This is a genomic window from Chryseomicrobium aureum, assembly GCF_043182735.1.
GTDB classification, from domain to species: Bacteria; Bacillota; Bacilli; order Bacillales_A; family Planococcaceae; genus Chryseomicrobium; species Chryseomicrobium aureum.
Genome location: NZ_CP171117.1, coordinates 1,661,678 through 2,123,050, shown reverse-complemented (window position 1 = coordinate 2,123,050; position 461,373 = coordinate 1,661,678). Strand labels below are relative to the sequence as shown.

Sequence of the window (461,373 nt, the reverse complement as noted above, 5' to 3'; positions counted from 1 at the left end):
AAAATCGACTTATTATTCTTTGCCCAAATAAATAACTAAGCGCATTTTAACCTAACCTACGGGAACGGCTCCCCACGTTCCTCTAAACCAAACCTCAATTACTTCAACCCATTCTAAAACCCCAAACCCAACCCCCATAAAACGACAAAAGACTGCGAATCACCTACTAGTTAACTCGTTTTTGAAAAGTTTCACAACTTCTTCAAAGGCTCTCACCAAATTCTCATAAACTATAGGTATAATGAGAAGTATGTGAAAGGAGAGAGAGCTTGTGTTAGCAACAGATCTAGCGATTGAATCAATAATTGCCATCAGTGTCCATCTCTTTTTCATAGCCATTGCTTTCTATGGACTGCAAAGTGTGCGATTAGATGTTGTGTTTAAAAAAGGCCATGTATTTCAAGTCCAAGTGATGATGATTTTGCTTAGCTTAGTTATCGGTACAACGGCTGGAAACTTCTTCTTACAACTCATGAACTGGTCGTCCCAGCTCCAATACTTATTCTAGGATGTGTCCATAGTTCGACGGGGTTCGAAAATTTTCTATTTCCCGGGAAATAATCTGTCGTATCATGTTTAAGTAGAACGTACCAGGGTATCTAAAAGTTAGCTGAACATTAGAGAGAAAACACATACTATAGTTGCAACTAGACTTGTGAAATTAGGGGATTAAGTTACTTGTCAGACTTCTCATTTCATTGTATGATGTAAATTGTGTTTTAATACCCTAATTTCAACAAATTCCGTATGTGAATGTATATATGAAGGCCATGTCAATTCTTTGGAGGTAACCAAATTGGATAAAATTATCGTAAAAGGCGGGCGCGCTTTAACAGGAAACGTAAGAGTAGAAGGAGCTAAAAATGCAGTGTTACCAGTACTTGCTGCAGCACTTCTCGCTTCAAAAGGAAAGAACATCATCAACGAAGTACCATCTCTTGCAGATGTAAATACAATTAACGAGGTTCTTCGCAGCCTCAACACAACAATCGACTACAAACCCGAAATGAATCAAGTAATCATTGATTCGACAGCACCACTCGAAAGCGAAGCGCAATTCGAGTATGTTCGCAAAATGCGTGCATCCATCCTTGTCATGGGGCCAATCTTAGCGCGTAATGGATTTGCTCGTGTAGCACTTCCAGGCGGCTGTGCAATCGGAAGTCGTCCAATCGATCAACACTTAAAAGGTTTCGAAGCAATGGGAGCGACTATCTCATTCGGTCAAGGTTTTGTAGAAGCCCGCACGAAAGGACGCCTTCAAGGGGCGAAAATCTATCTCGATTTCCCAAGCGTTGGTGCAACAGAAAACATCATGACAGCTGCAGCACTTGCTGAAGGTACAACTGTTATCGAGAACGCAGCAAAAGAGCCAGAAATCGTCGACTTAGCAAACTTTATCAACAACATGGGTGGTAAAGTTAAAGGTGCTGGTACAGACGTAATCAAAATTGAAGGTGTCGCTGAACTAACAGGTGCAGAACACACAATCATTCCTGACCGCATCGAAGCTGGAACGTTCATGGTAGCAGCGGCTATCACACGTGGCGATGTAACAATCGAAAACGCTGTTCCAGAACATATGACAGCACTTATCTCGAAGATGCAGGAAATGGGCGTTGAAATCACTGAGACTGAAGCAGGTCTTCGTATTAAAGCAGAAGGCGAACTGAAATCAGTAGATATCAAGACAATGCCACACCCAGGATTCCCAACAGACGTGCAATCACAAATGATGGCACTAATGATGACGGCTCATGGTACAGGCATTATCACGGAAACGGTATTTGAGAATCGCTTCATGCACGTTGAAGAATTCCGACGCATGAACGGAAACTTGAAGATCGAAGGACGTTCAGTAATCATGGAGAACCCATCAGACTTACAAGGTGCAGAAGTAGCCGCTACAGATTTACGTGCAGCTGCAGCACTTATCCTAGCGGGACTTGTAGCAAATGGTGTAACTCGTGTTACAGAATTGAAACACTTAGATCGTGGATATGTGAATTTTGACAAGAAACTAGCAGCATTAGGGGCAGACGTTGAACGAGTTGGTACAGAGACAGTAGAACGCGAAGTACAACCGGTCTAATTCCATATACTATCCTATATAATTTCAAACAGCTTCTCTGCATAGAGGGGCTGTTTTTTTATGCTTCTAAAAGACGCAATCCTCAAAAAAATTATACGTTTCGACAAATAGTGTGATAAAATTAAAAGTTGAGATACCTAAGAGAGATAGGCTGGGAAGGGAGACCCCGACGAGAATGTTTTCAAAAGATATAGGCATAGATTTGGGTACAGCCAACGTGCTGATCCATGTAAAAGGAAAAGGGATAGTTTTAAACGAACCATCCGTAGTTGCGCTGAACCGACAAACGCGCCAAGTAATCGCTGTAGGCGAAGAAGCGCGTAAAATGCTAGGACGTACTCCTGAAAATATTGTGGCAATTCGTCCTTTAAAAGACGGTGTCATTGCTGACTTTGATGTAACGGAAAAAATGCTGAAGCATTTCATCAATAAACTGAACGTAAAAGGTATGTTCACGAAGCCTCGTATCCTGATTTGCTGTCCAACCAATATTACAAGTGTTGAGCAAAAAGCAATCCGCGAAGCGGCGGAAAAATCTGGCGGGAAAAAAGTCTACCTCGAAGAAGAACCAAAAGTAGCTGCAATTGGTGCGGGAATGGACATCTACCAACCAAGTGGTAACATGGTTGTCGACATTGGTGGAGGCACGACAGACGTTGCTGTACTCTCAATGGGGGACATCGTGACTTCTGAGTCCATCAAAGTGGCAGGCGATGTATTTGACCATGACATTTCGCAGTATATCAAGCGTGAATACAAACTGTTGATCGGAGAACGAACAGCAGAGACTATAAAGATGGAAATCGGCACAGTCTATCCAGGAGGCCGAAACGAGACAATGGAGATTCGTGGACGCGATATGGTGACAGGCTTACCACGCACGATTACCATCGCTTCAGAAGAAATTGAAAAAGCGCTGCATGAGTCGGTCGCTGTCATCGTCCAAGCATGTAAAAATGTGTTGGAAAAGACACCACCTGAACTTTCAGCAGACATCATCGATCGCGGTGTAATCATCACAGGTGGAGGCGCACTTCTTCACGGGATGGATCACTTGCTAACAGATGAACTTAAAGTACCGGTCTTCTTAGCGGAACATCCAATGGATTGCGTAGCCATTGGAACGGGTATGATTCTAGACGGGATCAGCAAATCATCACGACGCTAAAGGCCATGTAAAGGAGCAAGTGGAATGGAAGAAGAAAAAAAAGTAGTGACACGTAAACAAGCGAAAGCTGCTCGTGAAACTACTAATGAGGAACAACAGAAGACCACAGAGCAGAAGCCGCAAAAGCCAACACGTTGGGTCCAAATTCGTATGTTCCCGATTTGGTTACGCGTCATCCTTGTCCTTCTCTTTATTGCAGGTGCAATCGTTGCTGGACTTACAGTGGGCTATGCCGTTATTGGTGGCGGCGACCCCACAGACGCTTTAAAATGGGAAACCTATCAACACATTCTTGATATTATGAATGGTACGACTGAATAAGGGGGGAATTTTGTATGTTGACGACAGAACAAATTCAAGCGATTTTGCCACACCGTTATCCATTTTTACTAGTCGATCGGATTTTAGAGATGGAAGAAGGAAAACGTGCAGTCGGCTTAAAAAATGTATCCATTAATGAAGACTACTTCAATGGCCACTTCCCAGGGTATCCTGTAATGCCAGGTGTCCTCATCGTGGAAGCTCTAGCACAAGTAGGCGCAACCGCTGTCCTACAAATGCCAGAGTACAAAGGTCGTCTCGCTTTCTTCACAGGCATCGACAACTGTCGCTTTAAGCGCCAAGTCAAACCAGGTGACCAACTTCGCTTAGAAGTAGAACTAACGCGTCTGCGCGGTTCTCTTGGAAAAGGTCATGCCATCGCTACAGTAGATGGAGAAATTGCATGCGAAGCAGATATCTTGTTTGCAATCGGACCAAAAGTTGAAGACTCTACAAACTAATATGTGCGGTGTAGTCGATTTCATACTACCCGTTAGGATTTGGTAATGTGTGCGACTCCCGAATAATGCCTTCTTTCTGTAACAGACTAACAGCAGTCACTTTGCTGTGATGAGTCTTTTGCGAAAGGAGGTTTTTTCATCCTTTTTTATAGGTACCTGTCCCAAACACTATTCTGACATTCATGACTATTCACTAAGTATGCAATGCCACCACGCATTCCTGTGTTAGAAAATGGATAATTATAAATTGTGTTGAAATTGTATGGGGTCCAGGTACCTTTTGGGAACTATTGGTAAATTGTGCTGGGCACTTAGTGGAAGGGAGGGGTTGACTCCAGTGGGATTCCAGTCTGCCGTGAGATCCCGCAGGAGCCTGCGACGAGGAAGCTCACGCAGCGCCCACGGAAAGCAGCCCCGTAGTGGAACTCAACATCTTAGAGCGCACAATTTCTGACCAGTCGGCTCCACATCTTAAGCGTCCTCATCCTCTTTCAAAACTGGCCGCTCTTTCATCGCCTTCTCAAACCGCTCAAGAAGCGCATCGCCTTCAAAACCATCTTCAATCAACTCAGCAAGCAATCCTTCTGCGTACTTTCGGCGCGCTTGCTTCAACGTGCCGCGGAACAATACAGAAATCGAATCGCCGACCTGTTTGACGGAGTAGGCCATCACCTCAAACGGAGCGGGTTCATTCTCAGGGTATGAGATCACAACGCGGGCTTCTACGATTTCTTGTGTAGCCACTAAATCATCAAAATACGGTTTCAAATCTTTCGTCGTAAACAACTCGATCGCCCAGGAACGAGAAGAGTTTTCCTGATTGATGATAATACCATCTTCGATTGGAACAAGTTTTGATTCGTGTTGACTCAAAATAGATGTCTCGATCACTTTAAATGTTTTCATAACTAAGTTTGGCCTCCAAATCACTGCATTTTCACAAGTATAGCATAGCGCAAAAAAAATTTACGAAACGATCAAATTAAAGTTTTCACACCGAAACTCCTCTGAAAATGAAATTTTCACAGCGAAAAATGACGAAAATGGCTAAAAACGGCTATGAAAACTCCATTTTGTCCATTTGCCAGCACTCAACACCTTGAAGTATGCTGTGCGAGAAGGGAGGTGAGAACTGTGAACAAGGTTGCACTAATCGGTCGGCTGACCAGAGACCCAGCCCTTCGAACACTTCAAGATGGAAGGGGGCTGACAAGCTTTGCGATTGCTGTACCAAACGGCTACAAAAAAGATGAAGCGGACTTCATCAACTGTACGATTTTCGGCAAACTGGCGGATCTGACCGTCAAGTATTGTGGAAAAGGTTCACTCGTTGGCGTGACAGGGCGGATACATAGCCGTTCCTACGACAAGGAAGGAACGCGCATCTATGTCACCGAAGTCATTGTAGAAGAAATACGATTCTTGGCAACAAAACGCAAGGAAGAACAACCTGCGGATCGTGTGGAAATGAACGAAGAACGTTTTGAAATTCCTGCTGATTTTAAACCAAATACGACTCCAGTCTAAAAACACTAACACATCGCCATGTGTAGGTTTCTCTCAAAAAAACCAGCCTCTTTGGTATGGGGATAACAAAGAGGCTGAATTCATCAGGAAAGTGTCAAAAGATCTGTCAGTTCATCATCACTAAGTTCCGTGATCCATTGGCTCGAATGAATCAGTTCGTCTGACAACGACTGCTTCTGTTCGAGTAAGGTATCGATCTTTTCTTCAATTGTTCCGATTGTCAAAAACTTATGCACATGCACGAACTGTTGCTGACCGATACGGTACGCACGGTCCGTTGCTTGATTCTCGACCGCCGGATTCCACCAGCGATCCGCATGAATGACGTGAGTCGCAGCTGTTAGATTTAGACCTGTTCCACCAGCCTTGAGCGATAATAAGAATATCGGAAACTCACCCGCCTGGAAAGAGGCAACTAAATCATCGCGCTGTCCTTTTGCCATGCTGCCTGTTAAAAATGGACTGTCGATGTCATAGAGTTCACTGAAGCAGTGCTGCAATAGATGGCCCATGCCGATATACTGTGTGAAAATCAGACACTGTTCTCCACGCGCAGCGATTTCACCTGCGAGCGATACGATTCCTGCAAGTTTCGCAGATCGCTGAAGCATTGTCTCCGCTTCATCAAACGGTTCTTTCAAATAGAGCGCAGGGTGGTTACACAACTGCTTCAGCTTGCTCAGCATTTTAAGAACTAGACCCTTCCTCTGGAAACCGCTGAGATTGCCGAGTTGGCTCACTGATTCTTGAATCAGAGATTCGTATAGTGCAGCTTGCTCGGTCGTCAATGCGCAGTATTCTTTCTGCTCAAGCTTCTCAGGCAAATTCAGTTGTAAGTCAGGATCCCGCTTTGTGCGGCGCAACAAGAACGGCTGGATTTTCGTCCGCAGACGATGTTTGGCTTGTTCATCTTCATCTCGTTCAATCGGTGCCATATACGTTTCCTGGAATGACTTAAATGAACCGAGATAGCCTTTATGAATAAAGTCAAAAATCGCCCATAGCTCAGATAATCGGTTCTCAATAGGAGTACCTGTCAATGTGATATGGTGCACACCACGCAGCTTACGGATTGCCCGTGACTGCTTTGTTTGCATATTTTTTATGTTTTGCGCTTCATCTAAAGTTACCGAACTCCAAGCGACACGCTGAAGCGGTTCGGCATCTTGTGTGGCAATCCCATACGTCGTTAACACTACATCTGCATCCGTCGTGATTTCACCACGATTGGAGCCGTAATGTGTCGCGACACGAAGAGAAGGTGCGAATTTTTGAAGCTCTTTTTGCCAGTTCCCAAGAACGGACGTCGGACAGATAATGAGAGACGGTGTGTCCGGCTGCTGTTCATGCACATGCAATAAGTAGGCAATCAACTGAACCGTCTTCCCAAGACCCATGTCATCGGCTAAAATCGCCCCGAACGACTCTTTGCGCATAAACCCGAGCCAGTTCAATCCAAGCTGCTGATACGGACGCAGCTCGGTTAACAAACGAGGAGATGGCTGAATTTCTGGGAAGGCCTTCTTCTCTTGAAGCTGTGTCAAGTAGCTCTCGAGCGACTGATGGAGCTGGAACTGGATGAGCGGGTCATCTGAATCGTCATCCTCTGCAGGCACTGTCAATTCGTCCGGAAGCTCTTGGAACAACAAGTCACGCACGGTCCATTCCTCTTCTTCTGAACGGTCGAGCAGCTTGCGAATCTCTTGGATCCACTGCGCATCGATTTGGAACCACTGATCACCTGAACGAATAAACGAACGATTTTCTTCTACCATCTGGCGGAACTGTTCTTCGCTAATATCTTGACCACCTAATGAGAAGTTCCAGTTAAATTGAATGATTTGTTCAAGGCCAGCAGCAGACTTGTAGCGACCTGCACTGGCAGAAGCACGGACCTGCATCTTCGACTCTTTGATTTCCTTTAACCAAGCTGGCAATACGACGTCATAGCCGAACGCTTGAAGTTTCGCTAAATCGTGGCGCAAAAAGTCTCTTACCTGTAAATCATCGAGGGCAACGTGGAAAAAGCTCTCGGACTCCTCATCAAGCACTGACACGAACGGGATGACACCACGTTGGAATGTTGTAATGACGTCTGATAAATGAACCCACTTCGGTGGTAGTGCTTCTTCAATCGGAAGGAAGCGCTTTTTCACAGCAGGCGTCCAGTAACTTGAACTGCGCACACCCCGAACGACTGTCTCCAAAATCCACTCATCCGTCATATCATCTGGCTCCATCAAACGCAGGGCTACGTGAATTTCCGGATGTTGCTGCACTTTATCGATCGGCCAACCGCCAGACTTGAAATACTCTTGTAAGCTGACTAAGTCATCGTAAGAAAACGCAGCTTGGCGTGCTTTTTGCAAAATCGCGGTTTCCACGATAGTTGTGACGGCCGTGTCTTCACTAGCTGTGACGAACAGGCTATTGACGTCAAAACGTACGTGATCCCAAAGGTTTTTATTTTGGTAAATCGAAGCCGCTTCTTGAATCGCGTCAAAGTGTTTCGTCGATTCCGGGTCATGGCCATAAAATTCATAGATATCCGATGGGTTTGGCAATAAGTCGATTGCATCTAAGCTCGACAATAAAAATTTGCCCTTTTTGTCTTCTATAGGAAGTCCAAAAAAACTATCACGGTGCTTTCCGAAAAGAATCGTCTTCAAGCGGTCCGTGCTACCTGGACTTGAAACCGCAAACCCACCATCTAGTTTCTCTACAGTAATTGGAACTGAAAATAGTTTCACAGTGACAGATTTCCTTTCTCCATTTCTTGCTGGAATGCCCGCAAGCGACGGAATTTTTCGCGGATCTCTTGAACGTAGTGATTCCAGTAGACGGTCTCGTTCGCAGCCTTTGCTAGCTGCTTCATCTTCTTCATATAACGCACAGCCTGTTTATAGCTGTCGCGCTTCTTCTCATTAATTTCCCGCATCACATTCATGTGATAGAGAGGAAGAAGGACAAACGGAGCCTCGTCTTTTACAATTTCTAACCCACATGTTTCTGCATACGTGATTCCGCTTTGGCAGTAAAGATGCAGATCGGCCCAATCATTATACCGTTCTTGGTCAATCAACCAGTTCGAAAACGGTTCGAGCGTAAATGGAATGAGCATGCGATAAAACTTAGCCTGACTTTCTTCGGACAAGTCGAGCTGTCGCTCGATGTAACGAAGTGTATACACGAGTCGGGAAGCGCGCGTATCGGTATCTAGATACTCCTCAATAGCCGGAAGCAGCCGTTCAAACATTTGTGTGGCCATCTCGATTTGGTGTTCCTCAAGAGAAAACTGAATAAGCGACAAATAGTTTGCGACTTCATCTGTAGGAATCTTTGTCATCGATTTCAGTAAACGATCCGTCTGACCAAGTTGGAAATAAAACAATTGACGGACTTGAAGCAGCGAGTTGCCATCTTTTGTTTCGAAATGCGCTTCTAAGAAAGCCAGTTCCTTCTCTCGTGCGTGCTTGGATGTCCCAAGTTCTGACCAATAATGTGAGTAGAGAGCACTGCGCTGTGAGAAATAGCCTTCCGCATCTGTTAATAAGTGGCGCACGTAGCGTTCGATGCGCTCATAAAACGGATCAGCTGCAAAGAAACGCGGTTGTTGCTGCAATTGCTTGAATTGGTGTTTCAATTCTTGAATCGTTTCGTCTAGATAATACCGTACGCGACCGCGTTCATTCTCACGACTAAAACTGTTAAATGTCGGCCACAACTTTACAAGGGTCATCAAGGTGACACTCGTATCAAATAGTACATGCCATTCCCGTTCAAGCGGACGAATGCGCTGCATTTGCCGTTTGTAATCGCCGAGCGCAAACTCCATTAGGAAAAAGCTCGATGCATGTTCTTGCATGACAAGTTGATTGAGTAATGTACTAGCATACTGTTCCCAAGCGAGTGGCGTGCGGTCTTTTTGAATGGCTGCAATCGACTGGTGGTCGGCATGGGAGCGCCATGTTTTCACCCATTCGCTTAACGAATTCATATGTTGATAAAAATAAAACAACACAGCAGCCTGATGGCGACACATTTTTCGTCCACTGCACGAACATGATGATTCTTCATAGAACGAGATATGGACGTACGCATCCTGAACATCGCGAACCACAAAATCGGCTTCGTGCTGGACCGGCTTATAATGAACAAGTTGAACGGCGCCATTCCGAACAAAAGATTGTGCACTGCGAACGAGCGACTCATCTTGTGCGACACCCGCCATCAAGTCCTTACCGACTTGCTTCATAAACTGTTCTATAGGTTCTTCATAAAACGTCAAAAGACGCTGAACTGTCATCCCTTTCACAGGGGTTCACCACTCATTTCTAAAAGACTATCCTTCCATTATAACGTCTTTTGGACAAAGAAAAAACATGGATTGCGAATTTCGCATCCATGTTGCAATCTTCTAGTATTTTGCTAAAGAATCTCTTAATAGTTTTTTTCTTTCATCGTCACTGAGTGTCCGTAAATGAAGAAGAAGTGCGCGAAATTCTTTCGATTTCATTAGTTCTTGTATGAGTGGTGAAAACTGATCATAGTATCGGACTTGTGATTCGTTCGCCTGTTCCACATATGCTTCTGCTGTTTTGCGAGTACTTTTATCATCAGTTAAGAGGTCTAAAAATTGTTCATCTGATAATCGATAAACGGAGCGAATCAAATTGATCATCTCTAGACTTGGTTGTCGCTCGGCAGATTCATAACGAGAGAGTGTAACGTTAGAAATTTTTAAAAGCTTTGCTGCTTCCTCTTGCGAGATATTGAGTTGCTCATCTCGATAGGCTTTCAATTTCTCATGAAATTTCACACGTCACGCCTCCTTACCAATAGGGTAAGAATAGCGGTAGTTCTAGTTTCAAAGTATAAATTTACCGAAATGGTAAAAAGAATAAAATGACAATTGAGATAGGTTATAACCAAAATGTAGTCTAAAATAACCAATGAAAGAGTGAGAACAATGCCACGGTATAAAACAACGTTTCATTTATGCAATCTGAATCTTCAACGAAAAAATGTCTATTTAGAAATCACCAAATGTGAACCTGAGGAGACAATTGATTTTTTAAAAAACGTAGAAGTGCAGGCAACATTTTGCGGTACGCAAATTCAGGTCTTAACAGAGAATGAATTATCTAACCAACAAGTTGAGGAGTTACCTTTAGAAAGAGTCATAATGATTCATGATAAAGGCATCGGATTTTTTACAGCGCGTCCAATGATGGGACCCTCTAAAGTGAGAAGTAAACAATAAAGCATAGTTCCAAAATAAAACCGTACTGTGAAATAGAAGTACTTGGAAAGAGTCTAGACAACGCTACTAGGCTCTTTATTACTTTTTTGTGAACAAAGATGTTTTCATGCACAATTTTTCGGGAATATGATACACTAATACAAACAGAATATTCTAACAATAAAAGGAGGGGGAGAACATGCTACATGTCGAGATGATGAAACCGTTCCACACAGAAATAAAGGACAAAAAGATTCGCTTGGTATTTGCGTATCAATACTTTTCACTACGTAAAGATGATGAAGTGTTTAGCTTCATTCCGGTCGAAGGCAAAGAGATTGTTCTAAATAAAGACACACTGCAAGTTGAAAACTTGTCCGAAGTGTTTGTATTCCAAAAAGGAAATCGCTTTATCCGGTTACCACTGTATCAACTGTTGCTTGTTTCAGACGTTCACGACCATCTCAAAGTTTTAGTTGAACCGGTCGCTGAGCAAGAAAGTAACGAAGAAGTGAACGAGCTTATTCAAGAGCTGGAGCTTCAAAACTTTGAACGCTTGATGGACAACGCTCTGACGCAACGCGATGTTGACTTGTTCTATCAATTATTAGCCACTCAGCATGATGGAGGTACGTATGTATAATTCAACTCAATAAAAAGCATCTATCACACGAACCGCCGTCTGATAGATGCTTTTACTGTTTTAGAAGAAAAATTGTAAAAATAGCACAGAGATAGTTGATCCAATCAGACCAAATACAACATCCCCCCAGCTAAACGACAAATCAAACAACTGCCGCATTGTAATCCGCCCCTTTCTGTTACTAAAGTAGTCGTCTTTCCTATATAAAAGTTACATACAAAATAATTTCTTTATTTGTTCGGGTTTCCGTTCATCCCTCTATCCAATATATGCTAGAATTATCTGTATGGATGAGGAGGTCTATCATGTTTTTAGAATTTCATTTTTGGCGCTATTTTTTCACCAGGGGCACATTATTCACGAACCTTGCTGAAACTGAAACGATTCGCGGCTTTAAAAAATGCGTATCCATCGTACTCGCGTGTACGATTCTTTTATACATATTGATGAATACGTGGGGTATGACAACCACTTCACTTACTTCACTGTACGTTATTGGCTTTACCGACACATACACCGTTGCTCGTTGGATCTCTCTAGTCGGTATAACGATTTTCGCCGTCCTATATTTTTGCTTCCATTTTTTTGGAGTAAGTCAACTTTTGCATATAGTGACCAAGGTTCCTTTACGAATTGCGGCTATCATGCAGTTGTATGTACTAGCTATATTATTAATTGAGAAGTTATTAGTTTTTGTTGTATTCAATTTAGTAGGATTTACAACACCCTTCTCCTTTTTATCATTTGGCCCACTAGCTGTTCAATTTTTAGAATTCGAATATTTTCATTATTTCTTCAATCAATTTTCAGTATTCACAGCTTTAATTATTTCTATACAATATCAGTTCTTACGCTCTTTTACGGACGTATCACGAAAGCTACTACTAATCATCCTTCTATTAATGACCGCTGCCTTTGCTTCCATCGTTGCACTAATTAGTATAGTGCCTTGGAATCAACTTTTAGCAGGGGGGGCTATTTAATGAAATCTTTATATGCAATCGGTCTCTCATTAGCCCTTTCTCTATTTATTGCTACAAATGCAATCCTGGTTTTTAAGGAAGACAGTACTATTTCGAGAAGTTACTATATAGATACGCACAAACGTGTAACGGAAGGAGAGTATAGCCGACATCTTGAAAAAGAAGCAGTAACAATACCAAGTGCAGGCATTGAACTTTCTATCGATAGAGGCGATGTGGAATCTGTGGTGGTAAAAACAGGTGACACTGTAACACTCGGAGATACATTGGTATTACTAGACACTAGCGAACGAGATGCTATTCGAGCAGAGTGGGATGCAAAGGTAGGCGCTTATCAGCTCGAACAACGAGATTTACAGAGCATTCTATCTAGCTTAAGAACCGCGAAAAGTCGATCGAATGCAACCTCCTCTAGTACAGGTAGTGCAAACACGTCTGGGTTTAGTAGAGACGAGGTCATTGATTTTACTGTTAATTTAGATGTAAATGTTGAAATTCCAGAAGACGCAACATATGATCAAGCAATTGCACAAGTAGAGACACAAATTGCCAAAATAGAACGCGAGCTTTCTATAGTCCAAGCACAATTAGCTTCAACAAGCGAAAACTTAGAGTTTGTTAGTCCGATTGATGGATTTGTTGAACAAATAGAAGAGTTTGAAACACAACTTGTGTTCCACATCGTGCCATCCGAGCAGACGTTGGTCACATTCGTTGAAGAAAAACACTGGCATGAAATCGAGGCCGCCCAACCGGTACAAGCCTATTCTACCCATCTCGCGAAATCTTATGCAGCACAAGTCGCTGGAAAAGGAACGATGCCAGTGACCGACAATCGCTGGAAAGAAATTCACGGGCAGTTTGAGCAACATCCTGATCTGCCGCTTTATGAAATCCAGGTGACGCCTGCAGAACCTTTAGAAGGCCTTCCATTTGGAGCGAACGTCAACACGATCATCACAATTGATCAAGCGACGGGGGCGATGCGTCTAAGAGATGATTGGACGATTACGCGAAACAAAGAATACGCAGAAATCTATTCCATCTCAGCAGAAGGTAAGATTGGACGAATCCCGGTCACTATCGCATTTGATATGCCCGAGACGCAATCTGTTATTGTGGACGATGGACTAGTGAACGGTCAAATCGTGCTAGATGATACGTTCCGACGTAACAATGCACGTACGTTCTTCCCGCAACCACTCGAACTTCCAAGCTGGGCAACTGTAAAAGCTCTAGGGTGGAAAGATTACATGGCTTTCCTTATTCAAAAGCCTTATGTACCTAACACTGAAGAAGATGTAGAGGAAGAAGTAGACACTGAGAACTCTGAAAACTAATGTCTTGAACATCCCTTGAATCTTGAGGGGTGTTTTTTGTTTCTTTATAGGGTGACAGGCACCAAATGGAAGTAGCTCCCATTTGGTGCCTGTCACCTTAAATTCTTCTCGAACACCTTCCACATCTTAAGTAAAAAGAGTATACTTTCACACATACATACAAAATTTAGAAAAGCGAAAGAAGGGTTGGCATGGACGCTCGTTTTAAAATCGCTCACCGGGAAGCGAAAATCGGTGTAGGCCTTGCAATTGCTCACTTTCTTTGGTGGTTTGGCTTCGCTTACGGACTTGGGAGTCGGCCGGTTGAAGAATACACGTATATTCTAGGATTTCCGGATTGGTTCTTTTACAGTAGCATTGTCGGGTTTGTTCTGATTGCCCTGACAATTGTTGTGATTGCGAGATTCTTCCTCACCGAAGTGTCGTTTGAAGAAGAGGAGGAGCGCGAATGAACTGGCAAGTAATTGTCCCGCTAGTCTTCTTCTTGATTGCGATCTTTGCGACAGGTTGGTTTGCGAGTAAACAAAAGGGAAGTTCCGGAAATTTCTTAAATGATTACTTTTTAGGCGGTCGCGAGCTCGGAGGATTTGTTCTTGCGATGACCATGGTGGCCACGTATGGGAGTGCTTCAAGTTTTTTAGGAGGACCCGGTACGGCTTACACTATGGGGTTTGGCTGGGTGTTGCTTGCGATGACCCAGGTCGTGACGGGGTATTTCGTACTTCTGATTCTCGGGAAAAAGTTTGCGATCATCGCTCGTCGCTATAAAGCCGTGACACTGATTGATTTCTTGAAAGCGCGCTATAACAGTCCGTTCGTTGCCATCTTGTCAGCATTTGCTATCGTCATCTTTTTATTTTCGGCAATGACGGCACAATGGGTCGGTGGTGCGCGTCTCATTGAAACGTTGACGGGACTGAGTTACACGTCTGCACTCTTTATTTTTGTGGTTGCTGTCCTGGTTTATGTGACGACTGGAGGATTTCGGGCGGTCGCCCTGACGGATGCCGTGCAGGGAACAATCATGATCATTGGTACAACCATATTACTCATTGCCGTTATCATCGCAGGGGGCGGGATTCCAACTATCATGCAAGACTTGTTGTCGGAAAACCCGAATCTCGTGACACCTTATGGAAATGACGGGAACTTGTCAGCGGCCTACGTCTCGTCATTTTGGATTTTAGTGGGTGTCGGAGTCGTAGGACTTCCACAAATTGCTGTTCGAGCGATGTCGTACAAAACATCTCGGGGCATGCACCGGGCACTTGTCATCGGAACCATTGTGACAGGGTTTATCATGTTGAACATGCATTTGATTGGTGTGTTCGCACGTGCTGTTATGCCGGGAATCGAAGTGCCGGATACAGTGATACCAATGATTGCACTGGATGTATTACCCCCATGGCTTGCAGGAATTGTATTAGCTGCGCCTTTAGCGGCCATCATGTCGACAGTCGATTCTTTGTTATTACTTGTCAGTTCGTCTGTCGTAAAAGATGTGTATCTCGGGTACGTTCAGCCAAATGCATCGATGAAGACGGTGAAGCGTCTTAGTTTTGGAGTGACAGCTGTTTTAGGCTCGATCGTCTTCGTTCTAGCAGTGAATCCACCAGAACTTTTGATCTTCTTGAATTTGTTCGCGTTCGGAGGATTAGAAGCCGCATTCATCTGGCCGATCGTGCTCGGACTCTACTGGAAATATGGCAATAAATATGGCGCGATTGCTTCTATGCTAACAGGAATCTTCGGCTACATCGCCTTGCATTTTTACAATGTGGAAAACGGAAATCTTTTCGGCATCCATACAGTGGTCGTTCCAGTCGTAGTGTCATTTGTTGCGTACATCGTGTTCAGTTTACTCATAAAACGACAAGTGTATCGTTTCTAAAGAGAGGAGGCGCGTCATGAGTCGCGTGAAAATCTACTGGATGCTTGTCGGCGTTATGTTTACTTGGGGCGCCAATGTTCCGATGCTGAAATTTATTGGAACCTACGTGCCTCCTGTTACCGTGACAGGAATCCGTATCTTGATGGCAAGTCTTACTGTCTTTCTAATTTTGAAAGTATTAAATATTTTGCGGAAACCGACAAAGCGGGAATGGAAGTATATTTTGGTTGGCGCTTTTTCAAATGTATTGCTCCATCATTTGTTTCTCAACCTTGGACTTGCAGAAACGTCTGCCACTTCTGGTGGTTTGATACTTGGAACGGGACCGATCTTAACAGCGATAGCCGCAGCGATTTTCTTAAAATACTTTCCATCGCGTCTACAATGGTTGGGCTTACTCCTGGGAATTTCCGGTGTCACCATTGCGGTTTTGGTCGGCTCCACAGGATTTGATACAAATATCGGAGACTTCTACATATTCATTTCAATCTTGTCGCAAGTTTTAAGCTACATGGTCGTTGTCAAAGCTGCTCGGACACTAGACCCACGTGTAATGACGGCCTATATGATGGGCGTGGGCTCGATTGGCTTGATTGTGACGAGCTTGATACTAGAGCCAGGGGGAATGGTTGAATTTCTCGACGCCCCACCAATTTTCTGGGTCGTTTTCTTGGCATCGGGCTTGATTTCGACAGCTCTCGGCCACATGATTTACAACTATGCAATCGGGCAAGCAGGAGCTACCCAATCTGCTATCTTCATGAATTTGAACCCATTATTTGCGATGATTCTTTCCAGTCTCTTCCTTGGAGAAATCCTCACGCTCCGGCATTTCGTCGGCTTCTTCCTCATCGTGGCGGGTGTCATGCTCGGTTCTGGTGCGGCGGAAGACCTCTACAAAAAACATAAAGCGAGATCAACCACTCCCAGTAGTTAGCGGGAGTGGTTTTTTTGAGGTGATCTTTTGGGGTGACAGGCACCAAATGGGAGCAGTTCCCAAATGGTGCCTGTCACTATTTGGAGATTACATCCATTTCCAGACAAGGTAGGTCTAATTACCTGAAAATTCAGCTATACCCCCAAAAATCGAATACTTCCTCACGAATAGGATGGCGTACACCACTTTGGTGGTGAAAAAATTTCCTATGAGGTGATGGACACATGAAGACACGCAAATGGAAACGTATGACAGCGGCAGCGATGATTGCCACAATGACAATAACAGGCGCAACATATGCTTGGGCAGATGAGTACAAATCTGTTTCTCTAAACGACATAGAGGAAACGACAGCTCCAGTTGTGGACTCGACAGAAGTTGAGAATGATAACTTATACGAAGAGATAGCGCCTTCAAACGAGGAATTAAAAGCAGTGTTTGAAGAACGCATTGCTAAACTAAATGAACTGATTGTACAAATTGACGACGAAGAAATCACAGCACTCTTAACACAAGCTGTGGAACGCTTCGAATCTAAGATTGCTGAACTTGAAGCGGGTGAAGGTGTGGAAGAGCCAGTCGACGGTGAAACGCCAATTGAAGGCGAAGAGCCTGTTGAGGGCGAAGAACCGACTGACGAAAACACAGAACTTGAAATGAAAAAAGAACAACTTGCGTTCAAGATTGCCATCATGACAAAAGTCTATGAGCAAGTTGGAAGCGATCAAGCACGTACTGCAATTCAAGCGAACATCGACAAATTCCAAGCTCAACTAGATGCTCTTAACGAGAAAGCTCCAGTTGAAGAGCCAGTCATCGAGGAACCCGTAGAGGAAGAACCAGTCGTCGAGGAACCAGTAGTTGAAGAGCCTACAATTGAAGAAGAAGTCGCAGAAGAGCCTTCAGAGAAACAAATTCCTGCAGCTGCAGTAGCAGGAAAAGTAAAAGCTGAAGAAAACAAAGCTAAAGCAGAAGAAAAGAAAGCTGCTGCTCAAGGCAAAGCCGAAAAGAAAGTAGAAAAAGCGCAGGCTAAAGCAGACGAAGCAAAATCAAAAGCAGACGAGAAAGTAGAAAAAGCGCAAGCTAAAGCAGACGAAGCGAAAGCAAAAGCAGAAGAAAAAGTAGAAAAAGCCCAAGCTAAAGCAGACGAAGCAAAATCAAAAGCAGACGAGAAAGTAGAAAAAGCGCAAGCTAAAGCAGACGAAGCGCAAGCTAAAGCAGAAGAAAAGAAAGCTGCTGCTAAAGAAAAAGGTAATGGCAAAAACTAACAATTTTTGAAAGGGACGCATCTTTGCGTTCCTTTTTTTAATCGGTACCTGTCACCAATTACCAGCGGTTCCCATTTGGTGCCTGTCACCACTCCCAACTGGCAATGTCCGCGGAACTCGATTCAGTGTCCGTGAAAGGACCATTCAGTGTCCGCAAACCCGATTTCAATGTCCGAATAAATCGGCAATGTCCGCGGAACTCGATTCAGTGTCCGCGAAAGGACCATTCCATGTCCGCAAACCCGATTTCAATGTCCGACTAAAGAGACTTTTCCCCCGAACTAGCCAGAACCTAAGTCTCAAAGACCTTTCTTGAACAGATCACTTTCGCTTAATTCTACTTTCGACTAAATAAAGACCCCCATAAATCAACTTTCCCATGCGAATAACACTACGTAGAACACCAACCAAATCAACGGTATCGTGCATTCTACTCAACTTTAAACCTGAAACAGAACAGTTCTTTTCCTCGCTTTTTTCTATGGTACTATTAAAGAAATGAGTATAGGAAAGAACGGAGGGGTAGTAGTGCGATTCTCTTTGTTTTCGAAAAACGACAATCACGAGCTGCACCTCGTGATGCGTGCAAAGGCGGGGGATGAGGAGGCGCTGCACGACCTTCTCATTGCCCACACCCCTTACATTAAAAAAACAGCTTCCTTTATATGCAAGCGAGCAATAGACGAACACGATGAAGAATACAGCATCGCGTATCAAGCCTTCCATGAAGCCGTCGAAAATTACAATCCGGAGTCATCTGCCAAACTTACAACATTTGCGCATTTGATTATCAAACGCCGGATTATCGACCATATCCGAAAAGAACAACGCCATACGCAGCACTTAACGGGAGAAGCGGCGGATGTTGAAATGGCCGATATAGCGGTTAGTACATTTGCAGACTATCAGTTGCGCATGCAACGAAAAGAAGAAATTAGTGCGTATCAACTCGCGCTGTTCCCATTTCATCTTACATTTGATGAACTGACAAAACTGGCGCCAAAACATGAAGATTCCCGCAAGACCATCATAGAAGTTGCTCACATTATTGCCGACACACCGCAATTCGTCGAGCATCTAGAAGCGAAGCACACATTGCCACTGAAACAAATCGAAGACCTTGTAGACGTCTCACGAAAAACACTTGAACGTCACCGAAAATACTTGATTGCCCTCGTCATTTTACTGACAGGAGATTATCCTGCTCTAAAAACAATGGTGAAAGGAGGAAGGCGAGAATGAAACACTACGGAATCGTGATGGAAATCAATAAAGACTACTGCATCTTTTTATCCGATGAAGGCGACTTCATGAAAGGCATTCCAGATCAAGAAGTCGATGTTGGTGAGTACACGTATTTCACAGAATACAAACTTTCCTACTTCCGAGCAAACTCGACCTTCCTTGCTCCAGTGTTAGCGGTAGCAGCCACAGTTTTCCTGATCTTTGGCGCGACCTTAACGGATATGCCCGAAGCATATGCCTTCGTAGACCTTGAAAATGGAGAGCGTATCGAAATCGGCATAGATGATGAAGGGACGGTTGTGTATGTGGAAGGCTATGATCAACCGGACGCCTTGAAAAATCGGAAATTGGAAGAAGTGCTTGTAGAACTTGCTGAGACATTAGAAGGTACAGAGTTTTCAGCGGATGCGACACGCGATCAACTGATTCGTGCAAAACTAGCCGATGCGATTGAACAAGCTGAATTTACAGTACAACAAGCCAATCAATCAGAACCCGTAGAGCAAGAGGTAGAAGCACCAATTGAAGAAGCAGTTGAAGTGGAAGAACCTGCATCTGAAGAAACCTCAGAAGCGCCGGGGCAAGCAGGAACGGCACCAGGTAAATCTGGACAGACTCCAGCAAACGGCCAGGAGCCACCAGGTAAGTCAGGAGAAGCCCCTGGTAAATCAGGTGACAATCCTGGGAAGTCTAACGAAGCCCCTGGGAAATCGAGTGATAATCCAGGCAAGTCTGAAGACGCGCCTGGAAAGTCCGAAAGTGCACCCGGTAAATCAGAAGATGCCCCTGGAAAGTCCGAAAAAGCTCCGGGACAGTCTAAAGGGAATTCGGGTGAAAACGGAAAATCCAACTCCAACGGAAATTCTGGGAATTACGGAAACTCAAACTCTAACGGAAACTCGAATTCCAATGGAAACGGTAAAGGCAATGACAATGGAAACAACTAAACTCTCAAGATCTGCACTCTAAAAGTGTGGGTCTTTTTTATATGGTGCCTGTCACCATTTACCAGCAGTTCCCATTTGGTGCCTGTCACCAATCGTTCGTCACCATTCAATGTTTTTGAGTGATACTGCTCTTAAATTCAATCGACAAGAGAAGGTAGTGAGTTCCTGGGGAATCAGAGTATGGCGGAGACCCCGCAGTGGAGGCGAGAAGTGCAAGCTTCTCGTATGCCAAGAGGAGGCTCCGCTATGCTCCCCCTGGAACTCACTGCCGTAGCGCCAGAGATTGACTACTAAAAGTAGTGGCGTTCTCCACACCTAAATGGAATCGAGTTCCGAACGCCAGAAACACGCTCCGGAATCAGCCGCACCCGCAAAGACTGAAGAGCGCCTTCACGGGTACGTCTGATTTCCTCGGAGTTTCTAGAGTGGCGTTCTCCACATCTAAAAATACATTTGACTTTATAATTATGCAGTCGTATACTAAAAAATAACTTGTTTTGGAATCGGAGTTGAAACCACTATGAAAATCGGCATAATTGGTGCTACAGGGTATGGGGGACTAGAACTCATCCGTATTCTGACAAACCACCCGAACGTCCACGAAATCCACGTGTTTTCCTCATCAGAAGAAAATATACACATTTCGCATAAATATACGCATTTAATGAATATAATCGAACAACCGTTGCAGGCTATCTCGATAGATACTCTCGCAAAGCTAGATGTTGTCTTTACAGGCACCCCAGCAGGCGTCGCATCGACCATTCTCCCAGATCTGCTCGGGAAGGGGCCAAAACTGATTGACCTCTCCGGTGATTTCCGGATCCAAGACCCCACAATTTACGAAACGTGGTACCAAAAACCGGCAGCTCCCCAACAGGCGGTTCAACAAGCGGTCTATGGTTTACCAGAATGGAACCGGCAACAGATCCAAACAGCCGAGCTCATCGCAAACCCGGGGTGTTATCCGACGGCAACACTACTTAGCTTGCTTCCGCTTATTAAAGAAGGCCTGATTGACCCGGCACATCTTTATACAGATGCAAAAAGTGGCGCTTCCGGGGCAGGAAACAAACCATCGCAACTCACCCATTATAGTGAGCTGAACGAGAATTTCTCAATCTACAAAATCAATAGCCACCAACATATCCCAGAAATCGAGCAGACCGTCACCACGCTGACGGGTAAAACACCGACGCTCTCATTCAATACACACCTCATCCCGATGACGCGTGGCATCATGGCAACGAGTTACGCACCGCTAACGGCAGGTACTACAAACGAACAAATTCAAGAAGCCTTGAAAACTGCCTACGACAAGGAACCGTTCGTCCGTGTGCTAGCTGACAAACCCGTATTCAGCACGAAACAAGTGTACGGTTCGAACTTCTGTGACATCCAAGTCACCATCGATCCTCGGACCAACCGGGCAACCATCGTCGGGGTAATCGATAACTTGATGAAAGGTGCGGCCGGACAAGCCGTTCAAAATATGAATCTCATGTGCGGACTCGATGAAAAGGCGGGGCTGACCCTCGTCCCTCTCATGATCTAGCGAAAAGGAGCGACTCTTATGGAATTGACTATCACACAAACACTCAAAAAAATCGAACGAAAATCACTCGTCTCACCGAAAGGTTTCACCGCGACCGGCATACACTGTGGCATCAAGCATAAGAAAAAGGACCTCGCCGTCGTCATCAGCGAAGTACCGGCTTCAGTAGCAGGCGTCTTCACAACAAACGCGATTCAAGCAGCTCCACTGAAAGTCACAAAAGACGTTGTATACAACACAAAAAAGATGCAAGCAATCTTCGTCAATTCCGGAAACGCCAATGCATGTACAGGAAAACAAGGGGATCTCGACGCGCTCGCCATGCAGCAACTCGCTTCTGACCAGTTTAACATCGCACCAGAACTGATTGGTGTGGCGTCAACTGGCGTAATCGGCGAGCCACTTCCGATGGCACCGATCATCCATGGTACGACAAAACTTCAACCAAACGATGAGTTGACGGGCGCACTCGATTTCGCACAAGCCATCATGACAACCGATACGGTAATGAAAAACACATCGTACGCAACGAAGATTGACGGAAAGGAAATCGTTATCGCAGGCGTCGCAAAAGGGTCTGGCATGATTGAGCCGAACATGGCGACCATGCTTGGCTTCATAACTACAGACGCGAACATCGACTCCGAGCACTTGCAAGCTGCTCTTTCGCAAGTGACAGAAAAAACGTTCAACTCGATTACGGTAGACGGGGACACATCAACAAACGACATGGTGCTCGTCCTTGCCAACGGACTTGCTGAAAACAATGCACTCACACCGGATCATCCGGAATGGGGCACATTCGTATCGGCGCTCGAAATGGTCTCTCAAGACCTTGCAAAACTGATTGCAAAAGACGGGGAAGGCGCGACGAAGTTAATTGAAGTGAATGTTACAGGTGCCGTTTCCGATGAACAAGCACGTAAAATCGCAAAAACAGTTGTCGGTTCGCCACTCGTGAAAACTGCAGTTTTCGGATGCGACGCGAACTGGGGGCGCATCATTGCAGCGGTCGGCTATAGCGGAATGGAAATAAATCCAGAAACGATTACCATCAAACTGGGGGATATTTTAGTCGTAGAAGACAGCGAACCAGTGAAATTTTCCGAAGACCAAGCAATGAACTATTTGAAGCAACACGAGATTTCAATTTCAGTGGACCTTCACCACGGACCAGGCGAAGGCCGCGCATGGGGGTGTGACTTGACGTATGACTATGTCCAAATCAACGCAAGCTATCGTTCCTAATTGCCACGTCATCAAAATCGGAGGCAGCACGCTCGCGAACCTTTCCGAAGCCTTTATTAAAAGTTTGAAACGTCGAGTAGCTGCAGGGCAGAACATCATTGTCGTTCACGGCGGGGGTCCCAACATCAATGAAGCACTTGCGCATCAAGACATTGTATCGGAAACAATCGACGGCATCCGCGTCACGACACCTGAGATGATTGCGACGATCCGCAATATTTTGATTGGGGAAGTAAACTCGGGGCTCGTCGGAAAGATCAATGCTTCGGGTATTTCAGCAGCTGGTCTTAGTGGGTTTGATGGTGTATTTACATGTGATTATTTAGAACAGGAAATATATGGGGAAGTAGGCGTTGTCACAGACGTCAACGCGTTAAAATTCAAACTCTTTCTAAAAGGCGGCATTATTCCAGTCGTCGCATGCATTGGAACTTCCGCAACAGGAGATCCGCTCAATATCAACGCGGATACACTAGCGGCGGGTATCGCATCTGGCGTCCAGGCAGAATCCCTGCTGTTGGTGACCGATACACCGGGCATCAAAAAAGACGGAGTCACCGTGACTTCTGCGAGTGAGCAGGATATTCGGAAGTGGGTCGCGAATGGTATTATTTACGGAGGGATGATCCCGAAAGTACAGGCCGCTCTCGACTGCCTCGAATCAGGTGTCAAGGCGGTCCAAATCACCGATGATACACTTGTCGGCACGACTGTCCAGGCGACCAACCCACTGATTACTCGACTCACCAAGGAGGTTCACACGAATGCCTGAATCACTGACAAAAAGCCGTTTGTTTCAAAACTATGCACGCCGCCCGATTGAACTCGTCAAAGGGCAGGGGACGAAAGTTTGGGATGCAGATGGCAAAGAATACCTCGATTTTATCGCTGGAATCGCAGTGCTCGCTCTGGGCCATGCCAATCCGCAGGTCAATGCGACACTGAAGGAGCAATCCGAAAAACTATGGCACGTCTCGAATTTATTTGAAAGCAGTGGACAGGAACGACTCGCTGCCTTGTTGACGTCTGGCACGCATTTTGACCACGCCTTTTTCTGCAACAGTGGAGCGGAAGCGAACGAAGCCGCAATCAAACTCGCACGCCGTCACACCGGAAAGCATCATATCGTGACATTCACAAATTCTTTCCACGGCCGCACATTCGGCGCGATGTCTGCAACGGGGCAAGACAAAGTGCAAAACGGCTTTGGTCCACTCGTCTCGAAGTTCACGCATGTTCCGTTCAATGATTCGGAAGCCTTGCGTGGTGCTGTAAATGAAGAAACTGCGGCAATCATGTTAGAAATTGTCCAAGGGGAAGGAGGCGTCAACCCGACAACTCCAGAATTTGCAGCGACGATCCAAGAGCTGTGCGACACAAATGGCATCCTACTGATCGTTGACGAGGTCCAAACAGGAATCGGCCGCACAGGCACACGCTATGCATACGAGCAGACAGTGTTAAAACCTGATATTATCTCGCTTGCAAAAGGTCTAGGCGGAGGCTTCCCGATTGGTGGAATCCTTGGGACAGAAGAAGTCGGCGTATCGTTGACACCAGGTTCGCACGGTACAACTTATGGTGGAAACGCGCTTGGTGTCGCGGTTTCCCACACAGTCGTCTCTACTGTATTCGAGCCTACTTTCTTACAGGAAGTCACGGCCAAAGCGGCTTACCTAAAAGACAAGCTATCTGCGAAATACGAAGTCCGCGGCATGGGACTCCTGATGGGAATCGTCGTCGAAGACAGCGCAGCATTCGCAGCCGACATGCAAGCAAAAGGCCTACTTGTCGTCCCAGCTGGCGCAACCGTCGTCCGTTTGCTGCCACCACTCAACGTCTCGTACGAAGAACTCGAGCAAGCAGCCGCTATCTTGCTCGGCTAATCAGCTCTCCTATGGATTAAGGCGCTCTGTGAATCGCTATCCACTATACTCTCTTGACTCTTCCCCCCTCGGAAGAGTTTTTTTGATACTTTTTTTGGTGTTTTTTTCTTGGTGCCTTTCTTGGTGCCTGTCACCATTTTCCAGTAGATTCCATTTGGTGCCTGTCACCTTTTGGAAGCCGTTTCCAAAAGGTGACAGGCACCAAATGGGCTTTATTTCCCAAAAATAATTCGCCACACGAAACTTTCGAGTCACATCACTTGAACTCTCTTCGCCACTTCAGTACGCTAGACAAAATAACATCACGAAGGAGAGACAAACATGACAGCACTTTGGCAACAACCTCTGACTTTACCGAATGGAGCAACACTTAAAAATCGTATTATGATGGCTCCGATGACCACGTATTCATCGGAAACGAACGGTGACGTTTCGGACCAAGAAATTGCTTACTACGCACGTCGCGCAGCTAGTGGAATCGGTGCTGTGATCACAGCTTGTGCTTATGTACAGCCACAAGGCGCTGGCTTTATCTACTCGATTGGTGCAGAATCAGACGATCGCCTGCCGAGCCTAAAACGTCTAGCAGCTGCTATAAAAGACAACGGCAGTACGGCTATTCTTCAAATTTTCCACGCAGGCCGTCAATCAAATGGTCGCGTGTTAAATGGAGGAACTCCAGTTTCAGCGAGTGCCGTCGCCTACCCGCGGGAAGGTGCAGAAACGCCGCGTGCACTGACTTCAGACGAAGTAGAAGAGACAATCCGTGCATTTGGGGAAGCGACACGTCGTGCAATCGAAGCCGGATTTGACGGAGTCGAGATCCACGGCGCCAATACATACTTGATTCACCAGTTCTTCTCGTCACACTCGAACCGCCGAGACGACAAGTGGGGGCAAGACCGTCGTGCATTCCCACTGGCTGTCACGCAGGAAGTGAAACGTGTAGTAAGTGAAATTGCACCAGAAAACTTCATTGTTGGGTACCGCTTCTCTCCGGAAGAGAATACAGACCCGGGCTTTACAATAGAAGAAAAGCTGAATTTGATTGATCAGCTTGCCGACCAAACCCTTGATTATCTACACATTTCTCTCGGTCAATTCTTTGACACTTCCTACACAGACGAAGAAGGCACCTCACGAATTGCGCGTTTTGCGGAAGTGATTAACGGGCGCACGCCTCTTGTAGGTGTTGGTTCACTGAATACGAAGCAACAAATTGACCAGGCCGCTGCTTCTGGCTATGCAGAACTTTTCGCAATTGGACGTCCGATTGTCACAGATCCCGAGTGGTACCCGAAACTTGTCGAACGAAAAGAAGAGTTGCTACTAACAGAAATCGACCCGACCAACCAAGATGCGCTCGACATTCCCGATCAACTTTGGGAAAAAATCTTGAACGTCACTGGTTGGTTCCCAGTGAAACAAACATCCTCTAAATAACAGCATTTTAGGAGCGAGCCCAGGGCTTGCTCCTTTTGTCAAATGGTGCCTGTCACCATTTGGAAGTAGTACCCATTTGGTGCCTGTCACCTCCGGAATCTTTATCCTACCTATGCCCAAAAACTCAATTTACCCTATAAAACTATTACAAAACATTAAATACTACCAAATACACTCTTATTCTGTAACATTAGTGTAATATTTGTTAAAGCTATGACCTATTCCTCATCAAACTATCGGTAAATTGAAAGTTTACTGCAACATGGTTGTTATTCTCCTGATACATCTAGGTGGTACGATTGTACTCGTTAGTGAAAAGGAGGAAATTCATACTATGAAAAAACAAATCGTTGCACTAACCGCTTTCGCCGGCTTACTATTTGGAGCTGCGACATCTGCATCAGCATCAGAAGACACATACACAATCAAAAGCGGAGACACACTGTGGTCTATTTCTCAAAAATACAATGTAACAGTACAGGACTTAAAGAGCTGGAACGGACTTTCGTCTGACCTCATCTTCCCGAATCAAAAACTTTCAGTGGAAGGTACAGCGTCAGTGCCATCTGCACCCGCTCAGCCAACAAAAACAGAATCTTCATCTTATACAGTGAAGTCAGGTGACACACTTTATCGCATCGCTGTAAACCATGGCGTTTCTGTAGCAGATTTGAAAGGGTGGAATGGTCTATCATCTGACCTGATCTTCCCGAATCAAAAACTTGCTGTTCAAGGTGGAAGCTACACAACACCTGCTAGTAACCCGACACCACCTGCACAGACTTCACCAGAAGCTGTGAAAACTTTCCAAGTGGAAGCAACGGCATACACAGCATATTGCACAGGATGCTCTGGAATTACTGCAACAGGAATCAACTTGCGTGCAAATCCGCATCTTAAAGTAATTGCAGTGGATCCGCGTGTCATCCCACTAGGCTCACGTGTTTGGGTAGAAGGATATGGAGAAGCGATTGCTGGGGATACTGGCGGCGCTATCAAAGGAAACAAGATTGATTTATTCATCCCGAACCAACAACAAGCTTTAAACTGGGGCCGTAAAACAGTCACTATCAAAATCTTAAAGTAATCAAATAAATCCCGTAGGCTCACCAGGAGCTTACGGGATTTTTTAGTGCGTTTAGTGTCTTTTTAAGTACCTGTCCCAAACACTATTCTGACATTCATGACTATTCACCAACTATGCATCTGGAAGCCGCATTACTGCGTTATATTTTTGATAAATATAAATTGTATTGGAATTGTTTGGGTACCAGGTACCTTTTGGGAACCACTTCCAGTCTCGGCCATCTCACTATTTTATTAGACAAATCTTTAGCGAATGTCCGCTAACCCAGATTCAATGTCCGCCAATAGGTAGTTCAATGTCCGCCAATCGGAGATTCAATGTCCGACCAAATCGGCGATGTCCACATCTAAATTGAAAATCGAGTTGCGCCTCCTAGAAATCCCGCAAGAAGCCATCGCGGCCTATGAAGCAAAAAACGCTTCACAGTCCACGATGGCTTCTCGCACAATTTCTGAACAGTCGGCTCCACATCTAAATGGAATCGAGTTCCGAACGCCAGAAACACGCTCCGGAATCCGTCGCACCCGCAAAGGCTGAAGAGCGCCTTCACGGGCACGCCGGATTTCCTCGGAGTTTCTAGAGTGGCGTTCTCCACATCTAAATCAACGCCAGTTCGCCGTCATCGCCCAAACCGCGATAGCTGGCTTCTCACCAGGGTTGAAAAACCGGTGCGGCAGCTCACTATCAAAGAAAATCGCATCGCCTTCCGTTAATGTATACCGATCCGGACCCACTTCCACAATCAACGTACCTTCTAGTATGTAGCCACATTCTTCGCCCTTATGTTGAATCACCTGATCCTCGACTTCTTCGCCGGGATCGACAACCAATTTAAAGAAACCGATATCTTTTCCGATGCTTGGGGACAATAGGTGATACTCGCTGTTCGGACGGATTCGCTTTACAACCAATTCGTCATCGCGGCGATACACATTGACACGTTCGCCATCCGTTTGATCGAAAAAGGCGAAAATCTGCACGTTCAAACTGTTCGCGAGATTCCACAAAGTTTCAAGGGAAGGGGATACGAGCCCTCGCTCAATTTGCGACACCATGCTCTGGCTAACACCAGCGCGTTTCGCAAGTTCTTCTGATGTAATTCCTACTTCTCTGCGCAACATACGAATGCGACGACCAATTTCGACCTTCGGAAATTCCAATTACTTCACCTCTCGAATTAAACGTTGTACACCTATTGTCTTATAAAGTCGAAAAATATACAATATTCAAATTTAATAAATAGTTACATATATAAGAGTATCTCTAATAATTTTTGCAATCTCATACATCTCACCAATTTTCATAGAACTAAACATAAATTCGTTCTTTGTAACGAAACTGTAATATAACTGTAACTATAAAAACGTACTGTATCTGCTAATATTGAGCTTGTAGTTTAAACGTATATAAAATTCAAACAAATCGTAATTAACACATGGGGGACTTAAAATTTTGAAAAAAACAATTGTAACAATTGCCGCCGCGTCATTTTTGATGTTCTCACCTCTTGTCACGGAAAACATTGCAGAAGCAAGTACAACTATTGTCTACACAAATCAAGTTTCACCATTACAAGGTACATATAAAGTTAGTGCTCAAGCGCCACTACGACGCAGTGCAACAACTGGTGCTGCAGTTATCGTAAATGCTCCAGTAGGCGCTACACTAACAGCAACAGATCAAATCACACTTAATAATGTTCATTGGACAAAAGTTCGTTTCAACGGGCATCATTCTTGGACACAAACTTCTAATTTATCAAAAGTAGAAGTTGCTCAAACATCTAATTCGTCAGCGCTTCAAAATCATGTGGCAAAATATAAATTCAATACAACTTCACCGATTCGTAGAGGAGCAACAACATCATATGCCTCAGTCGCAACGGTAGCCTCAGGAACTGTAGTTACTTCTGAATACAAAATCACTATCAACGGAGTTGAATGGAAGCGCGTTATTGCCAATGGTCGTAGCGGATGGGTAGAAGCAAGTAAGTTGTCCACATATACAGCACCCGCAGCTCAAACTAGCGTTTCAAATAAAATGACTGCCATGTCTGGTACATTCAAGACACTGCATAATACAAACCTTCGTCGTGGAGCTACAACTGCTTATGCGGTTATTACCACAGTACCTGCAGGAGCGACAGTAACTGCGACAGATCAAATTACTATTAACGGTGAAACATGGTACCGTGTAAAATATGGTTCTCATCACGCGTGGCTTCTAAGTTCATTGGTAAGCCAGGTTACAACACAACAAGCTTCAGCGCCTGCTGCAAACAGTTCAAAAATTGTTGATGTAGGATTATCTCTATTAGGTACTCCATATCGTTTTGGTGGAACAACAACTGCAGGCTTTGATTGCAGTGGATTCACACAATATGTGTACAAACAAGCTGGTAAATCGATTACACGATCTACAGGAACTCAGTATGCAGAATCTACACCAACTTCAAATCCACAACCAGGCGATTTAGTGTTCTTTGCAAACACATATAAAGCTGGTATCTCACACGTAGGTATTTATATCGGAAACAATAAAATGGTACACTCTGGCGGAAGTAAAGCGGAAATAATTGATTTGAAATCAAATCCTTATTGGAGTAAACATATCCACAGTTACCGCTCAATTAAATAATTTTAAAGGCTTCAGTTAGATAGTAATTCTAACTGGGCTTTTTTTATGTTGTGAATAAAGCCCGTATAAGAGTATTATTAATAGTAATATCGTTTATCAGATATAAGTCAGGAGGTACCAGTATGAGAAAAATTTTAATATTTTCATTAATTGTTATCATCTCTGGAGTTGCTCTATATATATTTTCTCCTGACTCGGAAGAAGTCCAACCGGTACAATTTGAGTTGAAAAGAAATCCGGAGATTAGTTATAGCAAACTACTTGTGTCTATAGAAGCAATCACTTGGTTAAACGAGGTTGCGACTGGCGATACTGAGGAAAGTCCTTCCGCAAATGAATCTCCTATAAATAATGAGGTTGGCCAAGTTGTAATTCTAGACAGTCAAGGTATGAATAACGACTCTTTTAGTGGATCTACTCAAAAGCAAAAGCCAAACTCCTCGGGCGAAAAAACTGAATCAGAACCTAAGCCAACTGCGCCAAATACTGTAATAGAAACAAAACCGAAACCAAATGTTGGCAAAGTGCCTCCAGTAAAAAATGCTGCTACATCAATTGATGCTTCATTAATTGAAAAGGCAAAGTGGAGTACATTTACACTATATACTGATAAACAGCAAGGTAGTGGAACATTAATAAATAATATAGGGTTTGTTATTACGAATGCTCACGTTGTGGCTGAAAGTCTCTATATCACTGTAAAAGACTCTCAAGGAGTGCAATATGATGGAGTATTAGTTGGAAAGTCCGTGTCTGAAGATTTAGCGCTTATTTTTGTTAAAGAACTAGTTGGGAGAGAGCCGTTAGGACTTTTGAATACAGAGGTTGAAAAAGGAGAAGAGGTATTCACAGTTGGTTCACCTAGTGGCAAGGAGAATACTATTACAATAGGAAGAGTTACGCAAACTGGAATTAATATTGTAACTAACTACACTTATAATCGTCTTTATGAAATAGATGCTGAGCTAGGCTTGGGCTCTAGCGGAGGTCCTTTGATTTCAGTTAAGAACAAAAAAATAATTGGTATAAATTCAATGGTTGCGATTGAGTCGAAGAAAATAGGTTTTAGTATTCCTTCTAGTACCTTACTGCCAATCGTGAACAACTGGATTTCTGAGTACGAGGCAACTCAAAATGAGAAGAGTAAAGAGGAATTAAGAGTAAATTTAATAACTACATTTGTTGAAGAACTATTGTGGGAATTAGAAAACTATTTAACTACAGAAGATTATAGTGGGATAGAGAGTTTAATTGGTAAGGATAACGAATTCTATAATCAGTTGATTTCAGAAATTAATACGCAAACAAGAATTGTGAGAAATGAAGCTCATGACCAAACGCTCACAAAAGTTGATGCATTTTCATATAAAACTCAACGTGAAATTTTGGGAACATTCGTTAATGAAAACAATGAAACTATAACAACTTCGTATAAGTTAGAGCTAAAATTTCAATTTAAAGAAGATAGTTTAGTAATTCCGGTAGAGGGTAATTTCTCAAAAATTATCAGATAGAATTTGTAATTTATGTTGTATCACTATAAAATAGTAAAGTTGAGCCTAATGTAGTTTGAATTCGTAACTAAAGTGTAACAGTCGATATTCTTCAACTGTAGTATACTTGCATAGACAAAAGATTGTAGTGGTGAAATTATGATAACAAATCTATGGCTGCTTTCTGCAGTGACCATAGCATCTGCATTACTACTTACACCAATAGTAATAAAGATAGCTTTTAAATTCGGGTTCATCGATCAGCCGGAAGCTAGAAAAGTCCATTCAAAACCGATGCCACGAATAGGTGGTCTAGCTGTATTTGTTGCAGTCGGAATTGGCTTCTTGTTGTCAGATATCGTAGATGCTAAAGTGACAGGGATTCTAGTTGGGGCAGTTATTATACTTATAACGGGTTTGATAGATGATCGCTATCAAATTAAGGCGTTATATAAACTTGGCGGTCAGATGCTGGCTGTTGTAGCCGTAATTGGTAGTGGTCTCAGTATTGAGATACTTAGTGTGCCGGGTGTAGGGAAATTTGAGCTTGGTATCTTTGGTGTTGCCTTCACATTTATATGGATGATTGGTATTATCAATGCCATTAATCTAATCGATGGCTTAGACGGTTTGGCAACAGGTGTCTCAATTATCATTTTTGCTACGTTTGCCTATATGGCATTCGCGGCAGGGACAGAGCTTATTTTAACGTTTTCTATTCTGTTGATGAGTGCAGGCTTAGGGTTTTTAGTTTACAACTTTAATCCAGCTAAGATATTTTTAGGAGACACAGGATCCATGTTTTTTGGTTATGGGATCGCTGTGTTGTCAGTCCTAGGACTATACAAAAGTGTTGCCCTCTTCAGTTTGATTGTTCCTATACTTATTTTGGGCGTTCCAGTATTTGATACATTGTTTGCAATCATTCGACGGAGAGTTAAAGGCACCCCTGTATATTTGCCAGACAAAGCACACTTGCATCACCGTCTTTTGCAGACGGGGCTTTCACATAAGCGGAGTGTTTTGAGTATTTATGGCATTAGTATTTTATTTGGATTACTGGCTATTAGTTTTGAAACAATTCAAATTCGATGGTCGATTATCGCCTTGATTGCCATGCTGTTATTCTTACAGATTCTTGCAGAGCGTTTAAAGCTTATCGAAACTGAATTTAGACCTTTTATATTAATTGGCCGATATGTTATCGGTTTTAATAGGAAAACTGGTGGGAAAGATAGTAGGAGGAATAGTGACGTGATTAATTATGCAATCGTTGGCATGGGATTTATTGCTGACAAACACATTCAAGCAATTGAAGAAACACCAAATGCAAAACTTATCGCAATCTGCGATACAAATGAAGACCGTTTACAAGAGGCGCCACTAGGGGTTGCAACATTTACAGATTTGCAGACAATGTTAGATGAAATGCCAGAAATTCATGCTGTAAATATCTGTGTTCCTTCAGGATTGCACGCAAAACTGGCTTTGCAAGTTATCAACAATAAACGCCATGTTGTGCTTGAAAAACCAATGGCTCTTACTTCAGAGGATGCAAAAGCGATCATGGACGCTACTTCACAAGCAGGCGTAAAATTGACTGTTGTCCATCCAAACCGCTACCGTCCAGCGATCAAAGAATTAAAAAAGGTACTAGAACATCCAGAGGCCGGACGTGTGAGCCATGCAAACGTAACAGTCCGTTGGAATCGTAATCAAGAGTACTATGATCAAGCCCCTTGGAGAGGCACAAAAGCATTTGATGGCGGCGTTTTAATGAATCAAGCTATTCATAGCCTTGATTTGTTGCTTTGGATGATGGGGCCAGTGAAAGCAGTACAAGGTATGGTGACAACTCGTTTCCGTAAAATTGAATCGGAAGACGTAGCGACTGCACTAGTTGAGTTTAAGTCTGGTGCTCTTGCGGTAATTGAAGCAGCCACAACAATTTATCCCAAAAATTTAGAAGAGTCCTTAGCAGTTTTCACTGAAAACGGTAGCTTCAAAGTTTCAGGGGCGAACGCACTTTATATTGATACGTGGGATGCATCATTTGTTACGGAAGCTGAACGAGAGGCTCTCAAGCAAAAAATTGAACAAGACCCATGGGGAGAGCGTGGACATGTGGCGATTATTAAATCCATGACTCACGCTATTCAAACAAACACAGAGCCTGAGGTCGTGGGAGTAGATGGGTATAATCCTGTCAAATTAATTGAAGCAATCATTGATTCATCTGAAAAAGGAACGAAAATCTATTTTTAAGTGGAGTGTAGAAAATGACGAACTATTATCAACAATTGCATGATAAATTAACAAACCATACAGCAGTAATTGGAGTGGTGGGACTCGGATATGTAGGATTACCCCTCTCTGTTGAAAAAGCAAAAGCTGGATACACGGTAATTGGATTTGACGTACAACAAAGTAAAGTCGAATTAGTAAATAAAGGCGTAAATTATATCGGAGATGTAGTAGATGAAGATTTAAAAGTAATCGTGGCTTCTGGAAAATTCAAAGCATCAGCTGATTTCTCAGAACTTGCGAATGTAGATGCAGTAGCAATCTGTGTTCCTACCCCTTTAGATATTTATCAACAACCTGATACTTCTTATGTAGAAAGTTCAGCACGAGAAATTGCAAACTATGCGAAAAAAGGGACGTTAGTTGTTCTTGAATCAACTACATATCCTGGTACGACTGAAGAAATCATTTGCAAAGAGTTAGAAAGCAAAGGGTTCGTAGTTGGAGAAGACATTTTTGTAGCTTATTCACCAGAACGTATCGATCCAGGTAACAAAAGCTTCAACACGAAGAACACACCGAAAGTAGTAGGTGGAATCACTGAAAAATGTACGGAAGTAGCAGCACTACTATATAGCTCTGTATTAGAGGGAGAAGTTCATAAAGTTTCAAGCCCTGCAGTAGCAGAGATGGAGAAGATTTTTGAAAACACATTCCGCCACATCAACATTGCATTAGCAAATGAAATGGCTATTTTGTGTGAAAAAATGGGAATCGATGTATGGGAAGTAATTGATGCAGCGAAAACTAAGCCTTATGGATTCATGGCATTCTACCCTGGCCCAGGTTTAGGTGGACACTGTATTCCGATTGACCCATTCTATTTAACATGGAAAGCACGCGAATACAACTACCATACACGTCTAATTGAGCTTGCTGGAGAAATCAATAATGCTATGCCTGACTATGTCATCACTCGAGCAATGCAAATTCTAAATGAAGATGGTATTGCCTTGCGTGGGGCCAATGTTGTTCTTTTAGGTATTGCATATAAGAAAGACATTGATGATATGCGAGAATCTCCATCCTTAAAATTAGTGGAACTTTTAAAACATCACGGCGCTTCTATTACATCAGTAGATCCACATGTTTCTGCATTCAAAGTGAACAAAGAACAGTTTGAGACGGAACCATTAACAGAAGAAATTCTTGATAATGCGGATTTAGTGATTTTAGCTACAGACCATAGCGATTTTGATTATGAATTGATTGCACAACGTGCGAAAGTTATCTTCGATACGCGCAATGCATTTAAAGGAATCGACAAGCCAAATCGTTACATCAAGTTGTAGGAGGTCAAAGTGCAATGAACTTCATTCATGATAGTGCAAAAATCGGTGAAAATACTACAGTAGGTCACTTCTCTGTAGTAGAAAAAAATGTAGTTATCGGCAACAACGTCACAATCGGTAATCGTGTTTCAATTTTAGCAGGTACGATTATACATGATGGCGTTACGATTGACGACGGAGCGGTTGTAGGGAAGCATCCAAAAGTAGCTAAAACAAGTACGATGAAACTGTCAGGATCCCTACCTGCACTAGAAATCGGTAATGAGACTGCTATTGGAGCAAACGTAGTGCTCTATCAAGGTGCTACGCTAGGTAAGCAGTGTTTAGTAGCAGATTTAGCGACGATTCGTGAGAATGTAGAGATTGGTGACTTAGTCATTATTGGACGCAATGTTACTGTAGAGAACCACGTTAAAATTGGGGAGCGCTCAAAAATTCAATCCAACTCTTACTTGACTGCTTATACAACACTTGAAGATCGAGTATTCATTGCACCATGTGTCACTACAACAAACGACAACTATATGGGACGCACAGAAGAGCGATTCGATAAAATAAAGGGAGCAACCATAAAACGTGGAGCACGCGTTGGTGGAGCCTCAATTATTCTTCCAGGTATCACAATAGCAGAAGAAACGTTTGTTGCTGCGGGAGCTTTGGTAACAAAAGATACTGAAGCATCAAAGCTGATCAAAGGAATTCCTGCCAAAGTTGTGAAAGATGTACCAGAGAACGAGTTGCTTTCTAATCAATAAAAGAGGAGATATCTGATGAAGATTATTACAGTGATTGGAGCAAGACCACAATTTATTAAAGCTGCACCCGTGTCACGTAAAATTCGTGAGACAGTGGAGGAAAAAATCATTCACACCGGTCAACACTACGACACGAACATGTCTGATATTTTCTTTGAAGAATTGAACATTCCAAAACCCGATTATCGATTAACAGTCTCTAGCCCGAACCACGGAGCGATGACTGGTGACATGTTAAAAGAAATCGAACAAATTCTATTGGATGAAAAACCGGACTATGTATTAGTTTATGGCGATACGAACTCCACACTGGCTGGTGCGTTAGCCGCGTCTAAATTGCATATTCCGCTTATTCACATTGAAGCTGGTTTGCGTAGTTTCAATAAGAAAATGCCAGAAGAAATCAACCGTGTTCTAACTGACCACGTTTCTGAACTTTTGATTTGTCCAACAGATACGGCGGTCAACAACCTAGAAAAAGAATCTGTAACCCGAAATGTATATAATCTTGGTGATGTCATGTATGATGCAGTGCTTTACAATCAAGAGATAGCAAATGAAAAATCTACAATTCTTGCAGATTTACAGTTAACGAAAAAAGACTACTACTTGATTACGATTCACCGTGCCGAAAATACGGATGATCTTTCTCGTATGGAGTCTATCTTAGAAGCTTTCAAACAAATTGAAGGAACAAAAGTGTGGCCGATTCACCCGCGTACGAAACAACGATTGATGAATTATGGAGTCGACTTCTCTTCAATTCCAGGACTTCGAGTTGTTGATCCAGTAGGCTATTTAGATATGCTTGCCTTAGAGACATCCGCGAAAAAAATCATTACAGATTCTGGTGGAGTACAAAAAGAAGCTTATTTTGCACACGTTCCATGTATCACAGTTCGTGATGAGACAGAATGGGTGGAAACTCTTGTGGAAGATGCAAATCAACTAACAGGTGTTGACACAGACAAAATTGTAGCTGCAGTGAAGAAAGATGTTGCGCCTTCGTATAAACCGCTGTTTGGTGACGGAGACATGGCTGGCAAGCTGAAAGATTTGATTGAATCTCACAGTCTAAAGAACTAATTTCATCTTACTTGACCTCACTCGACCTAGATTGTAGGTCGAGTGAAGTTGTTTTACGAATATTTTTAAATCGGAGGTCCCAATGAGCAGTTTTTTAGTTTATTATCCTTTCCAATTAGCGACAAACCCTCAAAGTGGTTCTCAATTACGACCACTTGAAATGTTACAAGCTTTTGATCGATACGCCCAGTCTGCAAATAAAAAAATGCTCATAATTTCTGGGACTTCTAGCGAGAGAATGGCCCAGTGGGAAAAATTAGTGAAAGAGGATGGCTTGGAGGACATTGAGTTTTGTTATTCAGAAAATCAGACTATTCCCCTTTGGTTGACAGACCCCTCTCATATTCCGACGAAACCTTTTATCGACAAAAGCGTCTTTAAAGAGTTGAAGCGTAGAAATATTCCAATTGGTGTTTTTTACAGAGATGTCTATTGGAAGTTTGATGATCTCTACCCGGTAAAGGGTCTTAAGAAAGTAGCTTTACAGACAATCTATCGTTTAGAAGAAAAGTTTTATCAGAAGTATGTTTCCACAGTTTTTCTTCCAAGCCAAGCAATGTCTCGCTATGTCAGTATTGCTACGAATCATGTTCCATTGCCTCCTGGTGGGAGACGAGTCGAATTGCCGGAAAGAAAAACGCAGATTTCCCACCCACAAGGCATCTATGTGGGAGGAATAAACAGTGAGGACTATGGTGTTGAAACTCTATTAGAAGCAGTCAAAGAACTAAAGCAAGAAGGTACGCAGTTCGAGTTGCACATCGCTTGTCGTGAAGACGAGTTTGAAAGAGCAAAAGCAAAAAGGCCAGATGTCTTTCACGAGAATTACGCGACATTTTATCATAAAAACGCATCTGAGCTAGAGCAAGTCTATGCTGAGATGGACATGGCATTTATCCCTAGAAAGAAAACAGTCTACAATGATTTTTCAGTACCTGTAAAACTTGTTGAGTATTTATCTAGTGGAATTCCAGTTGTAGCTAGTGACTGTGATGCACAAAGAGAAATTATTGAACAAGGTGGCTATGGTGTCATAGTACAAGATGACAAAGAAGGAATGAAGCAAGGAATTCGAGAGATGATCCAATCTTCTGCGGCCATTAAACTGAAAATCCAGAGTGACTTTTTACAAAACCACTCGTGGGATGCGCGCGTACACAAGGTAGTCACTACCTTAGTAGGAGGCAATTCATGAAAGTAGCATTATTTGGACCAAGTAAATCAATACACACACATAAATGGGCAGTCTATTTTAAGAACCAAGGACATGAAGTGAAGGTCATTACGTTTGCCAATCACTTTTCGAAAGAGAATGCACAGGAGGTTGACACGATAACCTTGCCAGAAACAAAAGGTGGAAAGCTAGGTTATTTATTGACTGTACCAGCCCTTAAAGGCATACTGCAGTCTTGGAAACCCGATATTTTCCATGCACACTTCATCTCTAGCTATGGGTTCGTAGGTGCCCTGACAGGGTACAAACCATTTTTTGTATCTGTTTGGGGGAAAGATATTTTCGATTTCCCCAAATCATCAGGTATCAACCGGAAAATTATTGAATTTACGTTAGCACGTGCGAATGTTGTGATGTCGACTAGTCACATCATGGCAAAAGAAACAAATCTTTATACGAACAAGAAAATATGGGTCACACCATTTGGAGTCGACACGACAAAATTTAGGCCCGCATTGATGCAACAAGAAAAATCTGAACAGTTACGAGTGGGCACAGTTAAAGCTCTTAGCGATAAGTACGGCATAGCAGACCTTGTAAAAGGATTTGCCAGTTTACACACTCGTTTTCCAGAGAGTGAATTGGTGATTGCTGGAGACGGACCACAGAGAAAAGAATATGAAGAATTAGCAAGCTCTTTAGGAATTGCAGATGCAGTTACATTCATGGGGAAAATACCACATGATCAAGTGCCACTGACAATTCAAAGTATGGACATCTTTGCAGTCCCGTCCACTGAAAATAGTGAAAGTTTTGGCGTGGCTGCTGTTGAAGCGATGGCTTGCGGTGTCCCGGTTGTAGTCTCTAATGTAGGGGGATTGCCAGAAGTAGTTGTAGCAGGTGAGACGGGAATTGTAATTGACAAAGAAAGTCCAGACCAACTTGCAGAGGCTTTAATACGTCTCGCCACTTCATCCGAATTACGAGGAACTATGAGTCGTCAAGGTGTGGAGCATGTTGCAAAGCACTACGATTGGATCAAAAATGCAAACTACATGGAAAGTCTCTATATAGAGTATATGAGAGGAGAGTTAAAATGATTAAGAAAGCAGTCATCCCTGCGGCAGGGTTTGGAACACGCTTTTTACCGGCTACTAAAGCTGTGCCGAAAGAGATGTTACCGATTGTAGATAAACCAAACCTCCAATACATTATAGAAGAAGCAATTAATTCAGGTATCGAAGACATTATTATTGTCACTGGCCGTAACAAAAAAGCTATGGAAGATCACTTTGACCGTTCAGTTGAATTAGAGCTTTTATTAGAAAAAACTAATAAACATGAACTATTAAATACTGTAGAACAAATCTCAAACCTTGTAGATATTCATTATGTGCGCCAAAAAGAACCACTTGGTTTGGGTCATGCAATATTATGTACGAAAAAATTCATTGGGAATGAACCATTTGCGGTATTATTGCCGGACGACATCATTGATAATGAAGAACCTGCACTAAAACAAATGGTAAATCATTATAATGATGTTCAATCATCAATTTTAGGTGTCAAAGAAGTTCCTCATAATGATGTAGACAAATATGGAATCGTAGAAATTGAAAAAAGTTCCACTTCTTTATATCCAATTAAGGGTGTTGTAGAAAAACCGGCAGTTGATGTAGCTCCTTCAAACTTAGCAATTGTTGGACGTTATATTTTAACACCTGAGATTTTTGACAAACTAGAGAATGTTAAGCCGGATGCTAAAGGTGAGATTCAATTGACAGATGCGATTGAATCCCTACGATTCGATCAATCAATCTATGCTTGTGCTTTGGAAGGCACCCGGTATGACGTTGGAGATAAATTTGGGTTCTTACAAGCTACGTTTGACTTTGCAATGAAACGTGAAGAATTGCACGAGCCACTGAAAAAATATTTGAAAGAAAAGTTGGAAGAATAGAATGTCAAAACCTCTAAAAATCATCTATCTGTGTCAGCACTTTCCTCCTGAAACAGGAGCTCCACAGATTCGGGTGTATGAAGTTAGTAAAGAGTTGTTGAATCAAGGGCATGAAATTCAAGTAGTGACGGCATTCCCGCATCACCCCCATGGGATTATTCCGGATGAATACAAAGGAATGAAGTATCACTTTGAAAAATTAGATGGAATTCCGGTTCATCGCACATGGATTTATCCATCACAAAAGGGTGTATTTTGGAAACGACTAATCTCGTATTTCTCATTTACATTTAGCTCGTTTTACGGACTACTAAAAGCGGGTAAAGTAGATTACATTATTGTGAATTCCCCGCCAATTTTCTTGGGGATCACGGGCTGGTTAGCAGCTAAGTTAACTGGTGCCAAGTTTATCTTCAATGTTGCAGATGTTTGGCCAGAGTCAGCCGTGAAATTGGGCTTAATCAAAAATAAGTTTGCAATCAAATTAACTGAAAAACTTGAGTCGTTTTTATATAACAGTTCATGGAAAGTTGCGGCAGCAACCGATGGAATTCAAGAGTATGTCATTCAGCATTCACAACCAGCCGAGAAAGTATTTGTATTACCAAATGGTGTGAACACAGATTTCTTTTCTTATCAATCAAAGAATAAGACAAAGCCATTTACCTTCGTGTATGCAGGTAACTTAGGATATGCACAAGGTATTGATGTGGTAATTCGGGCTTTTGCTCTAGTCAAGAAAATGCATCCTGAAGCACGATTTGTGATTGCGGGTGCTGGACCTGAAGAACAGAAGTTGAAAGAAGAAGTGAATCGACTTGACATACAAGATGTCACATTTTTAGGCCACTTGCCTCTCAGTGAAATGCCTGCTTTGTTCCACGAATCGCATGTAAGTATTGTCCCATTGCGAAATTTGGCACTTTTTGAAGGAGCGCGCCCCTCTAAGATTTTTCCTGCCTTAGCTACAGGAACTCCTGTATTATATTGTGGGAAAGGTGAAAGCGCAGAAATTTTGACGCGTAATCATTGTGGTCTAGTTGCAGAACCTGAAAATGAGCAGTCAATAGCAGAACAAATGACTCGTGTAATTGAAATGAACGAAGAAGAATTTGAGCAGCTTTCACGAAATGGAAGAAATTTAGTCGAAAAAGAATTCAGCTGGAAGACGATTGTTGACAGTTTACTTACTAATTTGGAAAACAAGTAAGGGAGGGGAGGATATCATGCAGCCTACTCGATTAAATAGAAAAAAGAAACGGCCTTGGAAACGAGTTTTATTATTAGTCGTAGTCATGTTATTTGCTGGTGCTACCAGCTATGCTTCTTACCTTGTTTATCAAACTAAAAATGTCACGTCGGAAATCTACGAACCGTTAGAGCGGGATACTGAAGAGACTCTAGATGATAAGTTAAATAAAATTCAAACCGATAACGAACCATTTTCAATTTTAATTGCTGGGATTGACGATGAAGATGGCGGAAAATATGGTCGGTCTGACGTGGTCTTAGTTGCAACTGTCAATCCTGAAAAAGAAACTATCACTATGGTTAGTATTCCACGAGATTCGTATGTATACATTCCAGAACTAGATTACTATGATAAAATTAACCACGCGTATGCCAATGGGGGAATACGTTATACTATTGAAACTGTGGAAGAACTATTGGAAATTCCTATAGATTATTATGTAACTACTAATTTCCAAGGCTTCCAAGATATAGTAGACAGTCTTGGGGGAATTGAGATAGACGTTCCTTTTACTTTTAAAACTCAATTAAGTGGAAGTTTAAAAGGCTTTACTTTTGAGGAAGGGGAAATGTCTGTCAATGGTAACGAGGCGCTCGCCTATGTACGGATGCGTAAATCGGATCCTCGCGGAGATTTAGGAAGAAACGAAAGACAACAAGAAGTTATTAAAGAAATTCTGAATGAGGCTACTAAAATTTCAAGTATTCCTAAGTTTGATAATATCCTGCAAGATATAAAAGGTGCTGTTCGGACAAACATTCCTTCTAACCAATATTTACAGTTCATGAAAGTGTATAGAGAATTAGGTACAGTCGAAATCAACCAAATTGCATTAGAGGGGTATGATAATACCCAAGCAGGAATCTATTATTATGGATTAACGGATGAATCCGTAAATCAAGTGCAGCAAACTTTGAAGAGAGAACTTAACATTTCTCCATATGCTTCGAACTCAAATGACATTAACACATCAAGTGAATAACTTGGAGATACCTAAGCAATTTAGGTGTCTTTTTTTAATTTTTTTCATAATATTTTAATCTTTATTACATTTGTCGGATTGTTTCGAAAGGAATTTGTCTATTAGAATAGAGGTATATAGAAGGAGGGCTTATGAGAAAAGTACTTATTTTATGTTTCACATTGTTATTTTTGGCCACGGTGATGGGGATTCCCCAGAATAGTTTACCGGTCCAGGCAAACACGATAGACTATTCACAGTACATAAATTCGAACCAAAAGACTATCAATTCTACAGTGAATTTGCGCCGTGGTGCTACTGTAAATTATGCAGTAGTAACTAAAATTCCTGCTAGTTCAACTGTAACTATAGTAAATGTGTTTGAAAATGCTTCAAAAGAAGTCTGGCTTTCAATAAAGTTCGGCTCATCCAGTGGATGGGTTCGATCTGATATGTTAGTTCTGTCACAGCTATTAGACTCGAAACGAGCGGAAGCAAGCGGAAATGTGCACTCAGGTGCAACGACAAATTATTCAGTAGTAGGTACGATTCAGAGTGGTAAATCTTACACTATACATAGCACCTTCATTAATTCCTCTAATGAAACATGGTTTAGAGTGGAATATTCTACAGGAAAATTCGGTTGGGTAGAGAACAAAGTATTCGAAAAACCATCCTTACTAAAAAAGGCAGAGCAAACGGGAACTATTCATTCAGGCGCGACAAGCAGTTACCGAGTAGTAGGAAACGTATCTGTTGGAACGACCTATTCAATCGTGCAGACATTTACAAACGCCGCGAGCCAAGTTTGGCACAGGATTGAGTATTCCCCTGGAAAATTCGGTTGGGTAGAGAACAAAGTATTCGAAAAACCATCCTTACTAAAAAAGGCAGAGCAAACGGGAACTATTCATTCAGGCGCGACAAGCAGTTACCGAGTAGTAGGAAACGTATCTGTTGGAACGACCTATTCGATCGTGCAGACATTTACAAACGCCGCGAGCCAAGTTTGGCACAGGATTGAGTATTCCCCTGGAAAATTCGGTTGGGTAGAGAACAAAGTATTCGAAAAACCATCCTTACTAAAAAAGGCAGAGCAAACGGGAACTATTCATTCAGGCGCGACAAGCAGTTACCGAGTAGTAGGAAACGTATCTGTTGGAACGACCTATTCAATCGTGCAGACATTTACAAACGCCGCGAGCCAAGTTTGGCACAGGATTGAGTATTCCCCTGGAAAATTCGGTTGGGTAGAGAACAAAGTATTCGAAAAACCATCCTTACTAAAAAAAGCCGAGCAAACGGGAACTATTCATTCAGGCGCGACAAGCAGTTACCGAGTAGTAGGAAACGTATCTGTTGGAACGACCTATTCGATCGTGCAGACATTTACAAACGCGGCGAGCCAAATTTGGCACAGGATTGAGTATGCCCCTGGCCAATTCGGTTGGGTAGAAGACAAAGTATTTGACCCATTAAATCGTAAAACCCTTATTTCCTCAGCTACAGTCCATTCGGGTGCACAGCAAAATTATCGAGTAGTGGGAACTGCTACTAAAGGCACATCCTATACAGTATTAGCGACTTTTACAAACGCATTCGGTGAAAAGTGGTATAGAATTCAATTTACTACTACTGTTGCGGGCTGGATAAGAGCAAATGCAATCGATCCAATTTATGTTAGCCAGCCAATAGTTGTTCCACAGGAAACCATAATTAGAGTAAATGTAGCCGTGGCAAATGTAAGGTCGATGCCATCTACTACAGCTTCTATTTCAACGAAATGGTCACAAGGAGCCTTAAAAACCGCACAAGGACTAGTAAATGCACAGGATGGAAAATGGTATCAAATTAGAGATGCAGAGCATGGTCTTGTGTATCTTCATGAATCCGTAATTTCTTCAGTAGAAATGCATCCTGATTTAAAAATAGGTTCAACGGTCTATTTGAATCGTTCAAAACCACTCTTATATTCAAACCCTTCCTATTCAGGTGGAGTCGTAGGAGCAGGTATTCAAGGTGCCAATTACACAATCGTCGATTTTGCAGTAAGCACTGATACCACTCGGTGGTATAAAGTTCAAAATCCTTCAATAGTAGCGTGGGTACCAGAGTTTGAATTAGTAGCGCAAGTTGAAACGCGTTATACAGCGAAGCCTACATTCCTCTATAGATCAGCGACGGTTACAGGTGGCACTTCAGAGTCGTTAACTCTTTCTCAGCCTGTACAGTTATTAAGACAATTAGGAACTTGGTGGAACGTGGAAACTTCAAGAGGTAATCGTGGATGGATGTTAGCATCAGATATCACAAACTTCCCGGTCTCAGGAGTGTTCGACGGAAAGTATGAAGTTCGAAATGGTCAAACCTATCTAACGTGGAAAACCTCGACAGACGTTTCTGTCAGGTACAGTATTTTGTCAAGCTCAACATTCAGAATCCACGGAAATATGACTACACTAGCACCAGTCAATGGAGCAAATCCTGCAGTCCGAACAATCACATATGGTACATCTGGAAATGGAACGCGTTATGCGGATATTACATTGTCACCAGGATATACATACACGTTTAGAAAAACTGCGACTGAAGTATTTATTAAACTCCATACTAAAGGGTTAGCCGGTAAAAAAATTATCATTGATGCTGGACACGGCGGTAAAGATTCGGGTGCAGTAGGAGTGACGGGATTAGTAGAGAAAGAAGTGAATCTTTCAACAGCAACTTATCTAAAACAGGAGCTTGAAGCAAGAGGTGCTACAGTTCTAATGATTAGATCTAATGACACTTTCTACGAGTTGGTTGAGAGAACGACACTATCAAATACAACAGATTTTGATGCGTTTGTTAGCATTCATGCAGATTCTTACTCTCGAGATTCTAGAGGTTCAACAACATTTTATAATTCAACAACGAGTTATAATGGCCCTAAAAGTGCTCAACTTGCACAAAGTATTCAAACAAACCTTATCGCGAATATTGGAACTTATAATCGAGGGTTTAGAGATGCAACCTACTTTGTGATTCGAAACAATGAACTTCCAGCAGTATTAGTAGAGTTGGCGTTCTTATCGAATCCGACTGAAGAAGCGATGTTAAAGACAACAGATTTTAGAAAAAGAGCAGCAGTAGGTATTACTAAAGGATTAGAAGAGTTTTTCCAAAAATAGTTAGGAGGCCTTTATCTTGAAAAAAGTAAGTATTGGAATCATCAGTTTACTACTTATTATGAGTCTATTTGTGCTGCCAGTTAAAAGTGGGGCATCAAGTAATTTAGTTTTAGCTTCAGTGGAATGGGTCGAAAAAGTGATTGCGGGTGTAAATGGTGAAGTGACAACTCTCAAAAATCAAGTAGCCACTCAGAAGAGTGAAATTGATGCATTGAAAAGTCGAATAGAGGCTTTAGAGAAAGGTGTTGGGTCACCAACTCCAACACCGACGCCACCGACAACAATTAAGTTCCCTGCTAGTTTTACGACTACTAAGAACAATGTCACGATTCACAGTGGAGCCACTACAAGTTATAGAGTAGTACAAACTGTGCAAAGCACGGGAACAACTTTAAAAATAATTGACCAGTTCACATCATCACAGGGACTATGGTATAGAGTTGAAATCAATTCTACTACGTTCGGTTGGGTGTTCAGTGGAAATGTTCTTTACAAAGGTGATGCAGCGTTCTCGAAAGTTGTTACAAAAACAGTAGCTAATGTTAGAAAAGGTGCAACTACTTCGTATGATACGATTGCTCGAGTTTCTGTGGGAACTGAAATGAAATACCTTGGGCAATTTAGAAATGGTTCTGGTGAAATCTGGTACAATGTTGAACTTGCAAATGGACAAAAGGGATGGATTTTAGCATCTTTGACGGAGTTGAAATAGTATGAAAAAAAGTTTGGTTCTCGCTGGATTTTTGGCGATCTTACTAATGACAACTTTAAACGTTAGTTCGGGGCACGCGTATTCTCCGAAAGTATATCCTACTGAAGCGAAAGTTAGACTTTCTAATCAATCATCCATAACCATTACACCGAACACTGTCTACCAATTAGTGAATCAGCAAACCGGCCAACTCTTTTATTCGGTGCCGAATCAGTCTATAAGTGTAAGAGGAAGTAATAGTGAGACCCAATTGCATATGGGAGGAACCATCCTTAGATCTACTAATGGTTGGCAAGTAAAAGAGTTACTAGGTGAGGCAAATGAAACGATTGTATTATTTTCAAGAGCAACAGAAGCGAGACGAGGAGCTTCTACTAATTATGCGATAAATAGAACCTACCAAGCGTTTCAAGGTGCTAAGTTAATCGGGTCTCATAATGCAGCCGGAGTACTCTGGTATAACATTGAAGACGAAGTGGGGGTCCGGCATTGGGTGAACGCATCGACGAGCTCTTTGCATACATTAGCAAGTCTACCGATTATGACGCATTCAAATGGCTTAAAGTATAGAGGTAGCTTCATAGCAACTACAGCGAATTCTGTAGTGACTTTCACAAATAGTTTAGATATTGAAGACTATTTAAAAGGTGTTGTACCTAGCGAGATGGTCTCGTCTTGGCACATGGAAGCTTTGAAAGCGCAAGCGGTGTCTGCACGCAGTTTTGCTATCCTAAAAGGAGTATTGGCGAACAATACGACTAGTCAGGTATACAAAGGCTACTCATCAGAAACCACCCGTACAAGTCAAGCTGTGGATGAAACAAAAGGATTAATTGTGAAGTCCGGGTCCAAAATAGTCGAAACATTTTTCTTCTCGACAAGTGGGGGGCGGACCGCAAACATTCAAGATGTTTGGAATACGGTTTCACAGCCTTACTATGTTTCTGTAGATGATACAATTGAGCAAAATGCAAAATCTCCCTACAGCAATTGGTCTGTACCTTACTCTGCAGCTAAAATAGTTCAAAATGCGGGGTTCAATCCATCGAAAGAATTATTACTAGATATTCAAGCAGTTCCGACAGGAGCAAATGGTGAAATTGGTAAAATTTTTGTCACTACAACTGCTGGATCCTATTCACTAGGCGAAAGAAGTAGAGCTAATGAGTTAACAATTCGCCAATTCTTTAAATTAGATAACGGTTGGAATCTCTATTCGAACTGGTTTACGCTGACACCTAAAAAAGTATCTGCCACTTACCAAGTTCAAACAGCGACCGGTGTTTCTACTCTAAATGGACTTTCAACTACAACTGTAAAAACTGCTGCTTCAGATGTGAAATTGAGCGGTTTACAAACTTCAGTTCAGACAGCAACAGAGAAACAGTTAATCCCTACTCAATCTTATATTTCTGAAGTTCAATTAACTGGTAAAGGGTTTGGACATAGAATAGGTATGAGTCAGTATGGAGCGAAAGCAAGAGCTGATGCTGGTTGGAAATATGATGCAATCATTAAACACTATTTCCCGGGTACAACAATTACAAAGTACTAAAAGTAGACCTGATGGCCTAAGTGCCATCAGGTTTTGTTTATTGACCCAGTATCATGATATAATTGGGTTTATGTTAAAAATGAATGGAAGAAAGAGGAGTAATTTATGCAAACTAAACGCCCCTATTTATTTTATGAAAATTTATCTTTTATCTGGAGTAAAAAACTAATACTACTAATTGTACCTATTCTATTTTCATTAATTCTTGGAATAGTAGGTCATTTCTTTTCAAACAATGCAAATTTTTCTGGTGAAACTGTAATTTATACAGGATCGGTGAAAAGTGAATCCTTAACAAACCCTGATTATCTTTTGGCTAACTATGGTTCTGAATTAAAGGATGATGCGGACATATTTGTTTCTGGACGTTCTTATATCAAATTACGTCTAGAGGGAAATGATCAAACATCTATCGAAACTCAACTAAATCAATTTGCAGAAGGGACTCTTGAAGGATTAAATGGTTTTGCAACGCGAGTTATTGATCAATCTCAAAATTATGTAAACATTCAAGAACAACGAATTGCACAATTAGAAGAATCGATTGCGCTTTACCAGCCTTTATTGGAACAAGCACAAACTACAGTTGAATTGGATAACTATCAACGACTACTTACATCAACGGAAATGGAACTGACTAACGCATTAGCAACTGTGCAACGTGTATCAAATGACATTGTTGTTTATGAGATGCCATCTCTTGTATCTACTGAAGTAAATCCTAAGAGTACACTTTTTGTAGAGGGTGCAGTTGCTGGATTCTTAGGTGGTCTTATTTTGACAATAGCGTTTCTTTTACTGTGGAAATATGTTCTAGACGCACGAAACTATAAAGTGCATAAGGAGTAGACCAAACGTGATAGCTCAATTAAAACGATTAGGTTCGGATTCTCTACTTTATGCTTTTATGAATGTCGGTACTAAATTGATTGCGTTCGCTCTGTTTCCTTTCTATACGTATTATTTAGCAGATGTAGCGGAGTTTGGACGTTTAGATATAATCGATCGAAGTTTATCAATGCTGACCTTTTTAGTGATATTTGGAACGGATTCAGCACTGGCTTATTATTATTATGATGTGAAAGATACGAATGAAAGATTAAAATATATTCGCTCTGTCATGATGATTCGCCTTACTATTCTACTTGTTATAGTAGGGGGCGTCTTTACTACAGGCCCTTACTTATCAAGCTGGATTTTAGATGGTTCAAATTATGTTTATTTATTTTATATTGCTTTAGGGACGTTAATGCTAGATACAATTCTTGCTGTGGTATTAACAGTGCTGCGGTATCAATTTAAAACGAAAAAAGTTGTTTTACTGACTTTATCTAAAATGCTTCTAATTGCTGTCCTCTCATTAGCGGTTCTTCATTTTATTTCACCGACTGTTGAAGGTATATTAATGGCTAGGTTGGCAGCGACATTAGCCATCACTTTACTCGTGGGAACCGTGGCTGTAAAGTTTATCAAACCAATTTGGGATAAAGCAGTTTTCAAGAAGATTCTTTGGTATGCAGCTCCATTGGTTCCGGCATCTTTAGCGTTTTGGGTCATATTGAACATGAACACATTCGTACTAAAAGAGTTTAGATCTTTAGAAGAAGTGGGCATTTATGGAACGGCCATTAAATTTGCAACGTTTATCACATTATTGACAAGTGGGATACAACTAGCATGGCGACCGTTTTCAATGGAAAAGAAAAACAATCCAGATACACCTATACTATTCTCAAAAATTTATGCACTTTTGTTAGTAGTAGGAGGCATAGGGACTCTTCTATTAACGGAAATGATGCCATGGATTATTAAGGTCTTGGAAGACTCTTATCAATCCGCATACATTTATGTAGGGCCAATAGCAATTGCTACGTTTTTAAACTTTTATTATTTGATAATAAGTTCTGGTATTTTCTTCACTAAAAAAACTAAAGTGATTTCTTATGTGTTTGGAGCTGTTTCAGTATTCTCAATTGTTGCAGCTTTATTAGTCATCCCTCCTTATGGAATATGGGGAGCAATAGTTGTATATGTATTCTCTTATGCTATTGCAACAGTCATTATCTATGGTAAGAGCCAACAGTATTATTACGTGCCACTTTCAATTGTTAAATTGATTAGCAGTATTGTACTCATTTGTGCATCAGTCGCCTTACTTACTTGGATTCAATTAATGGACTTTACCATCATCTGGCATGTGCTTCCATGGATTCTTTTCTTCGTGGGGATGTTCGCAATACGATTAGACAAGATTTTCAAGACTACATGAGTAGAGGAATGATAGAAAGATGACTTTTAAAATGGACTATGATTTTCGACATCCTGATTTAAGGTATACGGTTTTAACTGACGGCACGGTCTATATGCGAGGCTTTTTCTATTGGAAAGAAAATTTCGTCGAATCTAGCACACTATCTGACCACTTTACATGTGAGGATTTATCTAATCCGAATCTACTTGATGAAATAAATGGAGAGTTTTGTTTGGTAATTATCCCCAGCGAAGGAAGTCCCGTGCTTGTTGTAGATAAAGTTAGGACTATCCCGCTTTTTTATAAACAATTAACTGGTGGATGGCTAATAAAAGATTTTTTGTATGAGGAAGGGACACCCCTTGATGAATGTGCTACTCAACAATTTCTTCATACAGGTTACACGTTTCATAATAAAACCCTTTATCAAGAGTGGCAGCAAGTACCCACATCTCATGTAGTCATTTTGAAACAGGATGTTGCGATTCAACATCGCTATTTCTCTTATTCGAATGAACCTAGCTCGAAAAGAATTGAAGAGTTATCAGATGAATTTAGCAAAGTACTTCATGAAGTGTTTGATGACGCAGTAAAGAGGATTGGGAACAAGAAAGTGATTCTACCTTTAAGTGGAGGGAACGATTCGCGATTGCTCGCGTTATTGTTAAGAGAACGATTGCCAGCCTCTCAATTTCTATCATTCACGTACGGCGTAAAAGGGAACGAAGAAAGTTCAGTAAGTAAAAAGATAGCGGATTCTCTTCAAATAGAATGGAAATTTATTGAATACGATGAAACAATGTGGAAAACTATCTATTCATCAGAGCAATGGGAAGAATATGTCAAATATGCTTTGATGGGAGGGTCAATTCCACATATTCAAGACTTTCCAAGTGTAGTGAAGCTGTCTAGAGATTTTAAGTGGGATGCAAATGAAGTGGTTTTTATGCCTGGCCATACAGCCGATATGTTGGTAGGGGGTCATATTCCACCGGAACTAGCATTCTCGGAGCATCTTACACAACTTGATTTAGAGAAAGCAATTCAGAAAAAACATTATCGGTTATGGCAATCTAAACCCAACAAAACTGAAGGTTTATTGAAAGATTATTATCAGGAATGGTCAACTAGAACTACTTGGACTCCGACACTAGCATGTCTAGCATTTGATCAATGGAATATTGAAAATAGACAGTCGAAGTTTATTGTGAATTCGTTGAGAGTATATGAATACTTCCAACAATCATGGACTTTGCCTTTTTGGGACACTCGTTTAATCACGTTCTTTTCAAAAGTTCCTGTTGAATTTAAGTACAATAAGTATTTGTATCTGTATACTCTTCACAAGATGTATCCAGACTACTTTCCGAAACCTAAATCAACTACACAAACAATTTCATTGAATCAAAAATTCGGTGTTTTCTACCGGCCGTTGAAGTGGTTATTCCATAAAAGAAATCATCTTCAACGCTATTTTACGGACCCTATGAACTGGTACAAAATCTATCCATCATATTCCGACTATTTAAAACGATTGGCGTTTAAAAGAAAGGGTGTTCGTTACGCGAACCCTTATAATGTAAACTCCTTTATTGTTCAGGATGTTTTACGAAAAATCGAGGCAGGTACCAAAAGGTAGGTGAAGATGATGGATATCATTTTAATCTGGTTCACTGTATTTATTCTATCGACGCTTTTATTTAAGAGTGCAGCTGGAAGTTTATCGCTTACAAAGCCAAATATGATTTCTATTATTTATTATTATTCTTTTATAGTTTCAAGTTACATCGGATCATTGTTTATTGCTCTAGATGAAGACCATTTTTATATGTTGAATCGTTTAGACCATGAAGAAATGAGAATCTATGGGTTTCTGATCATTTGCTTTATTATGATTCTTTTCCCCCTAACTTTAGTTGTCATGACAAAATTGGTTGGGGTAAATACGTCAGTACTATTGACGAATTATCTAGAGATTGAGCCTGACGTTAAAAATCACCCATACACTTCTATGTTTCTAGTAGCATTCACAGGACTAAGTGCAATTGCGGTTTTAGCGACTGCGTATACCATTCTTTATACACCGGTTATACCAGTAGTCGAACTTATTAAAGGAAACTCAGCAGACCTTTCTTCTCAGCGAATTGAAGCAGGTAGAAATTTTTCTGGGAATGTTTTAATAAGAAACATCTTCGGTTTAATGCTTACGCCAATTCTTTCTCTAATAGCCTTCATCTATTTTTTGAAAAGAAAAACGATGTATTGGGGAAGTGCGTTTTTTGTCCTTCTAGCATGCTCAGTCTTTTTATATACCTATGATTTGGCGAAATCACCTATAGTTTTTTATCTTTTGATGCTAGTTTTAAGTGCATTTTTTGCGAATGCTTTCAAAATGAATGTGAAAAGAATTCTAGCATTAGGACTTGTATCTATTAGCTTATTACTTGCAATGTATATTGCAGTACAAGGGCCAGGAGCTATTGCTAGTTTTATGAATTATAATTCTGGTCCTCTTGGAAGACTGTTGTTTTCTCAAATCGCTCCCTTTTACCTACATCTGGATGCTTTCACTTATTCGCTTGACCGCTTAGGTAGTTCAGGATTACCATCATTCATAGCAGGTTTGCTAGAAACGGAACAGATTAGATCTGGGAGAGTAATGATGGAAAATGTATTTCCTGAAAGTATCGATGCGGGTACCGGAGGAGTATTGAATACCCTCTATGTAGGAGAGGCATATGCAGCGTTTGGATTAATTGGAGTAGTTGTTTTAACAATCTATATCGCGATAGTTGTTCAAGCTGTTTATTTACTTATGCTGAAACTTCCAAAAACGCCAGTGACGATTGCGGTAGCTGTATACTTTACTGTAAATTTTCCGCGTACAATTGTTGGAGGAATGGCAGATTTCTTGTTCAATCCGATTTGGACTATTGTGATTGCCATGTGTAGTGTACTATTAATCTTAGAGTACTACCCACATAGAATTAAGAACTTACTAAGTTTTTTGAAGATGAAATATTCAAAGTTTCAAATCAGATGAAACCTATTCATGAGTAGATACGTCTAATCAACAATAAAATGAGCTCATAAAGAGAGGAAGTTTATATGCGCAAAGAACGTAGACGTAAACGACTAAAACGAAAATATATACCTCTCTTACTACTTATACCTCTACTCATAATCACGGTAGTTCTAGCCTCAAATTGGTTTAAACCAGAAGTCGTCGACCAAGAGATTACGCGTCCTGTAGTAGAAGAGCCTGAGCCTATTGAAGAAGAACCTATCGAGGAAATAGAACCGCAGGAAGAGATAGTGACAGAAGAACCCAAAGAAGAAGTGGCCGAAGAACCGAAAGAGCCTGACTATGAGTCAGTGACAGAAGTTTCTGTGAGAATACCAACTACACCTGTAAAAGAAGAACCTAAAAAAGAACCAGGTCTCCTCTTAACAGAAGCAACAGGTACTGTTTTTACGGTCTATTCAGATACATCGCAGGGATCAGGTTTTCTTTATAATGCAAAAGGGGACATCATTACAAATGCGCATGTAGTCCGAGGGTCCTACGACATCACAGTAAAAAATAATACAGGACAAACTTTTCACGGGTATGTTGCTGGTGTTTCTCTTACCTCAGACCTTGCTTTAATTCGAGTTCCTGATTTAGCTGGTAAACAACCTATGCAGTTTGCTTCCACTATGGCACCAGTGAATACAGAGGTAACCGCTGTAGGAAGCCCAAATGACAAAGCAAATACAGCGACAAGTGGTAAGATTACGGCTACAAATGTACGAATTGAAGAAGAGTATGTGTATGAAAATCTTTATGAAATGACAGCTTCCATTGCTCCTGGTTCAAGTGGCGGACCGTTATTTAGAAATGATACAGGAGAAGTTATTGGAATCAATTCAATCGTTGGTGTCGGAACAGAGACGTATGGATATGCTATCCCGATTCACTTAGTGTCTGGAATCTTGACCCAGTTTAGTAAAGATGCAGACAGTATAGAGCAAGAAGGGTATGAACCTCCTCAAGATCGAGAAGATGCTTATCTCAGCGATGAGTTATTGACTGCATTTGCGTCTGACTTTAGTGAACTGTTTTATATGTATTTGTTAGACGAAACGAAGAATTATTACATTTATAGTTTGACGGAAAATTCTCCACTCATTCCAGTAGTGGAAGCAATGAGACAAGAGCTTCTAGCAGAGGCAAGTGAATTTTCTTATCAAGCAAATCGTATTGATGCAATTGAAATCGTGACAGAGCAACAAGCGTTTGTTTCTACAACGTTGGTTTACTCTGGAATGAAAGATGGCGAGCAAGTCGTGTTAGAGCGTCCAATCAATCTTAAAATTGAGATTGATGAGTTTGGAGACTATAAGATCACGGACATTCAATAAATAGTGGACATAAAAATACAGTACCTTTGTTTCTTTGGTGAAACAAAGGTACTGTATTTATTTTTTTGTGAAAACATGGTTCAGTTGTCTTCTAAGGATAGTGATACGTGGGATAGTTGCTGTCTTAGTTGGCATCATGACTTCATCCCGAGTGAGAGATGGATAATAAGGCGCCTCATATTTCACATTTCCTTGCCAATCTAAAATTGATAGTCTTTTAGCTAGACAGAAGTTAAAATAAGTAAGAGTAGATAAGCGGTATTCATCATAAAAACAGTCAGCTAGATGAGCGCGTGAATGACTCAAAACTTCTTGTGTCAGTTGAACAAGTCGTTGACGAGCATGAATGGCTTGTGTCATCTCCTCTTGCCAGCTGTCATTGTTCAAATCATAATGTGACAAGAAGAAAAGAGCACGGCCGCGATTGTAGCGAATAAAGCTTTCCCATAGTAAATCATTTTGAGCCACTTCAAAAGCAGCTGTAAAATGAGTAGTCGCTTGTTTTAGATAAAGTACAATCTTTTCATCAGTAGAAGAAGTTGTTTTTTGATCATTCGTTACAAAATACTGTAAACCTTCAACACTTTGAAGGTCCATTTCTTTTTGTGGTAACGAATTCTGAATCAGCTTCATTGCTGTCCGTAGATAGTAAAGTCCAATGTAATTTTGATAGACCGTTTGAGTCACTGGATTTTGAAACATATTGCCTCGAATATCTAAAATGGTACTCTCGATACTCTGTTGCTTACTCCGTGCTACCTGATACGTTACGATGTAATCGAGTAAATTTACGGTTTCCTCAATTAATAATAAGTTCCCACTCGATAGACTTCTAAATTCCAGTTCCTTTTTTCTGACCAACTGAATGAGTTTTTCCATCTGCCGGTGCGAGGCTTCATTGGCCTGGAATAGGTAAGGGAATACAACAATCACATCAATGAAGTATTGTAAATTTGTCGCAAACTCAATCGCTCGTGGCGATCGTTTTTTAAATCGTATAGTCAGTTCTTCAAACAATTGATTTTGCAGCCGAGTACTGTCAAAATGTCGATAAGTTCGGACTAGGCTTGTAAATGGGATGGAGTAATAGCGATTTTCTAAGACGTTTCCATCCATTCGTGTTAATGTGTTGACACTATCAATCGAGTAGTAAGTTCGAATGGCATAATAAAAGGTAAGCCCCGAGATACTAAAACTCAACCAAGTGACAATGAAAATAATTGGCTCTCCATTATTGATGTTTGGGTAGATGAGATACACGATAAAGGGCAAAAGTAAAAGAAAAATAAATGAGCTTAATAGGAAAATAGATATCTTTCGAAATGGCATAAGTTTCCTCCTTCAACTCCTTTTATCATACCTTAACAAAAAAATGGATTGCAATCAGAATTTTTCGACTCTATAATAAGAAGTATTATGATGGAAAGCAGGTGTTTTTTTGAGGAAATTGGCATATGGTGTTTTGACGGCTGCCTCCTTAACTGTTCTCATGAACGCTCAAGAAGCTGAAGCGAGTACATACCAAGTGAAATCAGGCGATTCCTTATGGAAAGTCGCACAAACACACTCCTTGAGTGTTGCAAAGTTAAAGGAACTAAACCAGTTACAATCAGATCTTATTTTTCCGAATCAAGTGTTACGAGTTGAGGGGACTCCTCAGACGGTGCCGGTGTCTAATCCTGTTGTTCAAGCTCCACCAACTCAGCCTGTATCGGGAAGCACTTATCGTGTCGTGAGTGGTGATTCATTGTCGAAGATTGCTGCACAGTTTAAAACAACCGTTTCAGCTCTCCAAAGTGCGAATGGATTGAGTGGAACTCTCATTTTTGTTAATCAAACATTAGCGATTCCTGGCGGTGCAAGCGCACCTATAGTGCCTACAACTCCAGTAGTAACCCAGCCGCCTGCATCTACTAATCAAGGGCAATCCAACTACACAGTTGTTTCGGGTGATTCATTATCTCGTATCGGGCTTCAATTTAAAGTGTCTGTTCAACAACTGAAAGACTGGAACGGCCTATCTAGTGATCGTATTTTTGTTGGACAAAAGTTGTCAATCAATACTAGTGCAAGTCCAGCACCGACAACACCACCAGCACCGACAACACCGGTGACACCACCAAGTGCGCCAACTACGAGCGAATATACAGTTGTCTCAGGAGATTCACTATCTAAAATTGCGGTTCAGTTCAAGACAACGATTGCAAATTTAAAAGCATTGAATAACTTGTCTTCTGACTTTTTGAGCGTCGGCCAAAAGTTAAAAGTACAAGGAACAGCAATTGTTACAACGCCAGTTGCAAACCCAACAGCTCCAAAACCACCAGTCGTGACTGGAACACAAGCGCAAAAGATTGTGCAAATCGCTCAATCGTTTATAGGAGTTCCTTATGTGTGGGGTGGATCGACACCGGCAGGATTTGACTGTTCTGGATTCATTCATTATGTGTATAAGCAAGCAGGCATTTCAGTGCCACGTACAAACTCAAAAGGAATGGATGCACGCTCGTATTATCTTGATCAACCACAAGTCGGAGATCTCGTCTTCTTTGCCAATACATACACGTCCGGCATCTCACACCTCGGGATTTACATTGGCAACAACCAGTTTATCCATGCAGGCAGTAAAGGGATTACCGTTACAAGCTTGAACGATAGCTATTGGAAAAAACATTTTGATTCCTACAAGCGCTTCTATAGCGCTGATTAGAAAAGGTGCATCTCTCGTCAGTCGAGTGGATGCACCTTTTCTTCGATTCTTTATCCTTCTAACTCCAAATGTGTTTTCAGCTCATTCTTCACAGCAGCAAGTTCTTCTTCATTCATAATGTAGTACCAAATGCCATTGATTGTATCACCAGTACCCTTTTCAAAGTACAACTGATCAATTTGTCCAGCAGCTGAACGATAATTCGATTGGACGTCTACCATTTCGTTGTACGCCATGTTAGTTCGAACATTGTCACCAACTGAATCTAAAATTGCATTCAGTTTCAATACGGAGTTAACAGACATTCCTTCACGGATGACACCTTGAATGACTTGTTTTTGACGGTCTTGACGACCGAAGTCCCCATTTGGATCTTGTTTACGCATACGCACGTAAGCTAAGGCTTCTTCACCAGTTAATGAAATTTTGCCTTCAGGATATGTAAACCCAGCTTCAGTGAAATTTAATGTATTATTCACAGTAATTCCACCAACCGCATCGACGATATCTTTAAAGCTTTCCATATTTACTTGTACGACGTAGTCAATCGGAATATCAAGCAGATTCTCTGTCGTATCCATCGCCATTTTCACGCCACCGAACGCATACGAGTGATTGATTTTGTCTTGAATTCCTCGTCCTACAATCTCTGTATACGTATCACGTGGGATGCTTACCATCTTTGAAGAGTTTGTATTCGGGTTGACCGTCATAACAATCATTGTATCCGAACGTCCGGCATCTCCTTCACGCTCGTCGACTCCCAATACTAAGACTGAGAAGGGTTGTCCCTTTTCAACTTCGACGTGTTTTCCTTCTTCACGTTTTTCAGAAACAGGCCGGTCTACAATCGGTTCATGAATTTCTTTTGCTGTATCGGTCACTTGTTTGAATATATAGAATGCGAATACGCCTCCGATGAGGAGACAGACTCCAATGATTCCAAGAACCCATTTTAAGACGTTTGACTTTTTCTTTTTACGCTTTTTTACGCGCACTCGTGCTGACATACTGAAACCTGCTTTCTAATTAGTGATTCCTGTGAAATAAGTGTTAACGGCTTGTGCCCATGCTGCAGCGCCTTGTGAGTTCGGACGGCTGTTTTCATCTAAAAATTCTTTAATTGCTTCATCTTTCGGATCTGGCCAGTTTTGCCAATGGTCAATGATTGGGTAGCCTTGTTCATTTAAAAAAGTTAAGAGTGCGTCAACTTGAACAGGGTAGTAAGAAGCATTGTAAATCGGATTCGATGGAGTGAATACGATAGCCACGTCTTCTACTTGGTTCTTGAACTCCTCAACAATGGTAGTAATGTGCGCATGTTCTGTGTCAATGTCTACTTCACCATTGTTCTTTAAAGTAAATGGTTCGAACAAGACTACGTCAAATCCACCAGAATAGTCGATTAAATCTTTCTCAGTAATTGTGATGGAGTTTTCATTAAACGTTTGCTTCGTAATTTCTACTGTATCTCCATATGTAGTAGTCATTTGATCTATGAATAAATCACTCATACTAGGGGAACCCATATCTACTAAGTCAGACGCAAGGACAAGTAATTGAATGGTATCACCTGCAGATTGTCTAGCTTCAAATACTGCTCGTACTGAATCGTCCATATTGACTAAAGCACTCGTAAATGATTCATCCAGTACAGTAGAGTTCTCAGAGCCCTCATTTGATTCCTCTACTTCTTCGGCTTGCTCGGTCTCTTCTGAGCTTGCCTCTACACGCTCGACAGGACGTGCGACAGAGTCGATCTGTTCTTTCCATGCGAGATAACTAAATACTACAAGTAATCCACAAACTAACGAAAAAATTAGTATAAATAGTCCTTTATTCCTCATAGTGACTCCTTTCCTATACAATTAAAATAGGGATAAATCTACATTGATTATGACATATTTTTTCAAAATTGCATATGAGTATCGAAATAAATATGCTATAATTGCCAACGTGTATATTCGTATTTAAAAAGGAGAACCGTATTCTATGGAAGAAACAATTAGTTTGCAAGACCTATTTGCAACACTCAAAAAACATATTTGGTTAATCATAGGTTGTATGGTAGCAGCCGTTACAGTAGCTGCAGTTATTAGCTTTTTAGTCCTCACACCTATGTACCAAGCGTCTACTCAAATTCTTGTCAATCAAGAAAAAACAGAAGCAACTGCTATCACAGCGCAGGACATACAAACAAACGTACAGATTATTAATACATATAATGTCATTATGAAAAGTGCTGCGATTTTAGGGCTTGTGAAAGAAGAACTGAATCTACCTGAATCGACTGGACAATTGAGTGGAAAACTCACGATATCGAGTGAACAAAATTCACAGGTCATCACGTTGACCGTCAAAGATGAAGATCCATTCCGTGCAGAAGACATTGCCAACACAACTGCACAAGTATTCCAAACACAAATCGTTGATCTGATGAACGTGGACAACGTCAATATCCTGGCTCCAGCAAACGTAGGAGACAATCCATCTCCAGTTGAACCAAGCCCGACACTCAATATGGCAATTGCCGCTGTTGTGGGATTGATGCTCGGAGTTGGTATAGCGTTCTTACTTGAGTATTTAGATACTACGGTGAAGTCAACACAAGACGTCGAAGATTTGACAGGCTACCCAGTAATCGGAATGATCGCTACGATTTCTGATAAAGACTTGCAATCATCCCGACTTCAATTAACCAATCGAAGAAGGAAGGTGTAACGCATGGCTAAGAAAAAACCAAAACAAGCACTTCAATCAGTGGCACGGAAGCTTGTTACAAATGCAAATCCTTCTTCCGTCATTTCTGAACAGTTCCGTACATTACGAACAAATATCTCATTTTCTAGTTCGGATACAGAGATTCGCTCTCTAGTCTTCACATCTGGTTCACCAGGAGAAGGGAAATCCACAGTAGCTGCCAATACGGCCGTTGTATTCGCGCAAGAAGGGAAGCGCGTGTTACTCGTAGACGCAGATATGCGTAAGCCTACTGTGCATTACACATTCCATATGACCAACACGACCGGATTAAGTAACTTATTGACTCGTCAAGCTGCCTTAGAAGACGTTGTGAAAGTGTCTGATCAAGATAATTTAAATATCATTACTTGCGGACCGATTCCACCAAACCCTTCAGAGTTATTAGGCTCTCGCACGATGGATGCTGTACTGATGGAAATGCTTCGAGCGTTCGACGTAGTTATTTTTGATGCCCCTCCAGTGCTAGCTGTTACCGATGCACAAATCATGGCAAACAAAGCAGATGGAACGATTCTCGTCTTGAATACAGCGAAGACTGAAAAAGACGCAGTTGAAAAATCAAAAGAATTACTTGAGAAATCAAATGCGAATGTTTTAGGCGTTGTCATGAACAACTATACCTATGAAAATGATGTCTACTATTACCAATACTACGGTAATGAGGAGTAAGGAGGAAAAGAACTATGGTTGATATACATAGCCATATACTTGCGGGTGTCGATGACGGCCCAGAATCTATCGATGAAGCAGTGAGAATGTTGCGAAAAGCAGTAGATGAAGGAATCACAGACTTGATTGCAACTTCGCATGCTTATAACCCTCATTATCACGTTGGGAAAGCAGCTGTAGAGAAAAAGATGCTAGAATTACAACAAGTAATTGACGAGCATTCTATACCCATCACGATTCATGGTGGACAGGAACTGCGTATTCAGGACAAAACAGTAGATGTACTCAATAATGAAGAAGCTTTGACTCTTGCTGGTTCGCGCTATGCATTAATTGAACTCCCGAGTTCATCAGTGCCAAGTTTTACTGTTCCCCTGATTCAACAACTCATGACACAAAATATCGTGCCGATCATTGCGCATCCTGAACGTAATAAAGCTATCGCAGAGAAACCATCACGACTAGAGCGATTGATCTCACATGGTGCTTTAGCACAAGTGACATCAGGCAGTGTGGCGGGTCACTTTGGAAAAGGTGCGCAAAAAGCTGCGATGACATTGATTCGAAGTAATTTGATTCACTTCTATGGATCGGATGTGCACAATCTAACGACTCGTCCATTCTTATTTAACGAAGGATTAGATTATATGGATAAAGCGCATCTAACGGATTATGTAGATTTATTTTTAGAAAACAATGCCCGAATTTTAGAAAAGAAAGACGCGATTATTTTAGAGCCACATCTTGTGGATGAAAAAAAATGGTGGAATGTTTTTGCGTAAAGTCTGACGAAACCTGTCAGGCTCTTTTTTTCGACAATTTTACCGTTTTGGTAAAATCATTGAATTTAAAATGAACCCTTTTTCATAATAAATGATTAAATATACCTTTAAGTTTAATAGATTTAAATCATGTGGAATTATTTATAGTAGTAATATCTGATTTATACGGATTTTCCTATGTCGAATCACGTCGTCAAATAAATAATCGTCTAACTTTTGGTCTATACTTGCCATAGACCTAAGACCAAATGCCTTTTATGTTACAAGATGATTACAAAAAATCACTCGAAAAATGGCGGAAAAATGGTATACTAAATACTGATATTGGAAGGAGCGTGCGAACTTGTCGTTACGTAAACGTATGTCGACATTAATCGTCGTCGATTCAGTTATAGTTCTATTTTCTATTTATATTGGTTATTTTTTCTTATACCCAATCGACAACCCATTTGCATCGAGTTATTTGTTTGTTAGTTCGCTCTCGATCTTTATGGCACACCATGCATTTGCCTTCTACTACGGATTGTATAAAAAGGTTTGGGAATATGCTTCGATTCGAGAACTTGTGTCGATTGCACTAGCTGTGTCGTTTTCGATTCTCGTGGTAGCAGCAGCTCAACTGGTCTTTACAGGAAATGTGATGATTCGTGCACTGTTGATCACCTGGATGTTACATATTTTGTTGATTGGTGGCTCACGGCTCTCATGGCGCGTCATTAGAGATACATTCATTCAGTCGAGCAAACGTTTGAACAAAAAGCGCACACTCATTGTGGGTGCAGGGTCAGCCGGGATGATGGTGGCAAGACAATTACTCAAGAATCACGATACCCCACTGTATCCAGTGGCGTTTGTCGATGATGATAAGAATAAAGCAGGTCTTGAGATTTTAGGTCTGAGTGTTTTGTATGACACAAAACAAATTAAAGAACATGTAGCAAATAATGAAATTGAGCAGATTATTATTGCAGTGCCTTCTGCAGATAAATCGACGCTGACGGTCTTGAAACAACTTTCGGTAGATACAGGTGTCAAAGTACAAGCAATGCCTTTGATTGAAGACCTATTGACTGGGAAAGTATCCGTAAGTGACATCAAAGACGTAAAGATCGAAGATTTACTTGGTCGGGAAGAAGTCCAACTCGATCTCAATGCGATTTCTGAGAAGCTGACAGACAAGACGATTCTTGTCACCGGCGCAGGTGGCTCGATCGGGTCTGAGATCTGTCGCCAAGTGATGCGTTTCAATCCGAAGCAGTTGTTGCTTTTAGGTCACGGTGAGAATTCGATTTACTTAATAGACATGGAATTACGCGAAAAAGTTCCCCAAGGGACTGAAATCATTCCGGTCATTGCAGATGTACAAGACCGGGAGCGTATCTTTGCGATTATGGAAGAGTACAAGCCCGATGTGATCTATCATGCTGCTGCACACAAACATGTACCACTCATGGAAGCGAATCCGTTAGAAGCGGTAAAGAACAACATTTACGGTACGAAGAACGTAGCAGAAGCTGCGGATACATTTGGTATCGGGTATTTTGTTCTTGTCTCGACAGATAAAGCGGTAAACCCGCCGAACGTGATGGGCGCAACCAAACGTTTTGCAGAGATGATTGTACAGAATTTGGCGAAGACGAGTAAGACGAAGTTCGCAGCTGTGCGATTTGGAAATGTACTAGGGTCACGGGGTTCCGTTGTACCCCTGTTTAAAAAGCAGATTGCTGCTGGTGGGCCAATCACTGTAACAGATCCCCAGATGACCCGTTACTTCATGACGATTCCGGAAGCATCACGACTAGTCATCCAAGCAGGAACTCTTGCAAAGGGCGGAGAAGTATTCGTCCTGGATATGGGGGAGCCGGTGAAGATTGTGGATCTTGCGAAAAATGTTATTCAGTTGTCGGGTTGTAGTGTCGAAGAAATCGGTATCAAGTTTGCGGGGATTCGTCCTGGGGAGAAGATGTACGAAGAGTTACTTGATCCAGCAGAAATCCAAGAAGGGTTTGTCTTCCCGAAAATTCATATTGGACGCGCGACGCCGATTGTGGCGAGTGAGTTGAATTATGTGTTGGAGAAGTTGCCGACGATGGATGAGGGGCAGGTTAAGGCTGTGCTGGTTGGGCTAGCTAACAGAAAAAATGTTGGGAGTTTGATGGAGAGGAAGAAGAAAGAGGTTCTTACTACTTAGTTTTCTTTTGACTCTTAGAAGTTGGGAAATACAGAATTTACGAAAACTATACGGTAGCGGCTGAGATAGTCGTGTACACTAGGTGTATATAATAGAAGATACTACTGCAAAATGCACCCGGTGGAATGCCGGTGTGCGTTTTGTTATGAAGGGCAGAGTAAGATTATCTTTTGAAACTATACTTTATTAAAGTGAGGAAGCTTACATGGAATCTCAACTGAAAAGAAATATTCCTTTTTCTCCACCAGATATTACGGATGAAGAAATTGTAGAAATTGTAGATACATTAAAATCAGGTTGGATTACTACAGGTCCTAAAACAAAAGAATTTGAAAGAAGAATTGCTCATTATGTGGGAGTAAATAAAGCAGTTTGTTTGAATTCTGCAACTGCAGCAATGGAAATGACATTGAGAATTCTCGGTGTTGGTCCAGGCGATGAAGTAATTACTTCTGCTTATACATATACAGCATCAGCTTCAGTTATTCATCATGTAGGAGCAAAAATTGTATTGGTTGATACACAGAAAGATTCCTTTGAAATGGATTATTCTCAACTAGCTTCTAAAATCACAGAAAATACTAAAGCAATAATTGCAGTAGATTTGGCAGGTAAGATTTGTAATTATGATGCAATTTATGAAGCAGTTGAATTAAAGAAGAATTTGTTTAAATCAGATAGTGAACTTCAAGAGACATATGGTCGAGTAGTAGTAATGTCGGATGCTGCTCATGCTTTCGGTGCCACTCAACATGACAAACAATGTGGTCAAATTGCAGATTTCACTTGTTATTCTTTCCATGCAGTTAAGAACCTCACAACTGCTGAAGGCGGAGCGGTGGTTTGGAAGAATGATAATCAACTCGATGATGAGTGGTTATATAAACAGTACATGCTTTATAGCTTACATGGACAGTCTAAAGATGCTCTTGCGAAAACACAAGTCGGTGCCTGGGAGTACGATATTTTATTACCTGCCTATAAATGCAATATGACAGATATCATGGCGAGTATTGGATTGGTTCAGTTAAAGAGATACGATCAAATCCTTGAAAGAAGAAAACAACTCATTGAAATGTATGATGAAGCATTTTTGAAAATTGGACTCGAACCTTTAAATCATTATGGCGAAGGGTTCAACTCCTCTGGTCACTTATATCTCTTGAGAATACCAGGTTATAGTGAGCAACAAAGAAACGAATTGATTATTAAAATGGCTGAAGCTGGTATCTCAACAAATGTTCATTATAAGCCACTGCCTATGATGACAGCTTATCAAAACCAAGGTTTTAAAATTGAAGATTATCCAAATGCGTATAGTATGTATGTGAATGAGATTACTTTACCCTTGCACACTCTGTTAAAGGATGAAGAAGTAGCTTATGTTGTGAGTGTATTATCAGAGCAAGTAGTAGAAAGAGTTGAAGAATCAAATGTATAAAAGGTATTTTAAAAGATTGCTCGATTTAGTATTAGCTTTACTTGTTCTACCATTTTGGTTATTGATGTTAGCTGTGATCGCACCAATTATTTATATTCAAGATAAGGGAACTCCATTTTATAACGCACCTCGTTTAGGAAAAGATGGGAAAGTATTTAAAATGTATAAATTTCGTTCTATGAAGCTAAATGCACCTGACTTAAGAAATGAAGATGGATCAACATACAACTCAGAGGATGATCCACGGCTAACTAGAATTGGGAAGTTTATTCGTAAAACTAGTTTGGATGAGACGCCTCAATTGTTGAACATTATTAAAGGTGATATGAGTATTTTAGGGCCGCGCCCAGATCTTCCGGAACATATGAATTTATATGAAGGTAATGAAGTGAGGAAGTTAGAGGTTAGACCAGGAGTAAGTGGTTATAATCAAGCGTACTTTCGGAACACTGTGCCATGGAAAGACAGAATTAAAAATGATATTTATTATATCGACAATTTAACATTTTTAATGGATATTAAAGTTTTTTTCAAGACAGCTATTTCTGTTCTTGTTCAGAAAGATGTATTTGTTGAAAAGACTAGCAACAGCAAAGAGAGTTGATTTATTAAATGAAATCAGAAAAATATACATACACACCATTGGAGTGGGATACAACCCACTTTGGCGTTATGTGTTCAAAATTAGTCTTGCATGCAGAAATTTCAGTGGAAAAATTAACTGATTTAATTGGCCAGAATATGAATGTACAGTTTATTACGATTGTAAATGAACAGTCTAATCCAATTAATTCAAGAGTTATAGGTGAGTTTACAAATGCATTCTTAGCAGATATCAACATTCAATTTCAGAAGAATATCTTAGAACAGCAGATTAGTGAAGGAATCAATATAACTAGTTCTTACCCTTACAATCAGAAGATTGTAGATTTAGCATCTTTTCAAGTGTCACGTTTCATTGAAGATCAGAAATTAAATGAACTAGGTGGGAAAGATGTATACAGAGAGTGGCTAAAGAATTCATTTAACAGAGATGATAAATTTTATGCCACTTCAGTTGATAGTAATGGTGAGATAAATGGATTCGTATTATTTTCTTTCGCTAGCGAGAAGTGCATCATAGAATTAATCGCAGTAGATGTTAACTCGGCTATTAAAGGTATTGGCTCTAAGTTGTTTAAAACTGTGGAAGCATATGCGAATGATAGAGATATTAAAGTTTTACAAGTAGGAACACAAATTAGAAATCTAACAGCTATTAATTTTTACCATAAGATGGGCTGTAAGCAGGTTGGGTGCCATCAGGTATATCATTTGTGGAATTAATGAAAGAAGGTTTGATTGAATGAAGATTTTATACATAGCAACATCATTCCCGGAACCTTCCAAAGGGGCGACTATCTACACTGATTTAGCAGAGGCCTTACATGAGGCAGGACATGAAATCACGGTGGCCGTGTCTGAACAGAGTAAAAACAAAATAAATACTGAGTTGGGAATGGAGAGAGGTTTTTCTGTATTAAGAATTGTGACAGGTAATTATTACGATGTAAATTTCTTAGAAAAAGGAATTACCTCTTTAAAAATTCCAATTCTTATGAAAAAATATATTCGTAAATATTTAAAGGATGAAAAATTTGATTTTATACTTTTTGAATCTCCACCGACAACAAATGTTGACTTAATTGATTGGGCAAAAAAGGAGTTTAAATGTCCAGCCTATTTAATGCTAAAGGATATTTTCCCTCAAAATGCTGTAGACTTAGGAATATTTACGAAGCGTAATCCCATTTACCATTACTTTTTATTTAAAGAAAAGAAGTTATATGATGTGGCTGATAAAATTGGTGTTATGTCTGAAGCTAATAAAAAATATTTGTTAGAAAATAATTCTATTAATGAAAATAAACTAGAACTCTTCCCTAATACAAAAAAACTTGTCGAAACAATTCCTAGTCATAACTATGAGATGAGAAATAAGTTGAATATACCTAATAATGCGACCCTCTTTCTCTTTGGTGGAAACATGGGTAAGCCTCAAAACATTAATTTGCTATCGCGAGCAATTGTACAATTTCAAAATGATCCAGAAGTTTATTTCTTATTTGTTGGAAGAGGAACAGAGAGAAAAAACTTAGAAGAAATTATAAACAAGTTTAATATTTCAAATGCGCTTGTATTGGATAATTTACCTAGAAGTGAATATGAAAAAATTACAGTTGAATCAGATGTAGGATTAATTATGCTAGACCCTAACTTTACAATTCCAAACTATCCTTCAAGAATATTATCCTATATGGAATATGCTAAACCAGTATTAGCAGCTACTGATGAAGTCACAGATATAGGTGATTTAATTGTAGATGGTGGGTTTGGAAAATGGGTAAATGGAAATAATGAAATAGCTTTCTATGAGGCAATTAATGAATTTAAATCGTTAAATTTGAGAAATGAGATGGCTATTCATTCAAGAAGAATAGTTGAAGAACAGTTCAACTTAAATAAGTCTGTAAAAATATTAGAAAATCATTTTAGTAAGGACTGAGACAATGTTTAAAGATAAAATTTTATTAATTACAGGTGGTACAGGTTCATTCGGTAACGCCGTAATGAAACGTTTCTTACATACTGATGTAAAAGAGATCCGCATATTCTCTCGTGACGAGAAAAAACAAGACGATATGCGTAAAAAATATAAAGATGATAAGTTAAAATTTTATCTTGGTGATGTTCGTAACATTGATAGTTTAAAAACAGCAATGTATGGAGTAGATTATGTATTCCATGCAGCAGCTTTAAAACAGGTACCTTCCTGTGAGTTCTTCCCAATGGAAGCTGTTAAAACTAACATAATCGGCACTGACAATGTTGTTACAGCTGCAGTAGAAGAAGGTGTAAAAAAAGTTATTTGTCTTTCTACTGATAAAGCAGCTTATCCAATTAACGCTATGGGTATCTCAAAAGCAATGATGGAGAAAGTCTTCGTAGCTAAGGCTAATAAAGTTGATCCAGAAAGAACGTTAATTTGTGGAACTCGTTATGGGAATGTAATGGCATCACGTGGTTCTGTTATTCCTTTATTTATTGAGCAGATTAAAGCTGGTGAAGATTTAACAGTTACAGATCCAGGAATGACTCGATTTTTAATGAGTTTAGAGGATGCAGTTGAGCTTGTGGTTTTTGCATTCCAGAATGCAGAGGCAGGAGATATCATGGTCCAAAAATCCCCGGCATCTACTATTGGTGATTTAGCGACTGCTTTGAAAGAATTATTTAATGTAGATAACAAATTACGTGTAATCGGAACTCGACATGGTGAAAAGATATTTGAAACATTATTAACACGAGAAGAGCATGTCGTTGCACAAGACATGGGCGACTTTTACCGGGTACCTGCTGATAAGCGTGACCTGAACTACGACAAATATTTTGTAGAAGGTGATCAAAAGCTTTCAACAGAACATGAATATAACTCACACAATACACATCGACTTACTATTCCTGAAATTAAAGAGAAATTATTAGCTTTAGACTACGTCCAAGAGGAGTTACGCAAATGGCAAGGAAAGAGTTAAGGATTGCTATTACAGGAGCTAACGGTTTCATTGGAAAGAATTTAACAAGCGAATTAAAAAATCAAGGTTACATAAATTTAGCTGTTATTACTCGCGATACTAATGAAGAAGAGATGAAGTCGATTTTAAAAGATGTTGAATTTGTTTTTCATTTGGCTGGTATTAATCGTCCGATTTCAGAGAGTGAATTTGAAAAAGGGAACAAAGATTTTACTCGAAAAATTCTAGATACTCTTGACGAGTTAAACAATACCGTTCCTCTTGTAGTTTCTTCATCTACTCAAGCAACTAATGACAATGCTTATGGGCTTAGCAAGAAAGCGGCAGAGCAAGCAGTTGAAAAATACTCAAAAGATAATGACGTTGAATGTGGCATCTACCGTCTACCAAACGTATTTGGTAAATGGAGTAAGCCAAACTACAATAGTGCGATTGCAACATTTTGTCATAACATTGCTCTCGACCTCCCTATTCAAGTCAATGATCCAAATGTTGAACTCACTTTAGTCTATATCGATGATGTAGTAAAGGAATTCATCAAATGCTTAGATGGTATGGACACTCTTTACAGAGAGGTGCCAGTCGTTCATAAAAAGAAGCTTGGTGAAATTGTTGAATTAATTTACTCCTTTAAAGCTTCACGTGAAAACAGAAGCGTTCCAAAATTAGATGATCCATTTGAGAAAAAGTTATATAGTACATATTTAAGCTTTTTACCAGAAGATCAATTTAATTATGAGTTGAAAATGAATGTGGATCAGAGAGGTTCATTTACAGAATTTATTAAAACTGTTGATCGAGGACAAGTATCAATTAATATCTCAAAGCCAGGTATTACAAAAGGAAACCACTGGCACCACACGAAAAATGAAAAGTTTTTAGTTGTAAGTGGGCATGGTGTTATACGATTCCGTAAGCCGGATGAAGAGAAGATAATCGAGTACTTTGTTAGTGGAGAGAAGTTAGAAGTTGTCGATATTCCTGTAGGTTATACGCACAATATCGAAAATTTAGGAGAAACAGATATGGTAACTGTTATGTGGGTGAATGAACCATTTGATCCCGAAAATCCAGACACTTATTTCTTGGAGGTTTAATGTGAAGAAATTAAAAGTAATGACCGTAGTGGGTACTCGACCAGAAATCATTCGTTTATCCGCAGTCATCAACAAATTAGAAGAATCAAATGCTATTGATCATATTTTAGTCCATACTGGTCAAAACTATGACTATGAATTAAATGAAGTCTTCTTTGAAGATTTCAATTTGAAAAAACCAGATTATTTCCTGAATGCAGCTACTGGAACAGCTGTTGAAACAGTTGGTAATATTCTTATCAAAATTGATCCGGTGCTTGAAGAGGTAAAGCCGGATGCTTTCTTAGTTTTGGGAGATACAAATAGTTGTCTATGTGCGATAGCTGCAAAGCGTCGTCAAATTCCGATTTTCCACATGGAAGCGGGAAATCGTTGTTTTGATCAGCGTGTACCAGAAGAGACAAATCGAAAGATTGTCGACCATGTAGCGGATATTAATTTAACATATTCGGATATTGCTAGAGAGTATCTACTGCGTGAAGGGTTATCGGCAGACCGCATCATTAAGACGGGAAGCCCTATGTTTGAAGTTCTAAATAGTCGTAAACAAGAGATTGAAGAATCTGATGTATTGTCTCGTTTAGGCTTAAAAGAGGGAGAATATTTCTTAGTATCTGCCCATAGAGAAGAAAACATTAGTTCAGAAAAGAATTTTTTAAACTTAGTGGATACTTTAAATACGATTGCTGAAAAGTATGGTTATCCTGTCATCATCAGTACGCACCCTAGAACAAAAAAAATGATTGAAGATAAAGGGATTAAGTTCCATAAAAATATCCAAACACTTAAACCTTTAGGATTCATTGATTACAACAAACTACAAATCAAATCAAAAGCGGTTTTAAGTGATAGTGGAACTATTAGTGAAGAATCTTCGATCCTTGGATTTAAAGCACTTAACATCCGTGAGGCTCATGAGCGTCCTGAGGCAATGGAAGAAGCAGCAGTTATGATGGTTGGTCTTGAGAAAGAACGGGTTCTGCAAGGGCTTGAAATTTTAGAGACTCAAGAGGTGGATACTCTTCGATTAGTTGCTGATTATTCTATACCTAATGTAGGAGAAAAAGTATTGAGAATTATCATTTCATACACAGATTACATAAATAGGAATGTTTGGGAATGATAAAATATATAATTTCTAAATTATTAATAAAAATTCAATTACCTTCTATAAAAAATTCAAATATTCATCGTACTTCAAAGGTTATGAGTAAATCTAACGTAGTAAGAGTTCTTATGGACAAATACTCATACATAGGGAATAACTGTACAATAGTCGATACGAAGATTGGTGCATTTTGTTCAATAGCTGATAACTGCATCATAGGTGGGGCTAGTCATCCAATAGATTGGATATCAACGTCTCCAGTTTTTCACAGTGGTAAGAATATATTGAAAACAAATTTTTCTAATCATAAATTTAATGTAAATAATAGAACAATTATCGGGAATGATGTGTGGATAGGAAATAATGTTTTAATAAAAAGTGGGATTAAAATTTCTGACGGTGCAATTATCGGCATGGGCTCAATTTTAACTAAAGATGTTGGACCTTATGAGATTTGGGCAGGGAATCCTGCAAAATTAATTAGAACTCGATTTGACGAAGGAAAAATACAGCATTTGTTAAATGTTAAATGGTGGGAATTCGATGACAAAAAACTTAAAAAGTATTCCTTTGCTTCAAATAAATTAGAAGAATTTATCAAGGAGGTAAAAGATGAAGATAGTGTATCTAACATCTAATCACCCAAAATACGATGGGAGAATATACCATAAAATTATTAAAGCTTTAGCGCCAAGAATTAATCAAATCACTTCAATTAATCCAAATATTGAAGAAACTTCCGAAGGCAATATCTCATTTAAATCTTTTAATAAAGAAAAAGGTTTGATTGGCCGACTAAAAGGATTAATAAATTTATATAGAATCGGTAAAGAAGAAAATGCAGATGTAATTATTGCGCCAGAACCGGACTCCTTATTTGTAGCATTTATTTTACGTAAAATCCATAAAAATACAGTAATTTTTGATTCACACGAATGGTATCATGTTCACTACACTCATGTAACACCTATAAAACCGAAAATTATGGGTAATATTGCAAATTTTATACTTTCAATTATTTTAAAATATCTGATTAAGAGAATAGATGGTGTAATTACTGTAAATGATTCAATGACTAATTATTATAAAAAAATTAATAGAAATTCTATAACTATACCGAGTGTTATGGATTTAAGCACATTAAATACAGGTGAATCGTCCAATTTAACAAATTTAAATATTATTTATTTTGGACAGTTTGGTAACAGTAGACAAGTTGAAATTCTTAAAGAGGCTGTTGAAATTTTAAATGAAAGAAAAAGTAATGCTAAAATTTTTGTGGTTGGTGGTTATAATAATAATCAATCTGAAGATATTTACAAATTAAAAGAATTTATTAACAGTAATGACTATAATACTAACTTTGAATATATAGGATGGGTAAATCGCAAAACAGCGTTTGAGTTATTAAGAAAATCCGATTTAGGTATGATGAGATTCGATAGTGATGTTTATGCTGGACTACCACCTTTACCAAATAAAATTTTTGAATATATGTCTTATGGTATTGGAATCATAGGATCCGAGCATAATGTAGAGGTGAAAAATATTATTAATGAGTTCAAATGCGGAATTACAATAAATAGTGAGGATGGGCTGCACTTGGCTAACTCTATTATAGAACTGGAAAATAATCCTCATAAAGTAATTGAATTAAAAGCTAATGCTATCGCTGCAGTAAAAGACAAATATAATTGGGGATTTTATGGTGAAAAATTAATAAAGTTTATCAAAGCTATTTAATACAATTATAATTGTTAAGGTTGTGAAATAATTTTATGAAGATGAAATTTATATTTCTTACCATTTTATTTAAATCACTTTTAGAAATAGTATATTATTTTTATGTATATAGTAATTACTCATACGCTGGTTTTAACTGGGATCCTAATTATTTTAAGGCTATTATATCATATACATATTTAATTTTATTTATACTTTTAATGCAAAAAGACTTTACTAAACCCTCATCTCAATTGTTCTTATTATTTATTTATATAACATTTATTCCTTTATCAAGTTACTATTGGACCAATGATGCCTCTTCAGTTTATTTTAATATGGTATCAGCATGTTTCATATTAATAATCCTATTATTAAACTTTTTAAAATTGCCACTATTAACTAAAATTAATTTTGTCAAGGTAAGGAGTCTAGATATAGTTAATTTTATATTCATCACTACGTTATTTCTTTTAATAATATTTACTATTATTTTAGGTGGCATTGATTTAAGATCTTTAGATTTTAATTCAGTTTATGAACTAAGATCAGAAAGTGAAATTAATGGATTATTAGGATATTTGTTTAATTGGATACCCAAAGTGTTTATTCCATTGTTATTAGTAACATATTTTTTTGAAAGAAAAAAGTTTAGGTTATCGTTAGCAATATTTATGCAGGTCTATTTTTACTTAATGACAGGTCACAAATCATTTTTATTCTCAGTCGTTTTGATATTAGGTCTAAGTTATATTTTAAAAAGTAAAAATTTCCAATACTATTTAGCGTATTTTTTTTCTGCAATACTAATAATAAGTGTTGTTCTATATGAGATTTCTAAAAATATTTTTTTTATAGCCTTAATGCCAGTCAGACAATTGAATATACCATCTCATTTATCTTTTGAACATTTCGAATTTTTCTCAGTAAATCCTAAATTATATTTTTCTGAAAGTATAATTGGAAATTTATTAAATATAGAGTCGCCATATAATATACATTCCACATTCATTATTGGTGGTGGTAATGTAAATGCTAATACTGGTTTTCTAGCAGATGCTTATGATAATGGCGGTTTAATATTAATGCTGATATATAGTCTAATATTTGCTGTTTTTTTAAAATTAATAGATGCCCTATCTTCAGGTAGTTTTAATTCTAATATATATACAGCTTATGTAGTTTACATGATTGTTATTTTAAATGACACAGGGCTATTAACTACTATGCTCACATCTGGGCTAATTATTTTATTGATATTTTTGTATTTCTTCTCTTCAACTGAGTCTAAGAAGTTTGAATTCAGAAGTAGTGATAGTTAAAAATAAAGTGTTATAAATAAATATTATTATTGCAGTATATTGGTACAGTATTGTTAGAATTCAATTATAACTAATTAGAGGAGATTTATTATGAAATTATTAACAATAGTTGGTGCGCGCCCGCAATTTATTAAGGCCGCCCCTTTCTCGGAAAAATTTAGAAAAGTAAACGAGGAGATTTTAATTCATACAGGTCAACATTATGATAAAAATATGTCTAATATCTTTTTTGAAGAACTCAATATCCCCAAGCCTGACTACCAATTGAGTATAGGTTCAGGCAGTCATGGAACACAAACAGGAGCAATGTTAACTGAAATTGAAAAGGTAATATTAAAAGAAAATCCAGATGGTATTCTAGTATACGGCGATACAAACTCTACACTTGCTGGCGCTCTTGCAGCAAGTAAGTTGCACATACCAGTCTTTCATGTAGAAGCTGGATTGAGAAGTTATAACAAATTAATGCCGGAAGAACAGAACAGAGTTTTAACTGATCATATTTCAACATTACTGTTATGTCCTACAAAAACTGCAGTTGAAAATCTTAAGTCTGAAGGTCTTGTTGAGAACGTCATCAATACAGGAGACATTATGTACGATGTTGTTCTCCGTAATATAGACTTTGCAGAAACAAAATATAATTCGGGAGCATTTATTTCTGAATTAATCAGTGAGAACCTAGTATTCGATTTAGAAGTTGGAGAAAAATTCTATTTATCGACTATACATCGTGCTGAAAATACAGACGCACCAAATAAAATAATTGAAATTCTACAAGCGCTTGAGAGCTTGGATTATAAGGTGATTTTACCGATACATCCAAGAACAAGAAAAATTATTAATGAATTATCAATGGAACTTAAAAATGTGTTACTTATTAACCCCGTTGGTTATTTAATGATGTTGTACTTGACTAAGAATGCAGAAATGGTAATCACTGATTCTGGTGGTCTTCAAAAAGAGGCCTATTTCTTAGAAACACCATGTACAACTTTACGTGATCAAACAGAATGGATTGAAACTTTAGAAAATGGTTGGAATGTTTTAAGTTCCATAAATCAAAATGAAATAATTAAACATGTTAAGAGAGATTTGAATTGTTATAAACATCCTCAACCAAAACATTTTGGGGATGGAAATGCAGCAGAAAATATAGCAAATGCTATTTTAGAATGGAGAGCTTAGATTGAGTGGTAAAGTTTTAACTGAAAACTTGAAATTGAAATTAGAAGCAAAAGATGCGATATTAGGTGTCATTGGTTTGGGGTATGTTGGTTTACCTTTAGCTGTTGAAAAAGCGAAAGCTGGTTACAAGACTATCGGTTTCGATGTTCAAAAAGAAAAAGTTGAGATGGTCAATAATGGAATTAATTATATCGGAGATGTAGTGAATGAAGACCTTACTGCAATTGTTGATTCAGGGTACTTAGTAGCTACTGAGGATTTATCTAGAGTAGCTGAAGCTGATGCAATTTGTATTTGTGTACCAACACCACTTGATGAATATCAACAACCAGATATCAGTTACGTAAAAGCATCTGCAGAAAGTATAGTAAAGTACTTACGACCTGGGATGTTGATTGTTTTAGAGTCAACAACTTACCCAGGAACAACTGAGGAATTGTTAAAGCCAATTTTAGAATCTACCGGATTAAAAGTTGGAGAAGATTTTTTCTTGGCCTTCTCCCCAGAACGAGTAGATCCAGGTAACTTAAAATTTAAAACTAAAAATACGCCTAAAGTTGTTGGCGGAATAACTCCACAATGTACAGAAGTTGCTGCGGCAATGTACGAAAACATTCTAGAAGCTCCAGTACACAAAGTGTCATCTCCTGCAGTAGCAGAGATGGAGAAAATATTAGAGAATACATATCGAAATGTTAATATTGGACTTGTAAACGAGCTTGCAATTCTTAGCCACAAGATGGGTATTAATTTCTGGGAAGTAATTGATGCAGCTAAATCAAAGCCTTATGGCTTCCAAGCGTTTTACCCTGGACCAGGTTTAGGTGGTCACTGTATTCCTCTTGATCCATATTATTTGTCATGGAAAGCGCGTGAATTTGGATTCCACACTTCGATGATTGAAGCGTCCATGATGGTAAATGATCGTATGCCTGAGTATACAGTAGAGCGTGCTAGCAAAATTCTTAACCGTAAGAAGAAAGCTCTAAATGGGGCAAAAGTAATGCTCCTAGGAGTTGCTTATAAACAAGATATCGATGATTTCCGCGAAAGTCCAGCAATTGATGTGATGAGGGAATTAGAAAAACACGGTGCTGAAGTTACTTTCTATGACTCGTATGTCCCAGAGTATAACTACCATGGTCAATATAAGAAGGGTGAAGTTGAGTTAACTCCAGAAGTGCTTTCATCTAAAGACCTGATACTTGTAACAACTTCTCATTCGAATGTGGATTATGACTTCGTTCAAAAACATGCTACTGATATTTTTGATACTAAAAATGCAATGAAAAATGTAGCGGATCGCTCAAATATTGAACTTTTATAAATAGGAGGTTAACAAATGACTTACTTTGTTCATGAAAGTTCATACGTCGACGATAATGTAGTAATTGGTGAGGGTACAAAAGTCTGGCATTTTACTCATGTTCATTCAGGAGCAGTAATTGGAGATAAATGTTCTCTTGGCCAAAACGTTAATGTGGGGAATAACGTTAAAATTGGTAATGGAGTTAAAATCCAAAACAATGTATCCGTATATGAAGGAGTAGAATTAGAAGATTACGTATTCTGTGGTCCTTCTATGGTCTTCACTAATGATTTGACTCCAAGAAGCAAATATCCAAAAGGTCCTTCAGGTTACAGAAAAACTTTAGTTCAATATGGTGCTTCAATTGGTGCCAATGCTACTGTCGTTTGCGGAAATACAATTGGGAAATGGGCAATGGTAGCTTCGGGAGCGGTAGTTACTAAAGATGTTAAAGACTATGCGTTAGTAGCTGGTATTCCTGCAAAGCAAATTGGTTGGGTATGTGAGTGTGGAAATCGATTGCAACAAGATTTTAATTGTGCAGAGTGTAAACGTACTTACTCTCTTGAAGGTGAGAATTTAGCTGAAACTATGAAATAATAAAGGCGGGTACAATATATGGAATTTAGAGACCTCAAAACACAATATCAAGAATTAAAAATCGAGATTGATCAGGCTGTCTCAAATGTTATGCAATCTGCTCACTTCATTGGTGGCCCCCAAGTGAAACAACTTGAGAAAGAATTAGCGGACTTTGTTGGAGTAAAACATTGTATTACATGTGCGAATGGTACTGAAGCACTCTCACTAGTCTTAATGGCATGGGATGTAAAAGAAGGAGATGCAGTTTTTGTTCCTGACTTCACTTTCTTCGCTAGTGGAGAGGTTGTTTCATTTAATGGAGCAACTCCAGTATTTGTTGATGTTGATACTGACACATTCAACATTGATACAATTAAATTAGAACAAGCTGTTGAAAAGGTACTTAAAGAAGGAAAGTTGACACCAAAAGTAGTTGTTCCTGTTGATCTTTTCGGATTACCAGCTGATTACACAGCTATTCAAAAAATTGCAGATAAGTATAATTTGTTAGTCCTAGAAGATAGTGCTCAAGGTTTTGGTGGTGCAATCAATGGACAACGTGCTGGTAGCTTCGGTGATGCTGCAACCACATCATTCTTCCCAGCAAAACCCCTTGGATGTTATGGAGATGGTGGAGCGATTTTCACAAACAATGATCAACTTGCTAGCTTGTTAGAGTCCTTAAAAGTTCACGGTAAAGGTGAAGATAAATACGACAACGTTCGTATTGGAGTGAATTCTCGACTTGATACAATTCAAGCAGCTATTCTGCTAGTAAAACTGAAAGCTTTTGCGAATTATGAGCTTGATGCAGTGAACAAAGTGTATGAGCAATATACTACTGCACTAAAAGGTTTAGTTCCTACGCCAGTAATTCCAGAAGGATTCTATTCAAGCTTCGCTCAATACACGATTAAGTTAGAGTCGAAACAACAACGTGATGACCTTCAAAGCTATTTAAAAGACCAGGGTATCCCGACAATGATTTATTATATTAAGCCGATGCATAAGCAAGGTGCATTTAATGATTTAATATTCAATGAGGAAGATTTTACTGTAACAAACAAATTAAGTGATACAGTCTTGTCCTTACCAATGCATCCCTATTTACGGACTGAAGAAATCAAAGAAGTCACGAATGCAATCAAGCAATTCATGAAAAAAGAGGTTACTGTCTAATGAACTTTGCAATTGTAGGCTGTGGATTCATTGCCAAAAAACATGCTTCTGCTATCGAGAACATAGAAGGTGCAAAACTAGTTGCTGTTTGCGATAAAGTTGATACGGCGATGGAGTTCTATGCAACTACGTATGAAGCAGCAACTTATAATGAACTATCAGAAATGCTATCCCATGAAGATATTGATATTGTATGTATTTGTACACCTAGTGGGTTCCATGCAAATTTAGCTGTTGAAGTAGCAGAAGCAGGTAAACACATTATTGTGGAAAAGCCAATTGCTATGACTCTTGAAGATTCTAAAAAAATGTTGGCTTCTGCTAAAGAATATAGAGTTAAATTAGCTGTAGTCCATCCAAATCGATACCGTCCAGTTGTTCAAGAGTTAAAAAAACTTTTAGACTCAGGTAAATTGGGGACTATTAGCCATGCTAACTGTATTGTTAACTGGAACCGTGGGCAAGAGTATTATGATCAAGCGCCTTGGAGAGGTACAAAACAGTTTGATGGTGGTGTTTTAATGAATCAAGCCATCCATAACTTAGACTTATTACTATGGTTCATGGGAACTCCTGCAGAAGTCTTTAGCATGGAAGCAACTCGCTTGCGCAAAATTGAAGCGGAAGATGTTTCAGTTGGAGTCGTACGATTTGAATCAGGTGCTCTTGCTTCTATTCAAGCTTCCACAACAGTTTATCCACAAAACTTTGAAGAATCCATAACACTATTTGGTGAACATGGTACTGTCAAAATTGGTGGAACTAATGCGCTTTATTTCGAACATCTAGAAGTAGCGGAGATGGAAGAGAAAGAGACTATTGAATTAAAAGAAAAAGTGAAAAATGATCCATGGGGAACTCCTGGTCATCAGTGGATATTAGAAGATATGGTTCATGCAATCCAAGAAAATCGTGAGCCTGCTGTTACTGGTGAAGATGGCGAAATGGCATTGAAGTTGGTTTTAAAGATGTACGAATCAGCAAATAATAATATTCAGTTGAAGTATTAATGCGGAAGTGAATAGATTGAAAAAGAAATTTATTTATGATATATTGGTTAATTTACTTTCATCCTCACTTCCACTTATTACTCTTCAACTAGTTGCAATGCCGTTAATTGCAAGACAAGAAACCCCACAAGATTATGGAATAATAATTGTTTTAATAAGTATTCTTACTTTAATTAGTTTTCCATTAGGTAACGTATTAAATAACATTAGACTAATAAAAAATGATTATTATAGTAAATATGATAAAGTTGAAGATTTTCAGTTTTTGGGAATAAGTTCTTCTTTCTTTGCGATTTTAGTCTTTGTTAATGTTTGGGTATTTGGGGGTTTTGAAATCGCCCCTGTGAATATAATACTTCAAACGTTAATACTTATTAGCCTTTTACTTAAGGATTATTGGATTGTAGAATTTAGAATTAAATTAAATTTTCTAGGTCTCTTGATAAACAATATTTTATTGAGCTTCGGATATCTATTAGGTATTGGATTGTATTATATTAGTGGGTATTGGGAAATAATATATCTTAGTGGTATATTATTGGCATGTTTACATATTTTTAATTCCACAAAAATTTGGAAAGAACCATTATCAAAATCGATATCTTTTAAATCAACTTTTCAAGATTTTATTAAACTGTATATTGCAGGGTTGTTAAAAAATCTAATAAATTATGCGGATAAAATTTTATTATTACCGCTATTAGGTCCAATAAGTGTTGCGATATACTTCACTGCAACAATAGTGGGAAAAATACTTTCAATGGTGTTTAGTCCAATTAGTAGTGTAATTTTAAGTTATTTAACAAGATCTAAAGGTATATCAAATGCTCTGTTTTTCAAAGGTTTCCTGATAGCTTTAGTTACAATGTTGTTAGGATATATTAGCACAGTATTTTTAAGTCCATTCATTTTAAATATCTTATACCCAGAATGGGCAGAAGAATCTTTAAAGATTATATATATAACTACTGCAGCAATTTACATATCTATACTCTCTTCTTTATTTCAACCCTTTAATTTAAGATATAATAAAATGAATTGGCAAGTTTATATGAGTATCAGCACATTGTTTATTTTTATTATCTCAGCATTATTATTGACACCTTATTATGGTCTCTATGGTTACTCAAATGCTTTATTAATCAGTAATAGCTTTTACTTTGTATTTCAATTTGTAGTTTTTTTAAGAAGAGAAAAATAAGAAAATTGAAAAATCGATACCTTTGCATAAAACAATTCAACTCAATTTGTATAAATGGTAAAATCGGTACCTGTGCACGAAACAATTCAACACAATTTGCATAAACGAAGGAGGGACCTTGCTATTGCTGGGTTCCTCCTTCATATTTATAGAATTGTAGTGAATAGACAGAGTAGTGTGGTGCAGGTTTGGTCAACATGTACCTCAGAGGGGAATTCTGGAAGTTTGTTAACAGATAACTCAGAACAGAATTCTGAAATAGTTCTTTACTGTAATCGTCAGTCCATACCAGGTTTCTCTGATTCTGACGCGATCCTCTCCGTCCGCCAGACAAATCATTCCTGACCGAAAAGCGTATCTGTCCGCTCGTCGTCCTCCTCGTGCGCATCCTCTTCCGCCAAGAAGCGGTTGCCGAGAACGAACGTACAGTAGCCGGCATGGTTCGGTGGATACGGATAGGGCATGAGTCGAGGGAGGAGGTCGATATCCAAGAATCGGGGCATGTCTGTCCGAGTACCCGCATAATAGGGGAATGAACTATAGGGGTAGTCGTGGAGGTCCGTGACCATCGGGATGGCTGTCTCTATCGGGTTGCGGTGAATGTAGACGCTCGTGTGCAATAGGTCGAGGACGGTCTGGGCACCCTTCGACCAATAGCGCCGTTGATAGATCCGGCCGACATGACCTCGGCTATGTCGATACACATCGCTATACCGCCGATTCACAAGACGCATGATTTTGCTGATGTCACCTGCCTCCGCCCGCAGAAGTTGTGTGGGTACCAGGTACCTTTTGGGGGCTGCTTCCAATTGTAGTGGAGTGGTGATTGTCAGTAAGAGAAGTGAGTTAGTAAAGAAGAGCTAGCAAGCAAGATCCGGGAGAAGATGGATGAAGATGTCCACCAAGTGCCGGATTTCTTGTCATGTGTCAGGAAAGAAATGAAGAAGATAAACAGAAGCATATTGAAGATTTCCTGTTGGCATTGTAGTCAAATACGGCGGCCTGTCATAAACATAATTTGGACAGAGATATAAATAGAGTGACAGGCCGGATATGGTGTAAATCTCCATTTTTGAACTTTCTGTTCTTAAAAGCCCTTGCTTCTTTCTCAAAAAGGTTCCTATCGCCACCACCAACACGGACACTCAATAAAAATCCAAACGGTTGTATAGAGTATTCTAAGCATTTATACTGAATATACTAACAAGACGTCTAGTAGGAATGGAGCGTGAGTACACTGGCTGCCTTTGGAGATAAAATGACAGAGATAGAATCCATACTAGTCGCGCTAGACGAGCTCGATGTGTTATGTGAGATACGCAATATCCGAGCAGAAATCTTATTGCTTGGAGGAGCTGCATTGTTGCTTCATATGCAGCAAGCAGATAGAAAATTTCGCCCTACCCGTGACATCGATATCAATATCCTATCGTCTACCGATGCGAAGGGGTTCATGGACATCTTAAGTGAACTTGCGATTGATATCGTGGGCGGTATTATGGAGGTCCCGCCTGCAGAAGATTTTAAAGAAAGAGACAGGTTTCGTTTAGAAGGCACACGCTTCACCCATATAGATGTATATGTGCCATCGATCGAGTTGCTCGCATGTAGCAAAATCTTTTCGAGACGGGAAAAAGATTTGAAAGATTTAGAGGAAACAGATCTCCTAGAGCTATGTGATCTAGATAGTTTATTTGAACTTGTAGAAGAATATAAAGACTTTCTGCTCAATCCTAATGATCCTAATTCAAATCATCATCAACTAAAGGAGATTCTCAAAAGAAAAGGCATAAATATAAACTAGTCAAGGAGGTGGCGCAGTGGAACTTATTTCGAAACTACAAGAACAACTAGTCGAAGAAAAGGAAATGCTGAAAACGGGTGCAACATCTTATCGTTATCGCACGGCCACACTAGCCCTTGATTTTTTGCCCTACGTGACATCTGCAGACATGTTGAAATCGCGAGAACTTCTACAAATACAGCTAGAAAAAACTTGGCCGACGCTTGATGAAGATAGAATTGCAGACATAGCAAAGTTTTTACATGTCTCTTATGTACAATTAGCCAATCAACTGAACCGGTCATCCGAGATGAAACAGTTACTGGACCAAAGAAGAGCGAATAGAGAAAAGTTTACATTGAAGTTGGTCAAAGGTTAAATAGGTACCTCAGACTGTAGTGTTAATGACGCCAAATAATGACCGTAAGTTGATGGATGATTTTGTCCAAGTCCTGACGGATTTTTTGTCATTAGACAAATGGGAGGCTGCCAGTGGCACCTCCCATTGATGATTTATAGATTCACCTGATATGTCTCATTTTGTTTCAGATAAAAACGGACCTCATGTTGCCCAGTGATGATGTACCAATCTCTTCCGAGCTCTAGACGACACGAGAGCACCTTCCCGTACCCAAGGTACAACTCGAACCATTCTCCGCATCGCATCCTGTAACCTGTCTCGTCATCCCAGACGACCACCCAACAGTCGAGACTTTCTTCATAACGCATCTTCTTCCAACGGCTCTTCTTCATGCCAGTTCACCTTCGATCACCTTCTTGACCATACGGTCGTCGATGATGCGGGAGCCATTCTGTGCTGCGAACAGGAGACAATGTGTCGCCAACTTGTTGATCAATCGGGATGCGCCACTCGAGTAACTGAAGATCTCATCGATTGCCAGGTCACTGAAGATATCTCGCTCGACACCTGCATAGCGCAGATGTTTGTTCATGTATTGTTCGGTCTCCGACCGATCAAGGTGGTCGAGCTTGAACTGGATGTCGATACGCTGACGGATTGCCGCAAAGGACTGTAACTGTAGGCGGTCCCATAGTTCCGTCTGACCGACCATGATCAATGCCATCGGACTTTGCGCATCCATACGAAAGTTCAATAGAAAGCGCACCTCTTCTAACATCTCACGGTCGAGTAGATGTGCTTCGTCCACGACGACGACGGGCGTCAACTTATGGATGCCTTTCATCAGTTCGATCTCGCGGTGTAATTGCCGTTTCGAGTCACCTCGATAGAACTTCGCTTCAAGTCCTAACTGTTCTAACATCCCCTTGTAAAAATGACGGGGTGTCAGTTTACTGTCGGAAAGATAGAGGAGTTTGAAACGCGACGGGTCCAACTGATCTGTGAACCGGCGGATCGCTGTCGTCTTTCCGAGTCCACATTCTCCGGTCATCACCGCAAACAGTTGACGTTCTGCGGCGTAGTTTAGTCGTCCGATGATCTCTTCTAGCTGAGTAGATTCATAGAGTTCAGTTGTCGGGATGCTACGCGAGAAAGGGGTATGGCGCATCTCAAAGAAGGATTCAAACATGTTCTGATCCTCCTTTTCCGATATTTCGGAAGCTGACTGCTGGAACAGTAGGGGTCATGGCAGCTGCCCGTCGCTCTTTGTTCTTTCTCTGTGCACCTTTTAGAAGTCTTGAAGAACCGGCAGGTTCCTTCGTCATCTTTTCTGGAAGGGATGGACGCCTTCCGGTCCGCTCGGTTATCACCAATCGTTTTGCCTTCCAGCTGTCATATCCTGGGTAATCTACGATCAATTCATCGGTGTCCTGTGGATCATAGGTGATCTCGACCTTACAGCCCACGAAGTTTATTCCGACCTCATATTTCTCATCCTGGAAACTGATGCAACCGGCTTTATCGACCTTTCGGCTCTCTGAATGCAGAAAGGCATGCGCAAGGTCTTCAGCCGATATGTGACGGATCGGTGTACCTTCTTTGCGATAGGCCTCGAGCGGCGTCGTGTTCTCACCTAACGCCTGATGTGGCTTATGGATATAGCGCTCTTCCAACCAGACCTCCAGCCACTTGTTCAGTTCATCGGTGGTCTGTGGACTTTCGAGCTTCACCTCTTGTAGGAACTCCTCAAATGTTCGATTGAAACGTTCTACCTTCCCAGTCGATTCAGGCGAGTAGGGACGGGCATAGAGGAGACGTATCCCTAATTTGGAACAGGTCCTTGCCATCCATTTCGTGCGATATTGTTTGCCGTTGTCAAAGTACACACTCTCTGGCACACCATGCTTTCGGACAGATTCGCGAAACGCATCTTCAACACACCGTGCGTCAAGCATCTCATAGAACGAGACGTGCAATGGGAACCGTGTCGCATCATCGAGGAAGGCCACCATATAGACCTGTCTCTTCGTGCCGTTTGGTCCGATCGGCAGGTACGGTCCGTATTTGATGTCAGAATGCCACAAGGCATTTCGACTGCGCTTTTGAAAACGACGGACAGCACCAGATGTCTCATGATACAACTTCATCTGGCGCGCACTATAACCACGCTTGGCTAGCCGTTCCTGCAATGTAGAGCGCCTCAATGTACCTTTTTCTACGATCCCGTCCCACTCTAAGATCTGGATGATCGAGGCGATGCTCCTGCTCGGCACCTCACGTCGCAATAAGATGGCCTGCTCGAGCACCAGGTCCTGTGACTCTACTGGGATTGATCGATATTGCTTCTGTTTCAGCCCCTCGAACCCTTCAGTCTTGAATTGTGAGAGATAGCGCCGGATGGTGCGTTCAGAAAGTCCATGATGTGACGCGACCTGCTTGAGGAGCCTTCCTCGTCCCTGTTGATCTAGTTCTTCATTCAATAGTGGCGCGATCATCTGAAACCGATTTGTTGCCTTCTCATCTGCTTTTGTTCTTCCCATTCTCCACACTCCTTCTAGTCGATAATTGAAGTGTAGTCGATGGGAGGATGGACAAAAACGCAGAACGGGTATGTATCCAAAAATGACGGTTCGCAACCGGATGGACAATCTTTCCCAGCCAACCAGGTGCTGAACCGAACCATTGTCCGACTCGCTTATGTACAGGCAATAGCCGACTGGACAGGTCGGCTATCGAGGCCTCATTCTTCTGAAATTGAATAAGTATGGATTGTAGGATGAACAGCCAGTAGTCGATCAACTCATCGAACCACTTTCTCCAGCGATACAGAGTCGATTCATCTACCGCCACCGTCAGGTGGGAGCTCTGGAAGATCGTCTCTTCAAGTACGGATGCAGCGTAACGTTTATAGGGGATCATCAGGTCAGGGAGCTCATGATGGATCTTCTCACACTGTTTACAACGCAACCTTCTGACCACAAATGTTCTTGCACTACCTGTCTCATCTTTCAACTTACGCTCTCTCGAACCAATGACCTTGTACTCCAGATGCTCGCAACAGGGACAAGGGACCTTTTCTGCACATTTAATAAAAAACGCTTTTCTCGGCGCATTTGACTATGCTATAATCAGAGACAACAATCATATTGTTTGAGGGACGTCTTCCGTCGCGCCACTGGTAATGGCCGACATCATGGGAGGCGTCTTTTCCTTTCTTCAGGTTTGTTAAGGACATTATATCCGTCAATTCCTGGACAAACAATACCGTCAACAAATTGACGTTTTTAATCAGCATTAACACTGTAGACAAACTCATGAAATATTGAGTTTGTCTGCGGTCTTTTTTCTTTTTATAATAGATTTAACAACTGTTTAGGGGGAACACGACCATGATGACGAAGAATATTGGTAACCAGAGAGACCAACTTGAAATGTTGACGATTGACCAACTGGTCCCTGAGGACCACTTAGTTCGTAAACTTGATGCGGCAATCGATTTCTCGTTCATCTATCCATTGGTCGAGGACCTCTACTCTTCAACAGGTCGCCCAAGTATCGATCCAGTCGTGCTCATCAAGATGACGTTCCTTCAATATACATTCGGTATCCGCTCGATGCGCCAGACGATCAAAGAGATCGAGACCAATATGGCCTATCGTTGGTTCCTAGGTTTTGGGTTCCATTCAGAGGTGCCGCATTTCTCGACGTTTGGGAAAAACTATGTACGACGCTTTGCTGATACCGATCTATTTGAACAGATCTTCTATCGTATATTGAAGGAGATCATGGATCAAGGGCTACTCAGCAGTGAACATGTCTTCGTCGACTCGACGCATGTGAAGGCATCTGCGAATAAGCGCAAGTTCACGAAGAAGACTGTCCGTAAAGAGGCGCGTGCCTATGAAGAGAAGCTCCAACTGGAGCTAAACCTGGACAGGCAGGAACACGGTAAGCGACCATTTTCTCCAGATTCTTTTGAGAAAGAAGAGTTCAAGGAGATCAAAGAGTCGACGACGGATCCAGAGAGCGGTTATTACGTGAAAGACGAGAGGACCAAACAGTTCGCCTACTCTTTCCATGCAGCCACGGATGAAAAAGGTTTTGTGCTCGCGAATCTCGTCACGCCAGGCAACGTCCATGACAGTATCCCTTTCCAGTCCATCATCGACACTGTGATTGAAAATGTAAAAAGACCATTAGTAGTGGCAGCGGATGCCGCTTATAAGACACCTGCGATTGCGAACTATCTTGTAGAGAACCAGATGTTGCCGGCCTTTCCCTATAAAAGACCGATGACACGCCCCGGCTATTTCAAAAAACAAGAATATGTATACGATGAGCACTTTGATTGCTACCTTTGTCCTGAAGGACAGGTGCTGAAATATCGTACGACCACCCGTGATGGATATCGTCAGTATTCGTCGGATCCTAAAGAATGTGCTGTTTGTCCGGTCTTGCAGAACTGTACGCAGGCAGCCAAGCCTCAGAAGCTGATCCAGCGGCATATTTGGGAGAACTACCTCGAGCTGTCAGAGGACCTGCGTCACCATCACGAGATCAAAGAAGTATATAACCGCCGTAAAGAGACCATCGAACGTGTCTTTGCGGATGCTAAAGAAAAGCATGGTATGCGTTGGACGACCCTTCGAGGGATAAAAAAATTGTCCATGCAGGCGATGTGCTTACTTTTGCTGCCATGAACCTGAAGAAGTTGGCTACATGGACCTGGAAAGGTCTACAGATGGCCTAACAATATAGGAAATACGAGCACTACAACCAGTTTGCTCACGATATTTCAGTGGAAAAATAGCAAAAAAAAGAAAAAGGATTCGAAATCGGGTAGATTTCGAATCCTTTTGTCTACAATCTGAAGAATCTGTGCATTAAGGCACAGGTTCTGTAGATATTATTTTAAGAAATCTTCTTTTTCGTAATTTGGATGAGGGTACGTGTAAAACCCTTCGCCTGTGGCAATTCCTAGTTTCCCTGTGTCGATGTACTCAGTTTTCAAATACTCTGATGCTTTTCTATGGGCTTCGCTATTAAAGGCTTTCGCCTTTCCAGAAGAAATGTTATACGCTGTGGTCAGTCCCACAATATCTAATATAGCAAACGGCCCTTTCGGCGCTCCCGTCCCAATCATCCACGTCTTATCGACGGTCTCTGGATCCGATACACCATTGACGACCAGTTGTTGTGCGGCCTCTAAGAAAGGAACAAGTAAAGAGTTTAAAATATATCCCGGTTGTTCTTTATGGATCGGTAGCGCGACCATCCCAATATTCGTTGCGAATTCTAACACTTCATTAAAGTAAGTTTCGTCTGTGCCTGGGTGCTTCATGACTTCACCCGTATTGTTCTTCCAGATTTCATTTGCAAAATGGAGCGCTAAAAACTTTTCTGGGCGGCCTGTTGCTTCGGCAAATTGACTTGGTAAAAGCGTCGATGAATTCGTCACAAATACTGTCTTCTCAGGAGCGACCTCTCCTAATTTTTGATAAAACTCGGTTTTGATTGCTACGACTTCTGGAACTGCCTCAATAACTAAATCAGCGTTCGAAACCGCTTCGGCAAGATTTGAAGAATAGGTGATTCGATCAAGTGCCTCTGTCATACTTTCTTGAGACGTGCCTAAATCTTCTGCGTAGCGAGGCTGCCATCCTTCTACTCGCTCTTTTCCTTTAGCAATCGCCTCGTCTGAAATGTCGTACACGGTCACTTGAAAACCATGTAACGCAGTTTGAAAAGCGATTTGACTACCGAGAACACCACTACCTGCTACTGTTACTTCTTTATACATCGAAACACTCCTTTGGGGTAAGATGACTTACATTATATAAGTATAATTTTACCGTCATCTGAATAGTTCGTCTACTTATCTGCTTCCCTTATTGAAGTGAGCTCAACCATTCTTTGGTGCCTTGCCAATAAATCGATCGAGCCTCAAGGTTTTTAACGCTTCAGGGTGTTGCGGATTTTCCTGCAGCAACTTGTAAATTGAAAGGTAATATTCGAATTGCTCATCTCTTTCTGAAGCCGCTTGTTTAGCAAAAGAGTCTTCTAACATGGTAATAGCGGTATCCAAATCACCTCTACCTGCGATAATTCTTGCTCTCTCTTGTTGGATTTCTTCAGGTGTAAACATAAAATCATATGTGATCCATTCGTTGATAATCTCATCCGATTCGTCCCACTTTAATTCGCCAAGAGAAATCATTCGTAAACTACGAAGAAAATCTTCATACATCGGAAAGTACATCTCTTTTTTGTACTCTTCCCATAAATCTTGTACTTCTGCAGTGGATATTTCATTTAACTGCTTAAAGTATTCAGGATCTTTTGAAAGGGTTGTTTGATAGAAAAAAGGTATCTGTCCCAAAAACAATTCGGACAATGAAGATTATTCACTGGGAACCCGCATTCCTATGTTAAAAACTGGATAAACATAAATTGTGTTGAAGTTGTGTGGGGTCCAGGTACCTTTTGGGAGCTGCTTCCATCTCTAGTTTTTTAAATTAGGTACCTGTCCCAAAAACAATTCGGACAATCAAGATTATTCACCGGATATACAAAATGAACCCGCATTCCTGTGTTAAAAACTGGATAAATATAAATTGTGTTGAAGTTGTGTGGGGTCCAGGTACATTTTGGTAGTCGTTTCCATCTCTAGTTTCTGCGGATACCAGATTCCTTTTCAAAAATATATAAGAGTTATTCCGTAAAACAGTTGGTTTTGTTTTGCTGTTCTATTATAATTTTTCACTTTTACAATAGAACTTGATTCGAATCAATTTTTATTTCATAGAAACATCCTATACTAGAGTCATCAACAAGGAATACAAATGAAAATGAAATTGGAGGGAATCAACATGCAAAGATATATATTAAGTAAAAAGAATTCCATTACACTGATCAGTGCAATTTTGATTGCACTTGCATTCTTCGGACGATTTTCCTTAGACAACATGGCCATTTTCAATTGGTCGCTCATCATTGCATCCATTCTTGGTGTGGCGCCGATTGCAATCCAAGCCTATCAGGCATTAAAAGTAAAAGTTGTCAGTATTGATGTTTTAGTTACCATTGCAGTTATTGGGGCAGTATTGATTCAAAATTATGAGGAATCAGCCATCGTTACTTTCTTATTCTTATTTGGTTCTTACTTGGAGCAGCGTACCTTGAACAAAACACGTTCTGCCATTAAAGAATTAACAGAGCTGGCACCAGAAAGTGCTTTAAAGCAAATGGAAAACGGAGAATTTGAAGAAGTAGATGTCGATGATGTAGACGAAGGTGATATTTTATTAGTTAAAACGGGTGCAAAAGTTCCGGTAGATGGAACAGTGTTAACTGGTGAAGGTCACATTAATGAAGCAAGTATTACTGGAGAATCTCTACCTGTAAGTAAAAAGGTTGATTCTGAAGTATTTGCAGGATCTATCTTAGAAAATGGAACGATCCAAATTCGAGCTGATCGTGTTGGAGAAGATACAACATTTGGTAGAATTATCGAATTAGTGGAAGAGGCGCAGGATTCCAAATCAGAAGCAGAACGTTTCATTGACCGATTCTCAAAATACTATACACCAGCTGTGTTAGTCCTTGGTTTTATTGTTTGGTTTTTCTCAAAAGATATTGAACTAGCTATCACGATTCTTGTTTTAGGATGTCCAGGTGCATTAGTTATCGGGGTTCCTGTATCCAACGTTGCCGGTATCGGAAACGGTGCACGTAATGGTGTCCTCTTAAAAGGTAGTGAAGTTATCAATGACTTTAGCAGAGTAGATACTATCGTTTTTGATAAAACAGGAACATTGACAGTAGGAAACCCTGAAGTTGCCGAAAAAGAATTTTACGGAAAAAATACTGAAGAGGTTCTAGGATATTTAGCAAGTGTGGAGCGTGAATCGGACCACCCACTAGCGAAAGCTGTCCTACAGGATATTGGCGAGACAACTTTCTCTACTGTTGAAGAAACCGAAGTCGTTAAAGGTGGCGGAATTGTAGCAAAAATAGGTGTTCATCGTATAGCCGTTGGTAACGTAGCTTTAATGGAAAAGGAAAATGTGAAATTAAGCGAAAAAGCTAAAAAAGACGTCGAACGCTTTGAGAAAAATGGGAATTCTCTTGTGTTAACTGCGGTCGACGGAGAATTAAACGTTCTGATGGGTATTCGGGATCAAATCCGTCCAGGTGTTAAAAAAAATCTTCAAAAACTGAAAAAACTAGGGGTCAAAAACCTTGTCGTTCTTTCTGGGGACAACCAAGGAACCGTAGATTTAGTTGCTCGAGAACTTGGGTTAACAGAAGCACATGGTCATATGCTACCGGAAGGAAAATCTGCTTATATCGAAAAAATGCAAGCAGAAGGCGGGATCATTGCCTTTGTCGGTGACGGAGTGAATGATAGTCCTTCACTAGCCTTAGCAGATATCGGAATTGCCATGGGAAGTGGAACAGATGTTGCAATTGAAACATCAGATGTTGTTTTAAAGAATTCTGACTTTAGTCGTTTACCACACGCATTAGGCTTAACAAAATCAACTTCAAGAAACATGAAACAGAACATTACCATAGCAGTTGGTGTGGTAGTAGTCTTACTTGCCAGCCTACTATTTAGTGAATGGATGAATATGTCAATCGGGATGTTGGTTCACGAAGCAAGTATCTTAGTAGTCATCTTGAATGGTATGAGATTGCTTCGATACCGTTTGAGAGAATAATTTTAATAGAAAGCAGTCTTGATGAATGATAAAGGGGAAATATTCAGGTAGAAAGAACAAAATACTCCCCTACTTTTTCTTAAAACTTGATTTGCATCAAATTCATTTCGTTGAACCTGAACTATACTTAAATTGTAAAGAAGAAGAGGGAAAACAAAAAAATCAAAGATAAGATGAAAGGAGAAATAATTCATACAAAAAGCAGTTATTCAATTAGAAACATTATCTTGTCCATCTTGTATGCAAAAGATTGAAAATGCGGTGAAAGGATTAAACGGGGTTAATCATGATAGCTTAAAAGTATTATTTAATGCCAGTAAAGTAAAAGTAGATTTTGATTCAGAAACGATCACCATTAACGATATCGAAAAAGCCATTGAAGACTTAGGATATCCAGTCGTCAAATCAAAAGTAAAATCGGCCTAAGACCAAAAAACCACAAGAAAGAGGGAACGAATAATGTCTGAACAAACATTTAACGAAGTAATAACAAACCATTTTGAAAAGCTGGATTTATACACCACTGCAATTACACGGGCCCATGGTAAGAATCACCCAGAAGCCTTTGAAGTACGTGAATTGTTTGAAACAATTAGTGGAAAAGTAAAAGACGCAGGTACGAACAAACCTGACTTAGATGCTGAATTTGCTCAATTACGAAAAATCACAGACAACTACACCATTCCTGGAGATGTATGTGAAACGTATGCAGGCACATTCGAGATGTTATCAGAAGTAGATAAAGCATATCAGGCTTAAAGTAACTCAAAAACAAAAGAATAGATTGGTTTACGGTCTTTAAAAAATGAAGGGGGAAATGATTTATGCAAAAAGCAACGATTCAATTAGAAACCTTATCTTGCCCATCTTGTCTCCAAAAGATTGAAAATGCGGTGAAAGGAATAAACGGTGTGAATCAAGATAGCTTGAAAGTAATGTTCAATGCAAGTAAAGTAAAAGTAGATTTTGATTCAGAAGCAGTCGCTATTAACGATATCGAAAAGGCAATTGAAGACTTAGGATATCCTGTTGTCAAATCAAAGGTAAAACCTGCTTAATCGAGTGAATAGAAAGGAAGCCTAGGATGCCCTCTTAGGCTTTTTATAAAAGGGAGAGGTTATTTTGGAACAAAACCAATGTTGTCATCACCAACATGGACATGCAGAATGTATTCGTATTGTTCCCATTTTCAACCATTTGGAAGACTCACAAATGGATTTGATTGCGGAATCTGCCAAGACACTTCATCTTAAAAAAGGGGAAATGTTATTCCGTGCAGATGAGGAAGATGATTCCTTATATATTATCAATTCAGGTAAGGCTCGGATTTACCGCTTATCGGATTCTGGAAAAGAACAACTTGTTCGCATTTTAAATCCTGGTGATTTTACAGGTGAAGTCGCCATTTTCCAACCTGGAAGTATTCATGAGAATTATGCAGAAGCACTACAAAATACATCTATTTGTTTAATTAAACGAGGTGATTTACAGAAGTATTTGGTGGAATATCCGCAGATCTCATTAAAAATACTGTCAGAAGTAACGATGCGTTTAAAGGATTCTGAAAAACAAACCACACAAGTAGCGATTGAAAATGTAGAAACCCGCATTATATCCTTTTTAGCTGAGAATATTGAAAAGGGAAGTGGCAATAGTCCAACGATTATCTTACCAATGTCCAAAAAGGATTTAGCCTCGTATCTTGGTACCACACCAGAAACAATCAGCCGTAAATTTACGACTCTAGAAGAACTTGGATTGATTAAACAGTTACCGAAAAAGAAAATTAAAATAATCGATTTAGATCAATTGTTACTTCATACTGAATAAATATAAGCAGAGTAGCGTGCCATCATAAACGTGTTAAGTTTAAAAATTAAATAGGTACCTGTCCCAAAAACAATTCGGACAATTAAAATAGGTACCTGTCCCAAAAACAATTCGGACAATGAAGATTATTCATTGAATATACAGAATTAACCCGCATTCCTGTGTTGAAAACTGGATAAACATAAATTGTGTTGAAGTTGTGTGGGGTCCAGGTACCTTTTGGGAGTCGTTTCCATCTCTAGTTTCTGCGGATACCAGATTCCTTTTCAAAACAGAGTCCATCCCTATTTTTAAAGCTTAAAATAGGTACCTGTCCCAAAAACAATTCGGACAATCAAGATTATTCATGAGATATGCAAAAAGAACCCGCATTCCTGTGTTAAAAACTGGATAAACATAAATTGTGTTGAAGTTGTGTGGGTACCAGGTACCTTTTAAAATAGGTACCTGTCCCAAAAACAATTCGGACAATCAAGATTATTCATGAGATATGCAAAAAGAACCCGCATTCCTATGTTAAAAACTGGATAAAAATAAATTGTGTTGAAGTTGTGTGGGGTCCAGGTACCTTTTGGGAAGTAAATAGTGTTGAAGTTGTGTGGGGTCCAGGTACCTTTTGGGAGTCGTTTCCATCTCTAGTTTCTGCGGATACCAGATTCCTTTTCAAAACAGAGTCCATCCCTATTTTTAAAGCTCAACCATTAAAAGTCATCATTCAGGACAGTCCACCACGGGCTGTCCTTTTTCATCTTCCGGCACCATCGTCCGCATGCCACGGATCCTCCTGTCGCGCAACACCAAAGCCTTGAAGGGAACAAGTGCCTGCGAATGCACCTCTTCCTTGTACCGCCCGTCCTCGATCGCAAAGAACGTCCGGTGCAAGACAAACGCCAAATACCCTTCTTTGTTCGGAGCAAAAGGATAGGGGAGCAAGTTCGGGAGGTAGGTCGTGTCAAGAAAACGCGGGGGAATGAGATCTGAGAAGGCATAATAGGGGAAGCTGCTGTAGGGATAGTCCTCAAGGGATTCGACCATCGGCACCTCAGTCTCAATCGGGTTTCGGTGGATATACGCACTGACTTCGAGCAGCCCTTGAACGGTCGGCACCTCATTCGCCCAATATCGCCCCTGATAGATGCGGCCAGTGAACCCGTACCGGTCATGATAGGAATCGCTATAGCGCTTATTAGTGATCCGCATGATGTTCGCAAGGTCATCTCCAGCAGAACGGATCAATACATGATAATGGTTCGACATAAAACAGAACGCGACGACCTGGAACGGATACCGGTCATAGGCAAGCTCGAACGCCCTCAGCAACTCATGCATATCCTCATCCGTCGGGTACACATTGTGCCGGTTGTTCCCCCGTAAAATGCAATGATAAAAACTATTTGGGTTGTAGTCTCTCTTCTTCCGTGGCATCCCACCACTCCTCTCGTCAGCATACTGCGACTGTAGCACACCTGAGAATTGCGCGCAGGACGTGAAAACTTAGATTTGAAGCAGGAAGACAGCAAAAACCGCTATGAAAATTTCATTTTGACGTCTAAAACACGCGCAAACTGAAATTGTGTGCGAGCGGTCACGAATAAAAATTTTTGTTTGCTGGAAGATAAGTGTAGCATTTGCACTCTACCAAAAACCGAACACGAAAACTCCGATTTATACCAAATCCCCAAAACTCACAATTCCTAAGAAGTTTTTGCTGTAAAAACTCGTACTATGACAACTATCTATTTGTATCCAGTCCATACAAAATTTAAAGACTATTGCCATGTCTAGTACGCGCTGTGAATTGTTTTCCATTCCAGGAAAACTTCATTTTCCCAAAACTGCGTTATAAGCAGCACTGCACTTCCCAGCAATAGGCAGCCATCACTCCATGTGCTACACTTTCCAAAACAGCCACCCTCAAGGAGGAACGCCCATGCGTGCCATCTACTCAGTCGGCCTCGAAGGATCCCAAGGCCACATCGTCACCATCGAAGCACGGATCCGCGAAGAAAAAGAGAACCTCGTCATCGTCGGCCTGCCAGACGCCATCTTGAAAGAATCCCGCGAACGCGTATCCAGCGCCCTGAATGCATTGAGTCTCAACCTGTCATCGACCAAGGTCACCATACAGCTGTTCCCGTCCGACCGCCAAAAACAAGGCACCGGATTCGACCTCGCCATGGCACTCGCTGTCATCGATCGGATGAAGAAACGCCCACTCCGTATCGGCAAAGAGACATGCGTGCTCGCATCCATCAACCTCTATGGCGACCTGATGCCCTTCCACGGACTACTCCCATGCATCAACCAAGCACGAAAGCTAGGCTTCACCCGCATACTCGTACCCGCTGGACCCAACTATGCGTTACTACCGAAAGATGACATCGAACTGGTCGAACTCGAGACGATCAGCCAGACCCTCCAGTACCTTGAGGGCCAACCGATCATGCGTCTGACCGAGACCGAACCGCTCCCGGAAATGACAGAGGACGAGACCCATTCCGTCGATTTTTCAGCGATCCGCGGCCACTCTGAAGCGAAAAAAGTACTCGAGATCGCAGCGGCCGGCGGTCATCACGTGCTGTTCACCGGTCCCCCTGGATGTGGCAAGACGATGCTCGCAGATGCGTTCCATACGATTCTGCCAGACCTCACCGATCAAGAAGTGCTCGATGTACACAACACCTATCTTCTCGCCAAACACCACAGACCGATCTCCAAGCGACCGCCCTACAGACACCCGCACCATTCCGCATCCGCCATGTCCTTGATCGGAGGCGGCACCTACCCAAAACCCGGCGAGATCTCACTCGCAGATAGAGGCGTACTGTTCCTTGATGAACTCGGTGAATTCTCCCGAAAGACACTCGATATGCTGCGGCAACCGATGGAGAGCGGGGAAGTCGAGATCTCCCGTGTCAAACAGGCCGTCCGCTATCCGGCAAGCTTCATCCTGATCTCTGCGACCAATCCGTGCCCGTGTGGCTACCATGGTTCCCGTCAGCGCTACTGCAGTTGCAGCGCCAACCAGGTCCGCAACTACCAACTGAAAGCATCCGGTCCACTGAACGACCGGCTCGATTTCATCATGGGCCTCAAGAGTACCGGCATCCAAGAAGAGGCGCCAGGCGAAGACTCGAAAACCATTCGTGACCGTACAACCGGAGCCCGCATCATCCAGCACGAACGCTACAACGGACGCTATCTGAACGGCAACGCCCCGTCCAAACTCGTCCTCGAGAACTGCCGCGCCACCGAGACCCAACTCGACACCATCAACCAGGCATGTTTTGACAACAAATGGTCCAACCGCACCCAGCTCAAACTCATCCGCATCGCCCGCACCATCTCTGACCTCGAAGGCCTCGCCCACCTGTCCGACCGAGCCATCGCATTCGCCATCCACTACCGCACACTCATGCCCGTCGCCACAGACTCCAATGTCGCGGAAGAGGGTGGGGAAGTGGAGGTGTGAAAAGATACCTTGAACACGTCCTAAGCCGCTCGTACAAAAACAAGTCCTGCATCTTACACTACCGGACAAACCGACAAGCCCGAACCAAAAATACTACCTAAACAAATCCCTCACCAAGCCGCGGTGAGGGATTTTTAGTTTTCTAGGTACCTGTCCCAAACACAATTCAGACATTCGTGACTATTCATCCGCTATGCATCACAAACCCGCATTCTGTCGTTCGAAAATGGATAATCATAAAGTGTGTTGAAATTGTGTGGGGTCCAGGTACCTTTTGGGAACTCCTTCCACCTCCAGCTTTTACGAATACCGGATACCTTTAGATTCACCACTCCCAATCTTCCGGATATTCGCGATTATAACGCAAGTCAGTAGGGTGACAGTTATGTCTTCTAGCCGACTCGAGAACCTGATGGTGCAAGTGATAATACTCGTCAGGGAAATCTGTTAGTCGTTTGACAAGGATGCTCAACTGATTGACGCGTTTCTCAGGTGTCATTTCTAAATGCCTGATATTCAAATCATCCACATACATGGTCGTGAATCGATTGTATCTTCCTGGTGCGTACGGCTTGAAATACCGTTTGGCGTTGTTGAACTTAGTTGCAGGAACTGTTTTTTCTAAACAGTTCGCAATAGCGCTTTGGAACGACCGAACTGTCATCACCGTCAAATCCCAAACATGGGGTTTCATCTTTCTTTCGTAGAGATCAATAAAATCGTCCAGAGTTAACATAATAAAGATCGCTTCCGGCCACAGCATTTCACATGTAAAGTACATATTCTTATCCGGACCAATCCTATTCAAAAATTTTCCGATGTCGCGACTATACCCATTCGGGAGCGCCACTGCCCCTCGATCGCCCATCATCGCATGGCGCAGGTCGTAACAAACCCCTAACACACGGAGCCTACTCGCCTCATAATCATCGTACTCAAATTCGGTTCCCACCACAGCATGCAGCGCTTCATAGAGTCGCTCTAGCTCGTCATAATCCCCAGCCAACCTTATCCCTACATGGTGTTCTGTACTTTCCATTCTAAGCATTCTGTAATCTCCCAACGTTTTTACTTAGTATAGCAAAGTTATTTGTAGGTGACAGGCACCATTTGGAAGTAGAATCCAAATGGTGCCTGTTACTTTTAAGTACCTGTCCCAAACACAATTCAGACATTCATGACTATTCACTGGGCATGCACTGGGAACCCGCATTTCTTCGTTCGAAAATGGATAATCATAAAGTGTGTTGAAATTGTGTGGGGTCCAGGTACCTTTTGGAAGTCGCTTCCATTTAATTTTCCTACATTTACAACTTACAACTTATAAATAAAGGATTTTATAACATGTACCTTGAATATATCTGCTAAAGAGATGGAATATTTATGGCTACAATTTTACGGTGAAAGAATTCGTATCCATGAAGCTAAAAACGGAGGTGCCCGAATGCAACCAGATGAACAAATCAATTTATTTGCTACTGATGAAGAACAAGCAGCACGGTATTTGCATGTCGTTCATAATGGTGTTGTAAAAGACTCAACACCAAAAGAATTATTTGATGCTACAAGGTTCTCTAGACTTCGTGTGGTTTCATTTGTCGCATCTCCCAAATTCGTTTTCACTATGACAAAAGAATTCGATGAAGTACACATGGTGTTCGGCATTGAAGATGGCCATGTGGCAGGGGCATTTACAGCTGGTCTGCAATCGATAGTAGCGATTGATGAACGCATTCAGCTCGTTCAAAGCCTTCCTGAAACCATACAAGAACGAATCAAAACAGAGAAGTACCAAATTCGCTATTCCAAAAGAAATGACCCTATACATTCGAAAATCTATTTGCTGGATGGCAAAGAAGATACGCGAGTGATGATTGGCTCCGCAAACTTCACGGAACAAGCGTTCACTGAACGAAAACAATATGAAGAACTGATAGTGATGGATAACAATCCACTTTTTGATATCTATCAGAGTCGGTTCAATGAGATCTATTCAGAAACCGTTGATTTCGTTCCAGAAGCGTTCAAGAGGACACTTCTTGGAGAGAAGATTAATATCGCAGATTCCGAACAGTTAACAGAAGTGTTGAAAGAAGAGATCTATTCTGGAAAGTTTGCTGCAGAGTTTACACAAGCACAAATGGAAGAGTTGAATGAGGCCGCTCAAAAAACTCACTCACAAAAAGAAACTGTCGAACAAGTGAAGCAAATCATTGAAATCGTGACAAGACTCGATAAAAAGACAGGAAATCGCATCTTATTGCCCAAAGCTCAACTAGAAAAGAAGACACAGTCAATCAAAAGTAAATTGTCGCGCCTGAATAAAAAGACAGAAGAAGTAGATACACGAGTGTTTGTTGAATATAACGAATCCAATCATATGCTTTATAAAAAATCGGATGAAGAGACTATGTTTCTGTTTTCAAATCGAGCAACCCCTGAAGAGATTAAAAATCAGCTCCTCCTGATTCACCAATTTATCGATGCGTATAACACCTTTACGATACAAAGCTCGAATAAGACACAAATGCGTATCTTTGAGGCCATCTTGTATACATTTATGTCTTCCCATATGTGGAAGGTGAGAGACCACTTTGTACAAGAGGAGGGGCGAGGGAGTGTGAGACGGAACATCCCACTCTTCTTAGTGCTCGCTGGTAGAACAAGTTCCGGTAAAACTTCCGCTCTGGAGTTTCTCAATCTCTTAATTGGAAACTCAAATTCTTACTTGTCCTATGAACAAATCAGTAAGAAAAATATGATTGTCGACTTGTTCTATACATCGAACGTCAGTCCAGTGGTAGTGGATGAGGTAGACTCAAAGTTTTTCACGAGTACAGCTGCAGATAAGGGAGAACGACTGATCAAAGATGTCACGAACAATCTTGAGGGCAAGCACCCTGTCTTTATCTGTACGACGAACACAACAAACTTTGAAGCGACGGCCCAAGTAGTTTCACGTATCTATTATCTTCAAATTGACAACACCTTTGATAAGCAAAAACAGGCTGCTTCCAGTAAATTGTTAGGTGACACAATGAGCAAGGTCAACTCCACCTTGTATCAAGATTTTACACTGCGTTTATCTGAGCGAATCCAATACGACGAAGAGTTCTATTCACCTGACGACTACTTAAAAGTCGCACGTGAAATCTTCCGGGACTATCATACAGAATGCAACCTTGAAATTCCAAAATGGTTTTCAGAACATCGTTTCGATGATTACAACGAGCGTGGTAAAAAAATCTGGAGAGAACTTTTTATCAGCAACCGAGATGCCTTTGATGTTCGAAACGACAATACCATCTATGTCCGCACGGAGGTATTAGGAAAGAAAACAAAGCGTGAGCGAGAAGAAATCAATAACTATTTACCAACAGAGAGCATTCTAGAAGACAACACAGTGCTGATTCTCGACAAAAAAATCTTTATGGACTTTATCGGAGAGAAACCGTTAAGTGGGTTTTGGCGGAGGTGGGTGGGGAGGTAAGAAAATATTAAAAGGTGACAGCCACCATTTTCGGCACCATTTTCCAACCGTTTCCAATTGAGGCCACACTCTCACCTTTTCGAGAAGGTCAAAAAGAAGACAGCCACGAGATTTTGAGCTCTATGTGCGGTACTTCCTCATATTATGCTGTACTTTTATAATTTACTGCTGCACTTTCAAGATTTCCTGCTCAATATGAACTCTTTTATGTACTGGCTTTTGCGAACTCATAAGGTATACTATTCACAACAAATCCTCAGACACGAGGTGACACAATGGACTATGAAAAAAAGTATCAAGCCCTTCTTAAAGAAAATAAACAATTGAAACTACAACTCGAACAGTACAGGCAGATCTTACAACAAAACAATTTGTTGTCTATCGATACTGTAACTAAAATCAACAGCCATGAGTCCACTACCACTCTGTCCAAACATGAGGTCATCACCCAACGTCTCGCTATCTATCAAAAACTATTTAGAGGACGTCAAGACGTATTCGCCCTGCGTTGGATTGGAGCTGGAAAAGCCGGCTATTCTCCGGCGAAGAGTTCAAAGGGACAGCTCTTACCCCTAACAAAAGATGTGCTTTATGACCATCTTTCAGGCAAACTGACAGTCGGCATTTATCCGATGCTTCCAGACAACAGTTGTTTCTTTCTGGCGTTTGATTTTGATAAGAAAGACTGGAAAGAGGATGTCATATCATTCATACAAGTAACGAGGAATTACCAATTACATACTTTAGTTGAAATCTCTCAATCAGGACAAGGTTGTCATATCTGGCTATTCTTTTCCGAACGAGTTCCAGCAACACTTGCTCGCAAGTTAGGGGGCAAGTTGCTTAAGGAAGCAGCTTTTCTAAGGCAGAAGACTTCCCTTTCATCGTTTGATAGAATGTTTCCAACTCAAGATGTGCTAACTGAAAATGGCCTTGGGAATCTCATTGCCCTTCCTTTACAAGGTGAAAAACGCAAAACGGGGAAAACTGTTTTTGTAGACAAGTACTTTCAAATCATTGAAAACCAGTGGCGGCAGCTAGAACAAATCACCTGCTATTCCCAACAACAAATCCAAAACATACTAAATCAACAACTTCCCACAAATCAACCGGAAATAATTCAAGAGAATACAGAACTAGTCCTCCGCGAAGGAGTACATATTCCGAAGCATTTCCTAACACCGACACTCACAGAGAAATTGACGACGCTATGCACTATCAGCAATCCTGAGTACTTTAAAGCGAAGTCCCAACGATTACCGACAGACCGAATTCCCTCAAGTATCAAAGCGTATATGGAAAGTCCAACTACATTCGTGTTTCCAAGAGGAAAGGCGGATGAAATTCTAAAAGAAATCGAGATGCAAGTGACCGTAAAAGACTTGAGAGAATACGGAAATCCCTTAGAAGTAGAATTTCTCGCAAACCTATTTCCGCAACAGCAAGAAGCACTTGACCACCTTAAAGAAGTGAACTGCGGCGTTTTATCAGCAACGACTGGATTTGGAAAGACGGTTGTAGCAGCAGCTCTTATCGCAGAACGCAAAGTGAGCACTCTGATTTTAGTGCATCGTAACCAGCTGATTGAACAATGGAAGACGGCACTCACAGCATTTCTTTCTATTGAGAGTAAAGAAATTGGCCAAATTGGCGGTGGGAAAAGTAAGCCGACGGGACAAATCGATATTGCCACCATTCAAAGCATTCGCACGAGAGGGCTTGAATATCCATATGGCCAGATTATTGTGGACGAGTGTCATCATATTTCCGCCTATTCATTCGAAGAAATCTTAAAGAGACAGCGAAGTGCATACGTTCACGGGTTGACCGCGACACCAACGCGAAAAGATAAATTGCACGCTTTAATGTACATGCAATGTGGGCAGATAGTATATAAAATCGATGCAAAACAACAAGCGACCATCCGTCAGTTCCATCATATTCTTCATCCGAAAATGACGAACTTTAAGGCTGTAGAAGGAAAGGATATTTTGGAACAGTTAGTACACGATGAAGGCCGCAACGACATGATTTTCAATGACATTCTGAAGGCGCTGGATCAAAAACGAAATCCTCTAGTTCTGACAGAACGAGTTGAACATCTTCAAATCCTAAAAGAAAAACTAAAGTCTTTTACGAAAAATGTCATTATTCTAACAGGTGCACTGAGTAAAAAAGAACTTAAGCAGCAATTTGAAAAGCTTGATTAACTACCGGATCACGAAGAACGTATCATTCTCGCTACGGGTAAATATGCTGGGGAAGGCTTTGACCATCCGCGCTTAGACACTATTTTCTTAACGATGCCAGTTTCTTGGAAAGGTACACTTGCGCAATACGTTGGCCGACTCCACCGAGCATACGAAGGCAAGGAATCTGTAGAAGTATACGATTATGTAGACCATAAAGATGAAGCGTTCTTGAAGATGTACGAAAAGCGCTTGAAAGGGTACAAATCACTTGGCTATTCAACAGTTGAGGAAGCGAAGAAGGAGAAGAGTCAGTTGCGGTTGTTTTAAAAGGTGACAGGCACCATTTGGAAGTAGAACCCATTTGGTGCCTGTCACCCTTTACCATCAACTTCCATTTGGTGCCTGTCACCTTCCAACAATATCGAAAGGTGGGACCCCCATGAAAGCTGTCCAAGTAACCGGCTACGGAGACATCGACAAACTTGAGCTCGTCGAAGTCGCTATCCCCGAACTGAAAGCCAATCAAGTGCTCGTTAAAGTGAAGGCCTGTGCAATCAACAATACCGAAATTTGGATGCGAGAAGGCGCCTACGGAACGGATTCGAAATCGGGATGGCGTCCAGAAGGCGTTCACTTCCCGCGAACACCCGGTTCTGACATCGCAGGACAAATCGTGAAAGTCGGAAAAGATGTCGACACTTCTATGACGAGTCTGGGTGACAGGCACCATTTGGGAACAGCTCCCATTTGGTGCCTGTCACCTTTTAAATTAAATAAAACAAATTTTAAAAAAACTCTTGCAAAATGAAAACCCTTTCATTTATACTAGCAATTAAGCAAGTAACTAAACCGGTTTAGTAAATCGTTTTAGTCTAATTGGAGGAAGGCGCATATGAAGAAAATCACAATGATGGATGTAGCAAAAGAAGCAGGCGTATCCAAAAGTACAGTTTCCCAATACATAAACAATCGCTTTGAGTACATGTCTCACGAAACAAGAGAGCGTATCGAACAAGCGATCAAAGACCTGGGCTACATTCCAAACTTCATTGCCAAAAGCCTGAAACAAAAAAAGACATCTACAATTGGCGTCATTGTTGCAAATATCTTACATGCGTTCTCTACAGAAATTATCCGTGCAATTGAAGATGTTGCTGGAGAACACAATGTGCATGTATTTGTATGTAACGCGGATGACAATCCCGAAAAAGAAAAAGACTATATCGAGATGCTTCTTGCAAAGCAAGTCGATGGTCTTATCATTTTACCGACAGGTGGCAATATCGATTTGTACTGCTCGCTAAAAAAAATGAATTTTCCAATTGTCTTTATGGATAGAAAGATTCACCCGACATTGTATCCGACACTACTGCTTGATAACCATGCAGCAGCAGACATGGCAGTGTCACAGTTGATCCAAGCTGGGAACAAAAAAATCGGCTTTATCAGTTCAACCATTCTTCCTCAAGTAACTCCTCGGATGGAGCGACTGGAAGGGTATCGCCACACTTTGATGTTGAATGGATTAGAAGTCAATGAACAATGGATTGTCCAAGGTAAGGGAGAAGACATCCGGCATCAACTCGTTGCACTTTTCGAAGCAGGAAACTTTCCAGATGCGTTTTTCACAGGAAATGATCTTTCACTTATCGAATTATTAAAGTTTACAAAACAAAATAACTTACAAATACCAGAAGATCTGCGTGTGGTGACAATCGATGATTCTCCGTATCTTGATGCATTCACACCTTCCATCACAGTAGTCAAACAGCCCACATTTGAAATGGGCAAAGAAGCAGCAACGTTCTTACTAAAATTAATCAAACACCCGATCTTCAAAGAAGAGTATGACGCGAAACGCTATTCGCCAACGCTGATTAAACGGGAATCCATTCAAATGGAGCGAATATAAATGCAAAAGACAATGAAAGTTCTCACGATTGGGGACGCAATGATTACAATGAATCCAAAGGAGACAGGGCCACTTCGCTACGTTTCGACATTTGAGCGAAAAGTTGGCGGAGCAGAGTTGAACTTTGCTATCGGCTGTGCACGCCTTGGGCTGGACACCACTTGGGTCAGCAGGCTTGGCGATGATGAGTTTGGCCGGGTCATCTACAACTTTGCACGAGGAGAAGGCGTACAGATGTCGCATGTGGAATTTGTTGAAGGTCATCCGACATCCGTGAACTTCAAAGAGATTCGTGAAGACGGCTCTGGGAAGACATTTTATTACCGCACGAACTCACCTGTGCTGACTTTCACAAAAGAGCAGTTTACAAAAGAGTTGTTTGCAGGAATCGACGTCTTCCATATTTCAGGCGTATTCATGGCGATCGACCCACAGAATGTACTACTGATCCAACACCTTGTAAAACTTGCGAAAGAGTGGGGAGTGACGGTGTCATTCGATCCAAATCTGCGTTTAAAGCTTTGGACGATTGAAGAAGCAAGAGAAGCTTTTACACTTTTATGGCCATACATAGATATTGTCTTGACGGGATTAGATGAAATCGAATTATTGCTCGGTTACAGTGACCAAGGAAGTTTAGCGACTTTCAGTGACCAACACCATATTCAAGATTTCGTGATCAAAGACGGGGCAAACGGTTCACTTCTTTATTCAGAAGGAAAATGGGTAACTGCAGAAGCATTTCCTGTAACACCAATCGATACAGTCGGCGCAGGGGACGGATTTGATGCAGCCTATATTTATGCCTCTATGCAAAATCTTCCCGCATCTGAAAGACTCCGAGTGGCAAATGGTGCCGGAGCGCTAGTTACAACTGTGTCAGGAGATAATGAGGGACTCCCTTATCTGGCTGAACTAAACCGGTTTATTAAAAATGAATCGGCAATTGAACGGTAGGTGTTTACATGAAGACAATCCAGACCATTGTTGATGAAATGAAAAAAGTCCTTTCTGAGGTTCACTCACAGCAGTATCACCAACTAGTCGAACTATTACAGCAAGACAGACGCTTCTTTTTTACAGGAGAAGGTCGTTCTGGATTTATTATGAAAGCGGTTGCGATGCGGATGATGCATGCTGAGAAACGAGTGTATGTCGTGGGTGAAACGATTACTCCTGCGATTCGGACTGGAGATGCACTTATTGTGTTATCAGGTTCCGGCACTACCTCATTAAGTGTCCATAGTGCCACTCAAGCCAGCAATTCTGGAGCCACCGTGTTTTTAGTAACGGCAGATGAAGATGTACTAGGAACAGCACCTTTTCTTCAAGGTCTCGTACTCCCGGCTGCAACCAAGTCTAAAAAACACGCACATCGTAAAACGATCCAACCATTAGGCAACCAGTTTGACCAAGCAGCACACTTACTTTTAGATGCTGCCATTATCGATGCAATTGAAGGAACATCTTACGATTCGCTAAAAGACAACCATGCGAATCTGGAATAGGAGAGACAACATATGACAACCGTAACTAAACCGCATCAAGAAGTGAAGGAGCTAGCGATTTCTAAATTCGTAGCAGCAGGTATTTCTGCCGAGCATGCTGAAAAAGTAGCGGACGTATTGATTCATGCCGACCTCCGAGGTGTCAACTCGCACGGTGTGTTGCGCACCGAGCACTATGTCAACCGAATCAAAGCAGGCGGCATAAATCCGTCGGCCAAACCACTCTTTACCGCTTCTGGCCCTGTTACAGGGACAGTCGACGGCAATGATGGATTCGGGCATGTCAACGCAGACATCGCCATGGACCACGCAATCAACATGGCGAAAACAGCTGGAGTGGGCATGGTGACGGTCAATAATAGCAGTCACTGCGGCGCACTTAGCTATTTTGTGGAAAAAGCCGCAAAGGAAAACTTGATTGGGATGGCTATGACCCATACCGATAAAATCATGGTGCCTTTTGGTGGCCGAGAAGCGTTCTTAGGGACAAACCCAATCGCTTACGGTATTCCGGCACGAGACAACAAACCATTCATTCTTGACATGGCAACGTCCACAGTGGCGCTCGGAAAAATTCTTCAACATCGAGAGCTTGGAAAAGAAATTCCCGTCGGTTGGGGTGTTGATGAACAAGGGAATGCAGTGACAGATCCTCATGCGGTGAAAGCATTGACACCATTTGGCGGTCCAAAAGGCTACGGATTATCGGTCATTGTCGATATCTTTTCTGGCTTACTTGCCGGCGCTGCATTCGGTCCGCACATCGCACCAATGTATGAAGGGTTGGACCAGCCACGTAAACTCGGCCATTATGTCTGTGTAATCAATCCATCCTTCTTCACATCACTTGATGGCTTCCTTGACTCTATGGATCAGATGATGGATGAGCTTCGTCAAGTGGAACCGGCAGCAGGCTTTTCACAAGTTCTTGTCCCAGGAGAAATTGAGCAACAAAATGAAGAGCGGAGTTTACAAGAAGGTATTACGATTGCATCTTCAGTTTACAAGTTTTTAGCAACGCCTTAACTAACGGTACTAAAGATTTTAGTATATAACTTACACTTTAAGGGGGATTTACACATGAAAAAATTACGTTGGGTATCCGTACTCGCAGCTTCTGCACTATTTTTAGGGGCTTGTGGATCAGACAGCAGTTCTTCAGGGGAAGAAGGAGTAGAATCTGTAACATGGAAACTTGGTCACTTAGCCGATGAGAATCATATTTGGCACAAGACAGCTGAAGAGTTTGCTTCTTTAGTAGAAGAGAAGACAGACGGATCAATCACAATCAATATCTACCCAAGTAACTCATTAGGTGGAGAAACTGATACAATCAATGCTATTTCTGCAGGAACAGCAGATATGGTCATCTCTGGTGAAACACTACAAAACTGGGCGCCTAAAGCAGCGTTAATGGCGACACCTTATGCATTCCGCGACTTAGAGCACGTACAAGCAGTAGTTGAAGGGGAAATCGGACAAGAAATTGCAGATGAAATCAATGAAAAAGCCGGCTTAACACCACTTTATTACCATACACGTGCACCACGTAACTTGACTTCAACTGAAAAAATTGAAACGCCTGCAGATTTGGCTGGATTCTCAATGCGTGTTCCAAACGTTCCATTGTTCTTGAATGCTTGGGAAGCAGCTGGAGCTAAGCCACAAGTAATGGACTTCAATGAAGTATTCACAGGCATTCAGCAAGGCGTCATCAATGGTCAAGAAAATCCAGTTGATTTGATTCAAAGTGGAGCACTTTATGAAGTACAAAACTTTGTAAACCGCACAGAGCACGTTTACTCTTGGATTTATGTACTTGTTGGGAATGCACAGTGGGAAGCAATTTCAGATGAGCAACGTGCAGCAGTCGAAGAAGCGGCTGCTGAAGCACAAGCTTTTGGGGAAGCACTCTACACAGAGGAAATCTCCAAAATTGAAGCAGCTTTAGAAGAAGAAGGCATGGAGTTTGTTGATGTGGACCAAGATGCGTTCCGCGAAGCAATGGTTCCAGCAGTAGAAAGCTTCTTAAGCGAAGAGCAGTTAGATCTATACAACCGTATTTTAGAAACTGAATAATAGGGAATCTAAAGGCACTTTGGACGATTGTCCTGTGCCTTTCCCTTTATATTTTAAGGAGGTACTCCCCTATGGGCGTATTAAAAATTATCAGTCGCATACTAGGACTTTTATCCATCCTCTGTCTGACAGGGTTAATCATTGTAGTATCCATGCAAATTTTATCACGGTATTTACCATTATCGTATGTTTGGACTGAAGAACTAACTCGCTACCTTTTCTTATATGCCATTGGATTTGCAGCACCTCTAGCACTTCTTCGAAATGAATACATCAACGTCGATCTGATTGTTAACCGTTTTCCAGAGACGTTCCGCCGGTACTATGACATCGGCGTTTATGTATTGATAGCTCTCATCAGCGCAATTTTAATTAAAGAAGGATGGACATTTATTGAAATCGGTCGGGCACAAATGTCAGCTACTATGCCGTTTTCAATGTCAGTGATCCATGCCTCACTCTTCATTATGGGTGTTTTTTTACTAATCATGTCATTAGTGCGCATCGGATTTCTCTTCAAAAATAAGAAGAATCCATTTGAGACGACGTATGGAGGGGAACTGTAATGGCACTATTGTTATTCGGAAGTTTTATCATTTTAATATTCTTAGGTGTTCCAATTGCTTTTAGTCTAGGTTTGTCTTCTGTTCTCTATTTAATTGTCGCTGACATTCCACTAACCATTCTTCCCCAACGAATGTTTGGTGGGTTGAACTCATTTGTTCTACTCTGTATCCCTGGCTTCATTTTAGCTGGAAATCTGATGAATGCAGGCGGGATCACAGACAGAATCATTGGGTTTGCCGATAATTTGCTAGGTCGTGTACGCGGAGGTCTTGGGCTTGCGAATGTTGGAGCTTCCATGGGGTTTGCAGGAATTTCAGGTACAGCACTTGCTGATACCGCGAGTATTGGTTCAATCCTAATTCCAGCCATGAAAAAGCAAGGATATGGTGCTGGATTCTCTGTAGCCGTTACTGCTTCTTCATCAACAATCGGAGCTATCATTCCACCTTCTCTTCCAATGATTATTGTCGGAACACTCGCTTCTTTATCGATCGGAGATTTATTCCTAGCTGGGACGATTCCTGGAATTTTACTTGGATTAGGTTTAATGATTCCAACGTACATAATCTCGGTGAAGCGCAATTATCCAAAGGGTGAGAAAAAGTCATTCAAAGAAGTATGGAAAAGCTTTACAGGTGCATTTTGGGCACTATTTATGACCTTCATTATTTTATGGGGGATCTTAGGTGGATACTTTACACCGACAGAAGCTGCAATTGTTGCTGTTATTTATGCGTTTATCATTGGAATTTTTGTATACAAAGAACTACCGATTAAAAAAATCCCAGAAATCATGCTATCAACGATGACTTCTACTGCTGCCATCATGCTATTAGTAGGATTTGCGAATCTTTTCGGATGGATTATGGTTGCAGAGCGCATTCCACAAATGGTGGCGGATACAATCCTGGGTATATCAACGAATGGTGTAGTTGTAATTCTATTAATCATTGTTTTGTTATTGTTTGTCGGAACGTTCATGGAAACCATTGCGGGTCTTGTGATTTTATTCCCAGTCTTACTGCCAGTTGCAATGGAAGTCGGAATGGATCCAATCCAATTTGGTGTCACAATGGTTCTCGCAATGATTATAGGTGTAGTCACACCACCAGTAGGGGTCTGTCTATTCGTTGCATCACAAATAGGAAATGTTTCGATGGGAACAGCTACTAGAGAACTACTGCCATTTTTAGCAGTGAGTTTGATTGTGTTGCTACTTGTTGCCTTTGTTCCTCAAGTCACATTGTTCTTACCGGGTTTATTTGAATAAGGAGGAAGTTCAAGTATGAAAGCTATTCAAGTAAAAGAAGCACATCATCTTTTTGTAGCAGAATTAGAAGTACCTGCTATTCAACATCCAAGCGAGGTACTTGTAAAAGTGAAGCGTGCCGGAATATGTGGGTCGGATATGCATATTTACCACGGTACAAACCCACTTGCTACATATCCTCGAATCTTAGGGCATGAAATTGCAGGAGAAGTTGTTCAAGTGGGGGAAGATGTAGAAGGCCTCCAAGCTGGAGATCACGTGGTTGTAGAACCAATTCGCTATTGTGGGACATGCTACGCGTGTCGAAAAGGACGCCCGAATGTATGCAAGGAGTTGTCTGTCTTTGGTGTTCACGAAGACGGTGGGATGCGCGAGCAGTTTGTCCTTCCAGCGCGTCAGCTTCACAAAGTAAATTCAGATTTACCTTGGGAAGAAGTAGTTCTCGCCGAACCCTATTCAATCGGAGCCCAGGCAGTTTGGAGAGGCAATGTTGAAAGTGGAGACTTCGTTTTCATACACGGATGTGGACCTATCGGAGTTTGTATTCTAAAAATGGCGAAGCTTGCAGGCGCTACCGTGATGATGTCCGATTTAAAGCAAGAGCGTCTAGCATTTGCTAAGGAGAATGGTGCGGATTATGTAGTCTCGCCACTAGAAGAAGATGTTTTGACGAAATTACTAGATGTGACAAACGGAGAAGGAGCAAACGTCGTCATTGATGCCGTGTGTTTGCCACAGACTGTTGAACAGTCCATTGATATGGCTTCAGTAGCTGGAACGATTGTTATTTTAGGATTCGATCAACGTCCTTCGCATATCCCGCAACTTCCGGTCACGAAAAAAGAATTGACGATCGTAGGGTCTCGTTTGCAGACAAACCAGTTTGCAAAAGTGGTTCAATTGCTAAATGAAGGTAAGTTGAAAGAACAAGGGTTGATCACGCATCGCTTCACAATCGAGCAAGCGCAAGAAGCGTTCACCTTTGTTGAAAACAATCCAGATACCGTTCGGAAAGCTTTGATTGAGTTTTCATAACTAAGAGGAGGCAGACCATGGTAGCGAAGTATGAAACATTAGCAAAACTAAAAGAATTGAAAGTAGTTGCCGTCATACGCGGGGCATCATCGCAAGAGGCGATTGACGTATCTCGTGCAGCAGCAGCAGGCGGTTTAAAAGCCATTGAAGTGACGTACACAACACCGAATGTTGCGGAGGCTTTTCGCGCACTTCAAGATGAGGACTGTCTAGTAGGCGCTGGTACGGTCTTAGATTCGGAGACTGCAAGACATGCGATCTTGCACGGTGCACAGTTTGTGGTAAGTCCACACTTTAATCCTGAAATTAGTACAGTCTGTAACCGGTATTCAATCCCTTATTTGCCTGGTTGCCTAACAATCAAAGAAATGGTGGAAGCAGCTGAGTGTGGACATGATGTCATCAAGCTGTTCCCAGCGAATAACTTTGAACCATCCTTTATTGGTGCTGTTAACGGTCCACTTCCACACTTGCAGATTATGCCGACAGGTGGCGTCAACTTAGCAACCGCGCGCTCATGGCTAGATGCAGGAGCCTTTGCTGTAGGGGTTGGGAGTGACTTAACAAAAGCGTACCGCTCGGGTGGTGCGCAAGCTGTTACAGACCTAGCCAAAGAGTACATGGCGTCAACTTTAAAGGAGGGAGAATAAGGCGATGAATATGACATGGCGCTGGTATGGTCGTGGTAACGATCAGATCACTTTAGAGCACATCAAACAAATTCCAAACGTAAAAGGCATTGTGTGGGCACTTCATGGTAAAGCGGCTGGAGAAGTATGGCCACTTGAAGAAATCAAAAGTGAAGTTGACTACATTCGTTCACACGGATTCCATGCTGATGTTGTGGAAAGTGTAAATATTCACGATGCGATCAAGATTGGTTCTCCGGACCGAGATACGTATATCGAAAACTACAAACAGACGATTCGTCATCTAGGACAGGTTGGCGTAAAAGTCATCTGCTACAACTTCATGCCAGTGTTTGACTGGACGCGTACGGATTTGTATCACCCCCTTCCGGACGGATCTACAGCGCTCTTTTATGAAAAGAGCAAAGTACATGATATCGAGCCAGCAGAGTTGATTGAGAAAATTGCAAGTTCGACTACGATGACTATGCCGGGGTGGGAACCGGAGCGACTTGCTAAAATTCAGGAACTATTTGATGCGTATGCAGACGTCACTGAAGACGATTTATGGGAAAATCTTGCGTATTTCCTAAGCGCAATTCTTCCAGTTTGTGAAGAACAAGACATTCAAATGGCGATTCACCCAGACGATCCACCGTGGTCGATTTTCGGATTGCCACGCATCATGACGAGCGGCGACAGCTTGAAGCGTTTACTCGAGATTTCCGATTCAAAAGCCAATGGGATCACGTTCTGTACAGGTTCTCTTGGTGCAAATCCATCCAATGACATGGTAGCACTTGCCCATCAATTTTTGGCGCGTTCACCATTCTCGCATCTCCGCAACGTCAAAATTTTTGAGAACGGAGATTTCATTGAGACGTCTCATTTTACGTCAGACGGCTCTGTCGATTTGACGAATGTCGTGCGTGAGATGGCGGATCAAGGATTTACGGGATACGTTCGTCCTGACCACGGGCGTCATCTTTGGAACGAGGAAGGCCGTCCAGGATACGGATTATATGACCGAGCTCTAGGCGTTATGTACTTAAATGGTCTCTGGGACGCATTTCAAGCGCGGAAGCAGGAGGTCTAAACACAATGTATACACATGAGAACTTAAGAGGCCGAGCTGCTGTCATTACAGGAGGAAGCGGCGTATTGTGTTCCGCTATGGCAAAGGAATTAGCAAAACAAGGCGTTCGTGTTGCGCTCGTCAACCGTACGATTGAAAAAGGGCAGGTCATTGCAGATGAAATTCGAGCGTCGGGTGGGAAAGCGGTTGCTTACTCTGCAGACGTTTTGGACCGGGCATCGCTTGAAGCTGTTCGCGACCAAGTGATCTCTGCGTTTGGACAAGTAGATATTTTGATTACAGGAGCAGGCGGGAATCAACCGGCCGCTACTACGACGAACGAGGTATTTGGAGAAGGCGATGCCACGCAGACTTTCTTCGATATGGACGCTCTCGCGTTCTCGAAAGTATTCGATTTGAATTTCACCGGGACATTTTTGACGTCTCAAGTGTTTGGAAAAGAGTTATTGAAATCTAAGAATCCTGTCATTTTGAATATTTCATCGATGAGTGCTTATTCGCCGATGACCAAAGTTCCTGCTTACAGTGCTGCAAAAGCATCTATTAACAATTTCACGATGTGGATGGCGGTTCATTTCGCGGAAGCTGGCCTGCGCGTCAACGCCCTTGCACCAGGATTCTTCTTGACCGAGCAAAACCGTAAGCTACTCACACATGAAGATGGAAGTCTGACAGATCGCTCACACAAAATCATGACGCACACACCGATGCGCCGGTTTGGTAACCCTGAAGATTTGATTGGAACGATGCTCTGGCTTGTCGATGAGTCTTATTCCGGCTTCGTCACAGGCGTCACTGTACCGGTCGATGGCGGCTTCATGGCCTATTCGGGTGTGTGACCATGAAACTTCAACTAGCGCTTGATCGCCTCACGCAAGAGAAGTGTTTTGCATTGATTCAAGAAACAGCGGAGGTCGTCGACATTGTGGAAATCGGCACCGGCGTCATCAAAGAATACGGTATGGCAATTGTGCGGGACATTCATAAGCAATTTCCGGATAAATCTCTTTTTGTTGACATGAAAACGTGTGATGCAGGTAGACACGAAGCCTATCAAGCTTTTGAAGCGGGTGCTAGCTACGTTACTGCAATGGCATTTGCCGCGGATCAAACGATTCAAGATATGTTACTAGTTGCGAAGGAGTTTGAGGGCGAGATCGTGATCGACCTTTTAAATTGTTCGGATCCCGCCAGAGTTCGAGCACTTTATGAGCTCGGTGCACGTCATTTCTGTCTTCATATCGGCAAAGACATGCAATCAAAAGGGGACACTTCCGTTCTTTCACACATCGATTTAGTGGATGGTTTAGATGGCGTAACTATCTACATCGCAGGGGGTATCAACTTAGAGCGTGCTCACTATTTGGACGCTACACGCATTGATGTAGCAATAGTTGGGAGCGGTATAACTGCTAACAATACCCCACGGATCGAGGCACAGGCAATCCGTAGTGTATTGATGAGCAAATCGTAAATGATTGGAGTACTTAATGGGTGCCTGTCACTAAATGGGAATCACTCCCATTTAGTGACAGGCACTATCTGGGATATTACATCCAATTTTAGAGTCAAGGAAGCACCTCCGCTGTGGCGGAGGTGCTTTTGGCATTTAGAAGGTTATCTACAAGAGGTGAGTTTTTAGAGTTTGAATAGTTGAATGAAACTTTTTGGGGGTGACAGGCACCATTTGGATTCACCTTCCAGTTGGTGCCTGTCACCAATTAGGTATACATTCCAAAAAAACTAGAGCAACCACAGTTGGCTACTCTAGTTTCATTTAATCGTGTATATATAACTCCAACGCACGTGAAAGCGAACTGTGCATTTTGATGTCTTTAAAATCCAACCCTAGGTGTACAGCGGTCTGCGCAATTTCAGGGCTCATTCCAGAAAGTGAGGTCTGCACGCCAATTAAGCGCAGTCCCTTGATCAGTTGGAAGATTTGATGGGCCACCATTGTATCGATAATAGGTACGCCTGATAAATCAATGAACAGTCGCTCAAATTTCTTTTCCGCACATTGCGTCAATGCTTTCTCGAAAATGACTTGCGCACGATATGTTGTGATTTCACCGATCAATGGGAGTAAGCCGATGTTGTCAGTCAATCGGATGACAGGCGCACTCATTTCCACAATCATTTCTTGTTGCGCATTCAAGCGCTTTTCTGCAGCTTCCATATGCTTATGTGTGAACTCTAAAATAATTCCGTTTACAGAGTCTGTTACACCTTTCGACCATTTCATGACCTCGATTGCAGAAAATTGGTCCGCGTTGGCTATGACATATTTCTCAATCAACTGCATGTATTGCGTCTCGATTCGGAAAAATTCCGCAATAATCTCTTCTAGCGGTGTCATTTGATGGGCTGTATCTTTGGAAATACTGTCTACCCACCGATGTACTTCTTCGTCATAATTTATCATTTCAGGATCAAACAACTTTGCAAACAATAGATGAAAAGACTTGTTTTGAGCTTTCAATAACTTGATTTCATCGGGGTTTTGAGTGCCATATACGCCATTACGGTCCTTATCGAGCGAATTGTACCAGTTTTCGGTCAGATCGTCCGCGCGATCACGAATAAACTCATATAGTTCTTGATTTTTAATCATACATTCCCTCCACTAATTAGGTAATCATTAAATTCAATACCTACTATGTTATCATTAAATGATAGTTTTGGTGCCTGTCACCATTTGGAAGTAGCTCCCATTTGGTGCCTGTCACCCCTTCTTACTACCATAAAGAACAAAAAAGTATCAAAAAAAGTTTTTTGGAGTAAAATCTGGGAACATAAAGAAATAAGAATTCGTTTATATGTTAAGCTAGAGATTATAGATTTACCAAAACAAGGAGAGATAAAGGATGCATTATTTCAGGACACAGTTGCCAGAGATGCTCACTAAACTCGAAGAAATCGTAAATATTGATAGTGGTTCCAGGTTTAAAGCTGGAGTCGATGAAGTGGGCGACCGTCTAGCCCGTGAATACAAAAAGATTGGTTTCACAGTAAAGATTCATGAAAATAAAACACTGGGTAACAACTTGGTGTTGAAACACAAATCTGTAAAACACCCCAAAATTTTAGTTATTGCCCATATGGACACGGTGTTCCCAGAAGGTACAGCAAAAGAACGCCCATTCCGAATTGAAAATGGATATGCTTATGGTCCTGGAGTTGCTGATATGAAAGCAAGCCAAATCAGCCTTTTATACGCCATGAAATATCTGCAGTCTTTGGACCCGGATGCTTTAAAAAATGTCGTCATCATCTTAAATGCAGATGAAGAGATCGGTTCTCGCACGTCACGTACATTAATCGAACACTACAGTCGACTAGTTGATTATGCGCTTGTTATGGAACCCGCTCGAAAAGATGGTTCAGTTGTGTCGTCACGCCGAGGTGGGGGGCGCTACATTATGCGCGTACGCGGAAAAGCGGCCCATTCTGGTGTTGCACCAAAAGAAGGCGTAAGTGCAATCCAAGAACTTGCCTACAAAATCACAAAACTGCATCAACTTTCTGACCATGACAATGGGGTTTCGATTAACGTCGGGAAGATTGAAGGTGGTCGCTCGACAAGTGTCATTCCAGACTCTGCGGTGGGTTACGTGGATGTGCGCGTTCAGAACAAAAAGCAGGGGCGCGATGTCACGGAGCAGATTGAGACCATTTGTGCGGAATCGGATGTGGAAGGTACGACCATCGATTTAGAAGGTGGTATCAATCGTCCGCCGATGGAATTCGATGAGAAAAACCAAGAGCTATTGGCCATTGTGAAAAGTGTTGGAGAAAAACACGGGATCACAGTAACGGATACACATACGGGTGGTGGCTCAGACGCTTCATTCCCGTCTTACCTTGGTGTAGCGACGATCGATGGGATGGGACCTATCGGAGACAAAATGCACAATGAAGGTGAGAACGTTTTAGTTGAATCCCTACCAGAACGAACGTTACTTCTAGCCGAAACAATCCGAGAATTGTCTCGTCAAAATGAGCGTAAAGTTGCAACTGCGAAAGAGAATTCAAAGCAGTTTGCCTAAATAAACGAGGAGTTGAAATCAATTTGATTTCAGCTTTTTTTTTGCGGGGCAATATCCAAATTGTGGATGGCCCTATTTTCCGCCTGCTTCCAAATAGTGCCTGTCCCTATTTGGAAGTGAAACCCAATCATCAATCACACTATTTTCAGTCATTTGTATCAAACGCTACAAACGACTATACTTAATGGACACTACTGGGAGCGAGAAAAAACCCCTTCCAGTTTCGAATGAGGAGAGATTACCATGACTGATAACACCAATGAACAAACTGTTTCTGAATGGATTGGCCAAGCACGCGACCGCTCGAGCTGGGAAACACGCCTGAACGCAGTGAAAGAATTAGAGAAATATGACACACCAAAAGCGCACGATACAATTATCAGCTTAGCGCTACATGACCGCGTTTATGCGGTGAAAGAAGAAGCAGTGAACATCGCAAACCGCTTAAACTTGAAAAAAGATGGCCAGAAGATCACACTTTCCAAAAAGAACACGAAATACAAAAACAGTGATTTCACAAAAGTGTTCCATCAGGTGAAGCGTGAAACGGAAATGGATGAGTTTGAACTCGATGCCTTCAAAGAAGCTTTCCAATCCGCAAACCCTGAAATGTATGACACGATGCACTACGAGCACGGAGAGAAGTTCGATACGTGGATTGAAAACAAATACATGAATTTGCCGAAGAAATAAAACGAATTTATTTTCACTACTTTAAAGGAATTATAATTTTTGTTTAGTGAATGTAAAATTTGAAATTGATTGAACATTTCATATATATATTCTGATAGAATTATGTTGGGAGTTGTTACTGAGCTTCTATGTTTTTACTATGACTTATTTTAATCTCAGGGGAGGACTAACATGAAAGAACAAAACAAGTTTTACCGTAAGTTTATCTCTGCAGTAGCTTCTGCTGCTCTTTTGACATCTATCACTATTCCTACAGTCTCTGCAAATATGAAAGGTGCTAATCCAGGCAAGGCAGAACCTTATGAACTGACAATTATGCATACAAATGATACACACGCACACTTAGATACAGTGGCAAAACGAATTACTGCCATCAAAACTGTTCGTGAAGAAAGTGCTAATTCACTTTTATTAGATGCTGGGGACGTTTTCACTGGAACATTATATTTTAACGAATATAAAGGTTTAGCAGACCTAGAATTTATGAACCTGATAGGCTATGATGCTATGACATTTGGAAATCATGAATTTGATTCAGGCACTGCGGCCCTTGCGAACTTTGTTAAGGATGCTAACTTCCCTTTCGTTAGCGCGAATGTTAATTTTGAGAACGATCAAAATATGAACGTTTATGCTAATAACATCATTACTTCTAAGCCAAATAATGGTGAAGCTTACAAAGGGATTGTTAAAGAAGTAAATGGAGAGAAAATCGGAATTTTCGGTTTAACTACTGCTGAGACTATAGATATCTCTAGCCCTGGACCAGATGTAGAATTCACTGATTATATTGCAGAAGCAAAACAGGCAGTAAAACAATTCAAGAAACTCGGGGTCAATAAAGTTATTGCCATCACCCACATTGGATTTAACGATGGTGGAGGCGACAATGATCTGACTTTGGCTAAAGAAGTAGACGGTATTGATGTGATTGTCGGAGGGCATACTCATGTTACTTTAACAGAACCAGTTGTCGTTCACACTCGAAGTGAACCTACTATCATTGTGCAAGCGAACGAGTATGGAAAGTTCCTTGGTACTCTGGATGTTTCATTTGATAAAAAAGGAAGAGTCATTCAGCATACAGGTAAGCTCTTGGACGTCAATAGCTATCCAGAAGATGCCGAAGCGGCACAAATTTTGAATGAAAAATATAAGCCAGCGGTGGATGAAGTGAAAAACACGGTTGTCGGAACTGCAGCTGTGGATTTGATTGGAGGAAACCCTGCGGCACGTACTGGGGAAACTAATTTAGGAAACTTTATGACTGATGGTATGCTCGAAAAAGCAAAAACCGTCAACCCTAACACAGTAATCGCGCTTCAAAATGGTGGAGGAATCCGTACATCCATCCCTGCCGGAGAGTTCACTTTGGCAAAAGTTTTCGAAGTTATGCCTTTTGGAAACTCTTTAGGAATTATGCAGCTTACAGGATCGGAAATTAAGGAAGCATTAGAGCATAGTGTCAAAGACGCTCCTACAGCATCGGGTGCTTTCATGCAGGTATCAGGCATGAAATTCACCTATAACAGCAACCTTCCTGCTGGACAGCGTGTAGAAACAATTGAAGTGAAAGAAGATGGTGTGAATTACGTCACCCTTGACCTAACTAAAACATATGCAGTGGCAACGAATAACTTTACTGCAAAAGGTGGCGACGGATATAGTGTTTTCGCTAAAGCCTACAATGAGGGTCGCGTCAGCGAACCTGGATTTGTTGATTGGGAAATATTCACTGAATACGTTTATGCTCAAGATCAGCAAACAATAACTTCTGCGGTAGAAGGTAGAATTATCGACGTAGCAAGATAATATCCTAAACCCAGTTAAAACTGCTGGGTTCATGAAGACAAAGGGATTCGAAATATAACTAATTTCGAATCCTTTCTCTTTTTTTTGTCTATTTTCAGTCAATATAGAATGAATAGACTGGCTATAATGCTTATATTTCCAGTTCATTTATCATCTGGAGCATCAAATTTTCTAACTAATTGATATACAGAGATCAATGTGTCAATTGTCAGCATCTCAAGTTGGTCTCTCTAGTTACCGATATTCTTCCTAATCATGGTCGAGTTCACTCTAAACAGTTGGTAGATCTATTATAAAATAAACTGCAAACAAATTTAATATTTCATGAGTTTGTCTGCAATCTGAAAGCCGTATCTAAAACCTTTAGTAGGTTCTGGATACGGCTTTTCATTTTGCTTTTAATTAGTCGGTGACTGTCACCACATACTCGACACTATACCTCAAAAGTAGTATCCACAATGCACCAATAAAGAAAAAATTTTTCCCTAAGGTAGTTCAATTTGTACTCGCAAGAGGGAGGTTACCTGACTATCACATGCCCATACTGAGGATAGAGCTGAAACGACTCAAGTAAAGGAGGGAGGAATGATGAAAAGAAAGCTAATTTTATCTTTTCTTGTAGTGGGGTGTCTGCTTTCGGGACCTGCAGCGGCAAAATTATCGACTGGGAATCACTTTCAAGAGTGGCACAACAAACAGCTTCAATTGAGTAAAACCATAACCCAACAAGAAGTTATTTCACAGACGGTCGTCCAGATGTTTGATTTCGCAAATTGGATAGAAGAAATGGCACAACTAATCGATGAGCAATTAGATGTTTCGGAGCTAGTCTCGAGTAGATCAATTGAGATGAATGAGTATGCGGATATGCAACAAGGTCGGGTACAAGCCACAAAAAGTACAGTGCACACAAATGAGTTAGAAGTATTTGCTGAAGAACAAAAGGAAGAACTTCCAACTGTTATGGAGGAAGAACTTGCAAAGTACTTCGAATCAGAATTTTTAAATCGGGAATAATGGAATCTTAAATTCTACTTAAATAAACCAAACCTTGAGGAGATGGATGAATGAAAAACACACTAAAAACAAAATTGATTGCAGGTACAACGGCGGTAGCATTATTCTCTGGAGCAGGCTTTGCATTTGCCAATACAAGCGCTGGAGATGTCTTTAAAAATTGGTACGATGCACAATTCAACTAAGCGAAAACATCTGTGAATACTGAAGTGACTAATTACGCATTGGGCAAAGAGAAAGATGCTCGAGGCTATTATAATGCAGAAGTGGCGAAAGTGAACAATCAAATTGCAACAGCAGCAACTGCCCAGACAAATGAAAAATCTGGAGCTATGAATGATAAAGCACAGGCACATGCAGACTCTTTGAATGCAGAAAAATCTAAAATCATGACAAATATGGATGGTCAATTCACAGCGTTAGAGTCTGAAATTAAAGGGATTATGGATTTTGCAGCAGACGAAATTGAAAAAACAGCAAACAGCCATTTTAATGAGAAAGCAACTACAGCTGGTGACAAAGCTTTCAAAACACTTCAAGATGACCTAAACAAAGCAAAAGGTGACGCAAATACGAAACTTGGAAATGCCATTACAAATGCTAAGACAGAAGTGTCGAATGCTTTGAATGACAAGAAAGGCGCAACTGCCAAAGAATTCAAAACTTATTTGGACGGTGTTTACGCACAGTTGAAAACTGACGTAACTGCAATTGTAGACGGGTACATCACTGCTCAAAAAATCGATTAGCGATTGAGGCTTCTCGTATTGAAGGAGAAAGCACGAAAGAATTAGATGCCATCGTTTCTGGAATTAACAACTAATTTCACAATTCAACAGAGTCTCTTTCGGGAGACTCTTGTTTTTTAGAAGGAACAAATATGAAGATGAAAAGTAAAGTCTCCAGTCATGTGGTCAAATTTCTAATTGGAACTGTTTTTTTAATCGGAATGGGGATATCAAGCATCCATGTGGCGTTTGCTGAGCAGGATATTTCAACTCTATTTCACCAGTGGTTTGATTAAAAGAAAATAGAGTCCGTTTCCACACTTCAAACAACTGTGGGATCTGAAAAAAACGCTCAAATGATTCGTTTGAAAGAACATTTGCAATCGGAAATGAAACGAGCTGAACGTGAATTGGCTGAACATGAGCAACAACAAATCGCTTCTTCAGTAGCAGAACTTCGAGCGCACACAGATCAACTTATTGCATCTGTTAAAATCGATAATACATCTGAAAACCAAAAGGTCATTAACGAGCTCAATGCTATTTACAATGAAGCCGTGACAAAAATGGGCAGTGTAGAACTTGTGGTCATTCCAGAAGAACCCGACACTGAAAATGGTAATGGTAATGGTAATGGTAATGGTAATGGTAATGGTAATGGTAATGGTAATGGTAATGGTAATGGTAATGGTAATAGTAATGGTAATGGTAATGGTAATGGTAATGGCAAAAGTGAAGTTTCTTCAAGTGAAGGGGAAACTACTAACGAAGCAGTAACTACTAGCGAAACAGAACAAGGAGAATAGATGTGACGACCTATCAGCTCAAATCAACAGATGTGCCACTTAACACAAAGACAAAGAACAAGGAACTTTTTGGATGGGTTCGATTCGTCTTGATTTTATTAGCTATTTTTTTACTTTTCCGATTCGGTGTTGCGATTTCCATCATCAGTGGAAGTTCTATGGAACCGACTTATCAGGATGGAAGCGTGGTTATTTCAAATACGATTCTATTCGAACCTGAACTTCAAGACATAGTCATCTACTCAGATAATAATGGATTTGATGTCATCAAGCGGGTCATAGGAACTCCGGGGGACACAGTTGAAATTTTACAGGGGACAGTGCTTGTGAACGGAGTGGCCTTAGAAGAGGGCTATACACTTGGAGCAGCTGATTCAATGCCTATGGTCAAACTTGCACCGGATGCTTACTTCTTAATTGGAGATCACCGGACACCTGGCGAAAGTTATGACAGCCGCTCAGAAGAAATAGGCGCATTTCCACTGGATGCTATTAAAGGCGAAGTGTTGTTTTCAATCAATTAAAAAACCAGAATCAATTCGTAAAAGTGAATTGATTCTGGTTTATTTTCATTTCAAATCCCTGTGAAATTTGTAATTATCTTTTCCGTTTGCTTTCACTTGATAAAGTGCCGTGTCTGCATTCCGAAGAAGTCGGTCTGCATCAATCCCGTCTTTAGGGTACATGCTTATACCAATCGAGCAGGTGATTGTAAAATGCTTACCCTCCACTTCGAAAGGTGTTTCAAAACTTGAACTAAGCCACTCGACAAACTGTTTGGTTTCCTGTTCATCTTTATCCGCTAGAAGAAATAGGAACTCATCGCCCCCGGTTCGAGCAAGCGTGTCATATAGACCGAGCTTTTTGTAAATACGCGTGCTGAGTTGAATAAGAAGTTCGTCACCAACAAGATGACCATGCTGATCGTTCACTTGTTTGAAGTTGTCTAAATCCAAATACAGAAGAGCAAATGAAGTGTTCCGCTTTTCCGAACGCGCTAATAAGGAGTGCAAGCGATTTGTGAACATACGGCGGTTAGGAAGCCCTGTCAGATCGTCCAAATAGATGAGGTCCTTTAATTGTGCTTCTTCAAGCTTGCGATCCGTGATATCTCTTAAGATGAAACTGATAAAACGACCTTCTCGAATGGTCCATGTTCCAATACTGACCTCAATGGGAAACTCCCGCCCTTTACTTGTGAGGCCAAGTGTTTCAATCATACGATCAAAATTTGATGAGTCTTCGAGCTTTAAAAATTCTGTGATGGCTTGTTTGTAGGAAGGTTGAATTTGTTTCGGGACGACAGTGAAAATGGGTGTGCCAATCATCGTGGACTTTGTGTAACCGAAAAGTCGTTCAGCACCTCTGTTCCATTGTACAACCGCCCCATCTATGTCGGTGACGATAATGGCGTCGTGGGCCGATTCAATCAGAGCTTGAAAGCGAACTTCCGAATCGTCGAGTTGATTATGTAGCTTTCGTTGATGTTTTAAACTAAAAATAAGGGAAACGAGCAGAAGTATACTTATACCGATCAAAATAATAAGGCCACTGTTCCAATTTTGCATGTCAGGGTTCATCATCAATCATCCTTTCCGTCAGACAAACAGTTCAAAAAATCAGTTTAAATGGAGGTATATGGAATCTTTCTAGTTGTTTATAGAACTATATATGTCTAAAGAATTATACAGTAAAAATGGGTTATAAGATACAGTTTTGGCGTTTAAGATATGGTGAAAGATATGGTGCCTGTCACCTAGTTACTTTTTCTCTAAACTAACAAAAGGAAGTAGTTGACGAGAATCATATTCTTCTAATTCCACTCCATTTTCGATTGCAAAAAAGCTTCGATGTAAAACAAAAACAACATAACTAGTAGTTGTCTTTTCAAAAGGATAATACAGTAAGTTGGGTAAGTAGGTAAGGTCTAAGAATGTAGGAGGTTTCTTTTCTGAAGAAACATAATGAGGAAAACTGCTGTGGGGATAGTCTTTCAAATTCTCAACCATTGGTACTTGGGTCTGAATCGGGTTTCGGTGAATGTAGGCACTAGTTTCCAAAACTTTGCGAGGAGTACGCACTGCAAACGCCCAAAATCTTTGCTGATAAATACGACCGATAAAGTCATAGCGTTTTCGGTAATGATCGCTATAGCGTTTATTGACAAGCGCCATTATTTTAGAGAGATTACCGTGTTCTTCACGAATCAGAATGTGGTAATGATTTGACATGAAACAGTATGCAACAATTTGAAAAGGATAACGTTCATGTGCAAGTTCAAAGGATCGAGTGAGCTCCAGCATATCCAGGTCTGTTGGATAAACGTTGTGGCGGTTGTTTCCGCGCATAATACAATGATAAAAATGATTGGGTTGAAATGCTCTTTTTTTTCGAGGCATATAGCCACTCCTTTCAAATAGAATACATTCACATTACCACAGTATGGAATCAATTGGGAATAACGCATTTTTGATCTCCGAGTCTATAGAGGTGACAGGCACCAAATGGGAACTGCTGGTAAATGGTGACAGGCACCATCTAGTTTCTTGAAAAGTAGAAAACCCATCCCTGAATCATTCAAGGGATGGGTTGCTTGCTAGGCTTTTGCTGGTTCTACTTGTGACTCCGCCGCTGCTTTTTGAACAATGGCTAAAATCGCTTCACCATAATCCTGAATTTTTCGGGGGCCGATGCCATAAATAGTTCCTAATTCTTCTAGTGTCGTGGGCTTGTGAATGGCAATGTCTATAAGTGTTTGATTGGTGAAAATAATGTATGCAGGCTGGCCATTTGCTTTTGATTCGCTATAACGAAACTCACGTAAAGCGCGCTTCACATTTTCACTCGTTTCGTCCAACACTGTCTCGAGGAGTGGTGATGAAAAAGAAGCTGTCCGTGGGATATGCGTCAGATCAATAAGAGGAAGTTGCCCGGTCATATGCCGATGAAGGACTTCCAACAAGTCTTCTCCAAATTCTTCGGCTTTGTTCAGAGTGATGCCAGGAACACGCAAAAGTTCGAGGAGTGTTTTCGGTTTGTGAATTGTAAGGTATTCCAGAGTGGCATTCGAATAAACGCGAGTTACTTTTCGAGCATCTTGTTGGGCGAAGTGGTAACGAAAGGCGCGCAAAATCATACGAAGTTCTTCGTCATTTGCAGTGGATGAAGCTAGTGAGGTCAACATGGGATTCCTTCTTTCTAAGTGGTTTAGGGGAAGGAGTTCGCCAGTGTAGGGGATAGTGGAACCAAATGATTCCAATTAAAGTGTAGCGTATTCAGATGATATATACAAACTATTCTGTGAAATAACAGGGTGACAGGCACCCATCCTTTTTTCATGCTACACTTAAAGTAGAGAGATGAACGTGCCCTTGCAACTGTAAGGGCTTTTTTCGATTCGGAAGGAGGACGCCGTGTGCAACGACTCAGACACTCCCTGACAGCACGATTACTAGTGACGATGAGCATAATTATATTCACCATCTGTGTATTGTTTCTCATCTTGATCAATCACTACCTCCAAGACTCGATTGTCGAAGAGATGGGCGAGAAGGCGCTCACCAGTGCCTATTTAATTGCAGATCGTCCCGACGTGCAAGCAGCTTTTTTTGAACCGAATCCTTCCGAGCGATTGCAACCGATTGCTGAAGAGATACGCAAAGATACACAAGCGACATTTGTCGTTATTGGAAATGCTCAAGGAATTCGCTACACACATCCGGACCCAGAAAAAATTGGGCAGTCCATGGTAGGTGGCGACAACGATTCCGCGCTTGTGAACGGGGAGGCAATTGTGTCCATCACGACCGGATCCCTTGGTGAATCGATACGCGGGAAAGTACCGGTGATGGTCGACGGGGAAGTGGTCGGCATCATTTCGGTCGGCTATTTGACAGAAGAAGTACAACAGTCGATCAATGCTGTATTCCAGAGCTGGCTTCAGCTGACACTCCTAGTTGCGGCTGTAGGTATCGGAGCGGCATTCCTAGTAGCCATATATGTAAAGCGCCAACTTCTTGGTATGCAACCAACCGAAATCGCAGGATTGTACTCGGCGTACCATACGATTTTAGAAGAAACGTCGGATGGGATTGTGCTCGCTTCCGAGACGCATAAAGTAGTCATTGCGAATGCGCGTGCACATGAGTTGATTCCCCAACTGAAAGAGGGCGTACTGCTTCAGCACGTTCTTCCAGAAAAACTGGTAAGAGAAGCGACCATTCGAGCTCTAGAAATCCCTCTCCAAAACCAAGACATCATCTTGTCGAAAGCCCCGTTGGAACGGGACAAGAAATTAGGATACTTGTACGTTTTACGAACAAAGCTCGAGTACGAAGCGCTGACGAACGAACTCAATCGCGTCAAACAACAGGCGCAGATGCAGCGCGCGAAGACCCATGAGTTTTCAAACAAACTGCACGTGTTGCTCGGTCTGTTGAAACATAAGCAAGTAGAACAAGCCATTTCATTTATTCGTGATGAGCAGCACGACTCAACGGCGGAACTGACGATGCTTGGCAAACAAGCGCCGGTTCTCATTCAAGCGCTTTTAGAAGGGAAGATTTCGGAAGCAAAAGAACGGGGAATCGTAGTCACAGTGGATGCTGAGAATGAGCTAGATCAGTATCCGGAACAACAAGTGGACGCCCTTGTGACAGCACTCGGGAATGTCATGCAAAATGCAATCGATGTATTGCAAAAAGTGGAGCAAACAGACAAAAAAATCCATGTTGTCATCCAGCAGTACAAGCACGAGTTGCTCATTGAAGTGCATGATAACGGACCGGGAATCGACGAGGAGACGGCCGCGCATATTTTTACACTCGGGTATACAACAAAGGATAGCTACGACCATGGATATGGTCTCGCGTTGAGTCTGCAAGCACTCCAAAAAGAGGGCGGCACCATTTTAGTAGAAGAGAGCCATCTGGGCGGTGCATGTTTCCTACTAACACTTAAAAGGACGTGAACAAATGAAGACTTGGATACTTGAAGATGATTTCCGGATTGCAGCTTTACATGCAGACTATATCCAGTCACTCAAACCGGAGGCAGACGTGCACCAATTTTTGAATGGGGCAAGCCTGCTAGATGCGCTTCGTATTGAACAGCCCCATATTTTATTCATGGACCTTTATATTCCTGACGTGGAAGGGTACACGCTCGTGCGCGATATTCGAACAAACTTTCCAGAGGTTCGAGTGGTCATGGTAACTGCTGCAAACTCCCATCGTGACGTCACGACTCTGTATTCATATGGCGTTTTCGATTACATCGTGAAACCGTTTGATGAGGAAAGACTCCAGCAGACATTCCAAAAATTCGAACGAATCGAGAAGGTGGTAGAAGGAGATTCAAGCATTACCCAAAGTGCGCTAGATACAATGTTTTTACCAACCCATCCTTCTTCTGGCGAAAAGGTATTTCCTAAAGGCATTGATGCGTTGACTTTGGAAAAAGTAATGGAGCTGTTCGATGGGGACGGGCATTCGACACTTACAGCAACAGCGGTTAGTACGCTGATTGGGACTAGTCGCTCGACAGCACGCAGATACTTGGAGCACCTTGTAGAGGCAGGAAGGTTGGAGACGAAGCTCTTGTACGGGACAGTGGGGCGCCCGGAACGCAGTTATATTCTGCGTGAAACTTATGAACAAAATTGATTTAATGTAGCTTACTGAACGAATGACCGTATTCTTCCTCCGTGTTGTGAATTGTCTTACTATTAGGACAAGCTTCAACAAGGGGGACGTCGGTATGTTAAGTATTATTGGAATTGTAACGATTCTTGTGATTGTCGGGTTATTGATCAGTGGACGTGTATCGCCACTAGTCGCAATGGTTCTTCCGCCAATCGTGGCGATGTTTATAGCAGGATTTTCATTTGATGACCTAGGCACGTTCTTCTCAGATGGTATCAGCTCAGTCATCAGTGTCGCTGTCATGTTTATTTTTGCGATTATTTTCTTTGGTATTATGCAGGACGTCGGACTATTTGAACCAGTCATCAATAAAATGGTAGCGCTATCAAGAGGGAATGTGGTGCTTGTAGCCCTTGTGACTGTAGCAGTTGCGGGAATCGCCCAACTCGACGGTTCCGGAGCTTCAACATTCTTGATTACGATTACAGCGCTGTTGCCTCTTTATGTGCGACTTGGAATGAATCCGTATTTACTACTATTACTCATTAGTGGAACCGCTGCCATTATGAATATGCTTCCGTGGGCAGGGCCACTTGGGCGTGTAGCGTCCGTATTAAGCACGGATGTCACAGAGTTATGGCATCCTTTGATCAAGATTCAGATTATCGGAATCGGATTGATGCTTTTACTTGCTGTGTTTATGGGCTTCCGGGAAAAGCGTTTAATTGCGAAACGGGAAGCAACTGGAACACCACTGAATTATGATTTGAGCAACAGCATATTGAACAATGAAGTCGATGATTCTTTAAAGCGCCCGAAATTACTTTGGGCGAATGGAATTTTAGCGGTTGGCGTCATTGGCGTATTAATGTCAGGTCTGCTTCCGGCGGGACTTGCGTTCTTGATTGGTGTAGCGATTGCTTTGCCTCTCAACTACCGCACACCAAAAGAGCAGATGGGACGTATCCAGGCACATGCCTCAAACGCATTGACGATGGCATCCATCATCATCGCAGCGGGCTTATTCCTTGGAATTTTAAATGGGACGGGGATGCTGACCGCGATTGCAGGGAATGCGGTTAATGTCTTGCCAGCGTTTATGGCGCAGTATTTACATATCATTATCGGAGTGCTCGGTGTACCGTTTGATTTGCTGTTAAGCACAGATGCTTACTACTTTGCGCTGTTCCCAGTCGTAGATCAAATTGCGTTGACGTATGGCATTGAGTCGATGTCGACAGCGTATGCGATGATTATCGGGAATATCGTGGGCACGTTTGTATCCCCACTAGCACCAGCAGTTTGGCTCGCTTTAGGTTTGTCAGGGCTTGAAATGGGCAAACATCTACGCTTCTCGTTCTTTTGGATGTGGGGACTGAGCATCACGTTGTTAGTGATTGCTGTATTGCTTGGAGTTATTCAGATATAAAAACAAAAGGTGACAGGCACCATTTGGGAGTAGCTCCCATTTGGTGCCTGTCACCTTTTTTTCTTTTTTTTTTTCTAATTCTCCCGCTTCGTCCGCGTCTTCTCAAGCATTGAGGAAATCGACGTGCTAGAAGTGCCAGCAGGAGCTGCTTCACGTCGTGCAAACACAGATTGCAAACGGCGGCGTGACGGCAAGCCGAAGCGGCGAATGGTAATGTCGAGGAAGAACAAAATCAAAGCTAGCCAGATCAGCGGGAACACAAAACTCTGTTGGTTCCAACTGCCAGACGCCAATCCGCGCATTGCGTCGCTGCCCGATTCAATGACTTGTCCGCCCGTCGTCTCTGACACGCTGGCCATCAATTCTTGATTACTTCCAAGTTTCGCATACTCTTGTGAGTACGGGATGGATACGCCTGCTTGGAATACACTTTGTTGATCATTTTGTACGGAAAAGAATACGATGCCTGGATCTGTGTCGAGTGTAACGCGGGCTTTTCCTGGTTCGATCGGTTCTGATTCTACAACCAATTCCTCGCCGCTATTTGTCGTAGCTTGCACATCAAAGAACTGCGAGTTGCCACTAGGGTCCGATAAAATATATACACCTTCTTCTTCACGTTCAACTGAAAAAGGTTCCGTTTCAATAGAAGGAAGGAGTCGATTGATTACCGTGTTCCAAAAGAGCGGCCACTTCTCATAAAGGGCAAAGTCACCGCTCCATGCTCCTCGAGAATCAGACGTATACGCAATCGTTCGACCTAAGCCGTACATCCACTCCGCAAGTACCGGATCTTCTTTTGTGCTCTCGGCCACCAGAGTCGCTTGCGGTTTCAATGTCGTTGCGATGTATGCGTTCAACTGAGGGACGCCTTTGTTAAAGACAGAATCCCAACCTGGAGCGGAGTATACTGTTGGAAAGAATGGTTCGTCTTCGATATACGTTTTCGTCGTCATCGCAGTCTCACGAGATAGAATCGACGGAATCGCAGTTTCATCGACTACATCATAGAAACGTCCGGTTCCGTATTCTGCAAGGGATTCAAGCAGCACCTTATCAGCATCTTGTCCGATAGACACTGTGGACAAGGTGATGTTGTCCTTCAAACCATCCTCAATCAGCGACTCGTAATTACTCGACGTTGACGACTGGCCATCTGTGAGGAGGATGATATGTTTGCGTTGTACACCGATTTTTTCAAGCTTGTTATACGCTGTGTTTAGGCTGGAATAGATTTCAGTTCCACCACCCGGCGTGATGCTCAGTACTTTATTAATCGTTTCATCACGGTCTTCGATGACACCGGGTTCGATGATTTCCCACGGTCGGTCGTCAAAGGCAATCAAACCAAACTGGTCTTCTGGCCGAAGCATCTCAATCGAACGGGCAGCTGCTTCTTTTGCAAGTTCCATCTTGCCACCCATCATACTTCCCGAGCGGTCTAAAACAATCATGAGCGCAAGAGAAGGTAATTGATGCTTGCCTTTCACATCCATTTCAACCGGAAGCAATTTTTCGATTGGTGTCTGGAAATAGCCTCCGAGTCCAAAACTCATCTCGCCTCCAACCATCATAAAGCCGGTCCCAAACTGTTTGACGGCTTGCTCGATGATCGCCATTTTTGCTTCACCGACGATATGGCCTGGAACGTTATCAAAAATGATGGCGTTGTAGCCGGCGTAAGAAGCCAGTTCACTTGGAAGGGAAGCCGCATCAATCGAATCGACGACAAGGCCTGCTTGATCGATGAATGTCGGCACAGGGCTATCGCCTTCAGGTGACACGATGAGTACGTGTGGTGTATCTTCGACCATCGTCAAACTGGTCAGTGCATTGTTTTGAATGACCGCGTCATTTGCACGCTGGATCGTAGCTTCGTAGACGAGTGGACCTTTTTCTTCCGTTGGGTTTGCGAACGAGAATACATTGTCACCTTCCGTGAGTGTCACGTCTTCTGAAAGAATTTGTGTGTCATTCAACTGAATGGAAAGGATTGCAGGTCCTTCTACAGCAGATTGTACGGTCACTTGGAGCGTATGCGACTCGCCTTCAAATGCAGTCGTAGGCGTTTGGAAGTCGACGATCGCTACATCTTTTTCATCCTGACCGGAAAGAAGGACCGTATCGAGTTCCACTCCACGGTCACGCAATTCTGTCTCGAACGATTTCAGCGAGCCGTTCGTCTCATTGCCATCTGTCAAAACAACTACGCGCGTCGCTACGTCCGAATCCGACAAACCAAGCGCAAGTTTTACCGCATTTTCAATGTCTGTCTGATCCCCACTTGCCATCTGTGTAATTTCAGGAACCGCATCCACCGTATTCGAAAGGACTTGATCGGTTTGGAAGCCATTCGAAAACGAATAGATTCCAACGGATTGATTTGCTTTTTTTGAGCCAATTGCTTCACGTAAAATAGTTTGTTGTGCGTCCCACTGATTTTGCATCGACGCCGACTGATCAACGAGAAATAAAATCTGCTCGTCTTGCACCGGCCACAAGAGGCGCGGGGAAGCAAGGGCGAGCAAGAGAGAGAAAACTGCAACAATACGCAGCACAAACGCCGTTTTTTCAGTGGCTGATTTTGGTGCTTTTGATTGGTTTCGTGCCCATAAAAAATAGCCGAGGGGCAACAAGCCGAGTAGAAGCCATAGGGGGTTCTCAAGTTGTAAATCCACGACGTCGTTGCACCTCCCATTCTGTAAGTAACACTAGTAGTAACAGCACAGCACCAATCGGCACGAGTGAACGATCTACTTCTGCAGTGCCTTCTGCTTCATACGTACCGATTTCATAGCTCTTCTCAAAACCGAGTTGTTTTTCTTGTTGTTCGAGCATGACTGTAAAGTGTTTGGATGCGTCCCCGTCTGTTAGCTGATAGAAGCCAGGGGCAGGCGGAGCCGTCATCGTACTGTCGGATGCCACGTCCGAAATGAATTCGCCATCTCGGTCATAGATGCTCCACTCTCCGTATTGACTTGCTAGGGTTACACGGTCGTTCGGAAAATAGCTACCTGTAGTCTCCGCATCTTCTGAGAACTGTTCCATCGCTGCCCATAAGAACAGTGGATAGGAAGGGTGGAGCGGCCAGTCCGTCTGATCGATACTGGCAAGAACGGCTAGATTGCCGTTTGCGAATTGCTGGATGAACGGTTGCTCGCCGATTGCTGCAATCGTCGTGGCTTCAGGAAACGGTTCATACACCGCTTGAACATACACGTCGGATAAATCGACGTAATTGGAAAACGGCTTTTTTTGTTCAATAACGCCTGCAGCTTCAAGTTGTTCGTTCTCACCACGCCCAACCAATAAAATAGGGTGTGCTGTATCATCAAGCAATTCTTCATTGCTTGTAATCAATAATTCTCCTTCTGGTCGAAGGGCTAGGTCATTCGTTGGAACAGTGACGACGTCCGCACCAATTGCCGTTAACGCTTTTTGGATTGTAGGGTGAATCTGATCATCGACTGCGACTTTCAACACCGGACGGTAGAGGGTTGCAGTCATCCGGTTGTCGGCTTCAAACGCATCCTCACTCGACAATACAGCTTCGTAGAACGAACCTGTTGCTGGAAGTTTAGCAGAAACGATTTGGCGTTCGTTTGCAGGCACTTCATACTCTGTTGTACCTAACGACTGTCCGTCCAAATCAAGAAATTCCAGTGTGCCAGTTGCCACTTCTTTTGTGTCGTTTTGAATCTCAACAATCGCATTTGTCTCGTCTTCTAGTTGTGAGACCCCGAACTGCTTGATGGCAATGTTGCCGAGCTCAGTTGGGCGGTTCTCAACGCGCCATGCAACATTCTCTTGATCAAACGTAATCAAGTCTCGAGGGGCAGCATCCGTCAAAACATACACGTGCGCACCAGATTTCGGAAGACCGGCTTTCACAAACTCCACCGTCTTCTTCAACTGCTCCGCTTCATACTGAAGAGGAATCGCTGTGATGGCAGCGTTCACTGCAGATGCGTTCGTACTATTCTGTACAACAAACGTGGGCGTATCCCCAGTCGTGACCACAGTGAATGTTGCGCCTTCATGTGAATCGACAAGAGCCCTCATACGCGTTTTTTGTGTTTCAAACCATGTAGTATCGCCTTCACGTGTTTCCATTGAAGCGGACGTATCTAATACAAGCCAAATGTCTTGTCCTGTAGCAGTCGTCGCCGGAGAGTAGGGCTTCATAACAAGCATTACAAATAAAAAGAGGGCGAGTAATTGCAAGAAAAGTAAAGCGTTCTTTTGGAGCTTCTCAAAATACGGAGAAGCTTTCGTTTCGTTCATGAACGATTCCCAAAACAGTGTGGAGGAAATCGTCATTGGTGTATAGCGTTTGCGGAAGAAATAATAAAGAAGGACAGCAAGAGGGAAGATAAGCGTCCAACTATTTGTCCATTGTAAAAAACTCATCTACTCACCTCATCGTATCCATTGAAAACGAACGAACTGGTGAAGAGCGGCACTTAAGAAATCCGGCTGGCTCGGCACGAAGACGAGGCTGTGGCCATAGCGGGATGCAAGGTTCTCCAGTTGTTCAAAATGGTGTTTCCGTGTTGTTTCATATCGTTTGATCATAGCGGGTGTAACGGTCACATTTAAACTTTCGGACGATTCCCGATCGACAAGCAAATAATCTCCGAAGTAATCGGGGTTCTCTTCTTGTTCGGACGAGACAATGATGAACCGAATGTCTCGTGGACGCCGTGCTAAAAGCTGACACGTTTTTTCAAATTCACTTAGTGCTTCAAGCCCGTCAGTTACAACGAACACGCTGTTTGCGTCTTTTGGAATCTGTGAAGCGATGGTGCTTAGAAATGGTTCATCGGCTTTCGTCGTCTCGAGTTCTTCAACTTTGGCTTGGAATACGTGCCGGTACATGGTCCCTTTTTTACGAAACGTATGGAGTCGCTCGGGTTGCTTGGCAGTAAACGACAATGAGTCGTCATGCGTCAGTACGAGGTAGCCGAAGAGAGCGGCTACTTGTTGCGCGTGAAGCCATTTGTCCCCGTCGTTCATAGACGGCGTCGTATCGAGCACAATATGTACACGCATCTCTTGTTCGTCTAAGAAGCGCTTGATAAATAGTTTATCCGTTCGAGCATACACGTTCCAGTCGATCTGTCGTACATCATCTCCTGGTTCGTACACACGAAAGTCAGAGAAATCAAGCGATGAGCCAAAACGTTGGGAAGCATGTGTGCCACGCCGACCGTTTGCTTGCCGCTTGCGACTGACGATGCGGTAGTTGGCAAGTTTATTCATAGTCGATGTCGTCAGTAACGGCATAGTGTTTCCTCCTTACGCTTTTGCAAGTTCTTCGATCATCAAGTCGAGTACATGGTCTGGTGTGTAGCCAAGCGCTTCCGCTTCGTAGTTTAGGCGAATGCGGTGACGGAGTACGGGTTTAACAGACTGTTTTAAATCTGCAATCGATACATGCAGGCGACCTGCTAAAAATGCCCGCGCTTTAGCGATTCGAATCAAACTCTGCAACCCACGTGGACCACTTCCGAACTGAACGAAGCGTGTAATCGGTTCGAGTGTTGAGCTCTCGGGGTGCGTGGACGTAATCAACGTGATTGCGTAGTCCATCAAATCGTCTGCCACTAACACGTGTTTCACCATCGCCTGCGCTTCACGAATTTCCTGTGCGGAAAGGACTTGTTGTAAGTCATGCGAAGTGGTACCTGTTGTACGCACCATGATTTCTTTCAGTTCCGATTTCGAAGGGTACGGTAACACGACTTTACATAAGAAACGGTCAACTTGTGCCTCTGGAAGAGGATACGTTCCTTCCATTTCAATCGGGTTTTGCGTTGCTAGAACGAAGAACGGTTCTTCCATTTTGCGTGTTTCACCGAGCACGGTTACCGTGTGTTCACCCATCGCTTCGAGTAACGCACTTTGCGTCTTCGGAGTCGCGCGGTTGATCTCATCGGCAAGCACAAGCTGATGGAAGATCGGTCCTTTTTTAAATACAAAATCGGTCTTTCCGTCTTCACTGCGCTCAATCATGCTCGTTCCTGTAATATCAGCAGGCATCAAGTCTGGTGTGAATTGAATACGAGAAAATGACAAATCACATACTTCTCCGATGGTGCGGATGAGCATCGTCTTCCCGAGACCCGGAAGTCCTTCGAGAAGTGTGTGCCCCCCCGCAACCATTGCTAGGAGGGTGTAATCGATAGCTTCATGCTGCCCGACGATAAACGTGCTGATCTCTTGTTTTGCTTGTGCAAATTTTGCACTCATCTGTTCGAAATGTTCTGGTGTATAGTTCATAATGCCTCCACTAATCTGTTGTTTGGATGGATGAAAAATAAGACTGTACATAGTTTTGCAGGTCAGAAGGGAGTTTCAGTCGGTCGACGCTGTCACGATAGAGCGGAGCATAGTCGCCAACAGCATCTTGATACGGTCGAACGGTTCCTTTAGTTACAGGCGTCTCGCCGGTCTGTTCTCCAATCGCTTGTCCCTCGCCAAGTTGACCACCATCTGTTGTGGAAGTACCCGGCGTGCCGATTCGTTTAGGTGTAGCGATAAGAGAGCGGTCACCTTGGCCTTTTCCACCTTGTGTGCCGCCTTGACCACCGCCTTGCCCCGAACCTTGGCCTTGACCTTGGCCTTGACCTTGGCCTTGTCCTTGACCTTGACCTTGACCTTGCCCTTGGCCTTGCCCTTGCCCTTGGCCTTGACCTTGGCCTTGCCCCTGTCCGTTTTGTCCTTGTTGATTTTGCTGTCCAGACTGGTTTTGCCCAGTAGCTGTTTGATTTTGACTCGTTGTTGCCAGTTGCGTCGGTGTGGAGAGCGGCTGACCGATTTTCGCCATCGCTGCCTGGGCGGACTTCATCTGTTCATTGAGTCCTTCAATCGATGCTGTCAGCTCTTCAAGTTTCTCTTTTTCTTCTGCTGTAAGCCCAGACTTGGTTGTATCATTTTCTGCAAGTTGTTGTTTCTTCACAAGTTGCGCTTTTTGTAGCTCAAGCTCTTTTTTCGTTTTCGTGACGTCTTCCCACGCTTTTTTCGCAGTATCCGCTTTCTTTAGCTCTTGCTCAAGTTCTGCCACTTTCTTTTTCACATCTGGCTTTTTCGCTTGCTGCTCTAATTTCTTAACTTCTTTCTCAAGCTCAGCAACCACTGCTTTTTCTACTTCTGCATCTTTTGCCGCAATCTGATCATCCGATGGAATCATCACGCTGACAAATCCTAATACAAGAAATACTAGTGCCAGGAGCAAGCTACGCATGGACCATTTCACACGAACGGCTTTTTTAAACCGCTCAGTCGCAGACGGAACAAGTGGTGTGACTTTGTTCTCTAAATGCTCAAGAAGTGGGGAAGGGGTCGTAGCTTGAGCTACTGTGATAAATTCATTTTCTGGGAATGCTGCATCGTATAGACGCAATGACTCAAGCTGTGTCGGCCGTTTGCGCATCAAGTACACGAAATACCCGATTCCCACCAAAAGCGCAGCCCCTACTGCAATCCACTGAAAATAAAGAAGAACAAAGAAACGCGATACCAGGAGAAGAGAGAACCATGTGATGGCAGCAGCGACCAGTGCTTGTTGCAATTGCTCGACAGCAAACACGCGAACGACGCGCTGGTGAGCCTGTCGTATCATCGGTTGCCATTTAGAGTGGGTCATACAAATCCTCCTTTAGCGCATTTTGCCCATGTTGACACGCAGTTTCTTGATTGCAATAAACAATGCAAATGCAGTCAATAAGATGTAAAAGCTAACGTATGTGATCCAGATGGGGAAGTCCACCTGTGTCATGTCTTTTAAAAATACCATGCCGTCCGGACTGACAAGTGAGAACACCATAATTCCTGGGTTAATACTTGCCCAGAAGTGAGCCATGAAAGATGGAGATGGGGCTCCCATCCCGAATCCGTAGCTTGCTTGAATTGCTAAAATCATGAAAAATGCTGTGACGCCTGCTAAGAACATCATTGAACCGTACGTCGCAATCATCGAAACAATCGTCTTTTTCGTAATCGTCGAGAACATGATTCCAAGACTACCGATTGCAAGAACCGTCAGTAGGAAAAACAAGAAAATCTGAACGAGTTGGATGGGTGAAACTCCGCCAAATAAGAAAACTAAACTATAAATTGGAAGACCAGAAATCAGCATCAACACTAAAAAAGCAAGAGAAGACGCCAGTTTCCCAAAGATGATCTGCCAAGACTTTTGAGAGGTCGTTAAAAGAATGGTCAACGTTTGTTTCTCCCGTTCCGTACTGATAGTCCCAGCTGTTAGACCAGGCGTGATGAATAAAATCAGTCCGAGCTGGATATACGTCAATACGATAAACATATAATAGCTTTCGTCTGGTCGGAAGAAGCCTGTCCCGGTAAAGTTTGTAGCAATGAAAATCATACCGAACACAAATACACTTAAGGCTAATAGATAAAACAACAAACCGACAGAGCTTTTCACACTACGAAAGCGTAATTTTAATTCTTTAATGAGTACCGGATTGTAGAGGAGTGTTTTCATACTGTCTCCACTCCTTTCGTGATTTCCATGAAGACATCTTCAAGATCTGTTTCCGTCTGTGAGAATGTGATGATCGGCAGGTCTTTTAAAATTGCTGCTTTCAACAATTCGCGTTGCTGATCATCGGTACCACGATATGAGAATGTCACAAGAGAGCGTTTCTCATCTGTTTCAATCGCTGATACAAACGGTTGTTCTTCGATAAATGCCACAAACTCTGGAAGGCTTCCGAGCAGGTGAACTGTCACAGGACGCTCGTTTTGCAATTTTTCTTGAATGTCTGCCACGCTACCGTGGGCGACTAATTGTCCTCCATCTAAGACACCGATCTCATCACACATCTCTGCAAGCTCTGGAAGAATATGCGACGAAATCAAAATCGTCTTGCCCATGCCTTTTAAATGTTTCAAAATATCGCGCATCTCGATTCGTGCACGTGGATCGAGTCCAGATGCAGGTTCGTCGAGAATTAATACGGCTGGATCATGAATCAGTGACCGTGCCAAGCAAAGGCGCTGCTTCATCCCGCGCGATAGCAAGTCCACGTACTCATAGCGTTTGTGTGATAAGTTCACGAGTTCCAAAAGTTCAGGAATTAGCTTTTCACGTTCTTCAGCAGGTATTCCGTAACTCGCACCGTAGAAGTCGAGGTACTCGTCTGCTTTTAATTGATCATACACTCCGAAAAAGTCCGGCATGTAGCCAATCTGTTTTCGTACTTCATGAGGCTGTCTACGTACAGACTTGCCATTGATGAATGCTTCCCCACTTGTCGGTTGAAGGAGAGTGGACAGGATGGAGAATGTCGTCGATTTCCCAGCTCCGTTTGCTCCCACGAAACCAAATACAACGCCTTCTCCGATCGTCAAATTCAAATCTTTTAATGCATAAAAATTACCGTATCGTTTTGTCAGTCCTTTGATTTCAATCATTGTGCTGCCTCCCCAGTCAATTCGACTTCAGGAACTTTTGTGTAATCGTTGCCTGTGCTGTCTTGTTTGTTGATGCGTAACTCAATCGTTTGTTCTTTCGAGATATAGTCCGCGATGTTTTCAGTGAAAGAAGCACGCGAATCTGTGACAGGCTCAAATTCACCAGTTTTTTGGTTTAAAATTTCGTAGGTCATGACATTTGCGACGGTATTTTTAATAGCGAGTTCTTTCCAAACAGGTGGCTCATCCGTAATATTTTGCGGAATCGTTGCGAGATAGATGAATTCACCGTTTTCCATATACCACTCATTCACCTGTCCTGGTGTGCGTTCGGAATACAATCCTTTATCGGAATACACTTCAAGTTCGAAAGAATCAAACGGGAGAGTGAATTCTCCTTTAAATAATGTAGAGGACTCAAACGGTTGAATGAGTAAGTTCGTTGCATCCAGTTCCGCACGCTCACCCTCTACCGTGATTGGCACGATTGGCTCTTTCGAAATCGCAATAACAACCGGTGTCTTTAGTGGTTGATTCATTAAATACATATCAAATGCCTGTTTGATGGCACGTTTGCGTTCTTCCGGAAGCTTTTCAGAAGTCATTCCCATAGGTGTACCACCGTAGTAACCACCTGAACCACCCATAGTCGATTTCGCAGGAAGCAAGATGCCTGCTTTATGCTGTTCATTGACTTGAAGGGTTTCACCTGCATCAAGATCACCAAGATCAATTTGTTTCGCACCTGTCCAGATCTGAACATTTGTTAGTGGGAATGGGAAAGTGTTTTCGATAGTTCCACTGATCAGTTCCGAATTGTTTTCAATGTTGACAAGGAGTTTTCCAGTCGCTTCCACAGTAGATTGTCCGATAATGCTAGATGTCGACCAATAGCCGACGTTACGCAATGTCATGGTCGGGTTTTCTGGCTCTCCTTCAATGATCGCTTTCATACGAGTATCCATTTGATTACCAGAGAAACTTTGGCCTTTCCAAGAAGACAACGTAGTCCCTTCACCAGCCACTAGTTTGTAATCGCCACTGCGGTTTGAGAGGAGTGTCTCGACAAAGTAACCGTTCATCATGCCATCTTCCTGCATTTCATAAAAACTCATTTGGTGGACTTGTGGTTTGGCCAAGCGGTCACGTGCTCCATATGCGAAAATCGCAACAGACGTTAAAATGGCAATCGAAGGTATGATCCACCACGAATATTCCCGTTTGTCTTTGCGCTTGAGCGCGAAGTAAAGAAGTGGTCCGACTAATAAAAAGTAAATAAAGATAATAAATCCAATACCGAGAACAGATACTTCAAAAGACGGGAACAATTCATTGATTGATACAGATTCGTAGCCAATAGAGTCTAAAGTCGATTGTCCACCGTAATAAATTTGAGAGCCCGTGTCGATTACTTTTGCATCTTTGATCAATACAGAAAGCAGTTCGTCATAACCCTTTTCTGCAGAGAGCGGTTGATCCCCAAGTGAAAACGCAGTTTGCATGATTGTTCCGCTTCCTACTTTTTTCATTGCGGTTACAGGCGTGTTGTTTAAGCTCCAAACACTTGTCGCACCTTCTGCTAATGTGCTTTGTTGTACGGTAATTGCGTTTGGAAGGTCTGAAGTTTTAGCATAGTCTTGTGCTTGCTCAGGTGTGATGGTCATCGTTTCATTCGTTGCTTTTAAAGGCAAATAGTCAGCAAGCATACCAAATTCTGCGTCACCTTTAGAAGTAGCCCCTGCAAGCACTGTTCCACCAGCGTGTAGCCAGTCGACTAATGCTTGTTGCTGAGCGTCTGGCCAGTCTGCGATAGAAGATTCATCGACCACCACAATACTTGCCATATCCCAGTCTTGCTTTGTAGCAGGTAAAACACCATTTTTTAAATGATTCAATGAAATGACTTCAGGACGAAGACCTTGATTGAATTTTATAGTACGAAGTGCCGTCAGACGATCCGTCGACTCCGTCAATGTGAAGATAAATAGCGAGTCTCCCATGAAGAAGCTAGGGCGAACGGCTTTGTCGCCTTTATAGGTGACTTCTTTTCCTTTTTCCCAGCCGCCTTCATATAAATAGAACATTTGCATGCTCGTACCTGAGTACATATAGTCCTCCGAAAGGGCCGATAAGCGGAGTGTAAGGGTTTTGGTCTCACCGGCAGCGAGTGTTAAAGGTAATGCGCGAGCAGAGCCGACTTCATAGGACTCCGGCGCATCAATCACGATATCACCAGAGAAGTCATCTCCATTATTTTGAAGTGTGAGCGTTATAGGCACGCCACTTCCATAGAGCACCTTATTGTCGTAACCCGCGGTCGCTTTAATTGTAATGTCTGATTTCGCAAAAGCCGCGGTCGGAATAAGGAGCACTGTAAACACAAGGACTGTGAATAGCCCAAGTGTACCTAGTACTTTTTTCATCAATTGTTCCCCCTAAATTTTCTAATTATTTCTATCTAATTAATGGTAACGTATTAGGAGATGTTTTGTTTCACTAATTTTCAAAATATTTTTCTGGTTAAAGTCGTAGGGTGGTCAAGTCGTGGCGCTGAGCAGTCGTTCATCGGACGAAGAGGCGTTTTCTTGAACACTAAACCCGATTTATTGAACCCAAATTCGAATTTCTTCTACAGTAATGGGATTTATTCTACCGAAGTCATATTATGGAAACTAATTGGATATAAATGATTCTCCTGACCACTCGAATTTATAAGAAACTGACTATTTTGTAGATGTCAGATTCATAGTATCCTCTATCTATACTAGTACTGGAGGTTGAATTGAATGACGAAACAATTTACTGGAACAGATCGAGTGAAACGAGGAATGGCGGAAATGCAAAAAGGTGGCGTCATTATGGACGTCGTCAATGCAGAGCAGGCGCGCATTGCGGAAGCAGCTGGAGCGGTTGCTGTTATGGCTTTAGAGCGAGTACCATCGGATATTCGTGCTGCGGGCGGCGTGGCGCGTATGGCTGACCCACGCATTACAGAAGAAGTGATGCAGGCCGTGACAATTCCGGTCATGGCAAAAGCGCGCATCGGTCATATTTCGGAAGCGCGGATGCTTGAGGCTATGGGTGTGGATTACATCGATGAATCTGAAGTATTAACACCAGCAGATGAAGAGTTTCATTTAATCAAAAGCGACTTCACCGTGCCGTTTGTTTGCGGAAATAAAGATTTAGGAGAAGCAGCTCGCCGAATTGGAGAAGGCGCATCCATGCTCCGCACAAAGGGAGAACCGGGGACAGGGAATATCGTAGAAGCGGTTCGTCACTTACGTAAATTAAATGCCCAAGTTCGAAAAATCATTCATATGAACGACGATGAATTGATGACGGAAGCGAAAAACTTAGGTGCACCTTATCATGTATTACTGGAAATCAAACATTTAGGGCGCTTACCTGTTGTGAATTTTGCTGCAGGAGGCATTGCGACACCTGCGGATGCAGCTCTTATGATGGAACTTGGCGCAGACGGAGTATTTGTCGGTTCTGGTATTTTCAAATCGGACAATCCAGAACGTTTCGCCCGCGCAATTGTGGAAGCCACGACACATTACCAAGATTACAAACTACTCGTTGAAATTTCAAAAGATCTAGGGGTTCCAATGAAAGGTATTGAGATTGGTCGCTTAGAAGCAAGTGACCGCATGCAGGACCGGGTGCTGTGAAATGTTGAGAATTGGTGTTCTCGCTCTACAAGGTGCCGTCCGTGAACATGTTCTTTCTATAGAAGAAAGTGGAGCAACTGCTGTTCAAGTGAAACGGCTTGAAGACCTCGAAGGACTCGATGCTCTCGTTTTGCCAGGTGGAGAAAGTACGACAATGCGCAAGTTACTCGATCGCTACGAATTACTTGAGCCGATTCGCAAACTTGCAGAAGAAGGGCTACCGATGTTCGGCACGTGTGCAGGTTTAATACTGTTGGCACGCAATGTCGTAGGACAAGAGAGTCATTTGGGTGTGATGGACGTGACGGTCGAGAGAAATTCATTCGGTCGACAAGTCGATAGTTTTGAAGTGGATTTAGATGTAAAAGGTTTAGAGGAACCATTTCCTGCTGTGTTTATTCGAGCACCTCATATTGTGGAAGTAGGAAAGTCTGTTGAAGTGTTAGCAAAACACGACGGCCGTATCGTGCTTGCACGTGACGGCAACTTCCTCGGGTGTTCGTTCCACCCTGAATTAACCGATGATCACCGTCTCATGCGCTATTTCGTGAAACTTGTTAGTGAGACAACCCCAGGGGTTATCTCAAAATAAAGTTAACTCTACAAATGAGACAACCCCAGGGGTTGTCTCATCTGTCTCAAATCTCCAGCACACTTGCAGTGAATAGTCGTTGCAACGCATCTAAAGATAATGGTGACTTTACAAGTACACAGGTTGAGGGCCCAGCGCTTCCGGGTGGAATAGGATTAGATGCACGAATTCCTAAACGAGACAGTTCTGCATCGACACCAGAAGAACCACACGGATGACAATACGAAATGGAATCCGAAAGTCGTGCCAAATAAAGCTCTTTTAGTGCAACAACTTCAGTTGGGGTGTTTAAAACCGCTTGGCCAACCAAGGGTTTTCCAATTAGAAACCAGTTGCCTGGTTGCTCGGCAGGTGTCAGTTTTTTCTTTGTCTGATACCAACATTTTTTCTGGCGGCTTCCTATAATTTGTACGGAAATTCCTGACTGTAATGTGGTCATGTTCGACTCTGTTGATCCGGCAATAGGAGGGCAGTCTAGCCCAATGTTTTGGAATAATCGTTCGATACCGAGTTTATAGAAATTCCAAGCAGCATTTCCCGTAAAATTGATTACGACAATTTGCTGCGCTTCTGCCTCAACACACCATAATTCTAATAAAGCTACTCTTGCTGCCATTTCCGCGACTAAACTCTCACTCGCACTTAGGACATCTCCAGGTTTTTCACCAATTCCCGCAGAATTATCAACACCCATCCACAACTCGTTGCCTAAAAATATTGCATCTCTCACCGAATCATCTCCTGTCGCCCTGCACGTTTTACTAAAGGTGCCGCAATAGAGGCAAGCAAGCAGTTGATTCCTGTAGCTACTAAAAGAAGAGGAGCCAAAGCGCTATAAAGAGCGGGACTGATCAGAAAGTAGAATGGAAGAGGCGCAAGAAGGCCTGTAGCCAACGTAACCCATATATACCCGAGTAATTGTCGGTTTCGTCGGACAAACCATCCGAATATCAGGACTATTCCTACCATTTCGAGTGCTACGATGAAATGAAACGGCCCAAGTGGAAGGCCGCCGCTGAGTGCTGACAAGATGTGACCGATGCCTGCAATCGCTCCTGCCCATAAAGGACCAAGAAATACCACACTTAAAAGTGCCGGGGTCAAATCAAGGGCAACGCTACTGAATGGACCAGGTAACTTAATAAGTGCACCGATTCCGCAAAGAGCCACAAAAAGTGCTGCTAGTGTAAGCTTTCTCGTCATTCCCATAGTGACACTCCTTTCTTCATTTCATGTAGTCCGTACCAGATTTGTGTCACAGAAGTGGCCTCTGCGACAAGGTATTGTGTGATTCGCCCTGATTCATCACGCAATACACGATCTTCTTTTTGCAAAGGGACAATTCCCCGGGAAATATCTTCAACAATCCAGATGATTGTTTGGTTCGAAGCAGCAGATTGTAACGTGTCTAGCCATTCGGATCTCTGTTCTTTTGTAAGAGGAAATAACGCCGCTTGGATACCATCAAAGACAAGTACATCTTTTGTATGATCGAATTCTGTTTCATCTGCATGAATCCATTGAACTGTTACATCGTTTCTTTCAAGATACGCGCGAACAAAGGCTCGCTTGCCGTGGTAGGCACCTCCGAATACGATATGCATGACCAGCTCTCCTTTTTTTCTAATGTGAAGTGAAAAACTGTGTTGTGCCCAGCAGCTGCTTGCTGGAAGGGAGTTAAAGTAAACCAAGACTTTATTAATCGAATCACACCACCGTGGACCACTAAAATAAATGGACTATCTGAAGTGTCTAGTAAATTAAACAAAGCTTGATGTACGCGTGTTTCAAACTCGCTAAACGATTCACCCTTTGGTGGTGTGGATTCAAGTGGTCGATCAATCCAGTTTCTATAAGCTGTATCGAACTGCAAATCTGCATACGTCTTTTCTTCCCAGTCACCGAAATGCAACTCCCGGAAGCTTGCATCAGTATGTACCGTGCTTCTTGGAAAATAAAGTGTTGAGGTTTGGATACATCGAATCAAGTCGCTAGAATAGACCTGAATCTCCTGATTAGTGAGTGGAGGAACGTCTGCATCCAAAATTTCTTGATTTGTCCACCCGATATACTGTTTCTGTTGATTTCCATAAGTTGGTAGATGTCGCATTATAATAAGATCAACAAGACGAGCCATACGACTAATTCGCCTCCTTCTATAAATGCTCCGCACATATCACCGGATGCCCCTCCAAAATGCTTTCTCGTCCAGATTTTGAAGTACCAAATCCCAATGAAAAGAACCGCAACAGGGCCACTGCTAACTGGAAGGAGTACAATCAAAGTAGCCAGAATAAAGAGTTGGATAAATGTCAGGGGAAGGAATGAGAAATACTGTCTGAAAAAATGTGCCATACCATGTTCTTTTGATGGATTTGTTCCAACTAAATACAACACCATTCCACACCGAATTAAAATCGGAATTGCTAGCCAGTGAAGTATGGAAAGCTCTAAGCTGATCAACTGCACATAAATTCCGAACCGCATCAGTAACGAGACGCCAACTGTCATCGCACCAAACGCTCCCACACGAGGGTCTTTTAATATTTGCTGACGTTTTGCCTGGTCTTTATAAGAAAAATAAGCGTCTGCAGTATCTGTCAGACCATCTAAATGGAGGCCACCTATAAAGGCAAGATGCGCTGCAACCAACAAAGCTGCAAGAAGTACGATATGAAGCTCATTCGATAAGAGTGTATAAAGTCCGAAAAGAAGTGTTCCTTCAAGCAATCCGATGAAAGGGAAGACGGCAAACATTGAAGTGATGGACCGTTTTGTCATCGGCAAGGTGGCTTTAACGGGAATGCTACTAAAAAACTGTAAGGCAAGTGGCAAGCCACTGAGTAGTTCTTTCATCTTGAGGCTCCTTCCAGACCTTTGGGATTCCAAACGTCACTTCTATGCTGCAATCGGACTCTGCTACAATCCATTGATGAAGTTCGCCGAGCCACTTTCTGTATTCTTCCGTTTCGGGGTATACGGATGTGGGCTCGTCAAATACCTCGTTCGACACTAAAATGACAGGTATCCCAGTCTTTTTCCACATCGAAATTTGTTGTGTCAATGAAGCAACTAGTGTTGTTTTGTCGACATTCTCAAACCAAAAATTGCCGAGCCATGTCGTCAAGCAATCCCACAAAATCGGCTGGTCAGTTGGAAACGGTCGCTCGAGTGGCGTGAGGGCATCGCGGACTTCGATGGTTTCCCATGCGACCCCACTTGACGTTCGGAGCCGCTGGTGATGTTGAATGCGTTCCATCATCTCGGAGTCGGTTGCTTGTCCAGAAGCGATATAAAGAGGGGGATAGGTGGTTATGAGGGAAGTGGCCAGTTTTTCTGCAAACTGACTTTTTCCACTGCGTGCGCCGCCTGAAACAAAAATAAGCATAGAGATTCCTCCTGTGGTTTTGTATACTACTCGTCAAAGAGGTGTTGAAATGATCAAGATTGCAGTGATTAGTGATGTGCATGGTGAAGAGCGACAGTTTAAGCGTCTTGCCCAAGAACTGGAAGAAAAACAACCGGACCTCATTATCGACAATGGAGACTTTTTCTATGGAAGTCCGGAAGCTTTTTATTACGAGATGATGAAGAAACGGCCACCAATTTTGGATCTAGCAAAAGAATTGATTTCTGTTGCTGTGCCTGGAAATCATGAATTCACAAATTCCTATCGAACATTCAAAACAGCACAAAATGATATGCCCTATGAGTGGATTTGTGCCAACGTATCTGGCTTTACACCCTATGTAGTCAAACATATCAAAGGGATAAAACTCGTGATTATTGGACTAACGACGCCACTTATTCGGGAGTGGGACGAGACTGGTGAGCTTAGTCACCTTGACATTCGTAACCCAGTGGATGCTTTGAAAAAATGGATACCTTCTATTTTAGCTAGTGAGTCACCTGATCTACTAATCGTTAGCTATCACGGTGGTTTTGAACGAGATCCAGATAGTGACTGGCCATTTCACGGTGCTGAGAGTGAAAATGAGGCGCTCAGAATCGCGCACGCTTTCCCTGATATTGATCTATTGATCACAGGTCATCAGCATCTGCGAATGAATACTGAGGTCAATGGTGTACACATTATTCAACCGGGCTCTCACGCAATTGGCTATACCGAAGTGATGATTGACACTGAAACTGCATCAAATCAGTTTGCCAGTGCGTTTCGTACAATTGAAAACAACTTGAATGAGCCGACGGAAGCAGATGAATGGCTTGATACAGTCATTGCCGAGTGGCCACAGGATACTCGGTTTTCCGGAATGCTTTCATCCAGACTGCATAGGCACCCATTTCATGACTTGATGCATGAAGCCTTTCAACTAGCGACAGGTGCTCAGTTGACCGTATTTGAAATGCCCTATCTAGAAAATGGCGGGTTCTTTGGTTCTATTACGCGCAGGGATGTCTTGCGTCACACACCACATGCAGCACCTCTCCAGATCATCGAATTGACGGCAAGTCAGGTTAAAACTTTACTTGAAGAAAGTGCCGCTGTATTTACTGTTCATCCAAAAACGGGTGTGCCCTGTTTTTTATCTGAAATCAGAGAACTAGCACCCGCTCCGTATGTACACGATGTGTGGGGTGGAATCGATTATACGGTAGATATCACACGTCCTGTTAGCAAACGTATCACACAGCTCCAAATTGGAGGGCGAGATGTTTTTGGTGATGAGCGCTTTGAAGTCGCCATCAGTCGCTATCGTCTAACTGGCTATGATTTTCCTCTATATACAACTGCTCAGGTAGTTCGATCAACGAACCGTACGATTCCGGAAATCTTACTTGATTTTATTGCGCAAACAACTCTGGATACACCGTTTGGGCAGCAAGCTCAACAGCCTCACCGATCCGAGTTGCAGGGCGACTCATAATATCGCTATCTACTTGATAGATGGCTTCGTTCTTTACAGCAGTGATAGATTCCCATGCTGGGCGACTCATCAATTCACCAATTGGGTCGTCCACATAGTTGACCGTCGTCAAAATAACTTCTGGATCTTTTTCAATAATACTTTCGCTCGAGACATTGAACCAGCCAGTTTGATCTGCAAAGATGTTTTCAATTCCAGCAGCTTTTAAAATCTCTTGTTGGAATGAACCTTCTCCAGTTGACCAGATATCTGGAGCAGGAGAAATTTCAAAGTACACGCGTTTTGGTGTGTCGAGGGTTGCTACTTTTTCTTTCACGCCTGCAATTTGTGCTTTGATTTCTTCTATTAATTCTTCTCCACGTTCTTCAGCGCCCACTACAGTTGCAATTTGTTCGATGTCTCCGTAAACATCTTCAAAAGTAGAAGCGGTTTCGATAACAACCACTGGAATGCCTGCTTCTTCGAGTGGAGCGATTTGCAAGTCATCGCCAATTGTATACGCAATGACAACGTCTGGATCCATTTCAATGATGCGCTCGGCATTAATCGTCATCGAGTCGGAGATGCGCTCGATGTCTGCTGCTTCTTCCGGGTATGTATCAAACTCCGTTACACCAATCACTTTTTCACCAACTCCTAGGTCAAAAAGGATTTCTGTATTACTTGGTTGAAGAGAGACGATGGTTTCAGGTACTTCTGGAAGTATAATATCTTCGCCACGGTCATCTGTCACGGTGTATTCAGTAGTTTCCTCTGTTTGTTCGTTTGGTGTTTCAGTTGCATCTGAAGCTTGTTGTTGGCAGCCAGCTAAAACAAGTGTGAGAAATGCTGCTGCAGAAAGCCATTTTTTCATGTGAGTATTCATCCTTTTCCATATGATTTTGAGTGAAAGACGATTTCTTCGATTCCTTGGTTCTGGTTTACGGCGACGGCTAGCACGAAGAAGACGTTCGCGAGTAATCCAAGAAAGGAAAATAACAATTCATCGACAGGACGTTCTTGTGACACCTTATGCAATGCACGATAGGACTTTTTTGCTTCACTTCTGCAAACATGAAGCAGCGCGGCACCCTGCGTACCTTGTGGGAGGTAGAAGTTCTTCCAGTCATCACGACGTGTGATATACCGATCATAGATGTCATCCAACCACGCAAGGTCTTGCTCGGTGATAGCCATGCGGCCTCGAACCGATCCGTTCAGGTGATAGGCAAGGGGTTGGAGGCGTTCTAAAATTGCGATTTCCTCGCATTGTTTTTCAATGCGAAGACTAGCAAGAGCCTCCCCGATGCGAGTTGTCAGAGAGTCTGTACGAATCTCGTAATCAACAAGACAGCTCTTTTCACGCATAAATGGATAGCACGAGTAGCGGGCTTTTGATGTAGTTTTGGTCATAAATCTCCTTTCCATTTTGGGTAGACGTTCCTTATATACAAAAAAAGCTGCCTCCGAAGAGACAGCTGAGAAATGGAAACGTTTCACAAAAAAGAAATGAAGAAAGTCTCCATTTCCCAATCCCCGAAGAAACGTCTGAATCGGTTTTGTTCGGCAGGTCTTCTGGCTTGCGTCATCCTCTGGCTCCCTTCCCATGCACGTGCACAGTGGTTATTGAGCTTTCGTCAGCATCACAGTTGCGGGGACAGCGTTAGATTTTCACTAACTTCCCTTTTAAACTACATGTTGTAGTACCTGAACAAAACATCCACAAAATATTGAATTAGTAACTCGAGGATAAGTATAGCACTAGGCTGAATTAACTGTCACTATGCTTTTTTATATGAATGAAAAAACCTTCCATCAAAGTTCGAGATGGAAGGCTCTACAACAATTATTTTTTGATAAAAAATCGCATTACTTTGTTCGCAAAGTCCTCATATGAAAACCCTTCAGAACGGTTGTTGTACCATTTTCGAACCGTCTCTACGATCCAAAACGGCACTGCACGCCCCTCAAAAAGATGATAATAGTCTTCATATCCACGCTTCAAATCTTCCCACCGATTGTCATTACCAGGTAGCACATACTCCGATACATCAATTATTTTTGCGCGGCCGTCTTGTAATAAAACATTTTTAAGATGGATATCTCGAGGGTTTAGACCTTTGCTCCGAACATACTCTCGTGCCTTCTCTACATCCTCAACTGCTTCTTTAGGAATCGAAATACCTTGCAGAATACAGTCAAAAAACGTGATGCCTGGTTCATAACTTACTATTAAGACAGAGGCAGTGGCGGCGTAGCACGTCGGAAAATACGGAGAATCGCCAAGTTGTTTATAGACCTCAGCTTCCACAGCGATTTTTTCCCTCTTTTCGTTCGCATACACTTTAAACGCATATTCCGGTGTCTCAGAAGAATGAAAGACAGCTGCGTCTGTTCCCACGCCAATGCATCGCATGCCCTCAGCGAATCCAAGAACTGTAACAGGCTCATTATTTGGGTTGGCTGTTATTTGAATTGTGGAAAGCGCGTCAAGAGTAGACTCCAAGTTTTCATTCATAACACAAGCACCTTCCTTTTTCGTGATGTGAAATTTAGACGACGAAATCCGTGAAATGTTGCAAGTGCCCTGACACAAACTATGCATCTGCATACACTACACTAATGATACATGAAAGGAATGACTTGATGCACCATTATAACTCATGTCCTGAGCCACTTGTGTTAAACATTGAAGAAGCCACTCTTGAGAATAAGACATTTCGAACCATGATATGGACGGGCCATTATTTACAGCTGACAGTGATGAGTATTCCGGTATGTGAGACAACCCCAGGGGTTATTTCATAAAGCAAATATGATAAACTTAAAGCACCAGATTCTGTAAAGGGGAGAAGGCAAATGGGCGCTATCTATGCACTCGTAGTATTTGGACTAGTCGGTTATATTTTGTACAAAGTTCTTATCAAAAAATCTGTTCCACCAAGCACGTTCTCACCTGTCGATGAGTTCACGATGGGCATCAAACCCGATGTGGATCAAAAATTTCCGCTTGAAGACACGCGACATTCAACGCCGTATGAAGAATCAATCGAAATAGCAGAGCCTTATCAGAGAAACCAAGATAAGCTGTAATAGAATTACGACCCTGGAGAGATTCGAACCCCTCGACCGATGGCATAGTGTGACGAAATAGAATGGAAAGGTGTGAGTTGGTGAAAGTAGCAGTCATCCAATTGAATTCGAGACAAGATAAACAACACAATTTAAAAAAAATTGAGAGATTCATTCGAGAAGCAGCAACCGCTGGAGCAGAACTCGTATCTCTTCCCGAAAATTGCAATTTCTTAGGGCAAGATGCTGAAAAGATTCATTCAGCAGAAGAGATACCTACTGGGCAAACAACCCAGTTGTTTCAACAGCTCGCAAAAGAGTTGAACCTTTTCATTCATGTCGGCAGTATAACCGAACCCTATTCTGATACGAAGTCCTATAATACAAGTTATGTTGTTTTTCCGGACGGAGAACTTTCGAGGCGCTACCGAAAGATTCATTTGTTCGATATTGATATTCCAGGTGTATCTACACACAAAGAGTCAGATTTTTTTGAGGCAGGATCAACTCTTGAAACTGTGGAACTTCCTTTTGGCAAAGCTGGCCTAAGTATCTGTTATGACCTTCGTTTTCCGGAACTCTACCGGCAGTATGTGAAACAGGGGGCAAAGATTTTATTTGTTCCCGCAGCTTTCACACGTTACACGGGCATGCTTCACTGGGAATCACTTCTTCGTGCCCGCGCTATTGAAAATCAATGCTATGTAATTGCAGCGGGTCAGCACGGGACGTATCATCCTGGGAAAGAGTGTTTTGGTAATAGTATGATTATCGATCCGTGGGGAGTAGTGGTGGCAAGGGCTTCCGAAGAAGAAGGTGTTACGATTGCCGACCTAAAATCGGAACTCGTTGAGTCTGCACGGTCAAACATCCCAGCACTGACGCATACTAGAAACGATGTTTATTAAAGACATAAAGCTAGTCTTTAGGGATACTGCACGATAGAATAGAAAGACATGATTAATTCAAGACAACTAGAGGAGTTTGAGACGTGCGCTTGTTTTTAGTAACAATTTTGGTAGTAGGTTTTTTAGTAGTGGGGTCATTCTTTCCAGCATTATTCACTTTAGAGATAGAAGGTGCATGGTATGTAAAGTTGCTACTATTCCTTGCATTTTTTGTATTGATTCAACTTTTTAAATTAGTAGCGAGTATTATTACAGTGATTGTAGTGCCGATGGAAAAAGGCCGAATCACATATAGCGTTCTATTCTTTACCCTAGTAGCAGGCGCTTTGACTGCGAGTGGTGCATTGTTTGAAGCATTTAATTTTTCACTTGGTGGCATTCTATTAATCAGTTTCTTTTTTGCGCTTTTAGAACTTATACGAGACGACAAACAGCAGGTGACTTCTTGATCGCCTGCTGTTTCTTTCTGAAAATTCCATGGGAAATGTTTATTGCATTAAGCTTTCAAAATGACACAGTATCGCCACATGTGCTACTATACAAAAAACCAACTAATTTGATAGGGAAAGGGTGAATGAAATGACGACGATTCGCGTGCAACCAGCAGACGAGGCACAAGATCCAGTCGAACGTGATTCGTTGCGACTTGATCCACCGCAAAAAATCTTAATTGCCGGGGGTCTTGTTGTATTCGCAGCACTATTTATCTATTTACTTGCAACACAAGACATTGTTCAACCTGTCTTACTTATCATCGGACTCTTATTAGGGTACACATTATTCCACGCACGATTTGGCTTCACGTCTGCTTTCAGACGCATGATGTCTGTCGGGAATGGGCAGGCAATGCGCGCGCATATGGTAATGCTAGCAGTCGCGGTTACATTGTTTGCACCAATTCTCGCATTCGGTCTCTCCTTCTTTGGAGGTCCGGTTTCCGGATATGTTTCACCAGTAGGCGTTAGTCTACTCGTTGGGGCGTTCATCTTTGGAATCGGCATGCAACTTGGTGGAGGGTGTGCTTCCGGTACGCTATATGCTATAGGGGGCGGACGAACAGTTATGTTTGTGACTCTCTTATTCTTCATCATTGGAACTACTATCGGTGCCTATCATCTTCCATTCTGGACCGAAGAAATGCCAGCGTTCGAGCCGATCTCTTTAGCTACATCAACTGGACTTGGTTATGGTGGCGCGTGGGCTGTATCTATAGCTCTATTTGGACTCATTGCTTGGGTCACGGTCATCATCGAGAAAAAGAAAAAAGCGCCGAAAATGGCTCCCTTACCAACGGAACACGGCTGGAAGCGAATTTTCCGTGGGTCTTGGCCTCTATTTGCAGCAGCCATCGTGTTAGCCGTTTTAAATGCTGTAACACTCATGATACGTGGAACACCATGGGGCATTACGTCTGCTTTCGCACTATGGGGCTCAAAAATCGCTGAAACGTTTGGAGTGGATGTTGCGAGTTGGGGCTACTGGCAAGGCGCAAATGCCGCTTCTTTACAAGCAACAATTTTCGCAGACTCTACTACAATATTGAATTTCGGTGTCATCATCGGTGCATTTTTAGCCTCTGCCGCGGGTGGACTTTTCAAGTTCTCGAAAGTGACACCAGGGAACTTTATGGCGTCTGTAATTGGAGGACTTTTAATGGGGTACGGCGCACGTCTAGCATTTGGCTGTAACATCGGTGCCTACTTTGGAGGAATCGCTTCGTTCAGTCTCCACGGTTATATTTGGGGAATCATGGCGATTGGCGGTACATTCCTTGCTCTCTACTTACGACCCTTGTTCGGACTCTCTGTTCCCAAATCATCCGATTCCGTCTGTTAATAAAGAAAGACTCAAAGTGTTTAGTCGCTTTGAGTCTTTTTCGTGTTTAAGAGTTTATATTTCTAAAAGATTCATGGTACGTTTAATACAAAAAGGAGGGGCACATATGAAAAAATGGCTGATCCGAATTTTAATTGGGATACTTGCCCTTTTGATTGTGGCTTTTGCTGGATTTGTTATTTGGGCACAACTTGACTATGATGTGACAGAAGAGGGGCTTTCCTATAAACCAGAAGGGCGCGAGGTGATGTGGGGAGACGGAACTGAAGAGATTGGATTTGTTTTTTATCAAGGTGCTAAAGTGCGACCAGATGCCTACAGTTATATCGGTGACCAACTAGCCGCAGACGGACATTTTGTTGCAATTCCTCAATTGCCATTCAATATTGCCTTACTAGATAGCAATCGCGCGTTCGAATACATGGAAGAGTATCCGGAAATCGATACGTGGTATTTGATGGGCCACTCGTTAGGTGGAGCAGCCGCTTCAACAATTGTTGAAGAGAATGAAAAAATAGCTGGAATCATTTTTCTCGCTTCCTATCCAGTAGATTCGATTGATGTCCCGTCATTAACAATCTACGGTGGGCAAGATGGGCTTTTATCTGCAGAAGATAGTGAAGCTAGTCGAGAAAATCTACGCTCAGATGCAGTGTTCCATGAAATTGAAGAAGGTAATCATGCAAACTTCGGTATGTACGGGGAACAAACAGGGGACAACCCAAGTCCACTCAGTCCAAAAGAACAATTGGACGAAACGGTAATGATTATAAAAGAATTTATTCAATAGGTATTGACCTTCTCGTTACGTAAACGCTTAAAGTGAAAATAAGGAGGTGCTGAAGATGTTAACAATCAAACAGCTTGCCGACATTTCAGGTGTGACGACACGCACTCTTCGTCACTATGATGCTATCGGATTGTTAAAGCCAGCGAAGGTTTCAGAAGTTGGCTATCGTCTGTATTCAAATTTCGAAGTGGATCGCCTTCAGCAAATTCTGTTTTTTCGAGAACTTGAATTTCCGCTACACGTGATTGCTGAGCTAGTAAATTCTCCAGAGTTTGATGACCTTTCAGCATTTGAAGGTCATAGGGAGTTGCTTTTGAAAAAACAGCAAAGAATCGCGGAAGTGCTTGAAACTCTTGATAAAACAATCGAAGCGAAACGAGGAGGAACGAGTATGACGAACGATGAAAAATTCACAGGGTTGAAACAGAGTTTAATTGAAGACAATGAACAGCACTATGGGGAAGAAATTCGAGAAAAGTATGGCGATGAACTAGTGGATGCGAGTAATGCGAAAGTGATGGGCTTATCAGAAGAATCGTTTGCAGAGATGCAAGCAGTGGAGCAAAAGGTTTTTGAGATATTAAAGCGAGCAGTTAGCAATCACAATGTCGAATCTGAGGATGCAAAGGAACTGGTTGCACTTCACAAATCCTGGCTCAGTTATACATGGCCACAGTATACAGCCGATGCTCACAAAGGCTTAGCTGAAATGTATGTGGCAGATGAACGGTTTGCTTCCTATTATAATCAACATGCACCAGGTGCTGCGGAGTTTTTACGTGCCAGCATTGTTCGTTGGGCAGAGTGAATTGATGAGACAACCCCAGTGGTTGTCTCATTTTGTAGCTAAATGTACTTTAGAGCTACTTCCTTGGCTTAGTTTATAAATGGCAGGGTTAGGCATGTTACGCCATCCTTCAAAACCAAAGTTCGGATCGAGTGAAGTGAGTAAGAGGGATGCTAGATTTCCGTGAGTAACAACTACTACGAAGCTATCATCTTCCACTTTGATTTCCTTCAAACATTGTTCAATACGATTTAAAGCTTCAGCACTAGACTCTCCGCCTTCAAATTTTAAGTTAAAATTATTGAATGTCTCTTCCAGTTTTTTCATCCAATTTGGTAAATTCAAAACGAAGGTATTCATACTGCTTCTATTAAACGTGTCGACAAGCCAACAGGCATTGCAAACATCTTAGTTTCTGATCAAGACAACCGCATCATCGTAGTACCTGGAGCGAATCACGAATGGGAACAAGAAATGGTCTTAGAGATGGAACGAATCATTCCTCAAAGCAAAGTGGTTGTCTTCCAATTAGAGATTCCAGTGGGAATGGTGGAAAAAGCTCTTGCTATCTGCAAAGAACATAACGTCCAAGCGATTTTAAACCCAGCACCAACTGACGTCTTTCATGAAGGTTTACTACAGTACGGAGCGCTACTTACACCAAATGAATCAGAAGCTGAAACTATTTGGGGAGCAGAGTGGAAAAAAGCAATCCAATCCTTCCAAAACCAAGTCATTGTAACACTTGGGAAAGACGGGGCAATGTATCCTGGGGAGTCGGATGCTGTATATGTAACCGGTTACCCAGTCGAAGTGGTTGATACGACCGGAGCAGGGGATACATTTAATGGAGCTCTTACATATGGACTGAGTCAAAACTGGGATCTCTCCAAATCCATCGAATTCGCAAACGCAGCAGCCTCACTTTCGGTTGAAGCGCTTGGTGCACAAACAGGAATGCCAAAACGAGCCGCTGTAGATGAAAGGATGACAGGATGAAGAAGCAAGGAATTTAAAACCGTGTGCTCGTCAGGTATGAAGGCAAACTCACAGCGCAGCTCGACAACAAAGACCTGACGCAAGAAACGATTATGAATTACGCAACAGGAGGTGGAACACGTGTCTAGTACAACCGCATCGAAACAAGGGTTGATTCAAAAATTGGTTCCGTTCCTTGGACTGTTTTTGATTATTACCATTATCACGATTTTAAATCCTGCTTAGCGATGAAATGGCACATGGAGCACTTGAAGCAATCGAAGCAGCTGGTAAAGACATCGTCGTTGTAGGCTTTGACGCTACAGATGATGCAGTAGCTTCAGTAGAAGATGGTCGTCTAGCAGGAACAATCGCACAACAGCCAGCGATGATTGGTGAAATTGGTGTCGAAACAGCAATGAAAGTGTTAGCTGGGGAAGAAGTAGAAGCAAATATCCCAGTGGAACTTGAATTGATTGGACAAGACTAAACTAAAATAAATGAGCGTGGTACAGAACCCGGGGCATCTTGCTTCGGGTTCTATTTATTTATTTATTTACACTAGTGTCGCATAAATTAGTTGAGAAAATTCAGTTTTCTTTTATTCGTTGAAAAAATTAAAAACGAACAGACATACCGAAAAAGGTAGTTAACATCCATTTTTTTACTATAAACTGTGGCATTTGCAGTTAGAAGCTATTCACCCTTACGGGATTGATCCCCCTTTGATCTTTCGTAGCCAGATGTAGGCGGATTTCCAAGGTGCCGCTCGTAGCCATCGACTGATCTGTAGGTAACTCCTTGGACTGTTCGTCTCAAGCTGTGCGAGAACATGGAGGCAATAGACGATCATGGCGATATACACCTGGTTATGCACAGCCTGTTCGCTCTGTCCGTAGAACTTTTTGATGTTCAGGTGCTGTTTCATCCACTTGAAGAACAGTTCGATGGCCCACCGTGACCTATAGAGTTCCGCTAGCTCGTCTGCGTCTATATCAAAGCGATTGGTGATTAGTTCCAATGGATTCCCCTTGGAATCCAAGACTTTGATGCGTCGAAACACATTCTCTGCTCGATTTTGCGCCGTACCGATCAAGATCATCTCATCAGACAAGACCTCGGAAGCCTCTAGACACTCTAACGGTTGTATCACACGTGTGACAGCGTTCTTCCGTAGACGTGATACGAAGAAGAACCCTTCATCTGTCATGCGGTCGAACCGTTCATAGTCCAGATAACCACGATCAAAGACGTACATGCATTCTCTATCATCGACGAGGACTTCTAACTGGCCACGGTCGTGCTCCTTTGCGTTAGTGAGCACTGCCTTGTCGGGATATGAACAACCTTTTTCTAAGAATACCAGCCGCAGATGGAGCTTGACGCCTGACTTGGTCTTTCTGAACTCTGCCCATCGATGACGATTCAGATTCAGTGGCAATGTGGTCGAATCAATGATCTTTAGAGGCGTCGTCGCCTTTTGGCGAATTTCAAAATGACTCATCTTATGGATTTTCGTGACCAAGTCGAGGAAGAGTACCTGAAACACATGCGTGGGAATCTCGCTCAATCGACGTCCTAGTTGCGAGAAGCTGATCGACTCTAGAGCCGTTGCTCGTTGAAGGTCGTCTGAGAACAGCGTGTCGCTTAGAGCCCGGAGGCTCTCTGTCTCATTGAGCTGTGCGAATACAAGCAGTTTGAGAAACGATTCGAAATGTAGCTTCTTTGTATAGTGATTTAACTGATGGGCCTCGACCAGTCCTTCAATTTTTCCAGAAGAAATTGGCGAGAGCCATTGTTCAAATGATGTTTTCCGTGTAAACTTATCCATGCGATTGTCCTTTATTTTGGATTTGGATGGTTTACTACCCGAATCCATTATAGAGGATTTTTTTACGTTTAAATAAATTTACAGACAATTCCGCTTATCGGACAAGACCTACTCATTTTAATGCGACACTAGTGATTTATTTACAATATTTTATTTTTAGAATTATTTAATGTTTGATAAAAACAAGTTAAGATTAAAAAAATACTAAACTATTTATAGAATTATCCGATAATACGTATACTAAGGTCTATTTTCTCGGAGGAGCCCATGAATAGTTTTATTTCGCGCACTGATCTCGAAGTTGAAAAAATTGCTGCTCCCCGGTATGGAGTAGTGTTGATTGATGCCATCTTATCGTTTGCAGAACGAAAAGAACTTTTAACTTTTCTAATGGTTTTGTTTACACCTATTGTTTTCTGGGTGGAGCATGTTCTTATTCCCAATCATATGGGCCCAGAATTATATTATGTCCTGATATTTGGCTATAGTTTGTTATTTAACCGAAGGATTTATATATTTTTAATGGCAGTTATTTTTATAGGACTGCGTTATTATACGTATTCAGAGGCATTCACCTCACATAATTGGTCAATGCTCGCAATAACCAGTGCACTTTATATTGGAATTGGAGTCTTTTCGTTGTCTGCACTAAAGATTTTACAAGAAGCACGAAGTACAGAGATGAAAAGTATATATTCCTTACTTCAGACGATTCAAATGCGTGATCATTATACAGCCCAGCATTCAAGAAATGTAGCTGAAAAATCGGTATGGATAGCGAAAGAATTGAACTTATATGCTGAATTTCAGCAAAATCTATACGTAGCTGGTCTGTTACACGATATTGGAAAGATTGCTATTCCCGATGCTATTTTAATCAAACCAGATTCTTTAACTGTGCAGGAGTACAGTGAAATTAAGAAGCACCCTCAACTTGGTATGGATTTATTACAACACGCACCAGTAATGAGAAATCAAACGATTCGAGATGCAATTTTATACCATCATGAGCGCTTTGACGGGAATGGCTATCCAACCGGACTGATTGGAGAAGAAATACCCTTGTCTGCACGAATAATGGCAATTGCTGATACGTATGACGCTATGACAACTAATAGGGTGTATCAGCGCAAGCGTTCACCAGAGGAAGCTTTACGTATCATTAAAGAAAATGCAGGGACGCAATTTGATCCTAAGCTTGTTACTGCTTTTACAACAATCATGCAAAAGAAATTACCTGAGATGCGGAACGTTGTCTCAATGTGAGGAGTGTAATAATGAACGAAACTTTTGAATTTCCAGAGGGTTTATTAGGCTTTGAAGATTTGAGAGAGCTTACTTTAACACCATTAGATCTCCCTTTTAATGCTACTTTTTACGAACTGCAATCACCACGTGGCGAAGTCGGATTTTTAGCTATTGATCCATTTAAATTGGTTCCGGAATACTCGGTTCATATTGAAGCGACGATTCAGGACAAGTTAAGTGTAGAATCGTCTGAAGATGTCATTCTGTTAACACTTGTAACGCTTAAACAAAGTCTTGAGACCTCAACCACAAATTTGAAGGCACCTTTACTCTTAAATTTAAAATCAAAAAAAGCACTTCAATACATACAACAAGATCCAACATTATCTGTTAAGCATCCCTTGAAAGGGGATGCTTAAATGTTAGTTCTAGGAAGAAAAGTTGGAGAAAGCATTCGAATTGGCAATGATATTGAAGTCATCATCACGGCAATTGAGGGAGAAACAATAAAAGTTGGAATAAATGCCCCTAAAACAGTTGCTGTTCATCGCCAAGAAATCTATGAAGAAATTAGAAAAGAAAATCAAGCAGCTCGTATTTCGATGGACCTATTAAAGCACCTAAAAAAATAATTCGAAAAATTACTAAACATTTTTTTTTATCCTCCGATAAAAGGTGTGTAGGGTGAAAAGACAAGGATGTCGCGCCCTAACATTACATCTACATGGAGGTAGAAATCATGATTATCAATAACAACTTAGCAGCACTAAACACGCACCGCCAAATGGGCCAAGTATCTGGTTCAGCACAAAACTCAATGGAGAAATTATCTTCTGGTCAACGCATCAACAAAGGTGCAGATGACGCAGCAGGTCTTTCGATCTCTGAGAAAATGCGTAACCAAATCCGTGGTCTTGAGCAAGCACAACGTAATGCACAAGATGGCGTATCAATGATTCAAACAATCGATGGAGCTCTTGGAGAAATCCACGATATTCTACAACGTGTTCGTGAATTGGCTGTTCAAGCTGGAAATGGAACAAACTCTGCTGACGAAGTTGCTACAATTCAAGCTGAAGTAACTGAATTGAATACTGGAATCACAGATATTGCAAACCGCACAAAATTTAACGGAACTGAATTATTAAACGCTAATGCTGTTACGAATGGCCCAATTACTCTTCAGGTAGGAGCAGATTCTGGACAAACAATGGCTGTAACTTTGGTTGATGTGACGGCTACTGGACTCGCATCTGGAGTTACTGTTTCTGACGCTGCAGCCTCTTTGACAGCTATTGATGCAGCCATCAAAACTGTATCAGATGCACGCTCTACTTTTGGTGCAGCACAAAATCGTTTGGAATTCACTTCAAATAACTTAGCTTCGACTGCAGAAAACTTAACATCTGCTGAATCACGGATCCGTGACGTTGACATGGCGAAAGAGATGATGGAGTTCACAAAGAACAACATCTTAACACAAGCTTCTCAAGCAATGCTTGCACAAGCTAACCAACAACCTCAAGCTGTACTTCAATTACTTCGTTAATTTCTGAAAAGTCTCCTTTAGGAGGCTTTTTTTATTGGGAAATTCGAAAATGTCTCGCTTCTTCTTTTGAAATTCCGTAAGATAAAAGAAAGATGCCAGGCAAGGAGATGGAATATGTCGTCACTCATTGATTCGAATTGGTTTTATTTAAAAACAATGCAAACTTTATCACAACCACGTCATATAGTTTCTTCACAGAAAAATGGACAAACCCAGACAGCTTTGTTCTCGACAATGCTCAACTCCGTCATGTCTTCAGATTCGACAGCAAACTGGGTATCTCTTGCTTCGAATCAAGTTCAAAAGAATTCTCCAATCTACTGGAGTTCTCTTGGACCTGAAGTTCCAACACTTTCACCACTTGAACAAGTCACTTCATCATCAAATGGAAGCACTCCATTATCTTTTCAAGCTATTAGTTTGCTAGATATGGAGAGTAAACTAAGCGGGAAATTGTCTGGCACTGCTAAAGACTTTATTGCAGCAGGAAAGAAGTATGATTTAAATCCAAAGTTTTTAGCTTCAATTGCTCAACATGAAACCGGCAATGGGACATCGCGAGCAATTCATGAAAAAAACAATGTTGCTGGAATGATGGGACCGAACGGGTTACGCACCTATTCGACACTTCAAGAAAGTATTGAAGCGATGGCAAGTAATTTACGCCGAAACTATTTAAATCAAGGGCTTACAACAATTTCTCAAATCGGTGCGAAGTATGCACCGGTTGGAGCAAGCAATGATCCAACTGGTTTAAACAACTATTGGGTAACTGGCGTTACAAAAAAAATGGCAAATTTTATTTAACAAGAGGGATGATTCATTCATCCTTCTTTTTTTATCTAAACTTTTTTCAAATTTAGCCGATAGAACTAGTAATGAGCTACAAAGGAGCGGATGGACTCATGGATATCCAAGCAGTTAGTTTTCCTGAAAAGACAGTAATTCAAAAAGAAGTGAAAGCAGAAAAGCAGATACAGTTTTCAAACATTGATAAGGCAGAGCTAACAAGAGATGAAGTGAGAGAAAAAGTAAATCAATTTGCTAAAGGGTTAGAGCCTCACACAACTCAAGTCCGCTTTCACTACCATGAAGACCTGAATGATTATTATGTACAAGTCGTAAATGCAGAGTCTGATGAAGTGATCCGCGAAATTCCAAGTAAAAAAATTCTCGATTATCAAGCCGCCATTCTTCAACGACTAGGGTTAATGGTCGACAAACGATTATGAGCAAGGAGGTAGTTACATGCGTATAACTGGTTTAGGGTCCGGCATGGATATTGATTATATGGTGAAAGAAATGATGACGGCTGAAAAATTGCCGCTCGATAAATTAAATCAAACAAAAATTTGGACCGAATGGAAAAAAGATGCCTATCGTGAAACGAACTTAGCACTAGCAAGTTTCAGGTCTACTTTTGAAGGACTTCGCTTTAGTAGTGCGTTTAATGCATTTAGTGCTACCACAACTGGGACTTCTGCAACCGCAAAAGCATCGAGTGGTGCAGTTGCAGGAAGCTATCAAGTCACTGTTCAATCCTTAGCTCAAGGAGCAAAACTACATAGTGCCACAGACTTAAAACAAGCCGATGGAACAAAGACGCTCTCTACTTCTCAAATTGGGACAGCAGGAACCATCGTTATTAAAGATGCAGCTGGTAATGCAGTAGGGGATCCAATTGAAGTAACCGAAACGATGACAATGGCAGATGTCGCTTCAAGACTTCAATCTACTACTTCAGGAAAGACTACAGAACTTCGTGCAGGATTTGATACGACTACTTCACGTTTCTTTATTTCAACGAAAGGAATGGGAGAGGCACAGAACTTTTCCCTAGAATTTAGTAGTACGGAATTAGGAGAACGGATTACAGGAGAATCAATTTCATCTATCAATACAGCAACAAGCTCATCCTCAAATGTTGGAAAGGCTACAAATGGTAGTTTCACGTATGATGGAATTCCAGTCACAAATCTCTCGACAAATACAGCTACTATAAATGGAGTGGCAATCGAACTAAAAGCTATAGGTAACTCAACGATTACTGTTTCTACTGATACAGAAGCTCCTTTCCAAGCAATTAAAAAAGCTATCACTGCTTACAATGAAATGATTGAGAAATTTGAGAAACAAGTGTCGGAAACGAAATACCGTGATTTCCCACCTTTAACGGATGAACAAAGAAGAGACCTTACAGAGACAGAAGCAAAGCTTTGGGATGAAAAAGCAAAAAGTGGCCTGTTACGAGCAGATCCTATTTTACGGGATACGCTTACCAAACTTCGACGCGCATTTGCAGATCCTGTAGCTGGGCTTCCGGCAGGTAGTCTAACTACTTTATCTTCTATCGGAATCACTACAGGTAATTTCCGAGAAGGTGGAAAACTCAATATAGATGAAACAAAGCTAAGAGCAGCACTAGCTGAAAAACCTGAAGAAGTGATGCAATTGTTCACTGCAAAAACAGGCGCTACAGGTGTAGCTGAGCGTGTGTATAAAGAAGTAAATGATTCAATTCGAAAATTGAGTTCTCGGGCAGGCTCTCCAACTTCAACTACAGATAACAGTATTCTCACTCAGCGTTTAAAAACGATGGACACTCAAATTCGTGTCTGGCAAGATCGTCTGGTAGGTATAGAAGAGCGCTATTGGAAGCAGTTCTCAGCAATGGAACGCGCAATGAATCAGATGAATCAACAAAGTAGTTGGATACAACAAAATATGATGGGTGGTTTCTAAGATGATGCATCAAATAGAGCGACTTGTCACCCTTACGTGGGAGCTTAACACGCTCTGTGATTCTATGCTTGATACGACGCCTTCAGATGTTGTTGACGAAAGTGGGATAGGAAGAATCGATGAATTATTGGAACAGCGTCAATTAATTTTAAACGAACTCTCTCAACTTCATCCCGAGGAAAGAGCAATTCTAAAACAACAGGAGTTAGTTGAACTTGATAAAGTAGTTCAAGGAAAAATGACGACTATTTTTGGAATGATGCAAACGAATGTCCAGATGATTCGTTCAAAAAAGCGAGTATCTCAAGCATATCGTCCTGCACCTGATCACCATGGGTCTTATATAGATAGTAGAAATTAAAAGGAGGAAGCCAGCGTGTATAATGCTTCTCAGATTTATCAAACCAACGCTGTTCAAACAGCCTCACCACAAGAATTAACGTTAATGCTTTATAACGGATGTTTAAAATTTATAAAATTAGCCTCACGTGCACTAGAAGAAAAGAATATTGAGCAAAAACATATTCATCTAGTAAAGGCACAGGCTATTATTACACAGTTTCGAATCACATTGGATATGGATATTCCAATCTCTAAAGATTTAGATGTATTGTATATGTTTATAAACGAAAAGTTGATAGAAGCGAATACGACGAATAATCAAGAGACTCTAGCGCTCGCAGAAGACTTAGTGCGCGAATTACGAGATACATGGAAAACAATGATGACTGGAACAGTTACCGTTTAAGAAAGAGGTGTCAGCAATGGATCGCACATCATGGTTTGGTTTTATATTTGCCTTTGTTGTCTTAGTCGGTGGATTGATATTGAAAGGTTCAAGTCCTGCAGTTTTATTGAATGGAGCAGCGCTTGTCATCATATTTGCTGGGACACTTGCTTGTATTTTAATTGCATTTCCCATGGATGAATTCAAAAAAATCCCGAAATTGTTCGGAATTATTTTTAAAGAATCCTCTACATACTCTGTAAGAGAATTAATTCCACTATTTTCTCAATGGACTGTTATAGCCCGTCGTGAAGGTCTTTTAGCCCTTGAGAATGCAAGTGAGGAGACTGACGATGAGTTCTTGAAGCGAGGCCTTCGTATGGTAGTCGATGGAGAGTCGCAAGATATGATACGAGATTTACTTGAAGAAGACATCGCGGCGATGGAAGAACGTCATGCAGTTGGGGCTAAAATCTTTACTCAGGCTGGTACATACGCGCCAACACTCGGTGTACTAGGAGCGGTTATCGGACTTGTTGCAGCGCTGAGTCACCTAGAAGATGTAGCGTTATTAGGAAAGTCTATTTCAGCAGCATTTATTGCAACCCTGTTCGGTATTTTCTCTGGTTATGTCATGTGGCATCCATTTGCAAATAAACTAAAGCAGAAGACAGCAAAAGAAGCTCAGATTAAACAAATCATGATAGAAGGTATACTTGCAGTTCAAGAGGGTTTGCCTGCACGCGTTGTAGAAGAAAAACTGAAAACTTACTTGCCATCTAAAGAGCGTGATTTAACCGTTGAACGGAAGGCAAAAGTAGGTGAAGAAGTTGAAGCGTAAGAAAAAGCATGACGAACATATAGATGAATCTTGGCTCATTCCTTACGCAGATATTTTAACTCTCCTACTTGCCCTATTTATTGTTCTCTTTGCTTCAAGTCAAATCGATGCGAAGAAGTTTGAAGCAGTTGCAGAGTCATTTGCTAGTGAACTTAGTGGAGGAACTGGGATTTTAGATTCGAATTCACCAACTGATTCAGAAGATGATGGAACGTCCTCTGAGATTCCTTCTATCGTTGATGAGGAAGCTATAGAAGATGATACAGAAACTGAGCCCGGTGCGGGTAGAACTTCTGATACGGAGCTAGAAGGAGAAGATTTGTTCTCGGCTATACAAGATCAGCAAGAACTAGAAGAGATGGAACAAGCGCTGCTTAATTTTGCGGATGAAGCAGACTTAAACCCACCTCTTACAACTGAAATCGATGATAGAGGATTGATTGTGAAGATTGGAGAAGGAATATTATTCGAATCGGGTAGTGCGGATTTAAGTTCCCCTGCTGCGACAATTGCTAGAGAGCTATCGCAAATGTTTGAGTCGGAAGTTCCTCGTACTGTGTACATTGAAGGACACACTGATAATATTCCAACAGACAAAAGGCAATATGCAACGAACTGGGAATTAAGTTCAGCTCGTGCCATTAATTTCATGAAAATTGTTTTGGAAAATAAAGACTTAGATCCTAGACTCTTTAGTGCTACAGGGTATGGAGAATACCGACCAATTGCTTCAAATGATACAGAAGCTGGACGAAATGAAAATCGCAGAGTAGAAATTGTAATTTCTCGATTTGTAGAGCAAACTGCAGGGGAGTAGAATAATGAAAAAAATAATACTAGTAGTTCTAATCGCATTAGCCCTGCCTATTGGTGGATACTTTGGATATGGCTTCTATCAAGAGAAGCAAGTTGAAGCAAAAGCAGCAAAAGAAATTGAAGAAATCGCGCTAAAGCGTTTTTTGACTGACACAATAACAACAAACCTTGCTTCTAATGAGTTTGCGGTAGTTCAGTTCGCGATTGAATTAGACAAAGTTGAAGGTAGGGAAGTATTGGATAACTATGCTCCTGAAGTGCGAGCCGCAGTTATCTCTACTATGACAAGTCTCGAGAGACAAGAAGTGCAGGGAGAGCAAGGGCTTGAAACACTTGAGAGCCGGATGAAAGAAGCCGTGCAAGAGATTATACCAAGTGAAAAAGTTGTTCGTGTCATGGTGACAGAATTTAAAGTACAATAAAAGCTAAACAAACTGGTGAATCAGCCGATACTTTAAGTAAGGTGGTGAAGGAAATGAATGTAGAGAAAACCGGGAATTTTCCCCAAGTTCAATCATATAATAAGGCGCAAAAAGTTCAGCAAGTAAAACCGACCTTGGCGACAACTGGTGAAGATCACGTTCAGATTTCTAGCCAAGCACAGGAGATGTTTCATAAAGTTTCGCAGGCAGCTGTTCGACAAGAAAAGGTTACTCTGATTAAACAACAAATTGAAGAGGGCACCTACAAAATCGACACAAAGAAGATTGCTACAGATATAAGTAATTTTTGGTTTGGAAAACAAGGAGAATCAAAATGAGTGATGTAGGAAATCAATTACTTGTTCTTATGAAACAATTAGTAGAATTAGCCGTTGAAAAAGAACAGGCGATAACCACAAGAGAATTAGAGAGGTTAGAAACCTTAAATAAACAAGAACTTACTATTCTTAAAGAACTTTCTACACTAGAAAAACAGCAAATTCTTCCTCAGCCAGATGAAGTAATAGTAGAAATGCAACGTTTTCAGAAACAGCTTCGAGAGCAGTTAAAAACTAATCAGCAATTATTAGAAGATGCACTGCAATTTACCCAGTATTTACTTGGACAAATTACAGAACAGAATGAATCCCAATCGTATCAACCAGGCAATCAAGCAACTCCAGGACGTTCAGTTGCATTTGATTTTAAAGCCTAGTAGGAGGACAAAAGATGTCTACGTTTCACGGACTTGAAGTTGGAAAGCGTGGCATTACGACTGCCCAAACACAATTAAATACAACGGGTCACAATATGACGAACGCTGCTAGTCCTGGCTATTCTAGACAAAGTGTAGGTGCTACTTCTTCGACGCCTACCCAAGTTTTCACTACTCAATCACCTAATGGCCAATTAGGCACTGGTGTATTAACGGATTCCATCACTAGATTACGTGATCAATTTCTTGATAGTAAGTTCTGGGGGCAATCTGCACAGGCGGGGGACTTATCAATGCAAGCATCCGCATTAGGTGAGCTTGAAAAGCTAATGCAAGGCTCAAGTGATGGAAACATGCAAAAAGCCATGCAAGATGTTTGGGATGCCTGGGAGACTGTCATTACAAATCCCAATGACTCAGGTTCTAAGGCAGTACTGAATGAGCGATTTAAAAGTTTTGTAGAAACTGCAACACATCTAGAAAATGAAATAAACACAATTGAATCAAGATTAAATGAACAGGAAGTTGTTACACGGGAGCAAGCAAATTCTTTACTCATCTCAATTTCTGGGTTAAATGATGTGATTTATCGTTCAGGAGGTAAAGATAACGATGCGATGGATCAACGAGATCGATTGATTGATCAATTATCTGGATTAGTTGGACTTCGAGTAACTCCTGATGAAAAAGGAATGATTTCACTCCAACTGCAAAATGGGACTGGATTGATTGCTGGCAAAGAGGTTCTCAGCACACTTACCCCTACTACCCAAATTGATTCTGGAGCACTAGCAGGAATTAATAAAGTAAAAGAAACTATCGCTGCATTTAAAAACAATTTACAAGAATTAAATGTTAGCTTTACAGCAGCATCAAATCCACTTTCTAGTCAAAGTTCAACTAGGATAGAAGAGCAAAAAGAGAAGCATCATCAACTATGGCAAGGAATTATCGGCGAACTTGGAACAAGAACAAATAGCTTAAATCGTGCACGAGATACTGCGATTCTTGCAAAAAATGGAACAGAACAAGATCGTCAATCGGTTATGGGTGTTTCTCTAGATGAAGAAATGTCTAACTTGATAAAGTATCAACATGCCTATAATGCAGCGGCTCGATTAGTCTCAACAACCGATCAGCTTCTTGATACGATTATTAATCGAATGGGCGTATAGTGAGGAGTATTTAGCATGAGAATAAGTCATCAAATGTTACATAACCAATCAACACAGCGTATTGAACAGAATATGGTGAGAATGACGGAAACCTTTGCACAAGCTTCAAGTGGGAAAAAGAGTCAGCGTCCCTCAGATGCACCTGGTGAAACTGTCCAATCGATGAAATTGAAGCATCAGCTTGCTGATTTAGAGCAGTATAAAAAAAATCAAGGCCAAGCGGAACTCTTTCTAGATGAAGTCGATAATAAACTTCAATCCATGTCGGGTATTATGCAACGTATCAACGAACTAGGTGTTCAAGCAAACAATGATGCTTTGTTTGAAGGTGAGCGAGATATTATAAACAATGAATTGACTGAGCTCACAACTGAACTACAGTCTATTGTAAACTTTGAAGTAAACGGCGAAGCTTTGTTTTCGAAAGATCAGCCAAAGGTCATTCAAGTGGCGAAGGGAACATCATTAGAGGTGACTTTACCAATAGATAATGCAATTGGAGATTTATTTACTACGCTTGCTGATATGAAAAGTAATTTATCTTCTAATCAGTATATTGATCTTGATGCATTGAAAGCTGCAACTGACCAAATCACAGACGTTTTAGCAGTGGCAGGCGCCAGGAAAAATCGTCTGGAATCTATTCAAAATCGTTTAGAAGATACGAAACTTGAACAAACGAAAAAACTTTCATCCATTGAAGGTGTCGATATGGCGGAAGTGCTAACACGTCTGAAGAGTGAAGAAGCTACTTACCAAGCAGGATTAGCAGCAACAAGTCGTTTGTACTCGGCATCACTAGTGGATTATTTAAAATAACATCAAATAAAAAGGCCGAATTGCTTACTTGCAATTCGGCTTATTTTATTTATTTATTTATTGTATTGATAAGACCCCGCATATCATCTGCAAATGAGATTGCGCGACTAGTAGATTGTATCAAGCGTTGCGTTGCAATCATTTCCGTTGTTTCCGAAGTCATGTCAACATTGGATTGTTCTAGAGCGCCTTGTGTGACTAATCCTGCACGAGCATTCCCATTTAGACGAGTAAAACTTCCATCAGCCGTCATCTGCTGTAAATTTCCTATAAATGAGTAACGATTCGGGCCATTCTCAACGATAGTAGAAGGACGGTCAATTTGCGTTAGTTCAAGAGTATAGGTAACAGCTGGCTTTGCTTGATTCTTAAACCTCGCTATTACTTGCCCTTGATCTGTGATTTGAAGGGAATCTAAATCTTCATCAAACCGCATAGGTTGCCCTGATATATCAAGTAAACGATCACCTGAGCCTGTTACTAAGTAGTTAAATCCGTCTTGTGGATTGAAAGCGACATCTAGATTTCCGCTTCGAGAATAATAAGAAGTATCTCCAGCGCCTACACTGAAAAATGTATTCTTCTGCATTAAAGCGATGTCATATTGACGATTCGTAGTCTTAATACTACCCTGTTCACTTAATGTAGTTGTTCCCATATGTACAACGCCATTACCTAAACGAAGACCATTTGGAGTAGCACGCCCAGTCTCATACCGACCTGCTTGCATAGTCATGGCACTTGTTAGCGCATCAGAGAAGAGTACATCTTGTCGTTTGTATGCTGTTGTATCTAGGTTCGACATATTATGTGCAATCGTATCCATTTTTTGAGTAAGTTGTTTTAACGATGACGTTGCAGTATGTAATTGAATCATTGTCTGCTAGCTCCCTTATACACGTCCGATTTCCGTCACTGCTTTTTGCATGCTTTGATCATATGCTTGTATTACTTTTTGATTCGATTCGAATCCTCGATATGTTTTCAGCATATCCGTCATAATTCGTGTCATGTCCACGTTGGATTGTTCAAGAAATCCTTGTGACACTAACGGACTTCCTGTGCCAGCGATTGCTGAAGTGCTAGCCAGTACTGGCGCATTTTCAGCGGCCCCTTCATAACGCAGTAGACCAGATCCTTCTTTGACAAAAGAAAGAGGGTCTGAAGCGTATCCAATCCAAAGAGAGTCAGAAATAACTCCATCGATTTCTAGCAAACCCTGATCGTCCACTTTAAAATCTAATGACGATAATTGAATCTGCTCTCCAGCTCGATTTAAAACTCGATCACCTGCTGCTGTTCTTAAAACCCCAGTTTGATCAACGACGAACTGACCATTTTGGGTATAGCGAATTTCATTATTTGCAGTTTGCACTTGAAATACAAGAGTTCCCCTTTGATTTGTCTGGGGATCCTGAGGAAGAAAAGAACTTTGTAATGCAAAATCTGTAGTATTTGCAGTTTGTTTTAAAATACCTTGCGTAAATTGTGGGATAGCCTCTTGGGCATAAGTGCCAACACTCAACGTTCCCGCATAATTCGTATTTGAATTTGGACCGCCCACTTTTTCTACCAATTGTTGCGGGAAAGTTCGAAAGGTCGTGATATCACTCTTGAATCCTGGGGTAACAGCATTCGACAAATTATTTGTCAATATTTGTTGTTGTCGATTATAAGCCATCATACCGGAAGTAGCGGCATACAAACCTCGAAACATACTCAATCCCCTCCATAATCCTATACATTTACAATTTTCGAACTCTATAGACCAAATAATAGCACAAATAATCTGCAAAAATAGGCTTTTTTTTCACATGAATCTAATTTTTGTGATAATAGTCCTAAACTAATTTTAAATTATTTATGTTACTATTCATCTTGCAATGTTACAAATAAATTAAAAATCGACAACATAGAATTACAAAAATAGGACTTTATCTAAAAAAGCGTAGAAAGGATCGATTTGAATGAACCTTTTTTCACCTATAGTCAGTCAATTGGAGCATGGAATACATACTGCTGCATTAAAACAAAAAACCCATGCCTCTAATATTGCCAATGTCGATACACCTAATTACAAAGCACAAAAAGTGTCATTTAAGACTAATCTAGATCAACACCTTCAATCAAATCAATTAACAGCAATTCGAACAAACTCTCACCACCTCTCTTTCTCAAATGAACTAGCGAATGGTTTGAAAGTAGAGATAAATCAAAGTACACAGCGACAACCTAACGGAAATAATGTCGATATCGATGTTGAAATGGCTGAAATTGCGAAAAATCAATTGTGGTATAACGCGCTGACAGAACGGATTAATGGGAAGTTTTCAAGTCTGCGATCTGTGATAAATGATGGGAAGTGAATTAGTTGAGCTTATTTAGTGGTATGAATGCAAGTGCATCGGGATTAACAGTAAATCGCTTGCGAATGGATGTTGTATCCTCGAATATTGCAAATGCGGAAACGACTAGAGGCAGTATTGTAGATGGAGAATGGGTACCGTATAGAAGAAAAATTGTTGAATTACAAAGTTTTCATCAGCAGTTTTCAACTGCCCTCAATGGGAGGTCGGTTACAACAGGTGTGACTGTCGATCGAATAAAAAATGATGAGAGTCCATTCCAACAAATCTTTGATCCAGAACATCCAGAGGCAAATGAAGCGGGATATGTACTTTTACCAAATGTTGATCCATTAAAAGAAATGGTAGATTTAATGTCTGCCACTCGCTCATATGAGGCAAACGTTACAGCGTTTAATGCTTCTAAAAGTATGTTTATGAAAGCCTTAGAAATTGGCAAATGAGGAGATACATAAATGAATCCACTAACAGGGACCACTGAAACCACATTTTTAAATCCAACTTTTTTTAAACCAGCAGAAGCGAAAATCGCTGGTGCTGGTTTTCAAGCTTTCTTGCAACAATCCATTCAACAGGTAGATCAGGCACAAAAAGTTTCGGATCAGATGACAGCAGGCCTAATTAGTGGCCGAGTTGAGAATGTTCATGAAGTAATGATAGCTGCTCAAAAAGCCAGTCTTTCATTGGACCTTACAATGCAAGTCCGAAACAAAATGGTAGAGGCCTATCAAGAAGTGATGAGAATGCAAGTCTAGACAAAGGTAGGTCGTGACATACATATGAAAGAACAATTTGCACAAATTCAACTAAAGGCACGAGAAAGTTGGAATGCGATTCCTCCGAGAACGAAAAAGTTAGGAATCATCACATTTTTAATCTCCTTATTACTTTTATCGGTCGTGTTATTTTTTCTAACAAGAACATCCATGACAGTACTTTATAATAATTTGACTCCTGCTGAGGCTGGAGAAGTGAAAGCTGCAATCGAACAAAGAGGGATTCAAGTAGAGGTAGCAGCTGATGGGACTTCATTAAGTGTTCCTCGCGAACAAGTGAATGAATTAAAATTAGCTCTTGCTGCTGAAGGGATTCCTAGAAATGGTAGTGTAAATTACAGTATCTTCAGTGAAAATATGGGCATGGGAATGACAGATCGCCATTTTGATGTAGTTGAGCGAGATGCCATGCAAACAGAAATCTCTACACTTATAAGACAAATTGATGGTGTACAAGATGCAAATGTAATGATTACGCTTCCAAAAGAGTCAATTTGGATTACTGAAGAGACGAAGACCGCTAGTGCATCTGTAGTATTACGTAGTAGCCCTGGTTTTTATTTAGAGCAGAGCCAAGTGAATGGTCTCTACCACTTAATTAGCAAAAGTGTTCCAAACCTTCCTGCTGAAGAAATTGTGATTATGGATCAAAATGGACAAGTCTATGAAGTTCAAAATGAGGGGCAAGCGAATACAACCTTATCTATTTATCAGCAGCAAAGGGAAGTACGAAAAGGTATTGAAACAGATATCCAACGTGAAATTCAACAAATGCTCAGTATGCTAATGGGACAAGACAAAGTGATTGTCTCTGTAACTGCAAGTGTAGATTTTACAACGGAGAGAAGAGAAGAAAATTTAGTACAAGCTCCTATTGAAGAAACAAATGAAGGTTTAGATATAAGTGTTGAACGCATTGTGGAGTCTTACACAGGCGAATCAGGACTCGATGAGGATGCAACAGGTACTGGGGAAGGGGAAATTCCTAATTTTCCAGGAGTTGACGGTGCGGAAATAAGTGATTCTGAAAGAACAGAAGAACGAATCAATCGTGAAATTAATCGCATTCAAAGACAAATTGAAAAAAATCCATATATCATCGACGATTTAACAATCAATGTGGGCATAGAACCACCGATTGCGAATGACCCTACAAGTCTTTCACCGGAACTTGTAGGTGAAGTTCGAGGGATTGTTTCTAATGTGGTAGCAGCCTCTCTAAGCCTAAACGAAATACCACCAGAAGAACTTAATGTAGACGAGCGTGTGACAGTTTTTGCAACTGAGTTCTTAGGAAAACAAGAGGTTGCAGTGGAGGAAAACCCACTCACTCTATCTAGACTTCTACAAAATCCTTATGTATTTATCGTAGGTGGCGTTTTATTATTTGCATTAGTTGTTGTGGCGTTCATTGTTATAGCTCGTATACGCAAACGTAAAGAGGAAGAGTTCTTTGATGAAATGGAACAAGAGGCTTTAGTACAGCTTGAAACAAAAGTTGCTGAAGAGTTGGCAGTGGAAACACGTGTGAATCCGAAGCGTGACATGATTGAAAAACTGGCAACTACACAACCAGAAGACTTTGCGAAATTATTAAGAGCATGGATGACAGATAAGTAGGGAGTGATTTTATGGCCACACCATCGCCAACGACCAAACAATTAAAAGGAATTCAGAAGGCTGCTATCTTAATGGTCGGATTAGGGCCAGACTCATCTGCTGAAATATTTAAACATCTTTCTGAAGCAGAGATTGATTTACTATCCATTGAAATTGCTAAAGTTCGACATTTGAGAAGTAGTCAAACACGACATGTGATTGATGAATTCTATGAAATTATGATAGCTCAAGACTATATGGACGAGGGCGGAATAGACTACGCTCACGAAGTTTTAGAGAAAGCACTTGGTAGTGAGAAGGCAAAAGAAGTTATTACACGAATTACGACTAAATCGCGACCAAAACCTTTCCAATTTGCGCGAACGGTTGATACACATAGTCTTTTCGTAGCACTACGGGACGAGCATCCTCAGACAATTGCAGTAGTGTTATCTCAACTAGAAACTCTAAAAGCGTCAGCGATTTTATCTTTACTAGATAATCCAAAGCGTTCTGAGGTTGCAAAGCGTGTTGCAACACTGACACCCCCAGCATATGAAATTATTGAAGAAATTGAACGTGTAATTGAAGCGAAATTATCCACAACTAGCCTAGACAAGATGAGAGATTATGATGGTGTGGATTCAATTGTGACAATGCTAAATCAAGTGGATCGCGCTACTGAGCGATCAATTCTTGAAAGCCTGGAGGTACAAGATCCACTCTTAGTCACAAAAATACGTCAGAAGATGTTCATATTTGAAAATATACCACTCTTAGATGCCAGGTCTCTTCAACGTGTTATGCAAAATGTTCAAGATGAAGATCTTATTAAAGCATTAAAAGTTACTGAAGAAGAGATTCGTGAAGTATTACTAAAATCTATTTCAACTCGACGGGCAGAAACTGTTCTTGAGGAATTAGAAATGACTGGGCCAATAAAGTTAAAAGAAGTAGAAGAAGCTCAAGGAGCCATTGTAGCGATTGTACGACAATTGGAGCAGAGTGGAGAAATCACGATTACAAGACCTGAAGGAGAGGAAGTCATTGGCTAACTTCATTCGACTACCTTCTACCCCAGAACTTTCTCGTCCAATCCCTGTTCCATGGCAGAACCAAAGCGCTACTTCTCCACTTGATCAAACAATTAGCGTGGATAAAGAAAGACAAGAGTTTCTTGAATCATTAGAGGAAGAAAAAAAACGGATACTCGCTGAAGCGTTGCGTGAAGCGGAAGAGCAATGTGAACAGATTAAAAAAAGTGCTTGGGAAGAAGGGTTTGCCTCTGGGATGAATCAAGCTAAGCAAAATGCAGACACACTTCTAAAAGAACAAGTGAATAACTTAGCTGAGCTTCAAAGAACGATTTTAAGTGAAAGAAAACGCTACATTGTTAGTGCTGAGCGGCAACTTATTGAACTTGCTCTATCGGTTTCAAATAAACTCGTTGCGAATTATCTGAGTGCATCTTCTTCGAATGTTGTACACGTAGTGAAACAACATCTACAAAGAGTTGAAGATACGCAAGAGATTACAATACATGTTTCATTGGAAGATTTTAATACTATCCAATTACAAAGAGAGGAAATAGAAAGTATTCTTCCACCGTTCACGCCACTAGTAATTCTACCAGTGAAGGAATTATCGAGTGGAGACGTCATTATTCATACGCAAGCGAGCCGTTATGATGCACGAATCGATAGCCAATTAGCGGAGATAAAAAATCATTTAGTGAAACTAAGTGAGGAGAATGCCTATGAGTACTTGGAATCCAACACGCTATCTTGATGCATTACAGTCCATTCAACCCACAACAAAGCAAGGCAAAGTCGTCCAGGTAATAGGTTTGACTGTGGAGTCATTTGGTCCACATGCCACTATAGGTGAGGTTTGTCTCATCTATCCGAGCGAATTTGCAAAACCTGTCGAAGCAGAAGTTGTAGGTTTTCGAGAAAATCGATTGATGCTCATGCCATACGGTGACTTATCTCAAATTGGTCCAGGTTCCCTTGTAGTGTCGACACATCGAACACTCGAAATACCTGTGGGACGAGGGCTTTTAGGGGCCGTTATTGATGGTTTTGGAAGGCCCCTAGAAAGCTCACATTCAATGGCAGGTTTGGTTTATACACAGACTGACAGAATGCCTCCTTCTCCACTCACACGACCTAGAATAGATAAACCTTTAGAGTTAGGTGTAAAGGCGATAGATGGATTATTAACAGTTGGTAAAGGTCAACGCATTGGTCTTTTTGCAGGAAGTGGAGTAGGCAAAAGCACACTGCTAGGTATGATAGCTCGGCAAACAGAAGCTGAAGTTATTATTATTGGCCTAATCGGTGAGCGAGGACGAGAAGTTCGTGAATTTATTGAACGTGATTTAAGTAAAGAGATGCGAGAAAAATCAGTTGTGGTTGCAGTAACGTCCGATCAATCTCCACTTCATAGGATAAAAGGAGCCCAAACTGCAACAGCCATTGCAGAATATTTTCGGGATCAAGGCCACCAAGTATTATTGTTAATGGATAGCGTTACGCGATTTGCTATGGCACAGAGGGAGCTTGGATTGGCAATTGGAGAGCCACCCACAACAAAAGGATATACACCAAGTGTTTTTACAAAACTGCCTCAATTACTTGAGAGGTCAGGAACGGCAGAGAACGGAACAATCACAGCAATTTATACAGTTTTGGTTGATGGGGATGATTTCAATGAACCGATCGCAGATGCTGTGCGTGGAATTTTAGATGGACATATCATCTTAAGTAGAAAAATTGCTCAAAAAGGATTATTTCCTGCAATAGATGTGACAGCGAGTGTGAGTCGTTTAATGGATGAAATTACCGACAAATCGCACCAATTGTCTGCTCAAAAATTAAAGAGGTTTTTATCTATTTATCAAGAGGCGGAAGATTTGCTAGCCATTGGTGCATATAAGCCTGGTGGACAGCCTGAATTAGATGATGCTATAGCTCTTTATCCATCAATTAAAGAATTTCTATTACAAGATCGGCATCAACCATCTGCTTTCAATGAAACGGTGGATAACTTAATTTTACAATTTGGAGGGAATTGATTGTGACTTTTTCCTATAAGTATCAAAGAATTGTAGATATAAGAGAAGTTCAACAAAAGGCAGTTGAACTTGAAGTACATGAAGCACGTATTCAACTTTCAGCAGTCGAATTAAGTAAACAAGAAATTATTGAAGACTTGCACACGCTTTACAACGAAAAAGAGCAAAAACAGTTAATAGGCATTCGTGTACAAGAGCTTCAAAATTATGAAGCTTATCAGCTTTACGTTTCTAATAAACTAAAAGTTACTCAAAATAGTTCTGACCAGCTAAAAAATCAATTAGTTTTAAAAGAAGAAAGGCTTCTCACCGTTTCTCAGGAAACAAAAAAGTGGGACCGTCTTAAAGAAAATGCATACGCCACGCATAGTGAACATCAAAAACAACTTGAACAGAAAGCTTTAGATGAACTTACAACAACTCGTTTTCAACTATCTGGAGGAATGAAATGAAAGTTCTGCAAACGGAATTCATGTTTTCTACATCTGAACCCAAAATAGTGAGTTTGAAAACTTCTTGCACACCATCTAGTCCATTTCATCAATTATTCGAAGCTCTTCAACAAAATGAGGGGGTTCTTGAGGAATTGAAGAATGAAATTTTAGATGATGAAATCAAATCTACTCTTTCAGTGAAAGTGAGTAGGGAAGTTCATACAGAAGTTGCCGAACTGTTAGAAGATTTACCCACTATAGAGGAGCGACCTTTACTCGAAACTCCCTTATATGAAAGTCGTCAACAAGCGATATCAATGCCCATTCAAACTATGCCTTGGCTACCCAAAGGGCTCATAACATTGCCGAAAAATCCAATTCCAAAAGCATTAGGTGCAGTTGAAGATGACTTTAAGTCAATTCCTATAATGTTACCAAAAAGTAGAGCGGATTCGTTGGTGGATAGTGAGGGTTTATTTAAAATCGAAGACCCAGGCAGTGAAATGCAGTCAACACTTGAACGAGTAAATGGTCAACCGCTTTCAGGCATTCTAAAAGAAGTAGCTGGCATTCCATTTCCTCCTAAGAAGACTGTAGCACCTGATGATTTTAAAATAAGCTCACAGCAAGAACTTGTGAGTAAGCATGCAATCAGTGAAAGCTCAGAAATTTTTGAAGAGCCAACTTCACTTGGTGATAGTAATCCGGAGCATTTGGTAGAAAGTAAGAAAGATATTTCACTAGTATTGTCTCCTGAATCTACAAAACTGGTTGAAAGACTTAGCGGAAAGTCGTCTGTTCAGTCGAAAGAGTTTGAACCGCTGCGAACAGAGCTAACAAGATTCCTAATGTCACCAATTCGAGATTCAATTACTTCGGTGAGTTCTCTTAGAATTCAAGTCTTCCCTGAACACCTTGGACATATTGATTTATTGGTGTCCGTTGAAGAGGGGGCAGTGCGCGTGCAGTTAGCTGCCTCATCACTACATGCAAAGGAAGCAATTGAACACCAGTTACCTCAACTAAGACAAGCACTTTTCGATCAAGGAGTTTTAGTCGAAAGTATTGATATTGATTGGCGTTCAGAAAAAGAATTTACCAAACAAAATTCTCACCAGAGGGAATCATCAACGGGTCAGGAACAATCACTAGTTCATCGTGAAGAAGTAGACAACACGAAAACATCACATCATGAAGAATCATCCGGAATTGATTATAGCGTGTAAGGGGGTGACGAGATGAATATTACGACGGTAAACGGGACAACGACTTACCAAGCAACAGACACAAAAACTAGTGGTGCTCAAGGGTTAGGGCAAGATGCTTTTATGAAAATTTTGATTGCCCAGTTACGTAATCAGAATCCTCTCGAGCCAATGAAAGACGCTGAATTTATTGCTCAGATGGCACAATTCACAAGCTTAGAGCAGCTAACTGCGTTAAATAAAACCATGACATCTTATACAGAAAAAATGTCTGGTGGGACTATGGCGGACTATGCAGAGATGATTGGCAAACAGATTTCATGGAAAAATGCCGACACTTCTCAAGTTGAAAGTGGCGTCGTTCAGTCTATTGTCAAAGATGAAGGAAAGTTCTATGCAACATTGGTAGAAAGCGATGCACGCATTGATTTGTCCACAGTTACACTACTTCAAGCCGCTCCTATCACGGACACTACTACATAAAAGGGGAAATGACGTATGATTCGTTCAATGTATTCAGGTGTTTCAGGAATGAAAGGTTTTCAAACTAAGCTAGATGTAATCGGGAACAATATCGCCAATGTCAATACAGTAGGATTTAAGAAAAGTTCTGTCGTGTTTCAAGATATGTTAAGTCAAACAGTATCAAGCGTTGGCGTAAACCCAGCACAGGTTGGACTAGGGTCATCAGCAGCTAGTATTCAACAAAACCATAACCCAGGGTCAGGAATGATGACAGGAGTTGGAACAGACCTTGCCATTATGGGAGAAGGATTCTTTATTGTTGGAGATCCGCTAACAGATGCATTTGACAATCCTACTGTTAATCAAAGTTATTATTTAACTCGCACAGGAAACTTTGTAGTGGATGAGTTCGGGTCGCTTAGAACTTCTCAAGGACATTATTTACTAAATAAAAACCAAGAGAAAATTCGAATTAATCCTGAAGAGTATAGCTCGTTTGCAATTAAAGACGATGGGCAAGTATATGGAATGAACAAAAACACAGGGAATGAAGAAGCCTTAGCTGGACAACAAATCGCAATTTTTGCTCCGGCGAATCCAGCAGGTCTTCGAAAAGTTGGTGGGTCACTTTATGAGATGACAACTGCTGCAGGTCCAAATGGAACTATCAATTTTGGAGTTGAAGAAGAAAACGTTTCTAAAATCCAATCGGGAATGCTTGAGATGTCAAACGTCGAGTTAACAGAAGAATTTACTGAAATGATTATTGCACAGCGCGGATTCCAAGCGAACTCGAAGATGATTACTACGTCAGATGAAATCCTGCAAGAACTCGTAAACTTAAAGCGATAGGGTGAAATTATGATTGAGGTCACAAAATTAAATCGTACACCGTTGACAATCAATGCGTTGTTAATTGAGCGGATTGAAGAGACTCCTGACACATACATCACATTTACTACGGGTAAAACTCTTCATGTACTGGAGTCAAAACAAGATGTTGTGAATCGCGTAACGGCATTTTATCAACAAATAGGATTATTTTCTGCACAACATAAGTCTTCAAATTAATGGAAAGGAGTTGTCGTGATGAAACAACGTCAAGAGCCTATCAGCTATGATTTCAGAAGGGCTAGTAAGCTCTCACCAGGACATGTCCGTTCCTTCCTGCGAGTTAGTGAGAAGGTATCACGACAGCTCGGAAATCAATTGAGCCTTCGACTAGATAAGTTTACTACAGGTTTTCCTGGTTCAATTCGCCAAGAAAGCTATGAGGATTTCACGCAAAATTTAAGCCCTTTGGCAATTGTTATAACGGCCACCTTTCCACCACTAAAGGGAGAATTTCAACTAATTGTCTCTAATCGATTAATCCATGCCTGTACAGAATTTTTGCTCGGTGGACATGAGGTGCCCATAGAAGAGAAACCATTGACAGAAATTGACCGAGTATTAATTGGACCATTAGCAGAAGAATGGTTGCAACTCTATGCAGAATCTTTTTTATTTTTAACCCCAATTTCAGCAAAGCTTGAACGTATTGAGTTGGCTCAAGACTTTAATTTTCCAATTCATTTGCGCGAGCGTGTCATGATTGTAGAGTCTTTAATTCAGATTGGTGCACTTGAGGAATCAGTGGAATTGGTTATCCCAGTGACGGCACTTGAAGAATTGGTACCTTATCTGTCTCTTTCTGAATCTCCTGTCTCTCAAAATGATGAATCAACACTTGCATCTCGAGAGCTACTACAAAGTGGCGTCTATGACACAGATTTAACCTTACAGGCTGTTTTAGGTGAATGTACGTTGGATGTAAAAGACCTTTTGTCATTGCAAACTGGTGATACCCTAAGATTATCTACAGCTATTGACGATTTCATCCCTGTATACATCGATCAAAAAGTTGTTTATAGAGGACAGGTTGGACTACATCGAGGAAAACGAGCTATTCAAATAGTGGAACAGGAGGATATCAGATGACAAATTTTGAAGAACTGACACCTGAAGAATTGAATCAACTGTTGGCTCTGGTTCCGGTAGATGAATCAATGGAGAAGTTTGAAAATACATTGAAAGTAAATATTCCTTTATGTGAAGAAGCCTTCCATAGTGAAGGATATGAGATAACCCTACAACTGATTGAACTAGGTATCATCGATAAGCCACATCTTGTAGTTCCAGCAAGGAATCAATTAATCCGCCTTGAAAATGAAAATGCTTCACCATTACTACTAGTGATTCCAATAGATGAAAAGTTCCCTCTCGAAACAAGTAGATTTTCTGAACTCTTCTCCAAACCTTTTGGGCAATTCACAGTGATTAGCCAAGATACTCTTCAGGATCATTCTACGGTTGAGTGGCATTTGATAGGAGATACTTCTAAATGGATTGAAGCAAAGTTTGAAGCTGAATATAACTCAAATTATGTAGTATTTAGAATAATGTGGCCGTACCTAGCTACTTCTTCACCAAATAATCAATCGAAAGGAGAATCGCATATGTCAGAGCAACCTCCTCAAAACAATGAACCCAGCATTCAACGAGCGCAATTCTCTTCCTTTGAGCAAGTTAAACCGACTGGTGAGAATAAAACGAATTTGGATATGCTTCTGGATATCCCACTGAATGTCACTGTTGAACTTGGAAGAACGCGTAAAACAGTAAAAGAAATATTGGAAATTTCGCAAGGGTCAATTATCGAACTAGATAAATTAGCTGGAGAACCAGTTGATATTTTGGTCAACCAAAAATTGATTGCTGTTGGAGAAGTGGTGGTCATCGATGAACAATTTGGAATTCGTGTGACGGACATCAGTAGCCAAGCAGATCGCCTTGCCAAGCTTCGCTAGGAATGGGGTACTGAAGTTGAACATACGCATCATGATTATGTTGACCTTAGTTTTCTTTGGGCTAACTGGTTATTCAGTAGAAGCAGCATCCGATCCTTCTGTATTTGAATCCATACAAAAAAATCCATCTTCCGAAGAACAGTCAACAGTGACTACTGAAATCGAAGAGCGAAGCTTATTTTCAGTACTTGGCTCATTGGTTCTTTACACACTATTGATTGTTGGATTGATTTATGGGTTGATTAAGTTTTTAGCTGCTCGACAAAATGCTCTACCTGCTAGTCAAGTGATTCGAGTCCTAGGGGCAAGTTCTGTCGGACAACAGAAATCAGTCCAAGTTGTTCAGGTGGGAGATCAAGTTTTAATCGTTGGTGTCGGGGAAAACGTTACGCTATTGACGGAAATCACGGATGAACAACAAAAGCAAAAATTAGTGCTTTCGAACAAAGAAAACATACATAGAACACCCTTTCAACAAGTGTTTCAAACAAGCTTAGAAAATCAGCGTAAACGACTTCTTGAGAAAAAAGAAGAATGGATGACACGAGGTGACAAGACGTGATATCACTTTTGTCTATCTCCATACCTGGAATCTCAGTGGGAACAGAAGCAACAGGAGACGTTTCAACGACTTTACAGCTGTTGTTGCTGCTCACCATCTTGTCTTTAGCACCTGCGATTTTAATTATGCTTACAAGCTTTACACGAATCATCATTGTATTGTCCTTTGTGCGAACGGGTCTAGGAACGCAGAGCATGCCACCAAATCAAGTGTTAGTTGGTCTCGCTTTGTTCTTAACATTCTTTGTAATGAGCCCTGTACTGACAGAAATCAATGACACGGCACTGCAGCCCTATCTTGAGGAAGAAATTACACAACAAGAAGCCTTAGATCGTGCAGCAAGCCCAATGAAGGAGTTCATGGCGAAACATACACGTGAGAAAGACCTTGCTTTATTTTATAGTTACCAAGGGCTTGATAAACCAAACTCGGTTGATGAGATTCCATTGACCTCGCTCATTCCTGCATTTGCAATTAGTGAGCTGAAGACAGCCTTTCAAATTGGATTTATTATTTTCATTCCATTTCTAATTATTGATATGGTCGTAGCAAGTACATTAATGGCGATGGGGATGATGATGCTTCCTCCAGTTATGATTTCATTGCCATTCAAAATCTTATTATTCATCTTGGTAGATGGCTGGAACTTAATTGTCGAGTCGCTACTCATGAGTTTCTAGAGAGGAGAGGTTTTATGACGCCAGATGCAGTAATCAAACTTGCCGAACAGTCGGTCTATACAGTCATCATGCTCTCTGCTCCTCTCTTGCTCGTGGCACTTGGAGTTGGTTTGCTAGTTAGTATTTTTCAAGCTATGACGCAAATCCAAGAGCAGACACTCTCATTTATTCCAAAAATTCTCGCAGTGTTTTTATCTCTTGTGTTGTTCGGACCGTGGATGTTGACGACGATTGTTGACTTTACACGCAATCTATTCCGAGAACTGCCGATGTTGATCGGATGACGTGGGACGAAGCAATTGCTAGTTTTCCCTATTTCCTACTCGTGTTGATTCGGATGAGTGCATTTTTTTTAATTGCACCGATTTTTTCGCAACGAAACATACCGACTCAACTTAAGATTGGTCTTGCGGTTTTCCTAGCGTTACTTACGACTACAGTTGTACCTACTACAGAGCCGTTTAAACTGGATGGCTATTACACGGTATTAATCTTCAAGGAATTGGTCATTGGGCTGAGTCTAGGTTTTTTAGCTGCCATGATTTTATATATGGTGCAAGTTGCAGGGGCATTTATTGATTTTCAGATGGGCTTTGCACTCGCAAATGTAATAGATCCTCAAACGGGATCTCAAGTCCCTATAATCGGCCAGTTTAAATACATATTAGCAATTTTATTTCTGCTAGCTATCAATGGCCATCATTTATTGATAAATGGAATGTTACACAGTGTAGCTCTTGTCCCTGTGGGCACACGAAATTGGTTGTTTTCTGCAGCAGATCTTTCAGAATTCTTTGTTACGGTTTTTGCCGCGATGTTTGTCATTGCATTCCAGCTTGCGTTACCGATTGTCGGATCCTTATTTTTGGTGGATGCTGCACTTGGATTGCTTGCTAAAACGGTGCCACAAATGAATATCTTTGCAGTTGGTTTTCCTTTGAAAATAGGTGTCGGTTTTATCTTATTACTTATTCTGATGCCTTCTTTTTTCTTTCTACTCCAAAGAATTGTTGAACGGATAGGCGTGTTGATGAATGATTTGATGCGTATTTTGGGAGGGTAACTCAATGACACATCTACGCTTAGACCTTCAATATTTTGCAGGTGAAAAGACAGAAAAAGCGACACCACAAAAGCGACTTGAATCCCGAAAGAAAGGGGAAGTTGCAAAGTCACAAGAAGTTCCTTCAGCCTTTATCTTGTTTGGGAGTGCCCTCGCACTTTACTTACTGGGTGGCTGGTACTTAGAGAGGATTTTAGCGTTATTTCAGTTTGTTTATCAAGACCTATTGCTCACGACAATAACTATTCAAAACTTACCTGAGCTTGTGAATCAACTGCTAATTGAAATGGTCATCTTAGCAACACCACTATTTGTTATTGCCATTATTTTTGGCATTGGCGGCACATTTGTTCAAATTGGATTTCTATTTGCTCCAGAGGCTGTGTTTGCAAAACTAAGTCGTATCAATCCAATTAGTGGTGCCAAACGTATTTTTTCATTACGTGCTCTGGTCGAGCTAGTGAAGTCGATTTTGAAGGTAGTCGTTATCGCCACAGCAGCAGGGATTATATTATGGACCAATCGGGATACATTGATGGGACTGTCTCATCTTCCGATTCGGCAATCGACAGCGGCAATTGGGCAAATGACTTTTCAGTTGTTCGTGACGGTGGCTATCATATTAGTCGTTCTTGCAGTTGCTGACTATATGTATCAGAAATATGAATTTGAAAAGCAGATTCGTATGTCAAAACAAGATTTAAAAGATGAGTTTAAAAAGACAGAAGGGGATCCGTTGATTAAATCAAAGGTTAAAGAAAAACAGCGACAAATGAGTTTGAACCGTATGATTCAAGACCTTCCACGAGCAGACGTCTTGATTACAAACCCGACTCATTTCGCTGTAGCGCTTGCTTATGATGATAAGACGATGGAAGCCCCAACTGTTATTGCTATGGGAATGGATTTTCAAGCGTTAAAACTTCGTGAGAAGGCTAAAGAGTTTCGTGTCACCATTGTTGAGAACAAACCGCTTGCGCGTGCACTGTATGATCAGACAGATATCGGTGACCCGGTTCCAGAAGAGTTATTTGGAGCGGTTGCAGAAATCTTAGCGTACGTATACCGCATCAACGGACGATTAAAAGGAGGGAATTGACCAAATGAAAATACGTGACTTTGCTATTTTAGTATCCGTTATCATGATTGTTGTCATGATGGTCATTCCACTCCCGCCACTACTTCTGGATTTGTTAATCATGGTTAACTTGAGTTTAGCCATTACTATTTTGCTTGTCGCGATGAATACGAAAGAGCCTTTGCAGTTCTCAATCTTTCCAACACTTCTCCTGCTCACCACACTTTTTCGTCTAGCACTCAATGTCTCGACGACACGTTCGATATTATCGGAACGGACTGGTGGTCAAGTCATTGAAACGTTCGGGAATTTTGTCGTGGGTGGAAGCGCTGTTATTGGTATTTTAGTGTTCTTGATTTTAGTCATCATTCAGTTTTTAGTCATCACAAAAGGGTCAGAGCGTGTTGCTGAAGTGGCTGCACGATTTACTTTAGATTCTATGCCTGGTAAGCAGATGAGTATCGATGCTGACTTAGGCGCCGGGATGATCAGCGAGCATGAAGCACGAACGCGCCGCGAAAAAATTAGTCGAGAAGCAGATTTTTACGGGGCGATGGATGGGGCGAGTAAGTTCGTCAAAGGGGATGCAATCGCCGGAATTGTCATTACATTGATCAATATTATTGGTGGATTCATTATCGGGATGCTCGTACACGGTATGAGTGTTTCAGATTCTGCCACTACATTTACCTTGTTGTCCATCGGAGATGGTTTAGTCTCGCAAATTCCAGCATTATTGATTTCTACTGCAATGGGTATTATTGTGACACGTGCTGCTTCAGATGGAAATTTAGGATCCGACATTACAAAGCAATTGTTTGCTTATCCTAAAATGATGTACGTGGTTGCTGGAACCCTATTTATGATTGGCGTATTTACACCAATCAGCAAGTGGCTCATCTTACCTGTGGCTTTTGGTCTAGCAGTACTTGGCTTCGTGTTACAACGCAACCTTGATAAAGAAGAGGCACAACTAGTTCCCGAATCACAAGAGCAACAAGAAGTTGAATCTATGAAAAGCCCCGAGAGTGTGCTGGATTTACTTCATGTCGATGCAATAGAGTTCGAGTTTGGGTACGGGCTTATTCCTCTTGCAGACAAAAAGCAAGGAGGAGACTTGCTTGATCGTGTCATTATGATTCGAAGACAATGTGCACTGGAGCTAGGAGTGGTAGTTCCTGTCATACGAATCCGTGATAATGTGCAGCTTGGACCGAATGATTATGCTATAAAAATCAAAGGTAACGAAGTAGCACGAGGTCAATTGATGCTAGATCATTACTTGGCTTTGAAGTCGGATGATGATGTATTAATCACAGGAATTGAAACAGTGGAACCTGCTTTTGGTATGCCGGCATTATGGATAGATGAATTAACAAGAGAAGAAGCTGAACTTTATGGGTATGTCATTATTGATCCACCATCCGTGGTCTCGACTCATTTGACTGAAGTGATCAAGCGCCATGCACATGAGTTAATTGGCCGTGAAGAAGTGAAAGCACTTGTTGATCATATGCGTGAATCTTCACCTGCAGTGGTAGAAGAATTAATCCCTCAACAACTAACTCTTGGAGAGGTGCAAAAAGTATTAGCAAAGCTTTTAAAAGAAAAAATTTCGATTCGGAATTTAGTGACAATTCTTGAGACTCTTTCTGATTTTGCTCCTTCGACGAAAGATCCCGAAATTCTAACGGAGTATGTGCGACAATCGTTGTCACGGCAGATCACACAACAATTCTCTCCTCAAGGGGAAGCTTTAAAGGTTTTGACTGTAGGTGCTTCTGTTGAAAAGAAGTTCGCCAATTCAATTCAACGATCAGAGCACGGAAGTTTTCTATCTTTAGACGCTGAGTCAACGCAACAAATTTATGAAGCACTTTTAGATCAAGTGCGTGTAGTTCAAGGACAAGGCATTCAACCGGTGCTTCTTACAACGCCTGGAATTCGCCCATATATGCGTCAATTCTTAGAACGATTTTCAGCAGACATACCTGTCATATCATACAACGAACTTGAACCTCAACTTGAAGTTCAAAGTATAGGGGTTGTTCAGTGGAATGGAGTGAATGTTTAAGTGAAACTAAAGACGTATACTGCGCCAACCTTAGATGAAGCACTAGAGCAAGTTAGAAATGAATTGGGATCTGAAGCAGTAATTGTTCAAACTCGAAAAGTTCGATCAACACAGTGGTTAAGCTGGTTTAAAAGGCCACAACACGAGGTAGTAGCAGCGCTAGAACCATCAGTACAGCAAGCAACCCAGGTAGCAGAGAACGAGCAATATCAAGTAACCGAAACTGTTGTAGAACAACCAGTCCGTGATTTGCGCTATGATAAAGTTTTGATGGAGATGCGTGAACTTAAACAAATGCTTTACGAGAATGCAAAGGCTCCTAAATTACCTAAGTTATTAGGAGAATTAGATTCGGATTTAAAACAACGAGGGGTACATGCAGAAGCAAGGCACAGCTTTTTATCCGAGGTACAACTCCAACATGGGGAGAAACGAGTTACAGCTAGTGCATTAATTGCTAGTGTATCAAAGGCAGTAGAAGCTCTTGACTTTACAACTCCACCTACTACTAAAATTTTATGTTTTGCAGGTCCGACTGGTGTTGGGAAAACAACAACGATTGCTAAGTGGGCTACTCAGGAAATTGTTCATAATAAGCGAAAAGTAGGACTGATAACAACCGATACATTTAGAATTGGTGCAATTGAACAATTACGTACCTATGCAACCATTCTAAAAGCTCCCTTTGAAATCGTGACAAATCCGAAAGAGATTCACATAGCACTTGAAAAATTAAAAGACTGTGACCGCATCTTGATTGATACTGCAGGACGAAATTATCAACAAGAAGCTTATATCGAAGAAATCAAGCAAGTGAGCGGGCAAAATCAGTGTGATATACAACTTGTGTTGTCGCTCACAGCGAGCTATGCAGATTGTCAGATGCTCCTTGCTAAATTTAAACCTATTGGAATTAGTGGTGTAGTCCTAACAAAATTAGACGAAACATCACAACCAGGTCATGTTCTAAACCTCTATTATGATGCGCCGTGTCCAATTTCTGCAGTCACTACAGGCCAACATGTTCCTCAAGATATGGTGTTTTTTGGTCCTGAAGTAATGAGACACATTCTTTTAGGGGAGGCATTAGTAGATGGATCAAGCCTCTCAACTTCGTAAACTTATGAAAGAACCGGATTCGTATTCTCCTAAACCTACTTTAATCGCTGTTGCAAGTGGTAAGGGAGGAGTAGGTAAATCTACACTAACACTCAACTTAGGAGTCGCGTTGGCTAAAGCTGGAAGCAGGGTGGCTATATTCGATTTAGATATAGGATTTGGCAATCTTGAAACATTACTTGGAGCAAATGCAAAGTATTCAATGAATGATGTAAAAGAAGGAGTCGTGTCATTAAAAGAAGCCTTTTTAGAAGGCCCTTATGGTATTCATATACTTGCAGGCGGAAGCGGGTTATCTACGATTACAGAGTGGCACAAGGAAGAAGTGAACAGATTTTTAACAGAAGTAGCACGCATGGATGTATCGTATGACGTCATCTTATTTGACACGGGTGCAGGTCTTACTGATATGCAACGGACAATTTTACTAGCGGTAGACCAGACATTTGTTGTCACAACACCTGAACCACCAGCTATGACTGATGCTTACTCATTAGTAAAATTAATGTCCGCAACATCCCCTGATTTCTCATTTCAATTGATAGTCAATCAATGCAGTTCATTAGTTGAAGGAACTCAGTCAGCTAAGCAATTTGAACAAGTTTGTGCGGAATTTCTAAATTGTGAGGTAGAAATTGCAGGGTTTATCATGAAGGATGCCGATATTTCAGTAGCTGTAAAAAAACAAATACCTTATTTTTTATACGCCCCAAAAGGTAGTGCAGCACGGTCAATAGAGCGATTAGCTTTTAAATTGAGAGGGTTTGAACCGAGAGACAAAAATGGGGTAGTGGGCTTTATTAGTCGATGGATGACTTTTCGTTAAGGAGGTGTGATGATGGCGATACAACAGGAAACTCAACTACTGATTGATTGGCAAACGACTCAAGATCCAGACGTAGGAAATGAACTTGTAGAACGCTATTTACCTTTAGTAGACTATGTAACACACCGCATGATTTTACAGCTACCAAAAACAGCAGATAAGGATGAAATAAAGAGTCTTGCATTCGAAGGCCTTCTAGATGCTTTTAGTAAATTTGAGACGACACATGCTACAAAATTTGAAACGTATGCAATTTGGCGAATTAAAGGGTCTATATTAGACGGATTAAGGAAACTAGATTGGTTGCCCAGGGGAATTCGTGAACAAGTAAAAAAGATTGATCAAGCAGTCCTTTTATTACAACAACAACTTCAAAGGGAAGCTACTGATGAAGAAGTTGCAGAGCATTTAGATATGCATGTAGCAGAAGTCAAGCGAATTGTACGCCATTCATCATTAGCAGTAGTGAGCAGCATTCATCAAGAATCCTTTCACGAGGCGACTATAGATAGTGAGGGTTTTTTACAATCACCTATAAATCCAGAATTTCAAGTAGAACGAGCAGTGTTACTCTCTCAAATTGAAGAAGCAATACATCTGTTACCTGAGAGAGAAAAGCTTGTAGTTTCACTCGCTTATCAAGATGAGTTAAAATTCACTGAAATAGCAGAGATTCTAGAGGTTAGCGTCTCACGCATCTCCCAACTACATTCTAAAGCAATGTCAAAAATACGCCGTGCACTTTTAGACAGTTTATAGAGGAGTACTGATAAATTGAACCTACTTATTTATGTTCTGCTTATTTGTTTAATTGTTTTCCAACTCTATGTCATGCAACAAGTCCGTGTTATAAAAAAAGACAAGCAATCTCTCGAAGTACAAATAGTAAAGTATATAGAGGAACTGGACATCAAAAATCAAGAGCTCCTTGATATTGTGGATGAGCGCATCTCTAGAACTAATGGTCAAAATAGTAGTGGGACAATCATTCCTAAGGAGAAGTCGGTAGATAATCAGCTAAAGCAAATTTCCGCGTTAGATCAACAGGGAATCTCTGAGAACGCCATTGCAGAAAAGTTAGCGAAACCAGTGCATGAAGTTCAATTACTTACATTTTTATCAAGAGAGGAAAGAAATGAATGAAGATTACTTCGCTCCCTTCTAATCCTACAACATTAATTGAAAAAAAAAATCAACCGTCCCCTTCTATTAGCACTTTTAGCCGTATTCTGACAACAAAACAAACGAAAACAAATGAAAACATCCTTGACAGTTTGTTTGCAGAGATGGACAATTGTGGTAGCCAACTAACTGAGCGGAAAACGATGGAGACATTTTATCGCTATAAGAAAGCTGTCCGTGAACTACTTGATGAATTATCTCGACAAACATATCAAGTGTCAGAAAAGACTAGTACACGAACAGGAGTGATGCAGCAAACAGTGCGCATTGTAGATCTAAAATTAGCTGAACTCTATCAAAAAATCCTGTCAGACGAGACCCATCAATTAGATGTGTTAAACATGATTGGTGAATTGAAAGGTATTCTTGTTGATAGGAGAGGATAATTGTGCAAAGAAAAGAAGAAAGACGTGAGCTGTTTAGAGTTGTATTTAAGGAAACTGTATGGGGTACAATGACTCTTCTTGGCGAAGGGGGAGTCACAGTGAAGATACTTGATATCAGTTCGCAAGGTGCATTGGTTGAGACAGATTTTGACATTTCATCGAAATCCAAGGTTTATCTTGACTTTAAAATTAATTCAAACCCCTTTTCGGTTCCCGGATCAGTTATCCGTAAGGTTGTATATCCTGATTATTTTCAATATGGAATCCTCTTTAGCGAGGACAAGCAACAATTTCAAAGGCTCTTTAGAGAGTTAAATACATATAAAATTCGAAAAGCAAAACCTTACTTGTTAGAAGACTAAAATCATTGAAGTACCTGGTGGTGCTTCTTTTTTTATTGGAAAATAACTAATTTTGTTTATTTATATAGTACAAATGTAATGTTTAAGGAGTCGCATGCACTGAAACTTATACCTTCAGAACATGCGACGATTTTTTTAAGCAGACACTTTTTTAGATGGTGAGAGAGTCAAAAAATCATCTAAATCTTCACCAGAACTATTGTATAACGATTCGTAGACACCAATTTTTATTTCATTTTGATCGATGCTCAACCTGCAAGTGACCATTTCAAGTGTATCTCCATATTGAAAGTTCAACGTGTAGGAGACTGTGCTGAGCAACGGCTCTAGTTCTGCAATTTCAATACAAGGATACTTCAATGCAAAATTGATAGGATCATCATTTTGATACGAGTACAAATAATTCCAAAATTGAGTAATCGTGCGGTTAACAATGTTGTGCGTGTCCATCCATTCCTTCAACTCATGTGAATTCATAAGCCGCTCCTTTCCCCTTTAGGAAAATCAATTTCCGATACGTGGGTAACAAGTGTGTTTGACGAGGGCAAATTCGGACAACCAACTATAAAAATAATATAGGGCTTTTGTCTAACTTTGTCACTCTAGTAGAGAAAAGTGTTAAAGTGTATATGTAAGATCAAATTTGTTTAAATTATGCGCAGTTTGGTCAAGTTTAGTTAACAAGTAACTTGATTCACGAAATCAGGAAGTTGTAAACTAAGGTTGTAAGTAGCAACTTTCCTCTAAGAAAATCGAAATTTGCAAATACTATTAGTTATGTAAGGGAGAATACAAAATGGAATTTAGAGATTTAAAGACTCAATATGCAACATTAAAAGAAGAAATTGATATAGCTGTATTAGAAGCGATGGAGTCTGCCTATTATATCGGAGGACCTCAAGTCAAAAAGCTAGAAGAGCAATTGTCTGAATTTGTTGGCGTTAAGCATTGTATTTCATGCGCTAATGGTACTGAAGCATTATCGCTAGTTTTGATGGCTTGGGATGTAAAAGAAGGCGATGCTGTATTCGTACCAGATTTTACTTTCTTCGCTAGTGGAGAAGTAGTGTCCTTTAATGGCGCAACACCAATTTTCGTGGATGTTGACCCATCTACGTTTAATATGGATCCAACAAAATTAAAAGTGGCAATAGAAAAAGTAGTGGCAGAAGGGTTATTAACACCTAAGGTTATCATGCCTGTGGATTTATTTGGTTTACCAGCAGACTACCCGCAGATCCAAGAGATTGCATCTGAATTCAACCTCCTAATTCTTGAAGATAGTGCGCAAGGCTTTGGAGGTGCAATTAATGGGAAGCGTGCGGGAAGTTTTGGTGATGCAGCAACAACATCTTTCTTCCCAGCTAAACCACTAGGGTGTTACGGTGATGGGGGAGCTATTTTTACGAATAACGATGAACTAGCTGCCTTACTTGAATCTTTAAAAGTTCATGGAAAAGGAACCGATAAATATGATAACGTTCGTATCGGAGTAAATTCGCGTTTAGACACGATTCAAGCAGCTATTTTACAAGTGAAATTGAAAGCATTTAAAAATTATGAGTTGGACGAAGTGAACCGTGTCTACACGTCTTACACAAATCATTTAAAAGACGTGGTACCTACTCCAGTTATTCCAGAAGGCTATTATTCTAGCTTTGCTCAATATACTATCAAAACAGATTCTCTTGAAGAAAGAAATAATCTACAAAGTCATTTAAAAGATTTAGGTATCCCGACTATGGTGTATTATATCAAACCAATGCATAAGCAAACTGCATTCTCTCATCTGAAGTTTGATGAATCAGACTTTGAAGTTACAAATAAATTGAGTGATACTGTTTTATCATTGCCTATGCATCCATATCTCACAGAAGAAGAAATCGCTAAAGTTTGTGAGGCTATCAAAGAGTTTTATAAATAAGTTTATTACAAGGAGTCTAATGGGCTCCTTTTTTATTGTCATATAATCGAAATGTCAGACCTCTCAAAATCAAGTATACTAAAGGGTGGAGAAACAGCGGAATCAGTAAAGAATAGGATGATTGAAATGACAAAGCATAATTTTCATGAGAAACACAAAGCATATTTAAAAGAAAAACAGTGGGCACCAATTTCATCTAAGGTATCATTTGCAGATGCACTGGCTCGCTTAACGAAAGTAGAATTAGACACCATTCGTCGCTTTATAAAATTAAAAGGTGTTAGTAAACTAGCAAAGCCTCAGTTAATTGAAGTATTGGTTGAAAATCATACTTTGATTTTCGAGAAGGCAATGGCCTATTTAGATAAAGAGCGTTTTGACTTTTTAAAACAAGCAGCACTACAAGGACCACAAGAGTTCATACCAACAGATGCGTTTAGTTTGAATTGGTTTAAAAAGACAGGACTATTGATTCCTGGATCCATCAATAAAAAGTTTGTGGTAGTGATGCCAGAAGAGTTTAAGCCGCTTCTACTTGATACTGAGCGTGACCAGCTGTTCAAACAGGTTGTGATTGAGAACGAAGATGTAATTTTTGCGACGCGTGGTTTAATTGAAACCTTTGGTGTGTTGCGTTGGACAGATCTATTTACAAAACTCGAAAGCTTGCGATTGACCACTAAGCGTTTAGAGTTTGATGAGATCGTGCTTCTTTTACAAGAATACAATGATTATGAATATTATTTCGAAATGACAAAAGAGTGGGTAGCGGACCTCTTACTCGATCATCCAGAAGATATGCTACAAGCGATTGAGCGTCGTACTGAAATCGAACCAGTTCCTGTTAAGCGCGAAGAAATGATCGAGCTTGGCAGATTGGGAGAGCTTCCAAAAAACCGTGAGTTTGAAAAATTTGAGAAGTATTTGAATAAGACATTCCGAGTGGATCGTGAGACGAGTGAAGAGTTAATTGCTCAAATGATTCCAGATATTCGTAATGAACTAAGTTTCCATGAAGTGATGCAAGGAATCGTGCAAAACTTTGAGTTCTCTTCCAAAGCGCAGGCTGCAGAATTTACGAGTTATGTAACAAAACTTGTGAATAGTATTCCTCGTTGGCTTTTGAAAGGGCATGCCCCAAATGATATATCAACTACACCAGTAGAAGTTTCAACGCCATCAGTGAAAGTGGTGGGTCGAAATGAACCGTGTCCATGTGGAAGCGGGAAGAAATATAAAAAGTGTTGTGGAAAGTAAAATCAGCCGAGAGATATAGAGTCTCTCGGTTTTTTCTATTGGAACTTTTTATAACTTCTTCCGTATAAAATAGAAAGTGAAGCAGGGAGATGAACCAATGGAACAAAAACTGGCGGCACGTCAATTAGAGTTACGTGCACAACTAGATGAAAAGTCACGTTTGGAACGAACACTACATGTTTTGGAGAAAAAACTCGCAGAGCATGAAAAGCGTCAAGCTGACCTGGAACAGACATTGTCAAAAGAACAGCTAGACTTGCACCGAAAGGATCGATTTTCTCTCGTGAATGTCGTGCGCAAGTGGCGAGGTACTCATGAGGAATTGCGAGAAAAAGAATTTGAAGAGGCTGCATTAGCAGAATTGAAATTGAACGAACATGAAGCGATGGTCCATGATTTGCGGAAAGATAGTGAAGAATTGCAATCTAAATTGAGGGAGCTGCGTGATGCAGAAACAAATTGGCAGGACTTCTTGCAACAGAAGGAAGCTTGGGTCAAGCAAGCAGATCGAGAAGCTTCTAAACAATTTGACGAAAAACTGCAACGTGTTTCCGAGTTCCAATCTCTTTTAAAAGAGATTGATGAAGCTTTGTACGCTGGTCGCGCAGCCGATCGTTCTCTCGAAAAAGCTCTAAAAAAACTCAAAGAAGCCCACGGTATGTCAACATGGGATACCTTCCTTGGTGGAGGTCTTATTGTAACTATGATGAAGCATGGTGATCTTGATAAATCAGAGAGTGCTCTGCACGAAGCGCAATTAAATTTAGAGCGATTTGAAGCAGAATTATCAGACGTACAGAACGGTGCAATCGATGAGTTGATTGTAGAGCGTGGTTCATTTGTGACGTTTGCAGATTATTTTTTCGACGATATTTTCTCGGAATGGTCGATACACAACCGTATCAATGATTCATTGAGCAAAGTTGAAAATACAAAATCAAAGCTTGCGCGGGTTCTTGGCAATCTGCAACTCCAACGAGGGAAAATTGAACAAGGTCTCGAGAAAGCAAAATCTGCCTATGAAGAGGCTGTAGAGGTTTACTAAGACTGAGATTTCTCAGTCTTTTTTTTAGGTGCCTTTTTAGGTGCCTGTCACTTTTTACCAATATCTCCCAGAAAGTCCCTCCCCCCAGAACGCCATTTCCTGGGTGGGTTTCCCTGAGCCTCCCCACGTAAGATGAAAGAAGAGCACTCTCATCTTCGTTGCCGGGTCTCGTGAAAACCCAGATGGCCCGGGAAATGACGCCCTGACCTCCGGGATTTCCTATGAGGTGCCTGTCACCTTTTCCATACTCTTTTTCCAAACAATGCCCATATATCAACCCCTCGGTTTCCAGTAGTTCCCATTTGGTGCCTGTCACCATCTCCTCATTGTTCCGGGTGTTTAGTTTCCATAATACGACTTCGGTAGAAGAAAATTGGATTAGTGCAGAATAAATCAGCATTTCGGTAGAAGAAAATTGGATTAGTGCAGAATAAATCAGCATTTCGGTAGAAGAACGACCGCTCAGTTTTAAGACTAGCGTTCTCCACCTCTAGAAGGTAAGCTTGAAAAAGAACTTGAACGTGAAAGGAAGAACAACTCATGGCATTATGGCAGACACCACACCACCTACAAGACCTCCTCGAAGAACTTGTCGGTTGGGATAGCCGCAGCACGACTGCTGGGGAACAAGAATTTTCTAAAAAGCTTGCGACACAACTAAAAAAACTATCTTACTTCCATACAAATTCCGAGAATCTTGTTTTAGGAGATGCTGGGGAAGGACGTCAATTTGTTGCTGCTCTTACAACACATCCGAAAGCGAAAAAAACGATTGTATTAATTAGTCACTTCGATACAGTGGGCATTGAAGAATATGGTGAACTTGCACCATATGCGTCCTCTCCAAGCGAACTTGCAGAAGCATTTCATGCGCATAAAGAATCTTTGTCAGAAGTAGCTAGAGAAGACCTAGAATCAGGCGACTATTTGTGGGGCCGCGGGACGATGGACATGAAAGCAGGCCTTGCGATTCATATGGCGACCGTTGAAAAAGCATTACTAGAGGAGTGGCCGATCAATTTAGTATTGCTCACCGTTCCTGACGAAGAAGTGAACTCTGCAGGTATGAGAGCAGCCGTAAAGCTATTGGCTGAGTGGAAAGAAGAGAAGAAGCTCGACTACGCTTTGTTTTTAAATGGGGAACCCGTATTTTCTATGAATCCGACCGACACGGAGTACAAAGTTTATTCAGGTTCCATAGGGAAAATCATGCCCTCTGCTTTATTTTACGGAAAAGAAACGCACGTGGGAGAACCGCTGAGCGGAATGACATCAAGTTTGTTGGCTTCCATGATGACGCGCAGAATGGAAATGAATCCGCTGTTTGAAGAAGTTGTCTACGGAGAAGTGACACCGCTTCCTGTAACGCTTCATCAAAAAGACTTACGGGAAAGTTATTCCACCCAGACTCCGTTCTTATCGTCCGCGCTTTATAACGTATTTACGATGAAGCAAAGCGCAGCAGATGTGTTCAATGAGTTTGAAGAAGTGGCAAAACTTGCTGCGAATGAAATTGATGAATGGTATACAAAAGTATGCGAAAGACAAGGTGGAAGCCCTCTAGGGAAAGTTCAAGTTCTGCGCTACGAAGCACTTGAAAACTATGCAGTAGAGCGTTTGGGAGAAGATGTAGTCAATGCAATCAAGAAAAAGTGTATGTCCTTAAATGGTCATGATGACCGAGAGATTGCACTCCAACTCACGAAAGAATTACTCACGCGTTTTCCAGAGCTTGCTCCAGCGATCGTGCTGCTGTTCACACCACCTTACTACCCAGCAGTGAATTCTTCAGAGGATGAGTTGGTTAAAGCGTGTATATCCAGGATTCAAACTTTAGCAAAAAATCAATTTGATTTAACTGTTCATCAAGTACATTATTTCAACGGAATATCTGACTTGAGTTATGTCAATTACGAAGGGGATTCAACGGGCTGGGAGATCTATGAAGCGAACACGCCGGTATGGGATGTCACCTACTCTATTCCATTTAAAGAAATGGAGCAGTTGCAGGCACCAGTATTGAATGTGGGACCATTTGGAAAAGACGCCCATAAACGTACGGAGCGACTTCATATTCAAAGTGCTTTTGTGGAAACGCCAGTGTTTGTGGAGCAAGTGATTCGCACTGTAATGGAAAGTGCAGAAGTTATCTGAAGATAGAGAAGGCCAAGAGAGCTAGTAATGCTCTCTTGGTTTTTATTTTTTCTAGGTCCTCTTACGGAATTTTCAAAAAACAATTGTCTGAAAACTTACTGTGCTGTAGCATTATATATAGATATTTGTGCAAACGCTTGCGCAAATTTCAAATGCACGAAAAGTTGAAAGCGATTACAAACAGAGGGGATGAATGCATTTGAAAGGGAAAAAACTATTGGCTTGGGTCACTTCGTTCGCGTTAGTTATGGGAATTGGAACACCAATTGTACCTGCTGCTACAGCACAAACTACTTCACCAAGCACTGAAGAATCTGAAGACCGAACTGTACGGATGACGTATAGTCGAGAAGATGGACAATTTGGAGACTGGAATATCTGGGCGTGGAATACGGGCGTTCAAGATGACCAGCTCGAGTTTGAGACAAAAGAAGGGACACAGGCAGTTGCAAACATTGCTGTTGGCAAAGATACAAAGCAATTTGGTTTTGTACTCCGTAGCACTTACGACTGGAATACAGCACAAAAAGAATTTGGGGATCGTTTTATTACAGTCAATAAAAATGACACACTAACAAAGGCATATGTCACAAGTGGTGTTGAACAAATTCGTATAGTGCCAGACGGCTCGGCACCCGTCATCAATCAAGGAGATGCGATATTTTATTACCGTGACAAAGACCTTTTTAAAACAGACGAAATGCATACGATTGACGAGGTAAAGCTCCAATTCGCAGGAGAAACATATGACATGACATATGAAGCAGACAATGAGCGCTTCGTCGTGGATGTCACAGATATTCCAAATGGTGTTACACCGTATACTTATGCCGTGACACGAAATGGCGAAACGAAAGAAGTGTCAGATCCATATAACACTGTGGACGGAGTGTCTTCTATAGATTTCCGCCAAGCAGATCTTGTGGTGAATGGCGACAGTTCTCCTCAGACGATTTCTGCAACAAATCAAGCAGTTTTAACACTATCCATTGATGGACTCACAGATGGACTTTCTATCGCATCTATCGTAGTCGATGATTCTGCACTTGGCGGGTCAGGGGCGCTCGAAGTAGATCCTGCTGTTTCTAAAATCACTTTGTCAGTAAAAGACAGTGTTGAAGCAGGTACGAAAGAGCTGCCGATTTCTGTGAAAGATTCGTACGGAAATGTGTATGAAAGCACTACACAAATAGAAGTGGTGAAATCCGAAGGGGAGGTAGTTGAGTGGGACGAGTCAGTAATTTATTTCATGCTGACAGACCGCTTCTTCGACGGGGACAGTTCCAACAATGACCCACACGGCATGAACTATGATACGTCAAAACGTGGGACATACCAAGGTGGCGACTTAAAAGGCATCACAGAAAAACTGGACTATTTAGATGAACTTGGTGTCAACACGGTTTGGATTAGTCCAATCGTTGACAATGTAAAATACGATGTTCGTTTAGGCGAAGATGGGGAACCGTATTACGGCTACCACGGATACTGGGCAAATGATTTCTCGAAACTGAATCCACACTTTGGGACGATGGACGAACTTCATGAATTGATTGATGAATTGCACGCACGGGACATGAAATTAATGGTGGATGTCGTATTGAACCATTCAGGTTATGGATTAAAAGACGTAGATGCGAACTTGCAAAATCCACCTGTGGGCTACCCATCTGAAGAAGACCGCGCTCCGTTCCGCGATTTACTGCGACAAGGCACAGCAGTCGGGTCAGATGAAGTTGTAGGAGAATTAGCAGGACTGCCAGACTTCAAGACAGAAGACCCCGCAGTGCGTAAACAAATCATCGACTGGCAAACGCAGTGGATCGATCTTGCGACGACACCAAACGGGAACACGATTGATTACTTCCGTGTGGACACAGTGAAACACGTGGAAGATGCAACGTGGACGGCATTTAAAGCTGCACTTACTGAAAAGAAACAAGACTTTAAATTGATTGGAGAAGCTTGGGGAGCGAGTAGCACAAATACGCTTGGGTACTTGAATACAGGTATGATGGATTCTCTTCTTGACTTTGAATTTAAGTCGATTGCCCGTAGCTTTGTTGACGGAAATATTCAATCTGCCAATGAGACGTTGCAAGCGCGCCATGGGAAGCTTTCCAACACAGCAACGCTTGGTCAATTTTTAGGAAGTCACGATGAAGATGGGTTCCTTCATAGTCTTGGTGGTGACATTGGCAAATATAAAGTGGCTGCATCCCTACAGGCAACAGCAAAAGGTCAACCGGTCATCTATTACGGGGAAGAACTAGGGCAAACTGGAGCAAACAACTACCCACAGTATGACAACCGCTATGACTTGGCTTGGGATCAAGTAGAAAACAATGATGTGTTAAATCACTACACGAAATTACTGAATTTCCGCGCAGATCACTCGAAAACATTCGCAAAAGGTGAACGCGAAACACTTGGCGGTTCGAACGCTGAGAAGTTTTTAATGACTAGCCATACGTTCACTAACGATAAAGTCTATGTCGGTCTAAATGTAGCAAGTGAAGAAACGGATATTACAGTGAAGACGGATACACCGAACGCGCAACTCGTGGATCATTATTCTGGTCAAACGTATGAAGCAGATGCAGCAGGCACAGTCGTTCTGACATTACCTGCGAATACAGACGGAGGTACAGTACTTTTAACACTTGAAGAAGGCACGATTCTATCTGCAACAAAAGGTACGACGCCAGCCGTTGAGCCAATTCCAGACAACCATATCCGCATTCATTACAACCGAACAGACGGCAACTATGAAAACTTCGGTGCCTGGTTATGGAACGACGTAGCACGTCCTTCTGCCAACTGGCCAGTCGGTGCGACACTGTTTACATCAAAAGACAGCTACGGTGCTTACATCGATGTGGAACTTCGGGAAGGTGCAAAAAACATTGGTTTCCTCGTGATGGATATCACAAAAGGGGAGGCTGGGAAAGACGGTGGGGATAAAGGATTTACACTTTCTTCTCCTGAGCAAAATGAAATCTGGATCAAACAAGGCGATAACACAGTTTACACATACGAGCCAGTCGACCTTCCTGAAAACACCGTGCGAATTCACTACACACGTGACGCAGGAGACTACGAAAACTTGGGTGTGTGGAACTGGGGAGATGTTGAAAATCCATCTGCGAACTGGCCAACGGATGCAGCTGATTTTTCTGGCCGCGACCAATACGGTGCCTATGTGGACCTCACACTTACAGAAGCTGCGAAACAAATTGGTTTCTTGATTGTGGATGAAACGACGCAGGAAAAAGATGGTGGCAACAAATCCTTTAACTTACTGGATAAATACAACCGTTTGTGGATCAAACAAGGAGATGACACTGTCTACATCAGTCCTTATGGGGATGTAGCAACTGGCTTATTGACTGGTGAAGTGGTGTCAGAAGATGCGATTCGTTTAGGGTTCTCGATGACAGACGGTCTAGAAGTAGATACACTGCGCGAAGGACTAACGATTACGGATGCATCCGGAAATGCAGTGGCTATTTCTGACGTGAAGATTGTCGATGGAAAAACAGTAGACGTGATAGCGGACTTCTCTTTAGAAGAGCTTCCATTATCTATTGAATTCGCGGGTCGTACAGTGCAAGCAGACGCTGGCTGGCGTTTGATTGACACATTGTATGCCTATGATGGTGATGATCTCGGAGCAACGTATTCAAAAGGGGCCGTTACACTGAAACTGTGGGCACCAAAAGCACAAGACGTCGTTGCACATTTCTATGATAAAAAAGATTCCGCAAAACATATCGGATCAGTTGCACTCACACTTGGAGAGTCCGGTGTTTGGACTGCAAACGTTCAACCAAAAGATATAGGTGTGAAAGACTTGAAAGGCTATTACTATCAATATGATGTCACGCACGACGGAATCACAAAACAAGTACTAGATCCATATGCAAAATCACTTGCTGCATTTACGGTCAATACAGAAGGTGAGGCAGGACCAGACGGAGACTTAGTCGGCAAAGCAGCGATTGTTGACCTAAAAGGAACAGACCCAAAAGGCTTCAAACATGCGAAAATTGATGGATACGAAAAGCGGGAAGATGCGATTATCTACGAAGTGCATGTACGTGACTTCACATCGGATCCATCAATTTCAAAAGACCTGAAAACGCGCTGGGGATCATACACGGCTCTTATCGACAAACTCGATTATATCCAGTCACTTGGCGTCACACACGTTCAATTGCTTCCAGTTATGGCTTGGTATTATGGAGATGAAACGAAGATGGATGAGCGTGAACTGGAGTATTCAGCAGGTGGCAATGAATACAACTGGGGATATGACCCGCACGGCTATTTTGCACCAGACGGAGCGTATTCAGAAGACCCGATGGACCCTGAACTAAGCATTAGAGAGTTGAAGCAACTGATTGACGCAATTCATGACCGCGAAATGGGTGTCGTTTTAGATGTCGTGTACACGCACATGGCAAAATCTTCTCACTTAAATGACATCGTTCCGGACTATTATTTCTACCAAGATGCAAACGGTAACTTCCTTGGTGGGTTCGGAAACAACTTGGCGACGAATCACACAATGGCTGAGAAGTTGATGGTTGATTCCGTGAAGTATTGGTTCGATGAGTACAAGATTGACGGCATGCGTTTTGATATGATGGGTGACGCGACGTACCCGGCCATTCAAAAAGCCTATGACGAAGCTGCAAAAATTAACCCAGACGCCTTATTCATTGGGGAAGGCTGGAGAACGTTTGCAGGGCATATCGCGGAGCCAGATCTTGCTGGGATGGGTGCCGATCAAGACTGGATGAATAAGACAGATGACGTCGGCGTATTCTCAGATGAGATTCGCAATGAATTAAAATCTGGCTTTGGTTCTGAAGGAGAGCCACGCTTCTTAACAGGCGGTGCGCGTTCTATTGATACAATCATCAACAACATCAAAGGACAACCATCGAACACGGCACACGATGACCCAGGTGATATGGTGCAGTATATTGAAGCGCATGACAACTTGACACTATATGATGTGATTGCACAATCCATCAAGAAAGACCCAGCAATTCCTGAAAACAACCTTGAAATCCATAAGCGCATGCGTTTAGGAAATACATTGATTTTAACTTCTCAAGGGACAGCATTCCTTCATGCGGGTCAAGAGTATGGCCGTACGAAGCAGTGGTTCGGCGAAGGTGTTCCGGAGCAGAAGTACCATGAATTAGAAGATGAGACAGGTAAACCATTTGGCTACTTCATTCATGATTCTTATGATTCTTCGGATGCCATCAACATGTTTGATTGGCAAAAAGCGACGGACAAAAAGCAATTTTCGATTAACACAACGACCCGTGCGTATACAGAAGGACTGATCAAACTTCGTCGTTCAACGGATGCTTTCCGACTCGGCGAGCTTGAGTTGGTGAATGAAAATGTTCGTCTGCTTGAGATTCCTGAAGTGCAAGCGACAGACTTAGTCATCGCGTACGAAAGCAAATCCACAGACGGTACCGGTACGTATTATGTGTTTGTCAACGCGGATACGAAGAGTCGCACACTTTCACTAGGCGATTTAAATTTAACAAAAGGAGAAGTCCTTGTAGACAATGACGAGGCAGGCGTCAAAAAAGTGAAGAAGCCTTCTGGATTCTCGCTAACGTCTTCTCAACTGAAGCTTGATCCATTAACAGCTGTTGTGGTGAAAGTAAAAGAGAAGAAAGGGAAAGGCAAGGCAAAAGGAAAAGACAAGAAGTAACTCAAAAGACCAGCAGCCGCTGGTCTTTTTTTGATGGTGCCTATTTGGGGAAGTTTTTGTGGTGACAGGCACCATTTGGAAGTGACTTCCATTTGGTGCCTGTCACCTATCCAATTTCTGAACAGTCGGCTCCACATCTAACTATATCTACTCAATATTCAGATAACTCATTGCAAATGTTAGTCAATCTATGCTACAGTACTAACAACAAAATGAAGTGTAAACTTCAAAAATACAAAAGAGAAGGGAGAGCTTCGTGTGGCAGAAGACACTTTAAAAACAAAAATTGAACACGTCTTTCCTTCCCTTTCAAAATCTCAACAGCGCGTCGCCAAACTGATTTTAGATTCTCCTACGCTTGTTCTTATGCATTCAGCTGCAGAACTGGGAAAACATGCGGAGACATCGGAGACAACTGTGATTCGTTTCTGCTACGCACTTGGTCTCTCTGGTTATACAGAGCTTCAATCAACTATTACATCAACGGTTGTTCAGACCAGTTCTCTTGGGACCTACATAGCATCTAAAGAATCCTATACAGACGAAGAACAGTACGCATCGGTGATCATGGGCGCAATAAGCCAACAAATTACCGACATCGCCTCTCGAATCGATGGTCAACTTTTTGATGAAGCAACCAAAAAATTACATACAACAAAACGCGTTGTGATTATTGGGGAAGGGGCATCCTATATTGCGGCACAGTGGCTCGGGTTTACGCTCTCCATCCTGCGACCGAATGTTCAAGTCGCAACGAAAGATACAACTTCATTATTCAAGCTGTATCGTGAAATAAATGAAGACTGCCTGATTGTACTGATCTCACTTCACCGATACTACAAAGAGGCGATTCAAGTGACGGAGCAACTAAAATCTCTTGGTGCAGAAGTTCTTGCCATTACCGATTCCTCCGTTGCCCCGGCCATTCGTCTAGCGGATTATCCGTTTGTGTTGCAATCACCGAATCATTCCACAATCGACTTGCTTCCAGCTCTAATGGCATTCCTCAATACGCTGGTGGCAGGTATGACGAAACAAGATTTGCCGTATTATGAAGAACAACAGAAGATTTATGAGAAATTGCACGTGAACTATTTACAAAATAGATGGAGCTGATGAAATGTCTAAATTAAAAACTACGCTTGCGCATCACTTTGACCACCTACATGCGCATCCTGAAGTCAGTTGGGAAGAACATGAAACTACGAATTATTTGGTGCAAGAACTTGAAGCATTGGGACTATCACCAAAACGCTTTAAGGACATGACAGGCTTATATGTAGATATCGGAAAAGGGACGCCACGTGTTGGTATTCGGACAGATATCGATGCTTTGTGGCAAGAAGTAGAGGGTGAGTTTAAAGCGAACCATTCATGTGGCCACGATGGACATATGACAATGGGGCTTGGGGCTGCAGCTCTCTTAAGCGAAGCAAATTTGACTGGAGCGGTTCGAATCTTGTTTCAGCCGGCAGAAGAAAAAGGGAATGGAGCGCTCGCACTTTTAGACCAGGGTGTTATTGATCCCCTGCAGTACTTATTTGGAGTTCACGTCCGCCCCCTCATTGAACTTCCAGAAGGGGTGCATAGTCCCGCACTTCATCACGGAGCGGCTCGTATGATTCGAGGAACGATTACTGGTATTGAAGCACACGGGGCAAGACCCGAGCAAGGAATCAATGCAATTGAAGCGGCGGCTGCTCTTATTGATGCACTGAAACGGATTTGGATTCAACCTGGGCGTTCAGGTTCGATTAAAATGACACATCTCCAGGCAGGTGGGACTGCGGCGAATATCATTCCTGGTAAAGCCACATTCTCTTTAGATTGCCGAGCGCAAGAAAACGATACGATGGACTTGCTAATCGAAGGGTTGGAGCGTGCGATTGCATCTGTCGAGACGTTTTATAAAGTCTCCATTGACTACCATGAAGGCGCCAAGATAGTAGCTGCGCAAGTGAATAAAGAAGCAGCAAGCTTACTACAAGACGCAATCATTGAAACCGTAGGAGAGTCACATTGTGGGCCAGAGATTATTTCACCCGGTGGAGAAGATTTTCATTACTTTTCCTTCCACAAACCTGAACTTAAAACAACGATGCTCGGGCTGGGTTGTGGCGTGACACCTGGACTTCATCATCCGGAAATGACATTCAATACAACTTATTTAGAGCAAGGTGCACGTATCTTAGCCTCGGCAGCGAAACTAGCAGTAGAGAGATGTGAGGAGGGGTCTCCATGATACAGTACCGCGAGTTACAATCTCGTGAAGATTTGGAAGGCATGCAAGCCCTCGAACGAATCATATGGGACATGGAACCTATTCCACTCCATCAGACGATGACAGCTATCAAACACGGAGGAGTCATCGTCGGTGCTTTTGATAGAGAAAACTTAATTGGGTTTAGTTACGGATTTGCAGGGTTCTCGGACGGAAAAGCCTATTTATGCTCGCATATGCTTGGTGTTCACCCTGACTACCAATCCAAAAAAGTTGGAGAAGCGCTGAAGTATCATCAACAAACATTTGCTGCTAAACGTGGCTTTACTCACATGGTATGGACCTATGATCCGCTTGAAGCCAGGAATGGGTATTTGAATTTGACCAAGCTTGGAGCGGTATCTTTTAAGTATTTAGAGAATTGTTATGGGGAGATGACAGACGGTCTAAACGCAGGTCTTCCTTCTGATCGTTTTGAAGTACACTGGCCAACTACAGCTTCTCGAAGTGAGATCGACTTCCCTGAACCTGAAAGTTTAGCGGATATCGTATGGCTGAATGAGATGCCTCTCTTGACGAATATACGAAAAATCGGTTCTGCACAAAGTTATACAATGCCGATTCCTAAAGATTTTCAAGCGCTAAAAAAACAGGATCCGAAACTGGCCATCCAGTGGAGGCTAGATTCTCGAAAACTGTTTCAAGAGTTAGTAGCAAACGATTACTGTGCAATAGAACTAAAGCAGGATAGGGACTGGCATTCCTACATATTTGTAAAAAAATCAGAAGTTTATTATGGAGGAACCGCATTATGAAAATTGTTGAAGTCACATTACGCCACTTACAAATGGAAATGAAAAGTCCATTTTCGACTAGTTTTGGCACCTTTCAAACGAAGGATTTCATTCTATTAGAAGCAATAGATGAAAAAGGAACAGTTGGTTACGGAGAATCCGTTGCGTTTTCGTCCCCTTGGTACAACGAAGAAACGTTTAAAACGAATTGGCATATGCTTGAAGACTTCCTCATTCCGCTTATTCTAGGAAAAGAATTGAATCATCCGGATGAAGTGACGGAAGTATTTTCAGCCATACGCAAAAACAATATGGCGAAGTCGACAATTGAAGGTGCGGTTTGGGACATCTATGCGCAGCAATCGAATCAATCACTTGCAGCTGCACTTGGTGGTACAAAAACTCAAATCGATGTTGGGATTAGCATTGGCATCCAAAATTCAGTGGAAGAGCTCGTAGAAGTAGTTCGTGGGTACGTTGAAGAAGGCTATAAACGCATCAAAGTGAAAATCAAGCCGGGCTGGGACGTTGACGTGATGCGTACGCTCCGCAACGAGTTTCCAGATGTTGCGATTATGGCAGACGCAAATTCAGCCTACCGTTTAGAAGATACTGCACTTCTTAAGCAATTAGATGAATTCAATTTGACGATGATTGAACAACCACTTGCATCAGATGATATTATCGACCATGCAACGTTACAAAAAGAACTGTCGACACCAATCTGCCTTGACGAAAGTATTCATTCTCTTGAAGACGCTCGTAAAGCAGTGGAATTAGGTGCAACAAAAATTATTAATATAAAAATCGGTCGTGTAGGCGGATTGACAGTCGCAAAACAAATTCATGATTACTGTATGAATCAAGGCGTTCCGGTGTGGTGTGGGGGTATGCTAGAAGCAGGAATTGGCCGTGCCCATAATGTCGCGCTCACGACTCTTCCAAATTTCATATTGCCTGGTGATACAGCAGGATCTTCTCGCTACTGGGTGAAAGATATCATCGAGCCTGAGGTGGTAGTAGATAAAGGCGTTATTCACGTACCAACATCGGCAGGTATTGGCTATAAACTAGACTATAAAGCAGTAGAAGACTACACTGTGATGAAAAAAACTTACAACTTAGACTGACGGAGGTAGTTTTATGAAACGAAGTTTACAGATGGCTGGCGCGTTCGTCGGATTAATTGTGGGAGCGGGATTTGCTTCTGGTCAAGAAATCCTACAGTATTTTACGAGTTTTGGTATATGGGGGATAGCAGGAGGAGTTGTAGCGACAGCACTGTTTGCATTTCTCGGGATGACACTTGCGCAGCTTGGATCTCAATTACAAACTACTTCACATAAAGGAGTTATTTATCACATAGGTGGCCGTTATTTAGGACTTGCACTGGATGTACTCATTACATTCTTCTTGTTCGGTGTAGCCGTGGTTATGTTTGCAGGGGCAGGTTCTACATTTGAACAAGTCTTCGGGTTAGATGCTCGCATTGGAAGCATCATCATGGTCGTTTTAACAATTCTAACTCTATTACTGAATCTTAAAAGCATTTTAAATGTCATTGCCTCTATCACGCCGTATTTATTGCTAGTGATTTTAGTCATTCTTGGGTATTCACTAGTAACGATGGATTTATCGATTGCTGAAGCAAATGCAATTGCTGTAGAACAATCTTCAGCAGCAGGGAACTGGTTCCTTGGGGCATTGCTTTACGTTTCGTATAATATCGCTTGCGGGGCTGCACTCTTGATTGTGATGGGTGGGGCGGAAAAAGATCGTCGTGTAGCAGGAATTGGTGGTGCATTAGGTGGGGCATTACTTGGACTGATGATCATCTTAGTGAATGTAACTTTGTTTGTGAAAGTGGACACAATCGCTGGTGTTGATTTGCCGACACTTGAACTTGCAACGCAGATTCATCCAGTAGTGGGGATTTTGATGGCAATCGCTTTACTTGCCATGATTTACAATACAGCAGTCGGGATGTTTTATTCGTTCACAGTTCGATTTATTCAGCCGGACCATAAATCATTCAAGTATGTGATTGTATTCGTGGGTATAGCAGGCTACGTAGCAAGTTTAGTTGGATTTACGACTCTTGTGAGTAAAGTCTATTCAACAGTTGGTTACCTAGGCTTTGCCCTCATGGCTACCATTATCGTCGCATGGGTTCGAGAACGAAAGAAATAATTTATCAAGTTCCTAGGGATGATTTCACTACGCAAGGAAATTCGCGTTTTGAAACCTTCCCTGGGAACTTTTCAATTACTCATAAAGGGGTACGCCGATATGATTTGTCCAAAAGCTTGCTTGAGACTCTGGCATAGGGTTTACAACAACACGGTCGGGAGTAAATGTCACCTCTGTTGGATAAAAAGAAGGCTCAATAGCTAGAATGTCGTCGCCATCTGTTTCAACAGACAGAACGGCAACGCCGCCATAATTGGTGTTTTCAATTGTCTGCCCACTAAAGAAGTTTCCAAGGGAATAGAAGATATGTGTTTTTTTATCGCCAGATTCCATTACTTCATAAGGTTGTAGAACATGCGGATGTCCTCCAAAAATGATATCTGCTCCAGCTTGATGGGCAATCGTCGCTAAGTAGTTTTGCTCCGCATTTTCCTCTAATTCGTATTCAGTTCCCCAGTGCATGAGTGCAATCACAAGATCTACTTCTGTATCCAAGTCACGAATATCACTCTGGATTTTTGCCACATCAATCAGATTGACAAGATAGGGTTGGTCGGCTGGCACGATGTGTCCATTTAGCCCATATGTATAGGAAACAACGCCGATTGTAAGCGCATCGACTTCAAAGATGCGTTTAGTCGCAGCGTCTTCTGCAGAAGTATAAGCTCCGACATAGGGTAAGTCCCGCTCTTGTAAATTCGCAAGCGATTGACGCAAACCGGCTGGTCGTTTATCAAGAGTGTGATTGTTCGAGACCATTATTAAGTCGGACCCGAGATCAACTAACCCATCAGCAATTGTGTCCGTACTATTAAAATTCGGATAGCCGGACAGCTCATATGCTTCCCCAGCTGCTAGAGACTCTAAATTGATTAAAAAGAAGTCCAATGAACGGGTCATGTCTCGGACACCACTGAAGGATGGACGGTAATCTTCATAATTGTTTAGATCTTTGTGCAGTAAGACATCTCCAGCCATTCCAATGGTTATTGTACGAGTAGGAAGTTCATACTCGAAAGAAGATCGTTCGACGGGATTGAAGGAAAATTCATAAGAAAAGGCAGGCAGTAAAAGCTCTTGAACTTTTTGATAGCTAACTGAATAGCCAATAACAGATAGAATAATAAGTAAACTTGCCCAAGCAGTCCAAGAGAACCACTTCATAGTAATCAACTCTCTTCCATTTCATTGCTTTAATCATAATAAACAATAGGTACCCTGTATAGGAAAAAATATCTAATAATTTTTAATATGAGTATGAGAGAGTTGAAAAAATACATTCTAAACTAATCGAAATTTTGATATACTGAGAAAGTAAATACACCTGCTTGTGCAGGAGAGGTTCATAGCGGACACCCTCTATAAAAAACTATGGATACATGTCACTTCGCCATGTCCATTCCGGGCATGGCTTTTTGTATGCATTCGTATTTTTTCCTCTCTTGAACAAGTACATTTCAAGGAGGATTTTTTTATGTCAGGACGAACACACGAACAAGGATTAGAGGAGCTTACATTGCTCGGAAATCAAGGTACTAAGTATCCACAAGATTACGCACCAGAAGTATTAGAGGCGGTCGACAGTCTGCACGCAAATCGGGACTACTTTGTGAAATTCAATGCACCGGAGTTTACTAGTCTCTGCCCAATTACAGGTCAACCAGACTTTGCCACAATGTATATTTCTTATATTCCAGATCAAAAGATCGTCGAGAGTAAGTCATTAAAATTGTATCTATTCAGCTTCCGTAATCATGGGGATTTCCATGAAGATTGTGTAAATATCATCATGAATGATTTAATCACTCTTCTTAACCCTCGATACATTGAAGTGTGGGGAAAATTTACACCACGCGGTGGAATTTCGATTGACCCATGGTGCAACTACGGACGCTCAGGTACAAAATATGAAGAGATGGCATTCCACCGTTTAATGAATCACGATCTCTATCCTGAAAAAGTGGATAACCGGTAGGAGGTCGCGGCATGTTACTTTATCTAAATGGATTATTTGTAGGTCTGCTGATTCTTGCAAACATTGTGGCAGTTAAATTGTTTTCAATCGGAGAATTTGCGATTTTGCCTGCAGCCGTCGTGATCTATATCTTTACCTACCCAATTATTGATGTCATTGTCGAGGTGTACGGGAAAGAACAAGCTAAGCAGACGGTTCGCGCTGGTCTCGTCACGCAACTTGCTGCAATTCTTTTTATCGGCATCACAATTGCCTTACCCTCCGCATCGTTTTGGGAAGGCCAGTTAGCGTTTGAGGAGATTTTAAGTGGCAGTATCCGTATTATCGTAGCTAGTTTGATTTCATATTTCATCAGTACAAATTTGGATGTCTATGTGTTTGATAAGCTGAAAAAGCGTCATGGTGCAAAGAAATTGTGGCTTCGAAACAATGCGTCTACAATGGCTAGTCAATTACTCGACACAACTATTTTTATTACGATTGCATTTGCAGGAACGGTTCCGGTAGGAGTTCTTGTCGGAATGATTGCAACACAATATGTGGTAAAGTTTTTTGCATCAATTGCTACTACGCCATTAGTTTATGGAGTGGTGTATGGGATACGAAAAGGTATAAAGCAACAAAAAGTCATTGCTGTGTCGTAAGTATTTAGCTCCCCAAAAAATGGGGAGTTTTTTTCATGCTATGATGGAGTCAAAACAAATGCACTGAGGTGAAGAAATGACCTACATACCCCATCATTACGCAAACTTACTACTCCATCAATTACCTACTTTAAAGACGCAGCCTCAAATTTTAGATGTCGGATGTGGAGAAGGATGGTTGACAAGACAACTTAGTAAAACCTATCCGGGCGCAACTATAACGGGCACTGACAAAGACTATAAAAAAATTCAAAAATGTCGCTATGAGGCATCAAATCAAAATCTGTCTATCCACTATCAGATTCTCAACCATGATCAGTCAAAGTTGGCTTTAGAAGAATTCTATGATTTAATTTGTTGTCATAATGTGCTGGCACATTCACAAAATCCACAACAGCTCATACAAAAGCTTGCCAATCAACTAAATCAGAGAGGAACACTCTCCATCATTTCAGAAAATCCAGCTGCAAAAGCGCTCGAAGAAAATTTTCGGGCATTGTCGCCAACTGCTGATATACAGTTAGAAGATATAGGAAAGGTCTATGATTTACATGTAGAACAAGTGAAAGAGAGAGTTCAAAAAAGCTCAGATTTGCGCATACTCTATCCTCTGGAAGATTTATTGCATTGGAGCAATCAACTAGGAAAGAGATATGAAATAGAAGTAAAAGGGCTTAGCTATGTAATGGACTATTTGGATGAGCCGTATCACTGGCTAGAAGAAGAAGTCACGCTACAAAACAATACTACTTTCTTTTCCTACTTCTATCACATTCTTTTGAAAAAACTATCGTAACAAATGCATCACTAGTGTAAGGTAAATAAGAAACTACTTCGTACAGAATAGGAAAGAAAAACATGAGAGAAAATATTTACAAGAGGACTTTATGGATAGTAGTCTTATCCCAAATATTTGGGGGAGCTGGACTTGCAGCGGGAATAACTGTTGGAGCTTTGATTGCGAGGGATTTATTTGGGCTCACGACACTGACGGGTGTTCCAGCAGCGCTCTTTACACTGGGTTCGGCCGCTACCGCTTTTACTATAGGACGACTGACACAAAAGATTGGACGCCGCATTGGACTTAGTATCGGTTTCTTCTTAGGAGCGTTAGGGGCGATAGGCGTTATCATTGGGACGACGTTGGAATGGATCCCTTTATTTTTTGTAGCATTATTTATATATGGTGCTGGGACAGCAACAAACCTTCAAGCACGTTATGCGGGAACAGACCTTGCACTTCCGACACAACGAGGAAAAGCTGTAAGTATTGCACTTGTTTCGACTACACTAGGTGCAGTCGCAGGACCAAATTTAGTGGGACCGATGGGACGAGTGGCAGAATCCCTCTCGCTTCCTACATTAACAGGTCCGTTTATTTTGGCGGCCAGTGCATATTTCATTGCAGGTTTGATTCTATTTATTGGTTTAAAACCAGACCCATTTCTCCTTGCAAAAGAACTTGCTAAAACACAACAACCAACGGCTACGAGCCTTCTAGAGGTCACTTCAAAAAAAGGCGTTATTCTAGCAGCACTAGTTCTCGTTATTACGCAGTTTGTAATGGTAGCTATTATGACGATGACACCTATTCATATGGAAGGACATGGAGCAGCGATAGGCGCGGTCGGACTTGTCATCAGTCTTCATGTCGCCGCCATGTATCTACCTTCACTCATTACCGGAGTGCTTGTAGACAAAATCGGCCGCTCTCCAATGATCATTGCAGCTAGTGTGACACTTGGGATAACAGGAATTCTTACACTTCAAGCTGCTGGAGACAGTTTAGTTGAGATGGTAATTCCTCTCGTTTTGTTAGGTCTTGGTTGGAACTTTGGCTTGATCGCTGGGACATCCCTTCTCATCGACTCGACGAGTATAGAGGTGCGGGCAAAGTATCAGGGGACGATTGATGTGCTTGTGGCAATTGCTGGAACGCTAGGGAGCCTAGTCTCTGGAATTATAGTAGGACTCACAAGCTATGCACATCTTGGTATTATAGGTATGAGTATGGCTTTACTGCTACTACCTATACTTATACTTTATTATAGAAAATAACTTGTATTGATAAATAGTTTGTAAAAGAAGCGCTCACAACTAGTGGGCGCTTCTTTCATGTAACCAAGTTTTCAATTGGTTGGTATCTAATGGGCGACTATATAGATAGCCTTGAATCGTTTCACATCCGAGCTGAGAAAGAAGATGCAGTTGATTTTCTGTTTCGACTCCTTCGACTACAACACGTAAGTCTAAAAGGTTCGCCAAGTCTAGGATGGATTTCACAATACCTAAGCTTCTTTTATTGCTCTCGATATCTAAAATAAATTGCCGATCAATTTTGATCTCATCGATAGTAAAATGTTGCAAGTAGATAAACGCAGAAATTCCTGTACCAAAGTCATCGATACTAATTTTAAATCCTAGGGCATGGAGTTCGGCTATCCGACTTTGCGCAGCTAAATAATCGCCCATCGCAACATTTTCTGTTATCTCAATAATGACGTCAGAAGATTTCACGTTATATTTGAGTAAACAAAGTTCTAAATGAGGAATCAGTTGTTCGTGTAAAAAATGTCGTGGTGAAACATTAATTGAAATGCTACATTGGTCAATTCCTTGGTCTCTCCATTGTTCTAGTTGGTAAAATGCGCGGTCAATGATCCATTCACCAATCGGTAAGATAAGGCCGGTCGATTCTGCATGCTGGATAAAGTCGATAGGAGGGATAATTCCTTTTTCGGGATGCTGCCAACGTATTAACGCTTCAAAGCCTTCAACTTCTCCAGTGCGTGCATTCACCTGCGGTTGGTATTACAAACTGAACTGTTGCATATCCAACCCTTTTCGAAGGTTAAATTCTGTATCGAACAGAATTTGGCTGGCCTCTTTCATAAATGGATTATATAAAGAGGAAATACTTTGAGTGCTTAACTTTTTTCCATAGCTAAGTACAATTTGCGCATTTTGCAAACACTCTTTTACGCTACTTCCATGAATTGGATAGGTCGCGCTTCCATAACTGTACGATACATATACCTCTTGACCTTTGATGATATAAGGCTTTTTTAATTGGATTAAGAGGTCGTCTATAGGCGTAGCAAGGAAACTCGGAACAAATAGAACAAAGTGGTCCATAGCTAATCTAGCTACATAGGACGGGTTTGGGAAGAGTGCAGTCAATCGATCGGCAATCTGTTGAAGCACCTGATCGCCACCATCAAATCCCAATACTTCTTGAATAGTCACAAACTGATCAATCACTAAATAAATAAACTTTCCATCTTCAGAATTTGTAAGGATAGAAGCAACCGTCTGTTCAAAGCCATTTTGATTCATGAGTCCCGTAGTTTGGTCTACGTAAGCTAGATGTTTCATTCGTTCTTCGGTCTCGATGCGGTAAATACGTTCATATAAAAAAGCAACCATATCAGCAAGTGTGCCCACTAAAGTTTGATCTAACTCTGACCAATGCCTTTTCGACAATGTCTCGCAGCATAACACCCCGCCTATACCCGTACTCATCATAATGGGGGCGTCTAACATGGACTGTATACCCCCATGGCCTTGAAGTATTGGGGGTACATCTCTCACGCTCAACTTGGATAAGTTCTGCTATCGTCTGACAGGCATGCTCAAAAGTCTCACGTAATGATTCTTTAGTGATGGTCCGTGATTGTGCGAGTTCGAACAACTTCATTTGTTGTTCACGCATTGTCGATTCAAGTTCAAGAAGAGACTTTAAGGATTTCTCTTGTAGAGACTTAAGAACCGCAAATAAATCCCCAGAGGGTGTTTTAGTAATTTCTACTTCATAGGCTATTTCTTGAATTGAAAAGGTGAACGATGAATTTTCATTTGTTTTATGCTTTTCCATGAACCGTTCTTTTTGTTCCTTGGTAAGTAATGAAATGATATTCGTAGTATCGATTAGTGGATGAAAATCGAGGGTGCTAGGGTCGATAAGAATAACTGTAATGGTTTGCCCCATGAATACCCCTCCTCCGTTTCAAGTGATTATCATAAAGATACCATGTTCGACGTTTTTTGACAGTATGAATAGTTTAGAAACTTTACTAAATGCTAAAAATCACAAATAATTCACAACTACATCAAGTTTATATGACAGTTGTCACTAATAATGAAACACGAAATCGCTTACACTAATAGGAAATGCGTAAAGGTGGCAACTTATTTTTATGAAATTAATGGCAGATTCGACGTGTGATTTATCACAAGACGTCATCACAGCTTATGAGATTGATATTATTCCTTTAACTGTAACGATAGAGGGTACGGATTATAAAGATCGATTAGACATTACAACAGATCAATATTTTGAAAAGCTTCAAGCGGGTAGCGAAGCAGCATCTACAGGTGCTCCGAGCCCATCGCTATATGTCGAATTCTTTGAGAAAGCGATACGAGACGGATATTCAGAAATTCTATGTATCTGTATGTCGAGTGGTACGAGTGCTTCGTATCAATCTGGTGAACTCGGCCGTACTCAGTTTTTTGAAGAGAATCCTGAATCGGAAGTAAAGATCCACGTGGTCGATTCAAAATCGATGAGTCATGGAAGTGGTTGGCTTGTCATGAAAAGTTCAGAGCTAGAAAAAGAAGGTCATTCTTTTGAGGACATCGTGACATTTGTAGAATCACATAAAACTAAAGTAAAGCATTTCTTATCAGTGGACGACTTGAGTCATTTGATTCGAAGTGGGCGCATTTCAGGCGCGAGTGCACTTATTGGAAAGTTGTTAAACATTAAGCCAATCATGTCAATGAAGCAAGGCAAAGGTGCAGTGGTTGCAAAAGAGCGTGGCCGAAATCGGGTACTGAAGCATTATGTGGATGAGTTTTCGAAACGAAATGATTCTACGAACACAACATTTTTGTTAATTGGCTATACGACGGATCGCCAAGTAGCGCTTGACTTACAGACAAAAATTCAAGCCGAAACGACGTTCTCTGGCGATATTTATATTATGCAAATGGGTGTTGCGGTCGCAACGCATGTAGGTCCTGGTGGGCTTTCGATGTTCTTTATGGAGAAGTAAATTATAAAAATGGACTGCAATGACTCTTTTTGAGTCGTTGCAGTCTTTTTTTGCGGTTAGTGAGGGGCTTGTTTCGGGTGACAGGCACCATATGGGAACTGCTGGTAAATGGTGACAGGCACCGAGAATAGGCACCGAGAATAAATAGTTTCCATAATATGACTTCGGTAGAAGAAAAGTCACTTTCGGTAGAATAAATTGTGGTTAGTGTAGAATAAATCAAGCATTTATCCGATGAACGACCGCTCAGGATGGGTGACAGGCACCATATGGGAACTGCTGGTAAATGGTGACAGGCACCGAGAATAAAGAGAATCCTGAATCGGAAGTAAAGATTCACGTGGTCGATTCAAAATCGATGAGTCATGGAAGTGGTTGGCTTGTCATGAAAAGTTCAGAGCTAGAAAAAGAAGGTCATTCTTTTGAAGACATCGTGACATTTGTAGAATCACATAAAACTAAAGTAAAGCATTTCTTATCAGTGGACGACTTGAGTCATTTGATTCGAAGTGGGCGCATTTCAGGCGCGAGTGCACTTATTGGAAAGTTGTTGTTTCGGGTGACAGGCACCATATGGGAACTGCTGGTAAATGGTGACAGGCACCGAGAATAAAAATGGAGCTGATACTTTGCGACCCCATTTTCTTGCCGTGACTGAGTGCAATTTGGGCGCTCTGCAAACAGTGTTGTGCAGTTTCACCATGCACTGGATAATCAGCACGACCAAAGCTGTAGCTGACGTAAACTTCTTGACCCTTGATAACAAGGGGCTTTTTGATTTCCATTAGTTTATCTTCGTATAGCGCGCGTTCTGGTAATTCCAGGTACAGAATAAAATGATCCATTGCTAGACGTGCCACGCAGTTTGGCTCAGTAAATAGTCTGTCGAGGCGTTTTGCAATCTCGCGTAACACCTCTTCACCTCCATCAAATCCGAGGACTTCTTGAATGGTGGCAAATTGATCGATGATAAGATAAATGAATGTTCCATGCTGGGTCCGGGAAAGGCGATTCGAAACAGTTTCGAGGAAAGCATTTTGATTGGGAAGCCCCGTAATCTGATCTACGAAAGCAAGCTCTTTAATACGGTCCTCTGCTTCTATTCGATAGATGCGTTCATACAAAAACGCCACCATATCTGCTAATGTCCCGACTAATGTCTGATCAAGCTCGGTCCACACTCGTTTTGTAAACGATTCACAGCAAAGAACGCCGCCAATTCCAGAACTCATCATGATGGGTGCATCTAGCATAGAACGTATGCCCCCCATCCCTTCAAAGTAAGATGGGTACATCTCGGCAACTCTAGGGTCCGTCGCTACATCATGAATAGCTAATGACCGCGCACTTTGAACCGCTTCAAAATAAGTAGGGTAGTGGATGTCATCGACTTTGTCTCCGACTAGATGTTCCGCATAACGCGCGTCGTAAATATTTTGTGCTTCAAGAATCGATTGAGAGGTATTGAATAACCAAATACCAACTCGCTCCACTTGAATTAATTGAGCGATGGTCTCACAAGCACTCTCTATTGTTTCTTTTAACGATTCTTTAGTGATTGTTCTTGATTTCGCGAGCTCAAATAATTTCATCTGTTGGTTTCGCATTGTAGATTCAATCTCAAATAAAGAACGAAGAGCTTTTTCTTCGTGTGCCGTAAACACAGCAAAATGGTTTCCGCTCGGTGTAGTACCCATCACAATTTCGTATAACCCATGGTGAAGAACAAGTTGAAACGGACTGAAATCTGATGTGTTACTTTTATCCCAAATGATAGATTCTTCATCTTCTGTTAGGTGTGAAAATAGTGAAGACCGATCTAGGAGAGGACTGAGTAGCTTTTTGGACCGATCAATATGCAATACGGCAATCGTTTGCCCCATTTTTGCCCCTCCTTCGATTATTATTCGTATCATAAAGATACCATATTCACGAATTACAAGCATGAGTTTTTTTCAAACAAATGTAAAAAAATCCAGTCACAAAATGTGACTGGATAAAAATTAAGCTTCTTCGCTAATAATTACGTTTTTTCCTCGCATACGTAGGATCAATGGAACTACTAGCCATAGCAATGTAACAATCAAGAAAGTTAAAGATAACGGATTTGTAATGAAGATACTAAAATCTCCATTTGAAATTGTCAAAGCACGACGCATATTGTTTTCAATCATTGGTCCTAGTACTAATGCAAGCACTAATGGAGCTAGCGGATAATCATGTTTCGCCAGTAAGTAACCAAAGACACCACAGCCAATAAGTAGCAGCAGGTCAAACGTAGTGTACTGTACGGCATAGACACCGAATACAGAAATCGCAATGATTAAAGGTAACAGATACTTTTTCGGTGTTTCAATGATTTTCGCGAAAATTCGCACCATCGGCATGTTCAAGATCAATAGCATCAAGTTCCCTAGGAACATACTTGCAATCAAGCCCCAAGCGACTTGAGGGTGTTCTTCAAATAACAATGGGCCTGGCTGAATGTTGTACATAATGAATGCACCCATCAAGATGGCTGTTGTACCTGAACCCGGAATCCCTAGTGTCAAGAGAGGAATCATGGCCCCGCCAGAAGCGGCATTGTTGGCTGATTCTGGACCGGCAACTCCAGCGATATTTCCTTTACCAAATGAGTCCGGATCCTTACTTAATTTCTTCTCGGAAATATAAGAGAAGAAGGAAGCGAGCGTCGCTCCTGCGCCAGGGAGAACACCAAGGAAAAATCCTAAAATTGAAGAACGTCCGATTGGTCCTGCACTTTGTTTCAAGTCTGATTTTGTTGGGAGAATTCGCGTGATCTTAGCTACAGGTTCATCGTGAGTCTCTTTTTCAAAGATCGTCTTAAATACTTCACCAAGTGCAAAGAGCCCTACAGCTATCGTTAAGAACTCAATTCCACTAAAAAGGATAGGGGAGTCGTATGTAAAACGAGCGATACCAGAGACTGCATCGATTCCAATCGTTCCAAGCATTAGACCGACCACCGTCATAATCAAAGCTTTCGTCACAGATTTCCCTGCGAGTCCACTTACAGCAGCCAAACCTAATAGCATCAGGGAAAAGTAATCAGCTGGACCAAAGTCAATTGCGATTTTTGAAAGGGGCTGTGCAAGAAGCACCAGTCCAATCAATGACACAATACCAGCAACGAATGAACCAATAGCTGAAATCGCAAGTGCTGCACCAGCACGCCCCTGGCGAGCCATCTGATACCCATCTAATGTTGTCACAACAGAAGACGATTCACCGGGTGTATTTAGTAAGATAGATGTAGTAGATCCTCCATACATGGCTCCGTAGTACACACCTGCAAGCAGAATGATCGAGCTTGTAGCTGCCATTTCGACTGGTAGACCAGATGTTAGAGTAGCTGTGATAGGGATGAGTAGTGCCACACCACTCATCGGTCCAATACCAGGGAGGACGCCAACAGCTGTTCCGATTATTACACCGAGAAGTGCAAAAAGAATATTGTGCCACTGAAAAGCAACTAAAAATCCGTTGAGTAAATAATCAATTGTTCCCATCTTGTATCACCGTCCTAAATCGGGAATCCTGGTAAAGATCCACCTAAAATGTTTACATAGCCGTAATAAATGATTCCTGAAAAAGCCGCTGCTATTAGTAAAGAGGGGAGCCATTTACCACGCTCCAGCGTTTGAAATGCAATAACTAAAAAGACAAATGTTGTGATTACATAGCCAAGCGGTTCTAATAAAAGGACGTAGCCAATGGCTGCCCCTAAAATGATCAAGAAACGTTTGTATTGAGGAGAGTCAGATTCGTCTCCAGCTGTTTTGACAGATTTTGCTTTAAAACTTTGAACTATAAGTAGTGTACTTAAAACTATGAGTGAAGCACCCAATCCCATAGGGAAGATTTTTGGTCCAACTGAAGACCCGTAAGCACTGTCCGAGATTTTAAGGGCTTCTGTAAAGAACAGAACACCGATGATAAAAAATACGATGCTTGCTATTCGGTCAAAACGTAGCGTCATAGCGTAATACCTCCATAAATGACGGGTGCGAGCATTTTCATGCCCGCACCGTGTCTTATTTCTGCATATCTAATGCTGTTAAAATTTCAGTGATGACTTGTTCTTGCTCTTCTAAGAAAGCAGTGAAGTCTTCTCCAGCACGGTATTCATCAGCCCAGCCGTTGCGCTCAAGCTCGGCTTTCCATTCTTCGCTTTTCACCATTTCATCCAGTTTTTCTTCCCAATAGGCTTTAGCGGTTTCCGACATGTTCTTCGGTCCGAACAACCCACGCCAGATTGTGAATTCTGCATCAATTCCTAAGTCATAAAGTGTTGGAACATCTTCAAGTCCTTCAAGATCCAATTTTTCAGGAGATGTGACAGCTAGGACACGAACGTCACCGCTCTTCACATACGAAGTGACAGTTGATACATCTGTCCCAATAGCATCTGCATTCGATCCAAGTAGGGCTGCCATCGCTTCGCCGCCACCATCATAAGAAACATACTTTGCAGATTTTGGATCAATGCCATATTCATAGGCAGGTAAGATGGTTAGTAAATGGTCCATAGAACCTGGAGCAGAACCACCTGCTAAAGTGATGGATGTTGGATCTTCTTTAATAGCATCGAGTAGGTCAGTCAATGTCTCGTAAGGTGAATCTTCCTTTACAACGATGGCTCCGAAATCTTTAGTTAACTGAGCTAGTGGTGTTGTATCTTTATAGCCATAAGGGCTGTTTCCTTCAGCTTTTAAGTTGTTGATTAAAATAGGTGGTGATTTCACCATTAACATGTGGTCGTTTTCCGCTTCTTTTGTAGCGTACGTTGCCATGAAGACGGCACCTCCGCCACCCGGTTGGTTTTCAACTGTGATGGCTTTATCGATCAGTTTCGTTTCGTTCATGACTTTACTGATGGCACGAGCTGTTAGATCCCATCCGCCACCTGCACCAGAAGGCGCAACAATTGTTAAATTATTCTTAGGATAGTCAGCTGGTTCTTTGCCAGAAGCTGCGTTCTCCCCATTTGAACAGGCTGCTAAGCTGACAAGTAGTGCGGCACTCGCCGCTAGTGTTGCAAGTTTTTTTCCAAGTTTCATTGTCATTTCCCCCTTTTTGTAAAGCGCTTTCATTTGCTTTAGGTAAGAGTAAATGATTTTTAGAAAATTGAATATATTTGAAACATACTCTCCATTTTTTTCGTTTTGTGCATTTTGTTCAATTTTGTTCATGAAAAAACCCCTCTCCTTCACATGAGGAAGGAAAGGGGAGAGGTCTATTTTAAGAAATAACGACGTTCTGGTCGGCCGACAGAGCCATAGACTTGTTCGACAAGAAGAGTGTTTTCAGTCACTAAGTGCTCTAAATAGCGCCTTGCAGTAGAGCGGCTCATGCCTAGTTCCGCACCTAATCGTTCTGCCGTAATGCCGTCAGGATGTTTTGAGATGACGCTAGACACTTTTTCACGAGTCAGGCGATCAATACCTTTAGGAGCGGCTTCCATATCGGGTTGTGAGGTCTTCTTAAACAACTGTCGGATTTGAGATTCCGTAAATTCCGTTGTCGAGGTTAGCAACTGCTTTTTTTCTTTATAGCTGGTTAAACTATCGGTGAACGACTGCATGGTGACGGGTTTCAGTAGATAATCTTCTATGCCAGCAGCGTAAGCTTTGCGAACTACATCTACTTCAGTTGCAGCTGTTATCAAAATTACATCAGTATAGGGGTACAACTGCTTCACATAATCTACAAACTGAGTTCCTAGGTCATCAGGTAAATAAACATCGACTAAAACGAGTTGCGGTTGCAACTCATCCATCCACATCTTCGCTTCTTCAACAGTGTGAGCGATTCCTACTGCAGTAAAGCCATCGACTGAAGCTACAAACTTTTCATGAATCCGTGCAATTCGTGGATCATCTTCCACAATCAGCACTTCAATGGGACGTGTCATCAGGTACATCCTCCTTTGGAATGGCAAGTACAAATAGTGCACCACCAAGATCTCCGTTTTCTAAAGAGAGGGTGGCGTTTAATAAAGCTACATTTTCCTGCACAATCGCTAAGCCGTAGCCACGTGTCTTCGCATCTTTTGTAGATTGTTTCCCTTTTAATAGTTCGGGAAGTCTAGCTACATCGATTCCTTCCCCTGAATCTTCTATCTCTACAACCAATTCTTTCTCTGTATCTTTCACATATATTCGTACTTTACGGTCTTTGAGAGGGAGTTTTTCAACCGCTTCAAACGCATTGGATACTAAGTTACTGATAACCGGAAGGAGGAGATGCTTTTCAATTGACGAAGGGAGCACGCCGCAGTCACTGTCTTCATCTAATTCTAAGTCAACCTTAAGTTCTCTCGCACGGTTATAAAATCCAATTACCATAGCACTGATGTAAGGTTCTTGGATGTGACGAGAAATGAATGTGATCAATGATGCATTTTCTGTCTGTTGTTGGTGGATAAGGTCAACTGCTTCCTCATATTCTTGAAGCTGGAGTAATCCTGAAATCATATACAAGAAGTTTTGATGTTCATGTGTCTGTGCGCGTAAAGACTCTGAATACTGCTTGGTTTGTGCAAGTTCTTCTGCAATCGTATCAATATCCTCTATTTTGCGGAAGCTAGCAATCGCTCCAGTTACTTCTCCGTTTCGTACTATAGGAATTCGGTTGACCAGTGTCTCATTGCCACCAACCACCATGACTTTATCGAGTTCCGTTTGTCCAGATTTCATAATATCGAGAAGTCTTGTATTAGGAATGACTTCTTGGATTTCTAGACCTTGAATCGAAGTCTTTCCAGGAAAGAAGGCATCGGCCGCTGGATTACTCAAGACAATTTGGCCAGATGTGTCCGTAACGATGATGGCCTCTCGAATCGATGCAAGAAGAGCATTCCTCTGAGTTAACAAGGACACAATTTCTTCTGGTTCATAATCAAGCAATTGATGTTTGATGCGACGAGTCAAAAATTGTGAAATTCCCATTGCTACAAGAGCTGCAATCGCAAATATTAAGACCAAATATTTGGCGTACTGAAGATTAGTCTGAAAGACCGTGTCTTGTAAAAACCCCACGGAAACTACTCCGATGATGGTCCCTTTGTCATCAATAACAGGTGCTTTTCCTCGTATAGCTCTACCGAGTGTTCCAGTGGCTTCAGAAATATAAGATTGCCCTTCTAGAAGTGCCTTGTCGTTATCTTCACCGACCATCTTCTGGCCGATTCGCTCTGTAATAGGATGCGCGTAGCGGATCTCATTTTCATCTCCAATGACGACATACTGGGCCTTGACCTCTTGTTGGATGTCGAGAGCAAGTTGTTGAATTTCAGGGGTGGATTCGGGTAGTTGCAAAGCTCGAATGACGTCTGGGTGTTGGGCTGTGGTTTCTGCAATATTTAACGCGCGTTCTCCAATTTCTTGTTTCACACTATGGGCCATGACGAAGTAGGATGCTGTAATAACAAGGATAACTACAGTGATGGTGAGAGCAAGCATATACTTCATGATTCGAAACTGTAAAGTAGTGTTCTTCATAATTTAATATAACTCCTTCATTATTCATGACAGATGTCACTAACAACTACTAACGAAATCGCTTACACTGATTAGAACTGCAAAAAAAGGTGGTACCTAACTATGATGAAATTACTAGCTGACTCTACATGTGATATTTCTCAAGATGTGCTGACATCTTATTCTATTGATCTTATCCCTTTAACAGTAACCATAGAAGGAACAGATTATCAAGACCGGATTGATATTACGACAGACAGTTATTTTCAAAAACTACAAGCGGGAAGCGAGCAGGCGTCTACGGGTGCACCAAGTCCAAGACTGTATGCTGACGTGTTTCAAAAAGCAGTAAATGACGGACACAAAGAAATTTTATGTATCTGTATGTCTAGTGGAACAAGCGCTTCGTATCAATCTGGAGAATTAGGGAAATCACAATTTTTAGAGGAGCATCCTGAATCGGATGTGAAAATCCATATTCTAGACTCTAAGTCTATGAGCCATGGAAGTGGTTGGTTGCTCATGAAGAGCGCTCAGATGAGAGACAATGGCTACTCATTTGAAGATATTGTCCACTTCGTAGAGACTCATAAAACAAAAGTGAAACATTATCTTTCTGTAGATGATCTGAGTCATTTGATTCGTAGTGGTCGGATCTCAGGAGCGAGCGCAGTTATAGGCAAACTGCTGAATATTAAGCCAATCATGTCCATGAAAGATGGAAAAGGTGCGGTCGTTGCCAAAGAACGGGGACGCAACCGTGTTTTCAAACATTATATCGAAGAGTTTTCAAAGCGAATTGACACGGAGCAAACAAACTTCGTGTTAATAGGGTATACGACGGACCGTCAAGTAGCCCTTGATTTGCAAGACAAATTGCGGTCGGAAACGACATTTACTGGCGATATTTATATTATGCAGATGGGCGTGGCCGTTGCAACACATGTTGGACCAGGCGGTTTGTCGTTGTTCTTTATGGAAAAGTAAAGTTGAGGTAGGTAGGGGGAGGACTGAGCGGTCGTTCTTCGACAAGTTTAGGGTTTTCTTCTGCATATTCCGGAGTTTCTTCTACAATACAAAAACTCGCGTTCCCAAAAAGGACGCGAGTTTTTTCAATTAGCCAAGATGATGCCACATTCGCTCCAGTGCTAGTTTGGCGTTATGTTGCGTGTCTTGATCCACTTTAATAGGATTCACTATACGCCCTTCCACCAATTCTTCTAATACCCACGTTAAGTGAGGCAAGTCAATTCGGTTCATCGTCAGACACGGACACATAAACGGATTCAGTGACACAATGTCGAGATGTGGATTGTCGGCAATCAAGCGGTTCACGAGATTCATCTCCGTACCGATTGCCCATTTAGAACCAGCTGGAGCTTTTTGGATTTGCTGGATGATATAGCTTGTCGAACCGTTGTCGTCAGAAGCCGTTACAACTTCATGCGTGCACTCCGGGTGTACTAAGATTCTTCTTGTAGGATCATTTTGACGGAGGTTCTCAATGTGCTTTGGTAAAAAGTTCATATGGACGGAGCAATGCCCTTTCCACAAGATGACGCGAACATCCTCTGTGGCACAGTTTAGTTCCAAGCGATTGCGGATCGGGTCCCAAATGGCCATCTGTTCAAGAGGAATGCCTAAATCAGAGGCAGTGTTACGTCCTAAGTGTTGATCAGGCAAGAACAATAGGCGTGGTTTCTGGGTGAAAGCCCACTCGACCATCTGATGCGCATTCGATGAAGTAACTGTTGCACCTCCGTGACTACCAACGAACGATTTAATTGCCGCTGTTGAATTGACATAAGTCAAAGGCAAAATCGTATCGCCAAATACATCTTGTAACTCTTCCCAAGCGCGTTCTGTTTGCGAGAATGTCGCCATGTCTGCCATGGAACAACCCGCTCGCATATCGGGCAAAATGACGTTCTGTTCCGGATTCGTTAAAATATCTGCCGTCTCCGCCATGAAGTGAACGCCACAGAAGATAATGGTCTCAGCCGTTTGCTCAGCAGCGATTTGCGATAACTGCAAAGAATCACCTGTAGCATCAGCAAATTGAATGACTTCATCTTTTTGATAATGGTGCCCGAGAATATAGACACGATCTTGAAGCTTTTCACGGGCAGCACGTGCGCGCTTATTTAATTCTTCAGTAGAGAGTGTTGTATACTGCGCAGGGAGTGAGCTGGTCTCTGTAAGAAGCGATAAAATACTCATTTCATTACCTCCTTATGTGATGAAGTGACATTTAGACTTAAATCCAGTTGTTTTACGCTATGCGTGAGTGCGCCCATTGAAATCAAGTCAACACCGGTTTCGCCATATGCACGTAGTGTCTCAATAGTAATTCCACCGGATGCTTCTGTTAAGATAGTTTCTGGAACGAGTTGTACCCACTGTTTGATTGTTTCAGGGGATTGATTGTCAATCATAATAACATCTGGTTCTGCTTCAATTGCCTCTATCAACTGTTCCTTAGTTTCTATCTCTACTTCTACTTTCACAAGAGGACCTACGAATTGACGTGCTTTTTGCACCGCAAGTGTAATCGATCCACAAGCCGCAATATGGTTATCTTTTAACATGACTGCATCGTATAAACCATTACGATGATTTTTCCCACCACCAACCCGGACGGCATACTTTTCAAATATACGCAGCCCTGCAGTCGTTTTCCGAGTATCAACAAGTTGCGCAGGTGTTCCGGCAAGTTGTTCTGCACAGTGACTTGTAAAGGTTGCCACTGAACACATGCGCTGCACCAAATTCAACAATACACGCTCCCCAGACAACAAGGAGTGAGTGGGTCCAGTTAGCTCTACTAAACTATCGCCACTATGGAAGGGTTCTCCCTCTTTTTTATGTAGAGTGACCTTCACGTTTTGATCCAGCAGACCAAATCCTATTTCAAAAATAAACAATCCACAGGCAATTCCCTCTTCTTTTGCACGGACAAAAGCAGTAGAGTGATGTGCACCGTCAAAAACACGGCTAGATAGATCATCTTCTCCTATATCTTCAATAAAAAATTGGCGTAGCCTTTCTTCAATGATGAATCGATTCATAGTAGACCCTCTCTTTCAACTGACTAGAATTTCTCGTTTCAATCCACTTCTGATTTCCTTCGTGAACAATAACCTTGTGGTTCCATTCGTCTTGTGTAGATGGGAAGTCTATTCGAAAATGGGCGCCCCGACTTTCTTTACGCAAGGATATAGACTGAGCAAGTAAAGAGCTCGTAGTATAGCGATGTAATAAATCAATGGTGTGAACGGGCACATTGGCTAAGTCCCATTGTTGAAGTGGGAGTGAGTTGGCATATGTCTCACTTGATTCGTCTCGCAAAATTCCACAGTAATGCACTAAAGACTCTTGAGAAAAATCTTTGTTTCGTATTTCTGTGGGTGGCTCTGGGAGTTTGCTCTCTCTTATTCCAGTCATGGGTGCGCTAGTTGATTGAATATCCTCAGCTACTCTATAGCCCATCACAATACACTCGAGCAGCGAATTGCTCGCTAAACGATTGCCCCCATGTAAACCTGTACAAGCCACTTCTCCCAAAGCGTACAGTCCAGGAATACTAGTACGTCCACCTAGATCCGTTTGAATACCTCCCATATGGAAGTGGACACCTGGACGAACAGCTATGCGCTGTTGGTCTTTAAAAACTTGCTTCGCAGTTGGGAAGCGCTCCGAAAATTTCTCCACCTGCGTTCGATCTAGAAAAACCGGAAGTTGGTTTCGCCAGTGATAATCAATCAAGCGCGCAGTCACATCACGAGGTCCAAGGGGATTGATAGCAAGAGGTGTGCCTTCTTGATCAGTAAAAATTGCGCCTGCTCCTCGTAATGCTTCTGTCACCAATCCTTTAGTTCCTTGCTTGTCTACTGCGATAGTAGGGTGAAATTGAATGAATTCTAAATCCGTCAGTCGAGCACCTGCATGATAGGCAAGTGATAACCCCGTACCTTTAGCTGCGGAAGAATTCGACGTAACTCCAAAAAGTTCACCGATTCCACCGGTAGCCAATACAACTGTAGTGGCGTATAGAGTTTTTACTTGATGCTGCTCCGTGACGATGCGAACACCCTTGCAAGTTCCATCTTCCATAACAAGTGAGTGGGCCGAAGCTATCATTCTTTTAACAGACTGTGTAGCGGTAGTAGCTTTCTTCATCCAAAACTTCCCGGTCCGATCTCCTCCTGCATGAAGCACTCGATGATGGGAATGCGCGGCTTCTTTACCTAGCGCCAGATCTCCATCTGAAGTGAGGTCAACTGGAAATCCATCATTAACTAGACTTCGGACTAAACGTTCACCGTCTTCAATAATTTCCTTTGCAGCCAAACCATCCACATGTTTTGAGCCGACAAGAAGCGTATCTTGAAGATGGAAAGAAGGTGCATCACTCTCGCCGAGCGGAGCGGCGATACCACCTTGCGCAAGCCAACTATTTCCTTTCGTAAACGAATCCGAGATAATCACAACATTTAGTGTAGATGAAAGGTTTTTTGCTAGCATAAGCCCCGCTAAACCGCCACCAACTATACAAACATCAACCATAAAATTTACACCTACTTTACAAGTGTCTTGACACCTATTATGAACCCAGGCAAAATGAAAGACAAGTTCGAATCGAAGGTTGTGAAAAAGTTGAACTATTTTGATTATGCTGCGACAGCCCCTATGCGAGAAGAAGCACTTACAAGTTATGTAGAAGCAGCGCGAAAATTTTATGGCAATACTCAAAGTCTTCATGACGTCGGAAGTGCAGCACAACGAGTGCTCCAGAAATGCAAGCATATATGGGCTAATCATTTACAGGTAAGCCCTGATAGTGTTTTCTTCACGGGATCAGCTACAGAAGGAAATCAGTTGGCTATTCGGTCACTCGTAAAAGGGAAGCAAGGAACGATTTTAGTAAGTCCGCTTGAACATGCGAGCATTTTAACGGTTGTTCATGAATTGAAGAGTGAGGGCTTTGCTATAGAATGGTTGCCTTTAACTGAACGCGGTGTCGTGGATTTGCAAAAAACGAATGATATGCTTAGTGACGAAGTGATTTTAGTAGTATGTCAGTGGGTGAATTCCGAAACAGGAATTCTACAACCTATAGAAGAGATACTGTCACTTGTTAAGAGAAAATCGATACCCCTTCATTGTGATGCTGTCCAAGGGTTCGGAAAATGTACATTGACTGGTTGGCAACAGGACGTTGCGAGTTTTGTTATTTCGGGCCATAAGTTCGGGGGACCCAAAGGATGCGGCGTTTGTTTGATCAATCCAGACTTTCATTGGAGCTCTGTATATCCCGGCACAACGCATCAATTTGGATTTCGAGCAGGCACTGTGGATATTCCTTCTATAGTAGCTACAACAGAAGCGGCATTTATCTCGCTAAAGGAACAACATGATCTCTATGCAAATGTGCAAAAGTTCCATATGAGAGTGGTTAATGCTTTGCCTGAGACTGTGGAATATGTTGGGCAAGGGACAACTAAATCACCTTTTATAGTGGGATTGTTAGGCTTTGGCGTGGACGGACAACATACCATGTTAGAAGCAAACAGACACGGAATTTCCATCTCAACCGGAAGTGCATGCAAAGTGGGGCACGGAGAGGCGATGTCTACGCTAAGCGCTCTAGGCTACGAAGAAGATGTTGCGCGGCAATTTGTGCGAATTTCATTCGGGTATTTAACTACTGAGAGAGAAGTGGAGAATTTAATAAAGTGGATTCGTTCCTATAAAGTAGAAAGAGACCTCAGATGAGGTCTCTTTCTACTTTAATTGATTCGATAATGTTTCTAAAGCATAGAAATAATTCTTCTTTTCAATTTCGCTTTTCCAGTGATAATTTTCGGCGACTTTAAAAGTCGAGAGCATCGTCAAAAACTCAGTCATCTGATGATTGCTTTTTGGGTGGTTCTTCCAAAATTCTTCAGTGAAATTGTAAGCAACTGTTTGTAGTAGCTCGCCATCTTCTAAAGTACCAGCCATAGGATCTTCATATAGACGGTGGAGAGATTCAAATAATGTAAATTCAGGTAAGATCTTAAGTGCCATCAACTCACTAAGATTTTGATTGGATAAATGGCATAACTGCTGATGCTCAATTGACTTAAACCAAAGTAAACGTGCATTGGTTGAAAACAGTGAAGAAGGGGCCGTACTTTTTTCATGTTGCAAATCATACAACGTATGCGTTCTATGCATCGTACATTCCTCCCTTTCTATTCAATTGATTCAGATTCATGCAATGGTATCTATTTTCCCGAAAAGAGTCAAGTGTAAACGCTAAAAAATCTTTAGTCATACATAGATTAAATTCATATAAATACTATTTTACTATGTTATTTAAATTGTTTTATAAAAAAACCAAAATTAAATTAAAAATAATGCAGATAGTACTATTAAAATTATGAAAAAGGTGCTATTGTATGAGTAATAATTGAATTGGAAGAAAGAGGGCGATGATGATGGGGAGAAAATTGTATTGGGTAGATGAAGCAGAGTCCATATTCTCACTCATCCAAGGTGCGTTGGAAAGGTCGAAAGCCCCTATTGCCGTTGTTTTTATAAAACCGCTGACAGAAGAAGCGAAAGTCGAAAATGAGGAAGTCTTAAAATTTATTCGTAACTCTGACTTAGTATTTCATGATCCGGAAAAAGAAGGTTGGTGGGCAGTTTTACCAAATAGTGGAAAGAAAGAAGTGAAAGCATTTTTAAAACGGCTGAAATCTCATTTTTCATTAGAAGATGTCCATGCCTATAAAGTTTTATACACAGAAGTTCGAGACTCCAAAATGAGTTTAATGGAAGTTGTCAAAATAATGAAAAGTTCAAATTTTGATGAAGCTCTAGTGAATTACATTGAAGGACCGTGGACAATTACAGAGGAGAGCACGATTAAAGTTAGTCTTATTGTAAACGACAAAATAGTTCAAGAAGTATTGCACCGATCAATTTCGACTATGAACTTTAAAAACTTCTTATTAGATGTCCGTTTATTTGAAGACGGTTTAGAATTCGAATCCTCAGAGTGGTACACAAGTGCAAATCATCATTTGGTCGTTTTAGACGATGTATTACCGAAGAAGAACGGTATTGAAGTCGTACATTTCCTAAGAAATCAAGCAAGTCATCAAAAATTTCATATCTTTATGTTGACGGACCGTGTCTCTGAAGAAAATCTAATTAATGCCTATCAAATGGGGATTGATGAAGTGATTCATAAGCCATTTAATCTTCGCTTGTTTGAAGCTCTCTTCAGAAGAACAATTGAGAGGCTGTGGTTCGAATGACAGTTTCAAGTATAACGCTATTATGGATTATTCTCGTCCTTTTAACACTATTGCTTCTATTCAGTGTGTATTTAACGGTTTTAAGACTTTTAGAGAAGCGGAAATTAGCAAACGAAAAGAACTATATCGACCGTACTAAACATATATGGATGAATTACTTGTTTTATGGGGGGGACTGGGATGAGCAATTAATCCCAGATGGACCGCATGAAACAAATGCTACAGAAAAGTTACTTATCAATTTTTAAAATAGTGTGTATGTAGAAGGGACCCGGCAAAAGATTTACTTATTTGCTAACTCTTATTTAGAGGGGTACTACAGAAAAATGTTACGGAGCCCCGAGTGGAGTCATCGGATGAACGGACTTTATCGAACCATTGATTTTCAGTTAGTCGCATTAGCCGAAAGTCATCTGAAGCGCTGGGAGTCAAAGAAAGTAGCCACTGTAGAAGAAGATTATTATCTATCATTATTAAAAATTATGACTGGTAAGACAACAGCTTTGCATATTATCAAAGACGATGAACATCAATTTTCGGAACATCAAAATCGAGCACTTCTTTTAAAACTTGAAAATCGTCAACTGCAAGACTTGGTTCAGAATTATAGTTTTCTCTCTCGACCGGCAAAGCTTTCTTTAATCGATGTTATTGGAGAGAAGAATTATGTGGAATATCAAGAATTTTTAATGAGCCAGCTTCAACTGGAAGAAGAGTCCGAAATTCGTATTCGAATTTTAAAGGCTAATGAAATGATTGGTTTTTATAAAGACTACTCTTCAATTGTGCCATTTCTCGAGTCGGACTATTGGGAAGAACGCATGCTTGCTGCTCGGCTGATTGGAACTTTCCCACTAGATGAGAGTAAAGGTTACTTATTGCCTTTACTTGAAGATTCGAGTTGGTGGGTTCGTTCTACAGCTGCACGCTCAGTAGCTAAGCAAAAAAATGGGACTGAACTATTGCTTGCATACAAAGATAGCACGCAGGATCGTTTTGCGGTTGAAATCATTGAAGAACAGCTTATGAGGGGAGTGTTTGCGTAATGGCCATTTGGGAAGCTATTTTAGTATTTTTTGGACGCTTTCTGATTTTTTACATGATCGGTGTCATTATCATATATACGCTTATGTTACTCCTCTCTTTATTAAAGCTGCGTAAAGAATACCAATTGGATAAAGAAGAGCTTGATGACGATTTTCTTTCTAGTTATTACTCAAAGCCTGTATCAATTTTAGTTCCAGCATTTAACGAAGAAAAAGGTGTGGTAGATAGTGTTCGGTCATTACTCAGCCTTCGCTACCCTCAATTTGAAGTCATAGTAATAAATGACGGGTCTACAGACCTCACAAAAGAAACGATGATTTCTTATTTTGCAATGGAAAAGCTGAACAAGGTCGTGCGCAAACAGTTGGAGAATGAAGAGATTGTTGCAATCTATCAATCTACGATTCACCCTAACTTACTTTTGGTCGACAAGCTGAACGGTGGAAAAGCAGATGCCCTCAACGCTGGTATCAACGTTTCGAGATTCCCGTATATCTGCTCCATTGATGGGGATTCAATATTAGAAGATCGTTCATTATTGCGTATTATGAAGCCGATTGTTGCATCGAATGGAAAAGTAATAGCTGCTGGTGGGAATGTGCGTATTGCAAACGGCCTTTATGTGGAGCACGGTGCTATCTCAAGCCCTGCTCTACCAAACAACTTACTTGTTGTCATGCAAGCAGTCGAATATTTACGCGCATTTTTAATGGGACGGATTGCTCTAAGTCGCTATAATTTAGTGCTCATTATTTCTGGCGCCTTCTCCGTGTTCTCAAAGTCCTGGGTTATTAAAGCAGGAGGTTATGCGAAGAACACGATAGGAGAAGATATGGAACTGGTTGTTCGTTTGCACCGAGTACTTGCTGAAAGTAAAGAAAAGAAACGAATTGAATTTGTTCCGGATCCGGTTTGCTGGACAGAAGTTCCTTCTAAACTTTCCGTACTTCGAAAGCAACGAAGAAGGTGGCATCAAGGATTAACTGAGAGTTTATGGCGCCATAAACGAATGACCTTCAATCCAAAGTACGGAGCTGTTGGCATGGTATCGATGCCCTATTTCTGGTTGATTGAATTTCTAGGCCCGATTATTGAGATTGGAGGATACATTTATTTAATATTTGCTTTATTTGCAGGTGATGTATACATCGAAATTGCAATCTTGCTAGCATTATTACTGATACTTTATGGAAGTGTATTCTCAATGGGATCTGTATTAATGGAAGCTTGGAGTGTAAATCGCTACCCACGTATCCGAGATATTTATCGCCTGTTAATCATGGCTTTAACTGAAATCTTCTGGTACCGCCCATTGACGCTTTTATGGAGATTGGAAGGGCTAATTCGGACAATCTTTAGAAAACGCGAGTGGGGCAAAATGGAACGTACTGGTTTCCAGAAAAAGGAGATGACCTCGTGAATCGATTTATCTTAGTTGTACTTGTAGTGGCAGGCGTATTTGGCCTGCCCTATTTGCTTTGGGTGGCAACACCGAATTCATCAGTCACAGCTTCTGACCGAGTAAAAGATGATTTAGAAAACAATCAAGGAATAGATTGGTATTTTAAGCATGAAAAATATGCGGATTCAGACGATGCCACTATCGAATTAGATATTGTATCAGGATCAGTCAACGAACAGCGGTGGAGAGAAGCGACTACCTCAGAACAACTAAATAAATTGCTTCTAATACAACCGATTGATTGGCTAGGTGTACAAGACGAGTTGCTTACACGAGAAATAGAAGACTTCACAGGGGTTCGGTTTACAGGTTGGATTATGCGCTACTTCGAGGATTTGTCAGCAAGTAATCCTGATATTCCAGACTCGACTAAAGAATTAGTGGAAGGTAATTGGGAGTATGAGGGGAGCGGGTATATATTTACAAATGAACAAATCGAACAAACAGTTGTTATAGAATCGGAAGAAGTCTATCAGCATGGTGATTCGAATGATTGGGTAGAAAGTGATTATCGCGGTTGGATTCAGATTGTGACTACTCCGATTGAAGAGGACGTTTCATTTTGGTTTGCGCTCCCAGAATCTATTCACCAACAATTGCCTGTTGAATTGACAGAAGGACTAGTGCCAGCAATCGTGCAACGCGAGCATCCAGAGATTCAGTCTGTCTACATGGCAGCGGATTATCAATCTCTAGAATCGCCACCAGCACTTTACCAAATTTTTGGCTTGTCTTCTGTGTACAACTTCTTCTATGCAAATCGTGGGGACGGATTTTACTGGTCGACATTTACTTCCCAATTGACAAACATGGTTGCATCCGCAAAAGATTTGTCTGGTGTATCAGTCCGAAAGAATGAAGAATTGGTGAATCACTCAAGAATTTCGGGTGACCAGTTTGAAGTACAAGTAGACGGGGACTGGCAAGAGATGTCCGTTAAAGGCGTAAATATTGGAATGGGCAAACCAGGATTCTTTCCAGGGGAAGCAGCGATTACAGAGGAAGAATATTATCGTTGGTTCCAACAAATCGGTGAAATGAATGCTAACACGATTCGAGTGTATACGGTCCATCCTCCAGGTTTTTATCGTGCATTGAAACGCTATAATGAAGAGCATGACGTCCCGCTTTATGTATTTCACGGCGCATGGACGGAAGAAGAGTTGTTAGAGGAAACACAAAATGCATTCAATGAGGAAACCAATAAACGATTTATTAAAGAATATCAAGACATTGTCGATGTGATACATGGGAATGCCCGAATTCTTCCCCAAGTAGGTCACGCTTCCGGTACTTACGAAGCAGATATATCGGAGTATGTAGTCGGCTGGATTATCGGGATTGAATGGTATCCGGAAATGGTTGTTGGAACGAATGAAGAAAATGATCATCTTAAAGATTACGATGGTCAATTTGTAAAAACAGAAAATGCGTCTCCTTTTGAACACTGGTTAGCGATGCATATGGATGGCATTTTAACCTATGAGGCAGACAATTATAATGAACTCCGCCCGATTAGCTTTACAAACTGGGTTACAACGGATTTACTGGATCACCCATCCGAACCAAATATCGACGAGGATCTAGTAAGTGTGAATCCGAATGTAATTCGCTTGAAAAATGAAATGGAACCAATCGGTCAGTTCGCATCGTACCACGTTTATCCGTACTATCCAGACTTCTTGAACGTTGATAAGGAGTACTTAGAATATGTCGATCAAGATGGAGAGAAAAATAGTTATGCAGGCTATTTAAATGATTTACGTGCGGCACACGACATGCCGGTTTTAATTGCGGAGTTTGGAATTCCAGCTTCTCGTGGCGGAACGCATATCAACCCGTATGGATGGAACCAAGGGAACGTGACAGAACAGCAGCAAGGAGACTATGTCTCAAAGCTGTTCCGAACAATAATAGCGGAAGATTATTTAGGTGGTTTAGTGTTCAGTTGGCAAGATGAATGGTTCAAACGAACATGGAATACCCAAGAATATGATAATCGCGAACGACGCCCATACTGGTCAAATCGCCAGACAAACGAACAAAACTTTGGATTGTTGAGCTTTGATTCTATGAGAGTACAAGTAGATGGGAGTTTCGAGGATTGGACAGAAGTAGACGACTTTATTGGAGATTCGTCTGCATCTCTAAAAGTCACGCATGATGAAGCCAATCTGTATTTAAAAATTGAAGGACTTCAGGATACGGAACGTGCACGTATTGTTCTAGATACAATTCCAGATCAAGGAAATACGGGAATAGAAGCGCTATCTTTTGAAGATGGAATTGATTTCATTGTGGATATGAATGGTGAAGAAAGCCGTTTAGTAGCTGATACGTACTACGATTATTATCATTATTTATATGGCAACGACCAAAAAATGATTGAGCCTGTTTCCAACGGAAGAAAGAATACAGGAAAATTCACACCAATCTATTATGTTCTAAACAAAAAGTTGTATTATCCAGAACTAGATGAAGTACGACCATTTGAATTTTATGAGACTGGAAAGTTGACACGGGGCAATGGTAATCCTAATTCAGCGGATTATAACTCACTTGCGGATTATGAGTTTGGAGACAATTCAGTAGAAATTAGAATTCCATGGCTGCTACTTCAATTTAGAGATCCAAGTCGCTTAGAAGTAATTGGGGATGTGTTCAAAGACGGTGAAGAGGCAAGTGAGTTTATCGAATCAATTGGAATTGGTCTCGTGATGGGAGAAGGGGAAGCATCTGTGCTCGTATCAGAAGATAGTGGTCTTCGCCGTTATTCATGGGAGAGTTGGAATGTACCAACTTCAAATGAGCGTTTAAAAGAATCATATTATATTCTTCAGCAAACATTTGCGGATTTAGAATGATGACGGAACAGTGTTCGTAGTGTAAACTAAGATAAATGACAAAATAAGTAGATAATTGATTCAAAATTACTATATTTCAATACTAATGAAAGGATGTGAAAAGTTTGAGAACGCATCTAACAAATGAAAAAGGGTATACACTTTTAATCACATTAGGTCTTGTAATGATGCTCATGCTTTTCATGTTCTCTTTCACGCGTATTGCTGTTTCACAAAAAGTGCAGGTTGAGAAAACAGATTCAAGCATTGTAACAACGGCGCTCGCAGAAATGGGAGCAGAGTTTTATAAAGAAGAAATCATCCGTGATGTGAATCAATTGATTGCTGACACAGCTACTAAGATGGATCAAGTGAAAAAAACTTCGACAAGTTACACAGATTTAACAACTAATATGACTGCACTTGCCACCACACAAAATGCGGAGTTAGCTGCTTATTATGCCAACACTGTCTATATGGAAACTGCTTCAACACCACCATCCATTGTGGCGGGCTATACGACAATTGTAGATCAACAGACCAGAGGGTACCGGCTTATTGAGCGTTCAAATTTGAATGTAGAGGATTCCACGCTATCTTTGAAAGTGGTCGGATTTACCGAGACGGATGTCAGTGAGCCGATAGAGTTATTTATAGAGTTACCGGAACAACTAATGTGGCAAGGAGACAAGACAGAATCCTTTATCACGTCTTATACATTTGCACAATATGCCTCTTTACCAAATAATGATACGATTGTAGTAACCAACCCAATCAATACGGCAAATGGTCAAACTTATAATTTTGAAGGAGAGCATTTTTACTACTTTCAACAAGGTGGGACATTCAACCATCAACAATTCGGATCAGAGGGAAGTTTGTTAAATGTAAATGTTCTCTCCGGAGCTTCTTTATCTTTTGAAAAGCATTTCCAAGTAAAAAACTCAAATTTAATTACAACAACACTAGATTTAGAATTCAATTCAAACTCTCAAACAGAGATTGATAGTTCTCATATCATTGCCAACCGAATTATTATTACAAAAGGTTCTACCGAGGAACAAATAGTCAATCCAAATAATGATAGTCAACGTGTCGATTTTATGAATGGCTCGACCGTATGTCTGTTACCAGACCCGTCGATTTCACAAGCAGCTTATGATTTAAATGTGTCCAACCTAAAGAACGTACTTCTCTACAAAGACACTTCAACTTTTGTCTACCGGAAATCAAATGGGGCTTATTATGCGTACACCCGAACTGGTGAAAGTGCTTTATCAACTGACTATGCATCAGACCCGATTTATCAGTCAGCGTGTAATATACGCATGGCAGTAGAAGAGGAAAAAACAGTATTTGAAGCGTACGATCCAAATAATATGCGACTAGCAGATGTCATTTATCAATAAAAAAACAGTAGTTCACTTATTATAGGCTAAGTGAGCTACTGTTTTTATTTGTAATTTTTATAGGTGCCTGTCACCATTTACCAGTGGTTTCCAGATGGTGCCTGTCACCCTATATTCTAAATTTAGGCGTTCTCAGGAGTTGCTGCAACTGCAACAGTTTCTTGTTGTTGTTTCTCTAAATGCATCTCAGTCAATTTCAGAGTACGCGCAGTCGAATTCAACAAATCAAAGAACAATTCACGGTTGTCTGAGAGAGAAACTCCATAAGAAGGAACCATTTCTTTCACACGTGGTTGCCATTCTTCAATAAACTCTGGGAAACAACGTTCCAATACTTCCAACATGACATGTACAGCAGTTGAAGCTCCCGGAGAAGCTCCGAGTAAAGCAGCTACTGAGCCATCCGTTGCGCTCACAACTTCTGTTCCAAACTGAAGTGTTCCTTTGCCGCCGACCTCTGTATCTTTAATGACCTGTACACGTTGACCTGCAACGACAGTTCCCCAGTCCTCTGCTTTTGCATCTGGGATGAACTCACGTAATTCTTCTACACGTTTGTCGTGAGACAGCATGACTTGTTCAATTAAATACTTTGTTAAAGACATTTCTTTTGCGCCAGCTGCAAGCATCGTAAACACGTTATTTGGCGTAACAGACTTGATTAAATCTAAGTTTGAACCTGTCTTCAAAAATTTCGGTGAGAAGCCTGCGAATGGACCAAACAATAAAGATTTCTTGCCATCGATATAGCGTGTATCCAAGTGAGGCACAGACATTGGAGGAGCGCCGACTTTTGCTTTTCCATACACTTTCGCATGATGCTTTTCTACAATTTCAGGGTTATTACAAACTAGGAACAACCCGCTGACAGGGAATCCTCCAATGTTTTTGGATTCGTGAATACCTGATTTTTGTAAAAGGTGAAGGCTTCCGCCACCCGCCCCGATAAATACGAAGTCTGCTTGGTGGTATTCCCATTCTTTCGTCTCGTGATTCGTCACCTTTAATTCCCAGCGACGATCTTCTAAACGCGTCAAGTTGTCGACACGATGTTTGTAGTTCACTTCCACATCTTGCTGTTGTAAATAGTCAAACAACATACGTGTCAATGCACCGAAGTTTACGTCTGTTCCAGTGTCGATTTTCGTTGCAGCAATCGGCTGACCATCTGTGCGATTGTTCATGATAACTGGAATCCACTCGGCAAGTTTTTTCGGGTCTTTTGAAAATTCCATTCCTTCAAATAAAGGATTCGTTTTTAAAGCTTCGAATCGTTTATGAAGAAAATCAACATCCGCTTCACCTTGCACCATACTCATGTGTGGAATCGGCATGATAAAATCTTCTGGCTTTTTGAGTAATCCTTTTTCCACTAAGAAAGACCAAAACTGACGAGATAATTGGAACTGTTCATTTACTTTAATTGCTTTTGTAATATCAATGGAGCCATCTTTTGCTTGCGGTGTGTAGTTCAATTCGCAAAGAGCTGCATGTCCTGTACCTGCGTTGTTCCATTCGTTCGAACTTTCTATACCCGCCGCATCTAATTTTTCAAATACTTTAATGTTCCAGTGAGGGACTAATTCTTTAAGTAAAGCACCGAGTGTGGCACTCATTACGCCGGCACCGATCAAAATAACATCCATTTGTTTATCCTGACTGTTCATGATTGCGTTCCACATCCTTGAGTTTAATTAAGCGCTTTCGCCTATTAAAAAAAGCAGGTTCTCCAACTGAACGGGGAACATACTTCATGATTTATATACGTACATTCATTATTATACGCCTGTTGACTGACAAATTTCTACTATTATTTACTAAGTAGAATGCATGTAAAAATTAGGATATGATAGAGAAAATAGGACGGAGGTTCAATATGCCATACATACTTATACGTGATGATATTACAACATTGAAGGTAGATGCAGTAGTAAACGCCGCAAACAAGGAACTTCTAGAAGGTGGCGGAGTGTGTGGTGCAATCTTTGATAAGGCGGGAAGAGCAAAGTTAAAAGAAGCTTGTACTCTGCTTGCTCCCATTCAGACAGGGCAAGCAGTCGTAACACCAGGATTTGGGTTACCCGCTGCATTTATTATTCATACTGCAGGACCTAAATGGAATGGGGGATTACAAAAAGAAGAAGAACTTTTACAGAGCTGTTATGAAAACGCTTTAGAGCTAGCTTGTGATCATCAATTAAAGAGCGTTGCATTTCCGTTGATTTCGGCAGGAGTCTATGGATTTCCCAAAGAAAAAGCGTTTTTAATCGCCAAAAAAACTATTCAAGCATTTGTTGAAAAAAAGGATATTACAGTATTTCTTGTTCTCTTTGATCAAAATTCTGTCCAAGTGAGTCAACAGTTAAAACAATCGATTGAAGAATTCATTGATGAACATTCTGTGCACCGACTAGAAAAGAAATATGGGCGGGAACGCAATAAAATGCAAGTGGACGAAGCGTTTTCATTTCAAGAGCTACCAACTTTTGAATCAACGAAAAGGTCGACACTTGACGACTTCTTAGCTACTACTGATGAGACATTTTCTGATAAACTAATCCGGTTGATTGATGAGAGAGGATTATCCGATCCGTATGTCTACCGAAAGGCAAATATCGATCGACGACTTTTTTCAAAGATTCGTTCCAAACGTGAGTATCAGCCTAAAAAGTCTACCGCGCTCTCTTTAGCTATTGCTTTAGAATTGTCCCTTGAAGAGACACAAGAGCTTTTAGCAGCCGCAGGGTACTCCTTATCAAAAAGTACAAAATTTGATTTGATTATTGAATACTTTATTCGCGAGCAAAACTATGATATTTATACAATCAACGAAGTTCTCTTTTCGTATCATCAGCCACTGTTGGGAGCGTCATGATGTCGCTTTTGAAGCGACCATGAGAATGTCTTCTGTTGGTAGACTCTAGATAGATTATATCTAGAGGAGGAACTAAAAATGAAAACAGAAGTACTCTTTATTCTTGATCGCAGCGGTTCAATGAGTGGGTTAGAGAAGGATACTGTTGGCGGTTACAACAGTCTAATCACAAAGCAAAGAGAAGTTGAAGGCGATGTTCGGATTAGCACCTTACTTTTTGATCATGACCTAGAATGGGTACACGACCGGACGAGTATTCATGAAGTGCGGGTTTTGACAGAGAAAGAATATTACGTACGAGGAACGACGGCATTGCTTGATGCTATCGGTTATGGAATTCAGAAGATGATGACCATTCAAAAAAATGAAGATGTAAAGGTGTTAGTTGTAATCACAACAGACGGTATGGAAAATGCTAGTAAAGAGTATACGACGAAGTCTGTTCAACAACTCATTTCAGCTCAAACGGCATTAGGATGGGAGTTCTTGTTTTTAGGAGCGAACATCGATGCAGTTGCCACTGCTCAACAGTTTGGAATTCATCGTGACTATGCTGTCAACTACCGTGCCGATGCGAAAGGTACTGAGGTGAACTTTGCTTCAATAAATGAAGCCGTGTCTTCTGTTCGATCGGGCAAAAAGATTACGAGGGAATGGAAGAAACAAGTCGAACAAGATTTCCACCAACGAAGCTAAAAAACCAGTAGTTTCTCTGACTAAATATCAGAGAAACTACTGGTTTTTGGTTTGTCTTAATGAGTATTTTATCAGTCGGTGCCTGTCACCATTTACCAATAGTTCCCAGATGGTGCCTGTCACCATATATCAGAGTTGCATCTTCAGAACTCGGAAGCTAGGACGCCATTTCCCGGGCTATCGGAGTTTTGCCGAGACCCCGCAACAAGACAAAGTCGATGTGAGGAGGCTCGGTGAAAGTCCCCCAGGAAATGGTGTTCAAGCTGTAGAGATTTCAACTTTAGAGTAGCGTTCTACACATCTAAGATTTTGCTCCAGAAAACTTATCCACAAGAACAGTCAAAGCCCCGTCCCCTGTAACATTCGTAGCCGTACCAAAACTATCTTGCGCTAAATACAATGCAATCATAAGAGAAACCATCGTTGGGTCAAACCCAAGCATCGTTTCAAGTAGACCCGCTGCAGCCATTACAGCGCCACCTGGGACACCCGGCGCAGCAATCATCATTACGCCAAGTAACAAGATGAATGGCCCCATTTCTGACAAACTAGGTGCTCCACCAGTTAACAGGATTACTCCCATAGAACAACTTACAAGAGTGATCATACTACCTGATAAATGGATTGTTGCAAATAACGGTACAGCAAATTCCGCAATTTTTTCGTTAACCCCTGTTTTCTTAGCTGACTGCAAAGTTACTGGTATTGTCGCAGCTGATGATTGTGTACCAAGAGCAGTGAAGTAGGCAGGTAACATCGTGCGAATCAAACGCAATGGATTCTTTCCGCTCGCGATTCCTGCAGTCGTATATTGAAGTAGAAGCATTGTGATATGAAGTGCAATGATCATAATAAATACTTTCGCAAATACAGAGAGAATCGATTGGACTTGACCACCATACGTCATGTTCATGAATATTCCTAAAATATGAATCGGTAATAGTGGAATGATCACGTACGTGATTAATTTTTCAATAATACGTTGGAATTCATCCATAATTGTACGCAAGTTTGTACTGTTTGTAGCTGAAATTCCGATACCTAAGACAAATGCAAAAATTAGTGCACTCATGACACCCATAATAGGAGGGATTTCAAGTTCAAAAAAACCGCCAAGCAGTGCTTCTCCTGGATTTACTACATTTCCTGCAGTTGTGTTTTCGACGAAGCCAGGTAACAATAAACTTCCTACAGTAAACGCCAATGTTCCAGCTATGATTGTTGAAACATATGCTGTAGTTGCCGTAACACCTAAAAGTTTCCCAGCCCCTTTGCCTAGATGAGCAATTCCAGGAACGATAAACCCAATAATGATAAGTGGGATTGCAAAGCCTAAGAACCCACCAAAGAGCCCGTTAAATGTAGCGAAAAACTTCACAACGTTTTCAGGAACAAATGAACCTAGTACTACTCCTAAAACTATTGCCAGTATAATTCGAGGTAACAAACCAAACTTGATTTTCATACGCTTACGTCCTCCCTAAAAACACATTTGTTTTTTCATGGGAGTATCATATCACGGAATAGTAAAAATACTTATTTTTTGAATAAATAGAATAATAAAATCAATGAACTTCATTAGAAAGATAACATTCATTAAAATCTCTGGTACACTTGTACTACTAAACTGAAAGGAGAAAACAGATGAAATCAAAGATAATTGATTGGCCAACATTTATAGGTGCATTTTTACTTTTGATGGCAGTCACATTGCCACTCGTGTTCTTTCCTGAATCAGGTAGAGTAATTGTTGGTCTAGCAAACGAATATATGACAACAAATTTTGGAATCTTGTATCTTGCGATGGGATTAGGTGCATTCTTCTTTTTAATTTTTGTTGCATTCAGTAAAAATGGACATATTAAATTAGGAGAAGAAGGGGAAGAACCAGAATTCAATACGTTTTCCTGGGCTGCGATGTTATTTGCTGCCGGTATTGGATCAAGTATTTTATATTGGTCTGTGATTGAGTGGGTCTATTACTATCAGGGACCTCCATTTGGTTTAGAGCCAGAATCTCCAGAAGCTATCCCTTGGGCAACGGCTTATGGAATGTTCCACTGGGGACCGATCGCCTGGGCGATTTACACACTTCCTGCACTTCCAATTGCTTACTTCTATTATGTACGAAAAAAGAGTGTTCTTAAAGTAAGTGAAGCAGTACGACCAGTGTTAGGAAAGTGGGTCGACGGTCCACTTGGTAAAATCATTGATATTTTATTTATATTCGGCTTACTAGGGGGCGCAGGTACTACACTAGCTCTTGGAACGCCGATGATTGCAGAAGGGGTCAATTATTTGACTGGCATTCCTGTAAACCTTCTTACTCAAGCACTTATTATGTTGTTATGTACAATTATATTTGCTATTAGCTCAGCCTCAGGTTTGAAAAAAGGGATAAAAGTGTTAAGTGATTTAAATATCTGGTTAGCACTATTCCTACTTGCGGTTGTATTATTCTTCGGTCCTACACGTTTTATAGTGGAGACTACTTTTAATGGAGTTGGGTTAATTTTAGATAACTTCTTTAGAATGGCAACATGGGCAGAGCCATTTAGGAATTTAGGTGGATTTACTGAAAGTGGATTCCCGGAAGCGTGGACAGTGTTTTACTGGGCTTGGTGGCTTGTGTATGCTCCGTTCGTTGGATTATTTATTGCTCGTATTTCTAGAGGAAGAACAATTCGTTCAATGATTTTTGGAACAATGATCTACGGAACTCTTGGGTGTGTCCTGTTCTTTGGAATCTTTGGGAACTACGGTCTGCATTTACAACTCACGGGTCAATTTGATGTCATTAGCTTTATGGAAACCAATGGTCCTGCTGCTACGATTATTGCAGTAGTGTCACAATTGCCTTTCTCTTACTTAATGGTGTTAGTATTTACAGTGCTCTCCATTATATTCTTAGCCACAACGTTTGACTCCTCGTCGTATATACTTGCTTCTGTCGTTCAAAAATCTGTTGATGGAGAGCCTTTACTGTGGAATCGACTATTCTGGGCATTCACATTGTGTATCTTACCACTTTCACTTCTCTTCCTAGGTGGACTTGATACATTACAAACGGCCAGTATAGTAGGAGGATTCCCTCTGATTTTTATTATGTTCTTACTCGGATGGTCGTTCATGCGAGCATCTAACAGGGATATTGAAGCATCGGATGAGTATGAGTCTCCTACAATTTATTTGAAATTGCGTGCGAGAAAGAAAAAGCGCACACCTTTGGAGGCATTGAAGGATAATAACCCTACTAAAAAAGAATAGCAAATAAATCCTGTAACTGATAAATTTAGTTGCAGGATTTTTTTGCCCCCTTAAAACTCTTTTGTCCTTCGAATAATAGAGGCGTATATCTTAATTGCTATTTCATTAAAATGAAACTTTAGGACTAATTAATTGTAAGAGACAAAATGTGAAATTGAAATTGCATTTAATTTAACCTATACGTCAGACCTATTTTTGTTAAATAATGAAAGCGTTTACAAAATAATGACGCTTTCTTTACAATTTTCAGATATACTAAAAAAGTAAGTAAACAAAAATTTGAAAGGATGAACATTTTGAAGATTTTCAATCATGCAATCAGTAAGTTGATTTTGGCGTTTGCTTTAGTAGTTTCATTAGTAATACCCTACATACCTAACGCTCAAGCTGAAAGTAAATTAGAAGGTTCGATATTAGCGGATGACTTATTTTTCTCAGAATACATTGAGGGTAGCAGTAATAATAAAGCTCTTGAAATTTATAATGGGACTGGAGCAAATGTTAATTTAGATGGTTACGTTGTGGAATTATACTCGAACGGTAATGCATCTGCACAAAGCGTAGAAAATCTATCAGGGACTTTAGGAAGTGGAGATGTTTATGTTTTATATCATACTAGCGCAGTTCAAGGATTAAAGGCTCTAGGAGATAAAGTGTCAGGAACTACTAATTTTAATGGAGATGATACAGTACTTCTTAAGAAAAATGGTGAAATAATTGATTCATTCGGTCAAATTGGATTCCAACCATCAACAAGTTGGTCAGTCAATGGTGTGTCAACTGTCAATCAAACATTGGTCCGCAAATCTTCAATCACGACTGGTGATAAAGATGCGTCAAATGCGTTTGATCCATCAGTAGAGTGGGATAGTCATCCGATTGATACATTTACGTTCTTAGGTGCGCATATAATGGAAGGTGGAGAAGGTACACCGCCACCAGCTGAAACAAAAGTGGCAAATGTAACGGCTACTCCAGGTGCTGGCGCTGTTGTTACAGGTACACAAGTCACGCTTGCAACAACTACAAAAGATGCTACGATTTATTACACAGTAGATGGGTCTGACCCTTCTGACTCAAATCAAGCAACGCAAGTCTACACAATGCCTATTGAAATCAATGGAGCAACTACAATTAAAACTATTGCAAAAAAAGATGGTTTGGAAAGTAGTGCTATTCAAACGTATAGCTATACTCTGATTCAAAGCCAGACTGTAGCAGAAGTACGAGCTGCGACTTTAAAATCCTCTGTAGTTACAGAAGCAATTGTAACAACGGATATTGCGAAGTTTGGTAACAATGGCTTCTATATTCAAGATGCTACTGCAGGTATCTATGTTTATACAACTACTGATACTGGTGTGAAGCAGGGTGACCGTATTCAAATCCAAGGAACTCTTGATGCTTTCCAAAATGAATTACAAATCACGAACCCAACGATTACTAAGCTAGATACAAACAATCCATTACCAGAAGTGCAGGTTGTACCAGCTTCAGGTGTAAATGCTTCTACGCAAGGGGAACGTTTACTTCTTGAAGAAGCTGTTGTCTCAAATTTACGTGATCCTGGATTTGGAACAATCGAATTCACAGCAACTACAGAAGATGGTTCATCTGTAGTAGTGCGCAATGACAACCGAAATGGCTACACATATGAAGACTTTATTCGTCAATATTCAAATGGAGACATTTTGGACATTTACGGGATTGCAGGTACGTTCAATACAACATTCCAATTGAAAACAACAGGTGCATCAAGCTTTGAACTTTCTACAAAGCCTGCTGTATTTACAAACATTTTCCCTGGAACAGTCAATGAGGGCCAATCTATTGAACTGCTAACAGAGTGGGAAAATGCAACGATCTACTACACTTTAGATGGCTCTACGCCAACGGCAGAGAGTACAGTTTATGAAGGTCCTATCGTTCTTGAAGAAACTACTACAATCAAGGCGATTGCAGTGACATCTTCTGAAACATCAGAAGTATTCTCATTTAAATTTACTGTTTTAAAGACTGAAAATGTAACAATTGAAGAGATTCAAGGTGAAGATCACTATTCTCCATACACTGGAGCTGGTGTATCAGGAGTTACTGGAGTGATTACACATTTCTACAACTCAGCAAACTTCTTTATGCAAACTGTAGATCCTGATGATAATCCGGCAACTGCTGAGGGAATTGCGGTCAACTTACCAAATGCAGCCGCCACTTACAAAGTTGGTGATCTAATCACAGTTGGTGGAACTGTTCAAGAGCATTTCTACGAAGGGTATTCGGATAACCGTCAAACGGACCTTCCAATTACGCGTATTGGAAATTCTACAGTTTCGAAAATTGGAACTGCAGATCTACCTGAACCGGTTCGTATCGGTGTAGATCGTATGCCACCAACAAAAATTATTGATAACGATAATTTAACTTCATTTGATTCAGATGAAGACGGTATTGATTTCTGGGAGTCATTAGAAGGAATGCGCGTATCTGTTCCAAACGCACACATCGTTGGACCACAGAAATACGGTGAAGTGATTGTGGTCAATACAGAAGCAACGAATAACGAGTTGAATCTACTTGGTGGAATCAACATTTCTGCAGATGATTACAATCCAGAACGTGTCATCTTTGATAGTGACAATGAATCGTATGTTGCAAAATCAGGAGATCGTTTTGCAACAGCTCCTGTTGGTGTTGTTGGCTATGGATTTGGGAACTATAAAGTATTTACATCTGTCGAGCAATTACCAGAATTAATTGAATGTACACATCCAGATGAAACAACTTCCATTGAAGTAGCGGATGAAAAACTGACAGTTGCTACTTATAATGTAGAAAACTTCTCAGCAAACGCTTCTCAAACATCGGACGAAAAAGTTGAACGCATTGCGAAATCGTTCGTGGACAAAATGAAATCTCCAGATATTATCGGACTTGTAGAAGTACAAGATAACGATGGTTCTGTAGATTCAGGAAACCCAGATGCATCTCAGTCCTATGAGCGTTTAATTGCAGCGATTAAAGCTGCTGGTGGCCCAGAGTATTCGTACACAGATATTGCACCTGTTCACAATCAAGATGGTGGGCAACCGGGCGGAAACATTCGTGTTGGATACTTATACAATGCAGATCGTGTAGAACTAGTTCCAGGTACGAAAGGAACTTCAACCCAGGCAACGCAGTGGACAGATTCTGGCTCTTTAACATTGAATCCAGGTCGTATTTTAGATCTTCCACAACCGAACACACGTAAACCCCTTGCTGCTGAATTTATGTTCAATGGTGAGAAAGTTGTAGTGATTACAGCTCACTTAAACTCTAAGGGCGGGGACCAAGGCTTGTTTGGTAAAAATCAACCACCGGTATTGGGCTCTGAACCTGAACGTATCGAACTTGCCAAAATGATTAATAGCTTCATCCAAAAAGGGCTCGACAAAAATCCTGACCTAAACGTAGTAGTGGCAGGGGATATGAATGACTTTGAATTCACTCCAGCACTTGCAGCACTTAAAGGTGATATTTTAGTCAACATGATTGAACAAGTACCGGTAGAAGACCGTTTCACGTACTACTACCAAGGAAACAATCAAGTTCTTGATCACATCCTAGTAACGAAAAACTTACTTGAAAAAACAGTCGTTGATATTTTGCATATCAATGCAAATAAAATGGAAGAGCATGGACGAGCTTCTGACCATGACCCAGTTCTTATTCAAGTAGACTTTACGAAGGAAGTAATCCCACCGGTTCCACCACTAGTTTATGATCGCTACCTTCGTTATGAAAATACGAAGACAGGTAAGCTTGTGGTCGCTACTCCGAACACACATGTGACTATCGGAGAAAATGTGCGTATTAATAACGGGATTGAAGTCAAATCGCAGGTTGCAGGTATTACAGGAAGTGGGCTAGAGGATCGTACAGTTCTATTGAATCCTAACAAATCAAATGCTCAATATGATTTAGAAGGAACCGTTATTAAAGAAATCGTGATTTCAGGTAAAGAAAAAATTGAGTTAAGAAATGCATTTAATGTTGGAAAGATTTCATATACTAAAGGTGCTTCGGAACAGAACATCACCTTTATTGATACGATGAATACGCCAGCTCAACCAGAAGAACCTGAACAACCAACAGATCCAGTTGACCCAGTCGATCCAGTCGATCCAGTCGATCCAGTGAGCTACGATTCGGTTGATGGGTATTACACGGGGCTTGAAAATCTAACAGGTGAAGCGCTGAAAGACGCGCTTCACGACATTATTGACGAGCAAATCGTATTATCGTATTCCCAAGTCTGGACAGCTTTAAAATATACAGACGAGGATCCAAACAACACAAACAACGTTTCTTTATTCTATTCTGGCGTTTCACGTTCAAAAGACCGTAATGGAGGAAATGTTGGTGACTGGAATCGTGAACACGTCTGGGCAAAGTCTCATGGTAACTTTGGGACTAGCAATGGTCCTGGAACAGATATCCATCACTTACGTGCAACTGATGTTCAAGTAAACAGTTCACGTGGAAATCTTGACTTTGATTGGGGCGGTACTGCTGTTACTAACTGTCCAGATTGTAAGCGAGATGGCGATTCATTCGAGCCACCTACACGAGTAAAAGGGGATGTGGCGCGTATGTTATTCTACATGGCGACTCGCTATGATGAAACAGATCGTGTGGACTTAGAACTTAATGAAAAAGTAAATAATGGTTCAGCTCCATACCATGGGAAGCTTTCTGTTTTACTTGAGTGGCACAAACTTGATCCAGTAGATGCTGTTGAGATCGAACGCAACAATCGTATATTTGAAGCACAAGAAAATCGCAATCCGTTCATCGATAACCCCCAGTGGGCAGAGATGGTATTTGGATTAAATTAATTTCTATTCTTGTGAAACTATTTTAATTCTAAAACGTACTACTTAGTGCCAACCATTGTCTGGCATAGAAAAGAGCGCTGTCCAACCAGCGCTCTTTTTGTATGCATTTAGTTAAGGCAGCTTTTAGTGCTTTAGAGCGGGCGTCTACCGTATTCCCGGTCCGCATAAAGCAAATGCTTTCCATTGTTAACATCATCATAATATTGTTTTCGTTCACTTTCCTCAAAACTCATGCGATTAAAATGTTCATTTGACTCATCGTCTCCGGTAACAAATTCTTTGAATTTCTCCCATAGACCTTCTTTTTCATGGCCTTCATGTTCATTGTGGCCTCTATAAATATTCATCCGGTCCTCACGTTTTGACATAACATACATGTCTTCATCCGTATATCCCTCTGCACGTAATCTGTCCATTTCAGTTTGAAGGTCTTGCTCATTGTCAAACGTTCTGTAATAACGATTTTCCATAAATGAATTGCCTCCTTATTTGTTTGAAATGTAAAACTGTGCTGCCACTCCTACAGTTCCACTGCTAGTCAAAAAGTAAACTTATAGTCCGAAAAAAGGGAGTATATTCCTAAGTTCTTGCATGAGGTAAAGATGTACTGGTAGACTAGACAAATCAAAACCGATTAAGGAAGTGGTTAAATGTTGGATGCTGTGATTATCTTTATCGCACAGCTGATCTATGTTCCAATACTTACATTACGAACTATCATGATGGTTAAAGGGATGAAAGCAAAGGCTGCTAGCTTCGGAATATTAGAAGGAATTATTTATGTTGTAGCTCTGGGAATCGTGTTTAGTGATCTCTCGAACTATATGAATATGGTGTCTTATGCCTTAGGATTCGGAATAGGAATTTATTTGGGCCAAATTCTTGAGCAACGACTTGCAATAGGATTTGTTTCCTTGGAAGTAAATGTGATGAACAAGAATGAAGAAATGATTGATCGACTTCGCAGTGAAGGGTTTAGTGTATCTACATCTGAAGTGGAGGGCATGAATGAGGCAAGGCGCTACCGCTTAGACTGCACAGCTCGACGTGACAGAGAACAAGAGTTTATTCGTATTGTCAGCGATTATGAACCCAATGCATTTATTGTCTCTTATGAGCCGCGTAATTTTAAAGGTGGCTATATCACAAAGTCAATGAAGCGGAATCGAAAGCTTGCCAAAGAGAAACAACAGGGAGGTACACAATGAAAAGCATTATTTTTGATTTAGACGGTACGCTGTGGGATTCTCGTCAGACGATCGCAGAAGCCTGGACGGAAGCCATCCAACACCATATCCCAGACCATTCTGGATTTACGAAAGAAGACATCGGGAATTTAATGGGCTTGCAAATACCTGTCATAGCGGAGAGACTCTTTCCAGATGAACCACTTGAGCGCCGCAAAGAATTAATGGATGCTTGTGCAGTTGTCGATCAGAAATTGATTCGACAAAAGGGTGGAAAACTATTTGAGGATTTAGAAGCAACTTTAAAACTACTAGCTGAACAATATGACCTCTATATTGTCTCGAACTGTGAAGACGGCTATATTGAAGCATTTTACGAAGCACATGGCTTAGAATCTTATTTTAAAGACTATGAAAATCCTGGTCGAACAGGCTTGTCTAAAGGGGAAAATATACTCCTCGTAATGGAACGGAATTCAATTGATCAAGCAGTTTATGTAGGAGATACACAAGGTGATCTCGACGCAGCTCGCCACGCAGGAATTCCATTTATCTTTGCAAGTTACGGGTTTGGAACACCTGAAGACTATGATGAAAAGATAACTACGTTTAAAGAACTAGTTAAATTGATGGACACTTAATGAAACCATTTCATTTATCAACCGTATAGTTAGTCATCATACTTAAAGGAGCGAACATTATGAGTAATTTACGCGTTGCAAAGATCATTGCATTGATTTATCAAGTAATTTTAGCGATTCCTATTCTTGGAGGAACGATAGTAGTTTCAACAGGGTATAGTGCTCTTGTACTTGGTTTTGTCATTCACGCTGTTGTATTAGTTTTAGCGCTTAAAAACAATGGAGCAAAACTTGGGGCGATATTTGGAATGGTCACGAGCGTAATCGCTTGGATTCCATTCGTTGGATGGGCATTCCATACAATCACTGCTGTGATTTATGCGCTTGAAGTTTTAACAAGAAAAGAATAATTAGAAAAAGCCGCCAGCGCTGGCGGCTTTTTTTATTGAGTTTATTTCTTACCTTTAGAAGATTTATCAATAGTGACCTTAAACTCAGTTTCGTTCCCAGCCAAATCAATTGCTTTAACGGTTGCAGTTGTAGATGCACCTGTTAATGGAACGGATAAAGTTGTAGTACGAGAGAAAGGAGTCATGCCATAAGGCTCTGATTGAGCATTGTAATAAATCTCACTATCATTGAGATATAAACGAATTTCATCAAAATTGTCTTTGACCGTTACTGGTAACTCGAAACTTGTTGCATTAGAAGCAGCTACAAACTTCTTCGTTTTTGTAGAAATTGTAGCAGGAGTCGTGTCAACGAAAATTTGTCGTTGAACAGAAGTTTCATTACCTTCATCATCTAAAGCTTCTACCCGTAGAACATGTACACCGTCTTTAAACGATAGAGGCGCTGAATAATTCAGACCATCAAAACTCGCAATTTGACCGTTTACCTTGACGGACACTACTTTAGAGTTGTCTGTTACTTGACCTGTTACCACAACATTTTTTTGACTGCTTACGGAGAAGAAACCAGGTGATTTAATTGATACAACCGGTGCATCATAACTAGATTTCCATGTCTCATCTTGCGTTGAATCTGGTTCTACCGGTGTGGATGGAGTTGTAGAATCACTGTTGTCTACTGATTCGCCAACAATTTGACTTGAACTTGAATTACCAGCAACATCCCAAACCACTAGTTGTACTGATGAACCTTCAAATTCATTCATATCAATTGTTTCAATAGTAGAATAGATTGTTTTTGCCACTTTACCATCAACCACTACTTCTAGTCGATCAAAGCCAGAACCTTCTTCTCGAATATCGAGATTTACTAATTGCGTATCACCGTCATAATCTGTGTATAATTCTGGAGATGTTGTATCCAAGTAAAGATTATATTCTTTAACTTGCCACTGAGCATCCTTAAAATCTACTTTTGCTTTCAACTGAATTTTGTATTGACCATCTTGTGCAATAGTTCCATTCAGTTTGCCATCCCACGAGTATCCCGAATTAAATACATAAGGATTTGACGCGATATAATTCTTTCTTAAATCATAATCGTTGCGTAGCGTTCTTACTACTTGACCCGTAGCGTCCACCACATTTACTTGGAATTCCTTTGCATTTCTCATTAACGACAAAATCGGCTGTACTGTATCTTGTTGCCCATCCCCATTTGGAGAGAAAGCAAATGAGTTAGGATCTACACTATCATCTGCTGATGACTTACCTAATAAAGGTGATAAACCATTCGCAGTTGGCGTATAAAGGCCTTGGAAGCCCCAGAACGTGTCTTCTTCTTCCCATAAGTCATTATCGAAGATAGGTGCATCATCCCATGACCCGTTAAATCCGAAGAATGGAACTACAAGAGGCTGTAGGACTTCATCTTCTTCAGTTGGGGTTGCATCTGTAAGTGTTACAAATCCATCAATAAAATAGCCATTTGTGAAGTAATCTTTTAACCATTGGGAGTAGGAAGCGTCAACAACAAATTTCAGTTCCTTCGACTCTTTTCCTTTTAGTGTAATTGAATTTTCGAAGTTTGCTTTATACTCGTAAGAATCTTCTTCAGAGGTTTCAGTTCCTTCTGTAAATACATAAGAGCCGTAATTAGAGTCATTTGAAATAGTTACAAATTTACCGCCGCCAACGTTTACTGGTGCATCAGATTGCAGCTGTAATCCCACGTTATATGTTTTTTCAGTTTTTCCAAAGTTTTCTACATTCAAAGTGAATTCAAATTTGCCATTTTCAATTTCTTTTAAAGCAACCTTTGCTTCACCTGTTTCTTTATTAGTTACTAGCACATCTGTTTCTAAAGCATTCGCTAGTTGCATAATCCCAGCACCTTGGCGACGAGGCGAAACATATTCACCTGGAGTCAATTCAATAGGCTTTGCTGTGTTCATCAACAAGTTTTTAGCAAGTAATGAACGTTTTGCACCTTTTGCTTTAAATTCGCGATCAACTCTCTCCAATACTAAGGCCGAACCACCTGCTACATGAGGAGCAGCCATAGAAGTACCTGACATTAAACCATACGTATCGTTATTTAATGTAGAATAAATATTTCCACCAGGAGCAGTGATTTCTGGTTTGAAGTCTAAGTTTGGTGTAGGCCCCCATGATGTAAATGAACTCATTTTACCTGCTTCTGGGTTAGCAGTGTTAACGATTCTACCATCAAAAGTTACAGATACTTTATTACCAGCAGTCAGTTCATTTTTCATCGCCAATCCATCTGTTTGTAGAGCAGACATATACGGAATTGTGATAGAAGGGTCTGACGCCATGTTAATTGTACCGGCAGCATTATTGTAAACAATTACACCTGCTGCTCCGGCGTTCAGTGCATTCAAACCTTTTTCAACAAATGAAATTTGACCACGTGATACAAGTGCATATTTGCCTGAGAGGTCTTTTCCATTGAAATCCTCAGGCAAACCGAAACCAGCATCAACTAATTCAAACTCAGTATCTGCTTTAGGTTCTACATCGTTTGCCAATAAATAAAGTGCCTCTCCAGCATCCGCACCATTCACCTGATAACTAAAACCTTTAGCAGCTAGAACTGAATTCTCAAACGAAGCTACTCCGAACGAATCTTTCGAAACGGAAGGAGATCCAGTTAGTCCATAATCTTGGTTCTCAGTAGAAGGATACCAAGTTCCTGAACCAAACATGTCCGAATTTCCAGCAGAAATCGATACAATCATTCCGTTCTTTTGAGCACGAGAAACTGCCTGTTGCTCTGGACTATCGCCATTTTGGTATCCAGCAGTAGATCCAAGTGACATATTTATTACATCTGCACCTAACTTTATTGCATCATCAATTGCTTTTACATAAATATCACCGAATGTTGAAGGAAATTCAGGATCGTTACCAAATACTTTTAAAGCGAGAATCTGGGATTCTGGTGCAACGCCTTTAATTCCTCCATTGGATTCATCACCATTTGCTCCGACTGTTCCAGAAACGTGTTGTCCATGCATACTTGCTCCAGGGCCTAGGTCGCGAACTTCTGTATTATCATCCATATAGTTATAGCCAAATGGAATTTTATCACTGAAGTATTTTCCAGCTTCAATTTTTCCCTGGCGAACTAACTTTGAAATCTCCTTAGATTCTAATTCTTCATTCGTATCTTCTGAGAGAACAAAGTCTCTATGTGAAGGGTCAATTCCTGAGTCAATAACACCAATGACCATACCTTCACCTTTAAAGTTGTACTGTTCCCATGCCAGCTGTGCTTGAACGAGCTCTTTAGAACTTGTCATTTCCGGCGTTTCAACAGGACGTGTATATTCAAGGGCTTCATAAACTGCTTTGACACCTTCAACATCTGCTAAGTTTTCTAATTCTTTAGCTGTAACTTCAGCAGAGAAGCCATTGAAAGCGGTTGTAAATTCTTGTTTAAACTGAATTCCTTTTACTTTCTTCTTAGCATTTTCTTTAACTTTATTTTGTTTACCTTTAATTTTAGTTTCTATGGCAGTTTGTTCAGTTTCCGACAGGTCTTTGTATCGTTTACCTAATTTAGTGGCCTCTTCAATTCCAGGAGCTTCCTCCATTTCTACAATTACTCGAACAACTTCATTTTCATCTTGTGGTACTTGAAGAAGCAAATTCGTAGGCAATTGAGGCTTTTGTTGAGAAAAGCTTGAAATGTGTTTAGATAGTTCAGTGGAAGCTTGTGAAGAAGGAGCTCCGAATGAAGCTGTGCTTAATGCTAATGCTGTAGCCATAGCGATAACGATAGTTTTTTTCTGATTCACTAAATTTCCCCCTGTTAGTAGTTTGAATTGCGTAACAATTAAAAATTTACCATGAACTAACTATAATTTATCATTACATAAGTGTTACAAATATTAAGAATAAATTAAATTTTTCAATCTTAATTCAGATAGCTTATTGACAAAAAAATCACCTGCGAAGAAAGTATAATGAAATTAAACAATTTTTTATTTATCTTGATTCGAAAGGTGGAGATGTAATTTATAAGAGAATTAAAAAACTTGGCATTTAGCCAAGTTTTATACGTTATTTATTCTTATTGTAGAGCCTGAAACCAATCCCTGGACCTTCTTTGATTTCATAAAGTGCATAATCGGCTTCTTTTAAAAGTTGATTTTTATTTTTAGCGGTCCCTGGAAAGTGGGAGCAGCCAATTCCTACACTTATTGAAATTTCTTTTCCTCGATAATAAAAGGGCTGTTCAAATTGAGAGAGAATACGAGATGCCAAATTATTGATTATATCTAACTCTTTTATATGAGGCACAATAATTGCAAATTCATCGCCTCCGAAGCGTGCAACCATATCTTGATCTCGAACAACTTGTTCCAGTCGATGTGCGGTTTCACGAATAATAGCATCTCCCGTGTCATGGCCAAATTCATCATTGATGCGCTTGAATTTGTATCCATCTAGTAAGAACACGGCAACATACTCTCCGGTTTGGCCAGCTTGTTCAAGTAAATAGTCAAGACGGTCATCAAAAGCGCGACGATTCGGGAGGCCGGAAAGATGATCGATAAACGCCATTCGTTGCAACTCATCTTGAATAGTTGTTTCAACTGTTGCGTCACGCACTAACACATACCAGCCTTGGCGAGTGGTTGCAATAAGAATAGGTATAAATTTCACTTTGATGTAGTGCCGCTCGATTTGATTCCGTAGTGTAATCCAGAGCTCATGTTGTGAATTTTTCATAGGTTTTGGAACAGTAGTGAACCATTCTGAAAAAAAGTTTGTTGTAAACCAGTCAGATAGGTAAGTGGATTGTATTTCATCTGATGTTCCCTTTAAAAAGCGTTTTGCTTCAGGATTACATTTCACGATTTTTCCATTATCATCTACTTGGAAGATCGCTTCATTATTGTATTCGATCAACGATTCCAATCGCAGTCTTTCTTCTTCTAGTTCTTTTTGGGCTAATTTTAAATTCTGCAATGCTTGCTCATGGCTTGTGATGTCACGTACAATTGCAAGAATAAAGTGAAGGTTGTGCTCTTTCATATAAACAGGGGTGAGCAAGCTCTCACCAATGATTTGTTGTCCCCTATGTTCGATAGGTGCAGTGAAAAGGACTTTCTCTTGAGTGATCCTTGCTTGTTCATAATAAGAAAACAGGCGTTTGTAAGCACTTTCAGAAACAACATCATGTAAGTAGACCGGGTTAGACAAATCAGGCAAATTCACTGTATCTTTAGCCGCTCTATTTGCATAAATGTATTCATAGTCTTTGCCAGTGAACCGCATCACAAACACTAAGTCATCTATTTGATCAAATGTTTGGGTCATGAGCGATAAAAAATCAGACTCAAGCTCATGGAAAATTCGATGGATTCGCACTGCCTCACCTCCGACTCTAGTTAAAGTCTATTATGCCATAGAAAGAAACTAGGAATGTAACTTTTTGATAAGTATAATAAGAGTGATTCAAAATACTAATCAGATAGGATAGATTTTGTGAAAATTTCTAAGCGTACCAAGATTTCTCTACTAGTAGTTCTTTTATTACTTGCAGCTATTTCCGTGACTATTCCTTTCTTATTTATTTTTTTCACAGTACCAATCTCGCTCGTGGCAGTAGGTTATTTTACAACGAAGAAAGTATTACCTAAATTACCAGGGGGCATGTTGTCTATTTTAATCAGTGTTCTTGCTGGTGGTGTCAGTGTTTTTCTAAGTGCGATTGTTTTGTATACGATTGTTGAGATGGGATACAATGGAAAGAGTAATGAAGAACTTGATCGACTAGATGTTTTAACGTCGGCAGGTGAAACAGCGCGAAATGTAACTGTATTTTTAGCCTTTTTATTTAGTTATCTAAATTTCATCAAATACCTTGATGCGAAGAGAGAAAAGAAGGTAAAGGAAAAGCAACAGAAGAAATGAGGAGTAATTTGCAGAAGACATACTGGTGGGCTGTTGTAATCATTTATATGAGTGGTATTTTTTATTTTTCCCACCAACCAGCTAATGTATCAAATGAGTTAAGTACAGGCATTACACAAATGATTATAGAAACAATTCAAAGTCTGACACATCAAGATTTGTATTCTATGGAAACAATTAATTATCTGCTAAGAAAGTCAACACACTTTGTAGCATACTTTGGACTCGCTCTTATTTTATGGCTAGCGCTTGATCGTTCTAAAAAAAGATATTTGTACGCATGGGGATTTGCTACTCTATATGCAGTGACGGATGAGTTTCATCAGCTATTTGTAGATGGACGAGGAGGACAAGCGAAGGACGTAGCAATCGATAGCTTAGGAGCCGCTACAGCTATGCTACTGCTGTATTCAGCAAATAAATTGGTCCGGAAATTCAAATCTCCGGACCGAATAAAGCATTAATTTGTTTGAATCGAAAGCAATCGAGCGCTTTCTAAACGTTTACGAACAGCAATACCTCCTATTGCTGCAAGTACTGCTTTTACTATACCTAGTGGAATAAATGGTGTAACTCCGCCTGCAATGGCTGCTGTCCAAGTTAAGTCTGCAGCAACCTTGAGCCATGCTGTTCCGAAGGCTAACGTGACAATCATCCCAATTAGGTTGGCAATGATTGCTTGTTTTACGGAAAAACTTGTTTTCTCAAGATACCAGCCAATTATAAATGCTGTTGGTAAAAATCCAACTAAATAGCCACCAGTTGGACCTACAAGAGAACCTAAGCCGCCAATCATCCCTGCGAATACTGGCGCGCCGACTGCTCCAAGCAATAAATAGATTCCTACGGATAAAGTTCCGTAGCGGCTTCCTAAGATTGTTGCTGCTAGTCCAATTGCTAACGTCTGGCCTGTAATTGGGACAGGTGAGAACGGAAGCGGAATTGAAATCTGTGCGAATACCGCAATGATTGCTGCAAATAATGCACTAACAATCATCATCTTTAACTGTTCATTTCTCATGTTGCTCATCCACCTTTATGTAAAATGAGTTAACCTATTATTTATTTAGGTTAACACATATTAAGAGTACTGAGATTTTACGCTGGAGTCAAGTAAGTTTTTAAAAGTTAGGGGGAAGAAGATGAGACCATTTGCAAGTAGTGTCTTGTATACAATACTAGTTCTCTTTTTGGCAGGGTGTGTCGTAATTCCTCTTGAATTTGATTTGTCCGAAACCGAAAAGGTGAAAATTGTTCTCCCATCAAGTGTGGAGCCTGTCGATCTTTCCACGTACGAACAATCGCTGCTTGATAAAGTAAACGCAGCACGAGCAGAAGTTGGTGTGGAGCCTCTACTCTATGATCCGAGTGTAGCAAAAGTGGCGCAGCTTAAAGCACAGGATTTGCTTACCTCGAATTATTTTGATCATGTATCGCCCACTTATGGAGGACCAAGCGATATGCTGACCCAATTCGGAATTAAGTGGCGTGCGTCTGGGGAAAACATTGCGGCGGGGCAACGTTCAGTAGAGGAAGTACATGAAGGATGGATGAACAGTCCAGGCCATTATGAAAACATCGTCAGTCCTTTATTCACTCATATCGGGTTTGGATTTACAGAAGGCGGCGGAGACTACGGAACCTATTGGGTGCAGATGTTTACCGCCTACTAACCGGGCGTTTATTTCCTTTAGAGAAGGGAATACTTTTACTAATTCGAGTAAAGGGAGTGTTGGATGATGGACGCAAAACAAACGGCATTACGAATTTTAGAGGAAAGTCGCTTAGGCACAATGGCAACGGTTAGTGAAGGAAAGCCACATAGTCGCTATATGACTTTTTTTAATGAAGAATTTACATTGTATACACCTACAAGTAAAGGTTCTGAAAAAGTAGATGAGCTTGAATCTAATCCTTATACACATATTTTAATCGGTTATGATGGGGAAGGTTTTGGAGATGCGTATTTGGAGATTTTAGGGCGCGTTTCGATATCTGAAGATGATAGTTTGAAAGAGAAAATTTGGAATGACCGGATGAAAGCTTGGTTTGACGGACCGAATGATCCAAATCTCGTGATTTTAAAGGTTACTCCTGAGTCTGCACGTTTAATGAATAAAAAAGGCGAAAAGCCGCAAGACCTTTCGCTTTAAAAATTTATTTGTTTTTCATAATCAATACCATGAGCTTAGCGCTTGTGGTATTTTTTGTCTATTACTTGTCACTTTTATGTGCGTTTTAAGCAGTTGAGTTCCGTTGCGGGACTGCTTTCCGAGGGCGCGTCGTGAGCCTCCTCGGCCCAAGATCACGCCTGTGGGGTCTCACGTTCCGCTTTTGATCCCTTCGGAGTCAGCCCCTCCACTCCACTCAACTTTAATCACATCAAGAATGTTGCCTAATGAACACATGCTCAGTTTGATTTTAAAGCTTTTATCGAAACTCGAATAGTTTTCATAGTACTCGCTGTCCTCAACTATGTTTGTTAAGATGCTGAATCGAGCCTTGCATTAGCACAGCTCGTTTGATACTAAGTTAGAAAGAGCAAGATAGTCTAGTTTTGTAAACAGCTAGAGGCGGAGCCGACTCAGCGAAATATGGAAGGAACAACTTCCTGCAAGAAAGCACTTCAATTAGACGGATTCAGCTGGAGAAGATTGTGTAAGGGGAAACTAAGAAGAATCGCGCTGGGGCCGCTCGAATTGAGCGGCCCCAGTCCTTTTCGTTCTTAATTTGTTCTTGAAAGCAATCATCGGAAGATGAATCAGGCTATTTAAAGTACATTCTGGTTTGCAATCAGTCAGTTTCACATCTAAAGCTACTCCTCCCGCGGTTCTAGATCCACCGGACGAATAGTTCCCCAAGGACTGACATAAATAGTGGCTTTCAAATCAACAGCCTCTTCTAGCACCAGACCTTGTCCCTGTTCTACATAAAACTGTTCCAAATTCTCTACGGACACCCTATTCCCCCAATAGGTGCCATCAAGCGCTCCGAAGAAATTCTCTGCCTCTATTCGATCTATCGTAGCATACCCATCTTCTCCTTCAGTCAATGAAAAGTGAACTCGATCTCCATCTTGAAAGCCTGCATCCCGAACTGCATCATTTATGTCCGGATATTGAAGAAGAACATATTCTCCATAGAATGGATCCCAAGGGTCATACGGTTCAGCACGTAATACAAACTCATCACCAAACCAAGTCGTTGCATAATAGCTGAGTAGAATAGCGCCTACTGCAAGTGTTTGAATAAGTGGTAAACTGAACTTTTTCATTGTGCAGCACCTTCTTTCCGGCGGTTCAACCACCAGCCGATTCCTGCAAGAACAAACAATAAAATCGCGCCCAGTAAGAAGAACAATGCCATATCAAGTCGTTGCCATGCATAAATGAAGTAAATCACAAATTGAATCAAAATAAAGAACAAGAATCCGCTTTTTAACGATCGGCCCTCGCGCTGTGCGAAGAATAAATAGCCAAAACCGAGTAGTTCGGCCAAAATCGTTAAGCCGATTGCCGTCTCATCAAAGAGAAGTAAACCAATCACGCCAAGTGCTGCTACCCATACAATTTGTCGGTCCTTCTGCCATGCAAAGAATCCAAATAGAAGGGCAACTACTGCTAGAGAACTGGATTCTAACCAACTCAAATCGACCAACGAAAAATCAGTTTCAGCTCTAGCAATGAGATACCCAATTCCAGTAATCGCTGCAATGACTTGAATCAATGGACGGATAACTAGTTTTTTGTCTGGTAGAACAAAAACTAGCGCAGCTAATACAAAAAGTGTCCAAAGCGGCCAAAGTGCACTCTCATACTCAACGAGTATCCAAAGAACTAGACCTGCCCCAAACAAATGAAGATAACTAAACGCAATAGCTTCTGGTCGATTCGTCACATAGAAATGCGTTGCAGTGATGGCAATGAATACGAGCCATTCAACCCAGCCTACATCAGGCATGAACGAGAATAAGAGTAGTGTCCCCGCTATAAAACTAGCGACAGAAAACAATGGATGTTTCACTAAATAGAGATGAGCTAAAGCTGCTAAATAGGCTAGCCAAGGTAGAATGGAATTTGAAGTAGATAAATGAAATGTTTGAAGAGTCACTAAAACGGCTGCAATAAAGAATGCGTACCCTGTTAAATAGAAAATCAAAGGCTGACCAATCTGCTTCTTTTCAGAAAAATAAGCCAGTACATACGCAATCCACATGAAGAGAAGAATTGTAACGGTTTTTAAAATGTCTGGAATCACACTCCAGTTTGCTGCTATAAAGCTAAAGACCGCAAGCGTTAGAAAGATGAGACCGATAGAAAGTAATAAAGGAATCTTGCGTTTGACCGGTTGTTTTTCTTCATACTGAAGAATTGCATTTACAGCCGTTTGATCCAGTATTCCTGCCTGCTGCCACTCCGACAATTTCTTTTGCCAATCGTGCATTTTCTCCACCTCCTACTTGAAGTATACTCCTACTTTTTCACTTTTGCTTATCAAAATTTACCTTATTTTGAGGTATACTGTAGAAGACATAAACGAGGGGGAAAACAGGTGAAAACACTACTATTAACTGGCTTCGAGCCATTTTTATCTTTCTCACTGAATCCGACGATGAAGATAGTAGAAGAGTTACAAGGAGAGGAGATAAATGGCTACAAAATTTGTGGGCGTATACTTCCTGTAGATTTCAATCGGTCCGAAGACATACTGATTGAACTATTAAATGAATTGAAACCAGATATACATATCTCTTTAGGACTTGCGGGAGGCCGAACGAAAATAACTCCAGAGCGCATTGCCATCAATAGTAAAGATGGAGATGCCGATAACGAAGGGCACGCGCCCCAAGACGAACCTATTGACCCGAACGGACAAGAAGCATTCTTCTCAACACTTCCCATTCGTCAAATGATTCAAGCCCTAACGGCAGCTGGATACCCAGCAGAGATTTCAAATACTGCAGGTACCTATTTGTGCAACAACATCATGTATGCAGGACGTCGTTTTGCAGAACAGCAAGCACCCGCAATGCAATCTGGATTTATCCACATTCCAGCTTCACACGAATTGGCAATTGAGCATGGAAGAGTACCAAGTTGGTCTCATGCAGACTTAGTAGCCTCTATCCGTATATGTCTACAAATTGCTACAGAAAACTAGGAGGACTACCAATGAACGAACTATATAATCGCTGGCTTGAGTCGGACGCATTAGATGAGGAGTTACGTGCAGAGCTACTCGAAATGTCCGATGAACAAAAAATAGATGCATTTTATCAAGAATTAGAATTTGGAACAGGAGGGATGCGGGGAGTGATTGGTGCAGGGACGAATCGGTTGAATATCTTAACCGTTCGCCGTGTTGCTCACGGAATCGCTGCTTATATTCAGGCGCTTGCTCAAGAAGAGAGCGAAAAAGGATTTGTGATTGCCTATGACAATCGAAGAAAATCTCCTGAATTTGCAGCAGAGGTTGCGGCTGTACTAAGTGACTTTAAGATTCAAGTCTATTTGTACGCTGAGCCGAGAACAACGCCTCAACTGTCTTTCTCTGTACGTGAATTAGGGTGCTCGATGGGAATGATGATTACAGCAAGTCACAACCCACCTGAATATAATGGTTTGAAGATCTACGGGCCAGACGGGGCACAGTTAAATCTTGAAGATGCAGAAAAAGTTGTAGCATCTATACAGCAAATTGGTGCACCAGAAAGTTTGGAAGCCCCTACTTATGCAAACAAGAGTGTAACGAAGATTGGAGAGGAGCTAGATACACGGTATTGTTCACAAGTCGAAACAGTGCTATTCGATAAAGAAAAGCTTCAGTCAACTTCATTGCGCACAGTATTTACACCACTTCACGGGGCTTCAGGATCTACTGTACGAAAAATTGTAGACAACCTGCAGATACCAAACTTTACCTACGTAGAGGAGCAGATGAAGCCGGACGGAGAATTTCCTACGTTAACATCCGCAAATCCAGAAGATGAAAGTGCATTTGAACTTGCGATTCACTACGGAAAGCACCACCAATCGGATCTTCTAATCGCTGTCGATCCAGATGGTGACCGAGTTGGACTTGCAGTTTGGCATCAAGGATCCTATAGATTATTGAATGGAAATGAGACCGGAGCACTGGCACTGCACTTCATTCTTTCCCAACACCAAAAAGCCGGGACTCTACCCGAACATGGTTATATCTACAAAACAATTGTAACTTCGGAAATGGGACGTGCGATCGGTGAGAGTTTCGGCATGACTGTAGAAGATGTTTTAACTGGGTTCAAATTTATTGGAGAGAAGATTCGGGAGAACGAAAATGACCCATCTTACGAATTTTTATTCGGATACGAAGAAAGCTATGGTTACCTTGCCAAAGATTTTGCGCGTGATAAAGATGCGATCCAATTAGTGTTTGTTTTAACGGAAATGGCGAACTATTATTTAGAACGAGGAATGACACTGCTAGACGGATTGGAAGAGTTATATGCAACATATGGCGTATTTAAAGAAAAATTGATTTCAGTGACAGTGAAAGGGGCAACAGGTGCTGAAAAAATTAGTAAAGCACTTGAAACCGTACGTCAGGAAGAACCTTTTGAGCTAGTAAATAGCGAAGTTCTCTATATAGAAGATTATCTTTCCCAAGTTCAAAAGTCCCGTATAGGTCTAAAACAATTAAGTCTACCAAAAGCTAATGTCCTAAAATTTGTTTTATCTGACGGAACTTGGGTTTGTTTACGCCCTAGTGGTACGGAACCAAAGATAAAGTACTACATTGGCGTACACAAATCGACAATAGAAGAAGCAACTACTAGACTGAATGAAGTAGCTTCTTGGGTCAATAGTTGGATGGAAATGAAATTAAATTCGTAAACTTTCCCAACCCCCAAGTCCTATCTATTTAAAAACTCGGTTGCTATACTTAGTTACAGAAGAATAGAGCTGAGGAGGAATCAACATGAACAGTACAAGTATTCTTGCAACACGACCGATGGATCAGTTATATGTATCTGGACTAAAGAAACGTTTTCTCGAAACTTTAAAGGAAGAATCTATGGTTTTTTCAAGCCATGCACCAAACCGAGTCCACGCAGTCGTTCAAGCCGTTTTTGAATTGATGAATCAAGAACGCGTGGTTGAAGCCTCAAAAAGTGAAATTGCAGAGCGTGCGGGATTGACTCTCTACTTCGCTTCTCAAATTTTGAAGCAGCTTGAAAAAGAAGGCTATGTTCTACTACGTCGTGGTATCATGGTCCTCCAATTTAAATAAGACCCCCAAATCACAGTCTCCTACAATAAAGGTGACTGTGATTTTTTATCGTCTCGATTAGAGTCTAAGAGTGATTGAAATACAATTCCCGTAATTGAGCCAAAGCCTTTTTCTTTCTCTTTTTTACGCCAGCAGTAGATAGACCGATTGCAGTTGCTATTTCTTCGGCTGTCAAACCGTGAAAATAACTTAAGTAGAGCACTTGTTGATAAGGGAGTGGTAAACTATTGATTACTAATTTTATCTGTTCCGAAACCGCTTCTGCCTCTATAGAAATAAAGTAAGAGTCTTCCATTGGAACATCCTTAAATGATTTTTTTAACTCATCAAGCACACTTCCATACATACAACGATAGGCGTATCCTGCAAAGGAACCTTTCGATTCTTCATAATTCATTGAAGCTTTCCAAAGTGCAATCATAGCAACTTGTCGAAAGGTTTCATGATCTTTATAGATGAACGTTTTACGTAAGATCGAACTAATCATCGGTTGATACGCTTCAGCAATTTCTTCAAAAGAGGGCATGTTTTTGTCCTTTAGTACTTGTACAAGTAAGGTTTTCCTAGGTGAGTCTTACTTTACAGAGTTCCTCTAGTACGTGCGAACAGAGCAAGGGAACGTTTAGGATAGCAAACGTAGTCGTTTACACTACAAAACTACAAATTTGCAAAACGAAACTTTCATAAAATGAGGAAAATTCAGATAAAAGTATTTACTGGCTAAAAATGGAACGCTATACTGAAATTAGTCGGACTTAAGAAGGAGAAGTAAATGAAGATAGGTGAACAGTGGAGATTATCTGGAGTGGATAGTCGATCGATCTATGCTGTGGCAGGATGGTATATACACCCTTTTAAATCAATAATTTTCACCAAAGACGGTGTGCACTATTCAGAACTAACAGCATTTCAAGTGTTAGAAGAATTATGTATTCGCAATGGAGCGTCTTACAAAGGAAGGGAAGAAGCGACGCGCGCTTTAAGTAATCGGCGTTATACGAAGAAAGTGCCGGTTTTAATAGCAACACCAGGTGTGGCGGCATTCCCAACGTGCTCTCCGAATCATCTGGATTGTGTATGGTTATTCAATCACTTCATGACCTTCACAAAACTAACGGAATCGAAAACTCAAGTGGAGTTTCTAAATGGAGAAAAAATCTGCGTTAAAGCTTCAGTAGCCATGTTAGAGAAACAGAGGAGTCGAAATTTCAGTGTTGTTGGCTTTTATACACTTCATACATACTAAAAACCCCGTCTGAGAACGGGGTTTTTACATGTAGATTATTATTGAACGCGAGCGTATCCGAAACCTGATGCATAGTCATCGCCGACTGCAGCACCACGGCCACCTAAGATATCATTTGCTCTTGCACGGTTTTGTAAGTTTGTACGTAATGTAGCTGCCGTCCAAGTTGGGTTTTGTGCCCAAACTTTTGCTGCTAGACCTGCCACGTGAGGAGACGCCATAGATGTACCACTGATAGTGTTGTAGCCACCATTGTTCCAAGTAGAGTAGATTGCTGCACCTGGAGCAGAGATTTCAACATCACCAACACCAATTACATAGTCCCCATCTGTTGCTGTGAACCCACGAGAAGAGAAGTCTGCTACGCGAAGAGTTCCATTTTCTAGACGGTTTTCAAGAGCTGCAACAGCGATTGCATTGCGAAGTGCGCCTGGGTAACCGATTGAACCTTGTGCCGGACCAGAGTTCCCAGCTGCTGCAACTACTAGAACACCTTTTCCATATGCATAGTCTACTGCACTCGAGATTAAGCTGTTGTTAGCAGAAGAACCTAAAGACATGTTGATAACAGTTTTTGTACGAGTAGCTGTTGCTTGATCCGCTGCGTGGCGAATCGCTGCTGCGATGTCATCTGAGTACCCTGAACCATTATCACCTAATACTTTGTATGCCCACAGGTCTGAATCTGGAGCAACTCCGTAAAGTCCAAGTTTGTCACTACCGCCGTCTGCTAATGCAGAACCTGCAACGTGCGTACCGTGTCCATTAGCATCGTTACATTGACCATTCGTTAAACCAGCAGCCGTCGTGAAATCTTTACATTGCTCCACAGTGTTCACAAGGTCGATGTGGTTAACATTTACACCTGTATCAAGAACTGCGATGTTAATACCACCGCCACCGCTTGTAGAGGCCAAGTTATTATTATTGTAGATGGACTTGATTCCCCAAGGGACTTGTTGTGTAGGTGTTTGCGCTGTTGCCTGAACAGTACCTGGCTTTTTTGCTGCGCGCAAGTCAGCTGCTACAGTCACTTGATCAACTTTCGTCACTTTAAGGTTCTTGTTCTTTTGCAATGCAGCAAATTGTTTTTCCGTCATCTCAGTAGAGAATGAGTTGCCATTAGCAAACTCCCAACGTTTCCCGTAAGTTGCTTTAGCGGAATTCAATTGTGCTTTCGATTGACTCATTGTTGATACGCCGCCACTAGAAGCTGATGCTTCAATAAGAACACGAATCTTTTCGCCACCGTTTGCATTCACGTTTACTTCAGCTGCTGCTACACTCGTCATCGAGCCAGCCATGGATAATGCCAGTAATCCACTCATCACGATTGCTTTTGCTTTGTTCATCTTCATACGTCTCTTCTCCTCCACCATTGTCTAATTTTTTCGTCCTCATTATGTAGGACTCTCTTTTTTGGTATCGCTTTGATTCTGCATGTTCGCTACTTTTAACGAGCGAGTGTCCAACCACTCACTCCCTTCATTAGTAGACTCAGTACCAAGGGATACGTTCAAAAGGTTTCGTGCGAGCGATTCAGTGGAATGATAGCGCTAAGCATTCTACTTCACGATTTCGCACAAGCTGTTCCCGATCTTCTTTGCAAAGAGCTGGGTGTGGTGCTGATATGACTATAGCATGGGCAAAATATTTTGTTTATTGGGAAAACTTTAGAACGAATATACGTTCTCTTTTCCCAACATTTTCTACTATTTCCCTGTCTATACATTCCATTATTTGTTTTGTTAATTCCGAAAATTTGTTCTAAAATAAAGGAGAGCCGAGGGGAGGTCGAGGAAAAATGAAGATAGGATCCTTAATTAAGTTCCATCGTACAAAGCAAGGTCTTACGCAACAAACCCTTGCAGATGGGATTTGTTCCGTTCCTCATTTGAGTAAGATTGAAAACAACAGCAAAGAAGCCAACGAAGAGACAATCCGCTTACTCTTAGAGCGCCTAAGTATAGACTTGCAGGATGTTGAGAAGTTAGAAGTGGAGATCAAAGAGCTGTTGAAGCAGTTTACAGATCAGATGTATTATCTTGAAAGAGAAGAAGTCAAAAAATCGTTTGAGAAACTTCAAAAAAAGAAAGATCTAATTCCCTTTACAGAGTACTTATATCTATATGAATTATATAAAACACGATATTACTTATTCATAAATGAACTAGATTTAGCTGAAAATCAATTGAAATGGTTAAACTCTCATCGACAGAACTTTTCCCAACAAGAACAGTATTTACATTTATATGTTAGTGCTATAGCTTTAATCTTAAGGGGGAAAATGGAAGATGCAGACAAACAATTGAGCTACCTAATTGAAAATGCGATTTTAACTCCAGACTATATAGGGGAACTTAATTATAATTTTTCATTAGTTAAATCTAGCTTAAATCAATACGGTCCTTCGATTTATTATGGTAAGAATGCTTTACAACAGTTTAAAGAAGATTTTAATTTTATTAGAATTGCGAACACTCAGATGTTACTGGCAGTAAATTACTCTAGAGCAAATATGTTCAATGAAGCAGAAGAGATATATAAACATCTAATTCGTAATACAAGAATTCTTCACATGACACATCTTTTACCAAATATTTATCATAATATGGGAGACCTCTATCATACAATGACCCAATACAGTCTTGCATCATTATACTTTAAAAAAGCAATGGATTTATTGGAACCACAATCAGATTTATATATGCTTTGTCTTTATAATAAGGCTGTTACTGAATTCGAAGGAAATAGGTTTGAGGAGAGTCAAGAAAGCTTTAGACAGCTCTATAGTGTGGCAAGTAAGTATCAACATACACATTATCAATTATTTTCTAATTTTCATTCATTATTTATGCAGGATCAAGTGGATGATGCAATGATTTATTTAGAAAATAAAATTCTACCTTATACTAAAAAAAGGTCGGAATTAAAAGAATCTCACCAACATTTCTCATATTTGTTAGCGGATTATTTTAAAGAAAAAGGCCAATATGATAAAGCAGTCCAACTACTAGATTAAATGGAGGTTATATTTATGAAAAAGCGTTTAGTATTTACAGCTATCTTAGCTTTTGCACTTTTCTTTTCCGTTGCAAACGATATTACGGTAATGGCTGCTCCAGACTTTTTTAGTCCAACAGCTGCAGGAAGAACACCAACTATTCCAATCTTGCCACCAGTTGATTGATTCTAAAGAGGCCTAGGCCTCTTTTTTTTATTGTTTTTCGTCTAATTGAATATCTAATTGGAAAATATTCCTTTGTGTAGATGACTATTTTCTACTATCATTAGACAAAAAGGTAAAGTAGGCATAGACATGAACTATAAATTATTTATAACTGATCAATTGGAAGAACAGTCTCTTTACTATGATCCAGCTTCCTCCTTATATTCAAAATTAACAAGTGATGAAGACTTATCAGATAAAGAGTTAGATACATTATTAAAACGAATTGGTTATTCTAAACAAATGATTAACCAAAAGTTAAATCACATAAAAAACCTTCTAAATCTATTGACTAAACACTTGATATACACAGATTATGATAAAGCCGAATTTGTATATTCGGAAATAACGGCTTACGCAGATTTTATTTCCTATACGCCACATCACGTAATGGCTTTATTACTTAAAAACCGTTTCCACATTGCAAAGTATGAATACGATAAGATTCCGCCAATTCATAAAGCATTAAAGAAAAAACGTAAAGAGTTTACACCACTAGAAGAACTTCTATATGAGTACTTGTTGGGTCTGCATGAGATGTTAAAAGGGGAACTAGCTTCGGCAAATGATAGACTAGACCTTGTAATTCAGAGTACACCAACATTGTTTGGTTTTGAGGGGGAGGTCTACTATCATTTAAGTATTGTGAAAACCTATTTAGAAGAGCCAAGTAGAGCTATTTATTATGGGAAAAAGGCTTTGGACTATTTAAGTCAGCAGTACAATTACAAAAGGATTCTTCATGCTCAGATGTCTTTAGCTATTAATTGTGCACATGCAAAGATTTATGAAGATGCAGCAGAGTATTATGAACATCTACTCCGTAATGCGCAATTGCTTAACCAGCAAGAGCTGATTCCACATATTTATCACAATATGGGGGATTTATATTATAAGATGGGCAATTATTCGATGGCATTAGCTTACTTTAATATGGCAGTGAATCATTATGGAAAAGAAGATCTTCAATTTGGAAATTGCCTGTTTAACTTAGGATTAACGGAGTTAGAGTTGAAGAAGAAGGATGATGCTAAAGCTACATTTACAAGACTTCTAGAAGTTTCAGAGAGATTTGGATTTGAAAACTTCAGAATCTATGCGAATTACTATCTATTAGAATTAGATGGGCAGATAGAGGAAAGCATGAAGTATTTAGAAAATGTCTTACTTCCTTATACATCTGCAACACCCACAGAGAAGACTGTGCATTTGTTATTCTCCGATATGCTCGTCCGCTATTACAAAAACAAAGGCCAATACAAAAAGGCATTCAGTTATATAACTGACGAAAAATATAATGAAAAATCCTGATTTGGTTGTGCACCAAATCAGGATTTTTCTATAGCCGCTAATGCAGAGGCAAGCTTTGCAAAAAACTGCACATCCGTTGTTTGAATTTCAAGCTCGTTTAAAGCTTTTACTTGTTTTGGATGAAGACCAGAGACAAGTATTTGAACGCCCATGATTTGAGCGGATTTTACGAACTCATCAACACCGCGCCAGTTGATCAAATCGAATTCTCCTGAAGCTGTAAAATCGATAATAGCAATTGACGTATTTTCTTGTATGAAATGGTTTAATAATCGATGAAATATGGAGACCATTTGATCAGAGTCCATGGCACCAAAGATAGGAACAAGCGAGATACCCTCTCTCAATACAATGGCAGGAGCCGACAAATTTTGCATGTCTGTTAATAAGCCAGCTACACGATCTTTTTCTTCGATTAATTCTTCATTTCGTATCGTAAGTTCAGCTTGTAATGCACTTAGCTTAGAGCTTACTAATGAATATTGGGAAGATTTTTGGACGATTGTGCATACGCACTCTTCACGATTCCAAGTTACAAAGAGATCCACGAAGTTTAAACGCCCATTTTTTGCGTGTAAACTGATTTCTAAAGGTTCGCCACGTTTTAGTGTCTTCAAAAATTTTGCGACCTTCGATTGACTTCCTGGATCCACAACAGTTAAAAAGGTGCGGTGCCAGCCATATTCCGCAATGAACTCTTCAGATGCATCTTGTACTTCTAATGCTTCGTTTACTACTACTGCTGGAAGGGAAAAATCACGAAATCTTTTTGCCACTCGGGCCACCTTCCTTAACCCAGTTTTCTAATGAAGGTAAAGAATCCATGATAGTTACGGAAGAAGGGAGAAGGGTATGCAAATCGATTTGTTGCGTAATTCTTCCTCCAATGACAACTTCAATATCAGGACAATCTTCTTTTAATTTGAGAACTAAGCTCTGAATGGCCATAATGCGATGAACAAGAGCCGCTGAAATCGCAATGACATCTGGCTGCCACCGTTCGATGGCTTTGATGGCATGGGATTCAGGCATATTTGGACCGAGATAGCGTACACGCCATCCGTATTGTTTGAAAATGCTACTTACCATTTTGAGTCCGATGTAATGTTCTTCATCTTGGACGCCCATAAGTAAGACGGTTTTTTCATTTCGCTCTACAGGAGCTAAATGAATATCTAATCGGGAGAGAATAAAGTCGCAGATAGCCGTCGCGAGATGTTCATCTGCTACTGTAATTTTATTGTTCTCCCACAAGTTTCCTATGTGTTGCATCGCAGGCGTTAGCAAATCATTCATCATTTCTTGTCGAGATGTTTGGTTCATTTCTTTCTCGACCAGCTGAATCGCGCGTTCTTCGTCTCCATCTAACAAGTAGGAGGCGAGCTGATCTATTTTGTTCAATTGATCGAACTCCTTTCTCTCGCTACTTGTGAGTCGTTCTCTAAGTGTCGTTGCAAGAATTCACGCTGTTTTTTCCAATCAGGTATCATAGAACCAACCCCATCCTTTTATGTATCCTACAGTTTACCACTGTATAAGGTGTGTGTCTAAGCGGGAGGGTTCGAATCACACCATTTGTTCGGTTTTCTGATACGATAATGAAAAGTGGAGGGTGAGCTTATGAGTGAACGAATTCTAATAGTAGAAGATGAATTAAAGATAGCGCGGTTGCTTCAACTGGAATTAGAGTATGAAGGGTACAGAACCAAACTTGCCCACACGGGAATGGACGGGTTACTCTCATTTCGTGATGAACAGTTTGATTTGGTATTGCTAGATGTCATGCTGCCCGAAATGACCGGGTTTGAAGTGCTAAAACGTATTCGAGCTACAGATGAATGGACACCGGTGCTGTTAGTCACTGCCAAAAGTTCAGTGAAAGACAAGGTGGAAGGGTTAGACTTAGGAGCGACGGATTACATTACTAAGCCATTTGAGATGGAAGAAGTGTTTGCACGTATCCGTTCGGCACTTAGAAGAGCGTCTTCTAGTAAAGAACAAGGCGTTCAAATTGGTGGACTAGTTGTAGATGAATCGAGACATGAAGTAAAAGTTGAAGGACAAGTTGTTCAGCTTACACCTCGTGAATTCGAACTGCTTGCATACTTTGTAAAAAATCCAAACATTGTGTTGACCCGCGAGCAAATTTTAGATGCGGTTTGGGGATATGATTATTACGGAGATACGAATGTCGTGGATGTCTATGTGCGCTACGTCCGAAAGAAAATTGAGATGGAGAACCATACGTATATTCAAACGGTCCGAGGAGTGGGCTATGTGTTGAAGGAGTCGACTCATGAAGCTAAAGGCTAAAATTCAGCTGTTCTCGACGGGGCTGGCCATTGTGACTTTACTTATTGTAAATAGTCTTGCCTATTTTTTATTTGAACAGTTTTCCTACGACAACGCTGCTACTCCTCTTCGAAATGATGTACAGCAAGTAGCGGCAGCATTTACGAGTGTGACAGATCCTGCACAGTTGCCAACTATTTTAAGAGCCTTCGTGCCTGAAAATGGGGCGCTCCGCGTTTTAGAAGGTGAACAACTTCTCTCTTCTATAGAAACGAGAGAGGGGCTCTACAACTATGAAGTCGCCATCTCCCAAACAGAACCTTACACACGATCGACAAACGATAATGGTTCAGTAGTCAGTGTGGCAACGACAGCCATACTAGGCTCAGGAGAGATTGTGACGATTGAATTGCATCAGCAAACAAGTGCTTTAGATGATACGTTAGCGCTATTATTTAGAACGTTTGTATTGGTAACTCTTTTAGGTGCACTTTTATTAGTAACTGCGAACTTTTTAGTTGGAAAACAAGTGACGGCTCCGATTGAGCGATTGATTGCTCATATGAGGACCAATCGGGAGCAAGGTTCTTATCAAGTCGTGGAAGTGGAAGAAAATCGCAAAGATGAGCCAGCTCAAATGAGTCGAGAATTCAATGCCATGATGGAAAAGTTGGAAGAAAATTATTTGAAACAAGAAAACTTTGTTTCTAGTGCGGCACATGAATTGAAAACTCCGCTCACGATCATTGAAAGTTATGCGAGCCTTTTGAAAAGACGAGGAACCGAGGACCCTGAAGTTACAGCGGAATCACTGGATGCTATTACATCTGAAACAGAGCGGATGAAGCTGATGATTGAACAGTTTTTAGAGCTAGCGAGAAGTCAGCAATCTGTAGATATTGAATTGAAAGAAGCGAATATCGTTCCACTAGTGCAATCACTAGCCAACCAACTTCAATCCGTTTACTCTCGTGCCATTCATGTGTCCGCCCCTAAAGAAGTCTACCTAGAGACTGATGAGGCACGTTTACGCCAATTGTTGACTGTTTTACTTGACAATGCACAAAAATATAGTGAAAATCCTGTGCGCATCGAACTAGATAGTCGTCAAATCCGAATTCATGATGAAGGGGAAGGGATTCCAGAAGAAGCGATTCCACATCTTTTTGACCGATTCTACCGTGTCGATCAAGCTCGGACACGTTCCAAAGGCGGTAGCGGAATTGGACTAGCTATTGCGAAAGAACTGGCACACCAGTTGAAACTAGACATAACAGTAGAAAGTAAACTAGATGTTGGCACGACCGTGTATCTCACTCATAAAAAGTAGTTCTCAGCAAATTTTAATCTTTAGGTTTTATACTGTAGTCACAAAGTTAAATGAAAGGAGTGACGAGTATGCAAAAAAAACCTTGGTTTATTCCTTTACTGCTCACCGGCATTATTTTAATCGGTTCCATCTTTTACTTCCAGGTCACGACAGCTGGCGAAGAGCCAATGACCCGAACCGAGATTCAAGAGCAACTGGAACGTATGTACAGTGGGACCATTACAAACTTGGAACTTTCGGGTGAAAGTTACCGAGCGCAACTAGAAACGGATGATGGGTTTTACACTATTGAAGCAAATGCACGCTACGGGACAGTCGTATCAATAGTGCAGACCGAACAAAAGCAAGCAGAGTCATCAGAAGAAGAGCAACAACCGGAACAAGTTGAACCAGAGCCTGAAGAAACTCCAACAGAAGAACAGGAGCCTGTAGAACAAGCCCCTACACGTCTAACAGAGGAACAGGTCTCGGAGATTGCTCTGCAACAAGTTTCAGGAACTGTAGCAGATGTTGATTTCGAGCAGTCTGAAAGTGGCGGATATTATCTGGTGGAGATTGAGCAACCGGATCAAGGTGACGAGGATGGTCCAGAAGCCACCGTTCAAATTCATGCCATCACAGGTGAGGTACTTTCTGTGGTTTGGGATGACTAATTTTAGATGTGTAGAACGCCACTCTAGAAACTCCGAGGAAATCAGACGTGCCCGTGAAGGCGCTCTTCAGCCTTTGCGGGTGCGGCTGATTCCGGAGTGTGTTTCTGGCGTTCGGAACTCGATTGCGAGTAGATGTGTAGAACGCTATTTCAACAAATGAGCTTCCTCCTCGGAAGATTACTTTAAAGAAGAATTATGAATGAAAAGGACTGGGGCCGCTCTATTTGAGCGGCCCCAGCGCCATTCTTCTTAGTTTGTCCTTCCATAATCATCTCCAGCTGAACCTAATTTGTTCAAGTGCTTCTTTGCAGGAAGTAGTTCCTTGCAACTTCTTTGAGTCGGCTCCGCCTCTATTTAGTAATCATGTCAATTTGTTTTGCACTAACACATATAATTACTGCCGGGCTGTGCTAACGCAAGGCCCGATTTGGTGGGATTCACATATAATCTAGGACGACGATTTTAGTAAAGTGGATTTGCAATCGTTCTCCAATAGGTGCTAGGCACCCAATAGAAGTTGAGTGGAATGGAGGGGTTGACTCCAGTGGGATTACAGTCTGCCGTGAGATCCCGCAGGAGTATGCGACGAGGAAGCTCACGCAGCGCCCACGGAAAGCAGCCCCGCAGTGGAACTCAACTTCTTGCAGCGCCCAATTTCTAAACAGTCGGCTCCACATTTTAAAGATTCTCATCAAACTCTAATGTTCTTCACATAAACCTCTCATCTTCACTGGATATGATAAGAGTAACCAAAAAAGAGGAGGCGTTACAAAATGAAATTTAACAAATGGTTACTTATCCCAGCCGCAACAGGAGCATTAGTCGTAGGAGGTGTCGCACTCGCCGATGATCGAGATGACTTAGCTGACTACATTCCAGTCAATCAACAACCAGCGAATGCCGAATACATCACGCAAGAAGAAGCACTGAAAATCGCAAACGAACGTGTAGAAGGAGAAGTTGTAGAAATCTCACTTGATTCAGATGACCGACGTGTTCACTTTGATGTTGAAATGAAAGATGGCACATACGAATATGAATTTGATATCGATGCGGTGAGTGGAGATGTCTTTGACTTTGAGCGTGACCGTGACGATGATGATTCCAATCGTTCACAAACACAATCCACTTCTGTGCAATCCGGTGGAACAGCTCAAGTGGCGAATACTGAAGATGCGCTAACTATGGAAGAAGCAATTGCTATCGCACTGAATGAAGTGACTGGAACAGTGACAGGCGCTGAACGCGATGATAACTATTACGAAATTGAAGTACGCGATGGAAATGTAGAATACGAATTTGATATCGATGCATTCACAGGAGAAATTCTGAAGTTCGAAAAGGATACAGAAGATGACGACGATTTAGACGACTAATCAAAAGAGGCCATGCGCCTCTTTTTTTATGTGTGAAAACCGTTTAGTCATTAGAGGAGGTCGGGTATAGTAAGAAAAATGAATTTTAAAACTGGAGGCCTTTGAATGAAAACACCAAAACCAGACTATCGAATGAATCGTGGCATCTTAACCGCGATTGGAGCGATTGGATTAGCACAAGGATTAAAGATTTTAACACATAAAAAAGTAACAGGTAATTGGGACGTGAAAAAGGCAATTTCGACAGGTGGGATGCCAAGCTCTCACTCAGCAGGAGTTTCTGCACTTGCCTCCTATGTAGCTGCGAATAAAGGGTTTCGCCACACTGAAACTGCATTATCCGTCACATTTGGGATCATTGTTATGTACGACGCACAAGGTATTCGGAGACATACAGGAGAGATTGCCCAACTTGTAAATGATTTGGAAGACCAATTTTCTAAAATCTCAGGAGAGTTTCCAAGTTATGAATATATTGAACGTGAAAAAGAACTAAAAGAGCTTTTAGGACATCAACCTGTTGAGGTTGCCGCTGGGGCCCTTCTTGGTACTGTTTGTGGAATTATTTCCGCAAAAATCGAAGGAAAATAAAGCTACGAAAAAAAGTAACTTCTCTGGATTGATTTAGAGAAGTTACTTTTTTGTGTTTTTTGTAATGTGACGATTTAGTTCACTTGAACAAACTTAGTGACTTTTTCCTGATCAAAAGGTTCTAAACAGTCTTCATTAAAATGACCAATCATGTAGTGGACCATTTCATTTCGAAGAGCTTCATCTTGAATCACTTGTAACGCTTCTAAACATGCCAGCAAAACATTTATATCTTCGCGCCCATAATGCGCAAGACCTGAAAACGTTTGAAACAATAAGTCACGGTTCGATTTGTGAGGAAGTACTACGCTTCCTTCTTCAGATGAAAAGTGGACATAAGAAGCAGCTTCTTCAAGTGCCTGCGGAAGCAACCCGCTTAAATGGTGAATGCAAAGGATCGCCGTGTTTGGATCGTTGATTCCGGGTGAAATCGCACGTAAAGCAATCTCCACTATCTTTTGGATAGCATAACTTACATCTTGATTCGCTGAAGGTTCCGGCCCAATCACAAAATACTCGGCTATAGAATCAATCACTTTTTCAGTACCTTCAACTTTTAAAAGGGGCTCATTTTTCGTCACGAACGAACCAATCGGCTTTAGAATTTCAAGTTTCACTTTGTTTGAACTAGCACATTTCATAAGCGCGTCTATCTCAATCATTCGAATGTAGCCGACAGCATCCGAAGAAATGAGATGCGTCTCTTCCACTTTATGAACCGGTTTTTCAGCTAATCTGACATACGAATAACGTGAATAAAGCTTTTCATTCTTTTCAAATACAGCATGCGTATCTGCTGCTAAATCTGCTACTAAGTTACTGACTTGGATCGATGTGGCTACACTATGAATGAAATAAGCAAAAAATGCTAAACAAATGACAGCGAACACTACGCCTACTGTAGCTGAAATAACATTATGATCAATAGAAGCTTCTCGCATAAAGAGTAGAGAAAGAATCGAGTATACAAAGCCTCCCATGAAAATTCCTAGAACGCGCATCGTCACTTTGTCTGTTATAAAATTCTTCAACACACGTGGGGAAAACTGACTGGAGTATGTAGTCAATACTACCATGATTGTAGAAAAGGTAATCGTCGTCATCGTTAACAATGCGCCTGCAATTGTACCTAAAATCGTTTGTGCCAAGTCAACGGAAGTCAGCATGAAGTAGGGCAGTTCTTCCACCAGTTCCCCGATATAGAGCGTATCGATCAATACGGTAGCGATAGCAAGCAATGCAGAGAAGAACGTAAATAGGGTCGGAGTAAACCAGATACTATCATTTAGTCGAAATAACCATTTTTTCATAGATTTCCTCCTTTAAAATTTAGTATAACAGGTTTCTCTTTTATACCATGCAGGGAATAGGTAAGCAAACAGGTGAGGAGGGCTTACATATGGAAGAAACTAAACCTTGGATTCGGCGCTTTAGCCGAGTCGGGTACATGACAAAAGGAATCGTCTTTATCATCATTGGTATACTCGCCCTTCTCGCGGCTTTTGGAACCGGTGGAGAAACAACAGGAACTACAGGAGCTGTCGAGTCAGTGGCAACTATGCCATTTGGAAGACTATTGCTATGGATAATTGGAATTGGGTTATTTGGGTATATTGCTTGGAATTTGATTAAAGCAATCAAAGACCCACAGGGAGAAGGGAAGGACGCCAAGGGGATTGTAAAGCGCATTGGCTATTTAGTGAGTGCAATCATTTATGGAAATCTAGCAATCGGAGCAATTTTACTTGCCATGCGACAAAAATCCTCTTCAGGTGGAGGAGAGTCGGAACAAGAGATTTCGGCTAGATTGATGGAGCAGCCATTTGGCGTTTGGCTTGTAGGTTTAGTCGGGGTCATTATTATGGTTTATGGACTTTACGAATTGCAAAGTGGTGCACGTCTCAAGTTTATGGAACAACTGAAAACGCAGGAAATGAATGCAAAAGAGAAATCCGCTGCTGAGAAGGCAGGAAGAGTCGGATTGATTGCACGAGGTTTAGTATTAGCAATGATCGGTTTCTTCTTTTTACGTACAGCATGGACACATAATCCGGATGAATCTAAAGGAGTGGGAGGGGCTTTTGATGAATTGGCGTCTCAACCTTATGGCATGTTCTTACTCGCAATTGTAGCAGCGGGCATTATACTTTATGGAATTTATCAATTTATTCGTGGACGTTATGAGCGTATGAACTACGGTCGTCAATAAAGTGTTTGGAAAAGTATGAGAAAGAAATTAGTTTTTTTATTAAGATTGAGGAAATGTAAATTTTAAAAGTGAGTAGGGGTGACTCCAGCGGGATTAAAAGCGGAAGCTGAGACCTTGTTTAAGATGTGGAGAACGCCGATCTAGAAATTCCGAGGAAATCAGACGTGCCCATGAAGGCGAAGTTCAGCCTTTGTGGGTTCGGCTGATTCCGGAGTGTATTTCTGGCGCTCGCAACTCGATTTTGGCTCAGCACGCGCCCGCGGAACGCTTCCCCTACTCATCCTCAACTATACTAAAGGAGTTTCTCTATTAATATGAGAAACTCCTTTTATTATTTCATGTAGTAGATTCCTCAATTATAAGAAATTTCGAAAAATAGCTTTTCTTTTCTGGAAATGAGCGTATAATAACATATAATATATTGCAGGATATTGCAAAAAGTCGAAGGGGAGTATGTTGAATGGTTGTTCAAGTTGAAAAGTCAATCTCACATGATAGAAAAGCAAAAGTGCCGGATCAGCAACTCATTTTCGGTCGCACATTTACAGACCATATGTTTGTTGCGGATTACAGCGCGGGGCATGGCTGGCATGATTTCCGCATACAGCCCTATCAACCGCTTGTTTTAGACCCTTCTGCCATTGTTCTTCATTACGGTCAGACAGTTTTCGAAGGATTAAAAGCGTACAAATCTTCTACGGGCAAAATCCGATTGTTCCGCCCGCGGTTAAACTTTGAACGGATGAATGAGTCTTGTGCACGTATGTCTATGCCGGCAGTTGACCCAGATGCAATGCTTGATGCGTTGATGGAACTCCTTCAACTTGAGAAAGAGTGGATTCCAACAGCCCCAGGAACGAGTTTGTATATTCGTCCATTTATGATCGCAACGGAAGCCTATTTAGGTGTGGCACCTTCACAAAAGTACCAATTCATGATCATCCTTTCCCCAGTGGGCTCTTATTATAAAGAAGGAATCGCTCCTGTTAAAATTCTTGTAGAGAATCAATATGTACGGGCCGTAGCTGGCGGTACAGGAACTGCGAAGACAGCCGGAAATTATGCGGCGAGCTTAAAAGCCCAAGAAACAGCCGCAGCAGAAGGCTATGCTCAAGTCATGTGGTTAGATGGAGTCGAACGAAAGTATATCGAAGAAGTAGGAAGCATGAACGTGTTTTTCAAAATCGATGGAAAAGTATACACGCCTGCTCTAAATGGAAGCATTTTAGATGGCATCACGCGCCGGTCCATCATCGATATCCTCCGCTACTGGGAAGTGCCTGTGATTGAAAAGCGTATTTCGATGGAAGAAGTTCGGGATGCACATCGTACAGGTAAATTAGAAGAAGCATGGGGGACGGGAACAGCAGCGGTGATTTCACCAATTGGCGAGTTCCGTTGGCAGAATGAATTGTTTTATGTGAATAATGGCCAAACAGGAGAAGTGTCTGCTCGGCTTTATGATACATTGACGGGAATTCAGACAGGGGAACAACCAGACCCGTTTGGGTGGACGATTGAGTTTTAATTAAAGAACAGGTGACAGGCACCATTTGGAAGTCGATTCCAAATGGTGCCTGTCACCTTTTTATTAGGAAGCCCTACAGCAAGACCGCCATTTCCTGGGAGAGTTTCACCGAGCCTCCCCACGGAAGCTGAAAGAAGAGCACTTTCAGCTTCGTTGCCGGGTCTCGGTAAAACTCTGATATCCCGGGAAATGACGGCCTTACTTCCAGGCTCTGCTAACTAAATAAATTTATCCAAACTTGCTGTCCTCACATTTAGCGTTTCTAACATAGCAGTCAAAAAAAGCCACACATGAGGAAATACTAACCTCGCGTGTGGCGTTTTCTACTTCTTATTGGAATCGAGTTGCGCCTCCTAGAAATCCCGCAAGAAGCCATCGCGGTCTATGAAGCAAAGAACGCTTCACAGCCCACGCTGTCTTCTCGCACAATTTCTGAACAGTCGGCTCCACATCTAAAATACTCTTACTTCTTTTTACGCTTCGATAGACGCCCAACTGCAAATGCAGCAGCTGCAAGCCCAATCATTTTGTTCGTGTCTTTCGTGAATACTTGCTTCACGACGAGATTCATATTTTGTGGACGCTCTGCAAGACGACGCATGAAGTAGCCGTACCAGTCTTGACCAAACGGCACATACACACAGAAGTTATAGCCTTCTTGTGCTAATTCTTTTTGCATGTCTGTACGGAAGCCGTAAAGCATCTGGAACTCAAATTTGTCAGTTGAGATATTGTTCTCTTTTACAAACTGTTTCACATGATTGATGACATTGTGATCATGTGTTGCGATGGATGTGAATTTCCCGTGTAATAAGTGATACTCGATCAATTCGATATAGTTCGCATCGATTTCTTCTTTCGTCTGATAGGCAACTTCAGCAGGCTCTTTATAAGCACCTTTTACAATGCGTAGACGAAAGTTTTTATACTTTTGAATATCTTCTTCAGCACGGAAGAAGTACGCCTGAATCACAGTACCCACATTTGTGAATTCTTTTGATAGCTCATCTAAAATGTCAAATGACGGTTGAAGATGCTTATTGGATTCCATGTCGATGTTGATAAACATATCGGTTTTGCTCGCACGCTCGACGATTTCATAAAGATTTTCTAATGCAAAATCATAATCAATATCTAGACCAAGTTGTGAAGGCTTTAAAGAAATATGTGCGTCTACTTGGTGTTCGTTGATTGCATCAATCACTTCTAAAATTTGCGCTTTTGCAGCAAGTGCTTCTTCACGTTCAAAAACAAATTCACCTAAATTGTCTACAGTTGCTGAAATACCCATTGCATTTAATTTCTTAATGCTTTCAATAGTTTCTTCTACTGTAGTACCTGCTACTACGTGTTGTGCGCCCATTTTTAAACCGTAGCGTTTTGCTGCAGCATTTAACGTTTGGTTTTCAGATAAAGCGATAAAAAAATCTCTTAACATGGCGATTCCCCTATCTATTCAAATTAAAGAAAGTATATCATATATCGCAATTGAAAACGATGATTCTGAAAATTAGGAAGATGGCTATCATTAAACTTAAAATGAATTACTAAGTATATAAAGTTTAGTGTAAGTATTCGGTCTTTTGACAATAAAAACCCTTTCCTATATACTTTCATGGAGTTTGCTAATTACATGTGAAACATCTAGTACATTCTATACGTCTATTTATTAACATTAATTCATAATTATCTTATTGATTAAAGAAAGAGGAGGAAAGGCATGCTAGCCTATGCATTGGTTTTGGCATTTGTCGCATCCGTTGTTTTTACACCGTTTGTTAAGCGTCTGGCTTATCGGATAGGTGCTGTGGATCGTCCTAATTACCGCAAAGTTCACGCACGCATTATGCCAAGGCTTGGTGGACTTGCCATTTATTTATCATTTATACTTACTTATTTAGTTTACCGCCCAGATGGCGAATTTGATAAAGCACTATTGATTGGTGCAACCATTATAATTATTACCGGTATGTTAGATGACATGCTTGAAATTACTGCGAAAGCAAAAATTTTAGGACAACTTTCAGCAGCAGCAGTTATTGTTGTTTTTGGTGACATCCAAGTTGAATTTATTAACTTGCCTTTCGGTGGAACACTTGAGTTTGGTTACTTTTCTATTCCACTTACGATTCTATGGATTGTTGCCATTACAAATGCTGTAAATTTGATTGATGGCTTAGATGGCTTAGCGGCGGGAGTTTCAACTATTGCACTCATCACTTTGTCTGCAATGGCAATTATTATTGGGAATCCTTTTGTTGCTAGTGCAACAGCGATCCTTGCAGCGAGCACTCTTGGATTCTTGGTATTCAATTTCTATCCTGCACGGATCTTTATGGGAGACACAGGAGCTTTATTCCTAGGCTACATGATTTCCGTATTTGCACTTCTTGGATTTAAGGGTGTCACGATGTTCGCTTTGATCATCCCGATCATTATGCTCGGTGTACCAGTATCCGACACATTCTTTGCAATCATTCGTAGGCTTCGCGAAAAACAACCGCTCTCAGCAGCGGATAAATCGCATTTGCATCACTGCCTACTTAACGTTGGATTCACACATCGTCAGACGGTTTTAATCATTTACTCAATTGCTGCACTTTTTGGTGTGACAGCTTTAATTTTCTCCCAAGCTACAATCTGGGGAGCACTTCTTCTGGTAGCGGTCATGTTGGTAATCATTGAACTGTTTGTCGAAATCATTGGTCTTGCTGGAAAGAATTATCGTCCAATCTTAAACCTTTTAAAATTTACAAAATAAAAATGAGCAGCTTCTGATGAAAAATTTCATCTAGAAGTTGCTTTTTTTATTTTCCGATGTAAAATAGATAAATAAGAACAAGTGTTCTATTTAAGGGGTGAGGAAGATGCCAGTAGGATCAGAAGAGCTGGTCAATCAATTGGAAAAACTGATTTACTTGCCTATGGTAATGACTGTATTTGCGAAAGATCGAGAAATAATTGCTAAGGCTGGTTTTAAATTACCTCGGCCCTACCTAGAACTTTTAGAACGTGCAGATAAACAAGTACAACAAGAGTTGAAAGAAGTTCATGAAATCATTCGAAAAGAAGGAGTAAAAGTAGTGCGAGGAAAAGGTGATGAATTGTTTACGGAGTTTATTTTCTATCACCAAGGTTACGAAGAGCATAGACGCTACTTAAATGTGCGACTCCGCAACCAAGTTGAAGAATATGTAAGAACTTACTTAGGCGTTGTCAGCTGAACAGGATGGGTGAAAAACTGTTCTCTGCTTTCTAATCTTTTTAAAAATCCACTGCGGATTGCATTTGCTAAAACCAGTTGGCGGTTCAATGTAGAAAAGGACGCATTCACCGTAATCACTTTTCCATTTGTGAAGTGGATGTCCGTAAAGCCAGCAGCAACTGTAGATTTTTTATGCATTTCAATTGCATGTAGAGAAATCCAAGTGTTCAAGGGAGAGCGTGGCGACATAAGTGGAATAAGAACAAAGGGTTCACCTTTAATATTTTCAATAACAATCGGAACTTTATGATATTGCCCCACCAATTCATGAGAATCTTTAATTGCCTTCCCAATCGAATTTCCACAAAACTCACACGTGTTTCGCACTAATGTAAAACAATCTGTTGCAAAAATGGTAGAAGTCCCACTCAACGTGACTACTTCCGCCTGAATACTAAACTCATTGAATACAGGTCGTACCATGGCTGTATCCAAAGTTAAGTAGGTGTCTTTAGCTACTCGTTTTGCTTTCAAATAGTATAGCCCCTTCGCATTAGAATACTTCCTATTATACCGTTAATTGGAAATTAGACAATAGCTATTGATTGATTATTTAAAATAAATAATGTAGTTTGTTTAATTTGAATTTTCTAAAAAGTTATTGCAAAAAAAGAAAGTCTTGCTATAATAGAAATCAAAAGAGGTGAATATTATGGACAAGTACTATTCATACACAGATTTTCTAAAAGCTATGTCAGACACGGGAACAGAGAATACATCGGCCGCGCTGCTACAAGAAATCTATCTGGATATGTTCTTAGACCATATTCACCGCGAGCAACTTCTAGAGAGACTCGAGTTGCTAATCGATGAAGCGCTCGACGCGGGGGATCAAGAGAAATTTATGCTGTATACGGGTCAGCTCAATGAGCTACATAAAGCCGAATGAAAAAACTGCCGACTTGGCAGTTTTTTTGTGTTTTCAAAAAGAGTAAATGATTGCGAAATCGCTATAGAAAGTCTACTATAAAAACATACGTTCGTTTTTAACTCTTTGTAAAAAGGGTATCATATGAGAAACGAAGATACGGAGAGATTTTATATAGAAGGAAGTGTAGTGAAATGGCGGAACAGACCCTTTTTGACTTGCAAGCTCCTTATGAACCAGCAGGAGATCAAATAACCGCAATCCGAGAACTGATCGCTGGCGTCAAAGAAGGAAAACGGCATCAGACATTACTCGGTGCAACAGGCACAGGGAAAACATTTACGGTCTCTAACGTAATCAAAGAAATTAATCGCCCCACTTTAGTGATGGCACATAATAAGACACTTGCTGGTCAATTGTATAGCGAGTTCAAGGAGTTCTTTCCAAACAATGCAGTTGAATACTTCGTCAGCTATTATGACTACTATCAACCGGAAGCCTATGTACCCCAAACCGATACGTATATTGAAAAAGATTCAAGCATAAACGATGAAATTGATAAACTTCGCCACTCTGCTACATCCTCTCTTTTTGAACGAAAAGATGTCATCATTATTGCATCGGTTTCGTGTATTTATGGTTTAGGGAATCCGGAAGAATACAAAGAAATGGTTGTATCTCTTCGAACGGGTATGGAGATTGAACGCAACCAACTGCTGCGTCGCCTTGTAGATGTCCAGTACGAGCGCAACGATGTGAATTTTATTCGAGGAACATTCCGTGTGCGAGGTGACGTGGTAGAAATTTTCCCCGCTTCTCGAGATGAGAAGTGTATTCGTGTTGAGTTTTTTGGAGACGAAATTGATCGCATTCGAGAAGTAGACGCATTGACCGGTGAAATTGTAGCAGAACGAGATCACGTGGCTATTTTCCCAGCATCCCACTTCGTTACGCGTGAAGAGAAAATGAAGATTGCTATTGAAAATATTGAGCGTGAATTAGAAGAACAATTGAAGAAATTACGTGCTGAAGATAAATTACTAGAAGCGCAACGCTTAGAACAACGCACGAACTATGATTTAGAGATGATGCGTGAAATGGGCTTTTGCTCAGGTATTGAAAACTATTCGCGTCATTTGACATTGCGTGAACCGGGTGCCACTCCGTATACATTGCTCGATTATTTTCCAGATGACTTCTTACTTATTGTCGATGAAAGTCACGTGTCCTTGCCACAAGTGCGCGGCATGTACAACGGTGACCAAGCGCGAAAATCTGTGTTAGTCGAACACGGTTTCCGATTACCTTCCGCACTCGACAACCGTCCGTTAAAATTTGAGGAGTATGAAGAACGCATTCATCAAGCAATTTATGTGTCGGCCACACCAGGCCCGTATGAACTTGACCATACACCAGAAATGGTTGAACAAATTATTCGTCCGACTGGTTTACTTGATCCTGTCATTCATATCCGTCCGATCACCGGACAGATTGATGATTTGATTCATGAAATCAATGTGCGAGCAGAACGAAACGAACGTGTGTTGATTACAACATTGACGAAGAAGATGTCAGAAGATCTTGCGGATTATTTAAAAGAGCTGCAAATTAAAGTGCAATACCTTCACTCTGAAATCAAGACGCTAGAGCGGATAGAAATCATTCGCGAGCTTCGACTGGGAACATATGACGTGTTGATTGGAATCAACTTGTTACGAGAAGGTCTAGATATTCCAGAAGTTTCGTTAGTAGCGATTCTTGATGCAGATAAAGAAGGATTCCTGCGTTCGGAACGTTCACTCATTCAGACGATCGGGCGTGCAGCTCGTAACTCGAATGGTGAAGTAATTATGTATGCAGACAAAATCACAGATTCCATGCAAAAAGCCATCGATGAGACCAAACGTCGTCGTGAAATTCAGATGGCGTACAACGAAAAGCATGGCATCACACCAACGACGATCGCGAAAAAAGTGCGTGAAGTAATCCGTGCGACACAGGAAACGGAAGAAGTGGAAAGCTACGCACAACAACTTGTTTCTGGTAAGAAGTTGACGAAAGAAGAACGCGAGACGCTCATCATGAGCATTGAAAAAGAAATGAAAGATGCTGCACGCGCACTTAACTTTGAGCGAGCAGCAGAGCTTCGGGATGCACTTCTCGAATTAAAGTTAGAGGGAGGAAGCTAAATGAAGCACCAAGAGATTCGAATAGAAGGGGCACGTGCCCATAACTTAAAAAATGTGAGTTTGACCATTCCTCGTGACAAACTGGTCGTGATGACCGGATTGTCGGGTTCCGGTAAATCTTCTCTCGCATTTGATACGATTTATGCAGAAGGACAGAGACGCTATGTAGAGTCCTTGTCTGCTTATGCGCGTCAATTTTTAGGCCAGATGGATAAGCCGGACGTCGATACGATTGAGGGTCTTTCTCCCGCGATTTCAATCGATCAAAAAACTACGAGTCGTAATCCTCGCTCTACAGTAGGGACGGTAACAGAAATCAATGATTATCTACGCCTATTGTATGCACGAGTAGGAAAACCGATCTGTCCAAATCACGGAATCGAAATTACCTCTCAAACAATCGAACAGATGGTGGACCGCATAATGGAATACCCAGAACGAACGAAGCTTCAAGTGCTCGCACCTGTTGTTTCCGGACGTAAAGGGACACATGTGAAATTGTTTGAAGACTTGCGAAAACAGGGGTATGTCCGAGTACGTATCAATGAAGACTTAGTAGATCTAGATGACAATATAGAGTTAGACAAAAATAAAAAGCACACAATTTCTGTCGTGATCGACCGTATCGTTATCAAAGAAGGTGTGGAACCTCGACTAAGTGATTCATTAGAAGCGGCACTACGTTTGGCAGAAGGGAATGTCATTATCGATGTCATCGGAGAAGAGGAGTTATTGTTTTCTGAGCATCACGCATGCCCGTACTGTGGATTCTCAATCGGTGAATTAGAGCCGCGTATGTTCTCGTTTAACAGTCCATTTGGAGCTTGTCCAGACTGTGATGGGTTGGGGATGAAATTAGAAGTGGATCAAGAACTAGTTGTTCCGGATATGTCCTTATCATTAGCGGACGGGGCAATTGTTGCCTGGCAGCCGACGAGTTCGAACTACTATCCAAAATTATTAGAAGCTGTGGCGAAACACTATAAAATTTCCATGAAAAAGCCGGTTAAAGATTTGCCTAAAGACCAGTGGGATAAAATCATGAACGGTACCGGGAAAGAGAAGATTCGCTTCCGCTACGTAAATGAATTCGGGCAAGTGCGCGATAACATGATTTACTTTGAAGGAGTACTTGCAAATGTTGAACGCCGCTACAAAGATACATCGTCCGACTATATTCGTGAGCAAATGGAAAAATATATGGCAGAACATGCATGTCCGACATGTAGTGGGTACCGCTTGAAGGAAGAGTCTCGAGCGGTAAAAGTAGAAAGCTTGCATATCGGGGAAGTCAGTGAGTATTCGATTGAAGAAGCACAAGCGTTTTTCAACGGTTTGAACCTTTCTGAAAAAGATATGCAGATCGCCCGCCTTATTTTACGTGAGATCGAAGAGCGTCTAGGTTTCTTAATCAATGTGGGACTGGATTATTTAACGCTTAACCGCGCTGCTGGAACCCTTTCTGGTGGAGAAGCGCAACGTATTCGTTTGGCGACACAGATCGGTTCGCGTTTAACCGGTGTTCTATACATTTTAGATGAGCCATCAATCGGCCTTCACCAACGCGATAATGACCGACTCATCGGGACGCTTCAAAGCATGCGAGATATCGGGAACACATTAATTGTCGTTGAACATGATGAAGATACAATGATGGCGGCGGATTATCTCATTGATATAGGTCCAGGAGCTGGTGTGCACGGCGGAGAGATTGTTGCTGCTGGAACTCCTAAACAAGTGATGAAGAGTAAAAAATCACTCACGGGCCACTATTTGAGTGGTAAGAAGTTCATCCCCGTGCCAGTGGAACGCCGAGAATCAGATGGTCGGAAATTAACGATTCATGAAGCAACGGAAAACAATTTGAAAGGTGTCTCTGTCGACATTCCACTTGGTTTATTCACAGCAGTCACAGGCGTTTCCGGGTCTGGAAAGAGTACATTGATCAATGAAATCCTTTATAAATCACTCGCACAAAAAATTAATCGTGCAAAAACAAAACCGGGTGCGAGTAAAGGAGTCACTGGAATCGAACAACTTGAAAAAATCATTGATATTGACCAGTCTCCGATTGGGAGAACGCCTCGTTCCAATCCGGCGACGTACACCGGCGTTTTTGATGATATTCGGGATGTGTTTGCTGCGACGAATGAAGCGAAAGTGCGCGGCTATAAAAAAGGTCGCTTCAGTTTCAACGTGAAAGGCGGTCGCTGTGAGGCCTGCCGTGGAGACGGGATTTTAAAAATCGAGATGCACTTTTTACCAGACGTCTATGTGCCGTGTGAAGTGTGTCATGGAAAACGCTACAACCGTGAGACTTTGGAAGTGAAATACAAAGGGAAAAACATCTCAGATATTTTAGAGATGACAATTGAAGATGCGGTTCTATTCTTTGAAAATCATCCGAAAATCCATCGTAAACTCCAAACGATTGTAGATGTCGGACTTGGCTATATGACATTAGGTCAGCCAGCAACAACACTTTCTGGTGGGGAAGCGCAACGTGTGAAACTTGCAAGTGAATTGCATAAACGCTCTACAGGAAAGAGCTTCTATATTTTAGATGAACCAACAACTGGACTACATGTAGATGATATCGCTCGTTTGCTAGTTGTTCTGCAACGCCTTGTGGACAATGGTGAGAGCGTATTAGTCATTGAACATAACCTAGATGTCATTAAAACAGCGGATTATATGATTGATCTCGGTCCTGAAGGTGGAGATAAAGGAGGGACTCTTGTCGCAACTGGAACTCCTGAGGAAGTATGTGAGGTCGCAGAATCGTATACAGGTCGATACTTGAAACCTGTTCTTGAACGGGATAAGGCACGAATGAAAGCATCCGTGAAAACGGCTGCGAAAGCAAAATAACGTCAAGGGATGAAACTTTTTTGTTTGCCAGACGTATGAGATACTGTAGGAAGAAAGAATACCAGTAGAAAGAGGAGGCCACACCATGCAAGATGAACGTAAACGTATATTGGATATGCTAGAAAACGGACAAATTACTGCACAAGAGGCAATGGGACTGCTGGATGCTTTATCGAAACAACAAGAACAGACACATACGAGCTTCAAACAAGACACAAAAGAAACGACGAATCGTAACCGTGATTTCATTGAAGATGCAAAGCGTGATTTTACTGTAGTAGGAGAACGTGTCATGCAGATGATGCAAGGGACGGTCGAAAAGCTGCGTCAATTTGATTTCGACAATCCATTTGGAGACGCTGTGACGATTAAAGATTCTTATACGCTTCATCCGGAATCACTTCGTTCGATTACAGTAGACATCGCAAATGGGAAAGTGGAAATTTATCCGACAGACGAAGCGCATGTTACAGGAGATGTGACAGTAAAGTCATACCGCTCTATGCCGGAAGAAGAGTTACGTCAAAAATTACACTCCGACTTTGTATTTAAAGAAGAAGATGGGCGCTTACGTGTATTTAGCGATATGAAGACGATTGCTGCTCACCTTACCTTGAAAGTCCCGAAACATCACTACGAGCAATTGACCGTTCGTTTATTCAACGGCGATTTAACGGCTGGATCGTTTGATGCGAAACATATTAAAGTGAAGACGACAAACGGCAAAGTTTCGCTCCACCACATGGAAATTGAGGAAGTGGACATTGAAACTGTCAATGGTGCTGTTCAATTGAAGGATGTAAACGGGGAAGCAGTAGAAGTAGAAGCAGTGAACGGCCGTATTTACGTAGAAGGAAAAATTCGTGACCTTGAAGCGACGAGCGTCAACGGAAATCTTGTATTGACGACTAAGCACCAGTCACCGCGTAAATTAGAAGGATCCGCGTTAGCCGGTAATGTGGAATTATACGTTCCACGTCATTTACCACTTAAAGGTGAAGCCTCTACACAACTAGGGCAGTTAGATGTCCAACTTGCAGATGTGACGCAGACGAATCATTCGGAACAATTTATGATGAAGAAAGTTTCGTTCACAAAAGCAACAGATGACGATCAAGCACCTCTCTACGTATCAGGGGAAGCGAAGACAGGTACTGTTGTTGTTCGCTATACAACAACAGAAGAATCACATGCACCCGCTCCTGCAGCGACGACTTCTACAGATGATACGTCGACAACGGAAGCGTTAAATGATGCATTCGATTCATCAAATACTCATGACCCAGAGAATCGCTAATTCATAGGTAAAGCCTTGCCATCGCGGCAAGGCTTTTTTTGTGGATGCTACATGGAGGTTGGGGTGACAGGCACCATTTACCATCAGTTCCCAAATGGTGCCTGTCACCCCTTTCTTCTAAAGTACACTTCGAATCCCCGCAGCAATCCCTTTCGCACACTTCCGCTGGTACTCCTCCGACAACAACAACTCACACTCCACTCGATTTGTCATAAAACCCACCTCTACCAAGATAGCTGGCATAGTAGTGCGTGTTAGTACATGGAAATTCCCTGTTTTCACACCTCGATCCAAGCGTCCCGTCTTCTTCACTAACTGAGCCTGCACAGCCTTAGCGACAAGATGAGATTTCTTGCTCGCTCGTGGGGCAATGTAGATTTCAATTCCAGAAACAGCGTTCCAGATCGACCCATACGCATTTGCGTGAATTGACACAAACAAACTGGCTTTTAACTGATTGGCAAACTGCGACCTTTCCCATAAAGGGACGTCCCTATCTCCGTTCGTGGTAAAGTGACATGTCACAATTCCCTCTAATTCTTGCTGAACAAATTTTGCAATCGCTGCATTGACATGATACTCCCGCAATCTACCATCCGGTGAACGCTTACCAGCAGTGAAAGGGCCATGACCTGGGTCCAAAACTATACACATTGACTTCTCCTCCTTTTCAGAATAAATAGAGAAAAGGAGGGCGGAAGGATACAATTCCCTCGAGAAGTCGTGCTACAATAAGAGATATGTTTTTGAAAAGGGGGAATCGTATGGCCCACGTCACCGCAAAAGATTTGCTCGAACAATTTCCGCTTACACTCGTTAGTGGGGAAGAAGGAATTGGACGACACGTTTCGATTATTGATATCTCACGGCCAGGACTTGAGATGGCGGGCTATTTTACACATTATCCGTCCTCCCGCGTCCAACTATTAGGAAAGACCGAGCTCTCATTTTTTGAACTACTCGAGCCAAATGAAAAACAGCAGCGTATGCTGAAGCTCTGTGCTGCAGATACACCTGCCATTATCGTGGCGCACAATCATGAAGTGCCAGAAGAACTTCTTGCAGCTTCGAATGAAAAATCAGTGCCAGTATTTAAAACGCATATTCCGACGACGCGCTTTTATAGTCAGCTGACAAACTTTTTAGAACGGGAACTTGCACCGATGACAGCCGTTCATGGCGTGTTGGTCGACATCCACGGTGTTGGTGTTCTCATTATCGGGAAATCCGGCGTCGGGAAAAGTGAGACGGCTCTAGAACTTGTCAAACGTGGTCACCGACTAGTGGCAGATGATTGTGTGGAGATTCGTCAAGAAGGCGAGGGCGTACTGATTGGATCAGCGCCTAAATTGATTGAACATTTGCTAGAAATTCGCGGACTCGGTATCATCGACATTATGACCTTGTTCGGGGCTTCGGCAGTCCGTAGTCAAAAGCGAGTCACTCTCGTTATTGAACTGGAACTATGGGATGGGGCAAAAAATTATGATCGTCTCGGGATAGAAGAAGAAAAAATGCCAATCATTGGTTCGGAAATTACGAAATTGACGGTTCCTGTCCGACCAGGTCGAAACTTAGCGGTTATTATTGAAGTGGCCGCCATGAACCACCGATTGAAAAAAATGGGGATGAACGCGGCAGAAGATTTTGCAAACCGCCTAGATTCCGTCATAAATTCTAAATAGAAAGCAGGAACTTTGCATGTGGGATAGTGTTTTACTTGCCATCGATCCAGTTGCGTTTCAACTCGGACCGTTGTCAATTCGTTGGTATGGCGTTATTATTGCGCTCGGAATCGTCGTTGCATTTTTAGTAGCGCAAAAAGAGATGGTCAAGCGTGGCTTTCATCAAGAATATTTAACCGATCTATTGCTGTGGGCAATTCCACTCGCAATCATCGGAGCACGTATTTACTACGTTATTTTCAAGTGGGAAAACTACGCAGACAATCCACTGGACGCTTTTAAAATTTGGGAAGGTGGAATCGCGATTCACGGTGCGTTGATTGCATCGTTCTTAACAGCGTACTTCTTCACAAGAAAGCGGAAAGATTCGTTCCTGAAAGTAACCGACATTGTCGCACCAAGTATTTTAATTGGGCAAACGGTTGGGCGCTGGGGCAACTTCATCAATCAAGAAGCGCATGGTGGTGAAGTGACGCGCAGTTTCTTAGAAAGTTTATACATTCCGAACTGGATCATCGAACAGATGAACATTCGTGGAACGTATTATCATCCGACATTTTTGTATGAATCTATCTGGAACTTGACGGGGGTCATCATTTTGATCCTCCTTCGCAAAGTGAATCTGTTGCGCGGTGAAATGTTCTTGTTCTACTTAACATGGTACTCTGTTGGTCGCTTCTTTATTGAAGGGCTTCGTACAGATAGTCTTTATTTAGTGGGAGATTTGAGAACGGCACAGGTCGTTTCCCTTGTAACGATTGTTGTCGCAATCATTGTATTTGTATATCGTCGTTTTGTGTTAAAAGTGAAAGTACGCTATCAAGATTAAGAAAGAAGGCCATGCTCGTGGGGATTTGGAAACGCGGTGCGCAAGCAGGACTGAAAACAGCTTGGACACTCGGGAAAATCATCTTTCCCATAACATTTATTTTAACCATCTTGCAGTTCACCCCGGTACTTCCTTGGGTGACAGAATTGATTGCGCCTTTCATGCGTCTGATTGGTTTACCTGGTGAAGCAGCCATCCCACTTGTTCTAGGGAATGCATTGAATTTGTATGCAGGAATCGCAGGGATCTTATCATTAGAGCTGACGGTTAAAGAAGTATTTATATTAGCCGTTATGCTATCTTTTTCCCATAACATCTTCATTGAGACGGGTGTGGCACTGCGAGTCGGTGTCAAACTTTGGGTCGTCTTAGTTGTCCGTTTCGGGCTTGCCATCATTTCCGCTGTATTGATTAATTGGCTATGGAAAGGTGGAAGTGAGACGGCTCAATATGGGGTCATTCAAGCAACAACTGCCGTTCCAGAAGGATGGGGAGAAATCGTGCTCCTTGCTTTACAAAAAGCGGCGATCGGTGTGTTCCAATTAGCACTCATCGTTATTCCACTCATGATTGTCATTCAGTTTTTACGCGAGAAAGGCTATATGCAAAAACTTAGTGACCGCATGGGACCGCTCACACGCGTGTTAGGTGTACAACCAAATGCATCCTCTACGCTCGTAGCGGGTCTAGTGATTGGGCTTGCTTATGGTGCAGGCGTTATGATTCAAGCCGTGCAAGAAGACGGGGTCAGCAAAAAAGACGCAACACTCGTATTTATCTTCCTAGTTGCGTGTCACGCCATTGTAGAAGATACACTCATCTTTATACCTTTAGGAATTCCTATTCTGCCACTCCTATTAATCCGTTTGATTACAGCATTTGTTTTAACAATCGCTGTCGCGTATGTCTGGAGGAGAGCAGAACGCACTCAACAGAAAGAGGTGACGCAGTAGCTATGTCACACTACAAAGCAGTTTTATTTGATTTAGACGGTACATTGATTGATACAAATGAATTGATCATTCAAACATTCCAAACTGTGTTGGATGATAAATTTCCTGGTAAATATTCAAGAGAATCCATCCTTCCTTTCTTAGGACCGCCTCTTTATGAGACATTTACTCAAGTAGACCCAACACAAGTGGACGACTTGATTGCCGCTTACCGGAAATGGAATGTAGAGAACCACGATTCGATGGTGCAGGCTTTTCCTGGAGTGGTAGATACAGTGAAAGAGCTGCACGACAGAGGCATCCAGTTAGCGATTGTTTCGACGAAAAGAAACGAAATGATCGAACGCGCTTTGAATCTAATGACTATCCGTGAGTATTTCTCTGCCGTTGTAGGCTTAGATGACGTAAAGCATGCAAAGCCAGATCCAGAACCTGTACAATTGGCACTGTCAAAGCTCAATGTAGCTCCTGAAAAAGCACTGATGGTAGGGGATAACTTCCATGATATTATGGCGGGGCGAGCAGCTGGTGTAGATTCAGTGGCTGTTGCTTGGTCTATCAAGGGATTGGATTATTTACTTGCGTTTGAGCCGAAATTTACACTACATAGTATGGATGAACTTCTTACGATTGTGGATGGCGAAGACAAATGAGAAACACTACGCGTTACCCTGTAACTGAAAGCAACTCGCTTTGGCAGATTTACAAAACGGTTCCTCTAACTAAAGTCATGAAAAACTTCATTGTCATTCAAATGACGCGCTATTCGCCTTCACTGAAGTTGAAGAATTGGCTCTACAGGACATTTTTAAAGATGGAAGTTGGGGAACAGTCAGCTTTTGCCTTGATGGTCATGGTCGACGTCATGTTCCCAGAGAAAATTAAAGTCGGACGGAACTCAATAATCGGCTACAACACAACCATTCTTGCCCATGAATATTTGATTGATGAATACCGTCTCGGAGATGTCATCATTGGTGACAATGTCTTAATTGGCGCAAATACGACCATCCTACCTGGTGTCACAATCGGGGACGGTGCCACAGTCTCAGCGGCAACTTTGGTCCACAAAGATGTTCCTGCTGGAGCGTTCGTCGGCGGAAACCCTATGCAAATCATACGCAACTAACTCAACCTGGTCCAAGAGTGGACCGGGTTTTCTTTTATCCTTTTTTGTGGGTGCCTGTCACCATTTGGAAACCACCCCCATTTGGTGCCTGTCACAATTTACCGAATTATACCTGGAAATCCTTCCACCCAGGATTTGTTGCCACTAAACAGTCAACCATTGTAATTTCAATGAAACATAAACAGGCAGTTGAGTACCCCTATTTTATTGGGTTTCTGTCAACGCGTATCTCACGATGTATCAGAATTTTCTAGAGCAGCGTTCTCCATATCTAAAACTAAAGTTGAGTGGAATGAAGGGGTTGACTCCAGTGGGATCAAAGTCTGTCGTGAGATCCCGCAGGAGCCTGCGACGAGGAAGCTCACGCAGCGCCCACGGAAAGCAACCCCGTAATGGAACTCAACGTCTAAAATTGCACAATTTCTGAACAGTCGGCTCCACATCTAATTGGAATCGAGTTGCGAACGCCAGAAACACGCTCCGGAATCAGCCGCACCCACAAAGGCTGAAAAACGCCTTCATGGGTACGTCTAATTTCCTCGGAGTTTCTAGAGTGGCGTTCTCCACATCTAATAGATAAAGGAAAAGCCCCAACAGTTGACGAATACTATAGCATACCGTACACTAAATAAATAATTCATTTCTCTACTACTCTAGCATACTAAAGTATTTAAAGTGAGGCGATCTAGATGTCAGTCATACAACCGTTCGAAAAACCGCTTGGCATGCGGGATACACTTCCAAAACTCTACACACACCACCAAACCCTTCGCACAAAAGCGATGTCCTATATAACCAAAAACGGCTATGAGTTTATTCAAACGCCGTCACTGGAATACTTCGAAACTATCGGGAAAATCAGTGCTCTCGATGAAGCAGCCCTTTTTAAACTCGTAGATAACCAAGGAGAGATGCTCGTTCTTCGACCAGACCTCACGACACCAATCGCACGAGTAGCAGCTGCGAAACTGTTGAAAGAAAAAAACCCATTGCGACTTGCTTACAATTCGACAGTGTTCCGTGCGCAACAACGAGAGGGCGGTCGTCCAGCCGAATTTGAACAATTAGGCCTTGAGCTTTTAGGGGATACATCGGCACTCGCGGACAGCGAGATCTTGCGGCTAGCCGCAGGGTTACTGCGTGAACTGGGTCTTGAAGACTTCACCATTACGATTGGCCATGCTGGGCTCATCAATCAAGCACTTGAGACATTGATTCCATCAGCTGAAGAGCAACAGCGTGTTCGAGAATTTTTAGTGGAAAAAAACTTTGTCAGCATCGACCGCTGGGCTGCAGATTATAAACAGTCAAATCCATTTTATGCGTTTTTTCAAGAGGCGATCGGGGGTACTTCTTTAAAAGACCTACTCCAAGCCTTCCCTGAACTTGCGACAAATGAGACGAAACAATTCGTATCGGTCATCGAAACGATTGAAACACTACCGGAATTACAAAATGTGTTTCAAGTGGATCCGTTAGTCGTCAGTCACATGCACTACTACACAGGAATGGTTTTCGAGGTGTACGGTGCAGGCAGTGGCTTCCCGTTAGGAAATGGTGGGCGCTATGATGATTTATTGAAGCAATTTGGAACAGAAGTGGGTGCGACTGGATTTAGTATTCGTATCGACCACCTTCTTGAAATCTTGCCAACGTCAACTGAACCCGTAACTCGTCGCTTACTGTATACGACTCAAAGCATGTACGCAAAAGCGCTCGACCTGGCTGCAGAGTATAAGCAACAAGGAGAATTTGTAACGATTCAATTAAAACAAGCCGTCCAAGACACAGAGAGTTTTGAGAAGAACTTTGATCAAGTGACGGATTTGACAGAAGGTGAACTGTAATGGACTTTTTAACAATTGCGATGCCAAAAGGCCGTATATTTGAAGAGGCACTGGAACTTCTTGCAGCAGCGGGCTATCAACTTCCTGAAGAGATGGAAGACTCCCGTAAACTGATTGTGGAAGTGCCGGAAGAAAAACTACGGTTTATTTTAGCGAAACCGATGGACGTTCCCGTCTATGTGGAACACGGTGTTGCGGATCTTGGGGTGGCAGGAAAAGATGTGCTCCTTGAGCAACAACGCAGTGTCATGGAGCTTGTAGACTTAAAAATCAGCTACTGTTACATGGCAACAGCAGGCCTTCCAGATACCAAGATGAATGATGTGGCACCACGTGTTGCAACGAAATATCCATCGATTGCGACTTCGTTTTACAAAGAAAAAGGAGAGCAAGTCGAAATCATTGAACTGAATGGATCGATTGAGCTTGCGCCGATGATTGGACTTGCAGATCGCATTGTCGATATCGTATCAACAGGGCGGACATTAAAAGAAAACGGACTTGTAGAATACGAAAAAATTGTCGATATCACATCTCGACTCATTGCAAATCCGGTCAGCTACCGCATCAAACAACAGCGTATTCGAGAAATGGCGAAACGACTTCGAGAAGCAGTGGAGGCGGAAGTGGAATGAAAAAAGTAAACTGGTCTCAAGAGGTTTCTATTCAGCGCTCAGTTGATCAAGGGTCAGAAGCAGACCGCCAAATTGTGCAAGACATCATTGAACAAGTCAAACTGTCTGGTGATAAAGCGCTTTTCGAGTTCACATTAAAATGGGACAAAGCAAAACTCAACACATTACACGTTACTCAAGAGGAAATTCAACAGGCACTTGCTGACATTGACCCAGAACTCAAGCAAGACCTTGAAGAAGCAGCAGACAATATCCGTCGATTCCATACGCTTCAATTGCGTGAAGATATCGTCCAGCCATTAGATGCGGAAAGTTATCTTGCCTACCGCTTTTTGCCAATGGACGCAGCGGGGCTATACGTACCAGGTGGAACAGCAGCTTATCCGTCTTCTGTTCTGATGAACGCAATTCCAGCGAAAGTCGCAGGTGTCAAAAAGCTTGTTATCACGACACCACCTTCTGCAGACGGAACAATTCCTACTGGAGTGCTTGTGGCAGCGGCTATTGCAGGTGTCGATGAAATTTACAAAGTTGGTGGCGCACAAGCCATTGCAGCTTTAGCATACGGAACGGAATCCATTCCGAAAGTCGACAAAATCACAGGGCCTGGGAACCGCTTCGTAGCGCTCGCAAAACGTGAAGTGTTCGGCACTGTGTCCATCGACAGTATCGCAGGTCCGAGTGAAGTGGCCGTGCTCGCAGATGAGACGGCGTTTGCAGCAGATGTCGCAGCGGACCTTCTCGCTCAAGCGGAACACGACCCGTTAGCATGCTCAATTCTCATCACAACAAGTGACAAACTAGCAGACGAAGTAGCAGTGGAAGTTGAACGCCAACTGCAAACACTTCCGCGTGAAGAAATCGCTAGGGCTTCGATTGAAGCGTATGGAACGAGCTATATTGTCGAGTCGATGGATCAAGCCATTGCTGCAGTGAATCAACTAGCACCGGAACATTTAGAAATCATGACACGTGACGCTGAAGAAGTGAGCAAGCAGATTCGACATGCCGGAGCCATTTTCATCGGTCGCTATTCATCTGAACCGATTGGGGATTATTTTGCAGGGACGAATCACGTGCTTCCGACTAACAGCACCGCTCGTTTTTCAAGTGGCCTAAGTGTAGAGGATTTCCAAAAAAAGACGAGTGTTATTTACTATACAAAAGAGCTATGGCAAGAAAACTACCCAAAAGTAGCCCGTTTAGCTCGCATGGAACAGTTAGAGGGACATGCGCGCGCTGTTGAAATACGAAGAGACCTGGAGGACAACTAACATGACGACACGTAAAGCACAAAAAGAGCGAAAGACGAGCGAGACGTATGTAAACGTAGAACTAGCAATCGATGGGACAGGACAATCGACAATTGATACGGGTGTTGGCTTTTTAGATCATATGCTCGACCTGTTCGTTCGCCATGGGTTGTTTGATGGGAAAATTACTGCGAAAGGTGATACACATATCGATGATCACCACACGACAGAAGATGTCGGAATCGTACTCGGGCAGGTCATTCTAGAAGCACTGGGTGATAAAAAAGGAATCAAGCGCTATGGCAGTGCATTTATCCCGATGGATGACGCTTTAGCGCAAGTGGTGGTTGATGTGTCGAACCGCCCTCACTTAGAGTTCCGAGCAGAGTTCCCAAAAGAAAAAGTCGGCACGTTCGACGTCGAGCTCGTGCATGAATTCTTATGGAAGTTTGCATTAGAATCACGAATGAACGTCCATGTCATCGTGCATTACGGACACAATACGCACCACATGATTGAAGCGATTTTCAAAGGATTGGCACGAGCGTTAGATGAAGCGACACAAATCGATCCACGTGTAACTGGAGTTCCTTCTACAAAGGGCTCTCTATCGTAAGGAGGAAGTCAACAATGGTTCAACTATATCCGGCTATCGACATGAAAGATGGCAAATGTGTGCGTCTTTACCAGGGCGATTATGATCAACAGACTATATACGGAGACTCTCCGTTTGAAATGGCGAAATCATTTGTAGAGCAAGGTGCTGATTGGATTCACTTAGTGGATCTTGACGGAGCAAAAGACGGCACAAAACCTCATGCAGATGAAGTTGTGAAAATCAAACAAGAGCTTGGGATTTCTGTTCAAATCGGTGGAGGGATTCGATCTCTTGAAGATGCAGCATTCTATTTAGACAAGGGCATTGACCGCGTTATCATCGGAAGCCTTGCAGTGAAAGAGCCTGAACTTGTCGAAGAGATGCTTTCGAAATTTGGTGGTGACCGTATCGTGCTTGGGCTCGATGCTAAAGATGGTTTCGTCGCAACTCACGGTTGGTTAGAGACATCTGAACTGACAGCTGTGGAAGTGGGGAACCGATTTGCAAAAGCGGGAGCAAAACATATCGTCTTCACTGATATTGCGATGGACGGTACACTCGCAGGACCTAACTTAGAAGCGACCAAAACACTCGCTAAAGAGACAGGATTGAACGTCATCGTGTCAGGTGGCATTAGTTCACTTGATGATATTCGTGCTGTGAAAGCAGCGGCAAAAGAGTCGACGATTGCAGGCGTCATTGTCGGAAAAGCAATTTACAGTGGACGATTTACAGTGGCACAAGCAAAGGAAGTGGTACAATGAACCTTCGATTTGACGAAAATGGACTGATTCCAGTTGTCCTCCAACATGCAAAAACAAAAGAAGTACTGACCCTTGCGTACATGAACGAGGAATCGTACAACAAAACCCTTGAGACAAAAGAGACATGGCTCTACAGCAGAAGCCGTCAAGAGCTGTGGCACAAAGGAGCTACCTCTGGAAACACACAGCGCGTCGTCTCTATCTCAGCGGATTGTGATCAAGATGCTCTTGTTGTAGCCGTACTTCCAAATGGTCCAGCGTGCCACACCGGTGCAGACAGCTGTTTCTTTGAACCAATACTAGAAGGCGACGGAGGTCCTTCTGTCCAAGCGATTGCTGCACTAGAAGAAGTCATCAAAGATCGCTATGCATCTCGACCAGAAGGCGCCTACACGACCTATCTGTTTGAAAAAGGCGTCGACAAGATTGGCAAGAAAATTGGGGAGGAAGCGACAGAAGTCGTCATCGCTGCAAAAAACAATGACGCAGAAGAACTTTCCATGGAAGCGGCTGACCTGATCTATCACTTGCTTGTTATGCTACAAAACCAGCATGTACCATTTGATGAAGTGTTGAAAATCCTTGAACAGCGTGCTGCGAAGTAGTGAAATCAAGAGTGCGAAAAACTTTCCACATTATGCTATACTGAAGAATAAACGTAACAGGAACGTGATTGCCGCGTTCCTGTTCTTTCATGATGAAAACCTTGGAGGACACTCTTGAAAAAATCACGTAAATCACAACCAGAAAATGTTGTCAGTTTTATCCCGACAGGTGAATATTACTATCAAAAAGCCCTTGGTGAATTGAAGAAGGAACAATTTGCAAAGGCTCAAAAATATTTGAAACGCGCAGTAGAGTTAAGTCCAGAAGACCCGATGATTTTGATGCAGTATGGCATCTTACTCATGGAGGCTGAAAGTTTCGATGAAGCACAGGACTATCTCTATACAGCGCATACCTTAGACCCGAACGATTCCGATATCGTGTTCTTTTTAGCTGAAATCCATGCGCATCTTGGCATGTTTGCAGAAGCGAACCGCTACGCAACCAACTATATTCAAATGGAAGACGACGGAGTCTACTTAGAAGAAGCACTTGAGATTTTGGATTTCACGGAAGTCGAAGGTGGGATGGATCTATCAGAAGATGGCCCTTCTTCCGACGTGGTCTTCCTGCAAGAAAAAGCGCGTAAGATGATGGAGCGTGGTCGGTTTGAAGAAGCCGTTGCGCTACTTGAAACAATTGTCGCAGAAAATGATACGTTCTGGCCGGCATTTAATAACTTAGCGCTCGCGTATTTCTATATCGGAGAAGAAGAACAAGCAACAGCACTACTTCACGAAGTATTGCGAGTCGATCAAGGAAACTTGCACGCACTTTGTAACTTGGCCGTTCTTGCCCACTACAAACAATCGTATAAAGAATTAAAAGAAGTGCTTGCTGTTCTCGAAAAGATTAAGCCGATTGCAATCGACCAGCGGTTCAAACTAGGGGCGACATTTGCGCTTCTTGGGAAACATGAAGAAGGCTATCGCATTTTACGCCAGTTGCAGAAGATTGGGTTTGGTGAAGACCCGAGCTTTTACTTTTGGCTCGCTCATTCTGCGTATTTTTCAGGGCGCAAAGACCGCGCGCATCAAGCGTGGTTAGAATTGATTCGACTTGATCCAACAAAAGAAGGTTTTGAGCCATGGAAGGTGCAGGAAGAAGAAGACCCTTCCGGCGTAGAAAATGAATATGACTTTTTAATCGAAAAATTACAAAGTGACTCTGCTCCTTCTCGAGCCGTCGCCCTTTATTTAATGGGGAAATCTGTGCATCTGCATACGATTGTGGCGCATCCAAAACTGATTGATGTAACGAAGCTCTCGGCATTCGAAAAATTAATCGTTGGCTATTCGCTGAATCATGAATTCTCGATGAAAGTTCCTGCTGAAAAATCCTTTGTCCAAGCGATGAAAGTCGCAGATTTGTTTTATCAGCACCACAGTCCATTGACCTACCAACATGCCTATATGTATGAAATGTGGTTTGTTATGATGGAACGCGGGTTGCAACAGGGCTATACATTTAAAAATACAAAAGCATTGGCGGCAGCTACAGCTTATATGTATGCATCTTCTCGCTCGAAAGACGCAACGAAAAAGCAATTTGCCGAGCATTATGAGGTGTCTGTACCGACGCTTACGAAATATGTGAACGAGCTAATGGCATTCTTTCCTTTTTACGACGCTTAATGGGCAGAAATGTTGAATGCTACTGTCAAATCAAGTAGATTGAGATAAGGATAGAATTATTTACATGTAGGAGGAACAATCATGTCAGAAATCACGAACAATTATGACGTTATTATTATCGGTGCTGGTCCTGCTGGGATGACAGCCGCTGTATATACATCACGTGCCAACCTATCGACGCTAATGTTAGAGCGCGGTATTCCAGGTGGGCAAATGGCTAACACTGAAGAAGTAGAAAACTACCCAGGTTTTGAGACGATCCTCGGCCCTGAACTTTCGACAAAAATGTTTGATCACGCTAAGAAATTTGGTGCGCAATACGCGTATGGGGATGTCGAAAGCATCATTGATGAAGGAGATACGAAACTTGTGAAAGCCGGTGGGAAAGAATACCGTGCAAAGGCAGTTATCATTTCTTCCGGTGCTGAATACAAAAAAATGGGCATTCCAGGAGAAAACGAACTAGGTGGCCGTGGAGTCAGCTATTGTGCAGTATGTGACGGGGCTTTCTTCAAAGGGAAAGAACTAGTGGTAGTCGGCGGCGGAGATTCTGCCGTAGAAGAAGGCGTATTCTTAACACGCTTTGCTGACAAAGTAACAATTGTTCACCGTCGTGATCAATTACGCGCACAAAAAATTCTTCAAGACCGCGCATTTGCAAATGACAAAGTAAACTTCATCTGGAACACAACAGTCAAAGAAATCAATGAGGAAAATGGAAAAGTAGGCTCTGTGACACTTGTGTCTACAGAAAGTGCAGAAGAAACCGAGTTCAAAGCAGATGGTATTTTCATCTACATCGGAATGCTGCCACTTACAAAACCATTTGAAAACTTAGGTATCTTGAATACCCAGGGCTACATCGTAACGGACGAAAAAATGCAAACGAAAATTCCAGGAATCTTTGCTGCTGGAGATGTTCGTGAAAAGATGCTACGTCAAATCGTTACAGCTACTGGTGACGGTTCGATTGCTGCACAATCTGCCCAACACTATATTGAGAAATTAGAAGATCAATTATCTTAATCATTTCTTAATACTGCTGTAATCAGAATGCAACAATGGTCGTGTATACTAAGAACTATAAATTGACCCCCTTTTTATATAGGTTTTCTTTGATAGGCTGTTTCCTCGCTTTATAAGTCGAGGGGGCAGCCTCTTTTTTTATGTAGAGATTCGAAATTATAGTATACTAATAAGATAGTATAGAAAAAGATGGAGAGAGCCGATGCAGCGTATTGTAAACCTACTTGTCATCAAAGATGGCAAAGTACTTCTATTAAAAAAACCTCGACGAAACTGGTATGTCGCTCCGGGCGGAAAAACGGATCATGGAGAGTCTGTTTTTGAAGCAGGCATTCGCGAATTTACCGAAGAAACCGGTACAACGCCAGTAAATCCTCATATTAAAGGCCTATACACCATGTTGATCAAAGATGGAGAGACCGTCATCTCGGAATGGCTTTTATCGACTCTTGTCGCATTTGATTTGGACGGAGTTCCGTATAAAGAAAACCATGAAGGTGTTTTAGAATGGCATCCCGTTGAAGCGCTTCAAACGCTACCAATGGCTGAAGGTGACCGGATGAATCTTGTGTTTGCTGCTACGCAACCAGGAATCCAATACGGGACATTCACCTATACAGAAGATTTTGAATTGCTGGATCATCGATTACAAACATCTCAGGAGGTGCATCCGTCATGATGGAAGAAACACCACAACCATCAACAGATATCGTCATCATCACAGGTATGTCAGGGGCAGGGAAATCTGTCGCGATTCAAAGCTTCGAAGATATGGGGTATTACTGTATCGATAATTTACCACCAGACCTTTTATCAACATTTGTAGATTTGCTTGTGGATTCAGATAAACAATTGACTAAAATCGCACTTGTAATGGATGTTCGTGGCGGTGAAGTGTTTGGTCCGATTTCGCAAACACTCAACCATTTGCAGGAAAGCCGCAATATCAGCCCGCGTATTTTATTTTTAGAGGCGGATAACCAAACCTTGGTAAGCCGTTACAAAGAATCAAGACGATCACATCCTCTTGCAAAACTGGGTCTTCCTCTTGAAGGGATTAATAAAGAACGGTTGATGCTTGAAGAATTAAAAGGTCGAGCTCAACACATCATTGATACATCAAATTTGAAACCAAAAGAATTGCGCGCTGAGATTGAGCGGACATTTTCAAATGAAGCCCACTCACCGTTCATCATCAACGTGATGTCTTTCGGATTCAAACACGGAATGCCGATTGATGCGGACTTAGTGTTCGATGTGCGTTTCTTACCGAATCCATTTTATATTGAAGAGCTGCGTCCGATGTCAGGGCGAGATCACGAAGTATCCAGCTACGTCATGAAGTGGTCGGAAACAAAAAAGCTCGTTGAGAAGTTGACCGATCTATTTGAATTTATGATTCCGCATTACAAGCGTGAAGGAAAAAGCCAGCTAGTCATTGCTTTTGGTTGTACAGGTGGCCAGCACCGTTCTGTCACGTTAGCCGAATACTTCGGAGACTATTTAAAAAAGGAAGCACCAACAGTAATCAAACACCGAGACGTTAAATAATTGAGAAGGAGGGCCATTCGTTGCCGAAGCCAACTGAACGTATTAAAGTCGTCGTCCTCGGCGGCGGAACAGGTCTATCCACCTTACTACGTGGATTAAAAAAATTGCCTGTCGACATCACAGCAATCGTTACAGTTGCCGATGACGGCGGAAGCTCGGGCAGACTTCGTGAAGATTATGACATTCCACCTCCAGGAGATGTGCGCAATGTCATTGCTGCTCTTTCGGATGTTGAGCCGCTCGTAGAGGCGATGTTCCAGTACCGGTTCAATCACTCCAAAGATTTAGAGGGCCATTCACTCGGTAATCTCATGCTTGCCGCTTTAACCGATATTACAGGAGACTTTGGAAATGCAGTGAGTGAGATGAGTCGCGTCCTAAATATTAACGGCAAAGTTTTACCAGCTGCGAATCAAGTTGTGACACTGCATGCCGTCTATGAAGATGGTTCCATTGTGACAGGGGAATCCAAAATACCGCTTGTTGATAAGCCCATTCGAAGTGTGATGATCACGCCAGAAGATGTAGAGCCCCTTCCCGAAGCCGTTCAAGCGATTCGTAAAGCGGACCTGATTGTCATTGGACCGGGTTCCTTATATACAAGTATTTTACCGAATTTGCTCGTGACTGAAATTCAACAAGAAATTCGAAATTCGAAAGCCTTACGCGTCTATATGTGTAATTTGATGACGCAAGCAGGTGAGACAGAAAAGTACAAAGCTTCTCATCACCTGCAAGCAATTATAAATCACACAGGTCCCGGACTGATTGATGTTGTGCTTGCTTCAGATATCGATGTACCTGACCGTGTTATAACTTCGTATTCAGAAGAACATGCGGCACCTGTTGTCGTAGATGTTGAAAAGATACGGTCGCTCGGTGTAAACGTGATCAAACGAGACATCGCAATCGTCCGTGACGGCAGTGTTCGCCATAATGCTGAAAAAGTAGCGCTTTGGCTAGTGTATGAAGCGCTTAACTATAGAAAGTGAGATGACAATTTCCGAAGAAAGGGGGAAATGATTTTGTCATTTGCATCCGAAACAAAGAAAGAAATGACCCAATCTGAAGTTGATGCCTGTTGTGCACGGTCCGAACTATCTGCGATTATTCGCATGAACGGGACACTCGGATTTAGCAATAAAAATTTGAGTTTGGATATTCAAACTGAAAATGCAGCGATTGCTCGTCGCATTTATACGTTGATCAAAAAAGTCTACAACTTAAAAGTAGAACTTCTTGTCCGTAAGAAGATGAAGCTCAAAAAGAACAATGTCTACATCACACGTATCCGAGAGGGCACGCGTGAGATACTCGGAGATCTGCACATTATGAATGATGGCTATGAGTTTTCAAACGAAATTCATGCAGACTTGATTAAAAACGAGTGTTGTAAGCGTTCCTATCTTCGCGGCGCTTTTCTAGCGGGTGGTTCTGTCAACAATCCAGAGACTTCGTCGTACCATTTAGAAATCTACACATTGTACAAAGAACACAGTGATGCACTTGTGCAATTGATGAATGGCTATGAGTTGAACGCAAAAACAATTGAACGTAAAAAAGGATTTGTGGCATACTTAAAGGAAGCAGAGAAAATTGCAGATTTTTTGAGTTTGGTAGGAGCACATCAAGCTCTGCTCAAATTTGAGGATGTCCGAATTATTCGCGATATGCGCAATAGTGTCAATCGCTTGGTCAATTGTGAGACCGCCAACTTAAATAAAACAATTGGCGCAGCGCTTCGCCAAGTTGAAAATATCCGATTTATTGAAAACGCTATCGGTTTAGACCAACTTCCGGATAAGTTGCGTGAGATCGCACGACTCCGTGTCGAGTATCAAGATGTCACGTTAAAAGAACTCGGGGAAATGGTGTCTACCGGGAATGTAAGTAAATCAGGTGTGAATCATCGATTGCGCAAATTAGATGACATCGCTGACGCTTTGCGTCGTGGCGAATCGATATAATAGAGAGGAATTGGTTGCGATGGAAAAGACGATGGATGTAGGATTATCAAATGGCTTACAAGCTCGCCAAGCAGCTCTTTTTGTTCAAGAGGCAAACCGCTTTGCAAGTGAGATCTTCCTTGAAAAAGACGGCAAGAAAGTCAATGCAAAAAGCATTATGGGTATCATGAGTCTTGCTGTGGGGCGCGGGGAAGAAGTCGTGCTATATGCAGAGGGTTCTGATGAAGAAGCTGCGATTGATACATTATCGAAATTTATAACTGAAGAGTAAGCTGCAAGCATCCGATCAACTGCGGATGCTTTTTTCTATGAAAGGAAATCCCTCCAGCCAGGCCGTCATTTCCTTGGTGAGTTTCTCCGAGCCTCCCCACGTAAGATGAAAGAAGAGCACTTTCATCTTCGTTGCCGGGTCTCGGAAAAACTCAGATAGCCCGGGAAATGACGACCTGGCCTCCGGGATTTCTAGCTGTCAGGGCAGGGTGACAGGCACCAAATGGAAACTGCTGGTAAATGGTGACAGGCACCGAGAATACCCTTGTCGATTGTAAGAGTTATAAGATCTTACTAGTAAGGATCTTAAGAAATTAGATTTGGGTTTTGAAATGGTTTCCATAATATGACTTCGGTAGAACAAATCTGATTTCGGTACAATAAATGTTCATTTCGGTAGAAGAAATTAAGATTTCGGTAGAACAAATCCCGAACTCATCCGTTGAACGACCGCTCAGGGTGGGTGACCAGGGGGGTGACCGGCACTAAATGGAAACTGCTGGTAAATGGTGACAGGCACGGAGAATAGGCACGGAGAATAAAGTTGAGTGAAGTGGAGGGGCTGACTCCGGAGGGATTAAAAGCGGAACGTGAGATCCCGCAGGCGTGTTTCTTTGCCGAGGAAGCTCACGACGCGCCCTCGGAAAGCAGCCCCGTAACGGAGCTCAACGTCTCCTATCGCACAATTTCTGAACAGTCGGCTCCACATCTAAAATGGAATCGAGTTGCGCCTCCTAGAAATCCCGCAAGAAGCCATCGCGGCCTATGAAGCAAAGAACGCTTCACAGTCCACGCTGTCTTCTCGCACAATTTCTGAACAGTCGGCTCCACATCTAGAAATAAAAAAACACCCGAAAGCATAAGCTATCAGGTGTCCATATACGCCCCCGGAGAGAATCGAACTCCCATCTCAAGAACCGGAATCTTACGTCATATCCATTAAACTACGGGGGCAAGCGACTTTATTATTATAGCTTTCTGTACTGCAAAAGACAACTGCAAAAAAAGCAGTGCATCAGATTTGACCTTTCTTGACCTTCATGTGTATCATAAACATACAGCTAGTTATTCATAAAAAATCGGAGGTATGACTGATGAACTTAATTCCAACAGTTATTGAACAAACAAACCGTGGGGAACGCGCCTACGATATTTACTCTCGTCTTTTAAAAGACCGCATCATCATGCTAGGTAGCGGAATCGACGACAACGTTGCGAACTCAATCGTCGCGCAACTATTATTCCTAGAAGCAGAAGATCCAGAAAAAGACATCTCAATTTACATCAATAGCCCAGGCGGAAGCATTACGGCTGGTATGGCAATTTACGACACAATGCAGTTCATCAAACCAGACGTACAGACAATCTGTATCGGTATGGCAGCTTCTATGGGAGCATTCCTACTTGCAGCTGGTACAAAAGGAAAACGCTACGCTCTTCCAAATGCAGAAGTAATGATTCACCAACCACTTGGTGGCGCACAAGGGCAAGCGACGGAAATCGAGATTGCTGCAAAACGCATCTTGTTCTTACGTGAAAAATTGAACCAGATTCTTGCAGATCGTACGGGTCAACCGATCGATGTCATCGCAAAAGATACAGACCGCGACAACTTCATGACTGCTGAACGTGCAAAAGAATACGGTCTTGTGGATCACATCATTGACCGCAGCGACAGCAAAAAAGACTAATTGTCATCAAACACCGCCACTTGCGCGGTGTTTTTTCTATTTACTGAAACGAACTCGCGAGTTGTTCGTATAAAAAGAGAAGGTTTGATTTCTCATGAAAACAGGGGAAACTACAAACAGATAACGAAAGGTGGATTCTTATGAAAAAAATGCTGATTCCAGTCATCATTATTATTGGATTTTTTGTAGTCCTAGCAGCACTCTTAATTCCAAGTTACAACGGGTTTGTTGACTCGAATGAAAACGTTAACCAATCCTATGCACAAGTGGAGACTCAGCTCCAACGTCGTGTAGACTTAATTCCGAACTTAGTAGAAACGGTCAAAGGTTTCGCTGATCAAGAGCGCGAAATCCTTACAGAAATTGCGGATGCTCGTGCACGTCTTGCAGGAGCAGACTCTCCAAATGAACAAGCAGAAGCAAATAGTGAATTATCAGGTGCGCTTTCACGATTACTCGTGATTGTTGAAAACTACCCAGATTTAAAATCAGATGCAAACTTCCGTCAACTGATGGATGAACTGGCAGGAACGGAGAATCGTCTTTCTGTAGCACGTCAAGATTATAATGAATCTGTATCTCAACACAATCGCAAAGTAAATCGTATGCCTGGTGCATTACTGGCAGGAGTCTTCGGATTTGATGAGCGTGAATATTTTGAAGCCGAAGATGGTGCGGAAGAAGCACCAGAAGTCGACTTTGGAAGTGATGGTGAGTGAGGAAGAAACTACTCGTAACTGTACTAGCATTTCTAGTTCTACTTCCTTCAATGGCTGTGCTAGCAGATGTTCCAGATCCAATTCCAGGGAAGTCCTATGTACATGATTTCTATGATGTGATTCCAGAAGACTTGGAGCGCCATATTGAACGACTTGGACTTGATCTCGATCAAGGTACGGGAGCACAAGTGGTTGTCGTCACAGTAGAATCATTAGAAGGACAGGATGAAAATAGCTATGCGGTCGAATTGATTCGCGAATGGGGAATTGGAAGTCCGGAAGAAAACAACGGGCTCGTCTTCTTACTTGAAATGGATCCTACGAAAGTTGGGGACCGCGCAGTTTACATCGGTGTCGGTCAAGGGCTTGAAGGACGTCTTCCTGACGGGAAGATTGGACGTATTTTAGATGAATACACACTACCTTTTCTAGAGGCTGGTGATATCGAAGGTGCTGTCCAATCCACCTATGAACTTTTATATGAAGAAGTGGCAGCTGAATACAATTACACGGGAGAATCTGTTGCCCCTCCGCGTCCTTCATCAAACGAAGGGGGCATCTCACCGTTCACTATTATTATGATTGTTGTGATCTTTTATATCATCGTGACCATTTTTAGTAACAATGGCAGTGGTGGCGGAAGAGGAGGTCCTCGAGGTCGCGGTGGCCGAGGAGGCCCGTTCATCTTTGGTCCTGGCATGGGAGGCGGTAAATCTTCCGGCGGTGGTTTCAGTGGAGGTTTTGGTGGCTTCGGCGGAGGTAGCTCTGGTGGAGGAGGTGCAGGTCGAAGTTGGTAAAAAAAATTACTTTCTACACACGGAATCAATGTCCGTTATGTGTCGAAGGTCGGGCCATGCTCGACATGGTGGCAGAAGATCTTCCGATACGAATAGAAGAAATTGATATCGAACAAGATGATGAAGCCCATGAAAAATACATGATTATGATTCCCGTAGTGGAATACAATGGGCAAGTCATTCAGTACGGGAATTTAGATTACGCAACACTTTATGAAGCATTGGACGATTCCGTCTGATGCTTTTTTTGATAGTAAAAGTGTTTGGGATTGATAATTTTCGGGTAATCTAGTACTATGAATGAGCAGGAATTATTTTTTTGCCCAGGTGGGAACGAAAAGTGAACATCGGGACAAAAATGTTCCCATAAAGATAGAGCAGGAGGTGTCGATTTGGATATTCTTAAGGCCCAGCTTGAGCTGATGCCCGAATGGAAAGACATGCTTCAACAGCGCTATCAAATTCTCTATACAATCGCTTTATCAAAAGGGATTGGCAGGCGCACGCTTGCTGAAACTCTTCAACTTTCGGAACGTGAAGTTCGAAAAGAATTTGATCTACTTCGAGCGCAAGGGTTAATCCTTGTATCGCGAGAAGGGGCGGAGGTCACTCCACCAGGTCAACAACTTCTAGTCGAACTAAAATCCCTTGTGGATGAATGGTCGGGAAGGCATGAAAAAGAGACCACCCTTAAACGATTGCTTGGGATTGAAGAAGTTCATATCGTTGCTGGAAACAGCGATGACTCTGAACAGGCTCAACTGCTTCTTGCAGATGAAGCCGCCAAATGGATTTTTGCAAACTTGAAACCGCGTATGATTACAGCGGTGACCGGTGGAACGACCATTGCAAAAATTGCCGACCATCTTCCACAATCATCAAAGATTGAGCAGTTGCAATTCGTTGCAGCGCGCGGAGGAATCGGAAAAGATGTACAGCTGCAAGCGAACACAATCGCTGCACTGTTTGCAGAGAAACTGAATGGTTCGTATAAAACTTTATACATTCCGGACAGACTGAGTGAATCTGCTTACGAAGCCATGACCCAAGAGCCTTTCGTTCAAGAAATGATGGCCTTGTATGAACAGATGTCAATCCTTGTTCATGGCATTGGTGACGCAACGGAAATGGCACGCCGCAGAAGTTCGAGCTCAGAAGAATTGAAGCTTTTGAAAGAACAGCAGGCTGTCAGTGAAGCATTTGGTTATTATTTCAATGCACGTGGTGAAGTCGTTCACCGCATTCGCACGATTGGGGTTCAGCTCGAGCAACTCGAACAGACACCGCATATCGTTGCTGTAGCAGGTGGCGCACAAAAAGCACATGCACTTGACTCATATTTTCAACAGGCACCCAAACAGACTGTATTGATTACAGACGAAGGGGCTGCCGATCAACTGATAAAAGTACATACATTACAGGAGGAATTTTAAATGACTATCAAATTAGCAATCAACGGTTTTGGACGTATTGGACGTAAAGTTTTCCGCGAGGCACTAACAAATGATCAAGTAGAAGTAGTAGCAGTGAACGATTTAACAAACGCTGCAATGCTTGCTCACCTTCTAAAGTTTGACACAGTGCACGGTACTTTGAATGCAGAAGTAACAGCTGAAGAAGATGGCTTCTTAGTAAATGGCCGCAAAATCAAAGTATACGCTGAGAAAGATCCTTCAGCACTTCCATGGGGCGAGATTGGTGTTGACATCGTTATCGAATCAACAGGTATCTTCCGTTCACCAGAAAAAGCACAAGCGCACATCGATGCTGGAGCGAAAAAAGTTATCGTATCTGCACCAGGTGAAGGCGGCATGCCAACATACGTAATGGGCGTTAACCATGAAGAGTACGATGCAGCAAACGAAAACATCGTATCAAACGCTTCATGTACAACAAACTGTCTATCTCCAGTAGCGAAAGTATTGAACGACAAGTTCGGTATCAAACGCGGAATGATGACAACAATTCACTCTTACACAAACGACCAACGCATTCTTGACTTGCCACATAGCGACTACCGTCGTGCACGTGCAGCAGCAGAGAACATGATCCCAACTTCAACAGGTGCAGCAGCAGCTGTAGGAAAAGTTCTTCCAATGCTAAAAGGCAAAATCGATGGAATGGCAGTTCGCGTACCAACGCCAAACGTATCACTAGTTGACTTCGTTGCTGAGTTAGACAAAAACGTAACAATCGAAGAACTGAATGCTGCGTTAAAAGAAGCGGCTGAAGGCGATTTGAAAGGTATCTTAGAGTACCAAGAACTTGAGTTAGTTTCTACTGACTACAACGGCAACACACATTCATCAATCGTAGATGCGGCTTCAACAATGGCAATCGGCGACAACATGGTGAAAGTATTGTCTTGGTATGACAACGAGTCTGGTTACTCAGCTCGCTGTATCGACCTTGCTGTATACATGGCTGCTAAAGGTCTTTAATATCCCGTGCAGGAATGCACTTGAACCTCTATAATAAGAGCAGAGGGTAACAGAGAGTAAGGGCTACCCTTACTCTTTTTATTTGCCCGTAACTTGAACACACCATAACCTGGGAGGTTTTCACATGCTAGCAAAGAAAACAATGAAAGACGTCGAACTAAAGGGACAACGCGTCTTCTGTCGCGTCGACTTCAACGTTCCAACGAAAGATGGCAAAATCACAGATGACACACGTATTCGTGCAGCGCTACCAACGATTCAACACCTAATTGAACAAGGTGCCAAAGTTATTTTAGCGAGCCATATGGGACGTCCGAAAGGTGAAGTGAACGAAGAGCTTCGTCTAACAGCTGTTGGAGAACGTCTGAGCGAGCTTTTAGACCGACCAGTAACAAAACTTGAGGAGTCTGTTGGAGAATCTGTTGAAGCTGAAATTGCAAAATTGAACGAAGGCGACGTAGTGTTGCTTGAAAACGTTCGTTTCCACGCAGGCGAAGAAAAGAACGATCCGGAACTTGCAGAACAGTTTGCGAAACTTGCAGATGTTTTCGTGAATGATGCGTTTGGCGCAGCACACCGTGCACACGCAACGACAGCAGGTATTGCGAAGCACCTTCCGGCAGTATCTGGACTACTCCTTGAAAAAGAACTTGATGTGTTAGGCAAAGCATTATCTGAACCAGAACGTCCATTCACAGCAATCATCGGTGGGGCGAAAGTAAAAGATAAAATCGGCGTCATTGAAAACTTGTTAGAAAAAGTCGACCACTTGATCATTGGTGGAGGACTATCCTATACATTCTTAAAAGCACAAGGTCACGAGATCGGGACTTCTTTACTTGAAGAAGACAAGCTCGACCTTGCCAACTCGTTTATTGAAAAAGCTAAACAAAAAGGTGTTCAGTTGCACCTTCCACAAGATGCAGTGATCGCACAAGAATTCTCAGCGGATACAGAAACGAAAGTAGTTTCGTCTGACGCGATCCCTTCAGACTGGATGGGTCTAGATATCGGTCCGAAAACGGCTGAACATTATGCAAGCATCATCAAAGACAGCAAATTGATCATCTGGAACGGACCAATGGGTGTGTTCGAGATGGAACCATTCTCAAAAGGAACACGTGCTGTGGCAGAGGCTATGGCGGAAACTGCAGGGTATACTGTCATCGGTGGCGGAGACTCAGCAGCAGCAGTTGAACTGTTCAATGTAGCAGACAAAATGGACCATATTTCTACAGGCGGTGGCGCTTCACTTGAGTTCATGGAAGGCAAAGAACTTCCGGGCGTTGCAGCACTTCACGATAAAGAATAGGAGGCAATACTATGCGTAAACCTGTCATTGCAGGAAACTGGAAAATGTTCAAAACGGTTGAAGAGGCTCATGACTTTTGGAATGCAGCATCTTCAGCAACAATCGATGCATCAAAAGTAGACGCGGTTATCTGTGCACCATTCTTACAATTGCCAGCTCTAGTTGAGGCTGCGAAAGGCTCTTCAATTCATATCGGTGCACAAAACATGCACCAAGAAAAAGAAGGTGCGTTCACAGGAGAAATCAGCGGGGACATGTTGAAAGACGTTGGCGTCACACACGTCGTCATCGGTCACTCAGAGCGTCGTCAATATTTCAACGAGACAGATGAAACGGTTAACTTGAAAACAAAAGCGGCACTTGATCTTGGACTAACGCCAATCGTTTGTGTCGGTGAAAGTTTAGAGCAACGTGAAGCAGGCGAAACAGAAACTGTCGTATCAAAACAGGTGGCAGAAGCATTTGAAGGCTTAACTGAATCTGAAGTAGAAAAAACAGTTGTTGCTTACGAGCCAATTTGGGCGATCGGAACAGGCAAAACTGCAACTGCAGATGATGCCAACCAAGTATGCCAAGCAATTCGCGAAACACTTCTTGACCTTCACGGAGAAGAAGCAGCAAACGCAACACGAATTCTGTACGGCGGAAGCGTGAAGCCTGCAAACATCGAGGAACTACTTGGAAAAGATGATATTGACGGAGCACTAGTGGGCGGCGCAAGTCTTGAAGCGGATTCATTCCTACAACTGGTGGAGGCGACTCAGAAATGAGAAAGCCAACTGCCTTAATTATTTTGGACGGATTTGCTTGCCGCAATGAAACAGCTGGAAACGCTGTTGCGCAGGCAAAGAAACCGAATTTCGACCGCTACTGGAATCACTTTCCGCACAGCGAACTAACGGCTTCTGGTGAAGCGGTTGGTCTTCCGGAAGGACAGATGGGCAACTCGGAGGTCGGGCACTTAAATATTGGAGCAGGCCGTATTGTATATCAAAGCTTAACACGCATCAATAAATCCATTCGTGATGGGGATTTCTTCACAAACGAAGCGTTACTAGAGTTGATTGCGCAAGTAAAAGCTGCAAACGGTCGCTTGCACGTTATGGGATTACTTTCAGATGGTGGTGTGCACAGTCACTACACGCACTTGCATGCACTCTTGAAACTTGCAAAAGACCAAGGTGTAGCCGAGACGTTTGTTCACGGATTCTTAGATGGGCGCGATGTGGGGCCTGCTACAGCGATTCCATATGTCGAAGAAACCGAGCGCATCATGATGGACTTGAACTACGGCTCATTCGCATCGATCAGTGGCCGCTACTATGCAATGGACCGTGACCGCCGCTGGGAACGTATACAACTTGCATACGACGCGATTGTAGATGGCAAAGGTCCTCGATTTGCAAATGCAATTGCTGGGATTGAAGCGTCATACAGTGGAAAAATTGTGGATGAGTTTGTGAAACCGTTTGTTATCGGAACGGAAGAAGCACCAAAAGCTGTGTTCCAACAAGGCGACGGTGTCATCTTCTTCAACTTCCGACCAGACCGTGCGATTCAATTAGGATTTGCGCTTACAAACCCGACATTTGATTCCTTCCCACGCGGAGAGCATCACCCGGAACACTTGCCGTTCGTTTCCTTCACGGAATACAACGACGAAGTGATCGGCGGGATTGCTTACGCAAAACAAGACTTGAAAAACACTGTGGGAGAAGTCCTTTCAGCTCACGGCAAATTGCAGGTCCGTATTGCCGAAACTGAAAAGTATCCACACGTCACATTCTTCATGAGTGGTGGGCGTCACGAAGAATTCCCTGGTGAGAGCCGGATTCTGATCAACTCACCAAAAGTTGCGACCTACGATCTGCAGCCTGAAATGAGTGCGTATGAAGTGACGGATGCTTTAGTGGCGGCGATTGAGAACGATCAGTTCGACGCGATTCTCTTAAACTTTGCGAACCCGGACATGGTCGGTCATAGTGGCATGCTCGAGCCGACAATCAAAGCAATCGAAGTGGTAGACGAGTGTCTAGGTCGTATAGTCGATGCCATCCTTGCAAAAGGTGGAGAAGCGATTATTACAGCGGACCATGGGAATGCCGATGAAGTCACTACACTTGAAGGAAATCCAATGACGGCGCATACGACAAACCCCGTGCCAGTCATTGTTACGCGAAGCGAAATAACGCTTCGTGACGGTGGAATTTTAGCCGATTTAGCCCCAACTATGCTAGACTTAATGGGGATTGAACAACCTGTTGAAATGACAGGAAAAACTTTACTTGAAATGGAGAGACGATAATGCCAATTATTACAGACGTATTTGCTCGTGAGGTCCTTGATTCACGCGGTAACCCAACAATTGAAGTAGAAGTATTTACGGAAAGCGGTGCATTTGGCCGCGCTATCGTTCCTTCAGGCGCATCTACTGGAGAATACGAAGCAGTAGAACTGCGTGATGGCGACAAGAGCCGTTATTTAGGTAAAGGTGTTCAAAAGGCCGTAGAACACGTAAACACAGTAATCGCTGAAGAATTAGAAGAAAACTATACAGTTCTTGATCAAGTGGCAATTGACCAAGCGTTAATCGAACTAGACGGAACAGAAAATAAAGGCAACCTGGGTGCAAACGCTATTCTTGGTGTTTCAATGGCTGTTGCACACGCTGCAGCGGACTACCTAGACATGCCACTTTATCAGTACCTTGGAGGCTTCAACGCGAAGCAACTTCCAGTACCGATGATGAACATCTTAAACGGTGGAGAGCACGCAGACAACAACGTCGATATCCAAGAATTCATGGTTATGCCTGTTGGCGCCGAGTCATTCCGCCAAGCACTACGCATGGGCGCTGAAATCTTCCACAGCCTAAAAGCGGTTCTAAAAGAGCGCGGCTTGAACACAGCTGTTGGTGACGAGGGCGGTTTTGCACCAAACTTGAAATCAAATGAAGAAGCACTTGTAACCATCATGGAAGCTATTGAAAAAGCAGGCTACAAGCCAGGTGAAGAAGTTCTTCTTGCAATGGACGTTGCAGCTTCTGAGTTGTTCAACAAAGAAGATGGCAAGTACCACTTATCGGGTGAAGGTGTCGTGAAAACATCTGCTGAGATGGTTGATTTCTACGAAGAGCTTTGCAACAAATACCCAATCGTTTCAATCGAAGATGGTCTTGACGAGAACGACTGGGACGGATTCAAACTTCTAACAGAGCGTATCGGTAAAAACGTTCAGCTTGTTGGAGACGATCTATTCGTAACAAACACGAAGAAATTAAAAGATGGAATTGAAAAAGGCATCGCGAACTCAATTCTAATCAAAGTAAACCAAATCGGTACGTTAACGGAAACGTTTGAAGCAATCGAAATGGCAAAACGTGCAGGTTACACAGCAGTCATCTCTCACCGTTCAGGTGAATCTGAAGATGTGACAATTGCAGACATCGCAGTTGCGACAAATGCAGGTCAAATTAAAACAGGTGCTCCTTCACGTTCAGACCGTGTAGCGAAGTACAATCAACTTCTTCGCATCGAAGATATGTTGGATTCTACAGCTGAATATTTAGGCCGTGAAACGTTCTATAATTTGAAAAAATAATACGGGTCAGCTTGTCACTACCTGAGAAGTCTGATAAAATTAATCTTGTTGTGTATGTTCTTATCAGGAGGTGGAGTGAATGCAAGCCTTTCTATTGACATTACTTGTCATCGTATCGCTAGCATTGATCGTAGTTGTGTTATTGCAATCAGGGAAAAGTGCCGGGTTATCTGGAGCCATCTCTGGTGGAGCAGAGCAACTGTTTGGAAAACAAAAAGCACGTGGGATGGAGTTAGTCCTACATCGTGCAACTATTGTACTTTCCGTACTATTCTTTGCTTTAACGATTGCTGTTATGAAACTATAAATGTTCTTTAATCGCCTGACCACAAGTAGTGTGGTTGGGCGTTTTTTGCAAGTTTGGGGAAATCCCTCCGGTCAGGTCATCATTGTCCTAGGGAGATTTTCACCGAGCCTCCCCACGCAAGCCGAAAGAAGAGCACTTTCGGCTTCGTTGCCGGGTCTCGATAAAACTCTTACACCCTGGGAAATGACAACCTGACCTCCGGGATTTCTAGAAAAAATTGAGTGGAGTGAAGGGGCTAACTCCAGTGGGAGTAAAGTCGGAAAGCAGCCCCGTAACGCAACTCAATTTTCAAATTTATATGTGGAGGGAACAAGATGCGTATTTCAACGCCAAAGCCGTTTTTCTTTGAAGCGGGAAAACGTGCCGTGTTATTGCTTCACGGATTCACAGGGAACTCGTCTGACGTACGAATGCTAGGACGTTTCCTTGAAAAGAATGGCTACACATCCATAGCGCCGCACTACAAAGGCCACGGAGTGCCGCCAGAAGAACTCATTGCGACGGGTCCAGCCGATTGGTGGCAAGACGTCATGGGTGCCTACAATGAATTGAAAGAGAAGGGCTATGAGGAGATTGCCGTTGCAGGGCTTTCTCTAGGCGGCGTCTTTTCACTGAAAGTCGCATCAGAAATGCCCGTCAAAGGTGTCGTCACGATGTGTGCGCCGATGACAATGAAAACAACAGAACTGATGTTTGAAGGAGTTCTTGGCTACGCTCGCGAATACAAAAAGTATGAAGGCAAAGAAGCGGAAGTCATCGAACAAGAAATCGAAGCGATTCGACAGACACCGATGCAGACTCTTCCCGAACTTCAGCAGTTGATTCAAGATGTTCGGGGTATCGTCGATCACGTCTATGCGCCACTATTTGTTGCGCAAGGCCGACTGGATGACGTCATTGATACGAACTCTGCAAACATCATTCACGATACGGCAGAATCTACAGACAAACAAATCAAATGGTATGAACAATCAGGTCACGTGATCACACTTGGCCCAGAAAAAGAACAACTGCACGAAGACATTCTTGCCTTTTTAAATAAATTGGATTGGCACGAGTAAGGCAGCGTCTTTTAGGAAATAGTAAGACAAAGGAGGGACAGAAATGGATACACAACAACTAGAACAAGCGCTCGTTGAATTGATGCGAGACGATAGTTACAAGCCACTCACAACGAAAGAATTAGAAGCGCATTTTCAATTGGATGATGCGGATGACTTCAAAGAATTTGTGAAGACGCTTGTGCGTTTAGAAGAGAACGGCAAAATTGTTCGTTCACGCTCGAACCGCTACGGTGTGCCGGAACGAATGAACTTGATTGCAGGGAAATTCATTGGACACGCACGTGGATTTGGATTCGTTGCGCCGGAAGAGGAAGGCATGGATGACATTTTCATTCCACCGACTGAAATCAACGGGGCGTTCAACGGAGATATGGTACTCGTACGCGTGTCATCGGCTTCATCAGGTGACCGTCGTGAAGGAGCCATCATTAAAATCACAAAACGTGGTCTTGACCGCATCGTCGGAACGTTCCAAGACAACAAAGGGTTTGGATTCGTCATTCCGGACGATAAAAAACTACCGATGGATATTTTCGTCGCAAAAGGCGATACACTCGGTGCAGCGGATGGTCACAAAGTCATTGTAGAAATTACAGACTGGCCTTCAGGCAGAAACTCAGCAGCCGGGAAAGTATCACAGATCCTTGGGCATAAAAATGATCCAGGAGTCGATATTTTATCGATCATCCATAAGCACGGCATTCCAACCGAGTTCCCAGAAGACGTGCTCGAGCAAGCAGAGTCAACGGGCGACACAGTAGACCCAGCAGATATCGAAGGACGACGCGATTTACGTGAAGAAATCATTGTCACGATTGACGGTGCAGACGCAAAAGACTTGGATGATGCAGTCGGAGTGAAGAAGCTTGAGAATGGCAACTATGAGCTGTCCGTTCACATTGCGGACGTCAGTCATTATGTCACAGAGCACTCGCCAATCGATTTAGAAGCGTTAGAGCGTGGGACTAGTGTCTACTTAGCAGACCGCGTGATTCCGATGTTACCACACCGCTTATCAAACGGAATTTGCTCGTTGAACCCACAAGTGGACCGTTTGACGCTTTCCTGTGTGATGGAAATCGATTCGAAAGGTCAAGTCGTCAATCACGAGATCTTTGAGAGTGTCATCAACACGGCTGAGCGTATGACGTACCGCGATGTGTACCTGATCTTGGAAGAGAACGACCAAGAGTTGCGTACACGCTACGAGTCACTCGTACCGATGTTTGAACTGATGGCAGAACTAGCTGCAGTGTTGCGCGGGAAACGTGAAGAACGCGGAGCAATTGATTTTGACTTCCCAGAAGCGAAAATCTTAGTAAACGAGGACGGCTGGCCAACTGAAATCGTCAACCGTGACCGCACCGTTGCGGAGAAATTGATTGAAGAGTTCATGCTAGCAGCGAACGAAACTGTTGCGCAACACTTCAAGTGGATGGATGTTCCGTTCATGTACCGTATTCACGAAGATCCAAAGCCTGAAAAACTACAACGCTTCTTCGAATTTTTAACATCATTCGGATTGGTTGTAAAAGGCTCAAGCAATGACATTCATCCGAAAGCATTGCAAGAGATCATCGAATCGATTGAAGGGCTTCCAGAAGAGCCAGTCATCTCGACGATGCTTCTGCGTTCTCTACAACAAGCGAAGTACGACCCGGAATGCCTAGGTCACTTTGGATTGTCTACAGAGTACTACACACACTTCACATCGCCGATTCGTCGTTACCCAGATTTAATTGTTCACCGCTTGATTCGTACGTATTTGATTAAGGGCGACCTTTCTCAGTCGACGATCATGCACTGGCAAGCAAACCTTGGCGACATCGCAGAACACGCTTCGAAAATGGAGCGCCGCGCGGTTGATGCAGAGCGAGATGTGGAAGCATTGAAGAAAGCGCAGTTTATGGTCGATAAGATTGGGGAAGAGTTTGAAGGGATTGTGAGTTCTGTTACGAACTTCGGAATCTTCGTTGAGCTTCCAAACACTATCGAAGGCCTGATCCACGTCACGAACTTATCCGACGATTATTACAACTTCGATGACCGTCAGATGATTATGCGTGGGGAACGAACGGGTCGCGAGTTCCGATTAGGGGACGAAGTGAAAGTAAAAGTCACGAACGTTACAGTGGAAGAGTCATCCATTGACTTTGAAGTCGTGGGAATGATTAAAGCAGCTGGGCGTGAGCGTCGTCAAACGCCGAAAGTCATTCATGCAAGCCGTTCTGGAAAACCAGCAGAGCGCAGCGGTGACAAACGCGGAAAAGACGCAAAGAGTGGCAAACCAAAAGCAAAAGGCAAACCATCTCAAAAGAAGCGATTCTTTGAAGATGTAGCCAAAAAGAAGAAAAAGAAACGAAAAAAATAAGGAGGCGTCTAGCCTCCTCTTTCAGTAGGTGAGTCAAATGGCAAAAAAACACGATGACAAGGTCCTAGCACAAAACAAGAAGGCTTCCCACGATTATTTCATTGAAGATACGATGGAAGCAGGACTTGTGTTGCAAGGTACGGAAATCAAATCGATTCGAAACGGCCGTGTGCAGTTAAAAGATGCCTTCATTCGCATTCGCAACAATGAAGCATGGATCTCGAACATGCACATCAGTCCGTATGAACAAGGGAACCGTTTCAACCATGACCCACTGCGTGTGCGTAAACTTCTTCTTCACAAAAAACAAATCAGTGAGCTGATTGGCAAGACGAAGCGGGACGGCTACACAATCGTTCCTCTCAAAATGTATGTCAAAAACGGCTATGCAAAAGTGCTGATCGGTTTAGGGAAAGGGAAGAAAGATTACGATAAGCGGAGTGATATGAAGAAGAAGGAAGCAAAACGTGAGATCGAACGTGCTTTCAAAGCGCGTAACCAGTAAATTGGTTGAAGTTTGACCTTCTTTGATATATACTAAGTGTAGAACAACCAAGTTCACTTTTTCCATATCGGGGACGTTATGGATTCGACAGGAATGGTTCAAGCTTGGGTGGCGCGTCAGAGGCTCGGCTCTGTAACAACGGAACTTATAATAACAGGCAAAACAAACAACAACTTAGCATTCGCTGCTTAATAGCGTGAATCTGCTCTATGTATCCATCGCCCATGTGGCTATGTAGAGCTCACTTTTAGTGGGATACGGTAACTGGTGCAGTCTGAGTCAGTTGCAAGAGATTTCCGGACTAGTCCATCTAACGCCTGCTTATCGGCAGAGGATTGGATGAACTTTAGTAGGTAAGCTACACGCGTAGAAGCTCAAGTGTTGGAGTTTCTGGACGCGGGTTCAAATCCCGCCGTCTCCATTCGAACCTTGCTTGTGTGGCAAGGTTCAATGGTTTATAACCGGAAGTATCATCTTCCAAAAAAGCCTCTTAATCTCAATGAGATTAAGAGGCTTTTTCTTTGTCTTGAAAACTCCTCCAGAAGAAAATACTCCCGAGTTAGGTGCCATTCTTTTAGTCTTTGGCATTTAAAACTCCTCCAAAAAGAAAGACGGAAGGTGAGGTGCCTGTTTTAGACTCAATTCTGGCAGATGATGAGACTCAGTTCGAGACGGATGTCGAAGAAGTGTGGCTCTTCAACTGCCGATCTAGAATTGTGGCTGTGACAGGCTCCGTATAAAAAGAAAAAAGCACACCGATAGAAATTTCTTCTACAACCCGAGGTTCGATTCTGTCAAAGAAATAAAAACCAACAGTGGCCGATTCGCTTTTTGAGCGAATCGGCCACTATTCTTCTTAGTTCTCCACATAATCAACCTCAGACAGCAGACCAAACACATATCGGTACTTCTTTTTACTGAGAAGTTGTAAACAATCAAAGTTTAGAGTCGGCTCTGCCTCTACCTTGTCTATGTAATACGCAAGCATTCTCTCTATAAGTATCTTGAGGCGGGCTGTGCTAACGCAAGGCCCGATACATCGAGCGAACAGTCACAGTCTAGGACAGCAAGTTTACACAAACAGACAAGTTACTTTTCAAATCTCTATACACTTAAGACTCTTCTGCATTAAAAACTCATCCAGAAAGAAAGACGAGGGGTGAGGTGCCTGTTTTAGACTCAATTCTGGCAGGTGATGAGACTCAGTTCGAGACGGAGTCGAAGAAGTGTGGCTCTTCAACTGCTGAGCTAGAATTATAGCTTTGACAGACAGGCTCAGTCTAAACATTTTGATATACAGCTGGAATGTAGTCTAATTTGGCTGTCAAATGAAATATAAAGACCCTTACTATGATTAATTAGCAGTGTTTATATACTACTTCAAACTGCATATTCAATAATTGGTTAAGAATTTTGAGATACTTTGAGGCAGGGTATTTTTTATAGCTGTGCGGTTTTTATAGTGTATCTTCTGTCAAATTAAAGAATAATAAGTGTATTATAGAACTATACATCCACAATAAATATTATAGTTTGTAAATCTTTTTTATAGAGAAATAAATAATAATGTTTAAAGTAATATCATTCTAATTAGATTTTTATGGTAAATTTTGTATTTAAAGTATAAGGAGTGAGTGCATGAAATTAGAAAAATTAATAATTAGAAATTTCCGATCATATCAGGATTTGATTGAAATTGATTTAAATGATTTGACTACAATTGTCGGTAAAAATGATATTGGTAAATCCACAATACTGGAAGCATTAGAAATATTTTTTAATAATAGTACTGTGAAAATAGATAATAAAGATTACTGTATAAAGTCAAAAACTAAGGAGGTTCTAATAGGATGTGTATTCTCAAATTTTGACAAATACATAATATTAGACGAAACAGCACCTACAACCTTTGCAGATGAATTTTTATTGAATGAGTCTGGGATGTTGGAAATTCATAAAATATATGATTGTTCTAAAACTACAATCAAGCCAAATGTGTTTTTAAAAGCTTTATATCCAAATCAAGCAGTAGTAAATGGTAAATATTTAATTCAATTAGCTCAAGCAGATTTACAACGTAAAGTTAAGTCACTTGAAATTGAAGGCGGACCTACAGATTTAAGAACTAATAATTTAATGAGGAAAGATATTTTCAATTCAATTGATAAAAGTGATTTAGATATTTATTTGATAGGATTAAGTAAAAATGATAGTAGTGCAGTATGGGAAAAAATAGAACAGAAGCTACCAATATTCACATTATTCCAGTCAGATAGACCTAGTGTAGATGGCGATTCAGAAGTTCAAGACCCAATGAAAGTTGCAGTTAAAGAAGCACTTGAAGAAGTGAATGAACAGCTTAAAGAAATCGAAAAAATAGTTAAACAAAAAGCAATGAGTGTTGCTCAGCTTACATTGGAAAAATTAAAAGAAATGGATCCATCTTTGGCAAATGAATTAACACCTAATATTCTTGAATCACCAAAATGGCAAAATATTTTCAAATTAACTTTGGATGGTGATGATGGTATTCCAATCAATAAAAGAGGTAGTGGTGTTAGAAGACTTATCCTCCTAAATTTTTTTAGAGCAGCAGCTGAAAAGAAGAATACTGCTAGTTCTCGTAATATTATATATGCAGTCGAAGAGCCAGAAACAGCACAACATCCATCTAATCAAGTTATGTTAGCAGCTGCTTTTTTAGAGTTGAGTAAAAATAAAAAAACTCAAGTAATATTAACTACACATGTTCCTGCCTTTGCTAGTTTATTACCCATAGATTCTTTGAGATTAATAACCCAAGAGAATGAAGTTAAAGAAGTTTTATCTTCTAAAGATGATGAAACTGTTTTAGAAAAAATCGCTATAACATTAGGTGTTTTTCCTACACCACTTATAAAATCGGTTAAAGTGGCAGTGTTTGTTGAAGGTCCAAATGATTATAGTATTTTAAGGATATTAAGTTCAATTATTGCTTCTAGAAACCCAAAAATTATTGATTTAGGTGAAACAGATGAAGTAATAATAATACCGTGTGGTGGAGATACATTGAGAGGATGGGTAGAAAATCAATATTTAAAGACACTAAACGTTCCAGAAGTTCATATTTATGATAGAGATGATTTAAAAGCTAATCAAGAACCAAAGTATGAAAAATGGTGTAAAAAAGTTAGAGACAGAAATGACGGTTCTACTGCATTCCTAACAAGCAAAAGAGAAATAGAAAATTATATTCATCCTGATGTTATTAAACAATTCTATTCATTAGAAGATGGATTTACATTTGGTCCAGATGATGATGTACCGAAGCTGATTGCAAGTTTAACAGTTTATTCTGAAAGTAACGTTAAGAAAAAACTTAATAATCATGTGGCAAAGAGATTAACTTATGAACAGATAAAAGAGATAGACACAGAAAACGAAATAGAAGGAAAGTGGCTTACATTTATTAGTCAATGTGTGAGTGGGAGTATAACCAAAACTCATTAAATTGTTTCATAATAATTATGTGTTTTAGAATATATAATACTCCAAAGTGAAAAATCATTAAATTAAAATTTAGTGAAACGGCTCAAATTACTTTAACGGTAGGTTTCAGGATGATGACTTAAGATTTTATAGATAAGTATCTCGTATAGAAGCTCAAGTGTTGGAGTTTCTTGACGCGGTGTATCCATTCGAATCTTGCTAGAGTGGCAAGGCTCAGTGGATTATAACGGTAAGCGTCAAATAGTGAACACGTTGTTTCTTATTAAAGAAAATGCCGGTCAAAATCAGAAGTTGAACTGCTCCCTGTCAAGTAGACAGTAAAAAATTAAAAAGGTTTGACCTAAGCTACGACCTGGTATCGATACTCTATCGGTGCCAGGTTGTTTAATTTCTGTTGATAGCGTTCCTCGTTATAAAATCGTATATAGCGATCAATATCCTCGACTAGGTCTTCATAACTCTTGTACTTTTTCAATTCATAGCTCTCGCATTTGAAATGACCAAAGAAGCTCTCCATTGGCGCATTGTCGATACACTTTCCGACACGGGACATACTGCGCGTGATCCCTGCCTGGGTCGTGATGTGTCGATATTCTTTCGATGTATACTGTGACCCTCGGTCACTATGGAGTAGTGGCGTGGCATCGGGGTTCGATTCCATGGCGGCTCTCAGTGTGTCCATCACCAAGGCATTGTTGTTGAAGTGACCAGTCTCGTAGGCCACGACAGACCCGTCGTACAGGTCTTTGATCACACTCAAATAAGCCTTGTTCCCAAGACCGTAATGTAGGTGCGTGATGTCCGTCACCCATTTCTGGTTGGGCAGGTCCGCTGTGAACTCACGATTCAAGATGTTATCCTCGATGTTGACATAGCTTGTCTTTGTAGAGTATCCGTTCGAACGACGAATGAATGACCTCAGGCCGAGCTTGATCATCAGACGTCGGATCCGCTTACGATTGTACTGTGTCTTGAACTGACGATTGATGAACATGGTTACCCGTCGGTAACCTAGGATCCCTTTATGTTTTCGGAACACCTTCTTGATCTGGGCAAGGAGCCATTCATTTTCTTTTTGGTCGTCCGTTGGTGTATGGTTCAGCCATTTGTAATAGCCGGAACGTGATACTTCAAGTATTTGACAGAGTAGTTGGATCGGCGCCTTTGTCTCCTTATGGTAGTCGTGGATCGCCTGGAACCTATGGAGATGGATTCCTACTCTCGCATTCTGGACCTCCTTTCGATTTCCTTCAACTTTTTTAGGAGACCGTTCTCCGTCTCCAGGTATTGGTTGCGATGACTCAGTTCTTTGATACGGAGCTCCAACTTCTCCACTTCTGTCAGATTCGGCTTGGATGCCAAGGGCTTCCCGCGGCGGTCGTGAAGGGCCGTCTCTCCATCCTCCTGATACTTCCGGACCCATCCATATACCTGTTGGTACGAGACCTGGTACTTCTCCGCAGCCCCGTGATAGTCAAGGTCGTGTGCGATCGCATATTGGACGATCTCCGTCCGTTCCTCTAATGTCGTCTTGCGTCCTCTGTTCATCTCTCTACTTCCTTTACTAGTGGATTTTATATTCTTTCCACTAGTGTAACGCTTTATCCACCTTCGTAAAGCAGAGGATGTCGAGATCTTGAATCTGGCGCATGTCTCATCGAGGCTCCCTTTACCCGTCAGATAATAATTGACTGCCTCCAGTTTCAGCTCTTGTGAGTAGCGTCTCCAGGTATTTGATTCTATCAATCCATCGATCCCATCTGACCGGTATTTACGGACCCAGTCTCGTAGAGTCGAGTGTCCAATACTGAATTCTTTAGCGACCGCTCTTATCGGCTTCTTCTCATCCAAGATGCATAGCACCACTTTCAATCGTTCGTCTAATGTATGGTCTGTGGTTCTTTTAGACACAAAAATGCCCCCTTCACAGTAGTAGAGAATTTTTATTATTTCTCTGTCTACTATGAAGGGAGCATATCAAGTTGATTTTGACCGGCATTTTTCTATTTCTTTGATTGGATATAACAGTTCGTTGGTAAATTTTTCGACCACGGCATCAAATCTTCGAAGGATTCGAGTTTCTCTAGATCACGCTGTGGAAGTTCTTCGAAAAGAAGTTGCAGGTAGAAGAAAGGATTGAGCCCATTTTCTTTGGCAGTCTCGATGAGACTGTAAGCGATGGCACTCGAGGTCGCGCCTCTTGTCGAGGCTGCGAACAGCCAGTTCTTCCTGCCGATCACAAATGGTTTGATAGAACGTTCTGCACGATTGTTATCTATTTCGATTCGGCCATCTTTCATGAAAGTCGTGAGTTTTGACCATTGTTTCAATGTATAAGAGATCGCAGTTCCGGTGGCAGTCTTTGGAGCGACAATCTCCTGTTGTTCTTCAAGCCATGCCAAAAAAGCATCCAGCACGGGCTGACTGTCGCTTTTCCTGATCTTGAGTCGTTCTTCAGGAGTCATGTCTTTGATTTTCCGTTCGATGGTAAAGAGTCGGTTGCAGAAATCGAGTCCCTTCTTGGCGACGGTTGTTCGACCGGCACCAACAGGTGCACCTCTCAGTGCCTTGAGTGCTTCGTCGAACTTACGACGCGCATGTGCCCAGCAACCTGCGAGTTCTACGTTATGGATAGATTCATATCCTGCATAACCATCCACATGTAGATAACCTTCGAAACCTTCCAAGAATTTCTGAGGATTCTCTTTGGCACGACTAGACTGATAGTCGAATAAAACGATCGGCGTATCAGAGTCTCTGCCGGTACGGTAGAGCCACATATAGGATTTTGATTCTGCCTTCTTTCCGGGCTCTTCGAGTACTTGAAGAGTGGTCTCGTCAGCGTGAAGCACCTCTTCTTGGCGAATTCTACGATAGAGTTCTGCATAGAAAGGCTTCAACCAGCTCGTCGTACTCGACAGCATCCAGTTCGAGATCGTCTGTCGACTCAGCGGCAGTCCCATCCGTTCCAACTGTTTCTCCTGTCGGTAGAGAGGTAGGCCGTCTGCGAACTTTTGAGTCATCACAAAAGCGACAGCAGATGGGGACGCAAGTCCTTTCGGGATGACCGGTCTTGGCATCTCTGCCTTCTTGATAGGAGTCTTGATCTCATGTGTCTCACAATGGCGGCAGCTATAGATGTGCTGGACATGTTCGACCACTGTCACCTGTGCAGGGATGATCTTCAGTTCCTTGCGGATCTGTGTGCTCATCTCATGCATCGAATGATCGCATTCTGAACAGACCTTCTCTGATTCAGAGAGGTCATAGTGGATCGTCTCGACGGGCAGGTCGTTCAATCTGTCCACACGTCCGATCTTCTTTTTGCGCGTGTAACTGATCGTCTCGAGTGTAGGTTCAGCAAGAAGTACAGCAGAAGACACTTCGGCCTCATTGAACAACTGTAGATCCAATTGGTCTTTGTCTGTCTTCTCACTCGATGTGCCAAAGCGTTTCGCCTGAAGTAGCGCAAACTGTTGCTTATAGTATTCCATCTTGGCCTCGAGCTCTTTGTTTCGCTGTTCGAGCTGTGCGTTCTTCTTCTCGAGCTCTTCAATTGTAAGTTGTGTTTTCTCGTCCTGTTTTCTCATAGGGATAAGAATAGCATAAAACTATCCGGTGAAACAGACGTCAAATCACTTTTTTAGCAGCAACGGAAGGATGTGCATCACGTTGGTCAAGTGGCAATCCATCCAGCAACCAGTTCAGTTGCCGGCTCGAGATAGATAGAGGCTGGACAGACCCGAGGTCTGGCCAATCGAACAGTCCTTTCTCCAGTCTACGATAGTAGAGCCAGAAGCCGTTGTGGTCCCAAAACAAGATTTTCAGTTTATCTTTTTTTCTGTTACAGAAGACGAACAAAGCCTTCGAAAATGGATCTAACTGAAAAAGTTCCTGGACGATGACAGCAAGTCCGTCAATCGATTTGCGAAGGTCTGTTGGACCCGCTGCTAGATAGACGCGCTCGACAGCGCGACCATTCATCATACCAAGCGCAGCGTCCGGATCACTTGTAATAGAAGTGTCTCATCGTAGCCACTCGTCACCTCGATATCAACTTGATTTATTCTCAAAGAAATTGAGTTTTCTTTTGGTTCTTCGACGACACAGGAGACCCAACTGGTCTCCTCAGTAGATTCTCGATTGATTGGGGACTGTTTTCGTAGCCAATATTTCATATTGTGAAGTGCAATACCACTTGTTTCACACCATTCGACCAGGGACAAACCACTAGCACGATATTCTTCGATCATCGCCAACCAATACGCTTCTTTCTCTTTTCTTTTCAAAGAAAAAACCTCCCAAATTTCATTTGTGGGAGGAGTATCTCATGAATTTTCTTCTATTAGAATGTGTGCACTATTTGACGCTTACCATCCGTAAGCATGGGTAGAGCAGAGATTAGCAACGTGAGTGAGCAGAGTGTGCGTTTATTATTCTCATTGGCTAGTGTCAAAGCAGGGATGAACGAGCAGGCTCTGAGGAAGGGTATGTATGAACGTTGGAATCGAGTAAGATCATTATTAATATATAAAGGCGTACAGATTGATGATAAGGCTTGGAGTTCATTTTGAACTACTGTTTACGTATGATTTACCTAGCAATAATGCTGAGGTAATTGGCAATCTTAGAGCGTTACGTGAGATGGGTGCTTTATCTATGGAAAGTTTGTTGGAGCAATCTCCGATGACTACAGATGTTGGTCAGGAGATTGTACGTATACAAAATGAAAAAGGTAATGAAATCGTAAGTGAAGTTAAACAAGACGATGAGGAGCACTATCGAGAAGCGTAATTAATTGTAAAAGCAGGTGGGAGTAAGGATAAGTGTGAGAGTGTAAATACTGAAAATCTTCAGCCTGTTATACTATGGGAGCGCCTAAAGGACAAAAAACCGATTTTCCAGCGGATAATTAGCATTTTACGGTATTAATTATGGATAATATTGTTAAATTAATTTAGAGCGCTGATTTATTGCTGAATCTGCTCCATATTCAATTAAATTTTGCTTTTAATCACTCTAATTCATGGTGGTATAAGATACATTATCATACGATAGCGTCAAATCAACGTTCTGATGCTCTTAGAACTCAAGTTCTAATCCTCTACTGTATTTATATTCCAAATAATTGCGATGCCCCTTAAACTGAAAAATGCGCCAACCTTCTATATTTTTTCACGCCCATAATTTTCTTTATTTAATCCTGATTAATGATAATATTATCAAAAAGGTTTATTTAGAAAGTTGGGGAAAATGTGGAAAAGAATGACTGGATAGAAGTACTTAATATTTTAAGTGAAAGAGATTATGTGGATTGGATAATAATCGTGGTTTCTATAGTTTCTCCATTATTATTACTTATTTCAGTACTTTATTCTGCAAGGGCTGCAAATGCTGCAAAAAAAGCAACAGAATTAAATCTGGAAATGTTTCGTACTCAACAAGATGAAAGGGAGAAGAGTTTTCTTCCCATATTTACAATATCGAGATTTCACAATGCAGGAAATTATATCTCTTTAGATTTAACTAATATAAATGAAAAGAAAATTTATATAACCAATAGAGGAACGGAGTTATCTGAAAAAGATTTTCTTTATTCTAAATTAGAGAAATTTGAAAGTTATACAGCGTATGATGATTACGGAAAGAAGGATTATTTTAAGTTGTGGCTTTACTATACAACTTTAAATCATAAAAGTTATTGCTCCTATTTAATTTTCCGTATAGTCGATAATGATCTTGTTATTCAAAGTCATGAGATTAGTAATCGTGATATTCAAGTTGTTGATAGAAAGGGGTACACTAATGTTCCTGAAAAGAATAAAAAGTCAAAAGGTTAGTGGCTATATTCATTACTTTCAAATTGATGATTTTTGGTTAAATAAAATTAATGAAGTTCAAAGAGATGAAGTTCGTCATAGATGGTCTTTGGGTATTAATGTTAATCCAGATAGTCTAGATAAATCTAACATTAAATCAACAAGTATGAGTAAAAGTAGTTTTTTAATTTTAATGGCTGAAGGTATTAAAGATATTAAAACGAAAGAGTACCTTCTTAATTGGGCTTTTGAAGAGCAAGAAGATGCTGTGCTAGATAAGCATTTTAATTTTATTCGAATTGCAGACGAGTATAAACAAATGATTAAAGAGGACAGAAAGTATTACGCGAATCAAATAAAAATTCTTCAATTAGATTGTGAAACCTTTGATTCTTTTTGTGTGGAATATAAAGAACAACCTTACTATAATTCAACAGAGGGTTTGCCGAATTATCCTGCGTTTAGGGAACTGGCAATAGCATATGAAAGAATTGGAGAGATAAAAAAAGCAATTGTAATATCACAAATTGCAATTGATAAATCTGTTAACGAAAAAACATCGTTTCATCGAAGGATTGAAAAATTACAAAAGAAGATAAAATGATCAGAATTCATGGGGGGAGTTAATAAATGGAATGGAATATATTATTATCTGCTACTGTAATTGCAGCAATAATTTCAGGAATTATAAGTTTTTCGACACAACTATTCTTTGAAAAGAAAAGAGTTAAGGAAAGTAATCAAAGAGAAATCAAAGAAGTCGACAAACTTATATTACATGAACTATACGCTCCAATATTAGATGTTTTATCGTTTAATATTTTCCCGGGTGATGGTTACGAAGGTATAAGTTCGGGTCAACTTACAGATATCAGAAAGATTTTAGATAATAAATCACTTCTAGTTGATACTGAACTTGCAGAAATTGTATATGGCTATGAGGAAGACTTAATTCATTTGTGGCGAAATAATTCCTTATCCGAATATGATGAGAAGTGTCTTGATGATGACAGAAAATTATTAGAGCATGTAAATAAAATATATAACTTAAAAAGGAAGAGTTTAAACTATCCTTATGACAAGGAAAATTTATAGCGCTTTTTAACATCTAACTGTAATTAGTTGGATGTTTTTTTATTGACAAGGAGGGTTTTAAAATAGAAAAAATACTATTCTTCATACTTACCTCATTTGCTACATTCCTCACGTTCTTAATTGGAGGATGGCACTTAATGCTAACAGTTTTAGTTGTTGTGATGGCATTAGACTATATCACAGGCATTATTAAAGCAATTGTTACGAGGTCGCTTAGAAGTCAAATTGGATTTAAAGGAATCTTACGGAAAGCCACAATCATGCTAGTTATTATACTAGCAAATATGCTCGATATATTATCGGGAACAGGATTACCAGTTGTAAATGCTGATTAAAAACGTCAATTTGTTGACGGTATTGTTTGTCCAGGAATTGACGGATATAATGTCCTTAACAAACCTGAAGAAAGGAAAAGACGCCTCCCATGATGTCGGCCATTACCAGTGGCGCGACGGAAGACGTCCCTCAAACAATATGATTGTTGTCTCTGATTATAGCATAGTCAAATGCGCCGAGAAAAGCGTTTTTTATTAAATGTGCAGAAAAGGTCCCTTGTCCCTGTTGCGAGCATCTGGAGTACAAGGTCATTGGTTCGAGAGAGCGTAAGTTGAAAGATGAGACAGGTAGTGCAAGAACATTTGTGGTCAGAAGGTTGCGTTGTAAACAGTGTGAGAAGATCCATCATGAGCTCCCTGACCTGATGATCCCCTATAAACGTTACGCTGCATCCGTACTTGAAGAGACGATCTTCCAGAGCTCCCACCTGACGGTGGCGGTAGATGAATCGACTCTGTATCGCTGGAGAAAGTGGTTCGATGAGTTGATCGACTACTGGCTGTTCATCCTACAATCCATACTTATTCAATTTCAGAAGAATGAGGCCTCGATAGCCGACCTGTCCAGTCGGCTATTGCCTGTACATAAGCGAGTCGGACAATGGTTCGGTTCAGCACCTGGTTGGCTGGGAAAGATTGTCCATCCGGTTGCGAACCGTCATTTTTGGATACATACCCGTTCTGCGTTTTTGTCCATCCTCCCATCGACTACACTTCAATTATCGACTAGAAGGAGTGTGGAGAATGGGAAGAACAAAAGCAGATGAGAAGGCGACAAATCGGTTTCAGATGATCGCGCCACTATTGAATGAAGAACTAGATCAACAGGAACGAGGAAGGCTCCTCAAGCAGGTCGCGTCACATCATGGACTTTCTGAACGCACCATCCGGCGCTATCTCTCACAATTCAAGACTGAAGGGTTCGAGGGGCTGAAACAGAAGCAATATCGATCAATCCCAGTAGAGTCACAGGACCTGGTGCTCGAGCAGGCCATCTTATTGCGACGTGAGGTGCCGAGCAGGAGCATCGCCTCCATCATCCAGATATTAGAATGGGATGGAGTCGTAGAAAAAGGTACATTGAGGCGCTCTACATTGCAGGAACGGCTAGCCAAGCGTGGTTATAGTGCGCGCCAGATGAAGTTGTATCATGAGACATCTGGTGCTGTCCGTCGTTTTCAAAAGCGCAGTCGAAATGCCTTGTGGCATTCTGACATCAAATACGGACCGTACCTGCCGATCGGACCAAACGGCACGAAGAGACAGGTCTATATGGTGGCCTTCCTCGATGATGCGACACGGTTCCCATTGCACGTCTCGTTCTATGAGATGCTTGACGCACGGTGTGTTGAAGATGCGTTTCGCGAATCTGTCCGAAAGCATGGTGTGCCAGAGAGTGTGTACTTTGACAACGGCAAACAATATCGCACGAAATGGATGGCAAGGACCTGTTCCAAATTAGGGATACGTCTCCTCTATGCCCGTCCCTACTCGCCTGAATCGACTGGGAAGGTAGAACGTTTCAATCGAACATTTGAGGAGTTCCTACAAGAGGTGAAGCTCGAAAGTCCACAGACCACCGATGAACTGAACAAGTGGCTGGAGGTCTGGTTGGAAGAGCGCTATATCCATAAGCCACATCAGGCGTTAGGTGAGAACACGACGCCGCTCGAGGCCTATCGCAAAGAAGGTACACCGATCCGTCACATATCGGCTGAAGACCTTGCGCATGCCTTTCTGCATTCAGAGAGCCGAAAGGTCGATAAAGCCGGTTGCATCAGTTTCCAGGATGAGAAATATGAGGTCGGAATAAACTTCGTGGGCTGTAAGGTCGAGATCACCTATGATCCACAGGACACCGATGAATTGATCGTAGATTACCCAGGATATGATAGCTGGAAGGCAAAACGATTGGTGATAACCGAGCGGACCGGAAGGCGTCCATCCCTTCCAGAAAAGATGACGAAGGAACCTGCCGGTTCTTCAAGACTTCTAAAAGGTGCACAGAGAAAGAACAAAGAGCGACGGGCAGCTGCCATGACCCCTACTGTTCCAGCAGTCAGCTTCCGAAATATCGGAAAAGGAGGATCAGAACATGTTTGAATCCTTCTTTGAGATGCGCCATACCCCTTTCTCGCGTAGCATCCCGACAACTGAACTCTATGAATCTACTCAGCTAGAAGAGATCATCGGACGACTAAACTACGCCGCAGAACGTCAACTGTTTGCGGTGATGACCGGAGAATGTGGACTCGGAAAGACGACAGCGATCCGCCGGTTCACAGATCAGTTGGACCCGTCGCGTTTCAAACTCCTCTATCTTTCCGACAGTAAACTGACACCCCGTCATTTTTACAAGGGGATGTTAGAACAGTTAGGACTTGAAGCGAAGTTCTATCGAGGTGACTCGAAACGGCAATTACACCGCGAGATCGAACTGATGAAAGGCATCCATAAGTTGACGCCCGTCGTCGTCGTGGACGAAGCACATCTACTCGACCGTGAGATGTTAGAAGAGGTGCGCTTTCTATTGAACTTTCGTATGGATGCGCAAAGTCCGATGGCATTGATCATGGTCGGTCAGACGGAACTATGGGACCGCCTACAGTTACAGTCCTTTGCGGCAATCCGTCAGCGTATCGACATCCAGTTCAAGCTCGACCACCTTGATCGGTCGGAGACCGAACAATACATGAACAAACATCTGCGCTATGCAGGTGTCGAGCGAGATATCTTCAGTGACCTGGCAATCGATGAGATCTTCAGTTACTCGAGTGGCGCATCCCGATTGATCAACAAGTTGGCGACACATTGTCTTCTGTTCGCAGCACAGAATGGCTCCCGCATCATCGACGACCGTATGGTCAAGAAGGTGATCGAAGGTGAACTGGCATGAAGAAGAGCCGTTGGAAGAAGATGCGTTATGAAGAAAGTCTCGACTGTTGGGTGGTCGTCTGGGATGACGAGACAGGTTACAGGATGCGATGCGGAGAATGGTTCGAGTTGTACCTTGGGTACGGGAAGGTGCTCTCGTGTCGTCTAGAGCTCGGAAGAGATTGGTACATCATCACTGGGCAACATGAGGTCCGTTTTTATCTGAAACAAAATGAGACATATCAGGTGAATCTATAAATCATCAATGGGAGGTGCCACTGGCAGCCTCCCATTTGTCTAATGACAAAAAATCCGTCAGGACTTGGACAAAATCATCCATCAACTTACGGTCATTATTTGGCGTCATTAACAACCAGTCTTTCGGACGATGGTGATCTTTTTTTATGTGGGAAATGAGTGTTTATCCATAATCGAGAATCTAGGAATTATAGGCGTACCGCTTCCTGATGGATTAGTAAAGTTTATTGAACAACTATCTAAAGAGGGAAGCAATAACAATGTGAAGGATGATACAAATGAATAATCTAGAGCGTTTACAAATGGAAACTAAGGGAATCGAACTTGAACAACCAGAAATGATGATTTACTTGGAGGAAAATGGACTATCAGCACACGATGAATATAATGCAAGTTCGGCAGATAATAAGAAGGCAATCTATCAAACAGCGCTTGGAGTATTAGAATCAATTGCAAACAATCCCAGTCTGATGAAAACAATTCGCTTAGATGATATGACAGTCTCACAGTTTCACGAAAATCTAATGGAACGAATTGACCAATTAACAAAGAAGATAAGACAGATGAAAACGGATTACTCGAATACTAGTGATGTTTTCATGCTGTTTATGTAGAGGTGAGAGCATGGACTTATTATCAAACGAACTGATGGACGATGTATTTGAGACTATCTCAAAGCCAATTATGATTAATGACAAGTTAGTTCCTTCTATTATAACTAACACACCATTAAGCAAAGGTGACGAACAGGAAACGAAACATCTCCACACCAAGCAGAAGGTGAATCAAGGGGATATTATACATTTAGGAGGTGCACAATACTTAATAATAACTGAATCTATCTCCAAGCGTCATAATCAGTATAAAAACGTCATAGAGCATTGTAACCAGATGCTAACGGTTAAAGGACAGAGTGTGACGATTCGAGTAGGTTTTGATGCATTAGGTAAACCAATTTATCAAACAACCCAAGATACTTACGAAACACCATGTGTGATTGGATTTAATCGAGTAGGTTCTACAAGTAATGTCGGTAATATGATGATACTTGAAAATTCTTTAATGGCGAAGATTAAAAAGAATAGCGACAATGAGCAATACGTTAAACTGAATGAAGAGTACAGCATCATGGGTAAAAACTATAAGGTTTCTCATATAGATAACGTGCAAACAGGATTGTTAATTGTTCAATTGGATGCTATCCTTTAAAGTTTGCAATAACCTCACATTCCTGTAAAATGATTATAAGAAGATTGATTCGAACCTAGTTCGTAAATTGTAAGGTTCGCATATCGCTCAGATTGTTGATTTGACTGAGTTCTATAATTTAGAACTTTTTTCTGGACGCGGGTTCAAATCCCGCCGTCTCCATTCGAGCCTTGCTTGTGTGGCAAGGTTCAATGGTTAATAACCGGAAGTATCAACTTCCAAGAAAGCCTCTTAATCTCATTGAGATTAGGAGGCTTTTTCTTTGTCTCTAAAAACTCCTCCAGAAGAGAATACTCCCGAGTTAGGTGCCATTCTATTAGTCTTTGGCATTTAAAACTCCTTCAGAAAGAAAGACAGAAGGTGAGGTGCCTGTTTTAGACTCAATTCTGGCAGGTGATGAGACTCAGTTCGAGACGAAGTCGAAGAAGTGTGGCTCGTTATCTGCCGATCTAGAATTGTGGCTGTGACAGGCTCCGTCTAAAAAGAAAAAAGCACACCGATAGAAATTTCTTCTATCACCCGAGGTTCGATTCTGTCAAAGAAATAAAAACCAATAGTGGCCGATTCGCTTTTTGAGCGAATCGGCCACTATTCTTCTTAGTTCTCCACATAATCAACCTCAGACAACAGACCAAACACATATCGGTACTTCTTTTTACTGAGAAGTTGTAAACAATCAAAGTTTAGAGTCGGCTTTGCCTCTACCTTTTCTATCTAGATACTCAAGCATTCTCTCTGCAAGTATCTTGAGGCGGGCTGTGCTAACGCAAGGCCCGATTCATCGAGCGTATAGTCACAGTCTAGGACAGCAAGTTTACACAAACTGACACGTTACTTTTCAAATCTCTATACACTTTAGACTCTTCTGCATTAAAAACTCCTCCAAAAAGAAAGACGGGGAAGTGAGGTGACTGTGACAGGCTCCGGCTTGATAAACTTAGCCCCATCAACACCAAAAAAAACGGCACCTCCTTTCGGAAATGCCGTTTCTATTTCTATTAAACCAAATCAATTTATATCATCATGGGCAGGCTTACTTATTGTGTTTAAGCCGGGTTTGTCGACCAGAGTCCTGCACTTTTTACGAAGACACGTGGGTGTAGCTTCAAGCTTGCGACAATTAAGTCAGCGAGATCTTCTGGATGCATGACACGTTCCACATCGCCAGTAATCAAGTTAGACTCTTGCGCAAGGTCAGTGGCCACGGTACTTGGCGTCATAGCTGTTACGCGGATATTGTGCTTGCGTACTTCAAGGGCAAGTGATTCCGTAAGACCTAAGACTGCGAATTTCGAAGCACTGTACGCGCTCGTCACTGGAGCTCCTTTTTGCCCAGCAGATGACGAGATATTGATGATATCGCCTGAGCTTTGTTCAATCATGCCTGGTAGTACAGCGCGCGTTGCGTTGTAAACGCCCATCAAGTTGACGTCGACAATATTCTTCCACTCTTCCGGAGACAAATCCATAAAGCCTCCAAATTTTGCGATGCCCGCATTGTTAATCAGAATATCAATAGCTCCAAGTTCACTTTTGAGCTGTTCGATTGCTTGCTCGATCGCAGCAAGATCTGTCACGTCTGCAGAAGCAGTGGCTACTACGACACCAGTATCTTTCAGTTCGTTCGCTACATTATCTAAATTCTCTTGATTCAAGCCGATTAAACCGACATTGACTCCTTCGTTAGCAAGCGCTATGGCAGTTGCACGGCCAATACCGCGTCCGCCACCTGTGATAATTGCTGTCTTTCCTTTGATTGTTTGCATCGTAACACTCCTCGTTTAGGGAATAAAAGATTCCACTTTACTACACTTTCTCATTATCGATGATTTCTAGAAGAAATGCATGTATCGCGACTTAACGAAATAGCTCTTGTTACCTGTCTTTTTTTCATATACGCTACTTACTAAAGAATGGTATAGAAAGGAAGATAAAATGCTACCACAAAAACGAATCAGAGACTATGGCGTAATAATTGGTCAACTGGAGACCGGCCCACTAAATAAAATAACTGATGTCGCTGGCGTTACAGTCGGACATGTGACACTTAGTGACAACAAGGTGCAAACTGGTGTGACGGCCATACTTCCTCATCCAGACACTATCTTCGAAAATAAATTGATTGCCTCGAGTCAAGTCATCAATGGTTTCGGGAAAACAATGGGCACCATTCAACTTAAAGAATTGGGCACGTTAGAGACGCCTATTTTGCTCACGAACACATTAAGTATTGGAGTAGCTGCAGATACACTCATAGACTACATGCTAGAGAGAAATCCGGAGATCGGAAAGACTACCGGTACTGTAAATCCTGTCATCGGTGAATGCAACGATATGTTTTTAAATGACATACGAGCCAAATCAGTGAAACCGGAACATGTTCGCCAAGCACTTGAAAATGCATCTTCTGAATTTGAAGAGGGGACGGTTGGTGCGGGAACTGGAATGCTCTGTTATTCGTTAAAGGGAGGGATAGGATCTGCTTCCCGTATAATGAACATGAGTCATGGAACGTACACGATGGGCGTCTTAGTCTTATCAAACTTTGGAATATTATCCGACTTACTGATCAAAGGCAAGGCTGTTGGGCAGGAACTGAAAGCAGCAAGAGAAGATTCTTATAAAGAAGAAGACAAAGGTTCCATTATGATTATCGTGGCCACTGACCTTCCTGTTTCCGAAAGACAACTAAATCGGATTATCAAAAGATCGGTGACCGGACTTTCACGAACAGGTTCAATCATCACGCATGGAAGCGGAGAAATCATTATAGGGTTTTCTACAGCAACAAAAATTCCACATTACAAACCCGAAAAACTAATGGCTGTCCCGCAAGTCCATGAAGAGGATCTAGACATCGCATTTAGAGCCATTGGGGAAGCCACAGAGGAAGCCGTGTTGAACTCGTTAGTAACTGCAGAAGCGGTAGTTGGGCGAGACGGAAATCATAGACCAGCGTTTAAAGATTTAATTCAGAAATACGGAATATCTCTTACTCCTTAAAATCAACTATCCAAGAAACGATGTGAACCCCATTGCCAGCAAAACCAATCTACGTCGAGATTGAAATCCAAGAAGATATAGAAAAAGTCTGGGAATATAGTCAAAATCCGAAGTTGCACGAGCAGTGGGATTTGCGCTTTACCTCCGCTTTATAATCAAGGAATCTAACGGACATTTGAATGCTACGCATGATATGACGTTGTTTGGAATTCACTTTTTGCATATTGATTATGAGATGATTGAAAAGACAAACAATGGGCCGAACCCTGTACTTTACTGACTAAAAATGGTTTACTAGAACGATACAGTAATTTCTTTTTAAGATAAAAGTAGGTGACCAAAATGGGAAAATATCAATTAGATGAGAAAAGCAAAGCACTGGCAGCGAAATATCAAGATGGTAAGAAGCCAGCTGTTTCGAATAAAAAAGAGAAACTTGATCAAATTCGCGAAGCTTATTTAAAGAAAAAACAAGAGAAACAAGAGAATAAATAATAAAATCCTTTAGCCAGCTCACTCATGAGTTGGCTTTTTCTTAGTTTAGATATAAGCAGATAATTATTTTTAAAGGGAAATTATGATATCTTTAATTCGAGGGAGTATTATAGCTTGATTTAGGGTATAAAACTCTTAGCAAGACAAACTATTTTAGAATAAGGGAGGCACTACAATGAAGAAAGTTTCGTGGTCAAAATTCATGTTCTTCGCAATGCTGCTCTTGTTACTAACCTTAGCAGCCTGTAGCAACAACGAGACATCAGATGAACAATCCATGGATGACTCTGACGCTACGACAGAAGAGACAAATGAAGAATCAACAGAAGCGGATGCAGATGGAGGTACTGAAGTTGTTACGGATGATTCAGCAGAAACTGAACCAAAAGTTACGGACTTTGAACCAGCATTTCCAGAACAAACAAGAGCACCTGCAGTAACGACTGAAACAGAACTTAATGTGGAAGTTATTGCGGAAGGACTTGACGTATCATGGGGTATGGAAGAGTTTGAACCAAACCGCATCCTGATGACACAAAGAGATACGTCAGAACTTCTAATTGTTAACCTTGAAGATGGGGCTGTTTCTGATCCAATTGAAGGTACGCCAGAAGTAAACAATGAAGGTCAAGGTGGATTACTGGATGTAACCGTAGCACCTGATTTTGCCGAATCACGACTAGTATTTTTAACATTCTCTCAAGATATTGAAGGCGGAACTGTCACTGCTGTCGGGAAAGGTGTTTTATCAGAAGATGAAACTGCACTCGAAGGTTTTGAGGTGATTTTCCAAGCGACACCAGCCTATGAAGGTGACTTACACTATGGTGGCCGCATTATCTTTGATGAAGCTGGCAACTTGTTCTTAACAACGGGTGAGCGTTCAGATGATCCAATTCGCGAGCGCGCACAAGATTTAGATGCGTATTTAGGGAAAGTTATTCATATTACACAAGATGGAGAACCAGTAGACACGAATCCATTTATTGAAGATGAAAATGCACTTCCTGGCATCTACAGCTATGGACACCGTAATATTCAAGGGATAGACTTCAATCCGCAAACAGGCGACTTATGGATTGTTGAATTCGGTCCTCAAGCTGGAGATGAACTAAACATTATTGAGCCAGCGAATAACTATGGATGGCCAACCGTTTCATACGGTATCGAGTATTCGGGTGAATTAGTCAATGATGGTATTTCAGAACACGAAGCGCAAGGCTTTGTAGAGCCCGTCTATTACTGGGATCCAACAAGTGCGCCAAGTGGAATGTCCTTCTATGATAATGACGCCATTCCTGAATGGGAGAACAACTTGTTCATCGGTGGCTTAGCATCGAGCTATATTGCACGTGTTGTAATTGAAAATGACATTGTTGTTGGAGAAGAACGTCTATTGTCTGAAGAAGTGCAACGATTCCGTGATATTCTTGTAACACAGGATGGCGCGCTGATTGCAATCACGGATGGTGGTCTGATTTACAAGGTCACTGCAGCGAATTAAATTGCAGCTATTCCAGAGTATAAATACAATTTTATGATAGTTTCAAAAGATCCTTGCTGATGCAAGGGTCTCAGACTGTAGACAAACTCAATATTTCATGAGTTTGTCTACAGTCTTTTTTCTTTTTATAATAGATTTAACAACTGTTTAGGGGGAACACGACCATGATGACAAAGAATATCGGTAATCAGAGAGACCAACTTGAGATGTTGACGATTGACCAACTGGTCCCTGAGGACCACTTAGTTCGCAAACTCGATGCGGCAATCGATTTCTCGTTCATCTATCCATTGGTCGAGGACCTCTATTCTTCGACAGGTCGCCCGAGTATCGATCCAGTCGTGCTCATCAAGATGACGTTCCTTCAATATACGTTCGGTATCCGTTCGATGCGCCAGACGATCAAAGAGATCGAGACCAATATGGCCTATCGTTGGTTCCTAGGTTTTGGGTTCCATTCAGAGGTGCCGCATTTCTCGACGTTCGGGAAAAACTATGTACGACGCTTTGCTGATACCGAGCTGTTCGAACAGATCTTCTATCGTATGTTGAAGGAGATCATGGACACGGGGCTACTCAGTAGTGAACATGTCTTCGTCGACTCTACACACGTGAAGGCATCCGCGAATAAACGTAAGTTCACGAAGAAGACTGTCCGTAAAGAGGCGCGTGCCTATGAAGAGAAGCTCCAACTGGAGCTAAACCTGGACAGGCAGGAACACGGTAAGCGACCATTTTCACCAGATTCATTTGAAAAGGAAGAATACAAGGAGATCAAAGAATCAACGACGGATCCCGATAGCGGTTATTACGTGAAAGACGAGAGGACCAAACAGTTCGCTACTCTTTCCATGCAGCCACGGATGAAAAAGGTTTTGTACTCGCGAATCTCGTCACACCAGGCAACGTCCATGACAGTATCCCTTTCCAGTCCATCATCGACACTGTGATTGAAAATGTATGTAAAAAGACCAATAGTAGTGGCAGCAGATGCCGCGTATAAGACACCTGCGATTGCGAACTATCTTGTAGAGAACCAGATGTTGCCGGCCTTTCCTTATAAAAGACCGATGACACGTCCTGGCTACTTCAAGAAACAAGAGTATGTCTACGATGAGCACTACAACCATTTTGCTCACGCCATTTTGGCTGAAAAATAGCCAAAAAAAGAGAAAGGATTCGAAATCGGGTAGATTTCGAATCCTTTTGTCTACAATCTGAAAAGAACTGCTTTGCAGTTCTTTAATTCTTATTTAGTTGTCCACTCTTAATGAAAGTAAGATTTGAGATACAACAGCTAATATAGGTAACTCAATTAGTGGTCCAATGACCAAGGCTAACGCAATCAGTGGTTGATCTGGAAATGCTGTTACAGCAATTGCCAAAGAAACAGGAGAATTACGAGCAATGATAGTAAGACTCAGACTCACTGTATCTTCGTAAGAAAATTTCATTGCTTTTCCTACGGTTTGTGCAACAACAAAATTAATAACAAAGTAAAGTAAAATTGGAATAATTAATATATAAATGACCTCAAGATTATTGAATAAATAGTTGCCTTGAGATGCGAACATAGCTGTAATTGCTAATGATAAAAATATAATCTGTGCAGATGAGAAAAAAGGGACGAGTTTCTTATTTAAGAATGTTACTTTATTCCTCAATAAATAACGAGTTAAATGAGCAAGTGTAAAAGGTATAACTAAAACCAGTACAATACTTTCTATAATAGTCGATATTGGAACGGATTGAATGGTTCCTGCAAAAATGAAAAGATATACAGGTAAAAGTAACACCTGAAGGATTAAATTAATTGGTAATACAGAAGTGGATAATGACACATTACCTTTGGCGATAGATGTGAACATTAAATACCAGTCTGTACAGGGTGTAACCATTAACATGATAAATCCGATCCATAATGCAGGGTGATCTGCAAGAAAGATTGCACCAAGACCCCAAGCTAATAAAGGAGTCCAGCCAAAATTTATGATGGTATTCGCACTTAAAAACTTTATGTTTTTAAATGCATCCTTTAAATGTTGCAAAGGAATCGTTAGAAATAATCCATATAGCATGAGTAACAAAAATGGAATGATGAATGACTCGGCATTCTGTTCAAAAAAGATGAATTGACCTATTAAAAGTCCGACACCTACTGCCAATAAAATAATTACGGTTTGAAACTTCTCTAAAATATTCATGATTATACTCCTTTTATAATTATAGAGATAGGTGCGCACGACTAACTCTTGTGTTATTAAGGATAACTTAGAATTAATTCAATTACTTTTACAATATTGATCTCTAATTCGAAAGGAGTATCAAAAACATTGAAGAACAGACAATGGAAGGCGATTTATAATAATGATCGTAGTTATGATGGAGAATTCTATTATGCACTTTCAACAACTAAAACGGTATGTAGACCTTCTTGTACATCTCGTACCCCTAATCCTAAAAATGTGTCTATCTTTAGTACTGTTGACGAAGCTATAGATCAAGGGTTTCGCCCTTGTAATCGGTGTAAACCTGACCAATTGGAATGGAATGGAATGGATATAAAAAAGAACTTGTAGAAAAAGCAAAGCATTACATTGATCTTCATTACGAGAAGAATATTACATTAAAAAGTTTAAATAAAGTATTGCAAAAGAATCCTTATTATATTCAACGATCATTTAAAGAAGTATTGGGGCTTACTCCCTTACGCTATTTGCATCAAGTTAGAATCAATAAATCCAAAGAGTTACTAAAGAAGCATACTTATTCAATTACAACAATTGGATTAGAAGTAGGATACAATGATAGTGCACATTTTTCTACAAAATTTAAAGAACAAGAGGGTATAACGCCAAAAGAATTTCGCAAACAAATATTGAAATAATAGGTAGTTTACTTGAATGATATCTTTAGGTCTTCCGGGATGTTTTTTCTAGAACAGCGAAAAAAGCCCTAATTTCATAATTAACTTTGAGAAATTGGACTTTTATATTGGATTATCCTTAACGTTGTAAATCCGCATTTTCCTGACTCTACCCCTATAGTACTTGTCTAACCTTTTTGTAGTATTTTACCTTCCACTTAAACCCCACTATGGTATTCTAAATTACAAATAGAGCAAAAAGGAAGAAAAGGGCTAAGTCATGTACTATATAGTCATCACACTTTTACTAGAATCTGAAACACTACTTCTCCCGTCACTCGAGAAAGGACAAGAGATTCTTTCCTATTAAAAAAAGAATTACAGCAATCTTATATTTGAAGAGCACAGCCCGGCAGTAACTAAATTAGCTGATAGATACTTGATAACTTCTAATAAATAATAGAGGCGGAGCCGACTCGAAGAAATTGAAAGGAACAACTTCCTGAAAAGAAGCACTACAACAAAACAGATTCAGCTGGAGATGATTGTGGAAGAGCAAACTAAGAAGAATCGCGCTGGGGCCGCTCAATTCGAGCGGCCCCAGTTCTTTTGGTTTTTAATTTAGTCTTCATAGCAAGCATCGGAAGATGAATCTGGCTTTTTCAAGTAGATCAAAGATATAGAGAAGTGGTATCCAGTTATTATTTCACACCATACTTCCGATCTAGCTGCACAATCTCCGCATCCCGATTCGGCACACCGTCCACTAAATCTACAAGCATGGAAGAACCGAGCATACTATAGACAGTCCCGTTACCGCCGTACCCTAGCAAATAATAGTGATTTGGTTTCGCCGGATGCTCACCGACAAACGGAAGATTATCGATGGACTCACCAAAACTTGCAGCGTAACACGCATTGATTTCAAACTGTTGCTTCGGAAAATGCTCATGAAGCGCATCTAGTAACCGTTGCCCACGTTCTGCAATCAACTCATCGGAAAGTGGCGCTTCCGGCTTATCTTCATCCAGACCGCCAACGACTACCGCATTTTCTTCCGTCAACCGCATGTATAAATAAGGACGTTTCGTCTCCCAAATCAACGCACGCTCGTGCCATTCGGAAATATCCTCGACCGGTTTTGTGGCAATCGCATACGATCTATTGATATCCGCACCGATTCGTTTGCCAACAGGAACTGTTTCATACCCTGTTGTGTAGACGATCTTTTTTGCATGAAACGTTCCGTTAGATGTCCGGACTTCCAAGTGGTCTGCTTGCTCGAATACGTCCTCTACTTCTGTATAGGGGAATAGATGGCCGCCACCTTTTTCGACTTCACCAAGAACGCCTTGTACAAACTTTAACGGATTCACTTCCGCGTCTTTGTACGTGACGAGTGCAGCGGGTTTTGAAAACGGCAAGTTGGCTTCGACAGTTGTTTGGTCCCAGTATTCACAAGGGAAGCCATGAGCTTTTAGTGTTTCATATTCCTTTTGAAGCTTAGCTACATCTTCTTCAACACTCGCGTAACAAATACTTGGACGACGAATGAAATCCGCACTTACAGGTAATAATGTAGCCACTTCATCTAGTTGATCCATCGCCTCTAAGCACATCTCGTAAAATCGTACAGCATCTGGTTCACCGATTTGTTCAATCAGCTCATGGAGCATGATGTCATTGGAATATTGAAGCAATCCCGTATTTGCACTCGTGCTTCCCGAGCCAAATTGACGTTTATCTAAAACTGCCACCGATTTCCCGGCTTTCATAAATTGAAAGGCAGTCAACGAGCCTGACATTCCGCCGCCGACAATCACGATGTCGTAGCTTTCCAAGCGTTCATGTACCTCTTGAGGTTCGAATGGTGGCGTTGTTTGTGGCCAGTAAAGCGATCCGTTATGTATGTTCATTAGTCGCGTCTCCTTTTATAGGTTGATAGACCCACTATACCCATGTCGTATCTTCCGTTAAACTAAGGGTATACATAAAGGAGGAATTCCATGCACCAGCCACATATTTTAGTAGTCGACGGAATGGCGTTATTGTTTCGTTCATTTTTTGCGACAGCTATGTCCAATCAATTTTTCTATAATGAACAAGGTCTTCCAACAAATGCCGTGCAAGGATTTGCGCGTCACGTACTGACAGCCCGCTCGATTTTTACTCCATCTCACGTCGTCATTACATGGGATAAAGGAATGCACACTTTCCGTAATGAGTTGTTTGAGGGCTATAAAATCAATCGTCCAGCACCGCCTCAAGAAATGATTCCGCAGTTTGATATGGCACAAGAATTATCTGCTCAGCTTGGGTGGGTCAACCTCGGCGTCGTGGGTATGGAAGCAGATGATACAATTGCATCCGTGACGAAAAAGTGGGAAGGAGAAGGGAAGTTTACTATCGTTTCTGGAGACAAAGACCTTCTTCAACTTCTAACTCCGGATGTTTCGATTGAATTCACGAAAAAAGGGTTCTCGATTTATGACTCGTATCATTTAGAACGATTTCGCGAAGAGTTTGGAATCGAGCCGCACCAATTTCCAGATGTGAAAGCCTTTATGGGGGATAGCAGTGATGGGTATCCTGGTGTGAAAGGTATTGGGCCGAAGACCGCACTTCATCTCATTCAAGCCTATGGAAGTGTGGACGGTGTGCTCGCAGCAAAAGAGGAGTTAAAACCGGGTCAACGAAAAAAGATTGAAGAAGCGGGAGAGCTTCTAGCAATCTCTAAGCAGTTGGCAGTTATTCGAAATGATGTACCAATTGAAGTGGAACTGAACGATTTATATTGGGAAGCAGTCCCTTACACAGCAAAAGAGTTTTGTGAGAGCAATGGCTACAAGCAAGTCTTGCGTCAGCTACTGTAAAGGCGCAATTTTTACAAACGTCACGATTTTATGATTCGGACCGTATGGTATGCGACGGAGTTTACTTTCACGTCCGCGGCCTCCATTATCATGAACAAGTAAAAACAGTTCGCCATCATTTACAACAAAACCGGTCATCGGTACCCAGTGATAGGAGAAAGATGTTTCTGAACGAAATTGAAATGAAAAATATTTATCAAACTTGACGGCTACTGGCCGTCCTTTTTTTAGTTCATTTAGCGCTTCTTGCAATGTGCATTTTTCTGCGCGCCAATCAGAAGGCAATAACTTGTTCAGAAATTTTACGAAGCGAAATGTAAATAATCCGATGCGGGTTCCACGAAGTGACTGATACAGTTCATTGACCGAGTAGGCAGGAAGGCCAGCATGTTTCAATAGTAAATGCGCTGTTACAGGACCACAAGCAGAAGAGCGAAGTTCGGGTGCCACAGAGTCATCGTATTGGGACATCCCCGAAAAAGGAAGTACTGTTTTCATCAAATCCCTCCATAAGAAAAGCGCACCACATGGGTACGCTGTAGTTACATTATAATTTTCCGCTTTCTTCGTTCAATAAACCTTGTAGGGCATTGCGGAACGATTGATACGTCTCAATCTCCACATGCACGCCGGCGCGGACGATTTCTTGGATCAACTTTGGATTGAAACCAACATAAATTGGGCGCATCCCCATAAGTTTTAATGAGCTATTTAAATTGGAAATTGCGAGGGCAAGTTCATTAAAATCAAAGCTAGAAACATCATCTGTAGATACACCTGTGTAATCAAAAACCACATTTTCGACTTCTCGATGCTCTGCTATATAGGTTAGAACTTCCGTTTCAATATTGTTGAAGCGCTCTCTGTAGATATAGCCTGCTACTGGAACCAAAATGGTTTTTGATACAATAGAAGGAATGATAGGAGACGACATGTTATAGACAATCGATTTATAGTACTCCAACTGTTCTTTCAGTTCAAGAATCTCTTGTTCAGTAGTCATAGTGATCTCCTATTCGTTTACAGACTCTAAAAAATCAGTTACTTGTTGTGGCGATTTCGCATTCGCACTATGAAGATGAGCAGTCTTTTCGCCGTCTTTAAAAATTAATAAGCTTGGAATTCCCATGACTTCATACTTCTCTGCAATTTCAGGCAGCTCGTCACGATTTACGTCATACCACGTATACTGATTGTATTCCTCTACGATTGGATCAATGAACATGTCCATACGACGGCAATCCGGGCACCAGCCAGCTTGGAATTTTACGAGTACCTCTTTCCCGGAATGAATCACTTCATTGAATTGTTCTACTGTTTTAATTGGTTCCATATTCGACACCCTTTCTTCTAGTACCTCTAGTTTACATGAAACCCCAGAAAAGAGAAATCGAAAGCAACCACAATAGTATTGCGAAAATTTAAAATATGTTCTACACTAGAAACAAGGACAACGGTTCTATTTTTTTTACCGCTAAAATGAATGAGTATTCATTCAAAATAGAAGGAGGCATCTTTGTGTCATATCAAATTAAAAAAGCAGCTGTCATCGGATCGGGAGTTATGGGTTCTGGTATTGCGGCGCATCTTGCAAATAGTGGCATTCCGACATACTTGCTTGACATCGTACCAAACGACGTATCTGAAGCAGATGCGAAAAAAGGATGGACGAAAGATACACCAGCATTCAGAAACTCCGTTGCAACGGGAGCTCTTGAAAAGTTACTTAAACAAAAACCGGCACCATTGACATCAAAACGCAACTTACAATTGATTACACCTGGAAATCTAGAGGACGATCTTGAAAAATTAAAAGACGTAGACTGGATCATCGAAGTAATCGTCGAAAACTTAGAAGTGAAACAAAACTTGTTCGCACGTATCGATGAAGTATTGACACCTGGCACGATAGTAACATCTAATACTTCCGGTATCAGCATTGAAGATATGACGGTAGGACGCAGTGAGCAGTTTGCAAGTCACTTCCTTGGTACGCACTTCTTCAACCCACCACGTTATTTGAAATTACTTGAAGTGATTCCTGCTTCCACTACTAAACCTGAAGTTGTGGAGTTTGTGAAAACGTTTGGAGAAGACGTGTTAGGCAAGGGCGTTGTTCTTGCAAAAGACACACCAAACTTTATTGCGAACCGCATTGGAACTTACGGTTTACTTGTCACGCTTCGCGAAATGTTGAACCGTGGCTACTCGGTAGGAGAAGTGGATTCTGTCACGGGACCTGCAATTGGACGTCCGAAATCAGCGACTTTCCGCACACTTGACGTGGTTGGACTGGATACATTCCTACACGTTGCGAAAAATGTCTACGACAAGTCGACAGGTGAAGAACAAGAAGTATTCAACCCACCAGCTTTCATGAAGCAAATGGTTGAAAACAAATGGTTGGGGGCGAAAACTGGCCAAGGTTTCTTCGTAAAGAAAGATAAAGAAATTTTTGAGTTGAATCCAGAAACGATGGATTATGAGCCAGTGAAAAAATTGAAAACGCCTTCACTAGAAATGGCGAAACAAGAAAAAGGCCTAGCGAACAAAGTAAAAACTCTAGTGTATGCAAAAGACCGCACAGGAGAACTTCTTTGGAGCATTTTCAATCCAGTACTTCGCTACTCGGCTGAGCTACACGGTGAGATTGCCGATGACATCGTCGCGATTGACCAAGCGATGAAATGGGGCTTCGGCTGGCAGCAAGGACCGTTTGAAACGTGGGATGCAATCGGCGTTGAAAAGTCTGTTGCGAAAATGAAAGAAGAAGGGCACGAGATTCCTGCATTTGTGCAAGCTTTACTCGATCAAGGCCACAGCTCCTTCTATAAAGAAGAAGAGGGCGAACTTCACTTCTTCACAGGAACAGGGTTTGAAAAAGTGCCAACAAATGAAAAGGCAATTGATTTAAAAGCGTATAAAAAGAAACATGGCGTCATCAAGAAAAATAGCGGTGCGAGCTTAATTGACCTTGGTGATGGCGTTGCACTTCTTGAATTCCACTCTCAGTCAAACTCGATTGGTCCTGACATTCTTCAAATGATCAATTTTGCTGTAGACGAAGTGGAAAAGAATTTCAAAGGCCTTGTAATTGGAAACCAAGGGAAAAACTTCTGTGTAGGGGCAAACCTTGGGATGATCTTAATGGAAGCGCAAGACGACAACATCTTTGAACTCGATTACATCGTCCGTATGTTCCAACAAGCCATGTTGAAAATTAAATACTCGTCGAAGCCAGTTGTCGCTGCACCATTTGGCATGACGCTAGGTGGAGGCGCGGAAGTTTGTCTTCCAACAGCACATATCCAAGCATCAACTGAAACATACATGGGTCTAGTAGAAGCTGGTGTTGGCCTAATCCCTGGTGGCGGCGGAAACAAAGAGCTTTACATGAAGCATTTGAGTTCACTTCCAAACAATGTGAAAGTCGATTATGTAGAAGTTGCCACAACAGTCTTTGAGACAATCGCAATGGCGAAAGTTTCAACTTCTGGTGAAGAAGCACGTGAGAACAACTTCTTAAATCAAGCAGATGGCGTAAGTGTCAACCCAGACCACTTGTTGTATGACGCGAAACAAGCAGCTCTTCACTTATACGAAGCAGGCTACAAAGCGCCGATCCGTGAAAAAGTGGCGGTTTCGGGTGCACCAGGCTACGCAACGATGCTCGTAGGGGCGGAAGGCATGCGCCTATCTGGTTTCATTAGCGAGCATGACATGAAGATCGCGAAGAAACTTGCGTATGTACTTGCAGGTGGAGAAGTACCGTACGGAACACTTGTTGACGAAGAATACTTATTGAACTTAGAGCGCGAAGCTTTCTTGAGCTTGGTCGCTGAACCTAAATCACAAATGCGTATGCAACATATGCTTGTGAAAGGAAAACCACTACGTAACTAACCGAAGTCTAAAGGAGGAAACAACCAATGCGTGAAGCAGTATTAGTAGCAGGAGCCCGCACCCCAATCGGGAAAGCAAAAAAAGGTTCCTTGGCAGCAGTGCGTCCTGACGATTTCGGAGCACTCGTAGTCAAAGAAACATTACAACGAGCAGGATACGAAGGCCCAATCGATGATTTGATCATGGGATGTGCGATGCCAGAAGCTGAGCAAGGAATGAACGTGGCGCGTAATATTGGAGCACTTGCAGGACTTCCAGATACAACACCAGCCATCACAATCAACCGATTCTGTTCATCAGGTCTTCAATCGATTGCCTATGCATCTGAACGTATCATGATCGGTCATGCTGAAGCGATTATCGCGGGTGGTGTCGAGTCGATGAGTATGATCCCGATGACAGGAAATACACTTCGATTGAACCCGACGCTTGCAGAAACAGCGCCTCAGTACTATATGGGAATGGGACATACTGCTGAGCAAGTAGCAGTGAAATATGGCATCAGCCGTGAAGACCAAGATGCATTTGCAGTAGAGTCACACAAACGTGCAGCAGCAGCAATTGCAGCAGGCAAATTTAAAGACGAGATCGTGCCAGTAGAAGTGACGCACCACTTTGTCGATGACAAAAACAAGCAACAGACGAAAACACGCCTATTCGAAATGGATGAAGGTGTCCGCGTGGGCACAACTGTTGAAACACTTGCAAAACTACGTCCAGCATTCAACGTGCGCGGTACAGTCACTGCAGGGAACGCTTCACAAACGTCTGACGGTGCAGGTGCACTTCTAGTAATGGACCGTGAAGTAGCAGAAGCACAAGGCTTGAAGCCACTTGCAAAGTTCCGTTCATTCGCAACTGCAGGTGTTGCTCCAGAAGTTATGGGAATCGGGCCAGTTGAAGCCATTCCAAAAGCGTTAAAGCTTGCAGGTCTTTCAATTTCAGATATCGATGTGTGGGAATTGAACGAAGCATTTGCTTCTCAGTCTCTACAAATCATTCGCGAATTAAACCTGGATGTGACGAAGGTCAACGTCAACGGTGGAGCAATTGCACTCGGTCACCCACTAGGTGCGACAGGTGCAGTCTTAACATTAAAAATGATTCATGAATTAAAACGTCAACAGAAGCAGTTCGGTGTTGTCACCATGTGTATCGGTGGCGGAATGGGTGCAGCAGGCGTATTCGAATTACTATAAAAGGAGGACATTATTATGTCACAAGCAGTAAAAGGTGGAGCGTTTTTAACAGAAGATTTAACAGCAGATCGCGTGTTTACACCAGAGGATTTTTCGGATGAGCAAAAGATGATTGCCAAAACTACAGAGGATTACGTGAGAAACTCTGTCCTTCCAGTTGTTGAAAACTTGGAGCACCATGAGTTTGAGCACTCTGTTCGTTTATTAAAAGAAGCAGGAGAATTAGGTCTTCTTGCAGCAGATATCCCTGAAGAGTACGATGGCCTTGGTCTAGATAAAGTCTCATCTGCTTTAATTGCTGAGAAGATGTCTGTCGCAGGTGGCTTCTCTATTACTCACGGAGCGCACGTAGGTATCGGTTCTCTTCCAATCGTATTGTTCGGAAACGAAGAGCAAAAGAAAAAGTATCTTCCATTCTCCGCAACAGCTGAAAAGATCTTTGCTTATGCGCTTACTGAGCCAGGTTCAGGTTCTGATGCTCTTGGTGCAAAAACTTCGGCTAAATTAAATGCAGCAGGTACGCACTACGTATTGAATGGTGAAAAGCAATGGATCACAAACGCAGGTTTTGCCGATGTTTTCATTGTTTACGCGAAAATTGATGGTGAGCAATTCACAGCGTTTATCGTTGAAAAAGACTTCCCAGGTGTATCTGTTGGAGCAGAAGAGAAGAAAATGGGAATCAAGTCGTCTTCTACACGTACATTGATTCTTGAAGATGCAGAAGTTCCAGTTGAGAACTTACTAGGTGAAGTTGGCCGTGGTCACATCATCGCTTTCAACATCTTAAACATCGGACGTTACAAATTAGGAGTAGGTACTGTCGGTGGAGCAAAGCGTGCACTTGAATTAGCTATCAGCTACTCAAACCAACGTCAACAGTTCAAGACACCACTTTCTTCCTTCAACTTAACAAAGCAAAAGCTTGCAACAATGGCATCAAAACTATACGCAACAGAAAGCTTGATCTACCGTACAGTAGGCTACTTCGAAGAGCGTATGAACGAGCTATCTGAAGAAGCACAAAAAGACGGAAAAGAAATCGCAGCAGCAATCGCTGAGTATGCGATCGAATGCTCAATCAACAAAGTCGTAGGTTCTGAAGTGCTTGATTACATCGCAGACGAAGCGGTTCAGTTACATGGCGGATATGGCTTCATGCAAGAGTATGAAGTAGAGCGCATCTACCGCGATTCTCGTATCAACCGTATCTTCGAAGGAACAAATGAAATCAACCGTATGATCGTTCCAGGTACATTCTTGAAGAAAGCAATGAAGGGTGAACTTCCACTTCTTCAACAAGCTATGAAACTTCAAGAAGAGCTTCTCATGATGATGCCAGAAGAAGTAGGCGACGAGCCACTAGCAAAAGAAAAAGTACTTGTGAAGAACGCGAAAAAGATTGGTTTATTAGCAGCAGGTCTTGCAGCACAACGCTACGGCGCAAAATTAGATGCTGAGCAAGAAGTGCTTGTAAATATCGCAAACATCGCGAACAACTTATTTGCTATGGAATCAGCAGTTCTTCGTACAGAAAAAGCATTGAACAAAGTAGGCGCTGAAAAAGCGGCTCAAAAACTTCTGTATACAGAGATCTATTGCCAAGAAGCATTCGAAGAAATCGAGAAGTATGCAAAAGATACATTACTTGCAGCAGTTGAAGGTGACAATCAGCGTATGATGTTGTCAGCACTTCGTAAATTAACGCGTAACACACCGTACAACTTAGTGACGAAAAAACGTGAAGCTTCTGTTAAGCTGATCGACGCTGAGAAGTATGTAGTTTAACACGAATATTCCCTGCATTTCCTGCAGGGATTTTTCTATTTGCCCAAAGGTCGGTATACTACTAGTAGATCGACTTTAGAGGAGGAACTTGTATGGCAATTGAAATGTATGGCTATCCAATTTGTACTACATGCAAAAAAGCAGAAAAATTCTTGAAAGATCACGACGTAGAATTTACGTACCATCATATTGTGGAAAACCCACCAAGCCGTGAATTATTAAAATCAATGGCAGAGGAAAACGGGATTGAACTGAAACGTTTATTTAATGCAACAGGACAAAAATATCGTGAAATGGGTCTGAAAAACCGACTACCAAGAATGACAGATGATGAAAAACTAGATCTTTTAGTTTCTGACGGTATGCTGATTAAACGTCCATTTACAACAGATGGCACGAAAGCTACAATTGGTTTCCGAGAAGAGGAATTTAAGAACGTTTGGACAAAATAACCGCTTGTCGAAATGCATGAATTGTGTCACTATTAAAGAGAAAATTGCAGATGTCGAGAGGAGATTAATGATGAGTATTCCTAAAGAACTTCGTTATTCTAAAGACCATGAGTGGGTAAAGCATGAAGAAGGCACAGCAACAATCGGTATTACAGATTTCGCACAATCCGAGCTAGGGGACATCGTATTCGTTGAGCTACCAGCGGTTGGAGATGAAATCAAAGCGGGTGACGCATTCGGAAGCGTTGAGTCTGTAAAGACGGTTTCTGAATTGTATGCACCGATTAGCGGGAAAGTCGTTGAAGTAAACGAGTCTTTGGAAGATAGCCCAGAGTTCGTAAACGAATCTCCTTACGAAAATGCATGGATGATCAAAGTAGAGCCTTCGGATTCTGCGGAGTCCGATGCATTGATGACTGCAGACCAGTACGAAGAATTAATCAGCTAATCTTAAGTCCGCCGAAATTGGCGGGCTTTTTTGTTTGACTAAGTTAGCGCAAGTCGAGCTCCATTGCGGGGCTGCTTTCCGAGGGCGCGTCGTGAGCCTCCTCGGCGGATGAACACGCCTGTGGGGTCTCACGTTCCGCTTTTGATCCCTCCGGAGTCAGCCCCTCCATTCCGCTCGACTTGCTATATGATGAAACTGGATAGTTCCTGACAACCTTATATCCGCAAACCTGTAATCAATGTCCGAGTAAACCGATTCAGTGTCCGCGAAACTCAATTCAGTGTCCGCGTAAACAATTTATGTCCGCGAAACTGGATTCAATGTCCGAGTAAACCGGTTCAGTGTCCGAGTAACTCAATTCAATGTCCGCATAACTCAATCCCCCCGATGGAACTAGTTGAATTCTCCAAAGCCACTAGAAAAAAAGGGCTGATCGCAATCAGCCTTAAGTCATCAAGCCCTTACTAGAAAAGATTTAACCAGATACCAGTTGAAACATAGGGCAACTGTAGAAACTTGCGTAAGGTCGAACTAAGAAGACTCGCGTTTGGCGCTGCGTTAGCGCGGGCCAAATCCTTGTCTTTTTATTTTGATCTTGAAAGCAAGCTTCGTAAGTGGCATTAAACTTATTCCTTGAAAACAAACGGCGGGTTTGATACTTTAAGCAAAGTAAAGGTGGAGACCCAAATGAACGAAATCACATACAGCGACTGGAAACAAACCGACCAGTCCATACTCTATATTTACACACCCATGTGCGGCACCTGCCAAGTAGCATCCAAAATGCTCACAGTCTGTGAACAACTGATTGACGAACCTGTTTCGCAACTTAATGCGAACTATTCCCCAGAACTCATGGAAGAATTTCAAGTGGAAAGTGTTCCATGTTTGTTGATTAAAAAAGGACCAAATGCTTTCGAAAAAGTCTATGCATTTCAATCTGTGCCTTATCTACTAGAGAAACTCAAAACTGCTCAATAAAAAATAATGAAAATTTGTGATGAAAAATAGTTGACTGTCAAAAATGGCTATGATACTATTCGATTACTGACAACAATACTAATTGAATATGCGTCGCTCTTATAAAGAGAGGTGGAGGGAAGTGCCCTATGAAGCCCGGCAACCGTCACGAAAGTGAAATGGTGCCAAGTCACGCAAAGCTAGCGCTTTGGAGGATGAGAGAATGGATATCTGTTGATAAAACGATGACCCTTTCTGTCTTTGCGCAGGAAGGGTTTTTTTGTATCCATCCAATAAATTTAGAAAGGAGGCGGCACGCATATGATTCAATTATCCAAAGTTTTAAAAGAATACACGACTAAGACTGGCAAAGTTGTTGCCGTCGACAATGTCTCATTATCTATCCAACAGGGCGAGATTTACGGGATTATCGGCTACAGCGGGGCAGGGAAAAGTTCACTCATTCGTTTACTGAACGGACTTGAACGTCCTACCGATGGACAAATTCAAGTAAACGGACGTGAAGTCTCCAAGCTCTCTTCAAAAGAGATGCGCGGGTTCCGCCAAAAAGTCAGCATGATCTTTCAACACTTCAATCTATTATGGTCTCGTACAGTAGAAGAGAACATTGCGTTCCCACTCGAAATCGCAGGTGTTCCTAAAGAACAACGCAGTGAGCGGGTAAAAGAGCTTGTCGCTTTAGTAGGGTTAGAAGGGCGAGAAAAAGCCTATCCTTCACAACTTTCTGGAGGTCAAAAACAACGTGTTGGGATTGCACGTGCTTTAGCCAATCGACCTGAAGTTCTTCTATGTGACGAAGCAACATCTGCACTTGATCCTGAAACAACCGATCAGATTTTAGATCTTCTCGTTACCATCAATAAGCAATTAGGTTTAACTATCGTGTTGATCACACACGAGATGCACGTCATTCAAAAGATTTGTCACCGCGTAGCTGTGATGGAGAATGGTCTTGTGGTTGAAGAGGGGCAAGTCATTGATGTCTTTAAGAATCCACAACAACCTATCACAAAACGCTTTGTTTCTCAGATTTCAGATGGTGCACATTTCTCAGATACTGTTGATCACTTCTTAGAAATGTATCCAAATGGAAAACTCGTCAAACTCACATTTGTCGGTGATCAAACGGACCAACCGTTGATTGCTCGATTGATTAAGCAGTACGGACTTGAAGTAACAATCGTCCAAGGAAACATTACACAAACGCAAAACGGTGCGTTAGGTACATTGTTGCTTCATATTGATGGGGATGCACTTGCTATCGATGAGGCACTAGGTTACTTGCATGCACAAAAAGTACAATCGGAGGTCATTCAACATGATTGAAACTCTTTTACCGAATGTCGACTGGCCGAAGATGTGGGAAGCTACGTATGAAACGCTTTATATGACAGCAATTTCAACCGCTTTAACATTTGTCTTCGGTTTGGCAATCGGCTTAGTTTTATTCCTGACAAGCCCTCACCAAGCATGGGCAAATAAATTTGCAAACTGGTTAACAGGAGCACTCGTGAATATCTTCCGGTCTATTCCATTTATCATCTTGATTATCTTATTGATTCCATTCACGAAGTTCCTTCTTGGAAGTATTCGTGGACCGAACGCGGCATTCCCAGCACTAATCATCGGAGCTGCACCGTTCTATGCGCGAATGGTATTGATTGCTTTAAAAGAAATTGATAAAGGTGTTTTAGAAGCTGCAAAATCGATGGGAGCTACGACTTGGACAATCATTCGAAAAGTGTTGCTTCCAGAATCCATGCCAGCAATTGTTTCCGGAATTACAGTAACATCGATTGCATTAGTAGGGTACACGGCGATGGCAGGTGTCATTGGCGCCGGCGGACTTGGAACACTTGCCTTCTTAGACGGGTTCCAACGAACGCAAAACGATGTCATGATCGTTGCTACAATCATCATCTTAATCATAGTATTTATCATCCAGTGGATCGGTGACTGGTTAACAAACCGATTAGACAAACGATAATAGAGGAGAGAACGTACATGAAAAAATTACTTACAGGTTTTGCACTAGGAGCAAGCATTTTAACTTTAGCAGCATGTGGATCTGAAGGAGGTTCTTCTTCAGAAGGAGAAAGCTCAACACTTACAGTAGGTGCTTCAAACGTGCCTCACGCAGTAATTTTAGAGCAAGTCAAGCCACTACTTGAAGAGCAAGGAATCGAACTTGTAGTTGAAACGTATCAAGATTACGTTCTTCCTAACCAAGATTTAGATAACGGTGATTTAGACGCAAACTACTTCCAACACATTCCGTACTTAGAGTCTCAAATTGCTGACAACGGATATGATTTTGTAAATGCTGGTGGCATTCACATCGAGCCAATCGGTCTTTACTCTAAGAAATTTGGTTCAATTGACGAGCTTCCAGATGGTGCAGTTATTCTAATGAGCAACTCGGTAGCTGACCACGGTCGTGTACTTTCTATGTTAGAGGCTGCTGGGCTGATCACTCTTGACCCAGAAGTTGAGAAAACGACTGCTACAATTGAAGATGTAATCGAAAATCCGAAAAACATCGAGTTTGATCCAAACTACGAAGCAGCACTTCTAGTTCAAATGTATGAGCAAGAAGAAGGTGACGCAGTTCTAATCAACTCAAACTATGCACTTGATGCTGGAATCAATCCTTTAGAAGATTCAATCGCTATTGAAGATTCAAACTCTCCATATGTAAACGTGATCGCAGTAAATGCTGGTGATGAAGAGAACGAAAACATCGTAGCGCTTGTTGAAGCGTTGAAATCTGATGAAATTCAAGAGTTTATTTTAGATGAGTGGGGCGGTTCTGTAGTTCCTGTGACAGAATAACCACACGCCATGACTATTGGGCTAAATTCCCTTTTTACGGTTTCATTCGTTACTTGGTGGGTATACACTAGGTAACGTAAGATACTAACTGAAGGGAATGATACTTATCAAACCAGAAGGACAGCCTTACACGGAAAAAATGAACTTAGCTTTTCGTGATGCACACGGTTTTGGATATGATGAAATGAGACAAAGCGAGGATTTACGCATGAGAGTGGAACAACGTCGTCAACTTGACCACGAGAAAAGTATGCGCATCGCAGCTCAAATTGGTGCACAAGCCCACAGAGGATAATATATATGTATAAAAAGCCTGTAGACCCTTGGTTCTACAGGCTTTTTTGTAGTTCGGGATGATATCTATTCTCATTTAGCGCACTTGTAATGAAAATGCACAAATGTAGGATTTTCAAGGATTGAAATGATTTGCAGTCGGCCTCTAATTACTGTAAGATTAGAATGATAATAATTAAGGATGGATGATTCCATTCGAAGTTAAAGATATGGAGGGTATACAATGTCGACACTAGTAATCAAAGACTTGCACGTTGAAATCGACGGCAAGGAAATTTTAAAAGGTGTGAACTTAACACTAAATACAGGTGAAATTCATGCGGTCATGGGACCAAACGGAACAGGAAAATCAACTCTTGCTTCTGCTGTCATGGGTCACCCTAAATATGAAGTTACTTCAGGTACAATCACTTTAGATGGGGAAGATGTATTAGAGATGGAAGTAGATGAGCGCGCAAAAGCTGGTCTATTCCTTGCAATGCAATACCCAAGTGAAATCACAGGCGTTACTAATGCTGATTTCTTACGTTCATCTATCAACGCACGTCGTGAAGAGGGCGATGAAATCTCACTAATGAAATTCATCCGTGAAATGGATAGCAAAATGGATTTCTTAGAGATGGATCAAGATATGGCACAGCGTTACTTAAACGAAGGTTTCTCAGGTGGAGAGAAAAAGCGTAATGAAATCCTTCAATTAATGATGATTAAACCGTCATTCGCAATTTTAGATGAGATTGACTCTGGTCTTGATATCGATGCATTGAAAGTTGTTTCTAAAGGAATCAACGAGATGCGTGGAGAAGGTTTCGGAAGCTTGATCATTACTCACTACCAACGCTTACTAAACTATATTACTCCAGACCACGTACACGTTATGATGCAAGGTCGCGTCGTAAAATCAGGCGGTCCAGAATTAGCTCACAAGTTAGAGGCTCAAGGATATGACTGGATCAAAGAAGAATTAGGAATTGAAGACGAAACTGTTGGGCAAGAAGCATAAGAAGGGAGACAGTCAACATGACGGTTGAAACAACTTTAGCAGTAACGGAACAAGATGTTCGCGCTTACTCTGAAAAAATGCAAGAACCGGGATGGATGACAGATTTCCGCTTAGCTGCTCTTGCACATGCAGCGGAACTGCCAATGCCAGAACCGGATAAAACAAATATTACGAGCTGGGATTTCTTGACGTTCCCAACACACACTGTTGAGAGTGCAACTTATGGCTCTTTATCAGAACTACCAGAAGAAGTGAAGTCGTTGATTGATTTAGACAATCAAAAAACACTTTATATACAGCGCAATAACACACCTGCCTACCTTTCTGTTTCAGAAGAGTTAAAGCAAAAGGGTGTTATCGTAACAGATCTTCACACAGCGATTCGTGAACATGCAGACTTAGTAAAGCAATACTTCATGAACGATGTAGTAAAAGTTGATGAGCACAAATTAACAGCTTACCATGCAGCGTTAGTGAACGGTGGCGCATTCATCTACATTCCGAAAAATGTGGAGATGGATGAAGTTGTCCAAGTGATTTATGTACAAGACGATGAGACTGCGTCTTTGTTTAACCACACACTAGTTGTTGCTGAAGAGAATACAAAATTAACCTATGTAGAAAACTACCTTTCTACATTTGAAACAGCTCAAGGCCAAGCAAACATCGTATCGGAAGTACTTGCAAAAGACAACGCAAAGATTACGTACGGTGCAGTTGATGTTCTTGCAAAAGGATACACAGCTTATGTCAATCGCCGTGGGGTAACACACCGTGATGCAGTGATTGAGTGGGCTTTAGGCTTAATGAACGACAGCAATTCAATCGTCGAAAATGTGACACACTTAGTTGGTGACAACTCAGAAGGTCATGTGAAAATTGTAGTTGTCGGTCGCGGAGATCAAAAACAAAACTTTACAACAAAAGTCATCCACTGGGGTAAAAATTCAGAAGGTCAAATTCTGAAACACGGTGTTATGAAAGATTCAGCTTCTTCTATCTTTAACGGTATTGGAAAAATCGAGCACGGTGCTTCGAAATCGAACGCTGAGCAAGAATCACGCGTATTGATGCTTTCTGAGAAAGCGCGTGGAGATGCTAACCCAATCCTATTGATTGACGAAGATGATGTAACGGCTGGACACGCAGCTTCTGTTGGCCGTGTTGATCCAATGCAAATGTATTATTTAATGAGCCGCGGAATCTCTAAGCAAGAAGCAGAGCGCTTGATCATTCATGGTTTCTTAGCGCCTGTAGTACGAGCACTTCCAGTTGAAGGTGTGAAGAAGCAGCTTACGGAGGTCATTGAAAGGAAAGTGCGCTAATGAATCAGTCGATCCTCAGCAATTTTCCCATTTTAAATCAAGAAGTAAACGGTCATCCGCTTGTGTATCTAGACAGTGGGGCTACTTCTCAAAAGCCGACTGCTGTTATTGAAGCAGTGAAGGCGTATTACGAACAAGACAACTCAAACGTTCACCGTGGAGTGCATACACTCGGCAACCGAGCAACTGAAGGGTATGAAGGCGCACGCGAGAAGGTTCGCGGCTTCATCAATGCTTCTTCGACAAAAGAAATTGTCTTTGTTCGTGGAACGACGACTGCTATTAATACAGTGGCAGCAAGCTATGGGGATGCAAATATTTCAGAAGGTGACGAAATCGTCATCACGTATATGGAGCACCACTCGAATATTATCCCCTGGCAACAGTTAGCAAAACGCAAAAAAGCAGTCCTCAAGTATATTGAACTTGAAGAAGACGGTACGATTTCATTAGAAAACGTACGCAAAGCGATAACAGAGAAAACGAAAATTGTCTCTGTTATGCATGTTTCCAATGTTTTAGGTGTTTTGAATCCAATTATAGAAATCACGAAGATTGCACATGAGCACGGTGCTGTAATGATGGTCGACGGGGCACAAGCAGCTCCTCACTTGAAGGTCGACGTGCAAGACCTAGATGCTGACTTTTATGCGTTCTCTGGTCACAAAATGTGTGGTCCAACTGGTATCGGTGTTCTTTACGGGAAGCAACGCCACTTAGAAACAATGGAGCCTGTAGAGTTTGGCGGCGAAATGATTGATTTCGTTGGTCTTCAAGAGTCTACGTGGAAAGAGCTGCCTTGGAAGTTTGAAGGCGGTACGCCAATCATCGCAGGAGCTATCGGTTTAGCGGCTGCAATCGACTATCTCGAGTCAATTGGACTTGATAAAATCGAGCAACATGAACATGAACTAGCCGCTTATGCAATGGAGAAGATGTCAGAAATTGAAGGTATGACCATTTACGGGCCAAAAGATCCATCAAAGCGCGCGGGGATTATCACATTTAATTTAGATGACGTCCATCCTCACGATGTGGCAACTGTCCTCGATATGCAAGGGATTGCGGTTCGCGCAGGTCACCATTGTGCACAGCCATTGATGAAGTGGCTCAACGTTTCTGCAACAGCGCGTGCAAGTTTTTACTTGTACAATACGAAAGAAGACGTTGACCGTCTTGTGGAAGGCTTGCAGAAAGCAAAGGAGTATTTCAACGATGTCTATTAATTCAAATTTAGATCAACTTTATCGTCAAGTGATTATGGATCATTACAAGAATCCTCGTAACAAAGGATCTCTTGGAGAAGAAGCCTTGACAGTCGATATGAACAACCCAACTTGTGGAGATCGCATTCATTTAACGCTTCAAGTAGAAGATGGCATCATTCGTGATGCAAAATTCGATGGGGAAGGCTGTTCGATTTCGATGTCATCGGCTTCCATGATGACACAAGCTGTCAAAGGGAAAACGGTTGAAGAAGCGATGAAGCTCTCGGAAATCTTTTCAGATATGATGACAGGCAAAGACTACGACGACTCAATTGATTTAGAAGATATTGAAGCTTTAAGTGGTGTATCCAAGTTTCCAGCACGTATCAAATGTGCAACGCTTTCATGGAAAGCAATGGAAAAGGGAGTACAGCACCAAAATCAAGGAACGGAGGAATAAACTATGGCTAAAAAAATGCCGGATATTGGCGATTATAAATATGGCTTCCATGACAAAGATGTCTCGATTTTCCGTTCTAAACGCGGGTTGACACGTGAAATCGTTGAAGAGATTTCTCGTATGAAAAATGAGCCACAATGGATGCTTGACTACCGTCTAAAAGCATTGGAGATTTTTTACGCAAAACCAATGCCACAATGGGGTGGAGAGCTTGGCGAATTAAACTTCGACGAGATCACATATTACGTAAAACCTTCACAACAAACGGAACGTTCTTGGGATGAAGTACCAGAAGAAATCAAGCGTACGTTTGATAAACTTGGTATTCCTGAAGCAGAACAAAAGTACTTAGCAGGTGTTTCTGCTCAGTATGAATCTGAGGTTGTTTACCACAACATGAAAGAAGAACTTGAAGATCTAGGAATCGTCTTTAAAGATACAGATTCTGCACTTCGTGAAAATGAAGAGATCTTTAAAGAGTACTGGGGTACAGTAATCCCGGCATCTGATAACAAGTTCTCTGCATTAAACTCGGCTGTATGGTCTGGTGGATCATTCATCTACGTTCCAAAAGGAATCAAAGTAGATACTCCACTTCAAGCCTACTTCCGTATCAACTCTGAAAACATGGGGCAGTTTGAGCGTACGTTGATCATCGTAGATGAAGGCGCATCTGTTCACTATGTAGAAGGATGTACAGCACCTGTTTACACGACAAACTCACTTCACTCAGCTGTAGTTGAAATTATCGTGAAAAAAGATGCGTACTGCCGTTACACAACGATTCAAAACTGGGCGAACAACGTATACAACTTAGTAACGAAGCGTACAGTAGTTGAAGCGAACGGAACAATGGAATGGATTGATGGAAACATCGGTTCTAAGCTAACAATGAAGTACCCAGCATGTATCTTAAAAGGTGAAGGCGCGCGTGGTATGACACTTTCTATCGCACTTGCTGGTAAAGGCCAACACCAAGATGCTGGAGCAAAAATGCTTCACTTGGCACCAAATACGTCTTCGACAATCGTTTCGAAATCGATTTCGAAGCAAGGTGGTAAAGTAACGTACCGCGGAATCGTTCGTTTCGGACGTAACGCACACGGAGCTCGTGCCAACATCGAGTGTGATACGTTGATTATGGATAACCAATCGACATCGGATACAATTCCTTACAACGAAATCATGAATGACAATATTTCTCTTGAGCACGAAGCGAAAGTTTCGAAAGTGTCTGAAGAGCAACTGTTCTACTTGATGAGTCGTGGTTTGAGTGAAGAAGAAGCGACAGAAATGATCGTTATGGGCTTCATCGAACCATTCACAAAAGAACTTCCAATGGAATACGCAGTAGAGATGAACCGTCTAATTAAGTTCGAGATGGAAGGCTCTATTGGATAATAAATAATAATAAAAAAACTCTGTTCCCGGATTACAACCCGGGAAACAGAGTTTTTTGTTTATTGTACGAAATGAGCCAGCTATCTATGTATTCTTTTTGGAAAGAATAGCGTTTACCAAAAGATACATAATGAGGTATCAAACGTTTTTCGATTAGAAATAGAATTTCAGCTTCAGAAAAGCGTTCTTCACTTTGCTGATTCAAGTACTCAAGCAGTGCATCGATTCCATAGAATCTATTCATCATGTCACCTCCCGCCAAACGCTCCTCCTAGAAAGAACACTTAGCACGAGTTACGAGATGAGCACTCCTTATACTACTATAATACCCCCTCTTAAAAACTATAAACCAAGAGAGAATCAAAGAAATTTCGAGAATGAAAATGGTACACTACTATAGAAGAGGTGAGGATATGATACAGCTTGGTCTTACAGGATGGGGAGATCATCCTGACTTGTATCAAGGGACTGCAAAACAAAGATTACAAGACTACAGCGCCCATTTTCCGATTGTGGAACTTGATGCCATGTTTTATGCAGTACAACCCCAAAAAAACAATGAAAAATGGATTGCCGAAACGCCAGATACCTTTCAATTCATTATTAAAACTTACCAACAACTTACGGGACACTTGCGAGAAGAAAGTCCTTTCGCTTCTCTAGACGAAGCATTTGAAGCCTATCGACTCGCTGTCCGCCCCTATAAAGAAGCTGGGAAGCTAGGCGCCATTTTAGCTCAATATCCACCTTGGTTTGATTGTACAAAAGAGAATGTGGAAGAGCTTCGAAGATTACGATCAGAACTAGAAGAGTTTGATGTGGCGATTGAATTCCGCCATCAATCCTGGTACGAGGAACGGTTCCGAGAGAAAACGTTCGAATTTTTAAAAGAAAACAACTTTATCCATAGTATTTGTGATGAACCGCAGTCTGGAGAGGGAAGTATTCCATTTGTTCCAGAAGTCACCGCGAGCAAAGCCTTACTTCGCTTTCACGGTCGAAATGTTGCGGCTTGGCAGGCACCTGTTACACGTCAGAACTGGCGAGAAATTCGCTATCTCTATGACTATTCAAAAAAAGAATTAGAACAACTTGCTGAAGAAATAAAAAAAATAAATCAACAAGCAGACACAACCTTTGTATTGTTCAATAACAACTCGGGTGGACATGCAGCAGCTAATGCAAAACATCTGCAACAGATGCTCGACATCACCTATGAGGGCCTTGCACCTAAGCAGCTTGATTTATTCGGAGGAGAATTGTAATGGAATGGCTGTTATTAGTAGTTATTGGTCTTTTTAGTGGAATTGTAGGGTCTGTCGTTGGACTTGGCGGCGGCGTCATCTTAGTCCCGGCTATTGTCTACTTAGGCTCTATCGGCTGGATCGACGGTATTACGCCACAAACCGTAGTGGGTTTATCCGTCATTATGATGATTTTCGTCGGGCTATCTTCAACAATTGCCTACATGAAAAAGAAGACGGTAGATTTTAAAAGTGGCTTCATCTTTTTTGCAGGGAGCGCACCTGGAACTGTTGTCGGTGCATTTGTAAACAGAGGGCTGGATCTTCCATCGTTTCAATTGTATTTTGGTATCATGATGGTTTTTCTCGCACTATTACTTCTTGTACGTAAGTACGTGAAACCAGTGGAATGGTTTGTGAAAAATGGTCGGAAGACAACATTTGAAGATGCAAGAGGTACCTATGTGTACGGATATCCGATTTGGTTCGCTGTTCTCTTAACCTTCGGAATAGGATTTAGTTCGGGATTATTCGGAATAGGTGGAGGCTCTATGCTCGTACCGGCTATGTTATTGCTCTTCTTATTCCCACCACATGTAGCAGTCGGAACGTCTATGTTCATGGTATTTTTATCAGCACTCGTCAATTCCATCACACATATATCACTCGGCAATGTACCCTGGCTATACACGATTCCGGTTATTCCTGCAGCCTACATCGGAGCAAAAGTAGGGGCATACTTAAATCATCGTCTAAACTCAGATAGTTTAGTCATCTTACTTCAAATTGTGTTATTGCTATTAGGCATACGTTCTATATACGACGGACTCATGTAGGAGGTGAAGAGATGGGGACACTTCATATTATTCATACAAACGATTTACATAGTCATTTTGAAAATTGGGAAGCGATAGTAGCGAAGATTACGGCTTATAAGAAAAGTTTGCCTGCTGGAGACGATCTACTAGTCATGGACCTCGGTGATCATTTAGACCGTTCCCATGTCTTTACTGAAGCGACAGCTGGAAAAGGGAATGTGGAACTTTTAAATGAAGCAGGCTATCATTTTGTAACAATCGGAAACAATGAAGGGATTACACTTTCTCATGAACAGTTAGAGACCCTGTATTCAGAAGCTCAGTTTGAGGTCGTACTCAGTAATTTTTTTGAACCAGACGGCACGAGACCAGAGTGGTTACATCCTTATGTGATTCACACCACATCGTTCGGAAAGAGAATCGGTCTATTTGGTGTCACTGCTGCTTACGACGAATACTACAAGCAACTTGGATGGCACGTTACATCTCCACTTGATTCCGTAAAAGAGATTATTCAAGTGCTGGCACCTCAAGTAGATTTGGTACTATGTCTTGCGCATGTGGGACGAACAATGGAAGAAGAAATCGCAGAACAATTTCCCGAAGTCGATTTACTATTTGGAGCACACACTCATCACACGTATTCAGATAATTACGTTTGGGGACGTACGCATTTATCGGCAGGAGGAAAATGGGGAATGCACATAGGTGTAGCTGTCATCCAGTTTACTGAAACTGCACCTACAATCACCACGACACTGCATCCAGTGCAGCCGAGCTCATCGGATACGACAAACAGCAAACTAATAGAACGTGGAGAAAAACTATTAGAGGTCTCGGTTTTTTCAAACGATGAACATCTTCCAACCGCATGGGAAGTGGAATCAAAATTAAGTGAACGATTAGGCGAAGCGCTCATCACCTATACAGAAGCGGATTGCGCGCTTTTTCCTGCGGGGTTGTTACTTACAGACCTCTATCCAGGAGAAATATCTGCGAAGATGATGCATGATTTGTTACCGCATCCCATCAATCCATGTATTGTCACTTGTACAGGTGCTGATTTGATTGAAGCCTATAGGATCGCTCAAAATGACAAGTGGCCAACGCTTGAAGTACGCGGTTTAGGATTTCGAGGAAAGCAACTTGGGAAGTTGATTTTCGCGAACTTTGTGAAAACTGGCGTAGGGTACCAGGTGAATGGGGAGCCATTAGAGACTAAGAAAAACTATAAGCTGGCTACAGTGGATATGTTCACGTTCGGGTACTTCTTCCCGAGATTTAAAGAATTACCAAAAGTATATTTTATGCCTGAAACAATTCGAGATGTATTTATTCACTATTCCGCTTCATCAAATGATTCTAAACGCATAAAGTAAACAAAGGAGGAGATTTAAGTAGTCTTCCGTACTTAAATGATATTGAGTATGACATGGAAACGATCCAGGAAGAGGGAGGCGTTGTATTTTTTGTTCCTCTCGCCTGAAAATAAGGGGTTGTCAGACGTCTTTATTCTTGTTAAGCTTAAAGGGAATTGAATATTATCTAGGTAGAGGCCGCAGAGCTTAAGAGTATAATACGGGAGTTTGACAACTAAGATCGTGTTAAAAAGGAAGCTTTGCCGAAGTGATTTGTGTCGTCACACATAAATCATTGGGGTTATTTTGAATAAAAATAACACTGTCATTTGCATTCGGCAAATGGAGAGCTACAGTCAGTTGAGACAGTTAAGGGAAATTCCCTTGTATGCCAGCCTAATGATTTATTTAGGCTGGTTTTTTGTTTCACTTTTATGATCTGTAACTCCGCCTAAAAGGAGGAGAAACGTCAATGGAAGCTACAATTTTTTCACTTTTGCCACCGGTGTTGGCAATCACAATGGTACTCATTACACGTCGAGTATTATTATCACTAGGTGTCGGGATAGTCTCGGCCGCATTTTTACTACATGAATTTGCACCAGTAGATTCTCTGCAATCATTATGGGCGGCATTCCAACTATCGTTTTGGGATGACGGATTCAATGCGTACAACGTCTTCATTTTATTATTTATTCTAAGCTTAGGCGTTATTACTGCACTTGTTACATTATCAGGAGGTAGCCGAGCGTTTGCTGCTTGGGCTATGAAGCGCGTCAAGACACGTCGCGGCGCAAAATTGCTTACTGCATTTATTGGAATCTTAATTTTTATCGATGACTATTTTAATGCATTAGCGGTTGGTCAAATTGCTCGACCTATCACAGATTCACACAAAATCTCCCGTGCAAAACTAGCTTATTTTATTGATTCTACATCTGCACCGATTTGTGTTGTCTCGCCAATCTCTAGTTGGGGCGCGTATTTGATCAGTTTGCTTGGTGGTATTTTTACAACGTACGCAATTGTTGCGTACACACCTCTAGAAGCATTTGTATTGATGGCACCAATGAATTACTACGTAGTAGCGGCGATTGCCGTTGTATTCTTCGTAGCTGCAACAGATTTTGATTTATTTGCAATGAAGGCACACGAGCGTCGTGCTCTTGAAACAGGTCAACTGTTTGACCCAGAAAAAGACGTGGCTGGAGAAATCAAAGAAGAATTTCCTGAGCACAATCATGGAAAAGTGACAGACTTAGTCCTACCAATTGTAACGCTCATTGCAGCTACAGTTGGTGCGATGCTCGTGACGGGTAATCAAGCAGGTGGTTCATGGAATCTGTTTACGATTTTCGAAAACACTGATGTACCGAAATCTCTATTGATTGGTGGACTTGCGGGTGTAACTGTTGCGTTGTTCTTGTATCTGCGTCAGTTTGATAAAAATCCAGAAGCGGATGCAGCGCATATCGGAACGGCATTTCTATCCGGAATTCGCTCGATGATGCCAGCAGTACTTATTCTGATTTTTGCTTGGGCGCTCACATACTTGATTTCTGAATTGCAAACAGGTGAGTACTTGGCACAAGTCGTAAGCAACAACAATATTCCAGAGTGGATTTTACCAGCATTGTTATTTGTGTTGACGGCAGTTATGGCATTCTCAACAGGAACGTCGTGGGGCTCATTTGGAATATTGATTCCGATTGGAGCAGATATCGCAATGGCTGTGAATCCAGAACTTCTTCTACCAGTACTATCAGCTGTACTTGCTGGAGCAGTATTTGGAGATCACTGTTCACCGATTTCAGATACGACGATCATGTCTGCAACAGGAGCAGGATCCAACCTGTATGATCACGTCACAACACAACTTCCGTATGCCATCATTAGTGCAGTCATTGCCACTGTGGGCTATTTAACACTTGGATTTACAGGTTCAGCTTGGATTGGACTTGGCGTAGTTATCGTGTTACTTATTGCATTGTTTATTTTCTGGACGGCAAAAGAAAAAGTACAAGAAAAGACGGCATAATAAATGAAACCACCAGCGAAATTTGCCGGTGGTTTTGTCATGACAGTCAATTGTAGGGAATTCTAAAGTATGATATATTGACAACAGGATAGACTAAGGATGGGGGCTACCGCAATGACATCTTGTAAACCAACTACAGAACGCGAACGTAAGCCGGAGTGGCTAAAAATTAAACTCAATACCAATGAAGAGTATACAGGCTTGAAAAAATTAATGCGTGAAAATAATCTAAATACTGTATGTGAAGAAGCGCGTTGTCCAAACATTCATGAGTGTTGGGGAACACGTCGTACTGCTACATTCATGATTTTGGGTGCAGTTTGTACGCGTGCGTGTCGTTTCTGTGCTGTGAAAACTGGACTTCCAAATGAGCTAGACCTCGCAGAACCAGAACGCGTAGCAGATAGCGTTGTCATCATGAACTTGAAACATGCTGTAGTCACAGCTGTAGCACGTGATGATTTAAAAGATGGCGGTTCAAAAGTATTTGCAGAAACGGTACGTGCGATTCGTCGCAAAAATCCATTCACAACAGTTGAAGTTTTACCTTCTGACATGGGTGGGGTGGAAGAAAACCTGCGCACATTAATGGATGCAAAACCAGACATTTTAAACCACAACATTGAAACCGTGCGTCGCTTAACACCAAGGGTTCGTGCACGTGCTACATACGATCGCTCACTTGAGTTTTTACGCCGTGCAAAAGAGATGCAACCGGACATCCCAACGAAGTCGTCACTGATGCTTGGACTTGGAGAGACATGGGAAGAAATTATCGAAGTTATGGACGACCTACGTGCAAACAATGTGGATATCATGACGATCGGTCAGTATTTGCAACCAACGAAAAAACATTTAAAAGTACAAAAATATTACACACCACACGAGTTCGGAAAGCTGCGTAAAATTGCGATGGAAAAAGGCTTCTCGCATTGTGAGGCGGGCCCACTCGTTCGAAGCAGTTACCATGCGGATGAACAAGTCAATGCTGCAGCAAAACAACGACAAGCAGCTGGCGAAGAAGAACTCGCTGTGCAGAATTAGGTGAAACTAGTGACACGTATTCATTTAGAAGGTTTTCAATATGAAGTAGTAGAAGAGTTTCGCGAAGGGTTTAATCAAGAGGTTTTAGAAGAACGCTACAGCGATGTCCTACAAAAATATGATTATATTTTTGGTGACTGGGGTTATGGTCAACTTCGACTTCGTGGATTCTACGAAGACTCAAACTCCAAAGCGACGTTTGATACAAAAATCGGGACAATCCACGATTACATTTTAGAGTATTGTAATTTTGGCTGTGCCTACTTTTTGCTGAAGAAGCTTGGGAAGATTCAAGTGGAGAAACAACCAGAAGTGGTAGCAATTGAAGAGGTAGTGAAAGAAGAGAAGGCGGACTAGTTCCGGCTTCTTTTTTTATAGATTTAAAAAGTAAGTTGAGTGAAGTGGAGGGGCTGACTCCGGAGGGATTTCTAGGAGGCGCAACTCGATTTCAATCGCCGAATATCGACGCGCCCTCGGAAAGCAGCCCCGCAACGGAACTCAACGTCTTGAAGTCGGCTCCACATCTACCTACAATCGATATTTTCGCATGAAATTCTGATCGATTCGATTCTTTAGCTTCCAAGCAAGTTTTCCTTTAAAACTTTTGTTACCATACAGAGCAAGAGCTCGACGGTTGCCGAGAGATAAAATTGAGAGTTGGTTAGATTTGGGTTCATACGCTCGTAACTTCTGATTCAAAATGATAGCCTGCAAGTTATACCAAAGGATGGGGCCTTGTTTTACCGCATGTACGCCATTCTTTGCAATTCCTTCACCAAAGTGTGCACAGTCTCCTGCAGCAAAAATTAGAGGTTGTTCTGCTGCCTGAAGAGTCGGTGTGACAACTAAAAAGCCCTCTTCCGTGACAAGCCCACTTTCAGCAAATAGGGAGAAACTAGAGGCTCCTGTCAGCCAAAACATTGAGGTACAAGGATACATGTTTCCAGACGCCGTCGTTATCACACTTTCATGAAAGGACGACGGTGAATCTTGTTCTTTCAAATGTACACCTGCTGCTCGAAGCTCATCGCGCACAGAGTGTTGAGCATTCGTCTCAGATAACAACGCGCTTTTGCTAATGAGCTGAACAGGATTGCTGTAGCCATTGTTCTTTCGCCATTCATGAATAGATAGCGCCATTTCTACTGCTGCTGCACCACCGCCAATTACAACGGGATGCTCGGTTGTTCGTATTGACTCGATCGCTTCAATCATCTTATCTGCAGGTTTTATTTGAGGTGAGATCTCCTCAAAATTGAGTGGGATGTCAATGCGAGATCCTATATCAAATGATACTAAGTCATACGGATAGCTTTTTCCGCTAGCACAATATAGCGTCTGAGTCGCAGCATCTATCTTCGTAACAGTTTCTTCATAAAACAATGCACCCGCAATTCGACAAAAAGGAACGAGCGGCACGCGTGTCTCTTTCTCATTATAGTGTCCTTCTGCATAACCAGAGAACATCCCCGAATAATACTGATACGAAGAGCTTGAAAGAACGACTAAACGCCAGTTCGGTATTGGTTCACGTGACCATGCTCGAATGATGTGAAGATGCGCATGTCCTGCACCAACTAATACAATCGTTCTCATGCTGCATCCTCCTTTAAGATTGATTTGGCTTCACGAAGACGCTGCAGGGCAGTGAAAATTTCTACAGCTAAGAACAGAAGCGTGAGTAAAGTTAAGTAGGTGGGGAATAGTATCATAAGTGAGAACAAAATGAATCCTTCCGTTCTCTCCGCTAACCCTGGTTGATAATAAAACGATTTCATCCCTTTTTTCTCAGTTAATGAACCGACCGTCAAAAAGATGGTCATCGCCCAAATAATTGAGCACGCGAGAAGCAGTAATGCCCACATTGAATCTGGATAGAGAAATGCGAGCCCTATAATGACGCTTATTTCAACCAATCGGTCATAGCTCACATCAAGTAAAGTTCCCCAAGCAGAAGAACGGGATTTTCTAGCCATCGCACCATCGACCGCATCTAAAAATCCTGAGATCCAAAGTGTGGCTAGCGCAAGCCAAGGATTCCCTAAGTAAATCCAAATGCCGGAGGTGACACCGATAGCAAACGCGATGTGTGTTACGTGCGTAGCTGTCAAACCGAAGTCGAGAAGTTTACCGGCAGTCTGGTTAATTACAGGGTCCACATATTTTCGTGCATGTGTATCGAGCATATTCATCACGCTTTCGATTTAAAGTATGGTATAGATTACATTATACACACAGTAGACAAGAGAGGTGGTACACAGATGTCAAAACAAACAGATATCCTAATACTCGGGGCTGGAGCAGCGGGATTAACGGCAGCCTTCACAGGTGCCGGATTTTCAAAAAAAGTCATTATGATCGATAAAAATAAACCAGGTGGAGAATGTACCTGGTCGGGTTGTATTCCTTCTAAAGCACTGATCAATCGTGCGAAAGAAATTCATCATGTGCGGAAATATGTACCTGACTTTGCTCCAGACACAGAAAAGATTTTAGAAGAAGTGCGTCAGGTCATGGAGGACGTTTATCAAAATGAGTCGCCAGAAGTCCTTGCAAAATCGGGAATTGAATTCATTCAGGGGAAAGCAACATTTTTAGATGCGCATCGTATTGAAGTGAATGGTGAAGTGATCGAAGCAAAAAAAGTCATCATTGCCACTGGATCGAAACCATTGATCCCTCCAATTGAAGGACTTAAGGATATCGACTACTTGACGAATGAAAACTTGTTTCAACAACAAACATTCCCAAAAAGTCTCCTTATTTTAGGGGGCGGCCCGATTGGTTCCGAGATGGCTCAAGCCATTGTTCGACTAGGAACAGAAGTCCATCTAGTGGAGAAAGGACCTCGTATCCTCGGAAACGACGAAGAGCAGCATGCGAAACTAGTGCAAGACCGCTTGGAATCAGAAGGTGTACACATTCACACGGGTACAGAAGCCAAATCGGTTAAACAACAGGGAGGAAAGATTCACCTGACTGTCGAAAAGGATGGAAAGCAATTTGATTTGACGGCAGACAAAATCCTCGTGGCACTCGGTCGTCAAGCAACATTAGAAGGATACGGCCTAGAAAAGACTGGTGTAGGGTACAGCAAGAAACGAATCAAAGTGGATCAGCATATGGAGACTACAGCAAAAGGCGTCTATGCAATCGGAGACGTTGTTGGACCGTATCAACTATCCCACATGGCGAATGCCCAAGGGATCACAGCTGCACAAGATGCGATTTTACCGATTCGTCGAAAAATGGACTATTCGCATGTTACGTGGTGTACGTATACAGACCCTGAAATCGGACACTCTGGACTGACAGAAAAACAAGCTCGTGGTAAGCACGGTGATTCGATTCGAGTGTATACGCATTCCTATGATGAGCTTGACCGGGCGAAAACAAAGCCGGATTATATGGGCGAATTAAAAGTCATACTCGACAAAAAAGGGATGATTCTAGGGGCGAGTGCTGTAGGTGACCGAGCAGGTGAGATTATTAGCCATATCCAAACATTAAAAATGCTAGAAATTAATATGGGCAAACTTTCTAGCGTGATTCATCCGTATCCGACGTATAGTGAAATACTCGTGAAGCTCGGGAAGAAAATTTATGTCGATAATCTCCTCAACAAACCAATTGTCAAGCAAGTGACAAAATGGCGTGACAAGGAGAGTGAGTAGTATGAAATGGAAAGTCGGCGTACTACTGACCGGAATTTTAGTTACAGGAGGAATGATGAAAATGTGGACACAACCGCGTGATTTAGGAGCAGAAAATGGGAAACTACGAGAGCTTCCGATGACGCCAAATGCCGTGTCTTCTCAAACGGATAAACAGTCTGCTTATGTGGAGCCATTGCCGTTTGTAGGATCCGAAGGTGAATCCATCAAGCACCTTCTAGAGGTACTCGATGAGATGGAATCAATTGAAGTCATGACCCATGAACCACGCTATATTCATGCAGTCGCAACTACAAAATTGATGAAATTCAAAGATGATCTTGAGTTTGCGATTCGTGAAGGAGAAGATGTTATTCACGTGCGTTCAGGCTCGCGAATTGGCTATTCTGACGGGGGTGTGAACCGAAAGCGCTATGAAAAAATTCATGCACGTTACTTGGAACAGACCAAATGACACGCAAGAAAAAACTTGCGATCGCCAGTATTCTGCTATTTGTTCTACTAGCGTATATTGTCAACTCTCTTCCAGCTCTGTCTGCTGAAGGGATCAAGACGTGGATTGAGTCACTTGGTCCATGGGCACCTGTAGTCTACATTGTGATCTATGCACTTCGTCCACTCGTTTTCTTTCCCGCGTCCGTTCTCACATTGACAGGCGGTGTTTTGTTTGGCGCTTGGTTTGGAACGCTTTATACTCTAATTGGAGCTACTTTAAGTGCAGTTGTAGGGTATGTAATGGCTGAGAGACTTAGTAAGTTATGGAGCTCTTCAGCACCTATTGATCGTTTGCAAAAAGCGAAACGGCAGATGGAAGAGAACGGTTTTGTTTATGTGCTTTGGTTTCGATTGGTCCCATTCTTAAACTTTGACGTTGTAAGTTATGTGGCAGGACTTGCTCGTGTTAAATGGTTTCCTTATATTCTTGCCACGGTCATCGGTATGTTCCCTGGGACAGTTGCTTATAATTTTTTAGGTGGAAGTTTGTTAGAAGGGGATTGGCGAGTCATCGCAGCGGCTTTAACCGTAGTCGTTTTATTTACAGTGATCAGTTTGATTGTACGGAAAAAACTTCAACAAAAAGAACGAATGGGGGACTAAGATGAAGAGGAGATGGATGCTTGCTTCTAGTGCGCTCATTTTTGCGCTTGGGGCATGTAGTCAAGAGCAGGTAGCAACAGAGGCGGACTTTTCGCAGGACTGGAATGAGTTAGCCACAGAAGCAGAAGGAACTACTGTAAATCTCTACATGTGGGGAGGCAGCGATTCCATCAATAGCTACTTTGATGAGTGGGTCACTCCGAGACTAGAAGAGCAGTACGACATTTCTCTTAACCGTGTACCAGTGAATGATACACAAGAAATATTGACGCAGCTACTAGATGAAAAAACAGCAGGTAAAGAATCGGGCAGCATAGATATTATGTGGATTAACGGAGAGAATTTTAGAAATGCAAAGGACAACGACTTGCTCAATCAACCGTTTGCGGATAAACTGCCAAACGTAGCAGAACTTGTGGATCAACAAGCGCCGCAAATTGCAGAGGATTTTGGCATTCCCGTCGACAACTTGCAAGCTCCATGGGGGACTGCACAATTTGTGATGACGTATAACTCAGAAGATGTTATCAATGTGCCTACTTCTTTTGATAAACTCGCTCAGTGGGTCCAAGACAATCCTGGTCAATTTACATACCCTGCTCTTCCAGATTTCACAGGAGGCGCTTTTGTTCGCCATGCACTAGAGGAAATTGTAGGGACGGAACAATTCACATCAGATGAGCCACTGGAGCGTGATGAGTTTGACACAATCATGGAGCCGGTATGGGAGTATTTAAATGCGATAGAGCCTTATTTATGGCGAGCAGGAGATACGTATCCTGAGAGTTTAGCCCGTCTTGATCAACTTTATACGAACGGAGAAGTCGCATATACAATGGCTTATGATCCAATCAAAGCAGCTGCCGAAGTACAAAACGGACGATTCCCAGACTCGACGCGCACATTTATTTTTGATGGAGGTACGTTGTCGAACACCCATTATTTAGCCATCCCGTTTAATGCAGAAAATCCACTCGGAGCAGCCGTAGTGATCAATGAATTGTTATCTGTTGAAGCGCAAGCTGCGAAACTAGACCCTGCAAACTGGGGCGACCTTCCTGTACTTGATTTTTCTAAGCTTTCGGATGAACAACAACAAGTCTTTACAGCGATTGATTTAGGGGAAGCCTCTTTATCCATTGAAGAGCTTGAATCAAAGCGTATAGCAGAAATCCCATCCATCTATGTCGAATGGATTGAGGAAGGCTGGTTGGAGAATGTGGCACAGAACTAAAGACTATTTACTTGTACTGCCAGCACTTGTGCTGACAGGAGTATTATTTTTTGGTGGATTGATCGATGGATTGTTTAAGAGCTTCGGTTATTTTCCAGCTGTAGGAACTACAACATTTTCACTCCAAGCGTATCAAGACGTCGTGATGAGTCCGCTTTTTAGAGACTCACTCGTTCTAACAATCCGAGTCGCGATTTTGTCGACAATCAGTGCAACAATTCTTGGAGTTGGAGCAGCGCTTGCACTTTATTTCATGGCTAGGCGGACCAGTGCACGGTGGCTGCTCCGTCTTTTTCAACTTCCATTGACAATCCCTCATCTCGCGGCGGGTTATTTCATGATTTTATTACTCTCTCAAAGTGGTTTGCTTGCACGCTTTGCCTATGCCTTTGGATGGATTGATGCTCCTTCAGAATTTCCTGTTGCTGTAAATGACCGATTCGGGCTGGGAATGATTTTGACCTATAGCTGGAAAGAAGCACCGTTCATCGCCTTACTTGTGTATCCGGTACTTGCTCGAATCCACGACAATTGGTTGGATGCAGCAAAAGTATACGGAGCTACAACTACTCACTATATTTGGCATGTTCTCTTACCTGCAATTCGGCCAGCGGTCATCACGGCTAGTTTGATTGTCTTTATTTATACACTCTCTTCATTTGAAGTACCGTATCTATTAGGAGTAACGTACCCATCCACACTTCCAGTCTATGCTTTCCAACTGTACACAAGTGGTAGTTTTGCAGACCGTTCTGAAGCACTCGTCATTATGTGGTTATTGACCACGGCTGCATTGGTTGTAGGGCTAGTTGCGTATCGCTTTTACCGGAAGAGCTATGAACGGGGGTGGGAGTGATGCGTCGTTCGACCGTCTATTTACTTTTAATCGGGTTGATCTTTGCCTTACCGTTCGTGCCAGCTCTCATCGCAAGTTTCGGGGGAGTGTGGCGATTTCCGACGATTATTCCGGACGGGATTAATTTACGTGCGTGGGAAAGTGTTTTCTCTCCATCTGCACGGACGCTTTCAGCCACCTTCCTGAGTTTGTGGATTGCATTTTGTGTGACAATCATCAACTTGATGGTGGGAATACCAGCGGCGTATGCATTAACACGAAAGAAATTGCGCTTTCAAAGTGTCATTGAAGCTGTACTCCTCGCACCCATTTTTGTACCAGCGCTTGCAGCGGTCATGGGCATCCATCTGACCTTTTTACGACTTGGATTGACGGAGACAGTGTTGGGTGTCATCCTCGTACATCTTGCGCCTTCTATGCCCTACGTGATTCGAGCAGCCATGATTAGTTTTCAAACGATGAACGAGGAAGCGGAAGATGCTGCAAAAATGCTTGGTGCAACAAAATCACAACGCTTTTATCACGTCATCTTGCCGCACTTAATTCCTGGGTTAACGGCAGGCATTATTTTAAGTATGCTGATTTCTCTGAGTCAGTATAGTGTGACATTGTTGATTGGTGCAGGTCAGGTCATCACGTTGCCAATCCTCTTCGTTCCATTTTTAAATGGTGGGGATCCAGCGATTGGAGCAGCGTACACTTTAGTGTTTTCTGCTGTAGCACTTGCTCTCGTCTTACTTTTAGACGGAGGGCTTCGTTCGTATTATGCAAGTAGAAAAGGAGGGCTGTCATGAGTGGATTTGAAATCAAAAATCTTTCCAAATCGTACGGGGAGGACTTTACGCTAGCTCCAGTTTCGTTAACGATTCAATCTGGAGAATTTGTGACGCTTTTAGGCCCCTCTGGATGCGGGAAAACAACTTTATTAAAACTTGTAGCGGGACTTATTGCACCAGATGGTGGTGAGGTCTATCAACAAGGGAAAGAACTAACATCGGTTCCTTCTGAGAATAGACAGTTTGCGATGATGTTCCAACAACCTCATTTGTTTCCACATATGACGATTGCAGAGAATGTAGCATTTGGCCTTCGGATGCGAAAAGTGGCGAAGAAAGAACGATTGAAGAAGGCTGAAGAAGTGCTTGCAGAAGTCGGATTAGGAGGGTATGGAAAGCGGTATCCATACGAGTTGTCAGGTGGCCAACAACAACGCGTCTCATTGGCTCGAGCTTTGGTCATTGAGCCGACTTTACTCTTACTGGATGAACCTTTTAGCGCATTAGATCCTTTACTGAAAGTCGAGATGCAACAATTGGTCAAAACTGTTCATCAGCAAACGGGTGTCACGACAATTTGTGTCACGCATGATCAAGAAGAAGCTTTTTATCTGTCGGACCGGATTGCGCTCATGCAAACAGGTGAAGTCGTGCAAGTGGCGGATCCTCAAACGCTGTATAGGTCTCCAGCTACTTTAGCAGTGGCAAAGTTTTTAGGCTATAAAAACTTTATTCCGGTCAAAGTCGAACAGGACAGCATCGTGACGCCATTTGGAACATATGCAGCTACTATATCGATTGAAAGTGGAAAGTACCAGTGGGCGATACCTTCAGAAGCGATTTCGTTGAAGGGATCTTTACAGGGCTTGGTAAAAGAGGTCGTGCATCACAAGGGATACATAGAAGCGGTGGTTGAGGTGGAAGGGCATGAACTCACAGTACGTAAACTAACCCCGGATGCACAAGCCTTGCGAGTAGGGGACTCGATTACAATTGGATTACCAGATGAGGACCTCGTATTGTTGCGGGAGTAATTCCTTGAAGATCCGGGTGTTTAGTTTCCATAACATCATTAGGGGCGTTAATCAGAGAGTTTCGGTCGCTAATGAACAAACTACGGTCGTTAAATGAGTGCTCTCGGTCGCTAATGGGCATCACTCGGGCGTTAAATGCAGAAGTCCCAAGCCCTTACTAGTAAGAACTTGAGAAATTAAGAAGAATCGCGATGGGGCCGCTCGAATTTGAGCGGCCCCATTCCTTTTCATTCGTATTTTGATCTTGAAAGCAATCCTTGTAAGATGAATCTAAATCAATTCATCCGAATGTAAGGTGGCATTCTCCACATCTAAAACTGAAGTTGAGTGGAAAGGAGGGGTTGACTCCAGTGGGATTCCAGTCTGCCGTGAGATCCCGCAGGAGGCTACGACGAGGAAGCTCACGCAGCGCCCACGGAAAGCAGCCCCGCAGTGGAACTCAACTTCTAAAATTGCACAATTTCTGAACAGTCGGCTCCACATCTAAAAACTTAATTCAGAAGTTCCCGCAAATACTCGCGAAGCTCCTCTGCTTCCTCTGGATTTCGGTTAAATGCGTGCTCCAGATAGCCTTCTTCTTCCACATCATCCGCGCCGATAATAGCCATCCGGTTGAATTGGATATCCATTACTAAAACTTTCCCGAAAAAGCGTGTGCTCTGCAGAATTGCTAAATCGTAACGCTGCGTTTCGCCTGTAAAACTCACAAAGCGAGTCTTTGTATCTTCGACATCGTCATATAAATAAAAACGTTCCATGCTGTTCACCTCAAGTTCTTGTCAATCCTATGGTACTATAGAGGTGAAACGTATTCAAACAGGAGGAACTGCTTATGTATTTTGTCGACCGGAAACGGATTGAAATCATTGCCACTCACCTTGAAGAGTTGGTTGCAGTCTATCAAAACAAACACCAATGGTCTAGTTACCCAGAAAGCCAATTGATTCTGGAGCGTATTGCAAGCTCTTCCATCGAATCAGTCCTCGATATTGGAAATGCAATGATTGACGGCTTCATCATGCGCGACCCTGGAAGCTACGATGACATCATCGACATTTTAGTAGATGAAAAAGTTGTACCTGCTGATATGGAAAAGGGATTGAAAGAAATCGTTGCCCTTCGTAAAAATGTGGTGCGCGACTATTTTGCAGTGAATGCAGAAGAAGTGACAGCTGTTTTAGACCGACAGCTCGGGACACTCGTCGAATTTCCTAACCACGTCCGGAAGTATTTAGTGAATGAACTTGGCCCTGTTTCGGCATTCTTACCGGAGGACTCGAATGTTCAATTATAAAATTGTCTGTCTTGATCTAGATGGAACGGTCTATAAAGGTGCTGAGCCGATTCCGGAAGCGATCACGTTCATTCGTGCGATGCAGCAAAAAGGGATTGAGCCGTTTTATATTACAAACAATGCGTCTATGACACGAACTGAGATTAAAGAAAAACTTAGAGGGTTCGGTGTCGAGACTACTGAGCAACAGATCTACACGTCGGGAATGGCTGCTGCACATTTCGTCAAACGTGATTTTCCAGAGGCGAGTGTGTACGTTATTGGTACGGACGCACTTCGCGATGAATTGACTGCTGCTGATCTGCAGCTGACGGAGCGGAATGCAGATGCTGTCGTGATGGGGATCGACCGAGGAATCACATACGATAAACTCGCTCAAGCTTGTCTTGAAGTCCGAGCCGGTGCTACGCTCATTGCGACGAATCCAGATCATGCCTTCCCGTCACACCAAGGATTTCTCCCTGGAAATGGTGCGTTTGTGCGATTGGTCGAATATTCGACAGAGACTAACGCTATCTTTTGTGGGAAACCGTCACCCATTATGCTGGAGTTGATTCAGCAGGCGACAGGTGCGGCTCGTGAAGAGATGGTGCTGATTGGCGATAACATGAAGACAGATTTATTAGCAGGTGTTGATTTCGGAATTGCAACGATTCACGTCAATTCCGGAGTGGACCGTCCGGAAACTATCCGTGAGCAAGGTATGAAGATAACACGATTTGTTGATAAAATGACCGATTTATTGGCATAAAAAAAATCAGTAGCCCTCGAGACAGTCGTCAAGAGATGCTACTGATTTGTTGTTTAAAATAATGGATTTTCTTCTAAATAGGTATAGATATTGTCTATCAGTTCCTGAGGTGTTTCGCCACGAACGATGTCCCCGTTAACTACTGCAAATAATGTGTCCGCACAGATTGTACAATTACTTGTACAGCCATATTCAAGAACATCTAAATTGGGGTCCTTTTCAAGCGTTTCAAACGCCTCTTGAGCACCGTTTACAATATTACTAATACAAAACTCCACCATGGGATTCATCGATATCACCTCGCTACAAGTTGATGCTACTGCATTTTTTCAAACGCGTCAATTCCTGCGTCTTATTGTGAAATGTCTCACAATCCATTATACTTAAACTGACAATGCATGCAGAGGAGTTTTCATATGCAAAAATTAGTACTGCTTGGAGGCGGATATGGAAATATGCGTATTTTATTGCGCTTGCTTCCGAATAATCTTCCGTCCGATGTAGAAATCACATTGATCGACCGCACATCTTTTCATAGCTTAAAAACAGAATTTTATGCACTAGCAGCAGGAACGGTATCAGATCACGCGGTGCGTGTATCGTTTCCAATTAGTGAGAAGCTGAACATCAAGCACGGGGAAGTTGTTGAGATCGACACGGAAAACAAAGAAGTGTTGCTTGAAGGCGGAGAAGCTGTAAAGTATGACGATTTAGTCGTCGGCCTAGGTTGTGAAGACAAATACCACGGCGTACCAGGAGCTGCTGAATACACGATGAGTATTCAAACAATCGGCAAGTCTCGCCAGACGTACAACGTTCTTGGTGACCTTCCTTCTAATTCAGTAGTTGGAATCGTCGGAGCAGGTTTAAGTGGAATTGAATTGGCTTCAGAGCTTCGTGAGTCTCGTCCGGATCTACGCATCAAATTGTTTGATCGCAGTCCGCGTATTCTTCGCGATTTCCCAGAACGTCTAAGTAATTACGTAAAGAAATGGTTCGACGAAAACGATGTAGAAGTCATCAGCAACTCGAACATCACGAAAGTGGAAGAGAAGATGCTGCACAACCACGATGAAACAATTCCAGTCGATGCCGTTGTTTGGACAGCCGGTATTCAACCAGTTGCGCCAGTACGTGCATTACCGGGTGAAAAAGATTCGTCGGGTCGCGTTATCTTATCTCCACATCATCATCTACCACTAGATGAGCACGTGTATATTGTAGGAGACTGTGCGTCACTACCATTCGCGCCGAGCGCTCAACTAGCAGAAGAACAAGCGGAACAAATCGTGAACGTTTTGAAAGCAAAATGGAACGGCGACACGCTTCCTGCAAAGCTCCCAGATATCAAGTTAAAAGGATTTATGGGATCCCTAGGGAAGAAACAAGGTTTCGCATATCTTGCAGACATGTCCGTAACAGGCCGCATCGCGCGTCTGATGAAATCCGGTCTGCTTTGGTACTACAAAAAGCATAATGGTTGATTAGGCCAAGGGACGTTGTGTATGCAGCGTTTCTTGGTTTTTTTATGAAGTCTTCCCTGGGAAGCTAAATTAGTTTCCATAAATCGACTTCGGTAGAATAAATTGCGATCTGGGTAGAACAAATCAGGGTTAGTGTAGAACAAATCCCCCATTCATCCGATGAACGACCGCTCAGCCGCCATAAAAACAAAAACTGAGCCCATAAAAACAAGCTCAGCCAAAACAAAATAGTAAATTCGAGACAACTTACTCAGCCGTCACGTACCCATGCTGCTCTAAAGCTGAATACACAGGCTTTAACTGGATGTAGCCTTCACCAATGACTTCATCTTCGATCGTCACAAGTGGGTAAAACAACTCATCGTTTTGAATCTGCTCAATGTACTCCGCATCCACGTCTCGCTCCGACGTTTTTTCAATATCTACATAGCGGAACTGAATCTTGTGCCCATCAAACTTACGAGCAATCGCAGCTTCCAACCATTCATACGTATCTTTTGACGAAGGTGCATTTACACAGCTCGCACAGATGACATCTGCGCCATACACCGTTAACGTAATTTCTTTCATTCTCCCCAACCCCAATTTCTTTATTGGATTTTTTTGTTCTATCCAATTATAATAGGGATAGTGAAAGGAGTCGAAAGAAATGACTGATACGATGAATGAACAAGTTCAAGAAGTACTCGATAAATTACGCCCATTCTTACTCCGAGACGGTGGAGATTGTGAATTAGTAGATGTTGAAGACGGTATCGTGAAATTGCGTCTCCTCGGTGCTTGTGGGACATGCCCAAGTTCAACAATCACATTAAAAGCTGGTATCGAGCGCGCCCTACTCGAAGAAGTACCAGGTGTAGTAGAAGTTGAACAAGTATTTTAAGTAACACACCGAGACAAGGCGCAGGCCTTGTCTTTTTCGTTTAATTCAAGGGAAGGTGGGAACGAATGATGACACATGTAGTCGATATTACAGTAGCAGCAGCATTCCGCATCAAAGAAATGATGGAACATAACGAAGAACAAGGTGCTTTTCTACGTGTATCCGTTAACGGTGGGGGATGCAGTGGCCTCTCTTACGGAATGAGCTTTACACAGGAAAAAGCAGCAGATGATCGCGAAGATAACCAACACGATATTCAGATCGTTGTAGCGGAAGAAGACGCGGGCATTTTACAAGGAACGAAGATTGATTATAAGCAATCGCTCATGGGTGGCGGCTTCACCATCGATAACCCGAATGCTATTGCAAACTGCGGATGTGGCTCTTCATTCCGCACAGCTACAAAACAAGGAACACCTGAAAACTGTTAATCTAAGTATTACTGGCTTGGTTAACATACAAGACATAAAAGTGATCAGGGGTGACTCCAGCGGGATAAAAAAGCGGAAGCTGAGACCTTGGCTCAGCCCGCGCCCGCGGAACGCTTCCCCTGATCACCCTACACTCTATTTAAGGAAGTTTCTCGATTAGGAGAAGCTTTCTTTTTGTTTTTAAGCATATGTAAATTTTCTATGAGTTTTTGCATAATTGAAAACGTTTCATTCGAAACAAGTATTCATTGAACTTCTATTCTAAAAGGGCTAATATAGAAAGTAAGTGTTTGCACCCGTCAAGGGGCAAATAAGTGAAAATATAACTAAAAGGTGGTAGCGGTACCATGAAAAGAGCGAAGATTCTCATTCTAGGCGCAGGCTATGGCGGACTTTCAACTGCCGTAAATTTACAAAAAAAATTAAATGCAAATGATGCAGATATCACATTGATTAACAAAAATGATTATCACTACGAGTCGACTTGGTTACACGAGGCGGCAGCTGGAACACTATCTCCTGAAGATGTACGTTATGACATCAAAAGCGTACTAAATGGCGACAGAGTACAATTCGTTCAAGCAGCAGTAACAGGCATCGACGTCAATGCACGCAAAGTAACAACAGATAAAGGCGAGCACACATATGACTACTTAGTCATTGGACTTGGCTTTGAAGGCGAGACATTCGGTATCGAAGGTCTTGATAAATATGCACTTTCTATTGCAAACGTTGGAGCAGCGCGTCAAATTCGTGAGCACATCGAATACCAATTCGCTATGTGGTCTCAAGACGAAGTAAAAGACGACAGCCGTTTGACAATCGTTGTAGGCGGAGCTGGTTTCACAGGAATCGAATTCTTAGGTGAGCTAGGAAACCGTGTTCCAGAGCTTTGCAAAGAATTTGATGTACCACAAGAAAAAGTACGCGTTCTTTGTGTAGAGGCTGCGCCAATGGTTCTTCCTGGATTTGATCCAGAATTAGTGGACTATGCAGTGCGTCACTTAGAGTCTAAAGGAATTGAATTCTCAATTGGAACTCCAGTTGTGCAAGCAACTCCTGAAGGTGTAAAAATCAAAACGGGTGAAGAGTCATTTGATTTCGTTAAAGCTGGTACAGTTGTATGGGCTGCAGGTGTTCGCGGAAACCGTTTAATCGAAACTTCTGGTATCGAAAACATGCGTGCTCGTGTCAAAGTTGAAAAAGACATGCGTGCACCTGGCTTCCCAGACGTATTCATCGTTGGAGATTGCGCACTTATGATCAACGAAGAAGTGAACCGTCCATACCCACCAACAGCACAAATTGCGATGCAACAGGCAGAAACAATTGCAGAGAACCTTATTGCACTTTTGAAGAACGAAGATACACATGCATTCGTTCCTCAGTTAAAAGGTTCTGTATGTTCACTGGGTGAGCACGATGCGATTGGAGATGTAATGGGCCGGAAGATTACAGGAACAAAAGCTTCCATCATGAAAAAAATCATCGACAACCGTGCTTTATACATGATTGGCGGAGCACCACTTGTTATGAAAAAAGGAAAATTTAACTTACTATAATCTAACCTCTCAAACAGTCGCAGAAATGCGGCTGTTTTTTTGTTTTCAGGTATACTAAAAAGCAAGGAGGGGAATAAGATGTCACGTAAAGAGAGAGGCAATGTCTGGTTAGGCGTTGCGGGAATAGTTGTAAACTCGAGAGGGGAATGGCTCGTCGTGCAAAAACGCTACGGGGGGTTAAATGGCAAATGGTCATTGCCTGCAGGGTTTGTTGAAGGAAATGAGACAGTCGATCGCGCTGTTTTACGAGAAATCAAAGAAGAGACCGGAATCGATGCGAGAGTCATTCAGTTGGTTGGATTCCGTAGTGGGGTCATCCGTGAAAAAATCAGCGACAATATGGCAATCTTCTTCTTAAAGCCAAAAGATGATCACCAATTACCAGATCCACAGCTTGAAGAGTTATACGAAGCACGATGGATGTCCCCTGCACAATTACTTGAAGATGAACGCACTACATCCATGATAAAACTTTTTTTGAAGGTCAACCAAGACGCAGGATTTGAGACGCGCGAGGGATTAGATCCAGGACCTATTTTCGGCTATAGCAGTTATAAGCTTTTTACGGCTTCCGATCACCACGAATGACACATTTTCGCTACATTTAAATTGAATAGTCAAAAAACTCTCTTGAATCTCTTTACACGTTTTTGCATATATGATATATTATCAGAAAATTAAAACTTAAAACAAGGGAGTTTTTCATATGACACAATTTAAAAAACCAGCAAATCCAACACACTGCCCATATTGCAAAGGGAATGGTTATTTCCAACTTCGACTTGGTGGATCAGAGACATGCACAGTATGCCAAGGGTCTGGAAAAAAGTAATCAAGTTTTGACAATCACGTGAATGAAAGCAAGGTTCATTGAAAAGCCCTGTCTCTTCGAGTACACTTAAACAAGATGACACGGAGGGACAAATTATGGACTTTTCATTGCCGCAGCTGATTATTTCAGCGATGCTTTTTATTGTTATGTTTTTCGGAATTGGCTTCTTACTAAATATGCTTTTGCGCATGACGTGGTTTATGGCAATCGTGTACCCGATTGTTGTAATTTTGATCATAGACGATGTAGGCTTCTTTGATTATATAACGGCACCAGGTACAGCATTTCCAGCACTTATCACTAAAATCTCAAATCTGCATGTAGCGGATTATGTGATTTTAGGTGGGGGATTGGTTGGGGCGATTATTGCAGGCTTAGTGAGTCGTTACTTGCGTAAAAATGGCTATCAGATGTTTTAAAAATAGTATTTACACAAAGAAAATCAGTATCTTCTCTTGGTAATCACAGGAGAAAATACTGATTTTTTTTATAATTTATTCCGTTACGGGGCCGCTTTCCGTGGGCGCGGCGCGAGCCTCCTCGTCCCTACGCTCCTGTGGGGTCTCGCGTTCCGACTTTAATCCCACTGGAGTCAACCCCTGCACTCTTAAAAAAGTGTAAATAGGTATCTAGATTTGAATAAGAATTTAGAAGATTCGTTTACAAAAGTGATGTATAAAGAATAACAGAGATAGCGACACCGGTTAGTGCCCCCATAAACACTTCAATAGGCTTATGCCCGAGAAGTGTCTTCAACTCCTCAATTTTTTCTTCATCTTTTTTCTTCTGCCAATCTTTCGTGTGTTCCAAGAAATTATGCAAATCAGCGCGTAGTTGATTAATGATGATGGCTTGTTGACCAGCATGGAAGCGAACGCCCGTTGCATCAAACATTACGATGACTGCAAAAATTGCTGAGATGCCGAACATCGTTGAATCCAAGCCTTCTTCAAAAGCAACAGCTGTTGTTAGTGCTGTTACAGCGGCGGAGTGAGAGCTCGGCATTCCTCCAGTCGAAGTAAATAAGGCAAAATCGACTTTTTTAGATACCAAAAAATGAATCGGAATTTTTACAAACTGAGCGAAAAAAATCGCAAAGAGGGCTGTCCATAATGGGATGTTTTGAAAAAGTTCCATGATTTATCGCTCCTTCGACCGTTTCTACTTGTAGTATAGCACAAGAAAATTGGCGACAGCCAAATAGAATCGGTATAATAGAAACGGAATACACAAAGGAGGAATGGTTTGTGATTATTTTAACAAATGAAGTAAATTTAGGTGAAATTCAATACGAAACGTTAATCGTAGGATTGAGCACGCATACGGAGCAAGTTGAAGGTTGGGATGCTTTCACTTCAACGTTTGGGGCTCAAATTACAGAATTAATCAAATCAAAAGATCTTTCTACAAAAGAAAAGGAATTGACGACGTTTCACGTGACGACAGATTCATCTGTGAAGCGCATTATCTTCGTTGGAATTGGCAATCGTAAAAAATTGACGGAAGAAAGTCTTCGTCAATCGTTTGGTCGTATCGGGAAAACATTAGTGAAAAAGGGATACTCAGAAGTTTCGGTTTTACTTCCATCTTTTGTTAACGAAGAAATCTCAGAATATGATGTTGCATTTCTAGCAGGAGAAGGGCTTGGTCTTGGGACATATCAAGTCGTCGACTACAAAACGACCGTGCATGATACAGATTTTGATTTAGCTGCAGTAGAGCTTTTAAGCCAAGCGGACGAACAAGAAATCGTATCCTATTTTGAAGTGGGTCTTGTCTACTCAGAAGCTGTGAATGAAGCCCGCACACTTGTGAATATGCCAGGTAACATCCTCACAGCAACTGAATTAGGAGAGTATGCACGTGAACTGGGAGAAGAGTTTGGATTTGAGACACACATTCTAGGGAAATCCGAAATTGAAGAATTAGGAATGGGTGCACTTCTCGCAGTCAATCAAGGGTCTCAAGAAGAACCACGTCTCATTGTCTTGAAACATCAAGTGACAGAGAACTGGGAAGACCCAATTGCATTAGTCGGAAAAGGAATCACATTCGATACGGGTGGTTATTCACTTAAACCGAAAGATGGTATTGTCGGTATGAAAGGCGATATGGGCGGAGCAGCAGCTGTTCTTGGAGCAATGCGGATCATCGGTGAAACAAAACCAAACAAGAACGTAATCGCAGTTATTGCATCTACAGACAACATGGTATCAGGCAATGCCTTCAAGCCAGATGACGTCATTACTTCTATGAGCGGCAAGACAATTGAAATCTTAAATACAGATGCAGAAGGGCGCCTTGTTTTAGCGGACGCTGTAACGTACGCGAAACAACAAGGAGCAACGGCAATTGTAGACGTAGCAACACTTACTGGCGGAGTTATTGTAGCGCTTGGAATGGATAAGACAGGAGCCCTTACGAACGATGAGGCCTTGTTCGAAGAGTTTATGGAAGCGTCTATCGAGACAGGTGAATTTGTGTGGCGACTACCGCTAACGGAGAACGATAAAAAACGTATTCGTAAATCAGATGTCGCGGATTTGAATAACTCACCAGGTCGTGATGGTCATATGATCTTCGGTGGAGGCTTTGTAGGGGAATTTGCAGAAGACACACCTTGGATTCATCTAGACATCGCAGGAACGTCTGGGTCACCTTCTGAGCATGATTTAGGGCCTAAAGGTGGAACAGGTGCAATGGTGCGCACATTAGCATCTTTTGTAGAACGCCTTGCTGAGCAAGACTAATTACTTGCATATAAAAAAGAGCAGCCCTAGAGCTGCTCTTTTTTCGTTGCTTCTTTTGGTACCAGTGCTTCCATATCGTCTCGAACAGTTTCCTTCGCTAATGGGACACCTGAGAAATAAGCGGCTTTTGCCATCATATGACCCCCAACTGGACCTGTGATGAATAAGAATACGATCCCCAAAATAATGCGTGGATTAAAGTTACCTTCTACAAGCCAAAAGTGTAGGAAGACTCCAATCAATATCGACATAACAGCTAGAGTAGCACTCTTAGAGGCTGCATGCGCACGACTATAAACATCTGGCAGACGAATTAAACCAATAGTGGTAACAACAATGAAAAATACCCCGATTGTGATAAAGAGAATGATTAGACTATTTATTAGCATCTCGATCATTTTCAATAATCACTCCCTTCTCCGTAAATTTAGAGAAGGCGATTGTTCCGATGTAAGCAATAATTGCTAACAATAAAATGACCTCTAAGAAAAATGGAGAGTCAAACAGAATTGAGAACAATCCTACTAGCGCAATCAATCCAACACCCATTGAATCAAGCGCAATTACTCGGTCAGGAGTCGAAGGACCTTTCATGAGTCGGTAAAGAAAACCAATTAGACTAACACTTATAGCCCCAACAGCAATCCATAGGAACATGTTCATTTATCGACTCACCTCCATAATTGCTTTTTCAAATGTATTACGAATTGAGTTGACAGCATTGTCCACATCTTCTAAGTCTAATGTGTGTACGTACAACTTTGTACGATCCTCTGAAATATTAATTACTACAGTCCCTGGTGTTAAAGTGATTAACATTGAAAGCAATGTAATTTCCCAGTCCTGTGTCAACTTTGTTTCAAGTTCAAAAATGGCAGGCTTTATATCCATCTTAGGTTTTAAAATCACACGAAGCACAGCGATGTTTGAAACAATTAATTCTTTTAAAAATAGTAACAACAACTTCGCGACAGCCACTACTCGTTCTATGTAAAAACGAGTAGAGAAGAAGCGTCGAAGCATAAACAACATGACGAGTCCCAAGATGTAACCAATGATGAATGTTGTTGCTGAAAATGAATTAGAGAGGAACATCCAAACGAATGCAATAAACATATTTAAAAGTATTTGAAAAGCCATCTAGTTGTTCCCTCCTAACACTGCATCCACATAGAATGAAGGATCCATTAATTGACGGCCCGCTTCTAAGAAGAAGGGTGTCAAGAACTCGATGAATACTCCGTAACCCATTACGAGAACAAATAATACAACTACTGGAGCCATGTATTGGCTATACGCTTTTTTAGGAGGAGCGTTGAAGGGTTTCTCACTACCCCAAAAAGCGTAGATGAAGATACGAATCGCAGATAACAATACGACCATTGTTGAAGCTGCAACTACAATCGACTGCCAAACAAATCCGCCTTCAAGACCCCCTTGGATAATCAATATCTTTCCTGCAAATCCACTGAGTGGTGGAATCCCTGCAAGAGCAAAAACAGCTACAAGATATGTCCAACCAAGCGCAGGGTAGTGACGAATTAATCCACCCATTTCACGCAAATTGGTCTTTCCAGTAATCAAAATTAAGACCCCAATCATCAAGAACAACAGAGCTTTCACCAACATGTCATGAACAAGGTACAGTGTAGCACCTGTCACTGCTGTCGAATTGAATGCTGCAAAGCCAAACAGAATTACGCCAACCGCAATGACGATATTGTAGATGATGATTTTCTTGATATCCATATAAGCAAGAGCGCCGATACTACCAAATACGATTGTAGCAATCGCGAGCATCATTAGTATGTCGTGTGTAAAAGCAACATCTGTTGTAAAGATGAGTGTATAGACGCGTGCAATGCTGTAAATCCCAACCTTCGTTAATAACGCACCAAATAATGCGAGTATTGGAAGGGGAGGGGCATAATATGCGCCTGGTAACCAGAAATAAAGTGGAAAGATCCCAGCTTTAATTCCGAACACTACCAAGAACATGATGGCAATTGTTGAAATGACACCCATGCTTCCGATTTCTCCAAGCTTTACTGATAAATCGGCCATATTTAATGTTCCAGCTACTGAATAGATGTATCCGATCGTGATAACAAATAGTGCCGCAGCTACAATGTTCACAATGATATACTTCATCGATTCACGAAGTTGAATTCTCTCGCCACCCAATGCAATCAGGACATAGGAAGCCATCAAGAAGACTTCGAAGAATACGAAGAGGTTGAATATATCTCCTGTTGTAAATGCCCCGTTGATCCCAGATAACATAAAGAGAACAGCAGGGTAGAAGAAGAAGCGTTCTCGCTCTTCACCTAATGCATAGACAGAATACCACAGCACGACGAATGTGATGAGAGACGAAGAGGTGACTAAAAGTACACTCAACATATCTGAGACGAGTGAGATACCAAATGGAGCATCCCAGCTACCTAATGTTACAACTTGTATGCCATCTGTATATACTTTTGTAAGCAATACAACGGAAATAACCAATGTCAGTAGTGCACCGACAATTCCTCCGATGCGTTGAACGGTTAGGTTATTTCTAAATAGTAATAAAACAGTACCAATCAAAAGCGGGACGATGATTGGAAGAACGACTAAATTAATCAATTTCACCCCTGCCTTTCATATGGTCCATATTATCCGTTCCAATTTCTTGGTACGTACGGTAAGCAAGAACAAGTGCAAAAGCTGTTACACCAAATGCGATTACAATTGCAGTTAGTATCAAAGCTTGTGGGAGTGGATCTGCATAATCTGCAACGGTTACTCCTTCACCAACAACGGGAGGTTTGTTTCCTCCTAATCCACCCATTGTTAAAAGAAGAAGGTGAGTTCCATGACTCAATAAGCCTGTTCCGATGATAATGCGCAATAAACTTTTTGAAAGAATCAAATAGGTTGCTGCACTGAATAAGAATCCGGCTATTATCGCCATCATGATTTCCATCAGTTGTCGCCTCCCATCATTTCAATAATTGTAAGTGTTATTCCAACAACGACTAGGTATACCCCAATATCAAAAAATAGGGCAGTATGAATCGATGTCTCACCAAGTAAAGGAATATCAAAATAGTCGTACCAATGTGTGAAGAAAGGGACATTAAATACAATAGCTCCAGCTGCAGTTAAAACTGCAACAATCATACCAATAGCTGTCATGGCGAGATAATTGAAAGGAAGTACTTCCTTTACAGTTTTAAAATCATACGCAAGTAGAAGGAGTACAATCGCCGATGCCATCAGAAGGCCACCGACAAATCCTCCACCTGGCGTGTAGTGTCCTGCAAAGAAGATATGAATCGAGAACAGGAAGATAATGAAGAATGTGACGCGTGTGGTCGTCTGTAAAATTAAATCATTCGACTTCATTTGTAACTGCTCCCTTCTTTTTCTTTTGCAGGCGAAGCTTGATCATGCTGATGATTCCAATTGAAGCAATCATCAATACGCCAATTTCAAAGAGTGTATCAAAACCACGGTAATCCACTAGAATTACGTTTACAATATTTCCGCCACCTGCTTCTGTGTAAACAGTCTCTTTGTAAAACTCAGAGATTGAAGTCAGTTGACGTTGAGAGTAAGCACTAATTCCGATTAATGTAACAGTTAATCCCACGGCAACAGAAATCAAAAAGTTTCCAAATCGGAAGCGGTTGTCTTCTTTGCCTTTGTAATACTTATCTAACTTTGGTAAGTGATAAAACGCTGTTAAGAACAGGGCTACCGAAATTGTTTCGATCACTAACTGTGTTAATGCTAAATCGGGTGCTTTAAAGATGACGTAAAACAGGGCAACTGTGTACCCAACGCCACCAAGTGCGATAACAGCTGTTAGACGTGACCAAGTAATCAAGATCGCCATCACACTACCGATTAATATAATTGTTAACACAACTTCGAATAGACGAATAGGTGCAAGGTTATCAGTCGAAATGGCAAACCCACCTTGTGTGAACAGGGTAGTGATACCGAGAATAGCCATCCCAGCAAACATATAAACTAAATAATCACGAATAGAACCTGTCATAAAGCGGTCAGATAGAGCGCGGTTCCAGTTGAGCGAACCATCCATTAACGTGTCATAGCCACGGTTCAATGTGAACTTCTCAGGCCATTTTGAGTAGATCGGCTGCCACTTCGGCAAGAGTTTATAAAGTAGGAATCCAACGAGAACAACACCTACAGTTAACCATAACGCAGGAGCATCCCAGCCGTGCCATGCTTTAATATAGAATTCAATATCAGCAGCTGAGGCATACGTTGTTGATTGAATGGCTGCCGTTGCTGGTTTCACAAGCCAGTCGCCAATTACATTTGGGACAAAGAATACAAGTACAACCAATGACGCTAAGAACACAGGGGAGATAAGCATGCCAATCGGTGCCTCATGTGGCACTTTAGGCAATTGCTCTTCTTTTCGTGTCCCCATAAATGTATACCAAACAAAATAGATACTATAGATAAACGTAAACACGCTCGCCACCCAAGCTACAATTGGGACTGAGTAAGCGATGGTCATCATAGTTATATCAGCGCTAATGAGACTAAGAACAGCCTCTAAAAACATTTCCTTACTTAAAAATCCGTTAAACGGTGGAAGACCTGCCATCGATAAACTCCCGATCATCGCTACGGTAAATGTGACCGGCATCAAGCTCATTAATCCTCCGAGCTTGCGGATATCGCGTGTGCCCGTCTCATGATCGACAATCCCTGCCACCATGAACAGACTTCCTTTGAATGTCGCGTGATTGAACAAGTGGAAAATAGCAGCGAAAGTCGCAAACGTAAAGGTCTCCACAGCACTTCCTGTAACCAGATATGCAAATCCACCTAGCCCTAACAGGGACATGATGAGTCCTAATTGACTAACTGTAGAAAATGCCAAGATCCCTTTTAAATCGGTTTGTTTTACAGCAAAGAAGGAGCCCCAGAACAGGGTCAATAGACCGATTCCGGTGACAAGCCATACCCAAACTTCAGAAAAAGCGAAAATTGGTGTGAAGCGAGCCACTAAATAAAGACCGGCTTTAACCATTGTTGCAGAGTGGAGGTAGGCACTGACTGGTGTTGGTGCTTCCATTGCATCTGGCAACCAGATATAGAATGGGAATTGAGCCGACTTTGTAAAGGCTCCTAACAGTACCAACACAATCGCTACTGTAAAGAGCGGTGAGTCGACCAATGTACTTGCTTGCGCGACTGTTTCACGAATAGAATACGTTCCTGTCATCACATATAAAAGCAGGAACCCAACGAGCATCATAAGACCGCCACTTACTGTGATCATCATCGATTTCAATGCTCCAAAACGAGAAGCATCTCGCTTGTACCAATAAGCGATAAGTAGGAATGATGATATCGAAGTCAACTCCCAAAAGAAGTAGAGAGCGATTGTGTGATCAAATTGAACGACACCAAGCATGGCGCTCATGAACATTAATAGATAAACATAGAAGTTTCCAAGTTTCTCTTTTGTTTTGTCCAAGTAGAAAATGGAATACAAGACGACGAGCGAGCCGATACCTGTAATTAACAGGGAGAACAAAAGGCTTAAGCCATCGATATGAATATCAAAATTAAAGTCGAGTGAAGGCACCCACGAAACGCTAGCGAGCTGCGCTTCTCCTTGTTGAATCGGAGATAAAAAACGCAGATAAAATAAAAACAGCAGGACCGGTGCAACGAGTACAAACCAGCCAGTATGTATAGACTTGATCGTTTTATATGCAAACGGTATAAATACGGCAAAAAGTATTGGAAGTATGATTGCCATAAAAAGTAGCATAAAGAGTCCCCTTTCTTAGTTGAAGTGAGTGCACACTAGAGTAAAGTATACCTTAAAAATAGGACAAATGCACTTGTGACAATCCTAGAGCTGATAGGCTTTGATGAGTAATATATATGAAGAAAACGAAAAAAATCCAATAAAAAAACCGGTTCTTCAACCGGTTTTACGTAGCTTTCATATGCAATTCTTCTTCAAGCAGCACTTCTTCAAAATCTTGCTGAGGTGATTTGCGTACATATGTTAAGACAATGAGCGCAACTACGAACAGTGCACCTGTTACAACAAATACTGTCGAGATACCGACCCAGCCAGCTACAAAGCCACCAAAAATCGGACCGATAATATTCCCGAGGAATCGTGCACTCGTGTTGTATCCCATTAATTCACCTTGCACTTCAACCGGTGCTTCGCGACGAATGATAGCTGTCGTGATCGGAACGAGACCACCAGCTGCAATACCGAATAAGAAGCGAAGAACAACTAGTTGCCAAAGTGATGTCACAAAAGCTTGCGGGAGAATGAAGACTACACTGAGGGCTAATAATAAAACGAGAATTTTCTCATACCCGTAGCTATCTCCAAATTTTCCCCATGCTCTAGTAAACATCAAGTTTCCAACACCTGCAGCACTGAAGGCGAGTCCTGCTAAGAAGGCCAGGTTTGCGGCGTTTGTTAATTCTCCTACATAAAGCGATAGGAGGGGTTGGACACTGAATAACCCAATCTGAATTAGAGCAGTAATGACAAGGACATTCCAGATTAACCGGTGATGAAGAATACCAGCGATCACAGTTTTACGAGAATACTGATGCGCATTTTTCTTTTTCACAACCTTGTCTTCTCGAATAAAGAATAAGACGATGACAGCAGATAATGAAACTGCAACTGCCGCAATGATAAAGGTATAAGAAAAGCCAAAAGCATCCGCAAGTAGGCCGCCGAGTATAGGACCAAACAAAGTACCTGCTACACTCCCCATTTGCAAAGTACCTAGAGTCTTCCCTGCAATTTCTTTAGGAGTAGAGGCACTGATGAAAGCCAAAGAAGTTGGAATGAATCCTGTTACTACACCCATAAACAGTCGTAACACAAAAAAAGCCTCAACCGATTGGACGAATCCCATCAACAGGACTGATAACGCAATACCAAATCCATTTAACACAAGGATTGGTTTATATCCATATTTATCTGCGATGCGTCCCCAAATAGGAGACATTAAAAATGCTGTGATAAATGTGGCACCAAAAACTAGTCCCGACCATTTTTGAACATATGCATCTGAAAAATCACCAAATGTATCGATATATAGGGCCAAAAAAGGCATAATCATAGTCATTGTGCTGGCAACTAAAAAATTTGTGCCCCACATGATTTGAAAGTTTTTCTTTGAGTGCATGGTATCCCTTCTTTCTTGCAATGCATCTCATAGTTCTAGTATAAAACATTTCGTGAGGCGAAGAAAGGGAAATGCTCAATTCTTTTGCCCTTTCCTTAACTTGTGTTAAAATGAGGACGATTAAACCGACAAAGAAAGAAGATGACGTAGTGTTTGAACTATTGTTTCTCTATCTCTATTTTCCTGAAGATAAGACTGAATATATACCAGTCGTGCTGCAACTAGTAGGTGTATTGATTTTAGCCGCATTAGTGATTCGTTGGTTGTTGAAACGATCTGCGATTGAAGCAGAGCAAGCACGGCAATTAGAAGAACGATTGAAAGCAGAAAAAGAGCAGGAGCAGTCGAATTAGACTGTCCTGCTCTTTTTTATGAATTGTTTATGAATCTGTTCAAGGTTGGTGAAGTTTTAGAATCCACGTAGACTTCCGATGGATCAGAGTGCTTCCGAAACCCCGCAGAGGGGAGCAAAGCGCTAGCTTTGGGTAACCAAGAGGAGGTTCGGGAGTGCTCCCATGGAACGCGGAGTGGATTCTAAAATTTCTTATCTATTTAACAGTATTTACGGCTGTAATAAACCGTTCCACGCCATCTTTCACGGTTTCAAATGGACACGCCACATTCATTCGTAGGAATCCATCCCCTTCAGGACCATACTTAGTACCTGGCTCAAGTGCAAGCTTTCCTTCATGCAATAGCGCATGCATCATATCTTTTTCAGTTATCCCGAGTTTTCGGTAATCAATCCATAGAAGATAGGTAGCTTCCGGCATTGGAACTAATACGCCAGGGACTTCTTCATGTAGGCGATCTGCAACATAGTTCATATTGTGCTGCAATTGTCCAAGCAATTCGTCCACCCACGCTTCCCCGTGTTCATAAGCAGCACGCATAGCAGTTGTACCAAGCACGGTCATCCCCATATGAGCAGCATTCATAGCGGACTCTTTCAACTTTGCTCGTTTAGTCGCATCTGTCACGATCATATAGGCTGCTTGCAACCCTGCTAAGTTAAACGTTTTTGTAGGAGCCATACACGTAATGATGTGATCTGTGGACTCGGCGACGGATAAAGCCGTGGTATGTTTGTGTGGTGCAAACACTAAATCCGCATGAATTTCATCTGAAATAAGAAGTACATTGTGTTTCGCGCACAGATCTGCAATTCTTTTCACGTCTTCGCGTGACCACACTTTTCCACCGGGATTGTGCGGATTACAGAAAATAAAAGCAGAGATTGAATCGGCCAAAGCTGCTTCAAACTTGTCGAAGTCAATTGAATACTCTCCACTAAACTCTGTTAGGCTAAACGTTACAACTTCACGTTTTAGATTTGCAGGCGTATTACGGAAAGGAGGATAAACGGGTCCGTGGACTAAAACACGGTCTCCTGGCTCTGTAAATGTTTCAATTGCGAGTGACATAGATGGGATTACACCAGACTCATAGAGGAGCCAATCTTTTTCAATCGTCGTCCCATGTCGTTTTGCAACCCAATCAATGACGGATTGTGATGCGGTATCTCCAGGAAAAGAATAGCCAAACACACCCCCTCGAATTCTTTCCACGAGTGCATCCTCGATAAAAGCAGGGAGAGCAAAATCCATATCAGCAACCCACATAGGTAAAATTTCTTCTCCGTGTTTTACAGAATAGACCTCATTTAACCAATCCCACTTGATGGAATCTGTGTTCCGACGTGTATGTACTGTTTGAAAATCATACATTAGACAATTCTCCTTCCAATTTAAATGTTCTATGCTATTATATAGCAGACTACTATAGAAAATAAGGTGAAACTATGCATCAAATTGAAATGAATAAGCAAGCTGTGCGCGTTCTTGAAGACTGGGATCCTTTCCAATTAGGATCGGGCAACTATGCAGCAGAAGCGGCAGATGTTGTTGCATTTCTTCAAGGAGCAGATCATCCATCCGATGTTGCGCACCATATTCAACTTGTGTACGAGCATTCATTTGAACAATGGATTCCTCTTGAGAAATGTATGGAAGTCTCCTACAAATTGATTGCTTTAAAACTCGCCGTCACATGCACACTTTAACAAAAATCCCTGTGGAAATTATCCACAGGGATTTCTTATAGAGAAGAAAGTCCGTCTTGCAAATTCGACGCAGGAACTTCCAAAGCGTTTGAAAGCTTTAAAAGTGTTTGCGTAGAAGGGACTTCCTCGCCAGTTTCGTATGCTTGCAGTTTGGCAGCGCCAATTCGTACTTTTAAGGATAGGTCTTCAAGTGACATATTGCGTTCTTCACGTAGTCGCTTTAGTTGACTGGCTAAATCTACAGACATGATCACTACACCCTTTCTTCTTATATATAAGTTATAGTACCATATTTCCATTTACGAATTAATCAGAAAACGTGACGAAACTCGTACAATTGTCACTCGAATGCCTCAATGATTTGTTGAATCAAAATCACAGCAATAAGAAGGGGTGCTAAATACCGCACAGTGGCATGCCAGATTGAATAGAGCACGGGACTCATGTTTAATTCTTCCTGGGTCGCTTGTTTACTCATCGCATATCCAACGAACAACGAGATGAACAGAGCCCCAAGCGGTAAACCAAAATTATTCACAATGTAGTCCGCGTTATCAAAGAACGTTCGACCTGCAAGCGTAAAGTCCGATAATACACCGAACGATAACGCACTCGGAATTCCAAATATAAAAATAAAAACACCCATCAAAATGGCAGCTCGACGGCGTCTGTCATACTTCTTTTTAATGGCAATGGACACCGTAATTTCTAACATGCTGATAGAAGACGTTAACGTCGCGAAGAGCAATAGAACAAAAAACAGCAACATGAACAGGGAACCGAATGCAATCTCACCAAACACAGCCGGTAAGATGATGAACACAAGACCAGGTCCTTCATCCGGTGAATAGCCTAATGCAAATACTGCTGGGAAAATCACAAGTCCAGCAAGAAGTGAAATAAAGATATTCATGCCGGCTACACTACTCGCAGACTGCGGCAAATTGGTCTCTTTCGACAAATAAGAAGCATACGTGATCATGCCAGAAACACCCACACTCAGTGAGAAGAATGCTTGGCCTAGTGCCATTAAAGCGGTCTCCCACGTTACGGCACTCCAATCTGGAACAAGTAAAAAGCGAACGCCTTCCATTGCTCCGTCAAGAGACAAGGAACGAATAGCTAATAAGATGAAGAAAATGAAAAGAGCCGGCATCATCCATTTGCTAGCGCGCTCAATTCCTCCTTTAATTCCACCTGAAACAATCAAAATCGTGAGTACCATAAAAATGGCCTGTGCAAAAATCGCTTGCCACGGGTTTGCAATCATCGATGTAAAAGTTGCTTCATAGTCAATGGTCGCTGTCGTCACTAGTTGTTTGATCGATATCCAGAGGTACGTCAAAATCCATCCACCAACAACGGAGTAGAACGACAAAATAATAAACGAGAATACAAAGCCAGCGCGACCAATCCAAGCCCATGCTTTCGTGTTACTCAATCGTTGAAAACTTGTGACAGCATCTGCTTGGCCGCGTCGTCCAATCACAAACTCTGCTAATAAAATAGGTAAGCCGATAATCAATGTTGCCAAAATGAATAACAGCACAAATGCGCCACCGCCATTTGTTCCGGCCATATACGGGAACTTCCATATGGCTCCTAAGCCAATTGCTGAACCGGCAGCTGCCAGAATAAATCCAATTTTTGAACCAAACGAATCGCGTTTCATAAAAAACCTACTTTCAAAACTAATTGCCTTATTGTATATGAAATCAGCTGAAAAACAAAGTGGAAAAAGTTTACCGGATTTTGTAACTTCTCTCGGTCAACTTCCGTACCATTACTAGCAAGGGGGGAACAAGGTGACTGTCAAACTTATTGAAGCAGCCCAACAAGGAGATCTTTCTGCATATGAGGAGCTCATCTATACATACAGAGGGACTGTCGAACGGTTCGCTTACCAGTGCGGAGCCGACTACGACGATGTTCCAGACATCTCGCAAGAAGTATTCATTCGACTCTATCGATTTCTTCATCAATTCCAACGAGATCGTTTCACGACGTGGCTGTATAAAGTCACACTGAATACGACGCGTGACCACTATCGTAAAGAGACGCAAGAGACGAGAAAAGAAAAGCGTCTACACGAAAAAGGTGTTTTACAAGGTCAGACTTCGGAAGATACTTTCTTGCAATCGGAAGCAGACCGAGAATTGCATCTTCAAATTCAGAACCTGGATGAAAAATATCGCGTACCACTTGTGCTTTATTATTTTCAGGAGTGTTCTTATTCAGAAATCGCGACAATTTTAAGTTTGACGTTAGGCACGGTTAAAATCCGCATTCATCGAGCCAAAGATTTATTGCGCACGGCTTTTGAAGAACAGGAGGCGAAGCTAAGTGGACAATCATAACTTTGAAGAACGCATGAACAAGCTCAAAAAAGGCTACGAGGAAATGGAAGAGCGCACCGACCCGAAGGCGGTACTAACTGCCTTGACAACTAAAGAGCCCGTGCGTCCGAAACGTCCGAAGAATAACTGGATTGTTCCACTCATCAGTGTAGCGGCCATTTTTACACTATTCCTTTTCGCCATGAGTTTGGTCAATCCACCGACGAATTCTGCTTCAGAAGAGGAAGAAAAAGAAGAGGTCTCAGAGAGTGGGCTTGATTTTGTCTATATCTCTCAAGAAATCGACCGTCAGTACGCAGAAATTCGTGAAGAAGCGCGAGTGAAGATGGGACTGGACGATGAAGAGTTTAGTCAGATTCAGGCGGTTGTTTATGCGGACCAAGGGAGAAACCATTTTATGTCTGTCGATTTTATAGACTATCACGACGCATATGGGGATACTGAGGAAAGTATTATAGAGACTGCAGTTGATGAATTATCCTGGATTTTGACGACTCCAGAAGAATTTCTAGCTCAGCAATATGAAAATAGTTTTCATACAAAGCGTTCGTTAGAAGAATCAGGTTATGTACTCTCCTCTTATATGCGAAAACTATTGGATTTTGAGGAAGTTGGGTCCGATGTAGTTGCTTCAGACGTTCAAATACCTGAAAGTCAACTTCCCACGTTATCTCAAATTCTACATCCGAAATTTGAAGGGTTGATCAAGTTTTATGCGCTAGGAAAATTAACCGAAGCAGGAGAAATGATTTATCCATATGAACTAACTGCTCGCTCTTTAATTGAAATTGAGGAGAGCATTAGTGATGAGGCGATTACAATAGAAGGTGAATCGCATCGCGTTGCGAATCTATTGTATCTGACTCTAAAAGGTACGATGAGTGAAAATCAGAAAGATCATCAAGCCATTCTTTTCGAGAACGGAGTACTAAAAAAGGAAGTTCAAGATCAGTGGAAACATTTAGCTGAGCAACCAGAAAACACTGTTGTCCATGCAGTTTTTGCTCCAATCGTGAAAGAAATGCTAGATACTGGATGGACATCATCTACTACCTGGGAAAATATCAGTTATGAAGACGCACAAATTTATATCAGGGAAATGGATAGTGCGAAATATAAAGTAGCCCAATCAAAAGGCGACGCTGTTCTTGTAGATGCTCAGTTTGAACAGCGCATCCATAATTACTTTAAGGAACTTGCGTTAGTTCCAGGATTAGATAAATATAAAGCATTGTCTCCTGAAGAAATTGTCGGGCTATATCATTACTATGGGCAACTTGGAGAACTTGAACTTCGCTACGAACTATATATACAAGATGAGCGTTATTTACAAATTCCAAAGGATGAATATTTAGCTTCAGGCTCCATTGAATACTTACCATTGCAAAAGTATGTAAAAGCATACACATTTATAAACCAAGGTTTAGATTTAAATGGGAATGAAACTGGTTTGGTAGAGGTGGAATTAACAGAAAGGGGAGCAAGTACTCATGATACACCTGTCATGCTATTCCAATTGATCAAAACCGAAGATGGCTGGAAAATGCCATTCATGCCTACACAATAATGTTCAGAATAATGAATAAGTCTTCATTTTATGCTATACTAAAGGTGGCCGTAGAGGCGATTTCTTTAAAACTAGAATGGAGCAATCCTTATGAAAAATTACAAAGTGGGAGATGTTGTAACGGGTATTGTCACAGGTATTCAACCATACGGAGCTTTTGTCAGTCTGTCAGACGACACGCAAGGGCTAATCCACATTTCAGAAATTACGTACGGCTATGTGCGTGATATCAATGACTTTTTACAAGTCGGGCAAGCCGTGAAAGTGAAAGTGCTTGAAATTGATAAGAGAGAGAGTAAGATCAGCTTATCGCTACGTGCGCTGCAAGACCGTCCGTTTTATCACAAGCGAGATGACAAGGGACGTATCCCGTTGCAGGAACGAATCGATGAACAAGATGCCGGCGGATTCGACACATTGAAAAGCAAGCTCGATGGCTGGATCCGTAAATCACTCAAGTAAAAAATAAGAAAAGGGAGTTTCTCGTAATTTGAGAAACTCCCTTTTGTGTTGAATGAAAAGGTTCCTGTCAATATTCACCTCTTCATATCAGTAAATCCCTCCACCCAGGTCACCATTTCCTGGGAGGGTTTCCCCGAGCCTCCCCACGTAAGATGAAAGAAGAGCACTTTCATCTTCGTTGCCGGGTCTCGGGAAAACCCTGATGGCCCGGGAAATGGCGACCTGGCCTCCGAGATTTGTTGCCACTAAAAAGTCATCCGGTGTAAATCCGATGAATACTTAGTAAACATCAACAGGTAATCAAGTGCCATTTCTATTCGGTGCCTGTCACCCTATAAGTCTTCACCTTAAAATCCCTTTGCACTCGCCCGCCGTCCTCGATTGTGATTGTTAGATTGCTAAGTCAGGCCTTGCGTTAGCACAGCCTGTCAGTACTGATGTTTTTTGAAGCACACCGGTCACCTTCGAGGAAGTTGTAGAGGCGAAGCCGTATCGAAGTCGATGTAAGGAACAACTTCCTGGTAAGAAGCACTTGAACTAGCCAGATTCAGCTGGAGATGATTGCGCAAGAGAAAACTAAGAAGACTCGCGCTGGGGCCGCTCGATTCGAGCGGCCCCAGTCCTTTTCGTTCTTAATTTGACCTTAAAAGCAAACATCGTAAGATGATTCTAGATTTTTAAAGTACATTCTGGTGTGCAGTCAGTCCACTCCACATCTAATTGTAATCGAGTTGCGCCTCCTAGAAATCCCGCAAGAAGCCATCGCGGCCTATGAAGCAAAGAGCGCTTCACAGGCCACGCTGTCTTCTCGCACAATTTCTGAACAGTCGGCTCCACATCTAATTGTAATCGAGTTGCGCCTCCTAGAAATCCCGCAAGAAGCCATCGCGGCCTATGAAGCAAAGAGCGCTTCACAGTCCACGCTGTCTTCTCGCACAATTTCTGAACAGTCGGCTCCACATCTAATTCCGTGCATTCCGCAACTTCCGCAACCTGTACTGCAGATTCTGCCTGCTCATCCCAAGCGCCTCCGCTGCTTTCGTAATATTCCCTTCAAACTTCTCTACCGCTTTCTGCAGATAATACGTCTCCGCTTCCCGTAAATACTGATCAAGTGGCATTAAGTCTTTTTCGGATGTCAGCAGAAAATCTGAAGCGGTCACTTGCGATTTATCTTGAACCGCTAACTTATAGCGAAACTGCACAGGTAGCAGGTCCTCTGTAAGGGTGGATTCCATCGTAAGCATAGTAGACGTTTCATCTAACAATAACTCAAGCTCTTTTAAATTCCCTGGCCAATCATAGCTCAGCAATAACTCCTGTACCTTACTATCAATCGTGACCTTGCTTTGCCCGTGGCGATCTTCTAAACGGCGTAGGTAATCTTCCACAAATGGTACAATATCTTCTTTTCGTTCTCGCAGTGGGGGAACGGTAATGGTCATACTTGCAAAATAGTAGTACAGGTCGCGACTCAGTGACCGACTGGCAACTAAATCAATTGGATCACTTCCTATACTTGCTATAAAGAGGTTATGTTTTCCGGTTGAAGTTTGTAAAATGTGAAGCAACTCTTTTTGCAACTCGAGTGAGAGTAAGTCGATTCGCTCACAAAAAATAGTAGAATTCGATACATTTTTCAACTCTTCCCGGAATTTATTGACGAGCAGAGGGTCAGAACTATGACAGAACAGACTGATGAACTGATCATTCGAAGGCGTCAACTGGTGATGAATGCCTTCTGCAATCAAATCTTTCCCTGTGCCTGCCTCTCCAATCAATAACAGAGGCATCCGCACTTGAGCAGCACTTTTTGCTTTCGAAATCACGAGGCGCATTGTTTCGGACACGGCGGTTAAAGAACTTAAGGTAATGGGCTCATTGTACCGGCGAAGTGGTTGATAGACGAGTCGCTCAAGAGCTGTAATATCGCGAGCAAACTCAATTGCACCAATGAGTTGTCCTTGTTCAAAAATGGGATACGTATCATTAATCGTCGTGATTTCTCGTCCCTTGTTATTCCAGTACGTCTGCTTTACACGATTAACCGGCTTTCCTGTTGATAATACATGTAATAACGTACTCTCTTCTTTTTCAAACTGGAATACTTCAAGTATCGACCGGTCTTCTACATCGGTAGAATGAAGTCCTTCAATTTTTCGCATTTGATCATTATAGAGAACCGTTTTGCCATTTTTATCTATTGCATGGACACCCACTCCAACTTGGTCTATGGCAAATCGGTAAAAAGGCCCTAAATATTGGGAATTTTCATTCATGATGGTCACTTCCTAAAAAAAATTTGAGGAAAATACAATATATCACTTGAAAAACGCAACAATCTTTTGCATTATTATATATGTAAATGAAAACGAAGTGCAAATAATTTTTGCACTATACTAAATAAGGGAGGATGTTTCTCACATGATTCCATACAAACACGAAGCATTCACAGATTTCTCATTAGAAGAAAACAAACGCAAAATCAAGGAAGGTATTCAAACTGTCGAAGGCTATATGGGTGAAGAGTATCCATTAATCGTTGGCGGAGAGCGTATCACAACTGAAGATAAAATTGTTTCTTACAACCCAGCGAATAAAACAGAAGTTGTAGGTAGCGTTTCAAAAGCAACACGTGACATCGCTGAAAAAGCTATGAATATTGCAGACGAAACATTTAAAACGTGGAGCAAAATAAAACCTGAAACACGTGCAGATGTTCTTTTCAAAGCAGCAGCGATCATGCGTCGCCGTAAATTCGAGTTCTCTGGCCTTCTTGCGAAAGAAGCAGGGAAGACTTGGGTAGAGGCAGACGTAGAAGCGGCAGAAGCGATTGACTTCCTAGAGTACTATGGTCGTCAAATGTTGAAGTTAAAAGAAGGGTACCCAGTAGAATCACGTCCAGGTGAGTACAACCAGTTCAACTACATTCCACTAGGTGTAGCAGTTGTTATCTCTCCATGGAACTTCCCATTTGCAATCATGGCAGGTACAGCAGTAGCAGCAATGGTAGCAGGGAACACAGTTCTATTGAAGCCAGCTTCAACAACTCCAATCGTTTCTTACAAATTCGTTGAAGTACTTGAGCAAGCTGGTATGCCAGCAGGCGTTGTCAACTTCATCCCAGGTTCTGGCGCTGAGATTGGTGACTACCTAGTAGAACACCCACGTACTCGTCTAATCAGCTTCACAGGTTCACGTGATGTTGGTCTTGGAATTGTTGAAAAATCAGCAAAACTTTCTCCAGGTCAAATCTGGATCAAACGCACAATCCTTGAAATGGGCGGAAAAGATACAATCGTAGTAGATAAAGAAGCAGATCTAGAATTAGCTGCAACATCTATCGTGAAATCTGCTTTTGGTTTCAGCGGTCAAAAATGTTCAGCATGTTCACGAGCAGTCATCGTAGAAGACGTATACGATCAAGTCGTAGCACGCGTGAAAGAATTAACAGACGAGTTAACTGTAGGTGTTCCAGATCACGATGAGCACTTCATGGGTCCTGTTATCGATGGTTCTGCATACAAGAAAATCATGGAATACATTGAAATCGGTAAAGGTGAAGGCGAATTGTTAACAGGTGGTACTGGTGATGATTCACAAGGGTTCTTCATCCAACCAACTGTATTCAAAGACGTAGATCCACAAGCGCGTATCATGCAAGAAGAAATCTTCGGACCAGTTCTTGCAATCACTTCTGCAAAAGATTTCGATCACGCATTAGAAATTGCGAACAATACAGAGTATGGATTAACTGGAGCGGTTATCTCAACAAACCGTATGAATATCGAAAAAGCACGCGAAGAGTTCCACGTTGGAAACCTTTACTTCAACCGTGGCTGTACAGGTGCAATCGTTGGATACCAACCATTCGGCGGATTTAACATGTCAGGTACAGATTCAAAAGCGGGTGGACCGGATTACATCCAGTTACACATGCAAGCAAAAACAACTTCAGAAATGCTGTAATCTCGTCAAGAGGGCAGGCCATCACCTTGGTGCGTCTGCCTTTTTGTACATAGATAAGGAGGAAAAATAGATGTCAAAAACAACTGCTGTAATCGAACAAACAGAAAAATTTGGTGCAAATAACTACCATCCACTACCAATCGTCATCTCAGAAGCGCAAGGCGTATGGGTTACAGATCCAGAAGGAAACAAATTCATGGATATGTTGTCGGCGTATTCTGCTGTAAACCAAGGACACCGTCACCCACGTATCATTCAAGCACTAAAAGATCAAGCGGAACGTGTAACACTCACATCACGTGCATTTCACAATGATCAACTCGGCCCGTGGTACGAGTTAATTACTAAATTATCACGTAAAGAAATGGCACTTCCAATGAACACAGGAGCAGAAGCTGTAGAAACAGCATTTAAAGCAGCACGTCGTTGGGCATATGATGTCAAAGGTGTTGCTGAAGATCAAGCTGAAATCATCGCGTGCGAAGGAAACTTCCATGGCCGTACGATGACAGCTGTATCGTTATCTTCTGACCCAGAGTACAAGCGTGGATTCGGCCCGATGTTACCGGGTATAAAACTGATTCCTTACGGCGATCTTGAGGCATTAAAAGCTGCGATTACACCAAACACTGCTGCTTTCATGATGGAGCCCATTCAAGGTGAAGCAGGTATCGTAATTCCACCAGCTGGATTTATGAAAGCTGCAAAAGAGCTTTGCGAAGAAAACAACGTGTTGTTCATTTCAGATGAAATTCAAGCAGGTCTTGCTCGAACTGGTCGTATGTTTGCTTCTGAGTGGGAAGGCGTTCATCCAGACATGTATATCTTAGGAAAAGCACTTGGCGGCGGGGTATTCCCAATCTCATGTGTTGTTGCAGACCGCGACGTACTTGGCGTATTTAACCCAGGTTCACACGGTTCTACATTCGGTGGGAACCCACTTGCTTGTGCCGTTTCGATTGCTTCATTAGAAGTACTTGTGGACGAAGATCTAGCGAAGCGTTCAGAAGATCTAGGAAACTACTTCAAAGAAGAACTTCAAAAATTGGATCACGCTTCTATTAAAGAAGTACGTGGCCGTGGATTATTTATCGGTCTTGAACTAAACGAAGCCGCACGTCCATACTGTGAGCAGTTAAAAGAGCTTGGTTTGTTGTGTAAAGAGACGCATGACACAGTTATTCGTTTTGCTCCACCTCTTGTCATCACAAAAGAAGAATTAGACTGGGCATTAGAGCGCATAAAAAAAGTTTTTGCATAACAAATTCCAATTGACTATGGTACAATGAATCTGAATTCTACTATTACTACTAAAGAGGCGAATTGATAAAATGGCTGAAAATTTAAACCTGTTTACATCGACACAGGCAGTTGTTCAAGAAGCATTACACAAACTAGGCTACGATGAAGCAATGTATGAATTGTTAAAAGAACCGTTACGTATGCTTGAAGTACGTATCCCAGTCCGTATGGATGACAACACTGTCAAAGTATTTACTGGATACCGCGCACAGCACAATGATGCGGTCGGACCAACAAAAGGTGGAGTGCGTTTCCACCCTGGCGTAACAGATGAAGAAGTGAAAGCCCTTTCCATGTGGATGACCCTAAAATGTGGCATCGTCGATCTACCTTATGGTGGAGGGAAAGGTGGAGTAACATGTGATCCGCGTGAAATGTCAATGGGCGAGTTAGAGCGTCTAAGCCGTGGATACGTTCGTGCTGTGAGTCAAATTGTTGGACCAACAAAGGACATCCCAGCTCCAGATGTGTTTACAAATGCACAAATCATGGCATGGATGATGGATGAGTACAGCCGAATCGATGAATTCAACTCACCAGGATTTATCACAGGTAAACCTTTGGTGTTAGGGGGATCTCAAGGACGTGACCGTGCAACTGCACAAGGGGTAACGATTTGTATTAATGAAGCAGCTAAAAAAGTTGGCATTGATATGACGGGAGCACGTGTTGTTATTCAAGGCTTTGGTAATGCTGGAAGCTTCTTAGCGAAGTTCTTGAGCGATCAAGGTGCTAAAGTAATCGGAATTTCAGATGCATATGGTGCCCTTCACGATCCGAACGGACTTGACATTGATTACTTGTTAGATCGTCGTGACTCTTTCGGAACAGTAACGACTTTGTTTGAAAATACAATTTCAAACCAAGACTTACTCGAGTTAGATTGTGACATTCTTGTACCGGCAGCAATCGAAAATCAAATCACATCGGATAATGCACATAACATCAAAGCTACAATCGTAGTGGAAGCAGCGAACGGACCGACGACTGCTGAAGCGACAAAAATCCTTCATGAGCGTGGCATCTTGCTAGTTCCAGACGTACTTGCATCTGCAGGTGGCGTAACGGTATCGTACTTCGAGTGGGTACAGAATAACCAAGGGTACTACTGGACTGAAGAAGAAGTGAGCGAAAAGCTTCACAAAAAGATGGTGGATGCATTTGAAAACATCTATAACGTTGCATCGACACGGAACATCAACATGCGTTTAGCGGCTTATATGGTCGGTGTACGCAGAACTGCAGAAGCGTCACGCTTCCGTGGTTGGGTTTAATCACACCAAGCTCCCCTGCATGGGGGGCTTTTTTGATGCCTTCTATTAGACGTGAAGGACAAGAAGAGGTAGGATAAGAATGATAAAAGAAAGGAGCGGTTTGATGAATGCTTTTAGTTTTTACAATCCAGTAAAATTAATTTTTGGAAAAGGGCAACTCGCTTCACTACAACAAGAGCTCGCACCTTTCGGTAAGAAAATTTTGGTCGTTTATGGCGGCGGTAGCATTAAAAAGAATGGTCTATACGATAAAGTGATGGCGGAATTATCTGCTGGAGGATTTGAAGTATTTGAATTATCCGGAGTCGAGCCGAATCCACGTCTTTCGACTGCGAAAAAAGGAATTGAAATCTGTAAGGAAAATGATATCGATGCAGTCCTTGCAGTTGGTGGTGGATCTGTGATCGATTGCGCGAAGTTGATTATTGCAGGAGCGAAATACGATGGAGATGCATGGGACTTTGTTACACGCAAAGCACAACCTAAAGAAGCTTTACCACTTGGAACGGTCTTGACATTAGCAGCAACAGGTTCTGAGATGAATGCAGGCTCTGTTATAACAAATGAAGAGACAGAAGAGAAGTACGGATGGGGAAGTCCATTCAGTTTTCCGAAATTCTCAATTTTAGATCCTGAACACACATTTACAGTTCCTGCTGATCAAACTGTCTATGGTGTAGTTGATATGATGTCACATATGTTTGAACAGTATTACAACAATGGTACGAACACACCTGTTCAAGATGAAATGATTGAGGGCGTTTTGCGTGCTGTAATCGAAACAGCTCCAAAACTAATGGAAGACTTAACGAACTATGAACACCGTGAGACGATCTTGTTTGCAGGGACGTTAGGATTAAATAACTTCTTGCAGATGGGCTATAACGGAGACTGGGCTAGTCACAACATCGAGCACGCGGTATCTGCTATCTATGACATTCCGCATGCTGGAGGTCTCGCAATCATCTTCCCAGAATGGATGCGTCATAACGTCGAGGTAAATCCTGCACGTTTTGCACGAATGGCTGTTAAAGTATTTGGTGTGAATCCGGAAGGGAAGTCTGATGAAGAGGTTGCTCATGAAGGAATTGACCGTCTCGTCGAGTTCTGGACGTCTATTGGTGCACCGCAGAAATTAAGTGATTACGAAATCGGAGACGAGCGTATCGAAGACATGGTTGATAAGACGCTAGTTTACGGTCCATTTGGCAACTTTAAGAAATTGCAAGCTGAGGATGTTCGAAGTATTTTAAAAGCGGCACTTTAAATGAACGCAAAATAAAAATCAGGATCTTCTCTTCTAAGTGAGAGAGGAACCTGATTTTTTTTAGGCTTAGTTCTTTACATCGTGAGTTTTTAACGTAGTTGGTGGTTCTTTATGGTGTTTCCAAGACTTTACACCGTCGTCTTCATCGAACGAGATGACAACATCTGTTACACCAGGTTGACTTAGAATCTGCTTTGATAATTCATCTTGAATATCATCAATCTTATCAAATATTAAAGTATGATCAATCTCAACCAAAGTTTCAACGTGGAGATATTCTCCTTCCTTTACGACTTCTAAAGTTTTGATGTCTTTAATTTTGGGGTTATCTGAAATCAAGTAAGCAATATGATTTAACATTTGTTCATCTGTTTCTCCAATGACACCTCTAGCATTTTCTAAAAATACTTTCCCGACTACATAAAACATCATAAGACCAATGATGATAGAAACGGTGCCTTCGATTGCAAGAAAATCTGTATAGTACGCGATAATTACGGCAATCGCTGCTAGAAGGTTTCCTGCAGTGGCGACCAAATCTTCCATAAAGACTAATTTCGTTGCGGGTTTTGCTCGATTCAAGTGAGTAAAACTTTTTGTCAGAGGTGCTAAAAATCCGCCTTTGACATGCGCTTCATGTAATACTTCTTTCCCGGCTTTATAGAGCACAAATATTTCTAAAAGGAAGGCGATTAATAAAACGATAAGGACAATTGTGATTCCACCAGATTCAGTAGGGTGAAGAATATGATGCCACCCTTCTTTAATCGTTTCATACGCTAGAATTCCAACAATGATAATTGCGCCAAGAACAACTAAGTTTACAAGACGTCCAAAACCATTAGGGAATCGAGGTGTAGGTGCTTTCTTCGATAAGGCAGAACCTATAAAAACAAAAAAACTGATTGGCAGCATCTCCAAAAGAGTGCATCATTTCGGCAAACATTGCTACATTACCGGTAAGTAAAAATGCGCCACCTTTCATAAATGCAATAAACGTATTCACAACAGCCGCCATTAAAGAAGGTTTATTTCCTCCTTTAAGCAATCCAACAAATCCACTCATTCCGTTTCCTCCTAATCAATTGCTTCAATTTCTATTGCGATAATATAGGATTGCCTTTTTAATAGATGATAAAACTCATTTGGCTTCACTTTATTGATCATTGAGATACGGAGATGCAGCTGATGCTGTGGCATTAATTCCATTGAATGATCTTTTATTTGGATGCTTTGTATTTTCCCTCCTTGTTGTTGAATATACTCAATTGCTGGATCAATATGTTTTGAATCGGATAGCCACAGGTGAAGAGACATATCTCGCATCCGTAATCTTTGCGGACCAAGCCGTGTCAATAGGGGAGGAATAAGTTCGACTCCGACTAAAACAATAAACACGCTAGCAGCCGCTTCAATATAAAATCCTGCACCAACTGCTATACCTATTCCGCCAGCTCCCCATATCATTGCAGCAGTTGTAAGCCCGGTTATACTATCATTTCCTTTTCGCAATATAACTCCCGCACCAAGAAATCCGATACCACTCACAATTTGAGCAGCCAAACGAAGGGGATCCATTGTGATATTGATATCATCTCGCCCCTCAGCAATGTACGCGGCTTCAATAGAGATATAGGTGAGCAAGCAACTAAAGGTTGCGATTACAATAGAAGTCTTCAATCCGACTGGCTTCTTTTTGAGTTCTCGTTCGAGTCCTATAATTAAACTCAGGAAGGCAGCTAAACTTAACTTGATTAGTACTTCAACATGATCGAAGAGTATTTCCATATACATCCTCCTTTTTTTCATTCTCTCATATATATATGAAGGGAAAAAGGTGGATTAAAAAATAGTTTCTCCTTTTTTAAAATAGTACTTGCTATTTAAAAGTACACACGGTATATTATTACTTGTCCTTAAAAAAATATCAGCCGAGCTGATAAATTATTTTAAAAAAGTGTTTGACACTGAATAGGGCAGCGAGTTATACTAAGTGAGTCGCCAAAATGAGTGACACACAAAATGAACATTGAAAACTGAACATGCAAGACGTCAAGATAGAGCGTCACCACCCCAACCCCCGTTGGGTGTGCGTGACGCAAACACGAACCAAGTCACTCCCTATAAACGGTTGTGATGGACGTTCAAAAATTAAGTCAGCAACAAAATGAGCTTATATTAAGTTCTCTATTATGGAGAGTTTGATCCTGGCTCAGGACGAACGCTGGCGGCGTGCCTAATACATGCAAGTCGAGCGGATGAAGGAGGAGCTTGCTCCTCCAGATTCAGCGGCGGACGGGTGAGTAACACGTGGGCAACCTGCCCTGTAGATTGGGATAACTCCGGGAAACCGGGGCTAATACCGAATAATCCACCAGACCACATGGTCCGGTGTTGAAAGGCGGCCTCGGCTGTCACTACAGGATGGGCCCGCGGCGCATTAGCTAGTTGGTGGGGTAACGGCCCACCAAGGCGACGATGCGTAGCCGACCTGAGAGGGTGATCGGCCACACTGGGACTGAGACACGGCCCAGACTCCTACGGGAGGCAGCAGTAGGGAATCTTCCACAATGGACGAAAGTCTGATGGAGCAACGCCGCGTGAGTGAAGAAGGTTCTCGGATCGTAAAACTCTGTTGTGAGGGAAGAACAAGTACCGGAGTAACTGCCGGTACCTTGACGGTACCTCATTAGAAAGCCACGGCTAACTACGTGCCAGCAGCCGCGGTAATACGTAGGTGGCAAGCGTTGTCCGGAATCATTGGGCGTAAAGCGCGCGCAGGCGGTCCCTTAAGTCTGATGTGAAAGCCCACGGCTCAACCGTGGAGGGTCATTGGAAACTGGGGGACTTGAGTGCAGAAGAGGAAAGCGGAATTCCAAGTGTAGCGGTGAAATGCGTAGAGATTTGGAGGAACACCAGTGGCGAAGGCGGCTTTCTGGTCTGTAACTGACGCTGAGGCGCGAAAGCGTGGGGAGCAAACAGGATTAGATACCCTGGTAGTCCACGCCGTAAACGATGAGTGCTAAGTGTTAGGGGGTTTCCGCCCCTTAGTGCTGCAGCTAACGCATTAAGCACTCCGCCTGGGGAGTACGGTCGCAAGACTGAAACTCAAAGGAATTGACGGGGGCCCGCACAAGCGGTGGAGCATGTGGTTTAATTCGAAGCAACGCGAAGAACCTTACCAGGTCTTGACATCCCGCCGACCGCCTAGGAGACTAGGCCTTCCCTTCGGGGACGGCGGTGACAGGTGGTGCATGGTTGTCGTCAGCTCGTGTCGTGAGATGTTGGGTTAAGTCCCGCAACGAGCGCAACCCTTGATCTTAGTTGCCAGCATTCAGTTGGGCACTCTAAGGTGACTGCCGGTGACAAACCGGAGGAAGGTGGGGATGACGTCAAATCATCATGCCCCTTATGACCTGGGCTACACACGTGCTACAATGGATGGTACAAAGGGCTGCGAACCCGCGAGGGGGAGCCAATCCCATAAAACCATTCTCAGTTCGGATTGTAGGCTGCAACTCGCCTACATGAAGCTGGAATCGCTAGTAATCGTGGATCAGCATGCCACGGTGAATACGTTCCCGGGCCTTGTACACACCGCCCGTCACACCACGAGAGTTTGTAACACCCGAAGTCGGTGGGGTAACCTTTATGGGGCCAGCCGCCGAAGGTGGGACAGATGATTGGGGTGAAGTCGTAACAAGGTAGCCGTATCGGAAGGTGCGGCTGGATCACCTCCTTTCTAAGGATTATTTCGGAACAGACCCTCGGGTCTTGACTTGACGTCTTGCAGTTCAGTTTTGAATGTTCATACATTCAACAACCTGTTCTTTGAAAACTGGATAGAACGACATTGATTGTAACAAAACACAACGTCAAGTGAATTGACGTGTGACCTTAAGTCTCTTCTTCATGGAGAGCACTAACTTAGGTTAAGTTAGGAAGGGCGCACGGTGGATGCCTTGGCACTAGGAGCCTATGAAGGACGGCACTAACACCGATATGCTTCGGGGAGCTGTAAGTGAGCTTTGATCCGGAGATTTCCGAATGGGGAAACCCAGCACGCGTAATGGCGTGTTACCTTCCAGTGAATACATAGCTGGTCGGAGGCAGACCCAGGGAACTGAAACATCTAAGTACCTGGAGGAAGAGAAAGAAAAATCGATTCCCTGAGTAGCGGCGAGCGAAACGGGAAGAGCCCAAACCAAGAGGCTTGCCTCTTGGGGTTGTAGGACACTCTATACGGAGTTACAAAGGCAAGGGGTAGACGAAGCGGTCTGGAAAGGCCCACGACACGAGGTAAGAGTCCTGTAGTCCAAACCCATTGCCCTCCAGAGTGGATCCTGAGTACGGCGGAACACGTGAAATTCCGTCGGAATCCGGGAGGACCATCTCCCAAGGCTAAATACTCCCTAGTGACCGATAGTGAACCAGTACCGTGAGGGAAAGGTGAAAAGCACCCCGGAAGGGGAGTGAAAGAGATCCTGAAACCGTGTGCCTACAAGTAGTTAGAGCCCGTTAATGGGTGATAGCGTGCCTTTTGTAGAATGAACCGGCGAGTTACGATTCCATGCAAGGTTAAGTCGAGGAGACGGAGCCGCAGCGAAAGCGAGTCTGAACAGGGCGAATGAGTATGGGGTCGTAGACCCGAAACCAGGTGATCTACCCATGTCCAGGATGAAGGTGAGGTAACACTCACTGGAGGTCCGAACCCACGCACGTTGAAAAGTGCGGGGATGAGGTGTGGGTAGCGGAGAAATTCCAATCGAACCTGGAGATAGCTGGTTCTCTCCGAAATAGCTTTAGGGCTAGCCTCAGATGAAGAATCTCGGAGGTAGAGCACTGTTTGGACTAGGGGCCCATCCCGGGTTACCGAATTCAGACAAACTCCGAATGCCGATGATTTGTATCTGGGAGTCAGACTGCGAGTGATAAGATCCGTAGTCAAGAGGGAAACAGCCCAGACCACCAGCTAAGGTCCCCAAGTAACCGTTAAGTGGAAAAGGATGTGGCGTTGCTTAGACAACCAGGATGTTGGCTTAGAAGCAGCCATCATTTAAAGAGTGCGTAATAGCTCACTGGTCGAGTGACGCTGCGCCGAAAATGTATCGGGGCTAAACGGTTCACCGAAGCTGTGGATGCATACCTAGGGTATGCGTGGTAGGAGAGCGTTCTAAGGGCGTCGAAGTCTGACCGGAAGGACAGGTGGAGCGCTTAGAAGTGAGAATGCCGGTATGAGTAGCGAAAGATGGGTGAGAATCCCATCCACCGTATGACCAAGGTTTCCTGAGGAAGGCTCGTCCGCTCAGGGTCAGTCGGGACCTAAGTCGAGGCCGATAGGCGTAGACGATGGACAACAGGTTGATATTCCTGTACCACCTCCCCGCCATTTGAGTGATGGGGGGACGCAGTAGGATAGGGAAGCGTGCCGTTGGATGTGCACGTTCAAGCAGTGAGGTGTGATGTGAGGCAAATCCCGCATCTATAACACCAGGCTGTGATGAGGAGGACATAGTCCGAAGTTTCTGATTTCACGCTGCCAAGAAAAGCCTCTAGCGAGGCGGGAGGTGCCCGTACCGCAAACCGACACAGGTGGTCGAGGAGAGAATCCTAAGGTGAGCGAGTGAACTCTCGTTAAGGAACTCGGCAAAATGACCCCGTAACTTCGGGAGAAGGGGTGCTCTGACAGGGTGAAAGCCCGAGAGAGCCGCAGTGAATAGGCCCAGGCGACTGTTTAGCAAAAACACAGGTCTCTGCAAAACCGTAAGGTGACGTATAGGGGCTGACGCCTGCCCGGTGCTGGAAGGTTAAGAGGAGTGCTTAGCGCAAGCGAAGGTGCGAATTGAAGCCCCAGTAAACGGCGGCCGTAACTATAACGGTCCTAAGGTAGCGAAATTCCTTGTCGGGTAAGTTCCGACCCGCACGAAAGGCGTAACGATCTGGGCACTGTCTCAACGAGAGACTCGGTGAAATTATAGTACCTGTGAAGATGCAGGTTACCCGCGACAGGACGGAAAGACCCCGTGGAGCTTTACTGTAGCCTGATATTGAACTTTGGTGCAACTTGTACAGGATAGGTAGGAGCCTAAGAGCCCGGAGCGCCAGCTTCGGAGGAGGCGTCGGTGGGATACTACCCTGGTTGTATTGAAGTTCTAACCCATGCCCGTGACCCGGGCAGGAGACAGTGTCAGGCGGACAGTTTGACTGGGGCGGTCGCCTCCTAAAGTGTAACGGAGGCGCCCAAAGGTTCCCTCAGAATGGTTGGAAATCATTCGAAGAGTGTAAAGGCAGAAGGGAGCTTGACTGCGAGACCTACAAGTCGAGCAGGGTCGAAAGACGGGCTTAGTGATCCGGTGGTTCCGCATGGAAGGGCCATCGCTCAACGGATAAAAGCTACCCCGGGGATAACAGGCTTATCTCCCCCAAGAGTCCACATCGACGGGGAGGTTTGGCACCTCGATGTCGGCTCATCGCATCCTGGGGCTGTAGTCGGTCCCAAGGGTTGGGCTGTTCGCCCATTAAAGCGGTACGCGAGCTGGGTTCAGAACGTCGTGAGACAGTTCGGTCCCTATCCGTCGTGGGCGTAGGAAATTTGAGAGGAGCTGTCCTTAGTACGAGAGGACCGGGATGGACACACCGCTGGTGTACCAGTTGTCTTGCCAAAGGCATCGCTGGGTAGCTATGTGTGGACGGGATAAGTGCTGAAAGCATCTAAGCATGAAGCCCCCCTCAAGATGAGATTTCCCATTACGCAAGTAAGTAAGATCCCTCAAAGACGATGAGGTAGATAGGTTCGGGGTGGAAGCACGGCGACGTGTGGAGCTGACGAATACTAATCGATCGAGGACTTAACCAAAATTTTAGATGTGGCGGCGACTGTCCAGAAATGCCGAGATAAGATGGCAGACACAGCGAGGTTCTACCTCGATGGGGCTGACAGCTTGTGGAGTGTATTTCTAGGAGCCAGAACTCGATTCCATATCTGAACACAATCAATTGTCATTCTATCCAGTTTTGAAAGAACAAATTTTATTGAGAAAACACTTGTAATACCGGGTGGGTTTGATATAATAAACCTTGTCTTTCAACAAATGAATAGCCAGTCTAGTGATGATGGCGAAGAGGTCACACCCGTTCCCATACCGAACACGGAAGTTAAGCTCTTCAGCGCCGATGGTAGTTGGGGGTCTCCCCCTGTGAGAGTAGGACGTCGCTAGGCAATGGAGGATTAGCTCAGCTGGGAGAGCACCTGCCTTACAAGCAGGGGGTCGGCGGTTCGATCCCGTCATCCTCCACCATTTATTTAAAAAGTGAAATAGCTTGGGCTATGTAACTAGATTCAACACCGTGCCGGTGTAGCTCAACTGGTAGAGCAACTGACTTGTAATCAGTAGGTTGAGGGTTCAAGTCCTTTCGCCGGCACCACTTCAAGAGAGCCATTAGCTCAGTTGGTAGAGCATCTGACTTTTAATCAGAGGGTCGAAGGTTCGAGTCCTTCATGGCTCACCATTTTATATGAACATGCGGGTGTGGCGGAACTGGCAGACGCACTAGACTTAGGATCTAGCGCCGCAAGGCGTGGGGGTTCGACTCCCTTCACCCGCACCATTTTCATATGACATGTATACAATGCGGAAGTAGTTCAGTGGTAGAACACCACCTTGCCAAGGTGGGGGTCGCGAGTTCGAACCTCGTCTTCCGCTCCATATTTCTTAAATGCCTTACATACAATACCCTTGCCGGGGTGGCGGAACTGGCAGACGCACAGGACTTAAAATCCTGCGGTAGGTGACTACCGTACCGGTTCGATTCCGGTCCTCGGCACCACTTATATTATGCGCCCGTAGCTCAATTGGATAGAGCGTCTGACTACGGATCAGAAGGTTGTGGGTTCGACTCCTGCCGGGCGCGCCATAATACGAGAAGTAGCTCAGCTTGGTAGAGCACTTGGTTTGGGACCAAGGGGTCGCAGGTTCGAATCCTGTCTTCTCGACCATTTAAACCTGATACCCATTATGGGGCCTTAGCTCAGCTGGGAGAGCGCCTGCCTTGCACGCAGGAGGTCAGCGGTTCGATCCCGCTAGGCTCCACCAATTATTCTTATACTTATTATGGCGGCCTAGCTCAGCTGGCTAGAGCGTACGGTTCATACCCGTGAGGTCGGGGGTTCGATCCCCTCGGCCGCCATCTTAAGGACCTTTAGCTCAGTTGGTTAGAGCAGACGGCTCATAACCGTCCGGTCGCAGGTTCGAGTCCTGCAAGGTCCACCAGTATAATCACACAGCGGAGGTATACCCAAGTCCGGCTGAAGGGATCGGTCTTGAAAACCGACAGGCGGGTCAAACCGCGCGGGGGTTCGAATCCCTCTACCTCCTCCATTTTTTAAAGCTACTGGGTAATGAAGCTTAGCTTTCACTAGAAACAGAATAATATTGTCGCGGGGTGGAGCAGCTCGGTAGCTCGTCGGGCTCATAACCCGAAGGTCGCAGGTTCAAATCCTGCCCCCGCAACCAATGGTCCCGTGGTGTAGCGGTTAACATGCCTGCCTGTCACGCAGGAGATCGCGGGTTCGATTCCCGTCGGGACCGCCATTTTTTTGAAAAATACATAATCGGCTCAGTAGCTCAGTTGGTAGAGCAAAGGACTGAAAATCCTTGTGTCGGCGGTTCGATTCCGTCCTGAGCCACCATTTGCGGGTGTAGTTTAGTGGTAAAACCCCAGCCTTCCAAGCTGGTGATGAGGGTTCGATTCCCTTCACCCGCTCCAAATGGGCCTATAGCTCAGCTGGTTAGAGCGCACGCCTGATAAGCGTGAGGTCGATGGTTCGAGTCCATTTAGGCCCACCATGTATTCCGAAGTAGCTCAGTTGGTAGAGCATCCGGCTGTTAACCGGCAGGTCGCAGGTTCGAGTCCTGCCTTCGGAGCCATTGATGGGGAAGTACTCAAGTGGCTGAAGAGGCGCCCCTGCTAAGGGTGTAGGTCGGGCAACCGGCGCGAGGGTTCAAATCCCTCCTTCTCCGCCATCATGCATTGGCCCCTTGGTCAAGCGGTTAAGACACCGCCCTTTCACGGCGGTAACACGGGTTCGAATCCCGTAGGGGTCATCGCAAAAAGCAGATTCTTCTTTAATGAAGGATGTGCTTTTTATTTGTAATAAAGCGATACATTTTAAAGCCAGTAGAAGCTCTGATAGAATCAGAGTCTCTACTGGCTTTTTGTAAATTAAATCAGGAATAAGATTTTCCTAACTCTGTTAAGCGCTGTGCGAATGGTTCAGTACGATCAAATGCTGCTCCGTAAGTTTCTCGCACTTCATAAGCACTAGTGCCATGTTCTACATAATCCAGACCTGTAACTTCTTCTTCCTCAGATACACGGATTCCGCTAATGCCCTTCGTCACTAAAACAACTCCTGCCGTTGATACGGATACCCAAGCGATTACAGCTAGTACTCCAACAAGCTGAATACCAAGTAAAGAAACACTTCCGGTTGTAAAGAGGCCCGATGCTGTATCGAACAGTCCTACTGCAAGCGTTCCCCATACACCAATAATTCCGTGAACTGTAATTGCACCGACTGGATCGTCTACGCGAAGTTTTGCATCCAGTAGTCGAATTCCCTCTGTCATTACAATTCCTGCAATAAAACCAATTATTATCGCAGAAGGGAGGCTCACATTAGCTGCTCCTGCAGTGATTCCCACAAGTCCACTTAATGCTCCATTCAGAGTAAGTGAAGCATCGATTTGACCGTAGCGGAGTTTCGTGTATAGTGCAGTTGAGACGACACCTGCTGATGCAGCCAGTAATGTATTTGTGATAATTGAAGGGACTACAGCAGGATCTGCCGCTAAAGTACTTGCTCCATTGAATCCAAACCAACCCAACCATAGAATGAATACACCTAATGCGCCAAGAGGAATACTATGACCTGGGATGACATTTACTTTTTTCCCTGTGTATTTACCAATACGTGGGCCTAAAATTGCCGCTGCAACAAGAGCTCCAGTAGCACCGGTCAAGTGGACAACTGTTGAGCCTGCAAAATCTATAAAACCTAATTGTGCAAGCCAACCACCAGACCAAATCCAGTGGCCAACAACTGGGTAAATAACGGTAACCATTGCAATGGTTAGAACAAAGTAAGCAGATAGTTTCATGCGTTCAGCAACAGCCCCTGAAATGATTGTTGCTGCAGTGGCAGCGAATACGGCTTGGAAGACGAAGAATGCAATATCATCGACTCCTGTAAGTGCAAATCCACTCGTCCCAATCAAACCATTGAATGAATCACCGAACATGAGTGCATAGCCTACTACAAAATAGAGAAGAGAAGCAATAGAGACGGTAATAAAGTTTTTCATGAGTATGTTTACAGTGTTCTTTGATCGAGTAAAACCAGATTCGACCATTGCAAATCCAGCATGCATAAAGAAAACAAGAATTGTACCAAGCATGATCCACAGCATATTAATAGATGATTGTAAAAGTTCAGGTGTCATTAGATTTCCTCCTTAGTGGACCGCAACGGTGCCCGTCTCTTTTGTGCGAATACGAATTGCTTCTTCAACTGGGTAAATAAAAATTTTCCCATCTCCAACTTTGCCAGTAGAGGCATGTTCTACGATCAGCTCTGTCAATGACTTTACTTCCGTGTCATCGACAACCATTTCAAGTTTCAATTTTGTATGAAACTCCATCTCATATTTATTACCTCGGAACAGACCTGTGCGACCTTCTTGTTTTCCAATCCCAGCTACCTCACTCACGCTAAATCCATCAATTCCGTGTAAAGCCAATGCTTGTCGAATCTGTGGGAAGACATCTGGTCGAACAATTGCCTCTATCTTTTTCATACTTGCACCTCCAATGTTAGAATATATAACATCATAAAATTAATTTTCTGAAAAATCAAGCATTATTTTTAAAATGATGTAAAGAAAGTTGACATGAAGTATTTTTCAGGAAGTTTTCGAGTCTAAAGTGTGCGAGCAAATCCGGAAAAGAGTAAAATGAAGATAGTGTGAAGTGTAAAGTCACGGAGGTTTAAACAATGTCAAAACAAGTAGGTTCTCTAACAGGTACTGAGTATCTCTATACAGAGACGATTGATACAGAAGGAATTTCTCCCATTGCATTTTTTGAAGCTGGGGACCGACATTATCAAGGTCAGCGCTTCTTTTGGCAAAATCGAGAGAAAACCCATACGATTGTTGGGATTGGTCATGCAATCGTATTAAAAGCAACGGGTGATGATAGAGTTGAGGTCATTCAAACGGAATGGAACCGACTAAAGCAATTAGTGGTGAAAGAGCAATTAGACCAAGCGCCTTTATTATTTGGAGGGTTTTCATTTGATGCAAAACATCCAGGAAGTGATGAATGGCGTAAGTTTTCATCTTCCTATTTTGTAGTTCCAGAATTTCAATTAGAAATAAAAAATGAATCCACGAAACTCTCCATCAATAGTTTAGTAGAGCGCTCCGATCAAAGTGCTCGTTTTGATGAGCTTCGAAAAGAGAGAGACCGTCTTCTTCATGTAGCACAAGTACAAGAGCGACCACTGTTCGAAAAGGCTGTGGTTATCGAAAAGACGGAGAGGAACGTTCCGGATTACTTGGCTGCTGTTCGCGCGGTGAAAAAGGAAATCACTCGTGGAGAAGTAGACAAAGTCGTAATTTCACGATCGATTGAATTAGATTTTGAGGAACCGGTTTCAACAGGTTCTGCTCTTTACTATGCGCTTCAAGAGCAGCCAGAGAGCTATATCTTTGTCTTAGAAAACGGCGCATCTGCTTTTGTTGGTGCTACACCTGAACGCTTGATTCGCAAAGAGCAAGGGATGATCTACTCAGCTGGAGTGGCTGGTTCTGTTCGTCGCGGAAAAGACGTGGCGGAAGATCAACGTTTAGGAAATGCTTTACTCGCAGATGAGAAAAATCGCGAGGAACATGACTTTGTCGTATCTATGATTCGTACGGTCATTGAACCGATTTGTACAGATCTGCAAATCCCGCAACAACCTAAGCTTTTAAAAATTCGTGACATCCAGCATCTGTTTACACCTATTCAGGGCACGGCAAAAAAAGATGCCGATATGTTTTCATTTGTGAAAGCTTTGCATCCGACTCCAGCATTAGGTGGAACACCACGCAAACGAGCTGTCGAACTCATTCGAGAGCTTGAACAGATGGATCGAGGGTATTATGCGGCTCCAATTGGTTTTGTAGATGCAAATGACAATGGAGAATTTGCGGTGGGGATACGATCGGCGCTCCTGCGAGGTGGTAAAGCGCTGTTATATGCAGGGGGTGGAATTGTCTCAGAATCAGAACCACTTGCTGAACTCGAAGAGACAAATGTTAAGTTCCGGCCGATGCTTCGTGTTTTAGGGGGCAATCGTCATGAATTATAAGCAGAATCTCACGGCTTACGTTCGCGCTATACTTTCAGGACTGAAAGACTATGGCGTTTCTGAAGTTGTTATAAGTCCTGGTTCACGTTCAACGCCACTCGCTTATGGAGTTGTGTCGGACCAAGATTTTTCGGCATCTATTCAAGTAGATGAGCGTTCGGCAGCATTTTATGCTCTTGGCCTTGCGAAAGCCTCAGGAAAGTCGGTTGCTCTCATTTGTACATCGGGTTCAGCAGCAGCTAACTATTTTCCTGCCATTGTCGAGGCGTATTATGCGCGTATTCCATTAATCGTGTTAACGGCAGATCGCCCACATGAACTGCGAGAAGTCGGTGCTCCACAAACCATCGATCAGGTGAAAATGTATGGCACGCATGTTAAATGGGCAATAGATTATCCGGTCGTGGATTCATTCGAGGGCACAACGCCTTTTGTATATAGTCAAACAACACGTGCAGTCCTGGAGTCTTGCACGAATCCAAGAGGCCCCGTTCATTTAAATATTCCATTCCGTGAACCATTGCTCCTTGATTTTGAGATGGAAATTCCAGCGAAACGAGAAAAGATGCTCGATTCGACACAATCGGTTTTATCTGAGCAGATGCGCAGTCAACTAACTACGATAGTTGAGCAAGCGAAATCTGGAATCGTAATCGTTGGAGAACTTGCTCTTTCAAAAGTGAGCATGGTTGAGGATTATTTGGCGGATCTTGGCTGGCCGGTTTTATGCGACCCTTTATCGAATTTACGGTCGTCAAAGCACCCGAAATTAAAATCTCTTATTATCGAAAACTATGATGCTTTATTAAAAAATGACATGAGTTACGAAACGCTCTTACCAGACGTCGTTATTCGCATTGGTCCACAGCCAGTCTCTAAATTTCTCGGCATCTTCTTAAAAACTTCGAAGCCAACAAGCTTTATAGTGGTAGACGAGGCAGCGCGCTTTCGAGACCCACTTGGACTTGCGACAGAAACGGTCGTGGGAGGTGTAGAAGCTTTAGTAGGTATTCAAACAGCTCAATCATCTGATCATAAGAGCTTGGCTATCTGGCAGGTGAACAACGTCGTAGCTAGAGAACTCGTGCATGCTTATCGTGAGGACGAGCAAGATGAAGGGGCTTATATTGCCACAGTTTTTGGTGCTCTTCCTGAAGATGCCGTTGTATTTGCAAGTAGTAGTATGCCGATACGCGATGTAGATACATTCCACATAGCAGATTCTAAAGGGATCTCAATCCTTGCAAACCGAGGAACGAATGGAATTGATGGAGTGGTTTCGACAGCACTCGGTGCTCAAAAAGCTCTAGAAAAGCCACTCTACTTGTTGATTGGGGATCTTGCGTTCTTGCACGATGCAAATGGTCTTTTATTGAGTCGCTATCAACATGTGGAAGCGACGATTATTGTGATGAACAATGATGGAGGAGGCATCTTCTCCTATCTGCCTCAAGCATCTGAACCGGAATATTTTGAGAAGTTGTTTGGAACTGGCTCTGGTATTACATTTAAGTACCTCGCTGACATGTATTCTATTCCGTATGTATTTGTGGAGTCTAAAGAGCAATTGAGTGAGCTCGTTTCGAAACCATCTACTGGTCTACGCATCCTTGAAGTGACTACGAATCGTCAAGCGAATACAGAAACACACCGTAAACTGTGGAAACGTGTGAAGGAAAGTTGGACTCCGGATGTATAAAGAATGGAATCCTACTGGAACGAAAAAACTGGTCGTTCTGCACGGTTTCACGGGATCACCTCGTTCTTTTGAGCGCGTTGTGGAAATGTTGTCAGAAGATATTCATGTAATCGCGCCAACGCTCCCAGGGCACGGAAAGATCACCTATTCCTATGAAACGATGGAAATGCATCACCAGATTAATTGGTTGGAGGATTTTCTTCAACAGCACCAGTTGAAAGAGGCTTCAGTGCTCGGTTATTCAATGGGAGGGCGTCTAGCCATGGGGTATGCGCAGGAATTTCCTGTGAAGCAGCTGATTCTTGTCAGCAGTTCTCCAGGTATTGAGCTGCAAAACGATCGAGATGCGCGACATGAGGCCGACCAAAATCTTGCTGAAAAAATCCGTCGGAATGGATTGGACTGGTTTGTTTCTTACTGGGAGAACATTCCGTTGTTTGAAAGTCAAAAGCGCCTTCCTGTAGATGTTCAACAGATGGTGCGTTCAGAACGTTTGCAACATGATGCCGAGCAACTCGCTACCAGTTTGGAAGATTTTAGTACGGGGAATATGCCGAGCTACTGGAACGAGTTAGAAAATTATCATCATCCAGTCCATATGGTTGTAGGAGAACTGGACACAAAGTTTGTGGAGATTGCTAAAAAAATGAGTGCGCGTTTACCGAATGCGACGTTACGCATCGTACCGAATGTCGGCCATGCGATTCAAGTGGAAATTCCGCAAATGTTTGCTACAATAATAGAGGATGTACTTTAAAGGAGGCAACACTATGACAAGAGAATGGCAATCGCTCCGTACATATGAAGATATCAAGTATGAGTTCTTCAACGGAATCGCAAAAATTACAATCAATCGTCCGGAAGTGCGCAATGCATTCCGCCCAAAAACTGTTCATGAATTAATCGATGCGTTTTCACGTGCGCGTGACAACAAAGACATCGGTGTGATTATTTTGACTGGTGAGGGTGAAAAAGCATTCTGTTCGGGTGGAGATCAATCTGTACGTGGCCATGGTGGTTACGTAGGAGACGACGAAATTCCACGTCTGAATGTACTTGATCTGCAACGCTTAATCCGTGTGATTCCAAAGCCAGTAGTGGCAATGGTAGCAGGATACGCAATTGGTGGCGGACACGTTTTACACGTTGTGTGTGACTTATCTATCGCAGCGGACAACGCTCGTTTCGGTCAAACGGGTCCACGTGTCGGTTCATTTGATGCAGGATACGGCTCTGGTTACCTTGCACGTATCGTAGGTCATAAGAAAGCGCGTGAAATCTGGTACTTATGCCGTCAATATGATGCGCAACAGGCACTTGATATGGGCTTAGTAAACACTGTTGTTCCTTATGCAGATCTTGAAGATGAAACAGTGAAATGGTGTGAAGAAATGCTTGAGATGTCTCCGACAGCTCTTCGTTTCTTGAAAGCAGCAATGAACGCTGACACAGATGGACTTGCAGGACTTCAACAAATGGCTGGAGACGCAACATTACTGTACTACACTACGGATGAGGCAAAAGAAGGCCGCGATGCATTTAAAGAAAAGCGTAAGCCGAACTTTGGTCAATTCCCACGATTCCCTTGATTTACTCGTAAGCTGTCCAACTGGGCAGCTTTTCTTTTTCTAGGAAAGGACTGGCAGTATGTACCCAAATCTTTTACGTAAACGTGTAGCTTTAACGCCTGATCGAATTGCTTTTGAAATGAATGGTACTTCGTATTCGTGGTCGGAAGTTTATAAGGAAGTAGAACGCATCGCACAGCGACTTCCTGGAAAGAGCGGCGACCGAGTGGGGTTTTGGTCGAAAAATAGTGAAGGCATGTACTTCTATATTCTCGCAGCGTTATTGAAAGAGTTTGAGATTGTATTTTTCAATGATCGTTTGACGCAGGAGGAGTTTCTTTTTCAACAATTGGATTCAGAAGTCGTATGGACGGTCACTGATCAAAAAGAGCGTGCACTCCTTGAACATGTATTTTTATATGAAACTATCCTTGGAGACCGATTTGAGACTCTGGCCCCGCAAGATATGTGGGCTGCGAACCGAACCATTTCGATAATGTATACTTCCGGGACGACCGGTCGCCCTAAGGGAGTGAGACAGACGCTTGAGAACCATATGACGAGTGCACTCGGGTCTGCTTTAAATTTAGGGATCTTACCGGAAGATAAGTGGCTTTGTGTAATGCCGCTTTATCATATCAGTGGGTTTTCAATGATCATGCGCTCACTCATTTACGGCTCGGCTCTCGAGTTGCATGATAGATTTCGTCCAGAGAGCGTGATGAGAGCAATCCAAACGCGAGGAATCACGCATCTTTCCGTAGTGACAACGATGTTGCAACAACTTCTTGAAATCGTAGAAAATGAGCAGCAACCACTGCCTTCGACTTTCCGAGTTGTGCTTGCTGGAGGAGGACCTGTTCCCGTTCCTTATCTTGAGAAAGCCCAGCTCTATGGATTCCCGGTTATCCAGACGTATGGCATGACAGAGACTTCTAGTCAGACATGTACGCTAGGAGCAGAGGATGCCATTCGAAAAGCTGGGTCGGCAGGAAGGCCATTGTTTTTTGCTGACGTTCGAATAGATGGGGAGAACGAAGGAGAAATTTGGGTGCGTGGTTCTCATGTGACACCTGGTTATATCGGAATGGCTTCTACTCAGCAGTCGACAACGGAAGACGGGTGGTTCAAGACTGGGGATATTGGTCGTATTGATGAAGATGGCTACTTATACATTTTGGATCGCCGGTCAGATTTGATTGTTTCTGGTGGAGAAAACATTTATCCTGCAGAGGTGGAACAGGCATTACTGGCTCATCCGGATGTACTTGATGCAGGGGTTGTCGCGATGGACGATGCCAAGTGGGGGCAGGTACCTGTGGCGTTTGTGCAAGTGAAAGACGGCTGCGAACCAGATCTGAAGACGTTCTTGTCAACAAGGCTTGCTTCTTACAAACAGCCGGTTCACTATTATTTTGTGGACGCGCTTCCTCGGAATGCTTCCAATAAGCTTGTGCGACGTGAACTGAAGGACCGGTTACTTTAGATGTGGAGCCGACTGTTCAGAAATTGTGCGAGATGACAGCGTGGACTGTGAAGCGCTCTTTGCTTCATGGGCCGCGATGGCTTCTTGCGGGATTTCTAGGAGGCGTAACTCGATTTCATGTAGATGTGGAGAACGCCGCTCAAGAAAAGTTGAGTTCCGCTCCTGGGCTGCTTTCCGAGGGCGCTGCGTGAGTCTCCTCAGCGCAAAAGCACGCTTCCGGGGTCTCACGGCAGACTGGAATCCCACTGGAGTCAGCCCCTCCACCACACCCAACTTTAGTTTCGACAAGTGCGATGATGCGTCTTCGAAATCTGGTTAAGGGGTGACAGGCACCAAATGGAAGTGGTTTCCAAATGGTGACAGGCACCAATTAATGACAATTTAAAAACCAGCTGCTTCTCTTAAAGATCTAGAGAAGCAACTGGTTTTTATTTTGGTAGTTAGCTTATTGCAAAGCTGTACGCAGTGTTTCGATATTTCGTTCCATTAATGAAATATAGTCTTCACCCTTGTCGATATCTTCTTGAGTTAAAACACCTAAGTTATGAAGAGAAAGAGTTTCAGCACCGACTTCATTGCGAATGATTTCAGTCAGCTTTGATGAAACGTTTTGTTCTGTTAAGATATACTCAATTTCTTGCTCACGTGCTTGATCGACTAAAGAAGCCAACTCTTTTTGCGAAGGCTCGTCTTGCGTGCTGATACCAGCGACTGCAATTTGGTTAAGGCCATAGTCTTTTACCCAATATCCAAATGCTGCGTGAGATACAAAGAATGTATCGCGGGTAGCTTCAGAAACCATTTCTTCAAAAGAAGCATCTAGTGCAATCAACTCTTCTTCAAGTGCTGCAAAGTTTTCATTGAAGAATTCTTCGTTTTCAGGAGAAGCTTCAATCAATTCATCACGGATCGTTTTTGCTAGTTCAATGCTTAGTGTAGGAGAAATCCACACGTGTGGATCAAGTGGACCGTGGTCGTGTCCTTCGTGAGAATCTGCTGACTCATTATGGCCGTGTTCGTCTTCAGAGTGATCATCATGTCCATGTTCTTCGTCGTGTCCATGCTCCTCTTCTTCAGAATGATCATGTCCGTCGTCTGTCGCATCTAAAAGCATATCATCCGAAATTGAATCCGCGAGTTCAACAATTTCTACTTGCTGATTTGCAAGAGTATCTTTTGCACTGCTAATAAATCCTTCTAATCCCAAACCGATAGCAAATAGACGATCTGCATCAGCAAATTTGATCATGTCTTGCTGGGAAGGCTCAAAGGTATGTTCGTCAGCGCCAGGTGGATATACAGATTCTACTGTTACAAATTCTCCGCCGATTCTTTCTGAGAAGTATTCCAGTGGATAAACAGTAGTATAGATGGAAAGTGTATCCACCTGTTCTGCTGATTCTGCAGGTTGTGTTTCAGGTGTTTCAGTTTCTGGTTGTGTTTCTGAAGAACAAGCGGCAAGTGTTAAAGCGGAAGCAGCAAATAGGGGCAAAGCATATTTTTTCATAATTTCCTCCAAATAGTAATGATTACGTTTTATAAATGACTTTCTAATCATACAAGCTGCATAAAAAAAATGCAACAAAAAACCACCAATTACTTTTTTGGTGGCCATTCGTCAGGAACAGGGTCTAATCCGCCTTCATGAAAAGGATGACATTTTGATATACGGCGTACTGTTAAAAATCCGCCTTTCACTGCGCCATGTTTTTGGATGGCTTCTACACCGTAATGAGAACAGGTCGGGTAAAAGCGACAGCTTGGTGGAGTCAGGGGAGAGATAGCTTTTTGGTAAAAGCGAATAATCGCTATAAAAATTTGTTTCATATCAGTTCACCTCATGATGTTTAGTTTACTCCATAAGATGGGAATATGAATAGTAGACCGACTTAAAAGGAGAGATGTTTTTATGTCAGCAGCTTTAAACAAAGAACTGAACAAACAAGTAGCCACATGGTCCGTCATGTACACGAAGTTACATAATTACCATTGGTATGTAAAGGGACCAACGTTCTTCACACTACACGCGAAGTTTGAAGAACTCTACAACGAAGCGACACTGCATATGGATGAGATTGCAGAGCGTCTCCTTACGTTAGGTGGAAAACCAACGGCAACACTAAAAGAGCACCTTGAACTTTCAGTAGTTAAGGAAGCAACAGGGAAAGAATCAACTGAGCAAATGGTTGGGACCATCGTCAAAGACTTTGACACGATTATGAAATCGTTGAAAAAAGGAATGGACGAAGCAGCGAAAGACGAAGATGATATGACTGAAGATCTGCTAAACGCCATCTATCAAAGTATCGAAAAACACCAGTGGATGCTCAACGCATTCCTTGGGGACACAAACGAATAGAAGCAGCGTACGCACTAGTTGCGTACGTTTTTTTGTTATACTGTGAGGGAAGAAAGGCGTGAGAGAATGCTGCTATTTCAAGATTTGACTAATACACAAGTTAAGTTATCATTTGAACCCGATCAGTTTGAAAGGGAGTCTCATCATGTGCTCGTCATTGTTCGCAAAGGTCCAAAGTTTTTACTAACCAAACACTCTACGCGAGGGTATGAATTTCCAGGTGGGAAACGGAAAGGAGGGGAATCGCTTGAAGATGCAGCCCTTCGAGAAGTTTATGAAGAGACTGCGATTCAGATTCAAAATCTTACTTGGCTCGCATCTTACGAAGTGCAAAGCGATGAACCATTTGTGAAAACCGTGTTCTTGGCGGATTTTAAAAAGGCGGATCACTTTGATGCTCTCCATGAAACGACGGCTCGCGAGTGGATGACGCTTCGAGATATTGAAAGACATCCGTTTTTGAGTTTTTATATGAAAGACGATGGGATGGAAGCAATCCTGACTCAACTAAAAAAGAAGTTCCCACTTTATAAGAAACATCGGATTCCTAGTCCAAATAGCAAAGTCCGCATACACGAAGTGACCTATTATTCTGATGAATTTCTCGTAAAGGGGTGGCTAGCTGAACCAGTTGCAGGGGCACAAGAAGCCATTGTCTATTTACGCGGAGGAATCAATCAAATCGGAAAAGTACGAGGAGCTCGAATTGCACAAATTGCAGCTCAAGGGTTTACGGTATTCGCACCGCACTATCGCGGTTCGTTTGGAGGCGAAGGAAAAGACGAGTTTGTGGGTGCCGATCGTCAAGACGCTTACGGAGCTGTTGATTATTTAGCGGCTTGCGGCTATACACGTATTCATCTGTTTGCGTTTAGTCGTGGTGGAATCATGGCCTTGTGGGCAGCGGTGAAGCGACCCGAAGTGACCTCGCTCGTGACTTGGGGAGGAGTGTCTTCCATCTATTTGACATATGAAGAACGTGTAGACATGCGCCGGATGATGAAACGCATCTACGGCGGGACCCCTAAAAGGGCTCCAGAAGCGTTTGAAGATCGTGACGTGCTACAGCAATTAGAACGTATGAATGCACCCGTTCTCATCATTCATGGGGAACTAGATACGAATGTTGGGTTTGAGCACGCGACGATTCTGGAGGAGAAATTGAAAGGTTTAAATATGCCTGTGACTACGAGGTATCTAGAAAACCACCATCACTTTGTGCCCGACCCACTGAACCGACAGATTTTACGCGAAGCGCTCGAGTGGATGCTTGAGCAGGGGCGCTGAGCGAGCGTTCATAGGACGAATTGGAGATTTCTTCTACACTACCCGTGATTTCTTCTACCCAAATCGGTTTTTATTCTACCGAAGTCATATTATGGAAACTAACTAAAGAAAATGTGCAAAAAACAAGGCCCACTCGGATTGAGTAGGCCTTGTTCTGTATGTCCAATTAAATAATTGGTCCACCTTTAGAGATGATCTCTTCAGAAACACCAGAGAACTTTTTGAAGTTCTCGCGGAAGCTATCTGCAAGTTCTTTTGCTTTTTTGTCATATGCATCTTTGTCTGCCCATGCATTGCGTGGGTTCAAGACGTCACTTGGTACGCCAGGAACTTCTTTAGGAATCGCAACGCCGAATACAGATCCTTGCTCTGTTTCTACGTTCTCAAGTTTCCCTTCGATTGCAGCGCGAACCATAGCGCGTGTGTAAGAAAGTTTCATACGCGTTCCAACGCCATACTCTCCGCCAGTCCAACCTGTATTGACAAGGTAGACGTTTGCGCCGTGCTCGTCAATTTTGTTTCCAAGCATCTCTGCGTATACAGCAGCTGGAAGTGGTAGGAATGGAGAACCGAAGCATGTTGAGAATACTGGTTGTGGGCTTGTGATCCCGCGCTCAGTTCCAGCAAGTTTTGATGTGAAGCCACTTAGGAAGTGGTACATCGCTTGTTCTTTTGTTAATTTCGAGATTGGAGGCAATACGCCAAACGCATCCGCCGTTAAGAACACGATTGTTTTTGGATGACCAGCAACAGAAGGCACCATGATGTTGTCGATGTAATCGATTGGGTAAGCAGCACGTGTATTCTCTGTTAAAGAGTTGTCATCGTAATCTGCTTCACGCGTCTCTTCGTTTACGACTACGTTCTCAAGAACAGTACCGAATTTGATTGCGTTATAGATCTCAGGCTCATTTTCTTCTGTTAGGTTGATACATTTTGCGTAGCATCCACCTTCCATATTGAAGACGCCCGTATCGGACCAACCATGCTCGTCGTCACCAATTAAATGACGGCCTTTGTCAGCAGATAAAGTTGTTTTCCCAGTTCCAGATAGACCGAAGAACAATGTAACGTCGCCTTCTTCGCCTACGTTTGCAGAACAGTGCATTGGAAGAATGCCTTGCTCCGGAAGCAAGTAGTTCATAATACCAAAGATGGATTTTTTCATCTCACCCGCATACTCCGTACCACCGATTAATACGATGCGCTCTTCAATAGACACCATGATGAACGTCTCAGAGTTCGTACCATCAACTGCAGGATCTGCTTTGAACGTTGGAGCACTCACAATTGTGAATTGTGCTTCGTGGTTAGCAAGCTCTTCAGCAGTTGGACGAATGAATAATTGATGGGCGAACAAGTTGTGCCATGCGTATTCATTGATTACTTGGATTGGTAGGCGAGACGCTTCGTCTGCACCAGCGAATCCTTTAAATAAGAAAAGAGCATCTTTTGCTTGTAGGTAATCGACAACTTTAGCATATAAGTTTTGGAATACTTCTTTTGAGATTGGGCGGTTGACTGAACCCCAATCTACTTTATCACGTGAAATATCTTCATCTACCATATATTTATCTTCTGGGGAACGCCCCGTATACTTTCCAGTTTCAGCACGTAGTGCACCAGTTGAAGTCAGCATACCTTCACCACGAGCAGTTGCTTGTTCAACAAGTTCCGCTACAGATAGTTGCGTGTGGACTTGGTCTCCCGATAATAAAGACTGAATTGCGCTTTTTGTATCGATCGATTGCATAGGTTAAATACCATCCTTAAATAGATTTTCCGAAGTGACGGAATGCTAATATGTGAATTAGTATAACACATTAAACTAAATAGTCTACACTAATACGTCACTTGACTAGTGATTTTTTTGTGGGGACTTTCACACAGTTTTTTGTTGACTTTCGATAGGTGAATGCGTATGATGGAAAATTGAACGGATACTCTTATCCCGAGCTGGTGGAGGGGTCAGGCCCTATGAAACCCGGCAACCTCAATAAGATAGAGATGCAAGACTTATTGAAAAGGTGCCCAACCTGAGACAGGGGATTCCCCTGATTGATAAGAGTGAAAGGTGCAAAGAAATCATCCTTTCCTCATTAGTGAGTGAAAGGATTTTATTATTTATGAACGCCTTCAACCATGCGCCAAATCCAAAACAGCTTCAAGTATTCTAGGCTTGCCATGGGGAATGAGTACCGGTTCAATTCACGGGAGCAATCCCGCAGGATCAAGAAGGAGGAAATATATCATGACACAACGTCGATTATTCACTTCGGAATCAGTAACAGAAGGCCATCCGGATAAGATTTGTGACCAAATCTCAGATGCGATCCTTGACGCAATCTTAACTGAAGACCCGAATGCACGTGTAGCGTGCGAAACAACTGTCACAACTGGACTTGTTCTAGTTGCTGGAGAAATTACAACATCTGCTTATGTAGACATTCAAAAAACGGTGCGTGAAACAGTTCGAGAAATCGGCTACACACGTGCAAAATTCGGTTTTGACGCAGATACATCTGCTGTTTTAACTGCAATTGATGAGCAGTCTGCAGATATCGCAGCTGGAGTAGACCGTGCACTTGAGGCACGCGAAGGGTCCATGACAGACGCTGACATCGAAGCGATCGGAGCGGGTGACCAAGGTCTGATGTTCGGATTTGCTTGTAATGAAACAGAAGAATTAATGCCACTTCCAATCAGCTTGGCGCACAAATTATCACGTCGCTTATCGGAAGTACGTAAAAACGAAACACTTGAGTACTTACGTCCAGACGGTAAAACACAAGTGACTGTTGAATACGATGAAAACGGCAAGCCAGTGCGTGTCGATACAATCGTAATTTCTACACAACACGCTCCTGAAATTACTCTAGAGCAAATTCAGTCTGATTTGAAAGAACACGTCATCAACGCAGTCGTACCGGCTGAGTGGATTGACGAAAACACGAAATACTTTATCAACCCAACTGGCCGCTTCGTAATCGGTGGACCACAAGGAGATGCTGGTTTAACTGGCCGCAAAATCATCGTTGATACGTACGGTGGTTATGCACGTCACGGTGGCGGTGCATTCTCTGGGAAAGATGCAACAAAAGTTGACCGCTCTGCAGCATATGCAGCACGTTATGTTGCGAAAAACATCGTAGCAGCGGGTCTTGCAGATAAAGTAGAAGTGCAACTTGCTTATGCAATCGGTGTAGCACAGCCAGTTTCAATCGCTGTGGATACATTCGGTACAGGAAAAGCAACAGAAGCAGACATGGTAACATGGATTCGCGAGTTGTTTGACCTACGCCCAGCGGGAATCATCAAGATGCTTAATCTTCGTCGTCCGATCTACAAGCAAACTGCTGCTTACGGACACTTTGGTCGTACAGACATCGATGTACCTTGGGAAAAAACAGACAAAGCAGCTGAGTTGAAAGCAAAAGCTGGTTTATAAAATGAGGAAACTCCCGAGGAATTTACTTCCTTGGGAGTTTTTTTATTATTCTTGCAAACCTTTATAGTATTGACCCTTTTCATGATACTCACGCACTATGCGCTCCATGTCCTTCTTATCTTCCTCGTTGACAGCCCGCACAACCTTCGCTGGCCGTCCATATGCCATCATACCAGCAGGAATCACTTTTCCTTGAGGGACGAGACTACCGGCTCCGATAAATGCACCTTCTCCGATTTCGGCACCATCTAAAATGATGGAACCCATTCCAATTAAGGCACCTTTCCGGATAGTGCAACTATGCAGTGTCACTTGATGACCGACCGTTACTTCGTCTTCTATGACAAGTGGGAACTGGGGACTTTGGTGAAGGCAACAAAGATCTTGGATGTTGACCTTACGACCAATGCGTGTCGCATTGACGTCGCCGCGAATGATAGTGTTGAAAAATACTGAAGACCCTTCACCGATTTCTACATCTCCTGTGATGGTCGTGAAATCCGCAATAAACACGGACGGATGGATTTTTGGAGTTTTTTCGCCAAATGGATAGATCATAACAGACTTCCTTTCTATACCCTTGCTATACTATAAAGTAAGTGTAGCAGAATGAGAAAGGGGAAGGTAGCCATGTGGATATGGGAAACCGAAAACCAACCGAAAGCCATTGTCGTTATCGTCCATAATGTATTGGAACATCATAGACGCTACGCATGGGTTATAGAATATTTACGAAGCAACGACTGCCATGTTGTCATGGGTGATCTTCCAAGTCACGGAGAAGCCGCGAAGAACAAAGGCCTCCATAATGAATCGATTGATGAATATGAACTGTATTTGGAGCGCGCCATAGAGTATGCTAGCCAATTTCATTTACCGATATTTTTACTGGGGCACGGATTCGGAGCTACGACGATTCTTCACTATATGCGAAAACCGAGAGAGTCGGTTGCAGGCCTTCTTCTGACAAGTCCTTGGATCGACTTAAAAGCAACCCCTTCGAAATGGTCAAACCGGATAGCAAAATTAACAATCAATCAACGTCTTGAGTTTCCACTCGATGCTGAACTCTATATTTCCGATGCCGCTCTCCAACAAGAATATCAGGAAGACGAACTCGTACATACGACGGTCACTACGGAATGGTATGAAGCATTGCAAGAGCGAATGAAAACAGTCGGACAATCTTCACGCGAATGGACAGTGCCTGTTTGGTTACAACTGGCAGCAGAGGACAAAGTGATTTCAGTGCCAGCTGTGCGCACATGGATGGCGGGTCAAAAATTCCCGACGCTTCATTACTCGGAATGGACGTCTGCGCGCCATGATATTCATCAGCATACCGATCGTGAATTTGTTGCAAAAAGTGCGATTGATTTCATTCATTTGGCCGTGCTTCGACTTGGCTATGTCCTATGACGTCTGACCTCGTATATGATATACTCGTATGACAAACCTTATAAGGAGAGGAATCATGCAGCAACTCATTCGTAATATTATAGTAGAAAGTCCATCAAAAGTTGGAAATTTAGGTCTTGTCACTTCTGCCATCGGAGCAGCGGAAGGGGATATTGGCGATATTAAGTTGATCAAAAGCGGTCCGTTGACAACTGTTCGCGATATTTCCGTCACATGTCGGGATGAAGTACATCTACAAACGGTTATCCAAAACATCGAGTCAATTGGCAATGGTGTTGAAATCCATGCAGTGACGGATGATGTGTTGAAAGCACATGAAGGTGGAAAAATTGCGATGAAGAGCACCATTGATGTGCGTTCACTCGGCGATTTGCAGCGCGTCTATACACCTGGAGTAGCAAGTGTCTGTTTAGAAATTGAAAAGCACCCTGAGCAAGCAAAGTATTTCACTTCAATTGGGAAATCAGTGGCGATTGTAACAGATGGAACGGCAATTCTTGGCTTAGGAAATATCGGCTCTGTCGCTGGCATGCCGGTTATGGAAGGGAAATCTGTTTTACTCGATCAGTTCGTTGGCTTAAGCGGCGTACCGATATTATTAGACACAAGTGACCCTGACAAAGTTGTAGAGACAGTCAAACATATTCACCAAGGTTTTGGTGCCATCTTACTTGAAGATATTGGTTCTCCTCATTGCTTTGAGATTGAAGAACGTTTAAAAGCAGAATTACCGATACCGGTCATGCACGATGACCAGCACGGAACAGCAGTCGTGACATTGGCAGCCGTTTTAAATGCTTGCCGCGCAACAGGTGTTGATCCGACTAAAGCAGTCGTGGGTCAAATCGGTCTCGGCGCAGCAGGACTCGCCATCGTTCGCATGTTGTTAGCGTATGGTGTGAAAGATGTTTACGGAATCGATCGTCAGCCAGAAGCCATTGAGCGTCTTCACAAATATGGCGGGAAATCAAAAGACTCATTAGATTCATTAATGGCAGAATGCGACATCGTCATTGCGACAACGGGTGTAGAAGGCTTGATTAAACCGGAAATGGTGCGTGAAGGCCAAATCATTTTAGCGTTATCTAACCCTAATCCGGAAATTCAACCGGCAACAGCGATCAAAGCAGGTGCTGCATTCGCAGCAGACGGACGTTCAGTCAACAATGTTGTCGGCTTCCCAGGAATTTTCCGTGGGGCTCTCGATGCGGAAGCAAAACAAATCACGTATCCAATGCTGATTGCAGCAGCGGAAGCGATTGTAAGTCACACGCGCCGTGGCGAATTGATTCCAACTCCGCTAGATCCAGCACTTCATATGGTTGTGGCCCGAGCAGTAGAGGAATCAGCCGCGAAGGAACAACTTTAACAAATAAAACCAGTATCATCTCTTGATTCAATTCAAGAGTCGATACTGGTTTTTTTAGTTCTTTCTCTCAATCACCACAAGCTCCGGCGGCGAATTTTGTTGATTGAGAAAGGCGCTATGCAGAACCTGGTACTGTTCTTGTGGCAATGTGGCTACGAAGTCGAGAACTGCAGATCGTTCGATTTTTCCAGTTTGATGACCGTGATAGATGACAAGGACAATGCGACCTTTCACAACGAGCAGTCGAAGGGCTGCTTCAATCGCTTGAATCGTCTTCGAACTTTCCGTAGTAACGGTATGATCTGCACCGGGAAGGTAACCTAAATTAAATACAACTGCACGCACGCCTTGTGAGATAAATTCCTCCAGGCGCTCATGACCTGCTAAGATGACTTCTGCATGTTCCACTCCCGCACTCGATAGGCGCTGTTTGGTTGACTCGACAGCCGCCTGTTGTATATCGAACGCCACAACCTTCCCACTAGGAGTTACAAGCTTTGCTAAGTATAAAGTATCGTGACCGTTTCCAGCAGTTGCATCCACGACCACGTCACCGGGCTCGATAATTTCTTTTAAATAGATCTTCGATTGATTTAATGCATTTTGTAACATACAGGCACGTCCTTTCCACTCTAGTTTATCATCTTGTTGGAATATGAAAAAAGGTCTAAAATGGGTGGAGTGAATGGAGATGACGAATCATGCCAAAGCGTGTTTGGCTTTTAGTAATTGGAATGTTGATCAATGTCACAGGGAACTCATTGCTGTGGCCTTTAAATACTATTTATATGAATGACTACTTAGGAAAATCGTTATCCGTCGCTGGACTAGTGTTAATGGCAAACGCCGGTGCTGGGATCATTGGAAATCTGCTTGGAGGTTGGATGTTTGACCGGCTAGGTGGGTATAAATCCATCATGTTCGGTATTACAATCACACTCGTGGCCCTTATTGGGTTGAATTTTTGGCACGGATGGCCCCATTATGTATACTTTATGATTTTAATTGGGCTTGGCGGGGGAATTGTCTTCCCGAGTATGTACGCACTTGTCGGAACCGCTTGGCCAGAAGGTGGACGGCGCGGGTTCAACGCCATTTATTTGGCAGCGAACGTGGGAGTGGCCCTAGGACCAGCTGCAGCAGGAATTATTGCGAGTTACTCGTTCGATTATTTGTTTACAGCGAACATGTGGATGTATGTACTATTCTTCTTACTCGCACTTGTTGCCTACCGCGAATATGACACGAAAGCGGCTGTCAATACGAACGTCTTGCAAGAACGGAGCAAGATTGACCGGAAAGCCCCATTTTATGCATTGCTGCTGATCTCTGGTGCGTATTTACTCGCATGGGTTGGCTATGTACAGTGGCAATCTACAATTTCAACATATACTCAGCAGATTGGAATCACGTTAAAGCAGTACAGTTTGTTGTGGACGATTAACGGTGCGCTTATTGTGCTTGCACAACCACTCATTGCACCCGTTGTGAAGCGACTCGAACACCGCATCAAATTGCAGATGGTTGTCGGTCTCATTATTATGCTCATTTCCTTTATTGTCGTAGCTTTCGCCGAGCAGTTTACGATGTTTGTCGTGTCCATGGTGATATTGACGCTCGGAGAAATGTTCGTCTGGCCGGCGGTTCCAACGATTGCGAATCAACTAGCACCACCCGGGAAAATTGGGTTTTATCAAGGCATCGTCAACAGTACGGCTACGGTAGGCCGCATGATTGGGCCTGTTATAGGAGGAGTCATTGCAGACCTCCAAGGAATGAGTGTGATGCTACTGTTCATTACTGTTTTCATGGCAGCAGCGATCATACCCGCTGTTTTATATGACAGACCCCTTCGAAAGGAGACGGAACAATGAAAGACTGGATCGGGTTATTATCAACAGAAGTATTGGATCAAATTCTCGAAAATGCATTTCAATGGTTCGTGGTAGTCGACCGGGAGGCAAAGATTTTATACATAAATGAAGAGTACTGTCATTTTCTTGAGGTCAAGCGTAAAGACGCCATTGGGCAACATGTCGCAGATGTCATTGAAAATACGGAGATGCACAAAGTAATGGAAAAGGGAGAGGCAGACATTGCCGCGCCTCATTACATTAAAGGGACCTATATGCTCGCAAACCGAGTACCTCTAGTTGTAGAGGGAGAAATCGTCGGCGCCTTCGGAAGTGTAATATTTCGAGATATGACTGACTGGAAACGACTGAGCGCCCATGTTAAGACGACAATGGAACGAATCGATCAACGGTTTAGTGGTACTGCAGATCACTTGACGGATCTTGAAGACATTATTGGTGAATCACCGGGCATTCGAAAAGTGAAAGAGGCAATCCGCATGATCGCGCCAACGAAACTTCCAGTGGTCATCGAAGGGGAAACCGGCACCGGAAAAGAAATGTTTGCAGAAAGCATTCACAAGCTATCCGACCGTTCCGATAAACCGTTGCTCAAATTAAATTGTGCAGTGATTCCTCAAGAGCTTGCAGAAAAGGAGCTGTTTGATCCACAGGAAGGTAAGGTGTATCAAGCTGCCAGTGGAACGCTTGTGTTAGAAGAAGTTCATGCGTTAGCAATACCGGTCCAAGCGAAACTGTTACGATTTTTGACTGAAAATGAACAGTCGACAACCGACGTGCGTCTTCTGTTCTCATCGAATCGAAATCTTGCAGAACTCGTATCTACAGGGGTCTTCCGTGAAGACTTGTATTACCGGATTCAATCAGTGTATCTAAAAATTCCACCATTACGAGAGCGTATGGAAGATTTTTCACTTCTAACGAGATATTTCATCCACCGAATCGAACAACAAGAGGGGAGAAGAGGTTTGAAAGTCGATCCGAAAACGTTGCGTCATTTAGTGGAATATCAATGGCCAGGAAATGTACGTGAACTGTACAACACTTTGCGTGCGATGGTCTATATGACTGAAGGGAATCGACTCACGACGGCTTCTATTCCTATGCATGTCTTCCAATCCTCAAAAACATATCATGCAACATCGGGAAAGCTGGAAGATATTTTAGCGCAAACGGAAGTCCAAGTGCTCGAAAATGCTCTTGCCGCATTTCCAGACAAAACAGAGGCGGCCAAGGCACTAGGCATTAGTAGATCGACATTGTATGAAAAATTAAAAAAATATAACTTATGACCTAAAATCCGGATTTTAAGACAAAGTGTCTTATTTTCCGGATTTTTTAAATAGCTTTTATATAGTGCTCATACCTGTTTTTGAATGAATGTGTACGGAAAATCGGACAAGTTTCGAAGTCGAGATTGTCACAGTTTCGTCACAGTCTATTGCGATGTCTCGGTCCTTCTGTTTTAATACTTATGAAAGCGCTTTTTTACACACAACTCGAGGAGGAAGTTTCCTATGAAGCCAATCTATTCTTCTGCAGAAGAAGCAGTAAGCCAAATTCAGGACGGAGCAACACTTATGGTAGGTGGTTTTGGTCTTGTCGGTATACCGGAGCAACTGATCATCGCTCTTGTGAACAAAGGTGTTAAAGATTTAACAGTCATCTCCAATAACTGTGGAGTCGACGACTGGGGATTAGGTTTATTACTAAAAAATAAGCAGATCAAAAAAATGATCGGTTCGTATGTTGGAGAGAACAAAGAATTTGAACGCCAAGTTCTGTCTGGCGAAATCGAAGTTGAATTAACGCCACAAGGGACGCTCGCTGAAAAATGTCGTGCAGGTGGGGCAGGGATTCCTGCATTCTTCACACCAGCCGGAGTCGGCACTGTTGTTGCTGATGGCAAAGAAGTCCGTGAATTTGACGGCAAAGAATATGTCTTAGAAGAAGCACTAGTTGCTGATTTCGCACTCGTACGTGCTGCAACAGCAGATAAATTCGGAAACCTCATCTACAATAAAACAGCTCAAAACTTCAATCCAATGATGGCGGCAGCTGGTAAAGTGACGATCGCTGAAGTGGAAGAAATCGTGGAGACAGGTACTCTAGATCCAGCGATGATTCATACACCGAGCGTATATGTACAAGGTCTATTCCAAGCGAAGCAAGAAAAGCGGATTGAACGTTTAACGACACGAGACTAATTAGAGGAGGAATTTTCATGACTTTATCAACACGCGAATTTATTGCAAAACGTGCAGAGATGGAAATTGAAGATGGCAACTATGTAAATCTCGGTATTGGGATTCCGACACTTGTTGCAAACTTTATTGCACCGAACAAAACGGTTGTCTTACAATCTGAAAACGGTCTACTTGGAATAGGGCCCTACCCTACAAAAGACCAAGTTGATCCAGACTTAATCAACGCAGGGAAAGAAACTGTGACTACTATTCCAGGTTCTGCATTCTTCACAAGCGCAGAGTCTTTTGCCATGATCCGTGGAGGCCACATTGACGTTGCCATCCTTGGTGGTATGGAAGTATCTGAAAAGGGTGACCTTGCCAACTGGATGATTCCAGGAAAGATGATCAAAGGTATGGGTGGCGCGATGGACTTGGTGCACGGCGCTAAGAAAATTATTGTCATCATGGATCACGTGGCAAAGGACGGATCTCCGAAGATTAAAAAAGAATGTACGCTTCCTTTGACAGGTAAAGGTGTTGTGAATTTAATTATCACAGACCGCGCTGTCATTGAAGTGACAGAACATGGACTCGTCCTCAAAGAAGTATTTGAAGGACATACAATTCAGGGCGTCGTAGAAGCAACAGAAGCGGACCTGAATGTGGATAACGTAAAGGAAAACGTTTCGTTCTAATACGACCCCATGACTAGATGGGGGAAATGAAATGGAAACAGTTTTTAGTATGATTGGTCTGCTTGGCGGACTCTTTCTATTAATCTTTTTGACGATGAAAGGTGTTAATATCATCATCGTTGGACCAATTTCCGCAATTTTTGTGGCGGTTTTATCTGGAATGCCTTTATTCCCGCAACTGGCGGCTGAAGGTGTACCAAACTTTGTAACAAGTTACATGACAGGTTTCACAGGATTCATCATGTCTTGGTATTTGATGTTCTTACTTGGTGCGATTTTCGGGAAAGTGATGGAAGATAGCGGAGCAGCGGATGCTGTTGCAAAGTTTGTAACTGACAAACTAGGTTTGAAATATGCAGTATTAGCTATTGTTATCGCCTGTGCTATCTTGACGTACGGTGGAGTTTCTTTATTTGTAGTTGCATTTGCCGTCTATCCAATGGCAATTTCACTATTCAAACAAGCGAACTTACCAAGACGCTTTATTCCGGCAACATTAGGTCTTGGTTCTGTGACGTTCACGATGACATCAGCAGGTTCACCAGAAATTCAAAACTGGATTCCGATTCCTTTCCTTGGCACGAATGCCTATGCAGGGTGGGAAGTTAGTATCATTGTCGCCATCTTCATGGCTGTATTTGGTTATATGTGGTTAAAAAAGCTAATTGTGAAAGCAGTAAACAAAGGAGAAGTGTTTGAGGCACGTCCAAATGATCCAACGTTTGACACGACACGACCATTACCAAACCCATTCCTTTCTTTTGTACCTCTCGTTGTCGTATTGATCATTGCATTCATCTTCCATGATTCACTGCAGCAGTCGGCTTTAATCATTGCCTTGTTGTCTGGTATTTTGGCAACATTCATTGTTAGCTGGAGATACTTTAAAAATCCATGGGAAGCTGTCTCACAAGGGACTCTTGGAGCAATTATTGCAATCGGGAACACGGCAGCAGTAGTAGGTTTCGGTGGAGTGGCAAAAGAAACAGAAGCCTTTTCAATTGCAGTCAATGCAATGACGAGCATTCCAGGTTCTCCGCTTATAGGAGCAGCAGTTGCTGTCTCTGTTATTGCGGGTATGACGGGCTCTGCTTCGGGTGGTCAACAAATCGCTTTACCACTAATTGCACCGGGCTATTTAGATGCTGGTGTGAACGCGGAAGCACTTCACCGTGTAGTTGCGATTTCATCAGGTGCACTGGATTCACTTCCGCACAATGGGTATGTTGTTACGACAATTCAATCGATTTGTGGCGAGAAGCATAGTGCAGCCTACTGGCCAATGGCGGCAGTAACTGTAGCAATTCCAGTGATCGGTGTAATTATTGCGATTGCTCTATTCTCATTAGGCTTTGGTATTTAACAGTAAAGTGATTAAGCCGCCTCGTGCGGCTTTTTCTATTCAGAATAGCAACAGGAGGGACATCGATGGTACAAGATAAAGTTGTATTAATTACAGGAGCAGCTCAAGGGATCGGTTTTGAAATTGCAGAAGAGTTTTTCAAAAATGGAGCCAAAGTTGTGCTTACAGACATTAACGAAGAAAAAGTAAAAGAATCCGCTGCAGCGCTTGGTGGCGACAGCCTTGGTATTAAATGTGACGTGACAAACGAAGAGGAATTGAAAGCTTCGATTGATCAGACAGTTGCAACATTTGGTCGACTAGATATCTTAATTAACAATGCTGGGATGCAACACGTGGCAATGCTTGAAGATTTTCCGACAGAGCGTTTTGAACTTCTAATTAAAATCATGCTGACAGCACCGTTTGTCGCAACGAAACACGCACTTCCGCATATGCGTAAACAAGGTTTCGGCCGCATTATTAATATGGCGTCTATCAATGGTCTTGTCGGGTTTGCAGGGAAAGCTGCATACAACTCAGCGAAACACGGCGTGATTGGATTAACAAAAGTGGCTGCACTTGAAACGGCAGTAGACGGCATCACAGTCAATGCGATTTGCCCAGGTTATGTGGACACACCACTTGTGCGCAATCAGATGCAAGACTTAGCGACAACACGCAACGTGCCACTTGAAAGTGTACTCGAAGAAGTCATCTATCCATTAGTTCCTCAAAAGCGTCTACTAGACGTAAAAGAAATTGCAGACCTTGCAATGTTTATCTCGAGCGAGCAAGCAAAAGGGATGACAGGTCAGGCAGTTGTATTAGACGGCGGCTACACGGTTCAATAAAGCACTTGAACAACGGCGCGTCTTCCGGTACAATTACAATCAATAACAGACTGTGATAAGGATCAGTAGGAACTGTAGATTTCTTTAGAGAGCTGGTGGGTGGTGCAAACCAGTGAAATCCGATTCTGAACTCCCCTTTGAGTCAAACAGGCGAACATTTAGTAGTCTGTTTCGTATTCCGCGTTAAGGAATCAAGTTGAGCAGAATTCTGCTAATTTGGGTGGTACCGCGTGAGACTAAATTTCTCTCGTCCCTTTTTTAAGGGGCGAGTTTTTTTATTGTCTAAAATGCGCCACCAACAAGGAGGAACTACAATGAGTTTTCCGCATCAGGAAATCGAGAAGAAGTGGCAACAATTTTGGGATGACAACAAAACATTCCGCACAGAGAACGACAACTCAAAGCAAAAGTTTTACGCACTAGACATGTTCCCATATCCATCAGGAGCTGGCCTACACGTAGGACACCCAGAAGGATACACGGCTACAGATATTTTGAGCCGTATGAAGCGTATGCAAGGGTACAACGTATTGCACCCAATGGGGTGGGACGCGTTTGGTCTTCCTGCAGAGCAATACGCACTAGATACAGGAAACGACCCGGCTGAATTCACAGCGCAAAACGTAGCGACGTTCAAGCGTCAGATGAAAGATCTTGGCTTCTCCTATGATTGGGACCGTGAAGTAAATACGACGGATCCGAACTACTACAAGTGGACGCAGTGGATTTTTATTCAGCTGTATAACAAAGGCTTGGCGTACGTGGATGAAGTGGCTGTGAACTGGTGTCCAGCTCTTGGTACCGTTCTTGCTAACGAAGAAATTGTCGACGGCGTTTCAGAGCGCGGCGGCCACCCAGTCGAGCGACGTCCGATGCGTCAATGGGTGTTACGTATCACTGAATATGCAGAGCGTTTACTGGATGATTTAGAAGAACTGGACTGGCCGGAAAGCATTAAAGATATGCAGCGCAACTGGATTGGCAAATCTGAAGGTGCTGAAATCACGTTTGCAATCGATGGAACAGATAAGAGCTTCCGTGCTTTCACGACGCGCCCAGATACTTTGTTTGGTGCAACGTATGCCGTGCTTGCTCCTGAACATGCTTTAGTGTCGGACATCACAACAGCTGATCAAAAAGAAGCGGTGGAAGCTTACTTAGATAAAGTGAAGTTAAAGAGTGATTTAGAACGTACGGATCTTGCGAAAGAAAAGACAGGCGTATTCACAGGTGCTTATGCCGTTAATCCTGTATCAGGTGAAAAAATGCCGATTTGGATTGCAGACTATGTACTTGCTACTTACGGAACAGGTGCTATCATGGCGGTTCCGGCACACGACGAGCGTGATTATGAGTTCGCTACTGAATTCAACTTACCAATCAAGGAAGTCGTGGCTGGAGGAGACATTACAAAAGAAGCATACGTTGGGGACGGCGAGCATGTGAACTCGGAATTCCTTGATGGTTTAGGTAAAGAAGAAGCTATCGCAAAAATGATTGGCTGGTTAGCGGACAAAGGTGTCGGCGAAAAGAAAATCACGTACCGCTTGCGCGACTGGCTATTCAGCCGCCAACGTTACTGGGGTGAACCGATTCCAATCATTCACTGGGAAGATGGCACAATGACGACAGTTCCGGAAGATGAGCTTCCTCTAGAACTTCCAAAAACGACAGACATCAAACCAAGCGGCACTGGCGAGTCACCACTTGCGAACATTGAAGAATGGGTGAACGTGGTACATCCTGAAACCGGCATGAAAGGTCGTCGTGAAACTAACACCATGCCACAATGGGCAGGTAGCTGCTGGTACTATATCCGTTACATCGATCCAGACAATGCGGATGCAATCGCAGATCCAGAGCTATTGAAACGTTGGCTGCCTGTAGATATTTATATCGGTGGAGTCGAGCACGCTGTTCTTCACTTGCTATACGCGCGTTTCTGGCACAAAGTGTTGTACGATGTAGGCGTCGTCCACACGAAGGAGCCATTCCAGAAGTTATTTAACCAAGGAATGATTCTTGGGGAAGGTAACGAGAAGATGTCAAAATCAAAAGGCAATGTTGTTAATCCGGACGACATCGTTCTTTCACACGGTGCCGACACATTACGTATGTATGAAATGTTCATGGGACCACTTGAAGCAGCTGTTACATGGTCAACAAACGGATTAGACGGCTCTCGTCGTTTCCTAGACCGCATCTGGCGTTTGATGATGACAGAAGAAGGGACGCTTGCTGCGAAAGTTCAAGAGTCATCGGACACAACACTTGAGAAGGTCTACCATCAAACAGTGAAAAAAGTGACAGAAGACTACGAAGGCATTCGTTTCAATACAGCCATTTCGCAATTGATGGTGTTCATCAACGAATGTTACAAAGCCGATGTTGTGCCAACGCACTATGCAGAAGGTTTTGTGAAGATGTTGTCCCCAATTGCACCGCACGTAGCGGAAGAGTTGTGGCAGCACTTAGGTCACACAGAGTCCATCACATATGCAGAATGGCCAACGTATGACGAGAGCAAATTGGTCGATAACGAAATCGAAATTCCGGTTCAAGTGAACGGAAAACTTCGTGCGAAAGTCGTTGTGGCGAAAGATGCTTCTCGTGAAGAAATGGAGAAAATTGCGTTTGAAAACGAAGTAGTAAAAGAGTGGACAGACGGCAAGGAAATCCGCAAAGTGATTGCAATCCCTGGCAAGATGGTCAATATTGTCGTTGGATAATAGATCAGCCCCCTTCACCTATTTTGGTGGAGGGGGCTTTTGATTGAGTTCATTAAAAGTGGAAATCCCTACAGCCAGGTTGCCATTTCCTGGGTGAGTTTCCCTGAGCCTCCCCACGTAAGCTGAAAGAAGAGCACTTTCATCTTCGTTGCCGGGTCTCAGGAAAACTCAGATGGCCCGGGAAATGACAACCTGGCTTCCGGGATTTGATACCAACTTTAATCGCAAAAAAAGAACTTCCAAGTTAATGGAGTTCTTTATTTGAATTATTAACTGTTATTTATGTACCTTCTCATCTACGAACTTTTACACTATTTTTGTAAGACCCAGCAATTATTACGTAGCAAAATAGTAATGTGGCAACTATTAATATCGTAACCGAGATGAAACTAGGATCACCCAGAAGAGCCTGAAAGATATTTACCAATGAAATTCCTTTATCTATCCATCTTAAAATACCTGATAAGATGAAACCAGTCAGTATACCAGAAAACATAAGTATCCAAAATTTAGATTTACTCATATCAGCCTCCAAAATTTTAAATATGTTGAATTAGTACTTCACTTAACATAATAATATCATAATATTCTATATTTGGAATTTTATTTCCTTTTTTTAATGGGTGACAGGCACCGATTTCTCTCTTTAATTGCGACGAATCCCTATATAACACCATTTTTATTTCCAACAGTTCCCATTTGGTGCCTGTCACTTATTTTCAAAACCTCAGCGACACAAGCCCTTGCTAGGAAAGATCTTAGGAAATTAGGGTCTGGTTATTGAATTAGTTTCCATAAAACGACTTCGGTAGAATAAATTCGATTTGGGTAGATTAAATCCCACTTTGGGTAGAATAAATTTCACTTTCGGTAGAAGAACGGTCGCTCAGTTTTCGAGTGACCGATTTTTCATGGATTCTCTTTATTAATTTTCCTTAACTCAACGCCTTGGAGTCGGCTCCACATTTAGGCGAAATCGAGTTCCGAACGCCAGAAACACGCTCCGGAATCAGCCGCACCCGCAAAGGCTGAAAAGCGCCTTCACGGGCACGTCTGATTTCCTCGGAGTTTCTAGAGTGGCGTTCTACACATCTAGAGTAATCGAGTTGCGCCTCCTAGAAATCCCGCAAGATGCCAACGCATCCCATGAAGCAAAGAGCGCTTCACGCGCTCCGCTGTCATCTTGCACAATTTCTGAACAGTCGGCTCCACATCTAAAGTGACGCCGCACTCATCCCCGCAACTCTGCCTGTAACAAGGGCCGCTGTGATATTGTAGCCGCCCGTGTAGCCGTGGATATCCAAAACTTCCCCGCAGAAATAAAGCCCGTGCTTTTTCTTCGACGCCATCGTCTTTGGCTCGATTTCTTTAATTGAAACACCGCCACCCGTCACATAAGCTTTTTCAAGTGGCTGCGTACCATCGACTAGCATCGAAAACGACTTCAACAATGTAGAGAAAGTACGTACGCGTTCAGCTGACAACTCTTCACCACGCAAGTCCTCACTGATTTCCGCACGCTTCAGCAAAAATAACAGCCATCTTTCCGGGACAAGGCCTTTCAATGAATTCTTCACTGCTTTTTTTGGTTCGTCTTTTAAAATGCCGTACACATGTTGGAACGTTTCTTCACCGTTCTTTTCTGGCAATGAATCGATGCGCAGTTCGACTGGTTTTCCACCATTTTTCTTACGTTCTTTTACAACAAATTGACTGCAACGCAAGATAGCGGGACCGCTGACGCCAAAGTGCGTGAATAGCATATCCATCTGATGCGTTACTAGTGTTTTGCCTTTAGCGTTGTGCACGCTCACGGCAACATCGCGAAGAGCAAGGCCTTGCAATTCTTTTGTGCGAATAAATGCTTCAGAAGATAAAACGGGTACTTCTGTCGGGAAAAGTTCCGTTACTGTGTGGCCAGCTTTTTCTGCCCATGGGTAGCCATCTCCCGTCGAGCCTGTTTGCGGAACTGCTTTTCCACCAACGGCAACTACAACGGCATGCGCGCGAATTTCTGTACCGTCTTCGAGGCGAACGCCAAGTACTTTTTCATCGTCCATTAATAGCTTCGCAACTTTTGTTTGTAGACGGACGTCTACATGCCAGCGTTTCATTTCGTCAATCAAAGCATTGACAACATCCATGGCTTTGTTCGAAACCGGGAACATGCGCCCGTGATCTTCTTCTTTTAAAGGAACATTCAACGCTTCAAAAAACGCAATGATGTCTTCGTTATTAAATACGGAGAATGGACTGTACAAGAATCGACCATTTCCTGGGATGTGCTTTACGATTTCTTCTTGAGGCAGACGGTTTGTTACGTTACAACGTCCGCCACCAGAAATGGCTAATTTTTTTCCGAGCTTTGTACCTTTTTCAATGAGTAAAACTTTTTTCTTTTCGGCACCTGCAGCGCACGCCGCCATAAGTCCAGACGGCCCGCCGCCGATTACGATTACATCAAACATGAATTGGTCACAATCCTTTTTTTCTTTTTAGTATACAGCATTGAGCTTTTGTGTGAGGAGCTGTAAACTGAAAGATAGACATTTTGCAGATGGGACGATGATGATGGCAGGAAATTTGCTGAAAGGCACTATGATATTAACGCTCGGGCTCGTTTTATCACGAATTCTTGGCGTGCTTTATGTAATACCGTTTTATCAACTGATTGGGGAAGAGTATGTGGTGCTTTATCAATACGCATATGTTCCTTATACAATTATGCTAGCCATTGCGGTTTCCGGTGTTCCGGTAGCAGTCAGTAAATTTGTTTCGAAATATAATGCAATGGGCGATTACGCGACCGGACGAAAACTTGTAAAATCTAGTGGATTGATCATGCTTGGAACTGGGTTTGTCGGATTTCTCGTTTTGTTTTTTATGGCGCAACCACTCGCAGAAATAGTGATGAATCAACAAGCATCAGGAGATGTCGATGAAAATCTACCATTCAACGTCAATGATGTGGCGACTGTAATCAAATACGTCAGCTTCGCCGTGTTAGTCGTTCCGGCGATGAGTTTAATACGTGGCTTTTTCCAAGGTTATCAACATATGACACCAACTGCAGTATCGCAATTGATTGAACAAATTGTTCGTATTGCTGTACTACTTGTAGGAGCATTTGTCGTTGTAAAACTAATTGGTGGTACTGAGAAGACGGCAGTATCATTTGCTGTATTCGCTGCATTTATCGGTGCACTTGCGAGTATGGGCGTTCTGTTTTGGTACTGGAAGAAGCTGCGACCTGAGTTCGATGAAATGATGAATTACACGGGGACAACAGAATCAACAAGATCTTTAAAAACGATTTACAAAGAAATGCTGATTTACACGGTTCCGTTCGCCCTTGTTGGGGTCATTAATCCGCTTTTCCAATTTATCGATATGATTACGTTCGTGTCCTCAATGGAAGCAATCGGTGTCGCGAAAGGAACAGCCAATACGTTGCTAGGGATGCTCAACTTCTCGAGCCACAAGCTTGTGATGATTCCGGTCATGCTTGCGATGGGATTCGCGATGACACTGATTCCCTTGATTACGACATATTATGCTAAACAAGACATCGCAGGATTGACGCGTTCACTGAATCAAACATTCCAAATTCTTGTGTTCTTAACGCTTCCTGCGGCATTGGGTATTTCTCTATTGTCGTATGAATTTTATACGGTGTTTTACGAAGCAAGCGAAACAGGTGCAAGCATCTTAGCCGCTTATGCACCGGTTGCAATCTTGTTCGCTTTATACCCGGTAACTACTGCTATTCTCCAAGGAATCGATCAGCAAAAACTCATCATATTGAACTTGATGATTGGCATACTCGTGAAAATGCTGCTGAACGTACCGTTTATTAAAGTCTTTGAGACAAATGGAGCAATACTCGCAACATCTGTTGGCTACTTGACAGCCATCACATTGAATTTCCTAGTGATCCGTTACTTCCTTGCATACGAAACTAAAATGCTTTTCAGACGCTTAATACTGATTGTGGCACTTACTGCGGTCATGCTTGTACTAGCGTTCTTCACGAAGGAACTGTTAGAGCTTTTCTTAAATCCAGATTCCAAACTGCAATCTATTGTCATTATTGCAGGAGCTGCTGGGGTAGGAGCAGCATTTTACGGATTTGTTAGCTTGAAACTCGGTCTTGCTCAAAAGCTCTTTGGAGAGCGTTTAACTCGTTTCACTAGAAAGTTGGGAATTTCATGATGCGACTCGATAAGTTTTTAGGGAACATGGGCATTGGAACGCGAAAAGAAGTCAAACAGCTTGTGAAAGCACGAGCTGTCACTGTGAACGGAGTTGTTGTAAAGGACAGTGGTTTATCCATTGATCCAGACAAAGCGGATATCCGTGTCTATGATGAACAAGTACTGTATAAGCCGTATATATATTTAATGATGAATAAACCACCGGGAGTCATTTCTGCAACAGAAGATCACCGAGACAAAACGGTGCTCGATTTATTGGATGCGGACGTTCGCCATTACGATCTTCACCCAGTCGGTCGTCTAGACAAAGATACTGTCGGACTCTTGCTGCTAACGAATGACGGCGATCTAACACATCGTTTGCTTTCTCCTAAAAAGAAAGTGCCGAAAAAGTACTATGCTCATGTGGAGGGTGTTGTGACGGAAGAAGATGTTGCAGCCTTTGCGCGTGGTGTGGAAATCGGAGAAGGCTACGTGACAAAACCGGGAGAACTTATTATTTTGGAAAGCGCTGAGGTTTCGAAGATTGAACTCATCATCACAGAAGGAAAGTTTCATCAGGTCAAGCGGATGTTTGAAGCGGTGGAGAAAAAAGTCGTCTACTTAAAACGTCTTGAAATGGCCAATCTTCGTTTAGATGAGACACTTTCTGAAGGTGACTACCGGGAACTCACAGAAGAAGAATTCAAAAACTTACAGTAAACATAAAAGAGAGGCTCCGATTGGGGCCTCTCTTCGTTCTAAGTTGTGGGTTGTCTACGATGAGATTTTAACGCGTTTGTTCGTCGTTGTCCATTTCCCTCTAACAGGGCTGATGACTAGGTCATTAAATGCTAGCACGTTCAAATCTCGTTGAATCGTGCGAGGAGTGATGCCAAATTCATCGACTAAATCTTGTGTTGTTACTGTTCCGTTCTCACGGATGAACATATACATATCTTTAATTCGATTGAGCATCCGATCAGTAGTTGGTTTCATTCGTAACCACTCCTTCTTATCGTATCCTTGACTCGACTAGCGGACGATTGGTAAAACGGTTAACTAGTTACTTTAGACATCCCCTTTATGTTCAATTCTAAAACTATCTGACAATTTCATTATAAGCGCTTTTGCAACAATTTTCTAGAAAATTTGCTGATTTTACAAAACCTTAATGCTATTTCGGTGTAAAATAGAAGCATTATTCATCTTGAGGAGGACTACCATGAATTGGTTTGAACTAGCCACAGCACGAAAAGACGAGCTATTGAGAGAACTCCAGCAGTTAATTTCTATAGAAAGTGTGTTGGATGAATCTGCTGCTACAGAAGACGCCCCGTTTGGACCCAAACCTCTCGAAGCACTCGAATACCTTCTGCATCTTGGAGCAGAGCAGGGAATGACGACGAAGAATGTTGCAAACGTCGCAGGACATATCGAGATGGGACAAGGGGATGAACTGATTGGTGTTCTCGGTCACGTAGATGTTGTTCCAGCGGGGGATGGGTGGAGTGTGCCACCATTTGAAGGACGAATCGTCGGCTCAAAAATGATTGGGCGCGGCACGATTGACGACAAAGGACCGACTATGGCTGCTTGGATGGCAATGAAACTTGTAAAAGATTCAGGTATTCCACTAGAGCGACGCGTTCGTCTAATCATCGGAACGGATGAAGAGAGTGGATTCCGCTGTGTGCGGCGTTATTTTGAAACTGAAGAGATGCCAACACTAGGATTTGCGCCTGACGCTGATTTTCCAATCATTAATGCGGAAAAAGGAATCGCAGGGATTGAATTGTCTCAGTCGTCAACAAACGAGGCTTCTTCACTAGTATTTTTCCAGTCAGGAGAACGTACGAACATGGTGCCAGATGAAGCGAATGCGCTTCTCGAGTTGCCACTTAGCGAACTCGAGTCCTCTTTCCAGCAATTTTTACTTGCAAATAACCTAAAGGGAAAAGCGCAAAACGTGAACGGGAAAACTTCACTTATAGTCACCGGAAAATCCGCGCATGCGATGGAACCGGATAACGGGATCAATGCTGCAATCAAACTTGCAGAATTTCTTGTTACGTTAAATATAGGCGGGCAAGGTACGAAATTCGTGAAGACTTTGGTGGATGCATTCGGAAGCGATTCCCGTGGAAAAACATTTGATGGGTATTTTTCTGACGGTATGTCAGGTGAAACAACTTACAATGCGGGTGTCCTTCACTTTGTGCGTGAAGAAGGGTTCACAATCAAAGTGAGCATGCGCTACTCCGTCAGCGCACCGTTTGAAGAACTCGTTGAGAAAATTACGAACTATTTCAAACAGAAAGAAGTCGACGTGCGTGTCAGTTCAAACTCAGGTCCGCATTATGTAGATGCATCCGATGAGCTGATTCAAACGTTATCTACTGTATACGAAAGACAAACTGGTGAAAAAGCAGAACTTCTCGCAATTGGTGGCGGAACGTATGCACGTGTGCTTAAAAAGGGAGTTGCATTTGGTATGGTGTTCCCAGGAGAAGCAGACGTTGCCCACCAAGCCGATGAGTTTGTCGACATTGAAAATCTACTAAAAGCGACAGCAATCTATGCAGATGCACTTGCTGAACTCGCAGGAAAGAAGGACTAACTCATGGAAAAAGTACTTTGGAATGATCAACTTGTTGCACGAGACGCTGTACATATCAGCATCGAAGACCGCGGCTATCAGTTTGGAGACGGCATTTATGAAGTTGTAAAGGTATACAACGGAGACGTATTCACTGCAACAGAACATATCGACCGATTGTATGCGAGTGCCGATAAAATCGGTATGGCAATTCCGTACACAAAAGATGTGCTGCATCACTTGATTCATCAATTAATCGAAGAAAATGAACTAGGAACAGGGATTGTGTACTTGCAAGTGACACGCGGTCATTCGCCGCGGAACCATGCATTCCCGAATCCTGCAGTGGAAGCTGTTGTGACAGGCTACACACGCGAGTCAGCACGACCTGTCAACGAACTTGAAACGGGAGTTACCGTTTGTTTAGTCGAAGATGTTCGCTGGTTACGTTGTGACATTAAATCTTTAAATCTGCTTGGAAATGTCATGGCAAAACAAGAAGCCGTACAAAAAGGCTGTTTCGAAGCGGTGCAGCATCGCGGAGAAGTCATTACAGAAGGTTCGTCGTCGAACGCATACGGCATTAAAAATGGAGTTCTTTATACACACCCTGTAAACAACTTGATTTTGAACGGAATCACGCGTCAAGTCATTTTGGATTGTTGCGCAGAAATCGGTCTTCCTGTCGTAGAAGAAGCCTTTACTAAGGAACAAGCACTTCATATGGATGAATTTATTGTATCGTCGACTGGAATCGAGGTCATGCCAGTCGTGAAAATCGATGAAACCGTAATTGGAGATGGCAAGCCAGGGGAATGGACCCGAAAGCTACAGCAAGCATTCGAAGCAAAACTGCCACAACAACTTCATGTCTAATGCGCATTATTTTGTCGGGATCCCGGTCCCTTCTAAATACCATGCCTATTTCATAAATCTGCAACAAACACTTGAACTCGAGCACTATTACCGCCGTGTTACGCATGCAACTGATTTACATTGCACTTTGTCTTTTATCGGAGAGCTGTCTTCAGATCAGCTCCAACAGCTAAAACAGCTACTCTCAGAATTGAAGGGTAAACCGTTTTCGATGAGCACCACGGAGATTGCTGGGTTTGGAGAGGGCAAAATTCCTCGTGTCGTCTATACAGTGGTTGAAGGAAATCAAGCACTAGATGAGCTTGAACAAAAAGTGTGGGCCGTCACGTCACGATTCGGGGCAGATAGAAAATCACCTTATGTTCCCCATGTCACGCTTGCAAAACGTGCACGACAAATAGAGGACATTCGGTTTACAGGCCAAGCACAAATATGCTGGGAGGTAGGCGAGTTCTGTCTGTTCCGTGTCAACAAAGGTATGCGCCCCAGTTATGAACAGATTGCAAGTTTTCCACTGCAACTGGAGTTGTTACAATGAAGCGGCTCGTTGTAGTTGTAAATCCAGCGGCTGGCAATGGTCAAGCATTAAAAAAATGGCATCAACTAGAAAAGCAACTGGCGAAACCGTATGAAGTTTTCTTTTCCGAATACCATCGACATGCAGTCGAATTTGCGCAGAAAATCAGTCAAGATGCTCAGCCAACCCTACTTGTTGCGATTGGAGGGGACGGAACGGTTCACGAAGTGATTGAGGGATGTGCGGGAAGCACCCATGTAGAAGTCGTGGCTCTCTCTGCAGGCAGTGGGAATGATTTTGGTCGGACATTCACAACCGTTAAGTCCGCTGAAGAGATTGACTTACTAATGCAATCAACAATTTCTGTTCAGATGCGTATCGGTCAATTATCAACGCCACTCAATCGCGCAATTTTTGTGAACAATGCGGGATATGGATTTGACGCAAAGGTTGTCTATGCAGCCAATCGTTCGATCTGGAAAAAAAGATTCAACCGCTATGGTGTTGGGAAAGTAGCGTATTACGGAGTCGTCGTGAAGGAGCTTCTCACGTATAAGCCGTCCTCTTTACACCTTGAAATTGACGGGCGGCCGCATCAAATACCGGATGTTTGGTTTGTTGTCGTATGCAATCAATCGTATTTTGGAGGCGGAATGAAAATTTCTCCTCAATCGAATCCGGTGGATGAAATTCTGGAAGCAACCGTCGTATCAAACATTTCAAGGTGGAAATTACTTGTTTTATTTGGTACGGTCTTTATAGGCTGGCACACAAAGTTGAAAGCAGTCCAAAGTTTTTCCGGCACTAGCTTTCGCTTTCGCTTCGCACATGCAACAATTGGGCATACCGACGGAGAATTCTGCGGTGAATTGCTGCCTCATGAATGGGCAGAGGTTTCATTGAAGCCACAAACTTGGGCAATGCCCGTGAAATAGAAAGGTGAACAACTATGCGTTTACGTCATAAACCATGGGCTGAAGACTATATTAAAGCCCATCCGGAAGTCGTTATTGCGGACCCGGAATCACGAAAAGGAAAATGGCATGAAGAGTTCGGGAACACAAACCCCGTTCATGTCGAAGTTGGAACAGGCAAAGGTGCCTTTGTCATTGGCATGGCACGTCAAAACCCGCACATCAATTACATCGGAATCGAATTGTATGATTCTGTTATCGTGGTTGCTCTTGAAAAAGTACTGGAGCAGGAATCTCTTCCAAACTTACGTCTATTGAATGTAAATGGAAAAGACCTCACGGAGTATTTTGATAAAGGCGACATTGGTCAAGTGTATTTGAACTTCTCGGATCCATGGCCAAAAACCCGTCATGCGAAACGTCGTCTAACGCATGCCAACTTCCTGACACTCTATAAAGAGTTGCTACCTGAAGGTGGAGAAGTACACTTTAAAACCGACAATCGTGGCTTATTTGAGTATTCTTTGATGAGCATGACCGATTTTGGCATGAAACTAGTATTTGTCTCGCTCGATTTGCATACCAACGAGCCAGAAGACAATGTACGAACAGAGTATGAGGAAAAGTTTGCTGCAAAGGGGCAGCCGATTTATCGACTTGAAGCAAAATTCAACTAGGGGTGAAGAAATGGACACGTATCAATTTGGGGAATTTACGTTTACATGGTTAAAAGGTGGTACAACCAATATGGATGGAGGAGCGATGTTTGGCGTCGTTCCGAAACCGCTTTGGTCAAAAAAATATCCGGTCAATGAACAAAATCAAATCGAACTTCCGTGTGATCCACTACTCATTCAAACAAGTGACTACAAAATCTTGTTGGAATCGGGACTAAATGCGGGGAAGTTTGATGACAAGAAAAAGCGCAACTACGGCATTACGGACGAATCTCGTGTCAACGAACAATTAGCAGAACTCGGCTTAACACCCGCCGACATCACGCACATTATGATGACTCACATGCACTTTGATCACGCCTCTGGATTGACAAGTTTAGAGCAAGATGGTTCATACAGCTCCACGTTCCCAAATGCGACAATCTTTGTGTCGGAAGTAGAATGGAACGAGATGCGCAATCCGAATGTTCGTTCACGCAATACATACTGGAAAGAGAACTGGCAGCCAATTGAGCAGCAGGTGCAAACCTTCTCAGAAACGCACGAAGTCATTCCAGGTCTTACAATGATTCATACAGGTGGTCATAGTGATGGCCATAGCATCATCAAGATGGAACAAAACGGCGAGACAATTATTCACTTTGCAGATTTGATGCCGACACATGCGCACCAAAGTCCGTTATGGGTTTTAGCGTATGATGATTATCCGATGAAGTCTGTTTTTACAAAAGAGAAGTTAGTGAAAGAAGTGCTCGACAACGGGTACTGGGTAAGTTTCTACCATGACTCGTTTTATCGTTTGTTGAAATGGTCACCGGACGGTAAAGAAATTGTCGACGCTGTGAAACGTACACCTTAATTTGGATCCGGCCTCTGGAGTGGGGGCCGGTTTTTTTTGTTGGCGAATAGTTTCCATAACATGACTTCGGTAGAACAAATCTGATTTCGGTAGAATAAAAATCGATTTGGGTAGAACAAATCCCATTTAGTGTCGAACAAATCGCCGCTTCGTCCGATGAACGGCCGCTCAACCAAACTACACACCAAATTAAAAAACGAACCGCTGCTCCAGCGATTCGTTTCACTCACCATTCATTTATGAAATCTTTTTAATCTCTAACACAGAGCCTGTACGCGCATCCGCTGCAAACTCGTAGTTTTCAGTCTGCCCGTTTTTCATACGCGTAATGCCACCTTTAAAAACTTCTGTCTCGATAAAGCCAACATGAAACGGTTCAGTTTTCATATAGACCCAAGACCCGTCAATTGGCCCCTCTTGCTTAAAGGCTTCCTTCACCTGCTCTAAAACTTGATCCGCTGTCACACTTGGAATATAGCGACTAGCTGCTTGTGAAGCGACGACCCCAATCACGACACCTGTTCCTAGACCCATCATATAATCACGTAATCTCATTTACGAATTCCTCCTCTATACAAAAAATACCTTACACACAGTATATACGTTTTTAAACAGAAAACGAAACATTAGCTATTTCGAAAATCGAAAGAAAAGATGGAATTTTGCACTAGATTCTACTACACTAGAAAGTAGAGTGATTTTGTTAAGGGGGACATTACAAGTGAATCAAGAAACTTTGCAGTTGTTTAAAACATTAACAGAACTACCTGGAACGCCAGGAAATGAGCACCAAGTTCGTAACTTTGTACGATCAGAACTAGAAAAATATTCGGATGACATCATTCAAGATAATTTGGGTGGCATCTTCGGTGTCAAGAAGGGACCTGAAAATAGCCCTCGCATTCTTGTTGCCGGACACATGGATGAAGTAGGATTTATGGTTTCTAGCATCACAGAAAACGGAATGATTCGTTTCCAGCCGCTTGGTGGATGGTGGAATCAAGTCATGCTCGCGCAACGTGTAGATATCGTGACACGTGAAAAAACAATTCCTGGTGTGATTGGATCAATCCCGCCGCACTTGTTGAGCGAAGAAGTACGCAATCGTCCAATGGATATCAAGAACATGTTGATTGATGTCGGGGCAGACGATAAAGCAGACGTTCAAGCGATGGGCATCCGTCCAGGTGATCAAATCGTTCCAGTGTGTCCATTTACGCCAATGGCAAATCCGAAAAAAATCATGGCAAAAGCGTGGGACAACCGCTATGGTGTGGGTCTTGCGATTGAACTGTTAAAAGAACTAAAAGGTGAAACGTTGCCGAATCAATTGTTCTCTGGAGCAAACGTAATGGAAGAAGTTGGTCTTCGTGGAGCACAAGCATCTGCAACGATGATTCAACCTGATCTGTTCTTCGCACTAGATGCAAGTCCAGCGAATGATGCGTCTGGCGACAAAAATGAATTTGGTCAACTTGGAAAAGGAACATTATTGCGTATTTTAGACCGTTCGATGGTGACTCACCGTGGAATGCGTGAATTCATTTTGGATACGGCTGAAACAAACAAGATTCCGTACCAGTATTTCATTTCACAAGGTGGGACCGATGCAGGACGTGTCCACACGGCAAACGAAGGGGTTCCAAGTGCAGTAATCGGAATCTGCTCGCGCTATATTCATACGGCAGCTTCGATCATTCACACAGACGATTACGCGGCAGCGAAAGAACTGCTCATCAAACTTGTGAAATCAGCAGATGCTACTACATTGAAAACAATCAAAGACAACGTCTAAAGTGTCCTTCGGGGCACTTTCTTTAATAGGAGGAACTGATATGATTTGCACTATTGGAACACAAAACAAAGCGAAAATTCAAGCTGTGAAAAATGCATGTGAAAAAGCTGGAGTAATCTTTGATTTTCAACCATTCCCTGCAGAATCAGATGTGGCAGCACAGCCCATCTCAGATGAGGAAACACGACAAGGCGCGATAAACCGAGCACGTCACGCATTGCGTGAAACGGAATCAGAAATTGCCATCGGCCTAGAAGGTGGAGTCAAGTGGATCGAAGGGACTTTGTATTTGTGTAATTGGGGAGCACTTTTTACGAGAGATGGAGAGACGTTCACTGCAATGGGCGCTGGATTACCTCTTCCGGAAGAAATCGCAGAGGGGATTCGTGCGGGACAGGAACTTGGACCTTTAATGGACCTCTATACGAACAAACAAAATATTCGCCATAATGAAGGGGCTATCGGCGTGTTCACAAATGGGCTCATTGATAGAAGTGCGATGTTTGAACATATCGTGCTGCAGCTGATCGGACAATGGATGCGTCAAAAATCAGTTGTTTGATTGTTTTGGCCTAGACAGGTACAATAGAGGGCGGGGAAAAAGAAGGGAGGCCATCAAATGATAAAACGTAAATGGCGATTTTTACTTGTCCCACTGGCTCTCGTCCTTGTACTCGCAGCTTGTGCATCACCTGAAGAACAAGCAGCTGAAGGTGTGCGAAGCGCAACTAAATTACTTGAAGAGACACCTGAGCAACCAAATGAAAAAGTT

The 461,373-nt window shown here is 42.1% G+C and carries 442 protein-coding genes, 21 tRNA genes, 3 rRNA genes, 1 other RNA gene, 9 pseudogenes, 4 riboswitches and 1 other annotated feature (2 of these 481 only partly in view); of the genes and pseudogenes, 361 read left to right on the top strand and 115 right to left on the bottom strand.

The features are described from left to right. From ACF3OH_RS11045 to fabZ, 6 genes are all read left to right on the top strand, one after another. A protein-coding gene (locus ACF3OH_RS11045) for a nuclease-related domain-containing protein (RefSeq protein WP_392454687.1) crosses the window boundary here: on the top strand, window positions 1-31 show its final stretch. It extends 944 nt beyond the left edge of the window; 31 of the gene's 975 nt are visible here — the last part of the coding sequence; its start codon lies off the left edge, out of view; the stop codon is at window positions 29-31. A 240-nt stretch (window positions 32-271) separates the two neighbouring features. Then, a complete protein-coding gene (locus tag ACF3OH_RS11040) occupies window positions 272-508 on the top strand; it encodes a DUF1146 family protein (RefSeq protein WP_204589775.1) in 237 nt (78 codons plus the stop codon). A gap of 288 nt (window positions 509-796) precedes the next feature. Next, the gene (gene murA / locus ACF3OH_RS11035) at window positions 797-2,092 is read left to right on the top strand and encodes a UDP-N-acetylglucosamine 1-carboxyvinyltransferase (RefSeq protein WP_392454686.1); all 1,296 of its coding nucleotides are present in this window, start codon (window positions 797-799) and stop codon (window positions 2,090-2,092) included. A gap of 175 nt (window positions 2,093-2,267) precedes the next feature. After that, complete coding sequence (locus ACF3OH_RS11030; RefSeq protein ID WP_204589773.1) at window positions 2,268-3,260, top strand: rod shape-determining protein; 993 nt, start codon at window positions 2,268-2,270, stop codon at window positions 3,258-3,260. A gap of 24 nt (window positions 3,261-3,284) precedes the next feature. Beyond that, window positions 3,285-3,581: a DNA-directed RNA polymerase subunit beta gene (locus ACF3OH_RS11025; protein WP_204589772.1), complete on the top strand. Its 297-nt coding sequence runs from the start codon at window positions 3,285-3,287 to the stop codon at window positions 3,579-3,581. Window positions 3,582-3,595: 14 nt separating this feature from the next. Continuing rightward, a complete protein-coding gene (gene fabZ, locus ACF3OH_RS11020; RefSeq protein WP_204589771.1) occupies window positions 3,596-4,042 on the top strand; it encodes a 3-hydroxyacyl-ACP dehydratase FabZ in 447 nt (148 codons plus the stop codon). Between the two features lie 471 nt (window positions 4,043-4,513). Here the strand turns inward: fabZ and ACF3OH_RS11015 are convergent, their stop codons facing one another. Continuing rightward, window positions 4,514-4,948, bottom strand: coding sequence for a YwpF family protein (locus ACF3OH_RS11015; RefSeq protein WP_204589770.1), 435 nt, complete (start codon window positions 4,946-4,948; stop codon window positions 4,514-4,516). Between the two features lie 228 nt (window positions 4,949-5,176). Between ACF3OH_RS11015 and ACF3OH_RS11010 the strand changes: the two genes are divergently transcribed. Beyond that, complete coding sequence (locus tag ACF3OH_RS11010) at window positions 5,177-5,569, top strand: single-stranded DNA-binding protein (protein WP_204589769.1); 393 nt, start codon at window positions 5,177-5,179, stop codon at window positions 5,567-5,569. Window positions 5,570-5,652: 83 nt separating this feature from the next. Here the strand turns inward: ACF3OH_RS11010 and ACF3OH_RS11005 are convergent, their stop codons facing one another. The 3 genes from ACF3OH_RS11005 to ACF3OH_RS10995 all read right to left on the bottom strand — a co-directional run bounded on the left by ACF3OH_RS11005 (window position 5,653) and on the right by ACF3OH_RS10995 (window position 10,388). Beyond that, the gene (locus ACF3OH_RS11005; protein ID WP_392454685.1) at window positions 5,653-8,319 is read right to left on the bottom strand and encodes a DEAD/DEAH box helicase; all 2,667 of its coding nucleotides are present in this window, start codon (window positions 8,317-8,319) and stop codon (window positions 5,653-5,655) included. After that, the gene (locus ACF3OH_RS11000) at window positions 8,316-9,884 is read right to left on the bottom strand and encodes a hypothetical protein (protein WP_392454684.1); all 1,569 of its coding nucleotides are present in this window, start codon (window positions 9,882-9,884) and stop codon (window positions 8,316-8,318) included. The genes ACF3OH_RS11005 and ACF3OH_RS11000 overlap by 4 nt, the downstream gene beginning before the upstream one ends. Before the next feature lie 102 nt (window positions 9,885-9,986). After that, a complete protein-coding gene (locus ACF3OH_RS10995; RefSeq protein ID WP_392454683.1) occupies window positions 9,987-10,388 on the bottom strand; it encodes a helix-turn-helix domain-containing protein in 402 nt (133 codons plus the stop codon). Window positions 10,389-10,538: 150 nt separating this feature from the next. Between ACF3OH_RS10995 and ACF3OH_RS10990 the strand changes: the two genes are divergently transcribed. The 16 genes from ACF3OH_RS10990 (at window position 10,539) to ACF3OH_RS10915 (ending at window position 27,284) form a co-directional block, all read left to right on the top strand. After that, complete coding sequence (locus tag ACF3OH_RS10990) at window positions 10,539-10,832, top strand: hypothetical protein (protein ID WP_392454682.1); 294 nt, start codon at window positions 10,539-10,541, stop codon at window positions 10,830-10,832. A 178-nt stretch (window positions 10,833-11,010) separates the two neighbouring features. Next, window positions 11,011-11,454 (top strand): transcriptional regulator, encoded by a 444-nt coding sequence (locus ACF3OH_RS10985; protein ID WP_392454681.1) that lies wholly within the window; start codon window positions 11,011-11,013, stop codon window positions 11,452-11,454. A 305-nt stretch (window positions 11,455-11,759) separates the two neighbouring features. Next, window positions 11,760-12,437, top strand: coding sequence for a hypothetical protein (locus ACF3OH_RS10980; RefSeq protein WP_392454680.1), 678 nt, complete (start codon window positions 11,760-11,762; stop codon window positions 12,435-12,437). After that, window positions 12,437-13,777: a hypothetical protein gene (locus ACF3OH_RS10975; protein WP_392454679.1), complete on the top strand. Its 1,341-nt coding sequence runs from the start codon at window positions 12,437-12,439 to the stop codon at window positions 13,775-13,777. The genes ACF3OH_RS10980 and ACF3OH_RS10975 overlap by 1 nt, the downstream gene beginning before the upstream one ends. Window positions 13,778-13,968: 191 nt before the next feature. Next, on the top strand, window positions 13,969-14,229 hold the full coding sequence (locus tag ACF3OH_RS10970; RefSeq protein WP_204589762.1) for a YhdT family protein: 261 nt from the start codon (window positions 13,969-13,971) through the stop codon (window positions 14,227-14,229). Continuing rightward, a complete protein-coding gene (panF, locus tag ACF3OH_RS10965; RefSeq protein ID WP_392454678.1) occupies window positions 14,226-15,668 on the top strand; it encodes a sodium/pantothenate symporter in 1,443 nt (480 codons plus the stop codon). Before ACF3OH_RS10970 ends, panF begins: the two co-directional genes overlap by 4 nt. Before the next feature lie 16 nt (window positions 15,669-15,684). Next, on the top strand, window positions 15,685-16,605 hold the full coding sequence (locus ACF3OH_RS10960) for a DMT family transporter (protein WP_392454677.1): 921 nt from the start codon (window positions 15,685-15,687) through the stop codon (window positions 16,603-16,605). 224 nt (window positions 16,606-16,829) lie between these two features. Further along, entirely contained in the window at window positions 16,830-17,873 is a 1,044-nt protein-coding gene (locus ACF3OH_RS10955) for a hypothetical protein (protein ID WP_392454676.1), read from the top strand. Window positions 17,874-18,401: 528 nt separating this feature from the next. Continuing rightward, window positions 18,402-19,115 (top strand): RNA polymerase sigma-I factor, encoded by a 714-nt coding sequence (sigI, locus tag ACF3OH_RS10950; RefSeq protein WP_392454675.1) that lies wholly within the window; start codon window positions 18,402-18,404, stop codon window positions 19,113-19,115. Then, on the top strand, window positions 19,112-20,065 hold the full coding sequence (locus ACF3OH_RS10945; RefSeq protein ID WP_392454674.1) for a hypothetical protein: 954 nt from the start codon (window positions 19,112-19,114) through the stop codon (window positions 20,063-20,065). Before sigI ends, ACF3OH_RS10945 begins: the two co-directional genes overlap by 4 nt. Window positions 20,066-20,585: 520 nt before the next feature. Beyond that, on the top strand, window positions 20,586-21,620 hold the full coding sequence (gene argC, locus ACF3OH_RS10940) for an N-acetyl-gamma-glutamyl-phosphate reductase (RefSeq protein WP_392454673.1): 1,035 nt from the start codon (window positions 20,586-20,588) through the stop codon (window positions 21,618-21,620). Window positions 21,621-21,638: 18 nt separating this feature from the next. Continuing rightward, a complete protein-coding gene (gene argJ / locus ACF3OH_RS10935; RefSeq protein ID WP_392454672.1) occupies window positions 21,639-22,868 on the top strand; it encodes a bifunctional glutamate N-acetyltransferase/amino-acid acetyltransferase ArgJ in 1,230 nt (409 codons plus the stop codon). Then, complete coding sequence (gene argB / locus ACF3OH_RS10930) at window positions 22,831-23,640, top strand: acetylglutamate kinase (RefSeq protein ID WP_392454671.1); 810 nt, start codon at window positions 22,831-22,833, stop codon at window positions 23,638-23,640. The genes argJ and argB overlap by 38 nt, the downstream gene beginning before the upstream one ends. Then, window positions 23,633-24,754 (top strand): acetylornithine transaminase, encoded by a 1,122-nt coding sequence (locus tag ACF3OH_RS10925; RefSeq protein ID WP_392454670.1) that lies wholly within the window; start codon window positions 23,633-23,635, stop codon window positions 24,752-24,754. The genes argB and ACF3OH_RS10925 overlap by 8 nt, the downstream gene beginning before the upstream one ends. Window positions 24,755-25,075: 321 nt before the next feature. After that, the gene (locus ACF3OH_RS10920) at window positions 25,076-26,197 is read left to right on the top strand and encodes an NADH-dependent flavin oxidoreductase (protein ID WP_392454669.1); all 1,122 of its coding nucleotides are present in this window, start codon (window positions 25,076-25,078) and stop codon (window positions 26,195-26,197) included. A 334-nt stretch (window positions 26,198-26,531) separates the two neighbouring features. Then, complete coding sequence (locus ACF3OH_RS10915; RefSeq protein ID WP_392454668.1) at window positions 26,532-27,284, top strand: LysM peptidoglycan-binding domain-containing protein; 753 nt, start codon at window positions 26,532-26,534, stop codon at window positions 27,282-27,284. Between the two features lie 602 nt (window positions 27,285-27,886). Here the strand turns inward: ACF3OH_RS10915 and ACF3OH_RS10910 are convergent. After that, window positions 27,887-28,444: a helix-turn-helix domain-containing protein gene (locus tag ACF3OH_RS10910; RefSeq protein WP_392454667.1), complete on the bottom strand. Its 558-nt coding sequence runs from the start codon at window positions 28,442-28,444 to the stop codon at window positions 27,887-27,889. Window positions 28,445-28,736: 292 nt separating this feature from the next. Between ACF3OH_RS10910 and ACF3OH_RS10905 the strand changes: the two genes are divergently transcribed. From ACF3OH_RS10905 to ACF3OH_RS10810, 20 genes and pseudogenes are all read left to right on the top strand, one after another. Beyond that, entirely contained in the window at window positions 28,737-29,921 is a 1,185-nt protein-coding gene (locus ACF3OH_RS10905; protein WP_392454666.1) for an NlpC/P60 family protein, read from the top strand. 122 nt (window positions 29,922-30,043) lie between these two features. Further along, the gene (locus ACF3OH_RS10900; protein ID WP_392454665.1) at window positions 30,044-31,435 is read left to right on the top strand and encodes a S1C family serine protease; all 1,392 of its coding nucleotides are present in this window, start codon (window positions 30,044-30,046) and stop codon (window positions 31,433-31,435) included. Between the two features lie 138 nt (window positions 31,436-31,573). Next, window positions 31,574-32,239: pseudogene (locus tag ACF3OH_RS10895) on the top strand (glycosyltransferase family 4 protein); the annotation flags it as partial. A 429-nt stretch (window positions 32,240-32,668) separates the two neighbouring features. Continuing rightward, window positions 32,669-33,679: a Gfo/Idh/MocA family protein gene (locus ACF3OH_RS10890; protein WP_392456766.1), complete on the top strand. Its 1,011-nt coding sequence runs from the start codon at window positions 32,669-32,671 to the stop codon at window positions 33,677-33,679. A gap of 14 nt (window positions 33,680-33,693) precedes the next feature. Next, window positions 33,694-35,010: a nucleotide sugar dehydrogenase gene (locus tag ACF3OH_RS10885; protein ID WP_392454664.1), complete on the top strand. Its 1,317-nt coding sequence runs from the start codon at window positions 33,694-33,696 to the stop codon at window positions 35,008-35,010. Between the two features lie 14 nt (window positions 35,011-35,024). Then, window positions 35,025-35,765, top strand: coding sequence for an acyltransferase (locus tag ACF3OH_RS10880; RefSeq protein WP_204589746.1), 741 nt, complete (start codon window positions 35,025-35,027; stop codon window positions 35,763-35,765). Window positions 35,766-35,780: 15 nt separating this feature from the next. Then, entirely contained in the window at window positions 35,781-36,851 is a 1,071-nt protein-coding gene (wecB, locus tag ACF3OH_RS10875; RefSeq protein ID WP_204589745.1) for a non-hydrolyzing UDP-N-acetylglucosamine 2-epimerase, read from the top strand. Window positions 36,852-36,933: 82 nt separating this feature from the next. Next, window positions 36,934-38,046, top strand: a complete 1,113-nt coding sequence (locus ACF3OH_RS10870; protein WP_392454663.1) for a glycosyltransferase — start codon at window positions 36,934-36,936, stop codon at window positions 38,044-38,046. Beyond that, a complete protein-coding gene (locus ACF3OH_RS10865; protein ID WP_392454662.1) occupies window positions 38,043-39,125 on the top strand; it encodes a glycosyltransferase in 1,083 nt (360 codons plus the stop codon). The genes ACF3OH_RS10870 and ACF3OH_RS10865 overlap by 4 nt, the downstream gene beginning before the upstream one ends. After that, window positions 39,122-39,985: a UTP--glucose-1-phosphate uridylyltransferase GalU gene (gene galU, locus ACF3OH_RS10860; protein ID WP_392454661.1), complete on the top strand. Its 864-nt coding sequence runs from the start codon at window positions 39,122-39,124 to the stop codon at window positions 39,983-39,985. The genes ACF3OH_RS10865 and galU overlap by 4 nt, the downstream gene beginning before the upstream one ends. A gap of 1 nt (window position 39,986) precedes the next feature. Further along, a complete protein-coding gene (locus ACF3OH_RS10855; protein ID WP_392454660.1) occupies window positions 39,987-41,195 on the top strand; it encodes a glycosyltransferase family 4 protein in 1,209 nt (402 codons plus the stop codon). 16 nt (window positions 41,196-41,211) lie between these two features. Then, window positions 41,212-42,219, top strand: coding sequence for an LCP family protein (locus ACF3OH_RS10850; protein ID WP_392454659.1), 1,008 nt, complete (start codon window positions 41,212-41,214; stop codon window positions 42,217-42,219). Window positions 42,220-42,350: 131 nt separating this feature from the next. Beyond that, window positions 42,351-45,368 carry an N-acetylmuramoyl-L-alanine amidase gene (locus ACF3OH_RS10845; RefSeq protein WP_392454658.1) on the top strand — a complete coding sequence of 1,006 codons (3,018 nt, stop codon included), beginning with the start codon at window positions 42,351-42,353 and terminating at the stop codon, window positions 45,366-45,368. A gap of 16 nt (window positions 45,369-45,384) precedes the next feature. Beyond that, a complete protein-coding gene (locus ACF3OH_RS10840; protein ID WP_392454657.1) occupies window positions 45,385-46,080 on the top strand; it encodes an SH3 domain-containing protein in 696 nt (231 codons plus the stop codon). Between the two features lies 1 nt (window position 46,081). After that, window positions 46,082-47,635, top strand: a complete 1,554-nt coding sequence (locus ACF3OH_RS10835; RefSeq protein ID WP_392454656.1) for a SpoIID/LytB domain-containing protein — start codon at window positions 46,082-46,084, stop codon at window positions 47,633-47,635. A 105-nt stretch (window positions 47,636-47,740) separates the two neighbouring features. Next, window positions 47,741-48,484 carry a hypothetical protein gene (locus ACF3OH_RS10830; RefSeq protein WP_204589730.1) on the top strand — a complete coding sequence of 248 codons (744 nt, stop codon included), beginning with the start codon at window positions 47,741-47,743 and terminating at the stop codon, window positions 48,482-48,484. A gap of 7 nt (window positions 48,485-48,491) precedes the next feature. Then, window positions 48,492-49,904: a lipopolysaccharide biosynthesis protein gene (locus ACF3OH_RS10825; RefSeq protein ID WP_392454655.1), complete on the top strand. Its 1,413-nt coding sequence runs from the start codon at window positions 48,492-48,494 to the stop codon at window positions 49,902-49,904. 31 nt (window positions 49,905-49,935) lie between these two features. Further along, entirely contained in the window at window positions 49,936-51,525 is a 1,590-nt protein-coding gene (locus ACF3OH_RS10820) for an asparagine synthase-related protein (protein WP_392454654.1), read from the top strand. Window positions 51,526-51,531: 6 nt separating this feature from the next. Then, window positions 51,532-52,929: an O-antigen polymerase gene (locus ACF3OH_RS10815; protein ID WP_392454653.1), complete on the top strand. Its 1,398-nt coding sequence runs from the start codon at window positions 51,532-51,534 to the stop codon at window positions 52,927-52,929. A 65-nt stretch (window positions 52,930-52,994) separates the two neighbouring features. After that, the gene (locus tag ACF3OH_RS10810; RefSeq protein ID WP_392454651.1) at window positions 52,995-54,290 is read left to right on the top strand and encodes a S1C family serine protease; all 1,296 of its coding nucleotides are present in this window, start codon (window positions 52,995-52,997) and stop codon (window positions 54,288-54,290) included. Window positions 54,291-54,347: 57 nt separating this feature from the next. Here the strand turns inward: ACF3OH_RS10810 and ACF3OH_RS10805 are convergent, their stop codons facing one another. After that, window positions 54,348-55,619: a hypothetical protein gene (locus tag ACF3OH_RS10805; RefSeq protein WP_392454649.1), complete on the bottom strand. Its 1,272-nt coding sequence runs from the start codon at window positions 55,617-55,619 to the stop codon at window positions 54,348-54,350. Window positions 55,620-55,728: 109 nt separating this feature from the next. Here ACF3OH_RS10805 and ACF3OH_RS10800 point away from each other — a divergent pair, with 109 nt between their 5' ends. Then, window positions 55,729-57,000 carry a LysM peptidoglycan-binding domain-containing protein gene (locus tag ACF3OH_RS10800; RefSeq protein ID WP_392454647.1) on the top strand — a complete coding sequence of 424 codons (1,272 nt, stop codon included), beginning with the start codon at window positions 55,729-55,731 and terminating at the stop codon, window positions 56,998-57,000. Window positions 57,001-57,050: 50 nt separating this feature from the next. On the opposite strand, the gene ACF3OH_RS10795 is transcribed toward ACF3OH_RS10800, so the two are convergent. Beyond that, entirely contained in the window at window positions 57,051-58,010 is a 960-nt protein-coding gene (locus ACF3OH_RS10795) for an LCP family protein (RefSeq protein WP_392454645.1), read from the bottom strand. 15 nt (window positions 58,011-58,025) lie between these two features. Continuing rightward, window positions 58,026-58,847 carry a hypothetical protein gene (locus ACF3OH_RS10790; protein ID WP_392454644.1) on the bottom strand — a complete coding sequence of 274 codons (822 nt, stop codon included), beginning with the start codon at window positions 58,845-58,847 and terminating at the stop codon, window positions 58,026-58,028. A 145-nt stretch (window positions 58,848-58,992) separates the two neighbouring features. On the opposite strand from ACF3OH_RS10790, the gene ACF3OH_RS10785 reads away from it, so the two are divergent. The 22 genes from ACF3OH_RS10785 (at window position 58,993) to ACF3OH_RS10680 (ending at window position 82,301) form a co-directional block, all read left to right on the top strand. Beyond that, window positions 58,993-59,721, top strand: coding sequence for a YveK family protein (locus tag ACF3OH_RS10785; protein ID WP_392454642.1), 729 nt, complete (start codon window positions 58,993-58,995; stop codon window positions 59,719-59,721). 3 nt (window positions 59,722-59,724) lie between these two features. Continuing rightward, entirely contained in the window at window positions 59,725-60,432 is a 708-nt protein-coding gene (locus ACF3OH_RS10780; protein ID WP_204589721.1) for a CpsD/CapB family tyrosine-protein kinase, read from the top strand. A 14-nt stretch (window positions 60,433-60,446) separates the two neighbouring features. Then, window positions 60,447-61,214, top strand: coding sequence for a tyrosine-protein phosphatase (locus ACF3OH_RS10775; RefSeq protein ID WP_392454640.1), 768 nt, complete (start codon window positions 60,447-60,449; stop codon window positions 61,212-61,214). Between the two features lie 343 nt (window positions 61,215-61,557). Continuing rightward, window positions 61,558-63,405: a polysaccharide biosynthesis protein gene (locus ACF3OH_RS10770; protein ID WP_392454638.1), complete on the top strand. Its 1,848-nt coding sequence runs from the start codon at window positions 61,558-61,560 to the stop codon at window positions 63,403-63,405. 205 nt (window positions 63,406-63,610) lie between these two features. Then, window positions 63,611-64,846, top strand: a complete 1,236-nt coding sequence (locus tag ACF3OH_RS10765; RefSeq protein WP_392454637.1) for a DegT/DnrJ/EryC1/StrS family aminotransferase — start codon at window positions 63,611-63,613, stop codon at window positions 64,844-64,846. Then, entirely contained in the window at window positions 64,839-65,450 is a 612-nt protein-coding gene (locus ACF3OH_RS10760) for a sugar transferase (RefSeq protein ID WP_392456764.1), read from the top strand. Before ACF3OH_RS10765 ends, ACF3OH_RS10760 begins: the two co-directional genes overlap by 8 nt. An 8-nt stretch (window positions 65,451-65,458) precedes the next feature. After that, a complete protein-coding gene (locus tag ACF3OH_RS10755; RefSeq protein WP_392454635.1) occupies window positions 65,459-66,172 on the top strand; it encodes a GNAT family N-acetyltransferase in 714 nt (237 codons plus the stop codon). 19 nt (window positions 66,173-66,191) lie between these two features. Continuing rightward, window positions 66,192-67,391: a glycosyltransferase family 4 protein gene (locus ACF3OH_RS10750; RefSeq protein ID WP_392454633.1), complete on the top strand. Its 1,200-nt coding sequence runs from the start codon at window positions 66,192-66,194 to the stop codon at window positions 67,389-67,391. A gap of 4 nt (window positions 67,392-67,395) precedes the next feature. Then, window positions 67,396-68,421 (top strand): polysaccharide biosynthesis protein, encoded by a 1,026-nt coding sequence (locus ACF3OH_RS10745; protein WP_392454631.1) that lies wholly within the window; start codon window positions 67,396-67,398, stop codon window positions 68,419-68,421. Beyond that, window positions 68,403-69,518 carry an NAD-dependent epimerase/dehydratase family protein gene (locus ACF3OH_RS10740; protein ID WP_392454630.1) on the top strand — a complete coding sequence of 372 codons (1,116 nt, stop codon included), beginning with the start codon at window positions 68,403-68,405 and terminating at the stop codon, window positions 69,516-69,518. Before ACF3OH_RS10745 ends, ACF3OH_RS10740 begins: the two co-directional genes overlap by 19 nt. Before the next feature lies 1 nt (window position 69,519). Then, window positions 69,520-70,641 carry a non-hydrolyzing UDP-N-acetylglucosamine 2-epimerase gene (gene wecB, locus ACF3OH_RS10735; RefSeq protein ID WP_392454628.1) on the top strand — a complete coding sequence of 374 codons (1,122 nt, stop codon included), beginning with the start codon at window positions 69,520-69,522 and terminating at the stop codon, window positions 70,639-70,641. Continuing rightward, window positions 70,638-71,264 (top strand): CatB-related O-acetyltransferase, encoded by a 627-nt coding sequence (locus tag ACF3OH_RS10730; RefSeq protein WP_392454626.1) that lies wholly within the window; start codon window positions 70,638-70,640, stop codon window positions 71,262-71,264. The genes wecB (ACF3OH_RS10735) and ACF3OH_RS10730 overlap by 4 nt, the downstream gene beginning before the upstream one ends. After that, window positions 71,239-72,369: a glycosyltransferase gene (locus ACF3OH_RS10725; protein ID WP_392454624.1), complete on the top strand. Its 1,131-nt coding sequence runs from the start codon at window positions 71,239-71,241 to the stop codon at window positions 72,367-72,369. The genes ACF3OH_RS10730 and ACF3OH_RS10725 overlap by 26 nt, the downstream gene beginning before the upstream one ends. A 35-nt stretch (window positions 72,370-72,404) precedes the next feature. After that, window positions 72,405-73,670 (top strand): O-antigen polymerase, encoded by a 1,266-nt coding sequence (locus ACF3OH_RS10720; protein WP_392454622.1) that lies wholly within the window; start codon window positions 72,405-72,407, stop codon window positions 73,668-73,670. A gap of 90 nt (window positions 73,671-73,760) precedes the next feature. Next, window positions 73,761-74,858, top strand: coding sequence for a non-hydrolyzing UDP-N-acetylglucosamine 2-epimerase (wecB, locus tag ACF3OH_RS10715; RefSeq protein WP_392454620.1), 1,098 nt, complete (start codon window positions 73,761-73,763; stop codon window positions 74,856-74,858). A 1-nt stretch (window position 74,859) separates the two neighbouring features. Beyond that, a complete protein-coding gene (locus ACF3OH_RS10710) occupies window positions 74,860-76,185 on the top strand; it encodes a nucleotide sugar dehydrogenase (protein WP_392454618.1) in 1,326 nt (441 codons plus the stop codon). Window positions 76,186-76,200: 15 nt separating this feature from the next. Next, window positions 76,201-76,767 (top strand): N-acetyltransferase, encoded by a 567-nt coding sequence (locus ACF3OH_RS10705; RefSeq protein WP_392454616.1) that lies wholly within the window; start codon window positions 76,201-76,203, stop codon window positions 76,765-76,767. A gap of 18 nt (window positions 76,768-76,785) precedes the next feature. After that, window positions 76,786-77,928, top strand: a complete 1,143-nt coding sequence (locus ACF3OH_RS10700) for a DegT/DnrJ/EryC1/StrS family aminotransferase (protein WP_392454614.1) — start codon at window positions 76,786-76,788, stop codon at window positions 77,926-77,928. Then, the gene (locus tag ACF3OH_RS10695; RefSeq protein ID WP_392454613.1) at window positions 77,928-78,938 is read left to right on the top strand and encodes a Gfo/Idh/MocA family protein; all 1,011 of its coding nucleotides are present in this window, start codon (window positions 77,928-77,930) and stop codon (window positions 78,936-78,938) included. The genes ACF3OH_RS10700 and ACF3OH_RS10695 overlap by 1 nt, the downstream gene beginning before the upstream one ends. 16 nt (window positions 78,939-78,954) lie before the next feature. Continuing rightward, window positions 78,955-80,139, top strand: coding sequence for a lipopolysaccharide biosynthesis protein (locus ACF3OH_RS10690; protein WP_392454611.1), 1,185 nt, complete (start codon window positions 78,955-78,957; stop codon window positions 80,137-80,139). A gap of 1,228 nt (window positions 80,140-81,367) precedes the next feature. Beyond that, window positions 81,368-81,943, top strand: a complete 576-nt coding sequence (locus tag ACF3OH_RS10685; RefSeq protein WP_204589703.1) for a DUF6036 family nucleotidyltransferase — start codon at window positions 81,368-81,370, stop codon at window positions 81,941-81,943. 16 nt (window positions 81,944-81,959) lie between these two features. Beyond that, window positions 81,960-82,301 carry a hypothetical protein gene (locus tag ACF3OH_RS10680; RefSeq protein WP_204589702.1) on the top strand — a complete coding sequence of 114 codons (342 nt, stop codon included), beginning with the start codon at window positions 81,960-81,962 and terminating at the stop codon, window positions 82,299-82,301. Window positions 82,302-82,435: 134 nt separating this feature from the next. On the opposite strand, the gene ACF3OH_RS10675 is transcribed toward ACF3OH_RS10680, so the two are convergent. From ACF3OH_RS10675 to ACF3OH_RS10665, 3 genes are read right to left on the bottom strand one after another with little or no spacing between them, the layout of a single operon-like run. Beyond that, complete coding sequence (locus tag ACF3OH_RS10675) at window positions 82,436-82,675, bottom strand: DUF5348 domain-containing protein (protein WP_204592022.1); 240 nt, start codon at window positions 82,673-82,675, stop codon at window positions 82,436-82,438. After that, entirely contained in the window at window positions 82,672-83,472 is an 801-nt protein-coding gene (locus ACF3OH_RS10670) for an ExeA family protein (RefSeq protein WP_094943787.1), read from the bottom strand. Before ACF3OH_RS10670 ends, ACF3OH_RS10675 begins: the two co-directional genes overlap by 4 nt. Further along, window positions 83,465-84,823, bottom strand: a complete 1,359-nt coding sequence (locus tag ACF3OH_RS10665) for a DDE-type integrase/transposase/recombinase (RefSeq protein WP_392454610.1) — start codon at window positions 84,821-84,823, stop codon at window positions 83,465-83,467. The genes ACF3OH_RS10670 and ACF3OH_RS10665 overlap by 8 nt, the downstream gene beginning before the upstream one ends. A gap of 39 nt (window positions 84,824-84,862) precedes the next feature. Between ACF3OH_RS10665 and ACF3OH_RS10660 the strand changes: the two genes are divergently transcribed. Continuing rightward, window positions 84,863-85,045: a hypothetical protein gene (locus ACF3OH_RS10660; RefSeq protein WP_392453993.1), complete on the top strand. Its 183-nt coding sequence runs from the start codon at window positions 84,863-84,865 to the stop codon at window positions 85,043-85,045. A gap of 67 nt (window positions 85,046-85,112) precedes the next feature. Here the strand turns inward: ACF3OH_RS10660 and ACF3OH_RS10655 are convergent. After that, window positions 85,113-85,373: pseudogene (locus ACF3OH_RS10655) on the bottom strand (DUF6431 domain-containing protein); the annotation flags it as partial. Window positions 85,374-85,672: 299 nt separating this feature from the next. Between ACF3OH_RS10655 and ACF3OH_RS10650 the strand changes: the two are divergent. Next, a pseudogene (locus ACF3OH_RS10650) lies at window positions 85,673-87,033 on the top strand (IS1182 family transposase). Window positions 87,034-87,189: 156 nt separating this feature from the next. On the opposite strand, the gene ACF3OH_RS10645 reads toward ACF3OH_RS10650, so the two are convergent. Together ACF3OH_RS10645 and ACF3OH_RS10640 are read right to left on the bottom strand one after the other, a co-directional pair. Further along, window positions 87,190-88,083, bottom strand: a complete 894-nt coding sequence (locus tag ACF3OH_RS10645; protein ID WP_392454608.1) for a 3-hydroxyacyl-CoA dehydrogenase — start codon at window positions 88,081-88,083, stop codon at window positions 87,190-87,192. 102 nt (window positions 88,084-88,185) lie between these two features. Next, window positions 88,186-88,677: a hypothetical protein gene (locus ACF3OH_RS10640; protein ID WP_392454607.1), complete on the bottom strand. Its 492-nt coding sequence runs from the start codon at window positions 88,675-88,677 to the stop codon at window positions 88,186-88,188. A 475-nt stretch (window positions 88,678-89,152) separates the two neighbouring features. On the opposite strand from ACF3OH_RS10640, the gene ACF3OH_RS10635 reads away from it, so the two are divergent. From ACF3OH_RS10635 to ACF3OH_RS10615, 5 genes are all read left to right on the top strand, one after another. Then, on the top strand, window positions 89,153-91,006 hold the full coding sequence (locus ACF3OH_RS10635) for a heavy metal translocating P-type ATPase (RefSeq protein ID WP_392454605.1): 1,854 nt from the start codon (window positions 89,153-89,155) through the stop codon (window positions 91,004-91,006). Between the two features lie 192 nt (window positions 91,007-91,198). Beyond that, entirely contained in the window at window positions 91,199-91,432 is a 234-nt protein-coding gene (locus ACF3OH_RS10630) for a heavy-metal-associated domain-containing protein (protein WP_029333960.1), read from the top strand. Window positions 91,433-91,465: 33 nt separating this feature from the next. After that, complete coding sequence (locus ACF3OH_RS10625) at window positions 91,466-91,765, top strand: hypothetical protein (protein ID WP_026907429.1); 300 nt, start codon at window positions 91,466-91,468, stop codon at window positions 91,763-91,765. A 65-nt stretch (window positions 91,766-91,830) separates the two neighbouring features. Then, window positions 91,831-92,064, top strand: a complete 234-nt coding sequence (locus ACF3OH_RS10620; RefSeq protein ID WP_026907428.1) for a heavy-metal-associated domain-containing protein — start codon at window positions 91,831-91,833, stop codon at window positions 92,062-92,064. Window positions 92,065-92,128: 64 nt separating this feature from the next. Continuing rightward, a complete protein-coding gene (locus ACF3OH_RS10615) occupies window positions 92,129-92,836 on the top strand; it encodes a Crp/Fnr family transcriptional regulator (protein ID WP_392454602.1) in 708 nt (235 codons plus the stop codon). 711 nt (window positions 92,837-93,547) lie between these two features. Here the strand turns inward: ACF3OH_RS10615 and ACF3OH_RS10610 are convergent. Continuing rightward, window positions 93,548-94,261 (bottom strand): transposase, encoded by a 714-nt coding sequence (locus ACF3OH_RS10610; RefSeq protein ID WP_392454600.1) that lies wholly within the window; start codon window positions 94,259-94,261, stop codon window positions 93,548-93,550. A gap of 505 nt (window positions 94,262-94,766) precedes the next feature. Between ACF3OH_RS10610 and ACF3OH_RS10605 the strand changes: the two genes are divergently transcribed. Next, a complete protein-coding gene (locus ACF3OH_RS10605) occupies window positions 94,767-96,308 on the top strand; it encodes a YifB family Mg chelatase-like AAA ATPase (protein WP_392454599.1) in 1,542 nt (513 codons plus the stop codon). A 325-nt stretch (window positions 96,309-96,633) separates the two neighbouring features. On the opposite strand, the gene ACF3OH_RS10600 is transcribed toward ACF3OH_RS10605, so the two are convergent. Then, complete coding sequence (locus ACF3OH_RS10600) at window positions 96,634-97,356, bottom strand: DUF6904 family protein (RefSeq protein WP_392454597.1); 723 nt, start codon at window positions 97,354-97,356, stop codon at window positions 96,634-96,636. A 396-nt stretch (window positions 97,357-97,752) separates the two neighbouring features. Between ACF3OH_RS10600 and ACF3OH_RS10595 the strand changes: the two genes are divergently transcribed. The 16 genes from ACF3OH_RS10595 (at window position 97,753) to hxlA (ending at window position 113,560) form a co-directional block, all read left to right on the top strand. Next, the gene (locus ACF3OH_RS10595) at window positions 97,753-99,798 is read left to right on the top strand and encodes a phospholipase D family protein (protein ID WP_392454595.1); all 2,046 of its coding nucleotides are present in this window, start codon (window positions 97,753-97,755) and stop codon (window positions 99,796-99,798) included. A 275-nt stretch (window positions 99,799-100,073) separates the two neighbouring features. Next, window positions 100,074-102,008: a DEAD/DEAH box helicase family protein gene (locus tag ACF3OH_RS10590; RefSeq protein WP_392454593.1), complete on the top strand. Its 1,935-nt coding sequence runs from the start codon at window positions 100,074-100,076 to the stop codon at window positions 102,006-102,008. 93 nt (window positions 102,009-102,101) lie between these two features. Beyond that, entirely contained in the window at window positions 102,102-102,317 is a 216-nt protein-coding gene (locus ACF3OH_RS10585; protein WP_392454591.1) for a helicase, read from the top strand. A gap of 112 nt (window positions 102,318-102,429) precedes the next feature. After that, the gene (locus ACF3OH_RS10580; RefSeq protein WP_392454589.1) at window positions 102,430-102,798 is read left to right on the top strand and encodes an alcohol dehydrogenase catalytic domain-containing protein; all 369 of its coding nucleotides are present in this window, start codon (window positions 102,430-102,432) and stop codon (window positions 102,796-102,798) included. A gap of 84 nt (window positions 102,799-102,882) precedes the next feature. After that, window positions 102,883-103,902, top strand: a complete 1,020-nt coding sequence (locus ACF3OH_RS10575; RefSeq protein ID WP_392454587.1) for a LacI family DNA-binding transcriptional regulator — start codon at window positions 102,883-102,885, stop codon at window positions 103,900-103,902. Beyond that, complete coding sequence (locus ACF3OH_RS10570; RefSeq protein WP_392454585.1) at window positions 103,903-104,859, top strand: sugar kinase; 957 nt, start codon at window positions 103,903-103,905, stop codon at window positions 104,857-104,859. An 8-nt stretch (window positions 104,860-104,867) separates the two neighbouring features. Continuing rightward, window positions 104,868-105,410, top strand: coding sequence for a 6-phospho-3-hexuloisomerase (gene hxlB / locus ACF3OH_RS10565; RefSeq protein WP_392454583.1), 543 nt, complete (start codon window positions 104,868-104,870; stop codon window positions 105,408-105,410). Window positions 105,411-105,422: 12 nt separating this feature from the next. After that, window positions 105,423-106,436 carry an ureidoglycolate dehydrogenase gene (allD, locus tag ACF3OH_RS10560; protein WP_392454581.1) on the top strand — a complete coding sequence of 338 codons (1,014 nt, stop codon included), beginning with the start codon at window positions 105,423-105,425 and terminating at the stop codon, window positions 106,434-106,436. 54 nt (window positions 106,437-106,490) lie between these two features. Next, window positions 106,491-107,489, top strand: a complete 999-nt coding sequence (locus tag ACF3OH_RS10555) for a TRAP transporter substrate-binding protein (RefSeq protein WP_204589684.1) — start codon at window positions 106,491-106,493, stop codon at window positions 107,487-107,489. A gap of 71 nt (window positions 107,490-107,560) precedes the next feature. Further along, the gene (locus ACF3OH_RS10550; RefSeq protein ID WP_204589683.1) at window positions 107,561-108,055 is read left to right on the top strand and encodes a TRAP transporter small permease; all 495 of its coding nucleotides are present in this window, start codon (window positions 107,561-107,563) and stop codon (window positions 108,053-108,055) included. Continuing rightward, window positions 108,055-109,326, top strand: a complete 1,272-nt coding sequence (locus ACF3OH_RS10545) for a TRAP transporter large permease (protein ID WP_392454579.1) — start codon at window positions 108,055-108,057, stop codon at window positions 109,324-109,326. The genes ACF3OH_RS10550 and ACF3OH_RS10545 overlap by 1 nt, the downstream gene beginning before the upstream one ends. Before the next feature lie 15 nt (window positions 109,327-109,341). Beyond that, window positions 109,342-110,361, top strand: a complete 1,020-nt coding sequence (locus ACF3OH_RS10540; protein WP_392454577.1) for a zinc-binding alcohol dehydrogenase family protein — start codon at window positions 109,342-109,344, stop codon at window positions 110,359-110,361. A gap of 17 nt (window positions 110,362-110,378) precedes the next feature. Further along, on the top strand, window positions 110,379-111,011 hold the full coding sequence (locus ACF3OH_RS10535) for a bifunctional 2-keto-4-hydroxyglutarate aldolase/2-keto-3-deoxy-6-phosphogluconate aldolase (protein ID WP_392454575.1): 633 nt from the start codon (window positions 110,379-110,381) through the stop codon (window positions 111,009-111,011). Window positions 111,012-111,015: 4 nt separating this feature from the next. Then, the gene (gene uxuA / locus ACF3OH_RS10530; RefSeq protein ID WP_392454573.1) at window positions 111,016-112,086 is read left to right on the top strand and encodes a mannonate dehydratase; all 1,071 of its coding nucleotides are present in this window, start codon (window positions 111,016-111,018) and stop codon (window positions 112,084-112,086) included. 5 nt (window positions 112,087-112,091) lie between these two features. After that, on the top strand, window positions 112,092-112,925 hold the full coding sequence (locus ACF3OH_RS10525; RefSeq protein ID WP_392454571.1) for an SDR family oxidoreductase: 834 nt from the start codon (window positions 112,092-112,094) through the stop codon (window positions 112,923-112,925). Between the two features lie 2 nt (window positions 112,926-112,927). Continuing rightward, the gene (gene hxlA, locus ACF3OH_RS10520) at window positions 112,928-113,560 is read left to right on the top strand and encodes a 3-hexulose-6-phosphate synthase (RefSeq protein WP_392454569.1); all 633 of its coding nucleotides are present in this window, start codon (window positions 112,928-112,930) and stop codon (window positions 113,558-113,560) included. 303 nt (window positions 113,561-113,863) lie between these two features. Here hxlA and ACF3OH_RS10515 read toward each other — a convergent pair whose 3' ends face one another. Beyond that, on the bottom strand, window positions 113,864-114,700 hold the full coding sequence (locus ACF3OH_RS10515; protein WP_392454567.1) for an STAS domain-containing protein: 837 nt from the start codon (window positions 114,698-114,700) through the stop codon (window positions 113,864-113,866). Window positions 114,701-114,953: 253 nt separating this feature from the next. On the opposite strand from ACF3OH_RS10515, the gene ACF3OH_RS10510 reads away from it, so the two are divergent. From ACF3OH_RS10510 to lepB, 9 genes are all read left to right on the top strand, one after another. Beyond that, a complete protein-coding gene (locus ACF3OH_RS10510) occupies window positions 114,954-116,135 on the top strand; it encodes a M20 family metallopeptidase (RefSeq protein ID WP_392454565.1) in 1,182 nt (393 codons plus the stop codon). Window positions 116,136-116,378: 243 nt separating this feature from the next. After that, window positions 116,379-116,828, top strand: coding sequence for a HEAT repeat domain-containing protein (locus ACF3OH_RS10505; RefSeq protein ID WP_392454563.1), 450 nt, complete (start codon window positions 116,379-116,381; stop codon window positions 116,826-116,828). A 171-nt stretch (window positions 116,829-116,999) separates the two neighbouring features. Further along, window positions 117,000-118,640: a bifunctional metallophosphatase/5'-nucleotidase gene (locus ACF3OH_RS10500; protein ID WP_392454561.1), complete on the top strand. Its 1,641-nt coding sequence runs from the start codon at window positions 117,000-117,002 to the stop codon at window positions 118,638-118,640. Between the two features lie 588 nt (window positions 118,641-119,228). Beyond that, window positions 119,229-119,657 (top strand): hypothetical protein, encoded by a 429-nt coding sequence (locus ACF3OH_RS10495; RefSeq protein ID WP_392454559.1) that lies wholly within the window; start codon window positions 119,229-119,231, stop codon window positions 119,655-119,657. Between the two features lie 50 nt (window positions 119,658-119,707). Beyond that, window positions 119,708-119,842, top strand: a complete 135-nt coding sequence (locus ACF3OH_RS10490) for a hypothetical protein (RefSeq protein ID WP_392454557.1) — start codon at window positions 119,708-119,710, stop codon at window positions 119,840-119,842. Between the two features lie 12 nt (window positions 119,843-119,854). After that, the gene (locus ACF3OH_RS10485) at window positions 119,855-120,406 is read left to right on the top strand and encodes a hypothetical protein (RefSeq protein WP_392454555.1); all 552 of its coding nucleotides are present in this window, start codon (window positions 119,855-119,857) and stop codon (window positions 120,404-120,406) included. Window positions 120,407-120,537: 131 nt separating this feature from the next. Next, on the top strand, window positions 120,538-120,681 hold the full coding sequence (locus ACF3OH_RS10480) for a hypothetical protein (protein ID WP_392454553.1): 144 nt from the start codon (window positions 120,538-120,540) through the stop codon (window positions 120,679-120,681). Window positions 120,682-120,741: 60 nt separating this feature from the next. Continuing rightward, the gene (locus tag ACF3OH_RS10475) at window positions 120,742-121,191 is read left to right on the top strand and encodes a hypothetical protein (protein WP_392454551.1); all 450 of its coding nucleotides are present in this window, start codon (window positions 120,742-120,744) and stop codon (window positions 121,189-121,191) included. 2 nt (window positions 121,192-121,193) lie between these two features. After that, window positions 121,194-121,715, top strand: a complete 522-nt coding sequence (gene lepB, locus ACF3OH_RS10470) for a signal peptidase I (protein ID WP_392454550.1) — start codon at window positions 121,194-121,196, stop codon at window positions 121,713-121,715. A gap of 45 nt (window positions 121,716-121,760) precedes the next feature. Here the strand turns inward: lepB and ACF3OH_RS10465 are convergent, their stop codons facing one another. The 3 genes from ACF3OH_RS10465 to ACF3OH_RS10455 all read right to left on the bottom strand — a co-directional run bounded on the left by ACF3OH_RS10465 (window position 121,761) and on the right by ACF3OH_RS10455 (window position 124,375). Further along, window positions 121,761-122,759 (bottom strand): diguanylate cyclase domain-containing protein, encoded by a 999-nt coding sequence (locus ACF3OH_RS10465; RefSeq protein WP_392454549.1) that lies wholly within the window; start codon window positions 122,757-122,759, stop codon window positions 121,761-121,763. Between the two features lie 192 nt (window positions 122,760-122,951). Beyond that, complete coding sequence (locus ACF3OH_RS10460; RefSeq protein ID WP_392454548.1) at window positions 122,952-123,590, bottom strand: transposase; 639 nt, start codon at window positions 123,588-123,590, stop codon at window positions 122,952-122,954. A 197-nt stretch (window positions 123,591-123,787) separates the two neighbouring features. Beyond that, entirely contained in the window at window positions 123,788-124,375 is a 588-nt protein-coding gene (locus ACF3OH_RS10455) for an HRDC domain-containing protein (protein ID WP_392454546.1), read from the bottom strand. A gap of 231 nt (window positions 124,376-124,606) precedes the next feature. Here ACF3OH_RS10455 and ACF3OH_RS10450 point away from each other — a divergent pair, with 231 nt between their 5' ends. The 3 genes from ACF3OH_RS10450 to ACF3OH_RS10440 all read left to right on the top strand — a co-directional run bounded on the left by ACF3OH_RS10450 (window position 124,607) and on the right by ACF3OH_RS10440 (window position 128,262). Next, the gene (locus tag ACF3OH_RS10450; RefSeq protein ID WP_392454544.1) at window positions 124,607-126,160 is read left to right on the top strand and encodes an ATP-binding protein; all 1,554 of its coding nucleotides are present in this window, start codon (window positions 124,607-124,609) and stop codon (window positions 126,158-126,160) included. A 4-nt stretch (window positions 126,161-126,164) separates the two neighbouring features. Beyond that, entirely contained in the window at window positions 126,165-126,854 is a 690-nt protein-coding gene (locus ACF3OH_RS10445) for a response regulator (protein WP_392454543.1), read from the top strand. Window positions 126,855-126,948: 94 nt separating this feature from the next. Beyond that, complete coding sequence (locus ACF3OH_RS10440; RefSeq protein ID WP_392454542.1) at window positions 126,949-128,262, top strand: CitMHS family transporter; 1,314 nt, start codon at window positions 126,949-126,951, stop codon at window positions 128,260-128,262. Between the two features lie 74 nt (window positions 128,263-128,336). On the opposite strand, the gene ACF3OH_RS10435 is transcribed toward ACF3OH_RS10440, so the two are convergent. From ACF3OH_RS10435 to ACF3OH_RS10400, 8 genes are read right to left on the bottom strand one after another with little or no spacing between them, the layout of a single operon-like run. Further along, a complete protein-coding gene (locus tag ACF3OH_RS10435) occupies window positions 128,337-130,940 on the bottom strand; it encodes a VWA domain-containing protein (RefSeq protein ID WP_392454540.1) in 2,604 nt (867 codons plus the stop codon). Continuing rightward, on the bottom strand, window positions 130,924-132,672 hold the full coding sequence (locus ACF3OH_RS10430) for a BatA and WFA domain-containing protein (protein ID WP_392454538.1): 1,749 nt from the start codon (window positions 132,670-132,672) through the stop codon (window positions 130,924-130,926). The genes ACF3OH_RS10435 and ACF3OH_RS10430 overlap by 17 nt, the downstream gene beginning before the upstream one ends. A gap of 9 nt (window positions 132,673-132,681) precedes the next feature. Continuing rightward, window positions 132,682-133,548, bottom strand: coding sequence for a DUF58 domain-containing protein (locus tag ACF3OH_RS10425; protein ID WP_392454537.1), 867 nt, complete (start codon window positions 133,546-133,548; stop codon window positions 132,682-132,684). Window positions 133,549-133,560: 12 nt separating this feature from the next. Next, window positions 133,561-134,544, bottom strand: a complete 984-nt coding sequence (locus ACF3OH_RS10420; RefSeq protein ID WP_392454535.1) for an AAA family ATPase — start codon at window positions 134,542-134,544, stop codon at window positions 133,561-133,563. A 10-nt stretch (window positions 134,545-134,554) separates the two neighbouring features. Beyond that, window positions 134,555-135,910 carry a hypothetical protein gene (locus ACF3OH_RS10415; protein WP_392454533.1) on the bottom strand — a complete coding sequence of 452 codons (1,356 nt, stop codon included), beginning with the start codon at window positions 135,908-135,910 and terminating at the stop codon, window positions 134,555-134,557. A 12-nt stretch (window positions 135,911-135,922) separates the two neighbouring features. Further along, window positions 135,923-136,768, bottom strand: coding sequence for an ABC transporter permease (locus ACF3OH_RS10410; RefSeq protein ID WP_392454531.1), 846 nt, complete (start codon window positions 136,766-136,768; stop codon window positions 135,923-135,925). Then, entirely contained in the window at window positions 136,765-137,700 is a 936-nt protein-coding gene (locus ACF3OH_RS10405; protein WP_392454529.1) for an ATP-binding cassette domain-containing protein, read from the bottom strand. Before ACF3OH_RS10405 ends, ACF3OH_RS10410 begins: the two co-directional genes overlap by 4 nt. Then, a complete protein-coding gene (locus tag ACF3OH_RS10400; RefSeq protein ID WP_392454527.1) occupies window positions 137,697-140,123 on the bottom strand; it encodes a hypothetical protein in 2,427 nt (808 codons plus the stop codon). The genes ACF3OH_RS10405 and ACF3OH_RS10400 overlap by 4 nt, the downstream gene beginning before the upstream one ends. Before the next feature lie 363 nt (window positions 140,124-140,486). Here ACF3OH_RS10400 and pdxS point away from each other — a divergent pair, with 363 nt between their 5' ends. Together pdxS and pdxT are read left to right on the top strand one after the other, a co-directional pair. After that, window positions 140,487-141,377: a pyridoxal 5'-phosphate synthase lyase subunit PdxS gene (gene pdxS, locus ACF3OH_RS10395; protein WP_204589658.1), complete on the top strand. Its 891-nt coding sequence runs from the start codon at window positions 140,487-140,489 to the stop codon at window positions 141,375-141,377. A gap of 1 nt (window position 141,378) precedes the next feature. Next, window positions 141,379-141,969 (top strand): pyridoxal 5'-phosphate synthase glutaminase subunit PdxT, encoded by a 591-nt coding sequence (pdxT, locus tag ACF3OH_RS10390; protein WP_392454525.1) that lies wholly within the window; start codon window positions 141,379-141,381, stop codon window positions 141,967-141,969. Window positions 141,970-142,015: 46 nt separating this feature from the next. Here the strand turns inward: pdxT and ACF3OH_RS10385 are convergent, their stop codons facing one another. The 6 genes from ACF3OH_RS10385 to ACF3OH_RS10360 are packed head-to-tail and all read right to left on the bottom strand — an operon-like array spanning window position 142,016 to window position 145,357. Then, the gene (locus ACF3OH_RS10385; RefSeq protein WP_392454524.1) at window positions 142,016-142,699 is read right to left on the bottom strand and encodes a hypothetical protein; all 684 of its coding nucleotides are present in this window, start codon (window positions 142,697-142,699) and stop codon (window positions 142,016-142,018) included. After that, window positions 142,696-143,178: an ECF transporter S component gene (locus ACF3OH_RS10380; protein WP_392454522.1), complete on the bottom strand. Its 483-nt coding sequence runs from the start codon at window positions 143,176-143,178 to the stop codon at window positions 142,696-142,698. Before ACF3OH_RS10380 ends, ACF3OH_RS10385 begins: the two co-directional genes overlap by 4 nt. Then, the gene (locus tag ACF3OH_RS10375) at window positions 143,169-143,573 is read right to left on the bottom strand and encodes a bifunctional adenosylcobinamide kinase/adenosylcobinamide-phosphate guanylyltransferase (protein ID WP_392454520.1); all 405 of its coding nucleotides are present in this window, start codon (window positions 143,571-143,573) and stop codon (window positions 143,169-143,171) included. The genes ACF3OH_RS10380 and ACF3OH_RS10375 overlap by 10 nt, the downstream gene beginning before the upstream one ends. Further along, window positions 143,498-144,106: a histidine phosphatase family protein gene (locus ACF3OH_RS10370; RefSeq protein WP_392454518.1), complete on the bottom strand. Its 609-nt coding sequence runs from the start codon at window positions 144,104-144,106 to the stop codon at window positions 143,498-143,500. The genes ACF3OH_RS10375 and ACF3OH_RS10370 overlap by 76 nt, the downstream gene beginning before the upstream one ends. Beyond that, entirely contained in the window at window positions 144,079-144,825 is a 747-nt protein-coding gene (gene cobS / locus ACF3OH_RS10365) for an adenosylcobinamide-GDP ribazoletransferase (protein WP_392454516.1), read from the bottom strand. Before cobS ends, ACF3OH_RS10370 begins: the two co-directional genes overlap by 28 nt. Further along, a complete protein-coding gene (locus ACF3OH_RS10360; RefSeq protein ID WP_392454514.1) occupies window positions 144,779-145,357 on the bottom strand; it encodes a bifunctional adenosylcobinamide kinase/adenosylcobinamide-phosphate guanylyltransferase in 579 nt (192 codons plus the stop codon). Before ACF3OH_RS10360 ends, cobS begins: the two co-directional genes overlap by 47 nt. 49 nt (window positions 145,358-145,406) lie before the next feature. Here ACF3OH_RS10360 and ACF3OH_RS10355 point away from each other — a divergent pair, with 49 nt between their 5' ends. Next, window positions 145,407-146,858 (top strand): bifunctional metallophosphatase/5'-nucleotidase, encoded by a 1,452-nt coding sequence (locus tag ACF3OH_RS10355; protein WP_392454512.1) that lies wholly within the window; start codon window positions 145,407-145,409, stop codon window positions 146,856-146,858. Here ACF3OH_RS10355 and ACF3OH_RS10350 read toward each other — a convergent pair. From ACF3OH_RS10350 to ACF3OH_RS10340, 3 genes are all read right to left on the bottom strand, one after another. Continuing rightward, a complete protein-coding gene (locus ACF3OH_RS10350; RefSeq protein ID WP_392454510.1) occupies window positions 146,776-147,711 on the bottom strand; it encodes an ABC transporter substrate-binding protein in 936 nt (311 codons plus the stop codon). The genes ACF3OH_RS10355 and ACF3OH_RS10350 overlap by 83 nt on opposite strands. A gap of 8 nt (window positions 147,712-147,719) precedes the next feature. Continuing rightward, window positions 147,720-148,250, bottom strand: coding sequence for a hypothetical protein (locus tag ACF3OH_RS10345; RefSeq protein WP_392454508.1), 531 nt, complete (start codon window positions 148,248-148,250; stop codon window positions 147,720-147,722). Window positions 148,251-148,384: 134 nt separating this feature from the next. Beyond that, window positions 148,385-148,563: riboswitch (cobalamin riboswitch) on the bottom strand. A 120-nt stretch (window positions 148,564-148,683) separates the two neighbouring features. Then, window positions 148,684-149,355 (bottom strand): serine/threonine protein kinase, encoded by a 672-nt coding sequence (locus ACF3OH_RS10340; protein ID WP_392454506.1) that lies wholly within the window; start codon window positions 149,353-149,355, stop codon window positions 148,684-148,686. Between the two features lie 341 nt (window positions 149,356-149,696). Here ACF3OH_RS10340 and ACF3OH_RS10335 point away from each other — a divergent pair, with 341 nt between their 5' ends. From ACF3OH_RS10335 to ACF3OH_RS10310, 6 genes are all read left to right on the top strand, one after another. After that, the gene (locus tag ACF3OH_RS10335; RefSeq protein WP_204589645.1) at window positions 149,697-149,930 is read left to right on the top strand and encodes a hypothetical protein; all 234 of its coding nucleotides are present in this window, start codon (window positions 149,697-149,699) and stop codon (window positions 149,928-149,930) included. Between the two features lie 80 nt (window positions 149,931-150,010). Beyond that, a complete protein-coding gene (locus tag ACF3OH_RS10330; protein ID WP_392454504.1) occupies window positions 150,011-150,817 on the top strand; it encodes a carbon-nitrogen hydrolase family protein in 807 nt (268 codons plus the stop codon). Window positions 150,818-150,900: 83 nt separating this feature from the next. Next, window positions 150,901-151,266, top strand: coding sequence for a hypothetical protein (locus ACF3OH_RS10325; protein ID WP_392454502.1), 366 nt, complete (start codon window positions 150,901-150,903; stop codon window positions 151,264-151,266). Between the two features lie 130 nt (window positions 151,267-151,396). Beyond that, window positions 151,397-152,653, top strand: a complete 1,257-nt coding sequence (locus ACF3OH_RS10320; protein ID WP_392454500.1) for a YeeE/YedE family protein — start codon at window positions 151,397-151,399, stop codon at window positions 152,651-152,653. Between the two features lie 106 nt (window positions 152,654-152,759). Beyond that, window positions 152,760-153,443 (top strand): alpha/beta hydrolase, encoded by a 684-nt coding sequence (locus ACF3OH_RS10315; RefSeq protein WP_392454498.1) that lies wholly within the window; start codon window positions 152,760-152,762, stop codon window positions 153,441-153,443. A 55-nt stretch (window positions 153,444-153,498) separates the two neighbouring features. Next, window positions 153,499-154,251, top strand: coding sequence for a TipAS antibiotic-recognition domain-containing protein (locus tag ACF3OH_RS10310; protein WP_392454497.1), 753 nt, complete (start codon window positions 153,499-153,501; stop codon window positions 154,249-154,251). Window positions 154,252-154,278: 27 nt separating this feature from the next. Here ACF3OH_RS10310 and ACF3OH_RS10305 read toward each other — a convergent pair whose 3' ends face one another. Continuing rightward, a complete protein-coding gene (locus tag ACF3OH_RS10305) occupies window positions 154,279-154,590 on the bottom strand; it encodes a histidine phosphatase family protein (RefSeq protein ID WP_392454496.1) in 312 nt (103 codons plus the stop codon). On the opposite strand from ACF3OH_RS10305, the gene ACF3OH_RS10300 reads away from it, so the two are divergent. After that, window positions 154,570-155,229, top strand: coding sequence for a PfkB family carbohydrate kinase (locus tag ACF3OH_RS10300; protein WP_392456762.1), 660 nt, complete (start codon window positions 154,570-154,572; stop codon window positions 155,227-155,229). The two genes, ACF3OH_RS10305 and ACF3OH_RS10300, sit on opposite strands and share 21 nt — an antisense overlap. A gap of 223 nt (window positions 155,230-155,452) precedes the next feature. Beyond that, a pseudogene (locus ACF3OH_RS10295) lies at window positions 155,453-155,698 on the top strand (substrate-binding domain-containing protein); the annotation flags it as partial. 216 nt (window positions 155,699-155,914) lie between these two features. Here the strand turns inward: ACF3OH_RS10295 and ACF3OH_RS10290 are convergent. Continuing rightward, on the bottom strand, window positions 155,915-157,039 hold the full coding sequence (locus ACF3OH_RS10290) for an IS4 family transposase (protein ID WP_392454494.1): 1,125 nt from the start codon (window positions 157,037-157,039) through the stop codon (window positions 155,915-155,917). A 267-nt stretch (window positions 157,040-157,306) separates the two neighbouring features. On the opposite strand from ACF3OH_RS10290, the gene ACF3OH_RS10285 reads away from it, so the two are divergent. The 16 genes from ACF3OH_RS10285 (at window position 157,307) to ACF3OH_RS10210 (ending at window position 168,093) form a co-directional block, all read left to right on the top strand. Then, window positions 157,307-158,305 (top strand): HD-GYP domain-containing protein, encoded by a 999-nt coding sequence (locus tag ACF3OH_RS10285; protein WP_392454493.1) that lies wholly within the window; start codon window positions 157,307-157,309, stop codon window positions 158,303-158,305. Between the two features lie 11 nt (window positions 158,306-158,316). Beyond that, window positions 158,317-158,706 (top strand): flagellar assembly protein FliW, encoded by a 390-nt coding sequence (fliW, locus tag ACF3OH_RS10280; RefSeq protein ID WP_392454492.1) that lies wholly within the window; start codon window positions 158,317-158,319, stop codon window positions 158,704-158,706. Beyond that, entirely contained in the window at window positions 158,707-158,919 is a 213-nt protein-coding gene (gene csrA / locus ACF3OH_RS10275) for a carbon storage regulator CsrA (protein ID WP_392454490.1), read from the top strand. It begins immediately after the preceding gene. Between the two features lie 107 nt (window positions 158,920-159,026). Then, window positions 159,027-159,836 (top strand): flagellin, encoded by an 810-nt coding sequence (locus ACF3OH_RS10270; RefSeq protein WP_392454488.1) that lies wholly within the window; start codon window positions 159,027-159,029, stop codon window positions 159,834-159,836. 114 nt (window positions 159,837-159,950) lie between these two features. Further along, window positions 159,951-160,643, top strand: a complete 693-nt coding sequence (locus tag ACF3OH_RS10265) for a glucosaminidase domain-containing protein (RefSeq protein ID WP_392454486.1) — start codon at window positions 159,951-159,953, stop codon at window positions 160,641-160,643. A gap of 98 nt (window positions 160,644-160,741) precedes the next feature. Further along, the gene (locus ACF3OH_RS10260; RefSeq protein ID WP_392454484.1) at window positions 160,742-161,068 is read left to right on the top strand and encodes a flagellar protein FlaG; all 327 of its coding nucleotides are present in this window, start codon (window positions 160,742-160,744) and stop codon (window positions 161,066-161,068) included. Window positions 161,069-161,084: 16 nt separating this feature from the next. Next, window positions 161,085-162,578, top strand: coding sequence for a flagellar filament capping protein FliD (gene fliD, locus ACF3OH_RS10255; RefSeq protein ID WP_392454482.1), 1,494 nt, complete (start codon window positions 161,085-161,087; stop codon window positions 162,576-162,578). A 1-nt stretch (window position 162,579) separates the two neighbouring features. Continuing rightward, window positions 162,580-162,939: a hypothetical protein gene (locus tag ACF3OH_RS10250; RefSeq protein ID WP_392454481.1), complete on the top strand. Its 360-nt coding sequence runs from the start codon at window positions 162,580-162,582 to the stop codon at window positions 162,937-162,939. 15 nt (window positions 162,940-162,954) lie between these two features. After that, the gene (gene fliS / locus ACF3OH_RS10245) at window positions 162,955-163,326 is read left to right on the top strand and encodes a flagellar export chaperone FliS (RefSeq protein ID WP_392454479.1); all 372 of its coding nucleotides are present in this window, start codon (window positions 162,955-162,957) and stop codon (window positions 163,324-163,326) included. Window positions 163,327-163,342: 16 nt separating this feature from the next. Then, on the top strand, window positions 163,343-164,146 hold the full coding sequence (gene motA / locus ACF3OH_RS10240; protein ID WP_392454477.1) for a flagellar motor stator protein MotA: 804 nt from the start codon (window positions 163,343-163,345) through the stop codon (window positions 164,144-164,146). Next, window positions 164,127-164,963 (top strand): flagellar motor protein MotB, encoded by an 837-nt coding sequence (locus tag ACF3OH_RS10235; RefSeq protein WP_392454475.1) that lies wholly within the window; start codon window positions 164,127-164,129, stop codon window positions 164,961-164,963. The genes motA and ACF3OH_RS10235 overlap by 20 nt, the downstream gene beginning before the upstream one ends. Window positions 164,964-164,967: 4 nt before the next feature. Next, window positions 164,968-165,384 (top strand): flagellar basal body-associated FliL family protein, encoded by a 417-nt coding sequence (locus tag ACF3OH_RS10230; RefSeq protein ID WP_392454473.1) that lies wholly within the window; start codon window positions 164,968-164,970, stop codon window positions 165,382-165,384. A gap of 53 nt (window positions 165,385-165,437) precedes the next feature. Continuing rightward, a complete protein-coding gene (gene flgM / locus ACF3OH_RS10225) occupies window positions 165,438-165,722 on the top strand; it encodes a flagellar biosynthesis anti-sigma factor FlgM (RefSeq protein WP_392454471.1) in 285 nt (94 codons plus the stop codon). Next, window positions 165,719-166,099, top strand: coding sequence for a hypothetical protein (locus ACF3OH_RS10220; protein ID WP_392454470.1), 381 nt, complete (start codon window positions 165,719-165,721; stop codon window positions 166,097-166,099). The genes flgM and ACF3OH_RS10220 overlap by 4 nt, the downstream gene beginning before the upstream one ends. Window positions 166,100-166,113: 14 nt before the next feature. Continuing rightward, the gene (gene flgK, locus ACF3OH_RS10215; protein ID WP_392454468.1) at window positions 166,114-167,274 is read left to right on the top strand and encodes a flagellar hook-associated protein FlgK; all 1,161 of its coding nucleotides are present in this window, start codon (window positions 166,114-166,116) and stop codon (window positions 167,272-167,274) included. 15 nt (window positions 167,275-167,289) lie between these two features. Next, window positions 167,290-168,093, top strand: a complete 804-nt coding sequence (locus ACF3OH_RS10210; protein WP_392454466.1) for a flagellin — start codon at window positions 167,290-167,292, stop codon at window positions 168,091-168,093. Between the two features lie 49 nt (window positions 168,094-168,142). On the opposite strand, the gene ACF3OH_RS10205 is transcribed toward ACF3OH_RS10210, so the two are convergent. Both ACF3OH_RS10205 and ACF3OH_RS10200 read right to left on the bottom strand, forming a co-directional pair. Beyond that, on the bottom strand, window positions 168,143-168,970 hold the full coding sequence (locus ACF3OH_RS10205) for a flagellar hook-basal body protein (protein WP_392454464.1): 828 nt from the start codon (window positions 168,968-168,970) through the stop codon (window positions 168,143-168,145). A 15-nt stretch (window positions 168,971-168,985) separates the two neighbouring features. After that, window positions 168,986-169,810 (bottom strand): flagellar hook-basal body protein, encoded by an 825-nt coding sequence (locus ACF3OH_RS10200; RefSeq protein WP_392454463.1) that lies wholly within the window; start codon window positions 169,808-169,810, stop codon window positions 168,986-168,988. Window positions 169,811-170,060: 250 nt separating this feature from the next. Here ACF3OH_RS10200 and flgB point away from each other — a divergent pair, with 250 nt between their 5' ends. The 26 genes and pseudogenes from flgB (at window position 170,061) to ACF3OH_RS10070 (ending at window position 190,195) form a co-directional block, all read left to right on the top strand. Then, the gene (gene flgB, locus ACF3OH_RS10195) at window positions 170,061-170,459 is read left to right on the top strand and encodes a flagellar basal body rod protein FlgB (RefSeq protein ID WP_392454461.1); all 399 of its coding nucleotides are present in this window, start codon (window positions 170,061-170,063) and stop codon (window positions 170,457-170,459) included. Between the two features lie 5 nt (window positions 170,460-170,464). Continuing rightward, window positions 170,465-170,902 carry a flagellar basal body rod protein FlgC gene (flgC, locus tag ACF3OH_RS10190; RefSeq protein ID WP_204589617.1) on the top strand — a complete coding sequence of 146 codons (438 nt, stop codon included), beginning with the start codon at window positions 170,465-170,467 and terminating at the stop codon, window positions 170,900-170,902. Between the two features lie 12 nt (window positions 170,903-170,914). Then, window positions 170,915-171,214: a flagellar hook-basal body complex protein FliE gene (gene fliE, locus ACF3OH_RS10185; protein WP_204589616.1), complete on the top strand. Its 300-nt coding sequence runs from the start codon at window positions 170,915-170,917 to the stop codon at window positions 171,212-171,214. Between the two features lie 24 nt (window positions 171,215-171,238). Continuing rightward, the gene (fliF, locus tag ACF3OH_RS10180; protein ID WP_392454459.1) at window positions 171,239-172,855 is read left to right on the top strand and encodes a flagellar basal-body MS-ring/collar protein FliF; all 1,617 of its coding nucleotides are present in this window, start codon (window positions 171,239-171,241) and stop codon (window positions 172,853-172,855) included. An 11-nt stretch (window positions 172,856-172,866) separates the two neighbouring features. After that, a complete protein-coding gene (gene fliG, locus ACF3OH_RS10175; RefSeq protein WP_392454458.1) occupies window positions 172,867-173,889 on the top strand; it encodes a flagellar motor switch protein FliG in 1,023 nt (340 codons plus the stop codon). After that, a complete protein-coding gene (locus ACF3OH_RS10170) occupies window positions 173,882-174,622 on the top strand; it encodes a FliH/SctL family protein (protein ID WP_392454457.1) in 741 nt (246 codons plus the stop codon). Before fliG ends, ACF3OH_RS10170 begins: the two co-directional genes overlap by 8 nt. Next, on the top strand, window positions 174,591-175,910 hold the full coding sequence (locus ACF3OH_RS10165; RefSeq protein ID WP_392454455.1) for a FliI/YscN family ATPase: 1,320 nt from the start codon (window positions 174,591-174,593) through the stop codon (window positions 175,908-175,910). The genes ACF3OH_RS10170 and ACF3OH_RS10165 overlap by 32 nt, the downstream gene beginning before the upstream one ends. A gap of 2 nt (window positions 175,911-175,912) precedes the next feature. Continuing rightward, a complete protein-coding gene (locus ACF3OH_RS10160; protein WP_392454454.1) occupies window positions 175,913-176,362 on the top strand; it encodes a flagellar FliJ family protein in 450 nt (149 codons plus the stop codon). Then, window positions 176,359-177,570 carry a flagellar hook-length control protein FliK gene (locus ACF3OH_RS10155; protein ID WP_392454452.1) on the top strand — a complete coding sequence of 404 codons (1,212 nt, stop codon included), beginning with the start codon at window positions 176,359-176,361 and terminating at the stop codon, window positions 177,568-177,570. Before ACF3OH_RS10160 ends, ACF3OH_RS10155 begins: the two co-directional genes overlap by 4 nt. Before the next feature lie 12 nt (window positions 177,571-177,582). Then, entirely contained in the window at window positions 177,583-178,032 is a 450-nt protein-coding gene (locus ACF3OH_RS10150) for a flagellar hook capping FlgD N-terminal domain-containing protein (RefSeq protein ID WP_392454450.1), read from the top strand. A gap of 15 nt (window positions 178,033-178,047) precedes the next feature. Further along, window positions 178,048-178,866, top strand: a complete 819-nt coding sequence (locus tag ACF3OH_RS10145; protein WP_204589608.1) for a flagellar hook-basal body complex protein — start codon at window positions 178,048-178,050, stop codon at window positions 178,864-178,866. A gap of 9 nt (window positions 178,867-178,875) precedes the next feature. Next, a complete protein-coding gene (locus tag ACF3OH_RS10140) occupies window positions 178,876-179,085 on the top strand; it encodes a flagellar FlbD family protein (protein ID WP_204589607.1) in 210 nt (69 codons plus the stop codon). Between the two features lie 18 nt (window positions 179,086-179,103). Continuing rightward, window positions 179,104-179,994, top strand: coding sequence for a flagellar motor switch protein FliM (locus ACF3OH_RS10135; RefSeq protein WP_392454448.1), 891 nt, complete (start codon window positions 179,104-179,106; stop codon window positions 179,992-179,994). Between the two features lie 557 nt (window positions 179,995-180,551). Beyond that, window positions 180,552-180,863: pseudogene (fliN, locus tag ACF3OH_RS10130) on the top strand (flagellar motor switch protein FliN); the annotation flags it as partial. Between the two features lie 16 nt (window positions 180,864-180,879). Then, window positions 180,880-181,425 carry a flagellar biosynthetic protein FliO gene (locus tag ACF3OH_RS10125; protein WP_204589605.1) on the top strand — a complete coding sequence of 182 codons (546 nt, stop codon included), beginning with the start codon at window positions 180,880-180,882 and terminating at the stop codon, window positions 181,423-181,425. After that, the gene (gene fliP, locus ACF3OH_RS10120) at window positions 181,425-182,105 is read left to right on the top strand and encodes a flagellar type III secretion system pore protein FliP (RefSeq protein WP_338032434.1); all 681 of its coding nucleotides are present in this window, start codon (window positions 181,425-181,427) and stop codon (window positions 182,103-182,105) included. The genes ACF3OH_RS10125 and fliP overlap by 1 nt, the downstream gene beginning before the upstream one ends. Window positions 182,106-182,119: 14 nt before the next feature. Next, on the top strand, window positions 182,120-182,389 hold the full coding sequence (fliQ, locus tag ACF3OH_RS10115) for a flagellar biosynthesis protein FliQ (RefSeq protein WP_204589603.1): 270 nt from the start codon (window positions 182,120-182,122) through the stop codon (window positions 182,387-182,389). Then, complete coding sequence (fliR, locus tag ACF3OH_RS10110; protein WP_204589602.1) at window positions 182,386-183,168, top strand: flagellar biosynthetic protein FliR; 783 nt, start codon at window positions 182,386-182,388, stop codon at window positions 183,166-183,168. The genes fliQ and fliR overlap by 4 nt, the downstream gene beginning before the upstream one ends. 4 nt (window positions 183,169-183,172) lie before the next feature. Further along, window positions 183,173-184,267 carry a flagellar biosynthesis protein FlhB gene (gene flhB / locus ACF3OH_RS10105; protein WP_392454445.1) on the top strand — a complete coding sequence of 365 codons (1,095 nt, stop codon included), beginning with the start codon at window positions 183,173-183,175 and terminating at the stop codon, window positions 184,265-184,267. A 4-nt stretch (window positions 184,268-184,271) separates the two neighbouring features. Next, window positions 184,272-186,320, top strand: coding sequence for a flagellar biosynthesis protein FlhA (flhA, locus tag ACF3OH_RS10100; RefSeq protein WP_204589600.1), 2,049 nt, complete (start codon window positions 184,272-184,274; stop codon window positions 186,318-186,320). Continuing rightward, entirely contained in the window at window positions 186,321-187,439 is a 1,119-nt protein-coding gene (gene flhF, locus ACF3OH_RS10095; RefSeq protein ID WP_204589599.1) for a flagellar biosynthesis protein FlhF, read from the top strand. Then, on the top strand, window positions 187,414-188,265 hold the full coding sequence (locus tag ACF3OH_RS10090) for a MinD/ParA family protein (RefSeq protein WP_392454443.1): 852 nt from the start codon (window positions 187,414-187,416) through the stop codon (window positions 188,263-188,265). Before flhF ends, ACF3OH_RS10090 begins: the two co-directional genes overlap by 26 nt. A 12-nt stretch (window positions 188,266-188,277) precedes the next feature. Then, entirely contained in the window at window positions 188,278-189,024 is a 747-nt protein-coding gene (locus ACF3OH_RS10085; RefSeq protein WP_392454441.1) for a FliA/WhiG family RNA polymerase sigma factor, read from the top strand. Window positions 189,025-189,039: 15 nt separating this feature from the next. After that, a complete protein-coding gene (locus ACF3OH_RS10080; protein WP_392454439.1) occupies window positions 189,040-189,408 on the top strand; it encodes a hypothetical protein in 369 nt (122 codons plus the stop codon). After that, window positions 189,405-189,833 (top strand): YaaR family protein, encoded by a 429-nt coding sequence (locus ACF3OH_RS10075; RefSeq protein ID WP_204589595.1) that lies wholly within the window; start codon window positions 189,405-189,407, stop codon window positions 189,831-189,833. The genes ACF3OH_RS10080 and ACF3OH_RS10075 overlap by 4 nt, the downstream gene beginning before the upstream one ends. Window positions 189,834-189,835: 2 nt before the next feature. After that, complete coding sequence (locus ACF3OH_RS10070; RefSeq protein ID WP_392454437.1) at window positions 189,836-190,195, top strand: PilZ domain-containing protein; 360 nt, start codon at window positions 189,836-189,838, stop codon at window positions 190,193-190,195. Window positions 190,196-190,330: 135 nt separating this feature from the next. Here the strand turns inward: ACF3OH_RS10070 and ACF3OH_RS10065 are convergent, their stop codons facing one another. After that, window positions 190,331-190,672 carry a hypothetical protein gene (locus ACF3OH_RS10065; RefSeq protein ID WP_392454435.1) on the bottom strand — a complete coding sequence of 114 codons (342 nt, stop codon included), beginning with the start codon at window positions 190,670-190,672 and terminating at the stop codon, window positions 190,331-190,333. A 310-nt stretch (window positions 190,673-190,982) separates the two neighbouring features. Here ACF3OH_RS10065 and ACF3OH_RS10060 point away from each other — a divergent pair. The 10 genes and pseudogenes from ACF3OH_RS10060 to ACF3OH_RS10015 form a co-directional block, all read left to right on the top strand. Beyond that, window positions 190,983-192,119 (top strand): annotated as a pseudogene (locus ACF3OH_RS10060) (DegT/DnrJ/EryC1/StrS family aminotransferase); the annotation flags it as partial. Between the two features lie 126 nt (window positions 192,120-192,245). Beyond that, complete coding sequence (locus ACF3OH_RS10055) at window positions 192,246-193,376, top strand: SEC-C metal-binding domain-containing protein (protein ID WP_392454433.1); 1,131 nt, start codon at window positions 192,246-192,248, stop codon at window positions 193,374-193,376. 97 nt (window positions 193,377-193,473) lie between these two features. After that, window positions 193,474-194,421 (top strand): hypothetical protein, encoded by a 948-nt coding sequence (locus ACF3OH_RS10050; protein WP_392454431.1) that lies wholly within the window; start codon window positions 193,474-193,476, stop codon window positions 194,419-194,421. A 540-nt stretch (window positions 194,422-194,961) separates the two neighbouring features. Beyond that, window positions 194,962-196,575, top strand: coding sequence for a M20/M25/M40 family metallo-hydrolase (locus ACF3OH_RS10045; RefSeq protein ID WP_392454429.1), 1,614 nt, complete (start codon window positions 194,962-194,964; stop codon window positions 196,573-196,575). A 247-nt stretch (window positions 196,576-196,822) separates the two neighbouring features. Next, window positions 196,823-202,321 carry a pullulanase gene (locus ACF3OH_RS10040; protein ID WP_392456759.1) on the top strand — a complete coding sequence of 1,833 codons (5,499 nt, stop codon included), beginning with the start codon at window positions 196,823-196,825 and terminating at the stop codon, window positions 202,319-202,321. A gap of 258 nt (window positions 202,322-202,579) precedes the next feature. Then, on the top strand, window positions 202,580-203,437 hold the full coding sequence (locus ACF3OH_RS10035) for a MurR/RpiR family transcriptional regulator (protein WP_392454427.1): 858 nt from the start codon (window positions 202,580-202,582) through the stop codon (window positions 203,435-203,437). Between the two features lie 4 nt (window positions 203,438-203,441). Continuing rightward, window positions 203,442-204,563, top strand: a complete 1,122-nt coding sequence (locus ACF3OH_RS10030) for an amidohydrolase (RefSeq protein WP_392454425.1) — start codon at window positions 203,442-203,444, stop codon at window positions 204,561-204,563. Then, window positions 204,560-205,357 carry a GNAT family N-acetyltransferase gene (locus ACF3OH_RS10025; protein ID WP_392454423.1) on the top strand — a complete coding sequence of 266 codons (798 nt, stop codon included), beginning with the start codon at window positions 204,560-204,562 and terminating at the stop codon, window positions 205,355-205,357. Before ACF3OH_RS10030 ends, ACF3OH_RS10025 begins: the two co-directional genes overlap by 4 nt. Beyond that, window positions 205,354-206,466 (top strand): o-succinylbenzoate synthase, encoded by a 1,113-nt coding sequence (gene menC, locus ACF3OH_RS10020; RefSeq protein WP_392454421.1) that lies wholly within the window; start codon window positions 205,354-205,356, stop codon window positions 206,464-206,466. Before ACF3OH_RS10025 ends, menC begins: the two co-directional genes overlap by 4 nt. 13 nt (window positions 206,467-206,479) lie before the next feature. Continuing rightward, window positions 206,480-207,526: a hypothetical protein gene (locus ACF3OH_RS10015; RefSeq protein ID WP_204590581.1), complete on the top strand. Its 1,047-nt coding sequence runs from the start codon at window positions 206,480-206,482 to the stop codon at window positions 207,524-207,526. Between the two features lie 75 nt (window positions 207,527-207,601). On the opposite strand, the gene ACF3OH_RS10010 is transcribed toward ACF3OH_RS10015, so the two are convergent. After that, window positions 207,602-208,690, bottom strand: coding sequence for a CapA family protein (locus ACF3OH_RS10010; RefSeq protein WP_392454419.1), 1,089 nt, complete (start codon window positions 208,688-208,690; stop codon window positions 207,602-207,604). Window positions 208,691-209,000: 310 nt separating this feature from the next. Between ACF3OH_RS10010 and queF the strand changes: the two genes are divergently transcribed. The 4 genes from queF (at window position 209,001) to ACF3OH_RS09990 (ending at window position 212,203) form a co-directional block, all read left to right on the top strand. After that, window positions 209,001-209,501 carry a preQ(1) synthase gene (gene queF, locus ACF3OH_RS10005; protein ID WP_204590579.1) on the top strand — a complete coding sequence of 167 codons (501 nt, stop codon included), beginning with the start codon at window positions 209,001-209,003 and terminating at the stop codon, window positions 209,499-209,501. 11 nt (window positions 209,502-209,512) lie between these two features. Next, window positions 209,513-210,145, top strand: a complete 633-nt coding sequence (locus ACF3OH_RS10000) for a queuosine precursor transporter (protein WP_392454417.1) — start codon at window positions 209,513-209,515, stop codon at window positions 210,143-210,145. 76 nt (window positions 210,146-210,221) lie between these two features. Next, a complete protein-coding gene (locus tag ACF3OH_RS09995; protein WP_392454415.1) occupies window positions 210,222-210,941 on the top strand; it encodes a class I SAM-dependent methyltransferase in 720 nt (239 codons plus the stop codon). A gap of 62 nt (window positions 210,942-211,003) precedes the next feature. Next, window positions 211,004-212,203 (top strand): MFS transporter, encoded by a 1,200-nt coding sequence (locus tag ACF3OH_RS09990; RefSeq protein WP_392454413.1) that lies wholly within the window; start codon window positions 211,004-211,006, stop codon window positions 212,201-212,203. Window positions 212,204-212,242: 39 nt separating this feature from the next. On the opposite strand, the gene ACF3OH_RS09985 is transcribed toward ACF3OH_RS09990, so the two are convergent. From ACF3OH_RS09985 to ACF3OH_RS09975, 3 genes are read right to left on the bottom strand one after another with little or no spacing between them, the layout of a single operon-like run. Then, the gene (locus ACF3OH_RS09985) at window positions 212,243-212,944 is read right to left on the bottom strand and encodes an EAL domain-containing protein (RefSeq protein WP_392454411.1); all 702 of its coding nucleotides are present in this window, start codon (window positions 212,942-212,944) and stop codon (window positions 212,243-212,245) included. Between the two features lie 12 nt (window positions 212,945-212,956). Next, entirely contained in the window at window positions 212,957-213,667 is a 711-nt protein-coding gene (locus ACF3OH_RS09980; protein WP_392456758.1) for a diguanylate cyclase domain-containing protein, read from the bottom strand. Further along, window positions 213,573-214,133: a hypothetical protein gene (locus ACF3OH_RS09975; protein WP_392454409.1), complete on the bottom strand. Its 561-nt coding sequence runs from the start codon at window positions 214,131-214,133 to the stop codon at window positions 213,573-213,575. Before ACF3OH_RS09975 ends, ACF3OH_RS09980 begins: the two co-directional genes overlap by 95 nt. Before the next feature lie 208 nt (window positions 214,134-214,341). Here ACF3OH_RS09975 and ACF3OH_RS09970 point away from each other — a divergent pair, with 208 nt between their 5' ends. Beyond that, on the top strand, window positions 214,342-215,202 hold the full coding sequence (locus ACF3OH_RS09970; RefSeq protein WP_392454407.1) for a DegV family protein: 861 nt from the start codon (window positions 214,342-214,344) through the stop codon (window positions 215,200-215,202). Between the two features lie 286 nt (window positions 215,203-215,488). Beyond that, window positions 215,489-215,815 carry a DegV family protein gene (locus tag ACF3OH_RS09965; protein WP_392454405.1) on the top strand — a complete coding sequence of 109 codons (327 nt, stop codon included), beginning with the start codon at window positions 215,489-215,491 and terminating at the stop codon, window positions 215,813-215,815. Here ACF3OH_RS09965 and ACF3OH_RS09960 read toward each other — a convergent pair. The 6 genes from ACF3OH_RS09960 to ACF3OH_RS09935 all read right to left on the bottom strand — a co-directional run bounded on the left by ACF3OH_RS09960 (window position 215,739) and on the right by ACF3OH_RS09935 (window position 222,725). Further along, complete coding sequence (locus ACF3OH_RS09960; RefSeq protein ID WP_392454403.1) at window positions 215,739-217,085, bottom strand: diguanylate cyclase domain-containing protein; 1,347 nt, start codon at window positions 217,083-217,085, stop codon at window positions 215,739-215,741. The two genes, ACF3OH_RS09965 and ACF3OH_RS09960, sit on opposite strands and share 77 nt — an antisense overlap. Window positions 217,086-217,205: 120 nt before the next feature. Further along, entirely contained in the window at window positions 217,206-218,732 is a 1,527-nt protein-coding gene (locus ACF3OH_RS09955) for a tripartite tricarboxylate transporter permease (RefSeq protein ID WP_204590572.1), read from the bottom strand. A gap of 14 nt (window positions 218,733-218,746) precedes the next feature. Beyond that, on the bottom strand, window positions 218,747-219,202 hold the full coding sequence (locus ACF3OH_RS09950) for a tripartite tricarboxylate transporter TctB family protein (RefSeq protein WP_392454401.1): 456 nt from the start codon (window positions 219,200-219,202) through the stop codon (window positions 218,747-218,749). Between the two features lie 55 nt (window positions 219,203-219,257). Continuing rightward, entirely contained in the window at window positions 219,258-220,289 is a 1,032-nt protein-coding gene (locus tag ACF3OH_RS09945) for a tripartite tricarboxylate transporter substrate binding protein (RefSeq protein WP_094942552.1), read from the bottom strand. A 170-nt stretch (window positions 220,290-220,459) separates the two neighbouring features. Next, the gene (locus ACF3OH_RS09940; protein WP_204590569.1) at window positions 220,460-221,137 is read right to left on the bottom strand and encodes a response regulator; all 678 of its coding nucleotides are present in this window, start codon (window positions 221,135-221,137) and stop codon (window positions 220,460-220,462) included. After that, a complete protein-coding gene (locus ACF3OH_RS09935) occupies window positions 221,121-222,725 on the bottom strand; it encodes an ATP-binding protein (protein ID WP_392454399.1) in 1,605 nt (534 codons plus the stop codon). The genes ACF3OH_RS09940 and ACF3OH_RS09935 overlap by 17 nt, the downstream gene beginning before the upstream one ends. A gap of 102 nt (window positions 222,726-222,827) precedes the next feature. On the opposite strand from ACF3OH_RS09935, the gene ACF3OH_RS09930 reads away from it, so the two are divergent. Further along, window positions 222,828-223,691 carry a DegV family protein gene (locus ACF3OH_RS09930; protein ID WP_392454397.1) on the top strand — a complete coding sequence of 288 codons (864 nt, stop codon included), beginning with the start codon at window positions 222,828-222,830 and terminating at the stop codon, window positions 223,689-223,691. A 129-nt stretch (window positions 223,692-223,820) separates the two neighbouring features. Here the strand turns inward: ACF3OH_RS09930 and nadA are convergent, their stop codons facing one another. Genes nadA through ACF3OH_RS09915 form a run of 3 tightly spaced genes read right to left on the bottom strand, consistent with a single transcriptional unit; the run spans window position 223,821 to window position 227,270 of the window. After that, the gene (nadA, locus tag ACF3OH_RS09925) at window positions 223,821-224,924 is read right to left on the bottom strand and encodes a quinolinate synthase NadA (protein WP_392454395.1); all 1,104 of its coding nucleotides are present in this window, start codon (window positions 224,922-224,924) and stop codon (window positions 223,821-223,823) included. Further along, window positions 224,921-225,772 (bottom strand): carboxylating nicotinate-nucleotide diphosphorylase, encoded by an 852-nt coding sequence (nadC, locus tag ACF3OH_RS09920; RefSeq protein ID WP_392454393.1) that lies wholly within the window; start codon window positions 225,770-225,772, stop codon window positions 224,921-224,923. Before nadC ends, nadA begins: the two co-directional genes overlap by 4 nt. After that, complete coding sequence (locus ACF3OH_RS09915; RefSeq protein ID WP_392454391.1) at window positions 225,753-227,270, bottom strand: L-aspartate oxidase; 1,518 nt, start codon at window positions 227,268-227,270, stop codon at window positions 225,753-225,755. Before ACF3OH_RS09915 ends, nadC begins: the two co-directional genes overlap by 20 nt. A gap of 81 nt (window positions 227,271-227,351) precedes the next feature. Between ACF3OH_RS09915 and ACF3OH_RS09910 the strand changes: the two genes are divergently transcribed. Further along, window positions 227,352-228,479, top strand: coding sequence for an IscS subfamily cysteine desulfurase (locus ACF3OH_RS09910; RefSeq protein WP_392456756.1), 1,128 nt, complete (start codon window positions 227,352-227,354; stop codon window positions 228,477-228,479). Window positions 228,480-228,488: 9 nt separating this feature from the next. Here the strand turns inward: ACF3OH_RS09910 and ACF3OH_RS09905 are convergent, their stop codons facing one another. After that, a complete protein-coding gene (locus ACF3OH_RS09905) occupies window positions 228,489-228,923 on the bottom strand; it encodes a hypothetical protein (RefSeq protein WP_392454389.1) in 435 nt (144 codons plus the stop codon). A gap of 260 nt (window positions 228,924-229,183) precedes the next feature. On the opposite strand from ACF3OH_RS09905, the gene ACF3OH_RS09900 reads away from it, so the two are divergent. The 6 genes from ACF3OH_RS09900 (at window position 229,184) to ACF3OH_RS09875 (ending at window position 236,772) form a co-directional block, all read left to right on the top strand. Then, window positions 229,184-230,011: a response regulator gene (locus tag ACF3OH_RS09900; protein ID WP_392454387.1), complete on the top strand. Its 828-nt coding sequence runs from the start codon at window positions 229,184-229,186 to the stop codon at window positions 230,009-230,011. Next, window positions 230,008-230,259 carry a hypothetical protein gene (locus ACF3OH_RS09895; RefSeq protein ID WP_392454385.1) on the top strand — a complete coding sequence of 84 codons (252 nt, stop codon included), beginning with the start codon at window positions 230,008-230,010 and terminating at the stop codon, window positions 230,257-230,259. Before ACF3OH_RS09900 ends, ACF3OH_RS09895 begins: the two co-directional genes overlap by 4 nt. Before the next feature lie 108 nt (window positions 230,260-230,367). Then, entirely contained in the window at window positions 230,368-231,057 is a 690-nt protein-coding gene (locus tag ACF3OH_RS09890; RefSeq protein ID WP_392454383.1) for a HEAT repeat domain-containing protein, read from the top strand. Continuing rightward, complete coding sequence (locus tag ACF3OH_RS09885) at window positions 231,057-232,478, top strand: glycosyltransferase family 2 protein (protein ID WP_392454381.1); 1,422 nt, start codon at window positions 231,057-231,059, stop codon at window positions 232,476-232,478. Before ACF3OH_RS09890 ends, ACF3OH_RS09885 begins: the two co-directional genes overlap by 1 nt. Then, complete coding sequence (locus tag ACF3OH_RS09880; RefSeq protein WP_392454379.1) at window positions 232,475-235,384, top strand: hypothetical protein; 2,910 nt, start codon at window positions 232,475-232,477, stop codon at window positions 235,382-235,384. The genes ACF3OH_RS09885 and ACF3OH_RS09880 overlap by 4 nt, the downstream gene beginning before the upstream one ends. Before the next feature lie 104 nt (window positions 235,385-235,488). Next, window positions 235,489-236,772, top strand: a complete 1,284-nt coding sequence (locus tag ACF3OH_RS09875) for a hypothetical protein (protein ID WP_392454377.1) — start codon at window positions 235,489-235,491, stop codon at window positions 236,770-236,772. 122 nt (window positions 236,773-236,894) lie between these two features. On the opposite strand, the gene ACF3OH_RS09870 is transcribed toward ACF3OH_RS09875, so the two are convergent. Beyond that, the gene (locus ACF3OH_RS09870) at window positions 236,895-238,439 is read right to left on the bottom strand and encodes a malate:quinone oxidoreductase (protein WP_204590556.1); all 1,545 of its coding nucleotides are present in this window, start codon (window positions 238,437-238,439) and stop codon (window positions 236,895-236,897) included. Window positions 238,440-238,648: 209 nt separating this feature from the next. Between ACF3OH_RS09870 and ACF3OH_RS09865 the strand changes: the two genes are divergently transcribed. Together ACF3OH_RS09865 and ACF3OH_RS09860 are read left to right on the top strand one after the other, a co-directional pair. Continuing rightward, window positions 238,649-239,647, top strand: coding sequence for a macro domain-containing protein (locus ACF3OH_RS09865; protein ID WP_392454375.1), 999 nt, complete (start codon window positions 238,649-238,651; stop codon window positions 239,645-239,647). A gap of 78 nt (window positions 239,648-239,725) precedes the next feature. Continuing rightward, a complete protein-coding gene (locus ACF3OH_RS09860) occupies window positions 239,726-240,343 on the top strand; it encodes a hypothetical protein (RefSeq protein ID WP_392454373.1) in 618 nt (205 codons plus the stop codon). 301 nt (window positions 240,344-240,644) lie between these two features. Here the strand turns inward: ACF3OH_RS09860 and ACF3OH_RS09855 are convergent, their stop codons facing one another. After that, window positions 240,645-241,808 carry a dicarboxylate/amino acid:cation symporter gene (locus tag ACF3OH_RS09855; protein ID WP_392454371.1) on the bottom strand — a complete coding sequence of 388 codons (1,164 nt, stop codon included), beginning with the start codon at window positions 241,806-241,808 and terminating at the stop codon, window positions 240,645-240,647. 179 nt (window positions 241,809-241,987) lie between these two features. Between ACF3OH_RS09855 and ACF3OH_RS09850 the strand changes: the two genes are divergently transcribed. Beyond that, a complete protein-coding gene (locus tag ACF3OH_RS09850; RefSeq protein ID WP_392454369.1) occupies window positions 241,988-243,610 on the top strand; it encodes a BCCT family transporter in 1,623 nt (540 codons plus the stop codon). A 296-nt stretch (window positions 243,611-243,906) separates the two neighbouring features. Next, window positions 243,907-248,487: an endonuclease gene (locus ACF3OH_RS09845; RefSeq protein ID WP_392454367.1), complete on the top strand. Its 4,581-nt coding sequence runs from the start codon at window positions 243,907-243,909 to the stop codon at window positions 248,485-248,487. Window positions 248,488-248,618: 131 nt separating this feature from the next. Here ACF3OH_RS09845 and ACF3OH_RS09840 read toward each other — a convergent pair whose 3' ends face one another. Then, the gene (locus ACF3OH_RS09840; protein ID WP_392454365.1) at window positions 248,619-248,957 is read right to left on the bottom strand and encodes a general stress protein; all 339 of its coding nucleotides are present in this window, start codon (window positions 248,955-248,957) and stop codon (window positions 248,619-248,621) included. A 180-nt stretch (window positions 248,958-249,137) separates the two neighbouring features. Between ACF3OH_RS09840 and ACF3OH_RS09835 the strand changes: the two genes are divergently transcribed. Genes ACF3OH_RS09835 through ACF3OH_RS09825 form a run of 3 tightly spaced genes read left to right on the top strand, consistent with a single transcriptional unit; the run spans window position 249,138 to window position 250,665 of the window. Further along, window positions 249,138-249,695, top strand: coding sequence for a DUF2179 domain-containing protein (locus tag ACF3OH_RS09835; protein WP_392454363.1), 558 nt, complete (start codon window positions 249,138-249,140; stop codon window positions 249,693-249,695). Beyond that, window positions 249,692-250,315 (top strand): HAD family hydrolase, encoded by a 624-nt coding sequence (locus tag ACF3OH_RS09830; protein ID WP_392454362.1) that lies wholly within the window; start codon window positions 249,692-249,694, stop codon window positions 250,313-250,315. The genes ACF3OH_RS09835 and ACF3OH_RS09830 overlap by 4 nt, the downstream gene beginning before the upstream one ends. A 59-nt stretch (window positions 250,316-250,374) precedes the next feature. Beyond that, window positions 250,375-250,665, top strand: a complete 291-nt coding sequence (locus tag ACF3OH_RS09825; RefSeq protein ID WP_392454360.1) for a hypothetical protein — start codon at window positions 250,375-250,377, stop codon at window positions 250,663-250,665. 41 nt (window positions 250,666-250,706) lie between these two features. Here the strand turns inward: ACF3OH_RS09825 and ACF3OH_RS09820 are convergent, their stop codons facing one another. After that, window positions 250,707-254,489, bottom strand: coding sequence for a S8 family serine peptidase (locus ACF3OH_RS09820; RefSeq protein ID WP_392454358.1), 3,783 nt, complete (start codon window positions 254,487-254,489; stop codon window positions 250,707-250,709). Window positions 254,490-254,754: 265 nt separating this feature from the next. Beyond that, a complete protein-coding gene (locus ACF3OH_RS09815; RefSeq protein ID WP_392454356.1) occupies window positions 254,755-256,068 on the bottom strand; it encodes a diguanylate cyclase domain-containing protein in 1,314 nt (437 codons plus the stop codon). 117 nt (window positions 256,069-256,185) lie between these two features. On the opposite strand from ACF3OH_RS09815, the gene ACF3OH_RS09810 reads away from it, so the two are divergent. Beyond that, window positions 256,186-256,614: a hypothetical protein gene (locus ACF3OH_RS09810; RefSeq protein ID WP_392454354.1), complete on the top strand. Its 429-nt coding sequence runs from the start codon at window positions 256,186-256,188 to the stop codon at window positions 256,612-256,614. Between the two features lie 8 nt (window positions 256,615-256,622). Further along, a complete protein-coding gene (locus ACF3OH_RS09805) occupies window positions 256,623-257,078 on the top strand; it encodes a VanZ family protein (RefSeq protein ID WP_392454352.1) in 456 nt (151 codons plus the stop codon). Here the strand turns inward: ACF3OH_RS09805 and ACF3OH_RS09800 are convergent. Further along, the gene (locus ACF3OH_RS09800; RefSeq protein ID WP_392454350.1) at window positions 257,075-257,635 is read right to left on the bottom strand and encodes a biotin transporter BioY; all 561 of its coding nucleotides are present in this window, start codon (window positions 257,633-257,635) and stop codon (window positions 257,075-257,077) included. The two genes, ACF3OH_RS09805 and ACF3OH_RS09800, sit on opposite strands and share 4 nt — an antisense overlap. A 121-nt stretch (window positions 257,636-257,756) precedes the next feature. Between ACF3OH_RS09800 and ACF3OH_RS09795 the strand changes: the two genes are divergently transcribed. Beyond that, on the top strand, window positions 257,757-258,287 hold the full coding sequence (locus tag ACF3OH_RS09795) for a CAP domain-containing protein (RefSeq protein WP_392454349.1): 531 nt from the start codon (window positions 257,757-257,759) through the stop codon (window positions 258,285-258,287). A 66-nt stretch (window positions 258,288-258,353) separates the two neighbouring features. After that, complete coding sequence (locus tag ACF3OH_RS09790) at window positions 258,354-258,767, top strand: pyridoxamine 5'-phosphate oxidase family protein (protein ID WP_392454347.1); 414 nt, start codon at window positions 258,354-258,356, stop codon at window positions 258,765-258,767. Between the two features lie 662 nt (window positions 258,768-259,429). Here the strand turns inward: ACF3OH_RS09790 and ACF3OH_RS09785 are convergent. Both ACF3OH_RS09785 and ACF3OH_RS09780 read right to left on the bottom strand, forming a co-directional pair. Further along, window positions 259,430-259,888, bottom strand: a complete 459-nt coding sequence (locus ACF3OH_RS09785; RefSeq protein ID WP_204590540.1) for a GDYXXLXY domain-containing protein — start codon at window positions 259,886-259,888, stop codon at window positions 259,430-259,432. Next, window positions 259,885-261,057, bottom strand: coding sequence for a DUF2157 domain-containing protein (locus ACF3OH_RS09780; RefSeq protein WP_392454346.1), 1,173 nt, complete (start codon window positions 261,055-261,057; stop codon window positions 259,885-259,887). The genes ACF3OH_RS09785 and ACF3OH_RS09780 overlap by 4 nt, the downstream gene beginning before the upstream one ends. A gap of 108 nt (window positions 261,058-261,165) precedes the next feature. Between ACF3OH_RS09780 and pcp the strand changes: the two genes are divergently transcribed. From pcp to ACF3OH_RS09765, 3 genes are all read left to right on the top strand, one after another. Beyond that, window positions 261,166-261,774 carry a pyroglutamyl-peptidase I gene (pcp, locus tag ACF3OH_RS09775; protein WP_392454344.1) on the top strand — a complete coding sequence of 203 codons (609 nt, stop codon included), beginning with the start codon at window positions 261,166-261,168 and terminating at the stop codon, window positions 261,772-261,774. Between the two features lie 11 nt (window positions 261,775-261,785). Then, window positions 261,786-263,489, top strand: a complete 1,704-nt coding sequence (locus ACF3OH_RS09770) for a phospho-sugar mutase (protein ID WP_392454342.1) — start codon at window positions 261,786-261,788, stop codon at window positions 263,487-263,489. 85 nt (window positions 263,490-263,574) lie between these two features. Further along, window positions 263,575-263,886: a hypothetical protein gene (locus ACF3OH_RS09765; protein WP_392454341.1), complete on the top strand. Its 312-nt coding sequence runs from the start codon at window positions 263,575-263,577 to the stop codon at window positions 263,884-263,886. A gap of 64 nt (window positions 263,887-263,950) precedes the next feature. Here ACF3OH_RS09765 and ACF3OH_RS09760 read toward each other — a convergent pair whose 3' ends face one another. Beyond that, window positions 263,951-264,412 carry a sigma-70 family RNA polymerase sigma factor gene (locus ACF3OH_RS09760; RefSeq protein ID WP_392454340.1) on the bottom strand — a complete coding sequence of 154 codons (462 nt, stop codon included), beginning with the start codon at window positions 264,410-264,412 and terminating at the stop codon, window positions 263,951-263,953. Window positions 264,413-264,658: 246 nt separating this feature from the next. Here ACF3OH_RS09760 and ACF3OH_RS09755 point away from each other — a divergent pair, with 246 nt between their 5' ends. Further along, window positions 264,659-265,132, top strand: a complete 474-nt coding sequence (locus ACF3OH_RS09755; protein ID WP_204590534.1) for a competence protein ComK — start codon at window positions 264,659-264,661, stop codon at window positions 265,130-265,132. 38 nt (window positions 265,133-265,170) lie between these two features. Here ACF3OH_RS09755 and ACF3OH_RS09750 read toward each other — a convergent pair whose 3' ends face one another. Further along, window positions 265,171-266,484: a S8 family serine peptidase gene (locus ACF3OH_RS09750; protein ID WP_392456754.1), complete on the bottom strand. Its 1,314-nt coding sequence runs from the start codon at window positions 266,482-266,484 to the stop codon at window positions 265,171-265,173. A gap of 452 nt (window positions 266,485-266,936) precedes the next feature. On the opposite strand from ACF3OH_RS09750, the gene ACF3OH_RS09745 reads away from it, so the two are divergent. The 3 genes from ACF3OH_RS09745 to ACF3OH_RS09735 all read left to right on the top strand — a co-directional run bounded on the left by ACF3OH_RS09745 (window position 266,937) and on the right by ACF3OH_RS09735 (window position 269,672). Then, the gene (locus ACF3OH_RS09745) at window positions 266,937-268,154 is read left to right on the top strand and encodes a helix-turn-helix domain-containing protein (protein WP_392454338.1); all 1,218 of its coding nucleotides are present in this window, start codon (window positions 266,937-266,939) and stop codon (window positions 268,152-268,154) included. A 15-nt stretch (window positions 268,155-268,169) separates the two neighbouring features. Beyond that, window positions 268,170-268,322 (top strand): hypothetical protein, encoded by a 153-nt coding sequence (locus tag ACF3OH_RS09740; RefSeq protein WP_392454336.1) that lies wholly within the window; start codon window positions 268,170-268,172, stop codon window positions 268,320-268,322. Window positions 268,323-268,451: 129 nt separating this feature from the next. Then, on the top strand, window positions 268,452-269,672 hold the full coding sequence (locus ACF3OH_RS09735; protein WP_392454335.1) for a tol-pal system YbgF family protein: 1,221 nt from the start codon (window positions 268,452-268,454) through the stop codon (window positions 269,670-269,672). A gap of 17 nt (window positions 269,673-269,689) precedes the next feature. Here the strand turns inward: ACF3OH_RS09735 and ACF3OH_RS09730 are convergent, their stop codons facing one another. Beyond that, window positions 269,690-270,448 (bottom strand): STAS domain-containing protein, encoded by a 759-nt coding sequence (locus tag ACF3OH_RS09730; protein ID WP_392454334.1) that lies wholly within the window; start codon window positions 270,446-270,448, stop codon window positions 269,690-269,692. Beyond that, window positions 270,429-271,073, bottom strand: a complete 645-nt coding sequence (locus tag ACF3OH_RS09725; protein ID WP_392454332.1) for a B12-binding domain-containing protein — start codon at window positions 271,071-271,073, stop codon at window positions 270,429-270,431. The genes ACF3OH_RS09730 and ACF3OH_RS09725 overlap by 20 nt, the downstream gene beginning before the upstream one ends. A gap of 219 nt (window positions 271,074-271,292) precedes the next feature. Here ACF3OH_RS09725 and ACF3OH_RS09720 point away from each other — a divergent pair, with 219 nt between their 5' ends. The 5 genes from ACF3OH_RS09720 to ACF3OH_RS09700 all read left to right on the top strand — a co-directional run bounded on the left by ACF3OH_RS09720 (window position 271,293) and on the right by ACF3OH_RS09700 (window position 275,914). After that, on the top strand, window positions 271,293-271,985 hold the full coding sequence (locus ACF3OH_RS09720) for a response regulator transcription factor (RefSeq protein ID WP_392454331.1): 693 nt from the start codon (window positions 271,293-271,295) through the stop codon (window positions 271,983-271,985). Next, entirely contained in the window at window positions 271,969-273,294 is a 1,326-nt protein-coding gene (locus tag ACF3OH_RS09715; protein WP_392454329.1) for a sensor histidine kinase, read from the top strand. Before ACF3OH_RS09720 ends, ACF3OH_RS09715 begins: the two co-directional genes overlap by 17 nt. Window positions 273,295-273,362: 68 nt before the next feature. Next, on the top strand, window positions 273,363-273,947 hold the full coding sequence (locus tag ACF3OH_RS09710) for a PepSY domain-containing protein (RefSeq protein ID WP_392454327.1): 585 nt from the start codon (window positions 273,363-273,365) through the stop codon (window positions 273,945-273,947). A 773-nt stretch (window positions 273,948-274,720) separates the two neighbouring features. Then, window positions 274,721-275,323, top strand: a complete 603-nt coding sequence (locus ACF3OH_RS09705; RefSeq protein ID WP_204590997.1) for a PepSY domain-containing protein — start codon at window positions 274,721-274,723, stop codon at window positions 275,321-275,323. A gap of 105 nt (window positions 275,324-275,428) precedes the next feature. Further along, window positions 275,429-275,914 (top strand): divergent PAP2 family protein, encoded by a 486-nt coding sequence (locus ACF3OH_RS09700; protein ID WP_239584952.1) that lies wholly within the window; start codon window positions 275,429-275,431, stop codon window positions 275,912-275,914. 74 nt (window positions 275,915-275,988) lie between these two features. Here ACF3OH_RS09700 and ACF3OH_RS09695 read toward each other — a convergent pair whose 3' ends face one another. Continuing rightward, the gene (locus ACF3OH_RS09695) at window positions 275,989-277,224 is read right to left on the bottom strand and encodes a DUF2254 domain-containing protein (RefSeq protein WP_392454325.1); all 1,236 of its coding nucleotides are present in this window, start codon (window positions 277,222-277,224) and stop codon (window positions 275,989-275,991) included. An 89-nt stretch (window positions 277,225-277,313) separates the two neighbouring features. Here ACF3OH_RS09695 and ACF3OH_RS09690 point away from each other — a divergent pair, with 89 nt between their 5' ends. Both ACF3OH_RS09690 and ACF3OH_RS09685 read left to right on the top strand, forming a co-directional pair. After that, window positions 277,314-278,123 (top strand): DUF1206 domain-containing protein, encoded by an 810-nt coding sequence (locus tag ACF3OH_RS09690; protein ID WP_392454323.1) that lies wholly within the window; start codon window positions 277,314-277,316, stop codon window positions 278,121-278,123. Between the two features lie 460 nt (window positions 278,124-278,583). Beyond that, window positions 278,584-279,651: a branched-chain amino acid aminotransferase gene (locus ACF3OH_RS09685; protein WP_204590995.1), complete on the top strand. Its 1,068-nt coding sequence runs from the start codon at window positions 278,584-278,586 to the stop codon at window positions 279,649-279,651. 463 nt (window positions 279,652-280,114) lie between these two features. On the opposite strand, the gene ACF3OH_RS09680 is transcribed toward ACF3OH_RS09685, so the two are convergent. Then, window positions 280,115-281,089, bottom strand: coding sequence for a proline dehydrogenase family protein (locus ACF3OH_RS09680; RefSeq protein WP_204590993.1), 975 nt, complete (start codon window positions 281,087-281,089; stop codon window positions 280,115-280,117). 282 nt (window positions 281,090-281,371) lie between these two features. On the opposite strand from ACF3OH_RS09680, the gene ACF3OH_RS09675 reads away from it, so the two are divergent. Further along, on the top strand, window positions 281,372-282,412 hold the full coding sequence (locus ACF3OH_RS09675) for a glycosyltransferase family 4 protein (RefSeq protein WP_204590990.1): 1,041 nt from the start codon (window positions 281,372-281,374) through the stop codon (window positions 282,410-282,412). A gap of 106 nt (window positions 282,413-282,518) precedes the next feature. Continuing rightward, on the top strand, window positions 282,519-282,875 hold the full coding sequence (locus ACF3OH_RS09670; protein ID WP_204590988.1) for a hypothetical protein: 357 nt from the start codon (window positions 282,519-282,521) through the stop codon (window positions 282,873-282,875). Here ACF3OH_RS09670 and ACF3OH_RS09665 read toward each other — a convergent pair. Beyond that, on the bottom strand, window positions 282,854-283,390 hold the full coding sequence (locus tag ACF3OH_RS09665; protein WP_392454320.1) for a competence protein ComK: 537 nt from the start codon (window positions 283,388-283,390) through the stop codon (window positions 282,854-282,856). The two genes, ACF3OH_RS09670 and ACF3OH_RS09665, sit on opposite strands and share 22 nt — an antisense overlap. 178 nt (window positions 283,391-283,568) lie before the next feature. Here ACF3OH_RS09665 and ACF3OH_RS09660 point away from each other — a divergent pair, with 178 nt between their 5' ends. The 4 genes from ACF3OH_RS09660 to ACF3OH_RS09645 all read left to right on the top strand — a co-directional run bounded on the left by ACF3OH_RS09660 (window position 283,569) and on the right by ACF3OH_RS09645 (window position 290,141). Then, window positions 283,569-283,805, top strand: a complete 237-nt coding sequence (locus ACF3OH_RS09660; protein ID WP_204590984.1) for an IDEAL domain-containing protein — start codon at window positions 283,569-283,571, stop codon at window positions 283,803-283,805. A gap of 173 nt (window positions 283,806-283,978) precedes the next feature. Further along, window positions 283,979-285,973 (top strand): excinuclease ABC subunit UvrB, encoded by a 1,995-nt coding sequence (uvrB, locus tag ACF3OH_RS09655; RefSeq protein WP_204590982.1) that lies wholly within the window; start codon window positions 283,979-283,981, stop codon window positions 285,971-285,973. Further along, the gene (uvrA, locus tag ACF3OH_RS09650) at window positions 285,974-288,844 is read left to right on the top strand and encodes an excinuclease ABC subunit UvrA (protein WP_392454318.1); all 2,871 of its coding nucleotides are present in this window, start codon (window positions 285,974-285,976) and stop codon (window positions 288,842-288,844) included. It begins immediately after the preceding gene. 85 nt (window positions 288,845-288,929) lie between these two features. Then, the gene (locus ACF3OH_RS09645; protein ID WP_392454316.1) at window positions 288,930-290,141 is read left to right on the top strand and encodes a DUF4097 family beta strand repeat-containing protein; all 1,212 of its coding nucleotides are present in this window, start codon (window positions 288,930-288,932) and stop codon (window positions 290,139-290,141) included. 117 nt (window positions 290,142-290,258) lie between these two features. Here ACF3OH_RS09645 and ACF3OH_RS09640 read toward each other — a convergent pair whose 3' ends face one another. Continuing rightward, the gene (locus tag ACF3OH_RS09640; RefSeq protein WP_392454314.1) at window positions 290,259-290,795 is read right to left on the bottom strand and encodes an N-acetylmuramoyl-L-alanine amidase; all 537 of its coding nucleotides are present in this window, start codon (window positions 290,793-290,795) and stop codon (window positions 290,259-290,261) included. 110 nt (window positions 290,796-290,905) lie between these two features. Here ACF3OH_RS09640 and hprK point away from each other — a divergent pair, with 110 nt between their 5' ends. The 18 genes from hprK (at window position 290,906) to ACF3OH_RS09550 (ending at window position 306,889) form a co-directional block, all read left to right on the top strand. Beyond that, window positions 290,906-291,826, top strand: coding sequence for an HPr(Ser) kinase/phosphatase (hprK, locus tag ACF3OH_RS09635; protein ID WP_392454312.1), 921 nt, complete (start codon window positions 290,906-290,908; stop codon window positions 291,824-291,826). Between the two features lie 16 nt (window positions 291,827-291,842). Next, window positions 291,843-292,655 (top strand): prolipoprotein diacylglyceryl transferase, encoded by an 813-nt coding sequence (gene lgt, locus ACF3OH_RS09630; protein WP_392454310.1) that lies wholly within the window; start codon window positions 291,843-291,845, stop codon window positions 292,653-292,655. An 11-nt stretch (window positions 292,656-292,666) separates the two neighbouring features. Beyond that, entirely contained in the window at window positions 292,667-293,608 is a 942-nt protein-coding gene (locus ACF3OH_RS09625) for a nucleoside recognition domain-containing protein (protein WP_392454309.1), read from the top strand. 2 nt (window positions 293,609-293,610) lie between these two features. Then, a complete protein-coding gene (gene ppaX, locus ACF3OH_RS09620; protein WP_392454307.1) occupies window positions 293,611-294,261 on the top strand; it encodes a pyrophosphatase PpaX in 651 nt (216 codons plus the stop codon). Then, window positions 294,258-294,737 (top strand): DapH/DapD/GlmU-related protein, encoded by a 480-nt coding sequence (locus tag ACF3OH_RS09615; RefSeq protein ID WP_204590967.1) that lies wholly within the window; start codon window positions 294,258-294,260, stop codon window positions 294,735-294,737. Before ppaX ends, ACF3OH_RS09615 begins: the two co-directional genes overlap by 4 nt. Window positions 294,738-295,426: 689 nt before the next feature. After that, window positions 295,427-296,584: an ATP phosphoribosyltransferase regulatory subunit gene (locus ACF3OH_RS09610; RefSeq protein ID WP_392454305.1), complete on the top strand. Its 1,158-nt coding sequence runs from the start codon at window positions 295,427-295,429 to the stop codon at window positions 296,582-296,584. Then, window positions 296,584-297,219, top strand: coding sequence for an ATP phosphoribosyltransferase (hisG, locus tag ACF3OH_RS09605; protein ID WP_204590963.1), 636 nt, complete (start codon window positions 296,584-296,586; stop codon window positions 297,217-297,219). Before ACF3OH_RS09610 ends, hisG begins: the two co-directional genes overlap by 1 nt. Next, window positions 297,216-298,493, top strand: coding sequence for a histidinol dehydrogenase (gene hisD / locus ACF3OH_RS09600; RefSeq protein ID WP_392454304.1), 1,278 nt, complete (start codon window positions 297,216-297,218; stop codon window positions 298,491-298,493). Before hisG ends, hisD begins: the two co-directional genes overlap by 4 nt. Window position 298,494: 1 nt before the next feature. Beyond that, a complete protein-coding gene (hisB, locus tag ACF3OH_RS09595) occupies window positions 298,495-299,088 on the top strand; it encodes an imidazoleglycerol-phosphate dehydratase HisB (RefSeq protein WP_204590960.1) in 594 nt (197 codons plus the stop codon). A 14-nt stretch (window positions 299,089-299,102) separates the two neighbouring features. Next, window positions 299,103-299,834 (top strand): 1-(5-phosphoribosyl)-5-[(5-phosphoribosylamino)methylideneamino]imidazole-4-carboxamide isomerase, encoded by a 732-nt coding sequence (gene hisA / locus ACF3OH_RS09590; protein WP_392454302.1) that lies wholly within the window; start codon window positions 299,103-299,105, stop codon window positions 299,832-299,834. Further along, window positions 299,831-300,439, top strand: coding sequence for a bifunctional phosphoribosyl-AMP cyclohydrolase/phosphoribosyl-ATP diphosphatase HisIE (gene hisIE, locus ACF3OH_RS09585; RefSeq protein WP_392454300.1), 609 nt, complete (start codon window positions 299,831-299,833; stop codon window positions 300,437-300,439). Before hisA ends, hisIE begins: the two co-directional genes overlap by 4 nt. 114 nt (window positions 300,440-300,553) lie before the next feature. Further along, window positions 300,554-302,074: a lipopolysaccharide assembly protein LapB gene (locus ACF3OH_RS09580; protein WP_204590957.1), complete on the top strand. Its 1,521-nt coding sequence runs from the start codon at window positions 300,554-300,556 to the stop codon at window positions 302,072-302,074. Between the two features lie 81 nt (window positions 302,075-302,155). Continuing rightward, the gene (gene trxB, locus ACF3OH_RS09575) at window positions 302,156-303,100 is read left to right on the top strand and encodes a thioredoxin-disulfide reductase (protein ID WP_204590956.1); all 945 of its coding nucleotides are present in this window, start codon (window positions 302,156-302,158) and stop codon (window positions 303,098-303,100) included. A gap of 202 nt (window positions 303,101-303,302) precedes the next feature. Continuing rightward, window positions 303,303-303,779: an NUDIX domain-containing protein gene (locus tag ACF3OH_RS09570; RefSeq protein ID WP_392454298.1), complete on the top strand. Its 477-nt coding sequence runs from the start codon at window positions 303,303-303,305 to the stop codon at window positions 303,777-303,779. After that, a complete protein-coding gene (gene rapZ / locus ACF3OH_RS09565) occupies window positions 303,779-304,651 on the top strand; it encodes an RNase adapter RapZ (RefSeq protein WP_204591011.1) in 873 nt (290 codons plus the stop codon). The genes ACF3OH_RS09570 and rapZ overlap by 1 nt, the downstream gene beginning before the upstream one ends. A 20-nt stretch (window positions 304,652-304,671) precedes the next feature. Beyond that, window positions 304,672-305,643, top strand: a complete 972-nt coding sequence (yvcK, locus tag ACF3OH_RS09560) for a uridine diphosphate-N-acetylglucosamine-binding protein YvcK (protein WP_392454296.1) — start codon at window positions 304,672-304,674, stop codon at window positions 305,641-305,643. Between the two features lie 33 nt (window positions 305,644-305,676). After that, complete coding sequence (whiA, locus tag ACF3OH_RS09555) at window positions 305,677-306,618, top strand: DNA-binding protein WhiA (RefSeq protein ID WP_204590950.1); 942 nt, start codon at window positions 305,677-305,679, stop codon at window positions 306,616-306,618. 19 nt (window positions 306,619-306,637) lie between these two features. Next, window positions 306,638-306,889, top strand: coding sequence for an HPr family phosphocarrier protein (locus ACF3OH_RS09550; protein ID WP_392454294.1), 252 nt, complete (start codon window positions 306,638-306,640; stop codon window positions 306,887-306,889). Between the two features lie 881 nt (window positions 306,890-307,770). Here ACF3OH_RS09550 and ACF3OH_RS09545 read toward each other — a convergent pair. Then, window positions 307,771-307,842: transfer RNA gene (locus ACF3OH_RS09545), tRNA-Arg, on the bottom strand. A 140-nt stretch (window positions 307,843-307,982) separates the two neighbouring features. Here ACF3OH_RS09545 and clpP point away from each other — a divergent pair. From clpP to ACF3OH_RS09465, 16 genes are all read left to right on the top strand, one after another. Beyond that, on the top strand, window positions 307,983-308,579 hold the full coding sequence (gene clpP, locus ACF3OH_RS09540) for an ATP-dependent Clp endopeptidase proteolytic subunit ClpP (protein WP_204590947.1): 597 nt from the start codon (window positions 307,983-307,985) through the stop codon (window positions 308,577-308,579). A 140-nt stretch (window positions 308,580-308,719) separates the two neighbouring features. Next, window positions 308,720-309,298: a LemA family protein gene (locus ACF3OH_RS09535; protein WP_392454292.1), complete on the top strand. Its 579-nt coding sequence runs from the start codon at window positions 308,720-308,722 to the stop codon at window positions 309,296-309,298. Further along, a complete protein-coding gene (locus ACF3OH_RS09530) occupies window positions 309,295-310,095 on the top strand; it encodes a TPM domain-containing protein (protein ID WP_338032467.1) in 801 nt (266 codons plus the stop codon). Before ACF3OH_RS09535 ends, ACF3OH_RS09530 begins: the two co-directional genes overlap by 4 nt. Beyond that, window positions 310,089-310,334, top strand: a complete 246-nt coding sequence (locus tag ACF3OH_RS09525) for a glutaredoxin family protein (protein ID WP_392454290.1) — start codon at window positions 310,089-310,091, stop codon at window positions 310,332-310,334. Before ACF3OH_RS09530 ends, ACF3OH_RS09525 begins: the two co-directional genes overlap by 7 nt. A gap of 153 nt (window positions 310,335-310,487) precedes the next feature. Beyond that, complete coding sequence (locus ACF3OH_RS09520) at window positions 310,488-311,528, top strand: sugar-binding transcriptional regulator (protein ID WP_392454289.1); 1,041 nt, start codon at window positions 310,488-310,490, stop codon at window positions 311,526-311,528. Further along, window positions 311,529-312,536: a type I glyceraldehyde-3-phosphate dehydrogenase gene (gap, locus tag ACF3OH_RS09515; protein WP_204590939.1), complete on the top strand. Its 1,008-nt coding sequence runs from the start codon at window positions 311,529-311,531 to the stop codon at window positions 312,534-312,536. It abuts the gene before it with no gap. Between the two features lie 124 nt (window positions 312,537-312,660). After that, window positions 312,661-313,848, top strand: coding sequence for a phosphoglycerate kinase (locus ACF3OH_RS09510; protein ID WP_392454287.1), 1,188 nt, complete (start codon window positions 312,661-312,663; stop codon window positions 313,846-313,848). An 11-nt stretch (window positions 313,849-313,859) separates the two neighbouring features. Beyond that, on the top strand, window positions 313,860-314,618 hold the full coding sequence (tpiA, locus tag ACF3OH_RS09505) for a triose-phosphate isomerase (RefSeq protein ID WP_392454285.1): 759 nt from the start codon (window positions 313,860-313,862) through the stop codon (window positions 314,616-314,618). Beyond that, entirely contained in the window at window positions 314,615-316,153 is a 1,539-nt protein-coding gene (gene gpmI, locus ACF3OH_RS09500; protein WP_392454284.1) for a 2,3-bisphosphoglycerate-independent phosphoglycerate mutase, read from the top strand. The genes tpiA and gpmI overlap by 4 nt, the downstream gene beginning before the upstream one ends. Beyond that, window positions 316,153-317,448, top strand: coding sequence for a phosphopyruvate hydratase (eno, locus tag ACF3OH_RS09495; protein ID WP_392454282.1), 1,296 nt, complete (start codon window positions 316,153-316,155; stop codon window positions 317,446-317,448). The genes gpmI and eno overlap by 1 nt, the downstream gene beginning before the upstream one ends. A 79-nt stretch (window positions 317,449-317,527) precedes the next feature. Beyond that, on the top strand, window positions 317,528-317,755 hold the full coding sequence (secG, locus tag ACF3OH_RS09490) for a preprotein translocase subunit SecG (protein ID WP_204590929.1): 228 nt from the start codon (window positions 317,528-317,530) through the stop codon (window positions 317,753-317,755). 314 nt (window positions 317,756-318,069) lie between these two features. Then, window positions 318,070-318,816 (top strand): alpha/beta hydrolase, encoded by a 747-nt coding sequence (locus ACF3OH_RS09485; protein ID WP_392454280.1) that lies wholly within the window; start codon window positions 318,070-318,072, stop codon window positions 318,814-318,816. A gap of 43 nt (window positions 318,817-318,859) precedes the next feature. Next, entirely contained in the window at window positions 318,860-321,190 is a 2,331-nt protein-coding gene (gene rnr, locus ACF3OH_RS09480) for a ribonuclease R (protein WP_392454279.1), read from the top strand. A 37-nt stretch (window positions 321,191-321,227) separates the two neighbouring features. Further along, window positions 321,228-321,695: an SsrA-binding protein SmpB gene (smpB, locus tag ACF3OH_RS09475; protein ID WP_392454277.1), complete on the top strand. Its 468-nt coding sequence runs from the start codon at window positions 321,228-321,230 to the stop codon at window positions 321,693-321,695. Window positions 321,696-321,764: 69 nt separating this feature from the next. After that, window positions 321,765-322,119: a transfer-messenger RNA gene (gene ssrA, locus ACF3OH_RS09470) on the top strand. A 1,214-nt stretch (window positions 322,120-323,333) separates the two neighbouring features. Next, window positions 323,334-325,184 carry an ATP-binding protein gene (locus ACF3OH_RS09465; RefSeq protein ID WP_392454276.1) on the top strand — a complete coding sequence of 617 codons (1,851 nt, stop codon included), beginning with the start codon at window positions 323,334-323,336 and terminating at the stop codon, window positions 325,182-325,184. 340 nt (window positions 325,185-325,524) lie between these two features. Here the strand turns inward: ACF3OH_RS09465 and ACF3OH_RS09460 are convergent. The 4 genes from ACF3OH_RS09460 to tnpA form a co-directional block, all read right to left on the bottom strand. After that, window positions 325,525-327,095 (bottom strand): IS3 family transposase gene (locus ACF3OH_RS09460; protein WP_392454274.1). Its coding sequence is split into 2 segments (ribosomal slippage): window positions 325,525-326,432 and window positions 326,432-327,095, totalling 1,572 coding nucleotides; the frame shifts between segments, so codons are not numbered across the junction. A gap of 92 nt (window positions 327,096-327,187) precedes the next feature. Further along, entirely contained in the window at window positions 327,188-328,774 is a 1,587-nt protein-coding gene (gene tnpC / locus ACF3OH_RS09455) for an IS66 family transposase (protein WP_392454272.1), read from the bottom strand. A gap of 40 nt (window positions 328,775-328,814) precedes the next feature. After that, window positions 328,815-329,171: an IS66 family insertion sequence element accessory protein TnpB gene (tnpB, locus tag ACF3OH_RS09450; protein WP_378142898.1), complete on the bottom strand. Its 357-nt coding sequence runs from the start codon at window positions 329,169-329,171 to the stop codon at window positions 328,815-328,817. Beyond that, window positions 329,168-329,473, bottom strand: coding sequence for an IS66 family insertion sequence element accessory protein TnpA (gene tnpA / locus ACF3OH_RS09445; protein WP_094944451.1), 306 nt, complete (start codon window positions 329,471-329,473; stop codon window positions 329,168-329,170). Before tnpA ends, tnpB begins: the two co-directional genes overlap by 4 nt. A 259-nt stretch (window positions 329,474-329,732) precedes the next feature. Here tnpA and ACF3OH_RS09440 point away from each other — a divergent pair, with 259 nt between their 5' ends. The 6 genes and pseudogenes from ACF3OH_RS09440 to ACF3OH_RS09415 all read left to right on the top strand — a co-directional run. Continuing rightward, window positions 329,733-329,978 carry a phage portal protein gene (locus tag ACF3OH_RS09440; protein ID WP_392454269.1) on the top strand — a complete coding sequence of 82 codons (246 nt, stop codon included), beginning with the start codon at window positions 329,733-329,735 and terminating at the stop codon, window positions 329,976-329,978. Window positions 329,979-330,439: 461 nt separating this feature from the next. Beyond that, window positions 330,440-331,024, top strand: coding sequence for a hypothetical protein (locus ACF3OH_RS09435; RefSeq protein WP_392454267.1), 585 nt, complete (start codon window positions 330,440-330,442; stop codon window positions 331,022-331,024). Further along, entirely contained in the window at window positions 330,990-331,607 is a 618-nt protein-coding gene (locus ACF3OH_RS09430) for a hypothetical protein (protein WP_392454265.1), read from the top strand. The genes ACF3OH_RS09435 and ACF3OH_RS09430 overlap by 35 nt, the downstream gene beginning before the upstream one ends. 26 nt (window positions 331,608-331,633) lie before the next feature. Then, entirely contained in the window at window positions 331,634-332,098 is a 465-nt protein-coding gene (locus ACF3OH_RS09425; protein ID WP_392454263.1) for a hypothetical protein, read from the top strand. Between the two features lie 41 nt (window positions 332,099-332,139). Then, the gene (locus ACF3OH_RS09420; protein WP_392456751.1) at window positions 332,140-332,433 is read left to right on the top strand and encodes a phage holin family protein; all 294 of its coding nucleotides are present in this window, start codon (window positions 332,140-332,142) and stop codon (window positions 332,431-332,433) included. Window positions 332,434-332,627: 194 nt separating this feature from the next. After that, a pseudogene (locus ACF3OH_RS09415) lies at window positions 332,628-332,888 on the top strand (DUF6431 domain-containing protein); the annotation flags it as partial. Between the two features lie 67 nt (window positions 332,889-332,955). Here the strand turns inward: ACF3OH_RS09415 and ACF3OH_RS09410 are convergent. After that, window positions 332,956-333,138: a hypothetical protein gene (locus ACF3OH_RS09410; RefSeq protein WP_392453993.1), complete on the bottom strand. Its 183-nt coding sequence runs from the start codon at window positions 333,136-333,138 to the stop codon at window positions 332,956-332,958. 39 nt (window positions 333,139-333,177) lie between these two features. On the opposite strand from ACF3OH_RS09410, the gene ACF3OH_RS09405 reads away from it, so the two are divergent. From ACF3OH_RS09405 to ACF3OH_RS09380, 6 genes are all read left to right on the top strand, one after another. Continuing rightward, window positions 333,178-334,536 (top strand): DDE-type integrase/transposase/recombinase, encoded by a 1,359-nt coding sequence (locus ACF3OH_RS09405; protein WP_094943789.1) that lies wholly within the window; start codon window positions 333,178-333,180, stop codon window positions 334,534-334,536. Next, window positions 334,529-335,329, top strand: coding sequence for an ExeA family protein (locus ACF3OH_RS09400; RefSeq protein WP_094943787.1), 801 nt, complete (start codon window positions 334,529-334,531; stop codon window positions 335,327-335,329). Before ACF3OH_RS09405 ends, ACF3OH_RS09400 begins: the two co-directional genes overlap by 8 nt. Then, window positions 335,326-335,565 (top strand): DUF5348 domain-containing protein, encoded by a 240-nt coding sequence (locus tag ACF3OH_RS09395; protein WP_204592022.1) that lies wholly within the window; start codon window positions 335,326-335,328, stop codon window positions 335,563-335,565. The genes ACF3OH_RS09400 and ACF3OH_RS09395 overlap by 4 nt, the downstream gene beginning before the upstream one ends. 130 nt (window positions 335,566-335,695) lie before the next feature. After that, window positions 335,696-335,851 (top strand): phage holin family protein, encoded by a 156-nt coding sequence (locus ACF3OH_RS09390; RefSeq protein WP_392454261.1) that lies wholly within the window; start codon window positions 335,696-335,698, stop codon window positions 335,849-335,851. Continuing rightward, window positions 335,844-336,179, top strand: coding sequence for a hypothetical protein (locus ACF3OH_RS09385; RefSeq protein ID WP_392454259.1), 336 nt, complete (start codon window positions 335,844-335,846; stop codon window positions 336,177-336,179). The genes ACF3OH_RS09390 and ACF3OH_RS09385 overlap by 8 nt, the downstream gene beginning before the upstream one ends. A gap of 10 nt (window positions 336,180-336,189) precedes the next feature. Next, a complete protein-coding gene (locus tag ACF3OH_RS09380) occupies window positions 336,190-336,774 on the top strand; it encodes a hypothetical protein (RefSeq protein ID WP_392454257.1) in 585 nt (194 codons plus the stop codon). Between the two features lie 1,046 nt (window positions 336,775-337,820). On the opposite strand, the gene ACF3OH_RS09375 is transcribed toward ACF3OH_RS09380, so the two are convergent. After that, window positions 337,821-338,540 carry a 3-ketoacyl-ACP reductase gene (locus tag ACF3OH_RS09375; RefSeq protein WP_392454255.1) on the bottom strand — a complete coding sequence of 240 codons (720 nt, stop codon included), beginning with the start codon at window positions 338,538-338,540 and terminating at the stop codon, window positions 337,821-337,823. 169 nt (window positions 338,541-338,709) lie between these two features. Between ACF3OH_RS09375 and ACF3OH_RS09370 the strand changes: the two genes are divergently transcribed. The 4 genes and pseudogenes from ACF3OH_RS09370 to ACF3OH_RS09355 form a co-directional block, all read left to right on the top strand. Beyond that, window positions 338,710-339,777 (top strand): P1 family peptidase, encoded by a 1,068-nt coding sequence (locus ACF3OH_RS09370; RefSeq protein ID WP_392454253.1) that lies wholly within the window; start codon window positions 338,710-338,712, stop codon window positions 339,775-339,777. 342 nt (window positions 339,778-340,119) lie between these two features. Continuing rightward, a complete protein-coding gene (locus ACF3OH_RS09365) occupies window positions 340,120-340,272 on the top strand; it encodes an alcohol dehydrogenase (protein ID WP_204591951.1) in 153 nt (50 codons plus the stop codon). Between the two features lie 175 nt (window positions 340,273-340,447). Beyond that, a complete protein-coding gene (locus ACF3OH_RS09360; protein WP_392454251.1) occupies window positions 340,448-341,776 on the top strand; it encodes a PQQ-dependent sugar dehydrogenase in 1,329 nt (442 codons plus the stop codon). 164 nt (window positions 341,777-341,940) lie between these two features. After that, window positions 341,941-342,903, top strand: a pseudogene (locus tag ACF3OH_RS09355) (IS1182 family transposase); the annotation flags it as partial. A gap of 126 nt (window positions 342,904-343,029) precedes the next feature. On the opposite strand, the gene ACF3OH_RS09350 reads toward ACF3OH_RS09355, so the two are convergent. Beyond that, window positions 343,030-343,980 (bottom strand): arsenic resistance protein, encoded by a 951-nt coding sequence (locus tag ACF3OH_RS09350; protein ID WP_392454249.1) that lies wholly within the window; start codon window positions 343,978-343,980, stop codon window positions 343,030-343,032. Between the two features lie 96 nt (window positions 343,981-344,076). On the opposite strand from ACF3OH_RS09350, the gene ACF3OH_RS09345 reads away from it, so the two are divergent. Then, complete coding sequence (locus tag ACF3OH_RS09345) at window positions 344,077-344,355, top strand: Ada metal-binding domain-containing protein (protein WP_392454247.1); 279 nt, start codon at window positions 344,077-344,079, stop codon at window positions 344,353-344,355. Further along, window positions 344,322-344,663 (top strand): helix-turn-helix transcriptional regulator, encoded by a 342-nt coding sequence (locus ACF3OH_RS09340; protein WP_392454246.1) that lies wholly within the window; start codon window positions 344,322-344,324, stop codon window positions 344,661-344,663. Before ACF3OH_RS09345 ends, ACF3OH_RS09340 begins: the two co-directional genes overlap by 34 nt. Window positions 344,664-345,343: 680 nt before the next feature. Here ACF3OH_RS09340 and ACF3OH_RS09335 read toward each other — a convergent pair. Continuing rightward, complete coding sequence (locus ACF3OH_RS09335) at window positions 345,344-346,558, bottom strand: NAD(P)/FAD-dependent oxidoreductase (RefSeq protein ID WP_392454244.1); 1,215 nt, start codon at window positions 346,556-346,558, stop codon at window positions 345,344-345,346. Window positions 346,559-346,648: 90 nt separating this feature from the next. On the opposite strand from ACF3OH_RS09335, the gene ACF3OH_RS09330 reads away from it, so the two are divergent. Then, window positions 346,649-347,515, top strand: a complete 867-nt coding sequence (locus ACF3OH_RS09330; protein WP_392454242.1) for a 5'-3' exonuclease H3TH domain-containing protein — start codon at window positions 346,649-346,651, stop codon at window positions 347,513-347,515. Here ACF3OH_RS09330 and ACF3OH_RS09325 read toward each other — a convergent pair. The 3 genes from ACF3OH_RS09325 to ACF3OH_RS09315 are packed head-to-tail and all read right to left on the bottom strand — an operon-like array spanning window position 347,507 to window position 348,848. Beyond that, a complete protein-coding gene (locus tag ACF3OH_RS09325; protein WP_342528676.1) occupies window positions 347,507-348,013 on the bottom strand; it encodes a hypothetical protein in 507 nt (168 codons plus the stop codon). The genes ACF3OH_RS09330 and ACF3OH_RS09325 overlap by 9 nt on opposite strands. A gap of 49 nt (window positions 348,014-348,062) precedes the next feature. After that, window positions 348,063-348,518 (bottom strand): STAS domain-containing protein, encoded by a 456-nt coding sequence (locus ACF3OH_RS09320; RefSeq protein ID WP_342528678.1) that lies wholly within the window; start codon window positions 348,516-348,518, stop codon window positions 348,063-348,065. 9 nt (window positions 348,519-348,527) lie between these two features. Further along, entirely contained in the window at window positions 348,528-348,848 is a 321-nt protein-coding gene (locus ACF3OH_RS09315) for a thioredoxin family protein (protein ID WP_204591941.1), read from the bottom strand. A gap of 185 nt (window positions 348,849-349,033) precedes the next feature. Between ACF3OH_RS09315 and ACF3OH_RS09310 the strand changes: the two genes are divergently transcribed. The 15 genes from ACF3OH_RS09310 to sufB all read left to right on the top strand — a co-directional run bounded on the left by ACF3OH_RS09310 (window position 349,034) and on the right by sufB (window position 364,809). Further along, window positions 349,034-351,418, top strand: coding sequence for a 3-hydroxyacyl-CoA dehydrogenase NAD-binding domain-containing protein (locus ACF3OH_RS09310; RefSeq protein WP_392454240.1), 2,385 nt, complete (start codon window positions 349,034-349,036; stop codon window positions 351,416-351,418). 26 nt (window positions 351,419-351,444) lie between these two features. Further along, window positions 351,445-352,617 (top strand): acetyl-CoA C-acetyltransferase, encoded by a 1,173-nt coding sequence (locus ACF3OH_RS09305; protein ID WP_204591937.1) that lies wholly within the window; start codon window positions 351,445-351,447, stop codon window positions 352,615-352,617. A 15-nt stretch (window positions 352,618-352,632) separates the two neighbouring features. After that, window positions 352,633-354,405 (top strand): acyl-CoA dehydrogenase family protein, encoded by a 1,773-nt coding sequence (locus tag ACF3OH_RS09300; protein ID WP_392454237.1) that lies wholly within the window; start codon window positions 352,633-352,635, stop codon window positions 354,403-354,405. A 92-nt stretch (window positions 354,406-354,497) separates the two neighbouring features. Beyond that, window positions 354,498-354,857: an arsenate reductase family protein gene (locus tag ACF3OH_RS09295; protein WP_392454235.1), complete on the top strand. Its 360-nt coding sequence runs from the start codon at window positions 354,498-354,500 to the stop codon at window positions 354,855-354,857. A gap of 70 nt (window positions 354,858-354,927) precedes the next feature. Further along, a complete protein-coding gene (gene gcvH / locus ACF3OH_RS09290; RefSeq protein WP_204591931.1) occupies window positions 354,928-355,305 on the top strand; it encodes a glycine cleavage system protein GcvH in 378 nt (125 codons plus the stop codon). A 687-nt stretch (window positions 355,306-355,992) separates the two neighbouring features. Then, complete coding sequence (locus ACF3OH_RS09285) at window positions 355,993-356,286, top strand: thioredoxin family protein (RefSeq protein WP_392454233.1); 294 nt, start codon at window positions 355,993-355,995, stop codon at window positions 356,284-356,286. Window positions 356,287-356,382: 96 nt separating this feature from the next. Then, a riboswitch (SAM riboswitch) is annotated at window positions 356,383-356,487 on the top strand. Window positions 356,488-356,586: 99 nt separating this feature from the next. After that, window positions 356,587-357,612, top strand: coding sequence for a methionine ABC transporter ATP-binding protein (locus tag ACF3OH_RS09280; RefSeq protein WP_392454231.1), 1,026 nt, complete (start codon window positions 356,587-356,589; stop codon window positions 357,610-357,612). Beyond that, window positions 357,605-358,273 carry a methionine ABC transporter permease gene (locus tag ACF3OH_RS09275; protein ID WP_392454229.1) on the top strand — a complete coding sequence of 223 codons (669 nt, stop codon included), beginning with the start codon at window positions 357,605-357,607 and terminating at the stop codon, window positions 358,271-358,273. The genes ACF3OH_RS09280 and ACF3OH_RS09275 overlap by 8 nt, the downstream gene beginning before the upstream one ends. Window positions 358,274-358,290: 17 nt before the next feature. After that, a complete protein-coding gene (locus ACF3OH_RS09270) occupies window positions 358,291-359,118 on the top strand; it encodes a MetQ/NlpA family ABC transporter substrate-binding protein (RefSeq protein WP_392454227.1) in 828 nt (275 codons plus the stop codon). A 97-nt stretch (window positions 359,119-359,215) separates the two neighbouring features. Beyond that, entirely contained in the window at window positions 359,216-359,413 is a 198-nt protein-coding gene (locus ACF3OH_RS09265) for a hypothetical protein (RefSeq protein ID WP_204591661.1), read from the top strand. Between the two features lie 222 nt (window positions 359,414-359,635). After that, on the top strand, window positions 359,636-360,415 hold the full coding sequence (sufC, locus tag ACF3OH_RS09260) for a Fe-S cluster assembly ATPase SufC (RefSeq protein WP_392454226.1): 780 nt from the start codon (window positions 359,636-359,638) through the stop codon (window positions 360,413-360,415). 17 nt (window positions 360,416-360,432) lie between these two features. Further along, window positions 360,433-361,740 (top strand): Fe-S cluster assembly protein SufD, encoded by a 1,308-nt coding sequence (gene sufD / locus ACF3OH_RS09255; RefSeq protein ID WP_204591567.1) that lies wholly within the window; start codon window positions 360,433-360,435, stop codon window positions 361,738-361,740. Beyond that, window positions 361,740-362,966, top strand: a complete 1,227-nt coding sequence (locus ACF3OH_RS09250; protein WP_392454224.1) for a cysteine desulfurase — start codon at window positions 361,740-361,742, stop codon at window positions 362,964-362,966. Before sufD ends, ACF3OH_RS09250 begins: the two co-directional genes overlap by 1 nt. Then, window positions 362,956-363,408: a Fe-S cluster assembly sulfur transfer protein SufU gene (sufU, locus tag ACF3OH_RS09245; protein ID WP_094944351.1), complete on the top strand. Its 453-nt coding sequence runs from the start codon at window positions 362,956-362,958 to the stop codon at window positions 363,406-363,408. The genes ACF3OH_RS09250 and sufU overlap by 11 nt, the downstream gene beginning before the upstream one ends. 3 nt (window positions 363,409-363,411) lie before the next feature. Continuing rightward, window positions 363,412-364,809, top strand: coding sequence for a Fe-S cluster assembly protein SufB (sufB, locus tag ACF3OH_RS09240; protein WP_392454222.1), 1,398 nt, complete (start codon window positions 363,412-363,414; stop codon window positions 364,807-364,809). 31 nt (window positions 364,810-364,840) lie between these two features. Here the strand turns inward: sufB and ACF3OH_RS09235 are convergent, their stop codons facing one another. Further along, complete coding sequence (locus ACF3OH_RS09235) at window positions 364,841-365,053, bottom strand: hypothetical protein (protein WP_392454220.1); 213 nt, start codon at window positions 365,051-365,053, stop codon at window positions 364,841-364,843. 169 nt (window positions 365,054-365,222) lie between these two features. On the opposite strand from ACF3OH_RS09235, the gene ACF3OH_RS09230 reads away from it, so the two are divergent. From ACF3OH_RS09230 to ACF3OH_RS09205, 6 genes are all read left to right on the top strand, one after another. Next, the gene (locus ACF3OH_RS09230) at window positions 365,223-366,074 is read left to right on the top strand and encodes a DUF72 domain-containing protein (RefSeq protein WP_392454219.1); all 852 of its coding nucleotides are present in this window, start codon (window positions 365,223-365,225) and stop codon (window positions 366,072-366,074) included. Beyond that, window positions 366,074-366,889 (top strand): sulfite exporter TauE/SafE family protein, encoded by an 816-nt coding sequence (locus ACF3OH_RS09225; RefSeq protein ID WP_392454217.1) that lies wholly within the window; start codon window positions 366,074-366,076, stop codon window positions 366,887-366,889. The genes ACF3OH_RS09230 and ACF3OH_RS09225 overlap by 1 nt, the downstream gene beginning before the upstream one ends. An 11-nt stretch (window positions 366,890-366,900) precedes the next feature. Next, the gene (locus ACF3OH_RS09220; RefSeq protein ID WP_392454215.1) at window positions 366,901-368,250 is read left to right on the top strand and encodes a bifunctional metallophosphatase/5'-nucleotidase; all 1,350 of its coding nucleotides are present in this window, start codon (window positions 366,901-366,903) and stop codon (window positions 368,248-368,250) included. Window positions 368,251-368,413: 163 nt separating this feature from the next. Then, window positions 368,414-368,590: riboswitch (Lysine riboswitch) on the top strand. Between the two features lie 111 nt (window positions 368,591-368,701). Continuing rightward, window positions 368,702-370,267: a Na+/H+ antiporter NhaC family protein gene (locus tag ACF3OH_RS09215; RefSeq protein WP_392454214.1), complete on the top strand. Its 1,566-nt coding sequence runs from the start codon at window positions 368,702-368,704 to the stop codon at window positions 370,265-370,267. Between the two features lie 114 nt (window positions 370,268-370,381). Continuing rightward, window positions 370,382-371,311: a lipoyl synthase gene (lipA, locus tag ACF3OH_RS09210; RefSeq protein WP_204591583.1), complete on the top strand. Its 930-nt coding sequence runs from the start codon at window positions 370,382-370,384 to the stop codon at window positions 371,309-371,311. A gap of 9 nt (window positions 371,312-371,320) precedes the next feature. Next, entirely contained in the window at window positions 371,321-371,668 is a 348-nt protein-coding gene (locus ACF3OH_RS09205; RefSeq protein WP_338032476.1) for a YutD family protein, read from the top strand. Window positions 371,669-371,839: 171 nt separating this feature from the next. Here ACF3OH_RS09205 and ACF3OH_RS09200 read toward each other — a convergent pair whose 3' ends face one another. Both ACF3OH_RS09200 and ACF3OH_RS09195 read right to left on the bottom strand, forming a co-directional pair. Next, window positions 371,840-372,907: an FAD-dependent oxidoreductase gene (locus ACF3OH_RS09200; RefSeq protein WP_392454212.1), complete on the bottom strand. Its 1,068-nt coding sequence runs from the start codon at window positions 372,905-372,907 to the stop codon at window positions 371,840-371,842. Further along, window positions 372,904-373,497: a CDP-alcohol phosphatidyltransferase family protein gene (locus ACF3OH_RS09195; RefSeq protein WP_392454210.1), complete on the bottom strand. Its 594-nt coding sequence runs from the start codon at window positions 373,495-373,497 to the stop codon at window positions 372,904-372,906. Before ACF3OH_RS09195 ends, ACF3OH_RS09200 begins: the two co-directional genes overlap by 4 nt. Before the next feature lie 75 nt (window positions 373,498-373,572). On the opposite strand from ACF3OH_RS09195, the gene ACF3OH_RS09190 reads away from it, so the two are divergent. The 7 genes from ACF3OH_RS09190 to ACF3OH_RS09160 are packed head-to-tail and all read left to right on the top strand — an operon-like array spanning window position 373,573 to window position 379,983. Then, window positions 373,573-374,985 (top strand): dihydrolipoyl dehydrogenase family protein, encoded by a 1,413-nt coding sequence (locus ACF3OH_RS09190; RefSeq protein ID WP_392454208.1) that lies wholly within the window; start codon window positions 373,573-373,575, stop codon window positions 374,983-374,985. Window position 374,986: 1 nt separating this feature from the next. Further along, window positions 374,987-375,439: a DUF1499 domain-containing protein gene (locus tag ACF3OH_RS09185; RefSeq protein WP_392454206.1), complete on the top strand. Its 453-nt coding sequence runs from the start codon at window positions 374,987-374,989 to the stop codon at window positions 375,437-375,439. Continuing rightward, window positions 375,436-376,083, top strand: coding sequence for a TVP38/TMEM64 family protein (locus ACF3OH_RS09180; RefSeq protein ID WP_392454204.1), 648 nt, complete (start codon window positions 375,436-375,438; stop codon window positions 376,081-376,083). Before ACF3OH_RS09185 ends, ACF3OH_RS09180 begins: the two co-directional genes overlap by 4 nt. A 1-nt stretch (window position 376,084) precedes the next feature. After that, entirely contained in the window at window positions 376,085-377,317 is a 1,233-nt protein-coding gene (locus ACF3OH_RS09175) for an ABC transporter substrate-binding protein (protein WP_392454202.1), read from the top strand. After that, window positions 377,301-378,173: an ABC transporter permease gene (locus ACF3OH_RS09170; protein ID WP_392454200.1), complete on the top strand. Its 873-nt coding sequence runs from the start codon at window positions 377,301-377,303 to the stop codon at window positions 378,171-378,173. The genes ACF3OH_RS09175 and ACF3OH_RS09170 overlap by 17 nt, the downstream gene beginning before the upstream one ends. Then, window positions 378,173-378,967 (top strand): ABC transporter permease, encoded by a 795-nt coding sequence (locus ACF3OH_RS09165; protein ID WP_392454198.1) that lies wholly within the window; start codon window positions 378,173-378,175, stop codon window positions 378,965-378,967. Before ACF3OH_RS09170 ends, ACF3OH_RS09165 begins: the two co-directional genes overlap by 1 nt. After that, the gene (locus tag ACF3OH_RS09160; RefSeq protein WP_392454196.1) at window positions 378,964-379,983 is read left to right on the top strand and encodes an ABC transporter ATP-binding protein; all 1,020 of its coding nucleotides are present in this window, start codon (window positions 378,964-378,966) and stop codon (window positions 379,981-379,983) included. Before ACF3OH_RS09165 ends, ACF3OH_RS09160 begins: the two co-directional genes overlap by 4 nt. Window positions 379,984-380,474: 491 nt before the next feature. Here the strand turns inward: ACF3OH_RS09160 and ACF3OH_RS09155 are convergent, their stop codons facing one another. Then, a complete protein-coding gene (locus ACF3OH_RS09155; RefSeq protein WP_204591598.1) occupies window positions 380,475-380,741 on the bottom strand; it encodes a DUF3055 domain-containing protein in 267 nt (88 codons plus the stop codon). A 74-nt stretch (window positions 380,742-380,815) separates the two neighbouring features. Here ACF3OH_RS09155 and ACF3OH_RS09150 point away from each other — a divergent pair, with 74 nt between their 5' ends. After that, on the top strand, window positions 380,816-381,277 hold the full coding sequence (locus ACF3OH_RS09150; protein WP_392454194.1) for a DUF86 domain-containing protein: 462 nt from the start codon (window positions 380,816-380,818) through the stop codon (window positions 381,275-381,277). Then, window positions 381,264-382,028 carry an HAD-IIA family hydrolase gene (locus ACF3OH_RS09145; RefSeq protein ID WP_392454192.1) on the top strand — a complete coding sequence of 255 codons (765 nt, stop codon included), beginning with the start codon at window positions 381,264-381,266 and terminating at the stop codon, window positions 382,026-382,028. Before ACF3OH_RS09150 ends, ACF3OH_RS09145 begins: the two co-directional genes overlap by 14 nt. A 53-nt stretch (window positions 382,029-382,081) precedes the next feature. Here ACF3OH_RS09145 and ACF3OH_RS09140 read toward each other — a convergent pair whose 3' ends face one another. Further along, on the bottom strand, window positions 382,082-382,318 hold the full coding sequence (locus tag ACF3OH_RS09140; RefSeq protein ID WP_392454191.1) for a YuzB family protein: 237 nt from the start codon (window positions 382,316-382,318) through the stop codon (window positions 382,082-382,084). A gap of 126 nt (window positions 382,319-382,444) precedes the next feature. Here ACF3OH_RS09140 and ACF3OH_RS09135 point away from each other — a divergent pair, with 126 nt between their 5' ends. Continuing rightward, entirely contained in the window at window positions 382,445-383,512 is a 1,068-nt protein-coding gene (locus tag ACF3OH_RS09135) for an NAD(P)/FAD-dependent oxidoreductase (RefSeq protein ID WP_204591608.1), read from the top strand. A 246-nt stretch (window positions 383,513-383,758) separates the two neighbouring features. On the opposite strand, the gene ACF3OH_RS09130 is transcribed toward ACF3OH_RS09135, so the two are convergent. Continuing rightward, a complete protein-coding gene (locus ACF3OH_RS09130; protein ID WP_392454189.1) occupies window positions 383,759-384,082 on the bottom strand; it encodes a YuzD family protein in 324 nt (107 codons plus the stop codon). 79 nt (window positions 384,083-384,161) lie between these two features. Here ACF3OH_RS09130 and ACF3OH_RS09125 point away from each other — a divergent pair, with 79 nt between their 5' ends. From ACF3OH_RS09125 to ACF3OH_RS09100, 6 genes are all read left to right on the top strand, one after another. Further along, complete coding sequence (locus ACF3OH_RS09125; protein WP_100353777.1) at window positions 384,162-384,395, top strand: NifU family protein; 234 nt, start codon at window positions 384,162-384,164, stop codon at window positions 384,393-384,395. Window positions 384,396-384,463: 68 nt separating this feature from the next. Further along, window positions 384,464-384,826: a HesB/IscA family protein gene (locus ACF3OH_RS09120; protein WP_392456750.1), complete on the top strand. Its 363-nt coding sequence runs from the start codon at window positions 384,464-384,466 to the stop codon at window positions 384,824-384,826. Between the two features lie 347 nt (window positions 384,827-385,173). Further along, window positions 385,174-386,388 carry an NAD(P)/FAD-dependent oxidoreductase gene (locus ACF3OH_RS09115; RefSeq protein ID WP_392454186.1) on the top strand — a complete coding sequence of 405 codons (1,215 nt, stop codon included), beginning with the start codon at window positions 385,174-385,176 and terminating at the stop codon, window positions 386,386-386,388. 78 nt (window positions 386,389-386,466) lie between these two features. Continuing rightward, the gene (locus ACF3OH_RS09110) at window positions 386,467-386,976 is read left to right on the top strand and encodes an NUDIX domain-containing protein (RefSeq protein WP_204591846.1); all 510 of its coding nucleotides are present in this window, start codon (window positions 386,467-386,469) and stop codon (window positions 386,974-386,976) included. A 118-nt stretch (window positions 386,977-387,094) separates the two neighbouring features. After that, window positions 387,095-387,220 carry a YuiA family protein gene (locus tag ACF3OH_RS09105; RefSeq protein ID WP_165767574.1) on the top strand — a complete coding sequence of 42 codons (126 nt, stop codon included), beginning with the start codon at window positions 387,095-387,097 and terminating at the stop codon, window positions 387,218-387,220. Between the two features lie 95 nt (window positions 387,221-387,315). Next, on the top strand, window positions 387,316-387,639 hold the full coding sequence (locus ACF3OH_RS09100) for a YuiB family protein (RefSeq protein ID WP_204591842.1): 324 nt from the start codon (window positions 387,316-387,318) through the stop codon (window positions 387,637-387,639). Between the two features lie 241 nt (window positions 387,640-387,880). Here ACF3OH_RS09100 and ACF3OH_RS09095 read toward each other — a convergent pair whose 3' ends face one another. Beyond that, window positions 387,881-388,357, bottom strand: coding sequence for a divergent PAP2 family protein (locus ACF3OH_RS09095; protein WP_392454183.1), 477 nt, complete (start codon window positions 388,355-388,357; stop codon window positions 387,881-387,883). Between the two features lie 110 nt (window positions 388,358-388,467). Between ACF3OH_RS09095 and ACF3OH_RS09090 the strand changes: the two genes are divergently transcribed. After that, entirely contained in the window at window positions 388,468-389,970 is a 1,503-nt protein-coding gene (locus ACF3OH_RS09090) for a leucyl aminopeptidase (protein WP_392454181.1), read from the top strand. A gap of 26 nt (window positions 389,971-389,996) precedes the next feature. Here ACF3OH_RS09090 and mnhG read toward each other — a convergent pair whose 3' ends face one another. From mnhG to ACF3OH_RS09050, 8 genes are all read right to left on the bottom strand, one after another. Continuing rightward, entirely contained in the window at window positions 389,997-390,365 is a 369-nt protein-coding gene (gene mnhG / locus ACF3OH_RS09085) for a monovalent cation/H(+) antiporter subunit G (RefSeq protein WP_204591850.1), read from the bottom strand. Further along, window positions 390,346-390,633 (bottom strand): Na(+)/H(+) antiporter subunit F1, encoded by a 288-nt coding sequence (locus ACF3OH_RS09080; RefSeq protein WP_204591838.1) that lies wholly within the window; start codon window positions 390,631-390,633, stop codon window positions 390,346-390,348. The genes mnhG and ACF3OH_RS09080 overlap by 20 nt, the downstream gene beginning before the upstream one ends. Then, window positions 390,634-391,110: a Na+/H+ antiporter subunit E gene (locus ACF3OH_RS09075; protein WP_392454179.1), complete on the bottom strand. Its 477-nt coding sequence runs from the start codon at window positions 391,108-391,110 to the stop codon at window positions 390,634-390,636. Further along, on the bottom strand, window positions 391,111-392,598 hold the full coding sequence (locus tag ACF3OH_RS09070) for a Na+/H+ antiporter subunit D (protein WP_392454177.1): 1,488 nt from the start codon (window positions 392,596-392,598) through the stop codon (window positions 391,111-391,113). Next, complete coding sequence (locus ACF3OH_RS09065; RefSeq protein WP_204591833.1) at window positions 392,591-392,938, bottom strand: Na(+)/H(+) antiporter subunit C; 348 nt, start codon at window positions 392,936-392,938, stop codon at window positions 392,591-392,593. Before ACF3OH_RS09065 ends, ACF3OH_RS09070 begins: the two co-directional genes overlap by 8 nt. Next, window positions 392,938-393,360: a Na(+)/H(+) antiporter subunit B gene (locus ACF3OH_RS09060; RefSeq protein WP_204591831.1), complete on the bottom strand. Its 423-nt coding sequence runs from the start codon at window positions 393,358-393,360 to the stop codon at window positions 392,938-392,940. Before ACF3OH_RS09060 ends, ACF3OH_RS09065 begins: the two co-directional genes overlap by 1 nt. After that, window positions 393,347-395,779, bottom strand: coding sequence for a Na+/H+ antiporter subunit A (locus tag ACF3OH_RS09055; RefSeq protein WP_392454175.1), 2,433 nt, complete (start codon window positions 395,777-395,779; stop codon window positions 393,347-393,349). Before ACF3OH_RS09055 ends, ACF3OH_RS09060 begins: the two co-directional genes overlap by 14 nt. 166 nt (window positions 395,780-395,945) lie before the next feature. Next, window positions 395,946-397,178 (bottom strand): MFS transporter, encoded by a 1,233-nt coding sequence (locus ACF3OH_RS09050; protein ID WP_392454173.1) that lies wholly within the window; start codon window positions 397,176-397,178, stop codon window positions 395,946-395,948. A gap of 110 nt (window positions 397,179-397,288) precedes the next feature. On the opposite strand from ACF3OH_RS09050, the gene ACF3OH_RS09045 reads away from it, so the two are divergent. Beyond that, window positions 397,289-397,531, top strand: a complete 243-nt coding sequence (locus ACF3OH_RS09045) for a hypothetical protein (RefSeq protein ID WP_204591824.1) — start codon at window positions 397,289-397,291, stop codon at window positions 397,529-397,531. A gap of 195 nt (window positions 397,532-397,726) precedes the next feature. Here the strand turns inward: ACF3OH_RS09045 and ACF3OH_RS09040 are convergent, their stop codons facing one another. Beyond that, a complete protein-coding gene (locus tag ACF3OH_RS09040) occupies window positions 397,727-398,905 on the bottom strand; it encodes a MalY/PatB family protein (protein ID WP_392454171.1) in 1,179 nt (392 codons plus the stop codon). Between the two features lie 74 nt (window positions 398,906-398,979). Between ACF3OH_RS09040 and ACF3OH_RS09035 the strand changes: the two genes are divergently transcribed. Beyond that, window positions 398,980-399,240, top strand: a complete 261-nt coding sequence (locus ACF3OH_RS09035; RefSeq protein ID WP_204591820.1) for a DUF1871 family protein — start codon at window positions 398,980-398,982, stop codon at window positions 399,238-399,240. A 35-nt stretch (window positions 399,241-399,275) separates the two neighbouring features. Here ACF3OH_RS09035 and ACF3OH_RS09030 read toward each other — a convergent pair whose 3' ends face one another. Both ACF3OH_RS09030 and ACF3OH_RS09025 read right to left on the bottom strand, forming a co-directional pair. Beyond that, window positions 399,276-399,488, bottom strand: coding sequence for a helix-turn-helix transcriptional regulator (locus ACF3OH_RS09030; RefSeq protein ID WP_392454170.1), 213 nt, complete (start codon window positions 399,486-399,488; stop codon window positions 399,276-399,278). Window positions 399,489-399,580: 92 nt separating this feature from the next. Continuing rightward, window positions 399,581-400,912 (bottom strand): sodium-dependent transporter, encoded by a 1,332-nt coding sequence (locus ACF3OH_RS09025; RefSeq protein ID WP_392454168.1) that lies wholly within the window; start codon window positions 400,910-400,912, stop codon window positions 399,581-399,583. A gap of 133 nt (window positions 400,913-401,045) precedes the next feature. On the opposite strand from ACF3OH_RS09025, the gene ACF3OH_RS09020 reads away from it, so the two are divergent. From ACF3OH_RS09020 to yugI, 3 genes are all read left to right on the top strand, one after another. Further along, the gene (locus ACF3OH_RS09020) at window positions 401,046-401,597 is read left to right on the top strand and encodes an RNA polymerase sigma factor (protein ID WP_392454166.1); all 552 of its coding nucleotides are present in this window, start codon (window positions 401,046-401,048) and stop codon (window positions 401,595-401,597) included. Further along, window positions 401,584-403,164: a hypothetical protein gene (locus ACF3OH_RS09015; protein WP_392454164.1), complete on the top strand. Its 1,581-nt coding sequence runs from the start codon at window positions 401,584-401,586 to the stop codon at window positions 403,162-403,164. Before ACF3OH_RS09020 ends, ACF3OH_RS09015 begins: the two co-directional genes overlap by 14 nt. Window positions 403,165-403,254: 90 nt before the next feature. Beyond that, complete coding sequence (yugI, locus tag ACF3OH_RS09010) at window positions 403,255-403,626, top strand: S1 domain-containing post-transcriptional regulator GSP13 (protein ID WP_392454162.1); 372 nt, start codon at window positions 403,255-403,257, stop codon at window positions 403,624-403,626. Between the two features lie 962 nt (window positions 403,627-404,588). Here yugI and ACF3OH_RS09005 read toward each other — a convergent pair. Beyond that, window positions 404,589-405,905 carry a sigma 54-interacting transcriptional regulator gene (locus ACF3OH_RS09005; RefSeq protein ID WP_392454161.1) on the bottom strand — a complete coding sequence of 439 codons (1,317 nt, stop codon included), beginning with the start codon at window positions 405,903-405,905 and terminating at the stop codon, window positions 404,589-404,591. Between the two features lie 145 nt (window positions 405,906-406,050). On the opposite strand from ACF3OH_RS09005, the gene pruA reads away from it, so the two are divergent. The 4 genes from pruA (at window position 406,051) to ACF3OH_RS08985 (ending at window position 411,438) form a co-directional block, all read left to right on the top strand. Continuing rightward, window positions 406,051-407,595, top strand: a complete 1,545-nt coding sequence (gene pruA, locus ACF3OH_RS09000) for an L-glutamate gamma-semialdehyde dehydrogenase (RefSeq protein ID WP_392454159.1) — start codon at window positions 406,051-406,053, stop codon at window positions 407,593-407,595. A gap of 70 nt (window positions 407,596-407,665) precedes the next feature. Further along, window positions 407,666-408,856 carry an ornithine--oxo-acid transaminase gene (locus ACF3OH_RS08995; RefSeq protein ID WP_392454157.1) on the top strand — a complete coding sequence of 397 codons (1,191 nt, stop codon included), beginning with the start codon at window positions 407,666-407,668 and terminating at the stop codon, window positions 408,854-408,856. Window positions 408,857-408,926: 70 nt separating this feature from the next. Continuing rightward, window positions 408,927-410,171: a Glu/Leu/Phe/Val dehydrogenase gene (locus tag ACF3OH_RS08990; protein ID WP_392454155.1), complete on the top strand. Its 1,245-nt coding sequence runs from the start codon at window positions 408,927-408,929 to the stop codon at window positions 410,169-410,171. Between the two features lie 103 nt (window positions 410,172-410,274). Beyond that, on the top strand, window positions 410,275-411,438 hold the full coding sequence (locus ACF3OH_RS08985) for an iron-containing alcohol dehydrogenase (protein ID WP_392456748.1): 1,164 nt from the start codon (window positions 410,275-410,277) through the stop codon (window positions 411,436-411,438). 66 nt (window positions 411,439-411,504) lie between these two features. On the opposite strand, the pseudogene ACF3OH_RS08980 reads toward ACF3OH_RS08985, so the two are convergent. Continuing rightward, window positions 411,505-412,504, bottom strand: a pseudogene (locus ACF3OH_RS08980) (cation diffusion facilitator family transporter). 11 nt (window positions 412,505-412,515) lie between these two features. Continuing rightward, window positions 412,516-413,226 (bottom strand): MgtC/SapB family protein, encoded by a 711-nt coding sequence (locus tag ACF3OH_RS08975; protein ID WP_204591799.1) that lies wholly within the window; start codon window positions 413,224-413,226, stop codon window positions 412,516-412,518. A 401-nt stretch (window positions 413,227-413,627) separates the two neighbouring features. Between ACF3OH_RS08975 and ACF3OH_RS08970 the strand changes: the two genes are divergently transcribed. The 23 genes from ACF3OH_RS08970 to ACF3OH_RS08860 all read left to right on the top strand — a co-directional run bounded on the left by ACF3OH_RS08970 (window position 413,628) and on the right by ACF3OH_RS08860 (window position 420,542). Further along, window positions 413,628-415,180: ribosomal RNA gene (locus ACF3OH_RS08970) — 16S ribosomal RNA — on the top strand. A 188-nt stretch (window positions 415,181-415,368) separates the two neighbouring features. Then, a 23S ribosomal RNA gene (locus ACF3OH_RS08965) occupies window positions 415,369-418,294 on the top strand. A gap of 247 nt (window positions 418,295-418,541) precedes the next feature. Next, window positions 418,542-418,657, top strand: a 5S ribosomal RNA gene (rrf, locus tag ACF3OH_RS08960). Together the 16S, 23S and 5S rRNA genes with 20 tRNA genes alongside form the textbook arrangement of a ribosomal RNA operon. A 3-nt stretch (window positions 418,658-418,660) precedes the next feature. After that, window positions 418,661-418,736 (top strand) — tRNA-Val (locus tag ACF3OH_RS08955). Window positions 418,737-418,787: 51 nt separating this feature from the next. Further along, window positions 418,788-418,863 (top strand) — tRNA-Thr (locus ACF3OH_RS08950). 8 nt (window positions 418,864-418,871) lie between these two features. After that, a tRNA-Lys gene (locus ACF3OH_RS08945) sits at window positions 418,872-418,947 on the top strand. Window positions 418,948-418,961: 14 nt separating this feature from the next. Continuing rightward, a tRNA-Leu gene (locus ACF3OH_RS08940) sits at window positions 418,962-419,046 on the top strand. A gap of 23 nt (window positions 419,047-419,069) precedes the next feature. Then, window positions 419,070-419,144: transfer RNA gene (locus tag ACF3OH_RS08935), tRNA-Gly, on the top strand. A 32-nt stretch (window positions 419,145-419,176) separates the two neighbouring features. After that, window positions 419,177-419,265, top strand: a tRNA-Leu gene (locus tag ACF3OH_RS08930). A gap of 10 nt (window positions 419,266-419,275) precedes the next feature. Next, window positions 419,276-419,352: transfer RNA gene (locus tag ACF3OH_RS08925), tRNA-Arg, on the top strand. 5 nt (window positions 419,353-419,357) lie between these two features. Further along, window positions 419,358-419,434 (top strand) — tRNA-Pro (locus ACF3OH_RS08920). A 21-nt stretch (window positions 419,435-419,455) separates the two neighbouring features. Then, a tRNA-Ala gene (locus ACF3OH_RS08915) sits at window positions 419,456-419,531 on the top strand. A 20-nt stretch (window positions 419,532-419,551) separates the two neighbouring features. Next, a tRNA-Met gene (locus ACF3OH_RS08910) sits at window positions 419,552-419,625 on the top strand. Between the two features lie 6 nt (window positions 419,626-419,631). Then, window positions 419,632-419,708, top strand: a tRNA-Ile gene (locus tag ACF3OH_RS08905). 15 nt (window positions 419,709-419,723) lie between these two features. Continuing rightward, window positions 419,724-419,816 (top strand) — tRNA-Ser (locus ACF3OH_RS08900). 58 nt (window positions 419,817-419,874) lie between these two features. Next, window positions 419,875-419,951 (top strand) — tRNA-Met (locus ACF3OH_RS08895). 2 nt (window positions 419,952-419,953) lie between these two features. Next, window positions 419,954-420,029: transfer RNA gene (locus ACF3OH_RS08890), tRNA-Asp, on the top strand. Window positions 420,030-420,051: 22 nt separating this feature from the next. Further along, window positions 420,052-420,127: transfer RNA gene (locus tag ACF3OH_RS08885), tRNA-Phe, on the top strand. A gap of 3 nt (window positions 420,128-420,130) precedes the next feature. Then, a tRNA-Gly gene (locus ACF3OH_RS08880) sits at window positions 420,131-420,204 on the top strand. Between the two features lie 3 nt (window positions 420,205-420,207). After that, a tRNA-Ile gene (locus ACF3OH_RS08875) sits at window positions 420,208-420,284 on the top strand. 5 nt (window positions 420,285-420,289) lie between these two features. Beyond that, window positions 420,290-420,365 (top strand) — tRNA-Asn (locus tag ACF3OH_RS08870). Between the two features lie 5 nt (window positions 420,366-420,370). Beyond that, window positions 420,371-420,461 (top strand) — tRNA-Ser (locus ACF3OH_RS08865). Between the two features lie 9 nt (window positions 420,462-420,470). Beyond that, window positions 420,471-420,542: transfer RNA gene (locus ACF3OH_RS08860), tRNA-Glu, on the top strand. Between the two features lie 123 nt (window positions 420,543-420,665). Here ACF3OH_RS08860 and ACF3OH_RS08855 read toward each other — a convergent pair. Both ACF3OH_RS08855 and ACF3OH_RS08850 read right to left on the bottom strand, forming a co-directional pair. Continuing rightward, window positions 420,666-421,940: an ammonium transporter gene (locus ACF3OH_RS08855; RefSeq protein WP_392454153.1), complete on the bottom strand. Its 1,275-nt coding sequence runs from the start codon at window positions 421,938-421,940 to the stop codon at window positions 420,666-420,668. A gap of 12 nt (window positions 421,941-421,952) precedes the next feature. Further along, window positions 421,953-422,294, bottom strand: a complete 342-nt coding sequence (locus ACF3OH_RS08850; protein WP_204590526.1) for a P-II family nitrogen regulator — start codon at window positions 422,292-422,294, stop codon at window positions 421,953-421,955. Between the two features lie 197 nt (window positions 422,295-422,491). Here ACF3OH_RS08850 and ACF3OH_RS08845 point away from each other — a divergent pair, with 197 nt between their 5' ends. Genes ACF3OH_RS08845 through menE form a run of 5 tightly spaced genes read left to right on the top strand, consistent with a single transcriptional unit; the run spans window position 422,492 to window position 428,606 of the window. Continuing rightward, a complete protein-coding gene (locus ACF3OH_RS08845; RefSeq protein WP_392454151.1) occupies window positions 422,492-423,853 on the top strand; it encodes an isochorismate synthase MenF in 1,362 nt (453 codons plus the stop codon). Next, window positions 423,843-425,552 (top strand): 2-succinyl-5-enolpyruvyl-6-hydroxy-3-cyclohexene-1-carboxylic-acid synthase, encoded by a 1,710-nt coding sequence (gene menD / locus ACF3OH_RS08840; protein WP_392454149.1) that lies wholly within the window; start codon window positions 423,843-423,845, stop codon window positions 425,550-425,552. The genes ACF3OH_RS08845 and menD overlap by 11 nt, the downstream gene beginning before the upstream one ends. Continuing rightward, window positions 425,545-426,309, top strand: a complete 765-nt coding sequence (gene menH / locus ACF3OH_RS08835; protein WP_392454147.1) for a 2-succinyl-6-hydroxy-2,4-cyclohexadiene-1-carboxylate synthase — start codon at window positions 425,545-425,547, stop codon at window positions 426,307-426,309. The genes menD and menH overlap by 8 nt, the downstream gene beginning before the upstream one ends. A gap of 13 nt (window positions 426,310-426,322) precedes the next feature. Further along, window positions 426,323-427,141: a 1,4-dihydroxy-2-naphthoyl-CoA synthase gene (gene menB, locus ACF3OH_RS08830; protein WP_204590522.1), complete on the top strand. Its 819-nt coding sequence runs from the start codon at window positions 426,323-426,325 to the stop codon at window positions 427,139-427,141. A gap of 58 nt (window positions 427,142-427,199) precedes the next feature. Next, window positions 427,200-428,606: an o-succinylbenzoate--CoA ligase gene (menE, locus tag ACF3OH_RS08825; protein WP_392454145.1), complete on the top strand. Its 1,407-nt coding sequence runs from the start codon at window positions 427,200-427,202 to the stop codon at window positions 428,604-428,606. 445 nt (window positions 428,607-429,051) lie between these two features. Here menE and ACF3OH_RS08820 read toward each other — a convergent pair whose 3' ends face one another. Together ACF3OH_RS08820 and yidD are read right to left on the bottom strand one after the other, a co-directional pair. Continuing rightward, a complete protein-coding gene (locus ACF3OH_RS08820) occupies window positions 429,052-430,113 on the bottom strand; it encodes a metal ABC transporter solute-binding protein, Zn/Mn family (protein WP_392454143.1) in 1,062 nt (353 codons plus the stop codon). A gap of 89 nt (window positions 430,114-430,202) precedes the next feature. Next, entirely contained in the window at window positions 430,203-430,433 is a 231-nt protein-coding gene (yidD, locus tag ACF3OH_RS08815; protein WP_392454141.1) for a membrane protein insertion efficiency factor YidD, read from the bottom strand. 82 nt (window positions 430,434-430,515) lie between these two features. Here yidD and ACF3OH_RS08810 point away from each other — a divergent pair, with 82 nt between their 5' ends. Both ACF3OH_RS08810 and ACF3OH_RS08805 read left to right on the top strand, forming a co-directional pair. Further along, window positions 430,516-430,965 carry a Dps family protein gene (locus tag ACF3OH_RS08810; protein WP_204590518.1) on the top strand — a complete coding sequence of 150 codons (450 nt, stop codon included), beginning with the start codon at window positions 430,516-430,518 and terminating at the stop codon, window positions 430,963-430,965. A gap of 66 nt (window positions 430,966-431,031) precedes the next feature. Next, window positions 431,032-432,252, top strand: a complete 1,221-nt coding sequence (locus ACF3OH_RS08805) for a prolyl oligopeptidase family serine peptidase (protein ID WP_392454139.1) — start codon at window positions 431,032-431,034, stop codon at window positions 432,250-432,252. A 166-nt stretch (window positions 432,253-432,418) separates the two neighbouring features. Here ACF3OH_RS08805 and pckA read toward each other — a convergent pair whose 3' ends face one another. Beyond that, window positions 432,419-434,005, bottom strand: a complete 1,587-nt coding sequence (pckA, locus tag ACF3OH_RS08800; RefSeq protein ID WP_392454137.1) for a phosphoenolpyruvate carboxykinase (ATP) — start codon at window positions 434,003-434,005, stop codon at window positions 432,419-432,421. 190 nt (window positions 434,006-434,195) lie between these two features. Then, a riboswitch (SAM riboswitch) is annotated at window positions 434,196-434,320 on the top strand. Window positions 434,321-434,500: 180 nt separating this feature from the next. Between pckA and metK the strand changes: the two genes are divergently transcribed. Beyond that, a complete protein-coding gene (metK, locus tag ACF3OH_RS08795) occupies window positions 434,501-435,700 on the top strand; it encodes a methionine adenosyltransferase (protein WP_392456746.1) in 1,200 nt (399 codons plus the stop codon). Between the two features lie 45 nt (window positions 435,701-435,745). On the opposite strand, the gene ACF3OH_RS08790 is transcribed toward metK, so the two are convergent. Next, window positions 435,746-436,258 (bottom strand): gamma carbonic anhydrase family protein, encoded by a 513-nt coding sequence (locus ACF3OH_RS08790; protein WP_392454135.1) that lies wholly within the window; start codon window positions 436,256-436,258, stop codon window positions 435,746-435,748. Between the two features lie 72 nt (window positions 436,259-436,330). On the opposite strand from ACF3OH_RS08790, the gene ACF3OH_RS08785 reads away from it, so the two are divergent. Next, a complete protein-coding gene (locus ACF3OH_RS08785) occupies window positions 436,331-437,119 on the top strand; it encodes an alpha/beta hydrolase (RefSeq protein WP_392454133.1) in 789 nt (262 codons plus the stop codon). A gap of 55 nt (window positions 437,120-437,174) precedes the next feature. Further along, entirely contained in the window at window positions 437,175-438,488 is a 1,314-nt protein-coding gene (locus tag ACF3OH_RS08780) for an NAD-dependent malic enzyme (protein WP_392454132.1), read from the top strand. Between the two features lie 54 nt (window positions 438,489-438,542). Here the strand turns inward: ACF3OH_RS08780 and ACF3OH_RS08775 are convergent, their stop codons facing one another. Continuing rightward, complete coding sequence (locus ACF3OH_RS08775) at window positions 438,543-439,100, bottom strand: class I SAM-dependent methyltransferase (RefSeq protein ID WP_392454130.1); 558 nt, start codon at window positions 439,098-439,100, stop codon at window positions 438,543-438,545. 89 nt (window positions 439,101-439,189) lie between these two features. On the opposite strand from ACF3OH_RS08775, the gene ACF3OH_RS08770 reads away from it, so the two are divergent. The 7 genes from ACF3OH_RS08770 (at window position 439,190) to leuS (ending at window position 448,171) form a co-directional block, all read left to right on the top strand. Beyond that, the gene (locus tag ACF3OH_RS08770) at window positions 439,190-440,362 is read left to right on the top strand and encodes an MDR family MFS transporter (RefSeq protein WP_392454128.1); all 1,173 of its coding nucleotides are present in this window, start codon (window positions 439,190-439,192) and stop codon (window positions 440,360-440,362) included. Continuing rightward, window positions 440,359-441,654 carry a sigma-54 interaction domain-containing protein gene (locus tag ACF3OH_RS08765; protein WP_392454126.1) on the top strand — a complete coding sequence of 432 codons (1,296 nt, stop codon included), beginning with the start codon at window positions 440,359-440,361 and terminating at the stop codon, window positions 441,652-441,654. Before ACF3OH_RS08770 ends, ACF3OH_RS08765 begins: the two co-directional genes overlap by 4 nt. 225 nt (window positions 441,655-441,879) lie before the next feature. Further along, the gene (locus ACF3OH_RS08760) at window positions 441,880-442,569 is read left to right on the top strand and encodes a CoA transferase subunit A (protein WP_392454124.1); all 690 of its coding nucleotides are present in this window, start codon (window positions 441,880-441,882) and stop codon (window positions 442,567-442,569) included. A 17-nt stretch (window positions 442,570-442,586) separates the two neighbouring features. Then, window positions 442,587-443,246, top strand: coding sequence for a 3-oxoacid CoA-transferase subunit B (locus ACF3OH_RS08755; protein WP_204590507.1), 660 nt, complete (start codon window positions 442,587-442,589; stop codon window positions 443,244-443,246). Window positions 443,247-443,277: 31 nt separating this feature from the next. Further along, complete coding sequence (locus ACF3OH_RS08750) at window positions 443,278-444,609, top strand: GntP family permease (RefSeq protein WP_392454122.1); 1,332 nt, start codon at window positions 443,278-443,280, stop codon at window positions 444,607-444,609. A 65-nt stretch (window positions 444,610-444,674) separates the two neighbouring features. Continuing rightward, complete coding sequence (locus ACF3OH_RS08745; protein WP_392454120.1) at window positions 444,675-445,442, top strand: 3-hydroxybutyrate dehydrogenase; 768 nt, start codon at window positions 444,675-444,677, stop codon at window positions 445,440-445,442. Window positions 445,443-445,485: 43 nt separating this feature from the next. Then, window positions 445,486-445,700 (top strand) — a binding site (T-box leader). Window positions 445,701-445,756: 56 nt separating this feature from the next. Then, a complete protein-coding gene (gene leuS, locus ACF3OH_RS08740) occupies window positions 445,757-448,171 on the top strand; it encodes a leucine--tRNA ligase (protein WP_392454118.1) in 2,415 nt (804 codons plus the stop codon). A 1,214-nt stretch (window positions 448,172-449,385) separates the two neighbouring features. Here the strand turns inward: leuS and ACF3OH_RS08735 are convergent. Then, window positions 449,386-450,639 (bottom strand): NAD(P)/FAD-dependent oxidoreductase, encoded by a 1,254-nt coding sequence (locus ACF3OH_RS08735; protein WP_392454116.1) that lies wholly within the window; start codon window positions 450,637-450,639, stop codon window positions 449,386-449,388. A gap of 103 nt (window positions 450,640-450,742) precedes the next feature. On the opposite strand from ACF3OH_RS08735, the gene ACF3OH_RS08730 reads away from it, so the two are divergent. Together ACF3OH_RS08730 and ACF3OH_RS08725 are read left to right on the top strand one after the other, a co-directional pair. After that, window positions 450,743-452,383 carry an oligosaccharide flippase family protein gene (locus ACF3OH_RS08730; protein ID WP_392454115.1) on the top strand — a complete coding sequence of 547 codons (1,641 nt, stop codon included), beginning with the start codon at window positions 450,743-450,745 and terminating at the stop codon, window positions 452,381-452,383. Next, window positions 452,383-453,087: a pseudouridine synthase gene (locus tag ACF3OH_RS08725; RefSeq protein WP_392456744.1), complete on the top strand. Its 705-nt coding sequence runs from the start codon at window positions 452,383-452,385 to the stop codon at window positions 453,085-453,087. The genes ACF3OH_RS08730 and ACF3OH_RS08725 overlap by 1 nt, the downstream gene beginning before the upstream one ends. A 54-nt stretch (window positions 453,088-453,141) precedes the next feature. On the opposite strand, the gene ACF3OH_RS08720 is transcribed toward ACF3OH_RS08725, so the two are convergent. After that, a complete protein-coding gene (locus tag ACF3OH_RS08720; RefSeq protein ID WP_342528807.1) occupies window positions 453,142-453,363 on the bottom strand; it encodes a DeoR family transcriptional regulator in 222 nt (73 codons plus the stop codon). Between the two features lie 226 nt (window positions 453,364-453,589). Between ACF3OH_RS08720 and pepV the strand changes: the two genes are divergently transcribed. From pepV to ACF3OH_RS08690, 6 genes are read left to right on the top strand one after another with little or no spacing between them, the layout of a single operon-like run. Then, entirely contained in the window at window positions 453,590-454,984 is a 1,395-nt protein-coding gene (gene pepV / locus ACF3OH_RS08715; RefSeq protein WP_392454112.1) for a dipeptidase PepV, read from the top strand. A 3-nt stretch (window positions 454,985-454,987) separates the two neighbouring features. Beyond that, window positions 454,988-455,839 carry a D-amino-acid transaminase gene (gene dat / locus ACF3OH_RS08710; RefSeq protein ID WP_204590500.1) on the top strand — a complete coding sequence of 284 codons (852 nt, stop codon included), beginning with the start codon at window positions 454,988-454,990 and terminating at the stop codon, window positions 455,837-455,839. Further along, a complete protein-coding gene (gene thpR, locus ACF3OH_RS08705) occupies window positions 455,832-456,377 on the top strand; it encodes an RNA 2',3'-cyclic phosphodiesterase (protein WP_392454110.1) in 546 nt (181 codons plus the stop codon). Before dat ends, thpR begins: the two co-directional genes overlap by 8 nt. Beyond that, window positions 456,374-457,291, top strand: coding sequence for a diacylglycerol/lipid kinase family protein (locus ACF3OH_RS08700; protein ID WP_392454109.1), 918 nt, complete (start codon window positions 456,374-456,376; stop codon window positions 457,289-457,291). The genes thpR and ACF3OH_RS08700 overlap by 4 nt, the downstream gene beginning before the upstream one ends. A 14-nt stretch (window positions 457,292-457,305) precedes the next feature. Continuing rightward, window positions 457,306-457,947 (top strand): tRNA (guanosine(46)-N7)-methyltransferase TrmB, encoded by a 642-nt coding sequence (gene trmB / locus ACF3OH_RS08695; RefSeq protein WP_392454107.1) that lies wholly within the window; start codon window positions 457,306-457,308, stop codon window positions 457,945-457,947. A 10-nt stretch (window positions 457,948-457,957) separates the two neighbouring features. Then, window positions 457,958-458,806, top strand: coding sequence for an MBL fold metallo-hydrolase (locus ACF3OH_RS08690; protein WP_392454106.1), 849 nt, complete (start codon window positions 457,958-457,960; stop codon window positions 458,804-458,806). Between the two features lie 237 nt (window positions 458,807-459,043). Here ACF3OH_RS08690 and ACF3OH_RS08685 read toward each other — a convergent pair whose 3' ends face one another. Then, complete coding sequence (locus ACF3OH_RS08685) at window positions 459,044-459,361, bottom strand: PepSY domain-containing protein (protein ID WP_204590495.1); 318 nt, start codon at window positions 459,359-459,361, stop codon at window positions 459,044-459,046. A 166-nt stretch (window positions 459,362-459,527) separates the two neighbouring features. Between ACF3OH_RS08685 and ACF3OH_RS08680 the strand changes: the two genes are divergently transcribed. The 3 genes in view from ACF3OH_RS08680 to ACF3OH_RS08670 are tightly spaced (at most 57 nt apart) and all read left to right on the top strand, a layout consistent with a single transcriptional unit that may run on beyond the window. Beyond that, on the top strand, window positions 459,528-460,601 hold the full coding sequence (locus tag ACF3OH_RS08680) for a M42 family metallopeptidase (protein WP_204590494.1): 1,074 nt from the start codon (window positions 459,528-459,530) through the stop codon (window positions 460,599-460,601). Between the two features lie 40 nt (window positions 460,602-460,641). After that, window positions 460,642-461,163 carry a DUF84 family protein gene (locus ACF3OH_RS08675; protein WP_392454103.1) on the top strand — a complete coding sequence of 174 codons (522 nt, stop codon included), beginning with the start codon at window positions 460,642-460,644 and terminating at the stop codon, window positions 461,161-461,163. Window positions 461,164-461,220: 57 nt separating this feature from the next. Then, window positions 461,221-461,373, top strand: partial view of a hypothetical protein gene (locus tag ACF3OH_RS08670; RefSeq protein ID WP_204590492.1) — the start only. 375 nt of this gene lie beyond the right edge of the window; 153 of the gene's 528 nt are visible here — the first part of the coding sequence; it begins with the start codon at window positions 461,221-461,223; the stop codon falls past the right edge of the window.

What these genes read in the sequence shown, in the direction of transcription:
- ACF3OH_RS09990 (WP_392454413.1), top strand. Translation starts at nt 211,004, where the DNA reads ATGAGAGAAAATATTTACAAGAGGACTTTATGGATAGTAGTCTTATCC.
- ACF3OH_RS10725 (WP_392454624.1), top strand. Translation starts at nt 71,239, where the DNA reads ATGAAGATAGTGTATCTAACATCTAATCACCCAAAATACGATGGGAGA.
- ACF3OH_RS09535 (WP_392454292.1), top strand. Translation starts at nt 308,720, where the DNA reads ATGAAAAAAATGCTGATTCCAGTCATCATTATTATTGGATTTTTTGTA.
- ACF3OH_RS10765 (WP_392454637.1), top strand. Translation starts at nt 63,611, where the DNA reads ATGGAATCTCAACTGAAAAGAAATATTCCTTTTTCTCCACCAGATATT.
- flhA (WP_204589600.1), top strand. Translation starts at nt 184,272, where the DNA reads ATGAAAATACGTGACTTTGCTATTTTAGTATCCGTTATCATGATTGTT.
- ACF3OH_RS10375 (WP_392454520.1), bottom strand. Translation starts at nt 143,573, where the DNA reads ATGCATATCGTATTCGGAGGTGCCTACCACGGCAAGCGAGCCTTTGTT.
- ACF3OH_RS10555 (WP_204589684.1), top strand. Translation starts at nt 106,491, where the DNA reads ATGAAAAAATTACGTTGGGTATCCGTACTCGCAGCTTCTGCACTATTT.
- tnpB (WP_378142898.1), bottom strand. Translation starts at nt 329,171, where the DNA reads ATGATGAATGGTCGCGCTGTCGAGCGCGTCTATCTAGCAGCGGGTCCA.
- ACF3OH_RS10670 (WP_094943787.1), bottom strand. Translation starts at nt 83,472, where the DNA reads ATGTTTGAATCCTTCTTTGAGATGCGCCATACCCCTTTCTCGCGTAGC.
- ACF3OH_RS10695 (WP_392454613.1), top strand. Translation starts at nt 77,928, where the DNA reads ATGAACTTTGCAATTGTAGGCTGTGGATTCATTGCCAAAAAACATGCT.
- ACF3OH_RS09915 (WP_392454391.1), bottom strand. Translation starts at nt 227,270, where the DNA reads ATGGTTGATGTTTGTATAGTTGGTGGCGGTTTAGCGGGGCTTATGCTA.
- ACF3OH_RS09855 (WP_392454371.1), bottom strand. Translation starts at nt 241,808, where the DNA reads ATGAAAATCAAGTTTGGTTTGTTACCTCGAATTATACTGGCAATAGTT.
- smpB (WP_392454277.1), top strand. Translation starts at nt 321,228, where the DNA reads ATGGCAAAAAAACACGATGACAAGGTCCTAGCACAAAACAAGAAGGCT.
- ACF3OH_RS10050 (WP_392454431.1), top strand. Translation starts at nt 193,474, where the DNA reads ATGGAACAAAAACTGGCGGCACGTCAATTAGAGTTACGTGCACAACTA.
- ACF3OH_RS09190 (WP_392454208.1), top strand. Translation starts at nt 373,573, where the DNA reads ATGTCAAAACAAACAGATATCCTAATACTCGGGGCTGGAGCAGCGGGA.
- ACF3OH_RS10210 (WP_392454466.1), top strand. Translation starts at nt 167,290, where the DNA reads ATGAGAATAAGTCATCAAATGTTACATAACCAATCAACACAGCGTATT.
- ACF3OH_RS08760 (WP_392454124.1), top strand. Translation starts at nt 441,880, where the DNA reads ATGAAGCCAATCTATTCTTCTGCAGAAGAAGCAGTAAGCCAAATTCAG.
- ACF3OH_RS09965 (WP_392454405.1), top strand. Translation starts at nt 215,489, where the DNA reads ATGGTGACAGGCACCGAGAATAAAGAGAATCCTGAATCGGAAGTAAAG.
- hxlA (WP_392454569.1), top strand. Translation starts at nt 112,928, where the DNA reads ATGAAACTTCAACTAGCGCTTGATCGCCTCACGCAAGAGAAGTGTTTT.
- ACF3OH_RS09340 (WP_392454246.1), top strand. Translation starts at nt 344,322, where the DNA reads ATGGAATGGAATGGATATAAAAAAGAACTTGTAGAAAAAGCAAAGCAT.
- pckA (WP_392454137.1), bottom strand. Translation starts at nt 434,005, where the DNA reads ATGCAATCGATCGATACAAAAAGCGCAATTCAGTCTTTATTATCGGGA.
- ACF3OH_RS08750 (WP_392454122.1), top strand. Translation starts at nt 443,278, where the DNA reads ATGGAAACAGTTTTTAGTATGATTGGTCTGCTTGGCGGACTCTTTCTA.
- ACF3OH_RS10425 (WP_392454537.1), bottom strand. Translation starts at nt 133,548, where the DNA reads ATGCCGTTACTGACGACATCGACTATGAATAAACTTGCCAACTACCGC.
- ACF3OH_RS10350 (WP_392454510.1), bottom strand. Translation starts at nt 147,711, where the DNA reads ATGAAAAAATGGCTTTCTGCAGCAGCATTTCTCACACTTGTTTTAGCT.
- ACF3OH_RS09325 (WP_342528676.1), bottom strand. Translation starts at nt 348,013, where the DNA reads ATGAAAACAGTACTTCCTTTTTCGGGGATGTCCCAATACGATGACTCT.
- ACF3OH_RS09230 (WP_392454219.1), top strand. Translation starts at nt 365,223, where the DNA reads ATGATACAGCTTGGTCTTACAGGATGGGGAGATCATCCTGACTTGTAT.
- menD (WP_392454149.1), top strand. Translation starts at nt 423,843, where the DNA reads ATGAATTATAAGCAGAATCTCACGGCTTACGTTCGCGCTATACTTTCA.
- ACF3OH_RS09425 (WP_392454263.1), top strand. Translation starts at nt 331,634, where the DNA reads ATGGAATGGAATATATTATTATCTGCTACTGTAATTGCAGCAATAATT.
- ACF3OH_RS10785 (WP_392454642.1), top strand. Translation starts at nt 58,993, where the DNA reads ATGGAAGAAACAATTAGTTTGCAAGACCTATTTGCAACACTCAAAAAA.
- ACF3OH_RS09680 (WP_204590993.1), bottom strand. Translation starts at nt 281,089, where the DNA reads ATGTTAAGAGATTTTTTTATCGCTTTATCTGAAAACCAAACGTTAAAT.
- ACF3OH_RS10460 (WP_392454548.1), bottom strand. Translation starts at nt 123,590, where the DNA reads ATGCCTCGAAAAAAAAGAGCATTTCAACCCAATCATTTTTATCATTGT.
- yidD (WP_392454141.1), bottom strand. Translation starts at nt 430,433, where the DNA reads ATGAAACAAATTTTTATAGCGATTATTCGCTTTTACCAAAAAGCTATC.
- ACF3OH_RS09485 (WP_392454280.1), top strand. Translation starts at nt 318,070, where the DNA reads ATGCGTATTTCAACGCCAAAGCCGTTTTTCTTTGAAGCGGGAAAACGT.
- ACF3OH_RS10400 (WP_392454527.1), bottom strand. Translation starts at nt 140,123, where the DNA reads ATGAAAAAAGTACTAGGTACACTTGGGCTATTCACAGTCCTTGTGTTT.
- ACF3OH_RS10865 (WP_392454662.1), top strand. Translation starts at nt 38,043, where the DNA reads ATGAAAGTAGCATTATTTGGACCAAGTAAATCAATACACACACATAAA.
- ACF3OH_RS10975 (WP_392454679.1), top strand. Translation starts at nt 12,437, where the DNA reads ATGAAATCTTTATATGCAATCGGTCTCTCATTAGCCCTTTCTCTATTT.
- ppaX (WP_392454307.1), top strand. Translation starts at nt 293,611, where the DNA reads ATGTCACACTACAAAGCAGTTTTATTTGATTTAGACGGTACATTGATT.
- ACF3OH_RS10480 (WP_392454553.1), top strand. Translation starts at nt 120,538, where the DNA reads ATGAAGATGAAAAGTAAAGTCTCCAGTCATGTGGTCAAATTTCTAATT.
- ACF3OH_RS09960 (WP_392454403.1), bottom strand. Translation starts at nt 217,085, where the DNA reads ATGGGGCAAACGATTGCCGTATTGCATATTGATCGGTCCAAAAAGCTA.
- ACF3OH_RS09060 (WP_204591831.1), bottom strand. Translation starts at nt 393,360, where the DNA reads ATGAAGTCGAATGATTTAATTTTACAGACGACCACACGCGTCACATTC.
- ACF3OH_RS10820 (WP_392454654.1), top strand. Translation starts at nt 49,936, where the DNA reads ATGGACTATGATTTTCGACATCCTGATTTAAGGTATACGGTTTTAACT.
- ACF3OH_RS08785 (WP_392454133.1), top strand. Translation starts at nt 436,331, where the DNA reads ATGTGGATATGGGAAACCGAAAACCAACCGAAAGCCATTGTCGTTATC.
- ACF3OH_RS10045 (WP_392454429.1), top strand. Translation starts at nt 194,962, where the DNA reads ATGGCATTATGGCAGACACCACACCACCTACAAGACCTCCTCGAAGAA.
- ACF3OH_RS09145 (WP_392454192.1), top strand. Translation starts at nt 381,264, where the DNA reads ATGTTCAATTATAAAATTGTCTGTCTTGATCTAGATGGAACGGTCTAT.
- ACF3OH_RS10625 (WP_026907429.1), top strand. Translation starts at nt 91,466, where the DNA reads ATGTCTGAACAAACATTTAACGAAGTAATAACAAACCATTTTGAAAAG.
- ACF3OH_RS09305 (WP_204591937.1), top strand. Translation starts at nt 351,445, where the DNA reads ATGCGTGAAGCAGTATTAGTAGCAGGAGCCCGCACCCCAATCGGGAAA.
- ACF3OH_RS10220 (WP_392454470.1), top strand. Translation starts at nt 165,719, where the DNA reads ATGAGTGATGTAGGAAATCAATTACTTGTTCTTATGAAACAATTAGTA.
- ACF3OH_RS10315 (WP_392454498.1), top strand. Translation starts at nt 152,760, where the DNA reads ATGAAAAAATGGCTGATCCGAATTTTAATTGGGATACTTGCCCTTTTG.
- gcvH (WP_204591931.1), top strand. Translation starts at nt 354,928, where the DNA reads ATGAGTATTCCTAAAGAACTTCGTTATTCTAAAGACCATGAGTGGGTA.
- ACF3OH_RS08805 (WP_392454139.1), top strand. Translation starts at nt 431,032, where the DNA reads ATGCTGCTATTTCAAGATTTGACTAATACACAAGTTAAGTTATCATTT.
- ACF3OH_RS09950 (WP_392454401.1), bottom strand. Translation starts at nt 219,202, where the DNA reads ATGACGCTACGTTTTGACCGAATAGCAAGCATCGTATTTTTTATCATC.
- fliE (WP_204589616.1), top strand. Translation starts at nt 170,915, where the DNA reads ATGAATCCACTAACAGGGACCACTGAAACCACATTTTTAAATCCAACT.
- ACF3OH_RS09360 (WP_392454251.1), top strand. Translation starts at nt 340,448, where the DNA reads ATGAAGAAAGTTTCGTGGTCAAAATTCATGTTCTTCGCAATGCTGCTC.
- ACF3OH_RS10595 (WP_392454595.1), top strand. Translation starts at nt 97,753, where the DNA reads ATGCAACCAGATGAACAAATCAATTTATTTGCTACTGATGAAGAACAA.
- ACF3OH_RS10510 (WP_392454565.1), top strand. Translation starts at nt 114,954, where the DNA reads ATGCATTATTTCAGGACACAGTTGCCAGAGATGCTCACTAAACTCGAA.
- ACF3OH_RS11030 (WP_204589773.1), top strand. Translation starts at nt 2,268, where the DNA reads ATGTTTTCAAAAGATATAGGCATAGATTTGGGTACAGCCAACGTGCTG.
- ACF3OH_RS09970 (WP_392454407.1), top strand. Translation starts at nt 214,342, where the DNA reads ATGAAATTAATGGCAGATTCGACGTGTGATTTATCACAAGACGTCATC.
- ACF3OH_RS08810 (WP_204590518.1), top strand. Translation starts at nt 430,516, where the DNA reads ATGTCAGCAGCTTTAAACAAAGAACTGAACAAACAAGTAGCCACATGG.
- ACF3OH_RS10780 (WP_204589721.1), top strand. Translation starts at nt 59,725, where the DNA reads ATGGCTAAGAAAAAACCAAAACAAGCACTTCAATCAGTGGCACGGAAG.
- ACF3OH_RS10055 (WP_392454433.1), top strand. Translation starts at nt 192,246, where the DNA reads ATGACAAAGCATAATTTTCATGAGAAACACAAAGCATATTTAAAAGAA.
- menH (WP_392454147.1), top strand. Translation starts at nt 425,545, where the DNA reads ATGTATAAAGAATGGAATCCTACTGGAACGAAAAAACTGGTCGTTCTG.
- ACF3OH_RS10430 (WP_392454538.1), bottom strand. Translation starts at nt 132,672, where the DNA reads ATGAGTTTTTTACAATGGACAAATAGTTGGACGCTTATCTTCCCTCTT.
- ACF3OH_RS10645 (WP_392454608.1), bottom strand. Translation starts at nt 88,083, where the DNA reads ATGTATAAAGAAGTAACAGTAGCAGGTAGTGGTGTTCTCGGTAGTCAA.
- hisB (WP_204590960.1), top strand. Translation starts at nt 298,495, where the DNA reads ATGACGACACGTAAAGCACAAAAAGAGCGAAAGACGAGCGAGACGTAT.
- ACF3OH_RS10445 (WP_392454543.1), top strand. Translation starts at nt 126,165, where the DNA reads ATGAAGACTTGGATACTTGAAGATGATTTCCGGATTGCAGCTTTACAT.
- pdxT (WP_392454525.1), top strand. Translation starts at nt 141,379, where the DNA reads ATGTTGAGAATTGGTGTTCTCGCTCTACAAGGTGCCGTCCGTGAACAT.
- flhB (WP_392454445.1), top strand. Translation starts at nt 183,173, where the DNA reads ATGACACATCTACGCTTAGACCTTCAATATTTTGCAGGTGAAAAGACA.
- ACF3OH_RS09195 (WP_392454210.1), bottom strand. Translation starts at nt 373,497, where the DNA reads ATGCTCGATACACATGCACGAAAATATGTGGACCCTGTAATTAACCAG.
- ACF3OH_RS09315 (WP_204591941.1), bottom strand. Translation starts at nt 348,848, where the DNA reads ATGGAACCAATTAAAACAGTAGAACAATTCAATGAAGTGATTCATTCC.
- ACF3OH_RS09740 (WP_392454336.1), top strand. Translation starts at nt 268,170, where the DNA reads ATGAAAAAGCGTTTAGTATTTACAGCTATCTTAGCTTTTGCACTTTTC.
- dat (WP_204590500.1), top strand. Translation starts at nt 454,988, where the DNA reads ATGGAAAAAGTACTTTGGAATGATCAACTTGTTGCACGAGACGCTGTA.
- ACF3OH_RS08730 (WP_392454115.1), top strand. Translation starts at nt 450,743, where the DNA reads ATGGCAGGAAATTTGCTGAAAGGCACTATGATATTAACGCTCGGGCTC.
- ACF3OH_RS09365 (WP_204591951.1), top strand. Translation starts at nt 340,120, where the DNA reads ATGGGAAAATATCAATTAGATGAGAAAAGCAAAGCACTGGCAGCGAAA.
- ACF3OH_RS10200 (WP_392454463.1), bottom strand. Translation starts at nt 169,810, where the DNA reads ATGTTTCGAGGTTTGTATGCCGCTACTTCCGGTATGATGGCTTATAAT.
- ACF3OH_RS09800 (WP_392454350.1), bottom strand. Translation starts at nt 257,635, where the DNA reads ATGAGAAATGAACAGTTAAAGATGATGATTGTTAGTGCATTATTTGCA.
- flgK (WP_392454468.1), top strand. Translation starts at nt 166,114, where the DNA reads ATGTCTACGTTTCACGGACTTGAAGTTGGAAAGCGTGGCATTACGACT.
- cobS (WP_392454516.1), bottom strand. Translation starts at nt 144,825, where the DNA reads ATGAAAGAACTACTCAGTGGCTTGCCACTTGCCTTACAGTTTTTTAGT.
- ACF3OH_RS09765 (WP_392454341.1), top strand. Translation starts at nt 263,575, where the DNA reads ATGAACAGTACAAGTATTCTTGCAACACGACCGATGGATCAGTTATAT.
- ACF3OH_RS09870 (WP_204590556.1), bottom strand. Translation starts at nt 238,439, where the DNA reads ATGAACAGTCAGGATAAACAAATGGATGTTATTTTGATCGGTGCCGGC.
- ACF3OH_RS09270 (WP_392454227.1), top strand. Translation starts at nt 358,291, where the DNA reads ATGAAAAAATTACTTACAGGTTTTGCACTAGGAGCAAGCATTTTAACT.
- ACF3OH_RS09405 (WP_094943789.1), top strand. Translation starts at nt 333,178, where the DNA reads ATGGGAAGAACAAAAGCAGATGAGAAGGCGACAAATCGGTTTCAGATG.
- ACF3OH_RS10320 (WP_392454500.1), top strand. Translation starts at nt 151,397, where the DNA reads ATGACGACGATTCGCGTGCAACCAGCAGACGAGGCACAAGATCCAGTC.
- ACF3OH_RS10815 (WP_392454653.1), top strand. Translation starts at nt 51,532, where the DNA reads ATGATGGATATCATTTTAATCTGGTTCACTGTATTTATTCTATCGACG.
- argB (WP_392454671.1), top strand. Translation starts at nt 22,831, where the DNA reads ATGACTATGTCCAAATCAACGCAAGCTATCGTTCCTAATTGCCACGTC.
- hisG (WP_204590963.1), top strand. Translation starts at nt 296,584, where the DNA reads ATGGACTTTTTAACAATTGCGATGCCAAAAGGCCGTATATTTGAAGAG.
- sufD (WP_204591567.1), top strand. Translation starts at nt 360,433, where the DNA reads ATGACGGTTGAAACAACTTTAGCAGTAACGGAACAAGATGTTCGCGCT.
- fliG (WP_392454458.1), top strand. Translation starts at nt 172,867, where the DNA reads ATGGCCACACCATCGCCAACGACCAAACAATTAAAAGGAATTCAGAAG.
- ACF3OH_RS08820 (WP_392454143.1), bottom strand. Translation starts at nt 430,113, where the DNA reads ATGAAAAAATATGCTTTGCCCCTATTTGCTGCTTCCGCTTTAACACTT.
- ACF3OH_RS09200 (WP_392454212.1), bottom strand. Translation starts at nt 372,907, where the DNA reads ATGAGAACGATTGTATTAGTTGGTGCAGGACATGCGCATCTTCACATC.
- menB (WP_204590522.1), top strand. Translation starts at nt 426,323, where the DNA reads ATGACAAGAGAATGGCAATCGCTCCGTACATATGAAGATATCAAGTAT.
- ACF3OH_RS09275 (WP_392454229.1), top strand. Translation starts at nt 357,605, where the DNA reads ATGATTGAAACTCTTTTACCGAATGTCGACTGGCCGAAGATGTGGGAA.
- ACF3OH_RS09265 (WP_204591661.1), top strand. Translation starts at nt 359,216, where the DNA reads ATGATACTTATCAAACCAGAAGGACAGCCTTACACGGAAAAAATGAAC.
- ACF3OH_RS10740 (WP_392454630.1), top strand. Translation starts at nt 68,403, where the DNA reads ATGGCAAGGAAAGAGTTAAGGATTGCTATTACAGGAGCTAACGGTTTC.
- hisIE (WP_392454300.1), top strand. Translation starts at nt 299,831, where the DNA reads ATGAACCTTCGATTTGACGAAAATGGACTGATTCCAGTTGTCCTCCAA.
- ACF3OH_RS10465 (WP_392454549.1), bottom strand. Translation starts at nt 122,759, where the DNA reads ATGCAAAATTGGAACAGTGGCCTTATTATTTTGATCGGTATAAGTATA.
- uvrA (WP_392454318.1), top strand. Translation starts at nt 285,974, where the DNA reads ATGAAGCACCAAGAGATTCGAATAGAAGGGGCACGTGCCCATAACTTA.
- ACF3OH_RS09385 (WP_392454259.1), top strand. Translation starts at nt 335,844, where the DNA reads ATGAATAATCTAGAGCGTTTACAAATGGAAACTAAGGGAATCGAACTT.
- ACF3OH_RS10700 (WP_392454614.1), top strand. Translation starts at nt 76,786, where the DNA reads ATGGAATTTAGAGACCTCAAAACACAATATCAAGAATTAAAAATCGAG.
- ACF3OH_RS09370 (WP_392454253.1), top strand. Translation starts at nt 338,710, where the DNA reads ATGCTACCACAAAAACGAATCAGAGACTATGGCGTAATAATTGGTCAA.
- ACF3OH_RS10260 (WP_392454484.1), top strand. Translation starts at nt 160,742, where the DNA reads ATGGATATCCAAGCAGTTAGTTTTCCTGAAAAGACAGTAATTCAAAAA.
- menC (WP_392454421.1), top strand. Translation starts at nt 205,354, where the DNA reads ATGAAAATTGTTGAAGTCACATTACGCCACTTACAAATGGAAATGAAA.
- ACF3OH_RS09285 (WP_392454233.1), top strand. Translation starts at nt 355,993, where the DNA reads ATGAACGAAATCACATACAGCGACTGGAAACAAACCGACCAGTCCATA.
- ACF3OH_RS09040 (WP_392454171.1), bottom strand. Translation starts at nt 398,905, where the DNA reads ATGTATGATTTTCAAACAGTACATACACGTCGGAACACAGATTCCATC.
- ACF3OH_RS08780 (WP_392454132.1), top strand. Translation starts at nt 437,175, where the DNA reads ATGCAGCAACTCATTCGTAATATTATAGTAGAAAGTCCATCAAAAGTT.
- ACF3OH_RS08985 (WP_392456748.1), top strand. Translation starts at nt 410,275, where the DNA reads ATGAATGCTTTTAGTTTTTACAATCCAGTAAAATTAATTTTTGGAAAA.
- ACF3OH_RS10755 (WP_392454635.1), top strand. Translation starts at nt 65,459, where the DNA reads ATGAAATCAGAAAAATATACATACACACCATTGGAGTGGGATACAACC.
- ACF3OH_RS09750 (WP_392456754.1), bottom strand. Translation starts at nt 266,484, where the DNA reads ATGAACAAAGCAAAAGCAATCGTGATGAGTGGATTACTGGCATTATCC.
- pdxS (WP_204589658.1), top strand. Translation starts at nt 140,487, where the DNA reads ATGACGAAACAATTTACTGGAACAGATCGAGTGAAACGAGGAATGGCG.
- ACF3OH_RS10065 (WP_392454435.1), bottom strand. Translation starts at nt 190,672, where the DNA reads ATGAATTCACATGAGTTGAAGGAATGGATGGACACGCACAACATTGTT.
- ACF3OH_RS10795 (WP_392454645.1), bottom strand. Translation starts at nt 58,010, where the DNA reads ATGTCAGCACGAGTGCGCGTAAAAAAGCGTAAAAAGAAAAAGTCAAAC.
- ACF3OH_RS09115 (WP_392454186.1), top strand. Translation starts at nt 385,174, where the DNA reads ATGAAAAGAGCGAAGATTCTCATTCTAGGCGCAGGCTATGGCGGACTT.
- ACF3OH_RS10960 (WP_392454677.1), top strand. Translation starts at nt 15,685, where the DNA reads ATGAGTCGCGTGAAAATCTACTGGATGCTTGTCGGCGTTATGTTTACT.
- ACF3OH_RS10415 (WP_392454533.1), bottom strand. Translation starts at nt 135,910, where the DNA reads ATGACCCACTCTAAATGGCAACCGATGATACGACAGGCTCACCAGCGC.
- ACF3OH_RS09105 (WP_165767574.1), top strand. Translation starts at nt 387,095, where the DNA reads ATGACACAATTTAAAAAACCAGCAAATCCAACACACTGCCCATATTGC.
- ACF3OH_RS09050 (WP_392454173.1), bottom strand. Translation starts at nt 397,178, where the DNA reads ATGCACTCAAAGAAAAACTTTCAAATCATGTGGGGCACAAATTTTTTA.
- ACF3OH_RS10620 (WP_026907428.1), top strand. Translation starts at nt 91,831, where the DNA reads ATGCAAAAAGCAACGATTCAATTAGAAACCTTATCTTGCCCATCTTGT.
- ACF3OH_RS10360 (WP_392454514.1), bottom strand. Translation starts at nt 145,357, where the DNA reads ATGCTTATTTTTGTTTCAGGCGGCGCACGCAGTGGAAAAAGTCAGTTT.
- ACF3OH_RS10075 (WP_204589595.1), top strand. Translation starts at nt 189,405, where the DNA reads ATGAAGATTACTTCGCTCCCTTCTAATCCTACAACATTAATTGAAAAA.
- ACF3OH_RS08700 (WP_392454109.1), top strand. Translation starts at nt 456,374, where the DNA reads ATGAAGCGGCTCGTTGTAGTTGTAAATCCAGCGGCTGGCAATGGTCAA.
- ACF3OH_RS08755 (WP_204590507.1), top strand. Translation starts at nt 442,587, where the DNA reads ATGACTTTATCAACACGCGAATTTATTGCAAAACGTGCAGAGATGGAA.
- ACF3OH_RS10010 (WP_392454419.1), bottom strand. Translation starts at nt 208,690, where the DNA reads ATGAAGTGGTTCTCTTGGACTGCTTGGGCAAGTTTACTTATTATTCTA.
- ACF3OH_RS09610 (WP_392454305.1), top strand. Translation starts at nt 295,427, where the DNA reads ATGTCAGTCATACAACCGTTCGAAAAACCGCTTGGCATGCGGGATACA.
- hprK (WP_392454312.1), top strand. Translation starts at nt 290,906, where the DNA reads ATGGCCCACGTCACCGCAAAAGATTTGCTCGAACAATTTCCGCTTACA.
- ACF3OH_RS10980 (WP_392454680.1), top strand. Translation starts at nt 11,760, where the DNA reads ATGTTTTTAGAATTTCATTTTTGGCGCTATTTTTTCACCAGGGGCACA.
- ACF3OH_RS09640 (WP_392454314.1), bottom strand. Translation starts at nt 290,795, where the DNA reads ATGTGTATAGTTTTGGACCCAGGTCATGGCCCTTTCACTGCTGGTAAG.
- ACF3OH_RS10605 (WP_392454599.1), top strand. Translation starts at nt 94,767, where the DNA reads ATGCGTGCCATCTACTCAGTCGGCCTCGAAGGATCCCAAGGCCACATC.
- ACF3OH_RS10495 (WP_392454559.1), top strand. Translation starts at nt 119,229, where the DNA reads ATGAAAAGAAAGCTAATTTTATCTTTTCTTGTAGTGGGGTGTCTGCTT.
- thpR (WP_392454110.1), top strand. Translation starts at nt 455,832, where the DNA reads ATGTCTAATGCGCATTATTTTGTCGGGATCCCGGTCCCTTCTAAATAC.
- ACF3OH_RS09785 (WP_204590540.1), bottom strand. Translation starts at nt 259,888, where the DNA reads ATGAAAAAGTTCAGTTTACCACTTATTCAAACACTTGCAGTAGGCGCT.
- ACF3OH_RS10380 (WP_392454522.1), bottom strand. Translation starts at nt 143,178, where the DNA reads ATGGGAATGACGAGAAAGCTTACACTAGCAGCACTTTTTGTGGCTCTT.
- ACF3OH_RS10540 (WP_392454577.1), top strand. Translation starts at nt 109,342, where the DNA reads ATGAAAGCTATTCAAGTAAAAGAAGCACATCATCTTTTTGTAGCAGAA.
- ACF3OH_RS09440 (WP_392454269.1), top strand. Translation starts at nt 329,733, where the DNA reads ATGATAAGGCTTGGAGTTCATTTTGAACTACTGTTTACGTATGATTTA.
- ACF3OH_RS10500 (WP_392454561.1), top strand. Translation starts at nt 117,000, where the DNA reads ATGAAAGAACAAAACAAGTTTTACCGTAAGTTTATCTCTGCAGTAGCT.
- ACF3OH_RS09830 (WP_392454362.1), top strand. Translation starts at nt 249,692, where the DNA reads ATGAAAAGCATTATTTTTGATTTAGACGGTACGCTGTGGGATTCTCGT.
- ACF3OH_RS10665 (WP_392454610.1), bottom strand. Translation starts at nt 84,823, where the DNA reads ATGGGAAGAACAAAAGCAGATGAGAAGGCAACAAATCGGTTTCAGATG.
- ACF3OH_RS10760 (WP_392456764.1), top strand. Translation starts at nt 64,839, where the DNA reads ATGTATAAAAGGTATTTTAAAAGATTGCTCGATTTAGTATTAGCTTTA.
- ACF3OH_RS09125 (WP_100353777.1), top strand. Translation starts at nt 384,162, where the DNA reads ATGACTGATACGATGAATGAACAAGTTCAAGAAGTACTCGATAAATTA.
- ACF3OH_RS10490 (WP_392454557.1), top strand. Translation starts at nt 119,708, where the DNA reads ATGAAAAACACACTAAAAACAAAATTGATTGCAGGTACAACGGCGGTA.
- ACF3OH_RS10135 (WP_392454448.1), top strand. Translation starts at nt 179,104, where the DNA reads ATGAAACAACGTCAAGAGCCTATCAGCTATGATTTCAGAAGGGCTAGT.
- ACF3OH_RS10535 (WP_392454575.1), top strand. Translation starts at nt 110,379, where the DNA reads ATGGTAGCGAAGTATGAAACATTAGCAAAACTAAAAGAATTGAAAGTA.
- ACF3OH_RS09055 (WP_392454175.1), bottom strand. Translation starts at nt 395,779, where the DNA reads ATGCTACTTTTTATGGCAATCATACTTCCAATACTTTTTGCCGTATTT.
- galU (WP_392454661.1), top strand. Translation starts at nt 39,122, where the DNA reads ATGATTAAGAAAGCAGTCATCCCTGCGGCAGGGTTTGGAACACGCTTT.
- ACF3OH_RS10885 (WP_392454664.1), top strand. Translation starts at nt 33,694, where the DNA reads ATGACGAACTATTATCAACAATTGCATGATAAATTAACAAACCATACA.
- ACF3OH_RS09995 (WP_392454415.1), top strand. Translation starts at nt 210,222, where the DNA reads ATGACCTACATACCCCATCATTACGCAAACTTACTACTCCATCAATTA.
- sufU (WP_094944351.1), top strand. Translation starts at nt 362,956, where the DNA reads ATGTCTATTAATTCAAATTTAGATCAACTTTATCGTCAAGTGATTATG.
- ACF3OH_RS09615 (WP_204590967.1), top strand. Translation starts at nt 294,258, where the DNA reads ATGAGAAACACTACGCGTTACCCTGTAACTGAAAGCAACTCGCTTTGG.
- ACF3OH_RS09140 (WP_392454191.1), bottom strand. Translation starts at nt 382,318, where the DNA reads ATGAATCCCATGGTGGAGTTTTGTATTAGTAATATTGTAAACGGTGCT.
- wecB (WP_392454620.1), top strand. Translation starts at nt 73,761, where the DNA reads ATGAAATTATTAACAATAGTTGGTGCGCGCCCGCAATTTATTAAGGCC.
- ACF3OH_RS09320 (WP_342528678.1), bottom strand. Translation starts at nt 348,518, where the DNA reads ATGACTACTGAACAAGAGATTCTTGAACTGAAAGAACAGTTGGAGTAC.
- ACF3OH_RS09110 (WP_204591846.1), top strand. Translation starts at nt 386,467, where the DNA reads ATGTCACGTAAAGAGAGAGGCAATGTCTGGTTAGGCGTTGCGGGAATA.
- ACF3OH_RS09095 (WP_392454183.1), bottom strand. Translation starts at nt 388,357, where the DNA reads ATGGAACTTTTTCAAAACATCCCATTATGGACAGCCCTCTTTGCGATT.
- ACF3OH_RS10845 (WP_392454658.1), top strand. Translation starts at nt 42,351, where the DNA reads ATGAGAAAAGTACTTATTTTATGTTTCACATTGTTATTTTTGGCCACG.
- sufB (WP_392454222.1), top strand. Translation starts at nt 363,412, where the DNA reads ATGGCTAAAAAAATGCCGGATATTGGCGATTATAAATATGGCTTCCAT.
- ACF3OH_RS10265 (WP_392454486.1), top strand. Translation starts at nt 159,951, where the DNA reads ATGTCGTCACTCATTGATTCGAATTGGTTTTATTTAAAAACAATGCAA.
- ACF3OH_RS10585 (WP_392454591.1), top strand. Translation starts at nt 102,102, where the DNA reads ATGCCAGTTTCTTGGAAAGGTACACTTGCGCAATACGTTGGCCGACTC.
- ACF3OH_RS09220 (WP_392454215.1), top strand. Translation starts at nt 366,901, where the DNA reads ATGGGGACACTTCATATTATTCATACAAACGATTTACATAGTCATTTT.
- ACF3OH_RS10920 (WP_392454669.1), top strand. Translation starts at nt 25,076, where the DNA reads ATGACAGCACTTTGGCAACAACCTCTGACTTTACCGAATGGAGCAACA.
- ACF3OH_RS09130 (WP_392454189.1), bottom strand. Translation starts at nt 384,082, where the DNA reads ATGAAAGAAATTACGTTAACGGTGTATGGCGCAGATGTCATCTGTGCG.
- ACF3OH_RS08995 (WP_392454157.1), top strand. Translation starts at nt 407,666, where the DNA reads ATGTCAAAAACAACTGCTGTAATCGAACAAACAGAAAAATTTGGTGCA.
- argC (WP_392454673.1), top strand. Translation starts at nt 20,586, where the DNA reads ATGAAAATCGGCATAATTGGTGCTACAGGGTATGGGGGACTAGAACTC.
- trxB (WP_204590956.1), top strand. Translation starts at nt 302,156, where the DNA reads ATGTCAGAAATCACGAACAATTATGACGTTATTATTATCGGTGCTGGT.
- ACF3OH_RS09165 (WP_392454198.1), top strand. Translation starts at nt 378,173, where the DNA reads ATGCGTCGTTCGACCGTCTATTTACTTTTAATCGGGTTGATCTTTGCC.
- ACF3OH_RS10290 (WP_392454494.1), bottom strand. Translation starts at nt 157,039, where the DNA reads ATGGATAAGTTTACACGGAAAACATCATTTGAACAATGGCTCTCGCCA.
- ACF3OH_RS10025 (WP_392454423.1), top strand. Translation starts at nt 204,560, where the DNA reads ATGATACAGTACCGCGAGTTACAATCTCGTGAAGATTTGGAAGGCATG.
- ACF3OH_RS10775 (WP_392454640.1), top strand. Translation starts at nt 60,447, where the DNA reads ATGGTTGATATACATAGCCATATACTTGCGGGTGTCGATGACGGCCCA.
- ACF3OH_RS09100 (WP_204591842.1), top strand. Translation starts at nt 387,316, where the DNA reads ATGGACTTTTCATTGCCGCAGCTGATTATTTCAGCGATGCTTTTTATT.
- ACF3OH_RS09760 (WP_392454340.1), bottom strand. Translation starts at nt 264,412, where the DNA reads ATGCCCTCTTTTGAAGAAATTGCTGAAGCGTATCAACCGATGATTAGT.
- ACF3OH_RS10590 (WP_392454593.1), top strand. Translation starts at nt 100,074, where the DNA reads ATGGACTATGAAAAAAAGTATCAAGCCCTTCTTAAAGAAAATAAACAA.
- ACF3OH_RS09375 (WP_392454255.1), bottom strand. Translation starts at nt 338,540, where the DNA reads ATGCAAACAATCAAAGGAAAGACAGCAATTATCACAGGTGGCGGACGC.
- fliW (WP_392454492.1), top strand. Translation starts at nt 158,317, where the DNA reads ATGAACGAAACTTTTGAATTTCCAGAGGGTTTATTAGGCTTTGAAGAT.
- fliR (WP_204589602.1), top strand. Translation starts at nt 182,386, where the DNA reads ATGACGTGGGACGAAGCAATTGCTAGTTTTCCCTATTTCCTACTCGTG.
- ACF3OH_RS09300 (WP_392454237.1), top strand. Translation starts at nt 352,633, where the DNA reads ATGTCACAAGCAGTAAAAGGTGGAGCGTTTTTAACAGAAGATTTAACA.
- ACF3OH_RS08990 (WP_392454155.1), top strand. Translation starts at nt 408,927, where the DNA reads ATGGCTGAAAATTTAAACCTGTTTACATCGACACAGGCAGTTGTTCAA.
- ACF3OH_RS10015 (WP_204590581.1), top strand. Translation starts at nt 206,480, where the DNA reads ATGAAACGAAGTTTACAGATGGCTGGCGCGTTCGTCGGATTAATTGTG.
- ACF3OH_RS10675 (WP_204592022.1), bottom strand. Translation starts at nt 82,675, where the DNA reads ATGAAGAAGAGCCGTTGGAAGAAGATGCGTTATGAAGAAAGTCTCGAC.
- gap (WP_204590939.1), top strand. Translation starts at nt 311,529, where the DNA reads ATGACTATCAAATTAGCAATCAACGGTTTTGGACGTATTGGACGTAAA.
- ACF3OH_RS09835 (WP_392454363.1), top strand. Translation starts at nt 249,138, where the DNA reads ATGTTGGATGCTGTGATTATCTTTATCGCACAGCTGATCTATGTTCCA.
- ACF3OH_RS09710 (WP_392454327.1), top strand. Translation starts at nt 273,363, where the DNA reads ATGCAAAAAAAACCTTGGTTTATTCCTTTACTGCTCACCGGCATTATT.
- flgB (WP_392454461.1), top strand. Translation starts at nt 170,061, where the DNA reads ATGAACCTTTTTTCACCTATAGTCAGTCAATTGGAGCATGGAATACAT.
- csrA (WP_392454490.1), top strand. Translation starts at nt 158,707, where the DNA reads ATGTTAGTTCTAGGAAGAAAAGTTGGAGAAAGCATTCGAATTGGCAAT.
- ACF3OH_RS09975 (WP_392454409.1), bottom strand. Translation starts at nt 214,133, where the DNA reads ATGGGGCAAACCATTACAGTTATTCTTATCGACCCTAGCACCCTCGAT.
- ACF3OH_RS09380 (WP_392454257.1), top strand. Translation starts at nt 336,190, where the DNA reads ATGGACTTATTATCAAACGAACTGATGGACGATGTATTTGAGACTATC.
- ACF3OH_RS09150 (WP_392454194.1), top strand. Translation starts at nt 380,816, where the DNA reads ATGTATTTTGTCGACCGGAAACGGATTGAAATCATTGCCACTCACCTT.
- fliD (WP_392454482.1), top strand. Translation starts at nt 161,085, where the DNA reads ATGCGTATAACTGGTTTAGGGTCCGGCATGGATATTGATTATATGGTG.
- ACF3OH_RS09700 (WP_239584952.1), top strand. Translation starts at nt 275,429, where the DNA reads ATGAAAACACCAAAACCAGACTATCGAATGAATCGTGGCATCTTAACC.
- ACF3OH_RS09905 (WP_392454389.1), bottom strand. Translation starts at nt 228,923, where the DNA reads ATGCATAGAACGCATACGTTGTATGATTTGCAACATGAAAAAAGTACG.
- nadA (WP_392454395.1), bottom strand. Translation starts at nt 224,924, where the DNA reads ATGAGTATTTTATCGCTTCTTACAGAGACCAGCTCACTCCCTGCGCAG.
- ACF3OH_RS10270 (WP_392454488.1), top strand. Translation starts at nt 159,027, where the DNA reads ATGATTATCAATAACAACTTAGCAGCACTAAACACGCACCGCCAAATG.
- ACF3OH_RS09280 (WP_392454231.1), top strand. Translation starts at nt 356,587, where the DNA reads ATGATTCAATTATCCAAAGTTTTAAAAGAATACACGACTAAGACTGGC.
- ACF3OH_RS09865 (WP_392454375.1), top strand. Translation starts at nt 238,649, where the DNA reads ATGCCATACATACTTATACGTGATGATATTACAACATTGAAGGTAGAT.
- ACF3OH_RS09390 (WP_392454261.1), top strand. Translation starts at nt 335,696, where the DNA reads ATGGTGATCTTTTTTTATGTGGGAAATGAGTGTTTATCCATAATCGAG.
- ACF3OH_RS09930 (WP_392454397.1), top strand. Translation starts at nt 222,828, where the DNA reads ATGATGAAATTACTAGCTGACTCTACATGTGATATTTCTCAAGATGTG.
- ACF3OH_RS08770 (WP_392454128.1), top strand. Translation starts at nt 439,190, where the DNA reads ATGCCAAAGCGTGTTTGGCTTTTAGTAATTGGAATGTTGATCAATGTC.
- ACF3OH_RS10985 (WP_392454681.1), top strand. Translation starts at nt 11,011, where the DNA reads ATGCTACATGTCGAGATGATGAAACCGTTCCACACAGAAATAAAGGAC.
- ACF3OH_RS09945 (WP_094942552.1), bottom strand. Translation starts at nt 220,289, where the DNA reads ATGACAATGAAACTTGGAAAAAAACTTGCAACACTAGCGGCGAGTGCC.
- ACF3OH_RS10730 (WP_392454626.1), top strand. Translation starts at nt 70,638, where the DNA reads ATGATAAAATATATAATTTCTAAATTATTAATAAAAATTCAATTACCT.
- ACF3OH_RS09860 (WP_392454373.1), top strand. Translation starts at nt 239,726, where the DNA reads ATGAAAACAGAAGTACTCTTTATTCTTGATCGCAGCGGTTCAATGAGT.
- ACF3OH_RS08735 (WP_392454116.1), bottom strand. Translation starts at nt 450,639, where the DNA reads ATGTTTGATGTAATCGTAATCGGCGGCGGGCCGTCTGGACTTATGGCG.
- ACF3OH_RS10370 (WP_392454518.1), bottom strand. Translation starts at nt 144,106, where the DNA reads ATGGCTCGTCTTGTTGATCTTATTATAATGCGACATCTACCAACTTAT.
- ACF3OH_RS10750 (WP_392454633.1), top strand. Translation starts at nt 66,192, where the DNA reads ATGAAGATTTTATACATAGCAACATCATTCCCGGAACCTTCCAAAGGG.
- ACF3OH_RS10340 (WP_392454506.1), bottom strand. Translation starts at nt 149,355, where the DNA reads ATGAATGAAAACTTGGAGTCTACTCTTGACGCGCTTTCCACAATTCAA.
- ACF3OH_RS10610 (WP_392454600.1), bottom strand. Translation starts at nt 94,261, where the DNA reads ATGCCACGGAAGAAGAGAGACTACAACCCAAATAGTTTTTATCATTGC.
- ACF3OH_RS09980 (WP_392456758.1), bottom strand. Translation starts at nt 213,667, where the DNA reads ATGAGTACGGGTATAGGCGGGGTGTTATGCTGCGAGACATTGTCGAAA.
- leuS (WP_392454118.1), top strand. Translation starts at nt 445,757, where the DNA reads ATGAGTTTTCCGCATCAGGAAATCGAGAAGAAGTGGCAACAATTTTGG.
- ACF3OH_RS10310 (WP_392454497.1), top strand. Translation starts at nt 153,499, where the DNA reads ATGTTAACAATCAAACAGCTTGCCGACATTTCAGGTGTGACGACACGC.
- yugI (WP_392454162.1), top strand. Translation starts at nt 403,255, where the DNA reads ATGAAAAATTACAAAGTGGGAGATGTTGTAACGGGTATTGTCACAGGT.
- ACF3OH_RS09005 (WP_392454161.1), bottom strand. Translation starts at nt 405,905, where the DNA reads ATGAATGAAAATTCCCAATATTTAGGGCCTTTTTACCGATTTGCCATA.
- ACF3OH_RS10345 (WP_392454508.1), bottom strand. Translation starts at nt 148,250, where the DNA reads ATGACCAAAACTACATCAAAAGCCCGCTACTCGTGCTATCCATTTATG.
- ACF3OH_RS09900 (WP_392454387.1), top strand. Translation starts at nt 229,184, where the DNA reads ATGATGGGGAGAAAATTGTATTGGGTAGATGAAGCAGAGTCCATATTC.
- ACF3OH_RS10285 (WP_392454493.1), top strand. Translation starts at nt 157,307, where the DNA reads ATGAATAGTTTTATTTCGCGCACTGATCTCGAAGTTGAAAAAATTGCT.
- lgt (WP_392454310.1), top strand. Translation starts at nt 291,843, where the DNA reads ATGTGGGATAGTGTTTTACTTGCCATCGATCCAGTTGCGTTTCAACTC.
- sufC (WP_392454226.1), top strand. Translation starts at nt 359,636, where the DNA reads ATGTCGACACTAGTAATCAAAGACTTGCACGTTGAAATCGACGGCAAG.
- ACF3OH_RS09430 (WP_392454265.1), top strand. Translation starts at nt 330,990, where the DNA reads ATGTTCCTGAAAAGAATAAAAAGTCAAAAGGTTAGTGGCTATATTCAT.
- ACF3OH_RS09335 (WP_392454244.1), bottom strand. Translation starts at nt 346,558, where the DNA reads ATGAACATACATAACGGATCGCTTTACTGGCCACAAACAACGCCACCA.
- ACF3OH_RS10580 (WP_392454589.1), top strand. Translation starts at nt 102,430, where the DNA reads ATGAAAGCTGTCCAAGTAACCGGCTACGGAGACATCGACAAACTTGAG.
- ACF3OH_RS09705 (WP_204590997.1), top strand. Translation starts at nt 274,721, where the DNA reads ATGAAATTTAACAAATGGTTACTTATCCCAGCCGCAACAGGAGCATTA.
- ACF3OH_RS09135 (WP_204591608.1), top strand. Translation starts at nt 382,445, where the DNA reads ATGCAAAAATTAGTACTGCTTGGAGGCGGATATGGAAATATGCGTATT.
- ACF3OH_RS09035 (WP_204591820.1), top strand. Translation starts at nt 398,980, where the DNA reads ATGCATCAAATTGAAATGAATAAGCAAGCTGTGCGCGTTCTTGAAGAC.
- ACF3OH_RS10030 (WP_392454425.1), top strand. Translation starts at nt 203,442, where the DNA reads ATGTCTAAATTAAAAACTACGCTTGCGCATCACTTTGACCACCTACAT.
- pruA (WP_392454159.1), top strand. Translation starts at nt 406,051, where the DNA reads ATGATTCCATACAAACACGAAGCATTCACAGATTTCTCATTAGAAGAA.
- uxuA (WP_392454573.1), top strand. Translation starts at nt 111,016, where the DNA reads ATGAATATGACATGGCGCTGGTATGGTCGTGGTAACGATCAGATCACT.
- ACF3OH_RS10880 (WP_204589746.1), top strand. Translation starts at nt 35,025, where the DNA reads ATGAACTTCATTCATGATAGTGCAAAAATCGGTGAAAATACTACAGTA.
- ACF3OH_RS10835 (WP_392454656.1), top strand. Translation starts at nt 46,082, where the DNA reads ATGAAAAAAAGTTTGGTTCTCGCTGGATTTTTGGCGATCTTACTAATG.
- ACF3OH_RS09715 (WP_392454329.1), top strand. Translation starts at nt 271,969, where the DNA reads ATGAAGCTAAAGGCTAAAATTCAGCTGTTCTCGACGGGGCTGGCCATT.
- ACF3OH_RS09030 (WP_392454170.1), bottom strand. Translation starts at nt 399,488, where the DNA reads ATGTCTGTAGATTTAGCCAGTCAACTAAAGCGACTACGTGAAGAACGC.
- ACF3OH_RS09850 (WP_392454369.1), top strand. Translation starts at nt 241,988, where the DNA reads ATGAAATCAAAGATAATTGATTGGCCAACATTTATAGGTGCATTTTTA.
- ACF3OH_RS10915 (WP_392454668.1), top strand. Translation starts at nt 26,532, where the DNA reads ATGAAAAAACAAATCGTTGCACTAACCGCTTTCGCCGGCTTACTATTT.
- ACF3OH_RS11015 (WP_204589770.1), bottom strand. Translation starts at nt 4,948, where the DNA reads ATGAAAACATTTAAAGTGATCGAGACATCTATTTTGAGTCAACACGAA.
- ACF3OH_RS11025 (WP_204589772.1), top strand. Translation starts at nt 3,285, where the DNA reads ATGGAAGAAGAAAAAAAAGTAGTGACACGTAAACAAGCGAAAGCTGCT.
- ACF3OH_RS09075 (WP_392454179.1), bottom strand. Translation starts at nt 391,110, where the DNA reads ATGGCTTTTCAAATACTTTTAAATATGTTTATTGCATTCGTTTGGATG.
- nadC (WP_392454393.1), bottom strand. Translation starts at nt 225,772, where the DNA reads ATGAATCGATTCATCATTGAAGAAAGGCTACGCCAATTTTTTATTGAA.
- motA (WP_392454477.1), top strand. Translation starts at nt 163,343, where the DNA reads ATGGATCGCACATCATGGTTTGGTTTTATATTTGCCTTTGTTGTCTTA.
- panF (WP_392454678.1), top strand. Translation starts at nt 14,226, where the DNA reads ATGAACTGGCAAGTAATTGTCCCGCTAGTCTTCTTCTTGATTGCGATC.
- allD (WP_392454581.1), top strand. Translation starts at nt 105,423, where the DNA reads ATGACAACCGTAACTAAACCGCATCAAGAAGTGAAGGAGCTAGCGATT.
- ACF3OH_RS08975 (WP_204591799.1), bottom strand. Translation starts at nt 413,226, where the DNA reads ATGGAAATACTCTTCGATCATGTTGAAGTACTAATCAAGTTAAGTTTA.
- ACF3OH_RS09395 (WP_204592022.1), top strand. Translation starts at nt 335,326, where the DNA reads ATGAAGAAGAGCCGTTGGAAGAAGATGCGTTATGAAGAAAGTCTCGAC.
- ACF3OH_RS09675 (WP_204590990.1), top strand. Translation starts at nt 281,372, where the DNA reads ATGCTAGCCTATGCATTGGTTTTGGCATTTGTCGCATCCGTTGTTTTT.
- ACF3OH_RS08845 (WP_392454151.1), top strand. Translation starts at nt 422,492, where the DNA reads ATGTCAAAACAAGTAGGTTCTCTAACAGGTACTGAGTATCTCTATACA.
- ACF3OH_RS09160 (WP_392454196.1), top strand. Translation starts at nt 378,964, where the DNA reads ATGAGTGGATTTGAAATCAAAAATCTTTCCAAATCGTACGGGGAGGAC.
- ACF3OH_RS09330 (WP_392454242.1), top strand. Translation starts at nt 346,649, where the DNA reads ATGCACCAGCCACATATTTTAGTAGTCGACGGAATGGCGTTATTGTTT.
- ACF3OH_RS09895 (WP_392454385.1), top strand. Translation starts at nt 230,008, where the DNA reads ATGACAGTTTCAAGTATAACGCTATTATGGATTATTCTCGTCCTTTTA.
- ACF3OH_RS10475 (WP_392454551.1), top strand. Translation starts at nt 120,742, where the DNA reads ATGATTCGTTTGAAAGAACATTTGCAATCGGAAATGAAACGAGCTGAA.
- ACF3OH_RS10805 (WP_392454649.1), bottom strand. Translation starts at nt 55,619, where the DNA reads ATGCCATTTCGAAAGATATCTATTTTCCTATTAAGCTCATTTATTTTT.
- argJ (WP_392454672.1), top strand. Translation starts at nt 21,639, where the DNA reads ATGGAATTGACTATCACACAAACACTCAAAAAAATCGAACGAAAATCA.
- ACF3OH_RS09885 (WP_392454381.1), top strand. Translation starts at nt 231,057, where the DNA reads ATGGCCATTTGGGAAGCTATTTTAGTATTTTTTGGACGCTTTCTGATT.
- ACF3OH_RS10515 (WP_392454567.1), bottom strand. Translation starts at nt 114,700, where the DNA reads ATGATTAAAAATCAAGAACTATATGAGTTTATTCGTGATCGCGCGGAC.
- ACF3OH_RS10355 (WP_392454512.1), top strand. Translation starts at nt 145,407, where the DNA reads ATGATCAAGATTGCAGTGATTAGTGATGTGCATGGTGAAGAGCGACAG.
- ACF3OH_RS10000 (WP_392454417.1), top strand. Translation starts at nt 209,513, where the DNA reads ATGTTACTTTATCTAAATGGATTATTTGTAGGTCTGCTGATTCTTGCA.
- ACF3OH_RS10705 (WP_392454616.1), top strand. Translation starts at nt 76,201, where the DNA reads ATGACTTACTTTGTTCATGAAAGTTCATACGTCGACGATAATGTAGTA.
- ACF3OH_RS09120 (WP_392456750.1), top strand. Translation starts at nt 384,464, where the DNA reads ATGACACATGTAGTCGATATTACAGTAGCAGCAGCATTCCGCATCAAA.
- ACF3OH_RS10855 (WP_392454660.1), top strand. Translation starts at nt 39,987, where the DNA reads ATGTCAAAACCTCTAAAAATCATCTATCTGTGTCAGCACTTTCCTCCT.
- ACF3OH_RS09795 (WP_392454349.1), top strand. Translation starts at nt 257,757, where the DNA reads ATGAGACCATTTGCAAGTAGTGTCTTGTATACAATACTAGTTCTCTTT.
- ACF3OH_RS10545 (WP_392454579.1), top strand. Translation starts at nt 108,055, where the DNA reads ATGGCACTATTGTTATTCGGAAGTTTTATCATTTTAATATTCTTAGGT.
- ACF3OH_RS09685 (WP_204590995.1), top strand. Translation starts at nt 278,584, where the DNA reads ATGGTTGTTCAAGTTGAAAAGTCAATCTCACATGATAGAAAAGCAAAA.
- ACF3OH_RS10440 (WP_392454542.1), top strand. Translation starts at nt 126,949, where the DNA reads ATGTTAAGTATTATTGGAATTGTAACGATTCTTGTGATTGTCGGGTTA.
- ACF3OH_RS10155 (WP_392454452.1), top strand. Translation starts at nt 176,359, where the DNA reads ATGAAAGTTCTGCAAACGGAATTCATGTTTTCTACATCTGAACCCAAA.
- ACF3OH_RS10040 (WP_392456759.1), top strand. Translation starts at nt 196,823, where the DNA reads ATGGGAATTGGAACACCAATTGTACCTGCTGCTACAGCACAAACTACT.
- ACF3OH_RS09155 (WP_204591598.1), bottom strand. Translation starts at nt 380,741, where the DNA reads ATGGAACGTTTTTATTTATATGACGATGTCGAAGATACAAAGACTCGC.
- ACF3OH_RS10140 (WP_204589607.1), top strand. Translation starts at nt 178,876, where the DNA reads ATGATTGAGGTCACAAAATTAAATCGTACACCGTTGACAATCAATGCG.
- ACF3OH_RS10600 (WP_392454597.1), bottom strand. Translation starts at nt 97,356, where the DNA reads ATGCTTAGAATGGAAAGTACAGAACACCATGTAGGGATAAGGTTGGCT.
- ACF3OH_RS09180 (WP_392454204.1), top strand. Translation starts at nt 375,436, where the DNA reads ATGACACGCAAGAAAAAACTTGCGATCGCCAGTATTCTGCTATTTGTT.
- ACF3OH_RS08685 (WP_204590495.1), bottom strand. Translation starts at nt 459,361, where the DNA reads ATGAGATTACGTGATTATATGATGGGTCTAGGAACAGGTGTCGTGATT.
- ACF3OH_RS08775 (WP_392454130.1), bottom strand. Translation starts at nt 439,100, where the DNA reads ATGTTACAAAATGCATTAAATCAATCGAAGATCTATTTAAAAGAAATT.
- ACF3OH_RS09295 (WP_392454235.1), top strand. Translation starts at nt 354,498, where the DNA reads ATGGCAATTGAAATGTATGGCTATCCAATTTGTACTACATGCAAAAAA.
- ACF3OH_RS10165 (WP_392454455.1), top strand. Translation starts at nt 174,591, where the DNA reads ATGAGTACTTGGAATCCAACACGCTATCTTGATGCATTACAGTCCATT.
- ACF3OH_RS09790 (WP_392454347.1), top strand. Translation starts at nt 258,354, where the DNA reads ATGGACGCAAAACAAACGGCATTACGAATTTTAGAGGAAAGTCGCTTA.
- ACF3OH_RS10455 (WP_392454546.1), bottom strand. Translation starts at nt 124,375, where the DNA reads ATGTTGACCTCACTAGCTTCATCCACTGCAAATGACGAAGAACTTCGT.
- menE (WP_392454145.1), top strand. Translation starts at nt 427,200, where the DNA reads ATGTACCCAAATCTTTTACGTAAACGTGTAGCTTTAACGCCTGATCGA.
- ACF3OH_RS09770 (WP_392454342.1), top strand. Translation starts at nt 261,786, where the DNA reads ATGAACGAACTATATAATCGCTGGCTTGAGTCGGACGCATTAGATGAG.
- ACF3OH_RS09670 (WP_204590988.1), top strand. Translation starts at nt 282,519, where the DNA reads ATGCCAGTAGGATCAGAAGAGCTGGTCAATCAATTGGAAAAACTGATT.
- ACF3OH_RS10405 (WP_392454529.1), bottom strand. Translation starts at nt 137,700, where the DNA reads ATGATTGAAATCAAAGGACTGACAAAACGATACGGTAATTTTTATGCA.
- ACF3OH_RS09235 (WP_392454220.1), bottom strand. Translation starts at nt 365,053, where the DNA reads ATGAATAGATTCTATGGAATCGATGCACTGCTTGAGTACTTGAATCAG.
- clpP (WP_204590947.1), top strand. Translation starts at nt 307,983, where the DNA reads ATGAACTTAATTCCAACAGTTATTGAACAAACAAACCGTGGGGAACGC.
- trmB (WP_392454107.1), top strand. Translation starts at nt 457,306, where the DNA reads ATGCGTTTACGTCATAAACCATGGGCTGAAGACTATATTAAAGCCCAT.
- eno (WP_392454282.1), top strand. Translation starts at nt 316,153, where the DNA reads ATGCCAATTATTACAGACGTATTTGCTCGTGAGGTCCTTGATTCACGC.
- ACF3OH_RS10575 (WP_392454587.1), top strand. Translation starts at nt 102,883, where the DNA reads ATGAAGAAAATCACAATGATGGATGTAGCAAAAGAAGCAGGCGTATCC.
- ACF3OH_RS09745 (WP_392454338.1), top strand. Translation starts at nt 266,937, where the DNA reads ATGAAGATAGGATCCTTAATTAAGTTCCATCGTACAAAGCAAGGTCTT.
- ACF3OH_RS09890 (WP_392454383.1), top strand. Translation starts at nt 230,368, where the DNA reads ATGAACGGACTTTATCGAACCATTGATTTTCAGTTAGTCGCATTAGCC.
- tpiA (WP_392454285.1), top strand. Translation starts at nt 313,860, where the DNA reads ATGCGTAAACCTGTCATTGCAGGAAACTGGAAAATGTTCAAAACGGTT.
- ACF3OH_RS09465 (WP_392454276.1), top strand. Translation starts at nt 323,334, where the DNA reads ATGAAATTAGAAAAATTAATAATTAGAAATTTCCGATCATATCAGGAT.
- fabZ (WP_204589771.1), top strand. Translation starts at nt 3,596, where the DNA reads ATGTTGACGACAGAACAAATTCAAGCGATTTTGCCACACCGTTATCCA.
- ACF3OH_RS10250 (WP_392454481.1), top strand. Translation starts at nt 162,580, where the DNA reads ATGATGCATCAAATAGAGCGACTTGTCACCCTTACGTGGGAGCTTAAC.
- ACF3OH_RS10150 (WP_392454450.1), top strand. Translation starts at nt 177,583, where the DNA reads ATGAATATTACGACGGTAAACGGGACAACGACTTACCAAGCAACAGAC.
- ACF3OH_RS08790 (WP_392454135.1), bottom strand. Translation starts at nt 436,258, where the DNA reads ATGATCTATCCATTTGGCGAAAAAACTCCAAAAATCCATCCGTCCGTG.
- ACF3OH_RS09645 (WP_392454316.1), top strand. Translation starts at nt 288,930, where the DNA reads ATGCAAGATGAACGTAAACGTATATTGGATATGCTAGAAAACGGACAA.
- ACF3OH_RS10850 (WP_392454659.1), top strand. Translation starts at nt 41,212, where the DNA reads ATGCAGCCTACTCGATTAAATAGAAAAAAGAAACGGCCTTGGAAACGA.
- ACF3OH_RS10305 (WP_392454496.1), bottom strand. Translation starts at nt 154,590, where the DNA reads ATGAATACCTTCGTTTTGAATTTACCAAATTGGATGAAAAAACTGGAA.
- ACF3OH_RS10970 (WP_204589762.1), top strand. Translation starts at nt 13,969, where the DNA reads ATGGACGCTCGTTTTAAAATCGCTCACCGGGAAGCGAAAATCGGTGTA.
- wecB (WP_204589745.1), top strand. Translation starts at nt 35,781, where the DNA reads ATGAAGATTATTACAGTGATTGGAGCAAGACCACAATTTATTAAAGCT.
- ACF3OH_RS08745 (WP_392454120.1), top strand. Translation starts at nt 444,675, where the DNA reads ATGGTACAAGATAAAGTTGTATTAATTACAGGAGCAGCTCAAGGGATC.
- ACF3OH_RS09170 (WP_392454200.1), top strand. Translation starts at nt 377,301, where the DNA reads ATGTGGCACAGAACTAAAGACTATTTACTTGTACTGCCAGCACTTGTG.
- ACF3OH_RS09080 (WP_204591838.1), bottom strand. Translation starts at nt 390,633, where the DNA reads ATGAACATGTTCCTATGGATTGCTGTTGGGGCTATAAGTGTTAGTCTA.
- ACF3OH_RS08725 (WP_392456744.1), top strand. Translation starts at nt 452,383, where the DNA reads ATGCGACTCGATAAGTTTTTAGGGAACATGGGCATTGGAACGCGAAAA.
- gpmI (WP_392454284.1), top strand. Translation starts at nt 314,615, where the DNA reads ATGAGAAAGCCAACTGCCTTAATTATTTTGGACGGATTTGCTTGCCGC.
- fliF (WP_392454459.1), top strand. Translation starts at nt 171,239, where the DNA reads ATGAAAGAACAATTTGCACAAATTCAACTAAAGGCACGAGAAAGTTGG.
- ACF3OH_RS09840 (WP_392454365.1), bottom strand. Translation starts at nt 248,957, where the DNA reads ATGGAAAATCGTTATTACAGAACGTTTGACAATGAGCAAGACCTTCAA.
- ACF3OH_RS10955 (WP_392454676.1), top strand. Translation starts at nt 16,830, where the DNA reads ATGAAGACACGCAAATGGAAACGTATGACAGCGGCAGCGATGATTGCC.
- ACF3OH_RS09065 (WP_204591833.1), bottom strand. Translation starts at nt 392,938, where the DNA reads ATGGAAATCATGATGGCGATAATAGCCGGATTCTTATTCAGTGCAGCA.
- ACF3OH_RS09550 (WP_392454294.1), top strand. Translation starts at nt 306,638, where the DNA reads ATGGAAAAGACGATGGATGTAGGATTATCAAATGGCTTACAAGCTCGC.
- ACF3OH_RS10810 (WP_392454651.1), top strand. Translation starts at nt 52,995, where the DNA reads ATGCGCAAAGAACGTAGACGTAAACGACTAAAACGAAAATATATACCT.
- ACF3OH_RS10990 (WP_392454682.1), top strand. Translation starts at nt 10,539, where the DNA reads ATGCCACGGTATAAAACAACGTTTCATTTATGCAATCTGAATCTTCAA.
- ACF3OH_RS10570 (WP_392454585.1), top strand. Translation starts at nt 103,903, where the DNA reads ATGCAAAAGACAATGAAAGTTCTCACGATTGGGGACGCAATGATTACA.
- ACF3OH_RS09695 (WP_392454325.1), bottom strand. Translation starts at nt 277,224, where the DNA reads ATGAAAAAATGGTTATTTCGACTAAATGATAGTATCTGGTTTACTCCG.
- lipA (WP_204591583.1), top strand. Translation starts at nt 370,382, where the DNA reads ATGACATCTTGTAAACCAACTACAGAACGCGAACGTAAGCCGGAGTGG.
- ACF3OH_RS09045 (WP_204591824.1), top strand. Translation starts at nt 397,289, where the DNA reads ATGAGGACGATTAAACCGACAAAGAAAGAAGATGACGTAGTGTTTGAA.
- ACF3OH_RS08720 (WP_342528807.1), bottom strand. Translation starts at nt 453,363, where the DNA reads ATGAAACCAACTACTGATCGGATGCTCAATCGAATTAAAGATATGTAT.
- rnr (WP_392454279.1), top strand. Translation starts at nt 318,860, where the DNA reads ATGGATACACAACAACTAGAACAAGCGCTCGTTGAATTGATGCGAGAC.
- rapZ (WP_204591011.1), top strand. Translation starts at nt 303,779, where the DNA reads ATGGAAGAAACACCACAACCATCAACAGATATCGTCATCATCACAGGT.
- ACF3OH_RS10230 (WP_392454473.1), top strand. Translation starts at nt 164,968, where the DNA reads ATGAAAAAAATAATACTAGTAGTTCTAATCGCATTAGCCCTGCCTATT.
- ACF3OH_RS09510 (WP_392454287.1), top strand. Translation starts at nt 312,661, where the DNA reads ATGCTAGCAAAGAAAACAATGAAAGACGTCGAACTAAAGGGACAACGC.
- ACF3OH_RS09735 (WP_392454335.1), top strand. Translation starts at nt 268,452, where the DNA reads ATGAACTATAAATTATTTATAACTGATCAATTGGAAGAACAGTCTCTT.
- ACF3OH_RS09660 (WP_204590984.1), top strand. Translation starts at nt 283,569, where the DNA reads ATGGACAAGTACTATTCATACACAGATTTTCTAAAAGCTATGTCAGAC.
- ACF3OH_RS08675 (WP_392454103.1), top strand. Translation starts at nt 460,642, where the DNA reads ATGATTTGCACTATTGGAACACAAAACAAAGCGAAAATTCAAGCTGTG.
- ACF3OH_RS10410 (WP_392454531.1), bottom strand. Translation starts at nt 136,768, where the DNA reads ATGAAAACACTCCTCTACAATCCGGTACTCATTAAAGAATTAAAATTA.
- ACF3OH_RS09755 (WP_204590534.1), top strand. Translation starts at nt 264,659, where the DNA reads ATGAAGATAGGTGAACAGTGGAGATTATCTGGAGTGGATAGTCGATCG.
- fliQ (WP_204589603.1), top strand. Translation starts at nt 182,120, where the DNA reads ATGACGCCAGATGCAGTAATCAAACTTGCCGAACAGTCGGTCTATACA.
- ACF3OH_RS10925 (WP_392454670.1), top strand. Translation starts at nt 23,633, where the DNA reads ATGCCTGAATCACTGACAAAAAGCCGTTTGTTTCAAAACTATGCACGC.
- ACF3OH_RS09225 (WP_392454217.1), top strand. Translation starts at nt 366,074, where the DNA reads ATGGAATGGCTGTTATTAGTAGTTATTGGTCTTTTTAGTGGAATTGTA.
- ACF3OH_RS10870 (WP_392454663.1), top strand. Translation starts at nt 36,934, where the DNA reads ATGAGCAGTTTTTTAGTTTATTATCCTTTCCAATTAGCGACAAACCCT.
- flgM (WP_392454471.1), top strand. Translation starts at nt 165,438, where the DNA reads ATGAATGTAGAGAAAACCGGGAATTTTCCCCAAGTTCAATCATATAAT.
- ACF3OH_RS09780 (WP_392454346.1), bottom strand. Translation starts at nt 261,057, where the DNA reads ATGCACGATTGGCAAAAGAAATTGTCGGAGTGGCAGCAGGCAGGAATA.
- ACF3OH_RS09410 (WP_392453993.1), bottom strand. Translation starts at nt 333,138, where the DNA reads ATGGGAGGATGGACAAAAACGCAGAACGGGTATGTATCCAAAAATGAC.
- ACF3OH_RS09400 (WP_094943787.1), top strand. Translation starts at nt 334,529, where the DNA reads ATGTTTGAATCCTTCTTTGAGATGCGCCATACCCCTTTCTCGCGTAGC.
- ACF3OH_RS09955 (WP_204590572.1), bottom strand. Translation starts at nt 218,732, where the DNA reads ATGGGAACAATTGATTATTTACTCAACGGATTTTTAGTTGCTTTTCAG.
- ACF3OH_RS10660 (WP_392453993.1), top strand. Translation starts at nt 84,863, where the DNA reads ATGGGAGGATGGACAAAAACGCAGAACGGGTATGTATCCAAAAATGAC.
- ACF3OH_RS10830 (WP_204589730.1), top strand. Translation starts at nt 47,741, where the DNA reads ATGCAAACTAAACGCCCCTATTTATTTTATGAAAATTTATCTTTTATC.
- hisD (WP_392454304.1), top strand. Translation starts at nt 297,216, where the DNA reads ATGAAAAAAGTAAACTGGTCTCAAGAGGTTTCTATTCAGCGCTCAGTT.
- pepV (WP_392454112.1), top strand. Translation starts at nt 453,590, where the DNA reads ATGAATTGGTTTGAACTAGCCACAGCACGAAAAGACGAGCTATTGAGA.
- ACF3OH_RS09185 (WP_392454206.1), top strand. Translation starts at nt 374,987, where the DNA reads ATGAAATGGAAAGTCGGCGTACTACTGACCGGAATTTTAGTTACAGGA.
- ACF3OH_RS10335 (WP_204589645.1), top strand. Translation starts at nt 149,697, where the DNA reads ATGGGCGCTATCTATGCACTCGTAGTATTTGGACTAGTCGGTTATATT.
- secG (WP_204590929.1), top strand. Translation starts at nt 317,528, where the DNA reads ATGCAAGCCTTTCTATTGACATTACTTGTCATCGTATCGCTAGCATTG.
- ACF3OH_RS10205 (WP_392454464.1), bottom strand. Translation starts at nt 168,970, where the DNA reads ATGATTCAATTACATACTGCAACGTCATCGTTAAAACAACTTACTCAA.
- ACF3OH_RS10635 (WP_392454605.1), top strand. Translation starts at nt 89,153, where the DNA reads ATGCAAAGATATATATTAAGTAAAAAGAATTCCATTACACTGATCAGT.
- ACF3OH_RS09720 (WP_392454331.1), top strand. Translation starts at nt 271,293, where the DNA reads ATGAGTGAACGAATTCTAATAGTAGAAGATGAATTAAAGATAGCGCGG.
- ACF3OH_RS09025 (WP_392454168.1), bottom strand. Translation starts at nt 400,912, where the DNA reads ATGAAACGCGATTCGTTTGGTTCAAAAATTGGATTTATTCTGGCAGCT.
- ACF3OH_RS08690 (WP_392454106.1), top strand. Translation starts at nt 457,958, where the DNA reads ATGGACACGTATCAATTTGGGGAATTTACGTTTACATGGTTAAAAGGT.
- ACF3OH_RS09350 (WP_392454249.1), bottom strand. Translation starts at nt 343,980, where the DNA reads ATGAATATTTTAGAGAAGTTTCAAACCGTAATTATTTTATTGGCAGTA.
- ACF3OH_RS09690 (WP_392454323.1), top strand. Translation starts at nt 277,314, where the DNA reads ATGGAAGAAACTAAACCTTGGATTCGGCGCTTTAGCCGAGTCGGGTAC.
- ACF3OH_RS10550 (WP_204589683.1), top strand. Translation starts at nt 107,561, where the DNA reads ATGGGCGTATTAAAAATTATCAGTCGCATACTAGGACTTTTATCCATC.
- ACF3OH_RS10090 (WP_392454443.1), top strand. Translation starts at nt 187,414, where the DNA reads ATGGATCAAGCCTCTCAACTTCGTAAACTTATGAAAGAACCGGATTCG.
- ACF3OH_RS10085 (WP_392454441.1), top strand. Translation starts at nt 188,278, where the DNA reads ATGGCGATACAACAGGAAACTCAACTACTGATTGATTGGCAAACGACT.
- ACF3OH_RS09250 (WP_392454224.1), top strand. Translation starts at nt 361,740, where the DNA reads ATGAATCAGTCGATCCTCAGCAATTTTCCCATTTTAAATCAAGAAGTA.
- ACF3OH_RS09625 (WP_392454309.1), top strand. Translation starts at nt 292,667, where the DNA reads ATGCTCGTGGGGATTTGGAAACGCGGTGCGCAAGCAGGACTGAAAACA.
- ACF3OH_RS09570 (WP_392454298.1), top strand. Translation starts at nt 303,303, where the DNA reads ATGCAGCGTATTGTAAACCTACTTGTCATCAAAGATGGCAAAGTACTT.
- ACF3OH_RS10945 (WP_392454674.1), top strand. Translation starts at nt 19,112, where the DNA reads ATGAAACACTACGGAATCGTGATGGAAATCAATAAAGACTACTGCATC.
- ACF3OH_RS09825 (WP_392454360.1), top strand. Translation starts at nt 250,375, where the DNA reads ATGAGTAATTTACGCGTTGCAAAGATCATTGCATTGATTTATCAAGTA.
- hisA (WP_392454302.1), top strand. Translation starts at nt 299,103, where the DNA reads ATGGTTCAACTATATCCGGCTATCGACATGAAAGATGGCAAATGTGTG.
- ACF3OH_RS10525 (WP_392454571.1), top strand. Translation starts at nt 112,092, where the DNA reads ATGTATACACATGAGAACTTAAGAGGCCGAGCTGCTGTCATTACAGGA.
- ACF3OH_RS09940 (WP_204590569.1), bottom strand. Translation starts at nt 221,137, where the DNA reads ATGACACGTCCCATTGAAGTGCTGATTGTGGAAGATGATCCACGAATT.
- ACF3OH_RS09935 (WP_392454399.1), bottom strand. Translation starts at nt 222,725, where the DNA reads ATGAAGAACACTACTTTACAGTTTCGAATCATGAAGTATATGCTTGCT.
- tnpC (WP_392454272.1), bottom strand. Translation starts at nt 328,774, where the DNA reads ATGAGAAAACAGGACGAGAAAACACAACTTACAATTGAAGAGCTCGAG.
- ACF3OH_RS10900 (WP_392454665.1), top strand. Translation starts at nt 30,044, where the DNA reads ATGAGAAAAATTTTAATATTTTCATTAATTGTTATCATCTCTGGAGTT.
- queF (WP_204590579.1), top strand. Translation starts at nt 209,001, where the DNA reads ATGTCAGGACGAACACACGAACAAGGATTAGAGGAGCTTACATTGCTC.
- uvrB (WP_204590982.1), top strand. Translation starts at nt 283,979, where the DNA reads ATGGCGGAACAGACCCTTTTTGACTTGCAAGCTCCTTATGAACCAGCA.
- hxlB (WP_392454583.1), top strand. Translation starts at nt 104,868, where the DNA reads ATGAAGACAATCCAGACCATTGTTGATGAAATGAAAAAAGTCCTTTCT.
- ACF3OH_RS09215 (WP_392454214.1), top strand. Translation starts at nt 368,702, where the DNA reads ATGGAAGCTACAATTTTTTCACTTTTGCCACCGGTGTTGGCAATCACA.
- ACF3OH_RS10720 (WP_392454622.1), top strand. Translation starts at nt 72,405, where the DNA reads ATGAAGATGAAATTTATATTTCTTACCATTTTATTTAAATCACTTTTA.
- ACF3OH_RS10420 (WP_392454535.1), bottom strand. Translation starts at nt 134,544, where the DNA reads ATGAACTATACACCAGAACATTTCGAACAGATGAGTGCAAAATTTGCA.
- ACF3OH_RS08855 (WP_392454153.1), bottom strand. Translation starts at nt 421,940, where the DNA reads ATGACACCTGAACTTTTACAATCATCTATTAATATGCTGTGGATCATG.
- ACF3OH_RS10505 (WP_392454563.1), top strand. Translation starts at nt 116,379, where the DNA reads ATGACTGATAACACCAATGAACAAACTGTTTCTGAATGGATTGGCCAA.
- ACF3OH_RS08850 (WP_204590526.1), bottom strand. Translation starts at nt 422,294, where the DNA reads ATGAAAAAGATAGAGGCAATTGTTCGACCAGATGTCTTCCCACAGATT.
- ACF3OH_RS10790 (WP_392454644.1), bottom strand. Translation starts at nt 58,847, where the DNA reads ATGAGGAATAAAGGACTATTTATACTAATTTTTTCGTTAGTTTGTGGA.
- ACF3OH_RS08765 (WP_392454126.1), top strand. Translation starts at nt 440,359, where the DNA reads ATGAAAGACTGGATCGGGTTATTATCAACAGAAGTATTGGATCAAATT.
- ACF3OH_RS10145 (WP_204589608.1), top strand. Translation starts at nt 178,048, where the DNA reads ATGATTCGTTCAATGTATTCAGGTGTTTCAGGAATGAAAGGTTTTCAA.
- ACF3OH_RS10745 (WP_392454631.1), top strand. Translation starts at nt 67,396, where the DNA reads ATGTTTAAAGATAAAATTTTATTAATTACAGGTGGTACAGGTTCATTC.
- ACF3OH_RS09175 (WP_392454202.1), top strand. Translation starts at nt 376,085, where the DNA reads ATGAAGAGGAGATGGATGCTTGCTTCTAGTGCGCTCATTTTTGCGCTT.